The sequence below is a fragment of the Exiguobacterium sp. s194 genome, assembly GCF_018618275.1.
Classification (GTDB): domain Bacteria; phylum Bacillota; class Bacilli; order Exiguobacteriales; family Exiguobacteriaceae; genus Exiguobacterium; species Exiguobacterium chiriqhucha.
This window is the reverse complement of record NZ_JACSLT010000002.1, coordinates 1-373,257: the sequence shown is the minus strand read 5'-3', so window position 1 is coordinate 373,257 and position 373,257 is coordinate 1. Positions and strand designations below refer to the sequence as shown.

Below are 373,257 nucleotides of genomic sequence, written 5' to 3'. Positions count from 1 at the left end.
GAGGCTGGGACATAACTAGCCAGTTCTAAAGTATTTCAATCAAAAAGAGGGGTCCGGTCACCGATTTTCGGTGACCGGACCCCTTCTTTGTACTTCGGGCGACAACGGTGGCGATGAACTTCCGCAGGTTCACCGCCATGAGCGCGAAGCCGAGCTCGCGTCTCACGCGCTGTTTTCCCCTGACGGAGAAGCGGGTGAAACCCAAATTGGCCTTCAGATATCCAAAAACTGGTTCCACGTCCGTCTTGCGTCTGGCGTAGAGGGCACCCGTTTTCTCATCCGAAAGCAGCGTTCTCGTCATATGCTTTTGTTCTTCCCAGGCCACGTTCACACCGACCTGGCGGTGGCTCCCTTCCTCGGCCTTTGTGCACAGGTCGCGGAACGGACACCCGCCGCAGTCCTCGCTCAGATACATGCGGGACTCGCGGACGAACCCGTCCCTGTCGGTCTTACGGGATTCGTGGCTGAACGGGAGCCGTCTCCCGTCCGGGCAGGTGAACGTATCGGACTCCCTGTCGTACGCCCAGTTCGAGATGTTGAACGGGTTCTCGCGCCACTTCTTCTTCTGTTCCTTCCGGTACATCGTGTACGGGATCAAGGGAACGCGCCCCCGGCGCTCGAGGATGTCCGTGTAGTTCGGCTGGCTCCCATATCCCGCATCGGCGACGATGTAGGCGGGTAACTCGAGGAACGTTTCGACCTCGTCAAGGAACGGGGCCAACGTCCTCATGTCGGTCGGGTTCGGAAAGACGTCATACGCCAGCGTGTACTGGCCCGAGGTCGCGATCTGGACATTGTAGCCGGGCTTCAATTGTCCGTTCTTCATGTGATCATCCTTCATCCGCATGAACGTCGCGTCCCTGTCGGTCTTCGAGTAACTGTTCCGCGTGCCGAAGGCGGCCATGTGTTCCTCGTATCGGCGTTTCCGGGCAGCGAAGTCGGAGGCCTGCTTGCGGAGGCGGCGGGGTTCCTTGCGTCTCGCGCGCAGTCGTTTGCGTTCCTCGACGTCGGTCGTCGACGCGATTTCCTCATCGATCGCGTCGACCTTTTCCCCGAGTCGCGCCGCGACCTCCTCGAGTTCTTCGACCGAGAGCGCCTCCGGGCTCTCGCGCTCGATCTCTGGGATGACCTGCTCGGCCATCAGCTCCTCGTACAGCCGGTTCGACTTCTCGACGAGTGCGGCGCTGTATTTCTCGACGGCCTTCCTCCAGACGAAGGTGTATCGGTTCGCGTTCGCCTCGAGTTTCGTGCCATCGATGAAGATCGCCTCCTGGTCGATCTCACCCGCCTCGACGAGGTGGCAACGGAACGTGACGAAGGCGGACTTCAGGACCGGGGCGACGTCCGGATGGACTCGGAACCGATTGATCGTCCGATAGCTCGGCTCGTGTCCCTGGGCGAGCCACATCATGCGCAGGCTGTCCTTGAGAAGGCCCTCGATCTTCCGGCCCGAGAACACGGACTGCGTGTACGCGCAGAGGACGATCTTCATCATCATCCGCGGGTGATAGGCCGGGCAGCCCGTCGTTCGCCAGAACGTCTCGAACGCCTCGTCCGGGATCTGTTCGACGAGGTCGTGGACGGCGAAGGCGATGTCGTTCTCCGGGAGCCGAACTTCTAAATCTAGGGGCAAAACCAACTGGTTCATGGTATACTCTTTGTACATAGGGGCACCTCCAAAGTTATGGTTTGGTCACTTTAACTTTATCAGAGGTCGCCCCTATCTGTTTATATCGAAATGTGCGTACGAACCCATAAAAAGGAGAAGAGGCCACCTGGCGCGAACGAGTCGCGCCAGGTGGCCTCTTTCTTATAAATCTACTGAGTTATGTCCCAGCCTCGATTTCATTCTCGAATCAATTCATAAAACGTGATGAGCGTCTCCGCGAACTTCGTATTCAATCGTTCATAGCCGAAGTGCGGGAACCCTTCGAGCCGACGAATATACACTTGGTCGCCGCCGATTTTCCGGCAGACGTTGAGTGTCAATTTCACATCGGCGAAGCGATCGTCCGGTGCGTAGAAACAAGCGAGCGGCAGACGCGGCAGATGTTTCTTCTCTTCTTGATGCTCGACGATTTCCTCTTCGATTTCACGGTATTGACCGTACGTGATCTCCCCGAAGCGCGACGACTCTTCCCCGCCACCCATGAACGTCATCATGCCGAGCGGAAGGTCAGGACGGAAACGGTCGACCGCACTGGCCACGACTTGTTTCAGTCCGCCGATTTGGCGGGACGGATGCCAGTCGAACAGCGGTGAGATGTACGTCAGACTGCCGAGCGGCACGTCATATTCCTGGAGCAAGCGGTTCGTCAACAACGCCCCGAGACTGAACGCGATGACGTGAATCGGCAGCTTGTACTGACTCGCCTCACGTAACGTGTTCTTGATTAACAATTTATGGTCTTCCGCCGTCAAACCGACCGTCTGGCCGGTCACGACGAGGACTTCATACTCGTCCCGCAACCGTCCTAAAAACGCCTCACTCAAACGCGACGTGAACTGGAGCGGATACACGATCACGATGACCCCTTTTCGTGATTCTTCTTCATAAGCCATGCTGTCACCTCATTTTGTTATCACATATCTTTATACTAACAAAAAACATCAGCCGAGACTGATGTTTGGTTGAAAATCCGTCTAGGGTCTTAGCGCGGGTCGTACCGTAAATGAATCAGCTCCATCGGTTGATCGTACACTTCCTCTTGGATGCGATTCAGTTCGATGAACGCCTCATGACTCAAAAAAGCGATGGCTTGCTCGTTCGAGCTTTCGACGTACAGCTCGATCGGTTGGACTTTCCGTTCCCGTAGATGCGACAACAGTGCCGTCCCTAGGCCTTGGCGGTGATGAGCCGGATGAAGATAGAGACGGAGTACTTCCCATGTGTCCCCGCGGTCGATGGCGTGATAGAAGCCGATGACGTCGCCTTCGGCCTCACCGACAATGAACAACTGCTCTTTCGCTTCCTCGCTTGAACTGATGGCGCGGACGATCTCTTCTTGTTGATAGGCGCGTTCCATTACTTTCGAACGAACCTCGTCTCGTTCACTGACCGTCGCGAGCGCAATGTCGCGGATGGTGGCGGCATCTTCTGGCACGGCTTCTCGAATCTTCATAACGGCATCCCCCTTTTGGCCAATCTAGTAGTAACATTCCCCATCGGCAAAAAAATATCCTGCCCGTTCATTACTTTTTGATGTCGAAATGAAGGAAGACGTTATTTTCCATTTTGTGTCGGGTATAAGAGTATCAATGCCAACTTACAAAAAGGAGTGTTACCATGGAACCGAAACTACAACACGATCCACAAGTCGAGCAAGCCAATCATCCGAACCGTCAGTTTGAACAAACGAACACAGGAGGTCCAAAAATCACAGTCGTGACCGGGATGCTCCTCGGCGCCCTCGTCGGCGGCCTACTCGCCTTACTTAGCACGTCAAACCGTGAGAACACGAAACAATCGTTCTCGAGCGCGAAGTCATCGGTCGGCGGTCTCGTCGATACGGTCAAACAAGACCCGGCCGGAACGGCGTCACAAGTCATCGGTCAAGTGAAAGCAGCGAGCGAGGTCATTCAAGACGTCGCGACCGACGTGCAAAACGTCTATGAAAAAGTCGCCGGTGAAGTCGACACGGTCAAACAAGACGTGAACAAAGTCGTCGGGACGGCGCAAGAAGCGAAATCGGATTTACAATCGATCGGCGAGAAAGTCGTCGAAGCGAAAGATACGGCACTTGGCAAAGAGAACTCAACAACTGAAGACAAGCCGCAAGCCTAAAAAAAACGACCTTTCGAGTGAAAGGTCGTTTTTCTATGCTTATGCGAAACGTTTCGCGCCTTCTTCGAGCACTGCCGCTTTGTCCGTTTGCTCCCATGGGAGTTCAACGTCTGTACGACCAAAGTGGCCGTAAGCTGCTGTCTGCTTGTAGATTGGGCGACGAAGGTCGAGCATCTTGATGATGCCGGCCGGACGGAGGTCGAAGTTCTCACGAATGAGTTCGACGAGCTCAGTCTCGCTCAATTTGCCTGTGCCGAACGTATCAACCGCGATCGATACCGGGTGAGCAACACCGATTGCGTAAGCAAGTTGAACTTCTGCTTTGTCAGCAAGTCCCGCTGCAACGAGGTTTTTCGCCACGTAACGAGCTGCATACGCTGCTGAACGGTCAACTTTGGTAGGATCTTTACCTGAGAACGCGCCGCCGCCGTGACGAGCGTATCCACCGTACGTATCGACGATGATTTTGCGTCCTGTGAGGCCTGCATCCCCTTGTGGTCCACCGATTACGAAGCGGCCAGTCGGGTTGATGAAGTATTTCGTGTCCGCGTCGATGAGTTCAGCCGGGATGACTGCATCGATGACGTGCTCTTTCAAATCAGCTTGGATTTGCTCGAGCGTGATGTCTTCCGCGTGTTGTGTCGAGATGACGATTGTGTCGATGCGAACTGGGTTGTTCGCTTCGTCGTATTCGACTGTCACTTGTGTCTTACCGTCTGGGCGAAGGTAAGCGAGCGTGCCGTTCTTACGAACTTCTGCCAAACGACGTGACAATTTGTGAGCGAGTGAAATCGGGAGCGGCATGAGTTCCGGCGTCTCTTTTGTTGCGTAACCGAACATGAGACCTTGGTCACCAGCACCGATCGCATCGATTTCTTCTTCAGTCATTTGTCCTTCACGAGCTTCGAGCGCTTGGTCAACACCTTGCGCGATGTCTACCGATTGCTCATCGATCGATGTGAGGACAGCACAAGTCTCTGCATCGAAACCATATTTCGCACGTGTGTAGCCGATCTCACGAACAGTTTCACGAACAACTTTCGGGATATCCACGTAAGTTGATGTTGTGATTTCACCTGCTACGAGCACGAGACCTGTTGTGACAGACGTCTCAGCCGCAACGCGGGCGTTTGGATCTTCAGCTAAAATTGCATCCAAAATCGCATCTGAGATTTGGTCACAAATTTTATCCGGATGTCCTTCCGTGACGGACTCCGAAGTGAAAAGTCGACGGTTCAAGTTTGCCATTTCGAAAAACCTCCTATAATAAAGGGTGATGTGTGGACGGTACTCGTTCCCCTTACGCGTTGCTTTGGGACGGTAATGAAAAAAACCTCTCGCCATGTTCAAATGGGAAAGGTTGAATCGTTCTTCCTTACCCTCTTATCGTTCGAAGCTTACGCTTCGCTTCAGGATAGCACCTTTTCCGAATAACAATGAAAAATCGGACGGTTGCTGGGCTTCGTAGGGCCTTGTTCCCTCCACCGCTCAGAATAAGAGTATCCGTTACGAAGACCATCATATAAATGACACCCCGTTCTGTCAAGCGTATCGACCGAATTCGTCAAACTTTTCACAAACGGTCAAATAGTTATGTTTGTGAAATATCAAACATTTTTTTGTCCGTTTTGGTTTTTGTACTATGACCTGGTACAGAATATGTTAGAATGACAATGTAAGAAAGCGCTTACTTTAAAGGGTAAAAAATGCTTGTTTTTGATTAGTATGTCACATATAATAAAAACGTCATACTGATTAAACGCGGAAGTATGCGGATTTCATCCACATCTATTTAGGGGAAAGGTGGGATTCAGGATGGCGACAACGCTCCTGAAAATCGAAGAATTAATTAAAGGTGCCGACATGATGCGGAACTTGACGGTTCCAGAACTGGTGGAAGAAGCCATTCGCAACGGTGAAGGCGTACTGACGAAAGACGGGGCTTTATCGGTCAGTACCGGGAAATTCACAGGACGGTCACCGAAAGACAAATTCGTCGTGCAAGATGAAGTCAGCAATCATTTAGTAGACTGGGGTCCAGTCAACCAACCGATCGCGGAAGAGAAGTTCACCGCGCTACTCGACAAAGTGTTGACGCACCTCGAAACGAAAGACAAGCTCTATTATCTCGAGGCTTCTGCGGGGGCAGACGAGCACTATACGCTCCCGGTCCGTGCCATCACGGAATACGCGTGGCACAATTTGTTCGCCAAACAGTTGTTCTTGCGTGAATGGCCGACGAAAGGTGCCTTCGAGCCCTTCACGGTCATCTATGCACCGAGTTATAAGGCCGATCCATTCATCGACGGGACGAACTCCGAAACGTTCATTCTCGTCTCATTCGCCAAGCGGACCATTCTGATCGGGGGAACAGAATACGGCGGTGAGATTAAAAAATCGATTTTCTCGGTCATGAACTTCTTGTTGCCGGAACAACATGTGTTATCGATGCACTGCTCGGCGAACGTATCGGACGCCGGCGAGACGGCCCTTTTCTTCGGTCTATCGGGAACTGGGAAGACGACACTGTCGGCCGACCCGGAACGCCATTTGATTGGGGATGACGAGCACGGTTGGTCACCCGACGGCGTCTTCAATATCGAGGGCGGTTGCTACGCGAAGACGATCAATTTGTCGCGCGAGAACGAGCCGGAAATCTACGATGCCATCCGTTTCGGCTCATTGATTGAGAACGTCGTCTTAGACGAGAACCGGGCACCGGATTATAAGAATATCTCGCTCACCGAGAACACACGGGCCGCCTATCCGATTCAATTCATCGATAACGCGATGCTTCCGTCACGGGCCGGTCATCCGAACACGATCGTCTTCTTGACGGCCGATGCATACGGGGTATTGCCTCCAATCAGCAAATTGACGAAAGAGCAGGCGATGTACCACTTCTTGTCAGGGTATACGTCAAAACTCGCCGGCACGGAGCGCGGCGTCACTGAACCACAGGCGACGTTCTCGACCTGCTTCGGGTCACCGTTCTTGCCGCTCGCACCGGAGCGCTATGCGGACATGCTCGGTACGCTGATTGAGAAGCACGACGTCGACGTCTATCTCGTCAACACGGGTTGGACCGGCGGCGCGTACGGAGAAGGATCACGGATGAAGCTCGCCTATACACGGGCGATGGTGAACGCGGCGGTCAACGGCAAATTGCGTGACGTCGAGACGACGCGCCACGACATTTTCAATGTCGAGATTCCACGCCACATTGACGGCGTGCCAGGCGACGTGCTCAATCCGCGGGACACATGGAAAGACGGAGCGCGCTACGATGCCGAAGCAACGGCGCTCGCCCGGAAGTTCCAGGACAATTTCAAACGATTCACGAAAGCGAGTGAGGCGGTCGTTGCGGCCGGACCAATCATCGTATAACGAAAAATGAGACGATTGCCGATTCGGCAGCGTCTCATTTTTTTGAGTTGGCGAGCATCCATTCCATCGCCGCATCGGTCGTCTTCCATTTTTCCCAAAACGGGAGTTGATGGGCGAACGGGACGACCCAAAGTTCGGCCCGCTCCCCCATCCGTTCCGCTACCGCCGTCGCATGGCGCAGGCGGACTTGTTCATCATCGGTGCCGTGAATCAACAACGTCGGTGCATCCCATTCCTTGTAGAGCGGCGAGCGCTCAACATAAGCGGCACGGGCCGCTTCCGGGTCGCCCCCGGTCATACGGCGCAACATCTTCCGCATCGAACGCTGTTCTTCATACGTCCACTCGAGATTGGTCACACCCGCCCATGACGTGACGGACGTGAGCGGTCGTTCCGCGGCGAGCGACAACGCCATCATGCCCCCGCGCGAGAAACCAAGGGCATGAATGAACGTATCCGTTCGACGGACACGATCGTAGAGAGACAGGACGTCCTCTAGATCGGCGCCGCCGAAGTCCTCTTTCCCGCTCCCGCCATGGTTACCCCGGTAAACGGGCGCCACGACGTGAAAACCTTTGGCAGCGAACTGCATCAACCGGGGCAAACGCACATCCCCGATGCGTCCTGTTCCGCCGCGCAGATAGAACAGGACATGTCCGTTCGGCCGTTTCGGTGTGATCGTATAGGCGACGACGTCCTCACCGTCACGCGTCGCATACCAGCCACGATGGACCGGATAACCGGCGTACGGCGGCAGGACCTCGACCTTGTCAAACCAATTGTTTTTCATAGAGCACCTTCATCGTTTCCGGGAGCACCCGGTCTTTCATCATGAAGCTGTACCGATTGTTCCGGAGCAGATTCGTCGGCAATTCCTTCATAAGGACGGCCCCATCGGTCTCGTCGACCGCCGGATGATCGTCGAAACGTTCGATTTCGGCGAAATAAATATTTTTAATGACCGTGTCGCCACGCCCAAGCACGCGATATTGGCCGAGATAATGGAGCGTCTTCACGACACCGCCCGTCTCTTCATACACTTCCCGAATCGCGGCGTCATCCTCGTGTTCGCCGGGTTCGACTTTCCCACCCGGAAACTCGAGCCCGCGCTGCTTGTGCTTCGTCAGCACCCATTGATTTTCAAAGCGAGCGACGACCCAAACGTGGAGCGGTGTATCCGAAAATGGATAGTGCGCAAAGCTCAACTCGACTTTATTGTGATAGTAGTCCGTGAATGTCAACATAGTCCATCCCTTTCTTTCCCCTGTCTACTCTCACTTTACCTTGTCTTCCACTAGTTTCAAACAAAAAAATAGGCCCGCCGGAGCGGACCTACTCAAAATTATTGGTTCAAGCGCTTTTCAAGCTCAGCTTTTTGCTCTTCGTAACCTGGTTTTCCAAGCAACGCGAACATGTTCGCTTTATACGCTTCAACGCCTGGTTGGTTGAACGGATTCACTCCGAGGATGTATCCGCTCATCGCGCATGCCTTCTCGAAGAAGTAGAACAAGTAACCGAGGTGGTACGGCGTCATCTCTGGCAATTCGACGACGAGGTTCGGGACTTCTCCGTCCGTGTGGGCGAGGAGTGTTCCTTCAGCTGCCTTGTCGTTGACGAATTGAATCGTCTCACCAGCGAGGAAGTTCAAGCCATCGAGGTCTTGTGAATCTTCCGGCACGTTCATCGCGTGACGGACGTTCGTGACACGGATAACCGTCTCGAACAAGTCACGACGACCTTCCTGAATGTATTGTCCCATCGAGTGGAGATCCGTCGAGAAGTCGACTGCCGCCGGGAAAATCCCTTTGTTGTCTTTCCCTTCTGACTCGCCATAAAGCTGTTTCCACCACTCCGATACGTAATGCAAGGCTGGTTCGTAGTTGACGAGCAACTCGATCGACTTGCCTTTCGCATATAAAGCGTTACGGACGACCGCGTACTGGTACGCTTCGTTTTCCGCCAAGTTCGGAGACGAGTAAGCCGTTTGGGCATCGCGTGCACCTTCCATGAGGGCGTCGATGTCGATGCCTGCTGCCGCGATCGGAAGGAGTCCGACCGGTGTGAGCACCGAGAAACGACCTCCAACGTCATCTGGAATCACGAACGTCTCGTAGCCTTCTGCATCCGCGAGCGTCTTCAAGGCGCCACGGGCACGGTCTGTCGTCGCATAAATGCGTTCACGTGCGCCATCTTGACCATACTTGTCTTCCATGAACTGTTTGAGGACACGGAACGCGATGGCCGGTTCAGTCGTCGTTCCCGATTTCGAGATGACGTTGACTGAGACGTCCTTGCCTTCGAGCACTTGGAGCAACTCCGTCAAGTATGTCGACGAGATGTTGTGGCCGGCGAAGAAGACTTGTGGTGCGTTGCGTTCTTCCTTAGATAACACGTTGAAGAATGAATGTTGGAGCATCTCGATTGCCGCGCGTGCGCCGAGGTATGATCCACCGATTCCGACGACGACGAGGACGTCCGAATTTTCACGGATTCGTTCCGCAGCCGCTTTGATGCGAGCAAATTCATCCGTATCGTAGTTTGTTGGAAGGTCGACCCACCCAAGGAAATCGCTACCTGCCCCACTGCGGTCATGAATGACCGAATGCATTGCTTTCACGGTTTCTTGCAATTGATCGACTTCATGTTCCCCGACGAAAGACAGGGCGTTTGAATAATCGAAACGTACTGTTGACATGTCATTTCCTCCTTTAAATCGCTCATTGAAGAGCCATACATGACCCATCATAAACGGAAACGTCGGATTCGTTCAATCATTATTGCAAAATAGGCATGAAATCGCCTTATTTGCTCAGTTCAAGAATCGCTGCGACGTCTTCACGTTCGAGCGTACGGAAGCGACCGAATGCGCCTCGTTTCATCGCCGAGTCGAGGATGGCGTCAAATGTCGATTCATCGATGTCATAGTCACGGAGTGAGCTTGGTGCACCGAGCTCGTCGAAGAAGGCGCGGACAGCTGCAATCGTCCGTTTCGCCGTCTCAAGATCGTTACTGGCCGGTTCAACGTTGAACACTTCCGTCCCGAGGCGTGCAAATCGAGCAGCGTTGTCTTCTTCAAGCACATGCTCCATCCAGCGCGGGAACAAGATTGCGAGTCCGCCTGCGTGTGGAATGTCATGGACAGCCGAGACCGCATGCTCGATGTTGTGTGACGCCCAGTCGCCCGAGGCGCCCATTTGGAGCACACCGTTCAAGGCGATTGTTCCGGCGAACAAGATGATGGCGCGCAAGTCGACGTTCTCCAAGTCATTGACGAGTTTCGGTGCCGATTCGACGACCGCTTTCAACACACCTTCCGTCATACGCTCTTGGACCGGCGCATGGTTCGGGTGGAAGTATTGCTCGAAGCAATGGCTCATCATGTCGACGATACCGTAAATCGTTTGATCTTTCGGTACCGATACCGTATAACGCGGATCGAGAATCGAGAACGTCGGATAGACGAGCGGGTGACCCCAACCATATTTCTCTTGCGTCTCCCAGTTCGTGATGACCGAGCCCGAGTTCATTTCAGAACCAGTCGCCGCTAGCGTGAGCACCGTACCGAACGGGACCGCTTCTGTCGGGATGTGGTCGCGAAGCACGATATCCCAAGCATCGCCTTCATACGGGATGGCCGCCGAGATGAGTTTCGTACAATCGATGACCGAACCACCGCCAACCGCGAGCAACGCGTCGATGTTCTCTTCGCGTGCTTGTTTGACCGCGCGACGTACCGTCTCGATGCGCGGGTTCGGCTCGACGCCTGAGAAGTCGACGTAATCGATCCCAGCATTGTTTAACTCGGCCACGACTTCTTCGTACGTGCCGTTCTTTTTGATGCTCCCGCCTCCATAGACGAGCATCACTTTCTTGGCGTCAAGCGCCTGTAACTCGCTCGCGAGTTTTTCGATTTGATGAGTCCCGAAAATAAGTTTCGTCGGGTTTTTGTATTCAAAGTTGTGCATAATTCATCCTCCTTCGAAAATATGTAACACCTACACTATATACCCTGTTTTTTGTGATTGAAAAGCAATCAGGCCTGAGCGTAGATGCGGTCGATGATTGTATGGAGCGTCACCGCCTGTTCCGCTTGCTGGTACGACGGCTCCTGACGACACGCCTCGAGAAACGTGTGAATCTGTCTCGCATACGGGTCTTCGAGCGCGAGGTGAGCCGGTGTCTTATCGAACAACGCCCCGTGCTCTTCCGTATGGATGACGAGTGGGAACAGCGACGCGCCACCGTTCGTTCCACGCAGTTCGACCCGCATCGTGTCCGCCGCGTCGACGTTGGCCATGAAACTCGCGTCTAAGAACAAGGATGCCCCATTATCGAACGTGACCATCGCCCGCGCCGTGTCTTCGACCGAAAACGCGTCCGCGTCCCAATCGCCCATCAGCCCGACACCAGGTCGTGTTCCGAGATATTGACCGACGTGACCGACCACATCGACCGGCTTCGGATAATCCATCAAATAGAGGGCAAGGTCGAGCATATGCACCCCGATATCGAGCAGTGCGCCGCCGCCCTGCAACTCTTTATTCGTGAACACGCCCCATCCCGGGATGCCACGGCGCCGAAGGGCGAGCGCGGTCGCGGCATAGATGTGTCCGAGTTCACCCGCCTCGATCATCCGCTTCAATAGTTGGGTATCCGACCGATGCCGGTAATGGAAGCCATAATGAAGGGTTCGCTCAGCTCGTCTGGCCGCTTCTAGCATCTCGTTCGCCTCGTAAGCCGAGATGGCCGGCGGTTTCTCGCAGAGGACGTGACAGCCGGCCTCGAGTGCGGCAATGACTTGTTGTTTATGTAAGGCGTTCGGTGTACAGATGCTGACCGCATCGAGTGTCTCTTCGGCGAGCATCTCCTCGACCGTCTCGTACACCCGTTCGATTCCGAACTGCTTCGCCACCGCCTCCCCGCGTTCGCGTGTCCGATTCATGACGGCGACGACGTCTGCGCCTGCTGCGATGTATTGCGGGATGTGGGCGGTCTTGGCAATCCCGCCCGTACCGATGATTCCGATTTTCATGGTCCTCACTCCTTTTCTGTACTGTTCGTGAACGTGTGGGACATTTCCTGTACAAAAAAAAGACGACCTGCACAGGGCAGGTCGTCTCAATCACTTACTTTTTGAAGTTCGTGTTTTTGATCCAGTCTTCGAGCTTGTCCTTGAGGACAGTGAAGCCTGGTGCTTCTTCTTGCTTGAAGTTTGAAGCTTCGTTGCGGCGTGGTGCGCCACGACGAGCTGGCTTAGCCGACTTCTCGCGTTTTGGAGCTTCTTGTGTCGCTTTCATTGAAAGCTTGATTTTCTTAGATGCTTCATCAACATCAAGAATTTTCACTTCAACTTCTTGACCGACTTGAACGTACTCGTTCACGTCTTTCACGTAGTCGTGTGAGATTTCAGAGATGTGGACAAGACCTTGAGTCTCGTCGTCGAGTGCGACGAACGCACCGAAAGGTTGGATTCCTGTTACTTTACCTTTTAAAACTTGATCTTTTTCGTATTTTGCCATTACAAACACTCCTATGCTAAATTCATCAACTTACTATAACATACTTTTTTCGATAAAGTGTACAAATTAGTAAAAAAGATTATTTGGGATTGTTTTTGTGTTTCAAAGTCGACGGGTCGGGTAAATACAAATCAAGCAAGACTTCAAGTATTCCCCCCTGATTCCGCTAGGCTAACGCCTAGCCCTTTTTTTGTTCAAAAACTTGTAAACGGTTGCTGCGCGGCCACATCAAACACCGTTTCCCCCACCATTTCATTCAACATGATTGCGTTTCGATACACTGCCATCCCCAAATTCGTCGCTGCCGGACCGTGCGAATGTTCTAAATTCGTATGGGTAAATAAACTTCCCGCCAATGTCGTCTTCGTCGCAATCTGATAGCGATTGTTGACACGCCACTGCTGCTCCGCCTCCCATTCGATGTCGAACCGTTCGACCCATGTCGGGATGCGCGGTCGATATCCGGTCGCCGCCACGACCGCATCATATTCACCCGTAAACGATTGTCCCGTATATTGTTGCGTCCCTTCGACAGTATAAACGATTTCGTGTGCGATGTGCTCGATTTCAATCTGAGTGTACAGGTTCGTCGCTTGATCACTTCCGTCCGCCGTCCGATGATACAAAAATCCATAAATCGCCCGAAGCGTCTCAGGATTGACCCCGTTCCGGAACCGCTCGAACGCTTTCCCGAGCTGCTCCCGCTCCGCAGAAGGCAATTGATTGAAATAGTCGACATACGGCAAGCTGAAAATTTCCTCGCCGAGCTTACCGCTCTCTAGTGATTCGAACACATCCGAGCGCGTCACCCAATCGATGCGTTGGCGCATTTTATCGGACCGGGTCAATAAGTCGAGATACACTTCAGCCGCGCTTTGACCGCTACCGATGATGACGATGCGATTGGTTTCAAGCAATCGCTCCCGCTCCATCCGATACGAACTCGTATGGACGACATCTTGGAAGGCGTCCGGGACAAGCGGTTCTGCTCCCGTACCAATGACGACGTGACGTGACGACAGCACCGTTTCCCCATCCGGTGTCTCGACCGTGACGAGAAACCCATCCGCCGCCGGACGGACATCGGTGACCCGGTGTGAGAACTTGATCGTGTCGAGCGAGGCGGCGACCGATTGTAAATACCGGTTGAACTCCGTCCGGGGAATTGTCGGGCTCTCCTGGACGATGAATGTCTGCAAGCGGCCGTTCTGTTTCAAATAGTTCAAATAACTGTGACGGTTCGTCGGATCGGCAAGCGTCACGAGATCATACAAGTAATGCGTCTGCATCGTCGCCGACTCGAGCAGCATGCCTTCGTGCCACTTGAAGTCGTCCCGTTCCTCAAAACAGACACCCTTCAATGACGTCGCTTCACTGAGCGCCATCAATCCGAGATTGTACGGCCCACAGCCGATTGCTACAAAATCCACTTGTTCCATTGGCTTCACCTCGCTCGTCTTTTCCCACCTATTATACCGCTAAAACGTAAACAGACCCTCATCGCTGAGAGTCTGTTGTTGTCGTCGTCACCTCGAACTGTTTCATAAACCGATCGATGCGACGAATCGCTTCTTGTAACTGTTCGACCGACGTCGCGTAACTGGCACGGACGAAACCTTCGCCACTCGCACCGAACGCGTTGCCCGGTACGACCGCGACCCGTTCCTCGAGCAAGAGACGCTCGGCGAACTCTTCGCTCGTCAAGCCCGTGTGACGGATTGACGGGAAGGCATAGAACGCGCCTCCCGGCACGTGCGTCGGTAATCCGGCGTCATTGAGGGCCTGGATGAAGTAGTTACGGCGCTGTCGATAGCTCTTCACCATCTTCGGTACATGTTGGTCGCGACTACGGAGCGCCTCGAGACCGCCGAATTGGACGAGTGTCGGGGCACACATCATGCCGTATTGATGGACTTTGAGCATCTCTCGCGTCACGACTTCCGGCGCGCATGTGAACCCGAGCCGCCAGCCCGTCATCGCGAACGCCTTCGAGAACCCGTTGACGACAATCGTCCGCTCGCGCATATCGTGGAGCGTCGCGAAACTCGTGAACGGCTCATCGTAAGACAGCTCGGCATAAATCTCATCGCTGACGACCCAGAGATCGTGTTTCGTCGCGAGTTCCGCAATTTCGGTGAGCTCTTCGCCCGTCATCGTGGCCCCGGTCGGATTCGATGGGAAACAGAGGAGCATCGCCTTCGTCCGTTCGGTGATGGCCGCCTCGACATCGTCCCGGTTCAAACGGAACCCGTTCTCCGGACGACAGGCGACAGGAACGACCGTCCCGCCAGCGAGTTCGATGAGCGGTCCGTATGAAACGAAGGCCGGCTCGACGACGATGACCTCGTCACCCGGGTTGAGGAGTGCCCGGAACGCGATATCGAGCGCTTGCGATGCGCCCGTTGTGACAATCAATTCCGTCGCCGGATCATACGTCGCCCCGAAGCGGTCCGTCATATAACTCGCGATTTCTTGTCGCAATTCGAGGAGTCCTGCGTTCGCGCTATAGGCCGTGTAGCCTTGCTCGAGCGCCGCATAGCTCGCCTCGCGCACGTTCCACGGCGTGATGAAATCTGGCTCCCCCACCCCGAGAGAGACGACATTTTCCATCGTTTGCGCCAAATCGAAGAATCGGCGAATGCCGGACGGCTTCATCGAGACGACTTGTTGGGATAGTGACTTCATGGCGTAATATTCAACCGTTTGTCTTCGACTTGTGGGGTGAATAAAATGCCATCATGCTTATACGTCTTCAATTTGAAGTGCGTCGTCGTCGAGACGACCGAGTCAAGCGGTGACAATTTGTCCGACACGAACGACGCGACGTCTTGAAGCGAGTTCGCCCGAATGACGACTTGCAGGTCGTAAGCCCCTGACATCAAATAGAGCGCCGTCACTTCCGGGAAGCGATAAATGCGTTCCGCGACCTCATCGAAACCACGACCCCGTTTCGGAGTGACTTTGACGTCGATGAACGCCGTGACATCGTGGCGATTGATTTTTTGCCAGTTGACCATCGCCCGGAAGCCGAGCAAGATGCCGTCCGCCTTGAACTTCTCGAGCATCGCCTCGACAGTCGCCTCGTCGGTCGCGAGCAAGTTCGCCAACAGTTTCGTCTCGAGGTAGCCTTTCTCTTCGAGCAGCTCGAGCAATTCCAGTTCTTTCGATGTATACATAGTTATTCTCCTTCCGTTCTACCGGGGAACGCCCCTGTGAACGTTCTCTCTGTCTGTCTCACATAGTCCCGTCGTTCGGCTTGGACGATATGGAAGTTCTTCATTTCCATATTGACCAAACCGTGCTTGTGACAGAACCGATCAAAGTAACGACGGCGCGTCTCGTCTTGTTTGGCCGACAAGTTGTCGGTGCCATTGAACGCATAGAGCACCGTCGCGCGGGCGGGATGCCGAATCGTCCCGACCTCACTGACACGTAGAATGAAATCCCAATCCCAGTAGTTATAAACGTCCTCGTCGAACGATCCAATCGTCTCGTGGAGCTGTTTTCGATACAGCGTGCCGGACGGGATGAACGTCGAGTCTTGACGGAGTCGTTCCAAATCGAGGTCGTAGGCGAACGCCTCCCAGTCGGTGACGCGTCGGCGTCCGTCTTCCCATATGAAGCGGAACAGTTCCGCATCCGTGAAGACGAGGTCGGCCGCGCGGATGTCCTCGAGCGCCTGCTCGAGATGTGTCGGCATGAGCAGATCGTCATCGTCGAGCAACAAGACATACTCGCCGTTCGCCTCTTGCACGCCGAGATTGCGGGCTTTGACGTGATGGTTCTCGCCAAGTTCGATATAACGAATCGACAATCGATTCAAAAAAGGCGCCAAAAGATGCTGTTTTGGCGGCCCGTCATTATTGATTACAAGTACTTCGAACTGTTGAAACGTCTGGACGACCAGGCTTTCCAGCAGTTCGGTCAGTTCTGTCTCCCGTGAATAGACCGGGATGACGATGGAAACGAGCGGGTTCATCCGCGGTAAGCAGTTTCGACGTGTGGCAAGATTGTTTCCCAGCTCACGCCATTCTCTTTTGATACCGTGACGAAATCGCCATAAGCGAATACGCTCTCCACGCCTTCGATGGCGACGAGTTTCGCGAGAAGCGGTTGGTCCGTCTCTTCGCCAGCTTTTACGCTTTGGCTTTTCGCGCCGAAGACGTTCTCAGGAAGTGTGATTTTCATTGCATTTGGATTCGGTGTTGGATCGATACGTAACATCGTGGTTCCCCCTTATAAGTGACAAGATTCTGAAGACGCGAGTAAGTGTGCCGCCATGGCCCGTGTTTCCGATTCGGTCGGACAGTCGCCGAACGCGTCTGTCAAAATCCGGCGAATCGTTTCATCCAACTCATCGATCGTGTCGATGTGGATGAGCGCCAAGGCGATATCATCAAACTCTGGTCCATACGACCCAAGCCCGTAACCGAGTGGGTCCCATGCTAATAATAAGTCTTCTGCTCTCATTTGTTAAACCCTTCTTTTTACCTTGATTTCAAATCGTACTCCCTCAATCTACCTCACTTTTCAATCCGATGCTAGTGAGCGTTCGAATTTCCCTCGTTTTCAAAAACAAGCGACCACTATATATAGTAATGAATCAACAGTGAAAAGAAGCAGGATTTTCTCAAAAAATAACGAAGGCGACTGCCGAATGAGGTCGTTCGCTTCTCGATTGACCGCTTACATAAAAATGAATGTGCTGTCGTTTAACCGTCGCTCAAACTTTTTTCTATCTCAAATCTCATCTCAAATCGGATGACAGCGCCGTTTTTGAGTAAAAGTAATTCAAGCGTCTGCAGTTTGCCGAATGTTAAGATTGCAAAACTAAATATAGGTGATTTATGATTAAAAAGACAAGAAAACGTCAATATATAGTTAACGGATATTTATCACGTTCAGCTCACATTGACGTCGTATCGGACAAGTTCCGCTATACCTTTATAATATCTACATCCGAAGAAGGAGTGATCGTTTTGACATCCCCTATCCACCACGAGACGCTGTTGGCTGCGACACCAACGCTCGCTGACGTCTCGACATTGATCCAATCCCTTAAACAACGCTACCCACAACTCAGTGTTGAACGATATGAAGAACGGGCCGTTCGGGCGCTCGAAGGAAAGACACTGACACAAGATGTAGTATATGAACTCTTGACGATGCACGCCCTCGACATGTTGCAGGCAGAAGAGCCGGACTGGACGTTCGTTGCCACTGAGATGTACTTAAACCGCCTCTATTTAGAAGCGGCACGAAACCGTGGCTATGACGCCTCGATGCGTTACGGTGCGCTCTATCCGATGATTGAGACGCTCACGACAAAAGGCATCTTCACGTCGGCCCTACTCGATACGTACTCAAAAGAAGACATTGCCTACTTGGAGACGTTGATTGACCCGTCACGCGACCGCATGTTCACTTACATCGGTCTCCGGACGTTGTCGGACCGTTATCTCGGCCGTGACCATGTCAAGAACCTATACGAGTTACCGCAAGAGCGGTTCATGGTCATCGCCATGACGCTCATGCAAAAGGAGAATGCCGACCAGCGCGTCAAACTCGTCGAAGAAGCGTACTGGGCACTCTCGAATCTCTATATGACGGTTGCCACACCGACGCTCTCGAACGCCGGGAAATCGTACGGGCAGCTCAGCTCATGCTTCATCGATACGGTCGACGACTCACTCCGTGGCATCTACGATTCGAACACGGACGTGGCCACGCTCTCTAAAGGCGGCGGCGGGATCGGCGTCTATCTCGGCAAGATCCGCTCACGCGGCAGTGACATCAAAGGCTTCAAAGGTGTCTCGAGCGGCGCGCTGCCTTGGATGAAACAGTTGAACAACACGGCGGTCTCGGTCGACCAGCTCGGCATGCGCCAAGGCTCGATTGCCGTCTACCTCGACATTTGGCATAAGGACATCTTCGAGTTCCTCGATGCGAAATTAAATAACGGGGACGAGCGTCTCCGGACCCACGATTTGTTCACGGGCGTCTGTTTGCCAGACTTGTTCATGCGTACGGTCGAAGCCCGCGGTGACTGGCACTTGTTCGACCCGCACGAGATCCGGACGGTCATGGGCTTCAGCCTCGAAGACTTCTATGATGAGACAGAGAACGGCGGTTCATTCACGGAGAAATACATGGCTTGCGTCAATACGCCTGAACTGACTCGCGTCACGGTACCGGCCATTGACCTTGTCAAACGGTATATGCGCTCACAGCTCGAGACAGGAACGCCTTACATGTTCTTCCGCGACGCCGTGAACCGCGCCAACCCGAACAAACACGCCGGCATGATTTACAGCTCGAACCTCTGCTCAGAGATCGCGCAAAACATGTCGCCGACGACAATCGATGAAGAGTACACGGAAGACGGAAAAATCGTCATCACGAAGACACCTGGTGACTTCGTCGTCTGTAACTTGAGCTCAATCGCCCTCGCCCGGGCCGTCAAATCGGACGTCCTCGAGCGACTCATCCCGATTCAAATGCGGATGCTCGACAACGTCATCGACTTGAATACGATTGAAGTGCCACAGGCGATGATCACGAACCAGAAATACCGCGCCGTCGGACTCGGCACGTTCGGCTGGCATCACTTGCTCGCACTTGAAGGCATCCGTTGGGAATCGGTCGATGCCGTCCAGTACGCGGAGAAGCTGTACGAGAAAATCGCCTACTTGACGATTCAAGCCTCGATGGAACTCGCCAAAGAAAAAGGCGCGTTCGGGGTCTTCGAAGGATCGGAATGGCACACGGGTGAGTACTTCAAGCGCCGCAACTACCGCTCACACGACGAACTCGATTGGGACGGTCTCGCCGCAGCGGTCCATCAAAACGGTGTCCGCAACGCCTATATGATGGCGGTCGCTCCGAACTCGTCGACGGCCATCATCGCTGGCAGCACCGCGTCAATCGACCCGGTCTATAAGAAGGTCTACTCGGAAGAGAAGAAAAACTATAAGATTCCGGTGACGGTCCCTGACCTCAACTCGGAGACGAACTGGTTCTATAAATCAGCGTTCGAAGTCGATCAACTCTGGAGCATCCGTCAAAACGCGGCGCGCCAGCGTCACATCGACCAAGCAATCAGCTTCAACCTGTACGTCAAAAACGACGTCAAAGCGACCGAACTCCTCTCGATGCACCTCGAGGCGTGGTCGCTCGGAATGAAATCAATCTACTACACGCGTTCGACGACTGTTGAAGTCGACGAATGTGAATCGTGTGCTTCATAACGTCACGTAACAGAAAGGTGGGAACGACCATGCACATCGCCATCGTCTATAGTTCCATGAGTGGGAATACAGAAGAAGTCGCCGAGCTGATTCAGGAAAGCCACGTTAATCAGGGCGACCGCGTCGTCTTGTTCGAGGCGGACCGCATCGGCCATCGCGAAGCCCGATCGCTCGCCACGTACGACCTCGTCTATTTCGGATCGTACACGTGGGCCGACGGCGTCTTACCGGACGAAATGAAAGACACGTTCCGGCTCGTCTTGAAAGAGCTCGACGTGCCGCTTCGCCAAGCCGCCGTATTCGGGACCGGGGACAAGATGTTCGTCCACTTCTGTCGAGCGGTCGATGAGATGGCGTACCACCTTTCGAAATACGGGATCCCCCTCGCCGGTGAAACGTTGAAAATCGAGCAATCACCGCGCAATCAACCGTACAACGTCCGTCATTGGGCCGAACGGTTGGCTAGAAACGCCGAAGAAGGAGTATATGTCCATGAACATTCAAAAGATCAAACTACTGTCGCCCAAACATCCTAACCGGGCGACAGCCATTATCGGGGGCGAGACGAGTTCCATCGTGAATTGGAACGACATCGCCTATCCACAGTTTTATACCATCTATAAGCAACTGCTCTCAAACTTTTGGATCCCGGATGAGATTTCGATGTCCAAAGACATGCAGCAATGGCCACAGTTGACGGAGCGCGAGCAGGATGCCTTCAAACGCATCATCGGTCTGCTGTCAATCCTTGACTCGGTGCAGACGCGTTACATCCTCGAGTCGTCGATGTTCTCATCCGACTCGTCGGTGCACGCCGTGCTCGCCGTCATCGCTCAGCAAGAAGTCGTCCATAACCAATCGTATAGCTACGTCCTCTCGAGCCTCGTCCCGCTCAGCGAACAAAATCGTATTTTCGATATCGCCAAGGACGACGAGATGGTCATGAAACGCAATCAATTCATCTTGGACTTATATGAGGACTTCCGCGCCGATCAAACGGCCGAGACGTTTGCCAAATCGCTCGTCGCCTCAATCATTCTCGAAGGCATCAACTTCTATTCCGGTTTCGCCTACTTCTATAACTTGGCGCGCCATCAGAAGATGGTCGGCACGTCGACGATGATCAGTTACATCCAGCGCGACGAGATGCAGCACTCCTATTTCGTCAGCCAGTTGCTCCGGGCCGTCTTGACGGAAAATCCGGAGATTGACGCGGACGGTAGCTTCAGCCAGTTCGTCTACAACACGATGGCGGAAGCCGTCGACCTTGAAATCGAATGGTGTGAGTATGTGTTGCGTGATCTCGATGGACTCGACGTCAGCGAGATGCGCGACTACGTCAAATACCTCGCCAACAAGCGTCTCCGCGTCATCGGCTTGAACGATCTGTATGAAGGGTTCAATGAGGATGTCATGCCTTGGATTCGCGCTTATTCAGATGATTCATTGAACGCAACCAAGTCAGACTTCTTTGAACAAAAATCACGCTCGTACGCGAAAGTCACCGACGCCAACGGCTTCGACGACCTGTAAGCACAAAATCCCCCGACTCACGATGAGTCGGGGGATTTTTATAATGGATGAAGCTTAATGATAAGCGCGTACGTATTGGGCAATACCTTCCGCGACACCTTCTGCCATCCGTTGACGTGAGGTGTTATTTCGTAAATGTGTAACGTCTTGCGGAGATGAAATGAAGCCGAGTTCGACGAGGGCCGATGGCATCGTATTATAACTGATGACATAATAGTTCGCCGTCTTGACGCCACGGTTCGTCATCCCAGACATTTTCCCCATCAGATTGGATTGGATATTTGTCGCCAGGACACGGCTCTTGGCGCTATGGGCCGAATAAGACGAATAGAATGTTTCGACCCCTTTGGCCGCAGGCGTCGTCGCTGCGTTTGTATGCAAGCTGACGAACAAGTTGCCGCGAAGTGTCTTAGCGGTCTGAACGCGTTGATCGAGCGTCAAATAGACGTCCGTCGAGCGCGTTAACCGGACTTGATATCCATATTTCGACCGAAGATACGTCTCGACCCGCTTCGTCACGTCGAGGACGATCGTCTTCTCATAAAGTGATCCATTGACCGCTCCCGGGTCACCGCCTCCATGGCCCGCATCGAGGACGATGACGGCGCCACTCGTTGCATTCGGTTTAAGCGTCATCGCGTAAGCCGTTGAGATGTAGCCATCGCGGCCATTGTACTTGATTTTATAGAAACCGTTCGCCGAACCGTAATGGTCGACTTGAGTCCCGTGCGCGAGGCGACCGAGTACCGCCGAGCTCGCCGAAGCGCTCGCCCGAACGTTCAACACGTCTCCTGGTGTATTCGTGTACACTTTCCCTTTCGGCGTGGCCGCAGGGGCGGCCGGGGCCTTTCCAGCCGTCAGCCAAGACGTTGGCGTATAGAACGTCTCCGTTCCGATATAGACGACCGACCAGCTCGAATTATGTTTACTGTAAGTCACGGTCGTATACTTCGGCAATACGCGAGCGGCCGGTGAAGACTGAAGCGTTTTCTTGTAGAGGTTCGCATTCCGATTCGCATAGCCTTGTACTTTTTGAATGACCGGTGGCTTCGCTACAGGCGGTTTTGCTACCGGAGGCGCACCCGTCGTGATCCCAACTGTCGGCGTGTAGTACGTCTCGTTCCCGAGATAGACGACCGACCAGCTCGTGTTGTACTTGCTCGAGACGACCTTCGACTTAATCGGCAATACCTTCAACACCGTTGAACGTTGATTGCGCTGACCGAACAGCTTCAACTCACGGTTCGCGTAACCATCCGTTTTCACTACTGGCGGTTTTGTCGTCACCGGAGGAGTGGCTGGCGCTCCCGACGTAATCCAAGCGGTCGGCGTGAAGAACGTCTCATTGCCGAGATAGACGATTGACCAGCTCGTGTTGTACTTGCTCGAGACGACTTTCGACTTGACCGGAAGCACCTTCAATACGGTCGACCGTTGATTTCGTTCACCGAACAGCTTCAACGACCGGTTGGCATAACCATCCTCTTTCGTCACGGTCGGTGTCGAGGTGACGACTTTCGGGGCAATGTATGCTTTGGCCGCATAATACGTTTTGCCGCCGATATACACTTTTGCCCAAGACGAGTTGTGGACCGCATATTGGACGGTCGTGCCTTTTTTGAGCGTCCGATAGACAGTCGCTTTGCTATGGGCGGACACACGGATATTCAAGTTGACCGTGGTCACGCCTGTCGAAGTGGCCGCTTGCTTCGTTACGGTCGAAGATGGTGTAGCGATTCGCTTGATATACTGTGCTGAAGCATAATACGTACGACTGTTTAAATATATTTTGCTCCACTCTTTGTTATAAGTTCCATATTTTACTTTTGTTCCCTTTTTTAGCGTTTGAATCAATTTCCCGTTCGTGCTCGGTGTAGCGCGCACATTCAGATTGACAGTTGTTTCTCCTTCCAAAATAGCCGCTTCAGCTGACGGTATTTGGATTGAAAACAACAAGACAATCATGATGAGGGCAAGTTTAAAAAGCTTCATATCCATCCAAAATATTCCTTTCTTCTACGCGCATCGCAACTGACAACACCTTCATAGTAGCACATTGCTTTTATTAAAAAAGTAAATATTTGAAAAAATAATGAATACTTTTTACAAAAAAAGGGGAATGTTTTTTACCCTTGTTTTCGAACAATCAAGAACGAATCGGCACCATGCCGCTCGGTCTCGACCACGAAAGAGTCCGGGAGCTGGAAAGCTGCAGTCAACGAGCCGTTTGTTTGGAGCGGAGGTTCTGGCTGACGGATCACGAATCCATCAAGCCCTTCCACTTCGGCAATTTTTAAAAATCGCGTCAAATGCCCTTCTCGCTCTCTATATCGGCTCGCCTCCTCGAAAGGTTTAGCCGCCACCCCACCCCAATACCGTCCTTGGACGTGTTCCGAATAGACGCGGACCGACGCTTCCGTGATCGGGTCCGGGGTATGGTCGAAACGTCCGAAGTCCCGGGATGACTTGTCTTCGATGAGTGAGCCAATCGCTGCATATAAATCAAAGTCGTTTTGGGACGCAAGGTCGAGGACCCCTCGTTGGACAGCCTCGATATGTCGCTGCAACGAACCCGGCGTCGCGGACGCCTTCAGTTTTTTGTCCCCTTCATAGGCGTTTAAAATCCGTCCGACTTCCCCGGCCTCACGAACGAGCCGATAGTACGTCTTGTCCTGCGCCTCCTTACCATTTCCGGCCTCTTGACGCTGAAGCGTGATGGCGTACTGGTTCGCCAGACACGTCGAAATGACGAACACGTCCATCAGTTCTTCCCGTAGCGCCGATTGGTCGTTCGCATACAATGCTCCGCCGACTTCACCGACTTCTTCTAGCAGTCGGGCCAACCCCGATAATGGCCGCCAATAGCCACCTAAATGAATAATCATTTGATCGATTCGTCGTTGTAATTCCTTCATATTTAATCACCTATCCATCCTCTTTATTTACCGCCTGCGTGGTATACTATGCTCAATCAAATTGTTAAGAAAGGGGCTATGCATCTTGTCGCCAGCCAGACTATGGCAATTACTTCGTTTCCTGCTCGTCATCATCGGCCTCGTCTTCGTCATCTGGGGACTGAGTGTCCTCTTCACGTACACGTATCCATTCGTGTTCGCTCTCTTGTTATCCTTGTTGACGGTTCCACTCGTCAATTGGTTCGAGCGTGAGACCAAGTTACCACGTGCCCTCGGCACACTCGTTTCTTTGTTGATTGTCATGAGCGTCGTCAGCGGAATCATCGCCATCGTCGTGACGCAACTCATTCGCTACTTGACGATCGCCGCCGAAAAACTACCTGCCCAGATTGAAACGTTCACCGAATACATACAACGCCTATTCAATGAAAAACTCGCCCCGTTGGTCAACGATGCGTACGACAGCATCCAACGGCTGAACCCCGAACAGGCGAACTCGCTCGAAGGCGGCATCACCGAAATCGGTGTCCAACTCGGCGCCGCGATCGGCGTCTTGTCCCGAGGTGTCGCCGGCTTGTTGCAGGACATCTTGAGCGCGTTGCCGCTCGTCTTGCTCTTGTTCATCGTCATCGTGCTCGCCTGGTTCTTCATCACGAAAGACTGGCCGAATTATATGAAGTCTATCGCTCGCTTGAATGAACGAAAAGGCTTCAAGGAGTTCGAGCTCGTCATGACGAATTTACGCTCGGCACTGTTCGGTTACGTCCGCGCGCAATTGACGCTCATCTCGATCACGTTCGGAATCGTCTTAATCGGCATGTTCATCCTTCGTGTCGACAATCCGTTCTCGTTCGCCCTGCTCGCGGCCATCTTTGACTTGTTGCCGTACCTCGGTGTCGGAACGCTGTTATTGCCGTGGGCCGCCTATGCCGCCGTCACGGGCGAATGGTTCCTCGCGATCGGGCTCGTCGTCCTCTATATCGTCGTTATCGTGCAACGCAATCTGGCCGAACCGAAAATCGTCGGCTCTCACATCGGCCTCGACCCGCTCGCCGCCCTCATCTCGATTTTTGTCGGGCTCCAGCTGTTCGGTGTACTCGGCTTCATTTTAGGGCCGGTATTGGCCGTCCTGCTCAAAGCCCTCTATAACGCCCAAGTGTTCCACTATATGTGGAAGTTCGTCATCGGGCCGACGACACCAAAAGAGCGATGACACGTCATCGCTCTTTTGTCTTCGGCACCGCCACGAACGGTGCCCCTTCAGTTTGGTCCGGATGCGTCACCATCCCGGTCGTGCCCGCCTCATAGGCGGCAACGGCCAAAATACAGGCGTCGATGATATCATCGACTTGCACGTTCGACATCTTCCATTTCCATGGCGAGCTGTTCGAATAACGGCGCAACAACTCGATCCGTTCGAGCTCTCCCGCCTCGGTCTTCTTGCTGAAGGCCGCCTCGTTCCCCGTCATGACGGCAAAACACACTTCAGGATGCGACTCGTAGACATCTGCATCCGTGATCGTTTGAAACTCACGGATACGCGGCACCAAGTTCCACGCCTGTTTACTGATCCCTTTTCCGACCAGTTCCCGGCTCTTCGCATTCGCCTCGGCATAGGACGCCTCCATGAGCACGTCTTGAATCGGCGGCGTGAAGATGGACGACTTCCGCTGCTTCAGTTGTGACCGCATCCAGGCATCACACGACCGGTCCGGCGCATCAATCGTCGCCAAGTCTTTCGGCATGTCGACAAAATGGACGGCCCCTTCAATCAATAAATCTTCCAACTTTTCTGAGATGGTCAAACAGAGCGAGATGCTGTCGTACGTGATTCGTACCCAGCTCCCGCGCGCGCCATCAATTCCTACTCCGACCACGTCGTCCCTCCTGCATCAAAAACAATATTCCGAGCACCGCGCATAAGACGGTCACTCCCAACAACCATTGACTCGGCCAAGCCGTGTATCCGAGTCCGGAGACGACGGCTAAGCCAATCAATAACAATCCTGACTTCAACGTTTCCACTCTTCGAGCATCAATGCGAGCGTGCGCACCATGACCCCAGTCGGTCCTTTTGGTCCGAGATCGCTTGCCGCCGAACGTTCACTCGTCCCGGCGATATCGAGGTGGAGCCAAGGCGTGTCGCCGACAAACTCACCGACGAACGCGCCACCAAAGATCATATGCCCATAACGGCCCGGCGAGTTGTTCAAATCTGCGACTTCTGATTTCCGGACTTGTTTAATGAAGACGTCGAAGTATGGCATTTGCCAGACGAGTTCATTCGTCTCTCGGCTCGCAGCTTCTAAGGCGCCGTAGAGCGACGCATCGTTCGTCAGGCAACCAGTCACTTCTGTGCCGAGTGCGACGAGCACACCGCCCGTGAGCGTCGCCACATCGATGATGGCTTGTGGTTCATACGTCTTGGCAAACGTGACTGCGTCAGCGAGGACGAGACGACCTTCTGCGTCGGTGTTGAGCACTTCAATCGTCTTCCCGCTCATCGCCGTGATGACATCATCCGGTTTGAACGCGTCCCCTGAGATCATGTTGTCCGTCGATGGGATGACGCCGATGACGTTCACGTTCGGTTTCGTCGTCGCAAGCGTCTCGAATAGGCCGAGCACGGTCGCCGCGCCCCCCATGTCGCCTTTCATACCGACGATGCCGTCTTTCGGCTTGATTGAGTAACCACCTGTATCAAACGTGATTCCTTTTCCGACGACGGCGACGGGCGCTGCATCGCCTGCACCGTGGTATTCGAGGACAATCAATTTCGGCGGGATGGTCGACCCTTGATTGACGGCGAGCAGTGCACCCATCCCGAGCGCCTCCATCTCTTCCTTCTCCAAGATGCGATGGCTGAAGCCATGACGTTCGGCCAATTCGACCGCATAGTCCGCGAGTGTTTCCGACGTCAAAATATTGGCCGGCATCATCGTGAGCGTCCGTGCGACATTGACACCGCGTCCGTAAGCGGCACCCGTCAACGCCTCTTCCTCTACACCAGCACCGAGCAACGTGATCGTCACGTCTGACTTCGCCGGCTTCGGTTCAGATTTGTATGTAGGGTGCTCATATGTCGCCATCTCATACGCTTCGGCAAACAATTTCGCCGTGTTCGGTCCGAACGTGTCGAGCGCGACCGCGACGTTTGTGAAGGCGCGTGCTTTAATTTGTTTCGCGACTTTCCCGAACCAATTGCGCACGTTCTCAGGCGTATTCTCGTTGCGTTGTCCAAGACCGACGAATAGGATGCGTTTGACCGTTCCTTCGAACGTCGGGACGATGGACAGTTCCCCTGTTTTCGTCGAGATGTCCGACGCTTGGATGAGCGACTTGACGCGCCCGTTAAACAACGTATCGAGGCCTTCGTCAATCGTGTCGGCCGCACCGATTCCGACGACGATCGTGTCGTATGAACCGTTCCAATCTAAATCCTTCACTTGATACATGTTTGCCACTTCCCTTCTTTATATATGGTTAGCATAACGAACTTCGGCGAAATAATGAAACAGTATGCGTAAGAGTCATGAATTCTTCGAATTCAGGCGTTAACTCCTCGTTGTGACGATGATTTATTTTATGATAGGATAAGAAAGTACGCAATCAGGCATCCCTCACTGTTGAGGCGAGGCCATTTTGTTCGGTCGAGGCTTCCCCTAGTAGTAGACCGTTGCTACTTTAATCTTCCAGGTTTTCGTTAGTTCCTTTTTCATTTCGGGTAAGAACTAACGAGATAACATTGGAAACCACTATTTCTTTGAAGAGAGGGACTACGCTTATGTCACACATTAAAGGTATTGGCGCATCTGCAGGAATCGCAGTTGCGAAAGCATTCGTCATGGAGACACCTTCATTCGACATCCCGACAAACAAAATCGAGGACGTAGCAGCTGAGAAAGCCCGTTTCCAAGCGGCCATCGCTCAGTCAAAAACAGAACTCGAAGAAATCCGTCAAATCACGCTTCGTGAGCTCGGTGAAGACAAGGCTGAGATTTTCTCGGCTCACTTGCTCATCGTCGAGGATCCTGAGATCGTCTCACAAGTGAACGACAAAATTGAAAGCGAACACATGAACGCTGCGAAGGCGCTCGATGAAGTCGCTCAAATGATGGTCATGATCTTTGAATCGATGGATAACGAGTACATGCGTGAGCGCGCAGCAGACGTTCGTGACGTCACGAAACGTGTCATGGCGCACATTCTCGGTGTCACGTTCATGACGCCAGCCTCAATCTCAGAAGAAGTCATCATCATCGCTGAAGATTTGACGCCGTCTGATACAGCTCAGCTCAACCGTAAGTACGTCAAAGGATTCGCGACAAACATCGGTGGACGTACGTCTCACTCGGCAATCATGTCTCGTTCACTCGAGATCCCTGCCGTCGTCGGTACAAAAGTAGCACTCGAAGAAATCAAAAATGGCGATCTCGTCGTCATTGACGGGACAGAGGGCGACGTGTTCGTCAACCCGTCTGAAGAACTCGTCAACGAATATAACGAAAAACGCGCTGCATTCGAAGCGTATAAAGAAGAGTTGAAACAACTCGTCAACGAAGAGTCGATCACAGCCGACGGCCACAAGGTCAAACTTGCAGCGAACATCGGTACACCGAACGACCTCGAAGGCGTATTGAAAAACGGCGCTGACGCCATCGGTCTTTACCGGACTGAGTTCCTCTACATGGACTCGGAAACGTTCCCGACGGAAGAAGAGCAGTATACAGCTTATAAAGCAGTCATCGAAGGTATGGACGGCAAACAAGTCGTCATCCGTACGCTCGATATCGGTGGAGATAAAGAATTGTCTTACCTCGACCTTCCAAAAGAGATGAACCCGTTCCTCGGCTATCGTGCGATTCGCCTTTGCCTCGAAGAGACGGACTTGTTCCGCACACAGCTTCGCGCGCTTCTCCGTGCCTCAGCGCACGGTGACCTCGCCATCATGTTCCCAATGATCGCGACGCTTGAAGAGTTCCGTGCTGCGAAAGCCATCTTGCTTGAAGAAGAAGCGAAGTTGAAGACAGAAGGAATTGCTGTCGGTAACTACGAAACTGGGATGATGGTCGAGATTCCATCGACTGCCGTCATGGCGAAGCAATTCGCGAAAGAAGTCGACTTCTTCTCAGTCGGCACGAACGACTTGATTCAATACACGATGGCAGCGGACCGCATGAACGAGAAAGTCTCGTACTTGTACCAACCGTTCAACCCGGCCATCTTGAACTTGCTCCACAACGTCATCACAGAAGCACACAAAGCCGGTAAATGGGTCGGTATGTGTGGAGAGATGGCTGGAGAAGAGCTTGCGATTCCAATCCTGCTCGGACTCGGTCTTGACGAATTCTCGATGTCGGCTTCAAGCGTCCTTCGCGCACGTAGCCTCGTGAAGCGTTTGACGAAGTCGGAAACAGAAGCAATCGTCAACGACGTCCTCAACATGGATACAGCTGAAGAAGTCGTGAACTTCCTCAGTGAAAAATTCGATATTAAGAAGTAACACAAAAAAAGAAGTTCTCGCGGTTGCGAGAGCTTCTTTTTTGTTTACTCGGCTCCTTTGTCATCCGTTCTGAAGTCGAGCGCTTCCCCGGCGACGACCGTCTCTCCGAATGGGACGAAGACGATTTTGCCGTCTCCGTTCGTCCAGATGATCGGCGTGATGAGCGATGGGACTTTGTCACGAATCAAGTTGAGGTCGACATCGAGCAAGACGTCCCCTGCTTCGACCCGGTCGCCTTCTTTCACTTTGGCGACGAAGCCTTCTCCTTTCAGGTTGACCGTGTCGAGTCCGACGTGGATGAGAATCTCTCGTCCGTCGTCCGCGAGTAGGCCGATTGCATGTTTCGTCGGGAAGAACGTGGTGATTTGACCGGTGACCGGCGCAACGACTTGTCCCGAGCTCGGCTCGATGGCAAATCCTTCACCCATCATCCGGCCCGAAAAGACTTGGTCCGGCACATCGTCAAGCGATAAGATGACACCCGACATCGGGGCAAGGAATCGATGATCGGCATGTTCGGCCGCTTCCGGTGTGATGACAGCTTTTTCTTTCGGTTTATATTCGCCGCCTTCGATGATGGCCGCGATTTGTGATTTGAGCGTATCCGATTTCGGACCGAAGATGGCTTGAATGTTATCCCCGACCTCGAGCACTCCGGCCGCTCCCAAATCTTTCAGCAAGTCTTTATCGACTTGTTTGACATCGTTCACAGTGACACGCAAGCGTGTGATACAAGCATCGAGGTGTTTGATGTTATCCGGTCCACCGAGTCCAACGAGCACCTCATACGGTAAATCATCTCCGACGACGGCGCGGGCGCCTTTGCCTTCAGCGACGGTTTCACGTCCCGGTACTTTCAAGTCGAACTTCGTGATTGCGAAACGGAACCCAAAGTAATAGATGACCGCGAAAACGAGACCGACTGGAATGACGAGCCACCAGGCTGTCCGGTTCGGCAACACCCCGAACAAGAGATAGTCGATGAGTCCGCCCGAGAATGTCATCCCGATTTTAACATTGAGCAAGTGCATGGTCATAAAGGAAAGTCCAGCGAAGACGGCATGAATACCAAAGAGAAGAGGTGCAACGAAGACGAACGAGAATTCGACCGGCTCGGTGATTCCCGTCAAGAATGAAGTGAGGGCTGCTGAGAAGTAAAGTCCTTCAACGTCTTTGCGACGTTCTTTCGGGACAGTATGGAACATGGCGAGACAAGCGGCAGGTAATCCGAACATCATGAACGGGAATTTGCCGGTCATATACGTACCGGCTGTAAATTCGACCCCGTCACGAAGCTGGGCGAAGAAGATCCGTTGGTCCCCTTGGACGAGATCCCCCGCTTGGTTCGTATATTCCCCGAACTGGAACCAAAACGGAGAGTACCAGATGTGATGCAGACCGAACGGGATTAGTGAACGTTCGACCAAACCGAAGACGAAGGCGGAGACCGCGACGTTCGCTTCAATGATCGTGCTCGAGAACGTGTTGATCGCTGAACCGATTGGCGGCCAAATATAGGCGAGGGCAATCCCGATCAATAAGCTGAACGCGGCGGTCGCGATTGGCACGAATCGTTTCCCTGCAAAGAACCCTAAGAAATCCGGCAACTTGATGTTGAAGTACTTGTTGTACGCGAATGCGGCAATCAAACCGGCAATGATACCCCCGAATACCCCCATTTGGAGCGTCGGAATCCCGAGTACCGTGGCATAGGCCGGGTCTCCTTGAGCTATTTCCGCGGTAATACCGTTCCACGTGCTGATAACCTTGTTCATAATCAAATAACCAACGATAGCTGCTAACCCGGCAACACCGTCCCCGTTGGCTAGCCCGATGGCGACACCGACGGCGAACAGAAGACCTAGATTGGCAAACACGATATCCCCGGCATCTGTCATAACTTGCCAGACGAGGACGAGTGAATCGTTTGCCAAGAAAGGTAAGAGCGAAACGAGATCAGGGTTTTGGAACGCGGTACCAAATGCGAGTAATAGACCGGCTGCCGGTAGAATCGCAACCGGAAGCATGAGTGCCTTCCCGATTCGCTGCAAAACACCAAACACTTTCTTCCACATCATGGTTCCCTCCTTTTGTCAGAATACTTACTTTTCCCCATCTGCCAGTAGGCTGAAACCGTTTCACCCATACAAAAAAAGCCAACCCATAATGGATTGGCTTATAGCTTCAATTAGTTAGCTTTCTTTTCGTTACCTGAAGCGATGACCGCTTGCATTTCTGATTTCAACGCATCCGAACGTGGTCCGAAGATGGCTTGAATGTTGTTACCGACTTCAAGGACACCAGCTGCTCCAAGGCGTTTCAACTCTTCTTTGTTGACTTGGCTCTTATCTTTTACTTCGACGCGGAGACGTGTGATACATGCGTCAAGGTGTTTGATGTTTTGTGAACCACCGAAACCAACGAGGATATCTTGTGCAAGTTCCGAACCTGTAGCAGTTGATTGCTCAACGACTTCATCTTCACGGCCCGGTGTTTTAAGGTTGAACTTACGGATAACGAAGCGGAATCCGAAGTAGTAAACGACTGCGAACACGAGACCGACTGGAATGACGAGCCACCAGTCTGTACGGTTAGGAAGTACACCGAAGAGAAGGTAGTCGATCAAACCGCCCGAGAACGTCATCCCGATTTTGACGTTCAAGATGTGCATGACCATGAATGAAAGGCCCGCGAAGACTGCGTGTACTGCGAACAAGAGTGGAGCAACGAACAAGAATGAGAACTCGATCGGCTCAGTGATACCAGTCAAGAACGATGTAAGTGCTGCCGAAGCCAAGAGACCACCGACGACTGCTTTACGTTCAGGACGTGCTTCGTGGTACATTGCGAGTGCTGCTGCTGGAAGACCGAACATCATGAACGGGTACTTACCAGTCATGAACGTACCGGCTGTGAGCTCAGCGCCATCACGAATTTGTGCGAAGAAGATAGCTTGGTCACCACGAACGATGTTACCCGCTGCATCCGTGTACGAGCCGAACTCGAACCAGAATGGTGAGTAGAAGATGTGGTGAAGACCGAATGGAATCAATGAACGTTCGATCAAACCGAAGATGAATGCCGCGAACGTGCGGTTTTCAGTCAACATGAAGTTTGAGAACGTGTTCAAGCCGTGCTGAACTGGTGGCCAGATGAGAAGCATGACGAAACCAGCGACAACTGCCAATACCGCAGTAACGATTGGGACGAAACGCTTACCAGCGAAGAAGCCAAGGAATTGCGGCAACTCGATGTTGAAGTACTTATTATATGCCCAGGCGGCGATCAGACCGACGATGATCCCTCCGAATACCCCAGTTTGGAGCGTTGGAATCCCGAGTACTGATGCGTAAGCCGGATCACCTTGTGCGATGATTTCAGGTGTGAGTTCGAGCCAAACACCCATAACTTTGTTCATGATGAGGAATCCGACGATGGCTGCGAGTCCGGCAACGCCGTCCCCTGCTAAACCGATTGCGACACCGACTGCGAATAAGAGTGCTAAGTTCGAGAAGATAATGCCACCCGCTTGCTCCATGAGCTGAGCGAATTTCACAACGCCTTCGTTCGTTAACCAACCAGCGCGTGATGTAAGGGCCGGGTTTTGCATCGCGTTACCGAATGCAAGAAGAAGACCGGCTGCCGGCAAAATCGCAACAGGAAGCATAAGTGCTTTACCGACTTTTTGAAGAACACCAAAGATCTGCTTAAACATGATAAATCCTCCTTTTTGTGATTGTTTCGTGCGGAAAGACGACTGTAGATGTCAGACAACCGACGTATCTAAACGTTTTCATAATAAACGTTTATAAAAACAGAAACAGGCATGAATAAGGTATAGAACGTAGACCTCTCCTAATAGAGAAATCGTTGCGTTCCACTCCTTACTCATGCCTGATCGAATCAGTAACACGTAAGATACGTGGTATCAGTTATCTACTTGTTAGGCGCTGGAGATGCATCGTCAAATATGTCGCTTCACCTCGCGGGACCGGACGCTTTAATTCGCGTTCCATGATGCCCATCAGCTCCCAAGCAGTACTATAGCATAGCGGATATTCTTCGCGCAATACCTTTTCAATTTTTTGTGGGGCCTCCACCATCTCACCCGTCGCAACCCGCTCAACGGCGTACCTTAAGTGCCGAAGTAAGCGCTTATAATCGAGTGAACTCCGGTCCATTTTGACGTTCAAACGACTCTCAATCGTCTGAACGATCTGCCCGATAATTTGGTTGTGTCGATTGACCTCGAGGACGTTTTTGAACGTCGTCGCCGAATGGATGTGGAGCGCGATGAAACCGATCTCCGCGTCCGGCAATAACACGTCAAGCCGCTCGTGAATCATATCGACGATACGTTCGGCGAGCGCGTACTCGTTCGGATAGAGCGATTCGGTCTCAAGCAAGAACGGATTCGTGACTTCCATCCCTTGTTCAATCCGCTTCATCGTGAAGAACAAGTGGTCGGTCAAACCGATATGAATATGTTGGTCGACTTTTTTACCGGTGTTGTTCTCGATAAAGCCGACGATTTCTTGCATGAAAGCAATAAAGTCCTCGTCGACGTGTTTGACGAGTTCACGATATTGCGATTGCTCTTCTTTGTCCGTCAGTTGATACACTTTCTCCGGGACACTGGCCGGGTCGACGAGATCGCCCGCTTTCTTGCCGAAGCCAATCCCTTTCCCGAGTAGAATGACTTCCGGTTCCGGATCATGTTGGCAAATGACAACGCTATTATTCAACACTTTCTTGATCGTATACATCGGTAATGTCATTCGTATCGCATCCCTTACTCACTATAATCGTTTCGTACTAAGTATATCGGTTCATCCCCCAAAAAAGTAGGCGGAAAACAAAAAAGACGAACATTTCTGTCGTCTTTAAAACATTGAATAACCACTCTTGCGCAAGTAGCGAATCGTGACCCCAGCCAAAATCGCACCGAGCAACCCGAAACCGAGCATGAACACATCCAGAAACTGAAGGCCGAGCACGCGTTCGTAAACGTTGGCGAGCGCTGTCGATGTCTCAGTGATGTAACTCGAGAGCTTGACGTTATCAATCATCATAATGACGAAAATCGGATAGATGAACACGAGCGTCCATGTTTTTTTAAGCAGCATGTTCAAAATGAAGCCGATGCTGAAGAAGATGACCAAATAAAGAATCGCCCCAATGACAGCCTGGATAATATGCATGCGATTGCCCCCTTTTCCCGTTGTCTATTATACCGAATCGTTTGCGCTTAGGTCAAAGGTGAACCGTACGCCACCGACAATAAAAAAGTGACCCGCTCCTATGAGCGGGCCACTCAGATATATGGCTTAGAATTTACCTTTTTTGAGGACGAGACCGTACTTCTTCAATTCGAGGAAGTGTTTGTTGTCGATCACTTTCTTCATGAATGAAGCGTTGCGACCGAAGATCTTTTTGCCCATGACGATGCCGATGCCGTCGTTATGGCCAAGTGATGCGACTGTCCCTTTGCTCTCATACGTGAATTTCGAAGTTGATTTCCCGTTGATGAGTGCTGCGATGTTTTTCGCCACGTTGTGCGCTTGTTGTGTCGCGATTTGCGCAGTCGGCGGGTATGGACGGTTTGAGACCGGATCCATGACAGCCGAGCAGTCACCGATGATGAAGACGTTGTCGTGACCAGGGGCACGGTTGTCCGCCTCGACCATGACACGGTTACGGACCGCTTCAAAGCCAGACTTCTCAACGATCGGGCTACCGCTGACGCCACCTGTCCAGAGAATCGTGTTCGCTTCAATCGTCTCTGTCGTGTCGCCTTGGAGTGGACCGAATGTGACGACACCAGGCTCAACGCCTTTGATGCCGTTGCCGAGTTTCATCTCGACGCCGTTGCGCTCGAGCCATTTCTGCGCGTACGTCGTGAGTTCTGGGTCGAAACCAGGAAGTACAGTCGGAGCGGCTTCGATGTTCACGATGCGAACCGCTTCACGTGGCACGTCATACTGTTTGCAAAGCTCAGGCACACGGTTGACGAGCTCACCGAGGAACTCGATTCCTGTGAATCCTGCGCCACCGACAACGATCGTCACGTACGAGCGGTCAGCTGAACCGTTCGTTTTATATTGAGCGAACGAGTACTCGATATGTTCTTTGATTTTACGGACGCTGTTCAATGAACTGATTGTCATCGCGTTCTCTTTAAGGCCAGGGATACCGAATGTTTCAGGTACGCCGCCGAGTGCGAACACGACATAATCATATTCAACGGCTGAACCGTCTACGAGCAAGACTTGTTTTGCCGTAGTATCGACGCGATCGACGATCCCTTTGACAAATTTCACACGTGACGGGTTCACGACGTCGTTGATGTAGATGCGAGCTTGATCCGGTTTCATCGTTCCGGCCGCTGGCTCATGAAGCCACGTCGTCTGGTAATGGTAATCATGCTTGTTGATGAGCGTGATGTTCGCGTCGCCAGCTGAGAGCGTCTTCTGGAGGTTGACCGCTGTGATGAGTCCACCGAAACCTGCGCCAAGAATAACAATGTTAGGTCGTTTCATGTTCATTTCCACCTTGTTTTGATAGTTTTGTTTTCTTGAACAACCATGTTGTGTGTTTTTTCACATGAGTGTTCACAATAAAGCCTAAACCTTGTTCAACCAATGTTCACAATTGCTTCTCGTTCATTGTACGCTGTTTGTTTTGTTTTCTCAATGGAAAAGCATATCTTCTTGAATTTTTTTTGAATGTGTAGCATGTTTGTACAGAATGGATTTAATTCACGATTGTCACTATAATAGATGTATACGTTTTGAGGAGGAATTCGATGAAATCGACGAAAGATGTGATCATCATCGGTGGCGGCCCAATCGGACTGTTCACCGCATTTTATGCAGGTATGCGCCAACTCGATACGGCGTTGATTGAAAGTTTGCCACAACTCGGCGGACAATTGTCGACACTGTATCCAGAAAAATATATTTACGACATCGCCGGCTTCCCGAAAGTGAAAGCCCAAGATTTGATTGACCAATTGAAAGCCCAAGCCGATCAGTTCGAACAGGACTACCGCCTCGGGGAGACAGTTGAAACAGTCGAGCGTCTCGAGGACGGCACGTTCCAGATTACGACGAATAAAGACGAGTACCATACGAAAGCGATCATCATCACGGCTGGGAACGGGGCATTCGCCGCACGACCACTCGGTCTCGATGGTTGTGAAGACTATGCGAACCTTCATTACTTCGTCGACAACATGGAGAAATTCCGTGATCGACGCGTGATGATCGCCGGCGGCGGCGACTCGGCTGTCGACTGGGCACTCATGCTCGAAGGAATTGCCAAAGAAGTCCATATCGTCCACCGTCGCGACCGGTTCCGTGCCCACGAGCATACGGTCGAACAGATGAAAGCGTCGACGATTAACGTCTGGACGCCATATAACATCGAATCACTTTCAGGTGAGACGCACATCGAGTCGGTCGAATTGACAGACAAGGACGGCGAATCGAAATTCGTCGAGATCGATGACCTCATCTGTAACTACGGTTTCGTCTCATCGCTCGGCCCAATCAAAAACTGGGGCATGGAGTTCGAGAAGAACACGATCCGCGTCGACTCGCGGATGGAGACGACGGTCGCCGGCATCTTCGCGTGTGGTGACATCGCCACGTACGAAGGAAAAGTAAAATTGATTGCGACAGGCTTCGGAGAAGCTCCGATTGCCATCAACCAAGTGAAGCAGCTCGTCGACCCGACAGCGCGTCACCCGCAACATTCGACTTCGGTATTCGCCGGGAAATAAAGATGTGGCCCTCATCGCGATGATGAGGGCCATTTTCATTTTCGGATTGTTTGGAGGATGACCCGGTCGACCCAGTCATCGAGTTGGGTAAAGACAAAACCTGCCTTTTTCGCCTCGGCGATTGACATGTAATAGTCGACGTCCGTATCGTACGGCGACGACTCGCCGTCTTTGATGATTTGGACGGGTTTATTTAAGTGATGGCCAATCCGTTCCATGAGCGCCCCAAGTGAGATGATCCCTTCACTCGCCGCATTGAACGGTCCGGACACGTTGGCCCGACCGACCCATTCTAAAAAGGCCGCTGCCTCAAAACTTGAGATAAAGCCCATCTTCGCTTCGGGATGATGCAGGACGACCGGCTCTTCTCGACGGACAGCATCGATATAAAACTTGAGACGGTCCGTATAGTCGTCCGGGCCCAAGACGATTGGCAAACGGACGGTCGCGACCGGGAATGAGGCGCGATGGAAGAAGTAGGACTCGGCTTCCCGCTTCCCTTTACCATAGTCATGTTCGGATTCGAGATGATAGTCGTGGTGGAGCGGATTGAAGTCACTTTCTTTCAAATCGGCACCCGGTGCATAGACGGACATCGTCGACGTGAGCACATATTTGCCGACTTGGTCCATGAAGGCGTCCGAGGCGATTTTCGCTTGATATGGGTTAAAACAAATATTGTCATAGACGACATCATAATGATCGCGCGACAAGTCTTTCATCGTCGCCACCGATTGTCGGTCTCCTTTGATCGAACGGATTCCTTCCGCCTCGGGCACTTGGAGTTGTCCTCGCGTCACAATCGTCACATCATCCCCAGCTTCCGCCAACCGAAGTGCCAATCGCTTTCCGAAATAACGTGACCCGCCGAATATCAATACTTTTCTCATCGTCCCTACCCCTCCTACATAAAAATGACATCTCTTTTCATTTTCCCTTGCATCCTCTCGCCTAATCTTCCACTTCCTTGAATTTTTTTGTTATTCTTATATATATAGAAAAGAAAGAGGCGAGGCCCATGCATCAAATCATGTTAGAAAAAGGATGGACGTGTGAGTTACCGAAGCAATACGCCATCTACCAAAGTTTATCGGATTTCAGCCGCTACTCGGTCCTTGACCAAGAAGAAGAGAGCGTCTGTTCATTCCAAATCACGACCGACACGTGTAAAATCACGGCGTTCCGCCCTTGGCAACATCACATCGAATTGGATGCGACGTCAAAAGTGATTCGCTTGATTTTGATGGAAGAAAACGACTGAACCAAAAAAAGGCCAATCGTCCATATGATTGGCCTTTCGTTTAGCAATCTCCAGGTGTCCCGGCGTTCGACGCCGTCCGGAAACTCGAACCGCATCCGCACGTGGCGATGGCGTTCGGGTTTTTAATCGTAAACCCGCCACCGAGCATCGACTGCTTATAGTCAATCTCGAGGCCATCGACGACGCCATGATCGGCTTCAGCGACGATGACACGGACGCCGTGATGGTCGAACTGGATATCTCGATCCGTCTTGTCTTCATCAAACCCCATCCCGTACGAGAGGCCGGTGCATCCCCCACCTTGTACCTTGATGCGCAAGTACTGATTTTCGGGGTGTTCTGTCTGTTTCATCATATCGATGACTTGTAATGCAGCTGACTCTGTCAAATGAATCATCTGAACTCCTCCTTCATTATCTTAACTTCAAGTCAACTGACTTGAGATTTTGTGAAATATCTTGTATAACTAAACTGTAACAAAAAAAATTAAATCGTTCCATCTTCGGGGCAGGGTGAAATTCCCGACCGGCGGTATTGAAGACATGATCTTCTCAGCCCGTGAGCGAGCAAGGCGTTGCTTGCTGATTTCGTGAGATTCGAAAGCCGACAGTATAGTCTGGATGGGAGAAGATGGCGGCATCCGACCGATATCCGGATGTTTTCTTTGGTGTGGTCTAAACACCGATGAGAACATCTATTTCGTATGCGCGTAAACTCTCCCGATTGTTTGATACAATCGGGTTTTTCTATGCGACGGGTGCCATTCATCAAGGAGCGACAAAAGGAGAGATTTTGATGAAAACAACGCGCAACAAACGATTGACAACACTGGTGACGCTATCGATGCTCGGGGCCATTTCTTTTGTCCTCATGCTCTTTAACTTCCCGCTGCCATTCCTACCACCATTCCTAAAAGTGGACTTTAGTGACATTCCCGCGCTCGTCGCCGGAATCGTGTTCTCCCCACTCGCAGGCGTCGTGGTCGTCGCTCTAAAAAACGTCCTCTACTATGTCTTTAACGGTGGCGGCGTTCCGGTCGGTGAAGTCGCAAACTTCTTTGCAGGTGTCGCTTTCATGTATCCGGTCGCATGGTTCTACCATAAACGTAAAACGAATAAAGCGCTCGCTTCAGGCCTCGTGGCCGGCACAATCACGATGGCACTCAGCTTGGCGATTTTGAACTATTTGCTCATCTTACCAGCATACGCGTTCTTCTTCGGCATGACCGAGATGGCGCAACCGGCAGTCAAAACGGACCTCGTCCTCTATGGCATCTTGCCGTTCAACCTTATTAAAGCGTTGTTGATCAGCGCCTTGTTCGTCCCACTCTTCCTCAAGTTGAAGCCGTGGATCGAACGCCAGCGGATGCAACTTCAAGCGTAACTGACATGCACCTCGATTTCGATCGAGGTGCTTTTTATTTGGATACGTTATGCTTAGGAGAGGATTGGAGAAGATGGATTGAACACGACTGAAGAGGTGACCCTTTTTTTAGAAAATGATGATGAATTGATGCGTCTATTGACGACCGTCGCTTCGCTCAATTTACCCGACTGGTGGATCTGTGCCGGATACGTACGGGCGAAGATATGGGATGACGTGCACGGCTATCCAGTACCGACGCCGACCGAAGATGTCGACGTCATCTACTTTGACCAATCTCACAACGACGAAGCAATCGAAAAAGAGTATGAGGCACAACTATACGCTCTGTTACCAAACGTCCCTTGGTCGGTCAAAAACCAAGCCCGCATGCACCTGGTCAATCAATTGCCACCCTATCAGTCTGCGACCGACGCCTTGACCCACTTCCCCGAGACCGTCACGGCCATCGGTGTCAGCCTCGACAACAGCGGACGGTTGAAGTTGGCTGCCCCTTACGGCATTGACGACATCATTGGACTGAAATTGCGACCGACCCCAGCATTTGCAGACGGATCCCCGCATCACCACATTTATCAAGCGCGGATCCAAAATAAGAATTGGCAAGCCACTTGGCCGAAACTTCAAGAAGTGGACGTGACTCGTCACGGACTGTAGAACCCGACCGCCGATACGGTCGGGTTTTGCTATTCATTCATCTACAAAAAAAGAGCGACCACCGAAGTGATCACTCTGAGTATATCGTATTTGATTAGAGAAGCAGACCAGCAAGCGTGGCTGACATCAAGTTAGCAAGCGTACCTGCGAGAATCGCGAGGACACCCATGCGCGCGATATCGTTCCGACGGTTCGGTGCCATTCCACCAAGACCACCGAGAAGGATCGCGAGTGACGAGATGTTAGCGAATCCACAGAGTGCGAAGGCGATCATCGCTTCCGTACGTGCTGAGAGCTCACCCGTTCCAATTATTGGTGCGAACTCTGAGAAGGCAACGAATTCGTTCAAGACGAGTTTCTGACCGAGGAAGCTACCGAACTGAACGGCATCAGCCCACGGTACACCGATGACGAATGCGAGTGGTGCGAACACATAACCAAGAATCAATTCGAGCGAGAGACCGTCGAATCCGACCAAGCCGCCGATTCCACCAAGAATCAAGTTGACGAGTGCAATCAATGAAACGAACGCGAGAAGCATCGCACCGACATTCAATGCAAGGAAGAGACCGTCAGACGCACCGCGAGCGGCCGCATCGACGAAGTTCGCTGCTTTGTCCTCTTCATCTTCAGCAATTTCGATATCATCATTATACTCTTCTGTTTCAGGAACGATGATTTTCGCGAACAAGAGACCAGCAGGTGCAGCCATGAAACTCGCTGCGAGCAAGTACTCAAGCGGTACACCAAGGGCAGCGTATCCAGCGAGAACCGAACCGGCAACCGACGCGAGTCCCCCGACCATGACGGCGAAGAGCTCCGATTGTGTCATTGTCGGAAGGTAAGGCTTGATGACAAGTGGTGCTTCCGTTTGACCGACGAAGATGTTTGCCGTCGCTGAGAGCGACTCTTTACGTGATGTGCCGAGAGCTTTCGCAAGGGCTGTCCCGAGAATACGGATGACCCATTGCATGACACCGAGGTAGTAAAGCAAAGCGATTAAAGAAGACATAAAAATGATAATCGGCAACACTTGGAATGCGAAGACGAAGTTGTCCCCTCCTACAGCTGTACCGAAAACGAAGGCGATTCCGTCATTTGCTGTGTTCAAGACGTTCTGAACGCCTCCTGAGATCCATTCTAACGCGCTACGTCCTGCTGATGTGAAGAGGACGAGGAAAGCGAACGTAAACTGTACCGCGAAAGCGGCAAGAACGGTACGCCATTTGATGGCTTTACGGTTGGTTGAGAAGATGTAAGCGATTCCAATTAGTGCCAAAATACCAACCACGCTCATGATATTCATTGGTGTTGTGCTCCTTTCATATTGGGGAAACCTGATATTGTGATATACCCGAATCGAGATGTGTCCTACCGTTTGAAACGCTTTCTTTTTATGTTGTTAAACGTCAGACAACCTACATTCGAACCTCTTTGAATATAACAGACCCTTTTTAAAAATGCAACGGGTCAAAACAGTCAAAATAAAAAAAGTTTGAAGTTGCTTCAAACTTTTTCACCAAGCCATTTCTTCAATTTTTTCATATACGTTCGTCACGAGTTGCTCTGGCGTATCTCCCGTCACGACCTCTCCATCGACTAGGCAAAACAAGTCGAGCGAACAGACGCCACAGTAGCCTGTACAGCCGTATTCAACGACATCTAGGTCTGGATCGGACTCTAGTTTGGCCCGGGCGATTTGCGAGCCCATCGCCAAATTGGAGGCACAGAACTCAATGATCGGATTCATCATGTCATTCACCCTTCCCCTTTCCCTCAAAACAGGAAAATGGTTCTTCTACGGCGTATTATAACATGATACAGTTGAAGTGTAACAAAGGGGGATTTTTATGCGCAAATTAGTCGTCTTGGGAGGCGGTTACGGGGGTATGCGTGTAATCGAACGCGTCCTCGGCCATCAGCTGAAGGACGTATCGATCACACTCATCGATCGTCTACCTTACCATGGGTTAAAAACAGAGTATTACGCACTTGCGGCGGGGACCGTATCGGATCGCGATATCCGTATCGATTTTCCAGAAGAGATCGATTACATATACGGTCAAGTCACCGATATCGACGCTGGAGACAAGATGGTTCTGCTCGCGAGCGGTGAAAAAGTACCGTATGACGACCTCGTCATCGGACTCGGATGCGAGGACAAGTATCACAACGTGCCTGGCGCCGCCGAGTTCACGTACAGCATCCAAACGTTAGAAGAATCACGTAAGACCCAACAAGCCATCAACGGTCTGTCGCCCGGTTCAATCGTCTCAATCGTCGGTGCTGGATTATCGGGTGTCGAACTCGCCAGCGAGCTGCGCGAGAGCCGTCCTGATTTGACGGTCCGTTTGTTCGACCGTGGCCCATCGGTCTTATCGTTCCTATCGAGCCGCGTCTCGATGTATGTCCAGTCTTGGTTCGAAGAGCACGGCGTCGAGGTCATCAACCAGTCGAATATCGTCCGGGTCGACGCCGACGGCCTATGGAATCACGAGCAACACTTCCCGTCTGATTTGACGGTTTGGACGGCTGGGATTCAACCGGTCGCCGTCGTCCGAAATCAAGGGTGGGAACTCGATGGCGGCGGGCGCGTCAAATTGACACCGCACCATTACGTCCCGGAACAGCCGGACATCTTCGTCGTCGGAGACAACGCCAGCCTTCCGTATGCACCTTCCGGTCAACTCGCTGAAGCGCAAGCGGAACAGATCGTCCAAGTGTTGCTCTGTAAATGGAAAGGCGTCAGTTATCCGGATTTACCGGATATCAAACTCCGAGGAACGCTCGGCTCGCTCGGGAAGAAGGCCGGCTTCGGTGTCTTCATGGGCAAACAGTCCCTCACCGGAAAAGTCGCTCGACTGCTCAAGTCCGGAATTCTTTGGAAACATAAAGTCATTAAATAACATGAACGGGTCGACCTTTAGGGTCACCCGTTTTTTTGTTTATCAGATTCGATTTGGCGTTCTGCTGCCATCTCCTTGAGTCAAAAGTCTTGTATCTGAATCCCCTGTATCCTTATCTAAATATTCAGATTTTTAATTCCATTGACATATTCTACCCTATGGGAAAACTTGTTACTCTATGGGCACGGCAGTTCGACATCGCGTCACCTCGCCTACATAACCCGAAGGAGGAAACAAGTTGAAAAAAGTTTGCAGCACTGCCCTCGCCTCACTGCTCGTCTTGTCAACCGTTCCAGGAGGCGCAGAAGCCGCCCCGAACAAAGAGAAAGAACGTGTCATCGTCGTCTTCAAGGAATCGGCGAAAAACATCCCGCTCTCGATTGAAGGCATGGAAGTTCGCCAACAGTACAAAAACATTCCGGCCGCAGCGCTCGAAGTACCGAAGGCTGCCTTGAATGGCTTGAAGAACAACCCGAACGTCGCCCACGTGGAAGTCGATCAAACGGTACAAATCGAAAATCAGACGCAAGACTGGGGCATTCCAAAGTTGAAAGCTCCATCAGCTTGGCAGAGTGGCTACACCGGGAAAGGCGTGAAAGTATCGGTCGTTGATACCGGAATCTCGCCGCACCCTGATTTGACGATTTCTGGTGGTGCCTCGTTCAGTACAGTCACGAGCTCATACGCGGATGACAACGGTCACGGTACGCACGTCGCCGGGATTATCGGTGCCCGCAACAACAGCATCGGAACGGTCGGGATTGCCCATGAGGCGAGCATCTATGCCGTTAAAGCACTCGAAGCCAACGGTAGTGGTAGCCTCTCGAGTATCATCGCCGGGATTGACTGGTCGATCACGAACGATATGGACGTCATCAACTTGAGTCTCGGGACGACAAGTCCATCGACGACGCTCCAACAAGTCGTCGATCGCGCCAATAACGCGGGTATCCTCGTCGTCGCGGCAGCCGGTAACAACGGACGCGCTGACGGTACAGGTGACCTCGTCAACTACCCAGCCCGTTACAGCTCGGCCATCGCCGTCGCGGCGACGGACATCAACAACAACCGCGCCTCGTTCTCGGCGACAGGTAGCACGGTCGAAGTCGCGGCACCAGGTGTGAGCATCAACTCGACACTCGCGAACGGCGGCTACGGTCAAATGAGCGGGACATCGATGGCGACACCTTACGTCGCCGGTAACCTCGCACTCATGAAGCAAGCGTTCCCGACGTTGTCGAGCTCGCAACTCCGCACGAAACTGTCACAAGATTCGATCGACCTCGGAACGGCCGGCCGTGACACCTGGTTCGGGAACGGACTCGTGCAAGCACCGACGTCTGGCGGCACGACGCAACCGGTCCAAGCGCTCACGACGACAGTATCGACATCGAAATCAACTTACTACGCTGGTGAGGTCGTCTCGATTTCTTCAACAGTCCGGAATTCGAACGGCCAAGCGGTCGCGAACGCCGACGTCCGTGTGACGGTCACACAGCCAAACGGCGCGACGCTCACAGGAACAGGCAAGACAAGTTCAACGGGCGCCATCACGTTCACGCTCTCGACAAGCTCTTCGTCACAACGTGGGACGTATCAAGTAAAATCTGATGCGACGCTCACTGGTTACACGGCAGGTTCGGCGACGTCGTCGTTCCAGCTTCTATAACGCAAAAGAGTCGAACGACAATCGTCGCTCGACTCTTTTCATGCTGTCGTCTGTTCAATGGCCGAATAGACTTTCCGTAGTTGGACGACCCCTTCGTCCACCACTTCCCCATCGATGAGCACGAGCGGATAGAACCACTCGTCCTGCTTGATCGCTTCGGCGATGTCATCGTCCGCCGTCTCAAAATCGATATACTCGAACTCAAACGCCTGATTCGGATATTTCCGTGCCAATACGCTTTGCAACCATTCGTATGTCTCAATCGAACTCGGCGCCCCGACACAGCTCGCACACTGTACTTCGGCCCCATATACCGTGATTTTCATATCCATTCCCCCTCTTCTTTCCTATTATACAAAAATCAAGAAGCTGCATCGTCACAAAACGCTCAGCGTTAATGATTGAGAAACAATCTCAAACTTGCTAGAATGAAAGAGAACCAGAAAGGGGTAGATACCATGGAAATGTTTGAGCAAGTCCAAGAAGTACTCGATAAATTACGCCCATTCTTGCTTCGCGACGGCGGTGACGTCGAACTCGTTGATGTAGAAGAAGGCATCGTCAAACTTCGTTTGATGGGTGCATGCGGCAGCTGCCCATCTTCAACAATTACATTGAAAGCCGGGATTGAGCGCGCGCTCATCGAAGAAGTACCTGGCATCGTTGAAGTCGAACAAGTATTCTAAACAAAAAGGGAGACAATCATGTCATCCCTTTTTTTCATGCATGCGTCCATTCGTCCAAGCTCTCGACCATATAGGTCGGGAGTTTTTCTTGCTCCTGGATGAAAGCCGGACCGTGCACGCCGGAGTTGACGTGGAGCGTCCGAATCCCGCCGTTGATCCCGAACAAGATGTCGGTATGGTAGTTATCCCCGACCATGACGACTTCTTCTTTCGTGAGACCAATCATCTCAAGCGCGATATCGACCATGACCGGTTCCGGTTTGCCGATAAAGAACGGATCTTTTTCCGTCGTCACCGTCAAGACGGACGTGAGCGCACCGTTCCCTGGTAAAAAGCCGCGTTCGGTCGGAATGGCGATATCGCCGTTCGTCGAAATGAAACGAGCGCCGGAGCGGATCGCGAGCGCGCCTTTCGCCAACTTTTCGTATGTGATGTGTCGGTCGAGCCCGACGACGACGTAATCCGCCTTCGCCTCTTCCGTCACATGGAAACCGCGTTCTTCGAGCGCCAGGCGCAGGCCATCTTCCCCGATCATGTAAATCGTCGCCCCTGGCGTCATCTTCTCGATATAACGGGCCGTCGCCATCGCACTTGTCAATACGTGCTCAGGCGTCACATGCACTCCCATCGAGACAAGTTTATCCGCCACTTGCTCCGGCGTCATCGACGCGTTGTTCGTGACGAATAAGTATGGGAAGCCGGTCGCCTCGAGTCGATTCACGAAATCGACCGCTGCTTGAATCGGGGCCGTCCCCGCATACATCGTGCCATCTAAATCAAATAAGTATCCTTTAATCGGATTCATCCAATCACTCGCTTTCTGGTAAAAATGCTGATACAGGACCGAGCTCCACCTCGAGATAGCGTCGGACCTGCTCTGGGAATGCCTCGAACGTTGATTTATCACGGTCGACCCAGGCGTCGAACCGGGCCGAATCTGCCGTGACGAACTCCCTGACATAGTGCGCCCGTAATCCGACGAGCGCTTTCGTCGCTTCCGCCGTCTCGGCGTCGAGCACACGCTCGTCGAGCAAGATGTCGACAATATCCTCATAGCTGCCCGGGTCACGCATGATGAACCCGTCAATCATCGAGTTGCCGACGTCAATCACGCCCTCCATCAAGTGAACGGCCAAACGTTGTTTCGCCAGCTCGATGGTGAACGCGTCCCCCTCTAATTGGTCGAGTCGACTGAGCATCGTCTCCATATGGGTCAACGTCTCGTTAATCTTTTCTCTGTTTACAAAATACATCGCAATCCCCCCTGCCTCCTATAGTAATCCTTTTTCTCGTTCGAGAAAAGAATCTCTCCTATTTACATCATTTACGTAATTGTGATACACTAATCCACGGATTAACACAACTATTAGTATGTCACATTAAATAGATATCATGTGGAGGGTACAACACTATGGAACGAGAATTAGCGTTAGAGATCGTACGAGCAACCGAGGCAGCAGCATTGGCCTCATCGAAATGGATCGGTCGTGGTCAGAAGAATGAAGCGGATGACGCAGCGACATCGGCCATGCGTGAAGTACTCGGTACAATCAATATGGATGCAACTGTCGTCATTGGTGAAGGTGAACTCGATGAGGCACCGATGCTATACATCGGGGAACGTCTCGGGACGACGTTCGGACCAGAAGTCGATATCGCCGTTGACCCGCTCGAAGGGACGTCGATCGTCGCCAAAGGACTCGGGGACGCCATGGTCGTCATCGCGGTCGCGGATAAAGGCGCCCTCCTCCACGCACCAGATATGTATATGGATAAGCTCGTCGTCGGCCCGAATTTAAAAGGCAAAGTCTCACTCGACGAACCGCTTGAGTCGATTATCGAGAAAGCCGCCCTTTATAACGGCAAGCGCATCGAGGAAGTGACCGTCATCATGCAAGACCGTGATCGTCATGAACATTTCCGTCAAGCGGCGATGAACATGGGCGCACGCGTCAAGCTGTTCGAAGACGGCGACGTCTCGGCGGGAATCGCAGCGGCCGTCAAGTCGAACCCGATCGATATCTTCATCAGTACGGGCGGCGCACCAGAAGGCGTCATCACGGCAGCGGCCGTCAAAGCGCTCGGTGGCGACATGCAGGCACGCCTCCACCCGATGAATGAAGAAGAGACGGCACGTGTCATCTCGATGGGCATCGAGGACCCGCTCCAATTGCTCACGCTTGACGACCTCGTCAAGAGCGACGACTGCATCTTTGCGGCGACAGGCGTCACATCGGGCGAATTGCTGGACGGCGTAAAATTCTTGACGGACGATATTGTCGAGACGACGTCACTCGTCATGCGATCGAAGACGAAGACGATTCGTAAAGTCGTCGCCGAGCACACGTTATCGCTCAAGCCATACCTCCAAAAACAAGAAGTCAACGCATAATCAAAACCTCCGCTCATCGTGAGCGGAGGTTTTCGTTTAGAACCCTTGTTCAAAATCAGTCCCGACATGGTTCGTCTGCGGTTGTTCCGCTTTCCGAAGCGAGTCGTAGAACGTCGCGTACGTCGTCGTGAAGTACGGATAGACGTACAAGAAAGCGATACCGAGTGTAATGATCCCGAGAAGGAACCAACCGATGAACGAGAGGACGAGTTTGAACGCATCCATCTTGTGGCCGTCCATCATCCGACGTGATTCGGTAATCGCCTCGAGAGCCGATAATTCCGGTTGGTCACGTAAGATGTAATACGTGAGAGAATACGAGAAACTTTTAATGATTCCCGGAATCACGAGGAGCAATGACCAAAGGAAGATAAACAGTCCCATGAAGAACGGGGCGAGCACGTGCTTGACGTATCCCTTTTGGAACGGCTCGAACAATGTCGCGACGACCGGCTTGTCACCGCGCGATACAGATAGAACGAGCCATGACCAACCGACCGCGAGCGGTGCGATCAATAACGTGAGGAGGAGCGACAAGAACGTAAGTCCTGTGTCCGCTGCTGTCGGAACCGCTTCTGGGTCTACAGGAGGCGCGAACGATTGTGGAATCCCGTTCAAGACGACGAATAAAATCAAAAGGCCGGCGAGTAACCAACGCTTTCCAGTTAACATTTGTTGTGCATGTTGCTTAAGTTGTGCAGTCATTTTCATCATCCTTTTTTTTGAGTTCTCTCCTCAGTGTACGTCATCCCTTCATGAAAAGTTTCAAAAAACACGAAAAAAGGGAAAAGGTTTTTCCCCTCCCCTTCAATACATGACATTGCCCATGAAAAACTGGGACATCGATACGATAAATAAGAGCACACCTGTGGTCACTGCCGTCCATGAAATGATTTTAAAGAGACGGCTTCTCAGAAACGCCTGACGATATTCAAAGCGGCGGATCAGCAAAACGTGGACAACCTCATAGATCAGGACTGCGGCGGTGAAGTAAAACGTCATGATACTCCCGAACCCGAAGAACAACATTGCCAGTAGGCCCAAGCCGAAATTATGGATTCGATTATGGACGTCATCGCGGTCACCGACAGTCGCCGTTTGTACGTGTTGCATACTTCCACCTCACTTCCAAAAACCCACAAAAACCCGAACAGAATTAATAACCTTAAATATAAGTTATCACAATTTTCCTATCCCTAAACCTGTCACACCGTCTTTTCACCTAAAAGAAACATTTGGAAAATAAATGTAATAAAAAAAGCGCTGATGTCATCAGCGCGTCATGTTCCGGTCGAAGGCTCGGCTTCTTCCGATTTATTGAATTTGCGTTTCAGTTTGAGCGGTTGTTTCGTGCCGCCGAATACTGGACCGTCTTCCGCCTCATCGATTTCCGTCTCTTTTTTGAGCACAAAGAACGGGCACCCAAAGTTACAGTATTCATACACGTAATCCATCACGTGATCGATTCGATTGTCATACGTCGCGAACTTGGACTTCGTCTCATAGAACCCTTTCAACCGAAGTTGTCCGTGGCCCCAATCGCCGACGATATAATCGTATTTATCGAGCACGTCGCTATAGCGTGCGATGAACGCTTCCTCGTCAAAACCGTCACGCTTCTCTTCGATGACGGTATAGCCGTGGCGATTCACTCTAATCATGTTTCACACCTCCACTGTTCTATCATAGCATGCCAACCGGTCCCGTCCCTATCCTTTTCGGATGGCATTATGACGGGTCACGATCGTCTCGCGTAACACGTCACGCAGCAGTTCCGGCATAAAGTAACGCTTCGGCTGATCGGCCAAATACGGAAGAAGCGGTCCGAACGTGAACATGTCGACCGTGACGACACGATACGTCCCGTCTAGCTTGATTTCCTCACCATTAATCGAATAGCGACCGTGTCGGCTGTCGATTCCATGGAGGATCGGGCTACCGAGCACCGTCCCGCGAAAACCGAGGCCACGGACATGCATTGTCGTGAACGCATCTTCTTGGACGTCGTTCAAAAATCGGACGAGGGTAGCCCCGTCAAGCGTCAAGAGACAAGGGTTGATCGGATGCGGACAAATCCGGTGCAACATATTTAGCGTGACGTGGCCCGGGCGCAAACCTTCTAACAAGACACCGGATGGGATGATACTCAACTCGGCGTCACACCAGTCCGCGAGTCCGCTCGCCAATAGGTCTCCGATGGCTGACGGACCGAACCAGTCACTTTCATAACCTGGTGTCTCGGCAATCGTCACATCGAGCAGACGCTCTGCTTGACCATATTCTGCGGCTAGGACCGCGACCGTCGCTTCATCAGGTTCGCGCTCCGATACATCGTGGAGACAAGCCCGTTTCTCGATGACCCGCTTTCCTTCGATGGTCAACTCGATTTGCCCGACGTACTGTCCGTATTTACCGGCCTGCGCGATCAGGACGCCGTTCGTGACGACACCTTCATCGAGTACGTGGTGGGTATGGGCTCCGAGGATGACATCGATTTCTGGGAACGCCTCGGCGAGCCGCTCGTCGGCGTAAAAGCCGAGATGGCTGAGCGCGATGATGACGTCGCAGTCTCGAAGTGTCTCGAGGGCACGCGCCGTTGCCCCGTGTGGTGCTTCGATGGCCCAACCGAGTTCAGGATAAAGCTCTTCATACGGCGCGGTCACCCCGAACAGCCCGATCTGAATTCCCTCTCGTTCGACGATGAGCGTCTCCGACGCCCATTCTGGCCGTTCACCAGCTGCTTGATAGACGTTCCCTAATAGGACTGGGAACGCGGCCTCGTCATACAGATGGGCGAGCCAGTCGTGCGGGAACGTGATGCCTTCATTATTGCCGATCGTGACCGCCGTCGGTCGAATCCGGTTGAGCAGTCGGACGTTCACTTGTCCGCGCGTCACTTCTGTCGCCGGATGGGTGCGGTCGGCATGGTCGCCGAGATCGAAGACGAGCGTCTCGTCCGTCCGATGCTCATTCAAAAACGAGACGAACCGCGGCCAGTTATGGAATTTCGAATGTAAGTCATTATAATGGAACATCGTAATCGTTCTCAAGACGATCCCCCTTCCTAGAACAGACTGATTTGGCTCGGGGCGAGTTCATATTCGGCACCGAGAATCTCAATCAACCGTTTGGCGTTTGGTACCGCGTCGCCGGCCGAGTTGTTGTTGAAGTAGACGTACACCGACTTCGCTGTTTCGTCGACTTGTTTGAGGGCCGCGGCGAGCTCCTGCAGTTCATCCTCACTATAGCGATACAGGCAGCGTACGTGACGCCATTCCTGGCTCGTCATGCCCGGTTTTCGAAGCCAGCCGGCGGTGTTGCGGCCGTGCAAACGTACGACGGCCACATCCGGATTGGTCACGACCGGGACGAACGGGATGCTGCTCTCTTTCGTTTGCGGCTCATCACAAATCGTATTGATGAAACGTTGTTCCGCCAAGAACGCGAGCGTCCGCTCCCGGAACGCCTCCGAGAACCACGTCGGGTTCCGGAACTCGATGGCGATGTCATAGTCGCGCAACTCGTCACGGATTGTCCGTAAATAATCGAGATGTGGCTTCGAGACATCAAACCAGGGCGGGAGTTGGACGAGCACGGCTCGTAGCTTCCCGGCCTGTTTCAGCGGTTCGACGGACGTCCTGTATCGCTCGAACAGCTCGGCGAGGGGCAGCTTCGGTTCCCGGTCATGCCCGCTCATTTCCCTGGAAACTTTGACGATGAATTGGAACGTTTCCGGCGTTTCCTGGTTCCATTTCTCGTAATTCTTTACCGGTTGAATCGCATAAAACGAGGAATCGATTTCAACGGTCGGGAAATGCCCCGCATAGGTCGACAGTTTATGTTTTCGTTCTTCTGGGGTCGTATACAGTAAATCATGGTCTCCCCACCCCGTCACACCGACATAAATCATCACATTCCCTCCTCAACTTATTGTTCGAACGTGGCCGCCGTGTTACGTTTCGACCAATTCAACGTTCCCGCGAACGTCACGAGCAACAGGACGAGCCCCATCACAAACGGATAGCGCATATCGATATCGAAGGCGATTCCGGCAAGCGTCGGTCCGACGATATTCCCGATGCTCATATAAGCATTGTTCATCCCCATCGCAAAACCTTGCTCTTTATCTGCCATTTTCGATACGAGCGTATTCAATACCGGTCGTAAAATTGACGTCGACAAGAAGATAATCAACGTGACCGCGAAGAAAATCGTGTAAGACCCGGCAAACAGTGAGAACAAGAAGCCGAGCGCAGCGAGCATGATAAAGATGAGCACGACTTTAATCTCACCGAACAGCGAGACAAGACGGTCGACCGCGAACAGCTGGACGATGACGCTGACGATTCCCGTCCCGGTGATCATGACCGCAATCTGTTGTGGCGTCGCGCTGAACGTCTCACTGACGAACAGACCGAGGACCGACTCGTACGCCATCAAACCGAACGCCATGACCAAGTTGATGACGAGCACGAAGAAATACGGTTTCCGTGTCGACGACACGAGTTGACGCGGTAACGATTCACTCTCACTCGTTTGGACATACGGTTCACGGTCCGGTTCTTTCAATAGAATGATTGACGAGATGACGGCAACGAATGATACGATCGCCGATAACAAGAGCGGTGCCTTCAACCCGAATTCGGCGAAGAATCCACCGATTCCTGGGCCGATGACAATCCCGAGCGACATTGCCGCGGAAATATAACTGTTCCCTTTCGCCCGTTGTTTGAGCGTCGTGATATCGGCCACGTAAGCAAAGATGGCCGGAATCAAGAGAGCGGCCCCGACGCCGCCGATTGCCCGTGAAATCAACAGGACGGTCAAGTTGTCTGATAAGTAAAAGACGCCCATCGAGATGGTAAAGCCGATGAGCCCGAGGATGATCATGAGCCTGCGCCCGTAAACATCCGCCCATTTCCCGGCAATCGGCGACATGAGCAGCTGGGCCCCGGCAAAGACAGAAATCATGAGTCCGGCAGCGGTGCCGCCTTCTCCAATCATCTTCAAATAATCAGGAATAATCGGTATGATAATCCCGAATCCTGCTACAGCGATGAACATGTTCAACATGAGAATCGCCAATTGTTTCTTTTGTTTAGTCGTCAATGTATGTCACTTCCTTTTCATCCTTTCATTTTACTTGTTGATGAATGAAATGAGCAAACGATAAGACAGCAAAACACCCATCCTTGACCAGAGGATGGGTGTTCAAACACTTGCTTATGAGATGCGTGATTGAGCGAGTGCTTGGTTGGAACGATTTTTCGGTAATAACAGTGTGATCACATACACGATTAATGTTGGAACTGCCCAAGCAAGTCCGATCTCAGCCATCGGCAAGTTCGTGATCCAAGCTGTTGCTGCTGACGGCGCCAATCCGTGTGTCGTCTCGAAGAGCGAGAGAACGAGGGCCGTATATACAGTCGCCTTCATGGCGACATGCGGGTTGCGTTGAATCCGCTCCGTAATCGAGACGAGTACGAGTGCGATCATGACCGGATACAAGAGCGTGAGGAGCGGTACTGCGATTTCAATCAACATACCAAGTCCGACGAGTGAAATCATGAAGCCGAACAATGTCGTCGCGATGACGACTTGGTAATACTTGAGTGATTCGAACGTGTTGCTGATGAAGCGTGAGAACTCAGTGATGAGTCCGACCGCTGTCGTCAAACAAGCGAGGAAGACCGCAGCCCCGAGTACGAGCATTCCGACTTGTCCGAAAGATGAACCTGCAAACGCTTGAAGCAAGCTTGCTCCGTCTGTCGTTCCTGTTTGGCCTGTCATGTTCGCTCCAATCGAACCGAGCGAGATATAGACGAGCATCAAACACGTGACAGCGAGCATTCCAGACGTCCGAAGAAGTGAAGATGCTTCTTTCTGGTCCGTCATCCCGTTCGCTTTAAGCGTGACGAGCACGATGGCGCCGAAGACGAGAGCGCCGAAGACGTCCATCGTCAAGTAGCCTTGTTTGAAGCCCTCCCCGAGAGCGCCAATCCACGTCTCATATCCTTCTGCTGGTGCGACCGGCTTCCCGAGTGGAGCCACAAGGTTCGTGATTCCGATTGCCGCAAGCAAGAGCAAGAGAATCGGTGTGATGATGCGTCCGATGACTTCAATCAATTTCTGAGCGCGTAACGTCAAGAAGAACGTCAAACCGAAGAAGACAGTTGAACTGATTGCGAGCGTGAGTGTAGATGGCGCACCGAGGAACGGTACGACTCCCATCTCATACGTGACTGCCGCCGTCCGTGGAATCCCGAAGAACGGTCCAATCGCCACGTACATTAATCCCGTCAAGACGAGCGCAAGTCGCTTCGGAATATACCGAGCGATTTGGTCAGATCCACCGCCTACCCGCGCGACTGCGAAGAGCGCGAGTAATGGTAGCCCGACGCCGGTAATGACGAAGCCGACTAGGGCTGGGACGAGGTTCTGTCCTGCCATCGCACCTAGCATCGGTGGGAACAGCAAGTTCCCGGCCCCGAAGAATAATGCGAAAATCGTGAATGCTAACGGGAATAATGTCGATTTTTTCATACAACTACCTCCACATACATGTAATACCTTCCGTGTTACCAATGAATCAAATGACTAAATTTTCTGACAATAAACCGCTTGGTCTATTCCATTATACACACTTTCATTTTTTTGACCACCCTATCCATAAAAATGATGTTTATTTTTTTAAAATGTGGATTTATTGTATGGAACCGTTCCCTTAATTTACAAATTATCGGTTGGTCGCACTCACTGACTAGCTGTAAATGAGAAAAATGGTCAATAACGGATATCAAACTTCCGGAATGATTCGACCGTCGTGTCTTCCGCTTCAATCCGTTCGACCTCGACAAAACGATTCCCGTCATAGAGGGCGCGTTTATAGGATTCGAGTCTCTCCGCGTCTCCTTCGATTTGAAGTTCAACCGTCCCATCATTCAAATTCCGGACCCAACCTGTGATGCCGTATTCAAGGGCAGTCGCTTGCGCGAAGTAACGGAAGCCGACCCCTTGGACCCGGCCTGATACGATAAGATGCTGTACCTGTTTCATATAAGTCTCCTCCTCTAATTTGAAAGAATGGGTTTAGCCTCTGTCTCGTTAGGCAACAATATATAAGTAAAATACTGGATAGGAGTGGTGATGTGGAACAACTTGTGACTGTGGTGACGACAATTTCAGATTGGCTATGGGGTGTGCCAATCATCTCGTTACTCGTTTTGTCTGGACTCTATTTGACGATTCGTTTAGGATTCTTCCAATTCCGATACCCCATCTACATAATGCAACAAACGTTAGGCAGTGTCTTTAAAAAACCAAAAGGTGAAGGTGACATCAGTCCCCGCCAGGCGTTGACGTCAGCCTTATCTTCGACGATCGGTGCCGCCAATATCATCGGGGTACCGGCCGCCATCATGTTCGGCGGGCCGGGCGCCATCTTTTGGATGTGGGTCATCGCCGTCGTCGGCATGGCCATCAAGTTCTCGGAGAGCGTCCTCGCCGTCCGTTACCGCGAGAAGAACGAGGCCGGTGAATTTGTCGGCGGTCCCGTCTACTATATGGCGAAAGGCTTGAAGCTGAAATGGCTCGCCTCATGGTTCGCCTTCGCTCTCATGATCGAACTCATCCCGAGTATCATGGTTCAAGGAAACGCCGTCAGTTCGGCCGTCCGAGAGACGTTCAACGGCAATACCCTTGTTACCGGGATTATCGTCGCCGGGCTCGTCGCCCTCGTTGTCTTCGGCGGTATGAAACGCATCGCGAAAGTGACGGAAGTCATCGTCCCGGCGATGGCTCTCGTCTATGTCGGTGCCGGCTTCGTCATCGTCTTGATGAATTTCTCACAAATCCCGGAAGTACTCGGGCTCATCTTCTCATATGCATTCCAACCGATGGCCGCGCTCGGTGGTTTCGCTGGTGCCGCCATCGCCGAGACGATTCGTTGGGGCTTCGCCCGTGGTCTTTATTCGAACGAAGCAGGACTCGGGACGGCACCGATTGCCCACGCCGCTGCGCAAACGGATCATCCGGTCCGGCAAGGCTTCTGGGCCGTAATCGGGATCGTCATCGATACGCTCATCATCTGTAGCACGACGGCGTTCGTTGTCTTGTCGTCCGGGGTATGGACACGGGCCGATGCGATGAACGATCCAGCCGCCCTGACAACCATCGCGTTCCAACAGTACTTCGGTTACACGGGTAGTCTGCTCGTCACAATCTCGCTCATCTTCTTCGTCTTGTCGACGATTATCGTCATCATCTTTTACGGGTCGCGTCAAGCCGAGTATTTGTTCGGCTTGAAGGCCGGATTCCTGATGAAAGTCGTCTATATCGCCTCGATTGTCATCGGTGCGATCGGTGGAGCCCAGATGATTTGGAACTTCCTTGATTTGATGCTCGCGATGATTCTCATCCCGAACATGATTGCCGTCTTATTGCTCAGCGGTGAAGTGAAGCGCTTGACGACCGAATTCTTCACGTCCGAGAAATACTATAAGAAAGACGTCGCCGAGAAGAAGGCGTCGTAACGACAAACCCGGCTGCATGAGCAGCCGGGTCCTTTTTTATGTTACTGATTCGATTTTGTCGATTGCTTGGCGAATCCGTCCGACCGAGGCATCGAACTGTCTTTGCTCCTCATCCGTCAATTCGATTTCGACGATTTGGCGGATGCCGGTCCGGTCAATCAAGGCCGGCACACCGATATGGAGGCCAGATGCCCCGTATTCGCCGTCAAGATGGGCACCGATCGTCACGACCGAGTTCTCGTTCCGGACGATGGCGCGGACGATGCGAAGCAAACCGAGCCCGATGGCGTAATACGCGGCACTCTTATACTCGATGATTTGGTTGGCCGCATCACGGACACGTTGGTAAATCGCGTCCAAATCTTCTTGGCGATACGACTCATTCTCCGCGAGCAGCTGCTGGACCGATTTTCCGTAAATCCGGGCGTTGTCCCAAGCGACGAATCCTCCGGCACCGTGTTCGCCCATATAGTAGACGTGGCAGTTCCGTGCCGACAAGTCGAAATACTCGCCGACCTTATAACGGAGACGGGCCGTGTCGAGCACCGTCCCCGATCCGATGACGCGATGCTTCGGCAAACCGGACGCCTTCCAGACGACGTGTGCCATGACATTGACCGGGTTCGTCGCGACGACGATGATGCCGTCGAATCCGCTCGCCATAATTTGTTCCGTGACATGTTGCATGACCTTCGCATTTTGTTCGGCGAGGTCCATCTGGGTCTGACCGAGCTTTTGCGCGGCACCGGCCGTGATGACGACTATATCGGCGTCGCGGCAGTCCGAGTAGTCACCTGCCCAAATTCGGACCGGACTCGGGGCGAATGATATCCCGTGATTGAGGTCCATCGCCTCCCCTTCAGCCTTGGCGTGGTTCGAGTCAATCAAGACGAGCTCTTCACAGAGCGCGGCCATCGACAGTTGATAGGAGAAACTGACGCCAACCCATCCGGCGCCGACGACGGCGATGCGGGTGATGTCTTCTGGGTCAATCGTGTTCAAGTGATCCATATGCTTCATCCCTTTCTAAACGTGTTCTCTTTCTTAGCATACCCGACTCTCCTTCGTTTCACGACAAAAAAAGCGAACTCGCTTGTGAGGAATTCGCTTCTAAACAAAACAATGTTTATCACACATATCATTCTCGCTCCCGATAATAGTGTACCGGCCGAATCTCGAGCCTCCATCCTAACGATTCCGCTTCGGGCACTTGGGTCGTTGGATGGATGGAAGCGATTCTGACCGCATCCTCCATATCCAACGCTTCAATCAGGAACGCACTTCCCATGACTTCTTTCGATTCTGTAACAGGCTCATCCGTAATCGAAATCTGATGTGACTCCCGCTTGAGTTGTTTCATGCTTGGTTCAAGCCCCATATCCATCAGCACCTGTTCACTTGCATACAGCTCCTGTAAGTGTGGTTCACACGTCGCCATGATTTGATCGATTTCTAGGTCGGTCTTTTCGTTCATTTTGTCAGCGTTGAAATATCCCGTTACTAAGAACATCATGTGATTTTCTCCTCTCGAATCTACGGCACGCATCAGCTATCCATGCCCTATTCCCTGTTTACAGGCATAGCCTACACAAAAAGACGGTCGACATGAAATCATGTCAACCGTCTTTCAGTATCTATGCAGGATTATCCGATCGATCCTTCCATCTCAAACTTGATGAGACGGTTCATTTCGACGGCATATTCCATTGGCAATTCTTTCGTGAACGGCTCGATGAAGCCCATGACGATCATTTCCGTCGCTTCTTCTTCCGAGATTCCGCGGCTCATGAGGTAGAAGAGTTGCTCTTCTGACACTTTTGAGACTTTCGCTTCGTGCTCGAGTGAGACTTGGTCGTTCAAGATCTCGTTGTACGGGATCGTGTCCGACGTCGACTGATTATCCATGATGAGCGTGTCACATTCGATGTTCGAACGTGCGCCTTTCGCTTTACGACCGAAGTGGACGATACCGCGATACGAGACTTTTCCGCCTTGTTTCGAGATCGACTTCGAGACGATTGACGACGACGTGTTCGGTGCGAGGTGAATCATTTTCGCGCCCGCGTCTTGGTGCTGCCCTTTACCGCCGAGAGCGATCGAGAGCGTCATACCGCGTGAGCCTTCACCTTTCAAGATGACGGCCGGGTATTTCATCGTGAGTTTCGAACCGATGTTACCATCGATCCACTCCATCGATCCACCCGCTTCACAAACGGCACGCTTCGTGACCAAGTTGTAGACGTTGTTCGCCCAGTTCTGAATTGTCGTATAGCGGCAGTATGCGTCTTTGTTGACGAAAATCTCAACGACCGCTGAGTGGAGTGAGTTCGTCGTGTAGACCGGTGCTGTACATCCTTCGACGTAATGGACAGAAGCGCCCTCGTCGACGATGATGAGCGTCCGCTCGAACTGACCCATGTTCTCCGAGTTGATGCGGAAGTAAGCTTGGAGCGGTTGCTCGAGCTTCACGCCTTTTGGTACATAGATGAACGAGCCACCTGACCAAACAGCCGAGTTGAGTGCCGCGAACTTGTTATCTGTCGGCGGAATCAATTTTCCGAAGTACTCACGGAAGATGGCTTCATCTTCTTTCAAAGCAGTGTCTGTATCTTTGAAGATGACACCTTTCGCTTCGAAGTCTTCTTGCATGCTGTGATAGACGACTTCAGACTCATACTGAGCCGAGACGCCTGCCAAGTATTTTTGCTCCGCTTCCGGGATTCCGAGCTTGTCAAACGTACGTTTGATTTCTTCAGGAACCTCGTCCCACGAGTGCTCTGTCTTTTCAGACGGTTTGACATAATACGTGATCTCATCGAAATCGAGTGCCGTGAGATCGCCGCCCCATGTCGGCATCGGCATTTTGCGGAACTGTTCGAGTGATTTCAAGCGGAACTCGAGCATCCATGCCGGTTCTTCTTTCATGCGCGAGATCGTCTCTACGATTTCATTCGTCAAGCCGCGGCCTGAACGGAAAATCGAGATGTCTCGGTCATGGAAGCCATATTTATAATCGCCAATGTCAGGCATGTTTTTCGCCATATCGGTCTCCTCCTTCTGCTTACGCTTCCTCGTCGACTCCCTTTTCAAGCGCTTTCCACGCAAGCGTGGCACACTTGATGCGAGCCGGGAACTTTGAGACGCCAGACAACGCTTCGATGTCGCCTAGGTCGAACGTGTCTGTATCGTAGTCTTTCCCTTGGACCATCTCCGAGAAGATGTTCGCCAATTGGAGAGCCTCGTCCACAGATTTGCCCTTCACGATTTGAGTCATCATCGATGCCGAGGCGAGACTGATCGAACAGCCTTCCCCTTCGAACTTGGCATCTTTCACGATTCCGTCCTCGACTTGGAGTTGGAGTCGGAGTGAATCCCCGCACGTCGGGTTGTTCAAGTCGACCGTCACGCCATCTTCGATGACGCCACGGTTTCTTGGTTTTTTATAATGATCCATGATGACCTGTCGGTACAACATGTCGAGATTGTTAAAACTCATAATTGAAATACTCCTTCGTTTGACGTAGCCCTTCGATGAAGCGGTCGACTTCTTCTTTCGTATTGTACAAGTAGAAGCTCGCTCGGGCTGTCGATGATTGCTTCAGGAGGCGCATGAGCGGCTGGGCACAGTGGTGGCCGGCCCGGACCGCGATGCCTTGCATATCCAATACGGTCGCAAGGTCGTGTGCGTGCACGTCACCTAAGTTGAACGTGACGAGTCCAACGCGTTCCTCAGGCCCGTAAATCTCAATGCCTTCAATCGTACGCATCTGTTCGATGGCGTACGTCGCGAGCGCCCGTTCGTGGGCCTCGACGTTCTCAAGACCGAGGTCTTCTAAAAAGTCGATGGCTGCTGCCAAACCGACGGCGCCAGCGATAATCGGCGTCCCCGCTTCGAACCGGTACGGGATGTCTTTCCACGTCGACTCATACAAGTCGACATAATCGATCATCTCGCCACCGAATTCGACCGGTTCCATGTGTTTGAGCAACTGCTTCTTCCCGTATAAGACGCCGATTCCGGTCGGACCGAGCATCTTATGGCCTGAGAAGGCGAGGAAGTCGCAATCGAGTGCTTGCACGTCAAGTTTCCGGTGCGGTGCGCTTTGCGCCGCATCGACGACCATGACCGCACCTTTTTCATGGGCGAGCTTCGCCACGTCGGCGATCGGGTTAATCGTGCCGAGCACGTTCGAGACGTGACTCATGGCGACGATTTTCGTCCGGTCCGACAAGACGGCACGGACCGCGTCGAGCGTGACCCGACCGTCCGGCGTCAATTCGACGTAACGGAGCGTGGCCCCTTTACGCTTGGCGAGCTGTTGCCACGGAATCAAGTTGGCGTGGTGCTCCATCGGTGTGAGGACGATTTCGTCCCCCGCGCCGACGTTGGCATCCCCGTAGCTTGACGCGACGAGGTTAATCGCCGTCGTCGTCCCGCGTGTGAAGATGATTTCTTCTGGGACGGCGGCGTTGATGAATGAACGGACGCGCTCCCGCGCCCCTTCATACGCATCCGTCGCGTGCGTCCCGAGCGTATGGACGCCCCGGTGCACGTTCGAGTGGATGCGGCGATAGTAATCCTCGATCGCCTCGATGACAGCGAGCGGCTTTTGGGAGCTCGCCGCACTGTCGAGATAGACGAGCGGATGACCGTTGATTTCCTGATCTAAAATCGGGAACTGTTTACGAATCGAGGCATCGATCATCTTAACGTACTTTCCCTTCGATGACTTCACGGAGACGGTCTTTGACCGACTCGATCGCGAGTTGCTCGACGACCGGGTTCAAGAATCCGTGAATGATCAACCGTTCGGCTTCTTTGCGTGACAGACCGCGGCTCATCAAGTAGTAGAGTTGCACGTCGTCGACGCGTCCGACCGAAGCGGCGTGACCTGCCATGACGTCGTCCTCATCGATGAGGAGAATCGGGTTCGCGTCGCCACGTGCCTTTTCAGACAACATGAGGACACGTTCCGTTTGAACGCCGTTCGATTTCGAAGCGCCATGGTGAATCATCGATGTCCCGCTGAAGATGGCCGTGGCCGAATCTTTTTGGACACCGTGAATCAAGATGAACCCTTCTGAAGACTTCCCGAAATGGTCCGTCCGGATGTTGAAGTTTTGTTTCTGTGCGCCACGACCGATCGTGACGGCTTTCGTGTCTGAGAACGTGTTGTCTCCGACGAGGTGCGTTTTCGTCTCGACGACCGAGTTGCCGTCGTTCATGTGTCCGAGCGCCCATTCGAGGCGTGCGTTCTCATAGACGACACCGCGGCGGTTCATGAACGAGAGGGCCGACTCAGCAAGCTGATCGACACCACCGAAGACGACTTTCGCGTTCGCGGCAGCGAACACTTCTGTCACGGCGTTGACCGTGTGCGGCTCGTTCGTGTTCGAGAGGAAGCTCTCGACGTACGTCAATTCACTGCCTTCGTCTGCGACGATGATCGTGTGGTGATAGAGCGCACCGTTCGCTTGTTCCATCGTGAAGATGGCTTGAAGCGGGTCTTTTAATTGTACGTTCTTCGGTACGTATAAGAACGCACCGCCGTTCATGAGGGCAGCGTTCAACGCAGACAAACGTTCTTCGTCCACGCGGACACCTTCCGTCATGAAGTACTTCTCGACGAGCTCTGGATGTTGTTCCATTGCTTCGTTGATGCCCATGAAGAGGACACCTTCTGGCGTTGCAAGTTCGTTGTAGACGACATGACCGTTGCGTTCAACGAGCACGTTTGTGCGATGGTCTCCAAGAAGTGCTTCGATTTCAGGCGTCAAGCCGTCGTGCTTCGTGAGTTCGACGTCTCCAGAGACGAAGTCCCATTTATCAATCTTGATTTTTTCAACTTTTGGCAAGGCGAGAGTCGGCGCAAGTTCTGCTGCTTCTTTGCGACGGTTGACCATCCATGAAGGTCCACCGAGCGCCTCTGCACGTGCCGCTACTGCTTGTGCATCCAATTCAAATTGTACGGTCATCGTACAGCCTCCTTACGCTTCTGTGTCTACTGTCATTCCAAGATCTTGCTTCACCCAGTCGTAACCTTCTGCTTCGAGTCGTTGTGCAAGCTCTTTGCCACCTGACATGACGATTTTCCCGTCCATCATGATGTGAACAAAGTCTGGCTCGATATAGTTGAGGAGACGTTGATAGTGCGTGATGATCAAGCAGCCGAACTCTTCGTTGCGCATTTCGTTGACGCCTTTCGCGACGACTTTGAGCGCATCGATGTCAAGACCTGAGTCAATCTCATCGAGGATGGCGATGTTCGGTTTGATCATCATCATCTGAAGAATCTCGTTACGTTTTTTCTCTCCGCCTGAGAAACCTTCGTTTAAATAACGGTGTGCCATTGCTGAAGGGATTTCAAGGACGTCCATCTTCGCATCGAGTTCACGGATGAACTTCATGAGCGAGATTTCTTGGCCTTCTTCACGGCGCGAGTTGATTGCTGAACGCAAGAAATCGGCATTCGTGACACCACTGATTTCAGCAGGATACTGCATCGCGAGGAACATTCCGGCTTGCGCGCGCTCGTCGACTTCCATCTCGAGTACGTCTTCACCGTTCAAATCGACGCTTCCGCCTGTTACTTCATACAATGGATGACCCATAAGTGCCGATGCGAGTGTTGATTTACCCGTTCCGTTAGGACCCATGATGGCGTGAATTTCGCCACCTTTAATTTCAAGATTAAGACCTTTGACGATCTCTTTTCCTTCGATTGAGACGCGGAGGTCATCAATTTTCATGTGTGGTACGTTAGACATTCGGATACCCCTTCCGTTTTCTCGCCATTTTTGGCGTAGATTAGATATATTCTAATCTTAATCTAGGCAATTTTTTATTTCAAGCGACTCACCTTATTATTCATTCTCAATAAAACATAAATGTTGAGAATGAGAATATCGGGAAATCAAGACATTATCCAACTTTTTCCTCGGTTAACGCCAAACTTGCTTTCCGTTCTTTCAAGGCGCCGGCGAAGAAGAAGGCGCCGCACGCCGTCAATACGGCCAAGCTTCCAAACACTGGCAACGCTGCATTATCGAATCCATCAAGCAACACTCCCCCGATGACGGGGCCAATCGTCTGACCGAGCGCCGTCAATCCCATCGCCCCGAAATACGTCCCGCGCAGATGGGCCGGTGCCAATTCGTCCGTCAACACGTCCGTCATCGTGAACATGAGCACCTCTCCGACCGTGAAGATGACCATCGCGACGAATAAAATCCACGTCTCGGTCGCGAAGCCGATCAGGAGGAGTCCCGACGACAGTGTGGCGACACCGAAGAAGAGTGACTTGATCGGTGAGACCCGCATCCCGAATCGCATAATCGGATATTGGACGACAAGGACGGTGATCGCATTGACCGTCAATAGATAGGCGAACAAACGTGAGCCGTCACTGAATCCGTCATGGAAAGCGATGAACTGTGGCAACGTCGCATTGAACTGACTATAGCCGATGATGGCAAAAATCATCCCGATGATGACGAAGCGGAACGTCTTATCTTGTTGTAACACACGGAACGTCTCCGTCAAGCGCGGCCGGACTTTGACGCCGTCCCCTTCCTCGAACGGATACTTTCGGAACAGCGTCGAAATGACGAGTCCGTACATCACGTAAACGCCCGTCACGACGAAGAAGGCGCTCTTTGCGCCGGTGAGCGACAAAACGACCGCGAGCAATGGCCCAATCGCCGCCGCGATATTGATTAAAAAGTAGCGGACGTTATAGACGATGACGCGCTGGTCCGGCTGCGTCGTATCGCTGATGAGCGCGCGAGACGCCGGTTCGAGGAACGACCGCGACACACCCATGAGTACCGAAAATATGTAAAACCAAAATAATTCTGTCACGAGCGCGAAGCCGCTGAACGTCAAGGCGTTCAAGACGATGCCGATCAGCATCAACTGTTTGCGCCCGTACCGGTCAGACAGCGTTCCCCCGAAAAAGCTCATGAACAGACCCGATAGCGCCGAGATGGCGAACACCGTCCCGATGACACTCGCCGAGAAACCGAGCGTCGCGAGATAAATCGCAAAAAACGGCATAACAAAAAATGTCGACAGCCGGGCAAAAAATGTGCCAAACAAGACACCCAGCGTCAGCGGATGAATGTGTCGTATGTTCATCCGGATCCCCCCTTTTCCTACATATATGTAGTGTACTTCTATTGGTGAACCAAAACTACTCCAAATAAAAAAGGCCCGGGATAGCCCGGGCCTTGACGAAATTATTGTTTGACCGGTACGACCGCACCTTTGTACTCATCCAAGATCCACTGTTGTGTCTCTTCTGACGTGAGGACTTCAAGGAGTGCTTTGACGCGCTCATCATCTTCGTCGCCTTCACGTGTGACGATCAAGTTGACGTAAGGTGAATCTTCACCTTCGAGAGCGATTGCGTCTTCGAGTGGGTTGAGGCCGGCATCAATCGCGTAGTTCGTGTTGATGAGGACCGCGTCCCCTTCACCGTTGTTGAACGCTTGCGGGAGAAGTGCCGCTTCGACGTCCGTCTTGAACTCCAAGTTTTTCGGGTTGTCGACGATGTCTGAAACCGTCGCGTCCGTTGTCTTGCCGTCTGCGAGTGTGAGCAACCCTTCAGATTGAAGCATCGTGAGGATACGTCCGTGGTCAGCGACCGACGAACTCATGATGATTTCAGCGCCTTCTGGAAGCTCATCGAGTGACGCGTAGTCTTTCGAGTACACACCGATCGGCTCGATGTGAACGCCGCCGGCTGAAGCGAATTTGTAGTCTTTGTTTTCAGCCATTTGCGACTCGAGGTACGGCTCGTGTTGGAAGTAGTTCGCGTCCAACTCCCCGTCTGCGAGCGTCTTGTTCGGGAGGACGTAGTCTTGGAACTTCTTGATTTCGAGCGTATAGCCCTTCTCTTCGTATTCGTCTTGGACGTGCTCTAAAATCTCAGCGTGCGGGACGTTTGATGCGCCGACGACGAGTGTCTTGTCATCGCCTGAACCTGATTCTGAATCCCCACCGCCGCAAGCCGCGAGAATCGTAAGTGCTGAAGCTGCCGTTAAACCGAGTACTGTTTTCCATGATTTCATTATAAAACCCCTCCAAATTTTCTATTTAGATTAAGCAGAACGCTTATCAATTACAGATACGAGTCGATCGCCGATGAACTGAATGACGAAGACGATGACCAAGATTAAGACGGTCGCGACGAACGTGACGTCACTTTGTGAACGCTGGAATCCTTCGAGGAACGCCAAGTTCCCGAGTCCTCCACCGCCGACGACCCCTGCCATCGCCGTGTAACCGACGATCGCGACGATCGTGACCGTGATGCCTGACACGATGGCCGGCAATGCTTCTGGGAACAATACTTTATAGACGATCTGCCATTTTGTCGCACCCATCGACTCAGCCGCCTCGATGACGCCGCGGTCGACTTCGCGAAGCGCGAGCTCGACCATCCGAGCATAGAACGGGGCCGCACCGATGATCAGTGCCGGCAGTGCTGCCGTTGACCCGAGCATCGTCCCGACGACGAGTAACGTGAACGGGATGAGCAAGATAATCAAAATGATGAACGGGATCGACCGGAAGATGTTGACGACCGCGCTGATGACCGTGTAAATCGGACGGTTCTTCATCATGAGCGGCTCGTTTGTGACATATAGGAGCATCCCGAGGGCGAGACCGATGACGAACGTCGCGGCTCCGGCGACGAGCGTCATATAGAGCGTCTCCCACGTCTGTTCTAACATGACTTGCCAATCTACATTAGGAAACATCGCTTTCTACCTCCACTTCCACTGCCTGTGATCGGATTGAGGCGATGGCCCGCTCGACTTCAGCCGGCTCTCCGATCAATTGGATGAATAATGTCCCGAGGGCACCGACTTGTGACTGCGTCACGTTTCCGCCGATGATGTTGAAGCCGATGTCATGCTGCTTCAACACTTCCGACAGAATCGGTTGTTCGGCCGTTTCGTTCAAGAATTTGAGCTTGACGATTTGACCGCTCGGATAACGAGCTTTCAAATGTTCGAACGTGAGCGACATGTCTTCGACCGCGCCGATCTGTTTGACGAACTCTTTCGTGATTGGCTGTTCCGGGTGATGGAACACGTCGGCGACTTGCCCGGTCTCGACGACCTTTCCGGCCTCCATGACGGCGACACGGTGACAAATCTTTTGGATGACGTGCATCTCATGGGTGATGAGGACGATCGTCAAACCGAGTTTCTTGTTGATGCTGACGAGCAGTTCGAGAATCGAATCCGTCGTCTTCGGGTCGAGTGCGCTCGTCGCTTCATCGCAGAGGAGCACTTCTGGATTCGTAGCGAGCGCACGGGCTATCCCGACTCGCTGCTTTTGGCCGCCCGATAGTTGTGACGGATAGCTGTCTTCTCGTCCGGCGAGTCCGACGAGCTCGACGAGTTCTTGGACGCGGCGTTTGCGCTCGCTCGCCGGTACCCCGATGAGTTCGAGCGGGAAGCTGATGTTCTCAGCGACTGTGCGCGACCATAACAAGTTGAAGTGTTGGAACACCATCGAGACGTTTTTACGTACCCCGCGTAGTTCCTTTGGTGTGAGTTTCGTCAGCTCGCTGCCGGCGACCACGATTTCACCGCTTGACGGTGCCTCGAGTCGGTTGAGCAAGCGGATGAGCGTCGACTTCCCCGCACCTGAATATCCGATTATTCCAAAAATTTCGCCGCTTTCGATCGTAAGCGACACATCATCGACCGCCTGGACCCGACCGTTTTTCGTGTCGAACCATTTGGCCACATTGCGTAGTTGAATCAATCCATTTCCCTCCTGACAACAAAAAAAGTACGCACGTTTGAGCAAACGTGCGTACTTTATCGTACGGACAACGATTGCTCTCATCTTCCAAGGTATACACCTTGCTGGAATTAGCACCATTTCGGATTGCTCCGCGGTTGCTGGGCGTCATAGGGCCAGTCCCTCAGCCTCTCTTGATAAGAGTGGTTGCGTATTCGATTAGCCTTATCATAGCGACATATTATTTTCATGTCAAACTATTTTATGCGAAAAAATAAAAAAGGTGCCATCCGAGGATGACACAGAACGTAGCACCTTGAGTCACTGAAGGACAACCCATAGATGAACCTCTTTTGCCCGATCAGAGCATTCATCCTTATATGGGGGATTTTTACCCAACCATCACTCGGTCTTCGAACGGACCATGCAATTACGCGACCGGTGCCCCGACGCTTGATTTTTTTGGGGGACAATCGAAGGGAAGGTCCACCTGAAATCGCGTAAGCTCATGCAGCGGTTGTTCGAAAACGTCTTGATGACGGGAAAATCTCGTCCTATGTTGTGTTCAAGTAAGATGTTGTAATGAATATATCATTCGTGAACTTTCTGTGTCAACTGATTATTTAAAATTTTCAGATTATTCTAATCATCCTATCTCATTTAACGAAAGATAGGACGTGCTGGACGTTTTGAAACGCGTACAAACGATCGCGAACTTGGCCATTCTCCAGCTTCAATAGCGCCGGGACACTCATAACCTGATACGCCTCGAGTTCGTTCGGGATAAAGTTGGCATCGCGTTTTTCAATCTTCAATTCTGGGTCGACCGCCTCGACGACCGAGAGCATCCGCTCGGCCACGGCGCATGTACCGCACATTGGGGCGTATATATATAAGAATCCGTCTGTCATCATTTTGCTCACCTCTCTTCTAAGTATATGAATCCGACCCAGTCGGTTCAAAAGTTGTGCTCAAATGGAAAATTCTGAACATTTCAACATTTCTTGTTGACGCTCTGCAGAAAGAGGCATAGTATGGTCATTAACTTTATCGCTTTTGTACATAACAGCAAACCAGTAGAAAAGGACAGGTGAATCCCCAATGACGGAAGAGAAGCTTACCGGAAAACAATTTTTAATGAACGTCTTGAACGGCCTCAGTCTTGCCATTCTCATCGCCCTCATCCCGAGCGCTTTGCTCGGTGAATTAACGAAAGCCATCTTGCCGTATTTTCCGTCCTTGCAGTTCATCTTAGATGCGACGACGATTGCGATGCGCCTCTTACCGGTCATCATCGGTGTCGCCGTCGCCATGCAGTTCGGACGATCGGCGCTCGAGGCCGGGACGATCGGCATCGCGACCCAGGTCGGAAGTGGCGCCATCCGCGTCGAGGAAGGCGCGTTCCTCATGGCCGGAATCGGTGACGTCATCACGGCCGGTGTGACGGCCGCTCTCGCGACGTTCCTCGTCATGCAGTTGTCGCCACGCTTGAAGACATACACGGTGCTCGTCTTGCCGATGACGGTCATCGTCGTCGCGGGAGGCATCGGCGCGTTCCTACTCACTTACATCTCACAGATTACGACGTACGTCGGAACGATCATCATGACGATGACTGAACTGCAACCGATCGTGATGGGCATGTTAATCGCGATGGCGTTCTCGCTCATCATCGTATCGCCAATCTCGACGGTCGGAATTGCCACAGCCATCAGCCTTTCTGGTGTCGCTGCCGGGGCCGCCAACCTTGGCGTCGTCGCTGCCGGCTTCGGTCTCGCCATCGCTGGCTGGCAGATGAACGCGACCGGAACGTCGATCGCCCACTTCCTCGGCTCACCGAAGATTCAAATGGCGAACTTCGTCCGTCGTCCGATCATGATGTTGCCGGTGCTCGCCAATGCGGCCATTCTCGGAGCGCTCGCAGGTATCCTTCGGATTGAAGGCACGCCAATCAGTGCCGGATTCGGCGTCTCGGGTCTAATCGGTCCGGTCAACGCCTTGCATTTGATGCCGGGAGGATTCGCGCTCTGGAACGTCATGCTTGTCGTCGTCTTGTTCGGGCTCATCCCAATCGCACTCGGGATTCTGTTCTATCGTTTGTTCAACCGGACGTCGCTCATCGAGCCTGATCATTACCGTCTCGACTTCGATTAATCAAAAAGACCCGGCTTCTCGTAAAGAGAAACCGGGTTTTGTTTAGCCTTGAATCATCGCTTCGTATTCTTCGGCTGACATGAGCTTGTCGACGTCTGACGCGTCGTTCAACTCGACTTCGATCATCCAAGCGCCTTCGAACGGTGCTTCGTTGACGAGTTCTGGTGAATCGGCAAGTGATTCGTTCACTGCTGTGATTTTCCCAGAGATCGGTGCGTAAAGCTCTGATACGGTCTTGACCGATTCAACCGAACCGAATGGCTCATCGAGTAAGATCGTGCCACCGACTTCAGGAAGTTCGACAAAGACGATATCCCCTAGTTCGCTTTGTGCGAAATCCGTGATCCCGATGCGGGCGACGCTTCCGTTCACTTCCACCCATTCGTGCTCTTTTGAATAACGTAGATTGGCAGGTACTTTGCTCATCTTAACTTCCCCCTCAAATGAATTAGACTCACACGAGTATTATAGCACTTCGCCCCAAACGTCTGTAAACGACTTTTCTGAAAATCCGACAGTTGATTTTTGACCATCTGTCACGATTGGGCGCTTTAAAAGCATACCATTGCTCGCAAGAAGCTCGAGTTGTTCGTCTTCTGATAGATTTGGTAGCTTGTCTTTAATGCCTTCGTTCCGATACACTTGTCCGCTCGTATTGAAGAATTTTTTAAGCGGGAGACCCGACTGTTTCCATAGTTCAGCCAACTCGTCTTTCGACGGCGTCGCCTCGACGATATGGATATATGTATAGTCGATGCCGTTCTCTTTCAACCACTTCTCTGCTTTTTTACACGTACTGCATGGCGGATAGCCATATAGTGTCACCATGTTCATCACCTCTCCTGTTACTGTAGCATATTCCGATTCGTCGGTTCATGTTTCAAGCAAGCGCACAATCTCTTGCTTGAGCGCCGGATTGACCGAGTGGTGCGCCTCGATGTGGCGGAGGATGGCTGCGGCCGCCTCGACCGATTTTCCGTAACCGGGTAACCACTCCTGTAGACGTGCGACGAGCTCCGGATGTGTCCCTTCGACCCGTCGCGTCGGGTTGAAGGGGTCGCTCGTCTCCCCGTACGCGATTAACACGTTGTTGACAGCCGCGACTTGAATGAGTTCGAAGCCAGCGAGCTGTTCACCGCGCCGTTCCCGGAGCAGTCCGACGTATAGGTTCGTCAGTGCCTCCTCGTAGCGATGTGCGGCGTCTGAAGGGAGTGTGACAAGCTTCGGCGTCGCAAACGTGTCGAGCGCCTCGTCACGTTGCCAGACGACACGCCCCGGTGTATAAGCGATTCCAGGCATCTCTACGATCTCGAACACGGCGAACTCGGCGTAAATGCCGTCCTCATACATGACCTTGTGCCCGTCTTTCGTGTTTTGGAACTGGTACGCCAACGGCTCGACCGCGAGCCAGTCCAAATTGTCGATGAAGCGGGCCTTATGCCCGTCCTCGACGATCAAAAAGAAATCGAGGTCCGAATAGTCGTCGAGCCGATCCATCTCAAGTCCAATTGAACCGAGCGCGAGGAGCATGAGCGTGCCCTCATGCTTGGCGACCGAGCGGCCGATTGCATCCATCCGTTCTAATAAGTCATCTCGTTTCATGCGTATCCCCTCCTTCGTCCATTGTATCGTCCGCAGACAGGAAAAAGAAAGGGCCGACCGCGTCCGGCCACCCTTTCTCTCGCTTGCTTATACGATGAACTTGTTCGCTTTGATGAGGCTCGCTGCGACTTCGCGCTTCGTGCCGATGACGTTGATCGGCTGATAGCGGCTGAACTTCTTCATCGCCGACAAGAGCATGCGCTGCTCGTCGCCCGATGCGGCCGCATACAAGACTTCTTTCGCCATGAGTTCGACTTGCTTGAACACTTGCTCGGCGAAGATTTCTGTATAGCGGACTTTCTGCTGGTTCTTCTCAGCGCCTGTACGGGCGATGGCTTTCTCCGTCCGCGCGATGGCCGCTTCAAGCGCATAGATGGCGCTGATGATGTCGGCAATCTTCGCGAGAATCTCTTGTTCGTTCTGGAGGGCCTGCTGATATTTCTGGACGGCCGTTCCGGCGATCATCAAGTTGATTTTCTTCATGTTCGACAGAAGCATCTTCTCACGTGCGAGCGGCGACCCGTCAAGCTCTTGTGGCATGTAGCTCATGAGCTCTTTCTGGAGCTTCTGTGCTTCGGCGAGGAGCGGCAAGTCGCCTTTCATCGCTTTCTTAAGGAGCGTGCTCGGTACGATCAAACGGTTGATTTCGTTCGTCCCTTCGAAGATACGGTTGATGCGTGAGTCACGGTACAAGTTCTCGACTTCATATTCAGTCATGAAGCCGTAGCCACCGTGGATTTGGACGGCTTCGTCGACGACGTAGTCAAACGTCTCCGAGGCGAACACTTTGTTGAGTGAACATTCAATCGCGTATTCGGCGATGGCTTGGGCAACTTTCGAACCGTCGCGCATGTTGTCGTCGCCTAGCGCGTCGAGGCTGTCTTGGAACAGACCGCCCGTCCGGTAGACCGAGCTCTCCATCGCATAAATGTTCGCAGCCATCGTCGCAAGTTTTTCTTGGATGAGCGGGAACTGACTGATCGGTGTCTTGAACTGTTTGCGCTCGTTCGCGTACTGGACCGAAAGATCGAACGCACGTTTCGACGAACCGACCGCACCGACCGCAAGTTTGTAACGACCGACGTTCAAGATGTTGAAGGCGATGACGTGGCCTTTGCCGATTTCTCCGAGGAGGTTGTCGACTGGGACTTCGACGTCTTCTAAGATGAGCGTCCGTGTCGATGAGCCTTTGATGCCCATCTTCTGTTCTTCGGCGCCTGTCGAGACACCTTTGAATTCACGCTCGACGATGAAGGCGCTGAACTTGTCGCCGTCGATTTTCGCGTAGACGACGAACACGTTCGCGAAACCAGCGTTCGTGATCCATTGTTTCTCCCCGTTCAAGACGTAGTGTGTGCCGGCTTCGTTCAAGACGGCCGTCGCTTTCGCACCGAGCGCGTCCGAGCCTGAGCCTGGCTCTGTGAGCGCGTAGGCGGCAATCCATTCGCCAGTTGCGAGTTTCGGCAAGTACTTATGCTTTTGCTCTTCTGTCCCGAAGAAGACAATCGGGAGCGTCCCGATGCCGACGTGGGCGCCGTAGCTGAGGGCGAATGAACGCGCTTTGGCGAATCGCTCTGTGATGATCGATGACGAGATTTTATCGAGCTGATAACCGCCATACTCTTCTGGCACGTCCGCGCCGAGGAGGCCGAGCTCGCCCGCTTCTTTCAACAGTTCGACCGAGAGATCGAACTCGTGTTTCTCGATGCGTCCAAGGACAGGCATGACACGGTCGTCGACGAAGCTCGCCGTCGTGTCGCCAATCATTTTGTGCTCATCTGAGAAGTCTTCCGGTGTGAACAAACGATCCGCGTCGAGTGCGTCGATGACGAAGCTACCGCCTTTAATCAATTCGTGTTCTGTACGTTCCATTGTCAATTCCCCCTTATAGTAATTCGAAGACGCCAGCAGCACCCATACCGCCACCGATGCACATCGTCACAACCCCATACTTTTCATTGCGTCGTTTCATCTCATGCAAGATCGAGACCGCGAGTTTCGCGCCCGTGCAACCGAGCGGATGCCCAAGGGCGATCGCGCCGCCGTTGACGTTCACTTTCGACGGGTCGATCCCGAGTTCACGGATGACACCGAGCGATTGGCTCGCAAATGCCTCGTTCAATTCGAACAATCCGACTTCTTCGAGCTTCACGCCGGCCATCTCGAGCGCTTTCGGAATGGCGACGACCGGGCCGATTCCCATCACTTCAGGACGGACACCGCCGACCGCGAACGAGAGGAATTTCGCCATCGGTTTCAAGCCTTGACGTTCGGCTTCTTCGCGCTCCATGACGAGCACGGCCGCTGCGCCGTCTGACACTTGTGACGCGTTCCCCGCCGTCACTGAGCCCTTGATTTTAAACGCCGGGCGCAGTTTACCGAGCGCCTCGAGCGTCGAGTCAGCACGGACGCCTTCGTCATGTTTGACGACGAATTCACGTTCCGCGACTTTCCCGTCTTCGCCGAGCACTTGCTCGACGACCGTGACCGGGACGATCTCTTCTTCGAACTTGCCGCCCGCAATCGCCGCCGCCGCTTTTTGGTGGCTGTCGATCGCGAACAGATCTTGGTCTTCGCGCGAGATGTTATATTCGGCCGCGACACGTTCTGCCGTGTGGCCCATGCTCATATAGTATTCCGGAGCCGTCTCCATGATCGTCGGGTTCGGACGGATGACGTGTCCGCCCATTGGGACGAGACTCATCGATTCCATACCACCGGCGATGACCGCCGTCGCTTGGCCGATCATGATTTTCGCTGCCGCGTCGGCGATGGCTTGCAAGCCTGACGAGCAATAACGGTTGATCGTGATGGCCGGTACTTCGTGCGACAAGCCACCCCGGACGGCCGCGTAGCGGGCGATATTCATGCCTTGCTCCGCTTCCGGCATGGCGCATCCCATAATGACGTCGTCGATTGGTCCCGTGTAGCCAGACCGCTCGAGCGTCGCTTTAATCGCATGACCCGCGAGTTCGTCCGAGCGAACGTTTCGGAACGAACCGCGTTTTGCTTTTCCGACCGGCGTCCGTGCGCCGGCCACGATGACTGCTTCTCTCATCTGTTAAGTCCCCCTTTTGTCAGTTCCGAAGTGGCTTGCCTTTGACGAGCATATGTTGCATCCGTTGCTGCGATTTCGGTTCCCCGATGAGGCTTAGGAACGCCTCGCGCTCGATGTCGAGGAAGTACTGCTCGTCGACCATCGTGCCGTATGCCAAATCGCCGCCGCTGATGACGTGGGCAAGTTTTTTCGCAATCTTCAAATCGTGTTCAGAGATATAGCCACCGTAGAACATCTCGTACGCCGCGAGTTCGAGCGTCGCTTTCCCCGTTTGACCAACGACCGGCAACTTCTCACGAACCGGTGCGGTATAGCCGTCAGCGAGACCGAGTACCGTCTGTTTCGCATCGAACGTCAAGTGGTCGCGGTTCATCGAGATTCCGTCGACCGGACGGTGATAGCCGAGCGCTTTCGCGTCATAGGCCGACTTCGATACTTTCGCCATGGCAATGTTTTCGAACGTCTGTTGCGCCGCTTTCTCGATGTTTTGCATCGACTTCGGCGTCTGCTCGAGGAGTCGACGGTACGTGTTGACGTTTCCGCCCCCACCTGGGATGAGGCCAACACCGACTTCGACGAGACCCATGTATGTCTCGAGCGCCGCCTGCATGCGTGCGGCCGGCAAGCTGATTTCTGTCCCACCTCCGAGTGTCATGCCGTAAGGCGCGACGACGACCGGGCGACCCGCGTAGCGAATCTTCTGGACGACTTGTTGGAACTTGTTGATGATCCAGTCGAGTTCGTACCAGTTCTCGTCTTCCGCTTCCATGAGCATCATCGCGAGGTTGGCGCCGACACAGAAGTTCTTGCCGTCGTTGGCGAGGACGAGTCCTTTGAAGTCTGTCTCGACGAGGTCGATTGACTGTTCAATCATCTGCATGATATCGACACCGATCGCGTTGTTCGGTGATGTGAACTCGAGGGCGACGACGTCGTCTCCGATATCGATGAGGCGGGCCCCACCGTTCTCGAGCACGATGCCGTTCGATTTGGCGAGCGGCGCGAGTTTCACTTCTTTCGGGTTGACGGTCTTCTCAACGTACGTCTGTGACGCTTGGTCGTAATACTGGTCTCCCTTATAGAATGTCGTGTGTCCGGCAGCGAGCATCTCGTCGATCCACGCCGGGACGTCATAACCTTCCGCTTTCATGCGGGCGACCGACTTCTCGACACCGAGTGCGTCCCACGTCTCGAACGGTCCGAACTTCCAGCCGAAGCCCCACTTCATCGCGTCATCGATAGCGACGATCGAATCACTGATTTCGCCTGTGAGACGAGCCGAGTAGACGAGTGTCTTCGCCGTGACCGGCCAGAGCAGTTGTCCGATGCGTCCTTTGTTCAAGATGGCACCTTTCAACTTCGCTTTCGAGCCCGGGAGCGATTTGATTTGATCGAGCTCCGGTCCTGTAATCGCTTTCAATTGCTCGTACTCGAATGTGTGAAGGTTGAGTTCTTGGATGACTCTGCCGTCTTTCTTATAGAAGCCTTGTCCGGCCTTTTGACCGATCCAGCCCTTCTCGACGAGCGTCTTCATTTCAGTTGGGACGTCGAACGTGTCCTTCTCTTCACCTGCGTCGAGTGTCTCATAGACGTTACCAGCGACGTGGACGAACGTATCGATGCCGACGACGTCGAGCGTACGGAATGTCGCCGATTTTGGCCGACCGATGAGCGGTCCGGTGATCGAGTCCATCTCGCCAATCGAGGCGTTCTGCTTGAGCATCTCTTCGAACGTGACGAGGAGTCCGTACGTACCGATGCGGTTACCGATGAAGTTCGGTGTGTCTTTCGCCTCGACGACGCCTTTCCCGAGACGGTCCTCCGCGAAGCGGGCCATGAAATCGATGACCGGGCGTGCCGTCTGCTCCGTCGGGATGAGTTCGAGCAGTTTCAAATAACGTGGCGGGTTGAAGAAGTGTGTTCCGAGGAAACGTGTCTTCAAGCCTTCCGGCAATACGCTCGCCATCGCCTCGATCGAGATACCAGACGTGTTCGAGCTGAGAATCGCGTCTTCACGGATGTAAGGAACGATTTTCTCGAACAGCTGTTGTTTCACGTCGAGCCGTTCGACGACGACCTCGATGACCCAGTCCGCTTCCTTCAAGCGCTCGAGATCATCTTCTAAGTTCCCCACGTCGATGAAGTTCAAGTGCTCCGCTGTCGCGAGTGGTGCCGGGTTTTGTTTCAATAGCTTCTGACGGTTCTCGGAAGCGATGCGGTTCCGCACTTCTGGTGATTCGAGCGTGAGCCCTTTCGCTTCTTCTTTCGCCGTCAATTCACGTGGTACGATGTCGAGCATGAGCGAACGAATCCCCGCGTTCGCCAAGTGAGCCGCAATCCCCGCCCCCATTACTCCTGAACCGATGACGACCGCAAAACGGATATTGCTCGTCAAACGGAGGTCGGCTGATTGTTCGATGTGACTCGTCATATTGTTCCCCCCTCAATGAGAATGAATAGTGATTCATTTCAAGCGTAAAAAAAATCGCAATCACCATCGTGTTTACTCTTCTATCATAAATGAATGACAATTCATCCGCAAGCGTTCATTTTTCAAATTCGTTCCAATTTCACTGAGGACGATTTATTTCTCGGTCACTGTGGTATAGACACAAAGAGTCAATTTTAGAAAGGGGAATGTATACATGAGTGATAATCGTTTAAACACAGTGGGGAACCGACATGATTTTGAATCGTTCAAGAAGGACGGCCAAGAGCAAGCCCATCAACCGGGGATCGACTCGAAGATGGAGCCGTTCCCGATCTATGAGCGTGAAGGCTATAAAGGAAGCGATAAACTAAAAGATAAAGTGGCCATCATCACAGGCGGCGACTCGGGAATCGGGAAATCGGTCGCCATCTTCTTCGCCCACGAAGGCGCGAACACGGTCATCGTCTATAAAGATCAAAACGAGCTCGAGGACGCCGAGGCGACGAAAGAGCGCATCGAGGAACTCGGCCAAGCCTGTCTGTTACTACAAGGGGACATCGGCGACTCGGCCTTCTGCCAAGACGTCGTCAAACAGACGCTTGAGACGTTCGGACATTTGGACATCCTCGTCAACAATGCCGCCGAGCAACATCCACAAGAGTCGCTCCTCGACATCTCGGACGACCAACTCGAGCGTACGTTCCGGACGAACATCTTCAGCATGTTCTATTTGACGAAAGCCGCCCTTCCATACTTGAACGAAGGCGCGAGCATCATCAATACGACGTCGATCACGGCGTATGAAGGTAACGACCAATTGATCGACTATGCGTCGACGAAAGGTGCGATCACAGCGTTCACGCGTTCGCTCGCCAAGAACTTGGCCGAGAAGAAAATTCGCGTCAACGGCGTCGCACCAGGTCCGATTTGGACGCCGCTCATCCCAGCGACGTTCCCGGCAGAAAAAGTCGCCTCGTTCGGTGACTCGGCCGAGATGAAACGTCCGGGCCAACCAGCGGAACTCGCCCCGGCTTACGTCTATCTCGCGAGCGACGACTCGACATACGTCAGCGGGCAGGTCATGCACGTCAACGGTGGGACGGTCATCAACGGATAATATTGTCGCAGGCCCAGTGTTCAGTCACTGGGCCTTTTGTATGGAAAATTCATCCATCCTATGTTAGCGTAATTTGCAGGCGTTAGCTTGTCATTTAGACGACAGAAAGGAGCCAATGATGGATGATTCATTATCGATTGACACAAGATGATTTTTTCACGTTACAAAAGAACTTCATCGAAAACTCGGTTCCCGATAAACGAAAATCTATACTTGTCACGCTTGTACTCATGTTACTGACCGCCTTTTACGGATTTGCCCTCGCGATTGTCTTTTTACCGCAAACGCTTTCCGCCCCTGTCATCATCGCACTCGCCGTCAGTGCCGCTGTGGTGCCGGCGCTACTCTTATTCCCGCTCTTCAAGAAAGTGTATTCCACGATGAGGTTGAGACAGTTGCGATCCATACTTCGACAGGACTCGAAATGGCCACGTGATGTCACGTTGTCGATCCATGAGGACGGGATTGAAGTCAATTCGCTCCACAATGCCGTCAACAAACGGGTTCAAGTCGCGTGGGAAGCGATTGAACGAGTGAACGAGGACGAGACCCATCACTATATATTTATTGAAGCGGCGGAAGCGATTATCGTCCCGAAGCAAAACCGGATGCTCGACGAGACGGAGCGAATTCGAATGAATGATCTGCTACAAAAACACTTAGGCATCACACTCTAAGCGACAAAGGTATTCAATCAGTACGTAATTATGACGAATCACAAAGGAGTGGATGCAATGGTCACCACGTATAAACTGACGATTGACGATTTTTTAGCTTTCCAAAACGACATGATTCACCATTCCGATCAATATAAACGAATTCGCAGCGCATGGTTGAGATATATGAACATCCCGCTTTTCGCTCTCGGTTATGCAGCCGCATTCTTCCTCGTACCGCGCCCCGAGTCGACGATTGCCTTTTTATTGATTACGGTCGGAATCGGGCTGCTGTTCGCGCTATTACTCAGACCGTTGCTAAAAGATTTGCATGCCCCGCTCGCCCTTTGGCAAATCCGTCGTGTCCTCAGCAAACAGGACACTTGGCCCAAAGTCGTCACGCTCCAGCTTTCTGACACCCACGTCGAGATGCAGGCCATTCGTGGCAACATCCATCGAACGACGCAAGTCCCATGGACATCCATTCTCAAAGTGAACGAGAACGAGACGCATCGCTTCCTCTATTACGAAGAAGATGAGGCGTTGATTATCCCGAAAATGAAAAATGGAGTCACTGAAGTCGAGCGGATCCTCGACAAACATATGAACACAGAAAAGCACACGAGTTCAAATTGAACTCGTGTGCTTGTTTCATTTCTTCACCATTCCTTTTAACACGAAGGCGACGTTCGCCGGACGTTCTGCAAGGCGGCGCATGAAGTAGCCATACCAGTCACGGCCGTATGGCACGTAGACGCGGACTTTATAGCCTTGGCGGACGAGCTCGAGTTGACGCTCGACCCGGATGCCATACAGCATTTGGAACTCGAACTGGTCGAGTGGGATATTGTTCAGTTTCACATGCTCGATGACCGCATCGATCATGTGGTCGTCATGTGTCGCGATAGAGGCGTAGTTCCCGTTCGCAAGATGGAGTTTGACGAGCTTCAAGTAGTTGTGGTCGACGTCTTCCTTTTCGGGGAATGCGACCGTCGCCGGCTCTTTGTATGCCCCTTTGACGATCCGGAGGTTCGGCTTGAGCGGTGCGAGATGATTGATGTCGTCTTCCGAGCGGTACAAGTACGATTGGATGACTGTCCCGAGCCCGTCGAAGTCAGCTTTCAACTTCTTGAACAAGTCGAGCGTCTTCTCACAGCGTGTCTCGTCTTCCATGTCGATAGCAACGAACACACCGACCGCTTGAGCCGTCGTCAAGATTTGACGCATGTTGTCTTCAATCAACTCGTCCGAGATGTCGAATCCGAGTGACGTCAGTTTGAGTGACATGTAGGCGTCGAGTTTCTCTTCTGCCATAATTTCAATCGCCCGGATAATTTCATCGCGGTTCTCGTTCGCTTCCGCGACCGTCGTGATGAACTCCCCTAAATGGTCGACCGTGACCGATAATCCTTTCGCGTTCAACTCGCGAATCGTCGGTACCGACGTCTTAAAATCTTCCCCCGCCACAAAGCGCGAAGCCCCGAACCGAAGCCCGTATTTTTTAGCCAAACTGTTGAGTGTTTTGTTTTGAGACATGTAGATAAATCCATCGCGCAACACTTTTTCCATCTGATTTTCCCCCTTACGTTTACACCCATCTATCTCTATGACGATGTCTGAAATTATTATGACATACAAACGTCAATTCGTCTGTAATTTTGTAATCGTTTTCAGGATTTCATTTCCCTCTATTCAGAAAAAACAGACGCCCCGAAGGACGTCCGTTTCACAGGCCCGTATTCGGTGCCACATAGAGCAAGATACTAAGGAAAACAAACACGCTTCCGGCTAGGACGAACAAGTGCCAAATCGCATGGTTGAACGGCAACTTCTGCCATACGTAGAAGATGATCCCGACCGAATAGGCGATCCCTCCGGCGAGGAGCAACATGAAGCCGTTATGACCGAGCGACTCGTACAGCGGGCGGATGGCGATGAGACAAATCCAGCCGAGGCCGAGATAGGTCACGTTCGACACCCACATGTATTTCCCCGTCGAGAACAACTTCCAGACAATACCTAGCACGGCGACGCCCCAAACGATCCCGAACAACGTCCAGCCGAGCGTCCCTTTGAGCGACACGAGCGCGAACGGCGTATAACTCCCCGCAATGAGTAAGTAAATCCCGGCATGGTCGAACACTTGGAGCACGCGCTTCGCCCGTGGATGTGGAATCGCATGCATGAGTGTCGAGAACAGATACAGTAAAATCATCGATGCCCCGAACACGCTCACCGCGATGACATTACCTGTGCTTCCCGTCTCGGTTGCCGTCATGACAAGCAGAACGAATGCGACGATGCTGAAGATGACGCCAAGCCCGTGGGTGATGGCGCTCGCAATCTCTTCTCCAAGCGTATCGGCATGGAGCATGTCTTTTAGCTTCTCTTGATCCATTCAGGTCCCACCTTTCAAATCTATTCCTCTAGTATGGTCATTTCCCGATTTCAACGCAAATAAAAACATGGGCCGAAGCGACCCATGTCTGTGAATTATGCGACTTCCTTCACCGGAACGTCACATTCCATATTTTGTGCTCGCATCGCTTTCGCGCGCATGTGGAACAAGACGAGCAACGTGATCGTCCCGATGGTGGCGATGACGTACGGGATGACCCCATCCATCTTGAAGCCGATCGGTGCCGTCAAAATGTAGAACCAGACGGCATACAACATGAACGTCCCTGGGATGAGCGCGATATAGTGGTTGCGCCCTTTGATGTACAAGTACATCGCCCCGACGAACAAGGCGATGACCGCCGTCGTCTGGTTGGCCCAGTTGAAGTATTGCCAGAGCATCTGGAAGTCCATGTTCGTGAGCGCGTATGAGATCACGAAGAGTGGAAGTGCGATCCAAAGGCGTGACGAGAATTTCTTCTGCGCGATGCTCATGTAGTCGGCAATAATCATCCGCGCGCTACGGAAAGCCGTGTCACCTGACGTGATTGGCAAGACGATGACGCCGAGGATGGCGAGTGTGCCGCCGATGCTGCCGAGCATGAGTGTCGCCACTTCTTGAACGACGAGTGCCGGTGTACCCGTTTGAATCAACCCGAGCAATTCGCCTGGCTCAAAGATGGCCATGGCTGCCGCGGCCCAAATCATGGCGATGACCGCTTCGACGATCATCATGCCATAGAAGATTTCACGGCCATTGCTTTCTTTCATCGTCGTCCGCGAGATGATTGGCGACTGCGTGGCGTGGAAACCAGACAACGCCCCACATGAGATGGTGAAGAAGAGGAGCGGCCAAATCGGCAAGCCATCCGGATGCATGTTCGTGAGTGTCATCTCTGGAATCTGGTAGCCTTGTGCGAACAGGCTGACAGCAATCCCGACGGCGCTGATCATGAGGAGCGCCCCGAAGAACGGATAGATGCGTCCGATGATTTTATCGACCGGAAGGAGCGTCGCCAAGATGTAATACGCGAACACGGCGAAGATGACGATCGTGAGCGTCGTCGCATTGCCGTCGAACAAGTTGTTGATCATATTACTCGGTGACGTGACGAATACTGTCCCGACCAAGAGTAACAGCAAAAGTGCGAACCCGTTGACGACGTGGCGGAGCGAGCGGCCGAGGAACTTCTCGGCGAGCTGCGGCAAGTGCGCCCCGTTGTTACGAAGCGAGATCATGCCCGTCAAATAGTCGTGTACCGCTCCCGCGAAAATCGACCCGAAGACGATCCAGAGGAACGCGACCGGTCCGTAGAGAGCCCCCATGATCGGTCCGAAAATCGGCCCGACACCGGCGATGTTCAACAGTTGAATCATCGAGTTCCGTTTTTTCCCCATCGGCACGTAATCGATGCCGTCCTGTGACGCATAGGCAGGCGTCGTCCGCTCTTCCTTGATGCCGAACGTCTTCTCGACATAGCTGCCGTACACTTTGTACCCGACGAATAAAATCGCCAAGGCAATAAAAAATGTAATCATGTGTGCTGTCCCCTTTTGTACATATGTAGCCAATCCCCGTCGGCCCCGAAAAAATGAATCCCGTTGTTTTACACGTATAATGTAAACGCTTACGTGACTGATTATACAGGAGTTCCCAAAATTTTGTAAGGGGTTTCGTTCACTTTTTTGACACTTTTTCGAACGCTAAAAAACGGCGCCCTCTTGGGACGCCGTCTCGGTTGAATCGCTTATTTCAAGGCGAACTTCGCTTGCTTCACCCCTGCGCCAGTATAGTCGCTCGCGATGACCGCGTAGCTTCCTTTGGCGAGACCTTTTTTGAATGTGAATGTATATGTTCCGGCCCAGCTCGCTTTCACTTTGGCGACTTGTTTGCCTTTCGCGTCTTTCAAGACGACGACGGCTCCCGGTGTCGTTTTCCCGATGATTGCTTTCGTGCCGGCTTTCACGCCTTTCGTGTTCTTCGGTGTCGCGATGGCCGCTTTCTTGAGCGTGAACGCCTTCGCTTTGACGACCGTTCCCGTCACATCTTTGGCGACAACTTCATAGTCGCCATAGATGAAGCCGGCCCGTTTCGTGAATTCGAACGATCCGTTCTTGTCAGCCGTCGCATACGCGATTGTCTTGCCGTCACGCTTGAGCGTCAACTTCGTCTCCGGTGTCGCTTTTCCTGAAATGACGTTCGTGTTGGCGTACGTCAACTTCGACGCGAGCGCCGGCGTACCGACGAAGCCGGCACCGACGACTTTCGTTTCTGTCACCGTCGCGCCATCGAGTTCAGAGACGATTGTGAGCGATTGACGGAGCTTGAGCGGTTTCGTCACGAGCGTGTACTTGCCGTCTTTGTCCGCTTTCGCTGTCGCGAGCACTTTGTCGCCATCTTTCAGCGTGACCGTCGCGTTCGGCGTCGTCGTGCCCGTCACCGCTTTCGCACCTGGCTTGATCGTGTTCACCGTGAGGGCGTGGTCGACCGCCGCTGTATCAAGGTCGATTGTATACGTGCGGAACAGGCGGTTTGCGTCATCTGCACGTGTCGTCTCGGTCGCTTCGATGCCTTCGTACAAGTCGACGTACTGTTTGCCGGCGTCGGCCGTCTCGAACTTCGCTGTCCGCTTCGCGTCGGCAACGATCTTCCAGTTGTCGTCCGCTTTGTATTCGAGTTTGCCAGAGACGATATAGTCCGAGATGACGTTCCGTGTCTCATACGCCGAACGATAGACGATGTTCTTGCCGCCACCGAGACCTGGGAACGATGTCGAGCCGGCGCGATAGTTGTTCGTCGCGATGAGGAACTCTTGGTCGAGTGTGATCGGCTTGCCATTGTACTTCACGTTTTTGACGCGGTTCGCATCTTTGTTTTCCTCAATCAGTTTCCCGCCTGCATCGAACTTGGCAGGACCCGTCACGTCGATTTCATACGTGAGACCGTCGAGGATATCGAAGTTGTAGCTGCGGAAATCCAAGTTGAGCAACTCATCGTTCGTGTCCGAGACTTGTTTGTACGCCCCGGCTGACATCTCGAGCCAGTCCATCACGTCCGCACCTGTCACTTTGACGACTTCGAGCGTGTTCGGGAAGACGTATAGGTCGGCCACGTTCTTCAATGCGATCGAGCCTTTTGGGATATTCGTGTAATAGCTGGCGTCCGTCAAGTTACGGTTACCCGCTTTGAATGGAGCACCCGCCGAGAGGAGCGGAAGCTCTTTATACGCCGCGAGCTCCGGGTTCGTCGCAAGTTCTCTCTCGACGTACCATTTTTGTGCGTTCGTCACGAACTGGACCGACGCGTCGTCACGAACGAGCGCGAAGTAGCTCTGGATGTCGTCTTGAATCTCACCGACCGGGCGGTTGATGTATTCAATCGTCGCCTTATGGTCCGCGTCGATGAGCGAGGCAATCGTCGGGTCGACCGGTGTGTCTGCCTTGACCGTGTCGAGTTTCGCGTTCGCGTCGAGCACGTTCCACTTGCCGTCGACGAGCTCGAGGTCGAGGTCGATGACACCGAGGTCTTTCCCTTGGTTGTTCGCCATGACGACCGGCTTGCCGTTGATCGTGCCTTTGTCCATGTCCACGTGCGGGAAATCTTTGAACATGCCGTTCGCGTCAGGGAAACGACCGTGCTGGTGACCGGTCATGACCATGTCGAGCCCTTCGATTTTCGTGAGCGTATAGCCGACGTTCTCTTCCCCGTCTGATTGTTCATCCGCGAGTGTCGCACTTTCCCCGATGCCTGAGTGCGCGAGCGCGACGACGACGTCTGCGCCTTGCTCTTTCAATTTGGCGACGGCCGCTTTTGCTGCCGGTACCATATCATCTGCCGTCACCTTGCCTTGGAGGTTCCCTGAGTCCCACGACATGATTTTCGGCGGCACGACCCCGAACACACCGACTTTAATCGTATGTGTCTCGCCGTCCCCGTCGACGACTTGGCGTTCGATGATTTGGACTTCTTGTCCGTCCTCGTTATATTTCGAGACGATTGGCTCACCCGACAAGTCCTTCACGTTCGAGTTGACGAAGCGAAGCTTGCCTTTCGACCCTTGCATCGCGTCATACAAGAACTGGAGCCCAAAGTTGAACTCGTGATTCCCGAGTGTGACCGCATCGAACTCGAGTGCCGACATCGCTTGATACATCGGATGTTCGAACGCACCTGGTGCTTTCTGATGCTGTTCGCGGACGTAATCCCCGAATGGCGTCCCTTGAAGCGTATCCCCGTTATCGAATAGGAACGTGTTCGGCTTTCCGGCGTCCGTGCGATGTTGCTGAATCAACGTCGCGACTTTCGTCAACCCAATCGTGTTATCGATTTTGTCCTGGAAGTAATCGTAGTTCGTAATGTTCGTATGTAGGTCGGTCGTCTCCAAGAAGCGCAGTTTGACGACGTCCTCGTCTTCCGCTGCCGCGTGTTGGAGCGGGATAAGTGTTGGGACGATGAGCGACGTAGCAATGGCCATCTTCGTAAATTTAGACATGATTTTTCTCCCCATTCATGTGGTGTGCATTGCGGACTAAATATACCATAGCCGGACTCTCAATTTAATGAATCTAACGCCCTATTTCCTTTAAAATTTGGTAAAGAAAGGTCTAGTCTCAGACGACTTTCCGAGAACATGGAAAAGGTCCGAATCAGTATGATGGAACCGAACAGACGACTTCGCTTCACGAGATTTTTTTGGTCGAACTTGTACAGAGGCTAGACTTCGCACAAGCAGTTCGTTAGACCTAAAAAACCATCCCCGACGCGTATCGGGGATGGTCATATCGTCACGAACGGATGCGAATCGAGATCGGTCCGTCGTTGTCGCCTTCCGGCCGCGGGAAGCGGACGTGGAGCGGATAGTCGTGTTTCGGCAAGATTGGCTCGGCGAGCACGGCATCGGCTCGGCCGACGACCTCGTCTCGCTGCATCAACTCGAGTGGGAGGCGCGGGATTTGGAGCGCCTGCTCGGAATAGCCGTTCCGGACGAGGAGTGAGGCGCCGATTTCCGTGTCGGTCACGTCGAGATGGACGAGCAACAAATCGAACTGGCCTTCGGCGACCGGACGGCTGAGGACGTTCATCCGCTTCAGGCGATGCCACGCCACGTCAGGGAACGCGTCCCGTTCGGCGTCGGAGATATCTTGGAGCGGTGCCGTCGGGTTCATTTGGAAGGCGAGTTGGAGCGACTCGGTGTCGAGGTCGTCGACATCGGTGAACAGTTCCTCCTCGAAGAAGTCGAGATAGACGGGCTTACTCGTCATCGCCTCGAACGACGGCAAGTCCATCCGACTGAGCATCTTCTGGCCGAGCGGTTCGCGGCGTTCGTTCAACAAGAGCACCGGGATCTCGTCGAGCGAGAACTCGGTCGCGACCGTGTTGCGGAACAAGGCGACCACGGACAGACCGCCCGGGTTCTTCGTCGCACTGAGCAGTTCAATCGACAACTGGTTGTCCGCGAGCGGCGGCAGCGTCGTCGCATGATAACGGAACACGTACTCATCTTCTTTCGAGATATCCATCCCTTCATCGAACACGAGGCGGAGCGCCCGCTCGTCGTCTTGGCGGATGATCGTCTCGACTTTCTTTCGTTTCAACAGTCCGAACATGTCACAGCCCCTCCTCTTCCCGTTGCGCAAAATATAGATCAAGCTGGCACAGTTGAATCGTCACGTCGCGGGCGATATCGAGATACGTCTCTTGGAAAATCTCGAGCCCTTCCTTGCCGAACTGACGACTCGGGTCTTCCTGGCCGTAGCTGCGGAGTCCGATGCCCTCTTTCAAGGCGTTCATCGTCGTCAAATGGTTCGTCCAGCGGATATCAAGGTGGCTGAGCAGTTGTTGCCGCGCGAAGGCGATGACTTCCGGGTAGCCCTCGATCCGTTGTTCTGCCGTCGTTACGATTCCGTCAATCCATGGTGCGAGTTCTCGTTTCAACTCTTCTTTGTCTCCGACCGTGTCGTCCCATGTCGGCGCCTGTTGCGTCAAATAGACATAGTCCTCGATGAGCGCCTCGGTCGCCCACTCTTCCGGGACGAGCTCAGCGTCGATATGACGGTCGAGCGTCTCGTTGAGCGCGAGGCGCATCATGGCGAGCACGTTGTTCAAGATGGCTGTCGCATTGGCATCGACCGCCTCATCGCGAATCGAGTAGATGATGCGGCGCTGTTCGTTCAAGACGTCGTCGAGTTTGAACATGTAGTCGCGAACCGATACGCCGACGCCTTCGATCGTCGTCTGGGCGTATTCGATGATGTCGCCTGCTTCCTTATGGCGAATCTCCCCGTGCTCGTCCGGCTTCAGTTTGTGCTCGACACGTTTCAACCGCTCGGCGGCATATCGTTTGACGAGGTCGTCCTCGAGTGAGACGAAGAAACGTGACATGCCTGGGTCGCCTTGGCGTCCCGACCGTCCGCGGAGCTGATTGTCGACGCGGAGCGACTCGTGTCGTTCCGTCCCGATGACATACAAGCCGCCGCGTTCGCGCGCCGTCTCGTCTAAGACGATGTCGGTCCCGCGTCCGGCCATGTTCGTCGCAATCGTCACGCGTCCGAGCCGTCCCGCCTCGGCGATAATCTCGGCTTCTTGGGCGACCGTCTTCGCATTCAACAGCTCATGCTTGATGCCCTGTCGCTCGAGCTGTTCGCTGACGGCCTCCGACTGGGCGATCGAGGTCGTCCCGATCAAAATCGGTTGTCCCGTCGCGTGGATGGCCGCGACCTCTTGGCCGACCGCCGCATATTTATGGGCGATCGTGTCAAAGACGCGGTCCGGCAAGTCTTCACGCAGACGTGGCCGGTTCGTCGGCACTTGGACGACGTCCATTTGATACGTCTTCATGAACTCTTCGCGTGACGTCTGGGCCGTCCCGGTCATGCCACCGAGGAGCGGATACATCCGGAAGTAGTGTTGAATCGTGATTTCAGCCGTCGTCTTGTTCTCTTCGGTGATGTCGAGCTGTTCTTTCGCCTCGAGCGCCTGATGGAGGCCTTCCGACAGGCTGCGTCCTTCCATGACCCGGCCCGTGAACAAATCGATCAACTCGATTTTGCCTTCTTGGACGATATAGTCGACGTCCCGCTCGAACAATACGTTCGCCCGGAGTGACTGCATCATGTAGTGATACAGGACGTGGTGCTCGGCGGAAAACAAGTTGTCGACCGAGAACAACGCTTCAATCTTCTCGATGCCCTTATCCGAGAACATGACGGCGCGCGCCTCGAGGTCGACCGTATAGTCATCTTCCGTCAATTGACCGAACACGGTTTGGGCGAGACGTTTCAAGCGGACGTGTGACTCATCCTTCTGGGCGATGATGAGCGGCGTCTTCGCCTCGTCAATCAAGACGCTGTCGACTTCATCGAGCAAGGCGAAATGGAACGGACGCTGCACGCGTTCTTGCGGCGAGCCGACCAAGTGGTCCCGAAGATAGTCGAACCCGAACTCGGTCCCGACCCCGTATGTAATGTCGGCCGCATACGCCGCCTGTTTGTCAGCAAGCTCCATCTCCGGGACGTTCAGTCCGACTGTGAGCCCGAGAAACGTATGGATCTTGCCGATCTGTTCGGCGTCACGCATCGCCAAATAGTCGTTTACCGTGATGACATGGACGCCTTTCCCTTCGAGCGCCTTGACGAACGCCGGGAGAGCCGCGACGAGCGTCTTCCCTTCCCCGGTCGGCATCTCGGCGATATTTCCTTCGAGCAGCGCGAGACCGCCGATGAGTTGGACGTCATAATGACGGAGCCCGATCGTCCGGACGGATGCCTCGCGGACGAGGGCGAACCCTTCCTCCGTGATGGCGCGGACGTCCGCACCGTCCGTGAGCCGCTGTTTCAGTTCGAGCGCGTACTGGCGAAGCGCCTCATCGTCTAAGGCGCGCATCGTTTCCTCGTACGCGTTGATGCGTTCGACTTGTTTCTTATAGGTTTTCAATCGTCGTGCCTGATCATTGGTCAATTGCTTCACAAAATCAATCACAGGATAGCCTCCATCGTCCGAAACCATATTTGTCTAGCTACCCTCTCATTATAACGGATTTTGTTTCCGCCTCGCTTTATTATTTCGGTAAATTCCAAAAAGATGGAATTTCATTCACCATCTATCCTTTTTTTGACTCTTTTCAAAATTTGTTTTCATTTTTCTATTTGAGACGGCGTGAGACCGTGATACGATGAGAAAAACAGAACGCTTGTTCGTAAAAAGGAGAGGTGGCTATGCGACGTCGGATATTTTGTATCGACAGCGTCTCGTTCTACGCCAGTTGCGAGTGCGCCGCCCGCAAGTTGAACCCGTACAAGACAAAGCTCGTCGTCTTATCGAACCTGCAGGACCACGGCGCCCTCGTCCTCGCCGCGACGCCACCGATGAAGCAGCTCGGCATCAAGACCGGCTCTAGACGGTTCCACATCGACCGGTTGCCGTGGCACGAACGACGGCACGTCATCTACGCCGAGGCCCGGATGAGTCATTATTTGAACGTGTCCGTCCAAATCGTCCACATCTTGCATCAGTTCGCACCGCCTGAGGCGATCCGCGTCTACTCGGTCGACGAGACGCTCGTCGACTTGACCGGGACGGAGCGGCTGTTCGGGAACGATGCGCACGTCGCCCGCCTCATCCGCTCGACCGTCTTCCGCTATACCGGCATCCCGGTCACGATCGGCATCGGGCCGAACAACGTCCTCGCCAAGCTCGTCCTCGACTTGCATGGGAAAAAGACGGGTGTCGCCAGCTGTTTCCTCCACGACGTCGAACGATTAATTCACCCGGCCCCGATCGGCAAGATGTGGGGCGTCGGGGCGAAGATGGAAGTCCATCTCCGGCGGCTCGGCATCGACACGATCGGCGACCTCGCCCGCTATCCGCTCGAGACGCTCCATGAGAAGTTCGGCGTCATCGGCGCCGAGCTGTGGCATCACGCCTGGGGCATCGACGAATCGCCGACGATCCTCCCGCCGAGCTCCCTGTTCGGGGCGAAACGGCAGCGGCCCCGGACGATCGGCCACGGCATCACGCTCATGAAAGACTATGCGACGTACGCGGCCATCCGGCTCGTCCTGCAGGCCATCGCCGTCGAGGTCGGGATGCGGACGCGACAGGCTGGTCTCGTCGGCGGCAGCGTCCATCTCGGCGTTCGCTACACCCGGACGAGCGAGCGGCGCGGGTTCAGCAAACAAAAAAAGCTCGCCCGCTTCACAGCGGACGAGCGCGAGTTCTTGCCGGTGTTGTTGACGCTTTTCCTCGACGCGTGGGACGAGACGGAGGCGGTCCGTTACGTCTCGGTCGCCCTCGGCAAGCTCGAGCCCCGGAGCGACCACGTTCAGCTGTCGTTCTTCGAGGACGAGTGGGCCCGGGCACGCCGGTTCGACTTCCTCGACCTCGTCGATAGCTTGAACGTCCGCTTCGGGCGCGGCACGATCCGCCCGGCGTCGAGTTTACTGAAAGATAGTCCGCTTCGGACGCGGCAACGCCTCATCGGCGGACATAAACAAGGAGGTGAATCGTCATGAGCCAGACCCGCTACAAAGACCGCGGTGAATTGAAATGGATCCCATTCCTCATGCCCGAGCACGTGGCGCTGCTAAAGAAATATTACGCCCACGTCCAAAAAATCGAGCTACCCGACTTGGATGAGCAGTTGCTCTATCTGTGGCAGACCGAACTCGAACGCGCCATCCGCGAAGGCGACCCCGTCGAGCTGACGCTGTTCGACAACGGCATGACCCATATGGTACGCGGCTACGTCCACGCCATCTATTACGCCGAACGCGAAGTCGAGCTGTTCGACACGGACGTGCGCCGCATCCCGTTCGGTCAGATTCTGTCTGTCCGTTAAGACGCGTCAATCGCTTCCTGCGTCGTCTCGAACGTGTCGACGTGGTCGAGGACGCCGTAATGTGCGAGCGTCTGGCGTACCGGTGCCGACAAGTGGGCGAAGACGACACGACGGTCGGCTGCTTTCAACTCCCGGACGACGCGGCGAATCTCTTCGACGGCCGTCACATCGATGACCGGACAGCGGTGGAAGTTGAAGATGAAGACGTCAGGCTCGTCATGGATATGATGCAACACGTGCTCGAACATCTCGATCGCGCCGAAAAAGAGCGGCCCCTCGACGCTGAAGACGACTTGGCCGTCGCGCGTCACGTACCGTTCCGTCTGTTCGCGGACGTCAATCGTATCGGCCATCCGTTTCGCGAACAAGGCGAGTGCACAGATGACCCCGACTTCGACGGCGACGACGAGGTCGACAAACACGGTCAGACCGAGCGTGATGAGCAGGACGAGCGACTCGGCCGAACGATGCTTGAGCATCTCGAAGACGTGGTGCCGCTCCGACATGTTCCAAGCGACGCGCATCAAGATCGGGGCGAGCGCGGCCAATGGGACGTAGCTCGCGAGCGGTGCCAACACGAGTACGGCGAGTAGTACCGTCAACCCGTGGATGACGCCGGCACGACGACTGACGGCCCCGGCTTGGATGTTCGTCGCCGTCCGGGCGATGGCACCGGTCGCCGGAATCCCGCCGAAGAACGGGACGACGACGTTGGCGAGCCCTTGCCCGAACAGTTCCTTGTCCGGGTTCATCTTCGTGCCGGCCATGCCGTCCGCGACCGCACCAGACAATAGCGACTCGAGCGCCCCGAGGAAGGCGATCGCGAACGCCGACGGAAGTAGCGTCGCAATCAAATCGAGGTCGATGGCGAGCCAGTTGAAGTCAGGCAGTCCGCTCGGGATACCGCCATAGGCACTGCCGATTGTCGCGACTTCTCCTGGGACGACGAGACTGACGAACGTCGGCACGAGCATCGCCATCAATAACAGCGGCAATTTCACGGGCAGTTTCGGTACGAGCCAGAGCGTCAAGAAACCGATGGCGGCAATGAAGACAGGCCATAAACTCGCTTCATGTAACGACGTCACGAGCTTCAGTAAATTCTCGTGGAAGTGCGGCGCCTTCTGAAACGAGATGCCGAACAGTTCATCGAGCTGGTCGACGAAGATGACGACGGCGATCCCGGCCGTGAAGCCGATGGTGACGGCCCGCGGCATGAAGCGGATCAGTCGTCCGACGCGGAGCACGCTCATAAGGAACAACAGGATCCCGGCGAAAAACGTCGTCACGAGCAACCCTTCGTAACCGTGCGCGAGCATGACGCCCGAGACGATCGGGATGAAGGCGCCGGTCGGTCCGGCGATTTGGAACGTCGAGCCCCCGAACAGGCTGACGAGGATGCCGGCGATGATGGCCGTGTACAGGCCGTACACCGGTCCGACGCCCGAGGCGATCGCGAACGCCATCGCGAGCGGGACGGCGACGACCCCGACGGTGATTCCGGCCGAGATGTCTTTGTGCCATCCTTGGCGTGATGTCATGAAGTTGTCCATTCTTGCATTCCTTCTTTCCATTAGGTCGAAAACGAGTTCAGTTTACGCCTGTCCCTTTCCTTTGTAAACGGCTCTGGCGAAACGTTAACATAATCGACAAAACAAAAAGACGCATCGCGATGGATGCGTCGAAGAGTGACCGGGGTACAAAAACAACTTCATATTTCAGTCAATCGAGAGGTGGCGAATTGTTTCAGTGCGTCACATAATACGAACAGCCGGGTTGTGATGGCTTCCTTGCTTCCATAACGAATCGTATCTTCCCGTGTCAATTCTTCTTGAAGTAACAGCTGATGGTGAAGGTAAGCCGTCTCGAGTAATTGGAGCAACTGTTCTCCTCTCACTTCTCGAACGATTGACGGATTCCCGTCACTGTAGCCTGCAAGAAACCCTTCTGCTATTCCTTTTAACTGTGCTTCACACAAATCAAATCGATGCCTCTGATAGCGTTCCGTTTGTGACAGGGCGACAAAAAAGGTCTCGTATAAGTTCATGAAATTACCAGCCATGCCTCGTGGTGCATACACGATCGGATAAGGATCAATCAAACAGACGCGATTGCCGTTCAATAAAATATTTTCGGGAGACGCATCTTGATTGACGAGACTCGGGATGCTGATTTGATCGTTGCGAAGTGCTGTGGCCGCGTTGAGCGTTTGTTCGACTACATCGTCTTTAAACTCGGGATACATGGTACATAACGTTTTGTAGTCTGCCAAGTGCTCGGCACTTTCTTCCCGGATAAACGTGTGAAGGTCCCCGTTCAAACTGCCATGTAATCTTTTCTCGTCCGTCCATATCAAATAACCTAACCCCTCGACATCGTGTCGGATTTGATCGCTTTTTCGATAAATCTCGCCAATCTGAGCCCCCACCTGCAAAGCTTGGTCTTTCGTCATGGCAGGTAAAGAAAGAGGGGCACCCCCGAATGCCTCTAACGTATACGTGAACTCAGCAGACACGTAGAACTCATAAAAATCTGGAGCAGCTCCTTGAACCGCGCGATTCACGGACTGATAATACAATTTCGTAGCGGCGTACTCTGCCATCAAGGCATCATGATCGAACGTAACAGGCTTTCCGTAAGCAACTTCTTTCGGAATTCGCAAAACCAGTTCGCGACCGTCTTTTGACACTTTCCAGGCGTCATGCCACGCACCTTCACCAAGAAAAATGGGTTCGGTAACACCAGCATGTCGGAACGCCTTGATTCGTTTTTCTTTGGTCCTTTGTTGAATCGTCATCGACATATTCAATCCTCCATTGTTCAATTCTATTTAGCGTATTACCTTGACTCGAACGACCAAAGTAACTTTATTGGAAATTACAGTAAATACTTTGTTATGGTTACTATAAAGTGAAACACATAAAAAGAAATAAGTCGTGATGGCAACAAATCCAATCACTGTGTGAATGGTATAAAAAAACATATACAGCGTTACTTAGAAAATGAGGGATGACACGATGAATACAAAGTATCAACTAACTTTCGAAGATTTTATGGCGTTACAGAAAGACTCTTTAAAGAGAAGCAAGCATCATAAAGCTAGATACAACATTACAACTGTCGCACTCGCCATGATGGTCTTCCTGTTCGGCTTTATCGTTCTTCATATCATATTGCCGATGTCTCTCTATTTTTATAATCTTTATCTGAATTCAGAGAACACATTTAAGCTTATTGTAGTGTGTTTAGCCATCATCCCCGTCATTTTAATGAGACCACTTATAGGAAAGTATTACGATTTCGTCACGCTTCGTAAACTTAAATCTGCTTATAAAAATGATAAGCGATGGCCGCGCGACGTGACGTTGCACCTTCACGAAACTGGGATTCACATAACTTCGTCTTATGTCAATGGGATTAAAAAAACCGATGTGGCATGGGAGTCCATTAAGGTTGTTGGCGAAGACGACCATCACTTCTTTTTATACTATGAAACGAACGAAGCCATCATTATCCCTAAAATAATTGCTGAACTGAATGAATCAGAGAACCGAAGACTTCATGATTTAATAAATCAACACTTGAACCGTCACGTAGTAAACGAATAGTGAGAGAAAAGCGGACGGTGTTCATTACGTACTAAAAGACAGAACAATAAGACGCAACCATCACACAATGGTTGCGTCTTATTTAATTCGTCGGTGCCTCGACGACTTGATCGCCCTCATCCGCATCTTCCCCAAGCAGACGAACGTGACGACCGAACAGCCACATGACGACGAGGTGTGCTTTCGCCTGCGTCTTCGTATAGAACCACCATGGCAGCGCCGGCACGAACTCATGGATGGCGACGAGCCCTTCGTCCGACTCCGGAAGCCGTCTGAACTCGAGTCGTCCCGTCTTGTCGTCCTCACTCAGTTTCGTGAACAGACCACCATCGATTTCATACGATGCCATATCATCCGTCGCCTCGTCCTCGAGCGACAGATGGAGCGCGACGAATGAAGGGCGGAGGAGCGCGATTTCCCAGTCATCGTCTTCTTTCGTCGTCTGGATGAGCGGATACGCGAGCCGGCCGAGCCACTCGAAGTACGTGTCGGCCATCCAAAGCGCCGATTTGTTCTCGGGCAGACCGAACCGTTGAATCGAGCGGACGGTATACTGTTGCGGTGCTTTTTTCTTCTTACCGCCACCTGACTTCTGTTTCTCTTCTTCCTCGAGCGCATGCTCGACCGCTTCCTTGAACGGAATCTCTCCTTGCTTGACGCCGGTCGTGTCTTTCGCGACCATGGCGTGGCCCATGCTCTCGACGAGCGGATAGACGGTGTCTTTCGGTTCACCCGTCACAGCCATGACCCAGAGGCGGGACAGCTTGATGGTCGGGAACGGGAAGTCAATCATGACGCGACGTTTGCCCATGACGTCAGCCGTATCTTCAATCATCTTGCGATACGTCATCACTTCCGGACCGCCGATATCGATATGATGGTCGTACAGCGCCTCGGCGCCGACGACCGAGATGAGCGCCTGGACGGCTTCACGCAAATCAATCGGATGCGTCTCCGTCTTCGTCCAATTCGGGAGAATCATGACCGGCAACCGTTTGACGAGCTTCGCGAGAATCGGGAACGACGAGCCCTCCGGACCGATGATGAGCCCGGCCCGAATCGTCGTCACCGGCACGCCTTGCCCACCGAGAATCCGTTCGACCTCGAGCCGGCTCTTCAAGTGACGGGACAACGTCTTCGACTCTTTCGGAATGATTCCGCTCAAATAGACAATCTGTTCGATGTCATTCGCTTTCGTCGCCCGGGCGAAGTTGTCGGCGATGAGCGCGTCCATGTCTTCGAACGTCGCTTGCGTCAATCCGCCGTCCGGAATCATCGAGTGGACGAGGAACATGGCGTAGTCTGCTCCCTCGCACGCCTCACGTGTCTGTTCATACGAGAACAAATCGCACGAACGCCACGTGATGTGGTCCTCGTCTTCCTTGTGTTTCGTCGAACGGGACAAAGCGATGATGTCGTATTCTTCTTTTAAATGGTCCATCACGTTCGAGCCAATGTAGCCGCTCGCGCCCGCGATGACGATGGTTTTTCGCATAGTGGTCACTCTCCCCTTTATTTACACATAAAGGTACTGTACCCGTCTTGGACTGAGATTAAATCAGTCTCACGCCCTACAGTATGTACTGGAAAATTTATGTAAGCTGAACTCAACTACAGGCGGAGGAGGAATGGCTATGGGGTTTTGGTATTTCTTGATGCTATTGATCGGTGGAGGGCTTGTGATACGCGGCCTATTTAGAAAGAACACAAACGGACTGATGCGGTTCGGCACACTCGTCATTGGAGGGCTGTTGATCGCACTCGGCTTGTTCATGTTCCAAGACGGCAGTGATGCGATTGTGGCGGATTTGTTTAACTTGTGGTGACCATGGATTGAACAAAAACACTTCCTGCGTGCAGAAAGTGTTTTTCATTAGAACAATAGAATTAACGGAATACCGTCATTAAGGATCTTCCCGTTTTTAGCGACATAGTCGACATGAACATCCGCATGGCGTAACATGTCGCTCTCTTGTAGCGCTGCCATCCAGGTGCGGACGAGTGCCTCATCCCCTGACTCCGGCATCCGAGGAATCGTCACCAAGATTGTCGGTACGACGTCGGCTGTTTTATAGGCGAGCGGGTTCGCCGCCGAAGCGTCGAGTTGTCGTAAGGCTACTTCATCGTAAAAAACATCGAACGTGACATCACGGCCAAACGCCGTCATGACCGAATCCTCGATGACATCCGTCACGTCATCTTCCCATTTCGATGCCAGGAACGTGTCGACGACTTCCCCTGTCGTCTCATCTGCATAGACAAAAAATTCGGTCCCTGTCACGGCATCAACTGCAGTCGCCGCATACTCGAACGGGAAATTGCCCATGTTGTCGAACGTGACCTCTGTCGTCAATTCGGCATTGTCGAAACGCTCCACTACATACGGCTCCGCGAGTTGAATGGCTTTTGCTTCTTCATCGGGATCGGACTGCATAGACTGATTGAACGCAAAAACGAGCCCACCCATCCCGACGACAAGCACCCCAATCGTAATTAATCCCCATTTCCAAAAGCGCTTCATACCAATACCTCCTCTAAACGTCTATGTACCACCAGAAGAAAGTGTCTCAGCTTCTTTCTATCAGTGTATCAGACAATTTATGGAAGGGTTTATTTTATTCACAGGTATAGTTTTAAAGGTAATGAGTTTCTAGTTTTCTGAGATCCTGATTTTTTGAATATCATCTATACTCTCGGTGCCCAATCGGCTTCAAACCCATTTTGGACCGCATACTCGTACAAGTGAATTAATTTTGTCTCTTTGTATGTCTCCATCTGCTCTGCTACTCGCAGTTCTTCATTTCGTTCCACGAGTGCATAAAGATAATCCACCTTCGCCATCCGATTATTCTTGCTCGTGTTGCAACTCGGGCATGCCAACACGAAGTTCCATAATACATCGTTCTGCATATACGACCATGGAATAAAGTGATCGACATGAATCTGTTTGAGCGGCTTCATACAATAAAAACAGATAGAATGACCGTGACTCAGCAAAATCTGCTTGAACTCGTCGAGCGATTGACGGGCTGAGACAAACTCGAGTTTGCTCAAAATTCGCTCCATTGCATCACGTGTATTGTATTTCTCTAAGAAGACAGCGAGTTGATAGTTCGTGACGTTCATCAATACCCGCTTATATTTCTCAAAGAAGACGATATAGCTCGGCACGAGTTTGACCCATTCCTCTTTCCGATTGAACGAATAAATGGTTCCATCGAACGAGGCATAAAACGAGCCGTACACGTATTTCTTATAGAACCGATTCACTTCCCGAATCAATTGTTGCTGCTGCTCATCTGGCAGACGGTCAAAGTTCCATGAAGACGGAATTTCATGCGTCGCTTGAAACGTGAGCATCGTTTTTTCGACCGAGCTCAATTTCTCAAGTTGATTCACTTGTCGCAATCCGTGTTTCACAATCAAATTCCAATACATCTTCGTCACGTGTCTTGAAATTTGCTCGAACGTCACTACACCGGAATCACTTAGTTCGGTCGTGCATTCGAGCAACGCCTTCATAAGCATATGCTTGTACGTCGTCGTATGTGTCGCATTCATTAAAAATTGTTGTGTATAGCGCCATAAGTCAGTTTCTGTTAAGTAGACGTCTTTTGCCTCAGCAACACTTAAATCCCACCCCAATGACCTCACCCCCACTCATTCGTTACATCATCGATTATAACGAATGAGGAACAAGAACGGATCAAGGTGAATCAAACAGGAGCCGAAAACTCTTTTTTGATTTGTTCTATATCGATATTTGTTTTTTCATGAATATAATGGACTAACGTATCATGCTGTTCCACAGTATTTAGCTTTTTAAATTTCTCAACATCGCCTTCAAAACCTTTGAAGTACTCGCTTTGATATTCAGGATTGTTAAAGAGCTTTAGATATTCCATATAATCTTTCACGGTCATCTGGCTCACGATTTGAGACAGGATTGCATCCCACTCTTTTATCCGACTCTCATGAATCTGTTTTTTGATGACGATGTCCTGCGCCTGCTCGAATTTGATTTGTTGAATGCATTGCTCCACTTCCATCTTATACTGGAACAGTTCATCTCGATTTTGAGTGTTTAATGCGGGAACAACCTCAGCTAAATAATATTGATATCTCTTCTTTCGAGGATGCATGATTTTGTCTTTTGGTTTTTTAGGATTTGATTCTTTATTCGTACGCTTACTAAGTCGTTCTTTTACACCGAGTGCACCAATTGCTCCAACAATTTCTTTTTTATGTTCAAGTGCAAACTTTCCTACTGCCGGACCATACTTCTTGACTCCATTTATAATTAATTCCGTAGACTTTTTTGACATGATGATTCCTCCTATGATGGTTATATATTCTCGTGACAATTTTTAAAATAGCTCATAGTTTATATTCAACAAAGTAATATTCAATCCTTTAACACTGTTCAAAAAACCAAATAATGGAATCGCTCATTCACAAAGAAAGGATTATTGAGCAAACACTCAATAATCCTTTTGCTATAATGTTTCCTGATTATTCCCCAGACTCTTTTTTGTCTTTTTGCTTCTGCAAATATGCTTCTCGAATCTGATTAAGCTTATCCTTTTTATTCGACACAGCTGGTTTTTTGCCGTCTTGATACTTGGCAGCAGCCACTTTACTTTTCGTATCTAACTGATATTTTCCCATTTGATTCACCTGCTTTCATTTCATTGTGATTGAGTTGCTCCATAAAAATCAAAAGACCTTCTAATCTCAATGAAATTAGAAGGTCTTCGTTAAAAATCATTGATTGCAGTCGTTATAGACTGCTTAAAATGGAGACGGCGGGAGTCGAACCCGCGTCCGAAGGCATCGTAACGCATGCTTCTACGTGTGTAGTTTATCTATTGAATCTCAATGTGACACTGCCGATAAACAGGCGTTGTCGCATCCAGTCTGATTCATCTCTTCTTCGCGCCCTCAGACGGCGAGGTTGAAGCGTAGCTTGCTTAGTTTGAGACCCTGATAATCATCCACACAAGCGATGGATGTCAGGATCCGCAGGGCACTTAGGCTGCTGCGAGTTGTGTGTTAGTTTTGCCAGTTATAGGCGTTTGCGTTTTAACGAGGCCGACCCCTCGACACGCCACATACGACCGACCTACCCCCGTCGAATCCATAACGTCCCCGAGGTGGTAATTGGTACTACAACAACTATACCACAATCAGGTCTCGCTGTCAGTATTTTTGCCGGTCCCGGAGTGCCCGGTCGACATCGCGCTTCGCATCTTTCTTCTTCAAGTCGTCGCGCTTGTCATACTTCTTCTTCCCGCGCCCGATGCCGAGGAGACATTTGGCGAAGCCGTTCTTCAGATACACTTTGAGCGGGATGATCGTATACCCGTCACGGCCTTGCGCGCCGATGAGCTGATTGATTTGCTTCTTATGCAACAATAGCTTTCGGACACGAAGCGGCTCATGGTTGAACCGGTTCCCTTGCTCGAACGGGCTGATATGACAGTTATGAAGTGTCGCCTCGCCACCGTCAAAGCGGACATACGCGTCGGCGATATTGATTTTTGACTGCCGCACCGATTTAATCTCGGTCCCCGTCAACACCATGCCGGCTTCAATCGTATCTTCAATCGCATAATCGAAGGACGCTTTTCGGTTTTGCGCGAGCGCGTTCGAATCTTTCTTCTTGGCCATAGACATTCAGTCCTTTACTTCAATATGGAGGAGGGGTCGCCCCCTCCCATCAACGACGCTTCTTCGCTCCGCGTTTGGCGTCGCCTGTTCGTTTTTGACCGTCTTTCTTCTTCAAGTCGAGTGCCGAGCGTCCTTGCGACGTCTTCGGCTTCTCGCCTGGTTTGGACGGTTTGCCGGCTTGACCTGGTTTCCCTGGTTTACCCGGCTTGCCGCGCTTCGGACGTTTGTCGTCACGGCCGCGGCCTTTTTTGTCGTCTTTCTTTGGACGACCTTCCGTCGCTTTAATCGTCGTCGGTTGGCGACGGCGCGACTGTTCCCGTTTCGGCATGCCGACGACGGTGAAGTCGATCGTGCGCTCGTCCAAGTTGACGGCGTCGACCTTGACGCGCACCGCGTCACCGATGCGGAACTGACGTTTCGTCCGCTCGCCGAGCAACATGAGCTGCGACTCGTCGAAGTGGTAGTAGTCATCCATCGACTGGAGACGAACGAGTCCTTCAATCGTGTTCGGGAGCTCGATGAACATTCCGAAGTTCGTGACACCGCTGACGACGCCGTCGAACTCTTCACCGAGACGTGATTCCATGTACTCGGCTTTCTTCAAGGATTGCGTCTCGCGTTCGGCATCGACCGAACGACGCTCGCGTTTCGAAGCCTGTTCGGCGATCGAGTCGAGACGGTCCTCATACTTGGCGATCGTCTTCTCAGACACATCACCGTTGAAAACGTACGTGCGCATGAGACGGTGGACGATCAAGTCCGGGTATCGACGGATCGGCGAGGTGAAGTGCGTATAGAAGTCGGTCGCGAGGCCGAAGTGACCGAGCGAGACGTCATCGTACTTCGCCTGCTGCATCGAACGGAGCATGATCGTGCTGATGACCGGCTCTTCTGGTTCGCCCGAGATCGCCTTCAAAATCTTCTGAAGTGTCTTCGGTTCGACCTTCTGGCCTTTGAACCGTTCGATATGCACGCCGAAGTTCGCGACGAAATCGAAGAAGAAATCGAGCTTGTCCGGTTTCGGGTTATCGTGGACACGATAGATGAACGGCACGTCCATCTTGTGGAAGTGTTCGGCGACCGTCTCGTTGGCCGCGAGCATGAACTCCTCAATCAACTTCTCGGCGACCGAGCGTGGACGCAAGACGATGTCGGCTGGTTTGCCTTCCTCATCGACGACGACTTTCGCTTCGGCGAAATCGAAGTTGATGGCACCACGCGAGTTACGGCGCGTGCGGAGCACTTCCGCGAGTTCAGCCATCAGGTCGAACAACGGGATGTACGGCTCGTACCGTTCGAGTGTCGCTTCGTCGTCACGTTCGATGATTTCACGGACGTTCGTATACGTCATCCGCTCCGTCGTCTTGATGACACTCGGGAACAGCTCATGGTTGACGACCTTCCCGTTTTGCGGGGAAATCTCCATGACGCAGCTGAGCGTCAAACGGTTGACGTGCGGGTTGAGCGAACAGATTCCGTTCGAGAGACGGTGCGGCAACATCGGGATGACGCGGTCGACGAGATACACACTCGTCCCCCGTTCGAACGCCTCGACGTCGAGCGGTGAGCCTTCCGTCACGTAGTGTGACACGTCGGCGATATGGACACCGAGCTCATAGTTGCCGTTGTCGAGTTTCTTGACGTGGACGGCATCGTCCAAGTCTTTCGCGTCTTCGCCGTCGATCGTGAAGATCGTCTCGTTGCGAAGGTCGACGCGGCCCATGAAGTCTTTCTCGTCGGCCTCGTCCGGTACGGCGTTCGCCTGGTCGATGACATCTTCCGGGAACTCCGTCGGGATGCCGTGCTTATAGACGATCGACAAGATGTCGACGCCTGGGTCGTTCTTGTGTCCGATGATGCGGACGACGTCACACGCTCCGGCGAAACGTCCGTCCGGATATTTCGTGATGCGGACGACGACTTTATGGCCATCGACGGCACCGAGCGATTTGTCCGGGTTGACGACCGGCCAGAAGTTGATGCGCTTGTCATCTGGCTCGATGAAAGCGAACTGGTCGAGGCGTCCGCTCGGGAGCGTATACGTCCCGACGAACTCCGATAAGCCGCGCTTCAATACTTTGAGCAATACGCCCTCTGTCTTCCCGCGATTGTCCTCGCGTTTTTTGACGAGAATCGTATCGCCATGGTAGACGTCTTTCAATTGGTCGGGTGGAAGGAAGACGTCTTCTGCCTCACCTTCGACCGATAGGAAGCCGAAACCGCGTTGGTGGATCGAGATGATCCCCGCTGCTTGGCCGAGCACGGCGAGCGTCCCGTAACGGTTCGTCCGTGTGCGGCCGATTAAGCCCTCTTCTTCGAGGGTGTTCAAGGTGCGGATGAGCTCTTTAAAGGCATCCGTCGACTCGAGCGCAAGACGCTCGGTCAATTGGTCCACCGTCAGTGCTTTATCACTGGCTTGGATGATTTCTAGTAGTTGGTCACGTAAATTCAACGTGACACCTCCTTTTTAGACTGACCAGTCTAACGTTTCGAGAAAATCGAGCACGTCCTGGTGCAGTTTCTCTTTTTCTTTATCGAGCGTGATCACGTGTCCCGACTCCTCGTACATGAGCAGTTCTTTTTGGAACGCGTTGATCGCCTCGTAAATTTCGTGTGCAGATTCAGGATCGACCATTTGATCTTTCGCCCCTTGGACGACGAGCGCCGGGACGAAAATATCTTCCAGTTTTGTCGTCGTGTCACGGACGAAGGCACGGAGGTCTTTGAGCGTCGGCATCGGTTTGAAGTCCGCCATCTCCTGTTCGATCTGTTCAGGTGATTTGTCTTCTCGAGATTTATATTCTCGAGCGTAGGCTTTGACTCCTTTGTATAACCGGTCCTCGGCATCGATTCCGGTCGGGGCGCACATCGGGATGACGCCCTTGACGTTCTCCTGTGAAGCGAGGCGAAGCGACATGACGCCGCCGAGCGAGAGGCCACAGACGGCAATCTCCTCATAGCCTTTATCTTTCAACGACTGGTAGGCGTTCAAAACGTCCTCCCACCAGTCCGCCGGTCCGTACTGAAGCAATTCTTCCGGCGGGACGGCATGGCCCCGGTACTGGGGACCCATACACGTATAGCCTTCTTTTTGCAGGAAACGACCGAGCATGCGGACATCCGCGCTCGATCCGGTAAAGCCATGTAACATCAACACGGCACGTGGTCCGCCTTCAAAGAAGAACGGTTTCGGTGCTGTAATCTTCATTGCTAACGTCATCTCCTCATACAATCCATTATTCCCAAAAAATAATTGAAAAAAACAAAAGCCGACCGCCTCACGTGAAAATCGAGAACGATCAGCCTTTCATCATAGTGATGCGACTAGTAATCCTAAAATGAAAAACAATGTGCCTAGTACAGCTGCAGTTCGGTTCAAAACAGCGTCGAAGCCGCGCGCTTTCTGGCGGCCGAACAACTGCTCCGCGCCACCTGCAATCGCCCCAAGACCTTGCGACCGACCTGACATGAGCAGTACGACGACAATCAATAAAACAGCCACGACGAGTAGGCTGATTGTAGCGATCGTTTGCATAGTAGTCAGTTCCTCCTTCTTTTTACACGCTTCTTATTATATAGAAGTTGGCGTCAAAACACCAGCTTTCAAATTATCGGGACGGGTAGCTAAACCCTTCTCCGATGACCTCTTTCACTTGGTGAATGACGACGAAGGCACGTGGGTCTGTCACTTCGACGATTTTCTTGAGTGGACCGACTTGGCGCTTGTCGACGATCATATAGAGCATGTTCTTATCTTGCTTCGTATAGTAGCCGTGCCCATGGATAATCGTCGCCGAGCGGCCAAGCGTCTCCGTCAATACGACAGCAAGCTCTTCTTGCTTGTCGCTGATGATCGTGACAGCCTTACGGATATTGAGCCCTTCGGCGACGAGGTCGATGACCCACGAGCCGATGATGATGGCGATCAACGTATAGAGCACGATCTGTTCCCCGAGGATGAAGCCCGACGCCCCGACGACGATGGCATCGATGATGAACATCGACACGGCGACGCTCATATGCAAATACCGCTCCATGAGGCGGGCGATGATGACCCCGCCCCCGGTCGTCCCACCGACGCGGAGCACCATGCCGATGCCGACACCGATCATGATCCCGGCGTAGACGGCCGCGAGCAGTTTGTCCTCGGCCGGGCTGCCCCAGTCATGGGTCAAGCTGAGGAAGAATGACGTCGCGATGACGGCGACGACCGAGTACACCATCGTCCGACGGTCGAGCAACTTATAACCGACGATGAATAAAATCCCGTTCCCGATAATCGACGTGACCCCGAGGTCCCAGCCGAACATGTAGTACAGGATGATGGTGACCCCGAGCAGGCCGCCTTCCGAGAAATCGTTCGGCACGGTGAAGTAGTTCACCCCGAACGAGAGAATGAATGAGCCGGCGACGATCCAGGCGATATCCTTCAAGGAAATCGATTGGAGCTTCTTCCAGACTTGTTGACGCAATAGATGTTGTTGTTGACGTTTCATTGGTTGTCCCCCTTCCATATAAAAAAGACCGCGGCACAAAGCCGCAGTCTAAGTCTTACTGTTGAACTGGCTTTGGCGCACCGTCTTTCATAATCGGCAACTTGCGGTCCACGACGTTCGTGTAGACGTTCAAGAGTGCCTCTTTTTCCAAATCCCAGTTATATTGCTCACGCGCCGTCTTAGTGTTCTCTTTGACACGGGCGTAGAGTGCTTGATCGTCAAGCAGGCGGTTGACGCCTTCGGCGATCGATTGTGGGTCGTGCGAATCGACGACGACACCGACGTCGTTGCCGGCGACGACACGTTCGATTTCCGGGAAGTCACATGAGACGACCGGTACTTCGGCCATTAAATATTCGAACAGCTTGTTCGATGACGCCGAGTAGTGGTTGAAGCAGACGTTGTTCAACACTTGGAAACCGAGATACGCGTTCATCGTATAGTACGGTAACGCCTCGACCGGTACTTTGTCAATCATCTTGACGCGGTCGCTGACGCCCTCGTCCTCGATCATCTGTTTAATCACCGGCTTGAGTTTCCCGTCCCCGATCATGACGAGCGTGCCTTCGTTGAAGTCCTTGACGGCGAGGATGAGTTGCTCGAGTCCGCGGCCGGCTTGAATGCCGCCTTGGTACAAGAGGATCTTCTCATCTTTCGGCAAGTCGAGGAGCGCATGCAAGTCTTTGCGGAGCGTGAAGTCGAGCGGACGATAGAACGGATAGTTGTGGAGCACGTACGGATAGAAGCCGTAGAGTTCCTCGTTGTGCGCCGCGCGCGTGTGGTTCTCGACCATCATCGAGTCGACGTATGGCAAGAGCCAGCCTTCGAGATTACTTTGGATATAACCGTAACCGGTCCGGTCCGTCTGGACTTCGTGCGAATCGTAGACGATTTTGCCTTTGTTGACGAGTTTCCCGGCGATCAACGCCTGCGGGAGCGTGTTCAAGTCGTTGGCGTGATAGAAATCGTACGACTTCTTCGTCGAAGTGAACACCATCTCGAGCATCGCGCTCGCGTTGACGATGTTTTTACGCACCGGTGGGAACAAAATCGCACCCGCTGCCGCACCGAGTCCGAGCATCGTCAGTGGTGCGAGGACGAGCAGTCCTGCGCCGACGAGTCCGGCACCGAGTTGACGCGTCTTCTTCGCGCTGACCCATGTGCGGACCGATTTGAGCGCCTTCATCCCGTTGGCGAGAATCGACGGCTGACGTTTGACACGGATGACGCGGAATCCTTCCGGACGCATCTCCTCTTTCGGGAGCGACGGATTTTTCGGGTCTTGGAGCGCGATCAAATCGACTTCATAGCCCGCCTCGGCGAGCGCCGAGCATTCGCGCAAGACGCGCGCATCATTCGTAAAATGGTTCCATACAAACATACATACTGACTTCATCGTGTTTCCTCCATCGTTACTTTTTCTATCACGTCTTCGAGGACGTGTATGTTGTTTTCCCAACACAGATTGTCTTTCACATAACGGATCCCGTTCACGCCGTATTTCTCGCGTAAGTCGGGACGTTCGAGCAGTTTCCGGAGCATGAGCTCGATCTCGTTGATGTCACGCTTCCGTGACACGTAACCGACCTCGGCCGCTTCGATGACATTCGCCGCATGGCCTGACACCGCCGCGACGATCGGTTTACCGACCGCCATATAATCAATCAATTTACCCGGGATGACCGTATCGAACACTTCTTGCTCAATCAAGCTGACGAACGCGACGTCCGCGTTCTTGATGGCTTGGAACGCCTCCGTCCGAGGCATCGCCTCGAGGAAGAGGAAGTTCTTGAAACCGCGGGCTTTAATCATGTCTTTCAATTCGTTCTTCCGGTATCCATAGCCGATCAACTTGAAATGCACGCGCGGCTCGTCACGGAATCGTTCTGCAAGCTCGAGCAAGAGCGACACGTCTTGGGCGAGGCCCATGTTCCCAGCGTACAAAATCTCCATCCGGTCGTCCTCAGGGACGGTCCGCTCGAGGTTGCGCTCGCTCTCTCGAATCGAGTTCGGCATATAGTGAATCATGTCGTTGTCGACGCCACGTTGGCGCAAATAGCTACGGAACCCTTCTGAGTTGATGATGATTTCATCGGCCGCCTTATAGAGCCGCTTCTCAAACCAAAACGCCGGGGCGAGCATCCAGTCGTGTTTGAACACACCGACGCCTTTCACCGACTCCGGCCAGAGGTCACGGACGTCCAAGATGAACGGGACGCCATACTTCCGTTTCGCATACACACCGACGAACGCCATAAAAAAAGACGGGGTCGTCGCAAAGACGACATCCGGTTTCGAGTCGAGCTTTTGGACGGCAGCGACGCCTTTAATCATCTGTTCCAAAAACAAAGCGAGCCGGCTCACCATGTTCGACGTATGCTTGCGTTTCTTCGTGATGAGACGCTTGATGAACGGCTGGTTGTTGAGCGCCATGTCGTTCCAGAAGCGGTCGTCTTTATACAAGTTGAAGTTCGGATACGACGGGGCGGCCGTGATGACCTCCACCTCGTAACCGCGTTCTTTCATGAGATGCGTAATATTTTGCATCCGGTTCCCGGCACTGCCGATTTCCGGATAATAGTTTTGACAGACCATTAACATTGTTTTCAAAAATAACACACCTTACTGTTGTTCGAGTTCGTCCACGAAGCGCTTCAAGAGCGTGTGGACGTTGGCTTTTAAATCTGGGTCGCAGAGCGCATGGGCAATCGTCGCTTCGATGAAGCCGATCGGTTCCCCAACGTCATAGCGACGCCCGTCAAATTCATAGGCGAAGACGGTCTCCACCTCGTTCAAGCGGGCGATGGCGTCCGTCAGTTGGATCTCGCCGCCCGTCCCGATTTCTTGCGCCGACAACGCCTCGAAGACGTCCGGCGTCAAAATGTAGCGGCCGAGGATGGCGAGGTTCGATGGGGCTTCTCCGACAGCCGGTTTCTCAACGAACGTCCGGACCGGGATCAGCTTCCCTTCGACGGCAAGCGGGTCAATTATACCATATCGATTCGTCATTTCATACGGGACGCGCTGCACCCCGATAATCGAACGCTCATACTGCTCGTACTGGTCAATCAATTGCTTCGTCGCCGGCACGTCTGCCTCGATGATGTCGTCCCCGAGCAGGACCGCGAACGGTTCATCGCCGATGAACTTGCGGGCACACCAAATAGCGTGGCCGAGCCCTTTCGGCTCCTGTTGCCGTATGTAGTGGATATTGGCGAGGTTCGACGAGTGGCGCACCGACTCGAGGAGCTCGATCTTGCCTTTTGACTCAAGGTTCTGTTCGAGTTCGATGGCCCGGTCGAAATGGTCCTCGATGGCGCGCTTGTTCTTCCCGGTCACGATGATGATGTCCTCGATGCCGGAAGCGACGGCTTCTTCCACGATGAATTGGATCGTCGGTTTGTTGACGATCGGGAGCATCTCTTTTGGCATCGCCTTCGTCGCCGGCAAGAAGCGGGTACCGAGCCCGGCGGCCGGGATGATGGCTTTCCGTACGCGTGTCATGGACGTCTCTCCTTTTTGTAGTCTGTATCTGATTATACCCAATTTTCAAGCGTTCACGCACTCAAAAAAACGGCCGTGACGCACGTCACGACCATTTCCGGTCTTCCATATACTTGTACAGGAAGTAACCACCGACACCGAGCGCAATGAGAAGAAGGAGAAAACCGCTGACCATCATGACGAACGCCTCCTTTCACCTACACTACTCTATTCCCGGAATGAACGGTCGGCAAGCCCTCGTCTGCCATCCTTTCTCAAAACCATTTCTTGCCGTTCGCCTCGATAAAACGATATTCTTCTTGATAATGCGTGTGGTGCCCTTCATCCATCATCGTTTGGAAAGCGACGTCCCCTTCTGAGGCGTTTCGTTCGATTAACCGATAGAGCGCCTCAATCCGCAATAGCAGCATGTCCAACAACTCCGATGTCGAACCTTCCCAGCCGTACGCTTCCAAGAAGAGAGCGACTCGTCGTTTGTACGTCCCATCATCGCGCTCCGCCTCATAGTGGACGACCTCTCCCGACTCGGCTTGATGACGCCGGCTGAGCGGAACGAACGTATAGAGCGCGTAGACGATATCCCAGGCACGTGGTCCAGGTGCCGCCAAATCAAAGTCGATGACCCCTTCCATTTTGCCGTCATGGAAAATCGTATTGTAGACGGCAAAGTCGTTGTGGCAAATCACGTCAAACGGTTCTGGCGTATCGTCGAGCGGTTGCCAGTCCGATGGCCATGCGACATCCGCCGTCGCGTCATGCAGCCGGCGCATCAGCCGAGCGGCATCCTGAATCGCCTCATCGGACCACATATAGGCTTTCAACGGATAATCAGCCGTCTCGCCTTCGAGGTACGTCAAGACCTCTCGGCCCTGTTCATCCACCCCGATAAATCGCGGCACGCCCGATATCCCCTTCGCCTCTAAGTGCTTTAACAAGCGATGGACATTCGCACTCCCCTCTTTCTGCGTCCGATAGACGTGATTCCCCTTTTTATAGACGATCGATACGTTCCCGCCGCTCAATCTTTCCTCTTGCTCATTTGATCGGTCCATCTAATCCCCCCTACTCTTCATCAGTCACGTTCAGTATACCGCAACAAGGGGTACCGATGACCATGAGCCTCGACACGGAGCGTTCGCGCCCCGTCCAAGCGGCACTGTAGATTCCCTGCAGAAAGCATCGCTGCCGCGCGGACAGGCGAATCTCGGAATATACATACACCCATTGTCGAATCCTGCAAGACGATAGATTGGCGCGCGACTGAATTAGACGGTGGGCGACTCCTTGGGGAGAGTGATGCAAGGATGACCCCGTAAAGCGCGCATGCGCTGCGGAGGCATCCGCATCACCCCAGGAAAGCGTCCCACCGTCTGATGAACGTCTGATCCACCAACAAAAAAAACAGGCCCGCACGAGGCGGACCTGAAACAATCAATTATTTTTTGAGGTTGTAGAACGACTTGATACCGTCGTATTTCGCTACATCGCCGAGCATGTCTTCGATGCGGAGAAGTTGGTTGTACTTCGCGATACGGTCTGTACGCGAGAGCGAACCAGTTTTGATTTGACCAGCGTTTGTCGCAACAGCGATGTCCGCGATCGTCGCATCTTCTGTTTCACCAGAACGGTGTGAGATAACAGCTGTGTAACCAGCTTTTTTAGCCATTTCGATCGCGTCGAATGTTTCTGTGAGCGTACCGATTTGGTTAACTTTGATGAGGATCGAGTTCGAGATTCCTTTTTCGATACCTTCAGCCAATTTCTCAGTGTTCGTTACGAAGAGGTCATCCCCAACGAGCTGAACTTTGTCACCGATTTTGTCAGTGAGCAATTTGAAGCCGTCCCAGTCGTTTTCGTCGCAACCGTCTTCGATTGAGATGATTGGGTACTTGCTTACGAGCTCAGCGTAGAAGTCTACGAGCTCAGCAGTTGTCATTGACTTGCCTTCGCCAGCGAGTTCGTACTTGCCAGTCGACTTGTCGTAGAACTCAGAAGACGCAACGTCCATTGCGAGGTAGATGTCTTCGCCAGCTTTGTAACCAGCTTTTTCGATCGCTTCAAGGATAACTGTGATCGCTTCTTCGTTAGACTTAAGGTTTGGTGCGAAACCACCTTCGTCACCGACAGCTGTGTTAAGACCCATACCAGAAAGAACTGATTTGAGGGCGTGGAATACTTCTGCACCCATGCGGAGCGCTTCACGGAACGTTGGCGCGCCAACAGGCATGATCATGAACTCTTGGAAGTCAACGTTGTTGTCCGCGTGTGAACCACCGTTGATGATGTTCATCATTGGAGTTGGAAGCGTCTTCGCGTTGAATCCACCGAGGTACGTGTAAAGTGGAAGGCCGAGCTCGTCTGCTGCTGCGTGTGCTGCTGCCATAGAGACACCAAGGATCGCGTTTGCGCCGAGTTTACCTTTGTTTTTCGTACCGTCGAGCTCGATCATTTTCTTATCGAGTGCGTTTTGGTCGAATACATCGTAGCCGATGAGTTCTGGTGCGATTGTGTCGTTTACGTTAGCAACGGCTTTGAGTACGCCTTTACCAAGGTAACGTGACTTATCGCCATCACGGAGTTCTACTGCTTCGTGCTCACCAGTAGATGCGCCTGATGGGACGAGGGCACGGCCGAAACCGCCGTCTTCTGTGAAGACTTCTACTTCAATTGTTGGGTTACCGCGTGAATCCAAAATCTCGCGTGCGTAAATTTCTGTAATCATTGACATGAAAATTCGCTCCTTTTTGTTTGGAAAGTTTTTTGAGTTACTTCGTGACGATTGATGTACCGGTCATTTCGGCCGGTTGCTCTCCACCGAGAAGGTGAAGGAGCGTCGGGGCGAGGTCGCACAAGGCGCCTTCTAGAACTGGTTTCAGTTCCACCCCTTCTTTCGTGACGATACATGGTACTGGTTCCGTTGTGTGGGCCGTCATCGGTGAGCCGTCCGGGTTCGTGACAAGGTCAGCGTTCCCGTGGTCCGCCGTGATGATCGCCGCGCCGCCTTTGGCAATGAGTGCGTCCACTACTTTACCGAGGCATTCGTCGACGACTTCGACAGCTTTCTTCGTCGGTTCGAGCATACCGGAATGGCCGACCATGTCCGGGTTCGCGTAGTTGATGATATACGCGTCATACGTGTCCGATTCGATGCGTTCGAGAAGACCTTCCGTGAGCTCATACGCGCTCATTTCAGGCTTCAAGTCGTACGTCGCCACTTTCGGTGACGGCACGAGGAAACGATCTTCACCTTCGAACGGTGTTTCTTGTTGTCCGTTCAAGAAGAACGTGACGTGCGGGTATTTCTCAGTTTCCGCGGCGCGGAGCTGTTTGTACCCTTGCGCGGCGAGAGTCTCACCGAGCGTGTTTTTCAAATCTTCCGGTGGGAAGACGATGTCCGTGTCGATTTCATCCGAGAACTTCGTCATCGAGACGAGCAAGATGTTCTCTGGATGTGCGCTCGAAAGTTCGAAGCCTTTGAAGCCGGTCTTCTCTTTGAACACTTTCGCGAGCTCGATGGCCCGGTCCGGACGGAAGTTGAAGAACATGATTGCGTCGTTGTCTTTGATCGTCGCGACCGGTTGTCCGTCTTTCTCGATGACCGTCGGTAAGACGAATTCATCCGTCAAGCCGTCTGCGTACGACTGTTTAAGCACGTCGACCGCATTCGTGCCGACTTCGCCTTTCGCGTTGACGAGCACGTCGTATACTTTCTCGACGCGTTCCCAACGGTTATCGCGGTCCATGGCATAGTAGCGTCCAGACACGCTAGCGACTTGACCGAGTCCGAGTTCAGCGAGCTTCGCTTCCGTCTGTTCGAGGAAGCCAGCGCCTGATTTCGGATCACAGTCACGGCCGTCCGTGAAAGCGTGAATGTATACTTTTTCAATGCCATGAAGTTTTGCGAACTCGACGATGGCGTACATGTGGTTGATGTGAGAGTGAATCCCACCGTCTGAGACGAGGCCCATGATGTGGAGGCTCGAATCATACTTTTTCACATGTCCGGCCAAGTGATTCATCGCTTGGCGGTCGAAGAGTGAACGGTCTTTGATGGCGTTGTTGACGCGTGAAAGTGACTGATAGACGACCCGGCCGGCACCGATGTTCAAGTGACCGACTTCCGAGTTCCCCATCTGACCTTCCGGAAGGCCGACGTACTCGCCTTTCGCGTTGAGGAGCGTATGTGGATACTGCTCCCAGTAGCGGTCGAAGTTCGGTTTGTTCGCCGCAGCGACCGCATTACCGAACGTCTCGTTCCGCATTCCAAAACCATCCAAGATGATGAGGGCGACTGGTCTTGCCATTTAAATCGCCTCCAACAACTTGAGGAACGAAGCAGCTTCAAGTGAAGCACCGCCGACGAGTGCGCCGTCGATGTCTTCTTGTGCCATATACTCCTTGATGTTCTCAGGTTTTACAGAACCACCGTATTGGATGCGAACCGCAGCCGCCACGTCTTCACCGTAAAGACCTTTTACCACGTCACGAACATATTTGCATGAGCTTTGCGCATCTGCTTCGTCCGCTGATTTACCAGTGCCGATTGCCCAAACTGGCTCGTACGCGATGACGAGTTGTTTGACTTGGTCAGCTGAGAGGTCCGCGAGGCCACCTTCGACTTGCGTCTTGATGACTTCTTCGAACTTGCCGCCTTCGCGCTCTTCCAATGTCTCACCGACGCAAACGATTGGCGTAAGACCGTGTTCGAACGCTTTTTTCGTTTTGCTGTTGATGAACGCATCTGATTCGCCGAAGTATTCGCGACGCTCTGAGTGTCCAAGGATGACATATGTCACGCCGAGGTCAGCGACCATGGCCGGGCTGATTTCGCCTGTGTATGCACCGCTGTCTTTGTCGTACATGTTTTGTGCACTGAGTTTCAAGTTCGATCCTTTAGCCGCTTCTACCATTGGGGCCAAGAATACTGCTGGTGCACCAATCGCCGCGTCAACTTTGTCCGTTGACGGGATATTGTTTTTAACTTCCTCTACAAAAGCGACGGCTTCCGAGAGTGTTTTGTTCATTTTCCAGTTACCTGCAATAATCGGTTTACGCATCGATAACCCTCCTCTGTTTTACTTGTCGTTCAACGCTTCGACGCCTGGAAGTTTCTTGCCTTCCATGAATTCGAGTGAAGCGCCGCCACCAGTTGAAATGTGGCTCATTTGGTCAGCAAGGCCAAACTTGGCTGCTGCTGCCGCTGAATCCCCACCACCGATGATTGAGTATGCATCGCTGTCTGCAAGTGCTTGAGCGACACCTTTCGTTCCGTTGGCGTACTTATCAAGTTCGAATACGCCCATCGGTCCGTTCCAAACGACAAGTTTCGATTCGCGAATCGCTGCCGCGTAAAGTTCGACTGTCTTCGGTCCGATATCAAGACCCATGTGATCCGCTGGGATCGAGTCGATATCGACTGGTCCGACGTATGTCTCTTCGCCGAATTCTTTCGTGATGACACAGTCGACTGGCATCAAGAATTTCACGCCTTTGTCTTCTGCTTTTTTCATGAACTGACGAGCGAGGTCGAGCTTGTCTTCTTCAAGGAGTGATGTCCCTACTTCGTGCCCGAGTGCTTTCGAGAACGTGTACGAGAGACCGCCACCGATGATGAGTGTATCCACGATGTCAAGAAGGTGGTCGATGACCCCAATCTTGTCAGCAACTTTCGATCCGCCGATAATCGCCGTGAACGGACGGTCAGGATTCGAGAGTGCCTTGCCGAGGACTTCAAGTTCTTTCTCCATCAAGAAACCAGCAACCGCGTGGTCGACGTGGTGCGCGATGCCTTCTGTCGATGCGTGGGCACGGTGAGCCGCACCGAACGCGTCGTTGACGAAGATATCAGCGAGTGCCGCGAAACCTTTCGCGAGTTCTGGATCGTTTTTCGTTTCACCAGGGTAGAAACGGACGTTCTCGAGAACGACGACGTCACCTTCACCAAGTTTTGAAACGGCTTCTTCTGCGACTGGACCGTACGCCTCTTCGACGAGGGGTACTTCTTTGCCGAGAAGTTCAGCGAGACGTTTAGCGACCGGTGCGAGTGAGAACTCGAGGTTCTTCTCGCCTTTTGGACGGCCGAGGTGGCTCGCCAAAATGACTTTCGCGCCGCCGTCGATCAAGTGCTTGATCGTTGGAAGTGCCGCTTGAATCCGCGTTTCATCTTGAATGACGCCATCTTTGAGTGGAACGTTGAAGTCAACGCGGCAAAAGACGCGTTTCCCTTTTACATCGATGTCACGAATAGACTGTTTGTTCATAACCTTCGCCTCCATATGTCGTGCGTGTCAATTTCATAAATAGAGCGGAGAACAATCTCTTGTTTCCGCTCCTATTTGATTCTATTTAGTTCACGAACTTACTTCGCGATTTCAGCGAAGTGCTTGAGTGTGCGAACCAATTGTGCAGTGTAAGACATTTCGTTGTCGTACCAAGAAACTGTCTTAACGAGTTGCTTGTCGCCAACTGTCATTACTTTAGTTTGTGTTGCATCGAAGAGTGAACCGTAAGTGATTCCGACGATGTCAGAAGATACGATTTCGTCTTCAGTGTAACCGTAAGACTCGTTCGCTGCTGCTTTCATTGCTGCGTTGATTTCGTCAACAGATACAGTTTTCTCAAGAACTGTTACGAGCTCTGTGAGTGAACCTGTAGCAACTGGTACACGTTGTGCCGCACCGTCAAGTTTACCTTGAAGTTCTGGGATAACGAGGCCGATTGCTTTAGCCGCACCAGTTGTGTTCGGTACGATGTTAGCTGCTGCCGCACGCGCACGACGGAAGTCGCCTTTCGGGTGTGGAGCGTCAAGCGTGTTTTGGTCGCCTGTGTAAGCGTGGATTGTTGTCATAAGACCTTCGATGATTCCGAACTGGTCTTGGAGAACTTTAGCCATTGGCGCCAAGCAGTTTGTCGTACATGAAGCACCAGAGATTACTGTCTCTGTACCATCGAGGATGTCGTGGTTTGTGTTGTAAACGACAGTCTTCATGTCACCTGTAGCTGGAGCCGAGATGACAACTTTTTTCGCGCCAGCTTTCAAGTGAAGCTCCGCTTTTTCTTTGTCTGTGAAGAATCCAGTACATTCGAGTACGATGTCAACACCGAGCTCGCCCCATGGAAGTTCTTCTGGGTTACGGTTAGCAAGTGTGATGACTTTCTCGCCGTTTACGAGGAAGTGATCGTCGTGTACTTCAACGTCTCCGTCGAAACGACCTTGAGTCGTGTCGTACTTGAGAAGGTGAGCAAGCATCTTCGTGTCAGTCAAGTCGTTGATTGCAACAACTTCGATTCCTTCGTTTTTGATGATCTCGCGGAATGCCAAACGACCAATACGTCCAAATCCGTTAATACCAACTTTTACTGCCATAGTTAATTTCCTCCTTAGGGTAGAAGCTATTTATTGAAGAGCCAACGGGGGTCAACTCTTTAATAACGAGTTAATAATTCTGTCGCCGCACCTTCGTCTGTGACGAGGATGATGTTCGGCGTGTGTTTCGCATATGCGGCGATTGCCTGTGCCTTCGACTTTCCTCCGGCGACAGCGATGACGGTGTCCATGTCGTCGAGCTCCTCCAATTGGATCCCGACCGTCTTGACCCGGTGCACGATTTCACCTTCCGCGTTGAAATAATATCCGAACGCTTCAGCGACGGCATCGTGCCGTTCGATCATCCGCAAATGCTCTGGTGACGCGTGACGGCGTTTCGCCATCGTTTCCGCCTCACCAATTCCATGTACCACAATTCGCGCCGCTCTAATCATTTCCAGTACATTTTTAATGCTAGGTTCCTCCACCATCCGCTCGAATGTCTTTTGCGAAACCTCGTCCGGAATGTGGAGTAAATGATAGTCGGCATGGGCCCGGTCGGCCATCCGAGAACAGACGGTGTTCGCCTGTAACTCGAGCGTCTCTCCGAGTCCGCCGCGTGCCGGCACGAAATGCATCGGCCGTTCTTTTTTATCGGGCGACATCATGGCCGCAACCGATGCCATCGTCGTCCCGCCTGTGACCGCGATGATATTGTCGTCCGGTGCCAGTCTCGCTTTCAGTTGCGTGACGGCGGCCCGACCGATATCTCGCTGGACCCAGAACGTCTCGTCGGAATCACCCGGTACGATGACGACTTGGCGAACGCCTAGTTTGCGCTCGAGTTCTCGTGCGACTTCCGAGATGCCTAGGATCTCTCCCATGACCTCGTGCAAGTCCCGGAGAACGTTTCGGCCCGATTCCGTAAGGGAAATACCTTGAGTAGCGACCATCAATAGACCTTGGTCTTTCAAGAAGTCGACTTCTCGTCTTAGGATTCGTTCCGTCAGCCCGAGGCTTGTGGCCAATGTCCTGCGGCCGATCGGCTGCATCAAACGGACATAATGTAAGATATCGTAACGATGTCGGAGCGTATCGAGCATGTCGGGAACGATTTGCTTCTGAACTTGAATCAGCTGCTGGATCATACTCATTCCCCCTCGACTTAAAGCATGGACAATTTTTGTCCCACTTTTATATTTGCGTCCCACCGCTACGACTTCATCTTATCAATCACCTTTCCGTCTTGCAACCCCTTCAAACGTTTTTTTTCGATGTAAGCGTATACTTAACAAAATCTTCAACTTTACTGTCATCGTATCGACCTTGACTAATGACACGTCCCTCGTGTAAGACGACAGGGATCTCAAACAAGTATTTCGCCTCGAGTTCTTCGTTGCCGGTGATGTCGATCTGCTCGAGCTCAAACGGATAGTCTTCCATGAGCCATTCGAGCATGACGAGCGCCTCCTCGCAGAGCGAGCAGTTGGCGCGGCGGTATAACGTCAGGACCATGTCAGTCCCCTCCTTTCCAATATTGTCGTTCCCGCTCCCGCGAGTTTCCAAAACCGAGCGCCTCCCGATAGTTCGCCACGGTCCGTCGTGTCACCGTATAGCCGAGCCGGTCCAGCTCGCGCATGAGTGCGGCATCGCTCAGCGGCGACGTCTCTTGTTGAATCAGTTCGGCGAGCGCCTTCTTCACCATGAACGGCGATTGCCCGTGTGTCGCCCGGACGAAAAAGTGACGCCACGCCATCACGCCGCCCTCGGTCGTCACGTACTTGCCTTGAATCGCCCGGCCGACGGTCGACTCGTGCTTGCCGATTTGTTCGGCGACTTCTTTTCGCGTCAACGGATGCAAGACGAGCTTCCCGTCCAACCAGTCGCGTTGCCGTTCGGCGATGACGACCCATACCGATTTAAGCGTCGCGTTCCGCATCTCGAGCGTCTCGTGCCACCATTTTGCCTCGCGGTCGTCCCCGACCCGAGCCACATCGAGCGTCGGGCTGAACCATGTCGTCACGAGCTCGCCGTCACGACGGACGACTTCAAGTTCCGGGACGACGTGTTCGGTTCCTTCATATAATAATGGCGTCTTCGGGAGTGTCGCCACGATACGTGTCACTCGTTCGTACTCGGCAACCGAGATGTCGAGTCGTCCCGGGATGTCATCAAGGTGTGCGTCGAGCGCCTCGAAAACGTCCAAGACGAGTGGGTCGTCATGTTCAATCGCATGCCGATATTGGCAGTCGTGCTCATTCTTTGCCCCGATCCCTGTCGGTTCTAGAAACAAGAGCGCCTGGCGCGCCGCCTCAATGTCCGCCACATCGACCTCGAAACGATGGGCGAGCACGAAGTCGCTCTCCGGTAGTAGGCCGCGATGGTCGAGCGCGAGGACGAGCCGTTTCTGGAGCGAACGCTGGGACTCGGTCCCGCTCCCTTCCTCGATTTGCTCGAACAATCGCTCCTCGAACCCACTAGCCGTATCGGCCACCCATTCGACCGCACCGCTCCCCGTGGCGATGCATGGATTGCGTCGAGCCAATCGGCCGAGCTGAAAGGCGATCGCGGTCCGGTCCGCCTCGAGAATCGGCAGCCGCCGAACCATGTCCTGGGTCAGCTGTTGTGTTTGAAGTTGTTGTTGTTCTTGCCGTTGCATCGGTCACACCCCTCTCGCTTCCTATTGTATCGAACAGCGGGAAATCGCGCTCAAAAAAAGTGAGCCGAACAGGATTGCTTTTTTAAAAAAACAAATGTATAATAAATCGTGTCAGAGAACATGCACCCGTAGCTCAGGGGATAGAGCACTGGTTTCCGGTGCCAGGTGTCGGGAGTTCGAATCTCTCCGGGTGTATCACAGCAAGAGGTTAGGCAGCATATGCCTGGCCTCTTTTGTCGTTTTAGAATCGTCAAACCGTGGAATAGGTCAAAAACGATGACTATCGTTTGACCAACATTGACTATAGCGGTATGATATGTTTACAACCTACATAAAGGAGGCAGATTCAATGTTAATTCCAACAGTTATCGAACAAACAGGTCGCGGGGAACGCGCGTACGATATTTACTCACGCTTGCTCAAGGACCGCATCATCTTGCTCGGAAGTGCAATCGACGACAACGTCGCCAACTCGATTGTCGCTCAGCTTCTCTTCCTTGCAGCCGAGGACCCAGATAAGGACATCTCACTTTACATCAACAGCCCGGGTGGTTCGATCACTTCCGGAATGGCGATTTATGACACGATGAACTTCATCAAGCCGAACGTGTCGACGATTTGTATCGGAATGGCCGCATCGATGGGTGCCTTCTTGCTCCAAGCCGGTGAACAAGGCAAACGCTTCGCGCTTCCAAACGCAGAGATCATGATTCACCAACCGCTCGGCGGTACGCAAGGTCAAGCATCGGATATCAAAATCCATGCCGAGCGCATCATCAAGATGCGTGAGAAATTAAACCAAATCATGGCCGACAACACTGGCCAGCCGCTTGAAGTCATCGAGCGCGACACAGAGCGCGACTACTTCATGTCAGCTGAACAAGCGAAAGACTACGGTCTCATCGACAAAGTCATGACGCGTTAATCCAAAAGTGCCTTTCCCGACTTCGGGAAAGGCACTTCTTTGTTATTGGACGGGCAACCAAATTTCAATCAAGTCGTCGGCTCCGTCTTGCCCATGAATATAGCGCTCAAAATCGAGTGCATCTCGCAACGTTACATCCGGCAATGCTAGAAGTTGATTATATGTCGTAGGGATGGCTGGAATTCCCCCTTCGACCGTGGCGACAAGATACCGTCCTGCCGACAGTTCAACCTGTCTTCCGTCTTCACCTGTCACAGGATTAGTCATCCCTGCTAAATAGGCTTCTTCTTTCGCTAAACAGACGCCATATGATTCGTCTGTTGTCAGCTCTGTTTGCAGTTTTTCCCAAACGAATGGGATTTTGGTGAGTTCGGATACATAGCCGTTTACGATTTTCGGTTGGTCCCACTTCTCATAACGTACTTTCATTGAATCTCCCCCTGTTTGCATCCATTTAATTTGTTGCTCGACTTGTCGCAACGCCTCGATCTCACGTTGAACCTCGTCAAGTCTGCTGTCGAGTAACCCGCTCACACTTTCTGCCGCTTGAATTTGTTCGAGTGAGATGCCCATTTGACGTAGTAACTTGATTTCGTTCAGGCGCCTTATTTCTTCCATCCCGTATAACCGATACTGATTCTCTAAACGAGTCGGTTGGACAAGTCCTTTTGCTTCATACCATTTTATTGCTTTAGTGGACAACCCCGTTAGATGGACCACTTTTCCGATTTGAATCATTGGCGTCCCCCCTTCTCGTTTATCATAAAGCCGGCCGTAGCGGACAGGTCAACATCTTTATTCTTTGACCTCGACCCCGAATACATAGCGGCTATCGCCTTGCGGCCAATCCCCGCCCGTCTCGAATACATAAACGCCCGGCTCGTCTGGCACGACCGGTTCAGCCGGGACAAGTTCCCCATCGACGAGTTGATGGAACGAGGCGTTCGACGGCTCGGCATGGAACTCGACATCAATCTCGGCACCCGCTTCGACCGGCACGAGCTGTAGGTCATCCGCCTCCGGCAGAGCATGGTCCTCGCATACCGCCTCGCCCCCATCCGACCAACAGAATGTTGACTGTTTCACTTCCGCGGTCACGGTTCCGACCCGGACTGTCGGGAGCGGTGGTTTGACCGACGTCCCCGACTTCCAAAACGAGGTGGCGTATAACATCCCGCCGACCACGAGCAACCCAACCACAACAATCCATAATCCTTTTCGTCTCAACCCGCTCATCCCCTTTGTACGTCTATTCCCCGTCCTACGAAAAAAACGACCCACTTTCGTGAGTCGTCCTGTTCATTTCGGGCGTCGGAGCCCTTTCATCATATAGCCGCCTTTAAAGTCGATTGGATCGAAAGCGACGAGGAACGCCTTCGGTTCATACTCCTCGACCATCTGGCGCAAATCTTTCATCCGTGTCCGCGCTGCCAAGACATCGAGACGATAGCGGATGCCGTCACGTCCCTGTCCTTGGTAGTGTGTCACCCCGTAGCCGCTGTCGCGCATCTTCTGGATGAGCTCGGCCGGGAACTCTTGTGTGTGGACTTGAATCATATTGTAGCCGATCGCAAGTTTGCGCTCGACGTAACCGCCGACGAGAATCCCCAGTCCGAAGCCGACCGCATAGACGATCATCCCGAGTGTCGTCAAATCTTGAAACACGATGCCGAGCGCGAAGATATAGATAAGCGTCTCAAGCGTACCGAACAGCCCCGCAATCATCGTTTTTCCTTTGACGAGCATGATGGTACGAAGCGTCAGCACCGGTACATAGACGAGTTGTAATACTAGGATGAGCAAGATTTGCCCCATTGGAACGACCTCCATTCGAATTCAATATAACCACTATTCCAAATTTCAAGGCTAGATGCAACCAAAAAAGGCTGACCGGAGTCAGCCTTTCGCAATTATTTGTCTAAGTTATCAACGCTCGTGAGCAGTTCATAGTCTTTACGGATGACTTGATAGATGGCGTTCGTATCGCCTGACAGTACTTCTTCCGCCCGCAATTGGTTGAGGAAGAGGCTTGTCGCGAACGTGACGAGGGCGCTTTTCGGGATCCCGATTTGTTTCGCACGCTCCGTGATGACCTGGTCTAAGTCAGCGTCAATCGTGAGCGAGATTCTTTTCTTTGCATTCGACATAATCATGAAGCTCCTTTAAGTTACATTTCTAAAGTCCTATACACAATTGCTAATTATATAGGAAGAATGGTTTTGGCGCAACCAACGTCACGATGAGCTGATTTCTTCACCGTTGCGCACCTTGTCCGCGATCTGGTCGATTTTACGGAGCCGGTGGTTGATTCCTGACTTCGAGATTGGTCCCGTCTCGAGCATCTCGCCGAGTTCTTGAAGCGAGACGTCTTGATGGGTGACCCGGAGTTCAGCGATTTCTCGGAGTTTGACCGGTAAAATCTCAAGCCCGACCGTGCGCTCGAGGAACTTGATGTTCTCGACTTGGCGGAGCGCCGCACCGACGGTCTTGTTCAAGTTCGCCGTCTCACAGTTGACGAGCCGGTTGACCGAGTTGCGCATGTCCTTGATGATGCGCGCGTCCTCGAAGTCGAGCATACCGCGCGTGGCGCCGACGAGTTTCAGGAAGTCCGAGATTTTCTCGCTCTCTTTAATGTAGAGGATATGACCTTTCTTCCGCTCGAGCGTCTTCGCGTTCAAGCCGAAGCGGTTGGCGAGGTCCCGGAGCGCCTGGTTATGGTTCTCGTACAAGCTATATACCTCGAGGTGATACGATGACGTCTTCGGATGGTTAATCGATCCGCCGGCGAGGAACGCCCCGCGCAAATACGCCCGGGCGAGGTTCTCGTCGCGTGTCATATCCGAGTTGAGCGTCCGAATCATCTCGTAATTCTCCCCGAGAATCTCGAGGTCCTTCAACATCGTCTCGGCGCGTTGGGCGACACGGACGATATAGACGTTGTTCTTCTTCAACCGCATTTTCTTCCGTACGAACAAATCGAGATGATGGTCGTACAGCCGTTTCATGAGGGAATAGATTCGGCGTGCGATGGCGGCGTTCTCGGTCGAGACGTCGAGCGTCATCCCCCGCCCTAAGGCGAGCGAGATGACCCCGTTCATCCGGACGAGCGCGGACAGTTCCGCTTTCGCCTCGGCATCGGTCACAACGAGTTGCGTCAGTTCTTTTTTGACGTCAGAGGCAAAGCTCATGTCAGTCCCCTCCTTTCTGTTCAATCACAACTTATTTCAGCTCGAGCTCTTGAAACGAGCGTGGTTTCTTGATGCGCAGCACGCGCTGCATGACGAGGCCGGCGATGGCGTCCGAGTCGTGGCGGATGTAATCGCGATTATAGTCGACGATGTCACCGGCGAGCACGTTCGTGCCATAGTTCCGAAGCTTCTTGCGATCGAACCGGACCTCTTCCGAGCCGTCCTCGAGGTAACGCTCTAAATAGATGTCCTCGATCGGCTCGTTATTGACGACAATCGTGTCGACCGTCGACTTGCCGAGATACGCCTCAATCGATTTCAAATGCTTCATCGCGTCGTACCCTTTCGTCTCGCCCGGCTGCGTCATGACGTTGCAAATATAGACGACCGGCTTCCCGGAGCGGACGATGGCGTCGCGCACTTCCGGAATCAACAGGTTCGGGATGATACTCGTATATAAGCTCCCTGGTCCGAGTACGATCAAATCTGCGTCCTCAATCGCCTCGACGACACCTGCCGCCGGCTTGATGCCCTCTTCGAGCAAGAATAGGCGCTTAATCGGTTTTTCGACGAGCGGGATTTTCGATTCGCCTTTGACGATCGTCCCGTCCTCAAACTCGGCCGCGAGCGTCATGAGCGTCTCCGTCACCGGGAGCACCTTGCCCTGGGCGTTCAACAGCTGCGACAAGACGTCGACCGCCTTGACGAACGAGCCTTCACAGATGTGCGTCGCCGCCGTCAGCATGAGGTTGCCGAGCGAGTGACCTTCGAGCCCAAAGCCGCTGTCGAACCGATATTGCAGAATCTTGTCCATGAGCGGCTCGACCTCGGACAAAGCGAGGATGACGTTCCGGATATCGCCCGGCGGTAACATGTGGAACTCGTCACGGAGGCGTCCCGAGCTGCCCCCGTCGTCCCCGACCGTGACGATGGCCGTTATATCGAGCGGATAGTGCTTCAAGCCCCGTACGAGCGTCGAGAGGCCCGTACCGCCACCGATGGCCACAACTTTCCTTTCGCGTCTCATCTTACTTCTCCTTCGTCGCATGCGCGAGGTCGCGATGGACGGTCTTGACGTTATAGCGCTCGGCGAAATGGGCCGACACTTTCTCGGCGAACGTGATCGAACGGTGCTTCCCGCCCGTACAGCCGAAGGCGACGACGACTTGCGTCTTCCCTTCGCGCTTGTACTGCGGCAACAGGAATTCGAGCATGTCGATCAGCTTCTTATAGAACGCCCGCGCCTCGGGGTGCGACATGACGTAATTCTGGACTTCTTCCGTCTGTCCGGTGAGCGGACGGAGCTCCGGGATATAGAACGGGTTCGTGATGAAGCGGACGTCGAACAACAAATCGATATCGAGCGGGACGCCGTGCTTGAACCCGAACGACATGAAGTTGACCGTGAACGGAATCCGTTCCTCGTTGAATTGGAGCAGGATGCGGTCTTTGAGCATCTGCGGCTTCAAGTCGGTCGTGTCATAGAGCGTATGGGCCCGGTCACGGAAACCTTCGAGTAACGAGCGCTCGAGACCGATGCCGACGAGTGGTGCGTCTTCCGGGGCGAGCGGATGCGACCGGCGCGTCTCTTTATAGCGGCGCACGAGCACTTCGTCCCGTGTGTCGAGATAGAGTAAGTGCGGGTGCACGTTCTTCTGTTCCAAGTCGTCGATGACGATAAACAGGCTGTCGATGAAGTCGCGCGTGCGCGTATCAATCGCGACGGCTATTTTCGGTCGGACCGAGCTGATGACGTCAATCAATTGCGGCAATAGCACCGGCGGCAAGTTATCGACGCAAAAATAGCCGAGGTCCTCAAAGCTGTTCATCGCGACCGATTTCCCGGCCCCGCTCATCCCGCTGATGATAATCAATTCTTCTAATCCTTTAAAGTCTTCCATGTCACTGACGCCCCCTTAAAATTGACAACCGAGCCGTGTGTGTAGCTCTCTTCTGTCTTTAGTATAACGAACGCCTGAAAAAAAGAGAAGGGATTGCGGTCGCCCGCAATCCCTTCTGTCTCTAGTCACGCGTTTTGTTCGTGCAACGCCTCGAGGAGTCCCTCGATATAATGTTGCGCGTTTTGAGCGGCGATCGATCCGTCGTTCGTCGCGGTGACGACTTGGCGGAGCGTCTTGTCGCGAACGTCTCCGGCTGCGAAAATCCCAGGGATCGTCGTCTCCATCGCTTCGTTCGTGACGATATAGCCTTGCTCGTTCGTGATGCCGAGGTCTTTGACGAAACCAGTGATCGGGTTCATGCCGATATAGATGAACACGCCATCGATCTCATGGTCCGACTCGGTTCCGTCGACCGTGCTGACGAGACGCGCCCCACCGACTTTTCCGTCCGCTTCCACGATCTCTTTGAGCGTGTGGTTCCAGATGAAGTCGATTTTCGGGTTGTCGAACGCCCGTTTTTGAAGAATCTTTTGCGCGCGAAGCTCGTCGCGACGGTGGACGATTGTGACTTTGTCAGCGAAGCGCGTCAAGAACACGCCTTCTTCGACTGCCGAGTCACCGCCACCGATGACGAACAAGTTCTTGCCTTTGAAGAATGCTCCGTCACAGACCGCACAGTAAGAGACACCGCGGCCGCCGAGCTCTTCTTCGCCCGGGACACCGATTTTCTTGTATTGCGCGCCTGAGGCGAGAATGATGGCCCGCGCTTTATAGTCGCGGTTGTGGGCGTGAACGACTTTATACTCCGTCTCGTCCGAGATGCTTTGGACGTCGCCATAGGCGTACTCCGCACCAAACGCTTTCGAGTGGTCGAACATTTTTTGAGACAAGTCTGGACCAAGAATGCTGTCATAGCCCGGATAGTTTTCGATATCTTCCGTGTTCGCCATCTGTCCACCTGGGATGCCGCGTTCGATCATAAGTGTCGATAAGTTGGCACGCGACGCGTAAAGTGCCGCCGTCATTCCGGCTGGGCCGGCCCCGATGATAATGACGTCATAGATTTTTTCTTCTGTCATAATGATTCCACCTCTGCATGAAATTGATTGACTTCAGTATAAGAAACCTAGGGAGGTATCGTCTATCTTTATGCTTGTTCGAGTGTTTGTTTGAACGAACGGATCGTCTCCGTGAGCGTCGCGACATCGATACCGAACGCATCGGCACAGTCGTCGAGGACGAGAGCGTCCCGTTTCGCATAGAACATCCAGACGAGGGCAGCGGCCGATGCCGTTGTGTCCTCGAATGATGCACCGGCGAGCAGCAAGAGCGCGAACCGTTCATAAAAGTCGCCGTCGAGGCTCATCTGTTCTGCTTCCGACACTTCCGTCTCGGCAAGCAAGAGCGCGTCATACGCCCGAGCGATGCGGACATCGCCTGTGAACGGGGCCTGGCAAATCTCGGCCCGGCACTTCTCAGCGAACGCAAGCACCGTCTCGTTGTCGGTGATGCCGCTCGTCAACGCGAGCGCTTCGAACGCCTCGTCATCGGCGAGCTTCGAGATGATTCGGATGATTTCGATTCGAGCCGCGTCTTCTTCTTGACGCAATCCTTGGACGAGCGCCGAGCGGAACTCGAGGTTGTCGCGGATGTCGTACGGGCTCTTCTCTTCGAATTGTTTCAACTCGTCACTGTTCAAATAGGTAGCCGCTTCTTCAAGACGCCCGGTCTTGTAGGCGGATACGCTGAGCCAATGCCCGAACAGTGAATCCCCACGGAATCCGCGTTCTTTCAACAGGCGGAGTTCTTCGTACGCGCGGTCGTATTGACCGACGAGCGCGAGCGTCGTGGCGAGTTTGTAGCGTAAATCGAACTGGAGCGGACGGACACGTGTCAATGGGACCGACAGTTGGAGCGCTGCCTCTGATTGTCCGGCTTCATGCAACAACAGAATCGTGTTCAAGAGCGCATGCAAGTTGCCCGGGTTCTCGTCGAGCACGTACTCGAGCGTCTCGAACGCCGCGTCATCGTTGCCGAGATAGAAATTGACGACGGCCAAGTTGTTGAACGCCGGCCAAAAGCGCGGATAGCGATCGATTAACCGTTCGAGCGTCGACTTGGCGGCGAACAAGCGGCCTTTGTCGATATGCTGTTGGGCCTCGGTGTGCCACGTGATCAGCTCGTCTTCTTCGTCATCCTCAAGTTCTTGTTCGAGTTCAATCAGTTCTAACAGGGATTGGACCGAGTCCGCGTAGCGTCCGTGTGCCTCGACTTCGAGGTAGCGGTTCGCATACATCGCTGCTTCTTCATATAAAGAGATATAGGCGCAGTTGCTCGCAAGGTGATATAAGGCCTCTGTTGACGTTTCATCGAGTTCAAGCACCCGTTTCCACACGTCATTGGCGTGGTAGATCTCCCCTACTTCAAATAACAGTTCAGCGTACTGTTTGTGATAGTCGACGCGGTGTGCTGCAGCGGCAGTGGCTTCAGCCATGAAAAAAGTCGCTTCATCTAGGCGACCTTCACGTAACGCACGACGACCTCTATAGTAGTGGAGCTCCGCGGCGAGCGGAGATTCTGGTTCGGGTAGCGTCATTACTGCTTCATAGTTCGCTTCCATATTCTAAATCCTCCACATCATCTCTAAATCTTTTTTTAGTTGCAGGGTTAAGAATACCGCACTCAATCAGTGAGGGCAACTGAAAAACTTAAAAAAAATCGGGACTATATTCCTTCTATAATGAATATATTTTGCTAGGTCCACTAAATGCTTTTTGACAAAAATATGAGGGTTTCGTGTCAGCGCCCATAGACACAAAAAAGCGGCATCCCCTTTAAAAAAAGTGATACCGCTCTAGTAATTTTATGAGGACGAACATGTCTTGACCTCAAAATGATTTCGCGCTAAATTGTGTCTATTTTGTGTCGATGGTTTGGAGCTTCGCGCCAACGACGCGCTCTCCGGGCAGGACGTCGCGATGCACGACGGCACCGGCACCGATGACGGCCCGGTCGCCGATCGTGACGCCAGGAAGGATCGTCACGTTCGCCCCGATCAACACCTCGTCCCCGATTCGGACATCCCCGATTCGGTACTCGTCGACGAGGTACTCGTGACAGAGAATCGTCGAATTGAACCCGATGACCGTATTACGGCCGATCGAGATTCGCTCCGGGAACATGACGTCCGGTGTCACCATGAGGGCGAGCGCGCTATACTCCCCGATTTCCATGCCGAGGAACGTCCGGTACAACCAGCGTTTCGCTTTGACGGATGGGAAGTAGCGGCCAATCAAGACGACGGTCGTGTTCTTGAAGACGCGCAGGAAACGAATCGTCCGATACATCTGCCAGAGCGGATTCGGCCCGTCGAGACGAAACCGTTCCGTCTTACGCATGGACCGTGACCTCGTCGAGCCACGCCTCAAAATGTTCCATCGAGTCGATGATGACGTCCGGCTCGAGCGCTTCTAAAAACGCGCGGCCTTTCAACGCCCAGCCGACGGCGACCGTCTTCGTGCCGGCGTTCTTGCCGCTGAAGATGTCCGTGTCATTATCGCCGACCATGACGGCGCGGTCCGCCGTCGACCCAAGCGCGCGGAGCGCCCGCTCGACCGGCTCGGCATGCGGTTTTTCATGCACGACATCGTCGGCCGTGATGACGACGTCAAACAAATGGTCGATGTTGAACAAACGCAAGCCTTGCTCGACGACGGGACGGCCTTTCGATGTGACGACGCCCATCTTGTATCCTTTGGCGTGAAGGCGATACAGCCCTTCGATCACACCCGGATACTCGGCGACGAGCTGGTCGTGCATGGCGATGTTGAAGCTGCGATAGAACGCCTGCATCTCTTTCCATTCCGGCTCATTGAGCGCTTTGAACGACTTCTCGAGCGTCGGTCCGATAAACGGGAAGATATCCTCGTCGCGATACGTCTCGTTTGGGAAGTAATACCCGAGCGTGTGACGGAAGCTCGCGATGATGAGCGGGTTCGTATCGAGCAACGTGCCATCCAAATCGAATAGAAGTGTATCCATCAATCAAACAGTCCTTTCTCTGAAGGGTCGTCGTATCGTTTCGCTTTACGGCGGACGATCATCATGACGATACCGAACACGATCATCGCGATCGAGACGAGTTGTGCCGTCCGGAGATCACCGGCCATCAAGCTATCGGTCCGCAGTCCTTCGATATAGAAGCGACCGATCGAGTACCAGACGAGATACGACAAGAAAATATAGCCGCGCGGCGGGTTACCGACCATACGCCATACGACGAGCAAGATGACGCCGATGATGTTCCAGACGCTCTCGAACAAGAACGTCGGCAAATAGTAGGCCCCGTCGATATACATCTGATTGACGATCCAGTCCGGGAGGAAGAGTGTCTCTTTCAAGAAACGACTCGTCGTCTCGGCACCGTGCGCCTCTTGGTTCATGAAGTTGCCCCAGCGTCCGACCGCCTGTCCGAGCAAGAGCGACGGTGCGAGGATGTCCGTGATCTTCCAGAACGACATCGACTTGCGCATGCAATAGATGACGACGACGAGCAGCGCCCCGAAGATGGCCCCGTGAATGGCGATGCCGCCTTGACGGATGTCGATGATTTGGCCAAGGTTCTGACTATAGTAGTCCCATTGGAAGATGACGTAGTAAATTCGGGCGAAAACGATGCTGATCGGAATCGACCAGATGATGACGTCGACGACCCGTTCTGAATCATAATTGAGGCGCTTCGCCTCGAACAAGGCGAGAACGAGGCCGAGCATCGCCCCGAAGGCGATAATCATGCCGTACCAATAAATCGGGAGTGACCCGATCTCAAACGCGACGCGGTCAAATGTTGGCTCTACCATTATTCCATGTCTCCTTCGTTGTCATGGATGGCGTTCGCGAGCCGCTCCGCGAACTCTTCGGCCGTATTGATGCCCATGTTCTGGAGACGGTAGTTCATCGCCGCGACTTCGACGATGACAGCCAAGTTACGTCCCGGACGGACCGGAATCGTCAAAATCGGCACTTCACTGTCGATGATTTTCATCGTGTTGTGATCGAGCCCGACGCGGTCATATACTTTGCCCGCATCCCAGTTCTCGAGGTTGATGATCAAGCTGATTTTCTTGTGCGAACGGACGGCACCGGCGCCGAACAACGTCATGACGTCGATGATGCCGATTCCGCGAATCTCGAGCAAGTGACGAATCAGCTTCGGCGCTGAACCGACGAGCAATTGGTCCCCGGTCTGGCGAATCTCGACCGAATCATCGGCAACGAGACGGTGGCCCCGCTTGACGAGTTCGAGGGCGGTCTCAGATTTCCCGACACCACTCTGCCCTTTGATGAGCACGCCGACGCCGTAGATGTCGACGAGCACGCCGTGCATCGCCGTCATCGGTGCGAGTTCCATCTCGAGGAAGTTCGTGATTTGTGACTCGATTGACGTCGTGACCGCGTTCGTGCGCATGAGCGGAACGTTCGCCGCCTCGGCTTCTTGTTCAATCTCTTTCGGGATGTCGAAGCCGCGCGTGATGAGGATGCCCGGTGTCAATTCCGTGCACAAAATCTTCGCCCGCTCGCGGCGGCTCTCTTCCGACAAGCTCGCATAGAACGTGAGCTCGGTCTTCCCGAGCACTTGAAGCCGATTTTTCGCATAGTGGGTATAGTAGCCGGCAAGGACGAGTCCCGGTCGACTGAGGTCCGGTGTGGCGACAGGACGGTGAAGTCCCTCTTCCCCGGCGATGACTTGAAGTTTGAAGCGCTCAACGAGTTGAGCCGTGCGTACGATATTTTGCATGAGTAATCTGCCCCTTTCACGCTCATTATTGTATCATAGCTCTTCTTGAGAAGTGTCAACGAAAGTGAGCCGAAGCGTGTCGAAAAAAAGAGGTGAAACTAAATTGTGGCAATTGCGTAGAACGGGTATAGACAAACAGGGAGGTGAAATGAAATGAATTCACTATTTTGGATTGCCATTGTCTTTATTTTTATCGTCGGAATCGCGGCGCTCGTCTACTTGGTTAAGTCACTATTTGACATGTGGCGCGAGTATGCGGCGACGAAGAACGAGACGGTGCTCTTATTGTTCATCTTGAACATCGTCGGCTTGTTCTTGTCCGGGTCGCTCTTATCGATGATCGTCGCCATCATCTTCTATTGGAACCGATCGAAGAAGATGCGGTATCTCGGAATCTTCTTGCTTATCGCCGGACCGGTCCTATTTATCCTGTTCATCATCGGCTCATTCACGCTGTATGACGGTCAAATGATGGATTGGGAACAGATGGAGTATCAAATGAATCTATGACATGACAAAACCCGGAGGCATTCGCCTTCGGGTTTTGTCATGGGTGTCTCATTCGCCCGGCAAATAACCGACCACGGTGTTCGACTCCGGTGCGACCAAGATTGTCGGGACGCCGACGCTACTGTTCGGGTCCGCTTCGAACGAGACGGCGATCGCCTCGGTCCCCGTATACGCATCGTCCAACAGTTCATAGCCATCATCGACCGTGACACGATGTACCTCGGCACTCGCTCCCGCATCGATTGCGGGCTCCTGCCAGTTTCGCGCGGTCACATACGCCCAGGCGATGGCAATCGCTTCGTCGCCTGCCGGCTCGTTCCCATTGACGATGCGCTGTTCGTCGTCACATCCGCCGAGCAACAGCACCGCAATCATCATCCATCCGTACGTTGACACAAATCGCTTCATCCCGTCCCTCCTCGTCTGTAGAGTTAAAAGAAACCCGAAGGCGAGAGGCCTTCGGGTTGTCGGTCATTGCTGATGGAACGGGTTGTTCAAGTCGGCCGGATTGACCGGGTCGACCGGGTCGATCGGTTCCACCGGTTCATGCTTGTCCTCTTCGAGGAACGTCGACGGTGTGTGGAGCGAGCCGTGTTCGAGGTCGATTGTACCGGTACGTGTTCCGGCCTCGACTTCGATGCGCGGGGTCTGACCGCGTCCCGACAAGAATTCAAGACGACGTTGGGCGACGTCTTTCCGGTCACGGATCAACTCGAGCTCGTCCAAGTTACAGTGGAGACCACCGAAGTTCGTCTCGAGTTCCCCTTCGACCTCAACGCCGTGTGGTAAGACGAGGCGGATGTTGCCGGCGAGCGAGACGAGTTCGAACTTGGCCGGACGGGCCGTCGCGAGTTCGGCCCTGATATTCCCGTTGCCGGTCTTGAGCGATGCCTTGTCATATTTCCCGTTCACGATGACGGCACCGTTGCCGGTCCGGACGTGGACGAGTTCTGACTCGACCGCTTCGACCTCGACCGTACCGTTCCCCGTATTGAGGAGCAGCTCTGAGGCGTGCACATCATGGAGCACGACCCGGCCGTTCGCCGTCTGGATGCGGACGCTCTCAACGTCGAGGCCGTCCGCACGGACTTCCCCGTTGAGCGTCTGCACGTGCAGGTGATCGAAATGATGATGCGGGACGTACAGTTCGACGTGGGCCCGGACGAGCTTGTCACGGAGCGACACGACGAGACGGTCGCCGATGACCGAGTGCTTGACCGCCGACTGGAGCTGTTCGAGCGCCTTATCCGCGTCTTGTTGACGGAGCGGACGGCCGGTGACGATCAGTTCGCACTCATCGTTGTCCGATGAGACGATGGTCGCCGAGGCGTTGAACAAGTCGAGCGAGATGTCTTTCCCGGTGAACGGGAACGATTTCGAATATGTCACTTCCGGTCCGAAGTTCGAGCTGAACGTGAAGTCGCTGTCACGAAGTTTCGTCACGAGTCCTTCGACGGCCGACGTCAGTTTCGTCGTGAGCGACTCGACCGAATACGCATCGACCTTCTCCGTCTCTTGACGTTCCTCGAGCGCTTGGACGCGCTCCGGTTCGAGCCGTTCCAGTCGTTCGAGTTGGGTCATGCCCTCTTCAATCGTCAGCTTTCCATCTTTCACTTGCTGGAGAATCAGTTCACGCATTTCTTGTTTCACTGTTCGTTTCCCCCTTCGATTTGGTTACACGTCAATCATGTTCCCGTTTCTCATCATTTCTATACCTTACTTCCGTTTTCCTGCTTTTGGTTTCGCTCGGGCCGAATCCCGTTCTAACACCGGCTTCAAATACTTGCCGGTATACGAGGCCGCCACTTCAGCGACTTCTTCCGGAGTGCCGGTCGCGACGATTGTCCCGCCACCGTCACCGCCCTCAGGTCCGAGGTCGATCAAGTAGTCGGCCGATTTGATGACATCGAGGTTATGCTCGATGACGAGCACCGTGTCCCCGTTCTCGACGAGGCGTTGCAGCACTTTCAACAACCGGGCGATATCATCGACATGAAGTCCTGTCGTCGGTTCGTCCAAAATATAAATCGTCTTGCCGGTCGATCGCTTATGGAGCTCAGAGGCGAGCTTGACGCGCTGCGCTTCCCCACCAGACAGTTCCGTCGCCGGTTGCCCGAGTTTCATATAGCCGAGACCGACGTCATAAATCGTCTGAATCTTGCGCTTGATTTTCGGAATCTTGTCAAAGAAGTCGAGCCCTTCCTCGATCGTCATATCGAGCACGTCGGCAATCGTCTTGCCTTTGTACTTCACTTCGAGCGTCTCGCGGTTATAGCGTTTCCCGTGACACACTTCACACGGGACGTAGACGTCCGGCAAGAAGTGCATCTCGATTTTGATGATTCCGTCCCCGCGGCACGCCTCGCAGCGTCCGCCCTTGACGTTGAAACTGAAGCGGCCTTTCTTATAGCCGCGCATCTTCGCCTCGTTCGTCGACGCGAACACGTCACGGATATCATCGAATACGCCAGTATACGTTGCCGGGTTCGACCGTGGCGTCCGTCCGATTGGCGACTGGTCGATATCGATGACTTTATCGATATGGTCGAGTCCTTCAATCTTCTTATGCTTCCCTGGCTTTGCCTTGGCCCGGTTGATGTGATGGGCGAGCGATTTATACAGTATCTCGTTGATGAGCGTCGATTTCCCGGAACCGGAGACACCGGTGACGGCAATGAACATGCCGAGCGGAATCGAGACATCGACCCCTTTCAAGTTGTTCTCTTCCGCCTTCAAGATTTTCAAGAAGCGCTCATCCGGCACTTTGCGTTCGGCCGGGAGCGGGATGAACTTCTTACCGGACAGATATTGGCCCGTGAGCGACTTTCGGTTCTTCATGAGCTGCTTCGGCGTCCCGGCAGCGATGACTTCTCCACCGTGTTCGCCGGCGCCCGGTCCGATGTCGATCAAATAATCGGCTGCCATCATCGTGTCCTCATCGTGCTCGACGACGATGAGCGTGTTGCCGATATCGCGCATCTGTTTGAGCGTCGCAATCAAGCGGTCGTTGTCGCGTTGGTGCAACCCGATTGACGGTTCATCGAGGACGTATAGGACGCCCGTGAGCCGCGAACCGATTTGCGTGGCGAGACGAATCCGCTGTGCTTCCCCGCCCGAGAGTGTCCCGGCGGCGCGAGAGAGCGTCAAATAGTCGAGACCGACGTTGTTCAAGAAGCTGAGCCGCTCACAAATCTCTTGCAAGATGAGACGGGCGATGGCGATATCTTTCTCGCTCAGTTCCGTCATGATCGAATCGAACAAATCGATGGCGTTGACGACCGACAAGTTCGTCACTTGGCCGATATGGTGACCCGTGATCTTGACGGCGAGCGTCTCTTCTTTCAAACGGTAGCCGCTACATGTCGGACATGCGTGGGTCGCCATGTACGTCTCCATCTGTTCACGGATATAATCGGACGTCGTCTCTTTATAGCGGCGCTCGATGTTGCGGAGCACCCCTTCGAAGAAGATCGTGTTCGTCCGGACTTGTCCGAAATCGTTCTCGTAACGGAACAAGAACGACTCTTCATCCGTTCCGTGCAAGACGAGGTCTTGGTCCCGCTTGGACAGGCGTTCGAACGGCACATCCATGTCGATGTCGAAGTGTTTACACATCGAGGCGAGCAGTTGCGGATAATACTGCGAACTCGTCGGCTGCCAGGCGACGATCGCGCCTTCCTTCAGCGTCTTCGATGGATCTGGGATGACGAGTTCCGGGTCGACGTCGAGTTTCGTACCGAGCCCGTCACACGTCGGACAGGCGCCGAACGGTGAGTTGAACGAGAACATGCGCGGCTCGAGTTCGCCAATCGAGAACCCACAAATCGGACAAGCGTGATGTTCGCTGAACAAGAGCTCGGTGCCGTCCATCTTATCGATGATGGCCCGACCGTCGGCAAGACGAAGCGCCGTCTCAAGCGAGTCAGCAAGACGACCTTCGACGTCAGCGCGGACGACGAGACGGTCAACGACGACTTCGATCGAATGTTTCTTATTCTTATCAAGCTCGATCTCATCGGTCAGTTCAATCGTCTCGCCGTTGACACGAACGCGGACGAACCCTTCCTTTTTGAGCGAGTCGAACACTTTGACGTGCGTCCCTTTGCGGCCCGAGACGATTGGCGCCAGGATTTGCAGGCGCGTCTTCTCCGGCAGCTCCATCACTTGGTCGACCATCTGTGAGATGGTCTGGCTCGAGATTTCGATACCGTGACGCGGACAGACCGGTTTCCCGATGCGAGCGAACAAAAGACGTAAGTAGTCATAGATTTCCGTCACCGTCCCGACGGTCGAGCGCGGGTTACGGCTCGTCGTCTTCTGGTCGATCGAGATGGCCGGGCTCAGCCCTTCAATCGTATCGACGTCCGGTTTGTCCATCTGTCCGAGGAATTGACGGGCGTAGGCCGATAGACTCTCGACGTAACGGCGCTGCCCCTCGGCGTAGATGGTGTCGAACGCGAGTGACGATTTACCGGAACCGGACAAGCCCGTCAAGACGACGAGCTGGTCCCGTGGAATATCGATATCAATGTTTTTCAAGTTGTTGACGCGCGCCCCTTTGATGACGATCGCATTTTTCTTTTCAGCCATTTAATTCCCTACCTTCAACTCCAAGATTAAGTCACGCAATTCGGCCGCCCGTTCGAACTGGAGGTCGCGGGCCGCTTGTTTCATTTCTTCTTCTAGCTTGGCGATGGCTTCCTCACGTTCAGCCGGCTTCATCGAGCTGAGTGATTCGAGCACATCCTCCTCGGCGTCGACCGTCGCGCGGATGACGCCGCGTACTTCTTTACGGATCGTCTGCGGCGTGATGCCGTGTTCTTCATTATAAGCTTCTTGAATCGAGCGACGACGGTCGGTCTCTTCAATCGCGCGCGTCATCGAGTCGGTCATCTTATCAGCGAACAAGATGACGTGCCCGTTCGAGTTCCGCGCCGCCCGCCCGATTGTCTGAATGAGCGATCGGTCCGAACGGAGGAACCCTTCCTTGTCGGCGTCTAGAATCGTGACGAGACTCACTTCCGGGATGTCTAGTCCTTCCCGCAGTAAGTTGATTCCGACGAGGACGTCGTATTTCCCGAGACGCAGGTCACGGATAATCTCAATCCGCTCGAGCGTCTTGATTTCCGAGTGCATATAGTTGACCTTGATGCCCGCTTCACGCAGATAGTCCGATAAATCCTCGGCCATCTTTTTCGTGAGCGTCGTCACGAGGACGCGTTCGTCCTGTTTGATGCGGTCGCGAATCTGATCCATCAAGTAGTCGATCTGTCCTTTAATCGGATGAATCTCGATCGTCGGGTCGAGTAGACCCGTCGGCCGGATGATCTGTTCGATCATGTTCGGTGTATGTTCAAGCTCGTAAGGACCCGGTGTCGCCGAGATGAAGATCGCTTGCGACAACTTCTTCTCGAACTCGTCGAACTTGAGTGGTCGGTTGTCTTTGGCCGAAGGGAGACGGAAACCGTGGTCGACGAGCACTTGTTTCCGGGCCTGGTCGCCGTTGTACATGCCGCGCACTTGCGGGAGCGTCACGTGCGACTCATCAGCGATGAGCAAGAAGTCTTTCGGGAAGTAGTCGATGAGCGTGTACGGCGTCGCCCCTGCCTCCGTCAAGTTCAAATGACGTGAATAGTTCTCGATGCCTGAACAGTAGCCCATCTCGCGCATCATCTCGAGGTCATAGTTCGTCCGTTGTTCGAGGCGCTGTGCTTCAAGCAGTTTGCCTTCTTCGCGGAACTTTTCGAGCTGCTGTTCGAGCTCGGCCTCGATGTTGACGATTGCTTTTTGCAACTTCTCGTCACGAGTGACGAAGTGGGACGCCGGGAAGATCGAGACGTGCTCCCGGTCGGCGATAATCTCTCCGGTGAGGGGGTCCATCTCGCGGATGCGGTCGATTTCGTCACCGAAAAACTCGACGCGCAAGCACTGCTCGTCACGTGACGCCGGGAAAATCTCGACGACATCCCCGCGGACACGGAAACGGCCGCGCTGGAAATCGATATCGTTCCGTTCATATTGAATGTCGATCAGTTTGCGGAGCATCTGGTCGCGCCCCATCTCTTTGCCGACGCGGAGACTTAAGACGAGACTGTTATACTCTTCCGGGTTACCGAGACCGTAAATACAGGAGACGGAGGCGACGATGATGACGTCGTCCCGCTCGAACAAGGCCGATGTCGCCGAGTGGCGGAGTTTATCGATCTCATCGTTAATCGAGGCATCTTTCTCGATGAACGTGTCGGTCGACGGCACATACGCCTCCGGCTGATAGTAGTCGTAATAACTGACGAAGTATTCGACGGCGTTGTTCGGGAAGAACTCTTTGAACTCGGAGTAGAGCTGTCCGGCGAGCGTCTTGTTGTGGGCCAAGACGAGCGTCGGCTTCTTCACTTCTTGGATGACGTTCGATACGGTGAACGTCTTCCCGGTGCCGGTCGCACCGAGCAACGTCTGATACCGGTCGCCGCGATTGATTCCTTCGACGAGCTGACGAATCGCTTCCGGTTGGTCGCCGGCCGGCTTATATTCTGAATGTAAGTCGAACGGAACGCTAATCTTATCCATGTATATTCCTCGCTTTCTTTACCTTGCATATTGGCTTGATTATATCACATACACGAACAAATATTCGCTTCTGACACGCTTCCCAAATCGTTCCGCTTTTCGTTATCATGGAGAGTGAATCTAAACAGAAACGAGTTGGTCGTCATGTGGTCGCTTCTCTTTCTCCCGCTCGGTGCCGTCGTCGGCGCCTTGTCCGGCTTCTTCGGCATCGGCGGCGGGGTCATCATCGTCCCAGTGTTGCTCTTTAGTGGATATTCGGCGGCCGAGGCCGTCGCCACGTCGCTCCTATTCGTCGTCGGGACGAGCCTGTCCGGCGCCAAGAAACATACGTCGCTCGGCAACGTGTCCTGGTCAACAGGCATCACGGTCGGCTTGGCCGGTGCAGTCACGGCGCAGCTGTCGAGCCGGCTCGTCCTCTCGATCTCGGGCACGTATGACTGGTTGCTCAATCTATTTTATCTGGCTATCCTATCTTATTTTGCCGTTACGCTATTAAAGAAAACATCTAAACCGCAGAAGCCGAAAAAATCATCGCTGCTTGCCGCCCTCGTCATCGGGATGATGGCCGGGCTGTTGTCGGCGCTGCTCGGTATCGGTGGCGGTTTCATCATCGTCCCGCTCCTCGTCAGTTGGCTCGGCTTCTCGACACATCGCGGGGTCGGGACGAGCCTGGCTGCCGTCCTGTTCATCTCGCTCGGCGGACTCGTCGGTTATCTCCCATCGCTGTCGCTCGACTACGTGACACCGCTCGCGTTGGTCATCGGCGCTTTCATCGGGGCCCCGTTCGGCGCCACGCTCACGAATCGCTATCACGATAAAGAGATCTCTAACCGACTCGCCTGGTTGTATATGGCCGTCATCACCTCAATCGCGCTCGATCTTGGTGCCGCCGTCTATGCGCCGCTCGCGTACGTCAGTTTGGCGGTCCTGCTCGCTTTTCTTGTCGGGATTGGACTCGACTTCAAACGGCGTATTGTCAATCAAAACCACTTTTCATAAGAAAAGTGGCTTTTTTTGCATATTCGGTTTTGAAACGCTTACATTTGGGGCATATAATGAAGTGGTAAGCCAAATTTAATATGGAAGGAAGGGAGTATCACATGTCAGCATTCGTCAGCGAAATTATTGGTACAATGCTACTCATCTTGCTCGGTAACGGTGTCGTCGCCGGCGTCGTCCTCCGTCATTCGAAAGCGGAGAACGCAGGTTGGGTCGTCATCACGTTCGGTTGGGGCTTCGCTGTTATGATCGGGGTATACGCAGCCGGAATCTACGGAGGGGCGCACTTGAACCCTGCCGTCACGGTCGGGCTCGCGACAGCAGGCTCATTCCCTTGGGCTGATGTGCCAGCCTACATCTTGGCACAGTTTATCGGGGCGTTCATCGGGGCCGTCCTCGTGTTCGTGCACTACAAACCGCACTATGATGTGACCGACGATCCGGGTGCCAAACTGGCCACCTTCTCGACCGCACCAGGGATTCGTAGCACGCCGTTCAACTTGATCGGGGAAATCATTGGTACGTTCGTTCTCGTCTTCGGAATTTTGTCATTCGGGGCCAACACGTTCACGGACGGCTTGAATCCGCTCATCGTCGGTTTCCTCGTTGTCTCGATCGGTCTCTCACTTGGTGGTACAACGGGATATGCCATCAACCCGGCACGTGACCTCGGGCCGCGGATTGCGCATGCGATTCTTCCAATCAAAGGCAAAGGGACGTCGGACTGGGGCTATTCATGGATTCCGGTCGTCGGACCAATCATCGGGGCGGTCATCGCCGCATTGGTTTACGGCATTCTTGTCCCATAATCTTTCTAATTTCTAAGGAGGCACTCTCATATGGAGAAAGAAAAACGTTATATCTTAGCACTTGACCAAGGAACGACAAGTTCACGGGCCATCATCTTCGACCATGACGGGAAAATCGTCACGGTCGCGCAACGTGAGTTCAAACAATACTTCCCGAAACCGGGCTGGGTCGAACATAACGCTAACGAGATTTGGGGTTCTGTCCTCGCCGTCATGGCCGAGGCGTTCGGGTCGGCTGATATCGATCCAAAAGAGATCGCGGCCATCGGAATCACGAACCAACGGGAAACGGCCGTCGTCTGGGAGAAGTCGACAGGACGCCCAGTCTATAACGCGGTCGTCTGGCAATCGCGGCAAACGGCTGGCATCTGTGACGAGCTGAACGCGGCCGGACACGGGGACTTGTTCCGCGACAAGACAGGCCTCTTGATTGACGCCTACTTCTCAGGAACGAAAGTCAAATGGATTCTCGACAACGTCGAAGGTGCGCGCGAGAAAGCGGAAGCCGGCGACCTCCTCTTCGGGACGATCGACACATGGCTCATCTGGAAACTCTCAGGCGGTCACGCCCACGTCACGGATTACTCGAACGCCTCACGGACGCTCATGTACAACATCTATGAGCAGAAGTGGGACGATGAGCTCCTCGAGATTTTGACGGTACCAAAATCGATGCTCCCAGAAGTCAAACCGTCGAGTGAAGTATATGCCAACACAATCCCGTACCACTTCTTCGGATTCGAAGTCCCGATTGCCGGTGCGGCCGGTGACCAACAGGCTGCCCTCTTCGGTCAAGCTTGCTTCGAGTCTGGCGAAGGGAAAAATACGTACGGGACAGGTTGCTTCATGCTCATGAGCACGGGCGAAGAAGCCGTTAAATCGGACCACGGGTTGCTCACGACGATCGCTTGGGGTTACGGCGGCAAAGTCGAATACGCACTCGAAGGATCGATCTTCGTCGCTGGTTCGGCCATCCAATGGCTCCGTGACGGACTCCGCATGCTCAAGTCGGCGAAAGATACGGAACAGTACGCCAACCGTGTCGAAACGACTGACGGCGTCTACGTCGTCCCTGCCTTCGTCGGTCTCGGTGCCCCGTACTGGAACTCGGACGTCCGCGGTGCCATCTTCGGCCTCACACGCGGTACGGAGAAAGAACACTTCGTCCGGGCGACGCTCGAATCACTCGCTTATCAGACGCGCGACGTCTTGACGGCGATGGAACAAGATTCTGGCATCGAGTTGAAGACACTCCGCGTCGATGGTGGTGCGGTCAACAACAACTTCCTCATGCAGTTCCAAGCGGACATCTTGAACGTGCCGGTCGAACGTCCGGAAGTGAGCGAGACGACGGCCCTCGGTGCCGCCTACCTCGCCGGACTCGCCGTCGGGTTCTGGAAAGACCAAGCTGAGATTAAACAGCAGTGGAAACTCGACCACCAGTTCGAACCGAACATGGACGAGGCACACCGCGAAAATCTGTATAAAGGCTGGCAACACGCCGTCGAAGCGACGATGGGCTTCAAACCATCGAAACTTGAACTTTAATCGAACGCACGAAAGGGAGCATCCGCCAAGGATGCTCCCTTTTATAATTTCCGTAACCGCAGACGCGGACTCGCCGGCTCGGCGACGAACAAGATGCCGAGCTCGTGCGGGTCAGTCTCATACATCGCCCGTTGCACGAAACGGATATCTCCGTTCAAGTTGAGCACCTCGAGCTTGATGTACGGCTTATGGAGCTGGAGCGCCTCATAGAAGCTGCTCCCGCCCGTGATGACCGTCCCGTTCACTTTATAAATCGACTCGCCCGGGATGAGCTGCATCGATTCACCTGGCGAACCCGGGAGCGTGTCGATGATGACCGCGCCCCGGTTGCCATTGATGAACACCGGTGTCGTCCCGCGGTTCTCTCGCTTGATCATTTGAAGCGCTAGCTCATACAAGACGAACACGACGAGCAAGCCGTAAGCCGCATACGGCACGTCGATGACGTACGACGCCCCGAACAAACCGAGGGCGACGAGCGCGAGCAAGCCGCGATACAGGCTCAGGCGACCGAGGAGCGTCCCTGGCAAGGCCCCGGTCGATAACAGGCTGACCCCGATTGGGATCGGCAAGATGACCGGCACCGGCATGTCGAGACCGAACGACGGTGGCAAAAAGACGACGAGCGGGAAAAACCAAAGCCGTTTGACGACGTGTCCGCCGATGAACTGACCTCGTTTGGACAAGATGAGCGTCGGTGACGTCTCAATCGACCCGTTCCAACGTAAGAGAATCGCTTCCGCCAATGTGACGACGCCGAACACGAGCGCATATACCGGCCACTCGACCTCGGATAGCCGGTCCATCCAGCCCGAGACGGCGCCGTAGTCGATGACGTCACGCAACGCGACCGCCGTCAGCATGAGGAGGAACGGGAACGCCGGGCTGCTGAAACGTGGGTGCATCGTCAAGACGATGAGCGCATACAGCACGCTGAACGTCACGAGCCATTCCCAGTTGACGGTCGTCTCGAGCAAAATCAATGCGGCTGAACCGATGACGGCGAGCAACAGGCTCGGCCATACAAAATGGCGCCAGTCCGACTTCGGCGAACGTCGCCGTGAGCGGAACATGCCCCGCTCCCGTTTGATGCGCGTCATGGATATGTAAGCGAGGGCGACGAGCGTCGCCCAGAGTAGCGGACTACCAATCAAGGTCAACAAAGCAGTAAAACTCATTCGTAGAACGTCCACACTTGTCCAATCCTTTCCCTAATCCTTATTTTGCAGCTTCTTCGAGCGCTCGGTTCAATTGGGCATCGTTCGCCTCATCTTGAATCACCTCGAGCAAGCGTGACTCGAGCGCCGACGCCGTCGCCTCATTGACGACCCCGTCTTCCGGTAAATTGTTGTCGGCTTGGAAGTCGCTGACGGCGCGGGCCATCGTGTCGCCGTAATATCCCGGCTGTCCGCCCGGCTCATAGCCGATGCCCGACAAGACCGTGTGCAGGTTCGACACCGCCTCACCGTAGTCGCCGACTTTGAGCGAGTCCGTGTCGGCGAGGATGCGGTTCACCCCGAAATAATCCGGTTGATTGACCTCGACGTCCGGCTCGATGCCTTTCTCGTTAATCCAATTGCCGTCCGGCGTGAGCCATTTGCTCGTCGTCAGCTTCAAGTTGCTGCCGTCCTCTAAATCGAACGCCGTCTGGACGACCCCTTTTCCGAACGTCTTGTTGCCGATAATCGTGGCACCGGCCCCTTCTTTGAGCGCCCCGGCCAAAATCTCAGATGCCGACGCCGATCCTTCGTCCGTCAAGACGAACAAGTCGTACGGCTTCGCTTCTCGGGCGCGGCCGCTCTGCGACTCGCGTTCCCCGTCCGCGTTCTCGATTTGGACGACCGGTTTATTCGTCGGGACGAACCCTTCGGTCATCTCGATGACGGCAGGAAGCAAGCCACCCGGGTTCCCGCGCACGTCGATGATAAGGCTATCTATGTCTTCTGACTCGAGCGTCTCAAGCTGCTCCAAAAACTCATCGGCCGTCGGCTCAGAGAACTGGGTCACCTCGATATAGCCGATTTTCTGGCCGTCCTGTTCTTTCACTTCTGAATAGACGGTCTCGATCGGAATCGTATCGCGTGTAATCTCATAGTCGGCCTCTTGGCCGCCGCGACGGATCGTGAGGGTGACGACGGTCCCTTTCTCGCCACGGATGAGTTGGACCGCCTCTTCGACGGCCATCCCTTCAATCGACTCCCCATCGACCGCCGTGATGACGTCTCCGGCCCGGAGACCCGCCTCTTCGGCTGGTGCGCCTTTGATTGGAGCGACGATTAAGATGTCTTCTCCTTTCTTCTCCAAAGTCGCGCCGATTCCTTCAAAGCTCGACTCGATCGAGTCAGTGAACTGTGACGTCTCTTCGGCGTCGAGGAAGTCCGAGTACGGGTCGTCGAGCGCTCCCGTCATCCCGTCGAGGGCACCGGTCAACAAGTCTTCTTCCGAGATATCCTTTAACGAATGCGTCTCGATCAATTGTCGGACTTGGTCGACTTTGTCCCAGCCTTCCGCTTTCGGTTGAATCGGTAACGCTGTATCGGTGAACGCCATCGTCGCGAGCCCAGCACCGGCACCGGCGACGAACGTGGCACCGGCTAGTAATCCTGCGGTTGTATTTTTCACGGGTAGTCCCTCATTTCTCTTTGTCAGTCTTTCATCCAGTATAGCAAAAAGTTCAGAAAAACGGACGTGTTCCAGAAATTTGGAACACGTCCGTCTCATCAGTAACCGATGTATGGACCCGGGTCGACCGCATTCGGTTGCCCTGGCGCCCATTGTCCGCGATGTAATTCGAAGTGGAGATGCGGGCCTGTCGACCAGCCCGTGTTGCCGAGCGTACCGACGGTCTGTCCGGCTCCGACAGTTTGCCCCGACGTGACCGTAATCGCGTCGAGATGGGCATAGACGGTCGTCCATACTTCTCCGCCAACGATATGGGACACGAAGACGACGTTGCCGTAACCGGTCGCCGGGGCCGCCTTGATGACGATGCCTGGTGCCGCCGCGACGATCGGTGTCCCGGTCGCATTGACGAGATCGATGCCACGGTGCGACTCCGCCACGCCCGTGAGCGGGTTTTGCCGAGGGCCGAACGGGCTCGACACGTAGCCGGATACCGGCCGCACGAACGAGGTCGCCGGTCCCGTCACGTTCGTCGGGGTTTCCGCAGGCGGTGGGGTTGTTGGAGCAGGCGCTGGGGCGGTTGGCGCTTTGTCGTCTGCCCGCTTGTCCGCTTCCGCTTTGGCATCAGCTCGTGCTCTCGCCTCTGCCTCGGCTCTTGCCTGTGCTTCTGCTTGGGCCTTGGCCTTCGCTTCAGCCTCGGCGCGGGCGGCGGCTTCCCGCTCCGCTTGGGCGATCGCTTCGAGTTGACCGGCGATGATCCGGCTCTGCTCACTCATGAGCGCCTGTTCTTCTTCACGGCTCATCTTCTCAAGCTCGAGCAGTTCGACTTGTTCGTTCAGTTCCGACAACAAACCCTGCTTTTGTTCGGCGGCGACGTCGAGCGCCTGTTTCGTCACGACGAGTTCCCGCTCTTTCTGTTTAAGGAACGAGAGCTGGGTCCGCTGCCGTGCTTCGAGCGCTTCGAGCCGCTCGACTTCACTCATGTAACTATGTATGAGGTCCCGGTCCTGATCGGCGATCGTCTGCGCGGTCAATAACCGCGTCACAAAGTCTCCGAATGAACGGGACTCGAAGACGACTTGAAGATAGGACTGGTCCTCATGTACTTGAAGCACACGAAGACGCTCACTAAGGAGCGCCTTCTGGCTTTCGAGGTACTGCCCTTGGGCAGTGAGTTGATCACGGGTTTCCTCGAGCTCGGTGCGCGCCGCGTCCGCTTCTTCCTGTTGGACGGCGATCTGTTCACTTAAGCCTTCGAGACGTTCATTGACGGCGCGGATTTCTGTCGTTACCGCGTCACGTTCCGCCTCGGTGACTTCGAGCTCGGCATCCGTCTCATCTTGCGCTTTCTTGGATTCCTCCAACTGATTGGATAAACGATCTTGTCGTGCTTTCAGCGTGTCTTTCTCCGTCGCCCATACAGGCGAGGCAAGTAGCGTCAAACTCAATCCAAGCGCAAGCGAACGTTTCATCCGCCAACTCCTCCTCATATTTAAATTAGATTAGACTTTCAAGAATCGACCGAGCGATGTCGTCGAACCCCAGATCCCGATGAAGGCACCGAGCGCTAAGAGGACGAGTGACACTTGCGTCGTCAAAATCGATGGATCAATCAATTTAAATATATCACTATTCAGTTGATCTAGCGATGGTTGTAAAGCACTATATGCGACGTCATAACCGAAGTAGATGACGGCGATCGGGATGAGCGCACCGAATACACCGAGGAGAAGTCCTTCGATGAAGAACGGCCAGCGAATGAAGCTGTTTTTCGCTCCGACGAGACGCATGATCTCGATTTCGCGACGGCGTGAGAAAATCGTCATCTTGATCGTGTTCGAGATGAGGAACATCGCCATGAGCGTGAGGCCGACGATCAATACGAGTCCGCCGATGCGAATCCCGTTGAAGAAGGCGAACATCTTATCGATATAGTCCTGTCCATATGTGACCTTATCGACGTTAGCGAGCGATTGCACCGCATCAGCGACCTTCTCCGTGTTGAGCGGGTCTGATGCCTTGACGATATAGCGGTCGTGGAGCGGGTTGTCCTTCTCGACCGTCCCGTAGGCGTTCGCATCTTCCCCGAGTTGGTTGCGGAAGTTCTCCAGTTCATCCTCTTTCGAGCTGAACGTGACCGATTCGACGCCTGGAATCTGCTCTAAGTTCTCACCGAGCTTCTCGACGTTCGCTTCCTCCGCGGTCCGGGTGACGAATACTTGAATCTCGACGTCGCTCTCGACGTTCTCTGAAATCTCATTGACGTTGAACATGACGAGGGCGAATACCCCGACGAGTAACAAGGTGATGGTAACGGCACTGATGGCCGCGAATGTCATCCAACCGTTGCGTAGTGTTCCCTTGAACCCTTCGCGCAGATGACGTAATCCACTTTTAAATATCATAGCCATATGCTCCTTTCTCTTCATCGCGTACGACTTTCCCGTTCTCGATCGCGATGACGCGATGGCGGATCTTGTCGACGATATCACGGTTGTGGGTCGCCATGACGATGGTTGCCCCGCGACGGTGAATCTCTTGGAACACTTCCATGATGCCCCAAGCCGTGTCCGGGTCTAAGTTACCCGTCGGCTCGTCGGCGATGATGAGCTTTGGCTTATTGACGATGGCACGAGCGATCGACACACGCTGTTGCTCCCCACCCGATAGTTCATCCGGATAGTTGCGCGCCTTGTGTTTCAGTCCGACAAGGTTCAACACGTCCATGACCTGCTTGCGCATCGTGTTCGTGTCGGCCTGTACGACTTCGAGAGCGAACGCGACGTTCTCATATACCGTGAGTGACGGTAACAACTTATAGTCTTGGAAGATGACGCCGAGTTGACGGCGTAATTTCGGGACGTGGCGGTTTTTCAACTTGCCGACGTCAATCCCGTCAATCAAAAGAAGACCGCTCGACGGTTTCTCCTCCCGATAAATCATCTTCATAAACGTCGATTTCCCGGCGCCGGATGGTCCGACGACGTATAAGAACTCGCCGTCTTGAATCTCTAACTCGAGGTCATCGACGGCGACGACGCCGTTTGGATATACTTTGCTGACTTTTTGCATCGAGATCATAACGTATTCCCTACCCTTTTTATATATTTTTCATACATCTATGACGAAGACTGGATTAGTTAGTTAAGTGAATATTTTCGTCTAGCCTCTGTTCTACACGATAAGCACTCGTCCTGTCAAGGGACCCTATTCGTGCCAACCTGACCCAAAAAGGCGACAGGCAATATAGTTCAAGCGCCTACAATTATAGCAATCGGACTTTTAAATAACCATTACAGGAATGTTTCAGTTGGATTGAGTTCGGTGTGAAATTGTCGCGTTGAAGATTGATTTCACGACTCGGACACAGATGATGAAACGCACATTCAAAAGCTATCCGCGTTCGCAACTCCCTTGCTTCAATCACTGACGATCCAGATTCAGTCGAGATTGAAGGAAACAAAAAAACCACGAGTCGCCTCGTGGTTCCCCATGATTATTTTTTCTCGGCGAGCCAAGCGGCGACAGCCGTGATTTCTTCTTCGTCCTCAATCACGTTCGCAGGCATAGCGCCTTTCCCGTTTTTGATGACTTCTTCAATTTCACTAGCTGATAGACGTGAACCGACGTCCGCTAGTTTCGGACCGCTCATTCCTTCTAGATTCGCACCGTGGCATGCCGCACAGTTTTGTGCGTAGACCGCTTCCGCGTCGACCGACGCCGTGTTGGCGCCGTCCCCGTTGCTCGTCGACTCTTCTTCATCGCCACCGCCGCACGCACCGAGCGTGAGCATGGCGCCAAGTCCAATCGCCATCATCCATTTCTTCATAATAGGGTTCCCCTCCTAAGTTGTAGAAATAACCTACTTTTACCATTATAGCCGTTATGAACCGCTTTCTAACCTAACTCACGAAAAATACACAAAGATTCCACAACTTAGGGAACGTTGATATAGCGTTTGTCCGACGTGAACCCTTGCCCCATCACCTCGTGCGCCTCACTGAAGATGAGGAACGCGTCAGGATCGATGCGGCGAATGATTTCTTTCAGCCGGCTCACTTCGTTCTGGCGGACGACGACGAGGAGCATCGGGCGCTCGAGTCGCGAATACGCTCCGATTGCTTGAATCTCCGTCGCACCCCGGTCAAGCTCATCGAAGACGGCGCGCGTGATGACGTCCCGTTTTTCTGAGATGACATACGCCATCTTGTCCTGCGTGAAGCCGAGCTGGACGAAGTCGATCATCTTGATCGTAATGAAGAGGGCGATCAGTGCATACAGTCCCGTCGTGAACGAGAACGTGACAGCAGCGACGAGGACGACTGCCCCGTCGAGAATGGCGATACAGAGGTAGAGCGGGATGTGAGTGAACTTATGTAAGATTTGCGCGAGCAAATCCATCCCACCGGTCGAGGCCCGTCCCCGGAAGATGAGCCCGAGACCGATGCCGACGCCGGCCCCGCCGAAAATGGCCGCGAGCAATGTGTCATTGACAGCCGCACCCGCGTCAATCGCTTCATAAAATAAGATCACGCCCGGTAAAAAAATCGACCCGACGAGTGACTTCACGCCGAAGCCTAGCCCGAGAATCATCCAGCCGACGAGGAGGAGCAACACGTTCGACACGAGCTGGAACGCCCCTGGCGAGATGTTGAACAGCTCGTACGTGATGATAGAGATCCCGCTGACGCCGCCCGAGGCGAGGTTGTTCGGCAATAGGAATAAACTGAACGCCGAGGCGACGAAGACGGACCCGGTCAGTAAATAGATATAGTCTTTGACGATTTGCTTCATTAAAGGTTTTCTCCTCTACATACAACGTGGCCCAAAGACGTCAGTCCTTGAGCCACTTGCATCACATATTTGTCTTGCGGAGGTAAGCGTCGATGAAGCCCATGATGTCGCCATCCATGACGCCGCTCGTGTTCCCGACTTCATAACTCGTGCGGTGGTCCTTGACCATCGCGTACGGGTGGAAGACGTACGAACGGATTTGGCTGCCCCAACCGATGTCTGTCTTCTCGCCGCGGATCTCATCGAGTTTGCGTTGCTGCTCGTCGAGTTCGCGTTGATACAGTTTTGCCTTGAGCATCTTCATCGCTGCTTCGCGGTTCTTGATTTGCGAACGCTCGGCTTGACACGAGACGACGACGCCCGTCGGCACGTGCGTGATCCGGACGGCCGAGTCGGTCGTGTTGATGTGCTGACCGCCGGCGCCTGACGCGCGGTACGTATCAATCCGGAGGTCTTCGGTCTTCACTTCGATTTCGATGTCGTCATTGAATTCCGGCATGACGTCGCACGAGACGAACGACGTATGGCGGCGGCCCGACGAATCGAACGGCGAGATGCGGACGAGACGGTGAATCCCTTTCTCCGCCTTCAAGTAGCCGTAGGCGTTATGCCCGACGATGCGGAGCGTGACCGACTTGACGCCGGCTTCTTCGCCCGGCAGATAGTCGACCGTCTCGACTTTCCAGCCTTGCTTGTCCGCGAAGCGTTGGTACATCCGAAGCAGGAGCGAGGCCCAGTCTTGCGACTCGGTACCGCCCGCCCCCGGGTGAAGCTCGAGGATTGCGTTGTTGGCGTCGTACGGTCCGTTCAAGAGGATTTCGAGTTCGAACGCGTCGAAATCGGCCTTGAGCGCCGTGACCATCTCTCCTAATTCACCTTGCATCTCGGCGTCCGGCTCTTCTTTGATCAGTTCGAGCGTGACTTCGCCGTCTTCATGCCCATCGGCGAGCTCTTGGTATTTGTCGACCATCGCTTTGAGCGCGTTCGACTCGTCGATGACTTTCTGAGCCTTCTCTTGGCTGTCCCAGAAGTCTGGGTACGTCATCTCGTTCTCGAGCTCGGCGATGCGGGCCTGCTTCTCTGTCAGGTTGAGCGATTGGCGATAATTCTCGAGGCGTTTCGCCATCGCCTCGAGTTCGTTGCGAATATCTGAAATTTCCATAGTGTAGGTCACCTTTCCGTAGGAAAGAGGCGAGCGGACTCGCCTCTTTCAAAATTAAGCCTGTTGTTTGCCGTGGCAGTTTTTGAACTTCTTGCCTGAACCACACCAGCACGGGTCGTTGCGCCCGAGCCGTTGGTCTTCCGTACGACGGACCGGCTTTTTCTTGAGCGGCGTGTCGTCCTTGCCAGACACCGCCACTTCCTCCTCGACGACTTTTTCGCGTCGGAGGTTGTCGCCGACTTCGGCACGAAGCACGAAGCCGGTCACTTCTTCGGAGATGGCCACGTTCATCGCGTCGAACATGTTGACGCCTTCCGCCTGATACTCGCGGAGCGGGTCGTTCTGTCCGTAGGCACGCAAGTGAATCCCTTGACGGAGTTGGTCCATGTGGTCGATGTGTGCCATCCAGTGTGAATCGACGGCACGGAGCACGATGATTTTCTCGAACTCGTTGAAGCGTTCCGGCGGCGCGAGTTGGCGTTTCGCCTCATACTGCGCGGTCGTGCGTTCGTTCAAGAGCTCGATGATCTCTTCGCGCTCTTTGCCGTAGAAGTCCTTGCCTTCGACCGGTTGCTCGAGGGCGAGCGTCTGGTTGGCCCAGTGCGCGAGCTCGTCGATGTTCCACTCTTCCGGCACGAGCTCGAGCGGCGTATATTGCGCGACGCCCGTCTCGACCGTCTCTTGAATCATCGAACGGACGATGTCCGTGACCGATTCGTTCTCGAGGATGCTGGCCCGGTCTTTGTACATGACCTTCCGTTGGTCGGCCATGACGTTATCGTAACCGAGGAGCTGTTTCCGAGCGTCATAGTTGTTCCCTTCGACACGTTTCTGGGCCGACTCGACCGCTTTCGAGACCATGCGGCTCTCGATCGGTTGCGTGTCGTCCATGCCGAGGCGCTCCATCATGTTCTGGAGGCTGTCCGTCCCGAAGCGGCGCATGAGCTCATCTTCGAGTGACAAGTAGAACTGGGATTTACCCGGGTCCCCTTGTCGTCCGGCCCGTCCACGGAGCTGATTGTCAATCCGGCGTGACTCGTGGCGCTCAGTCCCGACGATATATAATCCGCCGAGCTCGATGACGCCTTCGCCGAGCTTGATATCGGTTCCGCGTCCGGCCATGTTCGTCGCGATCGTGACCGAACCTTTTTGGCCGGCGTTCTCGACGATTTCGGCCTCACGGGCGTGGTTCTTCGCGTTCAAGACTTCGTGTTTGATTTTCTTCTTCGAGAGAAGCTTACTCAAATGCTCCGACGTCTCGACGGCGACCGTCCCGACGAGGACCGGTTGTCCCGTCGCGTGGGCTGCCATGATTTCTTCGACGACGGCTTTGAACTTGCCGTCCATCGATTTGAAGATGAGATCCGAACGGTCTTCCCGAAGGATCGGTTTGTTCGTCGGGATCGTCACGACCTGCATGTTGTAAATGTTACGGAATTCTTCTTCCTCTGTCTTCGCCGTTCCGGTCATCCCGGCCAGCTTCTCATACATACGGAAGTAGTTCTGGTACGTGATCGTCGCGAGCGTCATCGATTCACGCTGAATCTCGACGCCTTCTTTCGCTTCGATCGCCTGGTGCAACCCTTCCGAGTAGCGGCGTCCGTCCATGACCCGACCGGTGAACTGGTCGATGATCATGACTTGGCCGTCACGGACCATGTAGTCGACGTCATGATGCATGACGGCGTTGGCACGAAGGGCGAGCCCGACGTGGTGGTTGACCGAGACGTGCTCGATCGCGAACAAGTTGTCGATGCCAAAGAACTTCTCGGCGAGGTCGACCCCTTTGTCCGTGAGGAGAACCGACTTCGTCTTCACGTCGACCGTGTAGTCGTCCTCGATTTTGAGCGTGCGGACGAAGGCATCGGCACGCGTGTAGAGCTCTGTCGATTTTTGAGCCGAACCCGAGATGATGAGCGGGGTCCGTGCTTCATCGACGAGAATCGAATCGACTTCATCGACGATTGTGAAGTAGAGCTCGCGTTGGACACGGTCTTCTTTATAAAGGACCATGTTGTCACGCAAGTAGTCGAAACCGAGCTCGTTGTTCGTCGAGTAGGTGATGTCACAGTTGTACGCCGCCTGCTTCTCGACACGGTCCATGTTCGACACGTTGAGGCCGACCGAAAGGCCGAGTGCGAAGTAGAGCGGTTCCATGAGTTCTTTGTCACGGCGGGCCAAATATTCGTTGACCGTCACGACGTGGACGCCGCGGCCCGTGAGCGCGTTCAAATATACCGGAAGAGTCGCGACGAGCGTCTTCCCTTCCCCGGTCTTCATCTCAGCGATGTCACCGTTATGGAGCACGTAGCCCCCGATGAGCTGGACGCGGTAGTGGCGCATGCCGAGCACACGCTCAGACGCCTCGCGACAGACCGCGAACGCTTCTGGCAAGATATCATCAAGCGTCTCGCCCTTGTCCAAACGCTCCCGGAACTCAATCGACTTTGCCTGAAGTGCTTCGTCAGACAATGCCTTAATCGGTTCGGCGAACGACTCGACGAGGTCGGCCGCTTTTTCTGCTTTTTTCAATACTCGTTTCTGTGGAGCAAATAAATCTTTCAAAAAGTTCGCCATACGCTTTATCTCCTCTGCATTCACTGAAAAATGCATGTTTTTTCCCTAATGTACAGTTTAACCGAAGTGACCCTCGCTTTCAAGGAAAGGCCAAACGAAACGGCCCTCCGAGTTGGAGGGCCGTGTGGTTTCAAGGTTGAATTATTCTGGTTCGATCAAGCCGTATTTCCCGTCTTTACGACGATAGACGACGTTCGTGTTGCCCGTTTCTGCGTCTGAGAAGACGAAGAAGCTGTGGCCGAGCATGTCCATCTGAAGAATCGCTTCTTCCGTATCCATCGGTTTGAGCGTGAAACGCTTCGTCCGCACGAGTTCGAGTTCTGCCTCGTCCTCGTCGTAGACGACCACGTCCTCAGGACCTTCGAGTGACTTGAAGTACTCGCCGATACCGCCATCTTTGGCACGTGATTTACGGTTGAGTTTCGTTTTGTGCTTACGGATTTGACGCTCCAATTTATCGACGACGAGGTCGATTGCCGCGTACATGTCGAGGTTTGTTTCCTCAGCACGGAGCAACAAGTTCGGCATCGGGATCGTCACTTCCACTTTTTGCTTCTCGTTGTACACTTTCAAGTTGACGTAAGCCGTCTGTGCATCCGTAGGAGTTGTGAAATACCGAGTCAATTTGTCCAACTTTTTCTCGACATAGTCTTGAATAGCTGGTGTGACTTCAATGTTTTCGCCGCGAATGTTATAAATCATCTGAACTCCTCCTTAAAATAACCGCTTGACCCAATGATTCGTCGATGTGGACCGAATCTCCTGCTTCATTTCTGAAAAGAAAGTGGAACCAGGTGGCTCATTTATAGTATACCCCGAATTCAAATCGTTTGAAAACGTTATCATCAGAAAATAATGACAATTTTGTTCCGATTGCGTCGTCTTCAACTTGAATCGGCGGTATAAAAAGAAACTACCCGTTCTGCCCGTTCTTAAACGCGATTTTGATTCGAAGGACGCTATGTAAGAAAAATAAAAAGCCGGCTCCACGTGGGAACCGGCTTACGGCTTGAAATTATAATTTTGTAACGTTAGCCGCTTGTGGGCCACGCTCGCCATCAACGATTTCAAATTCTACCTCTTGACCTTCGTCAAGTGATTTGTAGCCGTCAGTTTGGATTGCAGAGAAGTGTACGAATACGTCTTTGCCGCCTTCTACTTCGATGAATCCAAAACCTTTTTCTGAGTTAAACCATTTTACTTTACCTACCATGTGTAAATCCATTCCTTTCACCATTGAAGAATACAGAGGCTTTCCCTCTATCGGTAATCTTACCACCTTCTTGGAAGCGTGACAAACACTTTCTCATATTTTTGTAAATGAATCGTCTTTTGGCTTACATTGGAATTATATTTCCCTACTTTTCATATAGAGATATTGAATTTACATATTTTGTGATATATCATGGAAGGGATGATTTAGGTTTGTACGCCATTTGGGCGAGCCGAGCCTGAAAATCTAATACGAAAAGGACGGTGCAGCCATATGCGCCCCTACCATTCCGAGGAAAAGTACCGTATTACGAAGCGAACGGTGGCCATCCTGCCTTGTTATGAGATGTCCGCGCAATCGCGCGTCATTCTCGAGGACGGTTCCGAGATTACGACCCCGCTCCGGCCCTACCAGCTCCTGCAGCTCTCATGCCGCCAGTACAGCAGTTCGATCGAGGAGCGCATCTTCGTCGCCAAGCGCGTCGCCGGCATCAAAGGCAAAGTGCCAGTCGTCATCGAACCGACGTCCGGTCTCGTCTTTTTCCCGACGATGTCCCCGAAGCGCCCTGAATGTGAATGGTACGCCTGGTCGCACGTCCGTGACATCACGAGTGACCCGATCGAGTCGAAAGGTTTGGTCGTCACCCAGAACGGTCACCGGATCACCACGAACGCGACCTCATACGTCCTCCGCAATCAATTGAAAGCGACGGGCGAACTCGTCGCTCGGTTCCAACAATTAAACCAGAGCGCAACGCTCAACTCTTGACCCTTCCGTCGATTCGACGGGAGGTTTTTTTCTGTCGGTTTCGCTTCACTTTTTGAAAAAGAGGTCGATATATTGTTCGAGGTGACAACTATGCAAATCCAAGCCCCCATGACCGCGGCCGTCGCGGTCACAGCCGGCATCCAGACGAATCGCATCTATAAAGCCGAGCTCGTCAAACAGACCGGACCCGACTCCGGGATCGTCAAAATCAATGGCGAGCACGTCGAGGTCACGTTCGAGGGCGGGCTCCCGAAGACGAACCCGTTCCAACTGACGCTCGCCGAACAAGACGGCCAGCTCATCGCGACGATCGTCGTCAAACCTGAACCCGAGACGCCGGACATGCCGAGCGGTCAACCGGTGAAACTCGATACGAAGATTCAGGCGTTGCTCGCATCGCTCCCGCCCGAGGTCCGGAGTGCCGTCAGCCGTTTGCTCCAATCAGGACGGCTGCCGATGAACGAGGACACGGTGCGTCTGCTCGAGACCGTCTTTAAAGGCGACATGCGCGATGCCGTCCTCTGGCTGAAGACGGTCGAGGCGCCGACGCTCCCGCGTGATGTTGCGCGCGACCTCGCCGTCGCGTCATTAGATGAAGCGAGACAACAACTCAAACCACCGCCACCTGACGCGCCGTACCCGCAGAAAGAACGGTTCATCGAGCACGTCAATCTGTCGCGTCCCGTCAGCGAACGTTTGACGCCGACACCGGAGACGGTCGACCGGCTCATCAACGAGTTGCCGGAGCCGCGCCCGACGCGAATCGAACCGCGCGAGACGTTACCGCCCGTCCTCGGACGACCGGTGCTCGTCAAAGAAGTGACGTCACATCTCGCGACCGTGACGAACACGTTCCGAAGCGAACAAGTGACGGTTACGAAACAGCTCGGCCAAGTCGCCGCCCTCGTCGAGACGAACCCGCATCAGGCACGCCCCGCACTCGAGACGGTATCGACCCGGCTGACGCAGCTGATCCAAAAGACGGACGCCTTGTTACATACGAGCGCGACCCAAGAGAAGGCGCTCGTCGCGATGACGGCGAAGCTCGACGTCGCCCTCGGGCTGCTGTCGACGAAACCGGCCGAGAGCGCCGCGCTCATCAAAGAAGTGCGCGCCAGCTTGAACGAGTTCCGCTACGTGCCGAACCACGTCCGGCTCGAATATATCCCGCACCAGGCGACCCGCGCCGGCGAACTGCCGCGCGTCACGCCGTTCAAAGTCGACCCGAACCTATCGGGCCGCGTCATCCAAGAGACGGCCCAGCGCGTCCAGGCGTCGACGTTGTCATTGAAACCCGACGCGACGACACCCGAGGCGCAACGGCTCGCCTCGTTCTTCCAAGTCCAACAGACGTTGAACCGGCTCGATGGCGGGCAGCTCCAGCAGCTAATCCTCGCCTTGCCGGCGAAAGTCCAAGAGATTGACACCGGCATCCACGTCCATATCCAAAACCGGGAGGCCGGGGACGTCGTCGACTGGGAGAACAGCGTGCTCTACATTCGGCTCGAGACGCCACGGCTCGGCGAGATCGGCGTCAAGCTCGAAGCGATTGACCGGAATCTCCGGCTCACGCTCGAACACGATGACCCGACCGTCGAAGCACTCGCGCGTCCCCTACTCGGCAACATCGAGACGACGCTCGAGGCGATCGGCTATAAGAGTGTGACGACCCAGTTCCGCCCATTGACGAAGACGGACCGACCGGAGACCGAGCGTCCGACGCTCGAGACGACCGGCTATGATTTCCGTATCTAGGAGGCTGTTATGTATCAACGCATGGATTTGACGAAACGCAAGACGGCTGCCGTCGTCCGCTATGACGAGACGATCGACCGCGCCCCGGTCGTCGTCGCCCGCGGAACGGGCGCCGTCGCCGATAAGATTTTAGACGAGGCGAGATCACGCGGCGTCGCCATCGAGCATGACCATTCGCTCCTTGGCCACCTGCTTGACCTCGACCTCGGGGACGCGATTCCGCCGCAACTGTATGACGTCATGGCCGAAGTGCTATTACTGATCGAAGAACTCGACACCATCAAAGGAGACCCATCATGAACCCGAACCGACTATACGAAATGAGCCCGGAAGAGCTGACCCAAGCGATGCTCCACGCGCTCGTCTATCACTATGAACAAGCCCAGACGGCGACGATCGCCGAACGCAACCGCCATTTGCGCCAAGCGCGCGAACTGCTCGCGAAGCTTCACCAAGGACTTCACGACGGCGGCGGCATCATCTCGGCCCAACTCGATGAGCTTTACTTGTATATGGCCAAATCGAGCCTCGAGGCATTGATTGAACAAGACATGGACAAAATCGAGGAGCTCCACGGCCTCGCGACCGAGCTCGACCAGACATGGGGCCAGGCAATCGAGAATGCTCGTTTAAAGCCCGTACCGGCAGGAGGAAACCGCTATGAAAATTACCAATAATGTACAGGCACTCAAAGCCTACTCCTCGCTCACGATCAACCAGGCGACGATGAAGAAGACGATGGACCGCCTCTCGAGCGGGATCCGCATTAACAAAGCGTCTGACGACGCGGCCGGGCTCGCCATCTCCGAGAAGATGCGCATCCGTCTCGACTCGCTGTCGATGGCTGAACGCAACACGCTTGACGGCATCTCGCTCACCCAGACGCTCGAAGGCGGGATGAGCGAGACCCATTCCCTGCTGCAACGGATGCGCGAGCTATCGGTCCAAGCGTCGAACGGTACGCTGAGCGGCGATGACGCCAAGGCGATTCAAGACGAGATTGCTGCCCTCACGGATGAAGTGACCCGGATCGCCGAGACGACCGAGTTCAACTCAAAAAAAATCATGAACGGTGACTATATCGCCGGCAATGAGACGCTCTTCTTCCAACTCGGTGCCGGTAGCGGCGAGGGCGTCGTCTTGAACGTCGACGACATGCGCGCCGGCGCGCTCGGGATTGACGGACTTGACGTGACGACGCAAGGAGGTGCCAACGACGCCATCGCCAAGTTCGACGCCGCGATTCAAAAGGTCTCGCTCGAACGTTCGAAGCTCGGTGCCATCCAGAACCGTCTCGAGGCGAACGTGAGTGTCGTCACGATCGGGTCTGAGAACTTGACGGCTTCCGAGTCCCGCATCCGCGACGCCGACATGGCGCGCGAGATGATGGACTTCGCCCGCCTCAACATCTTGAACCAGTCCGGCATGGCGATGATCGCCCAATCGAACGCATTGCCGCAAGGCGTGCTACAATTGTTGAACTAACTTAAGGAAGGACGGATTCTATGGACATTCGTCGCATCATGGAGACACAGTCGCTTCACGGCGCCGGTAAGGCGAAACGCCCCGAGGTCGAGCCTGGCGTCTCGTTCCAGAACGTCATCGGCCAGAAACGGGAGGACCGCGAGCATGAGCGCTTCCAACGCCAAATCGCGGCCATCCACGAGAAAGGCGAGCTCCTCGCCGAGAGCCAGACGGTCGAGTCGCTCGCTGAATATAAACAGCTCATTAAAGACTTTATGAAAGACGCCGTCGACGCGGCACTCCGACTCGAGGACAAACGCGGCTTCAACCGCCGCGGTCGTGCCAAGATTTATAAGATCGTCGAACAAGTCGACCAGAAGTTGCTTGCCTTGACCGATCAAGTCATCTCGGGCGAGGCGTCACGTTTGTCGCTCCTCGACCAAGTCGGTGAGATTCGCGGCCTGCTCGTCAACGTATACGTGTGAGGTGAAGTAATGGCAGAACATATCTTTTCGAAAAAAGTGAAATGTCCGTATTGTTTGAAACAGAGCGAGACGCCGCGCGTGCTGTCGCGCCACATCCGGCCGCAGGAAGTCGCGAAGGACGGATATACGACATACGATGGCGCCAACCCGTACTTTTATGAGCCGACCGTCTGTAGTCACTGTCACCTCGTCTTTCACGACTCGTTTGACAAGGTACGGAAAAACAATCGCGAGGCGCTCGAGTCGGGCTACTTCGACCGCGTCAACGCCGATGCGCTCACGGGCGACCGTTCGGCCGAGCACGTCATCCGGCTCTACAAGTTCGCCGTCGTGACAGCCCAATTAAGCGGCCAAAAACCGTCCGTCGTCGCCATGCTCGGCATGCGGCTCGTCTGGATGTATCGCCTGACGGGCGACGAGGCGTCCGAGAAGGAATGGATGAAGCGGACGCTCGACAAGTACAACGAGGTGCAAGAGGCGTACACGGACCAAGTCCGGACCGGCCTCCCGTACGACCAACTCATGTTGCGGATCGCCGACTTATCGGCCGCGCTCGGTCTATATGAGGACGCAAGACGTTGGTACGGCATCTTGCTCGGCAGCAAGGAAGTATCGGAGCGGATCCGTACCCAGGCCCGGTCACACTGGGAAGATTTTCGAATCGAACACACCTAAAAGGGAGAGCCGCAGCTCTCCCTTTTCGCATACAAAAAAACGCGCTCATCCACTCCCGGACAACCGCGGTCGGTTCTCTTCACGGGTGAACCCCAAAACCGAAAGAAGCTGGACGTGACATGACTCCCGTCAAAACCTAAACAGGGCACCCAGGAATCGATCATCGCGCGGTGGCGTCTTGCACGGTTCCTTCTCAATGATTTTTATCACGTTCGGATTGAGGTATGCTTAGTAGGAATCTAAAGGAGGTCATTCCATGTTTGAAGCCCGCTATATCGAAATGGTACGCTCGATTTTCCAGGAACAGAAACAGCTCGCCGAAGACGCGTTGAAGCAAGTGAACGACGAGGACATGCATCGTGTGCTCGCGAAAGACACGCTCTCGCTCGCGGTCATCGTGCAACATATCTCGAACAACATGAAATCGCGCTGGACCGACTTTTTGACGACGGACGGCGAGAAGCCTGACCGAAACCGTGACGCCGAGTTCGAGGACCAGCACCAGTCACGCGCCGAACTGATGGCGACGTGGGATGAACGTTGGCAACTGTTGGACGACGTCTTGGCAAGCCTCACACCGGACGACCTCGGTAAGACCGTCTTCATCCGCGGTGAAGAGAAGACCGTCATCTGGGCGATTGAGAAGCAAGTGTCGCACTACAGCTATCATGTCGGGCAGATCGTCTTTCTCGCGAAGCTGTTCGCCGGTGAGAACTGGAACGTGTTGACGATTCCGTTGCCGCATCAGCGTAACGACTGAAGTCTCATAAGAATACTTACCCGCCCGTTCCAGGCAGACGTCGTCGACGCTTGGAGCGGGTTTTTCTATCGAGTTAACAACAAGGCGGCTTTCCTAATCAAGTAGATGGAGAACAGGACGATTGTTCCTTGGCGAGTGTCAGGAGCCGTCGTTCAAGTGACCCGTCGAACGGAAACTTACCCAAATCGATTCGCCGTTTCACGTCTTCGATTGTGTTCCAAACATGTGTCACCATATCGTCCGGATAGCCGAAACAGACCCGATTCACTGCGAATTCCTCTTCATCGACAAGCCGCCATTCGCCTCCTCCGTCAGCCACGAGGTCGAGGTCTAAATCGATGAATTCGATGACGTCTCCGTCTAGTCGAGGAACGAGACCGATGTTGCAGTAGTGACGGATCGTCCCGTCCGCCTCTAAATCGAGCTGAACCGTGAATCCGTCATGGCGCATGAAACACTCGAGCGAGTGTGATTCATACGTATAACGAGCTTGCCGGGTATGGTGCTGGAGCGTCCGCCCCGGGCCGGTGTAAAGCAGGATGCGTTCGCCATCCTCCTCGATGAGTCGGCTCGTCCACTCGTAATGCAGGCTCTCATCATACTTCCTCACTTGAACGGTGCGTGTCTCGTTCATCTTCCTCACTCCTTCTTATGGATCAATCTGCTCATGTCTTTTTCTTTATGTAAATCCATTCACAAACACGAAACATGTTTCATTCGATGGAACGTGTGCTTTTCAACGTGCCACCTCTTCGATTCCTCAATTTTCCATGATAGTATTCAACATGTAAAGCGCTTACAAAAATGAAACGTCAAAGGATGGATGGTTATGAAGCGAGCAGTCAATATATTGCAAGACTTCGGGAAATCATTGTTCGCTCCGGTTCTCATCTTACCGATCGTCGGACTCTTCATCGCCTTCGGGAACATGTTCGGTAACGGGAACTTGGCAACGTATGTCCCATTTTTAAGCAATCCTTATATTCAAGGCTTCGGTCAATTGCTGTCAGGCAGTGCCGTCGCCATCTTAGTCAATCTTGCCCTCGTTTTCGCCGTCGGGATTCCGATCGGCCTCGCTAAAAAAGATAAAGGGTACGCCGCCTTGACCGGCCTCGTCACGTTCATCATCTTCATGAACGCGATGAACCTGACCCTCAGCTTGACTGGGAATCTCGCAGATCCGGACACGATGCGTGCTACCGGACAAGGGATGGTCCTCGGGGTGCAAGTACTCGAGATGGGCGTCTTCGCCGGGATTTTGATCGGTGGACTCGTCGGCTACTTACATAACAAATATTCAAGCGTCCAATTCGAAGGCGTGATGGCCATCTATTCCGGTCACCGTTTCGTCGTCATCTTGGCAATCCCGACCGCCATCGCCCTCGGGTTCGCGATGACGTTCGTCTGGCCGTATGCGCAGAGCGCCATCACGAGCTCGGCCCTGTTCATCAAGAGTGCCGGCGGCTTCGGGGTCTTCCTTTACGGATTCCTCGAGCGGGTATTGATTCCGACCGGGTTGCATCACCTCGTCTACACCCCGTTCTTATATACCGAGTTGGGTGGTACGGCTGAAGTGTGTGGCCAGATGTACAACGGCGCACGGAACATCTACTTCGCGGAGATGGCGTGTCAAGACGTCACCCAGCTGAGCACGACGGCCGTATGGGATGCACGAGGCATCGCCAAGATGTTCGGTCTGACGGCTGCCGCACTCGCCATGTACGTCACCGCGTCACCGTCTAAAAAGAATGCAGCGAAAGCCATCCTGTTCCCGGCTGCCTTGACGTCGTTCTTGCTCGGTGTCACAGAACCGATTGAGTTCGCATTCTTGTTCACGGCACCGGTGCTCTTCGTCGTCCACGCGGTATTGACCGGTGTCGGCATGACGCTCTATTACTTGCTTGACGTCCACGCGATCGGCGCGAATGGTGCCATCGACTTCGTCTTGTATAACTTGCCGCTCGGTCTCGAGAAGTCGAACTGGCATATGTACATCCTCGTCGGATTAATCATGTCGGTCCTCTACTTCCTCGTCTTCCGGACGTTGATTTTGAAGCTCGACTTGAAGACACCGGGACGGGGCGATGAGGCGGAAGAAGTGAAACTGTACGACAAAAAAGACTATCAGGCCAAACAGACGGATGAAGTAGCCGCAACCGAAATCGGTGTCGGTCACGTCATCATCGACGGGCTCGGCGGTCGCGACAATATCGACACGGTCGACAATTGTTACACCCGGCTGCGTGTCACCGTGAAAGACACGAGTAAAATCGATGAGCCGACCTTGCTCTCGACCGGGGCCAAAGGCGTCATCAAGTCAGGCGATAACATTCAAGTCGTATACGGTCTGCATGTGAAGAAAATGCGGGATGCAGTCGAAGACGTATTATAACCAAGGAGGAATTACTATGAGTAAACAAGCACCTTTCATTTTAACAATCGTCGGTGGCGGTAGTACCTATACACCAGGGATCGTGAAAAGTTTGATGGTTCGTCTAGAAGAGTTCCCGCTGAAAGAGATCCGTCTGTATGATCTTGATGCCGAGCGTCAACTCGCCGTCTCTAAAGTCGTCGAGTACGTCATCCGCCAGCATACGAACGACGTCAAACTGACCGTGACGACCGACCCTGCCGAAGCATTCACTGCGGCCAACTATGTGTTCGCCCAAATGCGCGTCGGAAAATACAAGATGCGCGAACACGATGAAAAAATCCCGCTCCGTCACCAAGTCGTCGGGCAAGAGACGTGTGGTCCCGGTGGACTCGCCTACGGCCTTCGTACGATTGAACCGATGATTCAGCTGATTGATTTCGTCGAACAGTACGCGAACGATGCCTGGATCATCAACTACTCGAACCCGGCCGCCATCGTGGCCGAAGGGATCCGTCGCTTACGCCCTGACGCCAAAGTGCTCAACATTTGTGACATGCCGGTCGGCGTCATGCGCAACATGGCCGCCGTGCTCGGGGTCGAACGTGAAGACTTGACGGTCAACTACTTCGGGCTCAACCACTTCGGTTGGTTCACGGAAGTGTTCGTCGACGGCGAGGACAAGTTGCCGGAGCTGCGTGAACACATCGCCAAATTCGGTTTGTTGACCGAAGACATCTCCGTCATCGACGTCCAACACTCGGACCCATCATGGGTGAAGACGTATAAGAACATCAAACCGCTCATGGATTACTTCCCGGAGTATATCCCGAACCCATACATGCAGTACTACTTGATGAGCACGGACATCGTCGACGGCTCGAACCCGGAACATACACGTGCCAACGAAGTCATGGCCGGACGTGAGAAGACGTTGTTCGAGGCCATCCGTACGTTCGAAGAGACCGGTGAGATGCCAGAGGCGTTCCACGTCGGCGTGCACGGGATCTTCATCGTCGATGTCGCCATCTCGCTCGCGTTCGACCGCCGGGAGCGTCATCTCGTCATCGTCGAGAACAATGGTGCCATCGCCAATATCCCGGATGACGCCATGGTCGAAGTCCCGGCCTACATCACGTCACACGGTCCGGAACCGATCCGTGTTGGTCACATCCCGCTCTTCTATAAAGGCTTGATGGAACAACAGCTCGCCAGTGAGAAGTTGCTCGTCGAAGCGACGATTGAAGGTTCGTACGAGAAGGCACTTCAAGCGTTCACGTTGAACAAGACGGTCCCATCGGCCCGTCATGCGAAACTGATTCTCGACGAGATGATTGAAGCGAACGCCGGGTTCTGGCCTGACCTTCAATCTCGTCACACGCTCGTCCGCAACTAAATGCAGAAGTGGTCCCTCAAAGGACCGCTTCTTTTTTCATGGCGACTCGCTTATGATGAGAAGGTGTGAAAGGAGGAATGGACGATGGAGCCATCCGTTTGGGACTTATTGCGAGGCAAGAACCGGTTGACCGAGATGGAGTATAGCGTCCTCTTATTCGCTGCCGAGAACGTCTCGCTCGTTCGCGAGATGAACATACGCGAACTGGCGGCCCGGTGCTACACGTCACCTGCCACCATCATCCGGCTCTGCAAAAAGCTTGGGTTTAGCGGCTATAGTGAATTCTTATTTTTCTTAAAAGGACAACAGCCGACACTGCAGCAAACCGAGCGGCCCCACCATGAGGCGTGGGCTGATCAGTTTCGGACGCATGTGACAAACTTTGAGCGCACGGACGCCTTGATCTCGGAGCAAGTGTCGGACTTCCGGCAGTTGTTGGATGCGAGTCGATCGATTTTTTTTATACGGCGCCGGCTTTTCCACGTTCTTTGCCGAATATATGGCGAAGAAGCTGCATCTTCAAAAGAAGCAGGCATGGGTCAGTTCGGCCGGCGACAGCCGGAGCCTGTTTCTCGCCCACATTGAACACCAGGACTTATTCATCGCCTTCTCTCGGAGCGGCGAGACCGAGTCCGTTCTCGAGAAGGTGAACATCGCCAAACAACATGACATTCCCGTCATCGCGTTCACGCGTGCGACGAAAAATCGTTTGGGCGAGCTCGCCACCGTACATATTCCGATTTATGATGACCAGCGGGAAGAGTCGACAGCGGCATCTTCCTACGATTCAAACTTACTGCTCGTGATGGAGATGTTACTTCACCGCTGACAAATGGCCGCACCAGTTCCCTGGAGCGGCCATTCTTTATTTCTCGACGTTGATCGTATATTCGTAGCGGGATTCCCCAATCGACTCATAGTTCGCGTCCGACGGTCCGTCGATGACGACTTTCACGTCCGCTAGGTCTTCTGGCATCGCCTTGACGAAGAAGAGCACGTTCCCTTCCTTCTTCACTTTACCGAGGAACTCGCCGCCAACGTCATCCGAGAACCACAAGTCGGCTGATACTTGCTCCCCCGTGTTCGTCACGAGCGTCGCCTGGTTCGGGTGGAAACTGATGGTGTCGTCAATCGTATTCTCGACGATGACATTCATCGCCATGACCGTCACTTCTTCTTGCCCATCGAACGAGTCGCGGTACGCCTCGTTGACCGTGAGTCGTGACGTCTGCACTTTATCGATGGCGAAGTTGACGGAGCCGATCGTCTCTTTGATGTCGAGCGCCTTATTCTTCATATAAATCTGATTCGACCCAAGTTCGCTCTCCTGCACTTCTGTCTCTTGTGTTGTGTCTGCCGCTGGTTCTTCCGTCGTTTCGGCCTCGACGACTTCCTCTGTGTCGGTCGCCGTCGTCTTCAGTTCATCCGCTTCCCCGCAGCCTACAAGTAGTGTCAATGGTAAGGCTAGCAACAATCCGTATCGTTTCATGTTCATCTTCATTCTCTCCCTTTTCGTATGAGTGGTGGTTGATAAGATGAGCATACTTGATTGTCTAGCCCGACCGTTGTAAGAAAACGTATAGGGTTGCCAGCCTGCACAAATAAAAGCCAAGGTCTTTGAAAGAACCTTGACTTTGGCTATATTATCCTCTTGATTTGAGATCTTCTTCCTCATACGGATCGGGACCGTCTTCGAGCGGCGCATCGTCTTCGACATACGCCTCAATTTTCGGGTCACGTTCCACATACTCATCGTACGCCCCTTCTGGACCGTAGACGAAGTAACGACGGTTTTTCATTGACTCAGGTTTCACTTTTTTCTCACTCATCTCGTTTCCCTCCCCTTTCCAGAAAAGAAGCAACGGTTACAGTGGTATTTACCCGATTTTATACGAAAACAGACGTCTTTGCATCCTTACATCCAGATTGAAACTTTTTCCAAATCGCATCGTATAAGAAACCAACAAGCAATGGAAAGGACGATCTAGATGGTTTTTTTGAAACGAGGATTGGTTCGCGGCGTGACGTGGTTTGCGGTGTTCGGAGTGCTTGCAACGTATCAGTGGTGGAGCGGAGACCCGGAAGGTGCACATAATATGCTCGTCTATGGCGGAATGGCGTTCTTCCTCGGCCTGACAAGCGTCATTTATGAAGTGAGACGTTGGTCGTTCCCGAAACAGATTTTCATCCATTGGGCCACGATGCACGTGACGATTCTGCCGCTCGTCACATTCAGTGGTTTTCTGCCGGTGACGTCGTTGCAAGACGCTTTACTCACGTATTTAAAATTCAATGTGAGCGGACTGATTTTGTTTACCTTGTCCAGAATCCTGTTGAAAATACGACGACAAGTCAAAGCCTCATGAACGAAAAAAGCTCAAGGGCTTGGTGCTCTTGAGCAGTTTAATCCATCTATATTTAGCGAAGTAATTGAAGGATGGCCTCCGGCTGCTTATTGGCTTGCGCAATCATTGCCTGAGAAGCCTGTCCTAAAATATTTGATTTCGTGAACGCCATCATTTCTTTTGCCATATCGACATCTCGAATACGTGATTCAGCAGCTTGAAGATTTTCAGAAGACATAGTGACGTTCGCTACTACATGATCTAGACGATTTTGCCATGAGCCCATCTTTGTTCGTTCAGAAGACACGAGTTGGATGGCTTGATCTATTTTGCTAATCGCCTTACTCGCGCTCGACTGCATCGTAATGTCTAATGCATACTCTGCGTCTCGATTTCCTTCACGATTTTTAACGACACGTTCAGATGTGAAGCCCTCTTCTCCTTTTACCGTCGAGGTCAATCCAATTCGTGCGGCTCTCATATCATTCATGTCTAACTGAATAGATTGACCAGAATTCGCGCCAATTTGAAGGGTTATTTCTTTACCTCCGCGCGTCAATTTCAACTGCTTATATGTACCTTCATATGGATGGTTCTCTTGAATTGTGACAGAGGAACCAGACCAATGTGAATTAGATGTATAGGGGGAAGCGATGTTGTTAATTCCTTGAACAACTTCTGCAAATGAATTTACCACACCTCCCCACATAGAGGTGGCATGAGGATCAAATGACAATTCAAAAGATTTATTATTAAATGAAATATCTGAAATCCATTCGACTTTTATAATATCGCCTTTAATTAAAGGCATAATGTCTTTTTCGTTTAATTCGAATTTACCTGATTGCGGTGGAGGACCGCTACGTCCATTTCGAATCACATCAATCATATATCCGCTTGATGAACCATCCACGGCACGGAATTCCATCACTTGAGGTAGTGTACTCGTTTCTTTTCCTGTTCTTTGTTCCAATTGTAATTCCATAATACCTACTTGTACATTATAGCTCTTACTTAAATCAGGGTGACTCAAAATTGAATTCCTTAGAGATGGCAAATCATTAAACTCTTCCTGTCCCAATGGATAACTAGTCGATTTAGTAAATGTATACCCATCAATACTTAAAGTATCCCCATTTGAAAATCTCGTAGGATCTACTGATACTTTATACAGACCCCTTACTGCACCATGATGCCCAGGAATAGAGTGAGTTGTTAGTACTTCTCCTTCAGAACCGTGAATCCCTGTCAAAATAGCTTTAGAATTAAATGACGACTGATTGCCAATTCGATTTAATTCACTCGTCATCTCATTAAACTCTTTTTGAATCGCGCCGCGATCAGCTAAGTTATTTGTGTCGTTAGCAGACTGAACAGCGAGTTCACGCATACGTTGTAGAATTGAATGAGATTCGTTCAATCCACCTTCTCCAGTTTGAATTAAACTGATTCCATCCACAGCATTTTGAGCGGCTTGATCTAGGCCACGAATCTGAGCTCTCATCTTCTCAGAGATGGCTAATCCTGCCGCATCATCAGCAGCTTGATTGATTCGTAACCCAGAAGACAGTTTCTGCATAGCTTTACCGGCTTGACCTGTATTTATTTGTGATTGACGTAACGCTTGATTTGCATTGCTGTTATTTTTGATAATCATAAGAAATTCCTCCACAACATTCCATTCAGAATGATTAATATCCAAATCATCCCATTGATATTATCGGCTGGAAGTTCCTTTTTTTTAACGATACATCAATATTTTATTAAAATAAAAAAGCGCTGATATATTCAGCGCTTTTTATGTCTGTTGATCGAACAATCCTGAGAAGTTCGAATCGACGTCCTCGTATGGATCGACGTACGACTTGACCGTCTTCCGTTCTTGCCGCGCCGTCCCGAGCGTCATCCCGAGCCGTTGATGCTCGGCCTCAATTAAGCGTGCAATCTGTTGGCTGTCGTCGACGAGCTGACGAATCACCGTCTGGTCAGCGTCCTTCAAGTCCGGTCCGTGCGCCGCGAGCAATTGTTCACGGTCGTCAAGCAACTCATGGATTTGGTCCATCCATGTATCATACGTCGGTTCTTCCGGCACTTTCGCCAGCAAATCCTTTAGTCGTTGCGTTTTGAAGATAATCTCATCGATGGGTCTCATGCTTGCTTCGCGAGTTTCATCGCTTCCTTCCACGTGTCGCGGAGCTCCGTCGTGAAATCGAGCACTTCGTCGAGAATCGTCGTGTCGTTCTTGACGTTGGCATCGACGAGACGACGCCACATGTATTCATAAAGCGAGTCCAAGTTTGCCGAAATCGCAATGTCTTTATTTAACGTCAAACGCATCTCTTGAAAGATGGCCTGTGTCTTCTGGATATTCGTATTCTTTAAGTCTGGATTTCCTTGCTCAATAGCGAGTTTGGCGAGGCGCATGAACTTGAGCGCCCCGTCATACAGCATGAGCGTCAATTCCTGTGGGTTCGCGGTCGTGACCGCATTGTTTTGATATGCTGCATATGGGTTGGCTACCATTTAACTTCCTCCTCTTACATGCCTCCGCCTAAGAACTGTTGCAGTGAGGCGGCTTGCGAGTTCGCCTGGTTCATCGCCGTTTCCATCGCTGCGAAGCGACGGTAGTAAGCATTTTCTTTATCGACTAACAAATCGTTCAAACGCGTAATCCGTGTGTCGATTTGTGTCATCTCACGCCCCATCGAGTATGTCGGAGCACCAGCCCCTTCAGCTCCCGCAATTCGTGTAATAGTGGTACGTGAGTTAGTTGCCGCATCACGAATTTGAGGAAGTAATCCACTGTCTACATTCGTGAACAACTGGTAAACCTGTTCCGGATTATTCTCAATGGCAGCTTTAAGTTTCTCTTCGTCTAACTCAATTTTCCCACCATTTGTGAAATCTTTGCCGGTAGAAAGACCTATTTGAAATAATTGCTTCATTTCAACATCATTAGTATTTGACGTTGCACTTGACCATTTACTACGCATGGTGTCCATTGCACCTCGTACAATTGTATCCCCACGAAGCATTCCACTCATTGCTTTTTCTTCCCACTTTTTAATTTCGTCCTCGGACAATTCATCACGTTGCATTTGAGTTAGTGGCGTAAACGAACGGAAACGATCTTCACGAACTTTCTTGTTCATAAGATCAATAGTTTCATTATACTTGTCAACGAAAGCTTTAATATTTTCATAGACTTTTTGGGTATCAGTAGCGGCTGAAAGTGTGACCGGACCAGACAGAAATTCCGATTTCAACGTGACTGTCATATTATCAATAGTGACAGTGTTGGAACTCTGCGTCATTGGAATGCCGTTGACCATAAAACTAGCATCTTTTCCACTTTGAGGAGGCGCTAAAGGATCAATACCAAAAGTGTTTTTTGTCATAGTATCAAATTCAATAATCGCTTTTTCACCGGTCTGTTTTTGGGTGAATGACAACTTTCCAGAAATCGGTTCGAAGAATGCAGACACTCCTGATTCTTTTTCGTTCAAAGCAGTAACTAAATTTTCCATAGTTGCATCTTCTGCTACTTTGATTGTCTCAAAAGTTCCACCTTCGACTGAACGTATTTGAACCTGATAACCGGAAAAATATGTGGCCTTAGAACCCGCAGGCACATCTGAACCGTCATTCATTGTAACTTTTCCAGTCACCTCGTCATAAGTATAATCCGTTACGTTAATTGGTGTGTCTGTTGCATCTTTTAACGAAACGATTGCTCCTGGTTTTGGCTTGGGAGAGAGTATCCACTCTTTTGACGCCGTAGGTAACGTCACCTCTTGTGTAGCTGACTGCAAATTCATCTCAGCAACTTTTGTCGTCTTGGTTACTGCGTTTCCGTTTCTATCTTTCGGCTCAACAACTTGAGTAGCAGCAGTAGCTAGTTGATTCACAGATTCTATACGAATCGCTGTATTTCCACTTGATGGCCCCGCAACGACCGATACTCTCGATTCATCAGAAGAGCTTGACGTTTTCGCATAAAAATTTCGGCTAAGCATTAAATCCGAGGCACTATTACGGAGCGTCATGAGCGATCGATTAATTTCACGGTAAGCATCTCGTTTCCACTCAGTCGTCTGTTTTTTTTGTTCAAGTTTATCAACAGGAAGGCGTTCGACCTGCATTAATTGTTTGATGATGGTATCAGTATCGATTCCACTGGCTAGTCCGCCAAACCGGATTGGTGTCGTCATGATTGACCTCCTTATACTCGCTCATCAAAGAGCTGATTAAATTCCATAAATGCTGCAAAGAAGTCAAGTGACTTCTTACTCGGTATTTCGCGTATAACCTCGTTATTGGTATCTACAATTTGAATATAGTAATCGTTTAATTTTTCATGTTTCATGAACTTCAAACCGGTACGTTGTTGATTTAACACTTGATTTGCCTTCTCGACAGCCGCCTCTAACTTCGTGACGTGTTGTGGCGTCGGCAAAATGACGATGCCTTCATCAGCGAGCGCTTGTTGATTCGCTTCAACGAACACGTTTTTTGTTTGTTCATAAGGCAAGACAGAAGAAGGGAGGTGAAGCCGGACTTCAGAAATAATCGGATTCATAGATTTCTGCTCCTCTTTTCATTGTTCTCACGTACTATATCGGTTCATCACGTAATGATTTTCAGTTTTATAAGAACGAAAAGGCAACATAACAATATTAATTTAATATCTAAACGCTAGGTATCAGCTAAAAACACTTTCAATTCTTAAACTGAAAATCAGATTCCCCCCTATTCTTTTTCTACAACGGTGTTCCGACTATCAAAGAATAAAACCGGGAATAATAGTACAAGGTAATAATTATGAAGGGTAGAGGAGGATACCTGATGGAATGGGACGAACTGACAGTGTTTGAAAAAAGCCTACTATTAGGAACGTTACTAGGTGATGGAACCATTACGCGTTCAAAAGCCAAAGTCACTCCAAAAAACGGTCTTCAGTATCGCGAACATTTTTCAGTCAAACAAATGGAGTATCGCGAGTGGAAATTAAGAAGCGCACCTAGAATATTTAAAGGAATAAAAATAAGGAAGACAGGAACTAGTGCAGAACTATATTCAGAGAAAGATGATCTTTTCACTTGGTTACGTGCACAATGTTATGATGGTAGAAAGAAGCATATTCCGATTCGTCTATTGGAAGACTGTATTCATCCTGTTTTTTTATTAGCCCTTTATTTAGACGATGGTAGTCTATCACTAACAAAATCTACGCGTTCCAAATTAAATCAGATGATCATCACTCCACATATCTATCTTTATCTTCAAGCCTTTTATCCTGAGGAACTTGAAGTGTTAAGTTCATTTATAGCACGAACATTCCATCATCATTTCGTATTAAGTCGCCGTTCTGACGGTCACTTTTATACACTTCGTATTCAAAAAACAGAAGAAGCGATTCGTTTCTTAAATGAGTTCGCTCCTTATGCGTATGCCATTCCATCTATGCGTAAAAAACTCGATTGGGACTATCGATTACAGCTTGAACGAGAGCAACATCCAGACATGACCGTCATTTCCTCAAAAGCAAAAAATGATTATACAGCAAATGAAATCGAATTTATCATTCAAGCAAAACAAAATGGAATGACAGACGCTGCGATTGCCCAGCAGATAGGTCGTACTTACTGGTCTGTTGTGTACAAATGGCAAGACATTAAAAAAAATTATTTAAAAGAAGATAGAGGAGTCTATGTATATTAAAAAATGTCCGTCCCTCGAATAACGAGAGACGGACATTTTCGTAGCCTAGTTCTAGTGAATGTTGATTAAGAAATAGGTTAAATCTTAACGGAGAAGTTGAAGAACCGCTTGAGGCTGTTGGTTCGATTGGGACATCATTGCTTGTGCAGCTTGGTTAAGGATGTTGTTCTTCGTGAAGTTCATCATCTCTTTCGCCATGTCTACGTCACGGATACGTGATTCAGCAGCTTGAAGGTTTTCAGCTCCAACGTTTAAGTTGTTGATTGTGTGCTCGAGACGGTTTTGAACCGAACCTAAGTTAGCACGCTCATCAGAAACTGACTTGATAGCAGCATCAAGTGAAGTGATAGCTGTCTGAGCACTTTCTTTTGTCAAAATGTCGCTACTAACAATGTTCAATGCAGTAGCATCCATGTTTTTAATTGACAAATCGATAGTTTGGTTTGAGTTAGCACCAATTTGGAATTTAGCAGCTGAACCTGTAACAGTGATTGTTGAAGTAGCAGATCCATCGAACGAACCTGCGCTCAACGATGAGTTAGCTGTGAATGAGAATCCAAGCTTATCAAAGTTGACGTTAGCTTCGTTTGCACCTGTAGGCACTGTAACATCAGCTAATGTTTGAGTCGTAATGTTACCTGCAGCATCTGTGAAAGTTGCAGTTAAGTCAACTGCTGCACCTGTCCCAGCAGCAGACGTGATAGCAATCGTTCCAACTTGTGAGCCACCAACATTAAAGTTAGTCATCCCTGAAGCTGGTGCTAAATCTGCACCAGCTGTAGAAGTAGCTCCAAGGCCACCTTTTAACAGTTTCTTAGTGTTGAACTCTGTTTGATCAGCGATACGCGTTACTTCACTTTTCAATTGTTGGAATTCTTTATCAAGTGCAGCACGGTCATCAGATGTGTTAGTTTCGTTTGAAGATTGAACTGATAATTCACGCATACGCTGAGCAATTGAATGTGTTTCGTTCAATGCACCTTCAGCTGTTTGAATTAAAGAAATTCCATCTTGCGCGTTACGAGCAGCTTGATCCATACCACGGATTTGTCCGCGCATTTTTTCAGAGATTGCAAGACCAGCAGCATCGTCACCAGCACGGTTGATGCGAAGACCTGAAGATAATTTCTCCATCGCTTTACCAGTTTGTGCTGTGTTGAATGACATGTTGCGGTGTGCGTTCATCGAGTTAAGGTTGTGGTTAATAATCATTGTAATTTCCCTCCATAGGTTTAGTTTTTCCGCTCTTCCAAATCCATTTGTCCGAGCATACAAGGCTTAGGCCGGCCCCTCACCTTGTATTAGTTGGAACGTTTTATCGTTTCCATACTCTATATCGGAATGATAGGGGCAATGTTTAGTGGTGTCTCAATTTTTTTATTGTTTTTTTAACCAGTCGATTACCCGATCTTGACTAAGCTTGCTTCCACCGTCCTTGATTCGGCTAATTCGTTCCACAACACATCCCGAACCTTCATTTCGAACGTAAATCCGCCCAGGCAATCCAATATTAGTACCCCATTCGCACTCGTAATAGTGATGATCTTTAGTTCTAACAACATTTCGACGATACTTCGGTTTTCCCATTCGATATGCAATTTCCATCTCGATTAATCCTACTTCCAAACTCATACGCTCATTTGGGTCTTTCAATTGCCTGTAGTCTTTATAAAAAGTATTAGAAAGTTTTACATATTGAAAAATTTTATCAAATCCTCGTTCCATTCTTTGTTCTAAGTCCATTTTCTTTTTTAATTCTCTTGTTGTTGTTTCCCGCTCAAAAAATATTTCAGTTCGTTGCGCAATTAAATTCCCGTACTCAATCTGTAATCTCTCGCGCTCGTTCCACTCTTCATTCAACCAATTCTCAAGTTCCTGCATTTCTGCTTTTTGGCTAGTGACAATTTGTCTTTCATTCTCTAGCTGAGACATGTATGTATTCATCTCATCTTTGTATTTCGTTAATAGACCGTATAATTGTTCACGCTCCGAAATGACTTTCTCGTATTCAAGTCTCATATGCTTAATATCACTGAGATACTCTGTGGCACGCGATTTTTCTTGTTTTAGTAATTCCTCAAATTCACGATTTTTATTATTCTCTCGATACATTTCACGGTCAATTTCTTCTGATCGTTCTGTCACTTGAAAAAGTTGATCGGTCAACGTTTTAATGAGATGTTCGTAGTGTCGAACCGTGCTTTCACTTGCAGCTTCTTCAAGCTTTTCTTTATATGTTTGAAGCAATTTAGTCGTTCGTTGGTGTTCTTTTTGAACTCTTAGTCGCTCTTCTTGAAGTTCTTTTAACATCGTCTTAGATTGGTTCAAGCGATATTGAGTTTCGCTAATTATCTTCTTTGATTGATTTAATGTCTCTTCAAGCTTTTGTACTTTAACATTTTTTTCATCTAACTGTTTTTGCTGTGCCTGAACGTGACGAAGCAATTTGCCTACTATTTCATTTTTCTCTTTTAAAGAATTCGAGAGGTCATTCATTCGTTGCTGGTTCTTGTTAGAGTCTTTGTCTTTCAATTTTTGTTGCAAAGATTGAATTGTTTTTTGGTTCAATTCTTCTTTCTTTTTTAAAGACTCTAGCAGACGATTCTGTTTATCAATCGTTTGACTTTGTTCAATCCACTTGTCTTTTAGCTTCGTCCCCTTTTCATCCAAGTGATCAATCCATTTGTCTATAAACTGAGATGTTTCTTTAGAGTATTTTTCTATTCTTTCTTTCCATATGTCGATAGACTCATTCAAGTGATATCCCTCATTCTTTTTATGTACTACATTTCCAATTCTATTCTATACCAAAAAAATATCACATTGATTAATTTTACATAATTAGGTAAATATATGTTTAATACATAGAAAAAACGACCCATCACTGGGTCGCTCCTCCTTACGCTTCTACCTTCACTTGTTCCGTCTCGTTCTGCAAACTCTCCGCGACCCGGACGAGCTCCGTCATCGCGCCGTTCACTTCACCGAGACTCGCCGCTTGTTGGCTCGCCGCTGACGTGACTTCCGTAGCATACCGTGACGCTTCTTCGACCATGCCGACGATGCCGGCCGAGTTCGTGACGACCGAGTCGATCTGCCCACGCGACTCATCTAAGAGCGCATCGACCGAATGGACGTGGCTGTACACTTCGTTCGCCGAGTTGTGAATCGACGCGAACGCACCGCCCGCCTTCTCGACGAGACCAACGCCCGTCTCCACTTCCGCTTTCACGTTCGCCATCGATGACGACGTGTCGCCAACCAAACGTTTGACGTCGACGATCAAATCCGTGATCTCTTGCGTTGAGTTCGCCGTCTGTTCAGCGAGCTTCTTGACCTCGGCCGCAACCACCGCAAAGCCGCGTCCATGTTCGCCGGCGCGTGCCGCTTCGATTGACGCGTTCAAGGCAAGCAAGTTCGTCTGCGCCGAGATGTCGCTGATGACGTCCGTGATACGCGAGATTTCGCCTGTCATCTCCGTCAACTTGCTGTTGAGCGTCGACGACTGCTCGACTTTGCCGGCGATTGCATGCATCGCATCGACCGACGACGAGGCGAGGCCTTTGCCGCTCTCGGCCTCTTGTTGCATCTCACTCGCTGATTCGAGCGCAGAACCCATCTCTAGACGGATGTTCTCCATCGTCCGGGCGACGGCACCGAGCAAATCCATCGAGCTGTACGTCGCGTTGACGTTATTCTCAAGCATTTTGTTCAAGGCGTCCATCGCTTGACGAATGTTCTCACCGGCGATATTCCCTTCTTGAACCGCTGCCGCAATCTCTTGCGCCGAACCGGTGAGCTGGTCCGCCGTGTAGCGCATGTTCGTCCCTTGTTCCCGCAGGTGTCCGACCATGTTGTCCATCGACAGAAGCAGACGCCCCATCTCCGAACGGTCTGTCGTCGTCTCGTCCGCGAACACGACCGTCAAATCGCCGTTGCCGACCTCGACCGCCTTATCCGACGCCGACTCGATCGCCTTGAGCGGACGACGGGCGATCAAGTAGATGACGGCGCCACCAATCCCTGAAATAAGTAAGGCCACGGCCGTCCCGACGAGCATGACCTGACCTTTCGCCATCTCAAGCTCCGTGAGCAATAAGAGCGTGATCCAGCCGACCGCTCCGCCCGTGATAAAGGATGTGACCAAAATCCAAGCGAGCAGTTGGGTCGTAAAGTTTTTGAATAGCTTCACTATGAGTTCCTCCTCTGTGTAATTCATCACCTACTATATCGTCCGAATCCCAGCTTTTGTATAGCGTTTTCAGTTGAAGTTTTGGTCAATGAAAAAACGCCCTCGTCACCGAGAGCGTCTTCATTAAAAACGGTCATCTTCTTGTGTCATGTGCACCTGTTCGCGTGGGGTCATGAGCGCGTCGATTGCGAGTGCAATCGCGGCTACCCAGTGTAGCATCATGCCGAGGAACGGGATGAACCCGAGCACCGACGCCGTAATCCCGACGAATGCCCCGACCGAAATCCGTTTCAGCCGCGACAGCGACACGACGAGCAAGACGATATGGAACACGAGCATGAACCCAAGCGGCGTATAACCCATACTGATGATGAACAGCCCCCCGATTGTCGGGATGCCGAGGAAAGCCTCGAACGCGGCCCCGAGCCATTTCAAATTCCGAACCATTCGTCTCACCTCACAGTTCTAATAGATAGAACTCATAGCCGCCGTTTTCAGCGAACCCGGCCCGCTTGTAAATCTCGAGCGCGGCCTTGTTCTCCGTCTCGACGTCGAGCTCGAGCTTTGTCCGGCCCATGCGGAACAGTTGCTGGACCATCTGCTTCAACATCTTCGTGCCGTAGCCCTTGCCTTGCTCATCCGCCTTGACGCCGAACGCATGGATGCTACCGGCATCTTCACCCGAAAGGAGGGCACGAATGACCCCGACCGGACGACCGTCGACCTCACCGATGTACGTCACGCGGTCCGGCGTATCGATCTGTTGATAGATGTTCTCCGTCACGTCGACCGGGTCGCCGAACGCTTCAGAGAGCGTCTCGATGATGAGCGAACGGTCGGCGTCCGTCGCCTCGCGGAGCGACACTTCGTCCGGCTTCAAGAACAGCTCGGCTTTTTTAAGGACCAAGTTAAATTCTGAGAACTGATACGCCGCGCCGAGATGGTCTATGACCGCCTTGCCGTCCTTCGATTTGCGATCGATGACGAACGTGAACGCTTCACAGCCATTCTGTTTCGCGTCCTGCTTCGCCGTTTCAAAGAGCGCCTTGAAGACGCCTTGTTTCCGATAGTCCGGATGCACGAGCGCGTTCACTTCATACTCGTTCGGGAGATACGGGAAGAGCACCATATAGCCGACGAGCGTGTCGTCATCATAGACGGCGTAGTCGTTCTGACCGACCGCTACGTGTCCGATTTTCACGTCAATCTTGTCATGTGCGTTGACAGCTTCCTCGAGCACCTCTACTTGTTCTGCCTGTCTCACTTCTTCTACTGTCCAATTCATGAAATCACCTCACGTCATATTGTAGCATAACCGAAAAAGCCCGCCGTAGCGGGCGGACTCATAACGTCCGGAATTCAAGCTCCGGTAATATCTCGAGCAGTTCGGCGATCTCATCCGTGTGCGCCTCGGCACCCGGGACGGCCTCGGTCGGTTCGACCCAGAAGAACGTCTTGTCGCTCGCACCGAGGTAGTTGCCGTAGCCGACTTCCTGGGCGAACGCCTCTTCCGATAGTTCACGGTCAATCAAGTCCAAATGGAACAACAACTGGTCGTCGCCGTCCTCGACGTTATAGTAGAGGTCGAACGTGCCGTAGCTGTTCTTGTCGCCGACATCGACGACGTCCTGCGCCTTCTCGATATAGACGTCCCCGCGCTCAATCGCCTCGACGATTTTCGATGGAAGAATAATCTCGTATCCGAGCTCACGGTCACGGATCGTCTGCGTCGTATCGTCAGTCCGCCCTCTGGACGAAACGACACCGACCGTTGCGACGAGGGCACCCGTCACGCCGAGCGCGACCGCCCACTTCATTGTTTTGTTCATATGGATTCACTCCTCTTTGGTCTAGCCATGAGACGATTATCGCATAAAATGACCATAAATCATTAAATATTCTGAAAAAATGTTTAGGGATGCGTTGACGCACGTTCCGCAATCCCATACGATAAAAGTATCGCATTATAGAAAAGAGGAACTGACATGTCAAACGAACAACAATTGTCACGCGCACAGCTCGACGCGCTCTTAAAGAACGTCTTTGCCCTTCAAATCCCGGTCATCGAGAAGTTCATGACCGACCTGTTCAGAAAGTATGTCTCGACGGCGTCCACGTTCAAACAGGACATGGACACGATGAAAGCGACGGAATGGCATAAGCAGTTCTTCGGTCAGAAAGTGATGCCGCACTTGTTCATCGAGAACCTTGGCTTCGGCGCGTCGTTCCGTTACCAGGAGCAAGACAAAGTCGTCAAAATCCCGGACAATATGACGGTCGTGAAACCGGACTCGGACGACCAGATCGAAGAGATTCTCCAAAACCTCGACAAGACGATGGCGTCGATGGACAACATCAAAAACAAAGGACTCGTCAAAAAGTTCTATAAAGAGACGCTCGAACTCATCTGCCAGCTCGGTAGCCGGACTGGGATGATGGACGAGTTTTATGAGCAAGTCAAAGGAAGCTTGACGAAAGCATGACCTTTCATCCACGTCCACGGACGTGGATTTTTTTAATGACCGTCCCGCGGCTCGAACACCGCCAAGCGCTCGATATTGGCCAGAATCGACCGTGCCTTCCCAATCAACGTCTGTGTCGTCTCAAGCGACAGCGATTGTTGATGCGCCTCCATACTTTCCCACACCTCATAGACGACAATCGACTCATCGTCGAGCGAGACGTTCACCCGGTATGCCGTACACGTCGGCTCTCGTTCCATCGCCGCAGCCGCCTCAAGCAAAATCGCGAGTAGCGTCTCGCGCTCACCCGGTACGGCCGTCAGTTTCCCAATCAATCCATAGGACATGTTCATCCCTCCTTGTTATATCGATTCGCCGCCGGCACCAGACTCTCCTTTACGTTGAATTGGCTGCGGCTATGCAACACGACCCCGACCATGACGAGCGAGATGCCGACGAGCGACAGCCCGGATGGCAGATGCGCCTGAAGGAAAATCAGCTCGCCGATGAGCGCGAACAGCACCTCGAGCGCCTGGGTCGCCTCGACCGTGGCCAGTTTCCCCATATCGTGTTTGACGAGGTCGGTCGCTTTGAAGAAGAGCACTGTCGCGACGACGCCCGATAACAGTGCGACGAGAAGCGTCTGCGTCAGTTGCGAGCTCGTTGGCGCCCCCGTCGTCAGCCCGTAGCCGAACAAGAGGAGCCAGACCGGGAGCGAGCCGATGCACATGCCGAGGATGCGCTCGAACACGTCGAGGTCGGTGTGGGCCATCATCTTCCGGTTGCCGAGCGGATAGGCGAACGCGGCAATCAACACCGGTACCACCCCAATCCACAGGAAGCGCGGCTCGAAGTCGGCGAGGAACTCGAGTTGCATCAAGACGACGCCGAACAAGATGAGTCCCGAGAAGCGGAGCGCCGTCCACGGAATCCGCTCCCGCGTCCCGTCACTCCGACGGAACAGCGGCGACAACAGCGCCCCGGCGATGATCGTCACTTGCCACGTGCCGGCGATGAGCCAAGGCGGGGCGACCTCGGCGGCGAGACAGATTGGGACATAAAACAGACCGAAGCCGACCGTCCCCCAGACGAGCCACGGCCATGGCTCATCGACGATGGCGCGGCGCACCCGCGTCATGCCACCCCGGACGGCCACGACGAGCATGAGCAGTGGAATCATGAACAGGAAGCGGAGCGAGACGCTATACGCCCAACTCCCCCCGCCGACCTGCATCGATTCATTCAAGACGAACGTGCTCGCAAAAAACAAGGCGGCGAGCACACCTAATAACAATGGACGCATACGTTCTCTCCTTTCTGAATCCCCACTTGTTCCCTATCCATCCCGCATTTCCCTGCCTCCACCAAAAAAATCAAGCAGCGCCGGCTGCTTGATTCGTCTCAATGAATATCGCGTTTTCGGAAATTCCCACCTTTGACCTCCGACACCTCGTACACGACGACGAACGCCTCGGGGTCGACTTGGTTGATGATTTCTTTCATCTTCCGCTCCTCGAGCCGGTTGATGACGCACGTGATCTCGTAATAGCACTCTTTCGAATAAGCGCCTTGAATCTGGTTGAGCGTCGCACTCCGGCCGAGCCGGTCCCGCACCGTCTCGACCATGACGTCCGGTACGCTCGTGATGATTTTGAACGTCTTCGCCCCACTGAGCCCCTCCTCGACGATATGAATCACTTTCGAGGCGATGAAGTAGGCGATGGCCGATAGGACCGCTCCTTGCAGGCCGAACACCGTCGAGACGACGATAAAGACGAACACGTTCAAGAAGAGAATCAAGTCGCTCGTCCCGAACGGCAACTTCTTCGATAACAAGACGGCCAGCATGTCAATGCCGTCGAGCGCGCCCCCGTTCCGGAGCGACAGCCCCATCCCGAGCCCGAGAATGATTCCGCCGACGACCGTGACGAGGAGCGTATCCCCATCGATGATTGTCGGGACGCGGTGCATGATGAGCGTCCCGACCGAGAGCGAGGCGATGCCGGTGACCGATAGGATGGCAAAGCTCTTCCCGATCTGCTTATAGCCGAGATAGACGAACGGGAGATTGAGAATCCCGAGGAACACGCCGAGCGGAATACCCGTCAGTTGGGAGCCGACGATGCTGATTCCGGTGACGCCTCCATCCGACACGCTGTTCGGGATTAACACCGACTCGAGGCCGTACGCCGCGATCATCCCGCCGATGATGTTCATGATGATTTGAAAGCCCATGAGCCAGGCTCGATTGTCACGTTTCATGAGTAACGTCCTCCTTTTTGATTCAACCTTCCTAGTCTAGCATAAAAAAATAGTAGAATAACATCTCTGGCATCGCTGAAAAAGTTGTGTCAGATTGTCTGCCGCTTCTGCTTCATCCCGTGTGAGGTTTGCTATACTGAAAAGAAAAAGGAGTGACCCCCGATGCAGCGTCCACCGATGCCTTCCCCGTCTCCGGAGGAAGTGCTCCGTTTGAAACGTGTCCACAACCCAATCAAACCGACCGAACTTCTCGCCAAGGGGCTACTCCTGTTAATCGGGTCGTTCATCTTCGCCATCGGTCTCGAGGCGTTCCTTGTCCCGAACCAAATCATCGACGGCGGCATCGTCGGCGTCTCGATCATCACGTCGTATTTGACGGAGACGAAGCTCGCCATCTGGCTCGTCCTGTTCAACTTGCCGTTCATCTTCTTCGGCTATCGCCAAATCGGGAAGACGTTCGCCATCGTCACGTTGATCGCCATCATGCTCATGTCCGGCTTCACGATTTTGCTTCATACAATCGAACCGTTCACGGACGACCTGCTGTTGTCGACTGTGTTCGGCGGCTTCCTGCTCGGAGCCGGCATCGGCCTCGTCATCCGGGCCGGTGGGTCGCTCGACGGGACCGAGATTTTGGCCGTGTCGTTCACGGACCGGCTCCCGTTCTCCGTCGGCGAGATCGTCATGTTCTTCAACATCTTCATCCTCGGGACGGCCGGCTTCGTCTTCAGCTGGGACCGGGCGATGTACTCGCTCATCACGTACTTCGTCGCCTTCAAAACGATCGATATCGTGCTCGAGGGGCTCGACCAGTCGAAGGCGGCGTGGATCATCACGACGGCGCCGGACGACATCGGTCAGGCCATTATGGACCGGCTCGGCCGGGGCGTGACCTACTTGCACGGTGAAGGGGCCTATACGGGCGACGGCAAGAAAGTCGTCTTCACCGTCATCAGTCGATTAGAAGAAACGAAATTGAAAGACATCCTCGACGACTATGACGAGAAGGCGTTCCTCGCCATCGGCAATATCCATGACGTCCGGGGCGGCCAGTTCAAAAAGAAAAATATCCACTAAAAAAATCGGCCCCCCGGGACCGATTTTTTGTTTATCCGATTTTTGCTTGATCGCGCCCGCTCGTCTTCGCCGCGTAAAGGGCGGCGTCGGCCCGTTCGAACACGACCGTGCCCGGCTCGGCCCCGGCGAGCGAGGCCCCGAGCGAAACCGTCATCGGGATGTGCATCCCTTCGAACGAGAACGGGGTGTCGCGGATGACCGTGACGATGTCGTCCGCGATCAACCGGACGTCACCGGCATCCTCGAGCACCATCAGAAACTCTTCCCCGCCGTAGCGCCCGACGAAGCCGTCCGGCGGACAGTTCGCCTGTAACGTTTGACCGATGTGATGAAGCGCCGCGTCACCGGCCCGATGGCCATATGTATCGTTCAACTGCTTGAACCGGTCGACATCGATGACGAACAGCGCCCAAGGGAGACCCGACATCTCGACCTCGTTCAATCGTTCGAGCGTCATATAGCGGTTCGGGAGACCCGTCAGCTCGTCAATCGTCGCCCGCTGCGTATGCAGTCGGAACATGCGCAGGTGCGTCTCAATCTGTTTCGCGACCCAGTAACACATCCAACCGCCGAGGAACGTCATGACGAAATACGGCAAGAACACGGTCGTGAACGCCTGCATCGGGACGTTACCCGCAATCCGAAACAAGACGAGCACGGCCCCGAACACGAGATAGGCCGAATACAAGTGACCGCGTCGCATCACCAGTAGATTTAACACGAGCGACAACACGAAGAACAAGCCGAGCGTGCCGAACGAGCGGATGAATTGGTCGGTCATGCCGTCGAGACCGAAGCGACCGAGAAGAGTCAGCCCCATCGTGACGGCGACCCCGACCGGTCCGGCATAGGCGCCTGAGAGCGCGAGCGGGATAATCCGGAGGTCGACCCTTGCCTCTCCGACTTGAAACGAGTTGACCGTCAACAGTACGGCCGCGAGCCCCATGGCGAGACCGAACCAGATGCGGACCGCATAAGGAGAACCTGCCTGAATCGGCAACAGCTGGCGCATGAGATACAGGGCCAGCGATAAAACGAGATAGATGATACTGACATTGATGAAAAAAATGTTGATGACTTGACCCAAGCCTTGTCCTCTCCCGCCATTTCTTTCCTCCTATCCTATCGTACAAAAGTGACACATGTCACCCTATCCAAATTTTAGGACAGCTAAAAAGCCGGAAGCTCACGCTTCCGACTTATTTTGCATCATCTGTTTCATCAAGTTGGCGCTGTCGCGGGCCGATTCGTTCTCGGCCTGCATCTGGACGTACACCTCATGGCGATGAATATCGATATGGCGCGGGGCCTCGATGCCGAGCTTGACCTGGTCGCCTTCGATGGCGAGCACGGTGAGCGTCACATCGTCCCCGATATGGATGGCCTCGCCTTGTTTTCGTTTCAATACGAGCATCAGCGCACCTCTTCTTTCTGACCGCCGAGCGGGAACCGAGCCGGGTAGACGTCATCCAAGATGACCTGCTTCCCACGCCGCTCTTTCGTCTCGATGACGATCGGGGCCTTCAAGTTGAGCGTCGAGGCGTCGAATGGATCGCGGAGCGTCACGATGGCATACACCGAGACGTGTTCCGCCTCATCGATGCCGAGCTGCTCTTTCGCGCCGTCGGTCAACTCGAACGCATAGTCCGACTTGTGCCAGAACGGGTTCGTCACGACGAAGGCGCAGGCCGGGTCGTCGATGGACTGGAGCGACCAGAACGGGAGCTCGTCGCCGTACGGGATGAGGGCGAACGTCTTCGATTCCGGGAATCCGGGAATCTCGCTGACGAACGAGATCGTCTCGTCTTCATTTACTTCGATTTTGCCAAAATAGTCTGTCTCAATGAACATGGGTTGTCCTCACTTTCAACGCGTCTCATCATACATGCCACCGACCGGCCACATCTCGAGCGATGCCTGTTGACGGAGCGAGATGTCCGTCGTCCATGGCGTGAACGAGATGTCGGCCGGGGTGAGTGATACATCAATCTGTGCCGGCGTCAGGTTCCACTCGATTTTGACATCCGCCGGCGTATACGTCAACTTCACGCGGTCGAGCGACTTCGGCATGAAGTCCATGTCGACGACCGGGTACGGGGTGCTCGTCTTCTCGGCGGCCATCGCGGCGATCGGGTTGCCGTTCTCGATGCGCATGAGCCGGTCCCCGTCCTGGGCCGTGGTCGATGTCGCTTCCCGGGCTGCCTGCTCCCCGAGCTGACCGAAGTGACGGCCGAGCTCGAGTGCTGCCTTCAAGTTGCTTTCACTGCGCGCGACCGACGAGTCGACCTCAAGCGTGCCGCCTGTCGTCTGTTGGGTCATCTCGACCTTGCCTTGCGTCATCGACACATCGGCCCGGCCTTGCCGCATCTCGAGGTGGGGCCGGTTCGACGTGATTTGGATGGCGGCCTGCGTCTGCCGCATCTCAAGCCGAGCGATATTCATCGCTTACCGGAGGAAGTCGAGGAGCGTCGGTTGGATGATACGCGCCCCGGCCGATAGTGCGGCCCGGTGCACCGTCTCGTGAGACTTGAGCTCCATGATGACTTTTTCGATGTCGATGTCCTCGTTATCGGACATGATTGTCTTGGCGATAATCTCATGTTCTTGCAGGCGGTTGTCGACGAGTTCTAACCGGTTGGCACGCGCGCCGAGTTCGGCCCGCTCCGTGATCAAGTTTTGGGCGATGACGTCGAGGTCGGCGAGCTCGTTCGAGAGCACTTCACCAGTCGTGTTCGGGTCGGCCAATTTCGAGACGAGGTCGTGCAGTCCAGCGAACACGTCGCTCCCGAACACCGTCTCCGGCTGCATATTCACTTGAACGGTGATGCCTTTCGATACTTCGAAGGCGACTTTCCCGCTCGCGGCCGGTGCCCCGCCTGGGTAGATGCTGTTGACATCCCCGTTCGGGTCGGCGAGGAACGCCTTCAAGGCGTCCATGTCGACGAGCGGTTGGTCCGTCTTCGTGCCGTTGTAAATATATTTCTCGCCTGACTTCGCGTTCGCGAGCGAGCCGAGATGTTCGATCAACTGATTGACCTCACTCTGGATGATTTGACGCTGCGACGACTCGTACGTATCGTTTGCCGCCTGTGTCGTCAATTCACGAATCCGTTTGACGGCTTCCGTCACTTCGTTCAACGTCGAATCAGTCAAGTCCATCCAGCTCGTCGCCTCGCTGACGTTGCGGCGGAACTGGTCGACCTCGCGCACCTCGGTCCGGTAGCGCATACCTTGCATAGCGACGACCGGGTCCTCGGACGCCTTCTGAATCCGTTTCCCGCTGATGAGCTGTTCCTGGACTTGGGCGAGCTTGTTATAACTGCTCGATAAATGTTTCAAGTTCGTCTGTGTGAGCATCGTCTGTGTGACTCGCATCAAGCATTACCTCCCTACGACACCCATGCCGTTGATAATTTTGTCGAGCATCTCGTCGACGGCCGTGATGTTGCGGGCCGCCGCATTATAGGCGTGTTGATATTGGATCATCATCGTCATCTCTTCGTCGAGCGACACGGCGCTCACCGCTTGGCGGCGCTGGTCTGAGCTCGCCATGAGCGCGAACGTGCTCTGGGCGAGGCGTCCGCTCTGGTCGGCGGCGACGGCCATGTTGCCGATGACGTTCTGATAGTATTTTCCGATCGACGTATCCGTCTGGACCGACCCGTCGAAGCTGAGCGTGGCCGACTTCAAGTTTGCCAAAGCGAGGGCACCGCTGCCGTCCCCGATGTTGCCGTCTTGAGAAGCGGCAATCAAATCGAGGTTGTTCATGACGGCGTCGCTCACTTTAATCGTCGCTGCGCTCGCCGTTCCTTCAAAGAAGTTCGCCGTGCCGGCGTTGCCTTTGGCGTCCATGTTTGTGCTATGGGCGGTGTTGAAGGCCGAGGCGAACTTGCCGGCCATCTCGTCCAAGTCTTTCAACATCGTCGCGTAGACGCCGTTCACGCTACCTGATTCTGGCGTGTCCGTGCCGTACATCTCGACGAGCGCTTTCCATTTGCCGTTCGGCATCGTGGCGTGCGTGAGTGCCACGTCCGCTCCGCTTGCATCGGTCATATCGAGACCGTCGAACGATCCGACCGTGCCGTTGATGCCGTCAACGAGTTTGTGGTCGACGCCATTGATCGAGACGACGATGTCGATGCGGCCCTCAGCGACTTTTTGTGAGTTACCGCGCGACTCCCCGTTCGTATAGTCGACCGGGACGCGTGTGAAGTCCATGTATTGGGCGAGTTCGTCCATATAGCGGTCACGCTCGTCATACAGTTCATTCGGAAGCACGCCTAGCGGCTCCGCATCCCCGATTTGACGGTTGACCTGACTGATTTTTGTCATCAAGTCGTTCACTTTCTTGACGACGACGTCACCTTCCGATGCCAGATCGGCCTGCACTTTTTGAAGCGAGGACGACATGTAGTTGAACGTCTCTGCGAGCGTCATCGCCCGTTGGCGCACGACACTGCGCGCGCCGGCATCATCCGGGTTGACCGACAAGTCTTGGAGCGAGGCCCAGAACAAGTCGAGCGATTTGGCGAGTCCTGTCTCGGAAGGCTCGTTAACGATATCCTCCATCCGACCGAACGCCGCCTCTTTCGTCGCGTAGTAGGCGTTCTTCACCGACTCGTCGCGGTATTGCTGGTCAATCATCAAATCGCGGATTCGGGCGAGCGTCTCACCGCGTACACCAGTCCCGAACTGCCCGGCCTTCGTTCCCCCGAAGTTGACGCTGAGTTGTTCGGTCATGCCGAGTGACAAGCGTTGGCGCGAGTAACCCGGATTCGAGGCGTTGGCGACGTTATTCCCCGTCGCCTGGAGCGCCCATTGGTGCGTCGTTAAACTGCGGCGCGCCGTTTCTAATCCCATAAATGTTGAGCCCATCAAACTTCCTCCTTATACATCCCGGCTGAACGAGCGCGTCTCGAGCGCCTGTTGACCGTACGTGAAATCATCTGCCTCTGGCATGAGCATGTCCAAATGCCATTCGATATACCGGAGCGACTGTTCGAGCAGGACGGCGTTCAGTTCATTCTGCCGTTTCAGCTCGAGGACGACCGGTCGTAACGCTTCTTTCTTTTCATCGTCCAAAACGAGCGTTCCTTGAAGTCGTTCCGCTTCTTTTTGTTTGATTTGTCGGAGAATCGTCGCCTCTTCTTTGACGAGGGCGCTAAAAGCGGGCATGTCTCCGTTGACGAGCAGTCGTTCTTTGTCATATGCCAGTTCGAGTAAACGTGTATGTAATGTGAGCATAAGTCTCTCCTTTGTCCAAAAAAAGAGCCGACTAAAGAAAGGGTGTCCCTTGTTTAGTCAGCTTCCGTGCCATCTTATTTATGCGAAGGTCTCCCTCGGACCCCGCTTTCATTCATCCTTGTAGAAAGCGTTTGGCGATGTCGCGCGCGTCCCGTGAATACGTCCCGGCGTTAATCTCCGCCTTCAAGGCGTTGATTTTTTCCAGGCGCTCCGGGTGTTTCACCGGTTCTTCAAACCGGGCGCGGGCTTCGGCCGATATCGATAATTGGTCCGTTTGGCGTGTCAGCTCGGGCTTCGTCTCAGGTTGCGTTTTCTTCTCGTAAGTGTTCGGTAAGTGTACCCACTTTGCAGAATCGATGCGCATACGTGTCCCCCCTCTTCTCAGTTGTTAATCCAAACGATAAGCGCGAACGCTCTGTTTCGTGACGCTGGCTTGTAGCCCTTTCAGTTCTTGCTGCATGTCGGTCTGACAGTCCGCGCATACCTTTCCTTGGTTCGTCGGATTGCCGCAACGCACGCAGGCGATGTTCAGTGACGGATTGTCCTTGATGATCAGGCGTCCTTCATGGATGTATCGCGTGATATCAAGTTCGGAGACGCCTGTCGCTTCGACGAGGGCTCCGATTGTCGTCTGTTTGTTGGCGGGTTCACGGATGAAGTCCCGGACTTTCAAGAAGTTTTGGAAATCGACTTCCGCGCAGGATGGGCAGTATGGCGAGCGGCTTTGTTTCATAAACAGCCGTCCGCACGTTTGACAAGTTGTTGCTTCCACAGTCATTCACCTCTGCCCTTTATATCGGACGCATTTTTAATTTGTTTAGCGTCCGGAACAGGCAAACGGCAGAAACTTGTTCCACCCCGGCCCGGCGCAAGGTGAGCGCCGCCTGATGGAGCGTCGTCCCCGTCGTATAGACGTCGTCGACGAGGACAATTTTGCCACAGCGTGGCAACTGCTGTACAGCGAACGGATTCGTACGGTGCCGCCTTTCTTCTTTCCCAAGTTCACGCTGACTCGAAACCTCGGATTTGACGAGCACCTGCTCCGTCGGTCCAATCATCCTTGCGAGCAACTCCGCCTGATTGAAACGCCGTGTCCGCATCCGCTCCTCACTGAGCGGAATCGGGACGTAGACGACACCTGGTTCTCGCGTCGCTCGCAGCACATTGCGTAGCTGTCGCGCCAGGACGACGTCGCCGCCGAACTTATAACGGTGGAGCCAATTCGCTCCCGCCTCGTCATAAGCGTAGAGCGAACGGACGGTCAAGTCGAGGCCAAGCGCGAGCCAACGGATACAGTCAGGACACGTCGCCCCGTCCGCGGTCGGGTGACCGCAGCGCGGACAACCCGCTTGGAGCGGCGTCAACATCCCCTCACAGTCGGGACAGACCCAGTCTCGCTTCAAGAGCGTCGCCGGGCTCCACGGGACGGCGAACGGTTTCCGGCAGACGAGACAGTTCATCGCCGGTTCGCCTGTTCAATCTCGCGGATGGCTTTGTCTTGGCGGAACGTGCGCTCGTCGTAAAAGAAGACGACGTCCCCGGTCGGCGCGGTCGGTTTTCGACCGGCCCGGCCCGCCATCTGGATGAGGGCGCGGGACGAGAACAAGGCGTGACTGCTGTCGAGGACGGCGACGTGCACCCCGGTCACGGTCATGCCCCGCTCCCAAATCGATGTCGCGAGCACGATTCCGTTCGTCGCCTCGAGCCAATCGAGCACGTCCGTCCGCTCGTCCGTGTCGGCCGAGACGGCCTGGTAGGCGAACCCGTTCGCCGCGAGCAGTTCCCCATAATGGACGAGGTCCGGTTTCGTCGGGACAAACAACAGGCATGGTGACGCTTCGTACTGGCGACAGAAGTCGAGGATGGCTGGCTCTGTCTCACGGATGAGCCGGGGCACGGGCAAATCGTGTCCATGATAGCGCCGGGACAGATGAACGGTCGGGAACTGGCGTTGCCAGACGGTCGGCGTCGCCGTCACGAATAAAAACAATCCTTTCCCGGCCCGGCGGAGCGTCCACCAGAGCGCGAGGTCGAAAGCGAACGGGAAGGCGTCGGACTCATCGACGAGAACGTAATCGAACACATGTCGCAAGTTCACGAGCAGCGGCGCCGTCGCGACGGTGATCATCCCGATCGTGTCCTTGTCCCCACCTCCGTAGCGTCGGGTGATCGGAACGGAGAAGGCCGCCTCGAGCCGATCGGCCCACTCGATGGTGACGTCACGTCGCGGTGAGACGATGAGGACACGCTTCCCCTCATTCACGGCGCTCGCGATGACGGGGAACGTCATCTCCGTCTTCCCGGCCCCGCAGACGGCATGGACGAGCCCGCTCGTCCGAGATGCCCACCAAGCGAGGAGCTGTCGGCTGACGTGCTGCTGGTCACCCGACAGCTCGAACGGCATGACGAGGTCGGTCGTTTCCAGCGGCGTCGTGATGTCCGTTTCGGCAAGACGGTCGCATTGACAGACGCGACCGAGGTGAAGGCAGTTACGGCAATAGCGGCACTGTCCGTGATGGCACATATAAGCACGCGTGTCCGTGCTCAGACAGCGCTGGCAGACGCCGAATCGGATGGCGGGAGTTCCTTTCGGTGCTACGATGAGTTGACCCATAACATCAATCCTTTTTCTATTGACGCTAGCATACAACCCTCACATCCACATGTCATGTTCGTCGATGGAACAGGGACGGCTAACGGAAAGACGTCCCTTCATTTCATGCTTTAGACGGAGGTGAAAGTGCAAACGACCGACTATACTAGAAATAGACCAGTTATTGGAAATGAGGCAACTATGATGTTCAAACGACCCATCCACAACATCTTGACCGGTTTAGGCATGCTCGGCGTCTTCTTTGTAGGATGGTGGGGCTGGTATGTCTTTGACGGGAGCGACAAAGCGGAGCAACGCGCAATTGAGACGGCACAGGAGTATGTCAACGTCACTTACCCGGATCTGTCTCTTCATGTATCGGACGTCATGTATTTATCACTCTACGATCCGAAATACCACGTGACGATGGCTTCTGACACAAGCGTCGATACCGAGTTCGTGGTACGAATCACCCGAGGCGGCCATGTCGTCGATGACAGCTATGAAGATGACGTCGTCTCAAAGGAAAACACATACCGACGCATCAGCGAGGCTTATGATGCTGCCGTTCAACAGTCAATCGCACCAACCTTTTCAGACCGCATCGATGTGATGACCGAATTGTCTGATTCAGCCTGGCGCGACGATGTGGCACACGGTGATGATGTCACTCACTTGCAACTCGATCAAGCCGTCGACCTCGAGTTTTACGGAGCTCGCTACGGCATCCTCTTCCTTCATGCGGAAGACGACTCCTATACATACGAAGACGTGATGGTTTTACTGCGTGACGTGAAACGTGTCGCCGACGAGAATAGGATTCCCTTCCATTCCCTCAAGCTGCAAATCACGATCGATGGCATCGAACGTTATGCGGAAGGGATTCGATACAGCGACCTCGATTCGCCTCATCTGTCGGCACGACTAAAACAACGCATGAACGACTAAAAAGGCTCATCCGGTAGTAACGGATGAACCTTTTTCTTATGCCTCTTGAACGTCAGGGCGGACGACGAGTCGTACCCGCTCCACGTGATTCTCCGTCATCTCGATGACGGTCAAGACGTAACGGTCGAACTCGAGCGTGTCTCCGACCTCGTGCGTCTCGCGGTGGACTTGGAGCCAACCGCCGAGCGTATCGATGCCTTCTGAACGTTCGAACGTGATGCCGAACCGTTCCTCGAGTTCTTCGAGCAAGACGCGTGTATCGATTTCGTACGTCGTGTCGTCGACCGTATGAATCGGGTCGACCTCGTCCTCGTCGAACTCGTCACGGATTTCCCCGACAATCTCTTCGAGCAAGTCTTCGAGCGTGATGAGACCGGCCGTCCCGCCGTATTCGTCCAAGACGATGGCGATGTGGGTCCGGGCCTCACGCATCTGTTTCAATGTATCTTCCAAAGGCGTCATTTCATGCACGACCGGAAGCTCTTTCACATAAGTGGTGAGATTGATGGACGGGCTGACCGCGAGTCCCATCAATACCTCTTTGACGTTGATGTAGCCGATCAAGTTGTCCTTGTCGCCGTCCTCCGTGATCGGGTAACGGGTGTATTGACTGTCCGCGAACGTCTCGAGCACTTCGGCCCGCGTCGCTTCGATATCAATCGCTTCGACTTTCGTCCGGGGCACCATCACGTCTTTCGTGACATGTTGGTCGAAAGAGAAGATGTTTTGCATCATCGCGAGTTCCGTCTGGTTGATTTCACCGCTTTGGAAACTTTGCGCCATGATGATCTTCAACTCTTCTTCCGAGTGCGCTTGTTCATGTCCGGCCGGTTTGACGCCGAACAATCCGAGCAACATCCGTGCCGATCCGTTCAACAACCAGATGAACGGGAACATGATCCGTCCGAACCAGAATAACGGTCGGGCGAAGATGAGCGTCATCCGTTCCGCATATTGAATCGCGAGCGTCTTCGGTGCAAGTTCCCCGATGACGACGTGTAAGAACGTCACGATCGCGAACGCGACGGCGAACGAGATAATCGATGCGAGCGACGCCGGGATATCGAACTCGTTAAACAGCGGGGTGAGCAACTGCACGACCGACGGTTCCCCGAGGAAACCGAGTCCGAGCGCCGTCACCGTGATCCCGAGCTGACATGCTGATAAGTAATAGTCGAGGTCAGACGCAACCTTTTTCGCGAGAATCGCCGACTTGTTCCCTTCCGCCACCAATTGATCAAGTCGCGACATCCGCACTTTGACGACCGCGAACTCCGATCCGACAAAGAATGCAGTGAGCGCGATCAATAGCGCCACCAACGACAATAATACCCAAATCGGGCCTTCCACTTCTCCGCCACCGCCACCGGCAGCGATTACGTGTGTAGAGTAGATCCTGTCCACATGTTCCTCGAGAAACTCGAGGGTCACCTCCATATAAATAATTTACAAGTTCACACGACTGTGTCCTCGCCTAATGAATAACCTACCATGAGAGTCCGCCTCTCGGCAACTAAAAGGAGGCGTCCGTATGGACCGCTTCCTGACACTCAGTTTTGTTTATAGAACATGATCGCCTCATACGCCCGGAGCGACAGCGTCGTCCCGTCGAGCTGCGGTATGTCGTAGTTGTGGCTGACGACATCGGCGTGCGTGAAGCCCGCCGGAATCTCATACGTCGTCTCCGGTCCGTAGAAATTCGCGACGACGAGCACTTCCTCATGTTCCGTCTTACGCGTGTACGCCCAGACGTCGAGCGCGTCTGGCGTGAGGATTGTGTAGTCCCCGTCCGTCAAGACGTCGAGCTCTTTACGGAGCGAGATCAAGTTCTTGTAGTGATAGAACACCGAGTTCGGGTCATCGAGTGCCGTCTCGACGTTCACGTCCGCGTAGTTCGGCGCCACGTTGATCCACGGTGTCCCGCTCGTGAATCCGGCGTGCGGCGTCGCGTCCCACTGCATCGGCGTCCGCGAGTTGTCCCGCGACTTTTGTTTGATGGCGGCCATCATGTCCTCATGCGACACGCCTTGTTCGCGTTTCAACTTATAGACGTTGAGCGTCTCGATATCGCGGTACTCGTCGAGCGAGTCGAAGCCCGGATTCGTCATCCCGATCTCCTCGCCTTGATAGATGTACGGCGTCCCTTGCAGGCCGTGGAGCACCGTCGCGAGCATCTTCGCGCTCTCGACGCGGTGGTCGGTGTCGTTGCCGAAGCGGCTGACGACGCGCGGCTGGTCGTGGTTGCACCAGAAGATGGCGTTCCAGCCCTTGCCGTGCATCCCTTCCTGCCACGTCGACATGATGCCTTTCAGTTGGATGAAGTCGAACGGTGCGGCGACGAACTTCTCCCCGTTCGGATAGTCGACTTTCAAGTGATGGAAGCTGAACGTCATGCTGAGTTCCCGCTCGTCCGGACTCGAATAACGGACGCAATGGTCGAGCGTCGTCGACGACATCTCGCCGACCGTGATGACGTCGTGGCCGTCGAACACTTCGCGGTTCATTTCTTTCAAATATTCATGGATGCGCGGTCCGTCCGTATAGAATTTGCGGCCGTCCGAATTGTCTTCTGGGAAGTCCTGTTGCTTCGAGATCAAGTTGATGACGTCGAGGCGGAATCCTTTGATGCCTTTGTCGCGCCAGAAGCGCATCATCTCATAGACGTCCTCGCGCATCTGCTCGTTCTCCCAGTTCAAGTCGGCCTGGGTCACGTCGAACAAGTGAAGGTAGTACTGATCGCTCGCTTCGTCATATTTCCAGGCGTTGCCGCCGAACTTCGACTCCCAGTTCGTCGGTTCGTCGCGCCAGATGTAGTAGTCGCGATACCGTTCGTCCCCGGCGAGCGACTTCTGGAACCATTCATGCTCGGTCGAGGAGTGGTTGACGACGATATCCATCATGAGCCCGATGCCACGCGCTTCGGCCTCGCGGACGAGCTCGTCGAGATCGTCCATCGTCCCGTATGATGGATCGATCGCGTAATAGTCGCTGACGTCATAGCCGTTGTCGTTTTGCGGCGACTTGTACACCGGGGTCATCCAAATGTATTCGATGCCGAGCTCGGCCAAGTAATCGAGCTTCGCCGTCACCCCTTTGATTGAGCCGGTGGCATTGCCTTCCGGGCTATAGAAGCTTTTCGGATAGATTTGATAGACGACGGATTTACGCCAGTTTGGTTGTGTCATAGATGTAGTCTCCTTTTGTAAGAGTTTTCATTTCGATAGGAAAAGGGGAAGAACCTCCGTCCCTCCCCTTGTCAGTAATCTTCTTATGCGACTTTGTTTTTCTCGATCTCGCCTTTTTTCATGTAACGTTTCGACAGGGCGAGCGTCAACACGAACGGAATGACGAGGGCAATGACCATCCCGACGATAAAGATGAGAATTTTATCGGTGAAGATCGACAGGAATCCAGGAAGACCCCCGACCCCGACAGCGAACGCTTGGACGTCGTTCAATGTGATGAACACCGCCGCGACGGCCGACCCGATCATCGCCGAGTAGAATGGGAACTTGTTCGGCAAGTTCACCCCGAACATGGCCGGCTCGGTGATCCCGAAGAATGCCGAGATCGATGACGTCGAAGCCATACTCTTTTGTTTGGCGTCGTGTTTGAACACGAGGAACATCGCGAGTGCGGCTGCACCTTGGGCGATGTTCGACAAAGCGAGCATCGGCCAGAGGAACGTCCCGTTCGTCTCCGCGATGAGCTGCAGGTCGATGGCGAGGAACAAGTGGTGCATCCCGGTAACGACGAGTGGTGCGTAGAGCAGACCGAACAGGAGTGCCCCGACGACCGGTACCGCTTCAAACACGTTGACGATTCCCGTTGCAATCAAGTTACCGAGGCCACGTGTGAGCGGTCCGACAATCGAAAGCGCAAGGAAACCAGTGATGACGATTGTCGTGATTGGCACGACGAGCAATTGAATCGCATTCGGTACATGTTTTTTCAAGAAAATCTCAATATGGCTCAAAATGAAGGCCGCGGCCAAAATCGGAAGAATCTGACCTTGGTAGCCAACTTTCTCGATCTCGAACAAGCCGAGGATATTGAACGTCGGAACGTCGCCCTCCAGCGCTGCTTGTCCGTAACCCCATGCATTCAAGAGATCCGGGTGGACGAGCAAGAGACCCATGACGATCCCGAGCACTTCGCTGCCGCCGAACCGCTTCGTCGCCGACCAACCGACGAGTGCCGGGAGGAAGACGAACGCCGTATTCGCCATCATGTTGACGAGATCCCATAACCCTTGCAGGTTCGGATATTCCTCAATCAGCGTCGCACCTTCGACGAACAGTCCTTCTGAGGCGAGCAAGTTGTTAATCCCCATCAATAGACCGGCAACGATGATGGCCGGGATGATCGGCATGAACACGTCCGAGAACACTTTGACGAGTTTCTGGAGCGGGTTCATCTTCTTGCCGCCCGACGATTTGACCTCGGCGACCGTCGCCGCTTCAAGCCCAGCGAGTTTGATGAACTCGGCGTAGACACGCTCGACGTCCCCGGCCCCGATGACGACCTGATACACACCCGAGTTTTCGAATGCGCCTTTGACGAGATCGGCTTCTTTCACTTTCGCTTCATTGACGAGCGACTGGTCTTTCAACGAAAGACGGAGCCGCGTGACACAGTGTGCCGCTTTGTCGACGTTATCCTTGCCCCCGATGGCTTCAAGGATATCCGCGGCGATTTGACGATAATCTGCCTTCATATTGTAGGCCTCCTTTGTTTGAAAGCGTTTGTTGAAAACGGTTACTTATGAGTACAAACAAAGTCTAACTTATATAGATAAGTCATGTCAACAACTTATCTATATAAGTTAGGTGTGACAATTATGTGACAGGCGTTCAGTATTTTTCTTCCCTCTTGCCTTGATTCAAAACGAAAAAAAGACTCCTTTCGAAAAAGGAGCCTTACCGGCGCGCCACATCGCTGAACTGGAACTTGTCGAGCCGGTGGCGGGACTCGGTATATTCGAACTGTCTGCCCTCATAGAGGAACGTGTCGTTCGTGATGACGATGACGTATTCATAATCGTGCAGGTCGAGCCGCAACCGGTCGAGCTCGGTCACGTCCTCGGCCGCGATCTTCCGTTTGGCGTAACTGATTTGCATCCCGAGCTCGTGCTCGACATAGGCGTAAATCGATTGCGCGGCGATTTCTTCTGTCAGGCCGGGCACGAGGTCTTTGACGAAATAGTTCACGTCTAAGATGACGTTCTCACCATCGAAGTTGCGGACCCGTTCAATCCGGAACATGCGTGTCCCCGGCGTTAAATTCATCCGGTCGGCGAGCCACGCCGGCGCCTCGATGTCCTCGAACGAGGCGACCGATGTCTGAATCGAGCGACCGAGCATGCTGGCGTACACTTCGGAGAAACTGACGATGCCGTTGAACTGGAATTCGATTTGATCGCGCCGCAGCACGAACACGCCTTTCCCGTGATGCTTCCGGACGTAGCCGTGCTCTTGGAGCAAATCGAGCGCTTTCCGGACCGTCCCTCGACTCGCCTCGTACTCGTGCATGAGTTCGGTCTCGGACGGCAGTTTCGACTCCGCCGCATACTCGCCCGTCTTCATCCGCTCGGCGAGACGCTCATAGATTTGACGATATTTGGCCACAGGCTCACTCCTCTCTATCGAAAAAGACGACCAGATGGCCGTCTTTTGTTTACCATTCGCGGCGATACCACGTGATGCCGATTGCGCCTGGCCCAAGGTGTGTCCCGATGACCGGTCCGAAATGACCGCCCGTGACATGCGCCTGCGGAAACTTCTGTTTCATCGAGGCGATTTCCTCGGCCTGACGTTCCGGGCAGTTGGCGTGGATGATGCCGATACAGTAGCCTGTCCCGTCGCCTTGAATCGACTGTTCCATCATCTCTTCGATGCGACGGACCGCCTTCTTGTACGTCCGAATCTTCTCGAACGGGACGATCATCCGGTCTTGGAAATGAAGCACCGGTTTGATTTGAAGGAACGACCCGACGAGCGCTTGCGCCGCGCTGAGTCGGCCGCCTCGTTGGAGGTGGTCGAGGTCATCGACGACGAAGTACGCCCGAATCAACTCGCGCATCTTTTCAAGGTGAGCCATGATTTCTTGCGCCGACGCGCCTGCATCGCGTAAATGAATCGCTTCCTCGACGAGGAACGCTTGAGGCATACATGAGATCTCCGAATCGAATGCGTGAACGTTGACGTCGACCATGTCGTTCAAGGCGATCATCGATTGATACGTCCCGCTGATCCCGCTCGAGAGCGTGATCGCGATCACGTCCGTCACCTCGTTCGGGAGACGCTCAATCAGTTCAATCGTTTCACCGATGCTCGGCTGGGACGTCGTCGGCAAGTTCCCTGCCTCGATCCGGTCATAAAAAGCCTCGGTCGTGATATCGACGGCTTCGCGAAATGACTCCCCGTCAAAAATCACGCTGAGCGGTGCGACGTGGACGTCGTGGCGCTCACAAAATTCGGCCGGCAAATAAGCGGTACTGTCGGTCAAAATGGCTATGTTTCCCATGCTATATCCTCACTTTACATCGTTTCATTTTCCAATTGAATGTGGATTCCATTCCATATTGTAGCATAAAAACGATGCATTGCATCGGTCGAGGTCAAATCTCGACCCATCCGCGACGGATGGCGTCGACGACGGCCTGTGTCCGGTCGTTCACTTCCATCTTGCGGAGCACCGACGAGACGTGGTTCTTGACCGTCTTCTCGCTGATGAACAGCATGTCGCTGATGTCACGGTTCGAGCGGCCCTCGGCGAGCAAGTGGAGCACTTCGACTTCACGGCGTGAGAGCAATTGGTAGACGGGATCGTCGGTACGGCTCTCGACGTTACGGCTGGCCTGTTCACCTTTGAATTGGAGCAAGCGACGGTACTCTTTCAAGACGTTCGTCGTCACTTTCGGGTGCAAGTACGCCCCATCCTTCGCAACCGAGCGCACGGCCGAGATGAGCTCGGTCGATGCGACTTCTTTGAGCAAGAACCCAGATGCCCCGGCTTCGAGTGCATGCGTAATGTACGACTCATCGTCGTGGATTGACAAGATGAGGACGCGTGTCTCTGGTGAGAGCACGGACAACTGCTTCGTCGCCTCAATCCCGTTCAATTCCGGCATGTTGATGTCGAGAATCAAGATTTCCGGCTTATGGTCCGCGGCGATGCGAATCGCCTCGGTCCCGGTGCGCCCTTCGGCGACGACCGTGAACTCGTCCTCTAAATCAAAAATCCGTTTCAAGCCTTCTCGAAACAGCTCATGGTCATCCACAATCGCGATGCGTGTTTGTAATTGTTCCATCTGGATACTCCCCCTTGTTCTTGTCTTACGTGATCGGAATCGACATGCGGACGACCGTCCCTTTGCCGACTTCCGAGTCAATGGTCATGCTTCCGTTCACCAACTCGATCCGTTCTCTCATCCCCACGATCCCGAATGACTCTTCGCCAATCGAACTCGGCACGAATCCGACCCCATGGTCGCGTACATGAATATGTATCGCATCATGCGCTTGCTCGACGTTGACGATAATCTCTGACGTCTTCGAGTGTTTGATCGCGTTTTGGACGGCCTCTTGGACAAGCCGGAACACGTTAATTTCCAGTTTCTCAGGCAATCTGGCCCGAGAGCCCCGGTAGTTGAGCCGGGTCTTGATGGCCGTATATTCTTCCGTCTGATGGAGATACCGTTCGAGCGTCGGCAAGAAACCGAGGTCGTCAAGCGACATCGGACGAAGGTCGTAGATGAGACGCCGGACGTCGACGAGCGCGCCGCGGATGAGGCGTTTCAGCTCGTGCAGTTCGGCGAACGCCTCGTCTTTCCCCCGCTTGTCGAACGTCTTCTCGATCAAATCGGCCCGAATCAAGATATGGGCAAGCGATTGCGCTGGTCCGTCGTGCATCTCACGGGCGAGGTGGCGCCGTTCACGTTCGGCCGCCTCAAAGACGCTGATCGCCATCTCTTGCTTCTTCATCATGTCCGAGTACTCTTGCTGCAGGTCGTCCCGCAGGAAGTTCAACACGACGGAGACGCGGCTGACGAGTTTGTCGGCCCGCTCAATCGTGTCCTCGAGGATGAGCAGACGGCGTTCAAGGTCGTTGCGACGCTGTTGGCCGGCCATCTCTTCTTTTTGGATGAGAAAACGCTCGAGCTGCATTTGGTTGGCGCGTTCGTACGCCTCCCGAATCTCTTGCTCGCTATGTATATGAAACTTCTTGCTCACTTGGACGAGTTTATTCTTCGCCGCTTTGACGAGCAGGTCGAGCCGTTCCGACTCCTCGATGTAAAACTCAATCTTTTGCGTCAACTCTTTCAGTTCGTTCTGAATCAACGAATACTCGTTGGCCGAACTCTCGGTAATCCGGACGATCTCCTCTTTACTTTCCGTCACCGTATCAATCATATTTGTTATGATATGTTCTAAAGCTGTACGATCAGTAATATGATTCACGATGCCATCCCCTAATAATTCGGTAGTAAGTCCTCATCTATTCCTATTATCGTCTGCGGAACGTTCGTTTCCAGTAAAACTTGGAGGCTCTCTTTCCATTTCGCCGCAACTGGCGTTGACGCCTACTTGAATTTTAAAAAAAATATTCAAAAATAGAAAGGAGAATTTTCAGAAATGTCCACTGAACCGAATTATACTATAAAACAAGACGGAGAATACGAGGTCGTCATTCAAAAGTCGAAATTTATCGCCCACTTCAAACGGGTCACGTCCGAGGACGAGGCGCAAGCGTTCATCCAAGCCATCAAGAAGGCGCACTGGAACGCCAACCATAATTGTTCCGCCTATATCATCGGCGAACGGAACGAGTTCCAAAAAGCGAACGATGACGGCGAACCGAGCGGGACGGCCGGGTTGCCGATGCTCGAGGTGCTCCGTAAACGCGAATTGAAGGATACGGTCGTCGTCGTCACCCGCTACTTCGGCGGGATCAAGCTCGGCGGCGGCGGACTCATCCGCGCTTACGGCGGCACGGTGAGCGAAGGGCTCGACGCGGTCGGCATCGTCGAACGCATCCCGATGCAACGCTTGACGCTCACGGTCGATTACGGCTGGATCGGCAAGGTCGAGAACGAGCTGCGGCAATCGTCGTACCTCCTCGACGACATCGTCTACGCGGACACCGTCACGTTCCACATCTCGGTACCGGTCGAAGAGACCGACGCCGCCCTCGCCTGGCTCGTCGATTTGACGAACGGCCAAGGAGGACTCGAGACCCAGGACCAACGTATCATCGAACGTGATTTTGTGCGGTAGGTCACGTATACTAAAGGAAACGAATGAAATGAGGAGACGACATGGAACAAGACTCCCGTAAGAAACGTCCCGTGTGGAAAATCGTACTGCTCGTGCTCGGCCTCGTCCTGTTGATTGGTGGGTCGGCCTTCGGCTACTTCGTCTTTAAGGCGAACGAGACGGCGGAGAACACGAACAGCGAGCTGACACGCGGGGACAAGTCGGACCGTCGAGAAGAGACGGTCGATTTGACGAAAGATCACTTCTCCGTCTTACTCGCCGGCGTCGATGGCGGCGCCTCGCTCGAAGAAGGACGGACCGACTCGCTCATGGTGGCGACGTTCAACAAGGAATCGCGCCAAGTGACGCTCGTCAGCATCCCGCGCGACTCGTACGTCGATATCGTCACGACTGACGGTGAGTTCAAAGACAAAATCAACCATGCCTACGCCTACGGTGGCATCGACACGACGATCGCGACGGTCGAGAAACTGTTCGACATCCCGATCGACTACTATGCGACAATCAACTTTGATGGCATCGAGGATCTCGTCGATGCGGTCGGCGGCGTCGAGGTCGATGTGCTCGTCCCGATTTCCGGGCGGGCGACCGGCAACGTCGAACTCGAACCAGGTGTCCAAACGCTAGACGGCAAGGAAGCGCTCGCCTATGCGCGCATGCGCAAAGACGACCCTGAAGGCGACGTCGGACGGGCGAAGCGTCAACAGCAAGTGCTCGAGGCCATCATCAACGAGGCGACAACAATCACTTCGTTCACGAAGCTAAACCGGATTATGAATGCGGTCGGCGATAACATCCGAACGAACATGTCCCTCTCCGAAGCGTCCCAGTTGCAGCCGTATACGAAGTCGCTCCGCTCGTTCAACCAGGAGACGCTCGCAGGCGGCGACTTGACGCTCGGCGGCGTCTACTATTACGAGCTCGACCCGGCCGACTTGAGTGAGAAGCGCTCGCTCTTGAAGACCGAGCTCGGCCTCCCGCTCACGGCGGAAGATCGTGACAATGGGACCGGCGACGGTTTGAATGAAACAGAAGACGGTTTCAGCGAAACGACGACCTACTGACCAAACAAAAGCCCAAGGACACGATGTCCTTGGGCTTTTGTTGATGCTTCACGTCTTCGGTCGTCCGAGCAGACGCCGGGACGTCTGGATAATCGGCTTATAGTTCGGGTGAATCAACTCGGTCGACTCGACGATCAGCTCGATGACGATCAGGACGATGACGAACGTGATGATGGCTCCGAGCATCGTCGTCTTCGCGAACAGAATCGAGGCGATGCCGAAGAAGAACGTCATCCCATACATGAGCAGGACGGCTTGCCGCGTCGTGAAGCCCATATCGATCAACTGGTGATGCATATGCGACTTATCAGGCGACATCGGCGGACGCCCTTGCACGAGCCGACGGACGATCGCAAAAATCGTGTCCGAGATCGGCAGACCGAGCAAGAGGACCGGGACGACGAGCGAGAACAGCGTCACGTTCTTGAATCCGATCAAGGAGAAGACGGCGAGCATATAGCCGAGGAAGAGCGCCCCGGTGTCGCCCATGAATATCTTCGCTGGATAGAAGTTATGGACGAGAAAGCCGAGCGTGCTCGCCAGGAGCAACAGCGCCATCATCGTCAAATAAACGTTCCCTTGGATGATTGCGAGCAGCGCGATCGTCCCGAGGGCGATGCTCGAGACCCCGGCGGCGAGTCCGTCGAGACCGTCGATCAAGTTGATGGCGTTCGTGATGCCGATCAGCCAGAGCACCGTCACCGGGATGCTCCACGAACCGAGATACAGCTGTTGGTCGAACGGCAGGTTAATCAATTCGATGCGCATGCCTGAGTTCAAGACGATGACCGTCGCGATCATCTGGCCCATCAGTTTGACGCGGGCCGTCAGTTGGAAGCGATCATCAATCAAACCGGTCAACAGGATGACGACCGCCCCAATCAAGATGGCATCGTTATAACGGCTCGTCGGCAATAGGAGCGCATAGCCGATAAAGAAAGCGATGAAGATGGCGAGGCCGCCGATCCGTGGCATCGTCCGTAAATGTACTTTTCGGGCGTTCGGGTGATCGACCGCTCCGATCAGAAAAGCAAACCGGCGAACGAGCGGCGTGATCAAGATGGCCATCACAAAACTGACCAACATGGCAATCCATAACATGGGCCAACGTTCCTCTCTCATAAAAAAATAGACTCTGGCGAATTATAGCATATTTCCCGTGAGGCGAGACGTATCAGAAATGTTACAACAAAAAATCCCGACGAGTGAATCTCGTCGGGTCTGGTCAGGCGTGGGCCGGGTGCGTCGTCACGTCATCCGTGGCTTCGTATGTATATAACCCGCGTCCTACTTTTTTGATGTCAGGATTGACGGACTCGATTTTCACCATTAGCTGGTAAATATTGCTAATGTGGTGACGATAACGCAACTCGAGCTCCATTTGAATGTCCCGCACGCTCATCGTCTTCCGTTCCTTCAACAGGTCTGTTACCTGATGGACATAGACCTCGAGCGGATAACGTTGATTGACGCGACGTGGGCGCATTCGTTTCGACGGATCGAGTAGCGATTCTTCTTCCCGCTTGTTCCGGTTCAGTTCCGAAATCAAATACTCGGCCCGGCGTTGCAGCTGGCGATACGACTCTTCGATCTCCATCAGTTCCCGATAAATATTTTCATTCACGTTTGTAGATTCCATGCACAAATCCTCCTCTACACCTAATTGATGTTCCCCATCACCCAAATTCATCAATTATTACCAGTTATTACTTGTTCCCATATAAAAGTGTAACGGTTTTGTAATGTACTTGTCATCTATTTTTAGGCATTTCTATCTATTTTAGGTCTTTTGGACCAACACAAAAAGATGACGACTGTTCGGGGCAGTCGTCATCTCACGGAAGATGATCGTAGTCTTTACGCGCCGACGCGTTCGAGGATGCGTGCGAGCGAGAGTTCATCGGTCGAAGAAACGATGAGGTCTGCATGACCGAGCATCGACTCTTCCCCGACGGCGACAGCAAACATGTTTGCCGCTTTGATTGCAGTTACGCCTGCAGCTGCGTCTTCAACGCCGATGGCATGTTCGGGTTTCACGCCAAGGGCAGAGGCAGCCTTCAAAAACACTTCGGGATGTGGTTTTGATTCGGCGACAGTTGCTGCATCGACAATGTGATCGAAGTAATGACGGACACCAAGTGCGTCTACGACCGCGAATGCGTTTTTAGAAGCCGAAGCCATTCCGATTTTGAGACCAGCCTCTTTAATTTCATCGAGGAATGAAATGATGCCCGGCAACAAGTCGGCTGAAGAGATGTGTTGAATGAGTTCAACGTAATGCTCGTTCTTCTTCTGTGCGAGTTCCGCTTTTTCATCCGGTGTGAAATCGTCCTGTCTTCCACCGAGCGCGAGGATGCGCTCGAGCGAGTCCGTCCGACTCACGCCTTTTAGCGTCTCATTGAACTCGCGGTCAAACGGAATATCGAGCTCTTCTCCAAGTTGTTTCCAAGCGAGGTAATGGTACTCCGCGGTGTCAGTGATGACACCGTCCAAATCAAAAATGACTGCTTCAATCGTCGACATACATGCTTTCCGCCTTTCCTTCTAATGCTTCTGTCGTCAGACTACATTAAGGGAACTTGACAAGTACCCGTTGCACGATTGGTCATTGATGCAAACGGTTGCACTTGTTCGATTTCTATTATAAATGAAAAAGCCATCATCATGCAACCGCTTTCGCAAAAAAATAAAAAAGCAGGAGAAGCAGGTGCTTCTCCCACGACTTATAATTGGATTCCGACGACTTTCACGTTCACCGATAACGGTGTCATGGCAAGCATCGTGTCCATGTCTTGCGTGATGCGTTCTTGCACGGCCGTCACCGTCTTGACGATCGATTGACCGTACGCGATGTAAAGTGACAAGTTGATTGTGACGCCTTCTGACGACTCGTCGACTTTGACGTGCTTCATGAGCGCGCGCTCTGACAATTTCGTATCTTCTTGTGTGAACGACACGTATTTCGTCTCTTTGACCACGACAGCGGCGATCATTTCCACGACGTGGCGTGAGACGTTGACGTCTCCTTCAGTGCTGTGCATTCCATTTTCGTATGGCATGGTGTCACTTCCTTAACTCTAGTTTCGCTTCCCATCTTAAAGTGTAGCGGAAAACCGCCATTTAGAAAAGGGTTTACGATTTCACGTCCTTCATATCTTGGGCACGGCGAACGTCAATCTCGACGAGCGGCTTCAACAGCTTGACGACCGGCGGGCTGATAATCACCAGGACGATCAAGAAGGCGACGCCGAACAAGACGAGCAATTGGAGCCACGACGTCGGCATGAAACCGGCTGGGATGAACGCCTTCCAGGCGACGACGAGGAAGACGTGCACCAAATAGACGTAGAGGCTATACTTCCCGGCCCGGGTGAACACCGGCAGTTCACGCCCTGGAATCATCAAGGCGAAGCTGATCGCCATAAGAATCGACACCGTGTAGACGATCAAGAAAGCGAACGGCCCGCTCCAAATCGCCTCCGGCACCGCCGACTCATAGGCGAACCGGAATTTGAACAAGTTACCGATATGATAGAACGTACCCTCCTGTTGGAAACTCATCGAGGCGAGTAGCCCGAGCGTGAGCGTCGTGAAGACGGCAAAACCGCCAATCCGGTAACGGTTGCGCTGCTCGGCCCGCTTCGGCAATTCAAAGAAGTTCAACGTGTTCCGTTCGCTCATCCAGTTCCCGATCAAGAAGAACGGGTAGAACATGATGACTTTCCGGAGCGCGAAGAACCCGGTCGACTCAGCTTGGAAGCCGAACAGGAGCGCGAACAAGAGCGCGAACAGCACGTATCCTTTCAATTGTGTCACGTACGGGGTGATGACGTACCAGATGATAATCGCCATCAAATACCAGAGCGCCCAATACGGCGTCAAGATGTTCAGTGCAGGGTTCTCGAGTGATAAGAGCGGGATGCCCTCGGTGAAGGCGAACCACGAGCCGAGAATCACTTGCCAGATGACGTAGACGACGAACAACTGGATGACGCGCAAATAACGGTTCTCCCGGAAGAAGTAACCGCTCAACATGATGAACAACGGCATGTGGAACGTGTATAAAAATAAATAGACCCATTTCGGCAGGATGTCGTCATACGCGCCGCGTACGTCGGTCAACAAGTGACCGAACACGACGAGCAAGACGAGCACGCCTTTAATATTATCGTACCAATGATTTCGCATGTCTTTCCCTCTAGTTCTTTATTAGTTTTCTGATGTTCTCTCTTTTTTGCCTCATCCATCATAGCCGATTTTTTGAGCTGATGAAATTACGATTCCACAAAAAAATGATGACTTCACTGTCATCATTCCCCGGATTTGCCCTCCGCAAGCCGAAACGTCAAGAAATCTTCAAGCTAGAGCACGTTTCGCGCGTATTCAAATAGACGAGAGTGGGTACAGTATAGTATAGTAGTCTTACTAAATAATCAGAATATTCTAATAAAAGGAGGTGTGGAGAATGGCTTCCGTCATCCGTAACCGTCATCATATGGTGCATGACCCGAAACGTTCATTCTCTAACTTCGGATTTTGGTGGTTCACCGGCGCCTTTTCCGTCGGACTGCTCATCGTCGCCTTCGAACCCATCCGGGAACGATTTACTGCCATCCATCCGATTCTGTCTGCCCTATCGTTCGTGTTCATCTCGTTCTTCATCGGTGTCGCCATGAAGCTCGCCCGGGACGTCTGGTGGCTTAATTATCTGCTTGAGCGCACATCGAACCGGTATATGTACATCGCCGCGGATACGCTCCGCGGTTGGCAGTACACGCTTGACTCCATCTGGTTATTGACCCGCACGTCACAAAAAAAGCTCGGCCGATTGTATATCCAAATCGACCGAACCGTTCGTTCTGAAGAGGCGAAACGTCTGTTCGCCGCCTATTTGATTGATCGAGGTGTGCTCGTCGTCTATTCGAGACCACCGAAACCGAAGAAGATGGCTTAATCGAGGAACGGTTCTAGCCATGCCCGAGCTGCCTCGACTTCTTCCATGCGCAGCTCGTGCCCACCTCCGTGATAGAAGAGTTCGACGTCCGCTCCGGCACTCCGTAGCGTCGACGTGAGCTCTTCTGTTTCTGTTTTCGGGCAAATCGGGTCACGTTCTCCGGCCGAGATAAACACGTTCGCACCAGCGAGGTCCGGTAACGTGAGCGAGCGGTCCGGGACCATCGGGTGGAATAAGAGCGACGCGTGGAATGCGTTTTGTCGGTACAGCGCCGAGCCGATCAAGTTGGCGCCGTTCGAATAGCCGAGCGGAATCATCTTGTCCCGGTCGATGCTGTACTCTGTCGTGGCGTCATCCAAGAACGTCAAGAACCGTTCCGTCTGTTTCTTCAAGTCCTCGAGGTCGAGTACGCCTTCCGCGTGACGGCGGAAGAAACGGGACATGCCGTTCTCGAGGACGTCACCGCGCAGCGTCAAAATGTTTGCCTCCGGGGCGAGGATTCGAGCGAGCGGAATCAAGTCCTGTTCTGTCCCTCCTGTTCCGTGCAATAAAACGAGTGTCGTCTCGGTCGTGCCTTTGATGAATTGATGAATCATGTCATGTCTCCTCTCGGGATTGTAATCGTCGGTAACGTGCGAGTGATCGCCTCGCGGTCTTGTTCGAACCAAGCCGGGAGTTTGAGTGTCGAGCCGAGGCCCTCCAAGCTCTCATCGATCAAAAAGCCAGGAGCGTCGGTCGCCAGTTCGTGAAGAATCCGACCGCCGTCATGGAAGTAGACCGAGCGGAAATAGTGACGCTCTTTCACTTCGGTCGGGCGTAGCCCGAGCTCGAAGATGGCGTCTTGCCATGAGGCATAGTCTTCCCCATCATTGATGCGCCAGGCGATATGATGGACTGTCCCCGAACCAGGAACCCCGTTCGGCAGGATGGTCTTTTTCACGTCGATGACGTTGCCGTAGTCGGCCGTCGCCTCAAGGCGAATCCATTCTGAATCTTCCCCTACCGTCTCAAAGCCAAACAGCCCCGTCAACAGGCGAACCGTCGCCTCCGGGTCTTTCGACAATAACGTCGCCCCGGCAAAACCAACAATCGCCTCGCGTGACGTCACGCCCGGCACGACCCAACTTGTCTGTTTCGTACTGGTCCGGGCGACAAGCTCGACGACAAGTTCGTCCGGGTCTTCAAACAGGAGCGACGGCTCGCCGAAGCGCTCGGTCGCGACCGTACCGACGCCATGGTCGTTCAATCGTTTCTCCCAGAACAACAGACTGCCTTCCGGGACGAGATAAGCCGTGACACCGACCTGTCCGCTGCCGACGCTACCTTTGCCGATCCCAGGGATCGGGAAGAACGTGATGACCGTCCCCGGTGACCCTTGCTCGTCCCCGAAGTAGAGGTGATACGTGCCCGGGTCGTCGAAGTTGACCGTCTGTTTGACGAATCGAAGTCCGAGGACATTCCCATAAAAATCTAATGTACGTTGTGGGTCTTTCACCATCGCCGAGATGTGATGGATACCCGCTGATTGCTTCGTCATGTCATGTCCTCCTTTTTATTATCTTGATTTCAAGATAAATCATTTTTGAAGAAATGTGAAACTTTTTGCTCAACATGGCGTACGCTAATAGTAGACACTTACAAGGAGGTACATACTATGACGTTACAAATTGATCGTGTCTCGAAACAGTTCGGCGACTTCACGGCCGTCGACGACTTGAGCTTTCATGTCCCAAAAGGCGAGATGTTCGGGTTGCTCGGGGCGAACGGCGCTGGGAAGACGACGACGTTCCGCATGATTCTCGACATCCTCAAACCGAGTGCCGGGACGATTACGTGGGACGGCCGCAACGTCGACCATCGCATCGTCGGCTATCTGCCGGAAGAACGAGGCCTCTATCCGAAATCACCCGTCCGTGACCAGCTCGTCTTCTTGGCTAGCCTGAAAGGCATGCGGCAAGCCGAGGCGAAGCGGGCCGTCAAGACGTGGCTCGAACGGCTCGAAATCCCTCAGTATGAGACGATGCGCGTCGAACAACTGTCAAAAGGAAACCAACAGAAGATTCAACTCGTGGCCGCCCTGCTCCACAACCCGGAACTGCTTATTCTCGATGAACCGTTCAGCGGGCTCGACCCGGTCAACGTCGAGATTTTAAAACGTGAAGTGCTCGCGCTCCGTGACGCCGGGACGACGATCGTCTTCTCGAGTCACCGGATGGAACATGTCGAGGAGCTGTGCCAACATATCGGCATCTTGAAAGGCGGCCGTGCCGTCGTCAGCGGCGACGTCCCGACGATCAAGACTCGTTACGAGGAGCCGGTACTGTTCATCGAGACCGATCGCCCGGACCTGTTGCAAGCCCTCCCGGTCGTCCGGGCGGTCGAACCACATAAGGATGGCCACTTCGTTCGGCTCGACTCGTTCGACGAGAGCGATGCGGTGCTCGGTGCCCTCGTGGCGAACGGGGCCGCCATCAAGACGTTCATGCGCCAGCCCGTCTCATTAAACGACATCTTCATCAAGGAGGTCGGCCAACATGTTTCATAACTTCGGACCACTTTACTCGTTCACGTTGCGCTCGAAACTGCGCTCGAAGGCGTTTCTCATCTCGACGTTGTTGACGATCCTGTTCATCTTCGGTTTCACGAACATCGACCGATTGCTCGCGAACTTCGAGGACACAGACCAGGCGCAAGCCATCCTCGTCACCGACAATAATGAACTGACGACGCTCATGCAGTCGCTCGGTTATGAGGACATCGAATCGTCCGCGATCTCCGAGTCCGAAGCGCGCGCTGGGCTCGATAACGGCGACTATGAGATCGTCGCCTTCATCGAAGGGGATTCGGCCCGCGTTTTATCGGAACGGCCGGAACCGGATTTCACGACGGTGTTACAGACGGCGCTACGCGAAGTCCGGAACGCCGAACTGATTGAGGCGTCGAACATCGATCCGACCGTCCTCGCGGCGTTGAATGAGCCCGTGACGGTCGAGGAATCGTACCTCGGCCGCGGCGGAGAGAACTCGGACGAGCTGTTCTCGTCGTTCGCCTTCGTCTACGTCATGCTCATGTTGCTCTACGTCTCGATTATCACGTACGGGTCGATGATTTCGACCGAGGTCACGACCGAGAAATCGTCGCGTGTCATGGAGCTCATCATCTCGACGACGCACCCGGTGACGCATATGCTCGCTAAAATCTCGGCCATCGGGACGCTCGCCCTGCTCCAAATCGCCATCTTCCTCGGCTTCGGTTACTTCAGCGCCCGCAGCAACGAGATGGCCCAGTTGGTCATCGACAACGCCGGTAACGTCCGCGCCGTCGTCTATCTATTGACGTTCTTCACGCTCGGCTACCTGCTCTATGCGGCCATGTTCGCCGTGCTCGGTTCGCTCGTCAGCCGGGTCGAGGAGTCGCAACAGATGACGATGCCGGTCATCATGCTGCTCGTCGCCGGGTTCCTCGCCGCCATGTTCGGTTTGAACAATCCGGAGGCACCAATCGTCACGATCCTGTCGTACGTGCCGTTCTTCACGCCGATGCTCATGTTCCTTCGCGTCATGCTCGTCGACGTACCGGTGTGGGAAGTCGCGTTATCGATCGGCATCATGATCGCCACAATCGGTGTGATTTTGTGGGTCGGCTCGAAATTTTATCGCGGCGGCGTCTTGTTCTACGGCAACAATGCGATTAAACAATGGCGACAAATATTACAGAATCGACAATAACGTTTACAGCATTTTCGTTTTCGTATACTCTAAAGAATGTGCAAAATGAGGAGGAAACGAACTATGCGATCACGATTACTCGCAGCTTTAATCTTTACTTTCATGACGACGCTCACGACGTTCATCTGTTATACCGTCTTCTTGGACGCCGATGCGCTGTGGCAAATCTTGCTCGCATACGCAGGAAGCACGTTCCTCGGGACGCTCGCTTTTTGGTATCCGGTCAGCCGGCGTCCGGAGACGTCGCGGTTCGGCGGCGCGTGGATCGGCATCTTGATCACAGCGACGACGCTCATCGGATTCACCGCAATCCGCTTCACCGTTCGTGGTGACGCCGCGTCCTTACTCGACTGGCAGACGATGCTCGCGAGCCTCGCCTATACGTTCGGTTACGTCGGCTGGGTGCTCACGATTCTCAATATCGTGCTCGGCTTCCTACTTGCCGGGACACGACCGAAAGTACGCTACGACGCGCGCATGGCGCGTTAATATCAATAAAAGGAGCCAAGACGCATTGTCTTGGCTCCTTTTGTATTCATCCTTTGCTCTGCTCCCTTCCAATTTGCTGATGATATAACATCGACGCATCAAGTAGTTCATCAAGTTTAAGGGTTAGCATCATTTTTTCTCGTTTGCTTAATTTCTGTCCATAAAACATCAAATCTCTAAATTCACTATCCAAACTTCGATAACTTTTACCTAATTGCTCCCTAGTGCTTTTCATTGTTTCCACCATCTCCATATCTGTACCTCCTCCCTAACTAAATTAAAAAAACACGAACTTTTGGTCCGTGTTGTTCACTGCAATTTATACGATTTAGCGACGACTCCGAATTCCGTGTATTGGAACGAGTTGTCCACGAACTGGTCCGGTACGAGTTGCTCGATGTAACGAGCGAACGGGACGATTCGATGCGTCGGTTCGTGCGAGCGGCCCAGGTCGAGTACAGCATCGACGAGCGCCTCGAGCGCTTGATGTGACGTCGGTTCCTCGTCTTCGGCGAAGATGCGGCGAAGTTCTTCCTCATGCATCAGGTCAAAGATGCGCATGCGCGCCTCGAGCTGCCGCTGCATGTCCTCGGTCGACTTGCCGTGCATCGCCTCGTCGTAGGCGAGCTTCATCTGTTCGAGCTCGGGGACCGTCCCTTTCATGAGCACTTTGAGCGATTCACCCGTCCAAATATGGCGGGCCAAATAATTCGCGTCGATCTTGAGCGCCTCGGCGAGCGCCTCTATGTAAGGCATCGTCGGGTAGACCTCACTCAGTTCGGTCCGGCGAATAAAGTACGGAGCGACGCCGATGCGATCGGCGAGCGCCTCGACCGAGATGCCGGCCCGCTCACGTAAAATTCGAATCCGATCCCCATACCCCCGATACGGTGCGTTCTTTCCATCCATGTGTCTCTCCCCCTCTCTTTTTAGTATAGTTCCCGAATCCATAAAAAAATACTCGGAAGCGTATGCCTCCGAGTAAAATGTTCCACTTATTTTTTCGTCAATTCGACGACTTCTGTAGAACCGGCTGTGACCGTGTCGCCTTCAGCAACGAGTTTGTTCACGCCGAAGCTGTCATGGTTCGTGATGATCACCGGTGTGATCGTCGACGGCGCGTTCGCTTTGATGAAGTCGAGGTCGAAAGTGACGAGCGTGTCGCCCGCTTTAACCGCTTGACCTTCTGTCACGTGCGTTTCGAAGCCTTCACCTTTAAGGTTGACCGTGTCGAGACCGATGTGAATCAAGTACTCGGCACCGTTGTCAGCGTTGATCCCAATCGCGTGTTTTGTCGGGAAGACAGTCGCGATTGTACCGTTGACCGGCGAGACGACTTTGCCGTCTGTCGGTTCGACGGCGATGCCGTCACCCATCATTTTTTGCGAGAACACTTGGTCAGGAACGTTCGTGATGTCAATGACCTTCCCTGTAAGCGGTGAAACCGCGTTAAGTTGTTCTTCTTTACCACCGAATAGTTTTTTAAAGAATCCCATAGCTTAATCCCTCCAACATGTTCTGTTAATCAAAGTCTTAGCTTTTATACCCGAAAAGCTTCCTCTTCAATCCCTACCCTATAAACGGTATAGTTGTAATAAGGTAGTGCGAATTCGTTTACACATCGTAAGAATACGAGTGTGCAATCGCTTTTGCAAGCCCTTTTTACACTTTATAAAAATTTCACATGATGGAGGCGCTTACAATGACGACTTTCACAAAATTGTCATATGAACGGCCCGACTTGGACGCTCTAAACAGCCGATTGTCGGACTATTCAGTCGAATTGCAACAAGCGAGCACACTCGAGGAAGCGAACGAATTGATTCGCCAAATCAACCAGGAACGGAACGAATTCGAGACGCAAAGTCAGCTCGTCTCGATCCGCCACTCGATCGACACGCGCGATGCGTTCTACGAGGCCGAGCAGACGTTCTTTGACGATGCCTTGCCGGTGTACGAAAAAGAAGTGCAGGCGTATTATCGCGTTTTGACCGAGCACGACCTACGCAACCAACTCGAACAGGAATGGGGCAGCCAGTTGTTCGAACTTGCCGAGCGCGCCCTCAAGACGTTCGAAGAGTCGCTCATCCCGAAACTTCAAGAAGAGAACCGATTGGCGACCGCTTATCAGAAAGTCATGTCAGCGGCCCAAATCGAATTCGACGGCAAGACGCTCAACTTGTCCCAGTTCGGCCCGTATCTGCAAGCCCCTGACCGTTCGGTGCGAAAAGCGGCGTCCGAGGCCCGTTATACATATCTCGCCGACAACGGGGACGAGCTCGACCGCATCTACGGTGAACTCGTACGCGTCCGGACCGACATCGCTCACGCGCTCGGCTTCCCGTCGTTCGTTGAGCTCGGTTACGCCCGGATGCAACGCGTCGGCTATGACGAGTCGAAAGTCGACAACTTCCGCAAACAAGTGCGCGACGTCATCGTCCCGCTCGCAACGACGTTAAAAGAGAAGCAAGCGAAACGGATCGATGTCGACGCCCTCTATTATTATGACGAGTCGTTCGTCTTCCCAGATGGCAACGCGACGCCACAGGGCGACGAGGCGTTCATCATCGAAGGCGGGAACACGATGTATCGCGAACTCTCGAAAGAAACGGACGAGTTCTTCCAATTCATGCAACAGCGCGGCGCCCTCGATCTTACGGCGAAACCGGGCAAGGCCGGAGGCGGCTATTGCACGTACCTCCCGTCAGAAGGTCTCCCGTTCATCTTCTCAAACTTCAACGGGACGGCCGGCGATATCGACGTGCTCACGCATGAGGTCGGTCACGCCTTCCAAGTGTACGAGAGCCGTCATTTGACGACGCCGGAATATGCGTTCCCGACATACGAGGCATGTGAAATCCACTCGATGTCGATGGAGTTCTTCTGCTGGCCATGGATGGAGCTGTTCTTCGGCGATCAAGTCGACAAGTACAAGTTCAATCACTTGGCCGGAAGCATCACGTTCTTGCCGTATGGCGTCCTCGTCGATGAGTTCCAACACGTCGTCTACCGCAACCCAGGAATGACGGCCGCTGAACGTCGCCAGGCATGGCGTGTCCTTGAGAAGGTGTACCTCCCGCACCGTGACTATGAGACGAACGACTATCTCGAGTCAGGCGCTTGGTGGCACCAACAAGGACACATCTTCCAGAGCCCGTTCTACTATATCGACTACACGCTCGCGCAAGTGTGTGCCTTCCAGTTCTGGGTGCGCATGCATGAGGACCGTGAGGCGGCGTGGAGCGATTACCTCACGCTCTGCCAAGCCGGCGGCAGCCGCTCGTTCCTCGAGCTCGTCGAATTGGCCGGTCTCAAGTCGCCGTTCGAGGACGGCGTGTTGAAACAGACGGTCGGACAGATTGAAGACTATTTGTTGAAGCACCCACTCGCGAACTGAACTAAAACGAACCCACTCACGTCAGCGTGAGTGGGTTTTCTCGTTCTAGATCTAAGTGTACTTCCACATCGAGACGCAACAACAGGTGAGCCCGTGAGCCCACCTGTGTCTTCAAATCACATCTAACGGTTCTTTCCCACTCGGTGGCGGGAACGCCTCGTCGAGCGCGTTATAGTCGTCCTCGGTCAAGTTGAGGAGCATCGCCGCTCCGTTCTCTTCGACGTGCACTTTCTGCCCCGCTTTCGGGATGGCGATGACGTTTCCGCTCCGCACCGTCCACGCGAGCAAAATTTGGGCCGGTGTCGCGCTATACGCCTCGGCGATTCGGTTCACCGTCTCGTCGTTGAAGACTTTCTCTTTCACGTCGCTTCCTTCGGCGAGCGGGGCGTAAGCCATCATCGGGATGCCCTGTTCCTGTAAGAACGGCAACAAGTCGTACTCGACACCACGGCTGCCGAGATGATAGAGCACTTGGTTGACGCCGCAATGTTTCCCCTTCGGCAAGGCGAGCAGTTCTTTCATGTCGTCGACGTCGAAGTTCGAGACACCCCACGCCCGAATCTTGCCATCCGCCTTCAATTGCTCGAGCCCATCGACGGTCTCCTCGAGCGGGATGTTCCCGCGCCAATGAAGCAGATACAAGTCGAGGTAATCGGTGCCAAGACGTTCGAGCGTGGCGTCACACGCTTGGACGAGCTTGTCGCCTCCGGCGTTATGCGGATACACTTTCGAGACGAGGAACACGTCTTCTCGTCGGTCTTGGATCGCTTCACCGACGAGCGACTCCGATTTCCCTTCCCCGTACATCTCCGCCGTATCGATGACGTGAAACCCGCAGTCGAGTCCCGTCCGGAGTGCCTCGATCTCGGCTTCCCGTTTCGATTCGTCTTCTCCCATGCGCCATGTGCCTTGCCCGAGGGCCCTCATCTCACGCCCGTCTGGCAGTTCAGCCACGTGTTGTTTCAATGCCGCCAAAATTAATGTATGTGGAATGCGGTTCATGCCATTTCCTCCTTCGTCCATTGTTCATGTAACGGTCCAGTCGTCCCGAAGACGGGATCGGTCGCCGGCTTGTCGACTCGTTCGATCCGTTGCACACTGTCCGGCCGCTCTTCCGGTTTCCCCGTCAACGTGTCGTAGTCGCGTCCTTCCGGATACGCACCGACGATGGCGAAATCTTCACTCGCCTCGAGACGGCGATGTCCCGTCCCGGCCGGTAAAATCAAGACGTCCCCCGCTTGAATCGAGACGAGGTCTCCGGTCGCACCCCCGAGTTGAACCGTCGCCCGGCCCGATTTCACGCCAAGCACTTCATGTGTGTTGCTGTGGTAGTGGTGGTAATCGAACACCCCGTTGACCCAGCTGTTCCCCCAGCCGTTATGTTCGAACGTCTCTTGCATGCCGTCCGGCTCGTCGAACACGCCTCGGTATAAAAGCACCGGAAAATTTGGATTGTTCGGAATCGAACCGTCGTCTTCAAATCGATATGTCTTCATATCCATTGTCATCCCCTCCTTGTCTCTGTCTTTGTACCCGAGTTGACGCACGATTAACCTGTGAGCCAAATCACGGTGAAAAGTTCAAAAAGATAATTCAAAAAACTTAGTTTGTTCGATAGACAAACTAAAAAGTTTGATGTATTCTATTCCTGAAAACGATTACAGAAATGAGGAGGATGATTCGCATGTCACAAACTCAAACGAAAAAGGAATACTATGAAGGTGTCGGACAAATCAAATTTGAAGGAGCTTCTTCTACCAATCCATTCGCCTTCAAACACTACAATCCAGAAGAAAAAATTGGTGGGAAGTCGATGGAAGAACTGCTCCGCTTCGCCGTCTCGTACTGGCATACGTTCACAGCCGATGGAAGCGACCCGTTCGGCAAGGCCACGATGATCCGACCGTATGACCGCCTTTCAGGAATGGACCTCGCCAAAGCCCGCGTCGAAGCGGCGTTCGAGTTCTTTGACAAGTTGAACGTGCCTTACTTCTGCTTCCATGATTTCGATATCGCTCCTGAAGGAAGCACGCTCGCTGAGACAAACCGAAACATCGACGTCATCGTCTCGATGATGAAAGAATATATGAAAACAAGTAAGACAAAATTACTTTGGAACACAGCGAACATGTTCTCACATCCACGCTGGATTCATGGAGCCGCGACTGCGCCGAATGCAGATGTGTACGCATACGCAGCAGCTAAAGTGAAAAAAGGACTCGAAGTCGGGAAAGAGCTCGGGGCCGAGAACTATGTGTTCTGGGGAGGTCGTGAAGGGTATGAAACGTTGCTCAACACCGATATGGGACTTGAGCTTGATAACTTGGCCCGCTTCTTCCACATGGCCGATAGCTATGCCAAAGAGATCGGCTTTGATGCCCAGTTCTTGATCGAACCGAAACCAAAAGAGCCGACGAAACACCAATACGACTTCGACGTGGCGACGGGTCTTGCCTTCTTACAGAAATATGACTTGGCGGACCGCTTCAAATTCAACATCGAAGCCAACCATGCGACGCTCGCCGGACACACGTTCGAACATGAGCTTCGCGTCGCCCGCGTGAATGGGATGCTCGGATCCGTCGACGCGAACCAAGGTGACCCGCTCCTCGGCTGGGATACGGATGAATTCCCGACCGACCTGTATTCAACGACTCTCGCCATGTATGAGATCTTGTTGAATGGTGGGCTTGGAAGCGGTGGGCTCAACTTCGATGCAAAAGTCCGCCGCGGTTCATTCGAGCCTGAGGACTTGTTCTATGCCCACATCGCAGGCATGGACAGCTTCGCCGTCGGTGCGAAAGTCGCTCAACGCTTGATTGATGATCGTGTGTTCGAAAACATCATCCAAGATCGCTACGCAAGCTACAAAGAAGGAATCGGAAAAGACATCGTCTCCGGTCAAACCGACTTCCACAAACTTGAGGCCCACGCGTTCACGCTTACCGACATCCAAAATAAATCGGGACGTCAAGAACAGCTCCGTCACATCCTCAACCAATACTTGTTGGATGTACAACGCCCTTAATCGCGAAGCCCAGACTCCATGATGGGGTCTGGGCTTTTCCATCAAACTAGAAAGGATGAACCTAATGAAATATGTCATCGGAATCGATTTAGGGACGAGTGCGGTCAAAGCCATCCTCGTCGACCAAAACGGGCAAATCTGCGGGGAAGCGAGTCGCGCCTACCCTCTCATCCAAGAACGAGAAGGCTATAGCGAACAAGATCCATCAGCCTGGGTCGAACAGACGGTCAACGCCTTGACCGAGCTCGTTCAAAAGTTTGAAGGACGTCCTGAAGACATCGAAGGCATCAGCTTCTCAGGACAAATGCACGGGCTCGTCTTACTCGATGCGCAACATCAGTTGCTTCGTAATGCGATTCTTTGGAACGATACGCGGACGACGGCTGAATGCGAGGAAATCAAGGATCGACTTGGACCACTACTCCTCGATCTTACTAAAAACCCTGCGCTCGAGGGCTTTACGCTTCCGAAACTACTATGGGTGAAGCGGTATGAGCCTGACTTGTTCCGTCAAGCGGCCGTCTTCCTGCTCCCAAAAGACTACGTCCGCTATGCGTTGACAGGTCAACTGCATATGGATTATTCCGATGCGGCCGGAACGCTTCTCCTCGATATCGCTAAAAAGGAATGGAGCGACGAAATCTGTGAACGGGTTGGTGTGCCGAAATCCCTTTGTCCCCCACTCGTCGAGTCGTCTGATCAAATCGGGACGCTCAGTTCTTACTACGCGACGCGCACCGGCCTTTCTTCGAACGTCAACGTGTTCGCCGGAGGTGCGGACAATGCCTGTGGTGCCATCGGGGCAGGTATTTTGAACGATCAACAAACGATGTGCAGCATCGGTACATCGGGTGTCGTCTTGGCCTATGAACCAACCGCCCTGCTTGATTTCAAAGGGAAAGTCCATTATTTCAATCATGCTAAGCCAGGTGCCTATTATACGATGGGTGTCACCTTGGCAGCAGGACATAGCTTATCCTGGTTCAAGGATACGTTCGCACCGGACCAATCATTCGAGACGTTGCTCGCCGAAGTGAAAGACGTACCGATCGGGGCGAACGGGTTGTTGTTCACTCCTTATCTCGTCGGCGAACGGACTCCTCACGCGGATGCAATGGTGCGAGGAAGCTTTATCGGAATGGACTCCACCCATCGACTCGCCGATTTTTCACGGGCCGTGTTAGAAGGAATCACGTTCTCCTTAAAAGAGTCCCTCGAGCTGTTCCGTGCGGAAGGCAAAGTGATCACGTCGATCGTTTCGATTGGAGGGGGCGCCAAAAACGAGGCATGGCTGCAAATGCAGGCAGACATCTTCGACGCTACCATCATCAAGCTTTCCAACGAGCAAGGCTGTGCGCTCGGTGCCGCCATGTTGGCTGCGTACGGCTGTGGGTGGTTTAACAGTCTCGAGGCCTGCAGTAAGGCGTTCATTCAGGAAGCGAAGCGATACGAACCGATTCCAGAAAACGTCACACGCTACCACGCCTTGTTCGCACTCTACCAACAAGTCTATCCGGCCACGAAACAGCTCTCTCATGGTCTGTCCGCATTTCGGAGAAAGTGAGACGACGATGAACTATACATCTGACCATTACGGGACCGTAGACGGTATCCCCGTCTCGCGTCACCGCGTATCGACAGACTCGTTCAGCTTTTCTTGTATCGATTATGGATGTACCATCACGGAAATTGCCGTCCCCGATCAACTGGAGAACATGGATAACGTCGTATTAGCGCTTGATTCGCTTGAGGATTACGTCCGTCACGATTATTATCTGGGTTGCGTGGTCGGACGGGTGGCCGGAAGGATACAGAATGGTCAGTTCACACTCGACGGTCAGACCGTTCAACTGTCTTTGAACGACGGTCCCAACCACCTTCACGGTGATTACTTCCATAAGGTCGTCTGGACCCCATCCATCGAACAAACGGATGATGGCGTGACCATTCGATTTGAACGGTCGTTTCCTCATGGACATCACGGATATCCTGGGAATATTGACGTCTCGGTCGAATACACGATTACCCCCCACGCCGTGGCCATCCGCTATGAGGCGAAGACCGACGCGCCGACCGTCATGAACATGACAAATCACACATACTTCAATTTATCAGGGACGTCCATGCCGATTTCTGACCATACGCTTCAGCTTATGAGTGACTCGTTCTACGAGCTAGACAAGACCCTTATTCCGCACCGCGTGAAATCCGTCATGACCTCCCCGGCGTTCGATTTTAGAGAGGCGAAACGAATCGAAGATGGTCTAAATGATTCAGATGCGCAACTTGACCTCGCCGGAGGCTTCGATCACCCGTTTTGCCTGCCCCAAACGGAACGTCCTCAAATCAATCTTCGTCATGCTTCCGGCCGCAGGCTTTCCGTCCATACGACCGAGCCGTGTGTCGTCTTCTATTCGGGCAATATGCTTCCGAACGAGCTGAGACGGAAAGGCCTTTGTTTCGAGACGCAACAGGCACCGAACCTGCTGGACCCTCGTAGTGTGTTACGTCCCGGCGAGACGTACGTCGCCGAGACGACGTGGACGTTTGTCCCATAACAATAGCCCGCCACCTGAAGGTGACGGGCTATTTGTCATTGCATCATTCGACGCTGTAAAAACTGCTCGATGGCAAGCGAGGCCATCCCGATCGCTGAAGCATGATCGCTCAATTTCGACGGGATGAGCTCGAACGAATGATCGGCTTGCGCATACACCCGCGATGAGATCGCCGTACGAATCATGTTGAGAACCATCGGATGTGACTCGATGACCCGACTTTGAATGACGATTACTTTCGGATTATAGACGTTCAGTACTGTGTTCAACCCGACCCCGACATAAAAGCACCATTTTTGTAATTCATTTAACACAGATGCCTCATTGGCCTGTAAACTTCGTTGTAGCGTCTCGACCGTATGACCTGGCAAATACTTGTCCCATAGTACTTTTTCTGAGGCATACAATTCCCAACACCCGCGATTGCCACACGTACATTTCGGTCCATTGTATTCAATGGACATATGCCCGAACTCGCCAGCGAACCCATCCTCGCCTCGATACAATTCCCCGTGTAAGATGATGCCCGTACCAACACCTGTCCCGAGACTAACGAAGACCATCTCCCCATGGTCTTTCCCTGCCCCGAATCGTCGTTCTCCGTAAGCCCCCGCATTGGCCTCATTCTCTAAATTAACGGGTACATCATAACGGTTCTCTAAATCGTGCTTCAAACCCGTCACGTCAGGACGGAGGTTCGGGACAAAAATGACTTGTTGCTCGCGATTAATGAGTCCAGGCACCGAGACGCCGATTCCAATGAGCCCATATGGCGAGGACGGCATTTTCCCAAGCAACGCATCGATGGCAGCTCTCACTTTCGGTTCCGCCTCTTGGTCCGCCTCGGCCCACTCGGTCGTCAAAGACTCCACGACGTTACCTTTTAAATCAGTCAATACCGCATTGATCGCTTTCACGCCTAAATCGACTCCGATGGTGAATCCTGCCTGCTGGTTGAACACGAGCATGACCGGGCGACGCCCCCCGCTTGAATCACCTTGTCCGATTTCAAAGATGAGTTCTTCGTTCAATAGAGCGCCAATTTGCGCAGATACCGTCGATTTGTTCAATCCCGTTACTTCTGACAGTTTTGCGCGTGAAATTGGGTAACTACGAATAATTTCATTCAACAATACGGTTTTATTCATTTTTTTCACAAGCTGTTGATCAGCGGTCACATCTAATTTTGCCAATGACTTTGTCTCCCCTTTATACGAAGTGATGTCTCATCCATCGTTTAACTTTCGTTCCATTCCGTTTTACTCTCAAATTCATTATACAAAAACCACAAAAATATAGTTGAGAATTCGAGCCTCATTTTGTATGATAAGGATAGTTAGTTTATCCGTCAAACAAACTAACTTATTTTTTTTAACTCGATATTGTAAGCGTTACCAATTCCAAGGAGGGCAAAACTTGATGAAACAAAATCAGAACACGCTATACCTCATGACCATCACACTCGTCGCGACATTAGGTGGCCTGTTGTTCGGTTATGATACTGCTGTCATCTCAGGCGCAGAGAAATCATTGGAGAAGTATTTTATTGACGGGCTGAACTTAAGTTCGCTCGTACACGGGGCGACCACTTCCTCGGCATTGATTGGCTGTATCATCGGAGGAATCATCTCTGGTATATTCGCAAGCCGATTTGGTCGTAAAAAATCATTGATTTTCGCGGCCGTTCTTTTCTTATTGTCTGCATTGGGTTCGGCTTATCCCGAAGTCCTCTTCTTTACGAAAGGCGAACCGACGATTGCCCTTCTACTTACGTTCAACTTGTATCGCATCATCGGCGGGATCGGCGTCGGACTTGCCTCGGCCATCACGCCGATGTATATCAGTGAGGTCGCGCCAGCTGCGATTCGAGGACGGCTCGTGTCGCTAAACCAATTTGCCATCATCCTTGGGATGCTCGTCGTCTACTTCGTCAACTGGTCGATCACAAGTGGACAAACGGTCGCCTGGATCGATGACATCGGTTGGCGGTATATGTTTGCCTCTGAAGCCATTCCGGCCCTCCTTTTCGGTTCGCTCTTATTGATTGTTCCGGAAACACCACGGTATTTGGCGCTCCAAGGCGAGGAAGAAAAGGCTTTCCACATCCTCAGTCGAATCAATGGCAAAGAACGCGCCGAAGCGATCATGCAAGACATCAAATCGTCTGTCAGTCATTCTTCAGCCAAGCTGTTCACTTACGGAAAAGTGGTCATCACCATCGGGATTCTCTTATCGGTGTTCCAACAATTTGTCGGAATCAACGTCGCATTGTACTATGCCCCACGAATCTTTGAAAGTATGGGTGCCGCTAAAGACGCTTCCATGATGCAAACCGTCGTCATGGGGCTCGTCAACGTCGTCTTCACCATCGTCGCCATCTTGTTTGTCGATAAAGTCGGCCGAAAACCATTGCTCATCATCGGTTCGATCGGCATGGCAATCGGGATGTTCGGTGTCGCTTCGATGGCCTACACGAATGCAATCGGGATTGGTACACTCATCTTCATCATCATCTACACAGCCTCATTCATGATGTCATGGGGACCGATTTGTTGGGTACTCATCTCGGAAATTTTCCCAAATAAAATCCGAGGGCAAGCGGTCGCGATCGCTGTTGCCGCTCAATGGACAGCCAACTACTTCATTTCATCGACCTATCCGATGATGATGGAATTTAGTGGCACGATGACATACGGATTTTACGGGGTGATGAGCGTACTGTCCGCCTTGTTCGTCTGGAAGCTCGTACCGGAGACGAAAGGCAAAACGCTCGAAGAGATGGAAACATTATGGAATGACAAGCAAGCTGACTCAAAAGACGTATCCGCCTCGTAACGATAAAAAGACAGCGATTCTCTCATTGAAGAGTCGCTGTCTTTTCGCTTGATTTAGGAAATGACGTCTTCCCCTGTCTGTTCAATATGTCCTTCGCCCCAGGCACACATCGCGTCCAAAATCGGTTGGAGCGACCAGCCGTAGTCGGACAGGGAATAGACGACTTTCGGTGGGACTTGTTCATACACCGTGCGGATGATGACACCGTCCGCCTCGAGCTCGCGCAACTGTTGCGTGAGCATTTTTTGCGTGATGTTCGGCATGAGCTTTTTCAATTCACTCGTGCGGCGTTCCCCTTTAATCAAATGACACATGATGACGACTTTCCACTTGCCGCCGATAACGTCAAGCGTCGCCTCGACCGGGATGTTGTATGGCATGATGGTTCCTCCTTATGGACCGGGATAGGTACTTTTCGGTGCCTATCGTACTTGAAAGTGCGTACTTCCCAATTAAATTCGATGGACTTATGATAGCAACTGTAGCTCAGTTATACAAGTTCATCTCACCAGTAACCTCTTCTTGAGACAGTAAGGATCTTTTTCGACCGTACTGGACAATAAAGAAGATGGGAGATGCTCGAGCTGCCTCGAGATGAAGGGCCCTCATCTCAACAAACATTCTTTAGGAGGAATTACTCATGAATCAACCGTACACCCAACCTGTCGACGAACAGGCACCGAAAAACGGAGGGCTGGCACTGCTCGCCCTCGCCATTAGCGCCTTCGGCATCGGGACGACCGAGTTTGTCCCGGTCGGCCTGCTCGCATCAATCGCCAGCGACTTGAACATCGGCATCACACTCGCCGGTCTCATCATCTCCGGTTATGCCATCGGCGTCGCCGTCGGTGCGCCGATCTTGACGGCACTCACGAACCGGATGAATCGCAAGACGTTGCTCATGGCACTCATGGTCGTCTTTATCGGCGGGAATTTGGTCTCTGCCCTGTCGACCAGTTTTGAACTACTGATTGCCGCCCGATTTATCACTGCGTTCGCACACGGTGTCTTCTTCTCGATTGGGGCAACGATCGCCGTACAGCTCGTGCCACCGCATAAAAAAGCGAGTGCCATCGCACTCATGTTCACCGGCTTGACGGTCGCGACCGTTACCGGCGTCCCGCTCGGCACGTTCATCGGTCAAGCGTTCGGATGGCGCGCCACGTTCTTCGCCGTCGCCGCACTTGGGATCGTATCAATCATCGCCAGCTTCTTCTTGATTCCGAAAGATTTGAAACAGTCGCCGCCAGCGAAGTTCTCCGATATGAAGAAATTGCTCACGAACGGCCGAATCATGCTCGGCTTCTTGATCACCGCACTCGGTTACGGCGGAACGTTCGTCGCCTTCACGTACTTGACGCCAATCATGCAGGACGTGACGAATATCAGTCCGAGCTTGATTAGTATCGTCCTACTCGTCTACGGGATTGCCGTCGCCATCGGCAACTGGGCAGGCGGAAAACTCGCCAATGAAGACCCTGTCAAGGCGTTGTTCTATATGTTCATCGTCCACGCCGCAGTCATGATCGTCATGTCGTTCATGATTCCGTTCAAAGTCGCGGGACTCATCGCCATCGTCTTGATGGGACTGCTCGCTTTCATGAACGTACCTGGCCTTCAACTATATATCGTGCAGTTGGCAGAGAAGTATGTACCGGCTGCGGTCGATGTCGCGTCGGCGCTCAACATCGCCGCCTTCAATATCGGTATCGCACTCGGTGCGACCACCGGTGGGATTGTCGCGGACTCGATCGGTCTCGTGCATACGCCTTGGGTCGGTGGCATCATGGTCATCCTCGCTGTCATCTTGACCGCCGTCTCACGTCGTTTGGAAGCGAAATAAGGAGGACACCATGTTCAACAATCATGTCAGCTACAATCGGATGTATCGGGAGGGTGAGCTCACGCTCGGCCTCCACATCCCGTTAGAAAATTTCAAGATGCGCACCCCGACGCTCGAACATCAAGTCGAGCTCGCCCAACGAGCGGACGACTATGGTTTCACGGCGCTCTGGCTCCGAGACGTCTTGCTGAAAGACCCGAACTTCCTAGACCCGGCAGTCGGACAGATTTACGACATGCTCATTTATGGCACACACTTGCTCGGTCAGACGAAACGCATCGCCCTCGGCACGTCCGCCCTCGTTTTGCCGCTCCGCCATCCGCTCCGTTCGGCGAAAGAAGTCGCGACGATTGAAGCGTTGTCCCCAGAACGTTTGATTCTCGGCATCTCGTCCGGTGACCGTCGAACCGACTTCAAAGGACTCGGGGTCGACCATGCGACACGGGGCGAGCAGTTCAAAGAGTCGCTCCGTATCATGGAGAAGGCGCTCTACCACAACTATCCGACCATCGATTCGTCGTACGGCGAGGTCCATGAGGCGACGCTCGTTCCCCGTCCGAAAAAACGCATCCCGACGATGATCACCGGGTTCGCGCAGCAGGAAATGGACTGGATCGGGCAACACGGGGACGGGTGTATGTATTATCCGCAGGCCCCATTCGCCCAACAACAAGTACTCAACGATTGGCGCGAATCAGGTCAGACGCATGGAAAAGGGTTCCGTCCGTTCTCGATGCCGATGCATCTCGATTTGGCGCACGACCCGGACGAGCTTCCGACTCCAATCCGGCTCGGCTTCCGTGTGGGTCGCAATCAATTGATCAAACTGCTCGAGGCGTATCGGGCCATCGGCGTCAATCATTTGTTCTTCGCTTTGTTCGACGGGCAACGTCCGGCCGACGAGGTCATCGAGGAGCTCGGGGAATATGTGCTCCCCCATTTCCCACCGCTTTCGTAATACTCATGTACTCAAAAAAGACGACTTTCCTACATGGAAGTCGTCTCTTGCGTTACAGCCAATGGCTCGGTCGCGTGTAAACGGGTGCCAGTCTCGTCTGCCGGTCCCCTTTCATCGCGTTCACTTGCATCTGTGTCAAAAACAGACTGTCGGTCAACGTTGCTCCTCGCACGTCCAAGTCTCGCACGTCGGCCCCCATGAAATCGACATAGGACAGGTCTTGCCCGCGTAAGTTAGCACCGATCAATAAGGCGCCTCGATAACACGTTCCTCTCACGTCATGCTGACTCACGTTTCGACCAATCAAATCGGCCCGGTCTTGCTCATGTCGTGACGTCAACGTCAGGCCGTCCTGTTTCACTCCTTCCGCACGTATGTGCTGACTGAGTCGGACGAACAACGGGCGGACTTGTTGTCGGAATGCCATCAGCGCCGTCCCGGTCAACTGTTCAGGCGGCAACTCACGGAAAGCCAGTAGCTCTTCCAATAACGTCTCGAGTAACCGAGCATCGTGCTCAGGGATCTCCCGGGTCAGGATGTCAGTGATGTAGAGCAACAGCTCATGGACTTGGCTCATGATTGGCACCGTCGCGAACATGCGCGTCCCATCGACCTCCCCCTCCCGCCAGCTTCGTCCGTGAAACGTCACTTGTGACACGAACTGCCCGGCCCCGAGACAGTCGTACACCGTACATCCTTTGAAGCCCCGCTCACGCAGTTCGGAATGGATGTTGCAGGCATACGAATCTGCCAAATGGACACACGGCTGTCCTGCGGGTTTATCCATGGGGAAATCCTCAGATTTCAAGTAGTGGAACGCCACACAACAGAGACCGAAACAATTCGCACAATCCGGTTTGAGCGATTCACGCAGCATATGTAAATCGGGCATCGCCATTCATTGTCACTCCTTCATTGTATGTCTTGACTCTATACGTACAAGTATAAGGAATGTCCCTATTTTTCCATAGCCTTTATTCAATCAATCAAGTTTGCCTTCATCCTTTTCCCCATAAAGCAGTTGCTCCCTCGTTCGCCTTTTCTGCTCTGCCTCGGATATTTCTTCGTAAAGCGCAATCACAGCATCGAACGAACTTTCGACGTCGATGCGTTGTTCCAATAGGTGATCAACATAGAATCCGTGACGCAAATTTTCGAGATGGAGTTCCGCTGTTTGATGGAACATCATCTCAAACTGTTCTTTTGCTCTTTGAATCTCGTCATGCGGTTTCCGATCCGTTAAAAGCCGCTGGTCAAAAGGGTCTGTTGAATGAATGAGCTCGTCCCACGCTTCCGGTGACAGTCTGGCTTTCCAATAATCATAGCCCGATTCAAAGCGTTGCAACGGTCGACCTGATGGAAACGATTTTTCGGCATAAGCTTCGTACAGTTTTCGCCAATGCTCGAAAAACCAATTGATCAACGCCATGTCCCAATCCATGAACATTTCTGATTTGTCATGCTCGACGAATTGGACCCTTCCGCCTTGATACGTCACCTCATAACGAATCGTCCCTTGAATGGACTCGTCGCGATAAAACATGTCATGGCGATACCTCATATCATCTAAATCGAGATCTGCCGGTTTCTCATACGCTTCGAGTGCACTCGCAAGTGATTGGACCGCTCCTGTCGTCACATCGGTGAACGTCACTTCAATCCGCTCGATAGTTAGGGGTGTCTCGGTGATTCCTTCGTTGTAACAGACGGCCAAGACGAGCGGCCGTAAGCTCTCCGTCGACTCGGGAATGACAATCCATTCATGCAGCAGCGGGTCATGGTAATACCCCTCTTTGATCAATGCTTTTGTGTTGAGGGCATCATTTTCAATAATCTTATATAGAAGAATATCGAGGTCTTGAATTTCACCGTATGGGATCATCCCATAGAAGTTCTCTTCTATCTCGTCACCCGACCGGAAGTCCCGACCACTGCGCCACTCCACGACAAAACGCCATCGTTCGATGAGCCACCATACCCACTCACCGCCGTTCATACCGGTTTGCCATTCATTCCGTTCATGGGCGACCCACTCGTCTTTATCGTACGAGACGGACTGAGAGGTCCCGTCTTGGTAGCGGACCTGATAGGTGAAGATGCCATGTAACGTGTCTTGATGAAGCAAAGAATAGGCGGACTCATTCATAAACAGCATGAAATCGATGAAGTTCACCGCTTCCTCAGACCCTGCCTCTTGAAACCATAGTTCAATCGATTCAATGACTCGCGCTTCCATCTATAGCTCGCCTCCCCGTTGCTTGTACTCACACATACAAAAACCAACCTGCTTTCACACAGGTTGGTCCGTTCGTTCAGTTCACTTTATTCTCGAGCTGTTGCAACTTCGTCGAGTAGTACTCGATGATGTCGCGGCGCCGGATGATACCGATGAAATACTTCCCGTCATCGACGACCGGCACGAAGTTTTGATCCGTGATCGCATCGACGAGCTCCTCGATTTGCGCCGTGATGGCGACCGGCTTATACCGTACGCGTTGCTTGATATCTTTCAACCGTGTCCGGAGCACTTTTTCGTAGTCTTCTTCCCCGCGAAGCTGTTCGGCGAGTGCCCAGAGCAAATCCCCTTCCGTCATCGTCCCGGCGTAAAAGCCGTTCTCGGATACGAGCGGCACCGAGGTGAAGCGATGATGCTTCATCTTCTCGAGCGCTTGACGCACCGTCGATTCCGGGTCTAGATATTTGACGTCTTCTTTCGGATATAAAAAGAAAGCGATATTCATGTACAATCTCTCCTCAATCTAAAAATCCACCTCTTCATTGTACCATGTATTAGGGTCTAGTCAGCACAAATTGACCATCTAATCTGCATCTGTTCTGTCAAAAGGAGGTTCATTTCATTTTTCTGATGAAGCGTTTCCAGACAAGCTATTCGCATTGTGTGACAACACACAAACAGGCACGGCCCGGAGCGGCTTCTACAAAGCCAATCTTGACCGTGATTCAAACCTCTTGTCTCACATATATTGTTGACCAATCTAAACGGAATCACCCGAAACGGCTTCACTGTAGCTATACCCGACTAGAAGTCATTCTAGCCTCAAAAACCGTAACAAACATGCTACAGATGGCCATCAAAAAAAGCCTAGGAACGTCCTAGGCTTGTCACACACTCAAATAAATTCGAGCAACGTCTTGTTGAACTTGGCCATCTCGTCGAGGACGGTACCGTGACCGCTCTCCTCGAACCGCTCGATGCGGGAGTTCGGGATCCCTTTTTCCATCTCGAGCGCGAACTCGAACGGACAAATCTTGTCATGCACGCCATGGATGATAAGCGTCTCGACATTGACTTTCGGCAAGTCTTCGCGCAAATCTTCATCTCGGAGTGCTTTCGCCGAAGCGATTGTCCCGTGACTCGACGCGACGAGCGACAGATGATGGAACCAGTTTTGCATCGGTTTCGAATGTTCTTTCTCGAAGAAAATCTCACCGAACCCTTCGAGCATCTTCGGTCGGTCTTTCAACGTGTCTTCAATCAACGCATCGACCTCAGCTTGCGTCATACCGTACGGATAGTCCGGACGTTGCGTGAACACCGGTGCCGCAGCACCTGACAGGACAAGTTTCTTCAACCCGTCATCCGGGAAGTCGACGGCGTAACGGATGGCGATTGCCCCACCCATCGAGAAGCCGACGAGCGTGAAATCTTTGATGCCAAGACCGTCAACGACCATGTGCACGTCCGACGCCATCGTCGCATAGTCATAACCTGTCGCCGGTGCATCCGACTTGCCGTAGCCACGATAGTCGATCCCGACGTAACGGTAGCCTGCTTCGAGCAACGCATTCTTTTGATACTCGAACATGTTGTTGTTTGCCGGCCAGCCGTGCAAGAATACGACGGCATCGCCTGTCCCGACGTCTTCCACGTAAATGCTCGTTCCATCATGTGCTGTAATATAGTTCCCCATTGGTCAAACCCCCAGTTGGATTGTTGAGCGGCGTGCGTGTTTGCCCACAACCCACTTTTTCCCGTTTGACCGAAGTGGAAACCTGTCAACTGTCGCGCCAGAGCGATTCGGCTTTCAAGACATGCTCAATCGCCGCCGCTCCTTCGCGTAATACGGACGTCCGCCACGACTCATCTTCCGGATAAAACATGGCCATGAATTCTTTTCGAATGCCGTTGCGGGCTTCCGGGTCTTTCGTTCCTTCAAAGTAGAGCCGGTTCTCGAGAATAATCGTCAAAAACTCGCGAATCGTCGCTTTCGTCGACGTCCCGAATGTCCCGAACTCGAACAACGCCGAGACGAGTTGTTTGCCCGGATAGTGCGTGTCCCGTACGTAATAAAAATGGTTCGTCGAGTCTCCGAGGACGTCGGTCGGGTCATACGTCTGGATATTTTTCAATCCGTATGTCCGCTTCAGTTCGTCCGCATCACGCCCGTCCCGTTCACTGATGACCATCGTCACCTCGTTCGTCGGACCGAGCGCCGTGTGCCAATCCATGTGGATGACGCGGTCGTAGCGGTCGAGCAAATCGTGCTGAAACTCCTTTAAAAAGATGGCGGACGGTTCATCTGACTCGCCGCCGTAATAGACACCTTTCGGGAACTGATACTGTCCCATGCCTTTCGCCTCGGTCATCGCGTCAAACCCGTCGAGCTTGATACCAGAACCGAGGAACGAGTAGATATGTTCGCGCGATTCATGGTAGTCATCGATGACGCCGTCCGGGACAAACAAGTGCCGCATGACTTCATACTCTTTATTGACGTTACGCGGGAGTGATTCCCGGTCGATGACATAGTTTCGGTTCAAGTCGACGTTATGTTCATTGACGCGGCGGAAGTGTTTCATTCCCCACGGATTGACGGCATGGATGAGACAGATGCCGGTCGACTCGTGCCGAAGGTTTTCAAGTTGCGTCTCGACGAACTGGTGTGTCACGGCGGCCCCGGCGTACCCTTCGATGCCGTGCTCCCCGACTGTCATGAGAAGCACCGCTTCGCGTGATCCCGCAGGTTCACCGATGATGACATCAATCGTATCCTCGCCGATTGAGTGGGACATCACGCGGGCCGTCGGATAATAGGGTTTGACGCGGTCGAGCAGGGCGAGAAACTTCTCACGCGACTCTTCGTATGATGATGAAAAATACTGACTCATAGTGACTCCCTCCATTCTAATCTTCTGTATCCCATTCCCATTCCTGGCCAGACTAAAAACGCCCCCTTGAGGAGACGTTTTCTACGCTTAGTGGGCACCGGCCTTCGTGCCCCGGTTCTGACGGCGGAACTCGAACAAATAGACGAGCGGTGCGAGTAGGACCGCTCCGAACACCCAATACGCGCCCGGAGACACGAACAGCGTCTCGAACGCCCGGAAAAACCAGGCGACGAGCGAGAAGCCGACGACAAGTTCGGCCGTCCAGATGACGCCACGACGCACGGCGAGCATGAGCGTGTTCGTTTTTTGGAAGAGGGCTGCGAGAAAGGCAATCAAAAAGGCCGGGAAGCTACTGAGCCAAAGCATCCGATTCATCGTCGACTCGGCAAAATACGTGTTTCCGAGCGATACCGTGATCACATAATGCGCAACGAGCACCAACAAGACGACAATCCAACCCATGAGGACGTCACGTTCCCATTTTTTCATCATTCTCCCTCCGTTCCATACAAAAGAGCTACCCTTATATTTACCCGTTTTGCGAACGCTTCGGACAATTCCGCGTCAAAAAAGACGCGTCCCATAAGGAACACGCCAGATTATTTGTCCATCAAGTGACGAGCCCATTCGGTCGCCCGCTCGAGCTCTCCGTCTTTGAGTGGACCTTCTTTATCAAGGACGATGAACGATTCTTTCAACACCGGTTCTGCTCCTTTGTCCAACAAGAGCTGCTCGATCCGGGTCGAGGCGTGGCCGAACCATTTGACGATTTTACCGACGAAAAAGCCTTGGTCTTCTTCAGCCATGCTCGTATCAAACGCCGCAGCACGGATGCCTCGGAGCGCATGATCCGACAGGCCGTCTAAAAAGGTTTTCACGTCCTCAGTCTCGCGCCCGCCATGCGTCGGCGAACCAACGATGAACAAATCAAGGTTGGCGAGGTCGCCGTATCCGACGTGGCTGATCTGCATGATGTCGACGCGGTGTAAGTCGCCGAACCCGTCCTTGATGGCATATGCGACTTTTTCGGTACACCCGTACATCGAGTCAAAGATGATGAGGATTTTCATAGGGAATCCCTCCATTACACGAAAACACGACACGTCTACAGTTGACTGTTCCCTTAATGAACCGAACCTCATCATGGATTCATTTAATTTTCATGTCTTTTCTTCACACGTATAGACACAAAGACGATCACACCGACAGCAAGCGCCCCATACGCCACCTTATCCAAATGGTCACGCATGCTGAACGGAGCGTCATGCCGATACTCGGCCCGCTTCCACCCAGCCTCGTCCTCGACCGCGAGCACGTCCTCAATCGCTTCCCCGTTCACTTTCCGATAGGTCGTCCCGATCGGATACATGTTCGAGGCGTCCCCGTGATAGCTGCCGTCCATATCGTCGGCCATCGTCCTCACTTCACCGACGACCTCACCTAAGTCGCCCTCCAATACGGCGACATCCATCACCTCATACACCCGTCCGTCCAACACGACGAACGCATACGCCCACGACAAAGCTTGGGCCGACAAGGAGATGGATAGAAACAATAGCACCAATCCGATGACACGTCTCATCGAATCGCCCACACGAACGTCGCCGAGTCGCTCAAGTCAATCTCGTCCGGTTCGAGTTCCGGCATCGCCGCCTCCGAGAAGAGCACCTCGTCATGAAGTGTGAGACGCGTCGGCGAATAAAGATGGAGCTCGCCCCACGTATAGTCGATTTGAAGCAAATCGCCTAGCGTCGCCCCGGCCCCTTTCGCCAACAGTTCGGCCCGATGGCGCGCGTTCGCCGCCGCGCTCGCGAGCAGTTCATCTTGAACCGAATCCGCATCCTTGATCGTGAACGAGATGGACAGCTTCGGTTCGGCTAACGAGTTGCTGACGTGTTCGATGACCGCGGACAACTGTTTCGTATCGAGCGGAAACTCGAGCTTCGTCTTCTGCTGACAGACGTAACCCCGGAACCGAGACTTGTAGTTGCCTTGTTTGTCGCGGTAGCTCTCATAGTCGGTGTCGATCGAGAAGTCGGTCGTTTTGAGCGCTGCTTTCTCGAATCCGGCCTGCTCGACTGCCTTTTGTAGACGCGTGACGGCCATCGCCGCCCCGTTCATCGTCTCTTCGTAACGGACAGCCTTCGAGGTCAACTCCATTCTCACGACAATCAAATCTGGTTTAGCCGATACTTTTCCCGTTCCTTTGACAGTGATGGTGCGATCCATATGATGTCCTCCTTCTGATTCAAGAAATGCCGAACAGTGCCGTGACGTCCTTCCAGTTATCCGGATAAGCGTTGCTGCCGTCATGCGTCCGTGTGGTTCCGTCCGGTTGTGTAATGATCAAGCCCCATTGTGTTCCGTCGATTGTTTCGTACTTCTTTTCTTCAAACATAGATGGCCACTCCTCCGTCTCGAGCGCTAGAAATGTTCCGTACAGAGTTTTTGTTTGCGCTTCATCGTAAAAAATGAATGATTTGATTGATTTAGAACAATCATCCTCTCGCCGAATAATCTGTCGTCTAGCTGTCCCATCTGAAAAGAATGTCAGTTTGGATTCATTCGAAATCCCGAACCCACCTACCCGAAACCTGATTTCGAGCAAGTTTTCCTTAACCCCAAGACTTCCTTGCTTCTTCACCCACTGCATGATTTTCTTTGCGATCATTTTGAGTTAGCCTTCCCTTCAATCATGTCTTTCCTGTCAATGACACCACGAGTCCGATGAGATAGCCGAATGCTGCACCTGCCGCAATCCCATACACTAATTCAAATCCGAGTAGGAGCGAACTGATGATGCCAATCCCGGCTCCGAACACCAGTCCGAGTCCTACCCCTGACGCTCGCCAATTCTGCTCTGTCATCGTAGCCCTCCTCTCTTCCATATCCCCTTCCCGTTAACGGAACCGTTCCGTCATGAACGCCTCTATGTCATCGAGTGTCTCAGCGCCACGTAGCGACGGATAGGCGTCGCGACTGAAGACGAGTCCTTCGTCCGTGTTCAAGAACATGTATCGCTCACCGTCCGGAAATCCGTAATCACTCACGTCCATCACTTGAAGCGTGGCCCCGTTTTGTGACCAGACGTGGGAAGCATCATGCCGTCTCGGCATAAAAATCCCTTCCATGCCGAGGCGAAGTTCAGAGATGACGTCCGCATCCGACTGAAGCACTTCAGAACCGGCACCGGCAACCGTGAGAACTTGAATCGTGCTCCCCTGCTCGATGTCTCCCCGATAGACGTCTGTCACGCCAATCGTCACAATCGACTGATATTCCGCTTGTCCGTTGAAGTCGAGCTCGATGTGGTCAATCTGTTTCACGACGCCCCGTACCACGACAGGTTCCCATTTCGAGAACAGCTCGTCCTCACTCATCTCGGCAAGGTTTGCTGATGACATCCCGACATCGATGTCCCCTTCATCGATATAAGCGACCGACATATTGCTTGAGTTGTCCGACAGTGGAATCAATTCTTTAAAACCGTCCCATGTCACGGCGAAGAGTGTGACAGCGGCGGCTGCCACAAGACCACCCATCCAATGCCAATGTCTCCGCTTTTTGGCTTCAACCACCATCGATTCCTCGACGAACCGGTCATCGACGTCCCCCATCAAACGTGTGAGCCGATCTCCGTTCATAGCGCCACCCCTTCCGCTTCGAGCATTTGTTTCAAGTCGTTCCGAGTCCGAAGCAGCACCATCTTGACCTTGCTCTCACTCACCTGGCGCATCTTCGCGATGTCTTTAATCGATTGAAGGTGAAAGTAACGCCCCATAAAGATCTGCCGGGTCTCTTGCGACAACTGGGCCAAAAAGTCGTTCAACAACTCGACGACTTCTGAATCGGTCGCGACGGAGGAGGCGAGACAGTGCTCGAGCTCACTGACAATGAGCGGGACTTGCCCCGCCCCGCGCTTCTTCGCGTTCGCTTTCTCATACTTATGGAGCGAGACGTTACGGACTAGCTTTGCCAAATAGGCGGCGAGCCGCGCTGGACGTGTCGGCGGAATCGCTTGCCACGCCTTCATGTACGTATCATTGACGCACTCGTCCGCGTCTTCCCGACTATGCAAAATGTTATAGGAAATCGTATGACAATAGCCGCCGTACTTTTGCGCCGTCGCCTCAATCGCCCGCTCGGAACGTTGCCAATACAAATCGATAATCGCTTGATCGTCCAATCGAATCCCCCTCTCGATGTACTTACATCTTTATAGACCGGAAATGAAGTCCATCGGTCACAACTTCTTTAATAGTTTTTTTGAGCGGCTCTTCACGGCTGGACTCCCCGTCTCGAGTTGCGATTCGAGCAAGGGTTTCAGGTCGTCACGGAAGCGTGAATGCTCGGCGCTCAAGTCGAAGATCGCCTGCAAGGAGTTGACGATGACGATGGCGCTAGTCTCCGTAGCAATCCAATCGGTGAGCATATGAACGACGTCGGCCGCCTCGTCTTCCGTCCACATCAGCCGTGGCATGAGTTGCGCCAAGTGCCACCTCACTTCTTGTTGAGTGGCACGATGTAACTGTTGGAACAAGGACGCTTGATGCGCTTGAAGCAACTTTGGATGACGGCGTGTCACTTTCTCCATCGCGTCTGCGCTCCGCATCCGAACGACGGGACGGTCATCGGTCAAGCCGGTCATCAATTCGTTGAATCGGTCCGGGTCGTTCCCGACGTAGGCGACGACCTCATCGACGTGGCCGACCGAGCGCAAATCTCCGCCACTCAATACTTCTCGGATGTCCATTCTCCCACCTCTTTTCTCATTCTTAGTTTACAAAAAAAGGGACTCAGTAGACACTGAATCCCTTTCCATGCATATTAGTTATTCTCTTGCTTCAAACGGTCGATGATATTATCCGACTTCACTTTCGAAATCGCGTATACCATCGAAGAACCAACGATCAGGAAAATTATGACCGTGACGAACAAGATATCGCCCCACGGCAACGTGAACGGTGCTTCGAACGTGTTGATCTGCGCCCGGTAAATCAGGTACATGATCAGAACACTGACCGGCACCCCATACGCCAATGCTTTCATGCCATAGAAAATGCTTTCATAATACACCATCTTGTTGAACCCTTTCGGTGTCATCCCGACCGACCGCAGCATCGCAAACTCGCGACGACGGAGCGAGACGCTCGTCGAGATTGTGTTGAAGATATTCGCCACCGAGATGAGCGAGATCAAGACGATAAACCCATAGACGAAAATCGATAACAGCAACAACACCTGCTCTTGTTGTTCACGCTGCTCCGACACGTTGAAGATGTATTGGTCCATATTTTGTTCCGCCTCAATCACTTGTTGCGTCGCCTCAGGATTACTCGTGTTCAAGGCGATTGATGGACTTGATTGTTTCATCAATTGACCAATCGCATCCTCTTCAAACGTCCCTTCCCGAACGATCACATCAAGCCATCCAAGTGAGCTCGTCATCACACCGGTCGGGGGGACGTCGGTCATGGCGCCGATTTTGATTGTTTTGAGCGGTGCCGTCTCGTCCGTTGCGTTCTCGTCCCGGAGTTCAAGCGTATCGCCGATTTCGGTCTCAATCGTCTTCGAGTTCACAAATTTCTTCTTGTCGACGTCTTGATACGATACTTCATCAATCAAGACGGCACCCGGCATCTCCCCGTCTTCAAAATTGCTGGCGGATGCCCCGATCTGCTTCAAGTACGCATCGAAACTTTCATCATCTAATTGATAAAGCGAAACGTAGTACACAAATTTCCCATCGACGAACGTGGACACCAAGTCTTCATTCTCGGTGACCGCGCTCGGTAACCGCGCTTCGTCAACCACCGTCTGGACGGTCGTGTTCTCGAAGTACGTCCCGCTCGTCACATTATCCAACGTCTCATAGCGACGTAAGTCATCTTTACTGAGATTCGACCCGTTCACGAGAATGTCGAACTCGTACGTGCCTTGTGACATCTCGAGTGACTGTTCGAGTCGATCCGTGAAGTAACTGACGACTAAAAACAGCACGATACTGATGACGAGCGAGAACACCGTCGCCAAATACCGTTTCCGGTTGCGTTTTGTGTTTTTCAGCCCAATCTCCGCTTCCAATCCGAAGATCCGTCGCACGAGTTTCGACGTCTTCACGTTCTTCGACGTCAGTCGCACGTCCTGGGTCTGACGAATCGCGTCAATCGCAGAAATCTTCGAAGCGCGGCGCGCCGGCAGATAACACGAGATGAAAATCGTCACGCTCGAAATGAAGACCGTCAACAGGAGTGTGAGCGGGGTGACGACGACTTCAAACTTCTCCGTCACGTTGAGCGCCTTCTCCGCAAAAGCGTTGATGAACAAGAACGTGACCCCGATTCCGGTCACCCCGGCGATGATACCGATCGGGATGCTAATCCCTCCGATAATCAGTCCTTCAAAAAAGACCGAGTTTCGTTTTTGCCGTTTCGTCGCCCCGACACTCGCAAGCATCCCGAGGTAACGAGAACGCTCAGATACGCTGATGGCGAAGGCGTTATAGATGAGCGAAATCGAACCGATGACGATGACCGTCATGATGATCCCGACGAAACCATACAACGTCTTACGCAATCCGCCGTCGTCCGTCACCCCGTAATAACGGAGCAACGATGAGTTATAAGCGACCCCTTCAATCTTCTGTTCGTTCATCACTTGTTTCGTATCCTCATAGATCGAGCCGTTCACGTCGTTCAAGGCGACGAACGTATCGACGATCGCACCGTTCAACGCTTTGTCGTCAATGTATCCGACGACCGTATAGCCCGGCGACCAAGTCGGCTCCCAGGCTGGGCGCGTCATCGTGCCGACGACGGTCAACGTCACCGTATCCTCGATTTTCAACTGTTCAAGCATCGTCTCCCCGTCACGGATCAAGCCATCGTTTTGGGTTAATACGCGACCTGATGATTCGTCCATGCGCTCACCGATCTCAATCGTCAATTCATCCCCGATACTGTACGTGACTTGCGCATTTTGACGGATGGCCTCAGAAATAACGACTTCGCCTTCTTTGTTTGGCAAGCGTCCCTCCGTCAAGTCGACGGGAAAGTTCTTGAGCCCTGACGTGTTATAGTTCCGGACGTATAAGTACGGTTTATAGGCATTCTGTGAATTCTTTAATTCTGCATAGCCGTCACTTGAAAGGATGACATCCTTCGTCGATGCATCATTTCGAATTGCCTCGACCTGCTCCTCATTCGTGTTGATGTATTGGACGTGCCATTCTCCATTGTCCGCGATGTCTTGACGGATCATCAAGTCTAAGAACGATGAACCGAGTGTCGTCACAGCCGTGATCATCGCCACCGAGATGATAACCCCGATGATGGTGACGAGCGAACGCCGCTTGTTTTCACGCAAGTGTCGAAGCGTCATTTTATTGATGATGTTCATGAGCGGACGACCTCGTTCTTCGCAATCTTCCCATCCTCGATCGAGATGATCCGGTCGGCCTGCAAGGCGATTCGTTCGTCATGCGTGATGATGATCAGCGTCTGATTGAACTTCTTGTTGAACAGTTTGAGGAGGCTCATGATTTCTTCACTGTTTTGACTGTCCAAGTTCCCTGTCGGCTCATCGGCCAAGATGATGGCCGGGTTGCTGATGAGCGCCCGACCGATGGAGACGCGTTGTTGCTGTCCGCCAGACAGCTGGTTCGGCAGGTGCGTCATCCGGTTCGATAGCCCGAGGATGCCGATGATGCGCTCCAAATGGGCGGCGTCGACTTTTTGTTCGTCCAACAACATTGGTAGTGTGATGTTCTCCTCGACCGTCAAAATCGGGATTAAGTTGTAAAACTGATAAATCAAACCGATTTGACGACGACGGAAGATGGCGAGCTGTGTCTCGTCTAACTTGTAAATATCCGTATTGTCGATCAACACGTGTCCACTCGTCGGGACATCGACGCCGCCGAGCAAATGTAACAACGTCGACTTCCCCGAGCCCGACGGTCCGACGATACAGACGAACTCGCCTTTTTTGACGGTGAACGACACGTCATCGAGCGCCCGCACTTCCATCTCGTCTTTTCCGTATACTTTCGATAAGTGTTGCACTTCTAATATGTTCATGTTTGCACCCTCCAGTACTTGATCTACTTTGAGTGTACCGAGCGAGTGTGACACGTCCGTGACTCGAAAGTGACTGTTTCGTCACTTAGACGATTGCTTTGTAGAATCGAATTTGAAACGCGGTCCCGGCTCCACGTTCACTGCGGACGGTCAGTTCACCTTGTTGACTTGTGATGATACTGTGGGCCATGGCGAGCCCGATGCCGACGCTGTCGTCACTCGCATTCATACCCTTATAAAAACGTTGGAAAATATACGGGATGTCTTGTTTGGCGATGCCGCTCCCCGTGTCGCGAATGACGATTTCCGTGTACAGTGTGTTCTCGCTAAATTCGATGAACAGCTCCCCTTCTTCCGGTGTATGTTCGACGCAATTCTTCAAGATGTTGATGAGCGCCTCGGTCGTCCACTTCAAGTCGCCTTCGAACGTGACATCACGCTCACCCGTAATCTGAAGCCGCTGCATTTTAATATCGATCGGCACAAGCATCGGTTCCGTCACGGCTTGAACGAGCACGGGGACGGATACCGGTTCCCGTTTGAACTGAATCGTCCCGGCATCGATTTTAGACAGCTTGAGCAGTGACGAGACGAGCCACTCCATCCGCTCGAGCTGCACTTGTACGTTATGCGTGAACTCTTGACGCTTGTCATCTGACAGCCGGGGGTCACTGAGCAAGTCCGCCATGACGGTCATCGAGGTGAGCGGGGTCTTCAGCTGATGGGAAATGTCGGAGATGGCATCCGTCAACTTCTGCTTGTCCTCTTCGAGATGCGTCCCTTGCTCGGACAGCATCTTCGTCACTTTATAGATTTGGCTCTTCAACAGACTGAGCTCGCCCTCACGGTTGTCGCGGACATCGAGTTTATAGTTACCGTTGCTGATTTCTTGCAGGTAACTCGACAGCTGATCGATCTCCCGATAGCGCCACGCCGTGAACCGATATGTCACGATCAAGAACGCGACCGACAAAAGGAGGACGAGAATGACGGCCTCCATCGATAGGAACAAAGCTGCGACGATAGAAGCCACCCCAATCAGCAGCAACAGACTGACTAAATAGATACGGATTTCTCGATTGCGCAACATGTCAGCGTTCCACCTTATATCCAATCCCGCGAACCGTCTTAATCAACGTCGGCCGTTGCGGGTCGTCTTCGAGCTTCTCGCGTAACCGTTTGATGTAAACGGTCAACGTATTGTCATTCACGAAGTCCCCACCCATGTCCCAAATCTGGTCGAGCAGCTGGGCTCGGGACAACACTTGTCCTGTATGTCTGCCGAAGATGAGCAATAAGCGGTATTCAAGCGCCGTCAATAAAATCTCGCTCCCATCCTTTGTGACTTTGGCGTCCTGCGTGTTGATTTCGACCGACCCGATCGTCAGAATTGGCGAACTCGCCTGTTTATTGTAGCGGCGCAATACCGAGTGAATCCGTGAGATGAGTTCACGGACCCGGAATGGTTTCGTGATGTAGTCGTCCGCCCCCATATCGAGTCCCATGACGACGTTCACTTCATCATCGAACGCTGTCAAAAAGATGACAGGTATGTCCTGTTTTTGTTTTACGAGCCGACACAAGTCATAGCCGCTCCCGTCCGGCAACGACAAGTCGAACAGACACAGGTCAATCGTATGTAACTGTTGTTCAATCAACTTGGTCGCATCAGCCACGTTCTGGCATAGCGTCGTCGTGAATTGTTCTTGTTCGAGCGAATATTGGAGACCGGAGGCGATCGTCCGGTCGTCTTCAACGATTAAAATGTGCATGGTATTCCCTCCTGACTCTTCTCCTCATAATATAGCAGTCTTTTTCAAGTGAGGAGACAAAACAAAAAAACCGAACGAGACATCTCGTTCGGTCAGGTTATGCTTTTGTCACGCGAAGGCATTCCGGTCGTTCGAACCCATCTGCACCTAAAAAACGTAGCGCATCAATCGTCAACTCGTCGCGCGTGATTGACTTGACGCTTGGTTCGGTCTGTTCATCGACCCACACTTTCCAAATCTCAACCTCATCCGCTGTCTCGAGATGGTCGACGATATACTCAACGAGCTGTTCGGCTCTCGCATCCGTATAACGCCAACGCAATTCCACGACGTGTGGTTTTTCCGAGTACGCCTCAACATTCTCCACGTCATAGTACAAGTCGCGCTTGATCTCAATCTCGTCGAGCTGCTCTTCCGACTCGACATTCATCAAAATCTTCTCATCGCGGTCGAGGTCCTCATCGTCTGTGAGCATTTCAGGCAAGATGACACCTTTTTTGATAGCCTCGTTGATCGATAAGAACTCGATATACGGATTTTCGACTTCTTTCAGTAGGTGATTGCTTGTAATAAATTGGAATTCACTCATATAGAAACGCTCCTCCTGTTTTAATAATGGGTCGTCATCGTTTTATCGCACGGATGGAGATGAAGAGCCCAATCCAATAGCCGATAATCGAACCGATGACGATGCCATACATCGACGGAAAATCGAATAATAATGAGATGATCAGCCCGCCAGCCGTTCCAAACACAAGGCCAAGACCGACTGCTGATTCGCGCCACTCGTTCATGTTCATCCCTCCCATCCCTTCTTACGAACCAAGTGAATCAAAAGTTTCGATTCATTATCGCCACATAAAAAAGAGACCCAGCATCTGCTGAATCCCATCATTACTTATTCGACTGTCGACGCGGCCTCGGCAAGCGCCGCTTCTTCTTTGTGGTAGTTCTCAACGAATGCATCGAGATGCGCCCGCACTTCGTCTGTCGATTTCGTGTCCATGAGCTTCACACGGAGGTCGCTCGCCCCGCGGAAGCCTTTCACGTAAATCTTGAAGAAGCGATGCAGGTTCGAGATCGAACGCGGGACGTCTTCTTGGAACTTGTCTTGCAAATCGAGTTGAAGACGGAGCAAGTCAAGGTGTTCTTCCATCGAGTGCTCACGCGGCTCTTTCTCGAACGCGAACGGGTTCTTGAAAATCCCACGGCCAATCATGACGCCGTCGACGCCATATTTCTCGACGAGTTCTAATCCCATCTGACGGTCGAGGATATCACCGTTAATCGTGATGAGTGTATCCGGTGCAATCTCATCGCGCAGTTTGACGATGTCTGGGATCATCTCCCAATGTGCATCGACTTTACTCATCTCGTTGCGTGTGCGCAAGTGAATCGACAAGTTGGCGATGTCTTGCTTCAAGAGATGCGTCAACCAGTCGCGCCACTCGTCAAGCTTCGCGAAGCCGAGACGTGTCTTGACGCTGACCGGGATGCCGCCGGCTTTCGCCGCTTGAATGAGTTCCGCCGCGACGTCAGGACGGAGGATGAGTCCGCTCCCTTTCCCACGCTTCGCCACGTTCGGGACCGGGCAACCCATATTGATGTCGAGACCTTTATAGCCCATCTCGGCCATCCCGATGCTCATCTCGCGGAAGTAGTCCGGATTGTCTCCCCAAATGTGGGCGACCATCGGCTGCTCGTCCTCGGTGAACGTCAAGCGTCCACGCAGGCTGCCTTTCCCTTCTGGATGACAGTAGCTGTCCGAGTTCGCGAACTCGGTGAAAAAGACGTCAGGTCGACCGGCATGAGCGACGACGTGGCGGAAGACGACATCGGTCACGTCTTCCATCGGGGCAAGTATAAAGAATGGACGCGGCAGATCGCGCCAGAAGTTTTCTTTCATAAAAATCATTCCCTTTCTTATCTGGTCCAACAAAAATAAGTTATATTCTATAATTTTTGATTCCTAACAGCAATTAAGTAATGTTTTTATTTTTTATCACCAGTAAAAAACTGTAGCAAATTTATTGTATTAAAGTATAGCAATGTATCCTAAAAAAATTCAAGATAGTACACGATTGTTGTTTAGAGGAGAAATAAGGAATTATATTATATGACCATAAAAAAATCATCAAAATATCTTAAATGATATTCTGACGATTTTTTAGTCCTAAAAACTCTCACTTGACTTCACAAAAAGTAGATTAATTTCAATCTAATTTTAATCATATTGATTTAATTCTTCTTTTCGGCTTTTTTAATTTAGATTTTCGAGACAGAACTTCACCTTTTACAACAATAACATCTGAATCAGAATATTGTTTTATTTCGTTTAATCTGAAATTGATATCTGTGGCTCTCTTGAGTTGAATCTCCGCACCTTTTGATAAATCTTTTGCTGTAACATTTGTTTTAATTGTAGGCCCAAATCGCTTAATTGCCTCTTTAGGAGTTATTTTAGAACTTTTATTAAAGAATTTCATAATTTTATTCACTCCTTAAAAAGTATTCTATTTAACAGAAAATCGAGAAGTTCATCGTTCATTAAATGTTTATTTACAATAACTAAAATCATGAATTCTACAAACCCATGTTCACTTTGTAACATTATTCGTATAGTGTGATATACTCTGTTTTCATGCTCACTGTTTAGACCATTGTACTCCATTTTTTGAACATAATCCAAAACACTGTCAGTCTTTAATTCGGATATGGTCAATACATCTCGCGTTTCAAATAAAATATGATAATGAATAAAGCTAATTTTTTTTGTTAAATCAAGTTCAGCATCCCACGTTTCAATCAGTTTATTATATATACCCTTTTTACTTTGATTCAGCATCCATTCATATAATAGATTGTTAATTTCTACTCCGTAGTCCGGTACTTTTTGTTTATTCGATTCTCCAAGCCATTTAAAAAGATTTATTGGTACCTCTATTTCTTTTCTTTTATATCTCGATATTTTAAAGTAGTAAGATTTTAGGGAGAAAACTTGATGAAATCTAAATAATAGATGATTATCATCTGTATGCCGTTCAATTTTAAAGCATTGAATAGCATTTAAACCATCTACTAATGTTAATGTGTTTTGAGCTCTCTCAAATATCCCAATCATTTCTTCAGCTAACTTAGTATTTTCGTTTTTAATGTAGGCATATTTTTTTTTAAAACTCCAAAAATCCCAAAAAAACATAAAGCCTATTCCTAAAAGTAATAGACAAATCAAAAATGAGAGTATGAACTTTCTTAATTGCTCCGGATCACTAGAAATATAGTTAATAATTGCAGCAATAAAAGCTCCTATAAGCAGTAAAAGTATTGATATTACTAAACTTACAATCGGACTAATCAATACGTACTCCCTTATAGTATTAAAAATACTTTCATTATTTATTTTACTCAATCTTCTTTTTACTTTCTTTATACTCTTCAGATTTTTTAATCCTCCTTAATCATTAAATAATCCTAAAATAACTTAGCAACTCTTAAAACTATTAATTTAATAATGCTAATTAAAGTATACAGATTAATATAATTATCCTATTCAATAAAATTTCACCTCACTATTTAAATCAGTTCGATTCTATTCTAAGTTGCTATACCGTTTCCAAAAATAATCATAATAGAATTTGTAAAAAAACACGAAGTAAAATAATAAAATTAACAGAATCATATTTTAGAAATGTTATATACAGTTAGTGTTTCTCGAAATCCCAATTATATGTTGTTTTTAATTCATTAAATCTATTCCAATTACCGCGTGATGGATACCAATCCATCACGCGGTATTATGTCACATATTTTCTTACAAACAAAAAATATTCAAGCCAGGCCACTGATGAGCTCTTCTGCCCTCTGGTTAATATCCCATGAGAATCCCGCCAATGTTTGCGCCAATGTTTGAGTTACAAGAAAACCTTGCTCCCTAGCTGCGGCTGCATTCAAATCATCGCAATACTTGACGAAGCGTTCATCAGTGTTAGCAGTGACTGCGAAGCCTACCCAATCTTGAGCGTCATCAAATTTGTTTGTTTTGTAAGCACATAATCCCATTCCATAAAGCGCACGACCGAGTTCCTGCATATAAATCGTCCAATACATACGATTATGGTTTCGCAGACCGCTTACTTTGGAATAATTTGATTCCATATAACCAACTAATACATCAATAATTTCACTAATCTTTTTAGCAACAATGACATAATCATTCTTTGCCACGCCAGGGTACTCTAAATGGCCTAGTACTTTATCCAATGATAATGAAATCTCTTCTAAATCAAAATTATTTGAATACATTTTAAACCTCCAAAAATATTATTTCAAATCTATCTATAATCGAACTATTTATCCTTTTAATTGACTATGTTTAAAAAATAACATAGAAAATTAATAGTATTAATCTTTTCTACATATATCCATAAATCCCTTTGAAATAAACAATCATTATTATTAAATTTCCATCAAGCTCCACACAATTTAGCTCTTACTGAAAAAAACATCCTCCTGCTTTTTTTACCACGCAATGGTATTTCATCTGTTCTGAACATGTCGACTTTCTACTTTCTGTACATGTTCTCATCGGAATTTTAAAAAAGGGATTTCAGAGCTTTCGGTTTAGTCCTTAAACTCTGAAATTCCCTATTTATAACGCTCTTAAGCTCTCATTATTTTATCTTAGACATCCACGCCACCGTCTCCACATGCGCCGTATGCGGGAACATGTCGACCGGTGTGACTTCGACTAATTTGTAGCCACGGTCCGCAAGATAACGCATATCGCGCGCTTGCGTCGCGACGTTACACGACACGTAGACGATGCGCTTCGGTGCCATCTCGACCATCGTCTCGAGGAACGACTCGGCACAGCCTTTACGTGGTGGGTCGACGACGATGACGTCCGGATTGATGCCATCCTGCTTCCACTTTGGCAACACATCTTCTGCCGCTCCACACGCGTATGTCACGTTGTCGATTTCGTTGACGAGCGCGTTCTGTTTCGCGTCCTCAATCGCTTCCGGTACGACTTCGACGCCGTACACGTGCGCCGCTTTCCGGGCGAGGAACAGACTGATCGTCCCGATGCCGCAATAGGCGTCGACGACTTGTTCCGTCCCGGTGAGTTGCGCGTATTCGAGCGCCTTGCCGTACAGCTTCTCCGTCTGGACCGGGTTGACTTGGAAGAACGAGTGCGGGGAAATCGTGAACGTCAGTCCACCGATTTTATCCTCAATCGTCTCATGGCCATATAACAATTTGTTCGTCGACCCTAAGATGACGTTCGTCTTGTCCGGGTTGACGTTTTGCATGATCGACGTCACGTCCGGCAGACGTTTCAAGATGTCGGCGACAATCTCGTTGACGCCTTTTATTTTCGTCGTCTTCGTGATGAGGACAATCATCAATTCACCCGAATGGTAGCCGTAACGGGCCATGACGTGGCGGATGACGCCGCGCCCGGTCTTCTCATCGTACGCCGGCACACCGTGCGCCGCGAGAACGTCACGGACGACTTGGACGGCCTCATCGTTCCGCTCGTCTTGGATGAGGCATTCCTTCATCTCGACGATATTGTGCGAACGTGGACGATAGAAACCGGCGACGAGGCGACCGGCCTCGTCTTTGAACGGCACTTGCGCCTTGTTGCGATAACGCCATGGTTCCGGCATGCCGATCGTCTCGTGGACGGGCACATCGAATTGGCCAAGTCGCTTCAACGCATCGACGACACGGTCCCGTTTTTGGCGGAGCTGGCCGTCGTAGCTGAAGTGTTGGAGCTGACAGCCCCCGCACTGATAGAAAATCGGGCACGGTGGCTCGACGCGGTCCTCACTCGCTTCTTTCACATCGATCAAGCGGGCGAATCCGTACTGTTTATTCGTCTTCGTCACGACGATCTCCACGGTCTCCCCCGGAAGTGCGTTCGGGACGAACAACGTGTAACCGTCGACCCGTGCCACGCCCGCGCCTTCGTGCGTGAGGTCGTGGATGTGGACGTCGAGACGGTCATTCTTTTGGACTGGTAACATGAGTCTCTCCTTTCCCGATTCAAAAAATAGTGTGTATTGGTTCATACCCGTTCCAAGCGAACGAAAAGCTCGGCGTGTGCGCCACGCCGAGCCGTGTTATTCTGCTTTCTCGTTCGCTACGTTGAACAGCTGTTTAATCATCTGTTCGCGTTCATACTGGGCGTTCAGGTCTTCCATCTCACGGATGCGCGCGTTCGGTGCGAGCACCGTCAAGTGACGGAACAAGTTTCGCATCTCGCCCGTGCATTCGCCGCCGTATTCGCCGTCGATATTGAGACTCATCCGTTCCGTCGTCGTCTTCATCTTGACGCGTCCCGTCTTGACGTGCTCGACGAGCGGACTCGACAAGTGCTCACCACGGAGCAACAAACGGACGACGTGGATGAACTCGAACAAGTTACACTTGCGCAAGATGAACAAGTCGAACAGACCGTCGTTCAGTGAGGCGTGTGGTGAAATCTTCTCAAAGCCACCGACCGAGTTCGAGTTCGACGTGAGGAAAATCATGACCTCGCCGCTGAACGTGCCCTCGTCGTGCTCGAGCTCGATATACGTCGGCTTGATGAGTGGAAGTTTCTCCATCCCTTTGACGTAATAGGCGAGCTGACCGAGCGCCGTCTTCAGTTTCGACGGCACCTCGTACGACAGCTCCGTCATGATGCCGCCACCGGCGATATTGATGAAGTAGTGGATATCCCCTGTCTCCCCTTCAATCTCACCGAGGTCGACCGGCATCTCGAAACCGTCACAGATGACGTCGAGGGCACCGACGACGTTGAGCGGAATCCGCATCGCTCGGGCAAAGTCGTTCGTTGTTCCGACTGGGATGAGTCCGATCGTCGGACGCGTGTCGAGCGGGGCGAGTCCCGAGATAACCTCGTTCAGCGTCCCGTCCCCACCAGCCGCGATAATCAAGTCGAACTCGGCCTCCGCGGCTCGAACGGCTTCGAGCGTCGCGTCGCCGATTGCTTTCGTCGCGTACGTCGACGTCTCATAACCCGCATCCTCGAGGCGGTTCAAGATGTACGGGAGTTCCCGTTTGATCACTTCTTTTCCAGATGTCGGGTTATAGATGACCCGTGCGCGTTTTCGTTGCATAATGTTCTCTCCCCATGCTCAAGTCGAGCGAAAAGCGAGACACAAGTGCCTCGCCGCTTGTTTAGCGTTTGGCGATCTCTTCGTGGAACAAGCCATCGAGGAGTGCCGGGTTCGCCATCCCTTTCGTCTGCTTCATGATCTGTCCGATGATAAAGCCTTTGGCACGGTCTTTCCCGTTCTTAAAGTCTTCAATCATCTGCGGATGCGCTTCGAACAAGTCAAGGATGTAGCCGCGGAGCAAGTTCTCGTCCGAGATTTGGGCGAGACCGTTCGCTTCGACGTACGCCTTCGGCTCGGCGCCTTCTTCGATCATGGCTGTGAACACGCGTTTGGCGATCTTCGAAGAAATTGTACCTTCTCCAATCAAACGAATCAACTCCGCGAGCGAGCTCGGCGTCAATTTCATCGTCTCGATCGTATCATCCGATTTGTTCAAGTGACCGAGCACTTCGCCCATGAGCCAGTTCGCGGCCGCTTTCGGTTCGGCACCGGCCGCAGTCGTCGCTTCGAAGAAGTCCGAGAACTCCCGCGTCGATGTGAGCGCCTTGGCGTCATACGCTGACAGGCCGTAGTTGTTCATATAACGTTCGCGACGTGCGACCGGAAGTTCCGGAAGCGTGGCGCGGATGCGTTCTTTCCATTCCTCATCGATTTCGAGACGGACGAGGTCCGGCTCTGGGAAGTAGCGGTAATCGGCCGCTCCTTCTTTGACACGCATGAGGATCGTCTTCTTCGCCGCCTCGTCAAAACGGAGCGTCTCTTGACGCATGACGCCGCCCGTGATGAGCAGTTTGCGGTGACGGTCTTCCTCATACTCGAGCGCCTTCAAGACGTTCGAGAACGAGTTCAAGTTTTTAAGCTCCGTCTTCGTGCCGAACGGTTCTTGTCCGAACGGACGGACCGAGATGTTACAGTCGCAACGAAGCGACCCTTCTTCCATCTTGACGTCCGAGACGCCCGCGAACGAGAGCACTTCTTTCAAGCGCTCGAGGTAAGCAACGGCATCTTTCGGTGAACGCATGTCAGCCTCACTGACGATCTCGATGAGGGGTGACCCGGTCCGGTTGAAGTCGACGACCGAGTGTTTCTCGCCCGTGTGGTTCATCTTCCCGGCATCTTCCTCGAGATGGACGCGTTCGATGCGGAACCGCTTCATCTCACCGTCGACTTCGACGTCGACGTGACCGTTGAAGCCGATTGGCTGGTCGAACTGCGAGATTTGATACGCTTTCGGCGTATCCGGATAGAAATAGTTCTTGCGGTCGAATTTCGTGTCGGTCGCGATTTCGCAGTTGAGTGCCATCGCGGCCTTGATGGCGAGATTGACCGCCTCTTCGTTCAATTTAGGCAAGACGCCCGGGTGTCCGAGACAAATCGGACACGTCTGTGTATTCGTTTCGGCACCGTATGTGCGCGAGCAGCCACACCAAATCTTCGACTTCGTGCTCAGCTCGGCGTGCACCTCGATCCCGATGATTGTTTCAAAGTTCATCGTACGTCCTCCTTAGAGCTGTGGCATCTTGAAACCGCCGTTTGCTTGTTCAAAAGCATGGGCCACGCGGTAGAGTGTTGGTTCACTGAAATGGTTCCCGATGATCTGTAAACCGACCGGGAGGCCTTCTGACAAGCCAGCCGGTACCGAGATGGCCGGGATGCCCGCCAAGTTGACCGGAATCGTCATAATATCGTTGGCATACATCGTGAGCGGATCTTCGAGCTGGTCACCGAGTTTGAACGCGACCGTCGGCGCAGTCGGTCCGATAATCGCATCGTAGTCGGCGAACACGTTCGCGAAGTCTTGCTTCATGAGCGTGCGGACCTGTTGCGATTTCTTATAGAACGCATCGTAATAACCCGAGCTGAGTGCGTACGTCCCGAGCATGATGCGGCGTTTCACTTCTTCTCCGAAACCTTGTTCGCGCGAATACGTGAACACTTCTTCGAGCGCATCTGCCTCGGCGCGGCGTCCGTAACGGATGCCGTCAAACCGGGCGAGGTTCGAAGACGCTTCTGATGACGCGAGCAAGTAGTATGTCGGGAGCGCATATTTCACCGTCGGGAGCGAGACCGTCTCGACCGTCGCACCGAGCGACTTGAGCGTCTCGACCGCTTCTTCAATCTGTTTGCGGACACCGTCTGACACGCCTTCGGCCATGAACTCTTTTGGAAGCGCGAGCTTCATGCCTCTGATGTCGCCGTGAAGCGATTTCGTGTAATCCGGAAGGTCGACCGTTGCTGACGTCGAGTCCATGTCGCAATGACCGGCAATCGCGTTCAACAAGTAGGCGTTATCTTCGACCGTACGTGTGAGCGGACCGATTTGGTCGAGCGACGAGGCGAATGCGACGAGGCCGTAACGTGAGACGAGACCGTACGTCGGTTTCATCCCGACGACGCCACAATAGGCCGCCGGTTGACGAATCGAGCCACCCGTATCCGAGCCGAGGCTGAACAGGACTTGGCCGGCCGCGACCGTTGCCGCTGAACCGCCTGACGAACCGCCTGGTACGCGCGTTGGGTCCCACGGGTTACGGACGACTTTGAACGCCGAGTTCTCGTTTGATGAACCCATCGCGAACTCGTCCATGTTCAACTTCCCGATTGTGACGGCACCGGCGTCATGGAGACGCTCGACGACCGTCGCGTCATGTGCCGGGACAAAGTTCTCGAGGAACTTCGAGGCACACGTCGTGCGTGTCCCTTTCGTGACGATATTGTCTTTGACGCCGATCGGCAAACCGAAGAGCGGGTTGTCCGAGGTCTTGGCGAGCTCGTCCATCCGTTTCGCCTGTTCGAACGCGTCTTCGTTGAGCGTCAAGAAGGCACCGATTTTCTCGTCGGTCGCCTCGATGCGGTCAAATGATTCTTTGACGAGGTCGGATACCGTGACTTCGCCTTCTTTTATAAGCGTATGCAGCTTGGCTACACCGTGATCAAATAAACTCATGAAGGGCCTCCTTATTCAAAGACCGCTGGGACACGGACTTGGCCGTTCTCCCAATCAGGTGCCATCCGTTCGACTTCCTCGCGTGGAAGTGAAGGACGAACCTCGTCTTTGCGTAGTACGTTTTTCAAATCTAGGGCATGGGTCGTCGGGATGACGCCCGTCGTATCGAGTTCATCGAGTTGCTCGGCGAACTCGAGGATTTTTGTCAATTGCTCCGTGAAGTGCGTCACTTCATCTTCTGTGATCGCAAGTCGGGCGAGTCCGGCGACGTGCCGAACTTCAGCTTCTGTGATTCGAGCCAAAGGTTCCACCTCCAACAGTTTTCAATACATCGTCCATTATCATACCACTTTTTTATAAGACAAAAAAGAAAATCCCATCTCGCCAATCTTGATGTCTTTTTTGAAAACTTAGGGAATGTCCTCGTAATATTGACTCGTTTCCAAAAACGCCTATTCGGTCCGTCCCCTAATCTCATTATGCTTAGAAAGAAGCATTATTTTTTCGAGGGGGATTCCTATGTCAATTCGTAATAAACTGATCGTCGCGTTCACCGTCTTGCTCGTGTTGTTGCTCGGGGTGAGCGGCTACTCGTTTTATGCGTTGAATGCATCCAAGGCCGCCCAACAAGATATGACCGTCTCGTGGGTACCGGGGATGGACCAAATTCATCTCGTCGATAAACAGCTGCTTGAGATTCGTCAACAGATGATGCGTCACGCCTTGATCGAGGACGAGGTGACGAAGCAAAATGTCGAAACGAACCTCAACACGGGCATCACGATTCTCGAACAACAAATGAGCGGTTATTCATCGACCATCATCACGAAAGCCGATCAAGAGCTGTTCGATCAAGCGACGGATCAATGGGCGACATTTAAAACGAACATCGAGGAGCTCGTCCGCATCTCGAACGAGGACGGTCAAGCCGCGGCCGACGCCTATATCCGGGACACGGCGACACCGGCCGCCGACGCCCTCTCGAACACGCTCGGTCTGCTCGTCAACTTGAACCGCGATGAGATTCGGTCTGACACGGAATCCGGTGCGGCGCTGTTCGAACAAGTCCAGCTCACGCTCATCGTCATCATGGCCGCGGCCGTCATCTTCACCGTGCTTATGATGGTGTTCATCTTCCGCTCGATTTTCGAGCCGCTCAAGGAGTTCAAAGTGAAGATGCGGGAGTTGGCCACGAGCGAAGGTGATTTGACGACGGCCATCCCGGTGAAGCGCCGCGACGAGTTCTCGGGACTCGCCCGCGACTTCAACCAGTTCCTCGCCAATCTGCGGCAATTGATTTTGCAAGTGAACGGTGTGTCTCACGGGGTGACCGAACAGTCGGCACACATGTATGACGAGTTGCGCGAGCTCGACACGTATATGACGACGACGGCCGCCACGACCGAGGACTTGACGGCCGGGATGCAACAGACGGCCGCGAGCGCCCAAGAAATGAACGCGTCCGCCTCTGATATGGAACGGACGCTGCACAACATCGTGACGATGGCCGCCGAGCGAAAAGCCGAGGCCGAGCAAGTCGATACCCGCGCCGTCGCCTTGCGCGACCATGCCGTCGAGGCGAAAGCGTCCGCGCTCCACGTCCTGTCGTCGACGCGCGTCAACTTGGAGCAGGCAATGCAAGACGCCAAAGCCGTCCGCGAGATTGCGACGCTCACGAACGACATTTTGGACATCGCTGCCCAGACGAACCTGTTGTCATTGAACGCCTCGATTGAAGCCGCTCGGGCCGGTGAAGCGGGACGCGGGTTCGCCGTCGTCGCCGATGAGATTCGGAAACTGGCCGAGACGAGCCGGACGACCGTCGAACGGATTCAAGCCATCTCGACGACCGTGCTCCACTCCGTCGACCATTTGAACGACACGTCGAGCGAGATGCTCCATTTCCTCGATACGAACGTGTTGAAAGACTATGACCAACTCGAGGAAGCGGCCGAGCATTACAGCGAAGACGCCGGCCGGTTCGAAGCGACCGCCTCCGAGTTCGCCGAGGCCGCCATCGAACTCGAACAGTTGACGTCGAACATGATCAGGGTCATCCAAGACGTGGCCGTCACGGTCAACAACGGTGCGCTCGGCACGCAGGAAATCGCTGAGAAAGTGACGATGTCTGTCGACCGCTTCAGCGAGTTGAACCGTGTCACCGAGATCTCGCAACAGAAGATGGACGAATTGAACACGTTGATCGGTCAATTCAAAGTATGACAAAAGGAAGCGTCCTCATGCGAGGGCGCTTCCTTTTGGTTAAGCGGCCGCTTGCCGCAGTTCTTTTTTCCGTTCGAGCTCGAAACGCTTCGTCTCGGCGACGACGACACCTGACAAGAACAAGAGACCAATCAAGTTTGGAATCGCCATCAGGCCGTTGAAGACGTCCGAGATGGCCCAAATCAAGTTCAAGTTCGTCGTCATCGCACCAAGTCCGGCGACGACGATATACATCATCCGATACGGCATGATGGCTTTCTCCCCGAGCAAGTAATAGACCGACCGTTCCCCATAATAACACCAGCCGATCACTGTCGAAAACGCGAAGAAGACGAGCGAGATTGTGACGATCAGTTCCCCAATCGGACCGAGGAAGTACGCGAATGACGCTTGCGTCAACTCGATGCCTTGCAGACCGCTCGTATACTGACCACTCATGACAATCGTCAACCCGGTGATCGAACAGACGATGAGCGTATCGATCAACACTTGCGTCATCGAGACGAGCGCCTGTCGTCCCGGGAAATCGGTCTTCGCGGCTGCCGCTGCGATTGGCGCCGAGCCGAGGCCCGCCTCATTCGAGAACACGCCGCGTGCGACCCCGTATCGAATCGCGGCACCGAGCGCCCCACCGCCGATAGCTTCCGCACTGAACGTGCTCGAGAAGATGGTCGCGAACGCCGACGGAATCAACTCGAAGTTCATGACGAGGATGACGAGACCCCCACCGACATAGCCGATGATCATAACGGGCACGAACACGCCGACGACTTTCCCAATCGATTTGACGCCCCCGAGGATAACGAATCCAGTCAGCACCATGAGCCCGATGCCCGTCACGAGCATCGGGATCCCGAATGACGTGTTGAGTGCCATACTGATTGAGTTCGTCTGGACGCCGTTGCCGATGCCGAACGCGGCAATCGCAGCGAACAAGGCGAACGTCATGCCGAGCCACTTCTTCTTCAAGCCGTGCTCCAAGTAATACATCGGTCCGCCGGCAATCTCGCCCCGCTCATCGACGACACGATATTTGACGGCGAGAATCGCCTCGGCGTACTTCGTCGCCATCCCGATGAAACCGGAGAGCCACATCCAGACGATGGCGCCCGGTCCCCCGAGGACGACCGCCGTCGCAACGCCGACCATGTTCCCGGTCCCGACCGTGGCCGCGAGCGCTGTCATGAGCGCTTGGAAGTGAGAGATGTCACCGCGTTGCTTTTTCTGTTTCTCTGCTTCCGCTCCCGTTTTCTGTTTCGGGAGGAACGCCTCTTTCAAACCGTATCCGAGCCGCGTCACTTGGATAAAGCCGAGCCGGAACGTCAAATAGACGCCTGTCCCAATCAATAGAATCAATAAGTGTGGCCCCCAGACGAGGTTCGATAAACTCGTCAGGACCGCTTCAAACTTTTCCATGCTACTCTGCCCCCTATGTAAATCTGGTGTTCACCGTTCCTTCATATTTTTCAGAACATTCTCAACTTCGTCAAGTTGACAAGGCATTAATCCGGTCCGATGTCGTGTAATATTTTTGTAATATACCACTTTTCCGCTTTATCTTACCCTAATTCTGAATTTAGTATTTGAAATAAAATTGTAATGCGAGGCGCACAAAAAAACGGCCCCCGTTTTGGAAGCCGTCTCGTTTCATGTCGTGAGCGCCGCGACGACCTCGTCGACGTGTCCGTTCACTTTCACACTGCGCCATTCCTGTTCGATATAGCCGTCCTCGTTGATGAGGAACGTCGAACGGACGATGCCATAGTACTCTTTCCCGTAATTCTTTTTCAATTGCCAAACGCCGTATAGCTCCGACACCTCATGCGTGTCGTCAACGAGCAAATCGAACGGCAGCTCATGTTTGGCGATGAAGTTTTGGTGCTTCTTCTGGCTGTCGGCCGAGATGCCGAGGACGACGGCCCCGTTCAATCGCGGTGTCGCATCGCGGAAGTCACATGCCTCGGTCGTACAACCCGGTGTCGCGTCCTTCGGGTAAAAATAAAGCACGACTTTCTGGCCCCGGTAGTCCTCGAGCGAGATCATGTCCCCGTTTTGGTTCGGTAATGTGAATGTCGGTGCTAACATGTTATTTCCTCCTTATCCGAACGACGGGTCGACGAGATTCTCGTCATAACCGTCGATCGCTTGTTCTAATTTTTGTTTGAGCGGTTCGAGCACTTCGAGATACTCGACCGGATCTTCTGTTGCAGCGGCCTTTTTAAGTGCCGCCTCATTGTCGGTATACCACGTCCGGTACGCCTCGAAGTAGTCGGCCATCGTGTCTTGGTTTTCCGGCACCGTGAGCGTCTCGGCCATGAGCAAGAAGACGTTATTGTCGGCCTCGAGCGCGACGTAGTCGGTCTGGGCGTTCACTTGGTCATAAATCGGGCCAGCCTCGTCTTCCGGCACTTCGGCGAGACGGGCGTTCGCTTCTGCATTCACGCCGTACTCGTTCGCCTCGATTCCCGTCAACATGTCGCCAACTTCCCCAATCACGTCGGCCGGGATAAGAGCCGGGGTGACGACGAGTTTCCAGTCCTCCCCTTCTTTGATAGCGACTTTCGAAAGTCGGTTCGGCAGTTCATTGCCGTCCGCATCCTCCATCTCATGGACGATGAACGCGACGTCCCCGTCCTCGTTCACCCAGCTCTCGTACATATCGCCCGGCGTGAGGCCACGCATCTCGGCACCGGTCGCCGGGATGTCAGTCAACTCGCCCGCATAGTCGATGGCTTTGAGTGCCGCCGCATCACCGTTTTCGAGCGCTTGTTGGTATGACGTATACAAGGTCTCGACCGCTTCCGGGAGCGGCGTTTTCGTCTCTTCGGCCGCCTCTTCCGTCGGCGTTTCGTCCGCCGTCCCGCATCCCGCGAGCAACACGGTCAGCGCGAGCGGCATCATCCACTTGTTCATTCAATCATTCCCTTCGCAAGTCGTCCTGTACCCTCATCCTACCACGACTCGATTTCGAGCGAAAACGACACGCTTTTCTGGAAAATTGTTTCACTAGGATTTCACCATGATTTTCGATACAATACAGACGTAAGCGCTTCAATATACGATCACTTTTAAGGGGGAACGAGAATGATTCCATACAAACATGAACCATTCACAGACTTTACAAACAAAGAGAACGCCGCAGCCATCCAAGCGGCGATCGAGAAAGTCAACGGTGAGCTCGGAAAAGACTATCCGCTCGTAATCGGTGGGGAGAAAGTTACGACGGAAGGCAAAATCACGTCTTACAACCCGGCCAATAAAGAAGAAGTCATCGGTCACGTCTCGAAAGCGAACCAAGAGCTCGCTGAGCGTGCGATGCAAGAAGCGCTCACAGCGTTCGACTCATGGCGCCATGTCGACCCGGCCGTCCGTGCCGACGTCTTGTTCAAGGCGGCGAACATCGTCCGCAAGCGCAAGCACGAGTTCTCAGCTTACCTCGTCAAAGAGGCAGGCAAGCCGTGGAACGAAGCGGACGCGGATACAGCGGAAGCGATCGACTTCATGGAGTACTATGCACGTCAAATGCTCGAGCTCAAACCAGGTAAAAAAGTCGAGAGCCGTCCGGGCGAATACAACCGCTATGACTACATCCCACTCGGGGTCGGGATTGTCATCAGCCCTTGGAACTTCCCGTTCGCGATCATGGCAGGGACGGCCGTCGCGGCTATCGTTGCTGGTAACACGATCCTCTTGAAACCAGCATCGACGACACCGATCGTCGCTGCGAAATTCGTCGAGGTCATGGAAGAAGCAGGCCTTCCGAAAGGCGTCCTCAACTTCATCCCAGGACCAGGCGCAGAAGTCGGTGACTATCTCGTCGACCATCCGAAGACACGCTTCATCAGCTTCACAGGTTCACGTGACGTGGGCTTGCGCATCAACGAGCGTGCCTCTAAATTGAACGACGGCCAAATCTGGCTCAAACGCGTCATCGCAGAGATGGGCGGAAAAGATACGATCGTCGTCGACGAATCAGCGGACCTCGAACTCGCGGCCCAGTCAATCGTCAAATCGGCGTTCGGCTTCTCTGGTCAAAAATGTTCGGCTTGTTCGCGCGCCGTCATCGTCGACAGCGTGTATGACACGGTGCTCGACCGCGTCGTCGAGTTGACGAACGAACTCTCGGTCGGCAACACGGAGCAAAACGAACACTTCATGGGACCGGTCATCGATGCGGCCGCGTTCAAGAAGATCACATCATACTTCGACGTCGCCAAAGAAGAAGGCAAAATCGTCGCCGGTGGTAAAGCCGACGACTCGACAGGCTACTTCATCGAGCCGACGGTCGTCGCTGACGTCGCTCCGAAAGCACGTCTCATGCAAGAAGAAATCTTTGGACCGATCGTCGCCTTCACGAAAGCGAAAGACTTCAAAGAAGCAATCGACATCGCCAACAACACGGAATACGGCTTGACGGGTGCCGTCCTCACGCGTGACCGCTCGAACCAAGAGTACGCGCGTCAGAACTTCCACGTCGGGAACTTGTATTTCAACCGTGGTTGCACAGGCGCCATCGTCGGCTATCAGCCGTTCGGCGGGTTCAACATGTCAGGTACAGACTCGAAAGCAGGCGGACCGGATTACATCCAGCTCCACATGCAAGCAAAAACGACGTCTGAGACGTTTTAATCCATCAGCCCGGCTCATCTGAGTCGGGCTTTCTTTCACCAAAGGAGGATTCTCATGGAGACGTTTGACGATTTTTTAGCAACGATTGACGACCCCGAACATCGTGCCAAACTGGACGACATATTCGTTTGGGTCCGGGAGACATTCCCGCACCTCGAGGAGCGCATCGCCTGGAATCAGCCGATGTTCACCGATCACGGGACGTTCATCATCTCCTTCAGTGTGGCCAAAGCACACTTTGCCGTCGCGCCGGAGGCCGTCCCGCTCGAGGTGTTCCAGATGCGAATCCGGGAGGCGAGCTATACGCAGACGAAGCAGCTGTTCCGCATCAAGTGGACCCAAGCCGTCGACTACGACTTGCTACGTGACATCATCGCGTTCAATATCGAAGATAAGGCCGGTCACACGTCGTTTTGGCGTTGACCCGACAAAAAAGGAGCGATGACGCGCATGTCATCGCTTCTTTTCTGTGGCTTATCCTAACGCCACGTCCAAAATCATCATGATGGTGAAGCCGAGCATCAACGCCATCGACGCCATATCTTTATGCCCATTCTCTTGCGAGCCCGGGATCACTTCTTCGACGACGACAAAAATCATCGCCCCGGCGGCAAAGCTGAGCGCGAACGGCAAGAGCGGCTCCATGACAAGCACGGCCCAAACGCCGACCAGTGCGGCCGCCGGTTCGACCATGCCCGATAACTGACCGTAGAAAAAACTGCGGCGCCGGGAGAGCCCATCCCGTCTGAGCGGGAGCGATACGGCGGCACCTTCCGGAAAGTTTTGAATGCCGATACCGATGGCCAACGCGATGGCACCTGTCAGCGAGGCGGACGGGAAATCGGCCGCGACCGCCCCGAAGGCGACACCGATGGCCAGTCCTTCCGGGATATTGTGCAGCGTGATCGCCAAGACGAGCAACGTGCTCCGTTTCCGTTTTTGGGGATGGAAACCTTCCACTTCTTTTAGGGATGGTGTCGGATGCACGTGCGGAATCAGTTTGTCGACGACCGCTAAAAACAGACCGCCTGCTAAAAAACCGACGGTGGCCGGCAACCAAGCCGGCATCGCATCTTGTTCCGCCATCTCGATGGCCGGGGCGAGGAGTGACCAAAAACTGGCCGCAATCATGACACCACCGGCAAACCCGAGCATGCTGTCCATCAACCGCTCATGAATCGACTTCGTCATGAAGACGACGGCCGCCCCGAGCGCGGTCATCCCCCACGTGAACATCGTCCCGAGCAACGCCTGCATGGCCGGGCTCAATTGAGCCACCCATTCCCACATCCGTGTCGCCTCCTTTGCACGCTATTCTTTTCCCGTCACACATGCGTCGCTAACAACAAAAAAGAAGAGAGCCGCTTCGCTCTCCCCTTTTCTAATTAAAATGCGCGCATTAAGTTCGCCATTTCGATGGCCGCCGTTGCCGCTTCCCAACCTTTGTTCCCGGCTTTCGTTCCAGCTCGCTCGATCGCTTGCTCAATCGTCTCGGTCGTCAAGACACCGAAAATGACCGGTACTTCTGACTGATAACTCGCCTGGGCGATGCCTTTCGCCGCCTCGTTACAGACGTAGTCGAAGTGTGGTGTCGCCCCACGGATGACGGCCCCGAGTGTGATGACGGCATCATATTTCTTGCTCATCGCCATCTTCTTCGCGACAAGTGGGAGTTCGAACGCCCCAGGGACGAATGCGATCTCGACGTCGTCTTGTTCGACGCCGTGGCGCTTCAACGCATCCTTCGCCCCGTCTAGCAAGCGCATCGTGATGAGATCGTTGAACCGTCCGACGACGATTCCGACTTTCAAGCCTTTTCCGACCAAGTTTCCTTCAAATGTATGCATCATGATTCTTCTCCTCCAAAGTGATTCATTTTTTGTTGTTTCGTCATTCGGTACTTCTCGTTCGCCGCATGGGCGCCGACGAGAATCGGGACACGTTCGATGACCGTGATGCCGCACGCTTCTAACGCATCGACTTTTTCCGGGTTGTTCGTCATGAGCCGGACGTTCGTGACGCCGAGGTCACGAAGCATGGCCGCGCTGACCCGGTAATCGCGCAAATCGGCATGAAGTCCGAGCGCAACGTTCGCCTCGACCGTATCAAGCCCTTGTTCTTGTAGTTCGTACGCCTTCAATTTATTGAGCAGACCGATGCCACGCCCTTCTTGTCTCATATACAAGATGACACCGCCTTCGGCTTCCACTTTCGCCATCGCTGTGTCCAGTTGTGGCCCGCAATCGCAACGATGGGACCCGAAGACGTCACCGGTCAGACATTCGGAATGAATCCGGACGAGCGGTGCGTGTTCGATCTCACCTTTGACGAGCGCGACGTGTTCTTCCCGGTCGAGGACGTTCCGATAACCGATCAATCGGAAGTCCCCTTTCACCGAGGGGAGCGAGACGTCCGCCTCTCGTTCGACGAGGTCTGTCTCCATATAGCGAACTAATTCCTCAATCGTGATGAATTTTAAATCATGCGCTTGTGCGACACGTTCAAGGTCCGGCAACCGGGCCATCTCGCCGTCCGGACGGATAATCTCACAGATGACGGCGACTGGTTCACTTCCGGCAAGTCGCGCCAAATCGACCGACGCTTCCGTATGCCCGCGCCGGACGGAGACGCCACCTTTTTTGGCGATGAGCGGGAAGATATGACCAGGACGTTGGAAATCGGCCGGACGGGCGTTGCTATTCGCGAGTTCGCGCACCGTATGGGCCCGCTCGCTCGCCGAGATGCCCGTCGTCGAATCGACGTGGTCGACACTGACCGTGAACGCCGTGCCGTGCGGGTCGGTACTGTTCGCGACCATCGGCTGCAAGTCGAGCCGGACGGCCACTTCTTCAGCGAGAGAAGCGCAGACGAGCCCTTTGCCTTCCGTGATGAGGAAATTCATCGTCTCTGCTGTCATTTTATCCGCGAGGACGACGAAGTCCCCTTCGTTCTCCCGGTCCTCATCGTCGACGACGATGATGGGACGTCCCATCTTCAACTCTTCGACTGCTTCTTTAATCGAGTGAAACATTACCATCCCGCCTTTCCATACCCTTGTGACGCCAGCGATTCGAGCGTCATCGGTTTTTGACTTACGAGTTTTTCCATATACTTAGCCAACATGTCACATTCCAAATTGACCGCATCCCCAGCCTGTTTCATCCCGAGCACTGTCTCACTGTACGTGTGCGGGATGAGCGACAACGTGAAGCCGCGTTCCGTCACATCAAACACCGTCAAGCTCGTCCCGTCGACCGAAATCGAACCTTTCGGGACGATATAACGGAGGAGAGATGGCTCACAGCTGATGTCGACATAGACCGCGTTCGCGAGCGATTGTTTTTTGACGATGCGCCCGACCCCGTCGACGTGACCCGATACGAAGTGACCACCGAAGCGTCCGTTCGCGGGCATAGCCCGCTCCAAGTTAACGTTCGTGCCGGGGCGGACCCCGTCGAGACTCGACGCCTTCAGCGTTTCCGGCATGACATCGACCGAGAAGCTGTCACGATCGAACGTCGTCACGGTGAGACAGGTGCCGTTGACGGAGATACTGTCACCGAGCTTCACGTCCTCGAGGACGATTTTTCCGGCGAGCGTGAGCCGGAGGGACGGACCGTTGCGTTTCACTGCCTTGACACTACCGATTTCTTCAACGATTCCCGTGAACATCGGACTCCCCCTCTCGCATGATGAGTTTGATGTCGGCGCCGACCGTCTCGATCGATTGCACGTCATACCGATTGATTGCATCGAGCGGACCGTCATGATGCGAACGGTAAAATCCGCCCTTGCCGCCGAACACGCGCGGTGACTGGTACATGACCCACTCGTCGACGAACCGTCCGTCCAAGAGTGATGTGACGAGCGTCGGTCCCGCTTCGACGAGCAGGCGACCGATGCCGCGTGCGTAGACGTCTTGCAGCACAGCGTCGAGCGACGTGTACGCCGCGAGTTCGACGCCGCGCTCGATGAACGCGTCCCGCTTCGTTTGATCGTCGGACGTCGTGTAGAGTAGCACCGGCACATCGTTCGCCGTCCGGACGAGCTGACTTGACAGCGGCGTGCGTAACTCTCGGTCTAGCACGACCCGGAGCGGTTCCGTCGTCTCGCGGTCGAGCCGGACGGTGAGGGCCGGGTCATCAGCGAGGACAGTGCCGACACCGGTCAAAATCGCATCGACCGACGCCCGCAGTTCATGGACGTCCCGTCTCGCTTCGGTTCCGGTCACCCACTTGCTGTCACCGGTATCGAGGGCGACTTTGCCGTCAAGGCTCGTCGCCGTCTTTAAGATGACATACGGCCGTTTCGTCTCGAGCGAGCGCAAGAACGCCACGTTGAGCGTTCGTGCCTCACTCTCGAGCAGTCCGACCTCGACATCAATCCCGGCCGCTTTCAATCGAGCGATGCCTTGCCCTGACACGAGCGGATTCGGGTCGCTCATCGCGATGACGACCCGTTTGATGCCCGACTCTACGACTAAATCGGCACACGGCGGTGTCTTGCCATAATGCGAGCACGGTTCGAGCGTGACATACATCGTGGCGCCATAGGCGGCAGCACCGGCCATGCGGATGGCGTGCACTTCGGCGTGCGCTTCCCCCGCCTTCAAGTGGGCGCCGAACCCGACGACCCGACCGTCCTTGACGACGACGGCCCCGACGCGCGGATTGACGCCGGTCGAAGAGGCGGATTTGGCCAATTGGATGGCTTGTTGCATGTACTGTTGCATAATCTCCCTCCTTGTTTCGTACAAACAAAAAGACCTCAAGGAATGATCCTCAAGGTCTCGGTGGGAGTCGTCCGTCGTCATTTGGGCAAGCCAAATAAGCGTTTTCTTTACAGAAAAACGTACGACGAACTACAGGTCGCGTGGACCTGTCATGTTTCCTTCTCCCATCCAGACTATACTGTCGGCTCTAGAATCGCACTAGATCCACCGTTCGCACACGTGCGACCGGGTCACGGACTTAAGGCTCGCGCCCATCACCGCCGGTTGGGACTTTCACCCGACCCCGAAGGAATATTTGTTTGTACGTCTCCACTTTAGCGCAAAAATAAATGGATGGCAAAACGAAATGCGCAAAAAAAGCGCCGCTCGTGTGAGCAACGCTTTGTAAATCAAGCCAAGAATAAAACGACGAGGAGTCCGACAACCCAGCAATAGAAGGAGAAGTATTTGAGCTCGCCTTTCGCCATGATGTGCTGGAACCATTTGAGCGAGATGGCCGTGAGCGCATACGAGGCGATGAACGCCAAGATGAGCGGTCCGAACAAATCACGTGTTTCTGGATTCGTGAACAACTCCGGTCCCTCTAAAATCGTCACCCCGAGACTGATCGGGATGAACAGGAAGAACGAGAAGCGAAGCGCCGACTCTTGTTTGATGCCGAGCAACATCGCCATGACGATTGTCGCCCCGGAGCGACTGATCCCTGGGATGAGCGCGACCGCTTGAGCGAGACCGATTAAGATGGCGTCGCGGAGCGTGATGCCGCCGTCTCCTTTATTCCCTCGCATATTCCGGATGAACCAGAGCGCGACCCCGGTCAGGATAAGCGTATAACCGACCGTGGCGACGCCGCTGAGCTTCTCGCCAATCCAATCGCCGAACAGGACGCCGAGCACACCGGCTGGGACCGTGGCGACGAGCAAGAGACCAATGAACTTGACGTCGACCATCGTCTCGTCACTGCGGTCCTTTTTAAACAAGAACGTCCACAGACTGACGACGAGACGGACGACGTCCTGCCGATAAATCGTTAACACGGCGAGCAACGAGGCAAAGTTCACGAAAATCTCGAAGGAGAGCCCCGGTAACTCGATATCAAACAGCTCTTGGAAGATGACCAAGTGACCGCTTGATGAGATTGGAATCGGCTCGGTGAACCCTTGAATCAAGCCGAGTAGGAGATAAAATAACCATATTGTCATATCGTAACATCCTCTTTTCTTATTTACATCAATTCCATTATTTTAGCAGACCGTTCGTTTCACTGACCACCCTTTCAAAAAAAAATCGTTATTTTCAAAACTTTCATTTGATTAGTCTGAAAATTAAATTTATTATAGAAGAGTACTCAACTGGTGCGACGGTGATGACCCCATTGGCCAGTTGGGTACTTTTTCGTACAGATTATTACATATTAGCCACGATAAAACTTTTTGTTTACAATTGAACCCATTTAATATTAAATTTGTAATAGAACTGTTACCATTTTTTCAAAGTATAAACAGGACTTTAGACCTACCCGTTCATAAAATCGGTTTAAAAAAACTTGAACAATGCACTTATAAATTGTAAAAACTGGCCGATAGTATGATTGTAGAAGCAACTTCGTCATCTTTGTCGGTTCAGATATGAGTCCATGGAAGGAGGAACCATCATTGAGTCAAACGCTATCCACTAAATCCCACCACTTGTCCACCGAACAGCAGAGGATGATTCACTGTATTCGACTGCTCGGCGACTTGTTGAAGGAACGTCCACGACGCTCTGTGTATCGTCGCTTCGCGATGGAACAAAGCTGGCCATCTCCCGAGTCGATTATCCGACAGTTCGGGTCATGGGCCGAGGCGCTTGCAATCGCCGGCTATGAATGGCACGGAGAGGCGACTGTCGATCTCCCGGACAAAATGCCAAAGTACACGCGTGAAGATATCATCGAGACACTCGCCCTCTACTCGCGCGACATGGGATCGATTATCACGCTCAAAAAGTATCAGGAATGGCGCAAGCTCCATCCGAAAGCACCGAGCCATTACCATATCGTCAAGACGTTCGGTTCGTGGCATGACGCCTGCGCCGAAGCCGGACTTGAAGCGAGTGTGACGTACTCGAAATCAGAGCTCTCCACCGCACTCCGTGAAGCGATTCACGAGATGGGCTTCTCTCTTTCCTTCGAAGCGTATCGCGAATGGGCAAAACGGAACAACAAACCATCCACGAAAGCAATTCTTCATCGTTACGGTTCATGGTCGGCTGCGATTCACGCGGTCGAGTCAGAAATTTTCAATCAGAAATTATAATCTTTCATTCATAAGGAGGACGCCGGGTATCCGGTGTCCTCCTTTATTTTGTAGATGTTGCGTCATCGTCCTTTCGACGCCCACGCTTTCTGCAGGCAATCCCGGAGCCGCATCGCTTACGCTGCTGGGTCTCCGTCGGATTGCTATCCTGCAAGAGTCGGGGCGTCGACGGACGAGCGCATCGAACGCGCCACGGTACATCAATGTCCCGTGTCAGACATGGAAGTTCGTTCAATATTTGTTGAACGATGCCTTGGCCGGTGCCCGAACTCCTAGGGGAGAGCGATGCAAGGATGACCCCGTAAAGCGCGGCATGCGCTGCGGAGTCATCCGCATCGCCCCAGGAACGGAGGGCGTCGGTCGAACATCGTTCATGTTGATTAGACGAAAAAGAAGAACACCGGCTTATTGGTGTTCTCTTTCATCATTGAATCCGTTCCGTCGACGTATCACGATAATGGGCGACACGGTCCCGGCCGTTGAATTTTGCACCGACGTACATGGCGCGGTCGGCGTGGCGGAGTAGCGTGTCGAGGTCTTCGTACTCGTGGATCGTCTCGATGCCGATGCTCGCCGTCACTTGGACGCGGATCCCTTCGGAGCCGAACGGATGGGCGCGGAGCGCTTGGCGGATCTTCTCCCCCGTCACGATGGCAGCCGCCTCATCCATGCGCGGGAAGACGAACACGAACTCCTCGCCGCCATATCGAGTGACGAGGTCACCGCTTCGGACGAGACGACTGAACAGCGCCCCGGCCTCGATTAACACTTCATCCCCGAACGCATGGCCATACGTATCGTTAATCGCCTTGAAATGATCCAAGTCGACCAAGAACACGGACAACGGATACGAGGCGATGTCGTTCAACCGCTCCTTCGTCCAACGTTTGAGCGCCCGCTGGTTCGGCAGTCCGGTCATCGGGTCGGTCAGGCTCTCATGCTGGAGCCGGTTGCGCTCGTCAATCCGTTCGAGTGACCAGGACAAGGTTTTCAACAGTCGATGAATCTCGACGGCGATTGCCCCTTCATACGCGCCGTTCGCAGTCGTCGAAATCATGCAACTGACCGCGTTCGTCGTGCTCGACACGGGCTGGATGACGAGGGCCGAATGATGTAACTCGGTCTGTTGTGCCTGCAGGTCGGGATGCCACTCATGGAGCGAATCGTACACGAAGTACGGCTCTTCCGCATCCCGATGCCGTTCGAGCGTAAAGGCGTCGGCAATCGGTTTTGACTTTCGTCCACTGACGTCATAAAACGTGCGGTCGCCGGTTCGATTGACTTGTAACCAGCCACGTTCGAGTTCGACGACTTCTCTTAACCCGTTCCAAAACTTCTCGATGAGCAGTTGTTCGTTGTCGACTCGGTAGAGCTGTTCTTTCAAACGCTCGACTTGGTCGATTTTCGACTGCGTCTCCTCGGTCTCCGTCGCTTTGGACAGCCCCATCTTGAGGAGCGACAGAATGAGGAACGTCGCCATCAGGCCGGTATAGCCGAACAACTGGAACGCCTCGATTGCGACCATCGTGAACAATAGCTCGAGCGAGATGACGAGCCAGTCGAATCGGAGCAGACGCCACATGATCGGGAGCGGAATCCGTTCCCCGATCAAGAACCGCGACATGAGGAAACTGAATCCGAGGACGAGGAACAAGATCGCGAAGAAACCGAGTAGCGCCGTACCTTGCTCGAGCAGATGGACGTTCGGACCAATTTGTCCGCCGAGCCGCAAGTAGACGAGTCCTGGTAAGACGAGCAACATCGCCTCAATCAACGTATTGAGCGGATAGAAATGTAAAAATCGTCGCCGCCCGACTTTGTTGGCGAACGTCCGGGCCTGGAATGTGAGCAGCAGGAGCTGTCCCATCAATAAGGCCGGGAGCAGACCGTACAAGAAGAACGTCATAAAGACAAACATCTCATGGAACGTGAAGTGCAAGTGCCGCCGCTTGAGCGGATTCATCACGAACAGGGCACCGAGCGTAAAGATGAACCAAAACAACGACCAATCAAACGTCCCGATACCGAGCCACATATAGGAGAGAATCCCCATGAAGACGATCGACCACGAGAACCAGCTCCTGACGAGGTACTTCCGAAATCGCATCGTCTCCCCCCTTTCCTTATCCGTTATCATTCTTACACAGTATGAAGGTTCTTGGTTGAAGATTCCAGCCGTTGTTTGAAAGTTTTGACAATGAAAAAAAGACCGTGACTCTCGTCACGATCTTGTCATCACTTCGCTTTTAAAAACGAGATGCCGATTGAGCCTGATCCGGTGTGTGCTCCGAGGAGCGGTGCGAGCGTGTCGACCCGAATCTTGGCTTTATCGCCGAGCTCACGTTTCCACGACTCGGCCAGCTCTGGCACGTTTCCGTGGAAAATGGAGACGTCCGTGCACTCGCCTGAATCGATGGCTTGACGGAGTGCCTCAAATAGCTGGGCCTGCGCTTTTTTATACGTCCGGACCGTCTGATATGGAACGATGAGCCCGTCTTCGAAACGGAGCACCGGTTTCAACTGCAACATGTTGCCGATGAGCGCTTTCGACTTCGAGATACGTCCGCCCTTTTGCATCTGCGTCAAATTTTGCAAAATCAACTCGATGCGGACATCCTCGACACGTTGTTTCATATACGCTTCGACGTCCTCGAGCGCGTCACCGCGTTCGACACGTTCAATCAACTCTTCGAGCATGAGTCCCATCGTATAAATCCCGGCCCGCGAGTCAATCGCGAGCAGTTTGAACTCGGCAATCTCTGCGCCTTGGACCGATGCCGAATACGTGCCGCTCAAGTCGGATGACAAGTGGACGGCGATGCCCATGTCATACTGATCTTTGATTCCTTCATACAGCGTGACGAAGTCGCCGATAGCCGGTTGGCTCGTCGAGACGCGTTCGCCCGCATCAATCCATTCGTATACGGTCTTGGCATCGACCTCGACCCCATCTTTATACGGTTGATCTCCTTTGACGACGTAGAGCGGGACGATATGGATGTCCGGGTGGTGCTGAATCGAATCTGGAAGGACAACGGTGCTGTCCGTAATATAAGCAATTTTCATGTTAGGGCTCTCCTTCAATCAAAATTAGTACCTGGTAATATTATTTTATCACAGGTGAAGCGGTTTCACTATTTTTTCAAAAATCGAATTCCCTTGAAGTTTCACATATTCCCGTCCACAATGCGCCTGAAACGGGTAAAAAATAGCATCGGACAAAGGAGGAATCGGCATGATTCACATCGAGCATGTCAATAAAATTTATAAGACCGGGGATGTCGAGACGGCGGCGCTTAAAGACATCGAGTTGACGATTCAGGACGGCGCGTTCGTCGTGATCTTGGGACCGAGCGGGAGCGGCAAGAGCACGCTGTTGAACGTCATCAGCGGACTCGACACGGTGACGTCCGGGACAATCACGTTCGGTGATACCGTCCTGACCAAGTTGTCCCCGGAACAAATGACCGCGTTTCGGCGCGACCATCTCGGCTTTATCTTTCAACAGTATAATCTGCTCCAAAACCTGACCGTCTATGAAAACATTCAAATCGGGGCCGATTTATCTGACAACCCACTCCCAATCGATGAATTGCTTGAGCAGGTCGGACTGACGGCCGCCCGCGACAAGTATCCGTACCAACTGTCCGGTGGCGAGCAACAGCGCGTCTCCATCGCCCGCAGCCTCGCCAAAAATCCGTCCATCGTCTTCTGTGACGAACCGACGGGGTCGCTCGACGAGGACAACTCGAAACGGGTGCTCGAACTGCTCGAACGGTTGAACAAGGAGTATGACAAGACCGTCGTCGTCATCACGCACAACACCGGCATCAGCGAGATGGCCGATGACGTCATCAAAATGAACTCGGGTCGAATTATTGAATTGACGCATAACCCGATTAAACGATCTGCTCGTGACATCCACTGGGGGTGAGACAGATGCTTTATAAAAATGTATGGAAGACGCTCGCCGGTAAATGGATGCAGCTTCTCGCCATCGCCGTCATCATCGTCATGAGCTCGCTCACGTACACGATGATGTTTTATGGCATCAGCGGCATCGAAGTCCCGACCGAGGAATATCTTGCGTCATCGAATCAAGAAGACTTTGCCGTCGAGATGCTCAACCGCGTCACCGCGGAAGAAGCAACCGCCCCCGCCCTCGCCGACTTCATCGCTTCAGGTCGATATACACTATCGGACTTGCAACGTGTCGACGAGGCGGCGTTCGATGCGTTGGTCACGGCGCGGATTGATGCCGTCGAGCGTGACATGGGCAACGCGACGCTCGAACTGCGTGCTTCAAAACTGATTAACTATCCCTTCGGCTCGAGTGAGCACCGCGGACTCGTCTTGAAAGAAGCGGACGCCATCAACCTCTCGTATCTCGAAGCGGGCAAGCGCCCCGTGCGAGACGACGAGGTCGCCATCAACGCGAAATACGCCGAGAAGAATGACATTGCCATCGGCGACACGATTGACCTCGGCAGCCCGTTCACGGTGAGCGGGTTCGTCCTGTTCCCGGACTATACGTTGCCGCTGTTTGATGAAAATTACTTTAACCTCGACCCGGGCACGCAGACGCTTCTCCTCATGACGGACAACGCTTACGAGGAAGTGACCGGCACGGAATCGTTCCGTTTGGCTGGTGCCACCGACGGGACAGTCGTGACGGACATTGAGCTCCCGTTCGTCATCTCGGTCATGGAGACGGAGAACATCATGCGTAGCGGCGCGATCTATAGCGAAATCTCGTCCGGTAAAGCGATGGCGCTCGGCTTGAGCTTATTCATCGTCTCCATCGCCGTCATCATCGTCGCCATCTTGATTTCGAACATGCTCGAGGCAGAACGCGGACAAATCGGTCTATTGAAAGCAATCGGGTATAACCGACGCCAAATTGCCATACCGTATCTGGTGCTCATCTTGGTGTTCGCGACGATCATGCTCGTCATCGGCTACTTTCTCGGGCTCTATTTCGCCGAACCGCTCAAAAACCTGTATCTCGATTTCTATCTATTGCCGTCCATCACCATCGCTCAAAGCCCGCTCGTCTTTCTCACGGCCGTCTTCGCCCCGCTCTTCTTCTTCGCCCTCGTCGCAGGGGCGGTCATCTATAAAATCATGGGTGAGAGCGCGCTCGCTTTGTTGTCACCTCGCGACAACGTATCGCTCAACCGCCTCAGTCGGATCGTCAGCCGCATGCTCCGCAACACACGCGGCAAGACGAAGTTCAAATATTTATACGCCGTCAAAAGCACGGGCAGTTTCATCATCTTCTTCCTCGGCATCCTGTTCTCCACCCTTCTCATCGTCTTCGCCCTCATGATGAACGGGGCCGTCGACCGGATGACCGTCGGGGAATTGAATGAGGCCGACTATGCGTATGAGGCGTATACGACGACGCAGCCTACGCTTCGTGACGGACAAGAACCGTTCCTCACCTATCCGTTCGCGTTCGTCGAAGACAAGCTCGTCACGTTGAAAGGGCTCGATGCGACGAACACGCTCGATCGGCTTATAGACGAAGATGGGAATGACTTGACGCCCGCCGCAGACGAGGTCATCGTGAGCGCCTCGCTCGCCTTGAAGCTCGGACTCGAGACCGGGGACACCCTCAAGATCGAACTCGAAGACGAGACGCTGTCGTATCCAATTCGCGGCATCGCGGATGAGTATATGGGGGACACGGTCTATCTATCGCGTGCGGCGCTCAGCGAACAGTTGTCGGACGGGACGACGGACGAGTTGTTCAACGGCATTTACGCGACCGAACGTCCGGACGAGACGGACTATCCGACCATCATCTCTCGGAGCGGCCTCATCGAGCAGTCCCAGTCCATCAATGAATATATGAACTTGATGATGAACGTCATGATCGGCGGGTCGGCATTGATCGCCTTCAGTATCCTGTTCGTCTTGACGGCGCTCACGGTCGAGAAAAACTATTACGTCATCTCGCTGTTGAAAGTGATGGGCTATGACCGTCGTGAGGTCCGTTCGATGATTTTGAACAGCTATTTCATGTACGCGCTCGCCTCTGCGCTCCTCAGCATCCCGATCGCCCTCCTCATCTTGCGGGTCATCATCGTCGTGTTCGCAGAAGATTACGGCCTCGTCCTGCCGCTCGAATTTGAATGGGTGTACGTGCTGTATACGCTCGGCGCGGTGACGCTCCTCTTCTTCGCGAGTACGTTCATCAGTCGTCGGAAAATCGATCAAATCCCGTTACAAGAAGTATTGAAGACATATCAAGAATAATTTGTCGCCAAATAGGGCATAATAAGAGAAGAGACCGGGCCTCTCCCTGTGAGGGGCCTGACTATTAGAAGAAGAGGATGATTCTTATGAACCGTACACAAGTATTGCTCGCCATCCCAGGAAACTGGTCATCGGGCGAGGCAGTCAGCGAACAAATCAGTTTACATAGCGAAGGCTACACGATGGCAGGCCTATTGCTGTTAGAAGACGAGACTGGGAAAGCATTCACGGTCGAAGTCGTCGAGCGCGACCCTGCCCTCGCCGAGGCGATGATTCACGCCAGTTCAGGTGGCTTCACGCCGAAAATCGCGAAAGGGCTCGCCCGCCATACGCACATCGTCTATTTGATTGTTGACGTCAATGACGTGTCAGACATCGCGGCGGCGCGCCGTGCAGCCAACGCCATCTTGAACGCCGGCGGCCTCGGCGTCATGGTCGAGACGGCTGGTGTTGCCTACTCGAAAGACGAATGGCAGGAGTCGAAAGAAGAAGACCTCGCCCTCGACTACTCGCTTCTGACGGCCATCACGGAAGAAGAAGACGCCTACGTCTCGTGGGGCATGAAAGCGTTCGGTCACGCCGACGTCGCCGTACCGGCCACGCTCGAGATTGAAGACGCGATTCACGTCGTCCACTCGTTCAACTTCCACCTCATCTCGGGTGGTTCGATGTTCGGAGACGGAGACAGCTTCACGTTCGAGGACGGCAAGACGTTCACGGTCGAGATGGGTGAAGACGAGCGGACGTCAATCGACAATTTGCTCCATAACCCGTTCGGCTTGATTTACCTCGTGCCACAAGTCGCAGCAGAATAAAAACAAGGGCTCACAGACTTTCGTCTGTGGGCCCTTGTTTTGGTTGCGGCGGCATATCGAGCGGCAAGAAATAATGCGCGCACCCTTCCCATCCGAGCTGTTCACTCAACAGGTCGAACGATGTCCGGAAGAACGCTTGGACGTCACTTGACCGGTCTACTTTCTCCAGCGACAGAAAACATTCGCTCATGTTGGCGTCGTAGTAGGCGTCCGCAGGTTGAAGCCGTTCCGAGGCGAGCTCGGAGTATTGAAACGGATACGGCAAGATAAAGAACGTCGGCACGTCGACGGACGCATCCCCGAGCCAAAACCCGAACTCAATCATGTGCTCATCGAACGCCGCCTTCTCAATCAGTTTGTCTTCCAGGAACGGCTCGGACTTCCCATAGACGATCATCGACGAGACGTCGAACGTGCCCCAAAACAAAGCCGGTTTCACTTTCCGGCATCGGAGCGGGGCGAGAAACGTCGCTTGTTCCCGTGCGGCATATTGGAACAAACGCAGCCCTTTCAGCGCGGCATCGGCATCGTAAGCGAGCGGCGCCTCATCCCGGTCCAAGTATCTGAGTTCTCGCATTTCCTGCGTCTTCGGATTGAGCTCGAGTCGAACACCGGACGCTTGAAGCGTACCGATGATTTCCATGTAATACGTTTTGAGCGTTTTCCCGTTCTCAAGCGGGAACGTGACGTGGGCCCACTGTGGCTCTTGCGGGGCCAGCCCGAGTTTGATTTTCCCGAGAATTTGCGAGACGAGATGGAGCGTGAGCTTCGTGTCGGCCCAGTCGGAGTGGCGGATCAGATTCATGAGCGTTTCCCCATTTCTTCTTTCGTACAAGTGACGCAACTACTATCCTGATTCCCCGTCCCCAACGCGAACAATCAAAAAAGTCCACAGACGTATGTCTGTGGACTTAGCTGCGCATCTCTTGGAGACGTTCGAGTTGATGCGTCAGCTCGCCGATCGGGACGAACCGGGCGCGACGGAGCGTCTCTTTGCCGTCGAGGAAGAACAGGACGACCGGTACGGTGAAAATCGAGTAGGCACCGGCAATTTCCGGCACCTGATCCGAATCGATGGCGACCGCCTCGATATCGGGGAACTCCGTCAACATCTCTTCGACTTGCGGTTTGAGCGAGTGGCAGACGCTACAGGTCGGATGCGAGACGTAGACGAGCAATTGGTCCGAGTCCGCAATCCGGTCTTGTAACGCCGTGAGTGTGGTGACAGCTTCCATCAAACTCCCTCCTTTATGGTTACGCGTCGAGCCAGAGAATGCCGACCGTCTCAAAGCCTGCGTGGACCGCAATCGACGGACAGAAACGCGTCTTGACGATTTCAATGTCTGGCAACTTCGCTTGGATGAGCGCGACGATATTGTCCTGCATCTCTGGAGCGAGCGCCGTCTGAACGAAGACACGGTTGTTATGAATGCCGTTCGCGGCGTGACGACGTTCGAGCTCTGTCACCATCTCGGCGTAGGCTTTCTTGAGCGACCGTGCTTTTTTGAACGGGATGACTTTCCCCGTCTCATCGAGCGTGATAATCGGTTTGATGTTAAGGATGTTGGCAAGGAACATCTCGCCTGACGAGACGCGACCCCCGCGGCGCATCGTTTCCATGTTGCCGATAATCATGAAGAAGTTCTTCTTGTCACGCCACGCTTCGAGCAAGGCGACGATTTCTTCGACCGACTTACCTTCAGCCTCGGCGGCGAGACCGAGACGGACGAGTTCTTGCTGCTCCTCGAGCGCTGCGTGCGAGTCGACCGTGTACACTTTGAAGTCGGCCGCTTCGGCCGCCGCACTCGAGTTTTTCACGGTCGAGCTCAAGCCGTTCGAGCAATGGACGGCGATGGCGCAGTCATACCCTTCTTCTTTCAAACGTTCATAACGGGCGATGAAGTCACCGAAGATCGGCTGTGACGTCTTCGCTTCTTTCTTTTGGTCGATCATATAGCGATGCAAGTCTTCGAGCGACAAGTCCACTTCGCTGTAGCCGCTGCCGTCGACGATCAATTGAATCGGGACGATATCGACACCGAGACGGGCCGCCTCTTCTTTCGAGAAATTGGCCATACTATCGGTAATCCATGCGATTTTGGTCATAACAAAAATCCTCCAATGGTCGTTCAATTTTTTCCTAACTCATTATACCTTATTTTTCGAAATCCTTCCTTTCTGACTGATTCGCACGAAAAAGACAGCCCGACTCATCGTCGCGCTGTCTTCGGCTTCGACTCATCGTGTCGAAATCAATTTTGTATGGGCAAACTCATCGTGCGGCAATTCCATGTCTTTGCCTGACTTGATTTGTTGCAAGGCTTTTAACAACGGGAGACCGAGCGTGGCCGGATAGACGACATCTTTATACAACGTCCGCTTCACGACTTGTTCGAGCGAGAGCGGTCGACCGTCTTGACTGACGACTTTAATCCCGACGACTTGGTCACCGATCGTCTGGCCATTTTTGTTGAGCAGGAAGTACACTTCCCCGGCCATTGTCACGAGCGTCGGCAAATAGTAACGTTTCACTTCTTTTCCAGGAAACAACTTTTGCCGAATCGTCTTCTCGACGAGTTTCGCTGGGGTTTGAAAAATGAGTTGATCAATTTGACTAGCAACGGCACGTTTCCAAATTGGGACTGCCACGTTCATCATCCTCTCGTTTCGGTTCTAGGCTTTAGATTCCTCTTTTGCCTTCGCTTGAAACGCCGAAAACGGACAACCCGAACGCGCGAACAAGTTGGGCGTCACAATTTTGTCATCATAATGGCGGTGGAACACGTGCGTCGCGGCGGGTGACAGCGGCGGGATGAGCCAGCTCCATTGGCCGGTCACGTCGCGCCCTGCGTCCTGTTCGTTCTTCTCGAACCGTTTGAACTGTTTTGCCGCCGTGTGGTGGTCGACAATCGTCACCCCGGCCCGCTCGAACGACTGCAAGACAGCCACGTTCAATTCGACGAGAGCCCGGTCGCGCCAAAGCGTCCGCTCTTTCGACGTGTCGAGGCCGAGCGACGCGCCGACGAGCGGCAAGAGATTATAGCGGTCCGTATCGGCTAAGTTACGCGCCCCAATCTCGGTCTCCATATACCAGCCGTTGAACGGGATTGATGTGAAGCGCTGGCCACCGATTTCAAGCTCCATATCGGCGATAGCCGGGACGGCGTGCCACTTGATTGTGCGTCCGTCGAACAAGTCGTACGCCTCATGCCGAATCTCGACTTCGAGCACCGCATCATCTGGTAGTTCATAGAGCCGGACCTCACGACCATCCGTAATCAACAGCGGCAAGACGTCAAACTCGGTCCCGGCCCCGCTCCAGCCGAGTCGTTCGGCCTGTCGCGTCATCGTCAAGGATAGCGGGTCGCCAATGATTCCGTCCTCCGTCTCATACGCCGCGTACCGGATGAGTTGCGCGTTCAACAAACGAAACTCATTCGGGAGCACCGTCATCGTCGAGCGAATCTTGCCATCGTTCGTCGCATACCGTAAATGACTGACGAGCGCCTCGAACACGTCGTCGAACGTCTCTGCGTCGCGGGCATCCCGAACGTTCAGCGTCTGCCAAAACAGACGGCCGATACATCGATTCGAGTTGCGCCAGGCGAGTTTTGCCCCTTCCGTCAACTCATCGGTCGTGAGCGTATACGATCCTGTTCGTTCAATCTCATCCGCAATCGTCTGTAGCCGTTTCGAATGATCGCCTTCTAGTTGTGAGAAAAAGTGTCGGGCTACCTGAATGTCCATATTGTCGATCTCCTCTATATAGTCTGTCCCTCTCATCTTAGAGAATATCATAACGGGTTTCTACTTTTAGCGTACAGAAAAAGCGAGCCAATCGGCTCGCTTTCAGTCTGTCTGATCGATCAAGTCTTTCGCTTTTTGAATCGTAAAGCCTCGTGGTTTTTCGCTTTCCAAGGCAGTCAATCGTTTTTCAAGTTCAACCGTCTGTTCATATGACGCCTCATATTGATAGAGGCCATTGGCAAGCTCGGTCAAACGCTTCACTTGAATCGGGAATGGTGCCATTCCATCGTCAAGCAAGATGACGAGGCTGAGATCACTATCAACCGGTAAGCGGATTGACCCGTAAAAGGCGATGGCCTTGAAGCCGCGACGCATGATGACGATTGGTGATGTGCCAACCGCGACGTCTCGATTGCGCAAGCGCGTGATGGTGATGCCCGCATGAATCAATCGACTCGACGACGGTAGCGTCTCGACATACTCTTCGATCGGCGTCAGTGTTCCAGCTTCGAGCGCTTGTTCGAACTCTGACTCTTTGAGCGGACGGCTGAAAATAAATCCTTGAATGACGTGACAGCCAAATTCGCGGAGGCGGAGCAGGTCGTCCATCATCTCGACACCCTCGACGACGACATTCATCCCGAACTCCTCGGCGATGAGGAGTAGACTGCGAATGATTCCTTGGGCCTTCCGGCTTTGGTTAACGTTGTGGGCGAATACCCGGTCGATTTTAATCGTCTGAGCGCTATACGCCTGCAAGTATGCGAGCGACGAGTAGCCTTTCCCGAAATCGTCGAACGCGATCGGGATGCCAAGATCATTCAATCGTTCGAACGCTTGCGTGATTTGTTGGGCGTCTTCTAACAGCGATGTCTCCGAGATTTCGACCTCGAGATAGCTCGCGGGGATATGGTGACGGGCGAGCGTGTCCTCGATCACATGCTCGAAATGCTCTTGATATAAATATTTGGCTGAGACGTTGATTGAAATCGGCACTTTTTTCGGGAGCGTCATCAAATAGCGGCACACTTCTTCAATCAGCCAATTCGTCAGCTCGAGATGAAGGCTGCTCTCCTCTGCGAGGGGGATGAACTCGGCTGGTGAAATCGATCCCCACGTCGGATGCGTCCAACGCATGAGTGCCTCGGCCCCCACGATTTGTCCGGTCCACGCGTTCACTTTCGGTTGATACATTAAATAAAACTCTTTGTTTTGAAGCGCCCCACGCATATCCCGCAGCAGTTCATATCGCTTTAATGACTCAATATCCATTTGTGAGGAATACAGTTCAAGTTGAGCCCCGATTTTCTTGTCGGCTCGGTTCATGGCAATACAGGCGTGTTTAATTAGCTCACTCGCCTGCACCCCGTCTTCCGGATATCGGCTCACCCCAATCGAAATGCGGGCGAATAAGTCATAGACATCAACGCGGAAGCGATGGGTCGAGAGCGTGCCGAGCTTTTTCCCGAGCGCGAGCACTTCGGGATCTTCCATGCGTCGCGGCAAGACGATGAGCACGTTATCCGCATCTAAATGCCCGAGCATGGCGTCTTTCGGCAATAGGCGAATCAATTGGTTCACCGTCGCCACACGCCACTCGTCGCCAAGTTCGTAGCCGAACGTATGATTGATCTCGGCAATCCGATTGAACGATAGCGAGAATAGCGTGAACGGGTCCCGCTTGCGGGTCAAATGATATACCGACTCCGTGATCGACTCGCGATTCGGCATGTTTGTAATCGGATCGAGCGAGGCAAGACGCCAAATCTCTTCTTGTTGCTCTTTCAACTGCGTGATGTCTTTGACGAGCGTCCGGAATCCGATGACGTTCCCGCCCGCAGAAAAAATCGGTTCCCGATTCTCTTCGATCCATTTGATGTTCCCTTTGGCGAATATACGATACGAGAACGTCGATGGTTTTCCGTTCAGTGTCACTTCCCGCGCTTGTTTGATTTTTGGAATATCATCTGGAACGACAACTTTTTGCCAGTAATCCGGGTGAGCGTTGAATTGGTCTTCCGTATATCCAAAGATAAGTGAGAAGCCCGGCGTCAAAAACTTGAATTGTTTTGACTCAAAATAGCGCTCAAAAATGACTGAGTCGACAATCTCGCAAAGCTGCCTTACTTTCGACCGTTCTCTCGTCAATTCTTCCTCGGCCGTGACGAGATTCGTCACATCAAACATCGCCCATGTGACGGCTTTGCGATCTTTCGATATACCGACTTTTACAATCAACTCCAAATACTGTTCCACTTTCGGGTTAAAAGCGCGAAGTTGCGTCTCGTATTCAAATTGTTCGGTGTCTTGAAGCAACGTTTCGATTGCCGCCGCGAACGCACCCCGATCGTCTTCATGAATCAATTTTCGAAAATCTTCCCGCTTCATCTCAGCGAGCTGTCGTTTTGTCAAACCAAGCAGTTGTCCGGTTTGCGGAGAGTGGTAGAACGTGCCCGTTTCAAGGTCGAGTTCAATCAAGATGAGTCCAGGGATCCGCTCGAATAGCGATCGGCTCACTTTCATCCGATTGTAACGTTCTCTCAACTCCGTCTGTGTCGTCAAATCTTTGACGACGCCGTAAAGGCCCGTGATGACCCGCCCTGTATAGAGCGGTGTATTTGTGATGGACAGATGTATCGAGCGACCGTCCTCGTTCCGCGCTTGCAGTTCATAATGTACGGTTTCACCTTGGAGCGACCGTTGATGGAACGTCTGGACCCGTTCACTTTCTGTCTCAGGCAACCATGATGCCGGATGGACGAACCGCTCTTCTTCCCCGTTAAAAAGAAGCGACAGTTTTTCATTCGAGTCGACGAGCCTTAACTCTCGATCGAGTACATAGACGGCATCTGGATACTGATCTAACAGGAGCGGATCGATATTGATTCGTTCTCCACGTTCCATTTGTTCAACGTTTGATTCCAATGCATGCTTCCATTGTCGGAAGAAGCCTATTTCCACCACTCCCCGGTGTGACGAACGTCACATGAATGTCGTATTACTTTGATTATATAAGATGGAACCCGTCAAGGAGGCTTCTACTTTTGAAAATAAGGGGAATAATCTCTCTTTTGTACATATTTTGAAATTAATGTCATTATTTCAAGCATCATAAAAGACCACGGCTCAATTGAGTCCGTGGTCTCCCGTTTAACGTTGTTTCACGACGACCGATCCGTAGGCCGGTACATCGACCGTGCCCGAGACGCGTTTAATCGTCTTCGTGCCCGCTTGTTTCCCATCGACGATGAGGTTCCATTGCCCGCTCGGCAATTTCACTTTAACCGTCTTAGCGTTGGCGTTGTGCGTGATGAACAAGTCTTTCTTCTGGCCAGGTGCTTTGTCATCAATCGAGTAGCTGATGACGTTCGCTTCGGCTTTGTAGAATTTCAAGTTTTTCTTCACGTCAACCGCCTTCGTCATGCGGAGACCTGGGTTATCTTTACGCATTTCGATTAAGCCCTTCATGTACTGGACGTCCGCCTTACGGTCGGCGGCCCGTTTCCAGTCCATTTGGTTAATGCGGTCCGGCGATTTGTACGAGTTGTGGTCGCCTTCTTTCGTGCGCATGAACTCTTGACCTGCATGAATGAACGTTGTTCCTTGGCTCGTCAAGAGGATGCTCGACGCGAGACGGTGCATCTTCGTACGGTCCGCTTCCGACGTTTCTGGGTTCGTGAGTTCAAGCTTGTCCCAGAGCGTGTGGTTGTCGTGCGCTTCGACGTACGTGATTGCTTGCGTCGGTTCTTTCGTGAAGCCTTTGATGTCGGCGCTATAATCGATTTCACCGACGATGCCTGTCTTGATGCGGTTCTCAAGGCCGGCTTTCCCGTTGATGAAGCCGTTGTCCGTGTCGATGAAGACACTGCCTTTCAAGCCGTCGCGGATGTTGTCGTTGAAGTGTGCGACGCCTGGCATCTTGTATGCGTTCTTCTGGTTCGCTTTCTTCGCCGGGTCGAGCGGCGTGCTGAGGTCCCAACCTTCGCCGAAGACGAGGATAGATGGATCCACTTTGTTCAACGCCGAACGGACTTGGTTCATCGTCTTGACGTCATGGATGCCCATGAGATCGAAACGGAACCCGTCCCAATGGTACTCTTGCGCCCAATAGACGACCGAGTCGACGATGAGCTTCTGCATCATCTTGCGTTCAGACGCAGTGTCGTTGCCGACGCCCGTTCCGTTCGCGAAGTCGCCGCCCTCTGTGTAACGGTAGTAGTAACCTGGGACGATCTTATGCAAGTTCGACGCCTGCGCATCGAACATGTGGTTATAGACGACGTCCATGACGGCGCGCAAGTTGTTGTCATGGAGCCCTTGAATCATTTGTTTCATCTCACGAATCCGGACTTTCGCATCATATGGATTCGTCGAATACGAGCCTTCCGGCGCGTTATAGTTTTTCGGGTCATACCCCCAGTTGTATGATGCATCCGGTTTCGTCTCATCGACCGAGGCCGTGTTATAGTCGTACACCGGAATGAACTGGACGTGTGTGACACCGAGGTCTTTCATATGGTCGAGGCCAGTCTTTGTGGCTGTCTTCTTGCCGTTGACGAGGAGGCGTGTGCCTGGCTCGACGACACCGAGATATTTGCCTTTGTTTTTAATCCCTGAATCGTACTTGTCTGACGTGACGTCGAAAATCGACAAGTCGCGAACGTGCGTCTCATAGATGATGGCGTCTGTCCGTTTCGCCAATTTCGGCTTCATCGAGTTCCAACGTTTCGGTTTCGTCTCGTTCAAGTCGACGACGACCCCTTGGTCCCCGTTCACACCGACTGCTGTCGCGTACGGATCGACCGCGCGGACGCTGCCGGACGCGTGCTTGACGTTGTACGTGTAGCCGATGCCGTCCAAATCGCCACGGACGTCCGCGACCCATGTGCCGCGCTCGCCACGCTTCATCGAGATCGTCTTCTTCAAGTCTTTATCTGAAGCTGGACGCGTTTTCGGCATGTTCCATAGTTCGAGCTTCACGTCTTGTGCCGTCGGGGCCCAAAGGACGAATTGTGATTTTGACTGCTTGTAAGTCACGCCGAGTTTGCCATCATAGGCGTATTTCGCATCGAACTCCGGTGACCGGAGGACGTCGCCCGCTTGGAGTACTTTATCTCCGAACGTCGGGTGCTTCGCCGTGATGACCGCCGCCAAATCGATGTCTGCACTGAAACGGACGGTGACCGACTTGTCGCCTGACTTCTCAACCGATTCAACGGTCGCACCTTCGACCGTCAATTCGCTCAAGAACTTCTCGTCGATGACGCGGTTGAGCGTGAGCTCCGCTTGACGGAACGTGTCCGCCTCGAATGAGACGATTTTCGGTGAACGATCGATTTCTGGTTCTGAATAGTAAATCGTCGAATCCCCTTCGACGAGCCAAATCTCTTTCGCCGTGCTGAGCGCGAAACGGTCTGTGCCGTCTTTTTCGGCCCATTCGCCTTTTTTCGTGACGAGTCCGATGAGTTTCTTCGCGTCCGGGTTGGCAAACTTCACGTTCGCGACACCGCCGAAGGCGTCCGTCTCATCGAAGTTGATGTTTTGACCGTCGCCACCGTCTGGCCATGTCCAAAGACCCCAGTCCGTGTATGTATTGTCGTAACGGAAGTAATGAACTTTCATATCTACGTCCGTTGCTGCCGTCTCCCCGTCTGGGTTCGACGTATAGATTTTCGAGTCCCCTGACTTGATCCATACTTCGGCAACGCCGTCTTTGATCATATCGCTCGTGATGAAGCGGTCGTTCTCCGACCCTTTATCTTTCTCCCAGTTGTCCGTACGGACGATGAGACCGAGCTTTTCAGGTGAATCGACCGGGAATTCGTAGGCCGCCACCTTTCCGAAATCGTCCTCGCCGTTGAAGGCGAAGGCTTTATTCGGGAAATAATCTGGGTTATTCGCCCAAAGCCATAAGTTCCAATCCGTTTGATTGTCCGGGGCCTCTTGATAGTGAACGACGACGAGCGTCGACTTGCCTTTATCGAGAGCGGACGATGACATCGGAAACATTGAGAACACTAGTGCAAACGTTAGCACAACTGCCCATGCCTGTTTCCATCGCTTGTTGACCATGTGGGTCCCTCCTTGTAGCATGATTTTAGGAAAACGCTTACACAAAAATTGTAAACGTTTCCTTTTCGGAATTCAATGTTTTTCTAGACAAACACCTAACGCCTTCCTCTTTGCGCCATCACTTGGGAAACCTCCGCTATTTTCCATTCCGAAAATAATTGCATTTTCGGATTAATGGACTGTATATAGAAGTTAGAGGAGGAATTTTAAATATATGTCACTTACGAACCTCATTAACAACTTGATCGCCAACGCCAGTCTGTTGCTGGTCGGTCTCTATATTATTTCGCGCCTCACGAAGCTGGGCGTGACGACGAAGCTCCCGCTCCGGCGTCAAGTCACCATCTCCTTCTTACTTGCCGGGCTATCGATTGTGATCACCCTGCACGGCGTGTTGTGGAACGCGCAGGCCGACTTTCAATACGGGTTTGTCCCCATCATCATGTCGGCGCTCTATTTCGGCCTGCCGGGTGTACGGATCACGTATGTCGCGAGCATTCTCGTTTTGCCGTTCATCTTGAGCGAGACGCTTTTGTTGATCACGTTTCTCGACTACACGCTCGCCGCATCGATTGCTGTCGCTTTCCTATGGTTCCGTGAACGAATCAAACCGGCGCGTGACATCCGGATCGTCAATGCGATCAGCCTCGGATTCATCTCGTTGTTCTCGCTGTTAAACGTCAGCACTTATAATCAAATCGAAATGTATGTGATGACGCTCCTCGCCTTCATCACCATCGGGTACTCGGCCGGATACCTTCTCCATATCGTCTACGGGGGCATCCATAAAATCCAACGCTCGGAACGGCTCATTTCAAAATATAAAGAAGCGGCCTTCACCGACTCGTTGACCGGACTTGGCAATCGCCGCCGCTTCGAAGAAGAGATGAAGCGCGTCGACGAGGAAGTGTTCAATGGAACGCAAGACGTCGCCTTGCTCTTCCTCGACATCGATCATTTCAAATCGATTAACGATACGTACGGCCATGATGCCGGTGATGCCATCTTGGTCGAATTAGGCAACCGGTTGACGAAGACGGCCCGGACCGATGACATGGTCTGCCGCAACGGCGGCGAAGAATTCTCGGTTTTATTGGCTGACTGCACGTTGTCGCAAGGGTTCGTCATTGGCAAACGCTATTTGCGGCAAATCGCCGAAACGCCGTTCTTATTGCCGGACGGATCCTTCATTGACGTCACCGTCTCCATCGGCATCGCCAGCACGTCAGAGTCCAAAATCGCCACGTCGAGCCAACTGATTAAAAAAGCCGACGTCGGCTTATATGTCGCCAAACGGAGCGGACGCAACCGACTCGGCAAGTGGAACGAAAAGAAAGCGAACTAACCCCTGATGCGCGGCATCAGGGGTTCATTATAGTTTCTTCCATTCTTCTAACGCCTCTAAGTGCCAACGATAGCTCAGCTTGAACGCTTCGTCCTTCTCATGCAACACCCGATAATATCCTGTTCACCTCACTTCTCAGCATACCAAAAAACGGCGTCCGAATGGCTCGGACGCCGTCTGTGTTAGTTCCCGTATTTTTTAAAGAGTTGATAATTTTTATTCCCACCTGACAAGTTGTAAACGTCGGTGAAACCGAGGTTGCGGAGCACGTTTTGAGCCGCGTTCCCCGTCACCCCGCCGTTGCAATAGACGACGGTCGGCTTGTCTTTTTCCATGTCCTTGGCGGCATCACGCAAGTTACCGAGCGGGATGTTGACCGCACAGTCGACACATGCTTTTTCGAACTGCGAAGCTTTACGCGTATCGATAATCTGCATGTCTTCACCCGCATCGATCCGCTTCTGCAGCTCACCCGGTGTGATGAGTCGCGCCGATTGATTCATACTGTTCGCGAGCGCCATGCCCGTGTACATGACCGGGTCTTTCGTCGTCGAGAACGGCGGAGCGTACGCGAGGTCGAGATGGAACAAGTCATCGACTTTCGCCTTAAACGTGATAGCCGTGACGAACACGTCGATGCGCTTGTCGACACCTTCGAACCCGACGATTTGAACGCCGAGCAATTGGCGTGTCGACCGGTCGCCGATTGCTTTAATCGTCAAGTCTTTCCCGCCCATATAAGCCGGCTTGTCCGGCTTCGTGTTATGGAGCACTTCGACGTCATACCCGAGCTCGCGGGCCTCACGTTCCGATAGACCGGTCTGGGCGACGGCTTGGCCAAACACTTTGAAGATGCCTGTGCCGAGGATGCCACGGTGTTCAAGGTCGCCTCCTGTGATGAGGTCACCAAGAGCACGACCCATCTTGTTCGCCGTCGAACCGAGCGGACGCCAAATCGGTTTGCCCGTGACGAGCGAGAAACTTTCGGCGACGTCGCCGGCCGCATAGACGTTCTTCACGTTCGTCTCCATCCGCTCATTGATGGCGATCGCACCCGTCTCGCCGATTGTGACACCGATCGACTTCGCGAGTTCCGTGTTCGGACGGACACCGACGGAGAGGATGACGAGGTCCGTATCAATCGTCTTGCCACTTTCCGTGACGACGCGTTCAACATGACCATCACCGACGAGTTCTGTCACTGTCTCCCCGAGCATGAGCTCGATCCCGTTCTTCTCGAGGTGATCCTCGACGCGACAAGCCATATCTTTATCGAGTGGTGGCATCACTTGCGGGAAACGCTCGATGACCGTAACTTCGACGCCGCGCAGTTTGAGCTGCTCAGCCATCTCGAGGCCGATGAACCCGGCGCCGATGATGGTTGCATGCTTCGGGTTCGTCGCATCGACGAAGTTACGTGTCGCTTCCGCGTTCTGAATGTTACGGATTGGGAACACGTTGTCCGAATCGACACCCGGAATCGGCGGGATGATGCTCGAGGCACCTGTCGAGAGGACCAACGAATCATAGCTGTCCGTGAACGATTCACCCGTCTCAAGGTTCTCGACCGTGACCGTCTGTGCGTCGGCATCGACTGCCGTCACGTTATGACGTGTCATGACGTCGATGTTGTAGCGTTTCTTGAAGAATGCCGCATCGCGAGGCGTCAAATCGTCGCGCGACTCGACTTCGCCGCCGACATAATACGGAATACCGCAACCCGAGTACGAGATATCGTAGTCGCGGTCGTAGATCGTAATCTGTGCGTCTTCGTTGTTACGACGTGCTTTTGCCGCGACCGATGTACCGGCGGCGACTGAACCGATGATGACCAATTTCATATTAAACACTCCTTAGTAAAGTAGTAGGCTGATGTATAGTCCAAGCAAGGTGATGGCGAGCGTTGGAATCGTCAAGATGATCCCGACTTTAAAGTATTGACCCCAACCGATTTTAAGCCCTTTCGTGCGGAGCACGTGGAGCCATAGCAACGTCGCGAGCGACCCAATCGGTGTGATTTTTGGACCGAGATCGGACCCGATGACGTTCGCATAGATGAGCGCTTCCCGAATCTGACCGGTCGTATTCGTCAAATCGATGGCGAGCGCGTCAATCATGACGGTCGGCATATTGTTCATGACCGATGATAAGATGGCGGCCAAGAAGCCCATCCCGAACGTGGCGCTGAAGGCGTTCACGGCGAACCAGTCGATGAAGTTGGCGAGCACTTGCGTCAGTCCCGCGTTTTGCAGACCGTAGACGACGATATACATCCCGAGCGAGAAGAAGACGATCGCCCAAGGCGCCCCGCGTAGGACGGACCGGGTCGGCACGACCGGTGAACGATTCGCCATGATCAGGAAGAACAACGAGATAATCCCAGCGACGAGCGAGACCGGGATGCCGACGATATCGCTTGTGAAGTATCCGATGACGAGAAGTGCGAGCACGACCCACGACAAGCGGAACATTTTATGGTCTTTGATGACCGAGGCCGGCTCGACGAGTTTCGATAAATCGTACTGCTTCGGAATGTCCTTTTTGAAATACAAATACAAGACGAGCAAACTTCCAGCGACGGCGAAGACGTTGACGAACACCATCCGTGCCGCATATTCGGCGAAACCGATGCCGAAGAAATCGGCCGAGACGATGTTGACGAGGTTCGAGACGACGAACGGCAGACTCGCCGAATCAGCGATGAACCCAGACGCCATGACGTATGCCAAAACGACCGCATCCGGCAGTTTGAGTGCCCGCACCATGGCGAGGACAATCGGCGTCAAGATGAGCGCCGCCCCGTCATTCGCGAACAACGCCGCGACGAGCGCACCGAGCAACGTGATATAGACGAACAGCTTGACGCCGCCGCCTTTGGCGATGCGGGCCATATGTAAGGCAGCCCATTCAAAGAATCCAATCTCGTCCAAAATGAGCGAGATGATGATGATTGCAATAAACGTGAACGTCGCGTTCCAAATGATTCCCCAGACAGTACCGACGTCATCTAAATTGACGACCCCGGTGAGAAGGGCGATGACCGCCATCCCCATCGCCGAGTAACCGATGCCAAGGCCTTTCGGTTGCTTGATGATGAGGAAGAGCGTGACCAAAAAGATAATACTAGCAATCCACTGCACAATGAGTTCCTCCAATAAATCTCTATTTTTTTAGCAAGTCTGTTGCAGACCGCGAAGCACAAGGCTAACGCCGTCTTCTGTCGACTCGACGTCGAGCGTAACGTTTTCCGCCATCGCTTCGGCGTCGTTCGCGACGGCGAACGTGAGGCCGTCGAAGTCTTTGACCGCATCCGTCGCTTCCGGAGCCGCGACGACTAGACCGAGCGTCGGTCCACAGCACCCGGCTTCCGTACAGATACGGACTGATTTGATTTCTTCTTCAACCAGTGCGTCTTTCATAAAATCGATGGCTTCATTCGTGATTTTCATGTAACTTCCTCCTTGAGTAGTTGTGACAGTGCCGGATAACCGACCGGCAGTTGTTCTTGCCATGCGAGTAACGTCGGACGCGGATAGGCGTTCACCCGTTCGAGCCATGGCGTCTCGCTCGCAACTTTCGCCGTCAGCAGCTTGCTTGTCACATCGAGCGGTGTGAACGATTGGTTGACGACCCAGGCGAACGGTTGAATCTCGGCCCGTTTCAAGTCAGCGACGAGCCGTTCGGCTTCATACACCGGTGTCGCTTCAGGTAGCGTCGTGATGATGACGTGCGTCTGTTTCGGATCGCGCAGTTTTGGTAACAGGTCGCGAACCGCTTCCGGGACGACCCCTGTCGATCGTTCGAGTTCGCGGTGATAACTCTCGGTCGCATCCAAGAGAAGCAGCGTATGACCTGTCGGCGCCGTATCGATGACGACGAAGCGGTCTTTCGCTTTCGCCACTTGATCGGCGAAGGCGCGGAAGACTGCAATCTCCTCGGTGCATGGCGAGCGCAAGTCCTCTTCGAGCATCATGCGCTGCTCCTCGTTCATATCCCCCGCTTCCCCGAACACGTCCATCCGGTACTTCTCGATTTCGACTTTCGGGTCGATCGCATCGACGGTGAACGTACCCGGGACATCCAACCCGATTGTGAAAGCCACATGTGCGGCCGGGTCTGTCGTCGTCAAATGGACGGCGTGCCCTCGCTCACTGAGCGCGACGGCGACAAGCGAGGCGAGCGTCGTCTTGCCGACCCCGCCTTTCCCCATCGTCATGATGACGCTCGGTCCATCCCTCTCGATTTCATCGACGAGTCGGTCGATCGAGCCATAATGACTTGTGTCATAGCTTGTAGTTAGGACGGTGGCCGTCTCCCCGTTTACCCAGCGTCGGAGCGCCGGGACACCGACGAGATTCTCGTACGCATATGGCAACGTGAACGTCTCGAGGTCGGCGATGCCTTTCGGCAGTTCGTGGAGCGCTTGTTGTTGACGCTCGATGAACCGTTTCGTATAGCGGTCCGTCCCTTCGTCTGATGCGACGACGCCGTTGATGACAAGTTGCATCTGTTCGATTCCAATCGCGTGAAGCTCGATCGCGGCACGCGCCGCCTCGACGAGCGTCGATGTCTCGGGACGGGCGACGAGCAACAATGTCGTCTCGCTGCCGTCGGTGAGCGTCTCGACAGCCCGTTTGTATTGCAGTTGCTTGTCGGCCAGACCAGCGAGCGGACCGAGGCAAGACGCGCCGGTCGTATTCGTCTCTAAAAATTCGTCCCACGCACTTGGCAACGTCAACAACCGTAGCGTGTGACCAGTCGGTGCCGTGTCAAAGATGACGTGATCGTATGTCTCACGTGCCGACTCAGACGTCAGTAACTCGGTAAACTGGTCGAACGCCGCGATCTCAACCGTACAGGCGCCGGACAGCTGTTCTTCCATCGACTGGATGGCCACGTCCGGAAGGACACCGCGATAAGGACCGACCATCCGTTCCATGTACTGCTTCGCCGCCTCTTCCGGGTCGAAGTTCGCGATGAACAGACCGGTTCCCGGGACGAGGCGTGGTGTCTCGTCGAGCTCCATCTCGAACACGTCCTGAAGGTTGCTCGCAGGGTCGGTCGAGACGAGCAAGACTCGCTTACCGCGGTCAGCAAGCGTCAACGCGAGGCTCGAAGCGGTCGACGTCTTGCCGACACCGCCTTTACCGGTCAAAAACACATAGCGCGTTGGTTCGATTGTCGTGAAATCAAAGCGATTCATCATGACCCGCCTCCTTATTTTTTAAGCGTGATGCGGACTTTCGGCTTTTCGCCATCTTGTTTCGCGAACGCTTCGACCGGGAGTCCTGTCAACTCGGCAATCTCCTCGTTCGTCATGTAAGCGCCTCGTTTGACGACGGCACCGTCGACGACCGTGAGTGGGAGCGTCTCAAGGCCGTTCGCGATTTCAGCTTGAACATGGACGTTCTCGACGAATCGGTTTGGCTCGGAGGCGAGATTATAACGGGCCACATCAAAGCCGCGTTGTTTTAATACGTAATGGATGGTCGCAATCCGCGTCAGCTCCGGATCGATTGAAGGACCACAAAGTCCGGTCGGGCAGCACATGGCTGGTTCGAATACTTCAAGTTTCATCGTTGACTCCTCCTTAAATCGCACAGTCCGTTTCGCAGTCACAATTCGCCTCGACCGTCTCGATTTTGTCGAGCAAATCGATGACGATTGAGTAGAATGGGCTCGTCTCGTTCAATCGATAGTGAATCCATTGCTTGTCGCGGCGCTCTAACAGGAGCCCTGCTTGCCGCATCATCTTCAAGTGGCGGCTGATGGCCGGCTGCGAGATGTCAAAACAATCAACAAAACTGCAGGCACATTGCTCTCCGCCTTGCATTTGTTTGAGCATCGTCAAACGGGTCGGGTCGGCGAGTACTTTGAGCACTTTACTTAAATCATCTACCGTATGCATCGTCATTCTCCTTCTCTGTATAACAAATCCGTTATATAACCTTTACGTTATGAAAATACCATAGTTTCTCATGCGGAGCAATTGTCTTCTCATAAAAAGTTCGGTATGATGGAACACGTTGTGAAAACATGTGTCGGTCGAACGACTTCTCTCATATAATGCGGCGTTTGATCTTCGTGAGACTCGGAGATCAAAGTCAAAAAATATATAGAGAGGTGTGTTCTTTTGGAAAAATTGAATACGATTAAACAAGATTGGCTCGGCAACGTCCGGGCCGACGTCCTAGCCGGCTTCGTCGTCGCACTCGCCCTCATCCCTGAGGCGATTGCGTTCTCGCTCATCGCTGGCGTCGATCCGATGGTAGGGTTATACGCGTCATTCATCATCGCGATGGTCATCTCGATTGCCGGCGGTCGTCCGGCCATGATTTCGGCTGCGACCGGGGCGATGGCGCTCGTCATCGTCTCGCTCGTCGCCGACTACGGGTTGCAGTATTTACTCGCTGCCGGGATTCTCGCAGGAATCATTCAAATCGCGCTCGGCTATTTCGGCATCGCCCGCTTGATGAAGTTCATCCCGCGCGCCGTCATGGTCGGCTTCGTCAACGCGCTCGCGATTTTGATTTTCCAGGCACAGTTGACGAACTTTGAAGGTGAAAGCTGGATTATCTGGGCGCTCGTCATTGGATCGCTCGCCATCATCTTCTTGTTCCCACGCATCAACAAAGTCATCCCGGCACCGCTCGTCGCCATCGTCGTCATGACGATTCTGGCGGTCACGCTCGGGCTCGAGACGAAAAACATTAGCGACATGGGTACGATTTCAGCAACGCTCCCGGAATTTTTATTCCCGAACGTCCCGTTGACGTTTGAGACGTTGATGATCATCCTCCCCTACTCGATCTCCCTCGCCTTCGTCGGATTGATCGAGTCGCTGTTGACGGCACAAATCGTCGATGACATGACGGGCACGGATTCGAACAAGAACCGAGAATCAAAAGGACAAGGTATCGCCAACATCATCGCCGGTCTCTTCGGTGGGATGCCAGGGTGTGCGATGATCGGTCAATCGGTCATCAACGTCTCGTCCGGTGCTCGCGGCCGTCTGTCGACGTTTGTCGCCGGACTCGCGTTATTCATCATGATCATGACGATGAGTGACGTGTTGATGCTCATCCCGGTCGGCGCCCTTGTCGGTGTCATGTTCTTTGTCTCGTATGCGACGTTTGACTGGGGCTCGCTCAAAGCGATGCGCACCGCTCAAAAATCGGATACGGTCGTCATGCTCGTGACGGTGCTCGTCACGGTCGTCACGCACGACTTGTCACTCGGTGTGTTCGCCGGGATCTTGACGGCAGCCATCCTGTTCGCCGCAAAAATCTCGAAAGTCGAACTTGACCGCAGTGTAGACGCCGACCGTGCCCGCTACGTCGTGAACGGTCAGCTCTTCTTCGCTTCGACGTCCGAGTTCGTCAATCAGTTCGATGTGACCGAAGACGCCGAAGCCGGGATCAAACATGTCACAATCGACTTCTCGAACACGCATCTATGGGACGATTCGGCCATCGGTGCCATCGATAAAGTTGTCTTCAAGTACCGTGAAGTCGGGATCGAGCCGGAACTGTTGAACTTGAACAAAGATTCAGAGAAACTGCTCAATACGCTCGCGCTGCACTTGAAGCAACAAGAAACAAGCGTCGGCCATTGATTCAATTTCTTCGGGAGTGAACATTCACGTTCGCTCCCTATTTTATATCCATGGCTCTAGTAAATCGCATATACTAAAAGTAGATTGTGTGAAAGAGGAGGACGTTTCAATGGGAAAGGTATTTTTAGCGGCAGACGGATCTGCCCACTCGAAGCGGGCACTTGAGAAAGCGATTCAGCTCGCCAAGGCATCAGACGCATCCATCGACATCGTCCATGTCGTCAGCGCCAAAGAATCGAAAGAAGCCGCACTCAACTCGACCGGGAAAATCGATCTCGAAGCGAAACGCAAATTGATGTTGCAACCGCTCTTCGATCAAATCGTTGCAGCCGGGCTTGAATATGAATATATTGAACTTCGCGGGGAGCCGGACGTCGAGCTCGTCAAATACGCGAACCATCAACCGTACGAGTACGTCGTCGTCGGTTCACGCGGACTGAACACGTTTCAAGAGTTCGTGCTCGGCAGCGTCAGCCATAAGCTCGCCAAACGCGCCCTCGCCCCGGTCATCATCGTCAAATGATTGCCACCCTTTCTTTACGGAGAAAGGGCTTTTTTCTGTTCCATACAGGAAATAGGTCCTATATGTGGAATGGAATAGTGAACTCATTTATGAAGGAGGAACCTAATTGGACATTACCAATGACTCAAATTTATTGCTCATCCTCTTGCCATTGCTCGTGTTGCAACTCATCTTGCTCGTCGTCGCCTTGATTGATTTGCTCAAACGGCAAGAAACGAATGGACCGAAATGGGTATGGCTTCTCGTCATCCTATTCATCAACATCCTCGGGCCGATCGTCTACTTCCTATGGGGACGGACGAAGCGATGAACGTCACCCAACTGACGAAACGATTCGGCACGTTCACCGCGCTCGACGACGTCAGCTTCTCGCTCCGCCCCGGCTGTACCTCGCTCCTCGGTGAGAACGGGGCCGGCAAGACGACACTGCTCAATATGATTGCCCGCGTGACGACACCGACGTCCGGACAGATCGTCGGGCATGACGCCATCCGCATCGGCTATCTGCCACAGCGACCGGCGCTCTATCCATCGCTCACACCGGTCGAGACGATTCGCTATGCGGCCGAGTTGACCGGCGTCACGAATGTCGACCCGGTCCATCTGTTGAAACGGGTCGGACTCGAGCCCGTCGATCGACCGGCGGCACACTTGTCCGGCGGCATGCGGCAACGGCTCGGCATCGCCCAGGCACTCGTGCATGACCCGGAGCTGTTACTGCTCGATGAACCCGTCTCGGCGCTCGACCCGCGCGGCCGCCGGGAAGTACTCGACCTCTTAAGCGACTTGAAACGAGAGCGGATGATTCTCTATTCGACGCACGTGCTCCCCGATGCCGAGGAAGCGAGCGACTGGGTACTCCTGCTCCGACAAGGTCGCCTGCTCATGGAAGGGACCGTGACCGATTTGCTCGGCTCGAAGTCCTCGATTCAAGTCCGTCTGTTCAACGACGTCGTGACAGAGGATGAGTGGCGAACGCTCCCGGGTGTCAGCCACGCCACCCGCTCCGGGACGACATGGGAACTGGAGACCGACGCGAAAGACGTGACGGAACGGGCGCTACTGCAGTTGCTGCTGGAGCGCGGTCTAAGACTCCAATCGCTCCATGTCGGGCATCCATCGCTCGAGTCACTCTTTTTGGAGGTGAACGCCTGATGAAACTGGCCATCTTCAAACAAGAGTGGAAAGAGTCATGGCGCAATAAACGGATGATTTGGGTACCGATTGCCTTGATGTTGCTTGCGGCGATGCAACCGCTCACGCTTTATTTCCTCCCGGACATCTTGGCCTCGGGCGGCAACCTGCCGGACGGGGCGGTCATCGAAATTCCGACCCCGTCACCAGAAGAAGTGCTCATGTCGGCGAGCGAACAGTTGCGACAAATCGGCCTGCTCGTCGTGCTGTTATCCGCCATGCATACGTTCAGTCACGAACGGTCGCTCGGCACGCTCGCCTGGCTCAAGTCGCTCAAGATTCCGGGCACGCGCATTGTCCTCAGCAAATGGGGACATTATTCGCTACTCGCCGTCGTCGCCATCGGCCTCGCCCAATTGAGCGCCGCCTACTATACAATCGTTTTGTTCGATTCGTTCGACGTCACCGATTTCTTGATCGCGACCGGGCTGCTCATGCTCCATTTCGTCGTCCAGCTATCGATTTTCTTCTTGTTCGCAGCGTTGCTCGAGAGCGGCCTCGTCGCCCTTGTCATCACGCTCGCCCTCCACTTCATCATGTCACTCCTTCTCGGGTGGCTCGAGTGGGACTGGATGCCGTGGCGGCTCGGCTCGTTATCGGCCGAAGTGCTCATGGGCGAGAGTTTACTCGTTTGGCCGATCGTCAGCAGCGTCTTGTTGATTGGCGCGACGCTCTTCGTCGCCTCGAAACGGTTGTTGTTCATAAGCCGTTCGTCCTGATGTAACACCTTCTCAAAATAGTCCTTTAGCCGCCGAGTCAGGGCGGCTTTTCTCATGTATACTTAATTTACAAAATAATTCCAATTTTGCAATTCGATTGTGGAGGAACGACTATGAAGTGGAGTCATGTAGTTGCAGGTTTGGCCATCAGTATGAGCATCATCCTCAGTAACGACCACGTCCATGCCGCGGCCGGGTTTCAAACGACGACGACGGGAACGGTCTATACGACAGAAGACGGCACGGTGCTGACCGGCTGGCAAGTGATTGACGGCAAGACGTACTATTTCGCGGCAGATGGGACGATGGCCGTCGGTTGGCAAGCAATCGATGGCGCTACATATTATTTTGAAACGGACGGTGTGCTCGTCACCGGGCGCTATTCGATTGACGGGGCGATCTACTTGTTCGCCGCCGACGGGAAGCAGCTGAAAGGCTGGCAACAACTCACGAACGGTCTCTATTACTTCAAATCGAATGGCGTCATGGCGACCGGCTTTTTGACCGTGGACGGGAAACGCTACTTGTTCTCTCTTGAAGGGAAACGGTTGAGCGGTTGGCAAACCGTCAACGGCGTGAAGCATTACATATTCGAAAACGGAACGATTCGGTCGGGCATGTACACGATCAACGGTAAGAAATACTTGCTCTTGAAAGACGGACAGGTCGCGACCGGCTGGCACCAAATCGGCACGCGCCACTACTACTTCGGTACAAGCGGTGTACGCCAGCACGGGCTGAAAAAGATTGGGACGACCGTTTACGGTTTCCACGAGACGTACGGCTATCGGTTGGCCGGCGTTCAAAAAGTCGCCTCTCGCTATTACTATTTCGGGACGGACGGAAAACGTCGCTACGGCCTGCAGACGATTGACGGCAAAGTGTACGGGTTCCATCCCGTCTACGGCTATCGTTTGCAAGGAAAACACAAGGTCGGGACTCGCTATTACTACTTCCACTCGACCGGCGTCCGTGAGACTGGTTGGAAATATACGACGCAATACGAATATTTTGCACCGACCTTGACGAAGAAGACAGATTGGCAAGTCATCAACGGCAAATGGTATTTCTTCGATCTGTCGGGCGTCATGTATAAGAACAAACGCATCGGTAACGCCGCGTTCGATGCCCGGGGCGCCTATAGCAACCCGCTCTCCACCTATAAGATGAGCGTGCCGCTCTATCGTCAATTTGCTATGGGCTACCCGTCCGGCTGCGAGTTCTTCTCGCTCAAGATGGCGCTCGAGAAAAAAGGACGCGTCGTCAGCGCCGAGACGCTATATCGGGAGATGCCGAAAAGCATGTGGAACGCCCGCTATGAGAATCGGCTCTACCGCTGGGTCGACCCGAACGTCATGTTCACAGGCGACCCGAAAGGCAAGCTCAGCAAATATCGCAACTACGGCATTTATCCGAAAGGCATGATCAATTTCTCGAGCAAATACCGGCCTGTGAAAGACTTGTCCGGCCAAGGATTATCTTCAATCGAGCGCGAGCTGTCACTCGGCAATCCGGTCATCGTCTGGGCAAGCGTCGACTTTAAACAGCCTTACGGTCACTTCAATTGGTATACCGCTTCGAACAAAAAATTCACCGGTTTCGTCAATTATCATGTCATGCTCGCGACGGGCTATGACAAGAACAACCTCTATATCAACGACCCGTACCGCGGTCGCCTTGTCATCCCGAAAAGCCAAGTTAGCTCTGTCATGGGCGCGACGGGATGGAAAGCACTTGCCGTACGATAATCGACCAGCCATCGGAGAAATCCGGTGGCTTTTTAGGTACAACGAATCAAATTCAGAAATAAAATTTCCTATTTTATTCACTTTATATTGAATTAAAAATACAGAATGGTACACTTTCCAATAAGTAGTAAAGCGCTTACATTCATGAAGGAGGAAAAGTTATGAAGAAATGGATTGGTGGCCTCGCCGCCCTCACGCTCGTCACGTCATCTGTCATGTTGCTCGATGCCGATGCCAAGTCAGAGCCGAAGAAACCGAAAGTCGAACTCGGGGTCGACCGGTTGATGGACAATCCTGAAATCTTGGCCGGTAAACGAGTCGGACTGATCACGAATCCGACCGGAATCGATGCCAACATGACGAGCATCGTCGACTTGTTTCATAACTCAGATGATTTCGAATTGACGGCACTGTACGGACCAGAACACGGTGTCCGCGGTGATGCGCAAGCCGGATCGACGATCAGTTCATATATCGACGAAGTGACGGGACTCCCCGTCTATAGTCTGTATGGAGCGACGAAAAAACCGACGGCCGAGATGCTCAAAGACGTCGATGTGCTCGTCTTCGACATTCAGGACGTCGGCACACGCTTCTATACGTACATCTATACGATGGCGTATGCGATGGAAGCCGCAGCCGAGAATGGCATCCCGTTCGTCGTCCTTGATCGTCCAAACCCGCAAGGTGGCCTCCGCGTCGAAGGTCCAGTGCTCAACCCGGCCTATTCGAGCTTCATCGGCCTCTATCCGATCCCGCTCAAGCATGGGATGACCGTCGGTGAGCTCGCACGCTTGTTCAATTCGGAGTATCAGATTCAAGCCGACCTCGAAGTCGTCAAGATGAAGGGTTGGAAGCGCTCGATGCTGTACGAGGATACGGGACTCCCGTTCGTCATGCCGTCACCGAACATGCCGACGACGGACACGGTCAACGTCTATCCGGCGACCGGTCTGTTCGAAGGGACGAACCTGTCAGAAGGACGCGGCACAACGAAACCGTTCCAATTGATTGGCGCCCCTTACGTGAAGGCGCATGACTATGCTAAGACGCTGAACGCGCTCGAGCTTCCGGGCGTCACGTTCCGTGCCGCCTCGTTCACGCCGACGTTCTCGAAGAACGCGGGCAAACTGTCGCACGGCGTCGAGGTGTACGTCACAGAGCCGACGAAGTTCGAAGCGGTCAAGACCGGTATCGCCATGGTCAAGACGGCGCACGACCTGTATCCGGACGAGTTCGAGTTCCTCTCAAACGACTTCATCACGAAGCTGACCGGGAACGCCTACGTGAAAGACATGATTCTCGCCGGCGAGTCGCTTGAGGCGATCATGACGAAAGTCGATGCCGAGCGCGATGCGTTCTTGCCGATTCGGAAAGAGTATTTGTTGTATAAATAAGGAGCAGGCAGGCTCACTTGAGTCTGCCTCTTTTTGTAATCAAATGGTAATACCCATTCCCGCCCTATTCAATATATTATATGGTTATATTATCGAAAAAGGAGCTTCCCATTTTGAAAAAATCTGCCTCAGTCTTGCTCGCTGCCGCCTTAGCGACCGCGTTCACATTTACCCCGACGTCCCCGCTCACCGTCAATCCGATCACGGTCGAAGCCTCATATCGTGAGACGGCCGTCAACACGAAAGGTTCCGTTACGGGAATCAGTCAAATCAACGTCCGAAAAACACCGTCAAGCTCAGCGACGAGTGTAGGTAAAATTGTTCGCGACGGCACGATAATGGTCCGGACGTCATTTACGACGAACGGGGCCCGCTGGTACAAAATCCAATGGGGCACGGGGTACGGTTACGTTCCGGCCACGTATATCAAGCTGTCGACAGCCGAAGTCGCGTTCACGAAGGCGACGTACGTCGCCCCATCGAGCGTCTACTTAAAGTCGCGTCCGCTCACGACCTCGTCGAACGTCGTGTTCTTGCGCCAAGGAATGAAGCTTGAGACGATCTCGTATCGTTACACAGGCACGACGCGTTGGTATAAAGTGAACATCGGCACGAAGACGGGGTATATTTTGGCGAAACACATCACGTTCAAAGCCCCGGCGAGCGGTGTCTTGGCCGAGACGAACGAAGAGCGTCAGACGGCTGGCTTATCGGCGCTCGCAGCGTCGGGCGAAGCGAACCGTGTCGCCCAAGTCCGGGCCGACGAGATGGCACAGACGGGCCAGTTCTCGCATCAGCTCCGTGAGAACGGGAGCCCAGGGGACACGCTCGATGCCTACGATGTCAGCTATCGTGGTTGGGGTGAGAACATCTATATGGGGTCGAACGACCCAGGCGCAGCGGTGAACGCCTGGATGAACTCGAGCGGCCACCGCGCCAACATCTTGAACGGGAACTTCACGCACCTCGGTGTCGGCAAGGCCAAGAACGCGCAAGGCTCGACGATTCATGTCCAAGTCTTTTTGACCAAATGAAAAAACGGGAAGTCGCTATTGTCGCGACTTCCCGTTTTGTATTAGCGGCGTTCGTCTTTCAGGCTTTCGAGGTTTTGTTGGGCTTGGCCGGTCTTCTCTTTGGCCGTACCCTTCACTTGATCTTTCTGGCCTTCACGCTTGAGCGATTGATTGTCCGTCGCTTTGCCAACCGCTTCTTTCGCTTTGCCTGCCGCTTTATCGATCAAACCATCAACTTTTTTGTTTAGTCCGTCTTTCATGTGAATCTCCTCCTCGTGGTATCATGTCTAATTCATGTACCACTCTGAGGAAAATTCAAACGTAATGCTCTTTGACAAGAACCCGGAAACGTGGTCGGACGGTCAACTCAATCGTCGTCACCGTGCGGTTCCGGTCCTCGTTCATGACGATCAACAGTTCGCCGTGATCGCGGCGATCCTCGAGCACCTCGACTTTCCCGACCGTTCGCAGCAGCTGATAGTACAACAACTCCCCCGACGCGTCCTTGACGTTCACCTCGAACTCGTGGTAGCTCGGGGAGATTTTAAAATAAAATGACTCCGTCCCGTTCGAGAAACGGAACACCGACTCGTCATAATAAAACGGGAGTGTCGTATCCATCCGTTTCGGCTCGACCGTACAAAACAACGCCCACGTCATCTCATCTGGAAACTTCTCGCTCGACTCTTCTTTGTTGAACTGCCACCCTTTCATCGCGATCCCTCACTTCAACTTCCATTAATTGTCTGAATAATTCGACTATTATAATTCATTCGTCATTGGGTTCGGAAGTTCCTGCAAACGGGAACAAAACATTGTATGCTTTTTCACGTTCCTGATTTGAAAGGAGTTGCGTCCATGTGTCTATCATCGCGCTCGACCATGTCACGAAACGGTTCGGTGAGACAATTGCCTTGAACGACTTTTCACTTCACGTCGAGGCCGGTGAACTGTTCGGCTTGCTCGGACCGAATGGGGCCGGAAAGACGACCGCCATTTCTGTCATGCTGAACTTATATCCTGCCGACAGCGGTACCATCCGTATTTTCGACCACTCGATGCCAAAAGACGAGCAGACGATTAAACGGCGCGTCGGTATCGTCCCGCAGCATGTCTCCGTGTACGACCAGCTGACGGTGTTCGAGAACATTCAATTTTTCGCCGAGCTGTACGGGTTCAAACCGGCCGAGGCCAAACAAAAGACCGTGGCCGCCCTCGACTTCGTCGAACTCACCGCGCACCAAAAGAAACGTCCGCCGGAACTGTCCGGGGGGCTCCTTCGTCGTCTCAACATCGCCTGCGGCATCGTGCATGAACCAGAACTCATCTTTATGGATGAACCGACCGTCGCCATCGACCCGCAGTCACGCAACACCATCCTCGAGAACATCCGTGAGTTGAATCGACGCGGGGCGACGATCATCTATACGTCCCACTATATGGAGGAAGTCGAGATGCTCTGCGACCGTGTCGCCATCGTCGATGAGGGACGAATTATCGCCGAGGGCACGCAAGATGAGCTGAAAGATCAAGTCATGACGCTCGAGACGGCCCGCATCAAAGTCGACGCCCTCACTCCGGGCCTCTTGGAACGACTCGAATCACTCGAGCGGGTGAAGAAAGTCGATTACGAGGAACCGTTCCTCGACGTGTCACTCGAGAAAGACACCCCGCTCGCCCCGCTGCTCGACGTCCTCCATGACGAGCGGGTTCGCTTCACCTCGATCACGGTCGACCGTCCGTCCTTGAATACCGTCTTCCTGGCGCTGACCGGTAAGACACTTAGGGAGTGATGACGATGAAACTATGGACGTTCATCAAATATGATGTCAAACAGCAACTGCGGGACCGCTCGACCTTGTTTTGGATGCTCATCTTCCCAATCATTCTCATCTTCGGGCTCGGGACGATGCTGTCGGCCATCTTCAATAGCAACTTCTCGCTCCCGGTCACGGATGTCGCCTACGTCGAGCAGTCGACGGATGATTACCGGGTGCCGCTCGAGACGTTCCTCGCCGACGACGACATCAAAGCATTCATCAATCTCGTCCCGTACGATAGTATCGCCGCTGCTGAAACCGGCGTGAACGATGGCGACGCCGACGTCATCCTCCATTTGGACGGTCCCGACGTCCGTCTGCTGTACGAGGAACCGTCGACAATCGAATTTGACGTCATCGAGGCCATTCTCCGGCAATATACGGACGTCGCCAATCAGCAGATTATGCTCGCTGAGGCAGGTGTTTCCGCCCCGTTCGAGCCCACGACGTTCATCGACAGCGAGAGCGTCGATTTGTCGGGTCGGACCCCGACATCACTCGAATATTTCACCGTCACGATTTCCATCATGACGGCACTGTTCGGTGCATTCTACATTACCGGCATGCTCAGTGAGGAGAAGCCGATGACCGGGAGTTATCTCCGGATTCAAGCCGCTCCCGTCAAACGGATCGAATATCGCCTGGCTCGCAGCTTGAGCCGATACACCCTCATCTTCCTGCAACTCGTGCTCGTGTTTTGGTTCAGCCACTTCGTTTATCGCAGCTTCTCACTCGATTATGTCGAGTTCGGGCTCTTGTTTATCGCTTTGCTCGCCCTCGCCTTATACGGTACCGCGTTCGGTTTTCTCGTATCGAGTCTGCCCCGTCTCTCGCGCGGTACGAAAGATGCGATCGTCAACGGGTTCGTCGCCATCATCATGATCCTTTCCGGCGGTTACGTCCCTGGTTTCGATCAAGTGACGCTGAGCGTGGCACCGTGGGCCCAATACGTCTTCATGCCGATCTTTATGCGGGAAGGCATGCTCCAGGTGCTTCTGCGCGGTGGGGATCCAGCCGTGTTTTGGCAGAGCCTTGGTTGGCTCTCCTTGCATCTCCTCGTGTTCGCCGTCCTCAGTCTCTTGCTTTGGAAAGGGGTGAACCGTCGTGGTGCTATTTAGACATGTCGCCAAGCGCATGCTGCGGAAAAAAGGGCTATGGGTGTTCACGTTCGTCTCCGTATTCGGTTTCGCCTTGATTCTATCTTTCCTCAGCTCGACGTCGGCGTTGAACGCCTCCATCGGCATCCTCGACCGGGATGGCGGGGCACTCGCCAATCGTGTGATTGAAGAAGCGGGACGGTTCGGTTCGGTGACACCGCTCGAGACGGACGAGACCGATGAAGCGTTACTGCAAGGACAAGACGTCGTCCTGACGATTCCGGACGGATTCACCGAGGCGCTCTTGAATGGCGAGACGCCGCGTCTCTCGTTCAGCGCGACCGAAGGAAGTGACGCCGCGTTGATCGAGCAAGCGCTCAACTCGCACCTGTCTCGTGAGCGGCAGTTACTGATTGCAAGTGATTTTGACGAAGAGCGTTTCAACGAACTGGCCGATCTTGAGACGGAGAACGGCTATACGCTCTCGAGCGAGCCGTTTCAACAGAGCGTGGCGACGACGACGCGAACGCAGGCGTTCCTCGGTCTACTGTCGTTCGTCATGATGTCGGCCTTTCTCCAGTTCATCCCGTTGTTCGTCGCCGACGACCAGGACGAGAAAATCTATTCCCGCCTGTTCGCCGCCCCGGTCACACCGCGGCGTTACATCGGTTTGTTGTTCGTATCGTTCTGTGCGGTCGGGTTGCTCTACGTGCTCATGTTGCTCGCCTTCAGTGCCGTGCTCTATCGACAAGACATTCTAGCTCACCTGCCTGTCCTGACGTTGTTGTTCATCGTCTATTTGTTCGTCTGTCTCGCCATCGGGTCGCTCATCGCCATCCTCGCGACGAATCGGGAGAAAGCGAACATTTGGCAGACGTCCGTGACGATGGCAGCGGCCATCACCGGAGGCGCCTTCATCAGTCTGACGTGGCTTCCGGAGACGCTCCAAGTCGTCGGGCGCTTCTTGCCGACGTATTGGTTCAACTACGGGGTCGCCCAGATGTATGAGGACCGTTTCCCGGTCAACTCGGTCCTCATATTGCTCGGGATGGCGCTCGTCATCTTCCTCCTCATCGCCTGGGCGTTGAAGAAGCGACCGCTCACATGAAAAAGGAGAGCCGCGATGGCTCTCCTTTTTCTAATGCTTCAATCACCGCTGCAACGTCGGCACGATTTTCTTGAAGAACACCTCGACGAGTTCAGGGTCGAACTGCCGGCCCGCTTCTTCTTCGATGACCGCGAGTGCCTCATCAAGCGTCTTCGCTTTCCGGTACGGGCGTCCCGTCACCATCACGTCGAACGTGTCGGCAATCGAGATAATTCGTGCCGCGAGCGGAATCTGCTCGCCGCTGATCCCTTTCGGATATCCTTTCCCGTCCCACCGCTCATGATGGGCGAGTACAATCTCGGATAGTGGCCCATACTCCGGCACCGTGCTCAAGATGTTATAACTCACTTCGGGATGACGTTTGATTTCACGCCATTCCGCCTCAGTCAACATCCCAGGCTTGTCTAAAATCTCATTACTAATCGCAACCTTGCCGATATCGTGAAGCGTTGCGGCCGTAACGAGCTCGTTCACTTCGGCGCTCGTGAAGTTCATCGCTTGCCCCAGTTGTCGTGACAATTCGGCAACGCGCTGTGAATGGGCCTCCTCGCGCGGAATCTTCTCATAAAGCGTCCGCATGATGAGTTGAATCGAGTAATGTCGCCGGCTCTGTTTCTCGGATACCTTATGGTGGTACATTCGATCTTCGGCCAAGTTGAACACTTCGGAAATGGAAAGCGAGTCGTCGACTTTCACCGCTTCCCCAAACGACGCCGAGATTGGCAAGCCTTCGATTGCTTTATCGTGAAACAGCTGACTCAAGCGTTCTGATAAAAGAATTGCCTCGTCGCGCGACGTGTTCGGCATGATGATGACGAACTCATCGCCTCCGATTCGAGCGACCGTATCCTTGCCACGAATTTCACGCTTGAGCGTCATCGTCGCTTCAATCAACAAACGGTCCCCGACAAGATGACCAAACGCGTCATTCGTCAACTTTAATCCGTTAATATCAACGACAATCAAAGCGAGCGGATAATAGCATGGTTCGTCGTATGTGATCAGAGCCTCATCGAAATATCGACGATTTTTTACCCCGGTCAATTGATCGTGATAACTCAAGTATTCGATTTCCATCTCATATTTTTTCTTCTCGGTCACATCGCCGATATAGCCGTGCCAGAGGACGTGACCTTCACCGAGCTTCTCTGGACGCGACGATCCTAAAATCCACGTCGTCCCCCCGTCCGGTGTGATGACACGGAACTCCGCGTCCCAAATCGTCAAATTCTCATACGACGCCTCGATACTCGCCATCACGTTCGGGTAGTCATCGGGATGAATCTTCGAGAACACGAGCTCCGGGCCGTCCTTCATCTCCTCGAATGTGATCCCGGTCAACACTTCGAATCCTCGGCTAAAGAACGGAAAATGGAAACTGCCGTCCGGTCGGCGCTCAAACTGATAGATGGCACCAGGGACTTGATCCGATAGTTTCGTGAGCAAACGGTCCCGCTCGGCGAGTTCTTCCTCGAGCTGGACCCGCTCCGTCACGTCTTTGGCGACGGCATATATATAATTGCCTTGTGCCTTTGAATGCCATTCGATTGAGCGATAGTCCCCGTCGACGGTCCGGTATCGGTTGATAAAGCGGAAGATGTCTTGCCCTTCCTCAAGCAAGGCGAACGCTTCATTCGTCTTCTCGACGTCATCGGGATGGACGAGGCTCGTGAAGTCCATATTCTCGAGCTCTTCGAGTGGAAACCCGAGCACGCGCTCCCAAGCCACGTTCAAATGGAAAATTTCATGATTTTTATAAGACATGATGCATTCCAAATCGACAGTCGCAAACCCTTCGAACATCGATTCTTTCGCATCTCCGATTTGCCGGTCTGCTTTCGTCATCTGTTCAAGGATGTGCACGATGTACAACTCAACGAGACCGAGCCGGCTCGCTTGTTTATTTCCTTGCATGACGATCGTCAAATCTCCATAAAATACGCCATCCTTCTCGATTTTGAATAAGATGACTTGACCGAGGTCAAAGATACGCAAAATATTTTTGATGAGCCGCTTCGGCAGCACACCTTCGACGAGCGGTAAAATATCGTCGAAGATAATCGGGCTCGGCGCTTCTAACAACTTCAATCGTTTTGGACTCATCGGCCATTTTCGTCCGACCGGATGGAAGCCGAGCACGTCGAGACTGCGTTCGAGCAGCTCATCGATTCCCGACAAGGCAACGGTCGAGTACGTATTGCCATCGTCATCGACTAGATTGAGTGTCACGGCCTTGGCCCCGGTGAAACCACGAATCTGATCGAGAAAATGTTGGTTCATCAATAGTTCGCGCCCGGTCGTGACGAACCGGTGTGACACGTTGACGAGTTGCTTCAGTGCATTGTTCTCTTGGACGTGTGGCGTAATGTCATGGAACAACGTCGACACGTACCCCGGACGTTCACTGAACACGGACAACTCATACCAAGCCTTGTTGCGGCGGGAGAAATGTTCGAACGTGATCGCTTCCCCACTATCCACGGCCCGTGCGACTTGGACGATCCACTCCCGTTCGCTGTACTCAAAGTCTTTCAACTTGTCGGTGATGCGCCCCCCGAGAAAGTGTTCGCGCTTCGCCTTCATGATGCGCTCGAACGCCTCGTTCACTTCATGGAACTCGTAATCGACGGGCTCCCCCGCCTCATCGTAGAGCACTTTAAATTCGACGTAGCCTTGGGGCATATGGCGCAACAAGGATTGGAATTTGGTTTGGTCTAGGTCTGCCACGTCGGTTCCTCCTCTGCTTACTTCTATTATTCAGTTTACCTCATTTTTTATGAATTCCCTATATTTGCCGAATCGATTCTTGTGAATCGGTTACATGAAGTTTTTGTAAAGGTACACGTTCGACGGTTGCATAAATTTGCTTAGGTTGTTACACTGATTTCGACATCCGATATCGAAAATCGATTTCAAGGAGATGATGTACGTGGAAGACCGCGTCCTTCGCAAGCTGTTCCTCGGCTTTATTCATATTCACATCTTGCATCATGCCGCCGAACATCCGGTATATGGCGCGTGGATGGTCGAAGAACTTCGAGAGCACGGCTACTCGATCAGTGCCGGCACGCTCTACCCGATTTTACACACGATGGAGCAGGATGGCCTGCTCGTCCGGACAAATGAACTCGTCGGAGGCCATATCCGGAAGAACTATACGACGACCGAAAAAGGTCTCGTCGTGTTGGCGGAAGCCCGTCAAAAAGCGTACGAACTATTTAAAGAGATTAAGGAGTGAATCACATGTCTAAACAACGGGTAACGTTCAAGACGTTACTAGAGATTTTATTCGTCTCGACCCGACTTGGGCTGACGTCGTTCGGCGGACCGGTCGCCCACCTCGGCTACTTCCATGAGGAGTACGTCCGTCGCCGCAAATGGATGGACGAACGCGCCTACGCCGACCTCGTCGCCCTCTGTCAGTTCTTACCTGGCCCAGCCAGTAGTCAGGTCGGGATCGGGATTGGTATCGTCCGAGGTGGGATTCTCGGCGGGATCACGTCGTTCATCGGCTTCACATCACCGTCCGTCATCGCCCTCATCTTATTCGCCTTGCTCGTCTCAGGACTCGACGTCTCCGATGCCGGCTGGCTCTATGGATTGAAAGTCGTCGCCGTCGCCATCGTCGCCCACGCCATTCTCGGTATGGCCGGCAAATTAACTCCGGATGCGAAGACCCGCACAATCGCGTTCTTCGCGCTCGCCGGCGTGCTGTTATGGCAAACCGCCTATAGCCAAGTGCTCGTCATCTTGCTCGCCGGTCTGGCCGGCTTCTTGCTATTCAAACCGAACAACTTGGACGTCAAATCGGCGTCGTTCCCGCTCTCGAAACGACTCGGGGCGACGCTGCTCGGTCTGTTCGGTGCGTTGCTCGTCATCTTGCCGATCATGCGTGAGACGATTGAAAGTCAATCGATTGCCTTGTTCGATAGCTTTTATCGGGCCGGAGCGCTCGTCTTCGGTGGTGGTCACGTCGTCTTGCCGCTGCTCGAGCGTGAGCTCGTACCGACCGGTTTCTTGAGCGAAGAAGCGTTCCTCGCCGGTTACGGGGCCGCCCAAGCCGTACCGGGACCGCTCTTCACGTTCGCGTCTTACCTCGGGACGGTCATCAATGGTGTGCCGGGCGGACTGCTCGCGACGGTCGCCATCTTCTTGCCGGCGTTCCTGTTGATTCTCGGTGCCTTGCCATTTTGGGATGCGCTCCGTCGCAACCCAAAAGTCGCGGGCGCACTCATCGGGGTTAACGCCGCCGTCGTCGGGATTTTGATTGCGGCGTTCTATCAGCCGATTTTCACAAGTACCGTCAACGGTGCGGTCGATTTCGTCTTCGCCGCCTTCTTGTTCGCCATGATCGCGTATTGGAAGATGCCGCCGTGGGCGCTCGTCATCGTCGGCGTCATCGGTGGGATGATGATTGGTACGTTATAATATAAAAGGACTTCATGACGAAGTCCTTTAGGAAGTCGACGAACTAATCGCTTATTGCGAATTAGTTCGTCTTTTTATTTGTGGACACCTTAACACATCATAAACGGTTACCAAATGGCAGGTACTCGCGTCGTCCATCCGACGGCGCCGGAGACTCCTAAGGAATCAGCGAGCAAAGGGAGACCCAGCAGCGTTAAGCGATGCGGCTCCCTGCTCGCCCTAGGAAAGCGAAGGCGCCGAGAGGATGAGCGCATAAGATTGGATTGGTCATAGACGAAGGGACTTCGCGCTGAAGTCCCTTTTGTCATGCTCGCCATTTCCAGCGCATATAGTTGATGAACAGTTTCACGTACGCCAGCTGTTCGCGGGCGACGTATTTCAGTTTCGTGGCCGTCGGCGTCTTCGCATAGAGCGCGTCGGTCGATAGACCAAAATACAGCCGCCCGACGAGTCGGGCCCGTCTGACGTGGAAGTCGTTCGTGACGATGGTCAGCCCGGGCGCGCCGTCCCAAATCGGGCGGCTCAACTGAAAGTTCTCCACCGTCGACGTCGACTCCGCCTCGATATGGATTCGGGTCTCGTCAATCCCTCGGGCCATTAATTCCCGGGCAATGACGCGCGCTTCCGCCATCCCTTCATCGGGACCTTGTCCGCCGGAAGCGATCAGTTCGACGTGCGGATACTGGTTCGCATAGGCAGCGGCTGCTTCAATTCGATAGCGCAAAGCGCTCGATGGTCGGATGCCATTCACTTTGGCGCCGAGGACGAGGACGTACCGATACGTCCCGTCGGCGGTTCGTCGTTTCATCTCTCTCACCTGCCTACTTGTTAGTATAGCGAGTTCTCGTCAAAAAAAGCCAATCATCGCGTGGATGATTGGCAGTTTGTTAAAAGCTATCTTCATAATCCCCAGACATACCAGAGATGCGGTCGTTATGCATGAACAAGACGAGGTCGACATCGTTCTCTTCGACGTAGTCCGTGATATCGACTTTGCCTTCCGCGTAGCGGACGTCAATCGCCGACACCGTTCCGAACGACTCCCCGAGGAAGCCGAGCACCGGGTTCGCATATGAATCCTTCAAGACGAGCACATGCAAGTCGTTGACCGGATCTTTCTGCTCGATGCGCAACTGTCCGTAGTTGTCTTTCATGAACACTTTATAGAAATCAGCGAATCGGTTCGTCTCTTCCGCTTCTTCGCGGGCGATGACCGAATGACCGCAATCATCCCCGTTCCGGCATACCTCGGTCGTGAAACCGTCTTTCGGTTCCATCCACTCCAAGTAGTCGAGCTTCTCGACGTATGGAAGGGAAATCTCACGAGCGTATGAGCCGTAGTAAGGCTGCTCGATTTTGAACGTCTCCATGTCGGACGCCTCTAATTTTGGCACGTCCTCATAGTCCTGTTGGAGCCGCTCGATGATTTGCTGATACCCGAGGAATGCGCCTTGCACGTTCCAGTGGTGATCGTTATAGAAATAGATGTCTTCCATCGGCTGCTCAAAGAGCGTCTCTCCGAGGTCGATGAGCTCAAAGTCGGCCCCATCGACCGCGTCATGGAGATTGCCGCGGCTCTCTAAGTCACCACTGATGACGTAGTCCGGAATCATCTCGTTTTGCGCCGCATGGACCGGTTTACTCGGCGCGGACGCGAAGTAGACCGGGACATCCTGTTCTTGCATCGCTGCCCCGAACTCAGGGAACAGACGCTTCATGTTATCGAACCCGCGTACAGGCTCATCAGGACCGATGAGCACCCCATTGTCGAGGGCGAGTACCCCGTTATTGATTTTTTGTTGGAAGACGTTCTTTTGGAAGCCTGCCTGCAGACCCATCCAACGGTCACGTTGAAACACTTGGTCGCTCGAGTAGCTTTCGAACTCTTCCATGTAAGAACCATCCCGCACGGCACTGACCGAGACGTCCGGCTGTTGCGCGAGCTGACGTCCTTCTAGTACCGATACTTCCCGATCCTGACCGAACCAATACGTGGCCAGTCCGAGGAAAATCACTCCTAAAAAGACACCGAGCAACAGAAAATCGGCGAACCAGGATTGTTCGAGCCCTTTCGGCTTTTTCTCAATCGGCCGCGGGCTAGGTTTTCTAGAATCTAATGGCTTCTGCATCATATTGCTCCTTTCTCTTTAGAAGCGGAAGTAGATGAACGGGTTGAACGTGCTCGATACGATATACGAAATCGACAAGAAGAAGAGCACGAGCACACCGCTCACCCGGACGAGCCCGACGATTCGGCGGGTCGCCGTCGTTTTCGTGTCATCGAGTTCTTGACTCAAGAACTTCCCGACGACGATACGTGGAATCGGTGTGGCCGCAATGATGGCGACCAAGAGTACGACCCCATATTGGACCAAGTAGTAGAGTGCTTGTTGATCGAACAGCGGTCCGCCGTGAAGGCCGAACATCGTCTGCAAGTAAGCAATCGCATACGGGAAATCGTCAGCTCGGAAGAAGACCCAACCAATAATGACGACGAACAACGTGAATGACAGCGACAGCCAAGACGGCATCGCCTTCAACCATTTCCCGAGGAATGCACGTTCGAGCATGATGAATACCCCATAGTATACACCCCAGGCGATAAACGTCCAGCTCGCCCCGTGCCAAATCCCAGTCAAGAACCAGACGACAGCCAAGTTGCGGTACGTCTTCCATTCGCCTTGGCGATTTCCGCCGAGCGGGATATAGACGTAGTCACGGAACCAGCTACCGAGTGACATATGCCATCTGCGCCAAAACTCCGAAACAGAACGAGAGATATACGGGTAGTTAAAGTTCTCTAAGAAGTGGAACCCAAACATACGCCCTAGCCCGATGGCCATATCTGAATAACCTGAGAAATCGAAGTAAATTTGGAGCGAATAGGCGATAATCCCGATCCAGGCGAGTGTTGTCGACATCTCTCCGGCCGGCATACCAAAAATCTGGTCAGCGACGTAGCCAGCGCTGTTCGCTAAAATCATTTTCTTCCCGAGACCGATGACGAAGCGCTGAATCCCAGACACGAAGTCATCAATCGTCTCACGACGGTCGACAATCTCATCGGCGACCGTTTGATAGCGGACAATCGGTCCGGCAATCAATTGCGGGAAGAACGAGACGTATAAGGCCAAGTCAAAGATGTTGCGTTGGACTTGCCCGTCCTTGCGATACACGTCGATGACGTAACTCATCGCTTGGAACGTGAAGAACGAGATACCGAGCGGGAGCGGGATTTCCGGGTCGTTCAACGAGAAACCGAGCACGCTGTTGACGTTCTCGACGAAGAAGCTCGCATATTTGAACACCCCAAGCATCCCGAGGTTCCCGAGCACCATGAGTGTCATCCATAGCTTGATTTTCTTTTCATGATGACGGTCGCGGTCGACGAGCAGTCCGAAGACATAGTTCATCGCGATCGACGCAAGCATAATCAATACAAATCGCGGTTCACCCCAGGCGTAGAAAAACAGACTCGCGACGAGCAAAATCGTGTTTTTAATGGGACGCGGTGAGATAAAGTACAGGCCGAGTACAATCGGCAAGAAATAAAATAAAAAGACGGTTGAACTAAATAGCATATCAGTTAGTCCCTTCCTACAAGATTACTCCTCAAACGAGAGGTATAGATCATCGAGTCGAATCGTCTGAGGCTCCGTCGTCTCAATCACATATTTGTAAGAGAGTTTGAAGTACTCTGCCCCTTCGACTTGAGGAATCGACTCCTCGATGTGGTTGTCGCCCGGGTTGAGCGTCAACTTGAAGCGTTTATTCGAGACGCGTTCTTTCTTCGTATACTGCATGAAATACATCTCGAGCTTCACGGGCTTGTCACTGAGCACGTGAATATGCGTATCGAGGCCAATCGTTTGGCAAGGGTCCATCTGCGCGTCCGGCAAAAACATTTGCGACGGCGGAATCTCGAATTTCAAATCGAACAGTTGCACGTAAATCGAGTCGGACTCACTCTCCGGCATGAACGTAACCTCTGTCTTATACCCTTCTTCGCGCATCCGTAAGTGATCCTTCTGGTAACCACGCGGATAATAATGATAAATCGCAGGGCGGATTCTTTTGACTGCCATATCGTTTCCTCCGTTTTATAAGAAAAGAGTTGCCGTACGCATGTACGAGACAACTCTTATTCTTTTACATTAAGTTATTAGAAGTCTGTTGCCAAAATAGCGTCGACGATGCGACGTGACGCTTCCCCGTCACCGTATGGGTTCGAGGCTTTCGACATCTTCTCGTAAGCCGTTGCGTCCGAGAGAAGCTCATCGGCAAGACCGAAGATGACTTCTTCCTCGACACCAGCGAGTTTCAACGTACCAGCGGCCACGCCTTCCGGACGTTCCGTCGTGTCACGAAGGACGAGGACTGGAACACCGAGTGACGGTGCTTCTTCTTGCACGCCGCCCGAGTCCGTGAGGATCAAGTGCGAAATCGATGCATAGTTGTGGAAGTCAAAGACGTCGAGCGGTTCAATCAAGTGGACACGGTCGATATCGTGCAAAATCTCGTTGGCGAGTTCGCGCACGACCGGGTTCATGTGGACCGGATAGACGACTTCGATATCGTCGTACTTCTCAATCAAACGGCGCACAGCGCGGAACATGTTGCGCATCGGCTCGCCGAGGTTCTCGCGGCGGTGGGCCGTGAGTAAGACGAGACGGCGTCCCGATTCACGGATTGAATCGAGCAACTCGTTCGAGTAGTCCTCGCGGACCGTCGTTTTGAGTGCGTCGATTGCCGTATTGCCGGTGACGAAAATTTTGTCTTCCGGCTTGCCTTCACGAAGCAAATTCTCTTTCGACGTTTCCGTCGGTGCGAAGTGAAGGTCGGCCATGACGCCTGTGAGCTGACGGTTCATCTCTTCTGGGAATGGCGAGTACTTGTTGTACGTGCGAAGACCGGCTTCGACGTGCCCGACCGCAGTTTGGTTGTAGAACGCCGCGAGCGAGGCCGCGAACGTCGTCGTCGTGTCACCATGGACGAGGACGATGTCCGGCTTCGTTTCAGCGATGACTTCTCCCATTCCTTTGAGGACGCGTGACGTCACGTCATACAACGTTTGCTTGTCTTTCATGATATCCAAATCGTAGTCTGGCTTGATTTCGAACAACTCGAGCACTTGGTCAAGCATTTGACGGTGCTGCGCCGTGACGACGACGATTGGTTCGACCCCTTCACGTTTCTTTAACTCAAGAACGAGTGGTGCCATTTTAATCGCTTCTGGGCGTGTCCCGAAGACAGTCATTACTTTTTTCATCGATTCGCTAACTCCTCTTCTGTGAGCGGCGGCAAGATATACGTCTCGCCGAGCTCTGTAGATTCGACAACGGTTGTCCGGCGTTTCAACTTATCCGCTTTAAACGTGTCTTGCTGATCTTTTGATAAGTTACGGAACCATTTTAAAAACTTGTTATATTCACGCGCGACTTCTTCGACCGGTCCGTACTCACGGACCTCACCGAACTCGAGCCAAAGTCCGAGCGTACAGAACTGTCGGACTTGAGACACGGAGTGGCTGATGAAGAAAATCGTCTTACCTTGATCCTTGAACTCGTTCATCTTGGCGAGACACTTGTCGGTGAACGTTTGGTCCCCGACCGAGAGCGCCTCATCGATGACGAGGATGTCCGGATCGATGTTAATCGAAATCGCAAATCCGAGGCGTGATTTCATCCCGCTCGAATACGTCTTGACGGGTTGATGAATGAAGTCACCGATATCGGCGAAATCAATGATTTCTGGCGTCAATTCGGCAATCTCATGTTTCGTCATCCCGAGCATGAGCCCTTTTAATTCGATATTCTCCATCCCGGTCAAGTTCCCGTTCAGGCCAGACGAGATCGCAATGAGCGCCGTCTTGCCTTTCAGCTCGATTTGACCATGGGTTGGCGGCATGACATCCGCGAGCAGGTTCGACATCGTCGATTTCCCTGACCCGTTGATGCCGATGATGCCGACGACTTCGCCCGGCGGCACTTCAAACGTGACGTTCCGGAGTGCGTAGAATTGCTTGCCGTTCGTTTTATTGAGGAAAATCTCCTTCAATTTGTCGGTCGGCTTGTTGTATAACGTATAACGTTTTGACACGTTCTCAAATTTAACTTGGTACATGATAGCCTCCTCAAATGTAATCGATGAAATATCGACGGAAGCGCATATGGATCATCGAACCGACAAAGAAGAGGACGAGCACGATCGCCCAATAGTAGAGACCATACGCCCAGTTGTTCGCGAGCCAATCGGTCCCGAGGAACATCGAACGATACCCTTCAATCAAATAGTACAACGGGTTGATTTGAAGAACCTCTGCGAGACGGCCGGTCGGAACCCAAAAAATCGGCGTCAAGTACATGAGCATTCGCATGAGCGATTGCAGTAAGTTTTGTAAGTCGCGCACGATGGTCGTCAGTGCGGACGTGATTAACGCTAGCGAGTAAAGTAAGGCAAGAGCACTGATCGCCAAGTATATGAACCAAAGCGAATGGAGCCCCATCGGATAGCCGAACGCCCACATTAACACGTAGGATACCGCCACTAAAATGGCATGGCGATAAAACAACGATAACAGGACGTAAGCAGGAATCGTTGAGATTGGAAAGCTCATCTTGGAAACTAACCCAATCTTCGAATAGACAGACCGAGCCGTAGAAGTGATTGCCGCGGCAATAAAGAACCAGACGACAATCCCTGCAACGAGCCATGGCAGAAACGGCACGCCATCAATCGGCCTGCCGCTTCGAATACCAAATCCAAATACAAACCAATAGACTGCGATTTGCAGCAATGGCGTGACGAATTCCCATAAAAATCCGAGGTACTGCATTGAATAGTTGCTCTTCGTCTCATACGTCGCGAGACGCATGATCAGATACTTACTCGACTGCAGTTCTGAAAGAATAGCTTTCGCGGATTTAAACATGTGAATTCACCTTGAATCAACGTACGAGATTCGTTTCCTTTGTAAATTTGTACAAGTTGCCGTAGTTAACGACTGCCACATCTTCGCCAGCTGGCTTCACGATGTTGCGCGTATCAAAGATCATCGGACGACGCATCGCTCCGCTGAGTTCAGCGAAATCGAGTGTCTTGAACTCGTTGTGGTCGACGAGGACGAGGACGAGGTCCGCGCCTGCGATCGCTTCTTCTTTCGAGACGAGGTCGAAACGGCTCGATGTCGACTTCTCGACGTGACCATCATGAACCGAGATGTTCACGCCACGGTCGAGCAAGAGCTCACAGATGTCGACAGCTGGGCTTTCACGCATGTCGTCGACGTTTCCTTTGTACGTCACGCCGAAGACAGCGACTTTCGCGTCTTCGATGCCCGCAACGAGCTTCTCGACGTTGTCGGCCACGTAGGCTGGCATTGAGACGTTCGTCTCACGCGACAAGTTGATGATTTGAGCGAGGTCAGGTGACTTCGCGACGATGAAGTATGGGTCGACCGCGAGGCAGTGACCACCGACGCCAGGACCTGGGCTATGCAAGTTGACGCGCGGGTGTTTGTTTGCCATTTCGATGACGTCGAGGACGTTGATATCGAGGTCGTTACAAACTTTAGCGAGTTCGTTCGCGAGGGCGATGTTGACGTCACGGAACGTGTTCTCCATGAGTTTAGACATTTCAGCCGTCTTCGCGTCCGTCTTGACGATTTCGCCTTCGACGAATGTGCCGTAGACGCGTGCGCCAGCTTCCGCACAAGCAGGCGTGATGCCGCCGACGATGCGGTTGTTGTGCACGAGCTCATGCAAGATTTGTCCAGGAAGGACACGCTCTGGGCAGTGAACGAGGAAGATGTCTTCGCCGACGACGAATCCAGCTTCTTCGACGAGTGGCTTGACGAAATCGTCCATCGTACGTGGAGCGATCGTCGACTCGACGATGATGACGTTGCCTTTCTCGACGAATGGAAGGACTTTACGTGTCGCGTCCAAGACGTATGTGAGGTCGCACGACTTGTGCTCGTCATCATTATTTGGTGTCGGGACAGCGATGATGAATGCGTCCGCTTTCTCCGGTGAGAGTGACGCACGGAACTTGCCTTGCGCGACGACGTCTGCGACGACTTCGCCGAGACCTGGCTCTTCAATGTGGATTTCACCACGGTTCAATTTATCTACGACGTTTTGAGAGATGTCTACCCCAACGACGTCGACGCCGTATTTAGCGAAGACTGCCGATGTCGGCAAACCAATATACCCAAGACCTACTGTACATACTTTCATTTGTAGTAACCTCCAAGTGTGTGTGTGCCCTGCGATTTCTCGATGCGAGCATGTCCATCATTTTATTTCAGTTTCGACAATAAAACAATACTCATTATACTCTTGAACAAATCAGCCGGGCAATTACATTTTAATGACAAATCAATGTTTTTCCGTTTCGGACAACGCCTCTAGTATAAGCTGTTCCAGCTTTTTAGCAAGTGTTTCGACCGCGAAGTGCTCAAATGCATAGGTTTGAAGCGGTTTTGCCGCTTCGAGCAGACGATCAGAATCGTCGGCGTACGAACGGATGATGCCGACGGCGTCGGACACATCTTCCAATAATAACGCGTCCGGATAAATCGTCTCGCTCCCCGTCCAGTGACGGATGAGCGGATACGTGCCCGACGTCATCGCTTCGGCCGGTGCCAAATGGAAGCTCTCGAGATCGCTCATCGAGAGGACGAAGCCAATCTTTTGTAGCCATTCAGCGACATCATCGCCGTGTCCGTCGAACTGGACGCTCGACTGGAACTGCGGCTCTTCAAGTCGGGCGAGCAACTTGTCGTAATACGCTCTTTCATCTTCCCGTTTATTGATCCAATAAATCTCGTTCGGATGATGTCCTTTAATGAAGAGTTTATAGCGACGATCTTGTTGTAACAGCTGCTCGAGCAAATCGAGCGCCAAATCGAGTCGCTTCAGTTTCGGATTGACGCCGATCATACCGAGGTGGAACGTCAAATCTTGTTTCACTTTCGGCTGAGCCAAGCGTTTCCCGTCGACGGCGTTATAAATCATCGTCATCTTGTGGCGCGGAATGCGGAACAGACGGTACATCTCTTCGAGCATATACGGCGAGACGAGGATGATTTTGTCAATGTTATGCAAGTTGTACTGACGTGGGAACGGTGTCTCTTTCTCTTGACGGTGAATCCGCACGATCAGCTTCTGGTGCGGCAACTTGTGCTCCGAGTACCAGACGGCGTTGCCGAGTCCCCATTCACAGAAGATGATATCGGCCTGCTCGAGGCACGCCTTACTGTGATTGACGTTGTGAATCTTATGGCCGTCCCATTGGTCGACGAGCACGTTGAAGCGCGGGTTCTCCGAGAATTTCTGCATGAACAGCTTCAAGAACTTCAAGTCGTGGCCCGCGAAGACAATCGTCAACTTCTTCATCGCCCACAGCTCGTCACGGAGGCGCGCATGCGTGTTCGTGAACGTATAATACTGGGCCATGTCATACAGACGCTTGGCGGCCTCACGGTAGATGGTGGCGTCCGTGAGCGCGAGACGCGCCTTGTCGATGAACTCTGACTCTGAATTGACGAACAACGGATAGTCCGCCCCGAGGATGAGCTCATGCATCGGATTACGGTTGAGCAGCACCGGCTTTCCGAGCGCACCATACTCGAGCAGCTTCGTCGACAGTTCGAGCGAGGCGTCGAGTTCCGGATGGCGCCAAGATACTCCGACCGCACTCGACTCGATTAACGTCTCGACGTCGCGACGCGGGATTCCTTTCAGCCATGTCACGCCTGGATCGTGACCGAGTCGATGTGTCACGTCTTTGCGGAAGTTCGGGTTGTTCGGGTCTTGATTGAACTTGTCACCGGCGACATGAAGCTCGGCCGTCGGATGTGCGGCGCGCAATTTTGCGAACGCCGTCAAAATCTCGCTCGAATACCAGAGCGGCGCAAACTTGCCTGTATAGACGAGGCGGTCGTTCGGTTTCGTGAACGATGGCGTCGCCTCTTTCACGTTCGGAATCATCGGGTTCAAGATGAGGAACGGTCGCTCCGTCGGGAGGAACGTCTCAAAATAATCTTTCATCGCCGACGTCTGGCAGAGCATGCGGGCCGAGCGTGAGGCGATTTGCTTCAAGCGGGCCAATTCTTCGTCCGACGCCTGCGTATGGTCGTGGGTGAAGTCAGTGATATACGTCCACGTCTTCGCCATCGTGTCCTCATACGCCGACAAGTTGTAGGCGAGCTGGAAGCCACGGATGAAGGCCAAGTCGTACGAGCCGCTCATCATGAGCTCATGGATGAGTTGGGCCGCTTCAGACGGCTCGAGTACTTTCTTCTTATAGTACGGTTCGTCCTTCTTCGGTGACGTCTCGCCAAATACGTCGAGGAAGCGGACGTTCGGCAACTCACGAATCGACGCCGTCACTTCCGGTTTGACGATCGAGCGTTTCAATAAGACGTCGACGTGAATCGACGGGTCTTGTTTCAACATATGGACGACGGACGTCAGCCAGATGGCCGACCCGTCAATCAAGTTCAAGTTCACGTCCCCATAGACGAGGACGCGAAGCGGTGCTTTCGTCATAACGTTACCTCCTGGGCCATCTCGTCGGAGAGATTGGCTCCGCCTTTGACGTATTGATACGGGTCGATGCTAAAGATCCGCTCGCCGGACTGGGCCAACTCTTGGAGCGACGCATCGTTCGTCAGCACGTCGAGTGCCTCTTGGATGCTATAGAAACGGAGCGCCGCCGGTTTGACGAGCGAACGCGTCGGCACGGCGTCGAACACGTAGCGATAGCTCGCATCCACATCTTGTTTCTCGAGCGTCCCATCAAACGTATAATGGTCGCCTTTCGTCAAGATGTTGGCGTCGGCATAACGCGCCGCCAAAATATAGTCGGACACGTAAGACGGGCCGTAATAGTCGTCCCGGTTCACGAACGCCATCCATTCGAAACCGTCCAAAATCTCAGATAAGGCGTTATATTGCGTCAAATAACTGAGCATGAACGTCGAAATCGTCTCGGTGTTGTACTCGTTATAGACGTCGATATAGCCGTCGAACTTATCGAGGAACACGACGAGGTGTGTATGCTTGTAGTCTTGCGTTTCATAAATCGATACGACCCGCTCCATCTCCTCTTTCGAGCGGACGATGGCGACCATGGCCACACGGGCGTGGTCGACACGATACGGGATACCGATTGCCCCGACGACTTGGGCGAGACGTTGCGTGTACGTATGATTCGTCAACACGTGACGCATCCCGCGCATAGCGACGTCCTCATAAAACGCGTCATCGGTCAACAGCTTCTTGAACGTCTCATCGAGCATGGCGTCACCCTCATCGAGGAAGACATAATCGCCGAGCATCTGTTTGACACCGATGGAGCGCGTGCTGACGACCGGCGTCGCACAGGCGAGGCCTTCGAACACACGACGCGAGAACATCGTCGGTGAGTCGTTGACCGAGTTGACGTTCAGCATGACTTTAAAGCCTTTATACGCTTTCGCGATTTGGTTATATTTCAAACTTCCGCGAATCGAGTCACGGAACTGTTCCGGGAATTGGAGCTGATCCGTCTCGCCGCGTTGGTTCATCTCATAGTTGCGGTCATAGATGACGAGGCCGTAACGGTCCGCCGCGGCGAACAAACGGTCCATGTCCTGACGGCGCGACTCGTGTCGGTTCGCATAATACGAGCCCGCGAACGAGGCGTACGGTTCACGTGTCCCCGGTAAACGAATCGGGTTGTGTTCTTTTGGTTGTGCCGCGAACGGGAGCGCGCCGACACGGTCGTGCCCGCAGTCGCGGATATAATCCTCGACCCGGTTCTCGTCCGTCGTATAGACGTAGTCGAATCGTTTCGCCGTCTCGATGAAACGGTCGTAGTGAATCGGGTCTTCTTTGTTCCAGAATACGGTCGGGATGTTGTTGTGACGGCACCATTCAAGCAGGCCGTCGAGCTCTTCCCACGTGTTCGTGCCGTATTTGACGACCTTCTTTTCCCACGCCCCGGCGTTCCCTTTCCACGCCGACTCGACCATCAAAAAGTCCGGTTGTTCATCGGCGAGGACGGCCGGCCAGTTATCCGGTGTGAACGTGATCAAGTCACATTCTGGGCGGTACGAGGCGGTCGTGAACTCATCGAAGATGGCCGCGACTTTCAATTCGTGCAACTCACGCGGCACGGCACGGAAGAGACGGGCCTCGCGCACATCGAGCCATTCCGGGCTACGCGTTCGGTCGCTAATGATCTCTTCAGTGACGCGAATCCGGTCGATGACCGCTTCCCCGTCGCCGTCGACACGAAGCGCGAAGCGGAGACGACGCGCATCTTTCTCAAACTCGAAAATTTTCTCCGAGCCGAGTTGGACTTGCTGCATGTTCAAGCGGCCTTCCGTCGAGTACGTGATGATATAGAGGACAACGTTCGTCCCTTCGCCCATCTCGCCGTCGAGCGTGACCCGGTAACGGCTGTTCGATTTGACGTCGAACAAGAAGTCGACCGGTAACAGCTTGAAGCTGTTATTCGTCTCGGCATACGAGATGTAACGGCGATTGCCTTCCCCGGTCTTCAACTTGACGACGAGCTGGTCGTGCTTATGTTTCAATTTGATCGTGTCCGGTGTCGGCACCGTCCACATCGACGGTTTGAGCGATAAAATCTCTTCACGGCGGACGCTCTTCTCGCGGACCATGCCGAGTTTCAAACCATGTAGTTCACCGTGGCCAGACAAGCGGACGAAATAACGGACCGTCGAATGACTCGGTGTCAGACGGATGATGCCACTCAGTCCGAGCGGGACCTCGATCATTTGATCTTGTCCATCGGCCGTATACGTGACGACGAACAGTGAGGCGTTCGCCGTGCCCGTCACCGTCCCTTTTAAATAGAAACGATAGACGTCATCATCCATATCCCCGAGCGGGAAGTCGATGGCGCGTTTCGTATTCACGTGCGGGAGGGCCGATTCGCCGACACCGAAGTGGACGTATTGGCCACCGACGCCGTGCAACAACAGTTTGTCATCTTCAAAATCGACGACACGGTTGATGGCCGAAATCAATTCGAGCTGTTTCGGCGTCAAATCGATGCGATAGTCGAAATCGCTATCCTGCATGTGATAAGCCATTCCTTCGACGTCCCAGAGCGAGACACCGTTGACGTTCAGTTCGATGACACTATACGAGCCTTTTCCTTCCGTCTCGACCGTGAAGCGGACTTTCGTCTCGTTCGCGAGCAAGGCGATATCGGTCGGTGTCTGATTGTAGACGAACACGTCACGTGAATGTTTGTTCCGTTGATAGAGCGACACTTTGATGGCAGGTGTGACATCACCGGCCGCCTTCGCGCGGAACTGGACGTGCATCGTCCGATTCGATTTTGAGAACACTTTTTTGATGTCGATCGTGTCTTCTTTCTCGTCCGGACGATACGTCAAGACGACCGCTTCCGGGCGTGAGATGACGACGTCGGCCCCTTCTAGATGGACCGCATCCGATGCGGTGTACCAATTCGGGACGATTGGTCCCGCTTGACGAGATGTCACGCGGTTGAGCGCCTTGTTGATGATGCGTTTCCCGACGCGACGCGAGCGTTGGACACCGAGATGTGCCGCCCGACGTGCTTTCGTTTGCCAACCCATATGTCTTTCCTCCAAACTGCGGGGTATTCCCCTCGATTTCACTAATAAGGAAGCGACACATCACATGTCGCTCCCGGCTGGTCATTTCCGTTTGACGATTTTGCCGACACGGCTTCGGACGGCACGCGCTGCGAGCAATCCTTTTCCGACTTTCGACTGGGTCAAACTTTGATATTTACGATTAAGTTGGCGATAGCGTTTATCGGCCTTATCGACTTCTTTTGAAATCCATTCCACCGTATAGAGCAGTTCGGCGTACCGATGCAACAGACGTTGATATTGTTGGCTCGTGATGCGGTATTCACGTTGAAGTCGTTTATTCTCCTCGATTTGTTCAGCGAGCTGCATCTCGAGAAGGTTCTTTTCTTGTTTCAATTGTTCACTCATGTTGTCACCTCAACGGAATACGTCGAAATACAGACGTTTCAATTCATTTTTTTGACCGCTCTCATACAGATCGATGAACTGTTTGAAGCGGGGGCTCTTCGGTTCGAGCGGCTTGAACTGCTCGTAGATGGCATATAACAAATCGGCGTTGCCGAAGAAGTCCTCGTCCCGCGACCGGCGGATGAACTGGAGATACCATAGCTCAAAGAACCGTTCGAAGCGAGTCTCACGATAGACATCGAGCACACCTTCACGCTCGAACGCCTTCGCCCGGGCCGTCTCGCGCAACACACATTTCTCGAAGTAACGACGGGTGATCGTATTGACGGTCGATCCCGCCACGGCCGCGTAATAGTCGTGAATCGTCAAGTCGACGAGTGCGACACGTTCGGCCGATAAGAACATCTCTTGGAAGAAGAGCGAATCTTGACCGACCGCCCCGATGACTTGTTTCAAGCCGTTGTCGACGATGAAGTCGCGACGGATGACCATCGCCTGGATGCTTTGCACTTTGAAGTTGTGCTCGAGCAGGTAGGCACGCGGGTCTTCAATCATGCGGATGCCGCCTTTCTCGAGTCCTTCAAGTTCGATCATCGCTTCGCGGTTCGACAGCTTCAACATGCTGCCGACAGCGAGATCGAGTCCCGGTTCGCGCGTCATCAACTGATACAGCTCGTGATAACCATCGTTGACCGCCTCGTTATCCGGGTCAAGGAAAGCGATATATGGAGTCGTCGCCAGCTCGACCCCTTTGTTACGAGGGCGTGAGGCACTGCCGCTGCCGCCGTCTGCGAACGAGTACGTGTAGACGTTCGCATGTTCGCGCGCCAAGCGCTCGACGTAACGGCTCGTCTCGTTGTCGGTCGAACCGTCGTCCACGAGCCAAATTTCCATATCATCAAACATCGTGCTCCGCTTCAAGCTGAAGAAGCACTTGTTGTACAAGTAACGACCGTTGTTATAGACCGGCACGACGACAGACAATTTGTAGTCACGCGGTGCGTTCGGTTCGAAGACGACCTCGCCTTTGACGAGTTCGAACCGGTCGACGGCATAACCCGGCAACGTCCGGCTCTTGAGCGTCCGTGTTGCGACTTCTTTGAGCGACAGTTGCTCCGCGATGAACACGGAACGATGGACATCGGTCACGTCCGTCACGTAATCGTGTTCCGGACCCGAGACGAGCGTCTCGCCGTCGAAGTAGGCCGCTTTCGTCACGAACGATACGTCCGTATATTTAAAGGCGTTAATCAAGTCTTCTAAATAATAGGCTTCATACGTATAAGCCGAGTCGAAGAACGCGACGAACGCCGCTTCCTGCAAATCGGTCTCCGTCACGGCATCTGCCATCCGGAAACGGACGTTAGCGTACGTCTGGTCGTCGACCATGGCTTGAAGACGCGACTCGACACCTGAGCCGACGACGAGAACCGGACGGGCCCCGAGTGCTTCCGTCTCAAGTCCGAGCGCGAACAACTTCTCTTCGAACCGGTCATGCATCGTATGTCCGGCCATGATCGTACGGACGCCCGCTAATTGCTGGCGGTACTTCTCGTCCTCGGTCTTGAACATGTTCAAAATCTGTTTGGCGTCGAGACGGCCCGTCGCGATGAACACGTTCGGGAAATCGTTGTTGACGGCGATATTATAGTTCGTCAAGACGAGGTTACCGCGTGCCAGTGCATCGTAAATCGCTTGTGCGCTATACGTCGGGCTGTTCTTCACTTCGTTGACGTGAAGGACCCAATCGACGGACTTTTTCAAACGGTCCATGTCCGTCTCGCTCGCGACGAGATATTGACGGTACGCTTCGCCGACTTCCTCGTTTTTGTCACGGTCTGATTTAATCACGTGGAGACGGTGGTCCGTCTCTAAGACGCCATCCATCAATTTGTCGACGTCTTCCATGAACGCTTTTCGCATTGGGAACTCATTCGTGACGAGCACGTCGTTCAAACGGGCGCGTGTCATGCCGATCGGATTGTGACGCAATTGGTTGACGAACGGCTTGATGACGAAGACACGGTCATGTTTGCACAGTTCGGTGTAATCTTGGACCCGCTCTTCATTGGCCGTAAAGACGATGTCACACTTCGCTGCGAGTGATGCGTAACGCGCGTAATGATTCGTGTCGGCCTCGGTATGGAACACGACCGGGATGTCGCGATAGTTGGCTTGCTTAATCAATTTTTCGAGCCATTGGCGCGAGTGTGAGCGCGGTGTCGCCATGTGTTCAAAACTTGTCGCCTCATCACCTGGAAGGATTGGGCTAATCATGAGGAACTCGATGTTCACACCTGCATTGACGAGCTCTAAAAACTCGGTGACCGTCTTGAACGTATGGACGTTACAGACGTGATTCCACATATCGGCCCGTTCGACCGGTCCGACGAACGCCACATCGATGAGTTTCTTCTTATAATAAGTACTCCCGTTCGATGCTGGATATTCCGGTAAGTCGTTCGGGAAACGCGCGGTCGCCGCATCCCATTCTTGTTTGAGACCGGTGTTATACGTCTCAAGCTTTTGGTCATCCCAATATGGGAGTTGTGCTTTTTTCGTCAACGACGGCAAGTCATTGATGAGAATGACATCGCCTTCATCTAGCGGTTCTTTTTGTGAAATCCGTTCCCGTTCTGCACGTACCCATTTCGCGTGCTCTTGAACGTCGGACAATAATCGTCTTACATCCATTCAATTCGCCTCATTCTTTCATCATGTCGTATCGTAGGTTTCACACCTACACCCTCTGTCATAGTATCAAATATCAGATAGGCAAGCAATTTCAGTCAGATGACAATCGGACGACTTGCCATTCCCCTCTTTTGTAATACCCGACTTTCCTTCCCTATAACAAAAAAACTCCCCTGAATCATCAGGAGAGTTGGACTGCTTATTCAGCTGCTACGTCGACGATGCGACCTTCCACTTTCGGCTCGACCGTGACAAGGCTTGCCACGTGGTCGCGCAAGTTTTCCCAGTCCGAGAGACCGAGGTCTTGAACGCGGCCTTCAGTGTAAGCAACACCGAGCTCCGCGAAACCGTCGCCGCCTTTCGCTGTGAACGCATTCGTCGCGACTTTATAACGTGTTGAATCTTCTGCTACGAGCACTGGTGCTCCGTCTTTCATGTACTCGATTTTCGTCACACGTGAGCCTGACGGTTGCGAGCTATCGTACGTCACTTTCAAACCAGCGACGTGAAGGAAACCACCGTTCTCGTTCGGAAGCGGTCCGACACTGCGTTCGAACGTTTGATAAATCTCTGTCCCTGTGAGGTCAGCGATCGCGAGCGTGTTCCCGAACGGAAGCGTCGTGAGCACTTCACCGATCGTGATCTCACCTTCGTTGATGGCTGCACGGATACCGCCACCATTTTGAATCGCACCGATGACGTCAGGGCTGAATGTCTTCGCTTTCGCGAGCATGCCGTCCGTGATCAAGTTCCCGAGTGCCGTTTCGTTCTTACGAACGCTCACGCCAGTCGTGTTGTCTGGATCGCTCGTACGTGGGTTCGTGAGCGCTGCTGTTGCTGAAGCACCTGTTGGTTGGTTTTTCAACTCATCGACTTCTTCTTTGAACGGTGCGAGGAGCTGTGTCGCTTTCGCGTCCGCTTCAAGCTTCGTCACATCGATTAAAGCACCTTCATGGGCAATCACTTTTCCGTCTTGGTCGAACGTGACGTCAAGTGTGCCAAGGTATTGGCTATATTGATACGCTTGGACGATCAACGTCGGGTTGTCCGTATCCGCGTTTCTCACTTCCGGCTTCGCGAGAAGCGAGTGCGAGTGTCCGCCGATGATGACGTCGATGCCTTCGACTTCTTCCGCGAGGATTTGGTCGTTATCGACTGTTGGGTTGTCATCGTAACCTAAGTGCGTGACGGCGACGATTTGGTTGACGCCAGCTGCTTCGAACGCTGCGACAGCCGCTTTCGCTTCCGCGATGTAGTCTTGGAACTGGGCGTTGCCCGGGCTTGCGATTTCAGACGTCTCTTCTGTTGTGAGACCGAAGAAGCCGACTTTGACGCCGTCTACTTCTTTAATGACACCTTCATACAGACGACCGTTATATGGCTTGTCTGTCACCGCGTCACGGAAGAGCGGGTTCAAGTCTGTGTCTGCTGAGAAGTCGAGGTTCGAGCTGACGAACGGGAAGTTCGCGTAGCGGATGAACTTGGCAAGTTCGGCGTTGCCGTCTTCGTCGCCACCGAGATCGAACTCGTGGTTCCCGAGTGTCATCAAGTCGTACTTCATGTAGTTCATGAGTTTCAAGTCAGCCATTCCTTCAAACTTGTTGAAGTATAGTGAACCTGAGAATACGTCCCCAGCGTCAATCAAGAGTGCGTTCGGCTTCTCGGCGCGGACTTGTTTAACGGCTGTTGCGCGTTTTGGCGCCAAGTCGAGTGAAGCGTGCGTGTCGTTCGTGTGCATGAACGATACCGTGTTCCCACCGACCGAATAAGGAAGTTCAGCTTCGATTGTGCGGCCATTGCTCGTAAATTTCGCATGCGCCGTGAACGAACCAATTTTTGATGTATCGATGCCGTGAACACGGACGAGACGCTCGACCGTTCCGTTCGCGAAGCGAACATCGAGACGAAGTGCGCTCGGCACGTTCTCCCCTTGTTTGAACGAGAGTGCTTCCCCCGGTTCGATGGCAACCGGATAGTTCAAGACGCGGACACGCTTCTCGACTTTAATCCCCTTGCCGACCACGATCCCTTTCGCCGTTTGATATGTACCGAGTTTGTTCAACTTCACCGATGATTTGTACCAATGGATGTTGGCGCCTTGATATGTCTTGTCGAGCGTGGCGTCGAGGTCGCCTCCGCGGACGAAGTCGGCTTTCAGTTTGACCGTCTTAACTTTTGGTGCCGCGTCAGCTGTCGCTGCCGGAACGATCGATGAAGCGGTGATGGCCGCCACAGCGAGTGAAGCGTACAACTTGTTCGTTTTACGTGTGAGCATTTGATTTTCCCCTTTCAAATGTGGTGAAGCAGAACTAAAACGAATGATAGCGCTTACAATGTCTGACGGATCATAATCGGCCTTGTTCCCTATTCCGTCTTCAGACCTATCGTTTCAGAGACCACTTTCCTCTCTAAACATATCCAATTCCACTAGTAAATACAATTAATTTTTCGTTAATTCCGTGTATCTTTTCCAAAAAATCCCCCGATTGCAACATCGAGGGATTCCATGGAAATTTAAATACGTTAGGCAAAAAGACCTTATTCGGTTTCAATCAGTTCATGAAGCTGGGTGAACGGACTCGACGCCCCTGCTTTCAAATGCCCGTGCTCAATCTCTTGGAGACGGAGCGCCTCGAGTTGCATCTTCGAGGCCGCGCCCCATTTGTTCGGTCCACAATCACGAAGGGCAACCGTCCGGACCATGAGTTCCGTCGCGTCATCCGTGGCATCGAACTCGACCCAAACTTGGTTCGGTCCGCCCCAAGCGGCGATGTCTTCAGATAAATAGAGCACGCCGTCGACCCAAATCTCATAGCGCATCCGCCCCAAACCGAGCGACGACCGTTTCTCGAACGGGTTGAGCACGTTCAAATTCAAACGATACGTCTGTCCCTGTTTCGTCGTCAGGATTTGTGAGTACGCCATATGGTCGCCTTTTTGCATCGTGTTCGCCTCGAGGTGGTATGACACGTTCGTCGTCAAGCGCCGGATGGTCAACGGGATCGTCGTCTCGTCCAAACGGCCACTCGTGATGACCCCATCGAGCGCCATCCACCCTTGGTCGAGCGTTGGATGCATATAGTCACGCATTGTGTCCCGCTTGTTCACACCCCAGAACGCGAGCACCGGCCATTCGTGACCAATCACTTCATAAAATAGTTTGGCGTATAACCGGTCCCCATAATCTGGCATCAAGAACAGCTCCAGGATGGCGCGGGCGTTGAATGGGATATACGTCTCAAACGCGACATCGCTCTCGGCGAGCACTTGCTGGTGCCAGACACCCATCCGATACTCCCAGTACAACAAGTCGTACGGGTCGTAGCCGTGCAGCGTCTCAGTCGTCAAATTGACCGCGGCCACGTAGGACGTCCAAAGCGAGACGACACGCTCGTCTTCCCGCGATTTCCATGAATAACAACGAATCGCTCCTTCGACGGTCAACTCGGCCGGCAGCGTCCGGTTCTTTCGATAAAACGCTCGCCCGATTTCAAGGATGTTCGAGCGCAAGTGGCGCGTCGGACGGTCTTTGTACAGTTTCATGTATTCGTATGCGTGGGCATGACCGTGACGGGATGTCACGCTTTGCCGCAACATCGAACGGAATGCCCGCGTCTCCTCGGCTTGTTCGAACGCTCGGTCATCGACTGGGATGACGCGATGGCGAAACTGAAGGTCACGCGCCATCATCGCTGCGACTTCGACATCGATATCGAGCGATTCGACGTGATGACCTGCCGCCACGTTCTGATACGTGAACGTTTCGATGTTCGAGAGGAACGGTTTGAGAAGCGCCAACGACAGGCGACTGTCAATCCCGGCCGTGAGCGAAAAAATCATGCGTTCGTCCGACTCGAGCAGCTGATGCAGCTGATTGTCGAACCATGTCCGTAGCGGTTCGATGGCCGCCTCGACCGGCAACGCATCGAGCGGACGCCGTGGATAATAGCGTGTCATCCGGTTCGTCTCGTCCACGAAATGGTTCGGGACGAGAATACGAATCGACGCATAAATCGTGAAATGACCTGGCAAGTGATAATGGTTATGGTGTCGCAATTCGTCCGAACAGAGCGGGTGCGCCTCGGACTGGACGTCTTCTTGCAACAGTTCGAGATGCGACGCCGCTCGCAGCGGTGCATCCGTCGTAAAGTAGACACCCCGCATCCCGGTCGCGTCATGATAGAGGCGAACTGACGTGTCGTCACCCCGAATCAACACGTAGCGGCCACCCATGAAGTCGAGCGCCTCATGAAATGCGTCCACGTCTTGCCCGTTCAATCGTTCGAGCACTCCCTGTCGGTCACGCTGTTGCGCTCGGATGTCGAGGATGTCCCCGAAAGCGAGGAGCCAGCGGGCACCGTCTTGAATCAAGTCGACCGGACTGAGCGGGTCAAAATAAAAGAAATCGCCGTTCGGCAAAGTGATTGTTTCCCATCCTTCACGTTGTAGCCGTGTAGCGGTCATTAAAAATCCGCGTTGATAAGCTTGCATGCTGTCCCCTCATTCTATAGAAAATTCGTTCTTTGACTCTAAAAAAGACGAGCACCGGTCGTGCCGGCGACTCATCGACTCTGACTGATAATGGTCATCCAAATATTGGAGAAGACGCCAGCCGTCTTGGCATAATCCACAGGATCAGCCATGTTCAGTTGGACGCCGTTCTGATAGACAAACAAATGCGTCACCGTCCCACCCCCGGACGCCCCGATTGTGATGCCCCGCTTCGTGAGCGTCTCATCCGGTTCGGCGATAATGGAGACGACCGAATCGGCCCGATCGCGTCGGACAACGATGTAGCCCCGCGTCGGTTCAATATAGGCTTGGGTGAAGCCAAGCGGTTTATGGCTCCCGTTTGCGTGTATGTATAGTCCTTTTGGGTCAAGCCGCAACGCCATGCCGCTGAATCTCAATTCACTTCCCGTTACGGACGGAAGCAACACCTCATCGGCCTCGGCTTCTTGTTTTTGTTCGTAAATGACCCCCGCCAATACCAGACAGACCAGGACAAACGTCCTGATGAGAAATTGAAACTTTTGCCTCTGTTTTCGTTGTGTTCGACTCATAATTCCCCTCCAAATTATAAAGTATCCACTAAAAAATAGAACAATATAATCATACCGTACTTGTTTTAAATTTCCATAATAAATTGGGATTAATATGTATTTATTGCAGTTTCATACATAGTAAAACCGGTAGCGTCAAACGCTACCGGTTTCAAGATGGCGCAGCCCGAAGGCCTTGCTCTATTTAACCCTAAGGGAGGGTCAATGAAGGTCAACGCTAATTACTTAGCGATGTTCACCGAAGTGAACAATGGGTGTTTGTTGTTCTCGAGGTCGAGAACTTCGAACGCAGCGCCTGGTTTGAGCGTGAGCGTTTGAGCTGTCTCTGACGGAGTCAACACACGGTCAATCGTGATTTGGACTTGGTTCGACTGCGATCCCATGATTTCTGTGACTGTCGCAGATTTCGAGAGATCTTTGTCACCAACGAGGACTTTGAAGTCTTCGTAGCCATCTTCGATTGAGTACTCCGCGATTGACTCATCGAACGTGAGCGTGATGACCGCGTAGTCGCCCGATACGTTGTTCGACGTGAGAACCGCAGACGTCAAGCCTGGGAGGTCGTTCTCCGCGAACTTCTCGTTCAACGAGACTGTATCCATGACGTTGCCCACTACATCCTTGATGTTTTGGATGACGAACGCATACTTACCAGACGTTTGAATCGCGCCTTCTTTGAGCGTCAACTTGATGACGTCGCGATCTTCATCCGTGAAGACAGCTTTCTCAGCGATTGCCTTGCCTTCAATTAAGAAGTTGCCCAAGTTGAGTGACGATGGGTCGAGCTTCTCGCTGAACTTGAGATAAAGCGTGCTGTTGTCCTTCTCTTGGAAGTAGTAGCCATCAAACGTTGGCTTCTCTTTCTCGATTGGGCTCGAGACGATTGAGAACTTGATTGATTGCTCAAGGCTCTCGTTGCCGACGACATCCTTCACGAGGTTAGCCGGAAGTTTGACTGAGTAGTTTCCAAGCTCAAGATCCGAGATTGGCGTCTTGATTTGGTTCTTCGAGTAATACGAGGCGTCAGTCCATGCCGCCACTTTCTTCTCGACACCGTTCGGCGTGATGTACGAACCGTACATCTTACCGTCGCTGTAAGCACCATGCTTGAGTTCTTCAGAGAACGTGAGGACGAGGTGGTTCTTGCCGTCGATGACTTCCACTTTCGCATCTGTCACAGTCGGAGCCATCTCATCGTTCGTGAAGTTAACCAATTTCGTTGACGCAGCGCCGTAGTTGCCAGCAAGGTCGCGGAAGTGAGAAACTTTCACGTCGATTTGACCGATGAATGAGTGGTCGCGGACAGTGAGGACTTTGCCTGACTCATCGAGCCATGCGTTGTCATCAAGGTCAGCTTCGATTTCGCCGTTTGTGAGCGTGATTTTCGCGACGTGGTTGTAACGGTCCACGTAGACAGCCTCAGAGAATGTGACTGTGAGGTAGCCTGGTTTCGACGAAGACATGCCGACGACTGAAGGGTTGACCGCGTCGATGACTTTCTTCTGAACGATCTTCGTCACTGGGTTTGGCGAGATGAAGTTGCCAGCGAAGTCACGGAGACCGACGAGCGTCAACTTGTAGTCTTTGCCTGCGACGAATTGCGCGTCTGACAAGTCAAGGATGAACGATTTGCCGTCCCATGAGAGTTTGTCGACGTCTACTTTGTAGCCAGCGCCAGAAGCATCTTTCAATTCGAGTTTCTTCTCGAGCTCATCTTCCGAGTCAACGTTGACCGGCTCAGAGAACGTGAACTTCACGCGGTTGTTTTCAAGGTACTCAGGGTCGTTGAGGACCGGGCGTACGTTGTCTTCGAACGTGTAGATTTCTTTGAACGGTACGAGCGCTTTACCGTCGAGTCCTTCAATCTTCGAGCTAGCAAGCACAGCGTAGCGGCCATCGAATGTCTTCTCGGCGCGAACGACGAGCGTTTTGCCGTCTTTCGAGAGTGTGCCACGAAGTCCTTTGAGGCGTTGCGCGTCTGGAATGTGATCGATTTCGACCGTTCCATCTTTGAGCATGCCGTTATAAAGGAGTGTGCTCGCGTCTACCGGTTTCGAGAAGTTGATTTCAAGTTCCTTCGCATTGAGCAACTTGACGCTCGATACCATTGGAGCTGATTCAACAACTTTATACTTGAACGATTTTGAGACCGTTCCGTACGCTTTGTTCGTGTACGTGAATGTCGCCATGAACTCGCCGACTTTCGATGTGTCGATACCAGACCATGAACCTGGTTTCATATAGACGCGATCTGCGAACTTGACCGGCTGTGTGCGGATTCCTGAAACGGCTTCCCCTTTTTCGAAGACGAGCATTTCTTTCGGTCCGACCACTTCTTGGGCATAGTTCAAGACGCGAATGCGTTTCTCGACTTTGATGCCTTTCCCTTTGACGAAACCAACCGCCGTTTGGAAGACTCCCAATTTGTTCATGTTGACTGAAGACTTGTACCAGTGGATCTCTGATCCATGATACTTCTTGTCAAGCGCTGCATCCAAATTGCCTTGGCGTACATAATCTGAACCTAGCTTGACGACGGGCATTGCTGCTGAAGCCGACATTGCTGGTGCGACTGCTGCCGCTGTCACTGCAAACGCTGCCGCTGCTGTGACAAATTGTTTTTTGTTTGCCATCTTGTTTAAATCCTCCCTTTGGTAAAATGCGATTTCTGCGTCTTCGACTTTCTCGGTCCTCTCGATCACTCCTCAGACACCCTTACTGCCCGAGTTATGTATAGCATCGATAGGACTCGAGTCATACAAAAACAGGTATCTAAAACCATACATTGACTTTTAGCCTATGCATCGCCCTAGATTGCTTACATCCATAATATACATAACGTTTCCAGTTGAAACAAGCGACTTTTTAGCGAAAAAGGGAAATGATAATGCATTTTCATGATTTTATTTAGAATAAATATTCTGCGTTCGATTAATTACCAGTGTAACAAAATCGCATTAAATCAACAAAGTAAGCGCTACCAACATTCGAACTTATGATCAGACTTCTGTCATCAGGTTAGATTTTTATGAATCGGATGATTAAAATATAATTACCAATTATTTTATTGGTTTTTACAACATAAGATAAATAATAACCATTTATAACCAAATAATTATGTAAGTAACGTTTTCTAATAAACCATTTCGTTACCAGTTATCTCTTTATTGGATTCTTAAATAAATGATTACGCTTTTCGAATAGGACTTTTGAAGGTGAGTCCAATGGACGATACACAAAAAAATGACGGGCTTTTCGCAGAAATGTTTGATTTTATCCAGTAAATGGATATTGAATTACGGGGATTGTTGTTGCACACAACACCGACGCTCCTTATTTTTGAGAACAAAAAAAATCGCCCTTCTCCTATGAAGGGCGATTGAAACTGATGGGGATTAATAACCGACGAAACTGAGTGATTCCATGAATGCACGTTTCTCCGCAGCATAGAGTGGCCATTCGATGACGTCCTCACTGCCTTCCACCGTCACGACGATTCGGTTCTCGGGACGAACATTCGCTTTCACGAATTGGACGAGCTTCGCATCCGGTTTAAACTCAACGTATTCCGCGACCGTTCCATCCTCGTATTCAATGTACTCGATGTCGTCTTGATCAAGGTTCACTTTATACGACTTGCTGCCGACTTTCAGGCGGAGCGTGTCCATTTCAAGGAAACCATCTTCCGATTCGATGTTGAGGAAGAACTGCATGCTCGCTTTCGACGGTGAACCGTAGAAGACCGGCGCGAACGTCTCCGCATAACGGAACTCCCCATAGCTATCGAGCACTTCACGATGAACCGTCACCGGACCTGGGAAACGATAGAACTTGTTATAGAGCGCATGTTGGACGCCGAGTTTGAGCGTGCCGCCTTTATTGCCAGCGCCGTCAATCGCATACAACGAGATCGCTTGCCCTCGTTTTTGTTTTGGGATTTTAATCGCGAATTTCCCAGTCGACATGACCGGTGCTTTATAAAGTTTCGTCCCGATTTGAGCATACACCGTCGCGTACGCCTCGGCCGTCCCTGTGATTGACGTCGATGTCGTCGTCACGCTCTGTGCGACACGCGGGCGCGCTGGAGCCACACCGTCTTTAATGACTTTTGTCGAGCGCGTGACGCTTGTCGCGCCTTTCGCATCGACCGTCGTCGCACGGATGACCGTTCCGATTGGAAGGGCGACCGTCGCGCGGCGATAGACGCCTTTCGCATCATAGCGCGCCGTGTACGAAGCTGCACCGACTTGGAGTGTCACTTTCGCGCCAGGCGTTCCTGTCACGACGATTTGACGAGCCGAGTTATTGACCGTTCCGATTTTCGGCGTCGCCGGACGGGCGGCCGGATCGACGGCGACAACGACTTCCGTCGTCTCACTGACGTTGCCCGCGGCATCACGCAAGCTGACCGAGATCCGTTTGCCGACCGATTGCGGGCTCATGTTGAATTGAGCCGTCCCCGCTTCCGTGACGACACGCGTGTACACTTTGCTGTTAATGCCGATCAATGCTGTCGTGCCAGCCTCTCCTTCAATTACAAGTGACTTCGACGTATGGAGTGGCGTCGAGACGACAGGTGCGAGCGGTGCTGTGACGTCGACCGTCTCGACGACTGGTGGTTCTTCTGTTGATCCTTCTGCTTGCGCTTGGAGCGGCAAGAGTGGCGAGACGATGAGTGAACCGGCTAAGAACAATTTCAAATACGATGAATGATTCATGACTTTCCTCCATTATGTAGGTTTTACAGTTAATTGGTCGAATACCAAATTCTATTGTAATAATTCGACTTCATACAATGACGGATTTTTAATAAATCAGGTAAATGATTTCACAAAAAAACTGCTTTGGTTTCCCAAAGCAGTTCACGGTTCTCACACCTCATGAATCATTGTTGACTGGCCGCCTTGCCAGAGCCACGTGTCTTCTTGTTTCACATAGACATGCAACACCCAGAACCGGCCTTCGTAAGCGTTCGTCCCGAGAATGAAACGCTCCTCGAGCAACAGTTGCACGAGCGCGATCTCACCAGCCACCGTCTCGTCGAACGTGACGGTCTCCTGCGTAATCCACTGGACAGACGCCGGGTCAACGAACTGGTCTAAAAATGTTTCTTTATCGAACTGACGTCCGCTCGAGTCGACGTAACGAAACTCGTCATGCATGATGCCGCGCATCGCGTCCAGGTCGCCCTTGACTTGAAGTTCGGCCCGTTCGTCAGAAAGTTGTTTTAAGTTGATGGTTTCCATTGATGTACCTACCTTTCGCGTCCATCATAACATACTCGTATGCTCGAGTCGTCTCACTTGTAATGGTCATCTTCATTGTTCGATTGAATGTAACCACATCGGTAGTATTCTTTTTCTTATCCTCTATTCCCTGTATACTTATCAATATACAGTTAATCCCATTTCGAGAGGACTATGCTTATGGATTTGATCGACCCGTTCATCTGGCAACTCGTCATCGTCCCTATCCTCACCATCGGGACCGGTGTCCTTATTGCATTACGATTCGAAAAGGCTTATATCGCCCCGCTCATCACGTTGGTGCTCAATCTCGCAATTGAAATGACGATGGGCCTCGCGTACTACGGGACGCTCACTTCTCCATCGTCTTGGAATTGGCTTTTCCCGATTCCCTCGTTTCTCGTAGCCTATACGTTTCTCAGTAAACGGAAAACTGAGCGCCAGACAGAAAAACATTCCTGAGCCCTAATCATTCTGACAGTTTCAATATTGACATTCTGACTTCAGCCCGTTAAAGTAACGATAACATTCATACGAACTCGCGATGAGAAAGAAGAGTAGCGTGAAGATTCGTCTCCAGAAAGCCGGTGGTCGATGCGAACCGGTGACGTGTCTCACGTGAATGGGCTTTTGAGCGTTCAGACCGATACGTAGGCTCTGACGGGTCCTCCCGTTACCGAGGATAGCGAATGATTGTTCGCGATGAGTGGGGGGAGCTCCCCCAACGAAGGTGGCACCACGGGTCCCCCGTCCTTCATGTCTTTTTTAGACATGTCGGGCGGGGGACTTTTTTTATTTCAAGGAGGAGATCATATGAAACAACTTATCATCAACGGCGACGAACTGACACCAGTGGCCATCTTTCATCGATTAGAGGGCGAACGGAAAGTACTGCTCGAGAGCCGCGCCGAAGGCAAGCATGGCCGTTACTCGATTATCGCCTCCAGTCCGGTCGAGACGATTCGCGCCAACGGCAACGAAGTGACCGACGCATCCGGCACGATGCACACGGACGACCCGCTTGCCTTGTTATCAGAACTGGTTTCGCGAGACACGCCGGATGCCCCCTATCCGTTCATCGGTGGTGCCGTCGGTTATATCGGCTATGACATGCAACGCGTCTATGAACCGATTCCGAACACACCTAGCGAGACTCGCGGTTTGCCGGATGCCTTGTTCCAACGATATGAGACGGTCGTTCTCTATGATCACGTCGAGGAGCAGGTCATCGTGATCGACACCGGGGATGATGATGCTGAGAAGCGACTCCACCACGTCAAACTGGCACTCGAGACGGCGAAGACACACGAGCTCGCCCCTGTCGTCCGCACGAGTGAACGCGTATTGACTGGCAAGGATGAGTTCGTCGAACGCGTCTTGCAGGCGAAAGAAGCCATCCTCGCCGGTGAGGTGTTCCAGCTCGTCTTGTCCCAACGGATCGATGCGACGTTCACCGGCGACCCGTTCCACTTCTATCGGACGCTCCGGAAACAGAACCCGAGTCCGTACTTGTTCTATATCGATCTGGGCGAGGCAATCGTCCTCGGGGCGTCCCCGGAGAGTCTCGTTCGCGTCGAGGGCAATCGCGTCTCGACGAATCCGATTGCGGGCACGCGCCCCCGCGGCAAGACAATCGAAGAAGACGTGCGTCACGCCGCTGATCTCATTCAAGACGAGAAAGAACTCGCCGAGCACCGCATGCTGCTCGACCTCGGTCGCAACGACATCGGCCGGGTCGCCAAAGTCGGCTCGGTCACGATTCCGAAACAGATGGAAGTCGAGCGCTTCAAAAACGTCATGCATCTCGTCTCCGAGGTCGAGGGCGAACTGCGTGACAACTTGAATCCGATTGATGCGTTACGTGCCTGTCTCCCGGCCGGTACCGTCTCCGGCGCCCCGAAGATTCGGGCGATGCAGCTGATTGACGAATTGGAGACGGTGAAACGCGAAGTATATGCCGGGGCCGTCGGGTATCTCGACGTCCGGGGCGGCTATGATTTCGCTCTCGCCATCCGGACGATGGTCGTTCAAGGAGATACGGCCTACGTCCAAGCGGGCGCCGGTATCGTCTACGACTCGGACCCGGTGTCAGAATATGAAGAGACGTTGCATAAAGCCAAATCCCTTTTGGAGGTGTTCGCATGATTCTACTTATCGATAACTACGACTCGTTCACGTACAACGTGTATCAAGATGTCGCCCGGTTCAGCGACGTGACGGTCATCCGTAATGATGAACTGACAATCGACGCGATCCGCGACCTCAATCCGGCTGGCATCATCATCTCTCCGGGTCCAGGTGGCCCACTGGATGCCGGTGTGTCGCTCGACGTCGTCCGCTCTTTGTCTGGCACCATCCCCATCCTCGGCGTCTGTCTCGGTCATCAAGTCATCGCCGAAGCGTTCGGGGGGACGGTCGGACGGGCCGAGCAGGTCATGCATGGGAAGACGTCCGTGATCGAGACAATACCGAGCGTCTTGTTCGATGGGAATCCGAGCGAGGTCATGCGCTATCATTCGCTCGTCATCCAAGAGACGGACCTCATCGTAACCGCTCGCACGACGGACGGTGTCATCATGGCACTCGAGCATCCCGAACACCCGACGTATGGCGTCCAGTACCATCCCGAGTCGATTGGCACACCGGACGGACGCGACCTGTTCGAGCGCTTCGTTGAGATTTGCCATACAAAAAGACCGAGGAACGTGTCCTCGGTCTGAGCGTCAGGCTTTCAAGAAATCTTCAAATTGAAAGTCATGCTTGTCGAGCATGATTTGATCTGGCGTAACACCACTTTGACGCAACGCAGCAATTGTCGCATGCAAGAAATCATCGCTGCCGACCACATAAAACAGCCCATTCCGGTCTGCCGCTAGTGCCTCGACCTTCTGGTAATAGTCTGGACGACTGTCGACAAACTCGGCCGTAAAGGCGTCTGTTGACGCGAATACATCGTTAAACAGATATTCTTTCGACGAGTCGACGTTCAACGAGTGGAGGTGCGGCACGCCTTCCCCATTCGCCAAATACGCGAGCACGAGCGGACGGAACGTCGCAATGCCGACACCCGACGACAACAGATAGACGTTCTTCCCCTCCCGTTTCAACGGAACGTTCGAATGCGTCTTGAAGATGGCGACCTTGTCCCCGATGTTCATGTCACGCAAGATTGATTTAAACGTCGAGCATTCCGGTTTGACCCGGGTCGTGATACCGATTGCGCCTTCATGCGGCAACGTCGAGATCGACATATGGCGAATCAACGTCCGGTTCGGTCGATCTTCCTTGTTAAATCCCTCGAGCGCGAAGTGTGTGTGCGCCCCTTCTTCCCATGTGAAGCCAGCCGGCAGTTCAAGTTTGAACGTGTAGGTGTCTTTTGATTCCTCCACGACTTGTTGAATTGGTGTCCAGTAAATCTGCATCGAATCCCACCCTTTCTTTAATAGACTGCGATTGGCCCATATGGCCCTTGAATAATCTCCAGTTTCGTCTCGAATATGTCAGATAGGATGTCTGCATCCATAATCTCCTCGACCGTACCGAAGGCGGCGATGTTCCCGTCTTTCATCGCACAGATGCGGTCCGAATATTTCGCTGCGAAGTTGATGTCATGGAGCACCGTGACGATTGTCCGTCCGAACTCGTCAGCGACGTGGCGCAAGTACTCCATCATCTGGACCGATCGAGCGATATCGAGGTTATTGAGTGGCTCATCGAGGAGCACGTATTCCGTCTCCTGACAGAGCACCATCGCGACGTACGCCCGTTGGCGCTGTCCACCCGACAATTCATCGAGATAGCGATGCTCGAGCGACGTCAAGTCGAGGAAGTCGATATATTTCGAGATAATCCGTTCATCCTCTTGCGTCAACCGCCCTTTTGAGTACGGGAAGCGTCCGAAGCCCGCGAGCTGACGGACGGTGAGACGCGTCACGAAATGGTTCTCTTGCAGTAAGATCGTGACGATTTTCGCCAAGTCTTTCGATTTCGCGCTCGACACGTCCAGGCCGGCGACATGGATTTGACCCGCGTCCAAGTCGAGCAACCGGCCGATCATCATGAGCGTCGTCGATTTCCCTGCCCCGTTCGGTCCGATCAACGACGTGAATCCAGCTTTCGGGATGTCGAGATTGATCGGTCCGATTTGGACGTCATCCGTATATGTTTTTTGTACTTGTTCAAGTTGAATCATAATGACCTCTTCCGTAAAATCACCGCTAAGAAAATCACGCCGCCGAACAGTTCAATAATGACGGACACGACACTCGGTGTATTGAGAATGTGATACATAAAGAAGTACGCGCTCGTCAGAACGAAGAACCCAAGCGCGAACGCCAGCGGAAACACGTACTTATGATCGTACGTCGCTGCCACTTGATAGCTGAGCGTCGCCACCAAGAATCCGAAGAACGTCAACGGTCCAATCAGCGCCGTCGATACCGACATAAGGAGCGAGATTAAGACGAGCGTAAAGATGACGCTCCGGCGATGGTTCACCCCGAACGATGTCGCCACGTCTTTCCCGAGTGCGACGACGTTCAAGCGATTGGAGAAGCTATACAACAACGTCCCGACGACAATCACAATCGGGATAACAATCGGGAAGTAGGCGGCATCGGCATGCATCACCGAACCGAACAGGCGAGCCTGCAGGACGTCGAACTCGGACGGCGCGAGCATGCGGCGCATGAACGAGGACACCGAGTTCAAGCCGGTCCCGATGATAATGCCGATGAGAAGCATGAGTTGCAGATTGCCATATTTCCCTGACAAGAGCCAGCCATACAAGAGCAGACTCATGAGCACCATGAGGCCCACCTGGGTCAAAAAGGCACCGGTTCCCGAAAAACCGATTAACGCCCCTGCCCCGAAGAAGAAAATCATGCTTGTCTGAATCGTCGAGTAGAGTGCGTCGAACCCGAGTAATGATGGCGTGATGATCCGGTTGTTCGTCACCGAATGAAACGCGACCGTCGCCATGCTTTGACAGAGCGCGGCAATCGCCATCGTGATGACGGCGACAATCCGACGCTCGACGACCGGGACGAACGACGGCGAGTCGAACGGGACCGGATTGTTATAGACGAGTAATCCGAACGCACAGAGCAATCCGCCGATGATGAAGAAGGCAAGGAATAGCCAGTAGCGGCGCTGTTCTCGTTTCGAACGGAACGCCGTCGCACACCGTTCTTCTGTATGCACGGATCGACCATCGACATCATACGCTTCCCGTGGCTTCGTCTTATTTTCAATAAGTGTGCTCATCGTACCCCTCCCGTCTTCCGTTGTCTCATGAGAATCGCGATGAACACGATTGATCCGACCGTCCCGAGAATGAGTGATACCGGCAATTCGAACGGCATGATGATCGTCCGCGAAATCAAATCGCTGACGAGGACCGTTCCCATCCCGATGACGCATACCCACGGCAAGTTGCTGCGCAGGTCATCCCCGCGAAACATCGAAACGATGTTCGGAACGATGAGCCCGAGAAACGGCAGATTGCCGATGACCGTCGCCACGACCCCGACCGCGAGTGCAATCAGTCCCGTCGCAATCAAGATGAGGCGGTTGTAGTTGACGCCGAGGCTCGTCGCGATGTCTTCTCCGAGTCCAGCGAGCGTCAAGCGATTCGCAAGGATGAAAATGAAGAACGTGACGAGGATGATGAGCCACAAGTATTCATAACGTCCTACCTGCACCGATGCGAACGACCCGACGAACCAACCTTCGATCGTCTGGCTTGCTTGAAAGAATAGACCGAGAAACGTTGACACGGCCGAGACGACCGCCCCGAGCATGAGTCCAATAATCGGGACAATCAACGACGAGCGGAGTTTGACCGAGCGCAGAAACCAGAAGAAGACCATCGTTCCGATGAATGAAAAGACGATCGCCCCCGTCATCCGCATCATGAGCGTCGGAGCCGGGACAAGCAGATACACAGCGAGCAGGCCGAGCCCCGCCCATTCGAGTGTACCGGTCGTCGTCGGTTCGACGAGACGGTTTTGCGTGATCAGTTGCATGACCAGTCCCGACATCGCCATGGCGGCACCGGTCAACATGATGGCAATCGTACGCGGGACGCGGGTGATCCAAAACATGTCCGACCCACCTTCTTGACGAATGTCGTAGACGCCGGTCACGAGCGAAAGGCCCGCCAATATGAACACCACAAGCATTGCTACGATAAAGGACTTCGTCCATATGTTAGAAAAGGAGGGCTGAGACAATGTCTCAACCCTTGCTGTCATTGGTTTTTGCACAACGTGACTCCCTTATTTCGAAAGCGCGGCTGCGATGTCGTTGAATAGTTCAGAATAAGTTTGAATCGACTCGTTGATGTACGTATCGTTCGGCGCATACACGATTTTTTCGTCTGTCACGGCTTTCGTTTTTTGGAGTGCCGGTGCGTTATCAATCACGTCCGCTGCAGGTACAGCATCTTCCATGCTTGAAATGGCCGCATCACGGTCGAGGACGAGCAACCAATCTGGGTCACTCTCAGCAATCGCTTCAACCGATACCTCATCCCCTTGGTGATCACCTGTCGTTTTCGCTACTTCGAGGGCAGGTGTCCAGTCAAAGATGTCATACATCGGTCCGAAGACACGCCCCGTATTTGGTGCCGAGAAGCCGATATCGCCGCCTGAGACGATGACTGACATCACCTTGTCCTCACTATCGTATGCCTCTTTCACACTGTCGATCGATGCTTCAAAGCTAGCGATGAGCTCATCTGCTTCTGTTTCTTTTTCAAAGATTTGGCCGAGTGAACGTGTCGTCGTCTCAAAGCCTTCCACCAAGATTTCTCCTGGCGTGCCCGCATCTTCGGGAAGTTCGATGTCCAAGTTGATGACGGCCGCTTCTGGGACCAATTTTTTAATGTCTTCGTAGTAGTCGGCGAATCGTTGTCCGACGATGACGACATCCGGATCCACACCGGCGATCGCTTCTAAGTTCGGCTCATTGTGCATCCCAACGTCTACGATGTCTTTATCGTTTTTATAAGGCAAGTCCGCTGGAATCAATCCAATTGGCGCCGCGACTAAGTCGATGCCCCAATCCGAGAGCGTCTCGAACGTTCGGTTGTCGAGCGCGACGACCTTCTCCGGATTGACCGGTACGTCGATTGTTCCATGTGCGTCTGTGATTTCAACTGTCTTCGGTGTCGTCTCGGCTTCCGCGCTTCCTTCGTCTTTCGTTTCGTCCGTGCTACCGCATGCGGCTAGCGTGAAGACGAGTGATGTGAGCATGACTGCTGCTTTCCATTTCCCCATTCTTTCCATCTCCCTATGTATCTGTTTTTGAATGACGACCTTCTCAGTGAGTCCGCGACTAGCCCACGTTTCTGCTCTATGTAAGGAATACTGATGCTTTCTCACTGATAATGATTATCATTATCGTTTTCATTGAGAAGCATAACAAACAAAAATAGGTTGTGCAATGCCAAATTTTCAAATTGGAAATGGAAATATTATTCTTTCTATTTAATGCCGATAAAAAAAGAAAGCGGAACGCCTGTCCACTTTCTAAGCAAATAGAGTTCATTCGGTCACTCTCATTTGTCCGATTACGCTTCCGAAATCCCGTTAGCGAGCACCAACAAAAAAATCCAAATCGATAGCGGCACAATCAATCCAAGATTCCCGACGAGACTGAACACACGCACCGTCTTGTCTTTTGAGAACAGGCCCCAAATCAATGTGGCAATCAGGGCGACATCTAGAACAATGTAGACCCATATGGCCGTAATCAAGTTCAAATCCGGGAAAAAGCGGCCGTTCACAGTGAACAGCGCCACGATTGTCAAAATAGAAAGTCCAAACGTCACGTAAAGCGGTGCATAACGTCGTTGAATCATATAATCACCCCACTTTTCTGTTGCACCATCTGTCGGCAACGAAGGATGCACGTCTCGACGTATCCATCGAGCTGGTGCGGCAAAAACATCTTATACGTCCCTTCCTCTGTCGCCTCCGCATCCCGCTTGACTTTGAGAATCAGTGCCAGCAGCTCGTCTCCTGCAGCATCGGTTAACACGTCGAATTCGAAGGCGTCCAATCGCTGCGTCAAACGAGCGTTATACGCATCAAAATCGGCGTAATACATCGCCTGCTTTTCCGGGTCTTTCGTGATGACTTGCTTGAGCCAGGCCTTATAAAATCCTTGCAACCAAATCTCGTCGGCGACGAGATGGCAATAATACCCGAGGCGGAACGATCGATCTTCGTCCACACTGTCCGCCCAATATTGATCAAGGTCGAGCCGTCTTGTCATATCCTCATGCCGTCCCGCGTAATAGTGCGTGTTTTGTTTAGACGTCGTCGCATCGGGCGCAAGATTTCCCAACAAAAAAGCCGTGCGATCGACATCTGTCAAATGCGCCAACACCTCATTCGCGATGACGAGATGCATCAAATGTGAACCCATCATCTCTACCCCCTTTTCCTAATTATCCCATTCATGTATTCATCTCGACAACCCAACTCTAGTCTGATACGCTTACTATACTGACCGTTCAGTATAGTAAGGAGGGCACACATGAGTAAAAAACAATTGTTACTGCGGACCGCCGCACAGATCATTCAAACCGAGGGCATTCAACAACTGTCGATGGACCACTTAGCCAAACGCGCCGGTATCACGAAAGGTGGCGTCTTATACCACTTTGAAAGCAAGGCCAACCTGTTGCAACAGATGAATAGAATGGCACTCGATGAATTTGAAAATCGGATCGTCCATCATCAAACCGGGTTAAATGGTCCTTATCCGTTCACACGCGCCTACGCCCTCGCGACGCTCGATTATAGCGATGGTGATGCCGACTTGATTGCCGTCTTCATCTCATCCCAAGAAGATGCGAGCGGAACGCTTTGGAATGACGCCGCCAAACGATGGGATAAACAGTTCGCCGCGGATGGTCCTGACGCTGATTGTGTGCTCGAACTTCGACTGCTCTGTGACGGGTTTTGGTTCGCATTGACATATGGCTATAGCGCTACGTTCAAAGATCGGGCCGCCCGCATCATCCGACAAAAGTGCGACTCGCTGTCAAAAGGAGAATCGTAACATGGGCTTCGTCTATCTCGTCGGTGCCATCGTCTCTGAACTGTTCGGTTCGAGCATGTTGAAGCTGAACGCGACGACAACGAGCCGCCTGCCCGTCCTTGGTGTCGCCTTCGGTTACGTGACGGCATTTTACTTGTTGTCGCTCGCCCTTCTTTCCATCCCGCTCAGTTTCGCCTATGCGTTTTGGAGCGGGGTCGGCACGGCGGCGACGGCGCTGATCGGCTTCCTCGTCTTCAAGGAACAAGTCCGGATTCAGACCGTCATGGGCATCGGGCTTGTCATCATCGGGCTCGTCTTGATGAAACTATGAGGAGGGAAATCATGAAATCCTATGGAATCTTACTCGTATCGATTGCGTTCGAGGTGCTCGGGACGTCGATGTTGAAGCTGTCGGACGGATTTACCAATCTGTTCCCGAGTCTCGTTCTCTTAATCAGCTTCGCCATTTCGTTCACGTTGATGGGCATCGTCTTGAAGACCATTCCGCTCAGCATTGCCTATAGCGTCTGGGCCGGGCTCGGCACGGTCGCGACCGGGCTGATTGGGGTGTTCGTGTACGGGGAAGTGCTGTCGACGTTGAACAGCATCGGCCTGACTGTCATCGTGCTCGGCGTCATCGTCATGAATCTTGGAAAACGGGAGGAGCAACCACATGCTGGCTGACTTAATCGAACAACAGGAACGGGCATTACTGACGACCGACGTGCGCACATCGTCTGAGCATTTGCGCCGTCTACTCACGGATGATTTTTTTGAAATCGGCAGTTCCGGACGCATGTTATATCGGACGGCATCTGCCGCCACGATGGACCTCGGCGAGATTCAAATCACCCTATCCGACTTCTCACTGGAGACCGTTCAAGACGACGTCGTCCTGGCCACGTATCGGACCGAAGACCACTCCACCGGACGCATCGCCTTGCGCAGTTCGATTTGGGTGAACGTTGATGGCCAATGGAAGATGCGTTTCCATCAAGGGACAATCGTTCCGCCTTCTTGAAACTAAATCGTCACCTAAAAAGGGAGTGTCCCAATCGACACTCCCTTTCGTCGTACCTGATTCATTTTTGTACACACCCATCATGTTCATTTTGCTTATAATCAACCCATCCGATGAGATGAAAGGATGATGAACATGGATCAACAAACAAAAAAGCAATGGCTTCAATCCGTACGTCCGAGGCGTTCCGTAGACGAACAGCTGGCCATCAAGGCATCCCGGGAAGCGAAATTGACGTTCGAGCCGACCATCCCGCTCGATGCCATCCGTAAAAAACGACCAACCATCACCGTCACGTTCACGGTCGGCGGCTTCGGCGTCCATAACGAGTCCACCATCACGTTTTTTGAAGATGGCGCGGTCAAACGAGAAGTCATCTGGCGTGAAGAGTTCGACTTAAGCACGGCGATTCCCCGTTCCGGTTGGTACAACGAAACAGATGCTTTCCGCGTCCATGAGCGATTCGTGTCGCTCGTCTCACATCGCTGGCCTGAAGTATTCGAGGAAAAAGGATGCTTCACGATGGACGGGACGCAATGGAACTTCACCGTGAACCGTCACGGTAAACTGTTGCATCAACATGGTGGCAGCAACGCCTATCCTTCCAATTGGAAAGCTGTCATCGAACTGTTCGGGATCTCTTGAACGAAAAAAAGAGCACCCACAGCGGGCACTCTCCATTCAGAGGGCTTGAATCATCTCGACTCGATTGCCGAACGGGTCGCGGAACTCGAACCGGTCGAATCCAGGAATCGGGATACCTGTGAGCCGCTCAATCCCTTCCGCCTCGAGCTTCTGTCCCCATTCCGCTAAATCGGTCACGGCGTAGGCGACGTGTCCTTTCGTCGACAGCCGGTCAACCCCGTCCTCGGTCCCGACGTGGACGCTACGGTCGCCGACCTCGAGCCAAAACCCGCCCCGTCCTTGAAGTGACACCGGCTTCTCGATTTCTAGAAGACCGAGCACGCCGCAATAAAACGCACGGGCACGGACTTCCTCCCCTTTCGGGATGGTGATTTGCACGTGATGGATGCCTTGAATCATGTCGTTTTCCCCTTTCGATACGTCAACCCGACGAACTGAAGTTTTTGGTTGAACAGGCGTGGATACGCGAGATAACCGACCATGACCGCCGAGATCGACGCGGTCGTCAAAATGAGAAACAAGATGAGCAACTGATACAACACGGCTTCCATCGGGTCGGCCCCGCCGATGATGAGACCGCTCATCATACCCGGAAGTTGGACGAGCCCCATCGTCTTCTGTGCCTCGACCGTCGGGATCATGCTCGTGCGGATGGCGCTCTTCAAACTGCGCTCGATCGCTGCCTTCGGTGTGCCGCCGAACGACAAGATGAGCTCAATCACTTCATCGCTCCGCTCGACCTCGTCTTTGAACTTGTTCAAAAACAGGAGCGACAACACCATACAGTTCCCGATGACCATGCCGCTGATCGGGATGACTTTCTCCGGCTCGAACGGGATGATGCCGAGCCCGAGCATGAGGCCCATCGTCAGCGTCTCGACCGTGACGAGCGTGAGCAGAATCATCCATGTGATGCCAGGGATGCCGTCCCCTTTCTTGATGATGTTCTGCGTCGCCGCCCCAATCATCAACAGAATCATGAGCAACATGAACACCGGACTGTCGCTATCGAAGACGAACGTCAAAATGTAGCCGATGATGAGCAACTGAACAATCGACCGCACCGTCGCAATCAAGATGTCGCGTTCGAGCCCGAGTTTCAAGAACAACGCCAAACCGAGCGGGATGGCGACAAAAATCAATGAGGTCATCAGTTCGATGAACGTCATAGCTCTTCCCCCCTCACGAAACGACCGATCATCGGGTTATCGGACTCATCGATGAACGTCGCGTCGCCGAATTCAATCAATTCCCCGTTTCGCAAAAACCACATGTCATCACTGACACGTCGGGCTTGATCCAAGTCGTGCGTGATCCAGACGACGGTGACCCCGAAGTCTTTTTGCAGTCTCACAATCAACCGCTCAATCTCTTTCACAGTCCGATAGTCGAGGCTCGCCGTAATCTCGTCCAACAACAGCACGTCCGGCTTGTTGACGAGCGTCCGGGCAATGGCGACACGACTCCGTTCCCCGCCCGACAACGTCTTGATCGGTTGGTCGAGCGAGATGCCGCCCAAGTCGACTTTCTGTAACAGGTCCGCCGCCCGCTCCCGTTCGAGCGTCTCACCGAAGATGGCTTTCGGCAAGTTCATGTTGTCGTACACCGTCCCGTCAATCATCGGCGCGCTTTGAAACGCCATGCCGATTCGCTGGCGCAGTTCGATGACGTCGATCGAATCGATGTTCTCCCCTTTGAAGTAAATCGCGCCGGCGTCCGGTGATAACAGACCGTTGATGTGCTTCAGGCACGTCGTCTTGCCGGCACCGCTCGGGCCGACGAACGTCGTGATGCGTCCTTCCCGGAAATAACCGGACACGTTATGTAAAATGTCTCCATGACTCACGTTTTTGAATTCAATAATCTGCATCGGTGTCGTCCCCCATCATGTCATGCTGTCTGTCTCAAGCAATGAATACATATACAAATCGTCATATTTCCCTTGCGTTAACTCATACCCCCGTAGCAACCCTTCTCGCGTAAATCCGACCCGTTCGAGGAGCTGTTGTGACGCGGTATTCGCCGGCTCGACGAGCGCCTCGATACGATGGAACCCGAGTTGTGTGAACCCATGACGAACGACCGCTCGGAGCGCCTCACCAGCAATACCTCTTCCCCAATGATCCGAGCTGAGCTCAAACCCGATTTCTACCCTCTGGTGCTTCGCTGAAACGTTCAAAAATCCGCAACTGCCGATGACCTCGTCTTGCCCGGTCAACGTGATGCCCCAGCGGACACCTGTCCCTTCCTCGAGAATTGAGTCGTACCAGGCAATCTCTTCTAACGCATCCTCTAACGACGTGAACGGGTCGAGTCCCATATGGCGGACGACTTCAGGTTTCGATAAATACGCCAACAGGTGCGGCGCATCGTCCGCTATCACCCGCCGTAACGTCAGCCGATTGGTGCTGAGTGACATCACGATCGGTACCCTTCCTCGACGACAACATCACCATTCGCATCGAGTAGCGGTGTGATGCCACCACCTGTCCCGACCCATGTCTGGATATAGTTCACGCCGGTGGCCGTATCGACGAGGATGGTGATTTGCCCGAGTTCCGGCAGTTGTTCCGTCAATTTTACTTGAAACCGTTTCGTTCCTGCCGCTTCTTCTGCTGTTTTCTTTTTGAATAACATCCTACCCCCACCTTTCTACTTCTAACTGTACGCAACATAGCTTCTCGTTTCAATGAATGAGAGACATCCATGGCTGCCGGATGCGAAACCCCTTTAATCCATACAAAAAAACACGCCAGACTGTGGCGTGTTCAAGAATAGCTCCGCTCGATGACGAAGCTCGTCTTATCCCCTCTAAAGTAGGAACGTGAATATTCAATCGTACGTCCAGAGGCGTCCTCGGTCACCGTCTCGATATAGAAACACGGCGTACCGAGTGGACAGTCGAGCAGCCCACTCACTTTCTCATCAGCGAGGGCAATCTCGAGCGCCTCCGTCGTCTTGGCGACATGGACGTCATGGACTTGTGACAACGTCTGAAAGAGCGAGTGCTCGGCCTGGTTTTTCGTGATGCCCGGTGCGACCTGCCATGGGATGAACGATACTCGACCGCGCTTCCCTTGTACGGCGATGAACGGTGCCAGCCGGCTTGGTAAAAGCGTTCCGTACGATTCTGGTCTTGATTGAGCTCGCCAATGAGATGGCCGTAATTTGCCCGGACGCTTGGCTCGTTAACTTCACGAATCTTGCCCGTATCGTCATCAAAATTCACCTGACGACGCCATCATCACGAAGTCAGGTCCGCTTCCAATCACCATCGGGTCACTCCCGCTGCCAATCAAAGGATTCATCACAAATTTGAAGACGTTTGAACAACTCGCGATTCAAGAGATTATCTCAGGTTCGCACCACGACGCCTATCCCGCCGGCTTGATGAATCCACTCATCCAAGATGAGTAAAGATTGATTCAGCTATTCGATGCGTATGAAGCGCGTTTACCACAATTCAACTTATTTAGGCGATGTTTTTCGCATCTCTAAGCGTCTCAGGACGCGTTCTACGGTGACGGCGTCACACGAGATACGCTCGATGCGATTCAACCTGGAGACTCGATTGAGGTCATGGTCCACCCGGCCGATCTCGATCCCATACTCCCGAGCGTCACGTCTTACCTCGATGCACATCTCGTCGAGAAAGACCTGCTCACCTCCTATCACCGCCCCGATTGGTGGGCATAACAAAAGCGAGTCCTTATGCGGGACTCGCTTTTGTCATAGCTGGAAATGTTGTTTGATTCGTTCAGCGACCGTCGCCGCATCGAGATGCGTGTTGTTGATGCGCAAATAGTTGTCGACGTCGAGTTCCCCGTGCTGTGAGTTCAATCGATAGAGCGTCGCCGTCTGCTTCAACTCACCTTCCGACCAGGCGATATCCCGCTTCGTCGGCTTATGTGTCAGCCGGTTCTCCGTTTGGTTGCGGATCAGCCGCTCTTCGATGTCCGCCTCGAGCTCGACGTAGTAGATATCGGCCCCGTTCGACTCGAACAGGTCGGTCACTTGTTTGATATACGCCCAGTCCTCTACTAAATCAAACGCCCAGACGTACGTGAAAATCATTCCGTCCAAGTCACTTTTCGCGACCGCTTCGAACAGCTCATGGCGGAACAGCTGGACGAGGCGGCGGCCTTCGTCCGTCCCATAACTGAAGAACGGACTGACGAGATCAATCGTCATATGGTTATGGAACAGCTTTAAATCCGTGATGCTGGCGAGCTCTTGTCCGACCGTCATCTTACCGACGGCTTGTGGACCGAATAATACGACGAACTTCATATCTAATCCCATCCCTACTGTCATTTTCAACAGCATATCATATTGCTCGACTCATCGAATAGGAACGGAAGGCACGGGTCGTCCAAAAGGGCTGCATGTCGGTTTCCCCTTTCTGAAACGTTACTCTAACCCATTCCCGTTTTAAAAAAAGTCAGTCCAAATCCAGATAAATGTGTGTGCCCCAACAAATATTTGTTTACCCCTGCTTCATATGAGGAATAGGCATATCATCTATGTGTATGAAGGAAGGTGTCATCCCGTGACTTGTCCACGCTGCGGAGCGAAGACCCGCTCGAAAACCACTGTTTGTCCGACGTGTGGCCATCGCCCACGTCGCTTGAAATGGATTGCTGTCCCCATCGTCATTGCACTCATCGCATTCGTCTCGTTTTTAACGAACGCCTATCTTACCGACAGCCCGCGCTCGAGTGATTCACTCGCCGACAAAGTCGATTTGAACATCACGAAAGACACGGTCTCAGCCGATGGTGCCACTACCGTAGACCTTGAGACGTTGCAAGATAGCCTGTATACCGTCGGAACGGGTACCGGGTTTCTGATTAGCCCGCAAGATGTATTGACGGCGGCCCATAACGTCGCCGGCATCACTCGCGTCACGATGAAGCATGGGGACAAGACGGTGAATGGAACGGTCATCGGCCGGACTGACGCCATCGCCGTCATCCGCATCGAAAAAGTGAAAGCGCCCCCATTCTCGTTCAGTCACGCGATTGTCAGACCAGACGAATCGGTGTTGACACTCGCACCGGACGACCAGATTGAAGGAACGCTCACGTTCGAAGAAGACAGCTATCGCCGCGAATTCGATTTACCGAACCGCGCCATCGGCAGCCCGATCGTCACGGCCAATGGACGGGTGCTCGGTCTTCACTTGGTGACGAAGACTCTCCCGGTCGCCTTGTTCGAACAAGACGTACTGTCGTTCCTCGAGTCAGACACACCGGCACCGCCACCGACGACAAAACGAAATACCCCGGCCGCCGAACTCGCACCGGTCGCACCAATCACACCGGTCCCGAAACGTGAGGACCCGGTCGAACCCGCTCCGGCGCCTGAACCGGAACCAGCCCCCGAACCGGAACCGGAAGCTGAAGCAGCGCCAGACACATCGGAACCGATCGAGCCTACAGTTGAAGAACCGGCACCGGTCGAGGAAGAGCCTCCGGCCGAATCGGAACAACCTGCTGAAGAATCGGAGGCTCCTCCCGTCACGGAACAACCGACCGAGCCCGACGTCCCCGTGACCGAACCGGCCGAACCGGTCGAGCCGGAACAACCGGCAGTTCAAGAAAAAGAAGCGGAGGCGGCACCAGTCAAGAAACAAGACAAGCCGAAAGCCACCGCTAAACCTGACAAGAAAGAGACACCGCCCGTCGTCAAGGAGAAACCGGTCGCCGATGACACGACCGAAGAAGCCACAGACGAGCCGGCTTCAGTTGGAACTGAAGATGAAGAAAGCACGCCATCGGAATGATGACGTGCTTTTTTTACGTGTCATTTCGAGAGCGTCGCTGCAAGTTGCCGACCGCGGCCCCGAATAGGAGCAGAATAATCGACAACATCCAAAATGGCATCACGTCCTGCAACAACCAGACAATCAGCGCACTGATGGCGATGACGACACCCATCCACAAAAAATTCGACTGTCCCATTTGTTTCACCTCGGTCTCATCATAGCACATCAATTCGATGCGCCATCGCCTGTGGCGGCAGCGAGCGGGTCATCTTCTCATCGTGCTCGACGCGCACCTGTTGCCCGACGGCGAGCGGTGTCTCATCCTCTCGAAGTGGCTCTTCCCAGTGAAACACGATGCCATCGAACGGCTCGGCATCTAGATTCGGCGCGACCCGCATCCGCGTCGGTTCGAGCTCGACGATATAACCTGTGAACGTGACCATCTCCATCCCTCCATTTCCTCGGAAATCCTTCCCTATTCTTTTCCCATTTTTTGAAATAACTCTACTCGTCCGTCCGAATGCTCGGTATAATGAAGCAACACTCATTTACGCCGGGAGGGACCTTCATGAAACACACCATCGATTTACACCATCCAGACTTTCAACGCACCTTCCTCGAGATGATGCTCCTTGAAGAAATGATTGACGACTATAACGCCGAAGCAATCGAATCGCTCGTCGTCCGCGGCGAGACGAACTTTCCGGACGACCCGTTCTTTCCGGCAATGCGGGCGTATCCGCTCATCCGTGAAGGCGAGTTCGGCCGGGCCCGTGACGTGCTCGAAGCCGCGAGCGCAAAAGGCGACCATTACATGATCCACTGTCTCCATGGCATCTTGAGCGACGATACGAATTTCTTGTTCGAGGCCGAGCAACATTTCCTTCGGGCCGTCGAACGCTATCCGAACGTGCCGATCGTCCAACGCACCATCGCCGTCCATTACTTCAATCGTAAGTTTTATGGGGAGGCCGGTCTTCACTTGATGCATTACGTCCGGCTCGCCGGATTCAACGAAGAGACGGTGCCGATGTTGCTCGAATTCTTCCAAGTGTATGATGAGATTCCACTCGAGATGAACGATGAGCTCCTCAAGGTGGCCATCGGATACTTGAACGCCAACCCGCGCAACCCGCGCGCCCACTCGCTTTATGCATCCATCTGCAGCCATCGGGTCGAGATGCTCGTCAAACGGTTGCCGGAAGACAACCATCAGCTCGATGACGAGACGATCGCGATGTTGCTCGAGGTCGAAGAGCACGGTATGTGGAGTGCGACGTATGACGACAGTGAGGACCACATGTTCCGCGCCATGTTCGCCGATTATATCGACAACGTCGTCTTGCCGAACACGTCCAGACTGTATGTATACCGCTTGCGTCTCCGCTATTGGTATCACCGGCTCACGCACCGGTTGACCGGGGGCTACGGGGATTCGATGCGCTCGTCTTGATTGAATATGAACAGGGGTCCTGCCACCACATGTTGGTGACGGGACCCCTGTTTGTTTCTTATTTGACTTGATCACATATACGGATGAATCGGTCCGCGCAACTCGAACGAGTAATCCTCGTGGTTGACGATTCCGACGACTTGATCACTCTCGAGCAATTGGACTAAAAACTCAGCCATCTCTTCGGCCGTATGATACTTCTCGACGTTTTGACTATAGTCAAAGTCGTCCTCTTCACGGGCACGGTTCGCAAAGCCCGTCTCCGTCGCAGCCGGCGCGAGCACTTTCGCCCGCAGTTTGTCCCCATCGTTCATCAGTTCACGAGCAAGCCCTTCCGTATACGCACTGACGAAGAATTTCGATGCGCTATACGTGACGCCTTTTTTGGCGATATGATACCCGACGACCGAGGCGACGTTCAACAGTGTCGCCCCTTCGACATTGTGATAGTCCCGGACGTATAGGCTCGACAGCACCGTCAACGCCTCGACGTTCAAACGGATCATGTTCTCGATTTTTCCGACCTCGACGTCTTTCACGAGATTCGAGTCGCCGAACCCGGCGTTGTTGATCCACGTCTCGATGTCGAAATCGGCGAGCGACTCATACAGCCCGTATACGTTCTCACTGTACGACAAGTCTTTCGCCTTGATGATGACATCGCTCTTCGGCGCGATCGTCTTAATCTCACTTCGTAACTTCTCGAGCTCGTCGTGGCGGCGTGCCACGAGCACGAGTGACTTCCCTTGATTGGCGAGCAATTTCGCCGCTTCATAGCCAATGCCTGAACTTGCTCCGGTGATGACGGTATATTTCATGACCTGTCTCCTTTTCGATGGAATCGAGATTTTGTCTCTCTCCCGCAATTCCCGTAACACCCTCTCGTCAATCCTGACAACACGCAAAAACCGTCCTCCCTTGAACAGGAAAGGACGGTTCATCTTATGTTTGGAAGCGCCCGATGAGCGTCTGTAAGTCACCGGTCATATTGCCGAGCGACTCGGCGACACCGTTCAATTCTTGAATCATCGCGAGCTGGGAGTCGGCCGTCTCCCCGACGCTGCGCATCGTCTCGGCCGTGCCTTCACTGTCACTCGCCATATTGATTGCCGCTGTCGCGACTTGTTTCGTCATCATCGCAATCTCGCTCGAGGCGACCCGAATTTGTTCCGTGTTCTCGACCGAGGCGTGCAATTGCCCGACAATTTGTTGGAACGACGCCGTCGCTTCTTCGAGCAGCGCCGTGTTCGTCTCGACGCGACGGGCGCTGATAGCGTGACGCTCGAGCACCGCGTTCGACTGGACTTGAATCGATTCGATTAAGCCCGCGATTTGAGACGCCGATTGTTTCGACTGTTCCGCTAGCTTCCGCACTTCTTCAGCGACGACGGCGAAACCTTTTCCTTGCTCCCCGGCCCGGGCCGCTTCGATGGCCGCGTTCAAGGCGAGCAGGTTCGTCTGGTCGGTGATGGATTGGATGACCTCGGTAATGAGGGCGATCTCATCCGACTGTTGTTTTAATGCCGTAATCGACTGTCCGGTCGTGACCGTCTCCGATTCGAGCGCAAGCACTTCTTGCTTCGCTTGTTGAATCGTCTGTTCGCCGCGTTCGGCGAGCTTCAGACTCGTCTGGACGTCTTGGCTAATCGTCCCGATTGATGTCGCGATTCGCTCGACGCCTTCGTCGGCCGCTGCGACTGCTTGCCCACTCTTCGAGGCAGCCGTTGCCTGGTTGACCGTCTCGCCGACAACTTGTTCAATCATCCGCGTCGTTTCCTCTGTTTGCGAAGACATCTCTTCCGTGCTCGCGTACAGTTCTTCCGACTGGGCCGTAATCTCTTGGGCGTTCCGGCTCACTTCGTCAATCAGTTCACGAAGGTTGCCTTTCATCTGGTTGAAGCCAAGCATCAACTCCCCGATTTCATCGCGCGTGAGCGCTTGAAGGTCGGCGCGCGTCAAATCACCGTCAGCGACGATCCCGACCTCGTCCGATAATTGACGGAGCGGTACCGTCACCATGCGCTGGAGCATATAGCCGGCCCCGAGCGTGAGCAGCAAGATGAGGAGGGCAATCCCTGTCGAGTAAAGAAACGCCTGTCCACCAAGCCGCTCGAGCTCCTGTTGTTTCTCGACGATCGTCGCTTCGGTCTCGGCTTGCAACCGTTCGCCCGTCTCCGAGATCGATGCCGTCACATCCGGCATAAGGCGGAGCGTCAATCGGTCGATGTTGTCCTGATCGTTGTTATCGGCCGCGACGATGACTTCTTGCGCCAAATCATCATAGCCGGTCGCATAGGAGAGCATGCTCTCGAGTTCTTTCGTCTCGGCATCCGTGTTCGACAGCGCGAGCAATTGTTCGATCGCCTCTTTCTTTTCTTTGGCGCCGCGTTCGATTTGGGCGCGCCGTTCGTCATCTTGGACGAGAATATATCCGCGTACGCCGTACGCTTGGCGTGTCATCCCGAGCGACAAGTCGTCGGCCGCTTTCATCTTCATGACGTCGTCACGAATCATGTCTTCGTATTGGCTCGTCATATTTTGCAGCGTCCATAGGTTATAGCCCATGCCGAGCGTGACGAACAGCAAAATCAATCCGATGCCGCTAAACAGTTTTTGTGTCAATGACAGTTGATTGAATCGTTTCATAATCCTTCGAGGACCGTGTCCTCTCCCACCTCTATTTCTCTTTTTTTGGAACTACATGGGTTTTATCGGATAGTGCAAACGGTTTTCCAATCTTCTCGCACATTTATTTCAACATTGACCTCATTTCCTAGTTTCCACTCCACATTTTTGCCACAAAAAAGACCGCAGCATGGGGCTACGGTCTAGCTTCATAACTTGAACTGTGACACGCGATTCGACAGTTCGACCGCACGTTGTTCGGTCTCCTGCATCCGTGCCTGCACGTCGTTGAACCGCTCGACGGACAGTTGGACCTTCTCCGAAATCGATTGGGTCCCGTCCGCCCCTTCGGTCACGGTCGTCGCGACTTCTTGGATAACGTGGAGGATGCTATCGGTCATATGACGGAGTTGGAGCGCGTTCGTCTCGAACGTCTCTGCCGTTTGTCCGAACACAGTTGCATCTGCCTCATATTGTGTGGCCGACTCCTCGAGTCGGTCGTAATCGGCGAGCACTTTCGTATCGAGGAACGTCAGCATATCGGCCGAGCTTGTATTGAGCCGGGCGACCGAATCGATGACCGTGTGCGATACCGCTTGAATCTCGTTCACCGTCTGGCGCGAGTTCTCGGCCAGCTTTCGAATCTCTGAAGCGACGACCGCGAAGCCGCGACCGGCATCTCCGGCCCGAGCCGCCTCAATCGATGCGTTCAAGGCAAGCAAGTTCGTCTGGTCGGCGATGGTCAAGATGGCGCTCGTCAGGACACGAATCTGTTCGACCGACTGCGCCCCTTTGATCGCCTCGTCAAGTTCGATGCGTTTCTGTTCGATGATGGCGTTCGCTTCCGTCTTCGATGCAACGGCTTGTTCACGCATGGCGTGAGCGCGACGTTCGACGTCGCCCGCTGTCGTCGCGCTGTCGTTCGACAAGTCGACGATGGAATCGATGGAACTGCCCATCTCGGTCGTCGACGCACTCATCTCTTGCGAGGACGCGGCCGTCTCTTCCATACCGGCCGTCAATTCCTCGACCGTGCCTGACGTTTCTTCCATGTAACGGCTCAGTTCAATGACTTCCGCTGCCACTTCTTTTGACGAGACGAGGACGACTTTTGCCGTCTTGTCGACGTCAATCATGATGTCGCGTAGCGTCGCGAGGAACGTGTTGAACGAGCGGCTCACTTGCGCGATCTCGTCGTTCGATGTGACCGGGATGGCCATCGTCAAGTCGCCGCCTTGTGAGGCCAACTCGTCAAACTTCTCTTGGAGCACCCGCATCGGTTTGATGATGGAACGCAATAAGCTCAGTCCGAGGAACAACAGGAGTACGACCGCACCGATCGTCACCGCGAGTAGTGCGATGAGCGACTGTTGAAACTCACGTTCCATGTCGGCGCCGACACGTTGTGAACCTTCCGAGTTGTAGTCGACGAGCTCGGTCAGGCGTTGCGTGAAGTTATCGTATGTCGATTGGGACTGGGCATCGTAATACGAGCGAGCCATACCGTTGTTGCCGGACGTGCTGAAAATCAGCATATTGTCCGACACGCGTTGATACATCTCCCATTGCTTACTGAAGTTGGCGAACAGCTCCTTGTCCGTCTCACCTGTCGCCGTCTGTTCATATTTCGGGGCAATTTCATTAATCCGTGTCCGAATCTCTTTCATCGCGGACATCAATTCTTCTTTCGCGGCCGTGTCGTCCGTCACGATGTGTTCGAGCTCGAGCGCGCGATAGTTCGCCGCGAGCGTGTTCAGCTCGTGGGCGTAGTCGAGCCCTTTGTTCCAGTTGTTGACGATGTCATCGCCTTGACGGTTCGCATCGGCGAGCGACAAGAGCGAGTAGCCACCGACACCTGCGACCATGAGGAGCGCGAGAATGACGAGTCCCCACAGCTTTTGACGGATGGTCAGGTTCTTGCCGGTCACTCGTTTTCCTTCACGCGTGCTTGGCTTTCGTCGTTTCGGTTTCCATTGAAAGCGCTGGACGTTTAACCGGTTCCGTAACGCTATCCACTTCTGTTTCACTGACATATGTATATTCCCCTCTCGCATGCAACGTTTCTTCCTATATCGTCTTGACGTCGAGGAATCTAAAGCGGATTGACCAAAATAAAAAAAGATGACTGAAAAATCAGTCACCTTTTCTCTACGTTATAATACGGACTTTACAGTCTGGCCGCTTCGGTTGGCCGGCGTCACGACTTTAATCGTCAACTTCGAGCCACGTTTTTGCGGTTTAATGGACACGTTCGTCGAAGTCGATGTGATCGTCTTCTTCGCGACGAGCGTCTTTCCGTTATAAATCGTCACCGTGCCGTACGGGACGTTCGTGCGAACAGCAATCGATTTCGTCGTCGAGCGGATTGTGCCGGTGCTCACCGTCGGACGAACGCCTGCTTTGACGGTCGCGCTCTTCGCGTCACGGGCCACTCCGACTTTCGCCTCGAATACGAGCTTCGTGCCCGCACGCTGACGGGCGAACTTCACTTGATAGCTGCCGGTCGAGTTCGCCTTCGTCCGTCCGATCACTTTCGTCCCCGCCTTCACGGTGACGGTGGCGTTCGGGAGTGTCTTCCCTTTCCACGTGCTCACTTCGTCAGACGGCGCGAACGACGTCAACGAAGCCGTCGGGACTTTGTACGTCGTCCGCTTCTTCTTCGACCCAATCGTCGACTCGACGACGACCGACGTGCCTGGTTTCACCGAGATCCGGTAGCGGTCTTTTCCAACCTCAGTGTATGAGATTGGCTTCCCATTCACGATGAAGTTCAAGTATGCCGGTGTATCTTTCAACACTGTAAACGTTGAAGTAGACGATGTGACGAGCACATCTTTGATGCTGAGTGTCTTCGGTGCGTCACTCGTCACTTTTTGTTCGAACGTTTTACTGAGTTCAGGGCGGAAACTCGCGATGAGTCGAATCGTCTGTCCTTCCCAGAGTGGTCCTTTCAACGCGATGACGTTCGTTCCAGGAACGAGACGTTTTGCTGATTCATCTCGGCCATTTCGCGCCACCGCGAGCAGTGGAGAGAGTGTCCCGTTATAATGAACAGTCACAGTCGTATCACCTGTCTTCGGTGGTTTTGTCCACGTGACGTCAGGCACCGGATAATCTGTTGATACGTAAAGATTCGCATACTGACTGTTCGTGTCGAGAATGCGATAAATGACACGGTAGTACATCGGCTTGTCTCGATTGTACTCCGTTAACTTCGCGACTCCCGATGCGTCTGCTTGGACTTCACGAACTTCATAGTTTGTCGGTGAGAACAATTGACGCACCTCGACTCGGGCATTTGGTTTTGTCCGAATCGTCACACCTTCCATCGCCGTCTCTCTCAACACTTCGGCAATGTTCGTATCGGTCGGTTCATTCATTTGGAACGTCTGTTTGACCGATGCTGTTGTGGCTTGGTTATACGTCGCGTTGTCTGCTACCCAAACCATGATGGTTTGATTTCCCCAGAGAATACCGCGTGAGAACGTAAAACGTCCTGTCTCATCGGCCGTGACCGAACCGTCACAGCTCGCGTATTTGTTGTTTTCACAAGTCACATACACCGTCATGTTTGGGGCTGTCGTACCGACGATATCCCCTACCGGCCCGTTATCAAATGATGTTTCGATTTGAAGCGGCACTTTCGTCACCGGATTCAAGGTGACTCTGTTGCTCGTGAGGTTTCCGAATCGAAGCGCATAACTGAACGATTCATCGAACGATGGAACGATGTATCCATCCTCGAATGAGCGTGTCGCATCGACCACTTCCGCGTCTGACCCCAAGTCGGCGACAGGGATTTCATGGTAGACGCGATCGATTGTCACGACGGTCGCCATCAGTTGATAGGACTCGCCTAACCAGGTGTTGCCGGCTCCAGACGGTTTTGTAGCTTTCGGCGAGGTGTACAGCTGACCTGGAATGAGGTGGGCACGCTCTGCCGCCAGTAAGCGCTGGTCGTTTCGAAGCAAGTAGCCTCCGTGCAACAGTTTGTAGTCAAGCCGTGAATTGAATGAATCCAGTCGCAGTTTGTTCAATGTCTTCGTGGCTAAATCGATGGTGAGCAAATAATCGAACTCCGTCATCGCGTAGTACGTGCCGTTGTGATAGGTAAACGACTCGATTTCATAGAACGACTGATTTTTCAAATCAAGCGTCGTGATGGTACGTTGCTTCCAATCATACACGTGTAAGTCACTAACCCCTTCTAACAGAAGGTGATCTGTCGTAGGTTCAGCAAATACCGCTGTCACCGTATTCGGCATCTTGATTGTCTCGATTATCTCGCCTGTATCTGGATTCAGATGGAGCAGGACGTCCGAGTACGTGTCCGCAACGACGAGTTCGTTCGCGTTTGTCGCCAATATCACTTGTTCACGATCGGAGAGAGTACGCTCCCACTTCGTGACGCCATCCGAATCAGTCGTCACGAGTTGCTTCGAGCCTTTGTTCTCCCACAACATGATGTCGCGACTCGCATCGTACGTAATAAGTCGAATCGACTCTGTGTCGAATGAAGGGCTGAATGTACGCGTCGACCCATCACGGTTAACGTGAATCATATCCCCCGTCCGATGATGCGTCGCCATGAATGATTCACCGTCTAAGCTCGGCTTGAACGTATAGAAATCTCCATATGACCCCTCTTCATCATGCGACCGATCCGCCGTCAGATTGCCGTTGTAATCGATGGGTACGACGGTCTGTCGTTCTACATCATGAAGCCGCGTGGCTCCGTCTTGATAGTCCAAATAGAAGGGAGACCCTTCAATTGTCTTCACTTCTTGCTCGAGCAGCGTGCCCAGCTCGAACTTCGGAGTCGCGTTCGCTTGATCCATCGGGAACATCACGAACAACAGCGCGACGAATAAAATTGCATAGTGCCATTTCTTCATTTACAATACCTGCCTTTTATTCAATATATTAAAAATATACCTTCAATTTGTGATTTTTAGAAGCAAAACAGGAAAAAAGCACCGTCTCTTTTTTTGAGAGACGATGCCTTTGGATTATTGGACGTTCAACACGGTCTGTGTACCTTCGATCATCTTGATTTCTGTCCATTTGACGACGCTCTTGCCGAGCGGGTCGTTGGCGACCATGAAGTCGGCGAGCGCTTGCACTTTCAACGCGTCGACCGGCTGTTTCACGTTATTCAAACGGAAGCGCGATACTTTATTGAACATGTCCAAAAATGCGATTTCTACTTTAGTCTCAGTCATGGGTTAGTCCTCCTTGGATGTGGGTGTGATTAGACGACGTCGTATTCGCGAACGACCGACACGGTGAAATCTTCTTGCTCGGTCAAGTCGAGCATGAGGTGACCGAACGCCTCGGCATTGTCAGCCGTGAGCGCCGCCCGGATCGGACCGAAGCGCTGCGTTTTCTTCGTCGGTTTCAAGCTGTTCAAATCGTGGTGCGTCGTCAAGACGAGCGTGGCTTTCTTTTCAGTCAATACGGCCATGGGGGATGGCTCCTTTCGGGGATGGATTACAATTCAGACGGATAGGTCGAGTCGAGACGTTCGAGCAGTTGAATCATGCGCTCAAGGCGCGTCTCGATCCGGTGGAGCAGATAGAGCGAGACGACGATCGGGAAGCCGAGGTTCGAGATGAGTTCGGGCCAGCTCATGGGCCCACCCGCTCATCGGACACGGTTCCGGCGGGACGCTTCGGTACACGCATCAGGGGTTCCTCCAATTAGAACGTCACGTGGAATTCACGCGACACGACGTATGCGGCGGATTCGACCGCGAGAAGCGGAATCAACAGATCACCGAACTGCTTGATCTCCTCGGTCTCCATCCGCGCACCGAGTGGACCGAACCGGACGAGCTGACGCTTTTCCTTGCCGTCAACGAGCCGCTTCGTGTCGAGATAAAAGACGCTTGCGTATTCTCGATACACTGCCATATGTCTCACCTCCTTCGCCCCTATTAACCGAAGTTGGTGAATGTTTGCTCATATTGCCTTGTAACCTTTTCGTAACGACTATAGACCTATTCTGAATGAAGACGCATTCATCGGTCGAAATCGGCTTTATTCCTTGAATTATCATACCAATTAGGGTATCTTAATAGACGTCAATCGAATTTCGAAAACACGCCTAAAGTCCTACGAATTCATTTCCCCACTTTGAAAAAACTGGCAGTTAATTGCTTAGAAATGGGTTACTATACGTAGGAGGGCATTTTCAAATGACCAGTTTGACTTGAAGAAGGAGATACTCTAGATGAACAGCTTAGACTTCGCACTCAACACTTCTATTCCTTCCGCTCAACTCGACTTCGACCACACCGACCTGACGTTTTATGCGACTGACTGGGATGCTTATCGCCCGGAAAACGCGAAGCCGTTCCTGTACAACGAACGCCCATTGACCGTCTATCCACTCAAAGAACTGAGCCGTGCGTTTCATGTCGCCGGGATTCCCCGTAGCCAGCAACAGCTGATCAAATGGGAAACCGACGGCGTCTTGCCACCGACCCCGTTCACGATGGGACGCAAGCGCTTCTATACGGAAAATCAGATTCGGACAATCGTCGACATCGCATTGGAATGCGGACTACGGCCCCGGACACACGTCAAAAAGACGAACTTCTCCGAGCTAGCCCATAAAGAATTGGCGTACATACTCCAACTGGAATTGAAAACCGAACTCCCGCTTGGATAAGCGGACATGAGACAGCCCTTCCTGAATCGTCAGGAAGGGCTGTTTTTGGATGGATGAGGGGCAATCGCGCTCAAGTATAAATCCAGTGATGTTTCGACCTCGGTCGCGACAAGGGCGATAAAGTCGTCGTACATTCCTGTCGTATGCGCTCGATCTAACGCATTGTAATAACTCAGGCGATTTTCGACTTTGATGACAATCGGCGGATAACCGGACTTCATCAACTCTAAATTGAGCAACAACCGAGATGTACGACCATTTCCATCAATGAACGGGTGAATTCCCACAAACTTAGCATGCAATAAAGAACCCTGTTCAACTGGATGCATCGTATCCGTCTCAGTTTCATACCACCGCATCAGCTGCCCCATTTGATCTTTAATGAGATACGGGGGCGGCGGTGTATGGACCGCCCCCGCAATAAACACTTGCTGATCCCGATAGACGCCTGCATACGAATCGTCAATGCCTTTCAAGACGAGACGGTGCAAATTTTTAATTTGCCACTCCGTCAGCGGCTCTTCACGTCGGACAATCTCTTCGACGTAGGAAATAGCATCTTGATGGTTAATCACTTCTAGATGTTCTCGCATCGTCTTCCCGCCAACCGTTATACCTTCCAGCACCACTTTGGTCTCGTTGATTGTCAACGTATTTCCTTCAATGGCATTCGAGTTGTATGTCCATTCTAAAAAGAGTTTTGCTCTCAAACTTTGAAGCGTATACGTCGGCAGCGGTCGGTTTTGATCCAGTTGCTCTTTTTTCATCGTCAGTTGCTCAAACATATAACCCGCTTCCTTTCTCTCAAGTGTTCGTGATTTCATTATACGCTTGTTTCCCTGAGCAAGTCGATTTCGATGGAGCGCCTTACTTCGTGACATATGCGAAAAAGTAAGATATATCATTCCCACACAGGGGTGATGCATCGTGCTTTATCAAAATTAGGCGAGAATACGCCCACTTCTAAACGTGACGGGCGAAGCCCCAGTGAAAGTGGGCAATGAATCGCCACCCTCTCTTTTGGGTATAAATACCTAGAGGAGGTGAACATCATGTTGAAGCAAAAAGCGTATCGATTCCGGATCTACCCGACAACGGAGCAGGAAATCCTGATCGCCAAGACGATCGGCTGTTCCCGCTTCGTCTTCAACCATTTTCTAGCGAAGTGGGAAGAGACCTACGAGGCGACAGGAGAAGGACTGTCCTACGGTTCCTGTTCGAAAGAAATCCCTGCCCTGAAGCAAGAGTTCGACTGGCTGAGGGAGGTCGATAGCACCTCTGTCCAAGCGAGCGTCAAGCACCTGGCCGAGGCGTATGACCGCTTCTTCAAGAAGCAGAACGGACGGCCCCGGTTCAAGTCGAAACGGAACCCGGTCCAATCCTACAAGACGAACATCCAAGGCAAGTCTCAACTTCCTGAGGTGTCGATCGTCGGGAACAAGCTCAAACTCCCGAAGCTGAAGTGGGTCCGGTTCGCCAACTCGAGGAAGGTCGAGGGCCGCATCTTGAACGCCACGATCCGACGCAACGCCTCGGGCAAACATTTCGTCTCCCTCTGCGTCGAGCAGGAGGTCGACGAGCTGCCGAAGACCGGCTCCTCGGTCGGCGTCGACGTCGGCCTGAAGCATTTCGCCGTCCTGTCCGACGGCAAGGTGTACCAAAACGACCGCTACTTCCGTTCGCTCGAGAAGAGACTGGCGCGCGAGCAACGCAAGCTCTCCCGTCGACAGCTCATCGCCCTGAACCGGAACATCAAGCTGTCGGAGGCGAAGAACTATCAGAAGCAGAAGCGCAAGGTCGCCCGCATCCATGAGAAGATCGCCAACAAGCGTACCGACTTCCTGCACAAGCTGTCGACCGAGATCGTCAAAAACCACGACGTCATCGGCATCGAGACCCTGCAGGTGAAGGACATGCAACAAAATCGCCGGTTGAGCAAGTCCATCGCCGAGGTGAGTTGGTCGGCGTTCTTCCGCATGCTCGCATACAAGGCGGACTGGTACGGCAAGACCGTCGTGAAGGTCGGCAAGGCCTTCGCCTCGAGCCAGCTCTGTTCGAGTTGCGGCCACCGACACAGAGACGTGAAGCATCTCGGTCTGCGTAAGTGGACATGCCCGGGTTGCGGGACCCACCACGACCGTGATGTGAACGCAGGACTGAACCTCAAACGCGAGGCCGAGCGCATCCTGGCCTCTTCAACCGTCGGGACGACGGGGCTAGCCTGATCAGGTTCCGGTCGTCAGACCGGATGACCCAGGAATCCTCCACCTCCAAGCGAAGCGTAGGTGGAGGTAGTTCAAGTACGCTCATCCAAAAAACATTAGAGAAGGAAGGCTTCCGCGAGATTCGGACGGCCCACACGATTCGAGAAGGGCTCGCGGCGTTCACCGCGTTCGCCCCCATCTCGCCATCCTTGACGTCATGTTGTCGGACGGTGAAGGCTATGAGCTGTGCCGTCAAATCCGGAACACGTCGAACATCCCGATTTTGTTTTTGTCGGCCAAGTCCGACGAGGTCGACAAGATTCTCGGCCTCGTCATCGGCGGCGAAGATTACATCACGAACCCGTTCAGCCCGAAAGAGGTCGCCTTTCGCGTCAAGGCGCAGCTCCGTCGCGTGTGGCTCTACGACGCGCCTGAGTTACCAGCCGACACGGTCGTCGGCCCGTTCCGGTTGAACGCGGACGGTACCTAAGTGTTTCGCGACGGCGTCCGGCTCAAGCTGACGGCCAAAGAAGTCGGTCTACTCGCCTGCTTCATGCGCAACCCGAACCGGATTCTCAGCAAAGAGACGCTGTTCACGCAAGTGTGGGGCGAAGATTTCTATGGGGCCGACAACGCTGTCATGGTGCACATGCGCCGGCTCCGTGAAAAAATCGAATCGAACCCGACCCAACCGACCTACATCAAGACGGTCAAAGGGCTCGGCATGGCGATTTCTCGGGACATTATCAAAGCGCACGGCGGCACCGTCACGGTGACGAGTGAGCGTGGGACCGGGACAACGATTCGCATCGAGTTACCGGCATAACAAAGAAGGATTCGCTCAACGGAGCGAATCCTTCTTTGTCGTGTCATAGTCTTCAATCCACGTCTCGAGCTCGTCAATCGGGAGCGGACGCGAGAAGTAGTAGCCCTGCATCTCATCACAGCCGAGCGAGCGGAGCGTGTCGCGCTGGTCGGTCGTCTCGATGCCCTCGCACACCGTCTTCAAACCGAGCCCGCGGGCGAGCTCAATAATCGATTGGACGATGACGTTGCCGGTCGGGTCGTTGTCCGTCACTTGGATGAACTGCCGATCGATTTTAATCTCATGAATCGGATAGTGCTTCAAATAGACGAACGCCGAGAAGCCGGTCCCGAAGTCGTCGATTGAAATCGAGAAGCCTTGTTCCCGGAACGCGACGAACCGCTCGATGACGTGCTGCTGATTCTCCATCCCGACGCTCTCGGTGATCTCGAACGTCAAGTAGTTCGGGCAGACGCACATCTCCTTGACGATATGGCCCAACTTTTCGACGACCCCGTCCGATAGGAAATGACGGGCCGACAAGTTCAAGGCGAGCTGATACATCCGGCCCTCGTCGTGCCACGTCTTCAACTGGCGGCACGCGGCCTCGAGCGCCCATTCTTCGAGCGCGATGATGACGCCGGTCGATTCGGCGAGCGGGATGAAGTCGAGCGGTGGAATCAATCCTTGTTTCGGATGGATCCAGCGCATCAGCCCTTCGAATCCTTTTAACTTGCCAGTCGCCGCTTCAATCTTCGGTTGGTAATAGAGCGTGAACTCGTTCAAGGCGAGCCCTTTTCGCAAATTCATCTCGAGTGTCAGACGGGCCGTCGCCTTCTCACCCATCTCTTCCTCGTAGAAGGCGATCCCCCCGCGCTGCACGTGGCGATCATTGGCCGTGATTCGGGTCGTGTCCATCATCTCGAGCGTCGAGCGTGACTTGTCCTCGATCGAGATGAAGGCGCTCATCGTCAAGACGACGTCGAGCTCTCCGACCGCGAACGGCTCGCTCGTCACCGTCTCACAAATCAAATCGGCGAGCGCCTTCACTTTGATGCGGTCGCCGTAAGGCGTCCACAGTAGAAAGCCAGATTGAGAGACGCGCGCCAAGAGCGACGCATCGACGACTTGTTGGAGGCGTTCCGACAGTTCGATGACGATGTCGTCCGCGCGCTGGATGCCGATTGCCGTCTCGACGGAACGGAACTCGTCCGCCCGGAGATAAATCAATGAGCCGAGCTGGTGCGGTGCCTGTTCGCGGAGCGCGTCCACCCGCTCGATGAACCCGTTCAAGTTCATGAGCCCGGTCTGTTCATCCGTATAGGCGAGCTTCGTGATGTGTTCATCGATCTCGCGGCGGTCGAGCCGGAGATAGAGGATGGCGATAAAGTCGGACAGCGTGCTGACGATCAGCTCCTCGATGAACGTCCATTGCCGCGGCGCGAACGTCTCGCAACAGATGACCCCTTTTGCCCGATTGTTCGCATAGATCGGGGCGTCGAGCATCGAGTAAATCCGTTGCCCTTCCACGAAGTGCTGCTGGTATAAATCCTTCACCCACTCGTGGGTCCGGACGTCTTCGAACGGGAGCACCCGGTTCGTCCGCAACGCGTCGAAATAGACAGGTGCGTCCCCACGCATGACCGTCAACACCGGTTCGCTCGGTCCCGTCTCTTTCGAATAGGCGACTTGGCAACTGATTGAGGCATACGTCTCGTCGAAATGCCAAATCGAGACCGTGTCGACGTCGAGCATATCGGAGACGACCTCGCACATATATAAGAGCGCTTGCCGTACCGCAGCCTCCGTCACCTCTGGCATTCGGACGAGTTCGAACAGTTTCTCTTGATGTTTGCGATATGATTGTGTTGAAAAGTTCCCCTCGTTCATAAGTCCCCTACTCTCATTCAAACGTTTTGCATTCATGATAGCACGAAAAGAACTATGGATAGGTTTCCAAAATTCAACAGAAAGTCAATTTTCGATTCCCCTGTTTCTTTAGTACTCCCGCCTCATCCGTGTCCGAAAATATTGACCTCATTTTTAACGGAATCCACTGATTGAGCCATTTCCACCATTGCTTGCCGTTTGTGTAAACCCTACAATAAACATGTATTGCTTTACCTGTCGATAATTGTCAAAAGCACTCATTAGAGAAGGAAGTGACCCAATGTCCCCTAAGTCCGGCCTCATGTACTCATTCGCAGCCATCGCCGCCGTAAGCATCATCGCCCAGGCCGACGAAGTCGCAGCAGCCAGCTCACACGTCGTCCGTGCTGGTGACACGCTCTGGTCGATCAGCCAACAGCACAACGTGTCACTCGCCAATTTAAAAGCTTTCAACAACTTGAATTCAGACCGTCTCGCCATCGGGCAGACGCTTAAATTGAACGGGAGCGCCCCGACCACAGTGAAACCTACTGCCACATCAGGCACGGGCACTGTCACGACGGCCGCGTTGAACATGCGTCTCGCCGCAGGCACGTGGCACGACGTACTCGTCACGATCCCGAAAGGCCAAGCACTCACACCGATTCAAACGAGCGGTGCCTGGACGAAAGTCAGCTATGGCGGGAAGACCGGTTGGGTACATAACGGGTATTTGACGGCCTCATCTGTCAAACCAGCTACACCGAGCACACCGACTCCAATCAAACCTGCTGCTCCAGCACCATCAAGCGACGCCACCGTCACGACGGCAGACTTGAATATGCGCGTCGCCGCAGGTACGTGGCACGACGTACTCGTCACGATTCCGAAAGGCCAAGCGCTCAAACCGATTCAAACGAGCGGCGCCTGGACGAAAGTCAGCTACGGCGGGAAGACGGGTTGGGTACATAACGGTTACTTGACGAACTCATCCGTCAAACCGACTACACCGAGCACGCCGACAAAACCGGCCGCTCCACAAGAGCAGAGCATCAACCAGTCGTACACCACGACCGCCAACTTGAACGTCCGTCAAGGCCCGGGCATCGGCTACGCCCTCGTCACGAGCATCCCGAACGGCACGACCGTCAAAGCGACGAAGCAGAGCGGCACGTGGGTATACGTCACGTATAACGGCAAGAGCGGTTACGTCAGCACCGGTTACTTGAAACAGACGACGACGGCACCGAGTGCGCCGGTCACACCGAACGCCGGAGACGGCGGTGCAGGCAATGCTTCGTTCGACTACGTCGTGAATACACCCTCGCTCAACGTCCGCACGTCGGCCTCGACGAGCTCGGCCATCATCGGTCGCGTCACGGCCGGACAGACGCTCCGGATCGTCCAGACGTCGAACGGTTGGCATCAAATCTATATCGGGAATACGACCGGTTTCGTCTCGGCGTCTTACGTCAAAGCGGTGCCGAAAGGCTCTGCAGTAAGTCCTGCTCCAGGCACGTCAGAGGCAGGGATCGCCGCCATCGCCGTCGCCAAGAAATACGTCGGCACCCCATACATCTGGGCATCCTCGAACCCGACCAACGGTGGGTTTGACTGCTCTGGACTCATCTATTATGCCTTCAATCAGGCAGGCTATAGCGTCCCACGCACGAACGTCGCCACGTACTGGGCCGGGTCTTATTTCGGAACACAGCTCAGCAAGACGTTCGTCCCAAAAGCGGGCGATCTCGTCTTCTTCGAAAACACGTACACGGCCGGCCCGTCACACATGGGCATCATGATTGATGCGGACACGTTCATCCACGCCGGGACGTACGGACTCGGCTATAACACGATCAGTAAAGAGCCATACTGGAAATCACGCGTCATCGGTTACAAGCGACCGTGACCTTCGGCGCATTGAAAGACCCGACCTTTGTCGGGTTTTTTTTCGTGGGGCAGGATTTCCCTCGAAAGACTCGAACAGGGACTATAGAATGGGAAGAGAAAGAAGGAGGTGTCCGATGGGAAGCAATCGATTCGCTAAAATTCCGTACCGGATTTACACGATGGCTCTCGCCGTCGCTTGTCTCATCGGCGTATTGTTGTTCGGGCTCGGCCTGAGCTATTACTGGAAAGAAAAACATGTCGCCGTCGACGAGACGGTGCGCGACTTGAACCACGCCTCCGACTTGGCCGGCGTCGAGTCGTATCTCGTCTTGCATCACGCGGCCAAACTCTACGAGACGAACTCGGAGCAACCGACGGCGTTACTGTCGGCCCCGTACCGTGAACGGGCGCTCCAATACAATCTTCAACTGCTCGACGACTTCGAGACCGGGGTCGACGAGCGCGAACGGGAGGCGTTGCTACGCTTCTCGGAAGAACTTGAAGACACATTGAACGAGGACGGCTCGAGCCGCTTCCAAGCCGTGCCGTTCGACGTCATCGAGTCGATCAACCGGCGCTGGCTCTATCAAGGGCTCGAGCGGACCGCCCAAGAGAACACGGCCTATGAATTGACCGATGCCATCATGCGCATGCAGATGGCGTTCGTCGAAGGTGTCACGAACCTGCTCGCCGAGACACCGGATCAAGACCAGCTCGAGTTCGAGGTCTCGACGATTGCGAACGAGGCCCGTCTGATTGAGGACATCGTCGCGACCGACCCGTCTCTCGGGACGAAATCGGTCGACGACTTGATTGAGAGTGCGCTCGCCCTCGGTCGGGTGACGGCCGCCAATTCGACGCTCGAGGCCCGTTACGTCAACGGGACGAGCTTCTATGAGGATTCGCACGCGGCACTACAAGCGGTACGCTCGGCGGCTGACGACACGCTCATGACCGAGCGTGACCGTTACGGCACACTCGCCATCGCCGTCCTGTTCATCACGCTCCTGTTGTCAGGCGCGCTCTTGTTCGCTCTATGCTCGACACGCAAGATGTACGCCCACGACTTGAGCCATTTGAAGGCACGCGCCCTCGCCATCGACCCGAGCACGGAACCGGTCGAAGATTCGTTCCCACCGAGCCACGACTTCCGCGGCATCGAGGACGAACTCCGCGAGATCGCCGCCAGTGTCCATTCGACGGTACACACGCTCGAGAAGAAATCGAACGACCTGCTCCGGTATCACGAGCGCTGGTCGTCCTTGTTCTCCGAGACAGGACTCGCCATCGCCTTGATCGACGACACGTACAACTTCATCGAACGAAACGATGTGTTCCGCCAGTTCTTCGGCGAACGGAACCTGTATGAGATCAACCAGTTGTTCACCGACACGGGCCGCCGCCTGTTGCGCGAGGCGCTCGCCGGGGTGACGGAGAACGGTACGAGCGCGCAGTTCATCCTGCATTTGAAAGGTGAACACGTCCGCTTCTTGAACGTCAAAATTATCCCGCTCAAGCGCGGCGAGACGCTCACGTATTACATCATCCTCGAAGATGAGACCGAGCGCGTCGAACGCGAGCGCAAAGTCGACCGGCTCGTCCGATTCGACCTCGCCACCGAGCTCTACAACGAGTACGGCTTCCTGCGGGCGTGGGAGAAACAGGATATCGACGGGACGTTCCTCTTGATTAAACTGAACGACTTCCATCACCTCGTTGACTGGTACGATCCGACGTACGCCGACCTACTCATGACCGAGTTCGCCCGTCACGTCGAGGACCGGCTCGAGAAGTACGCGCACCACTTGTTCGGCCGTTACCGGGACGACACGCTCATGCTGTATGTGAAAGGGCTTCGCAACGTCGACGAGACCGAATTGTTGGAGCTGTTCCCGACCGAGCTATTGATTAACCAGAAACGCCAGACCGTCCACCTTCAAATCGGGGCGACGCATACGACGCCGAGCTTTAACGATTGTCTGTTCGAGGCGACGAAGGCGTTACAACACGCCAAAGAGACGCGGACCCCGTTCGTCTGGTACGACGCGAGCATCCTCGCCCAGCTTCAATGGGCCGCCTTGATTGAACAGGCGCTCCCAGAGGCGATCGAGCAAGGACATATCACCGTCGCCTATCAGCCGCAAGTCGAGTTGAAGACGGGCCGGGTCGTCGGGGCCGAGGCGCTCGCCCGCTGGCAGCACCCGGACATCGGCAACGTACCACCGAACGAGTTCATTCGCATCGCCGAACGCTCGGACCAGATTCTCTGGCTGTCGCACTCGATTCTCGATTTGGTCGTCGAGCAGCTCGTCGCCTGGCGCGACACGTCGTTCGCCGATATCTCGTTGTCGTATAACTTGTCGGCCCATTCGGTCGACCCATCCATCGTCACCAAGCTGCGCGACTTGATCGCGACGTATCCATGGCTGCCCGACCGGTTGAAAATCGAACTGACCGAGTCGGCGGACATCATGTCGCACACGAACGAGCTCGAGCGGCTCGAAGACATCTCCGATCTCGGCTATTGCCTCTCGATTGACGACTTCGGGACCGGCTACGCCTCGTTCGAAGCGATTTGGCACTTGCCGATTCAAGAAGTGAAAATCGACCGCATGTACGTCAGCGGCAAAGCGAAGGACAGCACGTCATTCCTCCGCGCCGTCTCTCGCTTCGCGAGTGAACAGAAATTGACCTCGCTCGCCGAGGGCATCGAAACGAAACAGGACCTCGAGCGGATTATCGCGGAAGGTGTCGAACTCGGACAAGGTTATTATTACGCCCCTGCCCTTGACGCGACCACGTTCGAGGCCTGGGTGAACGACAAAAGAGGGCACCTCGCCTGAGCGAGCGCCCCTCCGACCGGTTGACATATGTCAGCCGGTTTTTCGTTTGATGAGATTGAGCACGAGCTTCAGTGCGATCAACAGTCCGATGACCGGCAAGATGATCGGCAGCGACCCGCGCGGCAACAGCCCGAACACGATGAACGCCGTCATCCCGATGGCGAAGAACAGTTTGATCCCCCGCTCGTGGCCGTCGAACTGATCCCAGCGCCAGACGAGGAGTAGCAAGGTCAGCGGTGCGAACAAGAACGTCAAGAAAAAGAACGGCATGTGCCGTGTATACCAAGGTTGCGTCATTTCTGTCGTACCTCCTCATATAACGCTTCCGTCGCCTCGTGCGACTCGACGTTCAGATAAATCGGTTTGCCGCTCCAGTCGATCCGGACGACCACGTCGATGTCCCGGTCGACAAAGACGAGCACGTCCTCCCCGTTCGTCGTCCGGAAGTGTCCGGTCAGGCGTGAACCGACGGCGGCCCCGTTCGTGCGACGAGCGAGGCTCGGTTCATACGTCAACGTCACGGCTTCCATCTCGTCATATGGCACCGTCTCGCCGTAACCGCCCTCGATGATGAGCGCCGAATCGGTGAGCGTCACCTCGGTCGGCTGACTGAACCAAAACAAGAGGCCCCCGACAAAGCCCAAGATGAGCGTCAAGACGAGGATGAGCGGGATGAGTTTCTTCTTGCCTCCAGGACGAAGCTTACCGCGCTCATCAAAAATATTCCCGTCATACTTTTGGGCGCGCCAAAGCGTCACGACGACGAGCGCGACGATGAGCAGAAACAACGGCTCGAGCGGAATGTCGAGACCCGACACGTCAATGGCGACGATGACGAGAAAGATCGTTGCGATGCCGTAACACATGAAACCGATTAACCGCGCCACCGCCTTAATATTGACGCGCGCTTTGTCTTCGCGCTTCATCGTGTTGTATCCCGAGATGAGGAAATGCCAACCCAAGCGATGGACGGCGAATCCGAGCAAGAACAGAATGAGTGCTGCAATCACGAGTCCCCACATAGAGGTGTCCCCCTTTCTTCTATACTCTACGTGAAAATGAAGACAAACGTTTCAAAATCATGAATCTGCGTCGTATACTCAGGGTAGAACGCTCAAGGAGGAATTCGATGTATCGTACGAAAGCAGATTTTCTACAAGATTGGATCAAATCATCGACTGGCACGCTCGACGTGCTCCGCGCCGTCACCGACGAGGCGCTCGGACAAGAAATCGTCCCGGGCCACAACTCGATTGGCTGGATCGGCTGGCACGTGACGACTGCGCTCGGCTATTTCACGAACTTGCTCGGCTTCCGCTTGTCGGCGCTGAAGAGTTTGACGCAACCGGCTGACGCGTCAGCCATCGCCGACCAGTATGCGCGCTATGCCGACGAAATCAGCCAGGCGGCCGAACAGTTCTCGGACGAATACCTACTCGAAGAAGTAGACGTCCACGGTGCGAAACAGCCGCGTGGCGCCGTCTTGCGCATGATGATCGACCATCAGACGCACCACCGCGGCCAGATGACGGTGCTCCTCCGTCAGGCGGGACTCACGGTCCCGGGCGTCATGGGACCGACGAAAGAACAGATGAAGGCGTGAAAAAAGGCGAGGCCCCGTGGGGTCTCGCCTTTCGTCACATCGATGACGGTGTATTCTCCTTGTTTTGCATCCGACCGACCCCTTCGTACTGGACGGTACCCGGGTCGCGTGCATACTTCCAAGCGTTGCGCGCATCGATCAAGCGCTTCGTCCGCATCCCATCGAACGCTTCCGGTTTCAACGCGACGAGCTCGTCCCATTCCGTGACGAGGATGGCGATGTCCGCTCCCTCGAGCGCAGCTTCGACCGTCTCCGCTTGGGGGAAGTCCCACTTGGCGAGCGGGTCGTAACCGATGACTTCGACTCCACGTATCTCCAACAGTTGAGCGAGCGTCATTGAAGGCGCATCGCGCATGTCGTCCGTCCCCGGTTTGAAGGCGAGGCCAAGCAAGGCGACTTTGAGATCGCTCTTCGGTTCGACTTTCGAGGCGACGTACTCCATCTGGGCGTCGTTCGCGTGCATGGCCGCTCGGATGACCGGTAAGTCGACCTCGTTCTCGTTCGCCACGTTCAAGAGCGCGTGCATGTCTTTCGGGAAGCACGAGCCCCCGTAACCGAGTCCGGCGTTCAAGAACGAACGTCCGATGCGCGGGTCGAGCCCCATCCCGTCGGCGATCGTCGTGATGTCCGCTCCCGCCTTGTCGGCGAGACGCGCCAAGTCGTTGATGAAACTGATTTTTGTGGCGAGGAACGCGTTCGAGGCGTATTTGATGAACTCGGCGTCAATCGGTGATGTACAGACGATCGGCACCCCGAGGCGTCCGTAGATACCGGCAAGTTCCTCACACATCTCGAGGTTGTCACTGCCGATGACGACGCGGTGCGGTTTCAACACGTCGGCGAGGGCGCGCCCCTCTTGAAGAAATTCCGGCACGACGGCGAACTTATGGGCCGGGTACATGACCGACAGCATGTCGGTCGTCCCCGGCGGCACCGTGCTGCGGACGATGATTTTATGTTTCGACTCGACCTCGGACAAGGCCGCGTCGACGAACGTCAAGTCACAGCTGCCGTCTTGCTTGCTCGGCGTCCCGACAGCGAGGACGAGGTAGTCGACCGTTTCTGTATCGGCCATCGAGTCCGTGAATGTGATTGAACCGTGATGATCGCGTAACACGTCTGCCATGCCCGGTTCGTGGAACGGGACGTCCCCGTTCATAAGACGGAGCAGTCTCGGTTGGTCTTTCTCGACACCGATGACCTCATGCCCCGCTTTTGCTAGTCCACACAGGGTGGCCAGCCCGACATAGCCAAGGCCGATGATTCCAAATTTCACGATAGTTCCTCCTTCAATAGTCTTCTATTAACAGTACAGAAAAGCGGCATGCAAGGGAAGGCTCTAACACTCTCTGAATATTCTCTGCTATAATGAGTCAAAATGAGGCTAGAAAGGAATAACCGCATGGGATTGCTCGCTTTCTTTTTGATTACGCTCTTCGTGTTCTACTGGTTTCCTATTCGAGGTGGACTCAAGACTTTCCTGCTGATTCTCATCATGATCAGCGGATGGCTCTCGATTTTCGAACTCGTCTCCATCATCGAAGCCCGCCCTTGGGTTGCGGCCCCTGTCCTCGCGCTGATCGGTTTGTTCGTTTGGAAATGGCGCAAAGACAGACGGACGAACTTGAACAAGCACCCAGACATTTGACACACGTCGAATGTCTTTTTGAATTTCTGTACAATTTTTTCGCTAAATATGGGAAAACAATTTTTTGATGCTATCATACGTTCAGTACATGGTTTTTTTGAAAATAAGGGGAGACAATTATGAATTTTTACGGGCTCGACATCGCACCTTGGATCGAACCACTGGCCCAATTCGTGTTTTGGTATCCGTTCTTCATGGCGCTGTTTTGGATTGCTGGCGCTCTCTTATTCAGCTTGACGCGGGAGAAAGAGGAAGAACTCGATTTGAACGAGCGGGAATGGCCGCTCATCAGTATCTTGATTCCTTGTTATAACGAAGAAGAGACGATTGCCGAGACAATCGAGTACTTAGATCGTCTCACCTATCCGAATTTTGAGATTATCGCCGTCAACGATGGCAGCCGTGACAAGACCGGCGACATTCTCGTCGGACTCGCCGACGAATATGAACGTCTGCGTGTTATCGACTGTCATGAGAACCGAGGCAAGGCAAACGCGCTACATATGGCCGCCCACGCCGCCCGCTCCGAGTATTTGCTCTGCGTCGACTCGGACGCATTCTTGAGCGAGGAGGCCCCGTATTACCTCGTCCGTCACTTCTTGAACCGCGGTGAGCGCGTCGGTGCCGTCACCGGCAATCCGCGCATCCGTAACCGCGACACGCTCCTCAGCCGGATGCAGCTCGTCGAATACTCGTCGATTATCGGCTCCATCAAACGGACGCAGCGTGTCATGGGTAAAATCATGACCGTTTCCGGCGTCATCGTCATGTTCCGCAAGAAAGCGTTGCTGTCGGTCGGGCTTTGGGACCGCGACATGATCACCGAGGACATCGCTGTCTCGTGGAAACTCCAGAAGAATTTCTGGGACATCCGTTATGAGCCACGCGCCCTCTGCTGGATGCTCGTCCCCGAGTCGATCTCTGGCATTTGGAAACAGCGCGTGCGCTGGTCGCAAGGCGGACATGAAGTCGTCTTGCGTCACTTCGACATCTTCAAAGACTGGCGCCAGCGCCGGATTTGGCCCGTCTATATCGAACAGGTCGTCAGCGTCCTCTGGGCGTATGCCTGGCTCATCGTCACGGTGTATCTGTTCGCGACGGCCGACACGTGGCAGGACATGTTGATTTGGTTCACGTACAACTCGTTCGCGCTCGTCCTCGTCAGCCACGTCCAGCTCATCATCTCGCTCTGGAACGACGCCCGCTACGATAAAGTGTTCAAATATTACGTCTGGGCCGCTTGGTATCCGGTCATCTACTGGATGCTCAACACGTTCGTCGTCATCGCGGCGACACCGAAAGCGATTAGAGCCCGTGTGAAAGGAGGCTATGCGACATGGAGTTCACCAGACCGGGGGGCACGGCGAAGCAGCCTGTAAGTGAGTTATATGATTACGAGCAAGAGATTCTCGTCAAGACGAAACAGAACGTGTTCCGCAAAGGGATTGAGCTGTTGCTCACGGTCGTGTTCTGGCTATACACGTTCATCGTCACATGGTTCTTTTTGAGCGCCGTCGTCGACGTGAACGACCGCTATATCGCCATCCTCAAGACCGCCTTGAACGTGACGAACGCCGACATCCGCGAGCTGCTCTTCTTCGGGATTGTCTCGTCGTTCATCGCCGCCCTGTCGCTCTTCCTTTGGCGGACGTACAACAAGCGGAAGTACGGCCCGCTCAACCGCCGGCAGATGCCGACGGACACGACGCTCGACGATTGGCTCAAACTCGACTTGATGGAACCGGAAGATATCGAGCGACTTCAGCGTGACAAAGTCATCGTGTTCACAGAAAATCCGGTGAAAGAGTTGAAATGATGCGCTACATGAAACAGTTGGTCGTTCTATTGATTATTAGTGGCATCGTCTGGAAAGTGTACGACGTGTCCTCGACGACACATGAGGACGTGGCTCCAAGAGGAAGGCGTCCACTTCGCGACGCAGGACGACTTGCTCGGCTATCGCGCCGGGGAGCCGATTCCGGACAAATGTGTGTGGATCTCGTTCGATGACGTCGATCATACCGTCTATGAGAACGCGTTCCCGGTGCTGAAAGACAAGCAAATCCCGTCCACGCTGTTCATCATCACCAGTCACGTCGGCGAGGCGTTCCAAAACTTGGATCTCGCCCCATGGACTGAACTGAAGGATATGCAGACGAGCGGACTCGCTGATTTCGGGACGCATACGCATGACATGCACTACGTCAAAGACGGGGGCGCCGTGTTCTTGCCGGAAGACATGCAAGATGAGCTCCGACAAGATTTGGAGACAAGTGTCGCCGCCATCGAAAAGAATCTCGGGACGCGCGTCACGACGATCGCCTATCCGTTCGGCAACACGAGCGACGCCGTGATCGAGACGGTGCAAGACCTCGGCTTCGAACAGACTTTCATCTTGAGCCCGAATCCGATCACGCCGGACAACGACCCGTTCTATTCGAACCGGTACTTGCTCAACGCCGAACTGTTCGAGTTGTTCGTCAAACCGTATTTCGAGAATAGATAAAATGAGGCTGGGACATAACTCAGTAGATTTATAAGAAAGAGGCCACCTGGCGCGACTCGTTCGCGCCAGGTGGCCTCTTCTCCTTTTTATGGGTTCGTACGCACATTTCGATATAAACAGATAGGGGCGA

Annotated in this window: 367 protein-coding genes, 1 tRNA gene, 1 other RNA gene, 4 pseudogenes, 4 riboswitches and 1 other annotated feature; of the genes and pseudogenes, 104 read left to right on the top strand and 269 right to left on the bottom strand. The window is 53.2% G+C overall.

From position 1 onward, the window contains the following. Positions 1–25: 25 nt before the first annotated feature. The 3 genes from KNP85_RS03785 to KNP85_RS03775 form a co-directional block, all read right to left on the bottom strand. The gene (locus KNP85_RS03785) at positions 26–1,666 is read right to left on the bottom strand and encodes an IS1182 family transposase (RefSeq protein ID WP_251136203.1); all 1,641 of its coding nucleotides are present in this window, start codon (positions 1,664–1,666) and stop codon (positions 26–28) included. A gap of 179 nt (positions 1,667–1,845) precedes the next feature. Continuing rightward, positions 1,846–2,562, bottom strand: a complete 717-nt coding sequence (locus KNP85_RS03780) for an alpha/beta fold hydrolase (protein ID WP_021065554.1) — start codon at positions 2,560–2,562, stop codon at positions 1,846–1,848. 89 nt (positions 2,563–2,651) lie between these two features. Further along, positions 2,652–3,122, bottom strand: coding sequence for a GNAT family N-acetyltransferase (locus KNP85_RS03775; protein WP_029595141.1), 471 nt, complete (start codon positions 3,120–3,122; stop codon positions 2,652–2,654). A 164-nt stretch (positions 3,123–3,286) separates the two neighbouring features. On the opposite strand from KNP85_RS03775, the gene KNP85_RS03770 reads away from it, so the two are divergent. Beyond that, positions 3,287–3,784: a hypothetical protein gene (locus tag KNP85_RS03770; RefSeq protein ID WP_029595140.1), complete on the top strand. Its 498-nt coding sequence runs from the start codon at positions 3,287–3,289 to the stop codon at positions 3,782–3,784. Positions 3,785–3,823: 39 nt separating this feature from the next. Here KNP85_RS03770 and metK read toward each other — a convergent pair whose 3' ends face one another. After that, positions 3,824–5,032 (bottom strand): methionine adenosyltransferase, encoded by a 1,209-nt coding sequence (gene metK / locus KNP85_RS03765; RefSeq protein ID WP_021065551.1) that lies wholly within the window; start codon positions 5,030–5,032, stop codon positions 3,824–3,826. 132 nt (positions 5,033–5,164) lie between these two features. After that, positions 5,165–5,284, bottom strand: a riboswitch (SAM riboswitch). A 315-nt stretch (positions 5,285–5,599) separates the two neighbouring features. On the opposite strand from metK, the gene pckA reads away from it, so the two are divergent. After that, complete coding sequence (pckA, locus tag KNP85_RS03760; protein WP_214801431.1) at positions 5,600–7,171, top strand: phosphoenolpyruvate carboxykinase (ATP); 1,572 nt, start codon at positions 5,600–5,602, stop codon at positions 7,169–7,171. Positions 7,172–7,205: 34 nt separating this feature from the next. On the opposite strand, the gene KNP85_RS03755 is transcribed toward pckA, so the two are convergent. From KNP85_RS03755 to KNP85_RS03700, 12 genes are all read right to left on the bottom strand, one after another. Next, complete coding sequence (locus KNP85_RS03755) at positions 7,206–7,961, bottom strand: alpha/beta hydrolase family protein (RefSeq protein ID WP_021065549.1); 756 nt, start codon at positions 7,959–7,961, stop codon at positions 7,206–7,208. Next, positions 7,942–8,415: an RNA deprotection pyrophosphohydrolase gene (gene ytkD, locus KNP85_RS03750; RefSeq protein ID WP_021065548.1), complete on the bottom strand. Its 474-nt coding sequence runs from the start codon at positions 8,413–8,415 to the stop codon at positions 7,942–7,944. Before ytkD ends, KNP85_RS03755 begins: the two co-directional genes overlap by 20 nt. A 98-nt stretch (positions 8,416–8,513) precedes the next feature. Then, positions 8,514–9,866: a glucose-6-phosphate isomerase gene (locus KNP85_RS03745; RefSeq protein ID WP_214801428.1), complete on the bottom strand. Its 1,353-nt coding sequence runs from the start codon at positions 9,864–9,866 to the stop codon at positions 8,514–8,516. A 106-nt stretch (positions 9,867–9,972) separates the two neighbouring features. After that, on the bottom strand, positions 9,973–11,136 hold the full coding sequence (locus tag KNP85_RS03740; protein WP_021065546.1) for an iron-containing alcohol dehydrogenase: 1,164 nt from the start codon (positions 11,134–11,136) through the stop codon (positions 9,973–9,975). Positions 11,137–11,204: 68 nt separating this feature from the next. Then, the gene (locus tag KNP85_RS03735; RefSeq protein WP_021065545.1) at positions 11,205–12,203 is read right to left on the bottom strand and encodes a Gfo/Idh/MocA family protein; all 999 of its coding nucleotides are present in this window, start codon (positions 12,201–12,203) and stop codon (positions 11,205–11,207) included. A gap of 94 nt (positions 12,204–12,297) precedes the next feature. Continuing rightward, the gene (gene yugI, locus KNP85_RS03730) at positions 12,298–12,690 is read right to left on the bottom strand and encodes a S1 domain-containing post-transcriptional regulator GSP13 (RefSeq protein ID WP_016509788.1); all 393 of its coding nucleotides are present in this window, start codon (positions 12,688–12,690) and stop codon (positions 12,298–12,300) included. 194 nt (positions 12,691–12,884) lie between these two features. Further along, positions 12,885–14,129, bottom strand: coding sequence for a lysine N(6)-hydroxylase/L-ornithine N(5)-oxygenase family protein (locus KNP85_RS03725; RefSeq protein ID WP_214801426.1), 1,245 nt, complete (start codon positions 14,127–14,129; stop codon positions 12,885–12,887). A gap of 58 nt (positions 14,130–14,187) precedes the next feature. Further along, positions 14,188–15,375: an aminotransferase gene (locus tag KNP85_RS03720; RefSeq protein WP_021065543.1), complete on the bottom strand. Its 1,188-nt coding sequence runs from the start codon at positions 15,373–15,375 to the stop codon at positions 14,188–14,190. Continuing rightward, positions 15,372–15,866, bottom strand: a complete 495-nt coding sequence (locus KNP85_RS03715) for an Lrp/AsnC family transcriptional regulator (RefSeq protein WP_021065542.1) — start codon at positions 15,864–15,866, stop codon at positions 15,372–15,374. The genes KNP85_RS03720 and KNP85_RS03715 overlap by 4 nt, the downstream gene beginning before the upstream one ends. A gap of 2 nt (positions 15,867–15,868) precedes the next feature. Then, the gene (locus tag KNP85_RS03710) at positions 15,869–16,669 is read right to left on the bottom strand and encodes a glycosyltransferase family 2 protein (RefSeq protein WP_214801423.1); all 801 of its coding nucleotides are present in this window, start codon (positions 16,667–16,669) and stop codon (positions 15,869–15,871) included. Then, the gene (locus tag KNP85_RS03705; protein WP_021065540.1) at positions 16,666–16,914 is read right to left on the bottom strand and encodes a NifU N-terminal domain-containing protein; all 249 of its coding nucleotides are present in this window, start codon (positions 16,912–16,914) and stop codon (positions 16,666–16,668) included. The genes KNP85_RS03710 and KNP85_RS03705 overlap by 4 nt, the downstream gene beginning before the upstream one ends. 12 nt (positions 16,915–16,926) lie before the next feature. Beyond that, complete coding sequence (locus KNP85_RS03700) at positions 16,927–17,160, bottom strand: DUF1871 family protein (protein WP_021065539.1); 234 nt, start codon at positions 17,158–17,160, stop codon at positions 16,927–16,929. A 509-nt stretch (positions 17,161–17,669) separates the two neighbouring features. Between KNP85_RS03700 and KNP85_RS03695 the strand changes: the two genes are divergently transcribed. The 3 genes from KNP85_RS03695 to KNP85_RS03685 are packed head-to-tail and all read left to right on the top strand — an operon-like array spanning position 17,670 to position 21,470. Beyond that, entirely contained in the window at positions 17,670–19,937 is a 2,268-nt protein-coding gene (locus KNP85_RS03695; RefSeq protein ID WP_035385654.1) for a ribonucleoside-diphosphate reductase subunit alpha, read from the top strand. A gap of 29 nt (positions 19,938–19,966) precedes the next feature. Next, positions 19,967–20,473 carry a flavodoxin domain-containing protein gene (locus KNP85_RS03690; protein ID WP_214801420.1) on the top strand — a complete coding sequence of 169 codons (507 nt, stop codon included), beginning with the start codon at positions 19,967–19,969 and terminating at the stop codon, positions 20,471–20,473. Next, entirely contained in the window at positions 20,430–21,470 is a 1,041-nt protein-coding gene (locus KNP85_RS03685) for a ribonucleotide-diphosphate reductase subunit beta (protein ID WP_058764045.1), read from the top strand. The genes KNP85_RS03690 and KNP85_RS03685 overlap by 44 nt, the downstream gene beginning before the upstream one ends. 54 nt (positions 21,471–21,524) lie before the next feature. On the opposite strand, the gene KNP85_RS03680 is transcribed toward KNP85_RS03685, so the two are convergent. Further along, the gene (locus KNP85_RS03680) at positions 21,525–23,468 is read right to left on the bottom strand and encodes an N-acetylmuramoyl-L-alanine amidase (protein WP_214801417.1); all 1,944 of its coding nucleotides are present in this window, start codon (positions 23,466–23,468) and stop codon (positions 21,525–21,527) included. 128 nt (positions 23,469–23,596) lie between these two features. Further along, positions 23,597–24,385: a MazG nucleotide pyrophosphohydrolase domain-containing protein gene (locus KNP85_RS03675; RefSeq protein WP_214801414.1), complete on the bottom strand. Its 789-nt coding sequence runs from the start codon at positions 24,383–24,385 to the stop codon at positions 23,597–23,599. Positions 24,386–24,470: 85 nt separating this feature from the next. Between KNP85_RS03675 and ytvI the strand changes: the two genes are divergently transcribed. Beyond that, complete coding sequence (gene ytvI / locus KNP85_RS03670; RefSeq protein ID WP_214714527.1) at positions 24,471–25,598, top strand: sporulation integral membrane protein YtvI; 1,128 nt, start codon at positions 24,471–24,473, stop codon at positions 25,596–25,598. Positions 25,599–25,602: 4 nt separating this feature from the next. Here the strand turns inward: ytvI and KNP85_RS03665 are convergent, their stop codons facing one another. Further along, complete coding sequence (locus KNP85_RS03665) at positions 25,603–26,262, bottom strand: DUF429 domain-containing protein (RefSeq protein ID WP_058764053.1); 660 nt, start codon at positions 26,260–26,262, stop codon at positions 25,603–25,605. A 135-nt stretch (positions 26,263–26,397) separates the two neighbouring features. Then, a complete protein-coding gene (locus KNP85_RS03660; RefSeq protein WP_021065531.1) occupies positions 26,398–27,840 on the bottom strand; it encodes a leucyl aminopeptidase in 1,443 nt (480 codons plus the stop codon). A 329-nt stretch (positions 27,841–28,169) separates the two neighbouring features. On the opposite strand from KNP85_RS03660, the gene ptsP reads away from it, so the two are divergent. After that, complete coding sequence (gene ptsP / locus KNP85_RS03655; RefSeq protein ID WP_021065530.1) at positions 28,170–29,888, top strand: phosphoenolpyruvate--protein phosphotransferase; 1,719 nt, start codon at positions 28,170–28,172, stop codon at positions 29,886–29,888. A 137-nt stretch (positions 29,889–30,025) separates the two neighbouring features. Here the strand turns inward: ptsP and ptsG (KNP85_RS03650) are convergent. The 5 genes and pseudogenes from ptsG (KNP85_RS03650) to KNP85_RS03630 all read right to left on the bottom strand — a co-directional run. Further along, a pseudogene (ptsG, locus tag KNP85_RS03650) lies at positions 30,026–31,963 on the bottom strand (glucose-specific PTS transporter subunit IIBC); the annotation flags it as partial. Positions 31,964–32,103: 140 nt separating this feature from the next. After that, positions 32,104–33,603 (bottom strand): annotated as a pseudogene (ptsG, locus tag KNP85_RS03645) (glucose-specific PTS transporter subunit IIBC); the annotation flags it as partial. A 217-nt stretch (positions 33,604–33,820) separates the two neighbouring features. Next, positions 33,821–34,666, bottom strand: a complete 846-nt coding sequence (glcT, locus tag KNP85_RS03640; RefSeq protein WP_021065527.1) for a glucose PTS transporter transcription antiterminator GlcT — start codon at positions 34,664–34,666, stop codon at positions 33,821–33,823. A gap of 105 nt (positions 34,667–34,771) precedes the next feature. Then, the gene (locus KNP85_RS03635) at positions 34,772–35,089 is read right to left on the bottom strand and encodes a YuiB family protein (protein WP_021065526.1); all 318 of its coding nucleotides are present in this window, start codon (positions 35,087–35,089) and stop codon (positions 34,772–34,774) included. Positions 35,090–35,215: 126 nt separating this feature from the next. Continuing rightward, entirely contained in the window at positions 35,216–36,427 is a 1,212-nt protein-coding gene (locus KNP85_RS03630) for an NAD(P)/FAD-dependent oxidoreductase (protein WP_021065525.1), read from the bottom strand. 266 nt (positions 36,428–36,693) lie between these two features. Here KNP85_RS03630 and KNP85_RS03625 point away from each other — a divergent pair, with 266 nt between their 5' ends. Further along, positions 36,694–37,671, top strand: a complete 978-nt coding sequence (locus KNP85_RS03625; RefSeq protein ID WP_021065524.1) for an NAD(P)/FAD-dependent oxidoreductase — start codon at positions 36,694–36,696, stop codon at positions 37,669–37,671. A gap of 35 nt (positions 37,672–37,706) precedes the next feature. Here KNP85_RS03625 and KNP85_RS03620 read toward each other — a convergent pair whose 3' ends face one another. Next, on the bottom strand, positions 37,707–38,561 hold the full coding sequence (locus KNP85_RS03620) for a Rossmann-fold NAD(P)-binding domain-containing protein (protein ID WP_214801412.1): 855 nt from the start codon (positions 38,559–38,561) through the stop codon (positions 37,707–37,709). Positions 38,562–38,689: 128 nt separating this feature from the next. On the opposite strand from KNP85_RS03620, the gene KNP85_RS03615 reads away from it, so the two are divergent. After that, positions 38,690–38,932 (top strand): hypothetical protein, encoded by a 243-nt coding sequence (locus KNP85_RS03615; protein ID WP_021065522.1) that lies wholly within the window; start codon positions 38,690–38,692, stop codon positions 38,930–38,932. A 40-nt stretch (positions 38,933–38,972) separates the two neighbouring features. Here the strand turns inward: KNP85_RS03615 and KNP85_RS03610 are convergent, their stop codons facing one another. Next, positions 38,973–39,329: a HesB/IscA family protein gene (locus KNP85_RS03610; RefSeq protein WP_021065521.1), complete on the bottom strand. Its 357-nt coding sequence runs from the start codon at positions 39,327–39,329 to the stop codon at positions 38,973–38,975. A gap of 97 nt (positions 39,330–39,426) precedes the next feature. Further along, positions 39,427–39,568, top strand: a riboswitch (FMN riboswitch). Between the two features lie 159 nt (positions 39,569–39,727). Here KNP85_RS03610 and KNP85_RS03605 point away from each other — a divergent pair. Continuing rightward, positions 39,728–40,315: an ECF transporter S component gene (locus KNP85_RS03605; RefSeq protein ID WP_031199812.1), complete on the top strand. Its 588-nt coding sequence runs from the start codon at positions 39,728–39,730 to the stop codon at positions 40,313–40,315. Between the two features lie 78 nt (positions 40,316–40,393). Further along, positions 40,394–40,972 carry a nucleotidyltransferase family protein gene (locus KNP85_RS03600; RefSeq protein ID WP_251136202.1) on the top strand — a complete coding sequence of 193 codons (579 nt, stop codon included), beginning with the start codon at positions 40,394–40,396 and terminating at the stop codon, positions 40,970–40,972. A 94-nt stretch (positions 40,973–41,066) separates the two neighbouring features. On the opposite strand, the gene KNP85_RS03595 is transcribed toward KNP85_RS03600, so the two are convergent. Then, a complete protein-coding gene (locus KNP85_RS03595; protein WP_058764061.1) occupies positions 41,067–42,278 on the bottom strand; it encodes a NupC/NupG family nucleoside CNT transporter in 1,212 nt (403 codons plus the stop codon). A 210-nt stretch (positions 42,279–42,488) separates the two neighbouring features. Next, positions 42,489–42,725 carry a YuzB family protein gene (locus tag KNP85_RS03590; RefSeq protein ID WP_021065517.1) on the bottom strand — a complete coding sequence of 79 codons (237 nt, stop codon included), beginning with the start codon at positions 42,723–42,725 and terminating at the stop codon, positions 42,489–42,491. Between the two features lie 97 nt (positions 42,726–42,822). Here KNP85_RS03590 and KNP85_RS03585 point away from each other — a divergent pair, with 97 nt between their 5' ends. Next, the gene (locus KNP85_RS03585; RefSeq protein ID WP_021065516.1) at positions 42,823–43,878 is read left to right on the top strand and encodes an NAD(P)/FAD-dependent oxidoreductase; all 1,056 of its coding nucleotides are present in this window, start codon (positions 42,823–42,825) and stop codon (positions 43,876–43,878) included. Between the two features lie 238 nt (positions 43,879–44,116). After that, positions 44,117–45,547 (top strand): S8 family serine peptidase, encoded by a 1,431-nt coding sequence (locus tag KNP85_RS03580; protein ID WP_214801409.1) that lies wholly within the window; start codon positions 44,117–44,119, stop codon positions 45,545–45,547. 38 nt (positions 45,548–45,585) lie between these two features. Here KNP85_RS03580 and KNP85_RS03575 read toward each other — a convergent pair whose 3' ends face one another. Beyond that, positions 45,586–45,873: a DUF1462 family protein gene (locus KNP85_RS03575; protein WP_214801406.1), complete on the bottom strand. Its 288-nt coding sequence runs from the start codon at positions 45,871–45,873 to the stop codon at positions 45,586–45,588. A gap of 102 nt (positions 45,874–45,975) precedes the next feature. Here KNP85_RS03575 and KNP85_RS03570 point away from each other — a divergent pair, with 102 nt between their 5' ends. Continuing rightward, on the top strand, positions 45,976–46,233 hold the full coding sequence (locus tag KNP85_RS03570) for a NifU family protein (RefSeq protein WP_251136201.1): 258 nt from the start codon (positions 45,976–45,978) through the stop codon (positions 46,231–46,233). 34 nt (positions 46,234–46,267) lie between these two features. On the opposite strand, the gene KNP85_RS03565 is transcribed toward KNP85_RS03570, so the two are convergent. Then, on the bottom strand, positions 46,268–47,038 hold the full coding sequence (locus KNP85_RS03565; protein ID WP_021065513.1) for a TIGR01457 family HAD-type hydrolase: 771 nt from the start codon (positions 47,036–47,038) through the stop codon (positions 46,268–46,270). 4 nt (positions 47,039–47,042) lie between these two features. Beyond that, a complete protein-coding gene (locus tag KNP85_RS03560) occupies positions 47,043–47,486 on the bottom strand; it encodes a DUF86 domain-containing protein (protein ID WP_214717638.1) in 444 nt (147 codons plus the stop codon). Between the two features lie 158 nt (positions 47,487–47,644). Here KNP85_RS03560 and glpX point away from each other — a divergent pair, with 158 nt between their 5' ends. Beyond that, positions 47,645–48,625, top strand: coding sequence for a class II fructose-bisphosphatase (glpX, locus tag KNP85_RS03555; RefSeq protein ID WP_021065511.1), 981 nt, complete (start codon positions 47,645–47,647; stop codon positions 48,623–48,625). 36 nt (positions 48,626–48,661) lie between these two features. Here glpX and KNP85_RS03550 read toward each other — a convergent pair whose 3' ends face one another. The 8 genes from KNP85_RS03550 to KNP85_RS03515 form a co-directional block, all read right to left on the bottom strand. Beyond that, entirely contained in the window at positions 48,662–49,330 is a 669-nt protein-coding gene (locus KNP85_RS03550) for a DUF975 family protein (RefSeq protein WP_214801400.1), read from the bottom strand. 102 nt (positions 49,331–49,432) lie between these two features. Next, positions 49,433–49,738 (bottom strand): hypothetical protein, encoded by a 306-nt coding sequence (locus KNP85_RS03545; RefSeq protein ID WP_214801397.1) that lies wholly within the window; start codon positions 49,736–49,738, stop codon positions 49,433–49,435. Between the two features lie 167 nt (positions 49,739–49,905). Further along, positions 49,906–50,286, bottom strand: coding sequence for a YutD family protein (locus tag KNP85_RS03540; RefSeq protein ID WP_021065508.1), 381 nt, complete (start codon positions 50,284–50,286; stop codon positions 49,906–49,908). A 48-nt stretch (positions 50,287–50,334) separates the two neighbouring features. After that, entirely contained in the window at positions 50,335–51,675 is a 1,341-nt protein-coding gene (locus tag KNP85_RS03535) for a bifunctional metallophosphatase/5'-nucleotidase (protein ID WP_251136200.1), read from the bottom strand. A 14-nt stretch (positions 51,676–51,689) separates the two neighbouring features. Next, positions 51,690–52,535, bottom strand: a complete 846-nt coding sequence (locus KNP85_RS03530; RefSeq protein WP_214717645.1) for a DUF72 domain-containing protein — start codon at positions 52,533–52,535, stop codon at positions 51,690–51,692. A gap of 17 nt (positions 52,536–52,552) precedes the next feature. Next, positions 52,553–53,734: an MFS transporter gene (locus KNP85_RS03525; RefSeq protein ID WP_021065505.1), complete on the bottom strand. Its 1,182-nt coding sequence runs from the start codon at positions 53,732–53,734 to the stop codon at positions 52,553–52,555. A gap of 114 nt (positions 53,735–53,848) precedes the next feature. Further along, the gene (brnQ, locus tag KNP85_RS03520; RefSeq protein ID WP_214801394.1) at positions 53,849–55,168 is read right to left on the bottom strand and encodes a branched-chain amino acid transport system II carrier protein; all 1,320 of its coding nucleotides are present in this window, start codon (positions 55,166–55,168) and stop codon (positions 53,849–53,851) included. Positions 55,169–55,408: 240 nt separating this feature from the next. After that, positions 55,409–55,681: an acylphosphatase gene (locus KNP85_RS03515; RefSeq protein WP_214801391.1), complete on the bottom strand. Its 273-nt coding sequence runs from the start codon at positions 55,679–55,681 to the stop codon at positions 55,409–55,411. A 92-nt stretch (positions 55,682–55,773) separates the two neighbouring features. Between KNP85_RS03515 and KNP85_RS03510 the strand changes: the two genes are divergently transcribed. Next, positions 55,774–57,156, top strand: a complete 1,383-nt coding sequence (locus KNP85_RS03510) for an alanine/glycine:cation symporter family protein (RefSeq protein ID WP_214801388.1) — start codon at positions 55,774–55,776, stop codon at positions 57,154–57,156. Between the two features lie 36 nt (positions 57,157–57,192). Here the strand turns inward: KNP85_RS03510 and KNP85_RS03505 are convergent, their stop codons facing one another. The 12 genes from KNP85_RS03505 to KNP85_RS03450 all read right to left on the bottom strand — a co-directional run bounded on the left by KNP85_RS03505 (position 57,193) and on the right by KNP85_RS03450 (position 68,832). Beyond that, on the bottom strand, positions 57,193–58,167 hold the full coding sequence (locus KNP85_RS03505) for an L-lactate dehydrogenase (protein ID WP_214801385.1): 975 nt from the start codon (positions 58,165–58,167) through the stop codon (positions 57,193–57,195). Positions 58,168–58,294: 127 nt separating this feature from the next. Then, complete coding sequence (locus tag KNP85_RS03500) at positions 58,295–58,669, bottom strand: YciI family protein (RefSeq protein WP_214801382.1); 375 nt, start codon at positions 58,667–58,669, stop codon at positions 58,295–58,297. 131 nt (positions 58,670–58,800) lie between these two features. Beyond that, positions 58,801–60,198: a Fe-S cluster assembly protein SufB gene (sufB, locus tag KNP85_RS03495; protein WP_214717653.1), complete on the bottom strand. Its 1,398-nt coding sequence runs from the start codon at positions 60,196–60,198 to the stop codon at positions 58,801–58,803. Positions 60,199–60,217: 19 nt separating this feature from the next. After that, a complete protein-coding gene (gene sufU, locus KNP85_RS03490; RefSeq protein WP_214801380.1) occupies positions 60,218–60,652 on the bottom strand; it encodes a Fe-S cluster assembly sulfur transfer protein SufU in 435 nt (144 codons plus the stop codon). After that, positions 60,642–61,862 carry a cysteine desulfurase gene (locus KNP85_RS03485; RefSeq protein ID WP_128122090.1) on the bottom strand — a complete coding sequence of 407 codons (1,221 nt, stop codon included), beginning with the start codon at positions 61,860–61,862 and terminating at the stop codon, positions 60,642–60,644. Before KNP85_RS03485 ends, sufU begins: the two co-directional genes overlap by 11 nt. A 1-nt stretch (position 61,863) precedes the next feature. Continuing rightward, positions 61,864–63,132 (bottom strand): Fe-S cluster assembly protein SufD, encoded by a 1,269-nt coding sequence (sufD, locus tag KNP85_RS03480; RefSeq protein ID WP_214801377.1) that lies wholly within the window; start codon positions 63,130–63,132, stop codon positions 61,864–61,866. A 12-nt stretch (positions 63,133–63,144) separates the two neighbouring features. Continuing rightward, entirely contained in the window at positions 63,145–63,906 is a 762-nt protein-coding gene (sufC, locus tag KNP85_RS03475) for a Fe-S cluster assembly ATPase SufC (RefSeq protein WP_087576453.1), read from the bottom strand. Between the two features lie 172 nt (positions 63,907–64,078). Next, positions 64,079–65,293, bottom strand: a complete 1,215-nt coding sequence (locus KNP85_RS03470; RefSeq protein WP_214799100.1) for an MDR family MFS transporter — start codon at positions 65,291–65,293, stop codon at positions 64,079–64,081. A 101-nt stretch (positions 65,294–65,394) separates the two neighbouring features. Further along, positions 65,395–66,228: a MetQ/NlpA family ABC transporter substrate-binding protein gene (locus KNP85_RS03465; protein WP_021065493.1), complete on the bottom strand. Its 834-nt coding sequence runs from the start codon at positions 66,226–66,228 to the stop codon at positions 65,395–65,397. Between the two features lie 30 nt (positions 66,229–66,258). Next, the gene (locus tag KNP85_RS03460) at positions 66,259–66,921 is read right to left on the bottom strand and encodes a methionine ABC transporter permease (protein WP_021065492.1); all 663 of its coding nucleotides are present in this window, start codon (positions 66,919–66,921) and stop codon (positions 66,259–66,261) included. Next, positions 66,911–67,939: a methionine ABC transporter ATP-binding protein gene (locus KNP85_RS03455; RefSeq protein ID WP_214801374.1), complete on the bottom strand. Its 1,029-nt coding sequence runs from the start codon at positions 67,937–67,939 to the stop codon at positions 66,911–66,913. Before KNP85_RS03455 ends, KNP85_RS03460 begins: the two co-directional genes overlap by 11 nt. A 77-nt stretch (positions 67,940–68,016) precedes the next feature. Beyond that, a riboswitch (SAM riboswitch) is annotated at positions 68,017–68,122 on the bottom strand. A gap of 452 nt (positions 68,123–68,574) precedes the next feature. After that, positions 68,575–68,832: a thioredoxin family protein gene (locus KNP85_RS03450; RefSeq protein ID WP_021065490.1), complete on the bottom strand. Its 258-nt coding sequence runs from the start codon at positions 68,830–68,832 to the stop codon at positions 68,575–68,577. A gap of 187 nt (positions 68,833–69,019) precedes the next feature. On the opposite strand from KNP85_RS03450, the gene KNP85_RS03445 reads away from it, so the two are divergent. Next, positions 69,020–70,072, top strand: a complete 1,053-nt coding sequence (locus tag KNP85_RS03445; RefSeq protein ID WP_214801372.1) for a PTS sugar transporter subunit IIC — start codon at positions 69,020–69,022, stop codon at positions 70,070–70,072. Between the two features lie 42 nt (positions 70,073–70,114). Here KNP85_RS03445 and gcvH read toward each other — a convergent pair whose 3' ends face one another. From gcvH to KNP85_RS03415, 6 genes are all read right to left on the bottom strand, one after another. After that, positions 70,115–70,498: a glycine cleavage system protein GcvH gene (gene gcvH, locus KNP85_RS03440; protein ID WP_021065488.1), complete on the bottom strand. Its 384-nt coding sequence runs from the start codon at positions 70,496–70,498 to the stop codon at positions 70,115–70,117. 39 nt (positions 70,499–70,537) lie between these two features. After that, positions 70,538–70,900 carry an arsenate reductase family protein gene (locus KNP85_RS03435; RefSeq protein ID WP_021065487.1) on the bottom strand — a complete coding sequence of 121 codons (363 nt, stop codon included), beginning with the start codon at positions 70,898–70,900 and terminating at the stop codon, positions 70,538–70,540. Between the two features lie 45 nt (positions 70,901–70,945). After that, complete coding sequence (locus KNP85_RS03430; protein WP_251136199.1) at positions 70,946–71,674, bottom strand: hypothetical protein; 729 nt, start codon at positions 71,672–71,674, stop codon at positions 70,946–70,948. 87 nt (positions 71,675–71,761) lie between these two features. Then, positions 71,762–73,546 carry an acyl-CoA dehydrogenase family protein gene (locus KNP85_RS03425; protein WP_029595088.1) on the bottom strand — a complete coding sequence of 595 codons (1,785 nt, stop codon included), beginning with the start codon at positions 73,544–73,546 and terminating at the stop codon, positions 71,762–71,764. Between the two features lie 13 nt (positions 73,547–73,559). Beyond that, the gene (locus KNP85_RS03420) at positions 73,560–74,732 is read right to left on the bottom strand and encodes an acetyl-CoA C-acetyltransferase (RefSeq protein ID WP_021065484.1); all 1,173 of its coding nucleotides are present in this window, start codon (positions 74,730–74,732) and stop codon (positions 73,560–73,562) included. 19 nt (positions 74,733–74,751) lie between these two features. Further along, entirely contained in the window at positions 74,752–77,163 is a 2,412-nt protein-coding gene (locus KNP85_RS03415; RefSeq protein WP_214801369.1) for a 3-hydroxyacyl-CoA dehydrogenase/enoyl-CoA hydratase family protein, read from the bottom strand. A gap of 214 nt (positions 77,164–77,377) precedes the next feature. On the opposite strand from KNP85_RS03415, the gene KNP85_RS03410 reads away from it, so the two are divergent. From KNP85_RS03410 to KNP85_RS03400, 3 genes are all read left to right on the top strand, one after another. Continuing rightward, positions 77,378–78,280 carry an SDR family oxidoreductase gene (locus KNP85_RS03410; RefSeq protein ID WP_214715906.1) on the top strand — a complete coding sequence of 301 codons (903 nt, stop codon included), beginning with the start codon at positions 77,378–77,380 and terminating at the stop codon, positions 78,278–78,280. Positions 78,281–78,402: 122 nt separating this feature from the next. After that, positions 78,403–78,957 carry a YcxB family protein gene (locus tag KNP85_RS03405; RefSeq protein ID WP_214799110.1) on the top strand — a complete coding sequence of 185 codons (555 nt, stop codon included), beginning with the start codon at positions 78,403–78,405 and terminating at the stop codon, positions 78,955–78,957. Positions 78,958–79,014: 57 nt separating this feature from the next. Further along, positions 79,015–79,572: a YcxB family protein gene (locus KNP85_RS03400; protein WP_214801366.1), complete on the top strand. Its 558-nt coding sequence runs from the start codon at positions 79,015–79,017 to the stop codon at positions 79,570–79,572. A 15-nt stretch (positions 79,573–79,587) separates the two neighbouring features. On the opposite strand, the gene KNP85_RS03395 is transcribed toward KNP85_RS03400, so the two are convergent. The 6 genes from KNP85_RS03395 to secA2 form a co-directional block, all read right to left on the bottom strand. Next, entirely contained in the window at positions 79,588–80,505 is a 918-nt protein-coding gene (locus tag KNP85_RS03395) for a proline dehydrogenase family protein (protein WP_021065479.1), read from the bottom strand. Between the two features lie 157 nt (positions 80,506–80,662). Beyond that, the gene (trhA, locus tag KNP85_RS03390; RefSeq protein ID WP_029595081.1) at positions 80,663–81,334 is read right to left on the bottom strand and encodes a PAQR family membrane homeostasis protein TrhA; all 672 of its coding nucleotides are present in this window, start codon (positions 81,332–81,334) and stop codon (positions 80,663–80,665) included. Positions 81,335–81,429: 95 nt separating this feature from the next. Further along, positions 81,430–82,872: a carbon starvation CstA family protein gene (locus KNP85_RS03385; RefSeq protein ID WP_021065477.1), complete on the bottom strand. Its 1,443-nt coding sequence runs from the start codon at positions 82,870–82,872 to the stop codon at positions 81,430–81,432. A gap of 209 nt (positions 82,873–83,081) precedes the next feature. Continuing rightward, entirely contained in the window at positions 83,082–85,826 is a 2,745-nt protein-coding gene (locus tag KNP85_RS03380; protein ID WP_214801364.1) for a bifunctional 2',3'-cyclic-nucleotide 2'-phosphodiesterase/3'-nucleotidase, read from the bottom strand. Between the two features lie 292 nt (positions 85,827–86,118). Further along, positions 86,119–86,940: an SLAP domain-containing protein gene (locus KNP85_RS03375; RefSeq protein ID WP_214801361.1), complete on the bottom strand. Its 822-nt coding sequence runs from the start codon at positions 86,938–86,940 to the stop codon at positions 86,119–86,121. Position 86,941: 1 nt separating this feature from the next. Further along, the gene (gene secA2 / locus KNP85_RS03370; RefSeq protein WP_214801358.1) at positions 86,942–89,311 is read right to left on the bottom strand and encodes an accessory Sec system translocase SecA2; all 2,370 of its coding nucleotides are present in this window, start codon (positions 89,309–89,311) and stop codon (positions 86,942–86,944) included. A gap of 236 nt (positions 89,312–89,547) precedes the next feature. Between secA2 and KNP85_RS03365 the strand changes: the two genes are divergently transcribed. Together KNP85_RS03365 and KNP85_RS03360 are read left to right on the top strand one after the other, a co-directional pair. Beyond that, the gene (locus tag KNP85_RS03365) at positions 89,548–90,843 is read left to right on the top strand and encodes a Y-family DNA polymerase (protein WP_214801355.1); all 1,296 of its coding nucleotides are present in this window, start codon (positions 89,548–89,550) and stop codon (positions 90,841–90,843) included. After that, the gene (locus KNP85_RS03360; protein WP_214801352.1) at positions 90,840–91,169 is read left to right on the top strand and encodes a YolD-like family protein; all 330 of its coding nucleotides are present in this window, start codon (positions 90,840–90,842) and stop codon (positions 91,167–91,169) included. Before KNP85_RS03365 ends, KNP85_RS03360 begins: the two co-directional genes overlap by 4 nt. On the opposite strand, the gene KNP85_RS03355 is transcribed toward KNP85_RS03360, so the two are convergent. Next, entirely contained in the window at positions 91,166–92,722 is a 1,557-nt protein-coding gene (locus KNP85_RS03355; protein WP_214801349.1) for a SulP family inorganic anion transporter, read from the bottom strand. The two genes, KNP85_RS03360 and KNP85_RS03355, sit on opposite strands and share 4 nt — an antisense overlap. Positions 92,723–92,880: 158 nt before the next feature. Beyond that, entirely contained in the window at positions 92,881–93,972 is a 1,092-nt protein-coding gene (locus KNP85_RS03350) for a hypothetical protein (RefSeq protein ID WP_251136197.1), read from the bottom strand. A gap of 214 nt (positions 93,973–94,186) precedes the next feature. On the opposite strand from KNP85_RS03350, the gene KNP85_RS03345 reads away from it, so the two are divergent. Continuing rightward, positions 94,187–94,777 (top strand): YcxB family protein, encoded by a 591-nt coding sequence (locus tag KNP85_RS03345; protein ID WP_214801347.1) that lies wholly within the window; start codon positions 94,187–94,189, stop codon positions 94,775–94,777. Positions 94,778–94,859: 82 nt separating this feature from the next. Here the strand turns inward: KNP85_RS03345 and KNP85_RS03340 are convergent, their stop codons facing one another. Next, positions 94,860–96,272 (bottom strand): NAD(P)H-binding protein, encoded by a 1,413-nt coding sequence (locus tag KNP85_RS03340; protein WP_214801345.1) that lies wholly within the window; start codon positions 96,270–96,272, stop codon positions 94,860–94,862. A gap of 139 nt (positions 96,273–96,411) precedes the next feature. On the opposite strand from KNP85_RS03340, the gene KNP85_RS03335 reads away from it, so the two are divergent. Next, positions 96,412–96,603, top strand: a complete 192-nt coding sequence (locus tag KNP85_RS03335; RefSeq protein WP_131485055.1) for a hypothetical protein — start codon at positions 96,412–96,414, stop codon at positions 96,601–96,603. Positions 96,604–96,650: 47 nt separating this feature from the next. On the opposite strand, the gene KNP85_RS03330 is transcribed toward KNP85_RS03335, so the two are convergent. The 22 genes from KNP85_RS03330 to KNP85_RS03225 all read right to left on the bottom strand — a co-directional run bounded on the left by KNP85_RS03330 (position 96,651) and on the right by KNP85_RS03225 (position 118,412). Next, complete coding sequence (locus KNP85_RS03330; protein ID WP_214801342.1) at positions 96,651–97,298, bottom strand: hypothetical protein; 648 nt, start codon at positions 97,296–97,298, stop codon at positions 96,651–96,653. A gap of 164 nt (positions 97,299–97,462) precedes the next feature. After that, the gene (locus tag KNP85_RS03325; RefSeq protein WP_214801340.1) at positions 97,463–98,422 is read right to left on the bottom strand and encodes an HNH endonuclease signature motif containing protein; all 960 of its coding nucleotides are present in this window, start codon (positions 98,420–98,422) and stop codon (positions 97,463–97,465) included. Between the two features lie 71 nt (positions 98,423–98,493). Continuing rightward, positions 98,494–99,102: a hypothetical protein gene (locus KNP85_RS03320; RefSeq protein ID WP_214801338.1), complete on the bottom strand. Its 609-nt coding sequence runs from the start codon at positions 99,100–99,102 to the stop codon at positions 98,494–98,496. A gap of 187 nt (positions 99,103–99,289) precedes the next feature. Continuing rightward, positions 99,290–99,445 (bottom strand): alcohol dehydrogenase, encoded by a 156-nt coding sequence (locus tag KNP85_RS03315; RefSeq protein WP_214801335.1) that lies wholly within the window; start codon positions 99,443–99,445, stop codon positions 99,290–99,292. A gap of 126 nt (positions 99,446–99,571) precedes the next feature. After that, positions 99,572–99,927, bottom strand: a transfer-messenger RNA (tmRNA) gene (gene ssrA, locus KNP85_RS03310). A 49-nt stretch (positions 99,928–99,976) separates the two neighbouring features. Further along, on the bottom strand, positions 99,977–100,447 hold the full coding sequence (gene smpB, locus KNP85_RS03305) for an SsrA-binding protein SmpB (RefSeq protein WP_029595066.1): 471 nt from the start codon (positions 100,445–100,447) through the stop codon (positions 99,977–99,979). A 49-nt stretch (positions 100,448–100,496) separates the two neighbouring features. After that, positions 100,497–102,899 carry a ribonuclease R gene (gene rnr, locus KNP85_RS03300; protein ID WP_214801332.1) on the bottom strand — a complete coding sequence of 801 codons (2,403 nt, stop codon included), beginning with the start codon at positions 102,897–102,899 and terminating at the stop codon, positions 100,497–100,499. Between the two features lie 15 nt (positions 102,900–102,914). Beyond that, positions 102,915–103,655, bottom strand: a complete 741-nt coding sequence (locus KNP85_RS03295) for an alpha/beta hydrolase (protein WP_058764114.1) — start codon at positions 103,653–103,655, stop codon at positions 102,915–102,917. Between the two features lie 102 nt (positions 103,656–103,757). Next, entirely contained in the window at positions 103,758–103,982 is a 225-nt protein-coding gene (secG, locus tag KNP85_RS03290; protein WP_012726902.1) for a preprotein translocase subunit SecG, read from the bottom strand. Between the two features lie 73 nt (positions 103,983–104,055). After that, positions 104,056–104,943: a YitT family protein gene (locus KNP85_RS03285; RefSeq protein ID WP_021065456.1), complete on the bottom strand. Its 888-nt coding sequence runs from the start codon at positions 104,941–104,943 to the stop codon at positions 104,056–104,058. A 55-nt stretch (positions 104,944–104,998) separates the two neighbouring features. Then, positions 104,999–106,339 carry a glycosyltransferase gene (locus KNP85_RS03280; RefSeq protein WP_021065455.1) on the bottom strand — a complete coding sequence of 447 codons (1,341 nt, stop codon included), beginning with the start codon at positions 106,337–106,339 and terminating at the stop codon, positions 104,999–105,001. Beyond that, positions 106,336–107,544, bottom strand: coding sequence for a glycosyltransferase family 4 protein (locus KNP85_RS03275; RefSeq protein WP_251136213.1), 1,209 nt, complete (start codon positions 107,542–107,544; stop codon positions 106,336–106,338). Before KNP85_RS03275 ends, KNP85_RS03280 begins: the two co-directional genes overlap by 4 nt. A 21-nt stretch (positions 107,545–107,565) precedes the next feature. Beyond that, entirely contained in the window at positions 107,566–108,447 is an 882-nt protein-coding gene (gene galU, locus KNP85_RS03270; RefSeq protein ID WP_214799126.1) for a UTP--glucose-1-phosphate uridylyltransferase GalU, read from the bottom strand. Positions 108,448–108,701: 254 nt separating this feature from the next. Then, positions 108,702–109,499, bottom strand: a complete 798-nt coding sequence (locus tag KNP85_RS03265) for an aminoglycoside phosphotransferase family protein (protein WP_214801327.1) — start codon at positions 109,497–109,499, stop codon at positions 108,702–108,704. Positions 109,500–109,882: 383 nt separating this feature from the next. After that, entirely contained in the window at positions 109,883–111,175 is a 1,293-nt protein-coding gene (eno, locus tag KNP85_RS03260) for a phosphopyruvate hydratase (RefSeq protein WP_021065450.1), read from the bottom strand. Between the two features lie 37 nt (positions 111,176–111,212). Then, the gene (gene gpmI, locus KNP85_RS03255) at positions 111,213–112,751 is read right to left on the bottom strand and encodes a 2,3-bisphosphoglycerate-independent phosphoglycerate mutase (protein WP_214801324.1); all 1,539 of its coding nucleotides are present in this window, start codon (positions 112,749–112,751) and stop codon (positions 111,213–111,215) included. Continuing rightward, complete coding sequence (gene tpiA / locus KNP85_RS03250) at positions 112,752–113,504, bottom strand: triose-phosphate isomerase (RefSeq protein ID WP_021065448.1); 753 nt, start codon at positions 113,502–113,504, stop codon at positions 112,752–112,754. An 18-nt stretch (positions 113,505–113,522) separates the two neighbouring features. Continuing rightward, positions 113,523–114,707 (bottom strand): phosphoglycerate kinase, encoded by a 1,185-nt coding sequence (locus tag KNP85_RS03245; protein ID WP_021065447.1) that lies wholly within the window; start codon positions 114,705–114,707, stop codon positions 113,523–113,525. A gap of 98 nt (positions 114,708–114,805) precedes the next feature. Then, entirely contained in the window at positions 114,806–115,813 is a 1,008-nt protein-coding gene (gap, locus tag KNP85_RS03240) for a type I glyceraldehyde-3-phosphate dehydrogenase (RefSeq protein ID WP_021065446.1), read from the bottom strand. Between the two features lie 59 nt (positions 115,814–115,872). Beyond that, positions 115,873–116,901 (bottom strand): sugar-binding transcriptional regulator, encoded by a 1,029-nt coding sequence (locus tag KNP85_RS03235; RefSeq protein ID WP_251136196.1) that lies wholly within the window; start codon positions 116,899–116,901, stop codon positions 115,873–115,875. 109 nt (positions 116,902–117,010) lie between these two features. After that, complete coding sequence (locus KNP85_RS03230) at positions 117,011–117,268, bottom strand: glutaredoxin family protein (protein WP_021065444.1); 258 nt, start codon at positions 117,266–117,268, stop codon at positions 117,011–117,013. 1 nt (position 117,269) lies between these two features. Next, the gene (locus KNP85_RS03225) at positions 117,270–118,412 is read right to left on the bottom strand and encodes an RNA polymerase factor sigma-54 (RefSeq protein WP_214801323.1); all 1,143 of its coding nucleotides are present in this window, start codon (positions 118,410–118,412) and stop codon (positions 117,270–117,272) included. 122 nt (positions 118,413–118,534) lie between these two features. Between KNP85_RS03225 and KNP85_RS03220 the strand changes: the two genes are divergently transcribed. Then, a tRNA-Arg gene (locus KNP85_RS03220) sits at positions 118,535–118,607 on the top strand. A gap of 154 nt (positions 118,608–118,761) precedes the next feature. Next, positions 118,762–119,337 (top strand): ATP-dependent Clp endopeptidase proteolytic subunit ClpP, encoded by a 576-nt coding sequence (clpP, locus tag KNP85_RS03215; RefSeq protein WP_021065442.1) that lies wholly within the window; start codon positions 118,762–118,764, stop codon positions 119,335–119,337. Between the two features lie 42 nt (positions 119,338–119,379). Here clpP and KNP85_RS03210 read toward each other — a convergent pair whose 3' ends face one another. From KNP85_RS03210 to hprK, 13 genes are all read right to left on the bottom strand, one after another. Beyond that, complete coding sequence (locus KNP85_RS03210; protein ID WP_214801319.1) at positions 119,380–120,075, bottom strand: MerR family transcriptional regulator; 696 nt, start codon at positions 120,073–120,075, stop codon at positions 119,380–119,382. A 57-nt stretch (positions 120,076–120,132) separates the two neighbouring features. Beyond that, positions 120,133–120,573, bottom strand: coding sequence for a hypothetical protein (locus tag KNP85_RS03205; RefSeq protein ID WP_214801316.1), 441 nt, complete (start codon positions 120,571–120,573; stop codon positions 120,133–120,135). 63 nt (positions 120,574–120,636) lie between these two features. Further along, positions 120,637–121,152, bottom strand: coding sequence for a DUF2179 domain-containing protein (locus KNP85_RS03200; protein ID WP_021065440.1), 516 nt, complete (start codon positions 121,150–121,152; stop codon positions 120,637–120,639). A 95-nt stretch (positions 121,153–121,247) separates the two neighbouring features. Next, entirely contained in the window at positions 121,248–121,484 is a 237-nt protein-coding gene (locus KNP85_RS03195) for a hypothetical protein (protein WP_021065439.1), read from the bottom strand. A gap of 87 nt (positions 121,485–121,571) precedes the next feature. Next, a complete protein-coding gene (gene whiA / locus KNP85_RS03190; protein WP_021065438.1) occupies positions 121,572–122,525 on the bottom strand; it encodes a DNA-binding protein WhiA in 954 nt (317 codons plus the stop codon). A 31-nt stretch (positions 122,526–122,556) separates the two neighbouring features. Beyond that, entirely contained in the window at positions 122,557–123,552 is a 996-nt protein-coding gene (locus tag KNP85_RS03185; protein WP_021065437.1) for a gluconeogenesis factor YvcK family protein, read from the bottom strand. 1 nt (position 123,553) lies between these two features. Then, positions 123,554–124,426 carry an RNase adapter RapZ gene (gene rapZ / locus KNP85_RS03180; protein ID WP_021065436.1) on the bottom strand — a complete coding sequence of 291 codons (873 nt, stop codon included), beginning with the start codon at positions 124,424–124,426 and terminating at the stop codon, positions 123,554–123,556. Between the two features lie 125 nt (positions 124,427–124,551). Then, a complete protein-coding gene (gene trxB, locus KNP85_RS03175) occupies positions 124,552–125,505 on the bottom strand; it encodes a thioredoxin-disulfide reductase (RefSeq protein WP_021065435.1) in 954 nt (317 codons plus the stop codon). Between the two features lie 68 nt (positions 125,506–125,573). Continuing rightward, complete coding sequence (locus tag KNP85_RS03170; protein ID WP_021065434.1) at positions 125,574–127,046, bottom strand: tetratricopeptide repeat protein; 1,473 nt, start codon at positions 127,044–127,046, stop codon at positions 125,574–125,576. A gap of 295 nt (positions 127,047–127,341) precedes the next feature. Beyond that, on the bottom strand, positions 127,342–127,824 hold the full coding sequence (locus KNP85_RS03165) for an acyltransferase (protein ID WP_214801314.1): 483 nt from the start codon (positions 127,822–127,824) through the stop codon (positions 127,342–127,344). After that, positions 127,817–128,467, bottom strand: coding sequence for a pyrophosphatase PpaX (gene ppaX / locus KNP85_RS03160; protein WP_214801312.1), 651 nt, complete (start codon positions 128,465–128,467; stop codon positions 127,817–127,819). Before ppaX ends, KNP85_RS03165 begins: the two co-directional genes overlap by 8 nt. Continuing rightward, positions 128,467–129,285 carry a prolipoprotein diacylglyceryl transferase gene (gene lgt / locus KNP85_RS03155; protein ID WP_058764138.1) on the bottom strand — a complete coding sequence of 273 codons (819 nt, stop codon included), beginning with the start codon at positions 129,283–129,285 and terminating at the stop codon, positions 128,467–128,469. Before lgt ends, ppaX begins: the two co-directional genes overlap by 1 nt. After that, positions 129,285–130,223, bottom strand: a complete 939-nt coding sequence (gene hprK / locus KNP85_RS03150; RefSeq protein ID WP_021065430.1) for an HPr(Ser) kinase/phosphatase — start codon at positions 130,221–130,223, stop codon at positions 129,285–129,287. Before hprK ends, lgt begins: the two co-directional genes overlap by 1 nt. Before the next feature lie 153 nt (positions 130,224–130,376). Here hprK and KNP85_RS03145 point away from each other — a divergent pair, with 153 nt between their 5' ends. Beyond that, on the top strand, positions 130,377–130,733 hold the full coding sequence (locus tag KNP85_RS03145; RefSeq protein WP_021065429.1) for a hypothetical protein: 357 nt from the start codon (positions 130,377–130,379) through the stop codon (positions 130,731–130,733). A 48-nt stretch (positions 130,734–130,781) separates the two neighbouring features. Here KNP85_RS03145 and KNP85_RS03140 read toward each other — a convergent pair whose 3' ends face one another. From KNP85_RS03140 to uvrB, 4 genes are all read right to left on the bottom strand, one after another. Continuing rightward, positions 130,782–131,141 carry a hypothetical protein gene (locus KNP85_RS03140; RefSeq protein WP_214801309.1) on the bottom strand — a complete coding sequence of 120 codons (360 nt, stop codon included), beginning with the start codon at positions 131,139–131,141 and terminating at the stop codon, positions 130,782–130,784. 63 nt (positions 131,142–131,204) lie between these two features. Next, positions 131,205–132,383, bottom strand: coding sequence for a DUF4097 family beta strand repeat-containing protein (locus tag KNP85_RS03135; protein ID WP_021065427.1), 1,179 nt, complete (start codon positions 132,381–132,383; stop codon positions 131,205–131,207). A gap of 66 nt (positions 132,384–132,449) precedes the next feature. Continuing rightward, a complete protein-coding gene (uvrA, locus tag KNP85_RS03130; protein ID WP_214801306.1) occupies positions 132,450–135,323 on the bottom strand; it encodes an excinuclease ABC subunit UvrA in 2,874 nt (957 codons plus the stop codon). After that, on the bottom strand, positions 135,324–137,300 hold the full coding sequence (gene uvrB, locus KNP85_RS03125) for an excinuclease ABC subunit UvrB (RefSeq protein ID WP_021065425.1): 1,977 nt from the start codon (positions 137,298–137,300) through the stop codon (positions 135,324–135,326). A gap of 114 nt (positions 137,301–137,414) precedes the next feature. Between uvrB and KNP85_RS03120 the strand changes: the two genes are divergently transcribed. The 3 genes from KNP85_RS03120 to glpK all read left to right on the top strand — a co-directional run bounded on the left by KNP85_RS03120 (position 137,415) and on the right by glpK (position 140,656). Continuing rightward, positions 137,415–138,299 carry a sulfite exporter TauE/SafE family protein gene (locus KNP85_RS03120; protein WP_214801304.1) on the top strand — a complete coding sequence of 295 codons (885 nt, stop codon included), beginning with the start codon at positions 137,415–137,417 and terminating at the stop codon, positions 138,297–138,299. 101 nt (positions 138,300–138,400) lie between these two features. After that, a complete protein-coding gene (locus KNP85_RS03115; RefSeq protein WP_029334585.1) occupies positions 138,401–139,108 on the top strand; it encodes an MIP/aquaporin family protein in 708 nt (235 codons plus the stop codon). A 30-nt stretch (positions 139,109–139,138) separates the two neighbouring features. After that, positions 139,139–140,656, top strand: a complete 1,518-nt coding sequence (gene glpK, locus KNP85_RS03110) for a glycerol kinase GlpK (RefSeq protein WP_214801301.1) — start codon at positions 139,139–139,141, stop codon at positions 140,654–140,656. 41 nt (positions 140,657–140,697) lie between these two features. Here the strand turns inward: glpK and KNP85_RS03105 are convergent, their stop codons facing one another. From KNP85_RS03105 to cspD, 11 genes are all read right to left on the bottom strand, one after another. Next, positions 140,698–141,834, bottom strand: a complete 1,137-nt coding sequence (locus KNP85_RS03105; RefSeq protein WP_214801299.1) for a PDZ domain-containing protein — start codon at positions 141,832–141,834, stop codon at positions 140,698–140,700. Between the two features lie 40 nt (positions 141,835–141,874). Next, on the bottom strand, positions 141,875–143,278 hold the full coding sequence (locus tag KNP85_RS03100; protein ID WP_214801296.1) for a S41 family peptidase: 1,404 nt from the start codon (positions 143,276–143,278) through the stop codon (positions 141,875–141,877). Between the two features lie 98 nt (positions 143,279–143,376). Next, positions 143,377–144,750, bottom strand: coding sequence for a murein hydrolase activator EnvC family protein (locus KNP85_RS03095; protein ID WP_214801293.1), 1,374 nt, complete (start codon positions 144,748–144,750; stop codon positions 143,377–143,379). 30 nt (positions 144,751–144,780) lie between these two features. Further along, the gene (gene ftsX / locus KNP85_RS03090; RefSeq protein WP_214801290.1) at positions 144,781–145,683 is read right to left on the bottom strand and encodes a permease-like cell division protein FtsX; all 903 of its coding nucleotides are present in this window, start codon (positions 145,681–145,683) and stop codon (positions 144,781–144,783) included. Beyond that, positions 145,673–146,359, bottom strand: a complete 687-nt coding sequence (ftsE, locus tag KNP85_RS03085) for a cell division ATP-binding protein FtsE (protein ID WP_021065417.1) — start codon at positions 146,357–146,359, stop codon at positions 145,673–145,675. Before ftsE ends, ftsX begins: the two co-directional genes overlap by 11 nt. Positions 146,360–146,774: 415 nt before the next feature. After that, positions 146,775–147,107: a cytochrome c551 gene (gene cccB, locus KNP85_RS03080; RefSeq protein ID WP_029595036.1), complete on the bottom strand. Its 333-nt coding sequence runs from the start codon at positions 147,105–147,107 to the stop codon at positions 146,775–146,777. 107 nt (positions 147,108–147,214) lie between these two features. Next, positions 147,215–148,072, bottom strand: a complete 858-nt coding sequence (locus KNP85_RS03075; protein ID WP_021065415.1) for a YitT family protein — start codon at positions 148,070–148,072, stop codon at positions 147,215–147,217. Positions 148,073–148,133: 61 nt separating this feature from the next. Beyond that, positions 148,134–149,234 carry a peptide chain release factor 2 gene (prfB, locus tag KNP85_RS03070; protein WP_021065414.1) on the bottom strand — a complete coding sequence of 367 codons (1,101 nt, stop codon included), beginning with the start codon at positions 149,232–149,234 and terminating at the stop codon, positions 148,134–148,136. 54 nt (positions 149,235–149,288) lie between these two features. Continuing rightward, positions 149,289–151,811, bottom strand: a complete 2,523-nt coding sequence (secA, locus tag KNP85_RS03065) for a preprotein translocase subunit SecA (RefSeq protein WP_131472865.1) — start codon at positions 151,809–151,811, stop codon at positions 149,289–149,291. Between the two features lie 141 nt (positions 151,812–151,952). After that, positions 151,953–152,513: a ribosome hibernation-promoting factor, HPF/YfiA family gene (hpf, locus tag KNP85_RS03060; protein ID WP_021065412.1), complete on the bottom strand. Its 561-nt coding sequence runs from the start codon at positions 152,511–152,513 to the stop codon at positions 151,953–151,955. 313 nt (positions 152,514–152,826) lie between these two features. Continuing rightward, positions 152,827–153,024: a cold-shock protein CspD gene (cspD, locus tag KNP85_RS03055; protein WP_021065411.1), complete on the bottom strand. Its 198-nt coding sequence runs from the start codon at positions 153,022–153,024 to the stop codon at positions 152,827–152,829. 273 nt (positions 153,025–153,297) lie between these two features. Between cspD and KNP85_RS03050 the strand changes: the two genes are divergently transcribed. The 8 genes from KNP85_RS03050 (at position 153,298) to KNP85_RS03015 (ending at position 158,931) form a co-directional block, all read left to right on the top strand. Beyond that, positions 153,298–153,792, top strand: a complete 495-nt coding sequence (locus KNP85_RS03050; RefSeq protein ID WP_029595033.1) for a competence protein ComK — start codon at positions 153,298–153,300, stop codon at positions 153,790–153,792. A 90-nt stretch (positions 153,793–153,882) separates the two neighbouring features. Then, the gene (locus tag KNP85_RS03045) at positions 153,883–155,547 is read left to right on the top strand and encodes a hypothetical protein (RefSeq protein WP_251136195.1); all 1,665 of its coding nucleotides are present in this window, start codon (positions 153,883–153,885) and stop codon (positions 155,545–155,547) included. 9 nt (positions 155,548–155,556) lie between these two features. Beyond that, positions 155,557–155,847, top strand: coding sequence for an EscU/YscU/HrcU family type III secretion system export apparatus switch protein (locus tag KNP85_RS03040; RefSeq protein WP_131472867.1), 291 nt, complete (start codon positions 155,557–155,559; stop codon positions 155,845–155,847). Next, a complete protein-coding gene (locus KNP85_RS03035; protein ID WP_214801285.1) occupies positions 155,844–156,224 on the top strand; it encodes a flagellar export chaperone FliS in 381 nt (126 codons plus the stop codon). The genes KNP85_RS03040 and KNP85_RS03035 overlap by 4 nt, the downstream gene beginning before the upstream one ends. After that, positions 156,208–157,032, top strand: coding sequence for a flagellin N-terminal helical domain-containing protein (locus tag KNP85_RS03030; protein ID WP_214801282.1), 825 nt, complete (start codon positions 156,208–156,210; stop codon positions 157,030–157,032). The genes KNP85_RS03035 and KNP85_RS03030 overlap by 17 nt, the downstream gene beginning before the upstream one ends. Positions 157,033–157,052: 20 nt before the next feature. Continuing rightward, positions 157,053–157,496, top strand: coding sequence for a YaaR family protein (locus KNP85_RS03025; RefSeq protein ID WP_214801279.1), 444 nt, complete (start codon positions 157,053–157,055; stop codon positions 157,494–157,496). Positions 157,497–157,505: 9 nt separating this feature from the next. Beyond that, on the top strand, positions 157,506–158,171 hold the full coding sequence (locus KNP85_RS03020; RefSeq protein ID WP_214801276.1) for a DUF2225 domain-containing protein: 666 nt from the start codon (positions 157,506–157,508) through the stop codon (positions 158,169–158,171). Between the two features lie 256 nt (positions 158,172–158,427). Continuing rightward, entirely contained in the window at positions 158,428–158,931 is a 504-nt protein-coding gene (locus tag KNP85_RS03015) for a DUF1572 family protein (protein ID WP_214801273.1), read from the top strand. 97 nt (positions 158,932–159,028) lie between these two features. Here KNP85_RS03015 and KNP85_RS03010 read toward each other — a convergent pair whose 3' ends face one another. Beyond that, positions 159,029–159,565 carry a DUF402 domain-containing protein gene (locus tag KNP85_RS03010; protein ID WP_214801270.1) on the bottom strand — a complete coding sequence of 179 codons (537 nt, stop codon included), beginning with the start codon at positions 159,563–159,565 and terminating at the stop codon, positions 159,029–159,031. A 255-nt stretch (positions 159,566–159,820) separates the two neighbouring features. Here KNP85_RS03010 and KNP85_RS03005 point away from each other — a divergent pair, with 255 nt between their 5' ends. The 4 genes from KNP85_RS03005 (at position 159,821) to KNP85_RS02990 (ending at position 163,527) form a co-directional block, all read left to right on the top strand. Then, on the top strand, positions 159,821–161,323 hold the full coding sequence (locus KNP85_RS03005; RefSeq protein ID WP_483299346.1) for a PTS transporter subunit EIIC: 1,503 nt from the start codon (positions 159,821–159,823) through the stop codon (positions 161,321–161,323). Between the two features lie 16 nt (positions 161,324–161,339). After that, positions 161,340–162,698, top strand: a complete 1,359-nt coding sequence (locus KNP85_RS03000) for a 6-phospho-alpha-glucosidase (protein WP_214801264.1) — start codon at positions 161,340–161,342, stop codon at positions 162,696–162,698. Between the two features lie 84 nt (positions 162,699–162,782). Beyond that, a complete protein-coding gene (locus KNP85_RS15760; protein WP_251136194.1) occupies positions 162,783–163,283 on the top strand; it encodes a MurR/RpiR family transcriptional regulator in 501 nt (166 codons plus the stop codon). Next, positions 163,198–163,527: an SIS domain-containing protein gene (locus KNP85_RS02990; protein ID WP_251136193.1), complete on the top strand. Its 330-nt coding sequence runs from the start codon at positions 163,198–163,200 to the stop codon at positions 163,525–163,527. Before KNP85_RS15760 ends, KNP85_RS02990 begins: the two co-directional genes overlap by 86 nt. Before the next feature lie 36 nt (positions 163,528–163,563). On the opposite strand, the gene KNP85_RS02985 is transcribed toward KNP85_RS02990, so the two are convergent. Together KNP85_RS02985 and KNP85_RS02980 are read right to left on the bottom strand one after the other, a co-directional pair. After that, complete coding sequence (locus tag KNP85_RS02985) at positions 163,564–164,193, bottom strand: DUF4352 domain-containing protein (protein WP_131472877.1); 630 nt, start codon at positions 164,191–164,193, stop codon at positions 163,564–163,566. A 148-nt stretch (positions 164,194–164,341) separates the two neighbouring features. Continuing rightward, entirely contained in the window at positions 164,342–164,527 is a 186-nt protein-coding gene (locus KNP85_RS02980; RefSeq protein ID WP_034803944.1) for a hypothetical protein, read from the bottom strand. A 159-nt stretch (positions 164,528–164,686) separates the two neighbouring features. Here KNP85_RS02980 and KNP85_RS02975 point away from each other — a divergent pair, with 159 nt between their 5' ends. Further along, positions 164,687–165,064, top strand: coding sequence for a DUF3021 family protein (locus KNP85_RS02975; protein WP_214801257.1), 378 nt, complete (start codon positions 164,687–164,689; stop codon positions 165,062–165,064). 52 nt (positions 165,065–165,116) lie between these two features. Here KNP85_RS02975 and KNP85_RS15755 read toward each other — a convergent pair whose 3' ends face one another. The 5 genes from KNP85_RS15755 to KNP85_RS02945 all read right to left on the bottom strand — a co-directional run bounded on the left by KNP85_RS15755 (position 165,117) and on the right by KNP85_RS02945 (position 169,622). Next, complete coding sequence (locus tag KNP85_RS15755) at positions 165,117–166,700, bottom strand: flagellin N-terminal helical domain-containing protein (RefSeq protein ID WP_251136192.1); 1,584 nt, start codon at positions 166,698–166,700, stop codon at positions 165,117–165,119. Positions 166,701–166,841: 141 nt separating this feature from the next. Then, positions 166,842–167,195 carry a flagellar protein FliT gene (locus tag KNP85_RS02960; protein ID WP_029595022.1) on the bottom strand — a complete coding sequence of 118 codons (354 nt, stop codon included), beginning with the start codon at positions 167,193–167,195 and terminating at the stop codon, positions 166,842–166,844. Further along, entirely contained in the window at positions 167,192–167,566 is a 375-nt protein-coding gene (gene fliS / locus KNP85_RS02955) for a flagellar export chaperone FliS (protein ID WP_214801254.1), read from the bottom strand. The genes KNP85_RS02960 and fliS overlap by 4 nt, the downstream gene beginning before the upstream one ends. A gap of 14 nt (positions 167,567–167,580) precedes the next feature. Then, positions 167,581–169,254 carry a flagellar filament capping protein FliD gene (fliD, locus tag KNP85_RS02950; protein WP_214801239.1) on the bottom strand — a complete coding sequence of 558 codons (1,674 nt, stop codon included), beginning with the start codon at positions 169,252–169,254 and terminating at the stop codon, positions 167,581–167,583. Positions 169,255–169,265: 11 nt separating this feature from the next. Next, a complete protein-coding gene (locus KNP85_RS02945) occupies positions 169,266–169,622 on the bottom strand; it encodes a flagellar protein FlaG (protein ID WP_214801236.1) in 357 nt (118 codons plus the stop codon). Positions 169,623–169,888: 266 nt separating this feature from the next. On the opposite strand from KNP85_RS02945, the gene KNP85_RS02940 reads away from it, so the two are divergent. Next, the gene (locus tag KNP85_RS02940; protein ID WP_214801233.1) at positions 169,889–170,764 is read left to right on the top strand and encodes an endonuclease; all 876 of its coding nucleotides are present in this window, start codon (positions 169,889–169,891) and stop codon (positions 170,762–170,764) included. An 84-nt stretch (positions 170,765–170,848) separates the two neighbouring features. Here the strand turns inward: KNP85_RS02940 and KNP85_RS02935 are convergent, their stop codons facing one another. The 6 genes from KNP85_RS02935 to KNP85_RS02910 form a co-directional block, all read right to left on the bottom strand. Next, positions 170,849–171,976, bottom strand: a complete 1,128-nt coding sequence (locus KNP85_RS02935; RefSeq protein ID WP_214801231.1) for a flagellin N-terminal helical domain-containing protein — start codon at positions 171,974–171,976, stop codon at positions 170,849–170,851. Positions 171,977–172,141: 165 nt separating this feature from the next. Further along, entirely contained in the window at positions 172,142–173,521 is a 1,380-nt protein-coding gene (locus KNP85_RS02930; protein WP_214801229.1) for a coiled-coil domain-containing protein, read from the bottom strand. Positions 173,522–173,663: 142 nt separating this feature from the next. After that, complete coding sequence (locus KNP85_RS02925) at positions 173,664–174,956, bottom strand: methyl-accepting chemotaxis protein (RefSeq protein WP_214801226.1); 1,293 nt, start codon at positions 174,954–174,956, stop codon at positions 173,664–173,666. Between the two features lie 123 nt (positions 174,957–175,079). Next, positions 175,080–175,403 (bottom strand): hypothetical protein, encoded by a 324-nt coding sequence (locus KNP85_RS02920; RefSeq protein ID WP_251136190.1) that lies wholly within the window; start codon positions 175,401–175,403, stop codon positions 175,080–175,082. A 10-nt stretch (positions 175,404–175,413) separates the two neighbouring features. Next, positions 175,414–176,241 carry a GNAT family N-acetyltransferase gene (locus tag KNP85_RS02915; protein ID WP_214801221.1) on the bottom strand — a complete coding sequence of 276 codons (828 nt, stop codon included), beginning with the start codon at positions 176,239–176,241 and terminating at the stop codon, positions 175,414–175,416. A 58-nt stretch (positions 176,242–176,299) separates the two neighbouring features. Beyond that, on the bottom strand, positions 176,300–176,785 hold the full coding sequence (locus KNP85_RS02910) for a hypothetical protein (protein ID WP_214801219.1): 486 nt from the start codon (positions 176,783–176,785) through the stop codon (positions 176,300–176,302). Positions 176,786–176,941: 156 nt separating this feature from the next. Here KNP85_RS02910 and KNP85_RS02905 point away from each other — a divergent pair, with 156 nt between their 5' ends. After that, positions 176,942–177,439 (top strand): hypothetical protein, encoded by a 498-nt coding sequence (locus KNP85_RS02905; RefSeq protein ID WP_214801217.1) that lies wholly within the window; start codon positions 176,942–176,944, stop codon positions 177,437–177,439. Between the two features lie 32 nt (positions 177,440–177,471). On the opposite strand, the gene KNP85_RS02900 is transcribed toward KNP85_RS02905, so the two are convergent. The 3 genes from KNP85_RS02900 to KNP85_RS02890 all read right to left on the bottom strand — a co-directional run bounded on the left by KNP85_RS02900 (position 177,472) and on the right by KNP85_RS02890 (position 179,680). After that, complete coding sequence (locus tag KNP85_RS02900) at positions 177,472–177,765, bottom strand: putative quinol monooxygenase (RefSeq protein ID WP_214801214.1); 294 nt, start codon at positions 177,763–177,765, stop codon at positions 177,472–177,474. A 2-nt stretch (positions 177,766–177,767) separates the two neighbouring features. Beyond that, positions 177,768–178,721, bottom strand: a complete 954-nt coding sequence (locus KNP85_RS02895) for a DMT family transporter (protein WP_214801212.1) — start codon at positions 178,719–178,721, stop codon at positions 177,768–177,770. A gap of 98 nt (positions 178,722–178,819) precedes the next feature. After that, positions 178,820–179,680: a YitT family protein gene (locus tag KNP85_RS02890; RefSeq protein WP_058764203.1), complete on the bottom strand. Its 861-nt coding sequence runs from the start codon at positions 179,678–179,680 to the stop codon at positions 178,820–178,822. A gap of 162 nt (positions 179,681–179,842) precedes the next feature. Between KNP85_RS02890 and KNP85_RS02885 the strand changes: the two genes are divergently transcribed. Next, positions 179,843–180,757 (top strand): YitT family protein, encoded by a 915-nt coding sequence (locus tag KNP85_RS02885; RefSeq protein ID WP_021066564.1) that lies wholly within the window; start codon positions 179,843–179,845, stop codon positions 180,755–180,757. Between the two features lie 31 nt (positions 180,758–180,788). On the opposite strand, the gene KNP85_RS02880 is transcribed toward KNP85_RS02885, so the two are convergent. The 11 genes from KNP85_RS02880 to KNP85_RS02830 form a co-directional block, all read right to left on the bottom strand. After that, complete coding sequence (locus KNP85_RS02880; protein ID WP_251136189.1) at positions 180,789–181,844, bottom strand: GGDEF domain-containing protein; 1,056 nt, start codon at positions 181,842–181,844, stop codon at positions 180,789–180,791. Between the two features lie 99 nt (positions 181,845–181,943). After that, the gene (gene csrA / locus KNP85_RS02875) at positions 181,944–182,171 is read right to left on the bottom strand and encodes a carbon storage regulator CsrA (RefSeq protein WP_214801209.1); all 228 of its coding nucleotides are present in this window, start codon (positions 182,169–182,171) and stop codon (positions 181,944–181,946) included. After that, complete coding sequence (gene fliW / locus KNP85_RS02870; protein ID WP_214801207.1) at positions 182,171–182,608, bottom strand: flagellar assembly protein FliW; 438 nt, start codon at positions 182,606–182,608, stop codon at positions 182,171–182,173. Before fliW ends, csrA begins: the two co-directional genes overlap by 1 nt. A gap of 15 nt (positions 182,609–182,623) precedes the next feature. Continuing rightward, the gene (locus tag KNP85_RS02865; protein WP_214801205.1) at positions 182,624–183,199 is read right to left on the bottom strand and encodes a DUF6470 family protein; all 576 of its coding nucleotides are present in this window, start codon (positions 183,197–183,199) and stop codon (positions 182,624–182,626) included. Positions 183,200–183,202: 3 nt separating this feature from the next. Continuing rightward, a complete protein-coding gene (gene flgL / locus KNP85_RS02860) occupies positions 183,203–184,132 on the bottom strand; it encodes a flagellar hook-associated protein FlgL (RefSeq protein ID WP_214801202.1) in 930 nt (309 codons plus the stop codon). Positions 184,133–184,138: 6 nt separating this feature from the next. Further along, complete coding sequence (gene flgK / locus KNP85_RS02855) at positions 184,139–185,632, bottom strand: flagellar hook-associated protein FlgK (RefSeq protein WP_131472894.1); 1,494 nt, start codon at positions 185,630–185,632, stop codon at positions 184,139–184,141. Positions 185,633–185,644: 12 nt separating this feature from the next. After that, positions 185,645–186,001 carry a flagellar export chaperone FlgN gene (gene flgN / locus KNP85_RS02850; RefSeq protein WP_214801199.1) on the bottom strand — a complete coding sequence of 119 codons (357 nt, stop codon included), beginning with the start codon at positions 185,999–186,001 and terminating at the stop codon, positions 185,645–185,647. A gap of 112 nt (positions 186,002–186,113) precedes the next feature. Continuing rightward, positions 186,114–186,365, bottom strand: a complete 252-nt coding sequence (locus KNP85_RS02845; protein ID WP_021066556.1) for a flagellar biosynthesis anti-sigma factor FlgM — start codon at positions 186,363–186,365, stop codon at positions 186,114–186,116. Between the two features lie 24 nt (positions 186,366–186,389). After that, positions 186,390–186,734: a flagellar protein gene (locus KNP85_RS02840; protein WP_051627695.1), complete on the bottom strand. Its 345-nt coding sequence runs from the start codon at positions 186,732–186,734 to the stop codon at positions 186,390–186,392. A gap of 58 nt (positions 186,735–186,792) precedes the next feature. After that, positions 186,793–187,461 carry a ComFC family protein gene (locus KNP85_RS02835; RefSeq protein WP_214801196.1) on the bottom strand — a complete coding sequence of 223 codons (669 nt, stop codon included), beginning with the start codon at positions 187,459–187,461 and terminating at the stop codon, positions 186,793–186,795. Beyond that, positions 187,458–188,615, bottom strand: coding sequence for a helicase-related protein (locus KNP85_RS02830; RefSeq protein ID WP_214801193.1), 1,158 nt, complete (start codon positions 188,613–188,615; stop codon positions 187,458–187,460). The genes KNP85_RS02835 and KNP85_RS02830 overlap by 4 nt, the downstream gene beginning before the upstream one ends. A gap of 183 nt (positions 188,616–188,798) precedes the next feature. On the opposite strand from KNP85_RS02830, the gene KNP85_RS02825 reads away from it, so the two are divergent. Beyond that, the gene (locus KNP85_RS02825; protein ID WP_214801190.1) at positions 188,799–189,542 is read left to right on the top strand and encodes a hypothetical protein; all 744 of its coding nucleotides are present in this window, start codon (positions 188,799–188,801) and stop codon (positions 189,540–189,542) included. Positions 189,543–189,578: 36 nt separating this feature from the next. Here the strand turns inward: KNP85_RS02825 and KNP85_RS02820 are convergent, their stop codons facing one another. From KNP85_RS02820 to KNP85_RS15860, 7 genes are all read right to left on the bottom strand, one after another. Continuing rightward, the gene (locus KNP85_RS02820) at positions 189,579–190,892 is read right to left on the bottom strand and encodes a hemolysin family protein (protein ID WP_214801458.1); all 1,314 of its coding nucleotides are present in this window, start codon (positions 190,890–190,892) and stop codon (positions 189,579–189,581) included. A gap of 200 nt (positions 190,893–191,092) precedes the next feature. Further along, the gene (treC, locus tag KNP85_RS02815) at positions 191,093–192,727 is read right to left on the bottom strand and encodes an alpha,alpha-phosphotrehalase (RefSeq protein WP_214801187.1); all 1,635 of its coding nucleotides are present in this window, start codon (positions 192,725–192,727) and stop codon (positions 191,093–191,095) included. Between the two features lie 83 nt (positions 192,728–192,810). Then, the gene (gene treP / locus KNP85_RS02810) at positions 192,811–194,259 is read right to left on the bottom strand and encodes a PTS system trehalose-specific EIIBC component (protein ID WP_058764222.1); all 1,449 of its coding nucleotides are present in this window, start codon (positions 194,257–194,259) and stop codon (positions 192,811–192,813) included. A gap of 202 nt (positions 194,260–194,461) precedes the next feature. Next, entirely contained in the window at positions 194,462–195,127 is a 666-nt protein-coding gene (gene treR, locus KNP85_RS02805) for a trehalose operon repressor (RefSeq protein ID WP_051627780.1), read from the bottom strand. Positions 195,128–195,218: 91 nt separating this feature from the next. Beyond that, the gene (locus tag KNP85_RS02800) at positions 195,219–196,067 is read right to left on the bottom strand and encodes a DegV family protein (RefSeq protein ID WP_058764224.1); all 849 of its coding nucleotides are present in this window, start codon (positions 196,065–196,067) and stop codon (positions 195,219–195,221) included. A gap of 94 nt (positions 196,068–196,161) precedes the next feature. Then, positions 196,162–196,854, bottom strand: coding sequence for a response regulator transcription factor (locus KNP85_RS02795; RefSeq protein ID WP_214801184.1), 693 nt, complete (start codon positions 196,852–196,854; stop codon positions 196,162–196,164). Positions 196,855–196,879: 25 nt separating this feature from the next. Beyond that, on the bottom strand, positions 196,880–198,004 hold the full coding sequence (locus KNP85_RS15860; RefSeq protein WP_214801181.1) for a sensor histidine kinase: 1,125 nt from the start codon (positions 198,002–198,004) through the stop codon (positions 196,880–196,882). A gap of 174 nt (positions 198,005–198,178) precedes the next feature. Between KNP85_RS15860 and KNP85_RS02785 the strand changes: the two genes are divergently transcribed. Then, the gene (locus tag KNP85_RS02785) at positions 198,179–198,820 is read left to right on the top strand and encodes a YigZ family protein (protein WP_214801178.1); all 642 of its coding nucleotides are present in this window, start codon (positions 198,179–198,181) and stop codon (positions 198,818–198,820) included. Between the two features lie 41 nt (positions 198,821–198,861). Then, positions 198,862–199,884, top strand: coding sequence for an LCP family protein (locus KNP85_RS02780; RefSeq protein WP_214801175.1), 1,023 nt, complete (start codon positions 198,862–198,864; stop codon positions 199,882–199,884). Positions 199,885–199,932: 48 nt separating this feature from the next. Here KNP85_RS02780 and KNP85_RS02775 read toward each other — a convergent pair whose 3' ends face one another. From KNP85_RS02775 to KNP85_RS02755, 5 genes are all read right to left on the bottom strand, one after another. After that, on the bottom strand, positions 199,933–200,985 hold the full coding sequence (locus KNP85_RS02775) for a glycosyltransferase family 4 protein (RefSeq protein WP_021066539.1): 1,053 nt from the start codon (positions 200,983–200,985) through the stop codon (positions 199,933–199,935). Between the two features lie 124 nt (positions 200,986–201,109). Next, positions 201,110–201,523 (bottom strand): Rok-like winged helix domain-containing protein, encoded by a 414-nt coding sequence (locus KNP85_RS02770; RefSeq protein WP_021066538.1) that lies wholly within the window; start codon positions 201,521–201,523, stop codon positions 201,110–201,112. 218 nt (positions 201,524–201,741) lie between these two features. Then, positions 201,742–202,407: a beta-phosphoglucomutase gene (pgmB, locus tag KNP85_RS02765; RefSeq protein WP_021066537.1), complete on the bottom strand. Its 666-nt coding sequence runs from the start codon at positions 202,405–202,407 to the stop codon at positions 201,742–201,744. 200 nt (positions 202,408–202,607) lie between these two features. Then, the gene (locus KNP85_RS02760; RefSeq protein ID WP_029594988.1) at positions 202,608–202,943 is read right to left on the bottom strand and encodes an Asp23/Gls24 family envelope stress response protein; all 336 of its coding nucleotides are present in this window, start codon (positions 202,941–202,943) and stop codon (positions 202,608–202,610) included. Between the two features lie 73 nt (positions 202,944–203,016). Further along, complete coding sequence (locus tag KNP85_RS02755) at positions 203,017–204,072, bottom strand: acyltransferase family protein (protein ID WP_029594987.1); 1,056 nt, start codon at positions 204,070–204,072, stop codon at positions 203,017–203,019. Between the two features lie 277 nt (positions 204,073–204,349). Between KNP85_RS02755 and KNP85_RS02750 the strand changes: the two genes are divergently transcribed. Next, a complete protein-coding gene (locus KNP85_RS02750; RefSeq protein ID WP_214801171.1) occupies positions 204,350–204,838 on the top strand; it encodes a hypothetical protein in 489 nt (162 codons plus the stop codon). On the opposite strand, the gene KNP85_RS02745 is transcribed toward KNP85_RS02750, so the two are convergent. After that, on the bottom strand, positions 204,835–205,434 hold the full coding sequence (locus tag KNP85_RS02745) for an alpha/beta hydrolase (RefSeq protein ID WP_214801168.1): 600 nt from the start codon (positions 205,432–205,434) through the stop codon (positions 204,835–204,837). The genes KNP85_RS02750 and KNP85_RS02745 overlap by 4 nt on opposite strands. Beyond that, entirely contained in the window at positions 205,431–206,375 is a 945-nt protein-coding gene (locus KNP85_RS02740) for a VOC family protein (protein ID WP_214801165.1), read from the bottom strand. Before KNP85_RS02740 ends, KNP85_RS02745 begins: the two co-directional genes overlap by 4 nt. 117 nt (positions 206,376–206,492) lie before the next feature. On the opposite strand from KNP85_RS02740, the gene KNP85_RS02735 reads away from it, so the two are divergent. From KNP85_RS02735 to KNP85_RS02725, 3 genes are all read left to right on the top strand, one after another. Beyond that, entirely contained in the window at positions 206,493–207,383 is an 891-nt protein-coding gene (locus tag KNP85_RS02735) for an ABC transporter ATP-binding protein (RefSeq protein WP_214801162.1), read from the top strand. After that, positions 207,373–208,566, top strand: a complete 1,194-nt coding sequence (locus KNP85_RS02730; RefSeq protein WP_214801159.1) for an ABC transporter permease — start codon at positions 207,373–207,375, stop codon at positions 208,564–208,566. The genes KNP85_RS02735 and KNP85_RS02730 overlap by 11 nt, the downstream gene beginning before the upstream one ends. Before the next feature lie 63 nt (positions 208,567–208,629). Next, a complete protein-coding gene (locus KNP85_RS02725) occupies positions 208,630–209,055 on the top strand; it encodes a hypothetical protein (protein WP_021066529.1) in 426 nt (141 codons plus the stop codon). Between the two features lie 46 nt (positions 209,056–209,101). Here the strand turns inward: KNP85_RS02725 and KNP85_RS02720 are convergent, their stop codons facing one another. The 3 genes from KNP85_RS02720 to KNP85_RS02710 form a co-directional block, all read right to left on the bottom strand. After that, positions 209,102–209,308 carry a hypothetical protein gene (locus KNP85_RS02720; RefSeq protein WP_214801156.1) on the bottom strand — a complete coding sequence of 69 codons (207 nt, stop codon included), beginning with the start codon at positions 209,306–209,308 and terminating at the stop codon, positions 209,102–209,104. Between the two features lie 56 nt (positions 209,309–209,364). Next, the gene (locus tag KNP85_RS02715; protein WP_214751682.1) at positions 209,365–209,964 is read right to left on the bottom strand and encodes a helix-turn-helix domain-containing protein; all 600 of its coding nucleotides are present in this window, start codon (positions 209,962–209,964) and stop codon (positions 209,365–209,367) included. An 86-nt stretch (positions 209,965–210,050) separates the two neighbouring features. Next, complete coding sequence (locus tag KNP85_RS02710) at positions 210,051–210,551, bottom strand: PTS sugar transporter subunit IIA (RefSeq protein ID WP_021066526.1); 501 nt, start codon at positions 210,549–210,551, stop codon at positions 210,051–210,053. Between the two features lie 206 nt (positions 210,552–210,757). Between KNP85_RS02710 and KNP85_RS02705 the strand changes: the two genes are divergently transcribed. Then, on the top strand, positions 210,758–212,452 hold the full coding sequence (locus KNP85_RS02705) for a M3 family oligoendopeptidase (RefSeq protein ID WP_214801153.1): 1,695 nt from the start codon (positions 210,758–210,760) through the stop codon (positions 212,450–212,452). 111 nt (positions 212,453–212,563) lie between these two features. Here the strand turns inward: KNP85_RS02705 and KNP85_RS02700 are convergent, their stop codons facing one another. Next, positions 212,564–213,454 (bottom strand): aldo/keto reductase, encoded by an 891-nt coding sequence (locus KNP85_RS02700; RefSeq protein WP_214801150.1) that lies wholly within the window; start codon positions 213,452–213,454, stop codon positions 212,564–212,566. Then, positions 213,451–213,954 (bottom strand): cupin domain-containing protein, encoded by a 504-nt coding sequence (locus KNP85_RS02695; RefSeq protein WP_214801147.1) that lies wholly within the window; start codon positions 213,952–213,954, stop codon positions 213,451–213,453. Before KNP85_RS02695 ends, KNP85_RS02700 begins: the two co-directional genes overlap by 4 nt. 182 nt (positions 213,955–214,136) lie before the next feature. Here KNP85_RS02695 and xylA point away from each other — a divergent pair, with 182 nt between their 5' ends. From xylA to KNP85_RS02680, 3 genes are all read left to right on the top strand, one after another. Further along, positions 214,137–215,480 (top strand): xylose isomerase, encoded by a 1,344-nt coding sequence (gene xylA / locus KNP85_RS02690; protein WP_214801144.1) that lies wholly within the window; start codon positions 214,137–214,139, stop codon positions 215,478–215,480. Between the two features lie 64 nt (positions 215,481–215,544). Continuing rightward, positions 215,545–217,044, top strand: coding sequence for a xylulokinase (gene xylB, locus KNP85_RS02685; RefSeq protein WP_214756303.1), 1,500 nt, complete (start codon positions 215,545–215,547; stop codon positions 217,042–217,044). Positions 217,045–217,051: 7 nt separating this feature from the next. Continuing rightward, positions 217,052–218,038: an aldose epimerase family protein gene (locus KNP85_RS02680; RefSeq protein WP_214801141.1), complete on the top strand. Its 987-nt coding sequence runs from the start codon at positions 217,052–217,054 to the stop codon at positions 218,036–218,038. 35 nt (positions 218,039–218,073) lie between these two features. On the opposite strand, the gene KNP85_RS02675 is transcribed toward KNP85_RS02680, so the two are convergent. After that, positions 218,074–219,186, bottom strand: a complete 1,113-nt coding sequence (locus KNP85_RS02675) for an ROK family transcriptional regulator (RefSeq protein WP_214756365.1) — start codon at positions 219,184–219,186, stop codon at positions 218,074–218,076. 271 nt (positions 219,187–219,457) lie between these two features. On the opposite strand from KNP85_RS02675, the gene xylE reads away from it, so the two are divergent. Beyond that, entirely contained in the window at positions 219,458–220,873 is a 1,416-nt protein-coding gene (gene xylE / locus KNP85_RS02670; protein ID WP_214801137.1) for a D-xylose transporter XylE, read from the top strand. A 53-nt stretch (positions 220,874–220,926) separates the two neighbouring features. Here the strand turns inward: xylE and KNP85_RS02665 are convergent, their stop codons facing one another. Continuing rightward, entirely contained in the window at positions 220,927–221,256 is a 330-nt protein-coding gene (locus KNP85_RS02665) for a winged helix-turn-helix transcriptional regulator (RefSeq protein WP_200881502.1), read from the bottom strand. A gap of 257 nt (positions 221,257–221,513) precedes the next feature. Between KNP85_RS02665 and KNP85_RS02660 the strand changes: the two genes are divergently transcribed. Both KNP85_RS02660 and KNP85_RS02655 read left to right on the top strand, forming a co-directional pair. Next, complete coding sequence (locus KNP85_RS02660; protein ID WP_214801134.1) at positions 221,514–222,716, top strand: MFS transporter; 1,203 nt, start codon at positions 221,514–221,516, stop codon at positions 222,714–222,716. Positions 222,717–222,726: 10 nt separating this feature from the next. Beyond that, positions 222,727–223,674, top strand: coding sequence for an LLM class oxidoreductase (locus KNP85_RS02655; protein WP_214801131.1), 948 nt, complete (start codon positions 222,727–222,729; stop codon positions 223,672–223,674). A 52-nt stretch (positions 223,675–223,726) separates the two neighbouring features. Here the strand turns inward: KNP85_RS02655 and KNP85_RS02650 are convergent, their stop codons facing one another. The 29 genes from KNP85_RS02650 to gatC form a co-directional block, all read right to left on the bottom strand. Further along, complete coding sequence (locus KNP85_RS02650; RefSeq protein ID WP_214801129.1) at positions 223,727–224,461, bottom strand: pentapeptide repeat-containing protein; 735 nt, start codon at positions 224,459–224,461, stop codon at positions 223,727–223,729. Between the two features lie 195 nt (positions 224,462–224,656). Further along, positions 224,657–225,910, bottom strand: a complete 1,254-nt coding sequence (locus tag KNP85_RS02645; RefSeq protein ID WP_029594977.1) for a hypothetical protein — start codon at positions 225,908–225,910, stop codon at positions 224,657–224,659. Between the two features lie 76 nt (positions 225,911–225,986). Continuing rightward, positions 225,987–226,415, bottom strand: a complete 429-nt coding sequence (locus KNP85_RS02640; RefSeq protein WP_021066516.1) for a CBS domain-containing protein — start codon at positions 226,413–226,415, stop codon at positions 225,987–225,989. 390 nt (positions 226,416–226,805) lie between these two features. Continuing rightward, a complete protein-coding gene (locus KNP85_RS02635; RefSeq protein ID WP_029594976.1) occupies positions 226,806–227,606 on the bottom strand; it encodes an alpha/beta fold hydrolase in 801 nt (266 codons plus the stop codon). An 85-nt stretch (positions 227,607–227,691) separates the two neighbouring features. Then, entirely contained in the window at positions 227,692–228,804 is a 1,113-nt protein-coding gene (locus KNP85_RS02630) for a M14 family metallopeptidase (RefSeq protein ID WP_029594975.1), read from the bottom strand. Between the two features lie 87 nt (positions 228,805–228,891). Further along, entirely contained in the window at positions 228,892–229,293 is a 402-nt protein-coding gene (locus KNP85_RS02625) for a hypothetical protein (protein WP_029594974.1), read from the bottom strand. Positions 229,294–229,403: 110 nt separating this feature from the next. Further along, positions 229,404–229,874 (bottom strand): flavodoxin family protein, encoded by a 471-nt coding sequence (locus KNP85_RS02620; protein ID WP_241764575.1) that lies wholly within the window; start codon positions 229,872–229,874, stop codon positions 229,404–229,406. Between the two features lie 83 nt (positions 229,875–229,957). Next, positions 229,958–230,386 carry a hypothetical protein gene (locus tag KNP85_RS02615; protein WP_029594972.1) on the bottom strand — a complete coding sequence of 143 codons (429 nt, stop codon included), beginning with the start codon at positions 230,384–230,386 and terminating at the stop codon, positions 229,958–229,960. Continuing rightward, a complete protein-coding gene (locus KNP85_RS02610; RefSeq protein ID WP_214801126.1) occupies positions 230,383–231,033 on the bottom strand; it encodes an SIMPL domain-containing protein in 651 nt (216 codons plus the stop codon). Before KNP85_RS02610 ends, KNP85_RS02615 begins: the two co-directional genes overlap by 4 nt. 19 nt (positions 231,034–231,052) lie before the next feature. Beyond that, on the bottom strand, positions 231,053–231,202 hold the full coding sequence (locus KNP85_RS02605) for a hypothetical protein (protein ID WP_214801123.1): 150 nt from the start codon (positions 231,200–231,202) through the stop codon (positions 231,053–231,055). Positions 231,203–231,497: 295 nt separating this feature from the next. Then, positions 231,498–231,671, bottom strand: coding sequence for a hypothetical protein (locus tag KNP85_RS02600; protein ID WP_021066508.1), 174 nt, complete (start codon positions 231,669–231,671; stop codon positions 231,498–231,500). Between the two features lie 33 nt (positions 231,672–231,704). Further along, on the bottom strand, positions 231,705–232,448 hold the full coding sequence (locus tag KNP85_RS02595) for a hypothetical protein (RefSeq protein WP_214801120.1): 744 nt from the start codon (positions 232,446–232,448) through the stop codon (positions 231,705–231,707). Continuing rightward, positions 232,445–232,990, bottom strand: coding sequence for an RNA polymerase sigma factor (locus KNP85_RS02590; RefSeq protein ID WP_214801117.1), 546 nt, complete (start codon positions 232,988–232,990; stop codon positions 232,445–232,447). Before KNP85_RS02590 ends, KNP85_RS02595 begins: the two co-directional genes overlap by 4 nt. A 57-nt stretch (positions 232,991–233,047) precedes the next feature. Next, positions 233,048–233,557, bottom strand: a complete 510-nt coding sequence (locus KNP85_RS02585; RefSeq protein WP_214801114.1) for a HEAT repeat domain-containing protein — start codon at positions 233,555–233,557, stop codon at positions 233,048–233,050. Positions 233,558–233,631: 74 nt separating this feature from the next. Beyond that, positions 233,632–236,202 (bottom strand): ABC transporter permease, encoded by a 2,571-nt coding sequence (locus KNP85_RS02580; protein WP_214801110.1) that lies wholly within the window; start codon positions 236,200–236,202, stop codon positions 233,632–233,634. Beyond that, positions 236,199–236,882, bottom strand: a complete 684-nt coding sequence (locus KNP85_RS02575) for an ABC transporter ATP-binding protein (protein ID WP_214801107.1) — start codon at positions 236,880–236,882, stop codon at positions 236,199–236,201. The genes KNP85_RS02580 and KNP85_RS02575 overlap by 4 nt, the downstream gene beginning before the upstream one ends. An 85-nt stretch (positions 236,883–236,967) precedes the next feature. Then, entirely contained in the window at positions 236,968–237,972 is a 1,005-nt protein-coding gene (locus KNP85_RS02570) for a sensor histidine kinase (RefSeq protein ID WP_214801104.1), read from the bottom strand. Between the two features lies 1 nt (position 237,973). Continuing rightward, a complete protein-coding gene (locus tag KNP85_RS02565; protein WP_058764285.1) occupies positions 237,974–238,654 on the bottom strand; it encodes a response regulator transcription factor in 681 nt (226 codons plus the stop codon). 97 nt (positions 238,655–238,751) lie between these two features. Then, entirely contained in the window at positions 238,752–239,243 is a 492-nt protein-coding gene (locus KNP85_RS02560) for a hypothetical protein (protein WP_214801101.1), read from the bottom strand. Positions 239,244–239,277: 34 nt separating this feature from the next. Then, positions 239,278–239,448 (bottom strand): hypothetical protein, encoded by a 171-nt coding sequence (locus tag KNP85_RS02555; protein ID WP_214801098.1) that lies wholly within the window; start codon positions 239,446–239,448, stop codon positions 239,278–239,280. 104 nt (positions 239,449–239,552) lie between these two features. After that, positions 239,553–240,560: a tRNA dihydrouridine synthase gene (locus KNP85_RS02550; RefSeq protein ID WP_214801095.1), complete on the bottom strand. Its 1,008-nt coding sequence runs from the start codon at positions 240,558–240,560 to the stop codon at positions 239,553–239,555. 322 nt (positions 240,561–240,882) lie between these two features. Continuing rightward, positions 240,883–241,140 carry a hypothetical protein gene (locus KNP85_RS02545; protein ID WP_214801092.1) on the bottom strand — a complete coding sequence of 86 codons (258 nt, stop codon included), beginning with the start codon at positions 241,138–241,140 and terminating at the stop codon, positions 240,883–240,885. Positions 241,141–241,148: 8 nt separating this feature from the next. After that, positions 241,149–242,012 (bottom strand): hypothetical protein, encoded by an 864-nt coding sequence (locus tag KNP85_RS02540; RefSeq protein ID WP_214801089.1) that lies wholly within the window; start codon positions 242,010–242,012, stop codon positions 241,149–241,151. A gap of 470 nt (positions 242,013–242,482) precedes the next feature. Beyond that, positions 242,483–242,956: a hypothetical protein gene (locus KNP85_RS02535; protein WP_214801087.1), complete on the bottom strand. Its 474-nt coding sequence runs from the start codon at positions 242,954–242,956 to the stop codon at positions 242,483–242,485. Positions 242,957–243,324: 368 nt separating this feature from the next. Beyond that, positions 243,325–244,686 carry a 23S rRNA (uracil(1939)-C(5))-methyltransferase RlmD gene (rlmD, locus tag KNP85_RS02530; RefSeq protein ID WP_214801084.1) on the bottom strand — a complete coding sequence of 454 codons (1,362 nt, stop codon included), beginning with the start codon at positions 244,684–244,686 and terminating at the stop codon, positions 243,325–243,327. Positions 244,687–244,782: 96 nt separating this feature from the next. Next, positions 244,783–245,784, bottom strand: coding sequence for a diacylglycerol kinase (locus KNP85_RS02525; RefSeq protein WP_214801081.1), 1,002 nt, complete (start codon positions 245,782–245,784; stop codon positions 244,783–244,785). A gap of 61 nt (positions 245,785–245,845) precedes the next feature. Continuing rightward, a complete protein-coding gene (gatB, locus tag KNP85_RS02520) occupies positions 245,846–247,276 on the bottom strand; it encodes an Asp-tRNA(Asn)/Glu-tRNA(Gln) amidotransferase subunit GatB (protein ID WP_021066489.1) in 1,431 nt (476 codons plus the stop codon). A 12-nt stretch (positions 247,277–247,288) separates the two neighbouring features. Then, positions 247,289–248,731: an Asp-tRNA(Asn)/Glu-tRNA(Gln) amidotransferase subunit GatA gene (gene gatA / locus KNP85_RS02515; protein ID WP_214801078.1), complete on the bottom strand. Its 1,443-nt coding sequence runs from the start codon at positions 248,729–248,731 to the stop codon at positions 247,289–247,291. 11 nt (positions 248,732–248,742) lie between these two features. Then, on the bottom strand, positions 248,743–249,033 hold the full coding sequence (gene gatC / locus KNP85_RS02510; protein WP_021066487.1) for an Asp-tRNA(Asn)/Glu-tRNA(Gln) amidotransferase subunit GatC: 291 nt from the start codon (positions 249,031–249,033) through the stop codon (positions 248,743–248,745). Positions 249,034–249,250: 217 nt separating this feature from the next. On the opposite strand from gatC, the gene KNP85_RS02505 reads away from it, so the two are divergent. Continuing rightward, positions 249,251–250,954 carry a methyl-accepting chemotaxis protein gene (locus KNP85_RS02505; protein ID WP_029594952.1) on the top strand — a complete coding sequence of 568 codons (1,704 nt, stop codon included), beginning with the start codon at positions 249,251–249,253 and terminating at the stop codon, positions 250,952–250,954. Between the two features lie 39 nt (positions 250,955–250,993). Here KNP85_RS02505 and KNP85_RS02500 read toward each other — a convergent pair whose 3' ends face one another. From KNP85_RS02500 to KNP85_RS02490, 3 genes are all read right to left on the bottom strand, one after another. Next, complete coding sequence (locus KNP85_RS02500; protein ID WP_029594951.1) at positions 250,994–252,370, bottom strand: alanine/glycine:cation symporter family protein; 1,377 nt, start codon at positions 252,368–252,370, stop codon at positions 250,994–250,996. Between the two features lie 231 nt (positions 252,371–252,601). Then, positions 252,602–253,039 carry a thioredoxin-dependent thiol peroxidase gene (gene bcp, locus KNP85_RS02495; RefSeq protein ID WP_021066484.1) on the bottom strand — a complete coding sequence of 146 codons (438 nt, stop codon included), beginning with the start codon at positions 253,037–253,039 and terminating at the stop codon, positions 252,602–252,604. A 12-nt stretch (positions 253,040–253,051) separates the two neighbouring features. Beyond that, positions 253,052–253,867 carry a nuclear transport factor 2 family protein gene (locus tag KNP85_RS02490; protein ID WP_029594950.1) on the bottom strand — a complete coding sequence of 272 codons (816 nt, stop codon included), beginning with the start codon at positions 253,865–253,867 and terminating at the stop codon, positions 253,052–253,054. A 171-nt stretch (positions 253,868–254,038) separates the two neighbouring features. On the opposite strand from KNP85_RS02490, the gene pruA reads away from it, so the two are divergent. Then, positions 254,039–255,583, top strand: coding sequence for an L-glutamate gamma-semialdehyde dehydrogenase (gene pruA, locus KNP85_RS02485; protein WP_021066482.1), 1,545 nt, complete (start codon positions 254,039–254,041; stop codon positions 255,581–255,583). Between the two features lie 54 nt (positions 255,584–255,637). Further along, complete coding sequence (locus tag KNP85_RS02480) at positions 255,638–256,006, top strand: iron chaperone (RefSeq protein ID WP_029594949.1); 369 nt, start codon at positions 255,638–255,640, stop codon at positions 256,004–256,006. Between the two features lie 51 nt (positions 256,007–256,057). Here the strand turns inward: KNP85_RS02480 and KNP85_RS02475 are convergent, their stop codons facing one another. The 6 genes from KNP85_RS02475 to KNP85_RS02450 form a co-directional block, all read right to left on the bottom strand. Further along, positions 256,058–256,873 carry a ZIP family metal transporter gene (locus tag KNP85_RS02475; RefSeq protein WP_029594948.1) on the bottom strand — a complete coding sequence of 272 codons (816 nt, stop codon included), beginning with the start codon at positions 256,871–256,873 and terminating at the stop codon, positions 256,058–256,060. A gap of 95 nt (positions 256,874–256,968) precedes the next feature. Next, on the bottom strand, positions 256,969–257,433 hold the full coding sequence (ribH, locus tag KNP85_RS02470) for a 6,7-dimethyl-8-ribityllumazine synthase (protein WP_029594947.1): 465 nt from the start codon (positions 257,431–257,433) through the stop codon (positions 256,969–256,971). After that, the gene (locus KNP85_RS02465; protein ID WP_029594946.1) at positions 257,430–258,614 is read right to left on the bottom strand and encodes a bifunctional 3,4-dihydroxy-2-butanone-4-phosphate synthase/GTP cyclohydrolase II; all 1,185 of its coding nucleotides are present in this window, start codon (positions 258,612–258,614) and stop codon (positions 257,430–257,432) included. Before KNP85_RS02465 ends, ribH begins: the two co-directional genes overlap by 4 nt. Then, the gene (gene ribE / locus KNP85_RS02460; protein WP_029594945.1) at positions 258,614–259,255 is read right to left on the bottom strand and encodes a riboflavin synthase; all 642 of its coding nucleotides are present in this window, start codon (positions 259,253–259,255) and stop codon (positions 258,614–258,616) included. Before ribE ends, KNP85_RS02465 begins: the two co-directional genes overlap by 1 nt. Further along, the gene (ribD, locus tag KNP85_RS02455; RefSeq protein WP_035385646.1) at positions 259,236–260,315 is read right to left on the bottom strand and encodes a bifunctional diaminohydroxyphosphoribosylaminopyrimidine deaminase/5-amino-6-(5-phosphoribosylamino)uracil reductase RibD; all 1,080 of its coding nucleotides are present in this window, start codon (positions 260,313–260,315) and stop codon (positions 259,236–259,238) included. The genes ribE and ribD overlap by 20 nt, the downstream gene beginning before the upstream one ends. Before the next feature lie 152 nt (positions 260,316–260,467). Further along, positions 260,468–260,610, bottom strand: a riboswitch (FMN riboswitch). Between the two features lie 94 nt (positions 260,611–260,704). After that, positions 260,705–261,517: an undecaprenyl-diphosphate phosphatase gene (locus KNP85_RS02450; RefSeq protein ID WP_029594943.1), complete on the bottom strand. Its 813-nt coding sequence runs from the start codon at positions 261,515–261,517 to the stop codon at positions 260,705–260,707. A gap of 453 nt (positions 261,518–261,970) precedes the next feature. Between KNP85_RS02450 and KNP85_RS02445 the strand changes: the two genes are divergently transcribed. After that, the gene (locus KNP85_RS02445; RefSeq protein WP_235045171.1) at positions 261,971–262,612 is read left to right on the top strand and encodes a homing endonuclease associated repeat-containing protein; all 642 of its coding nucleotides are present in this window, start codon (positions 261,971–261,973) and stop codon (positions 262,610–262,612) included. A gap of 424 nt (positions 262,613–263,036) precedes the next feature. On the opposite strand, the gene KNP85_RS02440 is transcribed toward KNP85_RS02445, so the two are convergent. Both KNP85_RS02440 and KNP85_RS02435 read right to left on the bottom strand, forming a co-directional pair. Continuing rightward, positions 263,037–264,719 carry a GGDEF domain-containing protein gene (locus tag KNP85_RS02440; RefSeq protein ID WP_029594941.1) on the bottom strand — a complete coding sequence of 561 codons (1,683 nt, stop codon included), beginning with the start codon at positions 264,717–264,719 and terminating at the stop codon, positions 263,037–263,039. Between the two features lie 128 nt (positions 264,720–264,847). Further along, the gene (locus KNP85_RS02435; RefSeq protein ID WP_021066472.1) at positions 264,848–265,678 is read right to left on the bottom strand and encodes a DegV family protein; all 831 of its coding nucleotides are present in this window, start codon (positions 265,676–265,678) and stop codon (positions 264,848–264,850) included. A 169-nt stretch (positions 265,679–265,847) separates the two neighbouring features. On the opposite strand from KNP85_RS02435, the gene KNP85_RS02430 reads away from it, so the two are divergent. The 3 genes from KNP85_RS02430 to KNP85_RS02420 all read left to right on the top strand — a co-directional run bounded on the left by KNP85_RS02430 (position 265,848) and on the right by KNP85_RS02420 (position 269,688). After that, positions 265,848–266,546: an ABC transporter ATP-binding protein gene (locus KNP85_RS02430; RefSeq protein ID WP_214801075.1), complete on the top strand. Its 699-nt coding sequence runs from the start codon at positions 265,848–265,850 to the stop codon at positions 266,544–266,546. A 5-nt stretch (positions 266,547–266,551) separates the two neighbouring features. Then, positions 266,552–268,873, top strand: coding sequence for an ABC transporter permease (locus KNP85_RS02425; RefSeq protein WP_131471892.1), 2,322 nt, complete (start codon positions 266,552–266,554; stop codon positions 268,871–268,873). Between the two features lie 86 nt (positions 268,874–268,959). Beyond that, positions 268,960–269,688 (top strand): DUF4261 domain-containing protein, encoded by a 729-nt coding sequence (locus tag KNP85_RS02420; RefSeq protein ID WP_241764574.1) that lies wholly within the window; start codon positions 268,960–268,962, stop codon positions 269,686–269,688. A gap of 10 nt (positions 269,689–269,698) precedes the next feature. Here KNP85_RS02420 and KNP85_RS02415 read toward each other — a convergent pair whose 3' ends face one another. From KNP85_RS02415 to pulA, 7 genes are all read right to left on the bottom strand, one after another. Then, positions 269,699–270,493 carry a DUF5996 family protein gene (locus tag KNP85_RS02415; RefSeq protein ID WP_051627692.1) on the bottom strand — a complete coding sequence of 265 codons (795 nt, stop codon included), beginning with the start codon at positions 270,491–270,493 and terminating at the stop codon, positions 269,699–269,701. A gap of 106 nt (positions 270,494–270,599) precedes the next feature. Continuing rightward, on the bottom strand, positions 270,600–270,923 hold the full coding sequence (locus KNP85_RS02410; RefSeq protein WP_029594936.1) for a thioredoxin family protein: 324 nt from the start codon (positions 270,921–270,923) through the stop codon (positions 270,600–270,602). Between the two features lie 19 nt (positions 270,924–270,942). Then, positions 270,943–271,794 (bottom strand): DegV family protein, encoded by an 852-nt coding sequence (locus KNP85_RS02405; RefSeq protein WP_029594935.1) that lies wholly within the window; start codon positions 271,792–271,794, stop codon positions 270,943–270,945. Between the two features lie 132 nt (positions 271,795–271,926). Then, positions 271,927–272,343 (bottom strand): RDD family protein, encoded by a 417-nt coding sequence (locus tag KNP85_RS02400; RefSeq protein ID WP_241764573.1) that lies wholly within the window; start codon positions 272,341–272,343, stop codon positions 271,927–271,929. 18 nt (positions 272,344–272,361) lie between these two features. Beyond that, complete coding sequence (locus tag KNP85_RS02395; protein WP_029594933.1) at positions 272,362–273,435, bottom strand: nitric oxide synthase oxygenase; 1,074 nt, start codon at positions 273,433–273,435, stop codon at positions 272,362–272,364. Positions 273,436–273,537: 102 nt separating this feature from the next. After that, complete coding sequence (locus KNP85_RS02390) at positions 273,538–276,360, bottom strand: sensor domain-containing protein (protein ID WP_029594932.1); 2,823 nt, start codon at positions 276,358–276,360, stop codon at positions 273,538–273,540. Positions 276,361–276,585: 225 nt separating this feature from the next. Then, positions 276,586–279,507, bottom strand: coding sequence for a type I pullulanase (gene pulA / locus KNP85_RS02385; RefSeq protein ID WP_029594931.1), 2,922 nt, complete (start codon positions 279,505–279,507; stop codon positions 276,586–276,588). A 214-nt stretch (positions 279,508–279,721) separates the two neighbouring features. On the opposite strand from pulA, the gene KNP85_RS02380 reads away from it, so the two are divergent. Beyond that, positions 279,722–280,852, top strand: coding sequence for a GGDEF domain-containing protein (locus KNP85_RS02380; protein WP_029594930.1), 1,131 nt, complete (start codon positions 279,722–279,724; stop codon positions 280,850–280,852). Positions 280,853–281,034: 182 nt separating this feature from the next. On the opposite strand, the gene KNP85_RS02375 is transcribed toward KNP85_RS02380, so the two are convergent. The 6 genes from KNP85_RS02375 to KNP85_RS02350 are packed head-to-tail and all read right to left on the bottom strand — an operon-like array spanning position 281,035 to position 286,760. Then, a complete protein-coding gene (locus tag KNP85_RS02375; protein WP_029594929.1) occupies positions 281,035–282,693 on the bottom strand; it encodes an FAD-dependent oxidoreductase in 1,659 nt (552 codons plus the stop codon). A 12-nt stretch (positions 282,694–282,705) separates the two neighbouring features. After that, entirely contained in the window at positions 282,706–283,992 is a 1,287-nt protein-coding gene (locus tag KNP85_RS02370) for an arsenic transporter (RefSeq protein WP_035385645.1), read from the bottom strand. A 30-nt stretch (positions 283,993–284,022) separates the two neighbouring features. Further along, complete coding sequence (locus KNP85_RS02365; protein ID WP_029594927.1) at positions 284,023–284,301, bottom strand: Fe-S cluster assembly protein HesB; 279 nt, start codon at positions 284,299–284,301, stop codon at positions 284,023–284,025. Continuing rightward, positions 284,298–286,055: an arsenical pump-driving ATPase gene (arsA, locus tag KNP85_RS02360; RefSeq protein WP_035385731.1), complete on the bottom strand. Its 1,758-nt coding sequence runs from the start codon at positions 286,053–286,055 to the stop codon at positions 284,298–284,300. Before arsA ends, KNP85_RS02365 begins: the two co-directional genes overlap by 4 nt. Before the next feature lie 14 nt (positions 286,056–286,069). Next, entirely contained in the window at positions 286,070–286,429 is a 360-nt protein-coding gene (arsD, locus tag KNP85_RS02355; protein WP_029594925.1) for an arsenite efflux transporter metallochaperone ArsD, read from the bottom strand. Between the two features lie 13 nt (positions 286,430–286,442). Continuing rightward, a complete protein-coding gene (locus tag KNP85_RS02350; RefSeq protein ID WP_021066456.1) occupies positions 286,443–286,760 on the bottom strand; it encodes an ArsR/SmtB family transcription factor in 318 nt (105 codons plus the stop codon). Positions 286,761–286,985: 225 nt separating this feature from the next. Here KNP85_RS02350 and KNP85_RS02345 point away from each other — a divergent pair, with 225 nt between their 5' ends. From KNP85_RS02345 to KNP85_RS02310, 8 genes are all read left to right on the top strand, one after another. Further along, positions 286,986–288,467, top strand: a complete 1,482-nt coding sequence (locus KNP85_RS02345; protein WP_029594923.1) for a SulP family inorganic anion transporter — start codon at positions 286,986–286,988, stop codon at positions 288,465–288,467. A 109-nt stretch (positions 288,468–288,576) separates the two neighbouring features. Then, entirely contained in the window at positions 288,577–288,990 is a 414-nt protein-coding gene (locus KNP85_RS02340) for a universal stress protein (protein WP_029594922.1), read from the top strand. Between the two features lie 106 nt (positions 288,991–289,096). Further along, the gene (locus KNP85_RS02335; RefSeq protein WP_021066453.1) at positions 289,097–289,300 is read left to right on the top strand and encodes a PLD nuclease N-terminal domain-containing protein; all 204 of its coding nucleotides are present in this window, start codon (positions 289,097–289,099) and stop codon (positions 289,298–289,300) included. Next, positions 289,297–290,145 (top strand): ABC transporter ATP-binding protein, encoded by an 849-nt coding sequence (locus tag KNP85_RS02330; RefSeq protein ID WP_021066452.1) that lies wholly within the window; start codon positions 289,297–289,299, stop codon positions 290,143–290,145. The genes KNP85_RS02335 and KNP85_RS02330 overlap by 4 nt, the downstream gene beginning before the upstream one ends. Beyond that, entirely contained in the window at positions 290,145–290,903 is a 759-nt protein-coding gene (locus KNP85_RS02325; RefSeq protein ID WP_021066451.1) for an ABC transporter permease, read from the top strand. The genes KNP85_RS02330 and KNP85_RS02325 overlap by 1 nt, the downstream gene beginning before the upstream one ends. Before the next feature lie 113 nt (positions 290,904–291,016). Continuing rightward, positions 291,017–292,651 (top strand): C39 family peptidase, encoded by a 1,635-nt coding sequence (locus KNP85_RS02320; protein ID WP_214801072.1) that lies wholly within the window; start codon positions 291,017–291,019, stop codon positions 292,649–292,651. Positions 292,652–292,812: 161 nt separating this feature from the next. Further along, on the top strand, positions 292,813–294,048 hold the full coding sequence (locus tag KNP85_RS02315) for an exo-beta-N-acetylmuramidase NamZ family protein (protein ID WP_131471861.1): 1,236 nt from the start codon (positions 292,813–292,815) through the stop codon (positions 294,046–294,048). A 113-nt stretch (positions 294,049–294,161) separates the two neighbouring features. Beyond that, complete coding sequence (locus KNP85_RS02310) at positions 294,162–295,082, top strand: CAP domain-containing protein (RefSeq protein WP_214714126.1); 921 nt, start codon at positions 294,162–294,164, stop codon at positions 295,080–295,082. Between the two features lie 41 nt (positions 295,083–295,123). Here the strand turns inward: KNP85_RS02310 and KNP85_RS02305 are convergent, their stop codons facing one another. Then, on the bottom strand, positions 295,124–295,321 hold the full coding sequence (locus KNP85_RS02305; protein ID WP_021066447.1) for a CsbD family protein: 198 nt from the start codon (positions 295,319–295,321) through the stop codon (positions 295,124–295,126). Between the two features lie 55 nt (positions 295,322–295,376). Continuing rightward, complete coding sequence (locus KNP85_RS02300; protein WP_214799265.1) at positions 295,377–295,775, bottom strand: hypothetical protein; 399 nt, start codon at positions 295,773–295,775, stop codon at positions 295,377–295,379. 146 nt (positions 295,776–295,921) lie between these two features. On the opposite strand from KNP85_RS02300, the gene KNP85_RS02295 reads away from it, so the two are divergent. From KNP85_RS02295 to KNP85_RS02285, 3 genes are read left to right on the top strand one after another with little or no spacing between them, the layout of a single operon-like run. Beyond that, on the top strand, positions 295,922–296,854 hold the full coding sequence (locus tag KNP85_RS02295; RefSeq protein WP_214756255.1) for an ABC transporter ATP-binding protein: 933 nt from the start codon (positions 295,922–295,924) through the stop codon (positions 296,852–296,854). A 5-nt stretch (positions 296,855–296,859) separates the two neighbouring features. Then, the gene (locus tag KNP85_RS02290; RefSeq protein WP_251136188.1) at positions 296,860–297,999 is read left to right on the top strand and encodes an ABC transporter permease; all 1,140 of its coding nucleotides are present in this window, start codon (positions 296,860–296,862) and stop codon (positions 297,997–297,999) included. Beyond that, positions 297,986–299,086 carry an ABC transporter permease gene (locus tag KNP85_RS02285; protein ID WP_214801066.1) on the top strand — a complete coding sequence of 367 codons (1,101 nt, stop codon included), beginning with the start codon at positions 297,986–297,988 and terminating at the stop codon, positions 299,084–299,086. The genes KNP85_RS02290 and KNP85_RS02285 overlap by 14 nt, the downstream gene beginning before the upstream one ends. 42 nt (positions 299,087–299,128) lie before the next feature. On the opposite strand, the gene KNP85_RS02280 is transcribed toward KNP85_RS02285, so the two are convergent. Further along, positions 299,129–301,813, bottom strand: a complete 2,685-nt coding sequence (locus KNP85_RS02280; protein WP_353048903.1) for an HD domain-containing phosphohydrolase — start codon at positions 301,811–301,813, stop codon at positions 299,129–299,131. Positions 301,814–302,015: 202 nt separating this feature from the next. On the opposite strand from KNP85_RS02280, the gene KNP85_RS02275 reads away from it, so the two are divergent. Then, on the top strand, positions 302,016–302,324 hold the full coding sequence (locus KNP85_RS02275) for a PadR family transcriptional regulator (RefSeq protein ID WP_021066441.1): 309 nt from the start codon (positions 302,016–302,018) through the stop codon (positions 302,322–302,324). 5 nt (positions 302,325–302,329) lie between these two features. Continuing rightward, on the top strand, positions 302,330–303,514 hold the full coding sequence (chrA, locus tag KNP85_RS02270) for a chromate efflux transporter (RefSeq protein WP_214801063.1): 1,185 nt from the start codon (positions 302,330–302,332) through the stop codon (positions 303,512–303,514). Between the two features lie 304 nt (positions 303,515–303,818). On the opposite strand, the gene KNP85_RS02265 is transcribed toward chrA, so the two are convergent. The 18 genes and pseudogenes from KNP85_RS02265 to KNP85_RS02180 form a co-directional block, all read right to left on the bottom strand. Then, on the bottom strand, positions 303,819–304,322 hold the full coding sequence (locus KNP85_RS02265; RefSeq protein WP_214801061.1) for a YdcF family protein: 504 nt from the start codon (positions 304,320–304,322) through the stop codon (positions 303,819–303,821). A 79-nt stretch (positions 304,323–304,401) separates the two neighbouring features. After that, entirely contained in the window at positions 304,402–305,643 is a 1,242-nt protein-coding gene (locus KNP85_RS02260; protein ID WP_214801059.1) for a DHHW family protein, read from the bottom strand. Between the two features lie 18 nt (positions 305,644–305,661). Beyond that, on the bottom strand, positions 305,662–307,095 hold the full coding sequence (locus KNP85_RS02255; RefSeq protein WP_214751580.1) for an MBOAT family O-acyltransferase: 1,434 nt from the start codon (positions 307,093–307,095) through the stop codon (positions 305,662–305,664). Between the two features lie 24 nt (positions 307,096–307,119). Further along, positions 307,120–307,599: a hypothetical protein gene (locus KNP85_RS02250; protein WP_214756249.1), complete on the bottom strand. Its 480-nt coding sequence runs from the start codon at positions 307,597–307,599 to the stop codon at positions 307,120–307,122. Positions 307,600–307,676: 77 nt separating this feature from the next. After that, entirely contained in the window at positions 307,677–308,783 is a 1,107-nt protein-coding gene (gene wecB / locus KNP85_RS02245) for a non-hydrolyzing UDP-N-acetylglucosamine 2-epimerase (protein WP_021066435.1), read from the bottom strand. Between the two features lie 80 nt (positions 308,784–308,863). Further along, positions 308,864–309,640 (bottom strand): annotated as a pseudogene (tagH, locus tag KNP85_RS02240) (teichoic acids export ABC transporter ATP-binding subunit TagH); the annotation flags it as partial. A 7-nt stretch (positions 309,641–309,647) separates the two neighbouring features. Further along, positions 309,648–310,445 (bottom strand): ABC transporter permease, encoded by a 798-nt coding sequence (locus tag KNP85_RS02235; RefSeq protein WP_021066433.1) that lies wholly within the window; start codon positions 310,443–310,445, stop codon positions 309,648–309,650. A gap of 16 nt (positions 310,446–310,461) precedes the next feature. Beyond that, positions 310,462–311,751, bottom strand: a complete 1,290-nt coding sequence (locus KNP85_RS02230; protein ID WP_021066432.1) for a nucleotide sugar dehydrogenase — start codon at positions 311,749–311,751, stop codon at positions 310,462–310,464. Positions 311,752–311,892: 141 nt separating this feature from the next. After that, positions 311,893–314,067, bottom strand: coding sequence for a glycosyltransferase (locus KNP85_RS02225; protein ID WP_214801053.1), 2,175 nt, complete (start codon positions 314,065–314,067; stop codon positions 311,893–311,895). Then, positions 314,064–317,135, bottom strand: a complete 3,072-nt coding sequence (locus tag KNP85_RS02220) for a CgeB family protein (protein WP_214801050.1) — start codon at positions 317,133–317,135, stop codon at positions 314,064–314,066. The genes KNP85_RS02225 and KNP85_RS02220 overlap by 4 nt, the downstream gene beginning before the upstream one ends. Before the next feature lie 81 nt (positions 317,136–317,216). After that, entirely contained in the window at positions 317,217–317,522 is a 306-nt protein-coding gene (locus KNP85_RS02215; protein WP_021066429.1) for a hypothetical protein, read from the bottom strand. A 9-nt stretch (positions 317,523–317,531) separates the two neighbouring features. Beyond that, positions 317,532–320,216, bottom strand: a complete 2,685-nt coding sequence (locus tag KNP85_RS02210; RefSeq protein ID WP_214801047.1) for a glycosyltransferase — start codon at positions 320,214–320,216, stop codon at positions 317,532–317,534. 199 nt (positions 320,217–320,415) lie between these two features. Further along, positions 320,416–322,491, bottom strand: coding sequence for a bifunctional metallophosphatase/5'-nucleotidase (locus tag KNP85_RS02205; protein ID WP_214801044.1), 2,076 nt, complete (start codon positions 322,489–322,491; stop codon positions 320,416–320,418). A gap of 263 nt (positions 322,492–322,754) precedes the next feature. Continuing rightward, positions 322,755–324,707 carry an asparagine synthetase B family protein gene (locus tag KNP85_RS02200; RefSeq protein ID WP_214801042.1) on the bottom strand — a complete coding sequence of 651 codons (1,953 nt, stop codon included), beginning with the start codon at positions 324,705–324,707 and terminating at the stop codon, positions 322,755–322,757. 71 nt (positions 324,708–324,778) lie between these two features. Beyond that, positions 324,779–325,279 (bottom strand): hypothetical protein, encoded by a 501-nt coding sequence (locus KNP85_RS02195; protein ID WP_214801039.1) that lies wholly within the window; start codon positions 325,277–325,279, stop codon positions 324,779–324,781. 221 nt (positions 325,280–325,500) lie between these two features. Beyond that, positions 325,501–327,912: an Ig-like domain-containing domain gene (locus tag KNP85_RS02190; RefSeq protein ID WP_214801036.1), complete on the bottom strand. Its 2,412-nt coding sequence runs from the start codon at positions 327,910–327,912 to the stop codon at positions 325,501–325,503. Positions 327,913–328,674: 762 nt separating this feature from the next. Continuing rightward, positions 328,675–329,997, bottom strand: coding sequence for an Ig-like domain-containing protein (locus KNP85_RS02185; RefSeq protein WP_021066423.1), 1,323 nt, complete (start codon positions 329,995–329,997; stop codon positions 328,675–328,677). Positions 329,998–330,150: 153 nt separating this feature from the next. Beyond that, positions 330,151–330,525, bottom strand: coding sequence for a nuclear transport factor 2 family protein (locus tag KNP85_RS02180; protein ID WP_029594901.1), 375 nt, complete (start codon positions 330,523–330,525; stop codon positions 330,151–330,153). Between the two features lie 180 nt (positions 330,526–330,705). Here KNP85_RS02180 and KNP85_RS02175 point away from each other — a divergent pair, with 180 nt between their 5' ends. The 3 genes from KNP85_RS02175 to KNP85_RS02165 all read left to right on the top strand — a co-directional run bounded on the left by KNP85_RS02175 (position 330,706) and on the right by KNP85_RS02165 (position 333,245). After that, complete coding sequence (locus KNP85_RS02175; protein ID WP_214801034.1) at positions 330,706–330,987, top strand: hypothetical protein; 282 nt, start codon at positions 330,706–330,708, stop codon at positions 330,985–330,987. 73 nt (positions 330,988–331,060) lie between these two features. Beyond that, positions 331,061–331,283 (top strand) — a binding site (T-box leader). A gap of 55 nt (positions 331,284–331,338) precedes the next feature. After that, on the top strand, positions 331,339–332,670 hold the full coding sequence (gene trpE / locus KNP85_RS02170) for an anthranilate synthase component I (protein WP_214801031.1): 1,332 nt from the start codon (positions 331,339–331,341) through the stop codon (positions 332,668–332,670). Next, entirely contained in the window at positions 332,667–333,245 is a 579-nt protein-coding gene (locus tag KNP85_RS02165; protein WP_214801028.1) for an anthranilate synthase component II, read from the top strand. The genes trpE and KNP85_RS02165 overlap by 4 nt, the downstream gene beginning before the upstream one ends. A gap of 3 nt (positions 333,246–333,248) precedes the next feature. Here the strand turns inward: KNP85_RS02165 and KNP85_RS02160 are convergent, their stop codons facing one another. The 7 genes from KNP85_RS02160 to KNP85_RS02130 all read right to left on the bottom strand — a co-directional run bounded on the left by KNP85_RS02160 (position 333,249) and on the right by KNP85_RS02130 (position 338,958). Then, positions 333,249–333,947, bottom strand: a complete 699-nt coding sequence (locus KNP85_RS02160; RefSeq protein ID WP_214801024.1) for a ferredoxin--NADP reductase — start codon at positions 333,945–333,947, stop codon at positions 333,249–333,251. Positions 333,948–333,964: 17 nt separating this feature from the next. Next, positions 333,965–334,717 carry an iron ABC transporter ATP-binding protein gene (locus KNP85_RS02155; protein ID WP_214801021.1) on the bottom strand — a complete coding sequence of 251 codons (753 nt, stop codon included), beginning with the start codon at positions 334,715–334,717 and terminating at the stop codon, positions 333,965–333,967. Beyond that, the gene (locus KNP85_RS02150) at positions 334,714–335,790 is read right to left on the bottom strand and encodes an iron chelate uptake ABC transporter family permease subunit (RefSeq protein WP_214801018.1); all 1,077 of its coding nucleotides are present in this window, start codon (positions 335,788–335,790) and stop codon (positions 334,714–334,716) included. The genes KNP85_RS02155 and KNP85_RS02150 overlap by 4 nt, the downstream gene beginning before the upstream one ends. After that, on the bottom strand, positions 335,787–336,779 hold the full coding sequence (locus KNP85_RS02145; protein ID WP_251136206.1) for an ABC transporter permease: 993 nt from the start codon (positions 336,777–336,779) through the stop codon (positions 335,787–335,789). Before KNP85_RS02145 ends, KNP85_RS02150 begins: the two co-directional genes overlap by 4 nt. Positions 336,780–336,803: 24 nt before the next feature. Beyond that, positions 336,804–337,805 carry a siderophore ABC transporter substrate-binding protein gene (locus KNP85_RS02140; protein ID WP_214801015.1) on the bottom strand — a complete coding sequence of 334 codons (1,002 nt, stop codon included), beginning with the start codon at positions 337,803–337,805 and terminating at the stop codon, positions 336,804–336,806. A 293-nt stretch (positions 337,806–338,098) separates the two neighbouring features. Beyond that, the gene (locus tag KNP85_RS02135; RefSeq protein WP_029594892.1) at positions 338,099–338,389 is read right to left on the bottom strand and encodes a hypothetical protein; all 291 of its coding nucleotides are present in this window, start codon (positions 338,387–338,389) and stop codon (positions 338,099–338,101) included. Continuing rightward, on the bottom strand, positions 338,386–338,958 hold the full coding sequence (locus KNP85_RS02130) for a zinc dependent phospholipase C family protein (protein WP_214801012.1): 573 nt from the start codon (positions 338,956–338,958) through the stop codon (positions 338,386–338,388). Before KNP85_RS02130 ends, KNP85_RS02135 begins: the two co-directional genes overlap by 4 nt. Before the next feature lie 111 nt (positions 338,959–339,069). On the opposite strand from KNP85_RS02130, the gene KNP85_RS02125 reads away from it, so the two are divergent. The 5 genes from KNP85_RS02125 to KNP85_RS02105 all read left to right on the top strand — a co-directional run bounded on the left by KNP85_RS02125 (position 339,070) and on the right by KNP85_RS02105 (position 341,242). Further along, the gene (locus tag KNP85_RS02125) at positions 339,070–339,597 is read left to right on the top strand and encodes a TetR/AcrR family transcriptional regulator (RefSeq protein ID WP_214801010.1); all 528 of its coding nucleotides are present in this window, start codon (positions 339,070–339,072) and stop codon (positions 339,595–339,597) included. A gap of 1 nt (position 339,598) precedes the next feature. After that, positions 339,599–339,907 (top strand): DMT family transporter, encoded by a 309-nt coding sequence (locus KNP85_RS02120; RefSeq protein ID WP_214710875.1) that lies wholly within the window; start codon positions 339,599–339,601, stop codon positions 339,905–339,907. A gap of 11 nt (positions 339,908–339,918) precedes the next feature. Next, positions 339,919–340,260 carry a DMT family transporter gene (locus tag KNP85_RS02115; RefSeq protein ID WP_214801007.1) on the top strand — a complete coding sequence of 114 codons (342 nt, stop codon included), beginning with the start codon at positions 339,919–339,921 and terminating at the stop codon, positions 340,258–340,260. Further along, positions 340,250–340,597, top strand: coding sequence for a nuclear transport factor 2 family protein (locus KNP85_RS02110; RefSeq protein WP_214801004.1), 348 nt, complete (start codon positions 340,250–340,252; stop codon positions 340,595–340,597). Before KNP85_RS02115 ends, KNP85_RS02110 begins: the two co-directional genes overlap by 11 nt. A 135-nt stretch (positions 340,598–340,732) precedes the next feature. Next, entirely contained in the window at positions 340,733–341,242 is a 510-nt protein-coding gene (locus KNP85_RS02105; protein ID WP_214801001.1) for a hypothetical protein, read from the top strand. Positions 341,243–341,278: 36 nt separating this feature from the next. Here the strand turns inward: KNP85_RS02105 and KNP85_RS02100 are convergent, their stop codons facing one another. The 6 genes from KNP85_RS02100 to KNP85_RS02075 form a co-directional block, all read right to left on the bottom strand. Then, entirely contained in the window at positions 341,279–341,641 is a 363-nt protein-coding gene (locus tag KNP85_RS02100; protein WP_214800998.1) for a VOC family protein, read from the bottom strand. Next, complete coding sequence (locus KNP85_RS02095; RefSeq protein ID WP_214800995.1) at positions 341,638–342,411, bottom strand: ABC transporter permease; 774 nt, start codon at positions 342,409–342,411, stop codon at positions 341,638–341,640. The genes KNP85_RS02100 and KNP85_RS02095 overlap by 4 nt, the downstream gene beginning before the upstream one ends. After that, positions 342,408–343,112, bottom strand: coding sequence for an ABC transporter ATP-binding protein (locus tag KNP85_RS02090; protein WP_214718158.1), 705 nt, complete (start codon positions 343,110–343,112; stop codon positions 342,408–342,410). The genes KNP85_RS02095 and KNP85_RS02090 overlap by 4 nt, the downstream gene beginning before the upstream one ends. Positions 343,113–343,127: 15 nt before the next feature. Then, a complete protein-coding gene (locus KNP85_RS02085) occupies positions 343,128–343,661 on the bottom strand; it encodes a GNAT family N-acetyltransferase (RefSeq protein WP_214801442.1) in 534 nt (177 codons plus the stop codon). Next, complete coding sequence (locus tag KNP85_RS02080) at positions 343,661–343,879, bottom strand: DUF6440 family protein (protein ID WP_214718161.1); 219 nt, start codon at positions 343,877–343,879, stop codon at positions 343,661–343,663. Before KNP85_RS02080 ends, KNP85_RS02085 begins: the two co-directional genes overlap by 1 nt. Positions 343,880–344,010: 131 nt before the next feature. Beyond that, positions 344,011–344,295 (bottom strand): UTRA domain-containing protein, encoded by a 285-nt coding sequence (locus KNP85_RS02075; protein WP_353048909.1) that lies wholly within the window; start codon positions 344,293–344,295, stop codon positions 344,011–344,013. 104 nt (positions 344,296–344,399) lie between these two features. On the opposite strand from KNP85_RS02075, the gene KNP85_RS15855 reads away from it, so the two are divergent. Continuing rightward, positions 344,400–344,561, top strand: a complete 162-nt coding sequence (locus KNP85_RS15855) for a hypothetical protein (protein ID WP_215188179.1) — start codon at positions 344,400–344,402, stop codon at positions 344,559–344,561. Beyond that, the gene (locus tag KNP85_RS02065; protein WP_214763612.1) at positions 344,486–344,659 is read left to right on the top strand and encodes a family 4 glycosyl hydrolase; all 174 of its coding nucleotides are present in this window, start codon (positions 344,486–344,488) and stop codon (positions 344,657–344,659) included. Before KNP85_RS15855 ends, KNP85_RS02065 begins: the two co-directional genes overlap by 76 nt. A 312-nt stretch (positions 344,660–344,971) precedes the next feature. Here the strand turns inward: KNP85_RS02065 and KNP85_RS02060 are convergent, their stop codons facing one another. Beyond that, on the bottom strand, positions 344,972–345,532 hold the full coding sequence (locus KNP85_RS02060) for an AAA family ATPase (RefSeq protein ID WP_214800989.1): 561 nt from the start codon (positions 345,530–345,532) through the stop codon (positions 344,972–344,974). 259 nt (positions 345,533–345,791) lie between these two features. Here KNP85_RS02060 and KNP85_RS02055 point away from each other — a divergent pair, with 259 nt between their 5' ends. Next, positions 345,792–347,027: a trypsin-like peptidase domain-containing protein gene (locus KNP85_RS02055; RefSeq protein WP_214800987.1), complete on the top strand. Its 1,236-nt coding sequence runs from the start codon at positions 345,792–345,794 to the stop codon at positions 347,025–347,027. 13 nt (positions 347,028–347,040) lie between these two features. On the opposite strand, the gene KNP85_RS02050 is transcribed toward KNP85_RS02055, so the two are convergent. After that, positions 347,041–347,205 (bottom strand): hypothetical protein, encoded by a 165-nt coding sequence (locus KNP85_RS02050; RefSeq protein ID WP_165569432.1) that lies wholly within the window; start codon positions 347,203–347,205, stop codon positions 347,041–347,043. 19 nt (positions 347,206–347,224) lie between these two features. Further along, positions 347,225–347,452, bottom strand: a complete 228-nt coding sequence (locus KNP85_RS02045) for a DUF3221 domain-containing protein (protein ID WP_214714170.1) — start codon at positions 347,450–347,452, stop codon at positions 347,225–347,227. Positions 347,453–347,577: 125 nt separating this feature from the next. On the opposite strand from KNP85_RS02045, the gene KNP85_RS02040 reads away from it, so the two are divergent. Next, positions 347,578–348,462 (top strand): tetratricopeptide repeat protein, encoded by an 885-nt coding sequence (locus tag KNP85_RS02040; protein ID WP_251136187.1) that lies wholly within the window; start codon positions 347,578–347,580, stop codon positions 348,460–348,462. Between the two features lie 71 nt (positions 348,463–348,533). On the opposite strand, the gene KNP85_RS02035 is transcribed toward KNP85_RS02040, so the two are convergent. The 8 genes from KNP85_RS02035 to KNP85_RS02000 form a co-directional block, all read right to left on the bottom strand. Next, the gene (locus tag KNP85_RS02035) at positions 348,534–349,280 is read right to left on the bottom strand and encodes an SDR family NAD(P)-dependent oxidoreductase (RefSeq protein WP_214800984.1); all 747 of its coding nucleotides are present in this window, start codon (positions 349,278–349,280) and stop codon (positions 348,534–348,536) included. A 124-nt stretch (positions 349,281–349,404) separates the two neighbouring features. Next, on the bottom strand, positions 349,405–351,108 hold the full coding sequence (locus KNP85_RS02030; protein WP_214800981.1) for a methyl-accepting chemotaxis protein: 1,704 nt from the start codon (positions 351,106–351,108) through the stop codon (positions 349,405–349,407). 188 nt (positions 351,109–351,296) lie between these two features. Next, positions 351,297–353,120: a methyl-accepting chemotaxis protein gene (locus KNP85_RS02025; RefSeq protein WP_214800978.1), complete on the bottom strand. Its 1,824-nt coding sequence runs from the start codon at positions 353,118–353,120 to the stop codon at positions 351,297–351,299. Between the two features lie 120 nt (positions 353,121–353,240). After that, positions 353,241–355,982, bottom strand: a complete 2,742-nt coding sequence (locus KNP85_RS02020; RefSeq protein WP_214800975.1) for an Ig-like domain-containing protein — start codon at positions 355,980–355,982, stop codon at positions 353,241–353,243. A 114-nt stretch (positions 355,983–356,096) separates the two neighbouring features. Then, positions 356,097–356,309: a DUF2922 domain-containing protein gene (locus tag KNP85_RS02015; RefSeq protein ID WP_021066376.1), complete on the bottom strand. Its 213-nt coding sequence runs from the start codon at positions 356,307–356,309 to the stop codon at positions 356,097–356,099. Positions 356,310–356,338: 29 nt separating this feature from the next. After that, a complete protein-coding gene (locus KNP85_RS02010) occupies positions 356,339–356,551 on the bottom strand; it encodes a hypothetical protein (protein ID WP_021066375.1) in 213 nt (70 codons plus the stop codon). Positions 356,552–356,577: 26 nt separating this feature from the next. Then, positions 356,578–356,718 carry a YvrJ family protein gene (locus KNP85_RS02005; RefSeq protein ID WP_021066374.1) on the bottom strand — a complete coding sequence of 47 codons (141 nt, stop codon included), beginning with the start codon at positions 356,716–356,718 and terminating at the stop codon, positions 356,578–356,580. A 68-nt stretch (positions 356,719–356,786) separates the two neighbouring features. Continuing rightward, on the bottom strand, positions 356,787–356,999 hold the full coding sequence (locus KNP85_RS02000; protein ID WP_029594867.1) for a hypothetical protein: 213 nt from the start codon (positions 356,997–356,999) through the stop codon (positions 356,787–356,789). Positions 357,000–357,318: 319 nt separating this feature from the next. On the opposite strand from KNP85_RS02000, the gene KNP85_RS01995 reads away from it, so the two are divergent. Beyond that, on the top strand, positions 357,319–357,759 hold the full coding sequence (locus tag KNP85_RS01995; RefSeq protein WP_021066372.1) for a MerR family transcriptional regulator: 441 nt from the start codon (positions 357,319–357,321) through the stop codon (positions 357,757–357,759). 29 nt (positions 357,760–357,788) lie between these two features. On the opposite strand, the gene KNP85_RS01990 is transcribed toward KNP85_RS01995, so the two are convergent. After that, positions 357,789–358,544, bottom strand: a complete 756-nt coding sequence (locus KNP85_RS01990; RefSeq protein WP_214800972.1) for a Fic family protein — start codon at positions 358,542–358,544, stop codon at positions 357,789–357,791. 267 nt (positions 358,545–358,811) lie between these two features. Between KNP85_RS01990 and tnpB the strand changes: the two genes are divergently transcribed. From tnpB to KNP85_RS15750, 3 genes and pseudogenes are all read left to right on the top strand, one after another. Next, positions 358,812–359,984, top strand: a complete 1,173-nt coding sequence (tnpB, locus tag KNP85_RS01985; RefSeq protein WP_214800969.1) for an IS200/IS605 family element RNA-guided endonuclease TnpB — start codon at positions 358,812–358,814, stop codon at positions 359,982–359,984. Positions 359,985–360,007: 23 nt separating this feature from the next. After that, a pseudogene (locus tag KNP85_RS01980) lies at positions 360,008–360,687 on the top strand (response regulator transcription factor); the annotation flags it as partial. After that, positions 360,688–360,789, top strand: a complete 102-nt coding sequence (locus tag KNP85_RS15750; protein ID WP_251136205.1) for an ATP-binding protein — start codon at positions 360,688–360,690, stop codon at positions 360,787–360,789. A gap of 15 nt (positions 360,790–360,804) precedes the next feature. On the opposite strand, the gene KNP85_RS01975 is transcribed toward KNP85_RS15750, so the two are convergent. Continuing rightward, positions 360,805–362,658, bottom strand: a complete 1,854-nt coding sequence (locus KNP85_RS01975; RefSeq protein WP_214800966.1) for a sensor domain-containing phosphodiesterase — start codon at positions 362,656–362,658, stop codon at positions 360,805–360,807. Between the two features lie 280 nt (positions 362,659–362,938). Here KNP85_RS01975 and KNP85_RS01970 point away from each other — a divergent pair, with 280 nt between their 5' ends. Next, positions 362,939–364,546, top strand: coding sequence for a C40 family peptidase (locus KNP85_RS01970; RefSeq protein ID WP_251136186.1), 1,608 nt, complete (start codon positions 362,939–362,941; stop codon positions 364,544–364,546). Between the two features lie 115 nt (positions 364,547–364,661). Further along, positions 364,662–367,370 (top strand): EAL domain-containing protein, encoded by a 2,709-nt coding sequence (locus KNP85_RS01965; protein ID WP_214800963.1) that lies wholly within the window; start codon positions 364,662–364,664, stop codon positions 367,368–367,370. A gap of 30 nt (positions 367,371–367,400) precedes the next feature. On the opposite strand, the gene KNP85_RS01960 is transcribed toward KNP85_RS01965, so the two are convergent. After that, positions 367,401–367,667 carry a hypothetical protein gene (locus KNP85_RS01960; protein ID WP_021066362.1) on the bottom strand — a complete coding sequence of 89 codons (267 nt, stop codon included), beginning with the start codon at positions 367,665–367,667 and terminating at the stop codon, positions 367,401–367,403. After that, the gene (locus KNP85_RS01955; RefSeq protein WP_214800960.1) at positions 367,664–368,392 is read right to left on the bottom strand and encodes a DUF3784 domain-containing protein; all 729 of its coding nucleotides are present in this window, start codon (positions 368,390–368,392) and stop codon (positions 367,664–367,666) included. The genes KNP85_RS01960 and KNP85_RS01955 overlap by 4 nt, the downstream gene beginning before the upstream one ends. Positions 368,393–368,499: 107 nt before the next feature. Between KNP85_RS01955 and KNP85_RS01950 the strand changes: the two genes are divergently transcribed. After that, positions 368,500–368,973, top strand: a complete 474-nt coding sequence (locus tag KNP85_RS01950) for a DinB family protein (RefSeq protein WP_214799306.1) — start codon at positions 368,500–368,502, stop codon at positions 368,971–368,973. A gap of 34 nt (positions 368,974–369,007) precedes the next feature. On the opposite strand, the gene KNP85_RS01945 is transcribed toward KNP85_RS01950, so the two are convergent. Then, complete coding sequence (locus KNP85_RS01945) at positions 369,008–370,249, bottom strand: UDP-glucose dehydrogenase family protein (RefSeq protein WP_214800957.1); 1,242 nt, start codon at positions 370,247–370,249, stop codon at positions 369,008–369,010. A 126-nt stretch (positions 370,250–370,375) separates the two neighbouring features. Here KNP85_RS01945 and KNP85_RS01940 point away from each other — a divergent pair, with 126 nt between their 5' ends. The 4 genes from KNP85_RS01940 to KNP85_RS01925 all read left to right on the top strand — a co-directional run bounded on the left by KNP85_RS01940 (position 370,376) and on the right by KNP85_RS01925 (position 373,127). Then, on the top strand, positions 370,376–370,621 hold the full coding sequence (locus KNP85_RS01940; protein WP_029594856.1) for a hypothetical protein: 246 nt from the start codon (positions 370,376–370,378) through the stop codon (positions 370,619–370,621). Positions 370,622–370,740: 119 nt separating this feature from the next. Further along, positions 370,741–372,000: a poly-beta-1,6-N-acetyl-D-glucosamine synthase gene (gene pgaC, locus KNP85_RS01935; protein ID WP_214800954.1), complete on the top strand. Its 1,260-nt coding sequence runs from the start codon at positions 370,741–370,743 to the stop codon at positions 371,998–372,000. After that, positions 371,958–372,437 (top strand): PgaD family protein, encoded by a 480-nt coding sequence (locus KNP85_RS01930; RefSeq protein WP_214800951.1) that lies wholly within the window; start codon positions 371,958–371,960, stop codon positions 372,435–372,437. Before pgaC ends, KNP85_RS01930 begins: the two co-directional genes overlap by 43 nt. Positions 372,438–372,518: 81 nt before the next feature. Continuing rightward, entirely contained in the window at positions 372,519–373,127 is a 609-nt protein-coding gene (locus KNP85_RS01925) for a polysaccharide deacetylase family protein (protein ID WP_214800949.1), read from the top strand. Positions 373,128–373,257: the final 130 nt, after the last annotated feature.

Bases quoted from the DNA above. Each gene is read 5' to 3' on its own strand.
- KNP85_RS02565 (WP_058764285.1), bottom strand. From the start codon at position 238,654: ATGCACATTTTAATCGTTGAAGACGACCGGACGATCGCCTCCGGTCTC.
- KNP85_RS03315 (WP_214801335.1), bottom strand. From the start codon at position 99,445: ATGGGAAAATATCAGTTAGATACGAAAAGTAAAGTGGCTGCTGCCAAG.
- KNP85_RS03660 (WP_021065531.1), bottom strand. From the start codon at position 27,840: ATGTATCAAGTGAAGGATTTAGATTGGAACGGTTCATACGACACGATC.
- KNP85_RS02570 (WP_214801104.1), bottom strand. From the start codon at position 237,972: ATGTTGCGCAATCGAGAAATCCGTATCTATTTAGTCAGTCTGTTGCTG.
- KNP85_RS02845 (WP_021066556.1), bottom strand. From the start codon at position 186,365: ATGCGCATCGATTCTGCAAAGTGGGTACACTTACCGAACACTTACGAG.
- KNP85_RS03230 (WP_021065444.1), bottom strand. From the start codon at position 117,268: ATGGTCCTGACGTTATACCGCCGCGCCAACTGCTCGCTCTGCGAGGAG.
- KNP85_RS02960 (WP_029595022.1), bottom strand. From the start codon at position 167,195: ATGAGACCCATCGATGAGATTATCTTCAAAACGCAACGACTAAAGGAT.
- KNP85_RS02935 (WP_214801231.1), bottom strand. From the start codon at position 171,976: ATGATTATTAACCACAACCTTAACTCGATGAACGCACACCGCAACATG.
- KNP85_RS03785 (WP_251136203.1), bottom strand. From the start codon at position 1,666: ATGTACAAAGAGTATACCATGAACCAGTTGGTTTTGCCCCTAGATTTA.
- eno (WP_021065450.1), bottom strand. From the start codon at position 111,175: ATGTCAATGATTACAGAAATTTACGCACGCGAGATTTTGGATTCACGC.
- KNP85_RS01930 (WP_214800951.1), top strand. From the start codon at position 371,958: ATGGAGTTCACCAGACCGGGGGGCACGGCGAAGCAGCCTGTAAGTGAG.
- KNP85_RS03620 (WP_214801412.1), bottom strand. From the start codon at position 38,561: ATGAGAAAAGTATTGATATTCGGCGGGTCACGTTATTTCGGAAAGCGA.
- KNP85_RS03050 (WP_029595033.1), top strand. From the start codon at position 153,298: ATGCGCCCCTACCATTCCGAGGAAAAGTACCGTATTACGAAGCGAACG.
- KNP85_RS02160 (WP_214801024.1), bottom strand. From the start codon at position 333,947: ATGCAGATTTACTGGACACCAATTCAACAAGTCGTGGAGGAATCAAAA.
- KNP85_RS02750 (WP_214801171.1), top strand. From the start codon at position 204,350: ATGGCTTCCGTCATCCGTAACCGTCATCATATGGTGCATGACCCGAAA.
- trxB (WP_021065435.1), bottom strand. From the start codon at position 125,505: ATGACAGAAGAAAAAATCTATGACGTCATTATCATCGGGGCCGGCCCA.
- KNP85_RS15750 (WP_251136205.1), top strand. From the start codon at position 360,688: ATGGCGATTTCTCGGGACATTATCAAAGCGCACGGCGGCACCGTCACG.
- whiA (WP_021065438.1), bottom strand. From the start codon at position 122,525: ATGAGCTTTGCCTCTGACGTCAAAAAAGAACTGACGCAACTCGTTGTG.
- KNP85_RS02175 (WP_214801034.1), top strand. From the start codon at position 330,706: ATGGATTTGATCGACCCGTTCATCTGGCAACTCGTCATCGTCCCTATC.
- KNP85_RS03715 (WP_021065542.1), bottom strand. From the start codon at position 15,866: ATGTATACATCGAAAGAACTGGAATTGCTCGAGCTGCTCGAAGAGAAA.
- KNP85_RS03245 (WP_021065447.1), bottom strand. From the start codon at position 114,707: ATGAACAAACAGTCTATTCGTGACATCGATGTAAAAGGGAAACGCGTC.
- KNP85_RS02910 (WP_214801219.1), bottom strand. From the start codon at position 176,785: ATGAACAAAACAATGAAGTGGGCGGTCGCGCTCGGCGTGACGGGTGCC.
- KNP85_RS03345 (WP_214801347.1), top strand. From the start codon at position 94,187: ATGAATACAAAGTATCAACTAACTTTCGAAGATTTTATGGCGTTACAG.
- KNP85_RS02105 (WP_214801001.1), top strand. From the start codon at position 340,733: ATGGATCAACAAACAAAAAAGCAATGGCTTCAATCCGTACGTCCGAGG.
- hprK (WP_021065430.1), bottom strand. From the start codon at position 130,223: ATGCAAAATATCGTACGCACGGCTCAACTCGTTGAGCGCTTCAAACTT.
- KNP85_RS02165 (WP_214801028.1), top strand. From the start codon at position 332,667: ATGATTCTACTTATCGATAACTACGACTCGTTCACGTACAACGTGTAT.
- KNP85_RS02490 (WP_029594950.1), bottom strand. From the start codon at position 253,867: ATGAACAAGTGGATGATGCCGCTCGCGCTGACCGTGTTGCTCGCGGGA.
- KNP85_RS02015 (WP_021066376.1), bottom strand. From the start codon at position 356,309: ATGACTGAGACTAAAGTAGAAATCGCATTTTTGGACATGTTCAATAAA.
- KNP85_RS02020 (WP_214800975.1), bottom strand. From the start codon at position 355,982: ATGAAGAAATGGCACTATGCAATTTTATTCGTCGCGCTGTTGTTCGTG.
- KNP85_RS03295 (WP_058764114.1), bottom strand. From the start codon at position 103,655: ATGAAGATTACAGCACCGAAACCGTTCTTCTTTGAAGGCGGACCACGT.
- pgmB (WP_021066537.1), bottom strand. From the start codon at position 202,407: ATGTCGACGATTGAAGCAGTCATTTTTGATTTGGACGGTGTCATCACT.
- KNP85_RS03395 (WP_021065479.1), bottom strand. From the start codon at position 80,505: ATGGAAAAAGTGTTGCGCGATGGATTTATCTACATGTCTCAAAACAAA.
- KNP85_RS03425 (WP_029595088.1), bottom strand. From the start codon at position 73,546: ATGGAACGTACAGAACACGAATTGATTAAAGGCGGTAGCTTCGTCATC.
- hpf (WP_021065412.1), bottom strand. From the start codon at position 152,513: ATGATTTATAACATTCGCGGCGAAAACATTGAAGTCACACCAGCTATT.
- KNP85_RS02660 (WP_214801134.1), top strand. From the start codon at position 221,514: ATGAATCAACCGTACACCCAACCTGTCGACGAACAGGCACCGAAAAAC.
- KNP85_RS03140 (WP_214801309.1), bottom strand. From the start codon at position 131,141: ATGAAGCGATTTGTGTCAACGTACGGATGGATGATGATTGCGGTGCTG.
- glpK (WP_214801301.1), top strand. From the start codon at position 139,139: ATGGAGAAAGAAAAACGTTATATCTTAGCACTTGACCAAGGAACGACA.
- secG (WP_012726902.1), bottom strand. From the start codon at position 103,982: ATGCAAACGATCGCTACAATCAGCCTACTCGTCGTGGCTGTTTTATTG.
- KNP85_RS03340 (WP_214801345.1), bottom strand. From the start codon at position 96,272: ATGCGAAAAACCATCGTCATCGCGGGCGCGAGCGGCTACATTGGCTCG.
- KNP85_RS02095 (WP_214800995.1), bottom strand. From the start codon at position 342,411: ATGACGTTCATCGAACTGATGACCTCATTGATTTTTGTCGCCATCCCG.
- KNP85_RS03610 (WP_021065521.1), bottom strand. From the start codon at position 39,329: ATGATTCATTTGACAGAGTCAGCTGCATTACAAGTCATCGATATGATG.
- KNP85_RS01990 (WP_214800972.1), bottom strand. From the start codon at position 358,544: ATGTTTGAGCAACTGACGATGAAAAAAGAGCAACTGGATCAAAACCGA.
- pruA (WP_021066482.1), top strand. From the start codon at position 254,039: ATGATTCCATACAAACATGAACCATTCACAGACTTTACAAACAAAGAG.
- KNP85_RS02080 (WP_214718161.1), bottom strand. From the start codon at position 343,879: ATGTTATTCAAAAAGAAAACAGCAGAAGAAGCGGCAGGAACGAAACGG.
- KNP85_RS02400 (WP_241764573.1), bottom strand. From the start codon at position 272,343: ATGAACGTGGCAGTCCCAATTTGGAAACGTGCCGTTGCTAGTCAAATT.
- KNP85_RS03265 (WP_214801327.1), bottom strand. From the start codon at position 109,499: ATGGACCGATCAAATGAGCAAGAGGAAAGATTGAGCGGCGGGAACGTA.
- KNP85_RS03690 (WP_214801420.1), top strand. From the start codon at position 19,967: ATGCACATCGCCATCGTCTATAGTTCCATGAGTGGGAATACAGAAGAA.
- KNP85_RS02630 (WP_029594975.1), bottom strand. From the start codon at position 228,804: ATGAGTCAGTATTTTTCATCATCATACGAAGAGTCGCGTGAGAAGTTT.
- KNP85_RS02505 (WP_029594952.1), top strand. From the start codon at position 249,251: ATGTCAATTCGTAATAAACTGATCGTCGCGTTCACCGTCTTGCTCGTG.
- cspD (WP_021065411.1), bottom strand. From the start codon at position 153,024: ATGGTAGGTAAAGTAAAATGGTTTAACTCAGAAAAAGGTTTTGGATTC.
- KNP85_RS02545 (WP_214801092.1), bottom strand. From the start codon at position 241,140: ATGAAATTCTTTAATAAAAGTTCTAAAATAACTCCTAAAGAGGCAATT.
- KNP85_RS02745 (WP_214801168.1), bottom strand. From the start codon at position 205,434: ATGATTCATCAATTCATCAAAGGCACGACCGAGACGACACTCGTTTTA.
- KNP85_RS01970 (WP_251136186.1), top strand. From the start codon at position 362,939: ATGTCCCCTAAGTCCGGCCTCATGTACTCATTCGCAGCCATCGCCGCC.
- KNP85_RS03165 (WP_214801314.1), bottom strand. From the start codon at position 127,824: ATGCGTAAGACGGAACGGTTTCGTCTCGACGGGCCGAATCCGCTCTGG.
- gatA (WP_214801078.1), bottom strand. From the start codon at position 248,731: ATGAGTTTATTTGATCACGGTGTAGCCAAGCTGCATACGCTTATAAAA.
- treP (WP_058764222.1), bottom strand. From the start codon at position 194,259: ATGAAGGCAGATTATCGTCAAATCGCCGCGGATATCCTTGAAGCCATC.
- yugI (WP_016509788.1), bottom strand. From the start codon at position 12,690: ATGGCAAAATACGAAAAAGATCAAGTTTTAAAAGGTAAAGTAACAGGA.
- KNP85_RS02205 (WP_214801044.1), bottom strand. From the start codon at position 322,491: ATGCTCACACGTAAAACGAACAAGTTGTACGCTTCACTCGCTGTGGCG.
- KNP85_RS03595 (WP_058764061.1), bottom strand. From the start codon at position 42,278: ATGAATATCATGAGCGTGGTTGGTATTTTGGCACTAATTGGAATCGCT.
- KNP85_RS02005 (WP_021066374.1), bottom strand. From the start codon at position 356,718: ATGAGCTGGCCCGAACTCATCTCGAACCTCGGCTTCCCGATCGTCGTC.
- secA (WP_131472865.1), bottom strand. From the start codon at position 151,811: ATGGCGAACTTTTTGAAAGATTTATTTGCTCCACAGAAACGAGTATTG.
- KNP85_RS02775 (WP_021066539.1), bottom strand. From the start codon at position 200,985: ATGTTATGGATTGCCATGTTGGTCAGTTTTGTGATGGCCATCTTGATC.
- KNP85_RS02915 (WP_214801221.1), bottom strand. From the start codon at position 176,241: ATGAATTGGACAGTAGAAGAAGTGAGACAGGCAGAACAAGTAGAGGTG.
- KNP85_RS02605 (WP_214801123.1), bottom strand. From the start codon at position 231,202: ATGTTTGAAGAAAAGAAGTACGAAACAATCGACGGAACACAATGGGGC.
- KNP85_RS01960 (WP_021066362.1), bottom strand. From the start codon at position 367,667: ATGACGCAACCTTGGTATACACGGCACATGCCGTTCTTTTTCTTGACG.
- lgt (WP_058764138.1), bottom strand. From the start codon at position 129,285: ATGGTAGAGCCAACATTTGACCGCGTCGCGTTTGAGATCGGGTCACTC.
- KNP85_RS03575 (WP_214801406.1), bottom strand. From the start codon at position 45,873: ATGAAAATCACGGTATATGGGGCCGAAGTACAGTGTGCGAGCTGTGTC.
- KNP85_RS03605 (WP_031199812.1), top strand. From the start codon at position 39,728: ATGAAAACAACGCGCAACAAACGATTGACAACACTGGTGACGCTATCG.
- KNP85_RS03025 (WP_214801279.1), top strand. From the start codon at position 157,053: ATGGACATTCGTCGCATCATGGAGACACAGTCGCTTCACGGCGCCGGT.
- KNP85_RS02825 (WP_214801190.1), top strand. From the start codon at position 188,799: ATGTTCAAACGACCCATCCACAACATCTTGACCGGTTTAGGCATGCTC.
- KNP85_RS02895 (WP_214801212.1), bottom strand. From the start codon at position 178,721: ATGCGTCCATTGTTATTAGGTGTGCTCGCCGCCTTGTTTTTTGCGAGC.
- KNP85_RS02225 (WP_214801053.1), bottom strand. From the start codon at position 314,067: ATGACGAAAGCACCGCTTCGCGTCCTCGTCTATGGGGACGTGAACTTG.
- KNP85_RS15755 (WP_251136192.1), bottom strand. From the start codon at position 166,700: ATGATTATCAAAAATAACAGCAATGCAAATCAAGCGTTACGTCAATCA.
- KNP85_RS02340 (WP_029594922.1), top strand. From the start codon at position 288,577: ATGGGAAAGGTATTTTTAGCGGCAGACGGATCTGCCCACTCGAAGCGG.
- KNP85_RS03000 (WP_214801264.1), top strand. From the start codon at position 161,340: ATGAGTAAACAAGCACCTTTCATTTTAACAATCGTCGGTGGCGGTAGT.
- ppaX (WP_214801312.1), bottom strand. From the start codon at position 128,467: ATGGATACACTTCTATTCGATTTGGATGGCACGTTGCTCGATACGAAC.
- KNP85_RS03445 (WP_214801372.1), top strand. From the start codon at position 69,020: ATGACGGAAGAGAAGCTTACCGGAAAACAATTTTTAATGAACGTCTTG.
- arsA (WP_035385731.1), bottom strand. From the start codon at position 286,055: ATGAATCGCTTTGATTTCACGACAATCGAACCAACGCGCTATGTGTTT.
- KNP85_RS02740 (WP_214801165.1), bottom strand. From the start codon at position 206,375: ATGACGAAGCAATCAGCGGGTATCCATCACATCTCGGCGATGGTGAAA.
- KNP85_RS02560 (WP_214801101.1), bottom strand. From the start codon at position 239,243: ATGAGTGAATTCCAATTTATTACAAGCAATCACCTACTGAAAGAAGTC.
- KNP85_RS02420 (WP_241764574.1), top strand. From the start codon at position 268,960: ATGAACCGTACACAAGTATTGCTCGCCATCCCAGGAAACTGGTCATCG.
- sufB (WP_214717653.1), bottom strand. From the start codon at position 60,198: ATGGCGAAAAACATGCCTGACATTGGCGATTATAAATATGGCTTCCAT.
- KNP85_RS02465 (WP_029594946.1), bottom strand. From the start codon at position 258,614: ATGTTTCACTCGATTAAAGAAGCAGTCGAAGAGTTGAAGATGGGACGT.
- ribH (WP_029594947.1), bottom strand. From the start codon at position 257,433: ATGATGCATACATTTGAAGGAAACTTGGTCGGAAAAGGCTTGAAAGTC.
- KNP85_RS02035 (WP_214800984.1), bottom strand. From the start codon at position 349,280: ATGAAATATACCGTCATCACCGGAGCAAGTTCAGGCATTGGCTATGAA.
- KNP85_RS02890 (WP_058764203.1), bottom strand. From the start codon at position 179,680: ATGAAACGTGACAATCGAGCCTGGCTCATGGGCTTTCAAATCATCATG.
- gap (WP_021065446.1), bottom strand. From the start codon at position 115,813: ATGGCAGTAAAAGTTGGTATTAACGGATTTGGACGTATTGGTCGTTTG.
- KNP85_RS03465 (WP_021065493.1), bottom strand. From the start codon at position 66,228: ATGAAATCATGGAAAACAGTACTCGGTTTAACGGCAGCTTCAGCACTT.
- KNP85_RS02010 (WP_021066375.1), bottom strand. From the start codon at position 356,551: ATGGCCGTATTGACTGAAAAGAAAGCCACGCTCGTCTTGACGACGCAC.
- KNP85_RS02230 (WP_021066432.1), bottom strand. From the start codon at position 311,751: ATGAAAGTATGTACAGTAGGTCTTGGGTATATTGGTTTGCCGACATCG.
- ribD (WP_035385646.1), bottom strand. From the start codon at position 260,315: ATGCAACAGTACATGCAACAAGCCATCCAATTGGCCAAATCCGCCTCT.
- KNP85_RS03015 (WP_214801273.1), top strand. From the start codon at position 158,428: ATGTTTGAAGCCCGCTATATCGAAATGGTACGCTCGATTTTCCAGGAA.
- KNP85_RS02215 (WP_021066429.1), bottom strand. From the start codon at position 317,522: ATGAGTGAACAATTGAAACAAGAAAAGAACCTTCTCGAGATGCAGCTC.
- KNP85_RS02440 (WP_029594941.1), bottom strand. From the start codon at position 264,719: ATGCGATTTCGGAAGTACCTCGTCAGGAGCTGGTTCTCGTGGTCGATC.
- KNP85_RS02720 (WP_214801156.1), bottom strand. From the start codon at position 209,308: ATGGAGATGGTGGAAACAATGAAAAGCACTAGGGAGCAATTAGGTAAA.
- KNP85_RS03585 (WP_021065516.1), top strand. From the start codon at position 42,823: ATGCGCAAATTAGTCGTCTTGGGAGGCGGTTACGGGGGTATGCGTGTA.
- KNP85_RS02795 (WP_214801184.1), bottom strand. From the start codon at position 196,854: ATGGAACAATTACAAACACGCATCGCGATTGTGGATGACCATGAGCTG.
- galU (WP_214799126.1), bottom strand. From the start codon at position 108,447: ATGACACGCGTACGGAAAGCCATCATCCCGGCCGCCGGGCTCGGTACC.
- KNP85_RS03275 (WP_251136213.1), bottom strand. From the start codon at position 107,544: ATGTTAATGGTCTGTCAAAACTATTATCCGGAAATCGGCAGTGCCGGG.
- KNP85_RS02265 (WP_214801061.1), bottom strand. From the start codon at position 304,322: ATGAAACGACGAACCGCCGACGGGACGTATCGGTACGTCCTCGTCCTC.
- KNP85_RS03170 (WP_021065434.1), bottom strand. From the start codon at position 127,046: ATGGAAGCGAACTATGAAGCAGTAATGACGCTACCCGAACCAGAATCT.
- KNP85_RS02210 (WP_214801047.1), bottom strand. From the start codon at position 320,216: ATGGATGTAAGACGATTATTGTCCGACGTTCAAGAGCACGCGAAATGG.
- KNP85_RS02030 (WP_214800981.1), bottom strand. From the start codon at position 351,108: ATGAAACGATTCAATCAACTGTCATTGACACAAAAACTGTTTAGCGGC.
- smpB (WP_029595066.1), bottom strand. From the start codon at position 100,447: ATGGCCAAGAAGAAAGATTCGAACGCGCTCGCGCAAAACCGAAAAGCG.
- KNP85_RS02645 (WP_029594977.1), bottom strand. From the start codon at position 225,910: ATGGAAGCGCGAGTCATTGAATCGATTGAACTATGGTTTCAAGAGGCA.
- KNP85_RS02615 (WP_029594972.1), bottom strand. From the start codon at position 230,386: ATGAGACGTGTCATCGGATTGGTGCTATTGTTTCTATCCATCTCCTTG.
- KNP85_RS03705 (WP_021065540.1), bottom strand. From the start codon at position 16,914: ATGTTACGTATCGATCCAACACCGAATCCAAATGCAATGAAAATCACA.
- csrA (WP_214801209.1), bottom strand. From the start codon at position 182,171: ATGCTCGTATTGAAACGAAAACAAGGCGAGGCCATCCATATCGGGGAC.
- KNP85_RS02710 (WP_021066526.1), bottom strand. From the start codon at position 210,551: ATGGGATTCTTTAAAAAACTATTCGGTGGTAAAGAAGAACAACTTAAC.
- KNP85_RS02840 (WP_051627695.1), bottom strand. From the start codon at position 186,734: ATGAAACAAAGCCGCTCGCCATACTGCCCATCCTGCGCGGAAGTCGAT.
- KNP85_RS03145 (WP_021065429.1), top strand. From the start codon at position 130,377: ATGAATTCACTATTTTGGATTGCCATTGTCTTTATTTTTATCGTCGGA.
- KNP85_RS02130 (WP_214801012.1), bottom strand. From the start codon at position 338,958: ATGGGTTCACATTTGATGCATCTCGTCATCGCGAATGAGGTGTTGGCG.
- KNP85_RS02885 (WP_021066564.1), top strand. From the start codon at position 179,843: ATGCAGCGTCCACCGATGCCTTCCCCGTCTCCGGAGGAAGTGCTCCGT.
- gcvH (WP_021065488.1), bottom strand. From the start codon at position 70,498: ATGAGCAAAGTACCTGCCAATCTACGTTATTCAAAAGAGCACGAATGG.
- KNP85_RS02945 (WP_214801236.1), bottom strand. From the start codon at position 169,622: ATGAATCCGATTATTTCTGAAGTCCGGCTTCACCTCCCTTCTTCTGTC.
- treC (WP_214801187.1), bottom strand. From the start codon at position 192,727: ATGACACAACCAAACTGGCGTAAATCCGTCGTCTATCAAATCTATCCG.
- KNP85_RS02480 (WP_029594949.1), top strand. From the start codon at position 255,638: ATGGAGACGTTTGACGATTTTTTAGCAACGATTGACGACCCCGAACAT.
- KNP85_RS03675 (WP_214801414.1), bottom strand. From the start codon at position 24,385: ATGAAGGAATTACAACGACGAATCGATCAAATGATTATTCATTTAGGT.
- KNP85_RS03380 (WP_214801364.1), bottom strand. From the start codon at position 85,826: ATGTCTAAATTTACGAAGATGGCCATTGCTACGTCGCTCATCGTCCCA.
- KNP85_RS02150 (WP_214801018.1), bottom strand. From the start codon at position 335,790: ATGAGCACACTTATTGAAAATAAGACGAAGCCACGGGAAGCGTATGAT.
- uvrA (WP_214801306.1), bottom strand. From the start codon at position 135,323: ATGGCTGAAAAGAAAAATGCGATCGTCATCAAAGGGGCGCGCGTCAAC.
- KNP85_RS03280 (WP_021065455.1), bottom strand. From the start codon at position 106,339: ATGAAGTCAGTATGTATGTTTGTATGGAACCATTTTACGAATGATGCG.
- KNP85_RS03635 (WP_021065526.1), bottom strand. From the start codon at position 35,089: ATGCATATTATCCAGGCTGTCATTGGGGCGATTCTTTATTTGGTCATC.
- KNP85_RS02715 (WP_214751682.1), bottom strand. From the start codon at position 209,964: ATGGATGGAAAGAACGCACCGTATCGGGGGTATGGGGATCGGATTCGA.
- KNP85_RS02735 (WP_214801162.1), top strand. From the start codon at position 206,493: ATGACGTTACAAATTGATCGTGTCTCGAAACAGTTCGGCGACTTCACG.
- KNP85_RS03450 (WP_021065490.1), bottom strand. From the start codon at position 68,832: ATGATGACAGACGGATTCTTATATATATACGCCCCAATGTGCGGTACA.
- gatB (WP_021066489.1), bottom strand. From the start codon at position 247,276: ATGAACTTTGAAACAATCATCGGGATCGAGGTGCACGCCGAGCTGAGC.
- KNP85_RS02415 (WP_051627692.1), bottom strand. From the start codon at position 270,493: ATGAATCTGATCCGCCACTCCGACTGGGCCGACACGAAGCTCACGCTC.
- KNP85_RS03235 (WP_251136196.1), bottom strand. From the start codon at position 116,901: ATGATCCAGCAGCTGATTCAAGTTCAGAAGCAAATCGTTCCCGACATG.
- KNP85_RS02050 (WP_165569432.1), bottom strand. From the start codon at position 347,205: ATGGGACAGTCGAATTTTTTGTGGATGGGTGTCGTCATCGCCATCAGT.
- tpiA (WP_021065448.1), bottom strand. From the start codon at position 113,504: ATGCGTAAACCGATTATTGCAGGTAACTGGAAAATGAACAAAACACTC.
- KNP85_RS01955 (WP_214800960.1), bottom strand. From the start codon at position 368,392: ATGTGGGGACTCGTGATTGCAGCACTCATTCTGTTCTTGCTCGGATTC.
- KNP85_RS02250 (WP_214756249.1), bottom strand. From the start codon at position 307,599: ATGGCAGTCAAAAGAATCCGCCCTGCGATTTATCATTATTATCCGCGT.
- KNP85_RS02980 (WP_034803944.1), bottom strand. From the start codon at position 164,527: ATGAGTGAGAAAAAAGTGAAACCTGAGTCAATGAAAAACCGTCGTTAC.
- KNP85_RS03405 (WP_214799110.1), top strand. From the start codon at position 78,403: ATGATTCATTATCGATTGACACAAGATGATTTTTTCACGTTACAAAAG.
- KNP85_RS02155 (WP_214801021.1), bottom strand. From the start codon at position 334,717: ATGATTCAACTTGAACAAGTACAAAAAACATATACGGATGACGTCCAA.
- KNP85_RS03045 (WP_251136195.1), top strand. From the start codon at position 153,883: ATGCAAATCCAAGCCCCCATGACCGCGGCCGTCGCGGTCACAGCCGGC.
- KNP85_RS02755 (WP_029594987.1), bottom strand. From the start codon at position 204,072: ATGCGAAATCATTGGTACGATAATATTAAAGGCGTGCTCGTCTTGCTC.
- KNP85_RS02595 (WP_214801120.1), bottom strand. From the start codon at position 232,448: ATGAACGGAGATCGGCTCACACGTTTGATGGGGGACGTCGATGACCGG.
- KNP85_RS02435 (WP_021066472.1), bottom strand. From the start codon at position 265,678: ATGAAAATTGCTTATATTACGGACAGCACCGTTGTCCTTCCAGATTCG.
- KNP85_RS03755 (WP_021065549.1), bottom strand. From the start codon at position 7,961: ATGAAAAACAATTGGTTTGACAAGGTCGAGGTCCTGCCGCCGTACGCC.
- KNP85_RS03500 (WP_214801382.1), bottom strand. From the start codon at position 58,669: ATGATGTTCTTAGTAACGGGATATTTCAACGCTGACAAAATGAACGAA.
- KNP85_RS03375 (WP_214801361.1), bottom strand. From the start codon at position 86,940: ATGTTCGGACTGTTGAAACGAAAGAAAGTCGAGACGATCATCCGCCAA.
- KNP85_RS02425 (WP_131471892.1), top strand. From the start codon at position 266,552: ATGCTTTATAAAAATGTATGGAAGACGCTCGCCGGTAAATGGATGCAG.
- KNP85_RS03725 (WP_214801426.1), bottom strand. From the start codon at position 14,129: ATGGAACAAGTGGATTTTGTAGCAATCGGCTGTGGGCCGTACAATCTC.
- KNP85_RS03700 (WP_021065539.1), bottom strand. From the start codon at position 17,160: ATGAGAGCAGAAGACTTATTATTAGCATGGGACCCACTCGGTTACGGG.
- KNP85_RS03530 (WP_214717645.1), bottom strand. From the start codon at position 52,535: ATGATTTATGTCGGTGTGACGGGGTGGGGAGACCATGATTTACTGTAT.
- pckA (WP_214801431.1), top strand. From the start codon at position 5,600: ATGGCGACAACGCTCCTGAAAATCGAAGAATTAATTAAAGGTGCCGAC.
- KNP85_RS03780 (WP_021065554.1), bottom strand. From the start codon at position 2,562: ATGGCTTATGAAGAAGAATCACGAAAAGGGGTCATCGTGATCGTGTAT.
- KNP85_RS01975 (WP_214800966.1), bottom strand. From the start codon at position 362,658: ATGAACGAGGGGAACTTTTCAACACAATCATATCGCAAACATCAAGAG.
- KNP85_RS02090 (WP_214718158.1), bottom strand. From the start codon at position 343,112: ATGCAGATTATTGAATTCAAAAACGTGAGTCATGGAGACATTTTACAT.
- KNP85_RS15855 (WP_215188179.1), top strand. From the start codon at position 344,400: ATGGCCGTAATTTGCCCGGACGCTTGGCTCGTTAACTTCACGAATCTT.
- KNP85_RS02730 (WP_214801159.1), top strand. From the start codon at position 207,373: ATGTTTCATAACTTCGGACCACTTTACTCGTTCACGTTGCGCTCGAAA.
- KNP85_RS03075 (WP_021065415.1), bottom strand. From the start codon at position 148,072: ATGAAGCAAATCGTCAAAGACTATATCTATTTACTGACCGGGTCCGTC.
- KNP85_RS02500 (WP_029594951.1), bottom strand. From the start codon at position 252,370: ATGGAAAAGTTTGAAGCGGTCCTGACGAGTTTATCGAACCTCGTCTGG.
- flgL (WP_214801202.1), bottom strand. From the start codon at position 184,132: ATGCGAGTCACACAGACGATGCTCACACAGACGAACTTGAAACATTTA.
- KNP85_RS01940 (WP_029594856.1), top strand. From the start codon at position 370,376: ATGGGATTGCTCGCTTTCTTTTTGATTACGCTCTTCGTGTTCTACTGG.
- rlmD (WP_214801084.1), bottom strand. From the start codon at position 244,686: ATGTTACCAGTCCAAAAGAATGACCGTCTCGACGTCCACATCCACGAC.
- sufC (WP_087576453.1), bottom strand. From the start codon at position 63,906: ATGAAAATTGATGACCTCCGCGTCTCAATCGAAGGAAAAGAGATCGTC.
- KNP85_RS02680 (WP_214801141.1), top strand. From the start codon at position 217,052: ATGAACTATACATCTGACCATTACGGGACCGTAGACGGTATCCCCGTC.
- KNP85_RS03415 (WP_214801369.1), bottom strand. From the start codon at position 77,163: ATGACGAGTCACATCGAACAATCAGCCGACCTCCGTTTGACGAGCAAT.
- KNP85_RS02550 (WP_214801095.1), bottom strand. From the start codon at position 240,560: ATGAAAGAAAACTTCTGGCGCGATCTGCCGCGTCCATTCTTTATACTT.
- KNP85_RS02320 (WP_214801072.1), top strand. From the start codon at position 291,017: ATGAAGTGGAGTCATGTAGTTGCAGGTTTGGCCATCAGTATGAGCATC.
- KNP85_RS03360 (WP_214801352.1), top strand. From the start codon at position 90,840: ATGAGCCAGACCCGCTACAAAGACCGCGGTGAATTGAAATGGATCCCA.
- KNP85_RS03545 (WP_214801397.1), bottom strand. From the start codon at position 49,738: ATGCAACACGTACAAACGGCGACTGTCGGTGACCGCGATGACGTCCAT.
- KNP85_RS02315 (WP_131471861.1), top strand. From the start codon at position 292,813: ATGAAGAAATGGATTGGTGGCCTCGCCGCCCTCACGCTCGTCACGTCA.
- KNP85_RS02770 (WP_021066538.1), bottom strand. From the start codon at position 201,523: ATGGAATCTACAAACGTGAATGAAAATATTTATCGGGAACTGATGGAG.
- KNP85_RS02610 (WP_214801126.1), bottom strand. From the start codon at position 231,033: ATGGATCGCACCATCACTGTCAAAGGAACGGGAAAAGTATCGGCTAAA.
- KNP85_RS02695 (WP_214801147.1), bottom strand. From the start codon at position 213,954: ATGGATATGAAGACATATCGATTTGAAGACGACGGTTCGATTCCGAAC.
- KNP85_RS03685 (WP_058764045.1), top strand. From the start codon at position 20,430: ATGAACATTCAAAAGATCAAACTACTGTCGCCCAAACATCCTAACCGG.
- KNP85_RS02655 (WP_214801131.1), top strand. From the start codon at position 222,727: ATGTTCAACAATCATGTCAGCTACAATCGGATGTATCGGGAGGGTGAG.
- KNP85_RS03205 (WP_214801316.1), bottom strand. From the start codon at position 120,573: ATGAGCGGGTTGAGACGAAAAGGATTATGGATTGTTGTGGTTGGGTTG.
- KNP85_RS03720 (WP_021065543.1), bottom strand. From the start codon at position 15,375: ATGAAGTCACTATCCCAACAAGTCGTCTCGATGAAGCCGTCCGGCATT.
- KNP85_RS02115 (WP_214801007.1), top strand. From the start codon at position 339,919: ATGAAATCCTATGGAATCTTACTCGTATCGATTGCGTTCGAGGTGCTC.
- KNP85_RS02045 (WP_214714170.1), bottom strand. From the start codon at position 347,452: ATGGTCACGTTCACAGGTTATATCGTCGAGCTCGAACCGACGCGGATG.
- KNP85_RS03735 (WP_021065545.1), bottom strand. From the start codon at position 12,203: ATGAAAATCGGAATCATCGGTACGGGCGGGATTGCCAAGACCGCCCAC.
- KNP85_RS02405 (WP_029594935.1), bottom strand. From the start codon at position 271,794: ATGACCAAAATCGCATGGATTACCGATAGTATGGCCAATTTCTCGAAA.
- xylE (WP_214801137.1), top strand. From the start codon at position 219,458: ATGAAACAAAATCAGAACACGCTATACCTCATGACCATCACACTCGTC.
- KNP85_RS02000 (WP_029594867.1), bottom strand. From the start codon at position 356,999: ATGGCAGTGTATCGAGAATACGCAAGCGTCTTTTATCTCGACACGAAG.
- xylB (WP_214756303.1), top strand. From the start codon at position 215,545: ATGAAATATGTCATCGGAATCGATTTAGGGACGAGTGCGGTCAAAGCC.
- chrA (WP_214801063.1), top strand. From the start codon at position 302,330: ATGTCTAAACAACGGGTAACGTTCAAGACGTTACTAGAGATTTTATTC.
- rapZ (WP_021065436.1), bottom strand. From the start codon at position 124,426: ATGGAAGACTTTAAAGGATTAGAAGAATTGATTATCATCAGCGGGATG.
- flgK (WP_131472894.1), bottom strand. From the start codon at position 185,632: ATGGGCTCAACATTTATGGGATTAGAAACGGCGCGCCGCAGTTTAACG.
- arsD (WP_029594925.1), bottom strand. From the start codon at position 286,429: ATGAAACTTGAAGTATTCGAACCAGCCATGTGCTGCCCGACCGGACTT.
- KNP85_RS02650 (WP_214801129.1), bottom strand. From the start codon at position 224,461: ATGGATAAACCCGCAGGACAGCCGTGTGTCCATTTGGCAGATTCGTAT.
- KNP85_RS03590 (WP_021065517.1), bottom strand. From the start codon at position 42,725: ATGATGAATCCGATCATTGAGTTCTGTGCCTCCAATTTGGCGATGGGC.
- KNP85_RS02780 (WP_214801175.1), top strand. From the start codon at position 198,862: ATGGAACAAGACTCCCGTAAGAAACGTCCCGTGTGGAAAATCGTACTG.
- KNP85_RS03435 (WP_021065487.1), bottom strand. From the start codon at position 70,900: ATGGTGACACTATATGGCTATCCGCCATGCAGTACGTGTAAAAAAGCA.
- KNP85_RS02100 (WP_214800998.1), bottom strand. From the start codon at position 341,641: ATGATTCAAGGCATCCATCACGTGCAAATCACCATCCCGAAAGGGGAG.
- pgaC (WP_214800954.1), top strand. From the start codon at position 370,741: ATGAATTTTTACGGGCTCGACATCGCACCTTGGATCGAACCACTGGCC.
- KNP85_RS03210 (WP_214801319.1), bottom strand. From the start codon at position 120,075: ATGATTCAAATCGGAAAAGTGGTCCATCTAACGGGGTTGTCCACTAAA.
- KNP85_RS02125 (WP_214801010.1), top strand. From the start codon at position 339,070: ATGAGTAAAAAACAATTGTTACTGCGGACCGCCGCACAGATCATTCAA.
- KNP85_RS02475 (WP_029594948.1), bottom strand. From the start codon at position 256,873: ATGTGGGAATGGGTGGCTCAATTGAGCCCGGCCATGCAGGCGTTGCTC.
- KNP85_RS15760 (WP_251136194.1), top strand. From the start codon at position 162,783: ATGGAGCCATCCGTTTGGGACTTATTGCGAGGCAAGAACCGGTTGACC.
- KNP85_RS01950 (WP_214799306.1), top strand. From the start codon at position 368,500: ATGTATCGTACGAAAGCAGATTTTCTACAAGATTGGATCAAATCATCG.
- KNP85_RS02025 (WP_214800978.1), bottom strand. From the start codon at position 353,120: ATGTCAGTGAAACAGAAGTGGATAGCGTTACGGAACCGGTTAAACGTC.
- KNP85_RS02395 (WP_029594933.1), bottom strand. From the start codon at position 273,435: ATGGACATTCAGGTAGCCCGACACTTTTTCTCACAACTAGAAGGCGAT.
- KNP85_RS02260 (WP_214801059.1), bottom strand. From the start codon at position 305,643: ATGCAGAAGCCATTAGATTCTAGAAAACCTAGCCCGCGGCCGATTGAG.
- KNP85_RS03320 (WP_214801338.1), bottom strand. From the start codon at position 99,102: ATGTCAAAAAAGTCTACGGAATTAATTATAAATGGAGTCAAGAAGTAT.
- KNP85_RS03515 (WP_214801391.1), bottom strand. From the start codon at position 55,681: ATGAAACAGGTACAGCATCTTATCGTATCAGGCCGGGTCCAAGGGGTC.
- KNP85_RS02330 (WP_021066452.1), top strand. From the start codon at position 289,297: ATGAACGTCACCCAACTGACGAAACGATTCGGCACGTTCACCGCGCTC.
- KNP85_RS02725 (WP_021066529.1), top strand. From the start codon at position 208,630: ATGCGATCACGATTACTCGCAGCTTTAATCTTTACTTTCATGACGACG.
- KNP85_RS02700 (WP_214801150.1), bottom strand. From the start codon at position 213,454: ATGAACCGCATTCCACATACATTAATTTTGGCGGCATTGAAACAACAC.
- KNP85_RS03615 (WP_021065522.1), top strand. From the start codon at position 38,690: ATGCATCAAATCATGTTAGAAAAAGGATGGACGTGTGAGTTACCGAAG.
- ftsE (WP_021065417.1), bottom strand. From the start codon at position 146,359: ATGATCTCGATGCAAAAAGTCAGCAAAGTATATCCAAACGGCGTCGTC.
- fliW (WP_214801207.1), bottom strand. From the start codon at position 182,608: ATGTTCATTGAGACAGACTATTTTGGCAAAATCGAAGTAAATGAAGAC.
- gpmI (WP_214801324.1), bottom strand. From the start codon at position 112,751: ATGGCAAGACCAGTCGCCCTCATCATCTTGGATGGTTTTGGAATGCGG.
- KNP85_RS01995 (WP_021066372.1), top strand. From the start codon at position 357,319: ATGAACAGCTTAGACTTCGCACTCAACACTTCTATTCCTTCCGCTCAA.
- KNP85_RS02635 (WP_029594976.1), bottom strand. From the start codon at position 227,606: ATGGGGAACTATATTACAGCACATGATGGAACGAGCATTTACGTGGAA.
- trpE (WP_214801031.1), top strand. From the start codon at position 331,339: ATGAAACAACTTATCATCAACGGCGACGAACTGACACCAGTGGCCATC.
- KNP85_RS02940 (WP_214801233.1), top strand. From the start codon at position 169,889: ATGGAATGGGACGAACTGACAGTGTTTGAAAAAAGCCTACTATTAGGA.
- prfB (WP_021065414.1), bottom strand. From the start codon at position 149,234: ATGGAAATTTCAGATATTCGCAACGAACTCGAGGCGATGGCGAAACGC.
- KNP85_RS03355 (WP_214801349.1), bottom strand. From the start codon at position 92,722: ATGGACAACTTCATGACATCACGCCAAGGATGGCACAAAGACATCTCG.
- flgN (WP_214801199.1), bottom strand. From the start codon at position 186,001: ATGCTCACATTACATACACGTTTACTCGAACTGGCATATGACAAAGAA.
- KNP85_RS02865 (WP_214801205.1), bottom strand. From the start codon at position 183,199: ATGAATATCGCTCGGCTTGAGATGCGGCAGACGCAGGCCGCCATCCAA.
- KNP85_RS03330 (WP_214801342.1), bottom strand. From the start codon at position 97,298: ATGAAGCGCTTTTGGAAATGGGGATTAATTACGATTGGGGTGCTTGTC.
- tnpB (WP_214800969.1), top strand. From the start codon at position 358,812: ATGTTGAAGCAAAAAGCGTATCGATTCCGGATCTACCCGACAACGGAG.
- KNP85_RS02640 (WP_021066516.1), bottom strand. From the start codon at position 226,415: ATGAATATCGCTTTCTTTTTATATCCGAAAGAAGACGTCAAATATCTA.
- KNP85_RS02305 (WP_021066447.1), bottom strand. From the start codon at position 295,321: ATGAAAGACGGACTAAACAAAAAAGTTGATGGTTTGATCGATAAAGCG.
- sufD (WP_214801377.1), bottom strand. From the start codon at position 63,132: ATGACCGTACAATTTGAATTGGATGCACAAGCAGTAGCGGCACGTGCA.
- KNP85_RS02190 (WP_214801036.1), bottom strand. From the start codon at position 327,912: ATGGCAAACAAAAAACAATTTGTCACAGCAGCGGCAGCGTTTGCAGTG.
- KNP85_RS03625 (WP_021065524.1), top strand. From the start codon at position 36,694: ATGAAATCGACGAAAGATGTGATCATCATCGGTGGCGGCCCAATCGGA.
- KNP85_RS02290 (WP_251136188.1), top strand. From the start codon at position 296,860: ATGAAACTATGGACGTTCATCAAATATGATGTCAAACAGCAACTGCGG.
- KNP85_RS02585 (WP_214801114.1), bottom strand. From the start codon at position 233,557: ATGGACATCCGAGAAGTATTGAGTGGCGGAGATTTGCGCTCGGTCGGC.
- metK (WP_021065551.1), bottom strand. From the start codon at position 5,032: ATGGCAAACTTGAACCGTCGACTTTTCACTTCGGAGTCCGTCACGGAA.
- ftsX (WP_214801290.1), bottom strand. From the start codon at position 145,683: ATGATATTTAAAAGTGGATTACGTCATCTGCGCGAAGGGTTCAAGGGA.
- wecB (WP_021066435.1), bottom strand. From the start codon at position 308,783: ATGAAAAAAGTAATGACTGTCTTCGGGACACGCCCAGAAGCGATTAAA.
- KNP85_RS02675 (WP_214756365.1), bottom strand. From the start codon at position 219,186: ATGAATAAAACCGTATTGTTGAATGAAATTATTCGTAGTTACCCAATT.
- KNP85_RS02760 (WP_029594988.1), bottom strand. From the start codon at position 202,943: ATGCCATACGAAAATGGAATGCACAGCACTGAAGGAGACGTCAACGTC.
- KNP85_RS02620 (WP_241764575.1), bottom strand. From the start codon at position 229,874: ATGAAAATCCTCATCATCTTTGACTCGATGTACGGGTGTACCGAAAAA.
- KNP85_RS02300 (WP_214799265.1), bottom strand. From the start codon at position 295,775: ATGAAAGGGTGGCAGTTCAACAAAGAAGAGTCGAGCGAGAAGTTTCCA.
- KNP85_RS03470 (WP_214799100.1), bottom strand. From the start codon at position 65,293: ATGAACATACGACACATTCATCCGCTGACGCTGGGTGTCTTGTTTGGC.
- KNP85_RS03105 (WP_214801299.1), bottom strand. From the start codon at position 141,834: ATGAGTTTTACTGCTTTGTTGACCTTGATTGGTAGTCCGCTACTCTGG.
- KNP85_RS03195 (WP_021065439.1), bottom strand. From the start codon at position 121,484: ATGTCGAATGCAAAGAAAAGAATCTCGCTCACGATTGACGCTGACTTA.
- KNP85_RS03285 (WP_021065456.1), bottom strand. From the start codon at position 104,943: ATGAAACGTCAACAACAACATCTATTGCGTCAACAAGTCTGGAAGAAG.
- KNP85_RS02040 (WP_251136187.1), top strand. From the start codon at position 347,578: ATGAAACACACCATCGATTTACACCATCCAGACTTTCAACGCACCTTC.
- KNP85_RS01965 (WP_214800963.1), top strand. From the start codon at position 364,662: ATGGGAAGCAATCGATTCGCTAAAATTCCGTACCGGATTTACACGATG.
- treR (WP_051627780.1), bottom strand. From the start codon at position 195,127: ATGAAGACGGGCGAGTATGCGGCGGAGTCGAAACTGCCGTCCGAGACC.
- KNP85_RS03485 (WP_128122090.1), bottom strand. From the start codon at position 61,862: ATGATCGATGCCTCGATTCGTAAACAGTTCCCGATTTTAGATCAGGAA.
- KNP85_RS02575 (WP_214801107.1), bottom strand. From the start codon at position 236,882: ATGAACATATTAGAAGTGCAACACTTATCGAAAGTATACGGAAAAGAC.
- pulA (WP_029594931.1), bottom strand. From the start codon at position 279,507: ATGGTCAACAAGCGATGGAAACAGGCATGGGCAGTTGTGCTAACGTTT.
- KNP85_RS03745 (WP_214801428.1), bottom strand. From the start codon at position 9,866: ATGTCAACAGTACGTTTCGATTATTCAAACGCCCTGTCTTTCGTCGGG.
- KNP85_RS03505 (WP_214801385.1), bottom strand. From the start codon at position 58,167: ATGGATCACTTGAACACGATTGACCCAGAAGACATCACCCGCATCGCC.
- KNP85_RS03400 (WP_214801366.1), top strand. From the start codon at position 79,015: ATGGTCACCACGTATAAACTGACGATTGACGATTTTTTAGCTTTCCAA.
- KNP85_RS01925 (WP_214800949.1), top strand. From the start codon at position 372,519: ATGAGGACGTGGCTCCAAGAGGAAGGCGTCCACTTCGCGACGCAGGAC.
- KNP85_RS03385 (WP_021065477.1), bottom strand. From the start codon at position 82,872: ATGATTACATTTTTTATTGCCTTGGCGATTTTATTCGTCGGGTACAAA.
- KNP85_RS02450 (WP_029594943.1), bottom strand. From the start codon at position 261,517: ATGACAATATGGTTATTTTATCTCCTACTCGGCTTGATTCAAGGGTTC.
- KNP85_RS02180 (WP_029594901.1), bottom strand. From the start codon at position 330,525: ATGGAAACCATCAACTTAAAACAACTTTCTGACGAACGGGCCGAACTT.
- KNP85_RS02580 (WP_214801110.1), bottom strand. From the start codon at position 236,202: ATGAACATCATCAATAAAATGACGCTTCGACACTTGCGTGAAAACAAG.
- KNP85_RS02375 (WP_029594929.1), bottom strand. From the start codon at position 282,693: ATGAAATTGGTCATCATCGGTTCAGTCGCCGCCGGTACATCGGTCGCG.
- bcp (WP_021066484.1), bottom strand. From the start codon at position 253,039: ATGTTAGCACCGACATTCACATTACCGAACCAAAACGGGGACATGATC.
- KNP85_RS03710 (WP_214801423.1), bottom strand. From the start codon at position 16,669: ATGAACCCGCTCGTTTCCATCGTCATCCCGGTCTATTCACGGGAGACA.
- KNP85_RS03550 (WP_214801400.1), bottom strand. From the start codon at position 49,330: ATGACTGCACAACTTAAGCAACATGCACAACAAATGTTAACTGGAAAG.
- KNP85_RS02200 (WP_214801042.1), bottom strand. From the start codon at position 324,707: ATGCAAGCTTATCAACGCGGATTTTTAATGACCGCTACACGGCTACAA.
- KNP85_RS03185 (WP_021065437.1), bottom strand. From the start codon at position 123,552: ATGAGACGCGAAAGGAAAGTTGTGGCCATCGGTGGCGGTACGGGCCTC.
- KNP85_RS02235 (WP_021066433.1), bottom strand. From the start codon at position 310,445: ATGTTTAAATCCGCGAAAGCTATTCTTTCAGAACTGCAGTCGAGTAAG.
- KNP85_RS03775 (WP_029595141.1), bottom strand. From the start codon at position 3,122: ATGAAGATTCGAGAAGCCGTGCCAGAAGATGCCGCCACCATCCGCGAC.
- KNP85_RS03680 (WP_214801417.1), bottom strand. From the start codon at position 23,468: ATGGATATGAAGCTTTTTAAACTTGCCCTCATCATGATTGTCTTGTTG.
- KNP85_RS03740 (WP_021065546.1), bottom strand. From the start codon at position 11,136: ATGCACAACTTTGAATACAAAAACCCGACGAAACTTATTTTCGGGACT.
- KNP85_RS02220 (WP_214801050.1), bottom strand. From the start codon at position 317,135: ATGGGTTGGCAAACGAAAGCACGTCGGGCGGCACATCTCGGTGTCCAA.
- KNP85_RS02555 (WP_214801098.1), bottom strand. From the start codon at position 239,448: ATGAACGAGTGGCGCGAATCAGCAGTCGGTCTTGGCCTTGTGTTTGGA.
- KNP85_RS03020 (WP_214801276.1), top strand. From the start codon at position 157,506: ATGGCAGAACATATCTTTTCGAAAAAAGTGAAATGTCCGTATTGTTTG.
- KNP85_RS03560 (WP_214717638.1), bottom strand. From the start codon at position 47,486: ATGTATTTTGTAAACAGAGAAAAGATTAACGAGACGTTGACCCATATG.
- KNP85_RS02920 (WP_251136190.1), bottom strand. From the start codon at position 175,403: ATGGTTCGGAATTTGAAATGGCTCGGGGCCGCGTTCGAGGCTTTCCTC.
- KNP85_RS02835 (WP_214801196.1), bottom strand. From the start codon at position 187,461: ATGAACTGTCTCGTCTGCCGGAAACCGTTCGCCGTCCCGTGGAGCCCG.
- KNP85_RS03565 (WP_021065513.1), bottom strand. From the start codon at position 47,038: ATGAATCCGATTAAAGGATACTTATTTGATTTAGATGGCACGATGTAT.
- KNP85_RS03410 (WP_214715906.1), top strand. From the start codon at position 77,378: ATGAGTGATAATCGTTTAAACACAGTGGGGAACCGACATGATTTTGAA.
- ytkD (WP_021065548.1), bottom strand. From the start codon at position 8,415: ATGTTGACATTCACGGACTACTATCACAATAAAGTCGAGTTGAGCTTT.
- KNP85_RS02350 (WP_021066456.1), bottom strand. From the start codon at position 286,760: ATGCATACGGTAGATGATTTAAGTAAAGTGCTCAAAGTACTCGCCGAC.
- sufU (WP_214801380.1), bottom strand. From the start codon at position 60,652: ATGAGTTTTAACAATCTCGACATGTTGTACCGACAGGTCATCATGGAT.
- KNP85_RS03030 (WP_214801282.1), top strand. From the start codon at position 156,208: ATGAAAATTACCAATAATGTACAGGCACTCAAAGCCTACTCCTCGCTC.
- KNP85_RS02185 (WP_021066423.1), bottom strand. From the start codon at position 329,997: ATGAATCATTCATCGTATTTGAAATTGTTCTTAGCCGGTTCACTCATC.
- glpX (WP_021065511.1), top strand. From the start codon at position 47,645: ATGGAACGAGAATTAGCGTTAGAGATCGTACGAGCAACCGAGGCAGCA.
- KNP85_RS03630 (WP_021065525.1), bottom strand. From the start codon at position 36,427: ATGAAACGACCTAACATTGTTATTCTTGGCGCAGGTTTCGGTGGACTC.
- KNP85_RS03460 (WP_021065492.1), bottom strand. From the start codon at position 66,921: ATGTTTCCTAATGTAGATTGGCAAGTCATGTTAGAACAGACGTGGGAG.
- KNP85_RS02985 (WP_131472877.1), bottom strand. From the start codon at position 164,193: ATGAACATGAAACGATACGGATTGTTGCTAGCCTTACCATTGACACTA.
- KNP85_RS02600 (WP_021066508.1), bottom strand. From the start codon at position 231,671: ATGACAGAGCAGAATTGGCGAGCGTCAGGGGTAGGACTCGGACTGGTG.
- KNP85_RS02990 (WP_251136193.1), top strand. From the start codon at position 163,198: ATGGCGAAGAAGCTGCATCTTCAAAAGAAGCAGGCATGGGTCAGTTCG.
- KNP85_RS02705 (WP_214801153.1), top strand. From the start codon at position 210,758: ATGACGACTTTCACAAAATTGTCATATGAACGGCCCGACTTGGACGCT.
- KNP85_RS02145 (WP_251136206.1), bottom strand. From the start codon at position 336,779: ATGACAGCAAGGGTTGAGACATTGTCTCAGCCCTCCTTTTCTAACATA.
- KNP85_RS02140 (WP_214801015.1), bottom strand. From the start codon at position 337,805: ATGGGGAAATGGAAAGCAGCAGTCATGCTCACATCACTCGTCTTCACG.
- cccB (WP_029595036.1), bottom strand. From the start codon at position 147,107: ATGAAGAAATGGATGATGGCGATTGGACTTGGCGCCATGCTCACGCTC.
- ribE (WP_029594945.1), bottom strand. From the start codon at position 259,255: ATGTTCACGGGAATCGTTGAAGAAATCGGTAGTGTCAAGGCAGTGAAA.
- trhA (WP_029595081.1), bottom strand. From the start codon at position 81,334: ATGGATCAAGAGAAGCTAAAAGACATGCTCCATGCCGATACGCTTGGA.
- KNP85_RS03365 (WP_214801355.1), top strand. From the start codon at position 89,548: ATGCGACGTCGGATATTTTGTATCGACAGCGTCTCGTTCTACGCCAGT.
- KNP85_RS02625 (WP_029594974.1), bottom strand. From the start codon at position 229,293: ATGAAAAAATGGGAACGTGACGTCCTCATGGGTTGGATTGTCGTCTTG.
- KNP85_RS02535 (WP_214801087.1), bottom strand. From the start codon at position 242,956: ATGTATTCAAATAATTTTGATTTAGAAGAGATTTCATTATCATTGGAT.
- KNP85_RS03540 (WP_021065508.1), bottom strand. From the start codon at position 50,286: ATGATTAGAGTGAATCGCCACGGCTATACCGTCATCGAAGAGAAGCGT.
- KNP85_RS02195 (WP_214801039.1), bottom strand. From the start codon at position 325,279: ATGAGTCGAACACAACGAAAACAGAGGCAAAAGTTTCAATTTCTCATC.
- KNP85_RS03350 (WP_251136197.1), bottom strand. From the start codon at position 93,972: ATGTCGATGACGATTCAACAAAGGACCAAAGAAAAACGAATCAAGGCG.
- KNP85_RS03225 (WP_214801323.1), bottom strand. From the start codon at position 118,412: ATGCAACGGCAAGAACAACAACAACTTCAAACACAACAGCTGACCCAG.
- clpP (WP_021065442.1), top strand. From the start codon at position 118,762: ATGTTAATTCCAACAGTTATCGAACAAACAGGTCGCGGGGAACGCGCG.
- KNP85_RS02430 (WP_214801075.1), top strand. From the start codon at position 265,848: ATGATTCACATCGAGCATGTCAATAAAATTTATAAGACCGGGGATGTC.
- fliD (WP_214801239.1), bottom strand. From the start codon at position 169,254: ATGACGACACCAATCCGGTTTGGCGGACTAGCCAGTGGAATCGATACT.
- xylA (WP_214801144.1), top strand. From the start codon at position 214,137: ATGTCACAAACTCAAACGAAAAAGGAATACTATGAAGGTGTCGGACAA.
- KNP85_RS03430 (WP_251136199.1), bottom strand. From the start codon at position 71,674: ATGAAACGAGATGACTTATTAGAACGGATGGATGCAATCGGCCGCTCG.
- KNP85_RS02085 (WP_214801442.1), bottom strand. From the start codon at position 343,661: ATGTCACTCAGCACCAATCGGCTGACGTTACGGCGGGTGATAGCGGAC.
- KNP85_RS02365 (WP_029594927.1), bottom strand. From the start codon at position 284,301: ATGAAAATCACGAATGAAGCCATCGATTTTATGAAAGACGCACTGGTT.
- KNP85_RS02800 (WP_058764224.1), bottom strand. From the start codon at position 196,067: ATGGGAAACATAGCCATTTTGACCGACAGTACCGCTTATTTGCCGGCC.
- KNP85_RS03035 (WP_214801285.1), top strand. From the start codon at position 155,844: ATGAACCCGAACCGACTATACGAAATGAGCCCGGAAGAGCTGACCCAA.
- KNP85_RS02900 (WP_214801214.1), bottom strand. From the start codon at position 177,765: ATGTCCTATGGATTGATTGGGAAACTGACGGCCGTACCGGGTGAGCGC.
- KNP85_RS02830 (WP_214801193.1), bottom strand. From the start codon at position 188,615: ATGGGTCAACTCATCGTAGCACCGAAAGGAACTCCCGCCATCCGATTC.
- KNP85_RS03095 (WP_214801293.1), bottom strand. From the start codon at position 144,750: ATGAAACGTTCGCTTGCGCTTGGATTGAGTTTGACGCTACTTGCCTCG.
- KNP85_RS02975 (WP_214801257.1), top strand. From the start codon at position 164,687: ATGGTTTTTTTGAAACGAGGATTGGTTCGCGGCGTGACGTGGTTTGCG.
- KNP85_RS02135 (WP_029594892.1), bottom strand. From the start codon at position 338,389: ATGATTCAACGACGTTATGCACCGCTTTACGTGACGTTTGGACTTTCT.
- ptsP (WP_021065530.1), top strand. From the start codon at position 28,170: ATGTCACACATTAAAGGTATTGGCGCATCTGCAGGAATCGCAGTTGCG.
- KNP85_RS02325 (WP_021066451.1), top strand. From the start codon at position 290,145: ATGAAACTGGCCATCTTCAAACAAGAGTGGAAAGAGTCATGGCGCAAT.
- KNP85_RS02525 (WP_214801081.1), bottom strand. From the start codon at position 245,784: ATGCAACGAAAACGCGCACGGGTCATCTATAACCCGACATCTGGAAAA.
- KNP85_RS03570 (WP_251136201.1), top strand. From the start codon at position 45,976: ATGAAAGAGAACCAGAAAGGGGTAGATACCATGGAAATGTTTGAGCAA.
- glcT (WP_021065527.1), bottom strand. From the start codon at position 34,666: ATGACATTACCGATGTATACGATCAAGAAAGTGTTGAATAATAGCGTT.
- KNP85_RS02785 (WP_214801178.1), top strand. From the start codon at position 198,179: ATGTCCACTGAACCGAATTATACTATAAAACAAGACGGAGAATACGAG.
- KNP85_RS03010 (WP_214801270.1), bottom strand. From the start codon at position 159,565: ATGAACGAGACACGCACCGTTCAAGTGAGGAAGTATGATGAGAGCCTG.
- KNP85_RS03115 (WP_029334585.1), top strand. From the start codon at position 138,401: ATGTCAGCATTCGTCAGCGAAATTATTGGTACAATGCTACTCATCTTG.
- KNP85_RS02110 (WP_214801004.1), top strand. From the start codon at position 340,250: ATGCTGGCTGACTTAATCGAACAACAGGAACGGGCATTACTGACGACC.
- KNP85_RS03770 (WP_029595140.1), top strand. From the start codon at position 3,287: ATGGAACCGAAACTACAACACGATCCACAAGTCGAGCAAGCCAATCAT.
- KNP85_RS03040 (WP_131472867.1), top strand. From the start codon at position 155,557: ATGTATCAACGCATGGATTTGACGAAACGCAAGACGGCTGCCGTCGTC.
- fliS (WP_214801254.1), bottom strand. From the start codon at position 167,566: ATGGTAGCCAACCCATATGCAGCATATCAAAACAATGCGGTCACGACC.
- KNP85_RS03335 (WP_131485055.1), top strand. From the start codon at position 96,412: ATGGGGTTTTGGTATTTCTTGATGCTATTGATCGGTGGAGGGCTTGTG.
- KNP85_RS02060 (WP_214800989.1), bottom strand. From the start codon at position 345,532: ATGAAGTTCGTCGTATTATTCGGTCCACAAGCCGTCGGTAAGATGACG.
- KNP85_RS02410 (WP_029594936.1), bottom strand. From the start codon at position 270,923: ATGGAAGCTGTCACCACACTCACGGCGTTACAAGACCGGATTGCGGAC.
- brnQ (WP_214801394.1), bottom strand. From the start codon at position 55,168: ATGAAAAAATCGACATTATTCCCGTTAGCATTCACGATTTTCGCATTA.
- KNP85_RS02120 (WP_214710875.1), top strand. From the start codon at position 339,599: ATGGGCTTCGTCTATCTCGTCGGTGCCATCGTCTCTGAACTGTTCGGT.
- KNP85_RS02905 (WP_214801217.1), top strand. From the start codon at position 176,942: ATGTCAAACGAACAACAATTGTCACGCGCACAGCTCGACGCGCTCTTA.
- KNP85_RS03200 (WP_021065440.1), bottom strand. From the start codon at position 121,152: ATGGGGCAAATCTTGCTCATCCTAGTATTACAACTCGTCTATGTACCG.
- KNP85_RS02255 (WP_214751580.1), bottom strand. From the start codon at position 307,095: ATGCTATTTAGTTCAACCGTCTTTTTATTTTATTTCTTGCCGATTGTA.
- KNP85_RS02380 (WP_029594930.1), top strand. From the start codon at position 279,722: ATGTCACTTACGAACCTCATTAACAACTTGATCGCCAACGCCAGTCTG.
- uvrB (WP_021065425.1), bottom strand. From the start codon at position 137,300: ATGGATAAGATTAGCGTTCCGTTCGACTTACATTCAGAATATAAGCCG.
- KNP85_RS03420 (WP_021065484.1), bottom strand. From the start codon at position 74,732: ATGAGAGAAGCAGTCATCGTGGCCGGCGCACGGACGCCGGTCGGAAAA.